Genomic DNA, 447,612 nt, shown 5'->3' with positions numbered 1-447,612 from the left:
CATGGTGGCCTTGGTCTTGGCCGGAATCCAGTTGTCGTACCTGCCCTTGTTGAACGCGCTCTGGCCGCCCTGCCAGTCGTGGTTGAGGCCCTGGAGGTACTCCATGCCCAGCTTGTCGCTGGTCGGGCGGAACGGCAGGGTCACCTTGGAGCCGTCGGACTGGTTCCAGACGGACTTGCCGCTGGGCAGTGTCACGGGGCGCGGGTCGCCGAAGCCCCGTACGCCCTTCATCGCACCGAAATAGTGGTCGAAGGAACGATTCTCCTGCATCAGCACGACGATGTGCTCGATGTCCTGGATCGTGCCGGTCGCGCCCTGCGCGGGTATGGAGGCGGCGCGGGCGATGCTGTCGGACAGCATGGTGAACGCGGCGGTGCCGCCTGCCAGTTGCAGGAACCGGCGGCGATTGAGGTCGGCCATGGGTGAGTGGTCCTCCGGAGTGGGGGAGCGGACGGGGGGTGCGGGTGCGGTGCCGGCGGGACCGGTCGCCGGCGCCCCAAGGAGAGCGCCCGCGAACCACCGCCCGGCGGCCGTCCCATGACTGCCCGTCGTACGCCAGGCGAATCCCCTGTGCCGAACACGATCGCGCAGAATCCGACGGGTTCCCTCGGAGTGGCCCCCTCAGGCCGACAGGACGTCACAACGGGACGCCGCAACGGGACGCCAGAACAGGCCCCCACGGCAGGGGTGCCACGGCGGGCTCCGCAGCGGGGGGCGTCAGGCCGGGTCCCCACAGCCGGGGTCCGCAACAGAACGCCGCAGCAGGGCGCCAGAACGGCACACCACGGCAGGGCTCCGCGGCCGGACATCACGCCCCCCGCGTCCCCCGACCGCTCCTCAGAAGCTCGCCGCCAGCCACCGCGCCACCCGCAGCGGGTCCGGCGCGGGGCCCGTGGCGCGGAGTTCGCGGTGGGCCGCGCGGAGGAGTTCGGGGCGGTGGAGCAGGGGGCCCGTGGCGGCGTCCGTGGTGGTGAGGGCGAGGACGAGCCCCGTCCAGGCCTCCGGGGCCTCGGGGTCGGCGGCCAGGAGGCGGGCGTACGCCTCCGGTGCGGCCGGGTCGCCGGTCACGAGCGCGCGGTCGGCGTCGGTGGGGCCGGGCCGGGCGGCCGCGGGGCCGGCGTCCTCGGCGAGCCCCGGCCGGAGGTCCGCGCCGAGCACCTGTCGGATCAGGCGCGTACGGGCGTGGGACCAGCGGGTGAGGTCCGGGGCCACGGCCGAGGCGGCGACGCGGACGTCGGCCGGCCTCCCTGCCGTGAAGGCCCGGGCCAGGGCGCGGGCGTCGGCCGGGGCCGGGGCCAGGTGCCGGACGCGCCACTCGGTGCGGTGGTCGGTGGCGGCGAACTCGGCCAGGGCGTCGATGCCGGGCCTGACCCGGCTGTCCGACGTCCAGGCGGAGAGCCTCGCGGCCATGCCCGCGAGGAAGCGGTGTCCGTGGGCGGTCAGGGCCGGGTCGGCGGCCAGGGTGTCGACGGCCTCCCGCGTCTGCCGCCTCCGCAGGGCCAGTTCGAACTCCGCCGAGGCACGTTCCGCCCGCGGCGCCCGGTCCAGGTAGCGCGACCAGAAGTCGGTGATCCCCAGGAACGCGTAGGCGCCCTGGAGCAGTCCGCTCAGCGGGCGGGGGTCGTCCCGCCAGGGGGCGTGGTGCCGTTCGGCCCCGCTGTCCTGTTCGAGCGTCAGCAGGTGCAGCAGCGCGCCCAGTTTGGTGTGCTGGAACTCGTGCACCAGCGTGACGGCCATGGTCACCGCGTCCGGCGGCAGCGAGGACAGCATGCCGCCGAAGGCGTCGCCCGAGGAGGCGCTGAGCACCGCCCCGCCCGGCGACGGCGGTACGGCCGTCATGCTGCGCAGTCCCTCCGCCAGGGCCGCGGCCATCTCCGGATCGGTGTCCTCCAGGAGAACGAGCGCCCGGTCGAACCGGTCCTGCCAGCGGGCGATCTCGCCCGGATCGAGGCGGTCCGGCGGCAGCGGCTCGCTGAGGTCCCGGTAGGGGTCGACGTCGTCCAGCCAGATGTCCAGGGGGCGCCCGGCCGCGTGGGCGTGCAGCCGGTGCAGTCCCTGCCAGCCCGGTGCTGGACCGCCGGGCGGCGTGTGCGGCCCGGCCGGGCTCACGCACGCGCCGTACGGGTCGACCCGCAGCCGGCCCGCCGCCACCGACACCTCCGTCGTGCCCCAGCGCGGCCGCCCCGGCAGCCGGGCGAGCCCGAGCGTGGGGAACATGGCGGCACCGTCGCGCAGCGGCACGGTGGTGCGCAGCGGCAGCCCGGCGCGCAGCGCGGCGACGGCGCACACCGCGAAGAGGTGGCCGAGGTCGGTCCAGAGCGGTCCGTCACCCCAGCCCGTGTGCCGTAATCGGCGCAGGCCGTGCCCCAGCCACACACCGGTCTGCGGATGCAGCAGCAGCTCCCGGAAGGCCTCCGGGGCGCGCTCCTGGGCCGCGGTCAGCGTGTCCCACGCGCTGTCCACGGACGGCAGCGGCCCCAGCGCGGCGGGCGTCTCCGCGATCTCGTCGAGCAGGGCCCGCAGCAGCAGCAGCCGCCTGCTGTACTCGGTCGTCCGCAGGAAGCGGATCGTGTCCCGGCCGCCCCGGCCCGCGGCCAGGGCGTCGAAGTGCGCCGAGGGAATGAGATGGTGCGCGGCGGTACGGGCGGGCTCGTGGCGTCCGTCGGTCTGCACGGATCTCCTCCCAGGGAACCGTCAGTCGGCCCGCCCGGGCGACCCGTCGTTGGCGAAGTTCACCCGGGGACGCTCCACCTGGCGGAGCGCCAGCTCCAGCGAGCGGGCGTGCAGGCGCGGGCTCTGCGACCGGATGACGGACAGCGGGACCTCGCTGAGATCGATCAGCTCGGATCCCATGAATGCGTCGGACGTGTGCATCGACATCCCCCTTGCCATGCGCTGAACAACCCCGTTGGCTTTCATGATGGCGCAGGCGCAAGGGTTCCGGAAGGGCGTGATCAGGCGGTTGCGCCCCCCGGATCCGTACCCAGCCAGCGCGCGGCCCACTTCTCCAGCTCCTGTTGCTCCAGGGCGCCCGGTTCGAGCAGGGCGACCGCCTCGACGAGAGCGGCCAGGCCGCCCGGGTGGCGACGGCAGGTGCGCACGATGCTGATGATGTCGGGGCGCGCCGCGCCCAGCCGGGGGATGGCGCCCGCCAGATCGGCGGGCAGCATGCCGAGGACGAGCTGCCGGTGGTCCCGGTCCGTCATGGTGGGCCAGCCGGCCAGCAGCACGATGAGTTCGGTCAGCCCCTTGTCCGGCACCGGTTCCTCCAGGCGCCGGGCGGCGGCCGGGAAGTCGAGGCGGCGCTCGTCGCCGGCCCAGGACCGGCTGTAGAGGGAGGTGGGGCGCTGTCCGCCGCGGGTGAATCCGCCGACCACGGTGTCCGCGATCCCGCTCATGTCCGGCGGCCAGGCGCCGCCGTCCGCCGCGGCCAGCGCCTCCAGGACGGCCAGGGAGAAGGCGCCGGTCTGGCGTACGGGGTCGTTCGCCGCCCGCTGTCCCGGGCCCGAGGCCAGCAGCACGAACTGCTCCCGGCCCGGCAGCCGGTCTCCGCCCGGCGGGACCTCGGCGGGCAGGGAGCGGGCGAAGCCGAGGTCCTCGACGAAGGTCTGGCAGGAGTCCACCAGCCAGATCTGGCGCTGGAAGCCGGGCACGAGATCGGTGGTGAAGGCCGTCAGCCAGGCGTTCAGGTCCAGGTTCCGCCGGTCGTCCGGGCCCGCGTCGGCGTAGAAGAGCCGGCGGTGCCCCTGCGGGTCGGTGACGCCGTGGCCGCCCCAGAACACCCAGAGGAGATCGCCCTCCAGGGCCGGCAGCCGGCGGGTGAGGACCTCCTGCACGGCCTCCCGGCCGGCCGGGCCGGCGGCGACGTCGACCTCGGGTCCGCCCGCGCCGGGCAGCGGGGCGAGGAGCAGGGAGATGTTGGCGGCGGGTACCCCGCGACCGCGCAGCCAGGCGGTGAAGCGGCGGGCGTCCGCGGCCGGGCCCGGCAGGTCCCAGGCGGCGCCCGCCGCATAGCGCTCCGTGCCGACGACGAGGGCGTGGGTCCGCTCCGGGCGGGCCGCGGTCACGGCAGCTCCGCCGCGAGGAGGCGGTAGAGCTCGGGATTGCTCCAGTAGGCGCTGTGGGAGAGCGGGAACGGCTGGCGGCTGTCCAGGGCCACGTCGTCGACCCGGCCGGGGAAGACCCCGGCGCCGACGTAGCCGAGCAGGTCGCGCCGGTCGTACACGTTGAGCCAGCGCGGTACGTGCGCGGGCAGCGGGCTGCCGTGCTCCAGGCTCGGCAGCGCGCCCAGTTCGTAGAGGAACGGTGCCTGCGAGCCGACCGTGACCAGCAGGGCGACCTCCGGGAGCTGCCGCAGCACCAGCAGGTCGAGGGCGGCGATGCCGCCGAGGCTGTGCGCGAGCAGGACGACGGGCGGTTCGGCGGCCCGTACGGCCTCCGCGACGATCTCGCGGATCGCGGCGCCCCGGGACAGGTACAGCAGGACGTCCCCGGCCGCCGGGTGCGCCGCGTCGGTGAGGGCCGAACGCCGTTTCACCACCTGGGCGGAGGCCAGTCCGAGTGCCAGCCGCCCGGTCAGGTGCCTGAGCCGCCGGGTCACCGGCCCGCGGTGGGTGCCGGCCTCGTCGGACGGGTCGCCGGGGAGCAGGGCGACGATGCGGGCCACCGCCTCGTCGCGGGCGGTGCCGTCGAAGGCCGCAGCCGAGCCGTTCCGCTCGGTCCGGCGGCCGATCGCCTCGGCGACGAACGCCCGCGCCAGGACGTCCGTGCCGGCGGCGGCCGCGGGGGTGCGCAGGAACCCGCGGCCGTCGGGGCTGGTGAGGACGGCGGCCACGGCGGAGGCGAAGTCCTCGCCGATCCCGGCCGCGTCGAGGAGCCCGCGCAGCGAGGCGTCCCCGGCGAGCGACAGGGCGGCCGAGGACAGCGCCTCGCCCGGCGGCGGCGCGCCCGGGGCCAGCTCCCGGCGGCCGGTGGACTCCGACGCGACGAGGCGGAGTTCGAGCAGGGGGTCGAGGTAGAGCAGGCCCCAGAGCTCGATGTCCTCGTCCTGCTCGCCGTCCTCGGTGCCCGTGGCGGAGAGCCCTCCGCCCGGTGCTCCGCGGCCGGTGCCGTATCCCGGCACGGAGGCGCCGTTCGCGTGCAGCGCCGATCCGGCGCTTCCACCCCAGTAACAGGGAGTGACGACGACTTCGGGGCGTAAGGGACGCAGCCCCTGTCTCACCCTTTCCACCGAAGCGGTGAACCCCGGCTCGCGCACCCCCGTGCCGTGGACGAACAGCACCGTTGTCACAGCTGACCCCCGTTCGTGGCGGCATACGCCAAACGGCTTCCACGATAGGTCAGTTATCGCCAGGACAGCTACACTTCCCAGGGGCTGTGCCGCCGTCGACGGCACGTGCCGGAAGGGGAATGCCGGTGGGCACGGACTCCGTCATCACGCATGTCGTCGCAGCGCTCGCCGTCGTGATCGCGGCCTCGCACGCCCTGGGGGCCGTCGCCCGCAGACTGGGGCAACCGAGCGTCATCGGGCAGCTGTTCGCGGGCATCGCGCTCGGGCCCAGCCTGCTCGGCCTGCTGCCCGGCCAGGTGTCGGAACTGCTCTTCCCGAAGCAGATCCAGCCCATCCTGACCTCGCTGTCGCAAGTGGCCCTGGTGTTCTTCCTCTTCGCCGTCGGATACGAGCTGGACCTCAGGCTCCTGCGGAACCAGAGCGCCGTGACCGCCGTCTCGGTGAGCGGCTTCGTCATTCCCATGGCCGCGGGCGCCGCCATCGTCCTCCTCTTTCCCGGCGGGTTCGCCTCCGTCAACGGCGGACGTCCGACCGGGACCACCTTCGTCCTCTACATGGCCGTCGCCCTGTCCATCACCGCCGTTCCGGTCCTGGCCAGCATCATCAAGGACCAGGGGCTGATGGGCAGCAGGCCGGGCACGATCGCGATGGCCTCCGCCGGGGTCATCGACGTGCTGAGCTGGCCGGTGCTCGCCGTGGTCCTGGTGGGCGGCGAGGAGGGCTCGGTGCGGGCCTGGGCGGTCAAGGTGGCCCTGCTCCTGCTGTACGTCCTGGTGATGCTCTTCGCCGTACGGCCCCTCCTGGCCTGGTGGATGCGCAGGCCGGGTCTCGCGGCGGCCCGTCAGGTGCCCCTCGTCGTCACCGTGGCGCTCGCGTCGGCCTGGGCCACCAACGCGCTCGGCCTGCACGTCATCTTCGGCGCGCTCCTCGCCGGCGTCGTCATGCCGCGGCTGGCCGACGGCTCCCCGGACGCGCGCCTGCTGCGCCCGCTCCAGGACCTCGGCGGGCTGCTCCTCCCCGTGTTCTTCGCGATCTCGGGAACGGCCGTCGTGCTCGGCGGGCTGCACTCGTCCGACCTGCTGATCCTGGCGGTGATATGTGTCGCGGCGGTGGTGAGCAAGGTGGCCGCCGGTTCGCTCTCCGCCCGTGGCGCCCGCCAGCCCTGGCGTGACTCGCTGCTGATCGGCGTCCTGCTCAACACCCGCGGGCTGACCGAGCTCATCGTGCTCAACGTCGGACTGCAGGCCGGCATCATCGGCCCCCGGCTCTACGCGCTGCTGGTCGTGATGGCGTTGCTGACCACGGCCGCCACCGGGCCGCTGATCCGTCTGCTGCGCCGGCCGGCCGACCTGCCGCCGGACCTGCACACCGACGCCCGGCCCGACGGCGGCGCGCTGGTGCCGGACGTCCGTCCCGGGGCGGACGCCGCGGCGCTGCCCTCCTCCGGTGCCGGGACCGCGTCCGGCCAGTGACCGGCGCCGTCCCGTGACGGCCACGACCGGACCGGAGCGCCGCGTCCCGTGCCGGTCGAGGCGGCCGGCCGGGCCGCGGCGGTGTGGGCGGCTCACCCGGTGGGCGGTGCGACGAAGCCGGCCGGGTCCCCGTGGACCCGGCCGGCTCCCGTGCCGCTCCCCGTCCTAGAAGGGCACGGGTGCGATGTCGACGTCGGCCCGCCGCCCGTTCGCGGAGGCCACCGTCGCCGGGTGGCTCTCGCCGAGGCGACGGCGGAAGTGCGCCAGGGTCGCGATGTGCAGGGCCGTGGCCTCGTCGTCGCGGCCCAGGGCGCGCAGGTCGAGCACCTTGTTGGTGGCGCAGGCCAGCGTGGTCGGGTGGTCCTCGCCGTGGTCCCGGCTCAGGATCTCCAGCGTCCGCTCGTCCAGCTCCAGGGCCTCCGCGTGCCGGCCTTCCGCGGCGTACTGGCTGGCGGTGCCGATGGCCGCCGTCAGGGTGAGGATGTGCTCCTCGCCCAGCTTCTCGCGCAGTCCGGGCAGCGCCGCCGCCATGTGCTGCCCGGAGGCCTCCAGGTCGTCCAGGTGGCGCAGCGTGATGCCCAGGTTGAGACGGGCCGACAGCGTGTACGGGTGGTCGTCGCCGAGCTTCGCCGCGTACCGGGTCACGGTCGCCTCGCCGAGCTCCCGCGAGCGCCGCAGCTGTCCGTCCTGCCGCAGGTCCACGACCAGGTTGGCGGCGCACGCGACGGCGTCCGGGTGGTCGGGGCCGTAGCGGTTCACGAACTTCGTCCACACCGACTCGCCGAGCTCCAGCGCCCCGGCGTGGTCGCCGGCGCGGCGGCGGCACACCGCGAGGACGCGGGCGCAGCCGAGGCTGGCGGGGGTGTCCTCGCCGAAGTGCAGGCAGTAGCGGGCGTAGACGTCTTCCTGGTGGGCGGCGCCCTCCAGGTAGTCGCCGCTCTCACGGATGTCGATGGACAGGCCGCTGAGGGTGTTCAGGGTGTCGAAGTGGTTCTCGCCCAGGTTGAGGGCGCGCAGCCGGGCCGTCTCCGTGTCGTACCGGCGGGCCTCCTGGTAGAGGCCCATCAGGCGCAGGCCGACGCCCAGGCTGTGGGCGGCGCGGAGGGCGGCCGGGTCGTCCTCGCCGAAGGCGCGCAGGGAGCGCTCGTACACCGACCGGTTGATCTCCAGGCCCCGGGCCATCTCGGCACGCAGCCGCAGACCGCTGCACAGCTGGATGAGGGCGTCGAGGGTGCCCTCGTCGTCCTCGCCCATGGTCCGGATGTACGTGTCCGCGGTGCGCTCCATCATGGCCGCGGCTTCCTGGTACTCGCCGAGCGTGCGCAGGATGAAGGCCAGCCACTTCGCCATCTCCAGGGTCTGCTGGTCCTCCTCGCCGAACTTCTCGGTCCAGATCTCCAGCGCCTCCCGGGCCATCGCCGCCGATCCGGCGTGGTCGCCCCAGACGTAGAGGAACTCGACCATGCCGCGGATCAGGCCGCGTACCCAGGGGGACTCGCACTCGACGGCCCGGGACACCACGACGTGCGGCAGCAGCGCCTGGTAGCGCGGCCAGAGCTCGCGCGAGCCGGGGCTGTTCGGGTTGGCGTCGGCGAGCAGCAGGTGCGCGCCGTGCCGCATGTCGGCCTGCTGCTGCGGGGACATGCGGTTGACCAGCACGGCCTGGACCAGTCGGTGCAGCTGGATGGTGTCGTGCCGGTGCTCGATCCGGGCCAGGGCGTAGACGTTGATCTCGCGGATGGCCCGGCCCAGTTTGATCGGGGTCCGCAGGGCGTCGTCCAGCTCCGGGGCGATGGTGGTGCTCCGCGAGTTGTTGAACAGGGAGCGGGAGATCGGCTCCGGGGCGAAGAAGGAGCAGACCTGGAGGAGTTGGAGCGCGGCCGGGTTGCGCTGTTCGAGCTGGCGCAGCGAGACGTCCCAGGCGGCGGCGACCGACATCGGGTAGTCCGGCGACGGCACCAGTTCGAGCATCAGCTCGGCGATCTTCTCGTTGATCAGCCGCAGGTAGTCGGGCACGGCCATGCCGGTGACCGCCTGCCAGGCCGCCGCCTGCTCGATGGCGAGCGGCAGGTCGCCCAGGGCCTCGGCCAGCTTGTCGGCGTCCTCGTCGCTCAGGTCGCGGGCGCGCCGGCGGAGCAGCGCCTTGCTCTCCTCGCGCGTGAAGACGTCCACGGAGAGCGTCCTGGCCACCCGGTCCCACTCCTGGTTCCGGGAGGTGATGAGGATCTTCCCCGTCCCGCCGGTGGGGAAGTAGGGGCGTACGGCTTCCACGTTCTCGGCGTTGTCGAACACCAGGAGCCACCTGCCGTAGGGCTCTCCCCGGCGCAGCGCCTCACGGACGGCGGGCACGGCCCGGTTGGCCTCGCTGCTCACGTTCAGGCCCATGCGCTGGGCGAGTTCGGTGAGCGCGGTCAGGATCATCGTCGGCTGTTCCGAGGGGATCCACCAGACGACGTCGTAGTCGGACGCGTACCGGTACACGTACTCGATCGCGATCTGGGACTTCCCGACGCCGCCCATGCCGTGGAGGGCGTGCGGCAGCACCGCCGAGGTGTCGCCGGTCAGCAGCTGCTCGCGCACCTGCCCCAGGAGGTCCTCCCGGCCGACGAAGTTGGGGTTGTTCGGGGGGACGTTGCCCCAGACCACGGGAACGGCGGAGCGCGGGAGCCCGGGCTGCGGTGAGACCGGGACCGGTGTGCCGGACGGCGGGGTCGGGTCGCTGGTGCCCGGCCGCCCGTCGCTGCTCGGGGACGGGATCGACTGGACCCGGGTCCCGTTCAAGACCCCTCCCTCTTCGCGCTGGTGCTGACTGGCAGTGCTGTCGGTCATGGCAAGGCCGCCCGTGTCGGAATTTTCTGGTGTATTGCGGATATCGTGGACCAAAGTCCGGGCATTCGGTGCGACCGACCCCGGTGAACTCCCCTCCAGAGCCGCGCTGATCCGGTGCGCCCGGAGCAGGTAGGGCCCGGACAGGGCGCGGAGGATGGCCAGCTCGACGCGCACGAACGGAAGGCTCTCCGCGGTCATCGGCGGGTCGGGTGCCCCGTCCGGGGAGAGCAGGGCGCTGTGCAGCCCCCGCGCGGCCTCGGAACGGGCACCGAAGAAGTCGGACACCGAGCGCGCCACCCGCGCCGTGTCCGCGCGCATCGCGCCGGCCAGCAGCGCCTCGCGCGCTCCGTCGACGAAGTCGAGCGGCGCCGCCTGGGCGACGGAGCCCGGCAATTCGTCGGGCGGCGCCTGCTCGACCAGGCCGCTCAGGAACAGCTCGGCCACATGGACCGGCCGCGCCTCCGGTACGAGGGCGTGCCGCACGTCCCGCACCAGGCGGGGCTCCAGGATCGCGGCGGCCAGATGGGTGGCGAGCCGGAAGGCGGTGGGGGTGGCGTGACTGCGGAAGCGGCGGATGCGCTCCTGGACCGACGGAGCCGGCGCGGCGGCCGGCGGCTCGGCGGGCTCCGGCTCGGCCCGCTCGGGCGCGCCCAGGAGCAGCACCGTGGCGTCGACCCAGCCGGAGTCCTCGCCGCCCACGAGCGACGCCCAGCGGCCCAGCCAGTCGGCGGCCAGCTCGACCACCGGGACGGCCACCCGCCACCGGTCCGGCGGCGGGTCGAACGGGTCGCGCTCCTCCGGCGGGAAGGACACCGACAGCTCGGTGTTGCGGGCTCCCGCGCCCGGGCTGCGCAGCCGTACCCGCCAGGGCGTCAGGGCGGTGCGGTGCCAGTCCCGCTGGGACAGCAGGTGCACCATGGCCGTCGGACCGGCCGTCGCCCACACCTCCAGGGCGGCCAGGCCCGCTCCGGTCGTCCACAGCGGCCCGAGGGCGTCGGTCAGGACCAGGACGATCCGCCGGCCGGTCCGGTCCGCCAGCTCGGCGGGGACGCCGACGGCGTCGTCCCCGTACGGGCTGCGCAGGACCGCCTCCTCGCCGTCGGCGGTCTCGCGCAGGCCGAGCCGCCGGACGCGGACGTCGCGGAACGCCCCCAACTGCTCCGCCACGGCGGTGAACTCGGCGATCGTCTGCTCCCAGATCGCCATCGTCGCGTGGTCGTCGACCACGAGCACCAGATCGAAGCGCCGCTCGTCCGCCGACCGGATCCAGGGCATCCAGAGGCCGGCCTCGGCGGCGTGCTCGGCGGTGGCCTCCTCGTCCAGCTCGACCTCGGTCCGGGAGGGGACGACCTGCTTCAGCGGCCGCAGCCGACGGCTGATGTCCGATGCGTCGCGCAGGTCCGGCAGCGGCTCGGCGCGCACGCGCACGTCCTGGAAGTCCCGCACGAGCCGCGCCACGGTCGGTTCCGGTCTTCGGGGCGGGGGGCCGCCGGCCGGGGGCGGGTCGGGCCGGAGGCCACCGGGCGAACCGGTCGGCGACTCCGGCCGCGGGTCCTCCGGCGCGCCGTGCTCTCCGTTCGGCGGGGACCCGTTCACCGGAGGCCGACCGTCGTCCCCGGGCACGCCGGAGAGACCGGGCGGCGTCACCGGTCGGGGCTGCGGCGGATCGTCGGACGGGGGGAGCCGGGCGGCGAGCGTCTGGTACGCGTGCAGCCACAGCGCCTCCGCCACTTCGAAGGCCTCCGGGAGCGAACGGGCGTCGTCGTCCATCAGGGTGCTCCCGACAGCTGACGCCAGAGGGCGTCCAGGAGCTCGTCCCACGCCTCGTCGTCCTCGCGGACGCCGGCCGTCCGCAGGAAGATCGCGTTGAGCAGCTGGTCGGTGGCCAGTCCGCCGTGCTCCCGGCTGCGCTCCATGAACTTCTGGATCATCGCCTCGTGCCGGCCGCCCTGGTCGCGGAAGTGGGCGGCGATCATGGCGGCGAGCTGGTCCTCGCGCGGCGGGGAGACGTTCAGCCGGACGCAGCGGCGCAGGAAGGCCGGCGGGAACTGCCGCTCCCCGTTGCTGGTGATCACGATGAACGGGAAGGCCCGGCACCGCACCCGCCCGTCGGTCACCGTGACGGTGCCGTCGGGGTCGTCCGTGAAGACCTGGGCCCGGCCCTCGTGGTGGCGGGCGCGGACCAGCTCGGGGATGTCGTAGGAGCCGTTCTCCAGGACGTGCAGCAGGTCGTTCGGCAGGTCGATGTCGCTCTTGTCCAACTCGTCGATGAGCAGGACGCGGGGGAGCGCGTAGGGCAGCAGGGCGGTGCCGAGCGGGCCGAGCCGTACGAAGTCCCCGATCCTCGCGCCGCTCTCGCCGTCCCCGCGCGGCCCTCCGGCGCCGTCCCCCGGGGCGGTGCCGTCCGGTCGTGGCGCGGCCGGGCCGTCGGGGGAGCCGGAGGCCTGGGCGGGCACGGGCACGCCGGGGGCCGGGGCGGCGGGCCGGACGTGCCCCAGGGAGGCCTGGGCGCGGCCGATGGCGTCGTACTCGTAGAGACCGGAGCGCAGCGTGCTGCGGGAGGTGATGCCCCAGTGGAGGACCCGGCCCAGGCCCAGTTCGCGTGCCACGAGATAGGCGAGGGTGGACTTGCCGATGCCCGGCCGCCCGGTCACGAGGAGCGGCCTGCGGAGCAGCAGGGCCGTGTTGATCAGGTCGATGTCGCGCGGGTCCTGCCGGGGGGTCGCGCGGCCCACGGCGCCGAGCCTGCGGTCCGTCTCGGCGCTCTCGGCCGGTACGGGAGGCAGCACGGGGCCGCCGTCGAAGTCCCGCCAGCCGGGCGGCGGCGGCAGGACGTCGCCGAGGCGGATGTCCCGCAGCGGCTGCCCGGTGCCTCGGTAGATCCACCAGCTGCGGCTGGTGACGGGCCCTCCGTTGCGGTCGCTGTGGACCGGGTGATGGACGCCGCTCATGATTCCCCCTCCTCGTCGTGTCCGCCCCGCGCGTTCCAGGTGTCCGCCCCTGGCGAGCCGGACCAGTCGACGAGGCGGTTCGGGTCGTCGAAGAGAACCGCCACGTGCCGTCCGGCGTGGACGTCCCGTTGCGCGGCTGCGGCGGTGGCCGCCTCGTGGCGCAACCGCTGTACTCGGTCGGGCAGTTCGACCGCCCTGCCCTTCAGGAGTTTCCTGGCGCGCTTGCGGAAGTCGCCGGCCGCCGGCCGCCGGTCCCATACGGCGACGGGTACCCCGGCGAACAGGGCCGACTCCAGCGAGGCCCGGCTGCCGCCGGATCCCGGGAGCGGGGGAGCGCTGAGGGCGACGGAGACCAGCCGTTCGTCGGTGGCGAGGGTGCTGGCCCACTGGCTGGGGTCGTGGTCCCGGCTGCCCGTCGTGTCCCAGTGGCAGACGGTGTCGGCGCTGTCGAGGAGTTGCTGCCAGCGGTTGTGCCACCGCCGGTGCAGCTGCGGCTTGCGCATGCGTTCCAGGCTGCGCAGCACCACCGGATAGCTCAGGCACAGGGCCGTGGCGACGGGTGCGTCGGACTGCAGCGGCAGCCACTCCATCGGCTGGTTCAGCAGATGGACGGGGAGCACGAACTCCATCACCGGCCGTCCGGGGCGTCCGGCCCACTCCTTCTCCGCCCGGCCGATCAGCTCCTCCAGGACGGAGGCGACCTCGTCGAGGGCGACGACCCGGTCCTCTCCGCGCTCCGGCCGCCAGGGGCCCGGTCGGATCTGGCGCCAGTGGGAGAGCAGATACCGGTCCGGGTCCATTCCGTGTCTGCACAACTGGACAACGAGACAGGCGGGCCCGGGTTGTGCCGTCGGCCCGCGGTCGAGGTCGTCGCGGAGGTCCTGCAACTGCGGCCGCAGCCTGAGGTGGTCGGCCTGGGCGTCGTTCCACGCACGCAGTCCGGTCACGGTCTGCTGGTGGGTGGTGTTCCCGTCGAGCGCCGTGATCACGTGTTCGACGAGCACCATGGCCGGCAGCAGGCCGTCGGGGCGGGCGTTGACCCGGCTCAGGAAGTCGAAGGCCTCGGCGAGGGTGGCGACCGGGCGGGGCGGCAGGGCGAGGTCGCCGGCCGCCGCGTAGAGGGTGCCGTGGGCGTCGAGGTGGCGGACGCGGGCCAGCAGGGCCCGCACGTCCTGTAACGCCGCGTCGGGCAGGACCCCGAGCACGGGGGGCGAGACCGTGACGAGATCCCGGATCCGCAGCACGGGGGCGGATCCGGGATCGTAGACGTTCAGGGTGTCGAGCAGTTCGAGCAGTCCGCGCGGTTCGCGCAGGCAGGCGCGGACGATCTCCAGCATCTCCAGGCGTGTCCGGCCGTGCCGCTGGACGTTGCCCAGTTCGGGTAAGCGTTCCGTGAGCATGCTGATCAGGAGGTCGCGCCCGCTCGGGGCGTCGAGCCCTGTCACCTCGCACATGTGATCCACCAGCTCACGCTCGAATCCCGGTGCGTAAGCGCCGTGGCCCTCATCGGACAAAAGCCCCCCCGTCACGGCTCCGATGAACCAACTCCTCCTCGGAGAAGGCCGGTCCGGGCGCCGATCGCCCACCGCCCAGGGTATGGCCCGGGCCTGACGCGTCGCCACCCCGGGAGCCGGGTTGCTTCCGGCTACTCGACGACCAGCTCCACCGAGATGTTGCCCCGGGTGGCCTTGGAGTACGGGCAGAAGGCGTGGGTCTTCTCCAGGAGGGCCGCGCCGGCCTCGCCCTGCAGGTGGTCGGGGAACTCGGCGCGCATCACGACGGCCAGGCCGAAGCCGCCGTCGGCGGCGTCCTTGCCGATGGAGACCTCGGCGGTCACGGAGGCCTCGGAGATGTCGATCTTCTCCTGGCGGGCGACCACGCCCATGGCGCTGGCGAAGCAGGCCGCGTAGCCGGCGGCGAAGAGCTGCTCGGGGTTGGTGCCCTGGCCGTTGCCGCCGAGGGCGACGGGGTGGGCGAGGGGGAGGTCGAGGTGGCCGTCGGAGCTGACGGCGCGGCCCTCGCGGCCGTTGGCGGTGGCGACTGCGGTGTAGATCGCGTCCATGGGGAGTCCTGTCCTCGGCCCCTCGGTGAGGGGTGTGTCGTGCTGCCTCCGCAATTATTAGTGCGCGATTAAGTTGTGCACAACTAAATCGCGTGTGATGCGCGTCTCCCGTACCCTGGAGCCATGGACCGACCCACCACCGACCGCCCCGCCGACGAGGACTTCCTCAAGCTCGACAACCAGATCTGCTTCTCCCTCCACGCCGCCACCCGCGCCTTCAACGGCGTCTACCGGGGCGCGCTCAGGGAGCTCGGGCTCACCTACCCCCAGTACCTGGTGATGCTCGTCCTCTGGGAGCACGGCGAACTCCCCGTGAAGGGGATCGGCGAGCGGCTGCACCTCGACTCCGGCACCCTGTCGCCGCTGCTCAAGCGCCTGGAGGCGGCCGGACACGTCGAACGCCGGCGCAGCGCCGAGGACGAGCGGTCCGTCGCCGTACGGGTCACCGCCGAGGGCGCCGCGCTGCGGGAGAAGGCCCTCGGGGTGCCGCGCGGGATCGCCGCCGCGACCGGGCTCGACCTGGCGGAGATCCAGGAGCTGCGGGACCGGCTGCACGCCCTCGCCGCCCGGCTCGACGCGGTGGACCCGGACGGCGTGGCGCAGTGCGCGGGCGCGGTGCCTGCATCTGACATCTAAATGTAAGGATCGGTGAGCGAGTCCGGTCCTATACTCGGGCCATGCTCGACATCACCCTCCGGCGCGCCACGGCCGCCGACGCCAAGCGGCTCACGCGCCTCGTCCGCACCTCCTCGGCCTACGCGGGCGAGTACGCGGTCATGGTCGACGGCTACCAGGTCGGCGGGGCGTACATCGAGCACCACCCCGTCCATGTCGCCGTCGACGCCGAAGGCCTGGTGCTCGGCTTCTACGCCCTGCTGCTCGACGAGGCCGAGCTCGACCTCGCCTTCGTCGCCGACCGCGCCCAGGGCCTCGGCATCGGCCGGATGCTCATCGAGCACATGATCGGCGAGGGACGCGCCGCCGGCCTCGACGCGATACGCGTCGTCGCCCACCCGCCCGCCGAGGAGTTCTACCTGCGCACCGGCGCCCGCCGCACCGGGACCGTCCGGCCCGGCGGACGGATCTTCTGGGACCGCCCCGAGCTGACCTACGACCTCGCCGCCCCGGCCGACGCCGCGTGACCGCCACCCAGGAGGCCGGGCCGGAGAGCCGCAGGGTCTTCGCCGACCTCACCCCGCTGCGCACCTCGGCCGACTACCGCCGCCTCTGGTTCGGCAACAGCGTCACCTGGGTCGGCCAGGGCATGACGACCCTCGCGATCTCGCTCCAGGTCTACGACATCACCCGCTCGCCGTTCGCCGTCGGCCTCGTCGGGCTCTGCTCCCTCGTCCCGCTCGTCGTCTTCGGCCTCTACGGCGGCGCCATCGCCGACACCGTAGACCGCCGCAAGCTCGGCCTCGCCAGCTCCACCGGCCTGGCCGTGCTCTCGGCCGGCCTCGCCGCCGCCGCGTTCGCCGACTTCCACGCGGTCTGGTTCCTCTACGGGATCGTCGCCCTCCAGGCGGTCTGCGCGGCCCTCAACGCGCCCGCCCGCAGCTCGATGATCCCCCGGCTGCTGCCGCCCGAGCAGCTGCGCGCCGCCAACGCGCTCAACTCGATGACCACCACCTTCGGCACCCTCGTGGGGCCCAGCCTCGGCGGCGTGATCGTCGGCCTGGCCGGCTACCAGACCGCGTACCTCATCGACGCGATCGCCTTCTCCGCCTCCCTCTACGCCATGTGGCGCCTGCCCTCGATGCTGCCCGAGCGCACCGGCGCCAGGCGGGCCTCCGTCCTCGACGGACTGCGCTTCCTCGCCACCCGCCCCAATCTGCGCATGACGTTCTTCTCCGACTTCTGCGCGATGATCCTCGCCCACCCCCGGGCGCTCTTCCCGGCCGTCGCCGTCCTCTGGTTCGGCGGGGACGCCCGCACCACCGGACTCCTCGTCGCCGCACCGGCGTTCGGCGCGCTGCTCGGCGGCGTGCTGTCCGGCTGGCAGGGCCGCATCCGCCACCACGGGCAGGCGATCCTGCTCTCCGTGGGGGCCTGGGGCACGGCGATCGCCGCCTTCGGACTCACCCGCAACCTGTGGCTCGGCCTGCTGCTGCTCGCCGTCGCCGGGTACTCCGACACCGTCTCGATGATCTTCCGGAACACGATGATGCAGGTCGCGGCACCCGACGAGATGCGAGGCCGGCTCCAGGGCGTCTTCATCGTCGTCGTGGCCGGCGGCCCCCGCCTCGGCGACTTCCTCGCCGGAACCGTCGCCGACCTCACCTCCCCGGCCGTGGCGATCACCGGCGGCGGTCTCGCCTGCGTCCTCGCCGTCGGCCTGCTCGCCCTCCACGGGAAGGACTTCCGGCGCTACGACGCGCACAACCCCACCGCCTGAGACGCCGGCCGGCCGCCACGGCACACAGCCGCCCGCCGCGGCGGGACCCACTCCCGCCCCGGGGGGACCGGACTCCTCGCGACACCCGGAACCACCCCCGTCACCCTCGTCGGACCGGGGCCGCGCTCGACCGCACGGCGTGCCCCGGCCCGCGCGGGCTCCGTCTCGCCGCGCGCGGGCGACGACCGCGGCGGCTCCGTCCCGCAGGAGATCATCCGGGCGGTGGGGCGTGAAGCGACTGCGCCCCGCCGAACGGGTCATCCCCGCGGCCGGTCAGGGCGCGGGCGCTTGCCGAAGGTCTATGCCATCGAGAGGCTCCGCATGAGCAACTCCGCTCCTCAGGAGGTTTTCATGCGCAAGTTCATCGCCACGGCCGCTCTGGCCGCCGCCGTCGTCCTCTCCGGCTCGGGCACCGCCCTCGCCTACGGATACGACGACGAGGGCGACGCCCCCAGCGTGACCGTGGTGGACCACACGGTCGTCGTCTGCGGGGACTTCAGCGACTGTGCGGGCGACATCGGCTGATCGTCACCCGGACCGCGGCGAGGCCCCCTCATCCCGAGGGGGCCTCGTGCTGTCCCTCCTTCGCCCCCACGATCCCCCGCACGACGCCCAGCTCCACCAGGTCCTGGGGGCGCAGCCGCAGGCGCCCGGCCGTCTCCGGGACCCGTTCCTGCGGACGCTTGAGGATCTGGGCGGCGAGCTCGGGCGCGATGACGGAGAAGTAGCTGTCCGGGGTGGCCCAGGTGGCGCCCGGTGCGGCGAGCGCGAGCGCCCCGCCCGAGCCGCCCTCGCCGACGAGCAGCGACGTCACCGGGACCCGTGCCGCGGCGATCGCCGCGAAGGCCTCCGCGATGGCCGGGCCCGCCCCGGCCCGCTCGGCGGCGGCGTCATTGGCCGCGCCGGGCGTGTCGATCAGTGTCAGGACCGGGATGCCGAGCCGGTCCGCGAGCCCCACCAGCCGCGCGACGGTCCGGAAGCCGGCCGGCCGGGTCGCCCCGCCGTCCTGCGCCGCGTACGCCACCACCCGTCCCTCGCGCAGCCCGAAGCCGCACTCGACACCGGCGTCGGCGCCCCCGGCCCGGTCCCCGTGGATGGCCGCGCGCGTCTCGAACCAGGCGTCCAGATAGGCCACGGCCCGCGGTCGTCCCGCCGCCCTCGCCGCCTGCACGGCCGCCCATCCGGTGGCGGGCAGCCCGAGGCCGCCGAGGGCGTGCGGCGGGGGAGCGGGGGCCGGCGCCGGGCCGGCCGACGGGCCCAGCAGCCGCAGCCACCGCGCCAGGGTCTCCCGCAGCCGCTCCGGCGGCACCAGGGCGTCGACATGCCCGTGGGCGTGCTGGTCCTCCGCCGTGTAGGCGGCGGGGTCGGCGTCCGCGGGGCGGACGCGGGAGCCCGCGAAGGCGACCTGGGCGGTGGGCAGGGCCAGGACGACGTCGGCACCCGCGCCGACGGTGGCCCAGCCGCCGCCGGTGGTGGGGTCGCGCAGCACGGCCACGTGCGGCACGCCCGCCGCGCGCAGGCGGACGGTCTCGGCGGCGACGCGCTGCAGCTGGGTGAGGGCGATCATGCCCTCCTGCATCCGGCTGCCGCCGGTCGCGACGAGCGACACCAGCGGGAGCCGCCGCTCGGCCGCCGTACGGAACGCGGCGACGAGCCGGTCGCCCGCCGCGCGGCCGAGCGAGCCGCCGAGGAAGCCGAACTCGAAGACCACGAGGACGCAGGCGCGTCCGCCGACGGTCGCCGTGCCGTAGCGCACCGACTCGTCCTCGCCGGTGCCCGCGGCGGCCCGGGCCCGGGAGGCGTCGTAGCCGGGCCAGCCGATCGGCCCGTCGACGCCCGACGGCGCTCCGGGCCCCGGCGCGCCGTCCTCCGGGACCCAGTCGTCCGCCACCAGGGCGACGGCGGCACGGGCGGTCAGGCGCTCAGTCACCGGAGGGCTCCCGGAGGGCCTTCTTCAGGACCTTGCCCATGTCGTTGCGGGGCAGCGCCGCCAGGAAACGGACCTCGCGGGGGCGCTTGTGCGGGGCGAGCTGGGCGGCGACGTGCGCGGCCAGCGCCTCCGCCGCGGGCGGCGCGTCGGGGTCCGCGGGGACGACCCAGGCCACGATGCGTTCGCCCAGGTCCGGATCGGGCGCGCCGGTGACGGCGGCCTCGCGTACGCCCGGGTGGTCGAGGAGCGCGTTCTCGATCTCCCCGGCGCCGATCTTGTAGCCGCCGCTCTTGATCAGGTCGGTCGCCTTGCGGCCGACGATCCGGACGTAGCCGTCGGCCTCGCGCACCGCCATGTCCCCGGTGCGGAACCAGCCGTCCTCGGTGAAGGCGGCCGCGGTGGCGTCCGGGCGGTTGAGGTACGCGGAGAACAGGTTCGGGCCGCGCACCTGGATCTCGCCGACCGTCTCGCCGTCGTGCGCGTCCGCGCCGAGCACCGAGCCGTCCTCCTCCGCGAGGCGCAGCTCCACCCCGCCCAGCGGCAGCCCCACCGAGCCGGGGCGGGCGGCCGAGCCGACGGGGACCGAGGTGTTCATGAGCGTCTCGGTCATCCCGTAGCGCTCGATCACCGTCCGGCCCGTCGCCGCCCGGATCCGCTCGTGGTCGTGGACCGGGAGCGCCGCCGAGCCGGAGACCAGCAGCCGGGCCTCCGCCAGGGAGCGGGCGAGTGCCGGGTCCCCCGGAAGCGCCTCGGCGAGCCGGTGGTACATCGTCGGCACGCCGAAGAGCATCGTGCCGCCGGCCTCGCCCAGCTCCTTCGCGACCCCCTCGACGGAGAAGCCGCCCAGATGGCGCACCTCGCCGCCGCGCCGCAGCGGGCCGAGGACGCCCAGGACGAGCCCGTGCACGTGGAACAGGGGCAGGCCGTGCACGAGGACGTCCGCGTCCGTCCACTCCCAGGCGTCGGCGAGCGCGTCGAGGGAGGCGGCCAGCGCGCGCCGGGACAGGACGACGCCCTTGGGCGGGCCGGTCGTGCCGGACGTGTAGACGACCAGCGCGGGGGCCTCCGCGTCGTCCGGCTCCGGCCGGAGGGGAGTGCCGGGCGCGGCCCGGGTCTCCACGTCGGTCCGGGGCAGCTCCGCGAGCCCGGGCGGGAGGGTGTCCCCGGCGCCCGCGAGCACGGTGCCGGGCGCGCTGTCGCCGAGGATGTGCGCCAGCTCGCGCTCCCCGATGCGGGGGTTGAGGGGGACGGCCGGCACGCCCGCGAGCAGCGCGGCCACCACGCCCACGGCCGTCTCCGCGGTGGGCGTGGCCCAGACGGCCACCCTCCCGGCGGTCCGTAGCCGGGGGGCCAGGGCTCCGGCGGCGCGCGCCAGTTCCTCGTACGTCAGGGTGTCGGCGCCGAACCGCAGGGCGGGCCGGCCGCTGGGGGCCGTCAGGGCCGGGAACAGGGCGGTCATGGGCGCATTCTGCCCAGCCGTCAGGGCCGGGGTACTGCGACCTTGCTCACGTCGGGGGCGGGCGTGTCGCCCTCGGGACGTACGGTCCGCATCCGCCCGTACGCGTAGACGCAGCCGGCGAGCGCCAGGTCGGACAGCAGCATGAAGCCGATCGAGTACGAGCCCTTGGCGCTGTAGACGGCGCCCATGACCAGCGGGGGCACGAAGCCGCCGAGGCCGCCCATCGCGCCGACGATGCCGGTCACGCTGCCGACCTTCGCCTGGGGGGTGACCTGCGAGACGAGGGCGAAGACCGAGCCGCTCGCGGTGCCCAGGCCGGCGGCCATGACGAGCAGGGCCGTCGTGCCGCCCGGGTTCAGCGGAGGGTCGAAGGCCTGCACGACGGCGAGCAGGGCGACGACCCCGAGGGCGGCGGACGTCACGAGGGCCGGGTGGACCCGGTCCGAGAGCCAGCCGCCGATCGGCCGGAAGACGACCGTCACCAGGGCGAACCCGGCGGCCTTGGTCCCGGCGTCGGTCGGGTCGAGCTCGTACCAGGTCTTCAGGTACGTCGGCAGGTAGACGCCGAAGGCGACGATGCCGCCGAAACCGATCGCGTACAGCGCCGACAGCTCCCAGGTGACCCGCAGCCTCCCGGCCTGGCCGAGGCGCCGGGCGAGTGAGGCGGAGGGGATCGGCCGGCCGGGGCGGTCGGTGATCAGGAACGCGGCGAGGACGGCGTACGCGGCGAGTGCGACGGCCACGACGACGAACGGCAGGTTCTCGCCGTGCCGGGCGATCCGCGGGGTGAAGTACCCGGAGAGCGCCACGCCGCCCATCCCCATGCCGAAGACGCCGAGGGCGAAGCCGCGCTTGGCCGGCGGGAACCAGGAGTTGACCAGCGGGATGCCGATGGCGAAGGTCGTGCCGCCGATCCCGAGCAGGAAGGCCACGACCAGCAGCAGGCCGAAGGAGTCCTTGACGACGATCAGCAGCAGGACGGGCACGATCGTCAGCGCCGACGCCAGCGGGAACATCAGCCGCGCGCCGTACCGGTCGGTGAGCGCGCCGGCCGCGATCCGGCCGACCGAGCCGACGAGGACGGGGACCGCGACGAGCAGCGACTGCTGGAAGGAACTGAGCGACAGCCGGTCTCCGTACCAGCTGCCGAGCGGCGCGATCAGGTCCCAGGCCCAGAAGGTCAGCGTGAAGCCGACGGTGGCCACGACCAGGTTGCGGTACGCGGCCGCGGGGATCTTCGCTTCGGTGTCCACGCCCTCAGTCAAGATCCGCCGGGCCGACGGGGCGCGCCGGGCTGCTCCGTTCGGGGCGCCCGGAACCGCTGCGTGCTCGGCGCCCGGGTCCCTCGGTTCGAGCGGGCCGGGTCGACTCCGTCCCGGGCTCGGGTCCCTCCGTGCGGGCGCGCCGTACCGCCCCGTCCCGTGGCCCGGCGTCAGGTGTCCTGCGGCCAGGTGACGACCGTGTGGGGGGTCCCGTCGTCCTCGACGCGCAGCCGGAGTCCGGAGCTGTCGGCGGTGATATCGACCGTGACGGCCCCGACGCCCGGCCGCCGGTGGGCGGCCGCCAGCGCGGTGCGCAGCGCGGCGAGCAGCCGGTCGGCGGAGCCCTCGTCGGAGAGGGTGTCGACGGCGCCGGAGAAGTGCACGGAGGGCTGGAAGCCCAGCAGGGCCGCCGCCCCGCCGGTCTCGCGCAGCACCCGGCCGCGGAAGGAGGCCGGGGCGTCGGCCGGGGGCTGCTGCAGCGCGAAGATCGTCGTGCGGACCTCCTGGATCGTCGAGTCCAGTTCGTCGACGGCCCGGGCGAGGAGGGTGTCGACCTCGTGGACGGTGGCCCGCCGCCGGGTCGACTCCAGCATCATCTCGGTGGCGAAGAGGCGTTGCACGACCAGGTCGTGCAGGTCGCGGGCGATCCGGTCGCGGTCCTCGTAGACGGCGAGCTGTTCGCGGTCGTGCTGGGCGTCGGCGAGGACGAGGGCGAGCGCCGCCTGCGAGGCGAACTGGGAGGCGAGCAGCCGGTCCACCGCGCTGTACGGGCGGTCGCCGCGCCGGCGGGGCAGGGCGAGGGTGCCGATGAGCCGGCCGCCGCTCTGCAGGGGCAGCAGCATCGACGGCCCGAAGCGGCTGCGGACATGGGTGGTCATCCGCGGATCGGTGGCCGAGTCCTCGACGAACACCGGCTCGCCGCCGAGCAGCTGGACCAGGACGGGGGAGCCGGGCGCGATCGTGGTGCCGACCAGGTCGCCGGGGTCGTCGGGGGTGGAGGCGGCCACGATCTCCATGCCGCCCTCCGCGGTCGGCTGCAGCACCACGCCCGCCGAGGCGTCCGCGAGCAGCCGGGCCCGTTCGGCGACCGTGGTCAGGGCGTCCTGCGCGGGCCTGCCGGTGAGCAGCGCGGTCGTCACGGCCGCGGCGCCCTCGATCCACCGTTCGCGCTGCCGGGCGGTCTCGTAGAGGCGGGCGTTGCCGATGGCGATGCCGGCCTGGGTGGCGAGGACGCGGAGCAGGGCCAGGTCGTCGTCGGTGAAGGGGCCGGTCGGCTTGTCGCCGAGGTAGAGGTTGCCGAACACCTCGGTGTGCACGCGGATGGGGACGCCGAGGAGCGAGCGGATCTCCGGGTGGCCCTCGGGCACGCCGGAGGAGCGCGGGTCGGCGGTCACGTCGTCGAGCCGCAGCGGCCGGGGGTCGCGGACGAGGGCGCCCAGCAGTCCGGTGTGCCCGTCGGGGATGCGGCCGATCCGTTCCCGCTCCTCCTCGGTCATGCCGGAGGTGAACAGCTCGGTGATGCGCAGGCGCTCGGGGTCGACGACCCCGAGCGCCCCGTGGCGGGCACCGGTCAGTGCGGTGGCGGTGTCCACGATGTGCTGGAGGGTGGCCCGCAGTTCGAGCTCGGTGCCGACACCGAGGACGGCTTCGAGCAACAGGGCCAGGCCGGGCGCGGAATCGTCTCCGCACGCGCCCTCGTCCATGATCGACATGGGGTCGTTCTCGTACACGGCGTACTGCCGTGGCCTATTCGGCGGTCTCGGCCAGCGGGTCGAGGACCAGGGGCTGGATCCGGCCCTCCAGCATCGCGCCGAGCCCGAGGACGGCACAGACGTCCGGGCGCTCCGCGATGTGCACGGGCATCCCGGTCGCCTCGCGCAGCATCTGGTCCAGGCCCGGCAGCAGCGCGCTGCCGCCGACCATCATGATGCCGCGGTCGGCGAGGTCGGCCACCAGGTCCGGCGGGCAGTCGCGGAGCACCTTGCCGATGCCGTCGAGGACGGCGGTCAGCGGCGTCTGGATGGCCGACCGCACGGCGGCGGTGTCGATGGTCACCGAGCGGGCGAGCCCGGTGGCCACGTCGCGGCCGTGGATCTCGGTGAAGGTGGGGCCCTGGAGCGTCAGGCCGTTGCCGTGCAGGGCGACCTGGAGCGGGCGCACCGACTGGCTCGGCAGCATCAGTTCGTGCTGGTGGCGCAGGTGCTGGATGACGGCGTGGTCGATGGCGTCACCGCCGACCGGCATCCGCTCGGCGGTCACGATCGCGCCGAGCGAGAGCACCGCGACCTGGGTGGTGGCCGCCCCGCACACCAGGATCATGGTGGCGGTCGGCTGCTCGACCGGGAGGCCGCAGCCCACGGCCGCCGCGATCAGGGTGTCGACGAGCTCCACCCGGCGGGCACCGAGGCCGACCAGGGTCTCCACGGCCGCGCGCTGGGCGAGCGGGTCGCTGTCGTGCGGGGTGCAGGCGGCGGCGCGCAGCCGGGGCTTGCGGCGCAGCTGGCGGCGGAGCTTGTCACCGAGCAGATGACGGAGCATCCGCTGGGCCATCTCGATGTCGACGACGGTTCCGCCGGAGACGGGACGGACCACCCGGATGTAGTCGGGGGTGCGGCCGGTCATCTTCTCGGCGAGCGCGCCGACGGCGATGAGCGCGCCGGTGCGGGTGTTCACGGCGGCGACGGACGGCTCGTCGACGACGAGTCCGGCGCCCTTGACGAAGACCCGGGTGCGGGCGGCGCCCAGGTCGACGGCGACATGGCAGCGGCGCAGCTGCTCAAGGCTGACGGTCACGGCGGTCCTCCGGAGTGCGGTGCTGGCACGGGCGAGGCGGGGCGCGCGGGATGCGCGGTCCTGTTCGATCGTCCTGCGGTACCGCCCGGGCCGCGCGCTGAGCTGAGCCGCCCGGGGGTGCCGGAAACCCCGGAAGACCCTGACGTGACGTCAGGCCCGCGGGGTCGTCGGCCGCCCGGCCGGGGGGACCTGACGCTGGAGCAGCCCCCAGGCGAACTCCGCGGCGCCCCGGCCGCCGTCGGCGAAGGTGAAGTCGAGACGGGCGAGTGCCGGGGCCACCCCCTCCCGGGGCTCGACCTCCCGGAAGGCGCGCCAGACCTCGTCGATCGTGCACCCCCACGGGCGCAGGTCCTCGGCCGTGCGCAGCTCGGGCGCCGCGGCGCCCGGGGCGCGTGTCAGGGAGCGGGACCACACGGCGCGGCGCGGGCCCACCAGGACGGTGAACCGCAGCTCGGGCCAGAGCGGCACCGGCCACGTCCACGCCTCGCTGTCGCCGCGCACCGGCTGCCGCGACTCCGGCTCGCCGAGGGCCTGCCGGTAGCGGTCGAACTCGCCCGGACCCCGCCGGGCGTGCGCCCGGGCCTGCCAGCGCTTGTTCGCCTCGCGCATCTCGGCGCGCGTGGCACCGAGTTCACGCAGCGCCTCCTCGACGAGGCCGGCCTGGTGGTCGGCCATCCGGCGGAGCAGGACGAGCTGGAACTCGTACGGCCCAAAGGGGGCGGCAGGGGTCATGCGCCCATCCTGCCCGAAGGGGGAGATTCGCGACGGCACGCCGACGACCTGCGCTTTCCTCACAGGATCCTCACGTTCACGCCTATCAGCCGTGTCCGGGCGCCGCATAACCTGCGGGCGCCATGGACTACTGCCCCCAGTGCCGACGGCATCTCAACGGCGCCCTGGCCTGTGCCGGTTGCGGGACCCCCGCCGAGGAGCTGCGGTACTTCACCCCCCACCCGCCCGCCCCCGCGCCGGCGCCCGCCTTCACGCTGTCGGCGGAGACCCCGCCGCCCGTGGAGGAGGAGTACGGCTACGCGTACGAGCTGGACCCGGTGGAGCCGCCGCGGCCCGCCGAGGGCCGCGCGGCCGCGCGCCGTGGCCGGAGCCGCTCGGGTGGTGGCCGGGCCGCCCCGAGGGGCGGGCGCCGGGCGCGTTCCCGGCGCGGCCGTACGGTGCTGCTCGGCACGCTCGGCTTCGCGCTCGCGGCCGGTTCGCTGAGCATGGCCAAGCTGGCCCTGGACCAGCCGGCCGGCGGCGCCGCGACCGCCGTCCAGGAGGAGGACGTCGTCGAGGCCACCCTCGACCCGGATCCGCCGGCGCCCTCGGAGAGCACCGGCCGGCCGGACGGCCCCGGGCCGGTCGAGTCGGTCACGGCGCGCCCGACGTCCACCGGTCACCCCGCCCGCGGCTCCGGCCGCGGGAGCGGCACACGGGACGGATCCGGCGGCGGTACGGGAACGGGCCCGGGGGACGGCGCGGGCTCCGGTGACGGCACGGGTGCGGGGGCCGGCTCCGGCGCCTCGCCGAGGGCGTCCCTCCCCGGCCCGGAGACCCCGTCCGGCACACCCTCGGCCGGCCCCTCCGGCAGCGCCTCGCCCGCGCCCGGCGGCGGCCCCACCACGGCCCCGGGCACCCCGACGCCGAGTCCGACCCCGAGTCCGGCGCCGACCTGCACCCGCTTCCTGTGGTGGTGCGTCTGAGGCGGGCCCCGGCGGACCGGGCCGCTCGCGAAGCGCCCGGGACGCGCGGCCGGCGCCGCCGAGGCGCCCGGCGGGCGGGCGCTCGCCGGGACCTCTAGGCGGTCGTGCCCAGCATGCGCTTCAGCAGGTCGCGCAGCAGGGTGCGCTCGGTCTCGGTGAGCTCGCCGAGCGGCTCGCGGGCGAAGTGCAGCGACTCGCGCAGGCGGCGGGCGGTGTCCCGGCCCTCGTCGGTGGGCGCGGCGACCTTGACCCGGCGGTCGGCGGGGTCGGGGCGGCGCTCGACGAGGCCGCGCGACTCCAGGCGGTCGATGATCCCCGTCACGTTGGACGGCTCGCACTTGAGCTTCTCGGCGATCTTCCGCATGGGCGTGGGCTCCAGGGCGAGCAGCCCGAGGACGCGGGCCTGCGCGCCGGTGAGGGCGTGCGCGGCGGCGGCCTCCTCGTACTCGTCGTGGTAGCGGGCCACGACGGTGCCGATGAGCTCCACGACTTCGAGCGTGAGGGGGTCCGTGTGTCGGGTGGGCATGACGTCATCGTACTCCGATGCTTGACAACATGAAATATCGAGGCGCATGGTTGTTTCAGTTCATGAAGCATTTCTAGGAGGCTCCGCCATGTCCGTACTTCCCGCGTCCAGCCGTGAGTGGCACCTCGTCGCCCGCCCGCACGGCTGGCCCGTGCCCGCGGACTTCGCCCTTCGCGAGAAGCCGCTGACCGAGCCCGCCGAGGGCCGCGTCCTCGTGCGCAATCTGCACTTCTCCGTGGACCCGTACATGCGCGGCCGGATGAACGACGTCAAGTCCTACATCCCGCCCTTCCAGCTGGACCACCCGATGGACGGCGGCGCGGTCGGCGAGGTCGTCGCGTCCAACGCCGAGGGCTTCGCCGTCGGCGACCACGTGCTGCACGGCCTCGGCTGGCGCGAGTACGCCGACGTGCCCGCCCAGCACGCCACCAAGGTCGACCCCGAGCTCGCCCCGCTCTCCGCCTACCTGGGCGTCCTCGGCATGACCGGCCTCACCGCCTACGCCGGTCTCTTCGAGGTCGCGTCCTTCAAGGAGGGCGACGCCGTGTTCGTGTCCGGCGCGGCCGGCGCCGTCGGCAGCCAGGTCGGCCAGATGGCACGCCTCAGGGGCGCCTCCCGGGTGATCGGCTCGGCCGGCTCCGACGAGAAGGTCAAGTGGCTCGTCGAGGAGCTCGGCTTCGACGCCGCCTTCAACTACAAGAACGGTCCGGTCAAGGACCAGCTGCGCGAGGCCGCCCCGGACGGCATCGACGTCTACTTCGACAACGTCGGCGGCGAGCACCTCGAGGCCGCGATCTCCTCGCTCAACGTGCACGGCCGCGCCACCATCTGCGGCATGATCGCCCAGTACAACGACACCGAGCCGGTCCCCGGCCCGCGCAACATGGCGATGATCATCGGCAAGCGGCTCCGCCTGCAGGGCGTCCTCGTCGGCGACCACTACGGGCTGCAGCAGCAGTTCGTCCAGGAGGTCGGCGGGTGGCTGCGCTCCGGCGAGCTCAAGCACGGCGAGACCTTCGTCGAGGGCATCGAGAACGGCGTGGACGCCTTCCTCGGCATGCTCCGCGGTGACAACACCGGAAAGATGATCGTTTCGGTGACCCGCTAGTCTTCCCTCAGCCGTCGCGATCGTGGGCGCGAGTCGCGGCGAACGAAAAAGGGAAACACCAGCATGTCGATTCAGCAGTCCGACGTCCTGTACACCGCCGTCGCCACCGCCGAGAACGGTCGTGACGGCCGGGTCGCCACCGACGACGGCCGGCTCGACGTCGTCGTCAACCCGCCCAAGGCCATGGGCGGCTCCGGTGCGGGCACCAACCCGGAGCAGCTCTTCGCCGCCGGCTACAGCGCCTGCTTCCAGGGTGCGCTGGGTGTGGTGGGCCGCAACGAGAACGCCGACGTCTCCGGCTCGACCGTCACCGCCGAGGTCGGCATCGGCAAGAACGACGACGGCTTCGGCATCATCGTGAAGATCTCGGCGACCATCCCGAACGTGGACGCCGAGACCGCCAAGAGCCTCATCGAGAAGGCCCACCAGGTCTGCCCGTACTCGAAGGCGACCCGCGGCAACATCACGGTCGAGCTCGCCGTCTGAGCCGACCCGCCGCAGACTGAGAACGAGGGCCGCACCCTGACCGACCGGGGTGCGGCCCTCCCCGCGTTCCGGACGCCCGCCGGGCCGGGTCCCGCGGGGACGGGGCCGGACCGCGAAGAGGGGCTTCGCCGGATCCGCCACTAGGGTGATCGGCATGCGTGATTTCGGGGCAGGATTCCGTTACCTGTTGCAGGGACAGAAGTGGGTCGGCACTCACGGACGCTGGTTCGGGTTCGGGCTGCTGCCGGGGCTCGTCACCTTCGTCCTCTACGTGGGTGCGCTGGCCGGGCTCTTCTACGGGGCCGACGACCTGACGGCCTGGGCGACGCCGTTCGCCGACGACTGGGGTTCGCCCTGGCAGGGCGCGTTCCGTGGCGCCCTGACCTTCCTGGTCTTCGCGCTCGGCGTCTTCCTCGCCGTGATCACCTTCACCGCCGTGACGCTGCTGATCGGCCAGCCCTTCTACGAGTCGCTGTCCGAGGCGGTCGACCGCAGCGAGGGCGGCGAGGTCCCCGAGTCCGGGCTGCCGCTCTGGCGCGAGCTGTGGATCTCGGCCCGCGACAGCCTGCGCGTCCTCGTGCGCGTCGCGTTCTTCGGCATCCTGCTCGTCGCGGCCGGGTTCATCCCGGTGGTCGGCCAGACCGTGGTCCCCGCGCTCGGCTTCTGCGTCTCCGGCTTCTTCCTCGCGGAGGAGCTCACCGCGGTCGCGCTCCAGCGCCGCGGCATCGAGTTCAAGGAGCGCCTGCGCCTGCTGCGCGGCCGCAGGGCGGCCGCGCTCGGCTTCGGCGTCCCCCTCGTCCTCACCTTCCTCGTCCCCTTCGTCGCCGTCCTGCTGATGCCGGGCGCGGTCGCCGGAGCCACCCTGATGGCCCGCGAGCTGACCGGCGAGGCGGCGGACGGGACCGCGGACGACGACGCGGACGAGGACGGGAAGGGCCGGACGAGGGGAGCGGCACACCACACCGTCTGATCCGGCCCGGGCCCGGTCAGGGCTGCAGCGGGTGCTCCGGTGCGAGCACCGCCGCGATCCGCTCCGCGACCACCTCGGCCATGTTGCCGTCGGCGGTGTCCGGCGTCTTGGTCGCGGACACCGCGATGGAGAGGCGCTTCGACGGCAGGTACGCCTGGATCGCCGCGTACCCGGAGAAGGACGGGTTCTGCAGCAGCCAGGAGTTGGCGACGATGACCCCGAGTCCGAAGTGCTTGGCCTCGGTCTGCTTCAGACAGATGTCGGCCGGGCACTTCGCCGTCGGCACGCCGAGGCCGACCGTGCCCGGGTTCAGCAGGGTGCGGTACGAGCGCCGGGAGATCAGCTCGCCGCTGCCGATGCCCTGCGCCGAGCGGGCCATGTCGCACACGGTCGAGGTGATCACCGCGCCGGGCCCGGTGGTCCACGAGGGGTTCCAGAAGGTGGACTCCTCGTAGAGGCCGCGGTCCGAGGTGAAGGCGTGCAGCGCCGGTGCGGGGATCTCCGGCGTGGCGTTGCTCCGGGTGTTCCGCAGTCCCAGCGGGCCGGTGACCTGCTCCTCCACCAGCCGGTCGATCGGCTGCCCGGTGATCCGCTCCAGGGCGCGCTCCAGGAGCAGGTAGTTGGCGTGCGAATAGCTCCAGTTGGTGCCCGGCGCGTACCAGAAGTCGTGGGAGAACGGGAACGCGAGCAGCTCGTCGGGGGTCCAGGCGCGGAACGGGGCGGCCGTCAGCTCGGCCCCGAACGCGGGGTCGGTGACGTAGTCGTGCAGACCGCTGGTGTTGTTGGCCAGCATCCGCAGCGTGATCTCGTGCGCCCGCGGCACCTCGGGCAGCCAGGGCTCCACCGTGGCGTCGAGGTCGACCCGGCCCTGCTCCACCAGCCGCAGCAGGGCCGTGCCGATGTGGGCGAAGGCCACCGAGCCGGCCCGGAAGTGCATGTCGGGCTCGGCCGGGACGCCCGTCATCGACTCGCCGAGCGCGTCGGTGACGACCTCCCGTCCGCCGTCGGTGACCCGCAGCAGCACGGACTTCAGCTTGAGGTCCTGCTGGGCCCGGCGGGCGACGGCGATGACCTGGCGGCCCCGGGCGTCCAGGGGGTGCCGGGTCCGTACGCAGTCGCGGTCGCCGTGACCGCCGGGCGGCCCGGAGGGTGCGGCGGCGGCGCCGGCCGGGAGGACGGTGGCGATCAGGGCGGCGGCGAGGAGGGCCGCCCGGTTCCGGGGAGTGCGTCTCATGCCCGCACTATGTCCGGAAGGTCCGTCCCGTCCCGTCGAACACTCCGGGCGGGACCCGGGAGCCGCCCGGACGCCTCACAGCCCCACGACGACGAGCGCCGTGTCGTCCTTCGCGCCGCCCACCGGCAGCATCTCCAGGAGCAGCGCGTCGGCCAGGGCCTGCGGCCCCGCGCCGCGGTGCCTTCCCAGGACGGCGGCGAGGCGTGCGAGCCCGGCGTCGATGTCCTCTTCGCGCCGCTCGACCAGACCGTCGGTGTACAGGACCAGGCTGCTGCCCGGGGTGAACGCCGCCTCCGCCTGCGGGCGGGTCGTGTGCTCCAGGTGCGCCCCGAGCGGCGGGTCCGTCGCCCGGTCCAGGAACTCCACCGTCCCGTCCGGGTGGAGCAGGGCGGGCGGCAGGTGTCCGGCGCTGCTGTACGCGACGACCCGGCGGTCCCAGTCGATCAGGGTCTCCACGGCCGTCGAGTTCTCGGCACCCGCGACGGACCGGGCGTACAGGTCGAGCACGTCCAGGGCCTGTGAGGGCCCCTGCACGACCCGGGACGCGGCGCTGAGGGCACTGCGCAGCTGGCCCATCACCCCGGCCGCGGTCAGTCCGTGCCCCACCACGTCGCCGACGGCCACCCCGCCCCGGTCGCCGCCGGGCAGGGTGACCAGGTCGTACCAGTCCCCGCACACGTTCAGCGCGCCGACCGCCGGGCGGTAGCGCACGGCCGTCGGGTGCGACCCGATCGGCGTCGGCGCGGGCAGCATCGCCTCCTGCAGGGAGAGCGCCACCTCGCGCTCCCGGGCGTGCGCCGCCCGCAGGCGTTCGTTGACCTCCTGGAGCTCATGGGCCCGCGCGTACACCTCCGCCTCCAGGATCCGGGCGCCGCCGTCGCCGGGCCCGCCACTGGCCCGGATCAGCTCGGTGATCTCCTCCACGCGGTGGATGAGCAGCATCACCCGCCCGTCGGCGTCGAGCACGGGGACGTTGACCGGGCTCCAGTACCGCACGTCCCACTCCCCGGGCCGGTCGGTGCGCTCGACGTCGTAGCGCTGCGGGGCCATGGAGTCCCGCTCGCCGGTCTCGGCCACCCGGCGGAGCGACGCCACCAGGTTCCGTACCCCGTTCGCCGCCGGGTCGTTCGGGTTGTCGGGGAAGACGTCGAAGGGGCGCCGGCCGATGAGCTGCTCCCGGCTGCGCCCCGACAGGGCGATGTACTCCGCGTTGACGTCGACGTACTCCAGGTCGGGGGTGAGCAGCGCGACCATGCCGGGCAGCGCCCGGAACACGGCCGTGTAGTCGGTCACCGTCCCTCACCTCCGACACCAGGGTGCGCCGGGACGGGGCCCTTCACATCCCGGAGCGCGGCCGGGCGGGGTACGCCGGGGCCGCCCCTCCCCGCCCCGACCGGGGTACGCCCGGGCCGCCCCTCCCCGCCCCGACCGGGGGGCCGGCGGGGTGCCCCGCCGCGAGGGGGCCCGGGTGACGCCCCCGCCCCGGGGAGGGGGCGCCGGCTGCCCGGCCGCCGGTTCAGTCCAGGGCGGGGTGGAGCTCCGGGCGGGACTCCCACCAGATCCGGTGGAAGGCGTTGGCGGGGACGTTGTCCAGGTACGCGAGTCCCGCCGCCCGGTACAGCAGTCCGGCGCGCCGCTCGGACACCGCCGCCCGGTTCCAGGCGAGCCGGATGCGGCCGGTGACCGGGTCGCCGGCCAGCGGACGGAGCACCGTGCCCTCGGCGGGCGGCGCCGTCGGCTGGCTCACGGAGATCGCCCGGCCCGCCGCGATCAGGTCGTAGTGCATCTTCCGGTCGGCGATCCGGTAGCGCAGCCGCGGGGTGAACCCGGCCTTCGCGCAGGCGTCGACCAGCGCCTCCGGGCCGCCGTCGTCGTCCTCGACCATCGTCATCCAGGTCTCGCCCGCCAGGTCCGCGAGCTCGATCCGGTCCCGCCCGGCCAGCGGGTGGGCCGCGGACATGCGGACGCAGAACGGTTCCTTCGGTACGAGGGTGCGGGCCGCCACGCCGTCGGGCAGCGGGACCTCGTGGTCGGCGACCTCCCCGTACACGACGGCGTCGTACCGCCCGGCGGCGAGCAGCCGGGTGAGCGTGGTCACCGAGTGCTCGATGTCGACCTCGATCTCCTGGCCCGCGAACTCCTGCTCCAGCCGCCCGATCAGCCGGTCCACGAGGACCAGCAGGATGCAGCCGAGGCGCAGCGTCGGATGGGGCGCCGCGGCCCGCGCGCCGGCCGCGAGGGCGTCCATCTCGCCGAGCACCCGGCGCGCCTTGGACAGCACGAACTCGCCCAGCGGGGTGGGGTCCACGCCGTGCCGGCCACGGGTGAACAGCTCGCCGCCCGCGACCCGTTCGATACGCCGCAACTGGGCCGAGAGAGCCGGCTGGGACACCCCGAGCCGAGCCGCCGCACGCCCCAGACTGCCCGCCTCCGCTATCCGGCAGACGGCCTCAAGATGCCTCAACTCCAGCTGCATCCCAGCAGCGTAGGCACCCCGCACCCAGGGGCGGAGCCGTTCGGCATAACGCGTGTCTTATGCCCGGTGAGATGTCCCCCGTTGGGCATGTCCACGCCCATACTCGGCGCGTCCCACCGTCTCCCCCCACCCGAAACGGAGCAGACGTGCACCCCACCAGACTCACGGCGGCCCTGGCGGCGCTCGCCCTGACGGCGAGCCTCGCGGGCACCCTAGCGGGCACCGCGAACGCCGCCGCAGGACCGTCGCAGCCCGTACCGCCCGGGCACGGCAGGTCCCTCGCCCTCGCCGCCGCCGACAAGGCCGCCGACAGCGGACTCGACGGCCTGCGGCACGGCACCGACGAGGAACTCGTCCGCACCGCGGTCACCCCGTGGGCGGGCGGCCTCTACTACGCCGCCTACCAGCGCACCTACAAGGGCCTCCCGGTGGCCGGCGGCGACGCCGTCGTCGTCTCCGACAGCGCCGGCAAGGTCCGCGAGGTCGCCGCCGCGCCCGCCCCGGCCATCCGGCTCTCCACCAAGGCCACGGTCGGCTCCGCCGCCGCCCTGGCCACCGCCCGGGCGCAGCTGGCGGGCGTCGAGAGCGCCAGCACCCCCGAACTCACCGTGCTGCTCAAGGGGAACAAGCCGGTCCTCGCCTGGCACACCCTGGTGGTCGGCCGCACCGCCAAGGGCCTGCCGAGCTCGCTCGACACCTATGTGGACGCCCGCACCGGCAAGGTCACGCAGGCCACCGACAAGATCCTGCACGCCGACGGCCGGGGCTACCACAACGGCAACGTCACCATCGACACCGCCGCGACCTCGATGACCGACCCCAACCGCTCCGGCTTCCGGTGCGGCGGCCAGAACGGCAGCGCCTACACCGGCTCCCCGCCCTGGGGCAACGGCTCCGCCAACGACCTCGTGACCGCCTGCGTCGACATCATGTACGCGGCCCAGCGCGAGTCCGACATGCTCAAGCAGTGGTTCGGCTACAACGGCCAGAACGGCCAGGGCGGCATGGTCCCGGCCCGCGCCGGCCTGAGCGAGGTCAACGCCTACTACGACGGCACCAAGACCACCTACGGCCGCAACCAGAACGGCACGATGCAGCTCACCGGCATCGACGTCGTGGCCCACGAGTACGGTCACGAGATCTTCGACAGGACCCCGGGCAGCTCCGGCTCGTCCAACGAGAACGGGGGGATGAACGAGTCCACCGGCGACATATTCGGGGCGCTCACCGAGCACTTCGCCAACAACCCCAACGACACCCCGGACTACACGGTCGGCGAGAAGCTCAACTTCCTCGGCGACAACAAGCCCATCCGCTACATGTACAACCCCTCCCTGGCCGGCGACCCCAACTGCTACCCGCAGCTGAACTCCGGCACCGAGGTGCACGCCGCGGCCGGCCCGCAGAACCACTGGTTCTACCTGCTCGCCGAGGGCTCCAGCCCGGGCGGCGGAAAGCCCGCCAGCCCCGTGTGTTCCGGCGGCCCGTCGTCGGTGACCGGCATCGGCATCCAGAAGGCCGGCAAGATCTTCATGGGCGCCCTGCTGATGAAGACCTCCTCCTGGAACCACCTGGCCGCCCGCAAGGCGACCCTGGCCAGCGCCAAGAACACCTACGGCAGCGCCGAGTGCAACGCCGTGAAGACCGCCTGGAACGCCGTCGGCGTCCCGGCCCAGTCCGGCGAGACCGACTGCGGCGGCACCACCACGCCGGACTTCTCGCTCGCCCTGAACCCGGCCTCCGGCTCGGTCCAGCCCGGCGCCTCGGCCACCTCCACGGTCAACACCAGCACCACGGGCGGCAGCGCGCAGACCGTGCAGCTCTCCGCGAGCGGTGCCCCGGGCGGGGTGACCGTCTCCTTCAGCCCCTCCTCGGTGACCTCCGGCAACTCCTCGACCATGACCGTCCAGGTCGCGGCCGGCACCGCCAACGGCACCTACCCGATCACCGTCACCGGTACCGGCTCCGCCACGCACACCGTCACGTACCAGCTGTCGGTCGGCACGACGACGCCGCCCACCGGCTGCGCCGACACCGAGTACACGTACGAGGGTTCGCTGACCTCCGGTCAGGCCGAGGCCCAGCCGGACGGCTCGTACTACTACTCGGCGACCTCCGGCACCCACGTGGGCTGCCTGCGCGGTCCGGCCGGCACCGACTTCGACCTGTACCTGCAGAAGTGGAACGGGTCGGGCTGGGTGGACGTGGCGGTCGGCGGCACCGCGAGCGCCGACGAGGACATCACCTACAAGGGCACCGCGGGCTACTACCGCTACCTGGTCCACGCCTACAGCGGCTCCGGCGCGTACACGCTGGGCCTGAGCGCCCCGTAACAGGGGCGGGACACCGTCACGGGCAGGGGGTTCCGTGACGGGCCTCCCGGGCCGGGCGGCCGGTTCCTACCGGCCGTCCGGCACGTCCACGAGCACGTACCCCGGCCTGTCCGGGCCCGCGTCCGCGAGCCGCGTGCCGTCCGGCCCCCAGGCGCCGGCCAGCCCGCCGCCCACGCCGTCCTCGTTGCGGCCGAGGACGTTGCCGAGCACCACGTACAGGCCGAAGTCCCGGGCCCGCACCGGATAGACCGTCGCGAACGAGTCGTTGTCGGCCGACAGCACCGAACTCGCCAGGTACGCCCCGCAGGAGTCGGCGGCCGCCCGCTCGGCGAGCTCGGGGAAACGGTTGTCGTAGCAGGTGGCCAGGGCGAACCGGAGCCCGTCCAGCGTGAAGCGCCCGTCGGCCGTGCCCGGGGCGAAGACCTCGGCCTCGATCCCGTACAGGTGCTGCTTGTCGTAGCGGGTCAGCAGGGTCCCGTCCGGACCGACGACCAGCGTGGTGATGCCGGGCCGTCCGCCGGGCGTGCGCACCGGGCCGTTGACCACGGCCGCGGCCCCGGCCGCCCGGCAGGCCTCCCGCACGGGTTCGAGGCGCGGGTCGTCCTCGGTGAGGACGAGGCCGGGGGAGCGGTGGACCAGGCTCGGCTCGTAGCCGGTCAGCGCCAGCTCGGCGAAGACCACCAGCCTCGCCCCCTCCGCCCCGGCGGCACGGACCGTCGCGGCGATCGAGCGGACGTTGGCGGCGATGTCCCCGGCGACCGGGGTGAACTGCGTGGCGGCGACGATCATGACCGCCATCATCCCGCGCCCGACTGTAAGGGTCAATGGCGCTCGGCGGGTATTAGTGCGTGGTCCGTCGCGCGCACCGGCCCGGGAAAGGCCTGACGAGCCCCCCGGCCGCACCCCGGCCCCGGACCCGCGGCCGCCGCCCGGCCGTCACCGCAGGGGAGGCGCGGCCCGGACGGCACGGCCCGGCGCGGCGGGCGGGGCGCCGAACGAGTGGACTCGCCGGGGTGCGGGCCACGGGCGCCGGTCCGGCGCGGGGAGCGGTGGTGATCTGTGGCCGTCCGCCCCCGTGACCCTGGAAGAGGCGCCCCATGAGACGTACCTCCCCCCGCCGGCTGCTCGCCGCGACGCTGCTCGTGGCGTCCGTGCTGGCCCCGATCACGACGGCCCCCGCCACGGCCGTGCCCGCCGTGCCCGCGGTGCCCGCCCCGGGCGCCGGCCCGCACCACGGCGACGACTGCCCGCACGGTCTCGGTCCCGCGCTGAGCGCCAAGCTGGACAGGACCGTCGAGGACGTCCGCAAGCAGGCCGGCATCCCCGGCCTCGTCGTCGGCCTGTGGATGCCCGGCAAGGGGTGCTACGTCCGCGCGACCGGCATCGCCGACAAGGCCACCGGGCGTCCGATGTTCACCGACACCTACACGCGCATCGGCAGCGTGACCAAGACCTTCACCGTCACCGCGCTGCTCGAACTCGTCGACCAGGGCAAGGTCGGGCTGGACGACCCGATCGACACGTACGTCCGCGGCGTCCCGAACGGCGACAAGATCACCCTGCGCCACCTCGCCGAGATGCGCAGCGGCCTCTTCCCGTACACGTCCGACCCCGACTTCATCCACGACCTGCTGAGCGAGCCGGAGCGCGCCTTCAACCCGTGGGAGGTCCTCTCCTACGGCTACCGCCACGCGAACACCTTCGAGCCGGGCGCGAAGTTCGAGTACTGCAACTCCAACCTGACCCTGCTCGGCCTGGTGGTCGAGAAGGTCACCGGCCAGACGCTCGCCGACGTCATCCGCACGCACGTGGTCCGTCCCGCGGGGCTGCGCCACAGCTTCCTGCCGGAGGGCGCCGAGTTCCCCGAGCCGCACGCGCACGGCTACAGCAACCAGACGCTCAGCGGCGCCGTCGAGGACACCACGGACTGGAACCCCAGCTGGGCCTGGGCCGCCGGCGGGATGATCTCGAACCTGCAGGACCTGCGCCGCTGGGCCCCGGTGCTCGCCACCGGCAAGCTGCTCAGCCCCGAGACCCAGGCCCAGCGCCTCAAGACGCTGCCGACCGGCTTCCCCGGGACCACCTACGGCCTCGGCATCCTGGAGACCAACGGCTGGATCGGGCACAACGGCTCCCTGCCCGGCTACGAGACGGTGACCGTCTATCTGCCGCAGGAGAAGGCGACCCTGGTCCTCATCCTGAACACGGACTCCCTCGTGGACGGGCAGGAGCCGTCGACCCTCGTGGCCCGGGCGATCACCTCCGTGGTCACCCCGGACCACGTCTACGCCGGCAAGGTCGTCTCCCCCTAGGTCCGCGCGGCCCCCGCGGCCCCCGCGGCGACCGACACGATCACCCGCACCTGCGCGATGATGTCGAGCCGGTTCCGGACGAACCCGGGATCGGTGACCGTGCCCGTCGCCGGGTCCGTGTTCCCGGCGCCGAACTCCAGCACCGGGGTGTGCACATGACCGCCCGGCAGCTTCGTCAGGCCGAGCCGGTCGCGCAGCAGGGTCGCCCGGTAGGCGATCTCGTTGGACAGGTAGTTCCCGCCGCCGCCCGCCCGGGCGGCGGAACCGGGCGTCGGGCCGTCGGGGCGCACCACGGGGGTGTCCGAGCCGGCCGGGAGCTCGGTCACGGTGGTGTTGTCGTACACGGGGAAGCGGCCGGTCGGCGTGGCGGTGATCGCCCCGTACGGGAGGGTGGTCGACGTCCACTGCGGCTGGCTGCCGGGGTCGGCGACGGGCACGGTCTCCGTACGGGAGCGGTTCTCGTTGTCCGGGAAGCCGCCGCGCCAGGCCCCGTTGGTCCGCTCGACGTCGAAGCGGCCCGGCCGGCCCTGGCTGACCGTGGTGAAGAGGTCGACCTCCGGCAGGTGCGGGGCCAGCGTCCGTTCGACCGTGCCGTCGGCGAAGTCCTGCCAGCGCACCGGGAACACGGCCGTCTCGACCCGGGCGAGTGAGCCGTCGGCGGTACGCAGCCAGGTGCCGTCCAGGGCGAGCGCGGTGGCCCCGGACGGATTGCTGATGCGGGTGTCCCGGTCGAGCGTGAACGGGTCGAAGCCGGTCAGCAGGATCCGCTTCACGCCCTTGCCGGCCGGGAAGCGGATCGCGTCCTGCCCGCGCGAGGAGCGTTCGAGCCGGTCCAGCAGCCGGGCGCGGCCCTCCTCGCCGAGCCCGAACCCCGGCCGCCAGGAACGCAGTTCACGCGTGAGCGCCAGCCGCGCCCAGTACAGCGGCCGGTCGTCGTCCCGGCTGAGGTCACCGCCAGCCGGGCCCCGCCCCTGCGCCCGGTCCACCGCCCGGCTCCAGAGCCGGGAGCCGTGTCGCGCGACGGTCCGCTCGGCCTGCGGGAAGGTCCGGGCGCCGGAGAGCGCGGCCGTGAACTCCGGCGCCAGGGAGTCGAATCCGCTGCGCCGCAGGATCTCCTGGGGGACCGCCCGGTCGAGCCGGGCCTCCTCGGCGGTGACGGCCGGAGCCGCCGTCGCCGGGGCCTGCGGGGCCCCCGACGCGAGGGAGAGGGAGGCGGCGCAGAGGGCGAGGGCGAGCGTGCTGCGTATCGGGGGCACAGGGGTCCTTCCGTACGGCGGTGACGGGCCGCCGGAAGTATCCCGTCGCACCGGCGCCCCCGCTACGGCGCCCTTTCCGCCACTCCCGCCCCACCGGCTCCGTCGCGCCGCCACGGTGAGGGCGCCCCGGCCATGGCGTCTCCGCCGTCCCGCGGCGGCCGTGTCCGCGCCCGCCGCACCGCCGTCGCCCCGTCGCCGCGGCCGGGTCGGCCCGCCGTGCGCCTTCGCCGTGCAGGGGGGGCGTACCGCCTTAGCCGTACCGCCTTCGCCGTACCGCCGGGGCCCTTCGCTACGGTGCCCTGACCCGCCCCTCCTTGAGCAGTGCGAGGAAGTCGCGGAAGGCGGCCGGCATGTCCACCGCGTCCGGGTCGAGCAGCCACTGGAACTGCAGCCCGTCCATCACCGCCGTGAGCAGCGGCGCCGCCCGCTCCGGGGTGAGGCCGCCGGGCAGTTCGTCGCCGCACTCGGCGCGCAGGACCTCGGCCATGTTCTCCCGCACCTGGGTGTAGCGCTCGGTGAAGAAGGCCCGGGCCGGATGGTCCTCCGTGACGCTCTCGCCGAGCAGGGCCGAGAAGGTCTGCACGATGCCCGGGCGCATCGCGTTGTAGTCGACGAGCGACTCCATGAGGTCCAGCCGCCACTTCCCCGGGTCCCGCGCCCCGCTGGTGTCCCAGCGGTCGCGTTCCTCCAGGACCGCGACGAGCAGCGCCTCCTTGGTCGGGAAGTAGTGCAGCAGGCCCTGCTGGGTCAGTCCGACCCGCTCCGCCACGGCGCCGAGGGACGCCCCGCGGTAGCCGCGCTCGGCGATCACCTCCAGGGCGGCCCGGACGATCTCCGTCCGCCGCTCCTCGCTCCTGGCCCGTGCCATGGCCCCGTCCCCCTTCCGAAGATCCCTGTCGAGAAGGACCGTACGCCATCGTTTGATAACGAAATTCTAACGTAACCTACCGATCTACAGGTAGGGGAGTCACCATGGGCCGCACAACGCCCACTACGAGGAGGTACGGCCGTGGCAGACACGAACCAGGTGCGCGAACAGGCCGTCGAGACGGCTCTGGCCAGGCTCGGCCTGGACGCCAGGACCCGGCTGCTGGCCGGACAGGACATGTGGTCCCTGCCGGCCCTGCCCGAGATCGGCCTGGCCTCGCTGGTCATGTCCGACGGCCCCATCGGCGTCCGCGGCGTCCGCTGGACCGCCGACGACCCGTCCGTCGCCCTGCCGTCCCCGACGGCGCTCGCCGCCGCCTGGGACCCGGCCCTCGCCCGCCGGGCCGGCCGGCTGCTCGCCCAGGAGGCCCGCCGCAAGGGCGTCCACGTCCTCCTCGCCCCCACCGTCAACCTGCACCGCACCCCGCTCGGCGGCCGCCACTTCGAGGCCTACAGCGAGGACCCGTTCCTGACCGGCGTCGTCGGCACCGGCTACGTGCAGGGCGTCCAGGACGGGGGCGTCGGCACCACGGTCAAGCACTTCGTCGGCAACGACGCGGAGACCGACCGCTTCACCGTCGACAACCGGATCGCCCCGCGCCCGCTGCGCGAGCTCTATCTCGCCCCCTTCGAGGCCATCGTCAGGAACGCCCACCCCTGGGGCGTCATGACCGCCTACAACCAGGTCAACGGCACCCCCATGAGCGAGCACCGCCACCTCGTGAACGAGGTCCTGCGCGGCGAGTGGGGCTTCGACGGCTTCACCGTCTCCGACTGGATGGCCGCCCGCTCCACCAAGGGCGGCATCGAGGGCGGCCTCGACGTCGCCATGCCCGGCCCGCGGACCGTCTACGGCGAGGCGCTCGCCGCCGCCGTCCGGGCCGGCGAGGTCGAGGAGACCGCCGTCGACGCCGCCGTGCGCAACGTCCTGCGGCTCGCCGCCCGCGTCGGCGCCCTCGAAGGCGCCCCGCCGGCCGTCACCGAGCCGCCCGCCGCCCTCGACGGCGACGCGCTCGCCCGCGAGATCGCCCGCCGCGGCTTCGTCCTCGTACGCAACGAGGGCGCGGCGCTCCCCCTCGGCCGGGGGACCGTCGCCCTCTCCGGCGCCGCCGCCCGCGACGCCCGGGTCCTCGGCGGCGGCTCCGCCCAGGTGTTCCCCCACCACACCGTCTCGCCGCTCGACGGCCTCGCCGCCGCACTCGCGGCGTCCTCGATCGGTGGCCTCACGTACTCGGTCGGCGCCGACCCCAGCGAGGAGCTCGCCCCCGCCGACCAGGGCTTCAGCCTCCGTGCCGTCTGCCGGGACGCCGCCGGCGACGTCCTCGGCGAGGGCAGCCTGCCCAACGGCCAGGTCCAGTGGATCGGCGACGACCTCCCGGCCGGCGTCACCCACGAGGCCCTCGCCTCCGTCGAGGTCATCGGCACCTTCACCCCGCGGGAGAGCGGCGAGCACGCCTTCGGCACCCGTGGCCTCGGCGCCTACGCGCTGCGCGTCGGCGGACGCCTCCTCTTCGACGGCGTGCAGGCCATGGGGGCCGAGAGCGACCCCTTCGAGGCCTTCTTCGGCTCCCCCGTCGAGCGCGGCAGGATCGCCCTCACGGCCGGTGAGACCGTCGAGGTCTCCCTGCTCCACACCCTGGACAAGGAGTTCGCGGCCCCGCTGCCGGCGGTCATGTTCTCCTTCGTCCACCTCGGGCCTCGCCGGGACCCCGACGAACTGATCGCCGAAGCCGTCGAGGCCGCCCGCGCCGCCGACACCGCCGTCGTGGTCGTCGCCACCACGGAACGCGTCGAGTCCGAGGGATTCGACCGCAAGGACCTGGCCCTGCCCGGCCGCCAGGACGACCTCGTCCGCGCCGTCGCCGCGGCCAACCCGAACACCGTGGTCGTGGTCAACGCGGGGTCCCCCGTGGAGCTGCCCTGGCGCGAGGACGTGGCCGCGATCCTGCTCAGCTGGTTCCCCGGCCAGGAGGGCGGTGCCGCCCTCGCCGACGTCCTCACCGGCGCCGAGGAGCCGGGCGGCCGCCTCCCCACCACCTGGCCGGTCGCCCTCGCCGACGTCCCCGTCGCCGAGGTCACCCCGACCGACGGCGAACTCCACTACGCCGAGGGCGTGTTCATCGGATACCGGGCCTGGGACAGGGCCGGTTCCGTCCCCGCCTACGCCTTCGGGCACGGGCTCGGCTACACCACCTGGGCGTACGAATCCCTCGTCGTCACCCCGGAGACCGCCACCGTCCGTCTCACCAACAGCGGGGGACGCACCGGCCGCGAGGTCGTCCAGATCTATCTCGCGCCCGTCGCCGACGGCGTGGAGCGGCCCGCCCGCTGGCTGGCCGGATTCGCGAACGTCGAGGCCGTGGCGGGGGAGACCGTCGAGGTCACCGTCGAACTGCCGCGCCGCGCCTTCGAGATCTGGGACGAGGACAGGAACGCCTGGAGCTTCGTGTCCGGCGGCTACGAGGTCCTCGCCGCCCACTCCCTCGCCGACGTCCGCCTGACGGCCCGCCTGGACGTCTGACCCGTCCCCGGCGCGGACCGGGCCCCCGGACGGCCCCGGAGCGGACCTGACGCCCGCTCCGGGGCTACTTCCGGGTGACCTGGCGGTACGCGATCTCCGCGAGCCGCGCCTGGCCGTCCCTGCTCGGGTGGAAGAAGTCCCAGGGGCTCAGCTGCCTGCCCTCGAAGGCGAAGCCGAACACCGCCCCGCCGTCGTACCGGCAGCGCACGTCCTTCGCGCACACCTCCCGCAGCACCCCGTTGTAGGCCACGACCCGCTCCCGCACCCGCGCCCTGCGCCGCTCGGCCGCCGGGCCCAGATCCTCGGGGTCCGCGAGCATCGCCCCGCAGATGCCGAGGCTCCACACCTGACGTCCCGTCGGGCTGACCCGGCCGGTCTCCCAGAGCCGGTGCAGGTCCGGCACGCTCGACACGTACACCTGCGCCTTCGGCGCCCCGGCCCGCAGCCTGCCGAGCGCCGCCGTGAAGGAGGCGCGGAACTCCTCGACCGGGGTCATCTGTTCCGGACGGGGCCGGCACGCGTCGTTCGCGCCCATCATCACCGTCACCAGCTCCGGGCGTTCGGCCGCCGCCGCGGCCATCTGCTCCGGCAGCTCCGCCATCCGCGCCCCGCTGCGCGCCAGGTTCCAGCTCTTCCCGGCGACCCCCGCGGGGCCCAGCAGCCGCAGCGCGAGGCTGTTGACCGTGCTGTCCGTCCCGGTCGCCCAGGACACCTCGGGACAGTCGGCCAGGACCGAGCAGGCGTCGAAGGCGCGGGTGATGGAGTCCCCGACGGCGGCGACGGAGGCGGGCGAGGAGTTCCACACGGGCGTCTGCCCGGGCCGGGGCGTGGGGGCCGCCGCCTCGGGACCGCCCGCCGAACAGCCGGCCAGCGCCGCCGCGCACAGCAGTGCCGTCGCGGCCGCGACCGCACGCAATCCTCGTCGCCCGCGCATCCCCGGGGCCCCTCCTCGGCGTCCTCGCGGGTGAAAGCTTGGTGTCCACCCGCCCCCGACCGACCGTACGTCACCCCGACGAGGGCGCGGCACGGTAGCTTTTCCCCCGTCGAACCTGAGGCGCCCCTTGCCGATCGGCTCCGGTAAATTACATCACGTCACATGCTGTCCCCTTTTTGGGGGTTTGCGAAGCCCCCTCTTCGTGATGTTGTTTACTGAGGCCGCTGGGAAGGCGAACCTCGTCCCCACACTGGAGGTCCCGGTGACGACACGTGGAGTCCTGTACGTACACTCCGCACCACGTGCGCTCTGCCCGCACGTCGAATGGGCGGTCGCGGGCGTCCTCGGTGCGAGGGTCCAGCTCGACTGGATCCGCCAGCCGGCGTCCCCCGGGACCTGGAGAGCCGAGTTCTCCTGGCAGGGGCAGACCGGCACCGCGTCCAAACTCGCCTCCGCCCTGCGTGGCTGGCAGATGCTCCGCTTCGAGGTCACCGCCGAGCCCTGCCCCACCGCCGAGGGCGAGCGCTACAGCGCCACCCCCGAGCTCGGCATCTTCCACGCGGTCACCGGCATCCACGGCGACATCCTGATCCCCGAGGACCGGCTGCGCGCCGCCCTGGCCCGGGCGGCGCAGGGCGAGACGGTCCTGGAGGCCGAGATCGCCAGGCTCCTCGGCAAGCCCTGGGACGACGAGCTCGAACCCTTCCGCTACGCGGGCGAGGGCGCCCCGGTCCGCTGGCTCCACCAGGTCGTCTGACCCCCGGCCCGGCCCCGCCGCTGCCCCTCTGCCCCTGCCGCCACAGGGGCCTTCAGGCCTGCCCGCCCCGGCCTCGTCCGGGGCCCGCGAGGACGTGGTCGCGTACGGCCTCCGGGGTCCGCGAGCCCCTGGCTCCGTACCCGCTCCGGCCCAGGCCGGCGCGCACACGGCGGCAGCCGCTCCCCGGTGGGCGTTTCGGCGCCTTCCCCCCGGTCGGCGCGGGTACGGCGAAGGCCCCCTGCCGTGACGTTCCGGCAGGGGGCCCTCGTCGGGGTGTGGCGGTGGATCAGACCGTGCGGAAGGCCAGGACCACGTTGTGCCCGCCGAAACCGAACGAGTTGTTGATCGCCGCGATCGTGCCCTGCGGCAGCTCGCGCGGCTCGCCGCGGACGATGTCGGCGTCGACCTCCGGGTCCAGGTCGTCGACGTTGATGGTCGGCGGCGCCAGCCGGTTGTGGAGCGCCAGGACCGTCGCGACGGTCTCGATGCCGCCCGCGCCGCCCAGGAGGTGGCCCGTCATCGACTTCGTCGCGGAGACCGCGACGTGGTCCAGGTCGTCGCCCAGGATCTTGCGCAGCGCCTTGATCTCGGCGACGTCGCCCTGTGGCGTCGACGTGGCGTGGGCGTTGAGGTGGACGACCTCGGACGGCTTCAGGTCGGTCGCGTCGAGGAGGTTCTGCAGCGCCGCGGCGATGCCCCGGCCGGTCGGCTCGGGCTGCGCGATGTGGTGGCTGTCGGCCGACAGGCCCTGCCCCAGCACCTCGCAGTAGATCTTCGCGCCGCGCGCCTTCGCGTGCTCCTCGGACTCGATCACGATCACGCCCGCGCCCTCGCCCAGGACGAAGCCGTCCCGGCCCTTGTCGTAGGGGCGCGAGGCCTTCTCGGGCTCGTCGTTGCTCTTGGACATCGCCATCATGTTGGCGAAGGCCGCGATCGGCAGCGGGTGGATCGCCGCCTCGGTGCCGCCGGCGACGACCACGTCGGCACGGCCGGTGCGGATCATCTCGACGGCGTAGCCGATGGCCTCGGCACCCGACGCGCACGCGGACACGGGGGTGTGCACGCCCGCCCGGGCGTTCACCTCCAGGCCGACGTTGGCGGAGGGGCTGTTGGGCATCAGCATCGGCACGGTGTGCGGGGAGACCCGGCGGACGCCGGAGTCCTTCAGCACGTCGTACTGGTCGAGCAGGGTGGTGACACCACCGATGCCGGAGGCGATGACGGAGCCGAGCCGCTCGGGCACGACCTTGTCGTCCTCGCCGGCCGGGCCGGTGAAGCCCGCGTCGGCCCACGCCTCACGGGCCGCGATCAGCGCGAACTGCGCCGAACGGTCCAGCTTGCGGGACAGCGGGCGGGGGAGCACCTCGGTCGGGTCCACCGCGGCACGGGCCGCGATGCGAACGGGCAGCTCAGCGAAGCGCTCCCCGTCGAGGGGCTTGACGCCGGAGCGTCCCGCGATCAGACCTTCCCAGGTCGATGCGGAGTCGCCACCCAGCGGAGTGGTTGCGCCGATACCGGTGACGACCACGGTGCGATTGGTCGAGCTCACAGGAAATCTTTCTCCATGTGTGTGATGGTCGGAAAACGGCGCCACCGCTGGGTGGCGGACCGGGTCAGCTAGGCCGAATCAGGCCTGGTGCTTCAGGATGTACTCGGTCGCGTCGCCGACGGTCTTGAGGTTCTTGACGTCCTCGTCCGGGATCTTGACGTCGAAGCGCTCTTCGGCGGCGACGACGACCTCGACCATGGACAGGGAGTCGACGTCCAGGTCGTCGGTGAAGGACTTGTCGATCTCGACGTCCTCGACCGGGATGCCGGCGATCTCGTTCACGATCTCAGCGAGACCGGCGACGATCTCTTCCTGGGTGGCGGCCATTCTGGCGCTCCTTCTTGTGTGTACTGGGGTGACAAGCTTCCGGGAGATCCGGAGTGCCTAGGGGAGGGTAACGACCGTCGCGGCGAAGACGAGACCCGCCCCGAAGCCGATGATGAGCGCGGTATCGCCGCTCTTCGCCTTCCCGGTCGCCAGAAGCCGCTCCATGGCGAGCGGGATCGAGGCGGCCGAGGTGTTGCCGGTGGTCTCCACGTCACGGGCGACCGTGACGTGCTCCGGCAGCTTGAGCGTCTTCACCATCGAGTCGATGATCCGCATGTTGGCCTGGTGCGGGATGAAGACGTCCAGGTCGTCCGCCGAGATGCCGGCGGCGTCCAGGGCCTGCTGGGCGACCTTCGCCATCTCGAAGACGGCCCAGCGGAACACCGCCTGGCCCTCCTGCGTGATGGCGGGGAACTTGATCTCGCCCTTCTCGTTGAGGGGGAGCTTCGACACGTCGCCGCCATGGAAGTCGTTCCACGGCACGGTCTGCTTGATCGTCTCGGACTTGTCGCCCTCCGAACCCCACACCGTGGGGCCGATGTGCGGCTCGTCCGAGGGGCCGACGACCACGGCGCCCGCGCCGTCGCCGAACAGGAAGGCCGTCGCGCGGTCCTCCAGGTCCGTCAGGTCGCTGAGCCGCTCCACGCCGATGACGAGGACGTACTCGGCCGAACCCTCGACGATCATGCCCTTGGCGAGGGTCAGGCCGTAGCCGAAGCCCGCGCAGCCGGCGGAGATGTCGAACGCCGCCGGCTTGCCGGCACCGATCTTGTCGGCGATCTCGGTCGCCACGGCAGGGGTCTGCTTGAAGTGCGACACCGTCGAGACGATGACCGCGCCGATCTGCTCGGGGTCGATGCCGGCGTCGGCGATCGCCTTGCCCGAGGCCTCCACCGACATCGCGGCGACGGTCTCCTCGGGGGACGCCCAGTGCCGGGTCGCGATGCCGGAGCGGGACCGGATCCACTCGTCGGACGAGTCGATCTTCTCCAGGATCACCTCGTTGGGCACCACACGGGTCGGGCGGTAGCCGCCGACACCGATGATGCGCGCGTACGGGGCGCCCTTGCTGGGCTTGATCTTGGCCATGCTTCTCGACACTCCTTGTCAGGCCGTGGCGGTCGTCTCGGCGACGAGCGTGCGGGCCGCGTCGAGGTCGTCAGGGGTCTTCAGGGCCACGGTGCGCACACCGGGCAGCGCGCGCTTGGCCAGGCCGGTCAGGGTGCCGCCGGGGCACACCTCGATCAGACCGGTCGCGCCGAGCCCCTGGAAGGTCTCCATGCACAGGTCCCAGCGGACCGGGTTGGCGACCTGGCCGACGAGGCGGGAGATGACCTCCGCGCCGGTCGTCACGACCTGGCCGTCCTTGTTGGAGACGTACGCGGTGGCCGGGTCGGCCGGGGACAGCTTCTCGGCCGCCTCCGCCAGCTTGTCGACCGCCGGAGCCATGTGGTGCGTGTGGAACGCGCCCGCGACCTTCAGGGCCACGACGCGCCGGACACCCTCGGGCTTGTCCGCCTCCAGGGCGGCCAGCTGCTCCGCGGTGCCGGCGGCCACGATCTGGCCCGCGCCGTTCACGTTCGCCGGGGTGAGCCCCAGCTTCTCCAGGTGCGGGACGACGACCTCGGGGTCGCCCCCGAGCAGCGCCGACATGCCGGTCTGCGTGATCGCGGCGGCCTCGGCCATCGCCAGACCGCGGGTACGCACGAGACGCAGCGCGTCGGTGGCGTCGAGGACGCCGGCGAACGCGGCGGCGGTGATCTCGCCGACGCTGTGACCGGCGACGGCGCCGGGCGCCACGTCACCGAGGGCGGCGGCCGACAGCAGACCGGCCGCGACGAGCAGCGGCTGGGCCACGGCGGTGTCGCGGATCTCGTCCGCGTCGGCCTTCGTGCCGTAGTGGGCAAGGTCGAGCCCGATGGCGTCGGACCAGGCCGCGACGCGGTCGGCGGCACCGGGGAGTTCGAGCCAGGGAGTCAGGAAGCCGGGCGTCTGGGCGCCTTGGCCGGGAGCGACGAGTACGAGCACCCTCACACTCTCTCTTGGGGACGGTCCCGGACGCCCGTGGGGACAGGGACGAAGAACCGCCGGGGGAATTGTTGGCGTTCGACAAAAGTCTAGGACTGCGTATCCGCCTCGGCCAAGCGCCCGAGGATCAGCGCGATCCGCAAGGTGAACGCGGAGCGGACATCGGAGGGTGACCAGCCGGTGACGTCGGTCACACGTCGAAGCCGGTAGCGCACGGTGTTGGGGTGCACGAAGAGCATGCGGGCCGCGCCCTCCAGGCTGCTCGCCTGCTCCAGATAGACGCTCAGCGTCTCCAGCAGGGCCGAGCCCGCCTCCTCCAGCGGTCTGTAGATCTCCTCCACCAGCTGCTCACGGGCCGAAGGGTCGGAGGCGATCGCGCGCTCCGGGAGGAGATCGTCCGCGAGAACCGGCCGCGGGGCGTCCTGCCACGCTGTGCAGGCCTTGAGTCCGGCCGCGGCGGCCTGAGCGGACCGGGTCGCCGCGAGCAGGTCGGGCACCACGGGCCCGGCGACGACCGGGCCGGCCGCGTACGGCCCGATCAGCGCCTTCGCGACGGCCAGCGGATTGTCGTTGCCGCCCGCGATCACGACGAGGCGGTCACCCAGCACACCGGTCAGCACCTGCAGCTTGGCGTGCCGGGCGGCCCGCCGGATCGCCTCGACGGTCAGTTCGCTGTCCCCGTCGGGCGCGGTGCCGAGCACGACGCACACGTTCTCGGGGGAGTTCCAGCCGAGGGCGGCGGCCCGGGAGACGGCACCCTCGTCCGCCTCGCCGGACAGCACGGCGTTGACGACGAGGGACTCCAGCCGGGCGTCCCAGGCGCCGCGGGCCTCGGCTGCCTGCGCGTACACCTGGGCGGTGGCGAAGGCGATCTCCCGTGCGTAGACGAGCAGCGCCTCGCGGAGCACCCTCTCGTCTCCAGGCGCCGCGACCTCGTCGATCGCCGCTTCCATGACCTCGATGGTGGTCCGCACCATCTCCACGGTCTGGCGCAGCGTGATCGCCCGGGTCAGCTCGCGGGGCGCCGTGCCGAAGACGTCCGTGGAGATCGCCTGCGGGGTCTCCGGGTGCCGGAACCACTCGGTGAACGCGGCGATACCGGCCTGGGCGACGAGACCGATCCACGAGCGGTTCTCGGGCGGCATCGCCCGGTACCACGGCAGCGTCTCGTCCATGCGCGCGATGGCGTTGGCGGCGAGCCGCCCCGAGGACTGTTCGAGGCGCTTCAGGGTCGCGGCATGGCGGTGGGCGGCGTTCACGGGTTCAGACACGGGGACAAGACTGCCTTATCGGGACGGCGGCGTGCGGGGTCGGGGCGGTTTCGCCGCCGCCGCGGTGGCGCCCGCGGCTACCGTGATCCCGTGATACGCATCCAGCGCGCCGGCGAGCGCCACCCGGGCGGCGACCCCGGGGCCGGCATCGACACCCGGCACGCCTTCTCCTTCGGACGCTTCTACGACCCCGACAACCTGCGCTTCGGTGCGCTGCTCGCCTGCAACGAGGAGCGCCTGGCTCCCGGCTCCGGCTTCGACGAGCATCCGCACAGCCACACCGAGATCGTCACGTGGGTCGTCGGGGGCGAGCTCACCCACCGCGACTCGACCGGTCACACCACCGTCGTGCGCCCGGGCGACCTGCAGCACCTGAGCGCGGCGGCCGGCGTCCGCCACGTGGAGCGCAACGACGGCCCGGACCCCCTGGTCTTCGTCCAGATGTGGCTCGCCCCCCTGACTCCGGGCGGCGAGCCCGCGTACGAGATCGTCCGCGGCATCGCCGACGCCACCCCGTACGCCCTCCCCGCGGCGGGCGCCCTGCTCCACGTCCGCCGCCTGGAAGCCGGCGAACTCAGCGCCGTCCCGGACGCGGACCTGCTGTACGTCCACGTGGTCCGCGGCACGGTCCGCCTGGCCGGCGAGGAACTCGCGGCGGGCGACGCGGCGCGGGTGACGGGGGAGAAGGACCTCGCGCTGCTGGCGACGGGGGACGCGGAGCTGCTGCTGTGGGAGATGCGGGACGCCACGACCGGCGCGTGACGTACGGCCGCGACCACGCGGCGTCTGGCGGAGCGTGCCGGGCCCGCGGTGTCCGGCGCCCTCCGAGAGGTGCGACCCGGCGCAGCCCGTCCACGAACGCCCGCCAGGCGTCGGCGGCGACGATCAGGACGGGCCCGGGGTCCTCTTGCTGTCGCGGACGGGGCCTAGGAGCCGGTCCGGCCGTCGAGGAGTTCGCGGACGATGTCCAGGTGGCCGTTGTGCCGGGACGTCTCCTCGATCAGGTGGAGGAGGATCCAGCGGAGGTCCACGTGCAGGCCGTCACGGATGGGGCGCCCGGCCTTCGTGTCCAGGTCGTGCGCCGACACCAGGCGGCGCAGGCGGGCGCTCTGCTCCTCGTACTCGGCGAGCAGCCGCGGCAGCGGGACGTCGACCGCCGTCCGCATCTCGGGGTCGGGGTCGTCGTCGGTCGCCTCCGCGAGCGGGCCCTGGAGTTCTCCGTCCAGGAACACCACGTCCAGCCACCAGTGTTCGACCCAGCGCAGATGGCTGATCAGCCCGCACATCGTCATCAGCGGCGAGTTCGGGAGGGGAGCCCTGCGGGCGTCCTCCGCGGACACGCCCTCGCACTTGGCGACCGCCGTGGCGCGGGCGTAGTCCAGGAAGGTGGTCAGCTGGGTGCGCTCGTCCCAGGAGGACGGCGTATCGGTACGTGAAGTCATCGCCGGGAGTCTGCCCGCCGACCCGAGGGGGTGTCGAACGGTTATCGCAGCGCGCTCTTCGTCTGCCAGTCTGCCCAGCTCACGTTCCACGCGCCGTAGCCGTTGCCCGGTGCCACGACGCCCTTGGTCTCCTCGCCCTTGATCTCGAAGGGGTCGCCGGGGCGGACCAGGGCGTAGAAGGCGGAGGCCTGTTCGGTGCTCATGCCGATGCAGCCGGAGCTGTGGTTGGCGCGGCCGAAGTAGGCGGCGTTCCAGGGGGCGGCGTGCGCGTACATGCCCGACCAGGTGAGGCGCATCGAGTAGTCGACGTCCTTGTTGTAGGCGTCGCCGAGGCCGACCGTCTCGGAGTTCATGTTGATCGTGCCCTCCTTCGCCATGAGGACGGCCGTGCCGCGCCAGGAGCGCTTGTCGCCGCCGGGGGTGCCGCCGGAGACCGGGATCGTGCGGACCGCCTGCCCGTCGCGCAGCAGGGTGAGCTTCTTGCGGTCCAGGTCGACCTTCACGATCCGGGCCGTGGAGTCGACGCTGAAGCCGGTGCGGTAGTCGCGGACGAACCAGCCGCCGCCCGAGTCCGTCCCGTTGAGCGTCGCCTCCAGGGTGACCTTGGTGCCCGGCTTCCAGTACTCCTTCGGGCGCCAGTCGACGCGGTCCTTGCCCGAGTAGTCGGTCAGCCAGCCCCACGAGCCCTCGGTGCCGTTGGAGGTCGTGACCTTCAACTGGCGTTCCACGTCCGCCTTGTTCCTCACCGGGCGGTCGAAGACGATCGACAGCGGCTGGGCGATGCCCACCGTGGTGTTCTTGCCCGGTGCCAGGGTCAGCTTGTTGACCCTGTCCGCCTCGGGGGTGGAGAAGGTCGACCTGGACGTCGTCCGCTTGCCGCCGGCCGTGCTGGACGTCACCTCCACCGTGTACGCGGTGCCGGGCGCGGCCTTGCGGTCCGAGACCCAGGAGGCCCCGTCCGCCGCCGTACGGCCGGCCAGCGGTGTGCCGTCCGCGTCGACCACCTTCACCTGGGCCAGGGTGCCGCCGGTCGCGGTCACGGTGACCTGCCGGCCGGCCGCCGGGGGCTGCACGGTCACCTTCGCCGGGGTGTCGGCCGCGGCGGCGGCCTTCGAGCCGTCCGGCTGGCTCGCCGTCGCCGCCGAACAGGCGGTGAGCGCCACCGCCGTGAGGAGGAACAGGGGTATGCGTATGCGCGCAACGGGCAGCACGGGACGGACCTCCGCGGAAGCGTGAGTGGAGTGGAAAGAAGGGGATGACCCGGACTCTAGGTCGCCGCCGGGCGCCCGTGCCGCCTCCCGGACCCATGTGACCTGCCCTGCAGAGAAACGGTCATCGTCCGGTCACATTCCTCGCGCGGAGCGGTCAAGACCGGCTGTGAGCCTGCTGTGCGCCCCACCACCGACGGGGCGGAACAAGGAGGCTCCCGTTGTGTCAGCGCTGCTCGTGACGGCCGCACCCATGCCCGCGACCGCTCCGGTGCCGTGGCTCGGGCCCGTCACCCCGGAGGTCTACCGCGCGTTCCTCGCCGCCCGCTCCACCGGTGCCGACGGACCCAGCTTCCTCCAGCTCCCGGCCTGGGCCGAGGTGAAGGAGGGCTGGACCCCCCGGCTCGTCGGCTGGGGGCGCCGGTCCGGTGAGCTCGACGGGGTCGCGCTCGTCCTGCTGCGCGCCTTCCCCGGCACCCGCAAGTACCTCGCCTACCTTCCCGAGGGGCCGGTCGCCGACTGGGCCGACCCGGACCTCGACGGCTGGCTCGATCCGCTCCTGCGCCATCTGCGCGGCCTCGGCGCCTTCGCCGTCCGCATCGGGCCCGGGCCGGCCTACCGGCGCTGGTCCGCCGCCACGCTCAAGGCGCACAGCGGACCCGGCCGGCGCCTCTCCGACGTCCTGGCCAGCGAGGTCGACCCGCTGGGCTCCGCCGTCGCCGAGCGCCTGAGGGCGCGCGGCTGGCGCAGGTGCGGCGGGGACAGCGAGGACGGCGCCGACGCCCAGCCGCGGCACGTCTACCAGGTGCCGCTCACCGGCCGCAGCTCCGACGACCTGTGGAACGGCCTCAACCAAGAATGGCGGCGCAACATACGCAAGGCCCGGAAGTCGGGCGTCGAGGTCGTCGTCGGCTCGGCCGCCGACCTGCCCGAGTTCCACCGGCTGCTGCGCATCACGGAGGAGCGCGACGGCTTCCGGCTCGGACGCTCGCTCGCGTACTACGAGCGCCAGTACGCCGTCCTCAACGCCGAGCACCCCGGCCGCATGAAGCTCTACCTCGCCCGCCACGAGGGCGAGGTGCTCGCCGCGCACACGATGATCACCGTCGGCCGGCGGGTCTGGTACCAGACCGGCGCCTCGGCGGACCACCGCCGCGAGGTCCGGCCCTCCAACGCCCTGCAGTGGCGCATGATGCTCGACGCCCACGCCGTCGGGGCCGACGTCTACGACCTGCGCGGGGTACCCTCCACCCTCGATCCGGACGACCGCGCGCACGGCCTGCTTCGATGGAAACTCGGCACCGGCGGACAGGTCGTCGAGACCCTGGGGGAGTGGGAGATTCCGTTGCCCGGCACGACCAACCACACGCTGTACCGCGCCTTCCAGGCGTATCTGGCCCGTCGATGACGGCCACCGCCACCGCCACCGAGAGCAGGGCGGCGGCGCCGTCCGTCCTGCGCAGCGGCGCCCTCATGGCCGCGGGGTCGCTCGTCTCGCGCGCCACCGGCTTCGTCCGGTCCGCGGTCGTCGCCGCGGCCATCGGCACCGGACTGGTCGCCGACGGCTACGCGGTGGGCAACTCGGTGCCCACCATCGTCTACATGCTGCTGCTCGGCGGCGCCCTCAACGCCGTCTTCGTGCCCGAACTCGTCAAGGCCGCCAAGGAGCACGAGGACGGCGGCGCCGCCTACACCGACCGGCTGCTCACCGTCTGCGTGCTCGCCCTCACGGCGCTCACCGCGGCCGCCGTGCTCGCGGCTCCCGCGATCGTCGACGGCTACACCGACTACACGGGCGCGCAGCGGGACATGACCATCGCCTTCGCCCGCTCCTGCCTGCCGCAGATCCTCTTCCTCGGTCTGTTCACGCTGCTCGGGCAGGTGCTCAACGCACGCGGCCGGTTCGGCGCGATGATGTGGACACCGGTCCTCAACAACGTCGTCGCGATCGGCGTGTTCGGGCTCTTCCTGGCCGTCTCCGACGGGGGCCGGCTCACCACCGGCGAGACCGCGCTCCTCGGCTGGGGCACGACCGCCGGCATCGCCGTCCAGGCCCTCGCCCTGCTGCCCTCCCTGCGGGCGGCCGGCTTCCGCTGGCGGCCCCGCTTCGACTGGCGCGGCAGCGGCCTCACCGCGCCCCTGCGGGCGGCCGGCTGGCTCGTGCTGCTCGTCCTCACCAACCAGGCCGCCTACTGGGTCACGACGAAGGTGGCGACGGCGGCCGGTCAACTCGCCGAGGGCGCCGGGCTCAGCGCGTACAACAACGCCTACCAGCTGTGGATGGTCCCGCACGGCATCATCACCGTCGCCCTCGTCACCGCACTCATGCCACGGATGAGCGGCGCCGCGGCCGAGGGCGACCTCGCGGGCGTGCGCCGGGACCTCGGCTACGCCCAGCGCACCAGCGCCGCGGCCGTCGTCCCCGCCGCCTGCGCCCTGTTCGCACTCGCCGTCCCGGTGATGGGCACCGTCTACCAGTACGGCCGCACCGACGCGGACGCCGTACGGTCGATGGCCTGGATCCTGATGGCCCTCGCGCCCGGACTCGTCGCCCTGTCCGGCCAGTACGTGTGCACGCGCGCCTTCTACGCGATGCGCGACACCCGCACCCCGTTCCTCCTGAACCTCGTCATCGCCGGCCTCAACGCCCTCCTCGCCGTCTGCTCGTTCGCCCTCCTGCCGTCCCGGTGGGCCGTGGCCGGCATGGCCGCGGGCTACTCGCTGGCGCTGTGGGCGGGCTGGGGGCTGACGGCGTACGTGCTCGGGCGGCGCCTCAGGAGGACCACCGGGGCCGACGCCGCGGCGCCCGACGGCGTCGTCGCCCCCCTGCTCCGGCTGCTCGTCGCCGCCGTGCCCGCCGCCGGGCTCGGGCTGCTCACGACCGGCGCGACCGCCGCGGCCGGCTCCGTGGCCTCCGGCCTGGCCGGCGCGGCCGTGATCCTCGCCGTCTTCGCCCTGCTCGCCCGCCCCCTGCGGCTCACCGAGGTCCGGGCGCTGCTCGCGGGCGCCTCCGGCCGGGCCCGCCGCCTCGTCCGCCGCGGCGGCTGACCCCACCCCGTCCCCGCCGGGCCCCCTCCCCGGCGGGGAGCTCCTACGACCTTGGGATACTCCTCAGATGCCACGCGTGCTGCTGATCGAAGACGACCCCTCCGTCCGCGAAGGCGTCGAGCTCGGGCTCCGGCGCCGCGGGCACGAGGTGCGGACCGCCGCGACCGGCGAGGCGGGTCTCGCCGCGCTCGGCGAGTTCCGCCCCGACCTGCTGCTGCTCGACCTCATGCTGCCCGGCATGAACGGCGTCCAGGTCTGCCGCCGGGTCCGCGAGACCAGCCAGCTGCCCATCATCATGCTCACCGCCCGCGGCGACGACTTCGACGTGGTCGTCGGCCTGGAGGCCGGCGCCGACGACTACATCGTCAAGCCCGCCCGTACGGAGGTCATCGAGGCCCGCATCCGCGCCGTGCTCCGCCGCATCGAGGAGCCGGGCGGCGGCCGGCCGGCCGTCGAGTTCCACGGGGAGCTGGCCGTCGACCGGGCCGGGCTCACCGTCGCGAAGAACGGCGAGCGGGTCGCCCTCGCCCCCTCCGAACTCAAGCTGCTGCTGCACCTCACGGCCGCGCCCGAGCAGGTCTTCAGCCGCCAGCAGCTCCTCGAACACGTCTGGGAGCACAGCTTCCACGGCGACGCCCGGCTCGTCGACGCCTGCGTCCGCCGGCTCCGCACCAAGATCGAGGACCCGGGCGAACCCCGCTACATACAGACCCTCCGCGGCTTCGGCTACCGCTTCGGTCCCCTCCAGTGAGGGCCCACGTGCCCGGCGGCGCCGACCGGCCCCCGAGACGCCGCCGCCCCCGCGCCTTCGGGCTGCGCACGCGCCTCGTCCTCGCCTTCCTCCTCGTCGCCGCCGTGGGCTGCGGCACCACCGCCGCACTCACCTACCGCGCCGCCCGCAACGCCATCCTGGAGCAGACCCAGGACACCGCCGTGAGCGCCTTCCGGCAACAGGTCGAGACCCTCAACACCACGATGCCGGTCAACCTCGACGTGCTGCGCGACGAACTCCAGCGCATCGCCCGGCAGGGCAAGCCCCGGCCCTGGCGGGTCTACGCGGAGTACGGCACCCTGCGGGCGTCCTCCACCGACCGGCCCGAGTCGACCGTCCTCACCCCCGAACTGCGCCGCCGCGCCACCGCGCCCGGCACCACCCACGGCAGCTTCCAGCGGGTGGTCAGGAACGGCACCCCCTACCTCACCATCGCCGTCCCCGCCGTCTTCAGCGGCCGCGGCGGCGGCTACCCGGCGGGGCGCCCCACCGGCCTCGTCGTCTACGCGGTGATGGACCTGGGCGAGGAGGAGGCCAACATCGAGGCCATGGTCGTCGCCGCCCGCGACGGCGCCCTGCCGGCGCTGCTCGTCGCCCTCGTCCCCGCCCTCATCGCCTCGCGGAGCGTGCTGCGGCCGGTCCGCGAGCTGCGGCACGCGGCCCACAGCATGGGCCAGGGCCGGCTCGACACCCGTATCCACGCCAAGGGCAGCGACGAACTCGCCGACCTCGCCCGCACGTTCAACGAGTCCGCCGGCGAGCTGGAACGTTCCGTCGCCGAGCTGCGGCGGGCCGAGGCACGCGCCCGGCGCTTCGCCTCCGACGTGTCGCACGAACTGCGCACCCCGCTCGCCGGCATGCTCGCCGTCACCGAGGTGCTCGACGAGGACGCCGGCACCCTCGACTCCGACACCGCCCGCGCGGTGCGCCTGATCAGCGCCGAGACCGGCAAACTGGCCGTCCTCGTCGAGGACCTGATGGAGATATCCCGCTTCGACGCGCGTGCCGCCGAACTCCACACCGACGAGGTCGACGCCGCCGAGACCGTCCGCAAGACCCTGATCCGGCGCCACTGGACCGACCCCGACCAGGTCGTCACCGAGCTCGCCGACGGCATCCGCGCCCGGCTCGACCCGCGCCGCTTCGACGTGGTCGTCGCCAACCTCGTCGGCAACGCCCTGCGGCACGGCCGCCCGCCGGTCACCGTCCGGGTGTACACCGCGGACGGGGCGGGCGCGGAGCTCGTCACGGAGGTCGCCGACCAGGGGCCCGGAATCCCCGACGACGTGCTGCCCCACGTCTTCGACCGCTTCTACAAGGGCGACCCGGCCCGTACCCGATCGGCCGGCAGCGGCCTCGGCCTCGCCATCACACTGGAGAACGTCCGGCTGCACGGTGGTAGCGTCGTCGCCGCCAACCGGCCCGACGGCGGCGCCGTCTTCACCGTCAGGATCCCGCTGTGACCCGGCCCCCGACCCGGACCCCGCCCCCGACCCGGAACCGGACCCGGCCCAGGACGCGCACGTCCTTGCGACGTCTCGCCGTCCTGCTGAGCCTGCTGCCGCTCGCCGCCTGCGGCATCCGGAAGAGCGACGTCGTGGAGGCCGGCGGCGCGGCCACGGTCGCCGTGTACCCGACCAACGGCGTGAAGATGGTGCTGTTCCTCGTCGGTCCCGACGGGCGGCTGATGCCGACCGTCCGCGACTTCGGTCTCTCCTACGGTCCGGACGGCACCACCGGTCTCGTCGACCGTGACGGCAATCCGATGCGGCTGCCGACCGAGCGGGCGGTCGTCGGCGGCTACCGCATCGCCACCGACAAGGTGCTCGCCACCCTCCTGGAAGGCCCTGACCAGCGGGAACGCGGCGCCGGACTCACCACGCGGCTCGCCCTGCACGGCTTCTCGCCGCACACCGAGACCCGGCCCGGCCCCGACGGGGGCGACACGGTGCTGAGCCTGCGGCTCGAGGTCCGGGTCCAGGACCTCGACCCCCTGGGGGTGCAGCAGCTGGTGTGCACGGCCGCCTACGCCGAGGAACTCGGCCAGGCCGCGCAGGTCGTCGTCACCGGGATCGACACGACCCTGCCGGCCACCCGCTGCGAGGCGGACTGACCGGCCCGGGGCCGCCCCTGACCGCACTCAGGCGCGGAGCTCCGCGAGCACCCCGTCCGTGAACGGCGGCCACGCCTCGATCGCCCACGGCCCGAAGGGCCGGTCGGTCAGCGCCACGCACGCGGCGCGCGCGTCGGGGTCGATCCACAGGAACGTCCCGGCCTGGCCGAAGTGCCCGAAGGTGCGCGGCGAGGACGTGGCACCGGTCCAGTGCGGCGCCTTGCCGTCGCGGATCTCGAAGCCGAGACCCCAGTCGTTGGGCCGCTGGTGCCCGTAGCCGGGCAGGATGCCGGTGACACCGGGGTACGTGACGGTCATCGCGTCCAGCACGGTCCGCGCGTCGAGCAGCCGCGGCGCCTGCACCTCCGCGGCGAAGCGGACCAGGTCGTCGACGGTCGACACGCCGTCCTTGGCGGGCGAGCCGTCGAGCGTCGTGCCCTTCATGCCGAGCGGCTCCAGGACGGCCTGGTGCAGATATTCGGCGAAGGGGATGTCGGTGGCCTTGGCGACGTGGTCGCCGAGCACCTCGAAGCCGGTGTTGGAGTAGATCCGGCGGGTGCCGGGCGCGGCCATGACCCGGTTCTCGTCGAAGGCGAGCCCGGAGGTGTGGGCCAGCAGGTGCCGCACGGTCGCGCCCTCGGGGCCGGCCGGCTCGTCGAGGTCGATCGCCCCCTCCTCGTACGCGACGAGGACGGCGTAGGCCGCGAGCGGCTTGGTGACGGAGGCCAGCGCGAAGCGCTGCCCGGTGGGGCCGTGGGCCCCGGCCAGGGTGCCGTCCGCACGGACGACGGCGGCGGCCGCGGTGGGAACGGGCCAGTTCTCGATCGACGCCAGGCTCTGCATGTAGCCGAGCCTACTTGCTTCGAGTGCACTCCAAGTCTCTAGCGTGGGGGTCATGAGCGTGATCGAGAGCACGACCGGGCCCGCCGTCAAGGACCGCTACACCATCAGCGAGGTGGCCGCCCTCACCGGACTCAGCGCCCACACCCTGCGCTGGTACGAGCGGATCGGCCTCATGCCGCACGTCGACCGTTCGCACACCGGCCAGCGCCGGTTCACCGAGCGCGACCTGGGCTGGCTGGCGTTCGTCGGCAAGCTGCGGCTCACCGGCATGGCCGTCGCCGACATGGTCCGCTACGCGGAGCTGGTGCGGGAGGGCGACCACACCCATGACGCGCGGCGGGCGATCCTCGAGTCCACCCGGACCGACGTCGTCGCCCGGATCGCGGAGCTGCAGGACGCGCTCTCCGTGCTCGACCTCAAGATCGATCACTACGCCACCGTCTGCGGAGGAACGACATCATGAGCACCCCCGACGCCAGGATCGACACCGTACGCCTGGGCGGCCCGGAGGGCCCCGAGACCGGCGTCCAGGGCTTCGGCGCCATGGGCATCAGCGAGTTCTACGGCGACACCGACGAGGCCGCCGCCCGCGACACCCTGGAAGCCGCCCTGGAGGCCGGCGTCACCCTGATCGACACCGCCGACTCCTACGCCTTCGGTGCCAACGAGGAGTTCCTCGCCCCGTTCGTCGCCGCGCACCGGGACGAGATCGTCCTCGCCACCAAGTTCGGCATCGAGCGGCGGGCCGACGACCCCCGCTTCCGGGGCGTCAACAACACCCCCGCCTACATCCGCGCCTCCGTCGAGGGCAGTCTGCGCCGCCTCGGCGTCGAGACGATCGACCTCTACTACATGCACCGCACCGACCCGGCCGTGCCGTTCGCGGAGTCCGTCGGCACCATGGCCGAGCTCGTGAAGGAGGGCAAGATCCGGCAGATCGGGCTGAGCGAGGTCACCGGCCCCGAACTGCGCGAAGCCCACGCGGTGCACCCGGTCGCCGCCCTGCAGTCGGAGTGGTCGCTGTTCTCGCGCGACGTCGAGCACAGCGCGGTCGGCGCGGCCGCCGAGCTCGGCGTGACCTTCGTGCCGTACTCGCCGCTCGGCCGCGGCTTCCTCACCGGCTCCTTCGCGGACGCCGCGAAGGAGTTCGGGACCGACGACTTCCGCCGCCGTCAGCCGCGCTTCACCGGCGAGAACGCCGAGCGCAACGCGGCCCTGCTCGCCCCGCTCCACGCCATCGCGGCCGAGCGCGGGGCGACCTCGGCGCAGATCGCCCTGGCCTGGGTCCAGCAGCGCGCCGCCGTGCACGGTCTGACCGTCGTCCCCATTCCCGGCACCCGCAAGCGCACCCGCCTCCTGGAGAACGCGGCGGCCACCCGGATCACCCTCACCGAGGCGGAGCTCGCCGCCCTGGAGCCGATCGCCGGCCAGGTGGCCGGAGAACGCTACCCGGACATGACCTTCACCTCAGCCGCCCGCGAGGCCTGACCCACCCCCCCCACACACACACCACGAGGCCCCCTCCACCCCCCAACGCCGTGGGGGAGAGACCCTCCCACGCCTTGGGGGGCGAGACCCCCCAACGCCGTCGGGGAGAGCTCGGGTGCCTGGGGCCCCGGGCCACTCCGCGCGGACCCGCCGGCCTCCGTGCGGGCAATCGTCCCGCCGCGGCGGGACGGGTGGGCACACGGGACGTCAGCACTTGCCCGGCCCGGGCTTCCCGCACGTACGCCCGCCCCCGGAGGCCGCTCGCGCCCGGACGGCCCCCCGCCCCCACCAGGCGCGGCGCGTCGGGACGCCCGCCTGGGGCGCCGCACGAAACCCGCAGGTCGCCGGACCCGCCGCCTTCGCACCCCTCCCCACGGGCACGGGCTCACGCCAGCCCCAGCGCGAAGACCGCGAACCCGGCCGCCAACACACCCGCGGCCGCCCGCCGGGCCGTGCCGGTCCGGGTCCACGGGGACTCGAAGCCCCGCGCGTACCGCCCGATCAACACGAGCAGTCCGGCGAAGAGCGGCATCCACGCCAGCCGCGCCACGATCCAGCCGACCGAGTCCGGCGCCCCCACCAGGCCCGGGACCCCGCCCAGGTACGAGGCGGGGACCGCGGCCGCCAGCATGGCCGTCTGGTGCCAGCACAGGATGGTCATCGCGGACAGGTTGACCACGACCACCGGCGCCCACAGCGCGGGCCGCGCCAGCAGCCGGCCGAGCCGCTCCCGCAGCAGGACCGCCGCACCGCTCTGCGCGGCGGCGAGGGCCAGGACCAGCAGCGACGGCGGGTGCGAGTTGGTGCGGGCCTCACCGGGGACGCCGACCATCGACAGCGGGTAGCCGCACCACAGCAGGAGGGCGGCGAAGAGCGCCGCGCCGCCGAGCAGCAGCGCCCAGGCGTGCCGGCGGTGCACCCGGCCCTCGCCCCAGGAGACGCCCAGCTGATACGCGAAGAGCCAGCCCGGCAGGATGTTGAGGACGCTCAGCCAGGACGGCATCGCGTCGGCGTACGGCCCGTAGCGCAGGAAGTCGACGACGGCGACCGAGCCGAGCAGCGGGGCCGCGGCCCACACGCCGAGCCGGCGGGCGGCCCGGACGCAGAACGGCGTGAGCGCGGTGACGACCGTGTAGACGCCGACGAACCACAGCGGCTGGATCACCAGCGTCGACGCCGTCCGCAGGGTGTCGCCCGGCACTCCCAGGCCGTGGTGGAGCAGCGGCAGCAGTGCCGCCCACACGGCGGTCACCCCGAGCACCGGCCGCCCGAGCCGGGCCAGCCGGCCCTTGAGCCACCCGCTCGTGGGCCCCTCGTGGCGGCGGAAGGACAGGACGGAGGCGTAGCCGCCGACCAGGAAGAAGATCCCCAGCATCTGGAGGAGCCAGCTGACCGGCGCGAAGCCGCCGAAGGCGGACAGCGGGCTGGCGTTGTGGAGCGCGCCGTCCGCGGAGCGCGTGAACCCGCCGAGCAGCCAGTGCCCGGTGGGCACGGCGAGCAGGGCGAGGGCGCGCAGTCCGTCGATCGCGCGGTCGCGGTGGGCGGGGGTACCGGCCTCGATCCTCCGGACGGCGGTCCGCAGCGGCGTGCTCATCGCACGTCCCCGTCGGCGATCGCGGCGAAGGCGCGCAGCGACTCGGTGCCCGGCGCGAAGTAGCCGTCGTGGCCCTGCGCGTCGGCGGCCGGCACACGGCGGGCGCCGAACTCCGGCGCGGCCGGGTCGGCGCCGTGGCCCAGGCCCGCGAACGCGACGTAGGGGACCCGGTCGATCCAGTCGGTCGGGTCCTTCGCCGCCCACACCCGCGCGGAGGTGTTCAGCGCGGCCACGTCGTCGGCGCGCATACCGGGGGAGGCGATGGCCACCAGGTCCTTGGCCTTGAGTGCGTGCGCGGCGAGTCCGCAGACCACCGATCCGTAGCTGTGGCAGAAGAGCGCGGGCTCGGCGGAGCCGACGGCCAGCAGCCCCTCCGTGAAGCGGGTGAGCCGGTCCGCGCCTGCCGTGGCGAGGTCGGCGGTGGCGGCGTCGAGACCGACCCCGACGGGGGTGGTGTACCCGGCCCAGGCGACGACGGCCGTCCGGTCGCCGGTCGCGGCCCGCAGGGCGGCGGCCTTGCGGGCGAGCGGCGCGAAGTTCCGCGCGTCCACGTCGGAGCCGGGCACGATCACCGCCACGTGGGCGGCCCGCGCGAGGTCCCCGTAGACGAGCACGGCCTGACCACGCCCCCGGGGGTCGTACGCGAGGACCTGCTGCCCGGCGAACCGAGCGCCCGCGGCGCGGGCGTTGGCGGCGTAGCGCAGGGCGAGCGGGGCACCGTCCAGATTGCCGACGACGCCCGGGTGCTCGCGCAGCAGCCGCGCCCGCGCGCCCTCGCCCAACCCGGCGAAGTACGCGGCGACCTGAGCGGGCGTCATGCCCTCCGGATCCGGCAGGCCGTCGGCCTGCCAGGCCGCGGTGCCGACCGGCGCGCCGGTCACGGGCTGCTGGGTGGTCCCGGACGCCCAGCCGGCGGTCCCCGCGACAACGGTGGCGGTGAGCGCGGTGGCCACCAGGGTCCTCGTGAACCGGCGCATGCGGTCCTCCGTTCCTGTCTCTCTCGGTGATCTCGTCGCTGGCGAGGGAGAAGGTAGGAACGGAGTGGGTGACGGCACGTCACACCGGGGGGTCAACCGTGAAGTGATACCTGGGTAGGGGCCGGACGAGCAGCTGACCCGACTCCAGGGGTGGGGTTTTCCCCCGGTGCCGCGGGGGCGGGGCCGTCGGCCGGGGGGCATTGGCCGGGGGCATCGGGGGACACCGGGGCGGGGGCCGTCGGCCCGGCGGGTGGGTCGCTCCGGTGGGTCGGGGGCCGGTCCGGTGGGTCGGGGTAGTGCCGGGGGCCGGTCCGGTGGGTCGGGCTGGTCCGGGGGTGGGTCCGGTGGGGCGGGCTGGTGCCGGGGGTGGGTCCGGTGCCGGGGAACGGCCGGTCGGGCGGACTGGGGCGGGTGCGCGTGCCTTGCGGCGGCGGGGCGGGCGGTCGGGCCGGTAACGGGGGGGCGAGACGCCGGGGTTCGCCGGGTCGGTCGGGCTGGGGCCGGCTGGTCGGTGGTGGTCGGTGGTGGCCGGTACCGGGCATCGGCGGGTCGCTGGGTCGGGCCCGTGCCGTGAGTCGGGGTGCCGGCGGCCTGCCCGGTCGGGCGGGGAGGGTCCGTGGAGTGGCCGGTGCCTGCCGTCGCCCGGGCGGGTGGGATCCGGGGGTGCTCGCTGCCGGGCGTGGGCGGGTCGGCCGGGGCCGTGGGTGGCGGGTGCCTGGTGTGGCCGGGCCGGTGGGGCCCGAGCCGGGGGTGGCCGGCTTCTGCCGTCCGCCCGACCGGCCCTGGTCGTGGTCGTCTAGCGTCCGCCGCCGCCCGGCGTGACCAGGCCCGACTCGTACGCGAAGATCACCGCCTGTGCCCGGTCCCGCAGGTCCAGCTTGGCGAGGACCCGGCCGATGTGCGTCTTCACGGTCTGCTCCGCGAGGATCAGATGGTCGGCGATCTCCTGGTTCGACAGCCCCTGCGCGATCAGCTCCAGCACCTCCGTCTCGCGCGGGGTGAGCCCGTTGAGCCGCAGGGCCGCCCGGTCGGCGCGGGGCGCCGGCCGCGACGCGGCGAAGTCGGCGATCAGACGCTTGGTCACCGAGGGCGCCAGCAGCGCCTCACCGGCCGCGACCACACGCACCGCGGCGATCAGATCGGCCGGCGGCGCGTCCTTCAGCAGGAAGCCCGAGGCGCCCGCCCGCAGCGCCTCGTACACGTAGTCGTCCACGTCGAAGGTGGTCAGCATCAGCACCCTGGGCCGGTGCACCACGCCCGGCGGCGGGTCGAGGATCTGCCGCGCCGCCGCGAGCCCGTCCAGCTCCGGCATCCGCACGTCCATGAGCACCACGTCCGGGTGGGTGCTCCGGGCCACCTCCACGCCCTGGCGTCCGTCCGGGGCCTCGCCCACCACGTCGATGTCGGGCTGCGCCGACAGCAGGGCGGCGAAGCCGGCCCGCACCATGGCCTGGTCGTCGACGATGATCACGCGGATGGTCACAGGACACCTTCGTCAGGGGTTGGTCAGCGGAAGCCGGGCGGCGACCCGGAAGCCCCCGTCCGGCAGTGGCCCGGTGTCGAGCGAGCCGCCGGTCAACCGTACGCGCTCGCGCATGCCGACCAGCCCGTGTCCCGTGCCCGGGCCGCCCTCCAGCGGCGAAGTCCGCTTCTCGGCGGGCCCGTTGACGACCAGGACGTTCAGCCAGCCCTCCCCGTCGCCCCGTACGGACACCCGGGTGGCGGCGCCGGGCGCGTGCCGTACGACATTGGCCAGCGCCTCCTGCACGATCCGGTACGCCGACAGGTCCACCGCCTGCGGCACGCCGGCCAGGTCGGCGGCCATCGACAGCTCGGCCGGGACGCCCGCCCGTACCGTCGCCTCGACCAACTGCTGCACCCGGTCCAGACCCGGCTGTGGCGCCCGTTCGCCCTCCGAACCGTCGCTGCGCAGCACCGCGAGCAGCCGCCGCATCTCGGCGAGCGATTCGCGCGCTCCGGACGCGATCGACGCGAACTCCTCCCGGGCGGCGTCCGGCAGTTCGGGGATGCGGTACGGGGCGGAGTCCGCCTGCACCGTGATCACCGACATGTGGTGGGCGACCACGTCGTGCAGCTCGCGGGCGATCCGGGTCCGCTCCTCCAGGAGCGTGCGGCGGGCCCGTTCGGCCTCGCTGATGGTCGCCTGCTCGACGAGCCGCCGCTCGGCCTCGCCGCGCCCGCGCAGGGTCGCGGTGAGCAGCAGCACGACGCCGCTGAGCACGAAGAGCAGGGCGACGACCCCGTCGCCCGGCCGGCCGGGCGCCAGGAGATGGAAGACGCCCCCGGTGGCACCCGTGACCAGCCATACCCCCAGCAGGGCGCGCCGGGACTCGCGGAGTCCGAGGGCGAGCATCAGGAAGAGGTAGCCGACCACGACCATGGGCGTCCACGGCCAGGGCAGTCCGTCGGCGTGGTCGGCGGCGAGCACCACGAGGCCGCCGGCGACGTCCGACGCGAAGATCACCCACCAGGCCTGGAGGGGCCGCGTGACGGCGAGCAGCAGGGGAGCGGTCTGCGCGGTGGCGAGAGCGCCGGCGAGGGCGCCGTTGACGTGGTAGTCGTGCACGAGCACGGCGACGGTCACCGGCAGCAGGGCCGCGACGAGGACGAGGGCGACCCCGTACGGAAGCAGCCGCACCCAGCGCGAGGAGGCCCGCCCGAGCATCGCCTCACCGGGGCCGGTGGGCGTGGCGAGCGCGATCCCGAAACTCCGCACGAGCGCCTGCGCCCGTGCCCCGACCCGTGGCATACGCGGCCGACGCCGCAGTTCATCCTTCATGGCCCGCCCAGGGTAGGCAGGAGGGCCGGGGTGAGACGTCATACCGGAGTCTCGGCCCGGGGGTCGTACCTGGGTAGGGGGTACGGGGTATGGGGTCGGCGCCGCGACCGTACGGGCCGTGGGGCGGGCTTGGGTACGCGGCCCGTACGGGCCGGCGGGCCGCGTACTCCGGCCCGGTAGCCGGTAGCCGGTAGCCGGTAGCCGGTACCCGGTCGCGGGACACGGGGAGCGGTGGGGTCGCGCGTGCTTCCCCCGGAGCAGTGGGGCCGTGACGGTCCCGTACGGAGCGGAGGAGCCGCGCCTGCCTCCTGTGCAGTGGCTCGGCCGGGCCCGCCCCGTACGGAGCGGCGGGCCCGGCCTGCCCCCGTACGGAGTGGAGGAGCCGCGTCTGGGCGGAGGCGAGTCCGGGCTCGCCGGACCGGGCGGGTACGGCCGTACCCCCGCTACAGCTCCGCGAGCAGCTCCGCCTTCTTCACGGAGAACTCCTCGTCCGTCACCAACCCGGTTCGGTGCAGCTCGCTGAGGTGGCGGATCCTTTCTGCGACTCCGGCGGGATCACGGGGCGCCGCCGTCGCGGCGGGCACGCGCACGGACGCGCCGCGGATCGCGGCCAGGACCGCCGCGGCGAAGGGCAGGGACTCGTGGACCGGGCCGTAGCCGAGACCGAAGACGACGGACGCGGGATCGTGGTCGGGCTGCTCGGGCCGGGCGTCGTGGCCGTCCCGGGGAAGCAGCCGCAGATAACCGTCCAGGACCTCGGGCGAGCGCCACTCGACGCCGCTCAGCTCGCTCACCCGGAAGGTCCGGTCGCCGGCCTTCCACTTCTCCGAGGAGGCCCCCGTCCAGAACCAGCGGAAGGCCACCTCGCCCTTGCCGTCGAAGCTCGCCTTCCCGTCGTACGCCTTGAAGGACTGCGGTCCCTCGGGCGCGGCCACCAGGAAGCGGTCCGCGGGCTCGGCGGCCTCGTGCGGCCTGAGTGCCGAGAGCAGTTCGTCGCGGTAGTACTCGGCGAGCGTCTCGCGGTCGGCGGGCAGCACGAGCCGGTACGGGTCGGACCCTTCCTTCAACTGCCCGCTCGCCGCCTCCATCAGGGGATCGGCACCCGCCCTCGGCACGGCGTGCAGCACGACGGTGCCCCGCTTGCCCGGGGCGAGCGTCACCGACGCCAGCGCCTCGTACGGGACACGTCGTTCGCGCAGCGCCTGGAACAGCCTCGGTGTGCGGATCCCCCGGTCGAAGCGGATGACGACGGCGTCGCTCTCGAACTCCCAGGTGGCATGAATTCCAGCCAGCACATCACCCATACGCCTCATCGTATGCGGCCTATGCCCCGACGTCGCCCCTCCGCAACCACGGTAAATTCGCCGCGATCTACGCGCGTGGGACAGCTCACCCGCCGGAGATTCCGCCGAGGCAAGCGCTGTCCGCACCCGCACAGGTCAGATCGGCGTACGCGCCGACGCCTATCGCGGCGAAGTTCTCGACGCTCGTGGTGCCCGGCTCGAAATAGCCGGCATGTCCGTTCGCGCCGGCCGCCGAGAGCAGCCGGGCCCCGAACTCCGGGGCCACCGGGTCGGTGCCGTGCCCGACGCCGCCGAGCTCCAGGTGGGGCACGTCCGCGATCCAGTCGTCGGCGTCCCGCATGGCCCAGATCCGGGCGGAGGTGCCCAGGTCCGCGGCGCGCTCGGCGCGCATGCCGGGACTACCGGCGACGACCACGTCGGTGACCCGGGCGGGCAGCCTGGGCGCCGCGACGCCGCACAGCACCGAGCCGTAACTGTGGCAGAAGAGGCTCACCCGCGCGTCGCCCGGCAGGGCCTCCGTCAGGTCGACGAGCCGGACGGCGCCGTTCTCCGCCAGCCGTCCGATGGCCGCCTCGATGCCGACCCCGACGGGCGCGGTGTAGTCGGCCCAGGCGATGACGGCGGTACGCGTCCGGGGGTCGGCCCGGTGCTCGGCGGCGTAGAGGGACGCGGCCATCCCGGCCGGCGCCGAGAAGCGGCGGGCGGACTTCTGGAAGGTCAGCAGGTTGGTGTCGACCCCGGGGACGATCACCGAGACCCGGCGGGCCCGGTCCAGATCGCCCAGGACCTCCGCCGTCCGGCCGGCGCCGCTGGGGTCGAAGGCCAGGATCTGGCGGTCGGGGCGCATCAGGCTGGTGAAGCGGTGCACCCGGCGCAGCGCCTCGTGACGCCCGGCGGAGTTGAGCCGCGGATCGTCCACCCGTCCCCGCTCGGCGGCGAGGGCGCGGGACAGCGATCTGCGGTTGGCCCGGTAGCGCAGGGTCACCGGGACGCCGTTGAGGTTGCCCACGACGAGAGGGTGCGTGTCGGCGAGCCGGGCGCCCTGGGCGGGCCCGAGGCCGGCGAAGAAGGCGGCGATCGCGCGGGCCGGGGCCTTCGGGTCGGGGAGTGCGCGCCCGCCGATCCTGTCGTGCGCCCAGGCGGCCAGCGCCTGCTGCCGGGTCTCCCCTGGCGTGCGGTGATGCCGGATCGTGGTCCATCCGGTGGTCGCGAGGAGTACGAACACCACGCCGAGCGCGAGCAGGATCCGCCAGACGGAGAGCGTGGGGGAGGAGTCGAAGGAAGGCATTGGGGGCCACCCTAGGGGGCGCCCTGGCGGGCCCGGAGGGGCGAGTGACGCGGATCACTTCGGGGGGAGGGGTGCGGTGACGGTGCGTGCGCGCCGTCGCACGCGGAGCTCGCGCCCGCGCGCGCGGAGCATCGGGCGGGGTCGGGTGCGGCTCGTACGGCTCACGCCTGCGCGGCTCGTACGGCTCACGCGGCTCGTACGGCTCGTACGGCTCACGCGGCTCGTACGGCTCGTACGACGCACGCGGCTCGTACGGCTCACGCGTTGCGCACACGCCCCGTAAAGCTCACACGCCCCGTATGACTCACGCCCCCCATACGACTCACGCCCCCCCGTACGGCTCACGGCCGCCAGTGCGGCTCCAGGGCCGGCGCCAGGTGGTCCAGGTAGTGCTCGGTCAGCGTGCGGATGGCCTCCAGGGTGGGATCGGCGCTCCGGCCCCACAGTCGTCCGGTCACCCGCATCACCCCGCTGAACGCGGCGACCGCGATCCGCGGGCGCGGGTCCTCGTCCACGTCCAGCCCCTCGCGTTCGGCGATCAGGCGGGCGATGGACTCCTCCATCTCCGTGGACCGGCGCAGGTGCACGGCGAGGAGGGCGGGCGTCGACTCGATGACCTGGAACGTCCGGACGTACAGCTCGACGGGGACGACCTCGGCGATCGCCTCGCCGATGGTGTCCCAGGCGCTGAGGACCGCGTTGCGCATCGTGTCGAGCGGGCCCTCCTCGGGCGGCCGCCCGGCCAGGGCCTGCATGAACCGTTCCTCCACCATCTGCTGGACGGCGAAGGCCACGTCCTCCTTGGTGGCGAAGTAGCGGAAGAACGTGCGCTGGGAGACGTCGACGGCGTCGACGATCTCGTCGACCGTGGTCCGCTCGTATCCCTGGGTGGTGAAGAGCTCCAGGGCGGCCCGGATCAGCGCGTCGCGGGTGCGCTGCTTCTTGCGCTCGCGCAGACCGGGAACGGTCACGTCTCGATCCCCATTTCCGCGTCTTCCCGCCACTTCTTCGGGGCCAGGCTACCTGTGAGCTACGTGACAGTTACCGCCGTGTGAAACGCTTTGTCAATTGTCAGTGACTGTCACTAGCCTTCGGGTATGACTAGTCAGACCACCGTGGAAAAGGCCCCGCAGGGTCAGGGGGGCGACCGGGTGCCCGTGACGGCCCCGGCGAAGGGACTGCGCGGGCACCCGTGGCTGACCCTCTTCAGCGTCGCCGTGGGCGTGATGATGGTCGCGCTCGACGGCACGATCGTCGCGATCGCCAACCCCGCCATCAAGGAGGACCTGCAGGCCTCGCTCGCGCAGGTCCAGTGGATCACCAACGGATACCTCCTCGCGCTGGCCGTCGCGCTGATCACCGCGGGCAAGCTCGGTGACCGCTTCGGGCACCGGCAGACCTTCCTCATCGGCATCGCCGGCTTCGCCGCCGCCTCCGGCGCGATCGGCCTGTCGGGCTCGATCGGCCTCGTCATCGCCTTCCGCGTCCTGCAGGGCCTCTTCGGCGCCCTGCTCATGCCGGCCGCGCTCGGCCTGCTGCGCGCCACCTTCCCGGCCGAGAAGCTCAACATGGCCATCGGCATCTGGGGCATGGTCATCGGCGCCTCGACCGCGGGCGGCCCGATCGTCGGCGGTCTCCTCGTCGAGAACGTCAGCTGGCAGTCCGTCTTCTTCATCAACGTGCCGGTCGGCGTCCTCGCGCTCGTCCTCGGCCTGGTGATCCTCAAGGACCACCGCGCCGAGAACGCCCCGCGCTCGTTCGACGTCCTCGGCATCCTGCTGCTCTCCGCCGCGATGGCCTCCCTCATCTGGGGCATCATCAAGGCCGGCGAGTCCTGGGGCTGGGGCAGCGGCAAGACCTGGGGCTGTCTGCTCGGGGCGGTGCTGCTCTTCGCCGTCTTCGCCGTCTGGGAGACCAAGGTCCGCGAACCGCTCATCCCGCTGCAGATGTTCCGCTCGGTGCCGCTCTCGGCCGGTGTGGTCCTCATGGTCCTCATGGCCTTCGCCTTCATGGGCGGCCTGTTCTTCGTGACCTTCTACCTCCAGGGCGTGAAGGGGCTCAGCCCCGTCGACAGCGGTCTCGCCCTGCTGCCGCTGACCGGGATGATGATCGTCTCCTCGCCGCTGGCCGGTGTGCTGATCACCAAGCTCGGCCCGCGGGTCCCGCTGGTCGGCGGCATGGTCTGCACGGCCACCGCGATGTTCGGCATGCTCTCGCTCACCCCGGACACCGGCGCCCTCGCGATGTCCCTCTGGTTCGGCCTCCTCGGCCTCGGCCTCGCCCCCGTCATGGTCGGCGCGACCGAGGTCATCGTCGGCAACGCACCGCTCGAGCTCTCCGGCGTGGCCGGCGGGCTGCAGCAGGCCGCGATGCAGGTCGGCGGCGCGCTCGGTACGGCGGTGCTCGGCGCGGTCATGTCGTCCAAGGTGTCCAGCGCCTTCGCCGACAACTGGAAGGACGCCGGCATCCCGGTGCCCGCCGACCCGCGCCTGGAGCAGGCGGCCGAGTTCGGCATGGTTCCGCCGGAGCTGGCCAAGGCGCCCGGCATGACGCCCGACCTGACCGCCGCGATCGGCAAGGTCATCCACGACACGTTCATGGAGGGCATGGGCCTGGCGTTCACCGTCGCCGGTGTCGTCGCCGTCGGCGCGGCCCTCGTCGCCATGCTCACCAAGCGCGGCGAGAACGCGGAGGCGGGCGCGGGGGCGGCCCACATCTAGACCGCGCCCTTCGGCTCGCGGGCCGGGACTCCGGAGCCCGGCCCGCCGGGACCCCGGCGCCGGCCCGCCGGGACCGGGGAGCCCGGCCCCCCTGAGACCCCCGGAGCCCGGCCCGCCGGGACCCCGGAGCCCGGCTAGTGCCGAGGGGCACGGCGTAGGGCTCGCGGAGACCCCGGAGCCGGCCCGTGCCGAGAGGCCCCGCGTAGGGCTCGCGGGGCCGGTCAGGGAGGCTCGTGACCGCCCGGGCGCGGTGGGCCTCTCAGAGTTCCCGTGAGGGGCCGTCACCCGTTCGCGTGAACGGGGGCGGCCCCTCTTCCGTTCGGGGGCGGAGTCGGCCATTCTCTTGATTACAGAGAGTGACGAAACGGGGGTTCATCAGCATGAACACGAAGACCGTCCTGACCCTTGCGGGCGTCCTGACCGCCCTGCTCGCGGCGCCGGCGAGCGCCGCGCCCTCCGGCACGGCCCTCGGCGCGTGCGCGCCGGGCCAGCTCTGCCTGTGGCCCAAGGCCGACTTCAAGGGCCGCGCGCAGAACCACGAGCTGGCCTCGGTGGACGTCGAGAGCTGCATCGCCCTGCCGGCCGGGACGAGCGCCCAGTCGCTCGCCAACCGCACCGGGCGGCCGGTCACGACGTACCAGTCGGCGGTGTGCGCCGAGACCGGCGAGTTCGAGACCTATCCGGGAAGAGGGGTCTGGGTGCCCCAGACGCCCTACCAGATCCGGGCCTTCAAGATCTGGGAGAGGTAGGGGCCGGGACCTCGGGGCCGTCCGGGGCGCCCGACGGCGGGGCCGAGAGACGCGCGACCTCGGCCCGCAGTTCGCGCACCTCCACGGTCAGTGCCTCCAGGAGTTCCAGCTGCCGGCGCTCGGCCTCGTCGTCCCGCTCGAAGCGGGAGATGAACCAGGCGGCGATGTTCGCCGTGACCACACCCAGCAGGGCGATCCCGGACAGCATCAGGCCCACCGCGAGCACCCGGCCCAGGCCTGTGGTCGGGGCGTGGTCGCCGTAGCCGACGGTGGTCATCGTGGTGAAGGACCACCAGACCGCGTCCCCGAGCGTCTTGATGTTCCCGTTCGGGGCGTCCCGCTCCACGTGCAGCACCGCGAGCGAGCCGAACATCATCAGCCCGACCACCGCGCCCGCCACGTACATGGTGAGCGTTATCTGCGGGGCCATCCGGGCCCGCCGGCCCACGAGGAGGAGTGTGGCGACCACCCTGAGCAGCCGCAGCGGCTGCACCATCGGCAGTATCACCGCGAGCAGATCCACCGGATGCCCGCGCACGAAGGCCCACCGGGACGGCGCGACCGCCAGGCGCACGAGATAGTCCAGGGCGAAGGCCGCCCACACCGCCCACTCCACATGCGTGCACAGCCGGTGCACCCAGGGGGCGGCGTCCGGCGCCACGATGGGCACGGCGTAGGCGACGCCGAACGCCACGGCCAGCACCAGCAGCGGCGTCTGGGTGCGCTTTTCCCAGCGATCCTTCATAGGCGGCATCGTAGGGAACGCCGAAGGGCGGCAGGACCACCGGTCCCACCGCCCTCACCAGCGGATATACCCCATGCGCCGCTCCGGCCGGGCTGTCACGGCCGCGGCGTCACGGCAGGCCAGTCACGGCCGCGCTGTCACGACCGGCCAGTCACGGCCGGCCTCTCACGGCCGCGCTGTCACGACCGGCCAGTCACGGCCGGCCTCTCACGACCGCGCGGTCACGGCCGCGCTGTCACGACCCGGGCGGGACGGCCGGGCACGGCCGGGTGGCCGTGCCCGCACGGACGGGCCGCACCGTCAGGCGTCGCCGCCCGCGGCGCCCGGGTCGGCGGCCGAGACGTCGAGGAGCTGGTAGCGGTCCACGGCCTGCTTCAGGGCCGAGCGGTCGACCTTGCCGTCGCGGGCCAGCTCCGTGAGCACCGCCAGCACGATCGACTGCGCGTCGATGTGGAAGTAGCGACGGGCCGCGCCCCTGGTGTCCGCGAAGCCGAAGCCGTCCGCGCCCAGCGAGGTGTAGGGGCCCGGCACCCAGCGGGAGATCTGGTCCGGCACCGAGCGCATCCAGTCGGAGACCGCCACGAAGGGACCTTGGGCGGACTGGAGCTTGCGGGTCACGTACGGGACGCGCTGCTCCTCGTCCGGGTGGAGCAGATTGTGCTCCTCGACGGAGACGGCCTCGCGGCGCAGCTCGTTCCAGGAGGTGGCGGACCAGACGTCGGCGCGGACGTTCCACTCCTCGGCGAGGATCCGCTGGGCCTCCAGCGCCCACGGCACGCCCACGCCGGAGGCCATGATCTGCGCGGGGACCGACCCGGCCTCGCCGCGCCGGTAGAGGTGGATGCCCTTGAGGATGCCGTCGACGTCCACGTCCGCCGGCTCGGCCGGGTGCTGGATCGGCTCGTTGTAGACGGTCAGGTAGTAGAAGACGTCCTCGGCCTGGGGGCCGTACATGCGGCGCAGACCGTCCTGGACGATGTGCGCGATCTCGAAGCCGAAAGCCGGGTCGTAGGCGACACAGGCCGGATTCGTCGAGGCGAGCAGGTGCGAGTGGCCGTCGGCGTGCTGGAGGCCCTCGCCGGTCAGCGTGGTGCGGCCGGCGGTCGCTCCGAGTACGAAGCCGCGGGCGAGCTGGTCGGCCATCTGCCAGAACTGGTCGCCGGTGCGCTGGAAACCGAACATCGAGTAGAAGACGTAGACCGGGATGAGGGGTTCGCCGTGGGTGGCGTACGCCGAGCCGGCGGCGATCAGCGAGGCGGTGCAGCCCGCCTCGGAGATGCCGTCGTGCAGCATCTGGCCGGTCGGGGACTCCTTGTAGGCGAGCAGCAGTTCGCGGTCCACCGCCTCGTACTGCTGGCCGAGCGGGTTGTAGATCTTGGCGCTCGGGAAGAACGAGTCCATGCCGAAGGTGCGGTACTCGTCGGGCGCGATCAGCACGAAGCGCTTGCCGATCTCCTTGTCCCGCATGAGGTCCTTCAGGAGCCGGACGAAGGCCATCGTGGTGGCGATCGACTGCTGCCCCGAGCCCTTCTTCACCGCGGCGTAGGTCTCGTCGCCGGGCAGGACCAGCGGCTTGGCGCGCACCACGCGGGTCGGCACGTACCCGCCGAGCGCCTTGCGGCGGTCGTGCATGTACTGGATCTCCTCGGAGTTCCGGCCCGGGTGGTAGTACGGCGGCAGGCCCTCCTCCAGCTGCCTGTCCGTGATCGGGATGTGCAGCCGGTCGCGGAAGCGCTTGAGGTCGTCGACCGTGAGCTTCTTCATCTGGTGGGTCGCGTTGCGGCCCTCGAAGTTGGGGCCGAGGGTCCACCCCTTCACGGTCTTGGCGAGGATCACCGTCGGCTGGCCCTTGTGGGCCTTGGCCGCCGAGAACGCCGCGAAGATCTTCTTGTGGTCGTGACCACCGCGGCCCAGGTGCAGGATCTGGTCGTCGGTCATGTTCTCGACCATGGCCCGCAGCCGCTGGTCGTCGCCGAAGAAGTGGTCGCGGATGTAGGCGCCGGTCTCCGTCGCGTACGTCTGGAACTGCCCGTCCGGCGTCGTGTTCATCCGGTTGACCAGGATGCCGTCGCGGTCCTGCGCCAGCAGCGGGTCCCAGGAGCGGTCCCAGATCAGCTTGATGACGTTCCAGCCGGCGCCGCGGAAGACCGACTCCAGCTCCTGGATGACCTTGCCGTTGCCGCGCACCGGGCCGTCGAGCCGCTGCAGGTTGCAGTTGACGACGAAGGTCAGGTTGTCGAGGTTCTCGCGGGCCGCGATGGTCAGCTGGCCGAGCGACTCGGGCTCGTCCATCTCGCCGTCGCCGAGGAAGGCCCACACGTGCGACGCGGAGGTGTCGGCGATGCCGCGCGCCTCCATGTAGCGGTTCATCCGGGCCTGGTAGATCGCGCCGAGCGGGCCAAGGCCCATCGACACGGTGGGGAACTCCCAGAAGTCCGGCATCAGCCGGGGGTGCGGATAGGAGGACAGGCCGTTCGGGTACTTCGACTTCTCCTGGCGGAAGGCGTCGAGCTGCGCCTCGTTCAGCCGGTCCAGGAGGAAGGCGCGGGCGTAGATGCCGGGGGAGGCGTGACCCTGGAAGAAGATCTGGTCGCCACCGTCGCCCTCGTCCTTGCCACGGAAGAAGTGGTTGAAGCCGACGTCGTACAGCGAGGCGGAGGAGGCGAAGGTCGCGATGTGGCCGCCGACGCCGATGCCCGGGCGCTGGGCGCGCGAGACCATCACGGCCGCGTTCCAGCGGGTGGCGTTGAGGACCTTGCGCTCGATCTCCTCGTTGCCGGGGAAGAAGGGCTCGTCCCGGGTGGCGATGGTGTTCACGTAGTCCGTGCTGCGCATCTCGGGCACGGCGACGCGCTTCTCACGGGCGCGTTCGATCAGCCGCAGCATGAGGTAGCGGGCCCGCTCCCGGCCCCGCTCGTCGACGGCGGCGTCGAGGGAGTCGAGCCATTCCAGGGTCTCTTCGGGATCGAAGTCCGGGACCTGGCTGGGAAGGCCGCCAATGATGATCGGGTTGCGATCGGATGCGGAAGCCACGCTGTTCCTTCGCTGGTCGGTGGAGCCCGCGGAAGACCGGAGCCCCGTTGAGGCCGGGATGTCTCATCGTGTACCCCGCCGACGCCAAACGTCATCTTTACCGAGGGGTAACCCCCGCGGGGTGCCTTGTTCGGTCAAATCGCAACCTTACGCCCATCCCGCGCATGCGTTCCGGCAGCATGTTCGGCAGACTGAAGCCGCAGAGGCCCCCAATGCGGGGCGAAGAGTGCACGAATCGTCACGGAGCGCCACGGTCCTTCGCCGGAAGTTGCGGCGAGACGGCCCCAAACGTCACCGTTTCGGCGGTCTCATCGGCCGGGCACTTGCGCGATCCGCCCCGGCACGTGTGGACTACGGCCAGCGCCGCGCGTACACGCGCGGACCTAAGCACTTTCCGATACATGATCAGGAGGCAAGCCGTGAGCGCGACCGCGGACCACGCGGAGGAGCGGACCAACCCGGCAGCTAGGCTGGGGTTCGAGCCCGGACAGGTGGTCCAGGAGATCGGCTACGACGAAGACGTCGACCAGGATCTCCGTGAGGGCATCGAGTCCATCATTGGCCAGGATCTCGTCGACGAGGACTACGACGACGTCGCAGACGTCGTGCTGCTGTGGTTCCGTGACGAGGACGGTGACCTCACCGACGCCCTGGTGGATGCCATCGGTCTTCTGGAGGACGGCGGCAACATCTGGCTGCTGACGCCGAAGACCGGGCGCGACGGCTACATCGAGCCGAGCGACATCCAGGATGCCGCGCAGACCGCTGGTCTCTCCCAGACCAAGAGCATCAGCGTCGCCAAGGACTGGATCGGCACCCGCCTGGCAGCCCCCAAGCGCTGATCCCCCAACGCTGTAAGGAGCCCCCGTCGGTCGCACCCGGCGGGGGCTCCGCGCATCCCGGGCCCTTCCGTCCCCGGCGGCCCCTTAGGGTGGGTTCCACCGATCGGTCCAAGGGCTGGGCCGCCGGCGAAGGGATGCGTACGCGATGGCGATCGAGATCGGCGCCGAGGCCCCGGACTTCGAGCTGAAGGACAACCACGGCCGCGCCGTCCGGCTGTCCGCCTTCCGCGGCGAGAAGAACGTGCTGCTGTTCTTCTACCCCTTCGCCTTCACCGGGGTGTGCACCGGCGAACTGCGCGTGCTGCGTGACCGCCTCGACACCTTCGTCAACGACGACACCCAGCTGCTCGCCGTCTCCAACGACTCCGTCCCCACCCTGCGCGTCTTCGCCGAGCAGGAGGACCTGGAGTTCCCGCTGCTCTCCGACTTCTGGCCGCACGGCGCGGCCTCGCGGGCGTACGGGGTGCTCGACGAGGACAAGGGCTGCGCCGTGCGCGGCACCTTCGTCATCGACAAGGCGGGCGTGGTCCGCTGGGCGGTCGTCAACGCCCTGCCGGACGCCCGCGACGCCGACGCGTACGCCGAGGCGCTGGCGGCCCTCTGAGAACCTCCCGGGCGCTTCCCGCGTCTTCCGGGGCGATCGCCTGCCAACACTCGGGCGAAACGTCTGTTTCGACTGGGAACCCGTCACTAGGATCCAGACGTTGATCCGATGCCAACGCACGACTGGGGGCGCTGCCCCTGGAAACCAATGGAGGGACTCGTGGGAGTCAGCCTCAGCAAGGGCGGCAACGTCTCGCTGACCAAGGAGGCCCCTGGCCTGACCGCCGTGACCGTCGGTCTGGGCTGGGACGTCCGCACCACCACCGGTACGGACTTCGACCTCGACGCCAGTGCCATCCTGGTGAACGAGGAGGGCAAGGTCCGCAACGACGGGGACTTCGTCTTCTTCAACAACCTGAAGAGCGCCGACGGCTCCGTCGAGCACACCGGTGACAACCTGACGGGCGAGGGCGAGGGCGACGACGAGCAGGTCAAGGTCAACCTGGCCACCGTCCCGGCCGACGTCGCCAAGATCGTCTTCCCGGTCTCGATCTACGACGCCGACAACCGCCAGCAGTCCTTCGGCCAGGTCCGCAACGCGTTCATCCGCGTCGTGAACCAGGCCGGCGGGGCCGAGATCGCGCGCTACGACCTGTCCGAGGACGCCTCGACCGAGACCGCCATGGTCTTCGGCGAGCTGTACCGCAACGGCGCGGAGTGGAAGTTCCGCGCGGTCGGTCAGGGCTACGCCTCGGGTCTGCGCGGCATCGCGCAGGACTTCGGCGTCAACGTCTGAGCCGACGCACCGCATCCCGTCCGGCGCCGCACCTCCGTGCGGCGCCGGACGTGCCTCACAGCGCGCCCGGCCGGTCACACCGCCGCCGTCCCGCGTATTCGCAGAACCCTCGGGGAGGAACCACCGTCATGGGCGTCACGCTCGCCAAGGGAGGCAATGTCTCCCTCTCCAAGGCCGCACCCAACCTCACCCAGGTACTCGTCGGGCTCGGCTGGGACGCGCGCTCCACCACCGGAGCCCCCTTCGACCTCGACGCCAGCGCCCTGCTGTGCCAGTCGGGGCGCGTGCTCGGCGACGAGTACTTCGTCTTCTACAACAACCTCAAGAGCCCCGAGGGGTCCGTCGAACACACCGGGGACAACCTCACCGGCGAGGGTGAAGGCGACGACGAGTCGCTCATCGTGGACCTCGCCCGGGTGCCGGCCCAGTGCGACAAGATCATCTTCCCGGTCTCGATCCACGACGCGGACAACCGCGGCCAGACCTTCGGCCAGGTCAGCAATGCCTTCATCCGTGTGGTGAACCAGGCGGACGGCCAGGAGCTCGCCCGTTACGACCTCTCCGAGGACGCCTCCACCGAGACCGCGATGATCTTCGGTGAGCTCTACCGCTACAACGGCGAATGGAAGTTCCGGGCGGTCGGACAGGGGTACGCGTCCGGCCTTCGGGGCATCGCTCTAGACTTCGGGGTCAACGTTTCGTAAAGCCGCGTAAATATCACGATGGGGTAGACAGTGGTTCTGAAAACCTTCGGCTGGTCGTTCGCGATCACCGCCCTCGGCTTGATCGCCGCGGTGCTCTACGGGGGGTGGGAGGCTTTCGGGGTCGTCGCGATCCTCTGCATCCTCGAGATCTCGCTCTCCTTCGACAACGCGGTGGTCAACGCCGGAATCCTGAAGAAGATGAATGCCTTCTGGCAGAAGATCTTCCTCACGGTCGGTGTGCTCATCGCCGTCTTCGGCATGCGGCTCGTCTTCCCCGTCGTGATCGTCGCGATCAGCGCCAAGATCGGCCCGATCGACGCCGTCGACCTGGCGTTCAACAATCCGGACCGGTACCAGGAACTGGTCACCGACGCGCACCCGTCGATCGCCGCCTTCGGTGGCATGTTCCTGCTGATGATCTTCCTCGACTTCATCTTCGAGGACCGTGACATCCAGTGGCTGCGCTGGATCGAGCGCCCGCTGGCCAAGCTCGGCAAGGTCGACATGCTGTCGGTCTGCATCGCGCTGGTCTTCCTGCTGATCACCTCGATGACCTTCGCGACCCAGGCCCACCAGCACGGCGGCCTCCACGTCGACAAGGCGCAGACGGTCCTGGTCTCCGGCATCGCCGGCCTCATCACGTACCTCGTCGTCGGCGGTCTCTCCGGCTACTTCGAGAACAAGCTGGAGGAGGAAGAGGAGCGCGAGCACGAGGCCGAGGAAGAGGCCAAGCGCTCCGGCAAGAAGGTTTCGGCAGTTCAGCTCGCCGGCAAGGCCGCCTTCTTCATGTTCCTCTACCTGGAGGTCCTCGACGCGTCCTTCTCCTTCGACGGCGTCATCGGCGCCTTCGCCATCACCAACGACATCGTCCTGATGGCCCTCGGCCTCGGCGTCGGCGCCATGTACGTGCGTTCGCTGACCGTCTACCTGGTCCGCCAGGGCACCCTCGACGACTACGTCTACCTGGAGCACGGCGCCCACTACGCCATCGGCGCCCTGGCCGTGGTCCTGATGATCACCATCCAGTACGAGATCCCCGAGATCGTCACCGGCGGCATCGGCGTCGCGCTCATCGCCTGGTCCTTCTGGTCCTCTGTCCGCCGCAACCGCAGGCTCGCGGCGGCCGAGGGAGAAGCCTCGGGTGACAAGACCGAGGTGACGTCCGGGGTGTGACACCACCGGTATCGAGGAACGCTTCTCTGCGGGGCGGCCGGAGCACCCGGCCGCCCCGCGGCGCGTGACCGGGGGGCACGGCGTCCGCGACAGTGACGGTGGGGACCAGTGGGGGGTGCGGAGCCATGGGCTTCCTGGACAATCTCTTTCCCGGCAGGGAAGAGCCGTTCGACTCGGGCAGTGCCGCGTCGAACTCGATCGACCTGACCAAACGCCGGCCCAGCGTCTCCCTGTCCAAACAGGGCGCCGCCACCGGAAACCTCCGCGTCAACCTCTCCTGGCGGATGCGGACCTCCGACATCGAAGGGCCGCGCCAGTCCGCGGGCCTGCTGCGGAACCCCCTCAAGCTCTTCAAGCCCGACGAGGTGCAGGCCCACACCCAGGGCGTGGTGAACGTCGACCTCGACCTCGGCTGCCTCTACGAGCTGGCCGACGGCAGCAAGGGCGTCGTGCAGCCGCTCGGCGGCTTCCTCGGCGAGCTGAACGAGCCGCCCTACGTGCGCCTCAGCGGTGACGACCGCTTCGGCGCCCCCTCCGGCGAGACGATCTTCGTCAACCTGGACCACCGCGACGAGATCAAGCGACTGCTGTTCTTCGTCTACATCTACGACCAGACCCCTGCCTTCGACCGCACGCACGCCAAGGTCACCCTCTACCCGAGCAACGGTCCGCGGATCGAGATCGAGCTGGACGAGCGCGCACCGCAGGCCCGCTCCTGCGCGGTGTTCACCGTCGAGAAGGTCAAGGACGAGCTCGTCGTCCGCCGCGAGGTGCGCTTCGTGTACGGCTTCCAGGCCGAGCTGGACCGGCTCTACGGCTGGGGGCTGCAGTGGGGCCGCGGCTACAAGTCCAAGACCTGACCCGGCCCCGCCTCAGCGCCCCAGGAACTGCGGTCCCATCGGCGGCATCCGGAAGTCGGGCGCCGCGTGCGGATAGCCGTACGCGGGAGCCGGCGCCGGGGCCCCGGTCGGCTGCGGATAGCCGTAGGCGGGCGCCGGTGCGGACGTGGGCTGCGGCGGCACGGAGGGCGCAGGTGCGGCCGGCACCCCGGAGGCCGGGGACGGCGCCGGCTCGGCCGGGAGAGGGGCGGGCGGCTGCGGATGGACCATCGTCGCGTCCGGGTCGTGGGCGGGCGCCGTGGGCCCCTCCTCGGGGCCTCCCTCGCCCGTCGCGTCGTCGACGGACACCCCGTAGTCCGTGGCGAGCCCGACCAGACCGGTCGGATAGCCCTGGCCCACGGCGCGGAACTTCCACGCGTCCCCGCGCCGGTACAGCTCGCCGCAGATGATCGCCGTCTCCTCGCCGGTCTCCGCCGACACGTCGAAGACCGCGAGCGGCTCCCGGTCCGCCGCGCCCGCGGCCGCGTCGTACAGCAGGATCCGCAGGTCGGAGACGGAACGGAAGGTGCCGCCGTCCGAAGAGGCGGCGATCACCACCTGGTCGACCGCGGCGTCGAGCCGGCCCAGGTCGGCCTCGACGGCGTCGGTCAGACCCTCCGGACCGCGCTGCTTCGCCAGGTGCCGTACGAGACCCGAGGGGTGCCGTGGCTGGTTGTAGAAGACGAAGTCCTCGTCGGACCGCACACGCCCGTCCGGGCCGACCAGCAGGGCCGAGGCGTCCACGTCGGGCACCCCGGATCCCGGAGTCCAGCGGAGCACGGCCCGTACGGCCGCGGTGTCGAGAGGGACGTTGGAGCCCTTCAGCATCGCGTGCGTCATGCCCGTCATCTTCCCTGCCCGGCCGCCCTCCGGACAACGCGGGGGGCCCGAAGCGGACGAGTTACCTGAACTTCACGTACGCGGGGAACTACGGACACCCTTACCTACGTACTATTACCGGCCACATGTCGTCAGTGCCGTCCAGGCCAGTCGGGGGAGTTCTATGCGTCATTTCGGGCACATCCCGGCCGCGGTGCGGACCGGGCTGTTCCATCAGGAGCCAGCCGCGTTCACGGCCGACTCCGACGCGCGCACGCTCGCCGTGGCCCTCGGGGCCACCCTCTACAGCCCGGCCACCCGGCCCCGGCTGGCCGACGCCGTGCGCAAGCAGGCCGCCCGCGGAGTCGTCTCCATGGTCCTCTGCCTGGAGGACTCGATCAGCGACGCCGAGGTGGAGGCGGGCGAGGCCAACCTCGTCCGCGAGTTCGCCGACCTCGCGGCCCGGGCCCCGGGCGACGAGGCCGCCGACCTGCCCCTGCTCTTCATCCGGGTCCGCGAACCGCACCAGATCCCCGACCTCGTCGCCCGGCTCGGCGACACGGTCCGGCTGCTGTCCGGATTCGTCCTGCCCAAGTTCACCGAGGTCCGCGGCCGCCCCTTCCTGGAGGCCCTCACCGTCGCCGAGCGGGCCTGCGGCCGCCGGCTCTTCGCCATGCCCGTCCTGGAGTCCCCCGAGCTGCTCCACCTGGAGTCCCGGGCCGAGACCCTGGCCGGCATCGCCTCGCTCACCGCCGAGCACCGCGAGCGGATCCTCGCCGTCCGTCTCGGCGTCACCGACTTCTGCTCCAACTACGGGCTGCGCCGCTCGCCCGACATGACCGCCTACGACGTCCAGATCGTCGCCTCCGTCATCGGCGACGTCGTCAACGTCCTCGGCCGCTCCGACGGCACCGGCTTCACGATCACCGGCCCCGTCTGGGAGTACTTCCGGCCCGGCGAGCGCATGTTCAAGCCCCAGCTGCGCCGCAGCCCCTTCCTGGAGGGCCGCGCCGAGGACCTGCGCACCGCCCTCATCGAGCACGACCTCGACGGACTGCTCCGCGAGATCGAACTCGACCGCGCCAACGGACTCCTCGGCAAGACCTGCATCCACCCCACCCACGTCCTGCCGGTGCACGCACTCTCCGTGGTCACCCACGAGGAGTTCAGTGACGCCCAGGACATCCTGCGGCCGGAACGCGGCGGGGGCGGCGTGCTCCGATCGGCTTATACGAACAAGATGAATGAAGTGAAGCCGCACCGCGCGTGGGCCGAACGAACCCTGCGGCGCGCCGAGGTCTTCGGCGTCGCCCGCGAGGACGTCGGCTTCGTGGAGCTGCTCACCACCGGGCTCGCCGCCCTCACGGCCGGCCGGCCCGACAGCTGACGAAGGGACGACAACGACGTGGTGTGGACCGGAACCTGGGTCGCGGAGCGACTGGGCGTCGAACTGATCGGCGACGAGGCGCTGCCCGACCTGCTCGGCCTCGCACTGCGCCGCAACCCCAGGCGCGCCCACCTGCTCGTCTCCAACGTGCTGGGCAAGCACGTCCCGCAGCGCCCCTCGGTGGTGCGCGACGCGGGCCACGGCCTCGGCATACGGGTACGGCGGCTGCTCGGCGACGAGGAGGCGGCCCGCGCCGTCGTCCTCGGCTACGCGGAGACCGCCACCGGCCTCGGCCACAGCGTCGCCGACGGCCTCGCCCTCGCCCCCTACCTCCACTCCACCCGGCGCCCCGTCGACGGCGTCGCCACGGCGGGCGGCTTCGAGGAGTCCCACTCCCACGCCACCTCCCACCTGCTCCTCCCCGAGGACCCGAAGCTCCTCGCCGGCGACGGCCCGCTCGTCCTCGTCGACGACGAGTTCTCCACCGGCAACACCGTCCTCAACACCATCCGCGACCTCCACGAGCGCCACCCCCGCGAGCGGTACGTGGTCGTCGCCCTGGTCGACATGCGCGGCCCCGAGGACCGTGCCCGCCTCACCGCCTTCGCCGCCGAGCTCGGCGCCCGCGTCGACCTGATCACCCTGGCGGCCGGCACGGTCGGCCTGCCCGACGGCGTCCTGGCCAGGGGCCAGGAGCTCGTGGCGCGCCACGAAACCGCGGCGCCCGCGCCCGCCCCTACCGCCACGGCCCCCGACGGCGCCCCGTCCACGGAGCCTGGCCCCGTCCCCGGCCCCCGGGCCCCGCGCCGCCCCCCGGTCCGCGTCGAGCTCGGCTGGCCCGCCGGCGTCCCCGACGGCGGCCGGCACGGCTTCGCCCCGGAACACCGGGTCCGTCTGGAGGCGGCCCTGCCCGCCATGGCCGCCCGCCTCACCGAGGCCCTCGGCCCCCGCCCGGCCACCGGCCCCGCCCCCCGCGTCCTCGTCCTCGGCTTCGAGGAGCTCATGTACGCGCCCCTGCGGCTCGCCGAACAGCTCGAACGGGCCGGGACCGACGTCCGCTTCTCCACGACCACCCGCTCGCCCGTCCTCGCCGTCGACGACCCCGGCTACGCCATAAGGACCCGGCTCGTCTTCCCCGCCCACGACGAACCCGCGGACGGCCCCGGCGACCGCTACGCCTACAACGTCGCCGGCGGCGGCTTCGACGCGGTCGTCACCGTCGTCGACTCCGTCGCCGACACCCCCGCGCTGCACGCGCCGGACGGACTCCTCGCCCAGCTCGCCGCGCACATACCGCACGTCGTGCTCGCCGTCGTGCCCTCCTACGTACCCCCGGCCCCCGAAGCTCCCGAAAGGAGCTCCATGCTGCCCGAGCCCCTCCGCGGCCCCGCCTTCTCCTCGTACGCGCCCGAGGAGGTCGGCTGGCTGCTCCAGGACCTCTCGGACGTCGAGCTCGAGGCGCCGACCGAGGAGCGCGAGGAGGCCATCCAGAGCGGCGGCGCGCACTACGCCGAGTCGCTGCCCGTCGAGTACCAGCCCGACGCGCGCTACCAGGAGCTGTTCCACGCCGCCCTCGACGGATCCGCGGCCCGCATCGCCCGCGCCGTCGGCACCGTCACCGAGACCGTGCTCGCCGAACGCTCGCCGCGGCCCGTCCTGGTCTCCCTGGCCCGCGCCGGCACCCCCGTCGGCGTGCTGATGCGCCGCTGGGCCCGGCACCGGCACGGCCTGGAGCTCCCGCACTACGCCGTCTCCATCGTCCGCGGCCGCGGCATCGACGCCAACGCGCTGCGCTGGCTCGCCGAGCACCACGACCCGGCCGACGTCGTCTTCGTCGACGGCTGGACCGGCAAGGGCGCCATCACCCGCGAACTCGCCGACGCCCTGCGGGCCCACGAGGAAGCCGGCGGCGCGGCCTTCTCGCCCGAGATCGCGGTTCTCGCCGACCCCGGCTCCTGCGTCCGCACCTACGGCACCCGCGAGGACTTCCTCATCCCCTCCGCCTGCCTCAACTCGACCGTCTCCGGCCTGATCTCGCGCACCGTCCTGCGCTCCGACCTGGTCGGCCCCCACGACTTCCACGGCGCCAAGTTCTACCGGGAGCTGGCCGGCGCCGACGTGTCCGGCGCGTTCCTCGACGCCGTCGCCGCCCGCTTCGACGAGGTCACCGCCGCCGTCGACGCCGACGTCAAGGAGCTCCTCGCCGCCGACCGCACCCCGACCTGGGAGGGCTGGGCGGCCGTCGAGCGGATCAGCACCACGTACGGGATACACGACGTCAACCTGGTCAAGCCCGGCGTCGGCGAGACCACCCGCGTCCTGCTCCGCCGCGTCCCCTGGAAGATCCTGGCCCAGCGCGGCGCGGGCGCCGACCTGGCCCACGTACGCCTGCTCGCCGAACAGCGCGGCGTACCCGTCGAGGAGGTCGACGACCTGCCGTACACCTGCGTCGGGCTGATCCACCCCCGGTACACGCGCGGCGCGACCGGCGCCGACGGCAAGGCGGTGGTGTCCCAGTGACCGCCGACCGCACCGTCCTCGTCGCCAGCGACCTCGACCGCACCCTCATCTACTCCACGGCCGCCCTCGCCCTCGGCATGCCCGACCCGGTGGCGCCCCGGCTGCTGTGCGTCGAGGTCCACGAGTCCAAGCCGCTCTCGTACCTGACCGAGCACGCCGCCGCCCAGCTGCGCGAACTCGCCGCCGAGACCGTCTTCGTGCCGACCACCACCCGCACCCGCAAGCAGTACCAGCGCATCCGGCTGCTCGGCGACACCACCCCCGCCTACGCGATCTGCGCCAACGGCGGGCACCTCCTCGTCGACGGCGTCTCCGACCCCGACTGGCACGCCGGCGTGCTCCGCCGGGTCGCCGACGCGTGCGCCCCGCTCGCCGAGATCCGCGCCTACTTCACCGCCACCACCGACCTGTCCTGGGTCCGCAAGCACCGGATCGCCGAGGACCTGTTCGCCTACCTCGTCGTCGAGCGCGAACGGATGCCGCTGGACTGGCTGGAGCGCTTCACCGGCTGGGCCGGGGAACGCGGCTGGACGGTCTCGCTGCAGGGCCGCAAGGTCTACGCCGTCCCGAAGCCGCTCACCAAGAGCGCGGCCTTCCGCGAGGTCGCCCGCCGCACCGGCGCCACCCTCACCCTGGCCGCCGGCGACTCGCTCCTCGACGCCGACCTGCTGCTCGCCGCCGACCGTGGCTGGCGCCCCGGCCACGGCGAACTCGCCGACACCGACTGGACCGCGCCGCACGTGGAGGCGCTGGCCGAGCGGGGCGTCGCGGCGGGCGAGGAGATCGTCCGCCGCCTCCGGGCCGCCACCGAGGGGCACCTGTCACCGCGGATCAACGGCGCGCCCGCCGCGCTCCCCGACCCGGCCTGACCGCCCGCACGACCCGCACGCCCGCGACACACGCGGCCGCCGCCGTCGCCGTGCCGAGCACCGCCTTCGAGTAGACCGACACGTAGTCGGTGACCTGCTCCCAGTTCTCGCCGAGGACGTATCCGGCGAGGACGAAGGCGGTGTTCCACAGCGCGCTGCCCAGGGCCGTCAGAGCCAGGAAGACCGGCAGCGGCATCCGATCGACCCCGGCCGGCACCGAGATCAGGCTCCGGAAGACCGGCACCATCCGGCCGAACAACACCTCCTTCGTGCCGTGCCGGGCGAACCACGCCTCCGTGCGCTCGATGTCCGCGACCTTCACCAGCGGCAGCCGGGCCGCGATCGCGAGCACCCGCTCCCGCCCGATCGACGCCCCCACCCCGTACAGGGCGAGCGCGCCGACCACCGAACCGGCCGTCGTCCACAGCAGCGCGGCCGGCAGGTTCATCCGTCCCGTGGAGGCGGCGAAGCCCGCCAGCGGCAGGATCACCTCGCTCGGAAGGGGCGGGAAGAGGTTCTCCAGGGCGACGGCGAGGCCCGCACCGGGCGCGCCGAGCGTGTCCATGATGCTGTTGATCCAGGTCTCCATGGCCACGACGTTAGAAACGCCCGGCCCGCGTCGGACTGTTGCCGGCCGGAGGAACACGTGCGGTTTTCCGCAGGGTGCGCCGAACCGGACCCGGCTAGCGTGGCCGATCATGAAGTCATTCGACGGAGCGGCCCGGACGGTGACCGCGCTCGCCCTCGGCGCCGTCCTCGCGCTCCTGGAGGCGGCGGCCGGGCTCCTGTTGCTGCCCCTCCTGGCGTGGCCGCCCGGCCGGCGGGCCGCCGCGGGCGCAGCCGAGCGGCTCGTGCGCCTCGAACAGTGGCGCCTCGACCGCCTGCTGGGCGTCCGCGTACCGCCGTACGGCCACCGGCGCACCCTCGCCTACCTGACGGCGCGCTGGCCGATCGGCCTGCTCGGCGGCGTGGTCCTCGGCTGCGCGCTGACCGGTACGGCCTATCTGCTCTTCGCCCTCGGCGGCTGGCTGTTCGTCGACCTGCGACAGCCCCTCATGGTCGTCCTCGGCGGTCTGGGCGGCCTGCTGCTCCTCTTCCTCGCCGCCCAGGGCATCGGCCAGGTGGCCCGCATGGAGGGCGAGTTGGCGCATCGCATGCTGGGCCCCAGCCAGGCCGACGCCCTCGAGGCCCGGATCGCCCAACTCGCCGCGAGCCGCAGCGAGATCATGGACGTCGTCCACGACGAACGCCGCCGCATCGAACGCGACCTGCACGACGGCGTCCAGCAACGGCTCGTCGCCCTCGGCATGCTCATCGGCCGCGCCCGCCGCGCCCAGGACCCCGAGCGCACCGCCGAACTCCTCCGCCAGGCCCACGAGGAGAGCCGCCACGCCCTCGCCGAACTCCGCGAGGTGGCCTGGCGGGTGCACCCCGCGGTCCTCGACCGGGCGGGCCTGCGCACCGCCCTGGAGGCCGTGGCCGAGCGCAGCCCGCTGCCGCTGAGACTGACCTGCTCCGTGACCCGCCCCCTGCCCGGGCCGGTCGAGACGGCCGCGTACTTCGTCGTCGCGGAGGCCGTGACGAACGTGGCCAAGCACGCGGACGCCGGCACCGTGGACGTACAAGTGACCTGGGAGGACGGCATGCTGGACGTACGGATACGGGACGACGGCACGGGCGGCGCGGACCCCGCCGCGGGCAGCGGCCTGGCCGGGCTCGCGAGCCGGGTGGCCGCGCTCGACGGACGCTTCACCGTCGACAGCCCGCCGGGCGGGCCCACGGTGATCGGGGCGGAGCTGCCGTGCGCGTGATGCTCGCCGAGGACTCCACCCTGCTGCGCGAGGGACTCGTCCGGCTCCTCGCCGAGGAGGGCCACGAGATACGGGCCGCCGTCGGCACCGCCGTCGAACTCCTCGCCGCCGTCGAGGCCGACCCGCCGGACGTCGTCGTCGCCGACGTCCGCATGCCGCCCACCCACACCGACGAGGGCCTGCGCGCCGCCCTGGAGATCCGCTCCCGGATGCCGGAGGTGGGCGTCCTGGTGCTCTCGCAGTACGTGGAGAAGCGCTACGCCACCGAGCTGCTGACCGACGGCACCGGAGGCGGCGTCGGCTACCTCCTGAAGGACCGCGTGGCCCAGGTCGACGACTTCCTGGACGCCCTGGACCGGGTCGGCCGGGGCCGCACCGCCTTCGACCCGGAGGTCGTCCGACGCCTCCTGGCCCGCTCCACCCACACCGACCCCCTCGCCCGCCTGACCCCGAGGGAGATGGAGGTCCTCGCGGCCATGGCCCAGGGCCACACGAACGCCTCGCTGGCCCGGCGCCTGCACGTGTCGCAGAGCGCGGTGGAGAAACACGTCAACGCGATCTTCGACAAGCTGGAACTGACGGGACGGAGCGAGGGGTACAGCAGGAGGGTGCTGGCGGTCCTGCGATACCTGGACAGTTAGGCCTGCCTTGCGGATCGGGCCCGACGTCCGGCAGTTCCCTCACCCAGCCCGGGCCGACGGCACCGAAGGGCCGGCCTCAGCCGCAGCAGCCCCCGCCGCAGCACCCACCGCCGCCACCCCCACCCGCGGCGGCGCCGCCCGCGGCGGACGCGGTGCCGCCGACGGCCACGGCGGAGAGCATCTTGACGGTGTCGTCGTGCCCGGCGGGGCAGGCGGCGGGCTCGCCGGACTCGGCCATGGGCCGGCTGAGCTCGAAGGTGTCGTCGCAGGTCCGGCAGCGGTACTCGTAACGAGGCATGCGCACAGGTTACGGCTTGCCGCGCTCCTCACGAATCCGCTCGACCACCTGGCCGGCGCTCGCGCGGATGGCCTCCAGCTCGGTGAGGAAGGCCCAGTAGTCCGGATGACGGCCGCTGTCGAGCGTGCCGACGGCCCGGTCGAGCCGGGCGACGGCCTCGTCGAGGGGCCGCGCGTGCCGGGGCTCGGGGGTGCTGCGCCCGGCCATCGCCAGCCGCTGGGCGTCGCGGACGACGAAACGGGTGCGGTCGATCTCGGCCTGGGGGTCCTTGGCGACGGCGTTGAGGCGCCGCAGCCGCTCGCCCGCCGCGGAGACCCCCTCGTCGGCGGTGTTGAGCAGGGCGCGGACGGTCGCGAGCAGCGAGGTGGCGTCCGGCCAGCGCTGCTCGGCACGGGCCTTCGTGGCCTCGGCCAGCCGCTCCTCCGCCTGGTGGGCGGCGGTCGCGGCCTGCTCGGGCACGTGCTGCAGGTCCTGCCAGCAGGCCGCCGAGAAACGGCGGCGGAGTTCCGACAGGACGGGCTCGACGCCCTCGGCCCGGGTGGCCAGGGCCTGGGCGCGGGTACGGAGGGAGACGAGCCGCCTGTCGATCTCGGCGGCCCGCTCCGGCAGGCGGGCGGCCTCGGCCCGCACCGCCTCGGCCTCCCGCAGCACGGTGTCGGCGCGCTGGAGCGTCTCGGCCACGCCGTGCCGCCCGGCGCCCTCGTTGAGCTTCGTCAGCTCGGGTCCGAGCGCGGCGAGCCGTCCGGCGAGATCGTCGGCGCGCAGCCCGGCCTCGCGCGTGGCGTCGAGGGCACCGCTCGCGGCCCGGAGCGCCTGCCGCGCCCGCTCGACGGCGGGGGCGAGCCGGGCGAGCTGGGTCTCGGCGCGGCCGAGCAGCGGGGCGAGCCCCTGCTCGAAGCGGTCGAGCTCGCCCTTGACGCGGACGAGCTCGTCCTTGGCCCGCTCCAGTTCGGCACGGGCACGGCCGGCGGTGGCGGCGTCCAGCTCGACGCGGTCGAGGTCGTGGGCGTCGACGGCGGTGATGTAGACATGGCTGACCTCGTCGATCCGCCGCCCGAGTGCCGCGAAGCCCTCGACGGCCCGGCGGGCGTCCGCGGAGTCGTCGGCGGCGGTGATCGTCTCGATGGAGATCACGAGCCCGCGCTGGGCGGTGTCGAGCTCGTAGAACGCGGCCGCGGCGGCGTCCTTGGCCGCCTGCGCCTCGGCCCGCCGGCTCTCGTCCCGCCCCCCGAACCACCGCCGGGTCCCGCCCCCGGCGAAGGCCTGCGGCAACAGGGCTCCCACCAGCAGCGGAAGCGCGAGGGCCACCCCCCACATGCCGGTGATCCCGGGCGCCGTCCCACCCCTGTCCTCGGTCGCCGCCACGATCCCTCTCCCGTGCTGTGTCCGCCGCCCTGCCCGGTCCGCTTCATTCTCCCACCAGCCAAGGACGAAGACACGAGCCCCTCGGTTCAGCGCCCTGGGCGGGCGCCCGGCGCCCTCGGGCCGGCGTCCGGCGGCCCGAGGGTCGGCGTCCGGCGGCCTCGGGTCGGCGTCCGGCGCCCTCGGGCCGGCGCGTGGCGGTCGCGGGCGGCGCCCTCGGGCGGGCGGCCGCGGCCGGTCCGCCACCCGCCGGTAGGCCCTTGCCGGCGGTGCTGCGGGGTGCTTTCCGGGGCGGGTGCCCTCCCGCGCCGGGGGTGGCTCCCTGGGGCGGGCGTGGTCCCCGGAGGCGTGGTGCTCCGCGGCCCTGTCGGTCACCCGGCCGTCCCGGCCGGCGTCCTGACCGGTTGATACGCGGGTCACGCGACCCGCTACCCCCCGGTATCCGTTTGCGGGACCCACCCGTCGGCCATGTACGCTGTTGCCTTATTCCGCGGGTGCGTAGCTCAGGGGTAGAGCGCTGCTCTTACAAAGCAGATGTCGGCGGTTCGAAACCGTCCGCGCCCACCAGGGAAAAGGCCCCCAGCCGATCATGGCTGGGGGCCTTTGACATCCACTTCTGACATCAACGCGGGTGGTCACTCACGACCGGGGACGGCTCCTGAGCAGCCGGTCGATGTGACTCACGGCCTCGCGCTGCGTGTCCTGGACGACGTGGGTGTAGACGTTCATCGTGACGGCGATCTGGCTGTGCCCAAGGATCTCCATCACCACGCGGGGCGGGACGCCGGCGGCGGTGAGGAGCGTCGCCGTACCGTGCCGTGCGTCGTGCAGCCGGACCACCCGGAGGTCGGCGTTCTTCGCGACGCGGGTGAACGAGCGGTACAGGTTGCGCGGCTCGATGGGCTGACCGGTGCGGGTGGTGAAGACGTACCCGGTCTCCGTCCACTTCTCCCCGGCACGCTCGCGGGCGGCGGCCTGCTTGAGTCGCTGCCATCGCAGGGGAGCGACGCAGATCGCGGGGAGCGGGAGAGTCTGCTTGCGCCGGCGCCCCTTGGGGTCGTCCTCGTACACCTCACCGCCGACCCTCTGACGCTGAGTCCTGACCCGGATCTCCCGCTTGTCGAGGTCGACGTTCTCCCAGCGGAGGCCGACGACCTCCCCGCGGCGGAAGCCGAGGGCGATGGCGAGCACGAAGGCGGCGTACAGCGGGTCCTTCCGTGCGGCGGTGAGGAAGTCGAGCGTCTCGTCGAGCGACCAGGGGGAGAGCTCCCGGGCGGCCACGGTCGGCGGTTCGACGAGCGTCGCGACGTTCCGGCTCACCAGCTCCTCACGGCAGGCCGCGGTGAGGGCGGTACGCAGCACGCGGTGCGACTCCTTGGCCGTCGCGGCGCTGGTCTTCTTCTCCATCTGGACGAGGAAGCGGCGGACGTCGGCGACGCTGAGCGATTCCAGCCGCTTGGTACCGATCATCGGGACGAGGTAGAGCCGGATGTGCACCTCGTACTTGGCCGCGGTGGTCTTCTTGCGGCGCGGCTTGACGATGTTGTCGAGCCAGTACGGCAGCCACTCGGAGAGCTTCATCGAACGGGTGGGTACGGGAACGCCGTTGTCGACCTTGTCGAGGAGCGCGCGGCGCTTGGCGTCGCACTCGGCCCAGGTCTTGCCGTACGCGAACTTTCGTGCCGTCGTGCCGTCGGGCTGGAGGACGTAGACGGCGGCCTGGAAGCGTCCGTCCTTCCGCTGGGTGATAGTGCCGGCCCCGTTAGGGTTGCGCTTGCGCTGGGTGGCCATCAGGCGGCCTCCTCGATCTGGTTGTCGATGAAGTCCCGGACGGCGTCGGCGGGAACGCGGCGCGACCGGCCGATGGTCAGGGAGACCAGGCGGCGGGAGCGGATGAGGTCGTAGACGGTGGAACGACCGAGCTTGAGCCGCGCCATGACCTCCGGCACGGTGAGCAGCTCAGCGGTGGCGGTCGTCATGCTGCGGCTCCTTCCAGGGCGAGTTGGTCGCGTAGGGCTTCACGGGCGGTTTCGCGGTTGAGCTGGATGTCCCGGGCGATGGAGGCGGCGAGGGCGGCCTCACCGGGGGAGTGGCCCTGGCCGGCGTAGGCCCAGGAGGTGAGGACGAGGACGGTGTCCGGCTCGATGTCGTCGAGGCCGCGGGCGGCGCGCTCCTGGGCGGCGCGGTAGTCGGCGCGGGTCTGCCGGAGTTCGCCGAGGGTGGTGGAGTACTGCCGGGACTTGGTGGAGAAGTGGCCCCGGAAGCCGAGCATGTGGGCCCAGGCGAGAAGTCGGCGCTCCGGGTACAGCGGGTCGAGGTCGAAGCAGGCTTCGACGAGGCGGCGGGTGTGGTCGGGGACGCCGAGGAGGACCAGGGCCTCCCGGTTGCCGATGCGGCGGTCGAGGCTGCCGGTCGTCTCCGCAGCTTTGGTGGAGTACTTGGCGATGTAGGAGGCGACCGCCTGCTCGGTGATGTCGGAGCCGTCGCCGAAGGCTTTGACGGGCCGGATGTCGAGCTGGGTGCCCCAGCGGAGGCGGCGTAACGGCTGATCGCCAGCGGCAGGGACGGTGACGGTCGTGTACGCGTGGGTGGCGGCGGCGCGGATGGCATCGGTGAGGCGCTTAGTGGTCGCCCACGACGGCGGAGACGAGTCGGGGCCGTCCGGGCCGTCGATGCGGACGACGGCGTGGAAGTGGACGGCGCCCCGCTTCTGGAACTCAGCGACCTTCCCGTACGAGATCCGGGCGACCGCCTTCAGCTCCCGCTGCGAGAGGCCGGCCACGGCGGCGACCTCCCGGCGGAGTCGCGTCGTGAATCGCTGCCAGAGCTGCCCAGCGTGGTTGTTGAAGAGGACGGCGGCGGCGTAGTCGTACGACTCGGGGTCGAGCGGGGTACCGAGGGCGGTGTCGTCCTCGGCGTGGTGGGCCCCGCAGCGGCACGGTCGGGCGCCGGGGCGGTTGTGGACCGGTCCGAAGGACGGGGCGGTGAGGGTGAGGAAAACGCGGGGGTGCTCGCGGACGGTGGCGGGGATGTCCCGGGCGTTGTCACCGGCGAGGCCGGCGCGGATGAGGTGGTACGTGTCGCCCGCGTAGGTCCAGGCGCAGGCGGGGCAGCGGGAGGCCCGGCGGTTGCCGCAGGCGATCCGGAGCCGCGCGCCCGGTTCAGTGTCGGTGGAGTACCGGTGGAGGGTCTCGCCAGTGGTCTTGTCCCGGGTGAGGGTCCAGCCCTGGAGGTGGATGGGGTGGGAGCAGCCGCCGGTGCGGTGGATCTGCTCCTTCCAGCGGTCGAAGTCGGGGGACCCGGCCACCCGGAGCATGTCGCCCAGGGTGGCGGTGTCGAATCCCGCCGACGAGGCGGCTGGGACGGTCATCATGGAGTGCTTCCTTCTGGTTCTGCGAGCTGGGTAGGAGCGGGGCTTCCGGGCGGCGGAGACTTGGCGGTTGAGCCGCCCGGAAGCCCGACTAGCGGCGCCGGTGCTGGCCGTTGAGGAGCGAGCGCAAGGCGACGGCGCACACGGCGACCGAAGCGGCGGTGACCGCGACGGCGAGCAGCATGGAGACCAGGACGGTGCCGACGATCAGGACGGCTCCGGCACCGCCGGCCACGACCACAGCCAGGCCGGCCGGGGTGAGGCGCACGGCGGAGAAGCGCGCCGGGACCGGAGCAGGGGCCGGGGTGTGGTGGTGGTTGCAGGTCACCGCGTCGGCGGTGTGATGGGGCGCGATGTCGGCGGTGGCGGTCGGCTGGACGAGCGGGGTGACGATGCCGGTCGGGAGCGGGTTGACCGGGATGCGGGGTCGGAGCATGACGGTTCTCCCTACTTGTTGATCGTGGTGTCGATGAGCGGGGCGAGGACGCTGTCGGCGAGGAGGTAGCCGCCGAGGAGGATCACGGCGACGAGCCACCAGGGCGGGCGGATGAGCTTGATGCCGAGGCCGCCGACGACGATCAGGGCGAGCCAGAGCGGGACGTCCATGACGCAGGTGTCCTTCGGGTCAGCGGGCGGTGCAGCGATGGGTGCGGGCGGCGAGCTGGGCGGCCGAGGAGCTGGAGTAGTCGGCGGACCAGCCGCAGCGGTCGGCCGTGCACACAGCGGCGTACTTCGTGCGGCCGTGGCGGTCGCGGCGGGTGCCGATCTGCACCGGGCCGATCCGCATCACGGAGTGGAAGTGGTCGCGAGCGGCCATGAGGGTCTCCCTTCAGGCGAGCTGGGCGGCGATGGCGTTGGCCATCAGGGGCGGGACGCCGAGGCGGGCGCGGAGGGTGTCGGCGTCGATCGGGTAGCCGGTGCGGGCGCGGTAGTCGTCGGCGACCTTCCGGGCGTGAGCGACGAGGGCCGGCGGTACGGCCACGGGGGCGGGTTCGGGCTCCGGGACTGGCTCCGGTTCCGGAGTGGGGAGGGCCGCGGCGGCGATCGCTGGCTCCGGCTCGACCACGTCATCCCGCTCGATGACCGCTTCCACGGCCGAGGGTTGCCCGGCATCCGTGTCGGGTTCGGCAGGCTGGGCGACCGCCGGATGCCCGGGGGAGTGGACGAGAAGGGTCCCGCCGAGGAAGGCGAGGGCAGGCCAGCCCGCGACGAGGATGCGCAGCCAGGCAGGGACGTGGCCGAGGTCGAGGAGCCCGGCGGTGGCGACGTTCGCACCGAGCGACGCGGCCAGGGCGACCATGAACCACGTCCAGGCGGAGCGGGCAGGTTCACCGGCGGCCCGCGAGGTCCGCAGCCGATGCCAGGCGGCGACGAGCAGGAGGTCCACGGAGACCGGGTAGGCCCAGGCCTTCCAACCGGACTGTCCGGCAGCCGCAGCCAGGTCGTGGAGGTGAGCGAAGGACAGGGCGCCGGCGATCACGGCTTGTACGAGGACGGCGTCCGGTCGGCGGATGGGACGCATCGGGGGTCCTCCTTCCGATATGAGGCATGGGAGGGGTAGGGACCTGGCGTGAAGCGGTCACGCCGCCGTGGAGCGAGGGGATTCAGGCGATCGCAGGAGCCGTGACGGTCGAGGGCGCCGCGGCTTTGCCCAGAGGCGGCAGGACGGGCCGGAAGGCGTCCAGCGCGGGAATCTCGGGCGTGCGGTGGACGTGGGAGTTCGCGATGTTCACGGCCCGCCGGAGCGTGAGGTGCGGGGTGCGGATGCGGACCCACCCACCGGAGGAGTCACCGGCGACGGCGGTGCCGGGCCGATCGGTGCGGATCTGGACCGTGGCGAGGACGGCGTCCGGGGCGATGTCCCCGAAGGCCATGTTCGCGGAGGTCTCGTCGTTGACGCGGTGAGCGGTCCGGCCGGTGAGCTGGGCACGGAGCATGGTGATGCCCTTACCGAGCTCGGAGCCGAAGCGCTGCCCGCAGATCTCCAGGTAGATGCCGGCGGCGCGACCGAGCTGGGAGAGCCGGACGAGGGAGGTGATGATCCGATCCCGCCGCTTCTCTTCTTCCTTCGTGGCGAAGAGGGCGAGTTCGGCGACCTCGTCGACCAGGAGCACGATCGGCGTCGGTCGCAGGTGATCGGGCAGGTCCCAGATGTCGGCGGTGATCTCCGCATCCGGCAGGTCTGCACTCAATCTCTGCTCGCGTCGGATCAGTTGATAGACGTCCTCCATGTGCTCGACCAACGCGTCGAGGAGGTCGGCGGCGGCATCAGGGTTGTCGGCCAGGGCGGTGAACCGTCGGGCGAGCGGGGCGAGTTCGACTCCCTGCTTGCAGTCGATCCCGACGAGGGCGACATCCAGCGCGGCGAGCGCAGCGACGAGGTTGCGCTGATAGACAGACTTCCCGGACTGGGTGGCACCGACGTTCAGGGCGTGCGGGGTCTGGCGGTAGTCGCGGTAGTAGACCTCCCCGTCCTCCCGCATGGCGACCGGAACCCGCATCACCCCACCACGGGCAGCCGCGGGCATTTGGACCCGCTTGAGGACGTCGTACCCGGTCATCCGCAGCTCGACGACACCCGAGCGGATCTCTCGGGCAGTGACGTTCTGCATGACGAATGAGTGCCGGAGCCGGTCCGAGGCGGCGGAGAAGTCGAACGCGTCCTGACCAGGGCGGAGCTTCACCCGCAGGACGAGCCCGGTACGTGTCGGCCGCAGCCGCAGGATCCGGGGCGCTCGCGAATCGGGGATGGGCCGGCCGGTCATCCGGGCCAGCGCCAGACGCCAGCGCGAGGGCGGGACGGTCAGCCCACACGCGTCCATGACCGACGCGTACCGGGCGAGAATCCGCACCACCGCGAAGACGACGCCGAAGGTCATCCAGTACCAGGCCGGACGTTGCCACCGCAGGAGTAGCGCGATCGTGGCGACCAGCGCGAGCGTGACCGTTAAGGCGGTCATGGGTCAGCCGACCTTCGCGGTGGCGAGCGAGGTGACGGCGACGGCGCGGAAGCTGATGCCGTGGCGCTTCTGGCCGTTGAACTCGTTCTCCCAGGGCCGGGCGACGACGCCGGTCAGGGCGACCGGGGTGCCCATGGACAGCTCCTCGGAGATGCCGGTCTTGGGCACGGTCAGGTTGAGGATCTCGGCGTTCCCGTCCATGACGAACATGACGTCGACGGTCATCAGCGGGGCGCCGGTGTCGCGGTCGGTGGCGATCTCGCCGGTCTGACGGTTCGCGATCTTCGGGGCCGGGGGCTGGGCCACCATCACCATCGCGGCGGACGTGTCGACGGGGATCTGACGCACAGTGGATTACTCCTCTATAGAGGTGGGGCTCATTCACTCCTGTATAGGAGTGACATGAAGAAGAGTGCCTCACTCCTGTATATGAGTCAATCCGCCGCGGAAGGAAACCGCAGCGGGCTGAGGGAAGTTGAGAGAGCGTCAGTCGGTCGCGGGGATCCGGTACTGGAAGACGAACTGGTCAGCGGCCATGAGCGTGTCGCAGACCTCCACGATCCGCCCTTCCTTCGTCACGGCATCCCGCAGCAGGTGCACCACGGAGGCACCAGGGCTCAGAGCCAACTCCGACGCTTCCGCCTTCGAGGCCGGCCGAGCCTGGAGCGTCTCGACGAACTCGGCGAAGGTGTGGCCGTGGTCTTCGAGCCGGGCGTAGATGCCGCCAGGGCCGGGGTTCTCCGCGAACAGTTCCGGGATGTCCTTCACGACGTCCCACGGCAGATAGGACGAGGCCGTCTCGACGGGCGTCCCGTTCCGGAAGTACAGCCGCCGCCGCGCGAGTACCTGCGTCCCCGCATCGACACCGAGCCGTTCGGCGATGTCCGTCGGCGCCTCCATGGGCCCGATGTAGAGGACGCTCACCTTGGCCGTGGCGCCGGACTGCTCGGACTCGGCGAGGTAGGCAGCCTTCCCGCCCCGCCGGTGAGAAGCGCGGAACCGATCCGAGGACCGAAGCCGCACAGGAGGCCGGTCCTTCACGATCGACCCTTTGCCGTGCCGAGTCTCGACGAGCCCACTGGCCCGAACCTCCACCATGGCCTTACGGATGGTCCCGCCAGCGACCCCGTACCGCTCGACGAGCTCGGACTCACTGGGCACCATGTCGCCGGCTTTCAGTACGCCAGACCGGATCTGCTGGACGATCTCGTCCGCGATCTGCACGTACCGAGGTACGGCCCTGCCAGCTCCTGCTGGAGTTCCCACAGTCCTACCCACTCTCATATGCTCCTGTACATGAGTAACGGGAGCGCGGGAACAAAGTCAACGCCACTCCACTCGGTGTCCGTGGCCGGAGCGGTAGTGCGCGAAGACGGTCGTCTCCTGGCCATCCGCCGAGCGGACAACGGCACATGGGAACTCCCAGGCGGAGTCCTCGAACTCACCGAGGCACCCGAAGCGGGCGTGGCCCGCGAGGTCCTGGAGGAGACGGGCATCCACGTCGAGGTGGACGAGCTGACCGGCGTCTACAAGAACACCACCCGCGGCATCGTCGCCCTGGTCTTCCGCTGCAAGCCCTCTGGCGGCACCGAACGAACCTCAGACGAGTCCACCGCGGTCGACTGGCTCACGCCGGCCGAGGTCAAGGAACGCATGGCCGAGGTCTACGCGATCCGCCTCCTGGACGCCCTGGACGGAAACGGCCCCCACGTCCGCAGCCACGACGGTCGCCATCTCCTGGACACGTCGGCATGACTACCGCGAAGCCCATCAGCGAGTGGCGCGACGTCTACGACTTCTTGGAGCAGGTCCGCTTGCGACCCGGGATGTTCGTACGCGACGGCTCCCTTCTGGAACTCAAGGCGATGCTGTACGGCTACCGGATCGCATCCGAGGTCCACGGCCCCCAGGCCATGACGGACTTCGAGCATCGGGGCCCGTTTGCCGAGTGGTTGTGGCCGCGACTTGGCCACGCGTACGCCAGCCCCTTCGGGTGGGCGGTCGAGATCACGAAGGCTGCGGAAGCAAGCGGCAGAGCAGGCATCGACCTGTTCTTCGAGCTGCTGAGCGAGTTCAAGGCCGAGCGAAGCCCAGAAGCGCGGTAAGACTTTCTCTACTTCATCAAGGCACCCGCCGCGCACGGCGCGGCGCGCGCGGCCCGGCGTCCGGGCCTGCGCTCCTGTCTGCGCCCCGCTCCAGCCCGGCCGCCGTCCGCACGCCTGGCAGCTCGGGTTGATGGGTGGCAAACCCCCGATGCGGCCGAGGCAGTGCGCCAGCTCAGCTCAAGACGATGCCTCCGGCGGGGGCGCTCAGGCTCCGGGATGGAGGGGGTCCGTAGGCGGGTGCCGGCCGGTGGGTTGTGGCGGTGGGGACTCCCATCCCGTCTGCCATCGACCCAGGCAGAGCCGAGCAGACACGGCACCGGGCGTCCAGGTCGTTCGTCCAGTTGGGCGCTCCACCTGGACGCCCGGCACCGCGTCTGCTCCACGGTGTGTGGGTCGACGGCAGACGGGATGGGAAATGTGACGGCGGGGGGGTGCAGTGAACCCGAGCGCGAACGGCTAAAGATTCTATCGTTCCGTATCCAGGACGAGTTCCGAAACACCGAAAGCCCCGATGAGTAGCAATTCATCCAGCACATCAAGAAGCTTTCCTCTAGACCCAACACTAGTCGACTGTGCGTAGGCTCGAATGATGATCTCGCCGAGATACCTCGCGTTGGCGGCCGCACCCGCGCGAATATCTGCCGCAGCAGGCCCGTTCTCCGCAAGGAACCGATCAGCGCACTCGAAAACCAGATCATCGACTCGGTCAGGCGCATCGCGAAGTGTGATAAGCAGCTGGGTTGTAGCCTCGGGAAAAGCTGGAGAGGAAATCAGGTCCTTAATCGGTTTCTGAAGAGGGCGAAGGCGCCTTCCTCGAATGGCTGAAGGGAAGCCAGCTGCTGCCTCCTGCACGGTGGGGTCCACGTCATTGATGAAACTAGTAAAAGCGGCACGCACTAGCGAGGGCTCTCGTACATCAGCCAACTGAGAAGCGCATACGGAAGCAGCTCCCTTTCTGGCGTGGATGTCATTCCCTGCGAGAACATCTCCCAGCAGTTCACCACATTCCCAATGGACCGCTGCATGGGTAGAAAATTGGCCTCCTACTTCTCGCACCTCAGGTTCAGTCGAGGAGAGCATTCGGGCGACGACGGGTCGAACCAAACTGAAATCATCTTGTCCGATGGCGATCAACAGGCCGGCGAATGGGCGTGTAGCAAGCAATCCGTCTTCGCATTTGAGCAGTTCGGTGAACGCTTGTAGGGACCTCTCGCGGGCATGACGCAGCGAGGCATGAAGCAGATGGGCGACGCAAGAACGGATAGTTATGGCGGGGTCGGATGCCAGAGGTTGCAGAATTGGCGATACAAGTGCAGTAAGTGAGCCGTCAACGTCAAACCGAAGGATGTCTCCGAGCACTTCGATAGAACTACCGCGAGCGGAATTGAATCCGGAGGTCCAGATACTTTCACCCAGATTGGGACCGCGATCTGATTTCTCGAAAACGAAGTGTTCGTCGGCCTGATTCGGAGGAGCTACTGCGACGCCAATCAGGATCTCAACTAGGTCAACTGGCACTTCGCGCAAGTATCGACGTAGACCGTATCCCAGCCAGCGATCGGTAGCTGGATGCCCAAGTTTGGAGATATGTCGTACCGCTGAAAAAATAGCACTCGGGTCGGCCATCGGGGCAGCTTCAGCAAAGCCCATCAGGACGGCTTCGCTGTACGCAGGATTAATAGAGGGAGTAAGTCTCTGCGCGAGGTCGGCAAAGCGAGCGGGATCTTGCTTAGTTTGTTCCTTTAGAACGCTCGCCAGCTCATGGGCACCCCCCGTGAAGTTGGTCCAGTTTCTGCGATCTCCGGAATGCTTGTTCATTGCGCTCAGCCACTGGTCATCGCTCATATGCAGCGCGGCGCTAGGTGCGATTGGAGAACCGATGAAGCCCCCCGTGATGCCTTGAGGCTGATCTGGCTCCTCGACTCCATGGCGGCGTCGCAATTCACCGAGTCGCCGACGTCCGTCTGAGGAGAGCCGACCATCGGGGAATGCCGACAGCAACGTAAACTGGTGCCATCGCGATGATCTGCCACTTTCCCAAGGGAAGTGGACGTCAAGAATTACTTGTTCCAACGCTGCCAGGACATCATCATTAAGGAACTTGCAAATGGCGTATATCAGCTCGCGCGTTCGCCACACTGCACTGTTTCGCGGGTAACCGCAAATGAGCCTTTCAGTCCTCTCCAGTAGCAAATCGGCGGCCCAATGAGCGTGAGTATTCCCCGCTTCAATAAGCCCACCGTAGAGCAGCCATTGAGCCGTCTCGTGAACATCGCTTGCCAGATATTGAAGGATGGGGGTAGCAGTCTCAGGATCATTCTGGACCTTGCGAACTGCGAGGGAAGTTGCTTCGAGTAGCGAATCCTCCAACTCCTCGTGACCGCCTCCTGGCAAGCGATTTGAGAAGTGCCGGTCCAGACGGGGCCACCCTTCGCGATCAGGTTCCTCTGTCGCGGACATAACCTCCAATAGGTATGGAAGTATGAGCTCGCAAAACTTCTCAGGTGCACTTTCGGCGCTAGATAGAACGATCTGGTTGAGTTGGTGGTCTCTTCGGGTAAGTTCCGCAACCTTCCCCGAGTCGTCTAGAGCAAGCGCGTTAGGGCGCTCGGCTAGGTGGGCAAACAGAAGCTCGATTCCCCAGTCAGGGCGGTGACTCGATATCTCATGCACCACTATCCACAGAAAATCTTGGTTATGGCTGGAGTAGCTGCCGCTCCGTACTGAATCAAGTAGGAGCTCAAAAAGACTTCGGCTCTCATGTACGGGCGCAGCATGCGCCACCTGGAGCAGCCATGAGGAGTATTCCGGAGCGTCCTTCAAACTCGACAAGAGATCGGCGATTCGATCAGTGTATTCGATCGCACCGCCTGTCATCACTTCGAGAGCGAGAGATCTCTCGATGGTAGTTCCATCGAGCCATTGCTCAACTACACCCTCGCTGTCGATGCGACTGAACCAAGGAGACGTTCTGAGTGATCGGCAGAGTCTTTCGCTGAACGCTGGATTCTCCTGCAGCGTGCTTTCAACAGCTTCCCACTCAGCCGCAGAGGGGTCGTTTAGGGATGGGATCAGTGAGAGCACCACATCTTTAATGTGAAAACGGATTTCGTTGTTAGCGAGAAGGGATCTGATTTCTGTTGCGAATCGCGAGTTATCGGTTTCTCGCAAGTGAGTCAAGACTTGCCTGACTTGGGCCCTCCGGAAAAGCTCTTGTTCGCTACTGAGTAGAAAATCAACAAGATTTTGGTCGCGCGCGACCCAGACGCGAGCAAATGCATAGTCGAAAAAACTTTCATGGAAGAATGCGACCTTGTGGCCATCTCGGACAAGTACGTTCTCTGAGACCAGAATTCCAGCATCAAGTGCCAAATCTTCTGCGTCCAGAACTGTCGCTGGTACGGATAGCTGCTGGCGCGAACTCATGGATTCGGCAATCGTAGAAACTACCTTGTGGAACCGGACCGCACTTCTTCGCTGAGAGCAGTCCATCAACTTCCGTTGCCAGTATCCGTCAAAAAGTTGCTTTGTAGATTCGAACCTCAAGGCCTCAGGGTCATTGGTGACGTGACTGAGCAAAACCAAGTTCAAGGGCGTCCGGAGCAGATTTCTCTGGCGAGCGTCCAATTTGGAGACGGATAGTCCCAATGACTCGACAGCAGATTCGACCTGAGCTTCAGAGAGGGGATTGACCTCGACGTGTGTACATCTTTGACTATCGACCAACTCGCGAATCCGATAGTCGTTTTCGACATCGAATTTTCGACAGGCGAGCACTACATGCATGCCGGGGAAAGCCTCAGCTTCCCTCGCTAGATTTGCAACAGCGTCGAAGCTTCTGGGCATCCTGCCCGAAACTAGACTGACTGCGTCAACTTGGTCGATCAGCAGAACGCATTTCTTGTTTCCAGCAGCTGAGGCCAGCGCGGCCACGGGTGACATCTCAAAGCCCAGCGCCTTGCCGAGATCAGTCGTGGTGGAGAAGTGGTCAAGCCTGTCAAGGCGAAAAGCCAACGCCGGCAGGTTGGAGGTCTGAATGTTGCGGTAGAACTGGTGCAGGATGGCACTTTTCCCACCGCCAGCTGATCCCATTAGTAGTGTTAGCTGGTGAGAACCGTCAGCTGCATCCATGAGGCTTCGCGCCTCATCGCGCGTAATGGCGGGGGCGAGGAGTTCCCGCTCCACGCTTGCTGCCCAACTGTCGCTGGTCTCACGAATCTTTTGGAATAGGCTCGTCGAGCGATTATTCGAAGCCCGGTAAAGACCGTATCGTTCGAGGCGATCTTCAATGGCCGCCTGGTCAAGCTTTACGCCCAGGTTATGGAGAACCATGTCTCCCAATCCGGCGGCGGCTAGGTGCCCGGAGGCTCCCTCAAGGTAGAAGGCAGCAAGCGCCGCATTGGTCCTGATTAGTTCTCTTTCATCATGCCAAGATATGTGAAATCCTTGCAGTACTTCCCATGCCTTTTGGGGAGACCCGAAAATTTCGGATTTGGCAAGTTGATTGAAAACATCTCGTAGTTCTTCTGAAGTGAGCCACTGATCTATAAAGGACTTGAGATCTTGAGATCGTTGTGCGCGATCGGATATCTCTTGCAGGGGCTTGGCTGGCAATATCGAAACGAAGTGAAACTTGCGACCTGCGTCAATATGGTGACGTGCGTCGTGCCATATTCCTCTTTCTTGGAGGCTGGACACGCTCCATGAGTTAATATTACGATTTTGTCTCTTGAGTTGATGAACTTCTTCGATCTCGCCATTGTGAAAAGTGAACTCAGAGCCTCTCTCGAGCTCTGGATCGGCGTCCTCAACTGTTATGGACTGACCCTGACCGCTGAGGATCCAAAGTAGATGCCTAACTACCCAAGCGCCCTCGTACCGGTTGCCGAACTTGTCGGTCTCGCCGCCTGTTCGAGGGCTCATGAGCGTCTCCTAGCCAGCTTCAGCCACCCTGGTCTGCAACGACCTTACTGCTGTGGGCCACCAGCGTCTTCCGTTCGTCGCAACAGAGCTCAGGGCGATCTCTGGCAGTACCTGCATGGTTGACGGTGGGTGAGTACTTCGCGTTGGCGCGGTGCATCAGGCAGGAGCTACAGGGCCTCAGCTTCGAAAGTCTCGCTGTTGGGGTTCAGGGCTGGCTGGCCCTACGGGAGGGGTGATCGGCGGGCGCCGAGGCCGGCAGCCTCACAGCGGTGCCGGGTCCGCAGGCGGCTGCCGACGTCGGTGACTCTCGGCAACGCGCAGGGTATTGCGCAAGGAGTGCGTGAGGTCTATTGCCAAAGCTCGGAGTTCCTCTGGGGGCAGCTCCCTGTTCCTGAGCATCCCGGATGCAGCGGCCAAGGTGTCCATCGCAGCGGAGAGCTGAGTGTCTTCGATGCTGTCCGCGATCCGGGACAGGAGGCTGTTGTTGTCGTCAGTACTAAGGAAGCACGGCTTGCCGTCGGGATCCGTCCATGGAAGGAGCCGTAGTTCGTAGTGGGGCATCATTCGCCTGCTTCCCTTGTCTCGGCTTGGGGACGTGTGATGAAAACTGCATCGGTACTGCTGGCAGGGAGCACCGAAAGGGTTACCGCGATTGTTCGCCCCGCGGCATCGGTGGCCACGCTTGTGATCGCGAGTACGGGCTGAGTGAGAATGATCCGGAGATCTTTTGCTTCTTTGGGAGTGGGGAGGCGGGCGGTGACCGTCTCTTGGGTTTCCGTCCAGCCTGTGTTCCGCCAACCTGGCCAGTAGAACGCTTCAGAAGGCGCGGCTGGCGCGAGGTCCCGGGGGGTATAAATGCGAGCCACGCTTCGAGGGGTCTCGCCCTCGTAGGTGGTGCAGTGGAACTCGGCCAGGGGGGTGTTGGTCGGGACTTTCAGGAGGGCTCTGATGCGGCCGCAAGCTCGGAGGTTGGTCGTGCGGATGGTGGTCTGGAGGTCGGGGGCAAACGGTACGCCGGCGCCGCCCGTGTAGGTGATGCGGCGGAGCGGAGTGCGGACGAAGTTGCCCTTGCCGTGGGTTTTCTCGATGACTCCTTCGGCCTGGAGGAGGGCGAGGGCCTGGCGGACCGTCGGGGTGCTGACCTTGTAGTGAGTGGCCAGCTTGGGTTCCGAGGGGAGACGGGCTCCGGGCTTGAGGCGGCCGGTGGTGATCTGGATGCGGAGGTCTTCGGCGATGGTGTCGCGGAGGGTCGGCACGGTCGGGGTCACCACCTTTTCTGGACTCGGAGGGCGACCAGGCGGGTGCGGGGGTGCATGGTCAGTTGCTCGCCCGTCTCGAAGAGGAGGCGTTTGGCGCCGAGGGGGAGCTGGCGGAGGTCGGCCACTCGGCAGGGCTGGCCGCCGATCTGGATGACGTCGCCTCGCTGGACGTTGATCGAGGTGATCTCGATGGGGGCGACCACGGCGCCGGTTGGGGTCCAGGGCTTCATGCCGTTGCCTCCGGGCGGGTCGGGGTGGTCGCCGGCGTGTGGCAGGAGCAGACGCATGCCTCGTAGATCACCGGGATGTCGACCGGGGCCGTTGCCGGGGAGGAATGGGCGCACTCGTGGTGGGTGCCGATCTGGCACCGGGACGAGCGGTACGGGGTGGGCTTCGCGTGGGACATCAGGCCGCCTCCGCCGGCGTGGGGTGGGGGTGCTCGGCAGTGAAGACGTGCCAGCTGGCGAGGGGTGTGCTCGGGTCGATGGTGGCCGGTCCCAGTGGGGCGGCGCGGCGTAAGGGCTTGTGGGGGTGGGTGGTTCGGGCGTGCCGCGGTCTGGTGGGGTGGAGCGCGCGGCGGATACGGTTGCGCATGCTGATCAGCTCCCATCGCTGATGGCCGGGTCCCCGGACGTCGCGTGTCGCGGGGACCGCTTGTTCACGGCGGCCCAGAGGGTTCGTCCGCCCAAGCTGGTGGCGAGGAGACCGAAGCGGTCTGCCTGGGCCAGGACTTCCAGGACCTCCCGCCATGTCTCTGCCGGAAGGGTTTCCGGGACCTCCGCTTCGATCGACGTGTCTCTGGCGTGGGCCAGTACGCGTGTGGTGAGTCCGAGGGCGGACAACCGGGCGGCGAGAGCCTCCGCGCTTACTTCGGGAGCAGGCACAGGGCAGCCTCCGTTACCGGTGATCACTTTAAGTGAAGCTAGTTAACTAGATTAGAGCTAGTGGACTAGATTTTCCATATGCCTGAGCAGCCGCCATACCTCCGTATCGCCGACGAACTGCGGCGGCGGATCGCGGAGCACGAGTGGAGTCCTGGAGACCGGCTGCCCTCGCGGGCCCAGATCGGCCAGGAGTGCAGGGTGGGCGAGAACGTCGTTCGCCGGGCCCAGGAGCTGTTGATCTCCCAGGGTGTGCTGGAGGGGCGGGCCGGGTCCGGGACCTATGTGGCCGAGCCACGGCAGCGGGTGCGGATGGTGCGGTCCGCGGCGCGCGAGCAGCCCGACGGGTCGCCGTTCCGGGCGGACATGAAGGCCGTCGGGCGGAACGGCGGCTGGGAGAGCCGGACCGATGCGAAGGTGCCCGCGCCGGCGGAGATCGCTGCCCGGCTTGGGATCGGTGAGGGCGAGCTGTGCGTTCGGACCGTGTACGAGTTCCTCGCCGATGGGCGGCCCGTGCAGCTGTCTACGAGCTGGGAGCCGTACGACCTCACCGGCGGGACTCTTGTCGTTCTGCCCGAGGGCGGGCCGCACGCGGGGGCCGGTGTTGTGAACCGGATGGCGGAGATCGGCGTCACCGTCAGCCATGCTGTCGAGCAGCCGGAGCCGCGGCAGGCGAGTGCCGAGGAAGCCTCACTTCTTGGGATCCAGAAGGCCGCGCTCGTCACCCACATCCGGCGGACCTACTACAGCGACCAGGGCCGGCCTGTCGAGACGGCGGACATCGTCGTGCCCGCTGCGCTGTGCGAGATCGTCTATGAGATCCCGATCAATCGCTGACGGAGTACCACGCAAGGGGGAGTCATGGAGTCGCTCGGTTTTGCCATCGGCGGTTTGATCTGGGGCGCACCTGCTGCCGCTCTCGCAGTGCTGGTTGTGGTGGCCGTCGCGGACGGCCGATGGCGGCGGAAGGCCATTGCGGCCCTGGAGGGGGGGGAGCGGGCGGCGGACGGGCAGTACGCATCCGGTCGGACGGCCAGCACGGCGGAAGAAGCCTGAGCCTGTTTCCCGGGGCGTGTGCTGTCGGTGTGCTGCTGTCCGCCGCGGTTGCGCCTCCCCGCTCTGCGTCGAGCGCTGGAAGCATTCCAGGGTCCGGCGACGAAGGGGGCAGGATGGTTCAGTCGAAGTGCGGTGCTCCTACCCAGAGCGGGGGCCGCTGCCAGAACAAGGCGATGACGGGTACCTCTCGGTGCTCCAAGCACCAGGGGCCGTGGTCGCCTTACGGGGTCGAGCAGCGGAAGAAGAAGGAAGCCGAAGCCAAGATGAAGAAGCTTCGGAAGAAGCGGTAGCGGGCCGTCGAGTGCGGCCGGCTGACATCTAAAACTGACATCAACGGTGGCGGATGACGGTGGTCGCACGCGAACCGCCGTGGCGGTGGTGACCAGCGATCCGCCCTTGGCGAGAGCGATCCGCACGAGCTTACAAAGCAGATGTCGGCGGTTCGAAACCGTCCGCGCCCACCAGCAGGTAGCACGACAAAGGCCCAGGTCACCGGTACTGAACCGGGAGCCTGGGCCTTGTCCGTTCTTTGGCCGGGAAGGCGGCTACGCGGCGCCGTGCCAGTTACGTGCCAGATGCGTCGCCGGACTCGTTCGGCCGGACTTTCTTGATCTGCTCGTCGAAGTGGGCGGCGATGGCGTGGTCACGCCCGTTCACCAGGTGCTGATAGATCGGCGCGGCCCGCACTGACGAATGCCCCATCCTCTGCACCAGCTCCCGCGTCGTGGCGCCGCCGGTCGCGGCGAGGGTGTTCCCGGTGTGGCGCAGATCGTGGAAGTGGACGTCGCGGAGGCCGGTGTCCTTCAGGGCCCGCAGCCACAGCCGGCGGAAGTTGTTCCGGCGCAGCTGCCCGCCGCGGGCTCCGGTGAAGAGCAGCCCGGTCCGACCCGACTCGGGCCCGCACCGGCCGAGATCGTTGCGCGGCTCGGGATCGGTGAGGGCGAGCTGTGCGTCCGGACCGTGTACGAATTCCTCGCCGACGGGCGGCCCGTGCAGTTGTCGACGAGCTGGGAGCCGTACGACCTCACCGGCTGGACCCTCGTGGTTTACGAGATCATCTACGAGATTCCCATCAATCGATGATGGACCTGATCCAGTCGGGAGGGGCGCGAATGGCGGACGATCTCCAGTTCAGCTGGGAACTCAGTGGCTCGGGGTGGGCAACATACCGAATCGCCGACAGTGCTTCGGAGCAGAAGGGTTTCGTCAGCTACTGCACGGACGCCCTGGCCGACTTGCTGCATGCTGTGGCGGGTCTCTATGGGCACTCACCCGCCCAACGAGTCTCGTTCGATCTCGAACCCGCCGAACTGAGGTGGCGACTCCTGCGCCAGGGAACAGACGTGGCCATCGCCATCTTTCGGTTCCCGGACATGTCGACGAGCTGGGACTCGCCCGACGAAGCGGGCGCCCTCTCCTGGAGCTCGACACAGCCCCGCAGCGTGCTGGGCCATGCCGTGCTGGAAGCCGCCGAGACGGTGTTGCGGACGCACGGTGAGACCGGATACCGGGAGATGTGGGTGCTGCATCCGTTCCCTGTCGCCGCTCTGCAAGACCTTCGACGGCTGCACCGAGGCAACGACGACTGCGGGCACGAGCAGTGCCGGAACAACCTTGAGCACTGACATCTCACACGAGGTTCAGCGGCACAGTCCCATGATGATGTCGTCGAAGTCGGGGAACTCCTGCGTGGCCTCCGCGATGATCACCGGTGCCGATGCACGCCGGTCGGGAGCGTGCTGCTCCGCGATGGCCGCCAGGTCCTCGTTGACCTGCGGAGCCCAGTCGGACTCGGGTTCGTAGAGGGCGGCCGCTTCCCACGGGCCGAAGCCGTCAGCCAGCAGCCATAGGAAGGCGCCCAAGTCGCGGGCGACTACCCCGGTCTCTCCTTCGGAGCCCATAAAGACAACGGGCTGCTCTGCGAGGTCCCGGCCTGGACGGATGAGCCAGAAGGCTGCGTACCCGCCGGTGCCGTCCTGGCCGAAGACGCGGAAGTCATCGCCGGTCAGGTCGCTGTTGCCCGTCCATGCACGGAGCCAATCCGTTGTCTCCTCGGCAGTCAGGAAGGACTCGTAAGGTTCGAAGTCGACGCCGTCCTCGCCTATGCAGTCGAGCCGGACCGCCATGGCAGCGGCGAGCACAGCGGGAAACTGGCGGTCCTCGTTCGAGATCATGCGAACAGATTAGTGACCGCTCGGGAGGTCCACGAAGCCTCTGGCGTCACCGACTGCGCGCGCTGGCGTTCGCAGGAGGCTCGTAAAAGCAGCCGTGAGCAGCCGCCCGCCGCGGACAATGACGTCATGACGTTGACGATCTGGGTCGATGACTGGCAGATGCAGTGCTGCGGAGAGAGTTTCAAGCCGGGGGACGTTGTCTCGTGGACGTTGCTGGAGGTCGAGCCGGAGGACTACGCCGACGTCGTCGGTAGCGAACGTGCGGATGAGATCGACTTCTGCGAAGAGCACCACGGCCAGGACGAAGGGCACGCGCCCACCTCGGTGGAAGTGGTGTCGATCGTCGAGGTGCACTGCCGTTACGGGATGCCCCCGGGCGCCACGGACAAGGTGAACTACCCCGTTCCGGGCACGACCGTCCTGGTGCCGGTCGAGAAGGCGGACGGGTGGGCGAAGGCCAGGCCGGGCGTCAGGTTCGCGGGCTACCTGGTGACGGCCCGGCGCGCCGCGGACGGGCCGGAAGGTGCGGCTGCGCGCGGTCGATGAGGGGCCGGCGCCAAGCGTGCCAGACGCCTGCCAGATGGAACGGTCAACCACGGTCACTGGAGGATCGCTGTGGCATCCGCAGCTTGTGGCAGCCGTCGTAGTGCACAGTGCGGTTGAGCTGCGATGACGGATCAGGTGCGGGCGCCAGGCTTGGAAAGCAGATGTCGGCGGTTCGAAACCGTCCGCGCCCGCCAGTAGGTAGATAGGCAAAGGCCCAGGTCAACGGTGCTGAAGCGGGAACCTGGGCCTTGTTCGTTCCTCGGCTGTGGGGGCGGGTGGAAGGCGTCGTGATTTGGGGCGATGACTGGCCGGTGCAGTGCTGCGGATTACCGTCGGGCTGGTGAAGGGCTGGGGCTCGGTGGGTGGCGGCTTTCGGCAGGTTCGTTTCTTGTCGGTCGGTGCCGGCAGGGGCATGGGCGTCGTCCTGGAGGGTCGCCGACCTGCTTGACATGGGGACTTGAACGCGTTCAATGTGGGGTGGTCGCCGCCTTGCTGGGGTGTCGCTGTCAGGCGGGTGCGAGGTGTGAGGGGCGGGGGCGTATGGGTGGCGGACGGCATCGGCGGATACGGCGGGCGTTCGTGGGCGCGGCGGCGGGGGGTGCGGTGGCACTCCTGTTGGTCTCCTGCTCCGACTATGCGGTCCGGATCGACACCGCCGATCAGCTGACGGGCGTCTGGTCGGACTTTGCCGGGAGGACGGTCGAGTTCAAGGACGACGGCACCTTCACGGCCAACGGCTTGGACAAGGCGGACGTCGGCACAGAGTGCTCCGGGATCGCGGCGCAGCAGCGCGGAACGGTGTCGCTCTCCGGCCCCGGAGGGTACGGGGAGGTCAGCTTCGACGGCGTGGACTGCGCGGGCATGAAGCTGGCCTTCTACGGCTCTCCGACCTCCTTCGTCGCCTGCTTCACCCAGGACGTCGCCCCCGGGACGGGGTGCACCGGCGAATTCCATCGACAGCACGCCGATTCCGGTGCTCCTCGATCCGGAGCGACTCCTTGATCGTCACGCCGCACCGGCTGCTGCGGTGGCTGTTGTCGGTGGGTCGCTGGGAGTGGCGGCTGCAGCGGGGTGCGGCGGCCGATCCCCTTGTGCTCGTGCCCGTGCCATGACGCCGGCCCCGGACGACCGGTCGGGGGCCCGAGCTTCGGCGTGCTCGTGGCCGGGTGGAAGCCGGCGCTCGCGGCGGGGTGTTGGCGGCCTGGGTGTCAGGCGTGTGGCTGGGACGGGTGGGTCCAGGCGCCGAACCACTGCTCCGCGCCGTACTCCTCGAAGCGCTCCACCTCGGTGAAGCCCAGCGTGGTCGCGAGGCGCATCGCCCGCACGTTGGCGGTCTGGGTGGTGAGGACGACCGGTTCGCCGGGACGGGTCTCCGTGAACCACCCGAGTGTCGCCGCGCACGCCTCCGCGGCGTATCCGTTGCCCCATGCGGCGGGCAGCAGCAGGTAGCCGAGCTCCGCCTCCCCGCCCTCCGGGCGGACGTGACCCCGGCGATCCGCGGCGCGCGGTTCGATCGTGACCACACCGATCATCGTCCCGTCGCGCTCGATCACGAAGAGGCCGGGGCGACGCCCGGGTATCTCCGGCATCGCGCCCTCGACCTCGGCGCGGGGCCGGGCGCCGCCGATGTACGTGCCCACCTCAGGCGACGAGAACAGCTCGATGAACGCCGCACGGTCCCGGGCCTCGGACGCGCGCAAAACGAGCCGTTCGGTCGTGATCGGGGCGGGGGGCCAGGAGTCGGGGCCGAGTTCTGTCATGGCAGGCAACGTATCCCAGGAGGGTCCCGTGGTTCGGTTCGGGCGCCAGGCCTCGGGGGCGGGGCGGGGCGGGGCGGTCTCCCGGTCGCGAGGAGTCTTTTCCGTAGGTTCCGATGTGGTGATCGCATCCGTCCGCGAGTGGAACGAAAGGGGAGGGTGGGTGTGCTCGACTCGCCCGGGACGCCTCGGTGCCGTGGGGGCAGCTATTTCCTCGTCCAGGCCGAGGGCTTTCGCGCCCTGGGGGTCGGCCGGTGGGTCGAAGTCAGTCGGGAAGCACCTGGGTTCAAGCAGGACGGTGACGCCTTCCGGGGGTTGAGGATCGTTCCCCTGGTGTTCCCCTTGTCCGTGGGCCGACTTCGAGCCCCTTCCCGTGGGCCCGCTTCTACCGAGGTGAGGAAGTCGACGCGTTCGGGCGGGCCTCGCTGTCCGGGGGCTCGTTCACCTGTGGGTCCCGGGGACCGGGGCCGTGTTCTGGCGTGGGGTCATCGCGTGTTGGGGATCGTCGCGTCGGGCGGCGGCACGTAAAGCGTCGGCACGTCGGTGCCGCCCCGGCCCCCACCCCGCCCTGGCTCCGCACCTCGTAGCGGCCAGGGAAGCGCTCTGCGGCTCGGTTTCTGATTCTGCGCGTAGCTCGTGGATGAAGCAGGGGAAAGACCTGATTCGGTTTCAGGGGGAATGCGTCGGAGGAACTGGTCCCCGTGGCGAATCCGCCCACCCTGCCTCCATCGATTCGTCGAGCGTTTCATCTCGTGCCGCTGCCGCCGTTGTTGCCGGAGCGGCATCACCGACCCGAGGTGCCGCGGTGCTGCGGTATACGCCGTTTCCGCCGGATTCCGTTCGATGTCGCGCCGGAAACCGAGCGCACTCGCCGCCGAATGCGAGGAACTCGTGAAGTCGGTCATCTGACCATCAGATCATGGCGAAATCGATGTCAGATAACGGCAGGACCATGGACCCCCGGTGAAGGCGGACCTACGGTTCAGCTGCTCGTCACAGCGCCTGACGGCGGCGGACGCTCTTCAGTGAATTCGGGTCATTCGCCGCCCCGTAGCGAAAGAGGCAACACATGGGCAGGTCCACGTTCACTCGCATCGCCATGGCCGGCGTATTCGCCGCCGCCGTGATCGTCACGTCGGCGGGGCCGGCTTCGGCCGTGTCCGACAAGACCATCTATCTGCCGTACGGTCGCGGCTACATGAAGTTCATCGACGACGGTGACGTCTTCGAGATCTGTGACACCAAGGCGGACGGTCACGGCGTCAAGGGGGTGCTGAAGAAGCAGTACCTCGCCGGAAACATCTCGACGATATTCACCGAGGAGGACGGCGGTGACTCGGGCTGCGACAAGCACCCCTACAACGTCGGGAACGACGGCTGGTACCAGATGGAGCTCACCTGGAACGGCGGGGGCGGTCTCGTCGAGTCCGGGTGGTTCAACGAGTAGACGGGCAGGGGAGGAGCGGGAGGGTTCGTCCCGCTCCTCCCGGCCCGCTCGTCCTTCGTGGGTCGTTCGCCGGATGTCGTCGAGGGACCCCGAAGTGTCCGCCGAGGAGCCGCGGTTCGGTTCGGCGAGGCGCTCCGGTTCGGTCCGGGGAGGCGCTCCGGGTCGGTCCGTCGAGGCGCTCCGGTTCGGTCCGGGGAGGGGCCGGCGCAGGCCGGCAGGGCCGACACCCGCGCGGTCCCGGCCGGGTCGGTCGGCGTCGGCGCGGTCGCCTTGACGTGCTCACGTGGTGGGGGATGTACTCCAGCGCATGGAAGACGTGGGGGACGCGCCCGAAGTCGGGTCGCAGAGTGGTGAAATGACGCCGCAGGCCTATATCGACGGACGGATCGGGCAGTACCAGGACTGGTACGACCGCAAGGCCACCAAGATGAAGGCGATGCATCTGCGGATGCGGACCGTTTCGGTGGTCGGCGGCGCGCTCGTGCCCGTGCTGGTGAACCTGGACATGGAGTTCGCGCGGATCACCGCCACCGTGCTCAGTCTCGTCGTGGTCGCCTCCGTCTCGCTGGAGAGCGTCTACCGCTACCGCGAGCAGTGGAAGAACTACCGGTCCACCGAGCAGTTGCTCGGGCACGAGCGCGTGTACTTCGCCGCCCGCGTCGGGCCGTACCACGGTCTCTCCGACCGGGACTCGTTCACGACGCTCGTCGCCCGCGTGGAGAAGGCCATCGCGAGCGAGAACTCCGCCACGCTCAACGTCATGACCCTCGGTGGACAGGTCAGCGCCGAGCTGCAGCAGTACGGGCTGCCCGCGCAGCGCGTACCGGCCGGTGGTGGGGACGACGCCGCGGAGAAGGCGGGGGACGGGGAGGGGAAGGCTTCGGCGGGCTCTTAGGGTTCGTCCCTGAGCGGTCGCTCCGTGTCACCGTGCTGGGGCCGCCGCCCCCTGCTCCCGGTGGCCCGCCGTCCCTGCTCCGGATGTCCCGTCGAGGGTGGCGGCGTGCGGGTGGAGGACGTCCGGCGGCCGGACGGCGGCCTCGACGGGCCCCTCGCGTACGTCTGGCCCGGGCGGGCGTGGACCGTCACACGTCGAAGTCGTACTCCAGGACGTACGACGACGAGTCCAGCGTCATCTCGTTGAGTTCCACCGGAACTCCCGCCTCGGACAGCGCCGTTCGCGCGATCAGGATCACCGGGGTGCCGAAGTCCAGGTCCAGGCGCGTGGTCTCCTCCGCCGTCGGCATCCGGCAGCGGATCTCCTCGCGGAAGTGGACCGGCCGGTGGCCCAGCTCCGCCAGTCGGGCGTAGGTGCCGCCGGGGCCGGTGTCCGGCTCCGTGATCGACGTGCCCCGGGCGAGACGGGCCGGCAGATACGAGACCGACAGCAGCACCGGCTTCTCGTCCAGCACGAAGCGCCGGCTGCGTACGCAGACCGGGTCGTCCGGCGCCGCCAGGTCCAGCACCCGGGCCACCCGGGGGCCCGCCGGCGCCGCCGCGGTCACCTCGATCTGGTCCACGACGAGGGCGCGGTCCTCGATGTCCGCCGACCAGACCGACCGCCCGCTGCCCCAGTGGTCCCGGGCGAGCCGCGGGATGCCGCGGCGCCGCAGCGGGCGGAACGCGCGCACGAACACCCCGGCCCCCTTGCGCGCCTCGGCGAGGCCCTCGTTGCGCAGGACGGACAGGGCCTGGCGGGCGGTCATCCGGGCCACGTCGTACGTGGACATGAGATCGTTCTCGCCGGGGAGCCGCTCGCCCGGCGCGAAGTCGCCCGACTGGATCGCGGTTCTCAACTCGTCGGCGATGCGCTGGTACTTGGGCCGACGACCGCTGTCCTGGTCAGTCATGGGTGGACCACTCCCTTCCGTCTGCGGGACACCCTACGGCGCGCATCTCGGGGCTCGTGCACACGTGTGCGCCGTCCCGCGCCGCCGATCCATCCTTCGGGGGACATCTCTAGAGATGCGTTGACAGGGGGAGGTCGCAGGGCTTCTCTGGGTGTACCTATCTGATCTCTGCGTAACCGGAACGGAGGGATACGTGCAGCCAGAGCCCGAGGTCGGTGACCTCGTCCGCGACACCACCACCGGACAGGTCGGCTTCTACGTCGACAGCGTCGCCGGCCGCTTCCTGATCCGGCCCGTCCACGGCGGCCGCGAGTGGGAGGCGGACCCCACCGACGTCCAGCTCGCCACCCCCCTGCACGAGCTGCGCGCCCGCGCGGCCGAGATCAACGCCCGGAGCCGGCGGAGTCTCGGCCCCTGAGGGTCCGAGACTCCGGAGTCCTCCGGTGCTCAGGGCCCGCCCGGTGTCGCGTGGGCGGTGGCATTGTCAGTGGGGCGCGTCACACTTGAAGCATGTGCCGCAGCATCAAGACCCTTCGACCGCCCGCCCTGCCCCACGAGGCCACCGAGGACGACGTCCACGCCGCAGCCCTGCAGTTCGTCCGCAAGGTCTCCGGATTCCGCGCGCCCGCCGCGCACAACCGGGAGGTGTTCGACCGGGCCGTGGACGAGATCGCGGAGGCGACCGCGCGTCTCCTCGGGAGCCTGGAGGTCCGCGGGGCCCATCCGGTCAGGACGCCGGAGCCGGAGCCGCAGCCGGACGCCGTATGACATAGGCGGCCAGCGTGCCCGCCAGGAAGAGCGCCAGGACGGGTACGCAGGCGCCGAGCCAGGTCGCGCCCAGCCAGCGGCCGCCGAGCCAGCCGAGGCCCACGCCGTACGTCGCCCAGACCGCGGCCGCGAGCACCGACCACGGCAGGAAGTCGCGCAGGCGGCGGCCGGTCGCGCCCGCCCCCAGCGAGACCACCGAGCGGCCGGCGGGAGCGAAGCGGGCCAGCACGACGAGCAGGCCGCCGCCCCTGGCCAGCGTCTCGCCGAGACGTTCCTGCGCCACGCTCAGACGGCGGGAGCGGGCCACGAAGCGGCCGATCCGGGTTCCGCCGCGCCGGGTCAGCTGATAGGCGGCGAGGTCGCCGAGCGCCGAGGCCGTGGCCGCGCAGAGGAGGAGCAGGATCAGGGAGGGGGCGTACGCGGCGGCCGCACCGGCCGGGGCGGTGGCCGAAAGGGACGTGCTCGCGGCGGAGGCCGCCGTGGCGGCCGTGACCACCAGGATGCCGCTCGGCAGCACCGGCAGGAAGACGTCGAGAAGGATCGACGTCGCCACCGCCGCGTAGATCCACGGGCCCGAGGTCAGCGACTGCAGTGACCACCCCGTGCCGTCGAGCACGTTCACAGCGCCAGAGCCTACGCGGGGGCAGCCGCCGGAACGCCGACCGGGGCCGGAATCCGCGGCTTCGCGGTCTCCGGCCCCGGTGGGTGGACCAGGCGGTGCCCCGACGGGGGGGATCAGGCGGTGACCGTCGAGGACTTCTCCTCCGACCGCTCGCCGGCGCCGGACGCGGTCGTGCCGCGCGCGCCGAACAGTCCGTCGAGCCCGAGTGCGCCCGATCCGGTGAAGACCAGCAGGAGGAAGGCCCAGCAGAACATGGCCGCAGCCTCGCCGTTGTTCTGCAGCGGGAACAGCGCCTGGGGCTGGTGGACGTCGAAGTACGCGTACGCCATCGAGCCGGATGCTATGAGCGCCGCACCGCGCGTGCCCAGGCCCACCAGGACCAGGGCGCCCGCGACGAGCTGGATGACGGCCGCGTACCAGCCGGGCCAGGTGCCGCTCGGAAGGGTGGCACCGCTGCCACCGGCGCCGCCGAGGACCCCGAAGAGGGAGGCGGCGCCGTGGCAGAGGAAGAGCAGGCCGATCACGATCCGGAAGAGGCCGAGCGCGTAGGGCTGGGCCTGATTCAGGCGACTCGCGAGCGCATTCATGAGGGGAGGGACTCCTTCGGTCTGGCCGGGCGGTACGCCCGGACCGTGGGGACGGGAACCGATGAGGCCCACAGGTTAGGCACCCCTCACTATTGCTTGCAAGTTCAACATTCGGCTCTTTGGTGCCGTCTGTTTCCGGCCGCCTGTTTCCGGCTGGCCGGCCATCGGGCGTCGCGCCCCGTTCAGCAGCCGTTGAGGATCGACTGCAGAGCGCTCTTCTCGGCGGAGTCGATGCTGAGGTTGTAGTAGTACTTGACCTGCACCCACATCCGGGCGTACGTGCAGCGGTACGAGGTGAGCGAGGGCAGCCACTCGGCCGGGTCCTGGTCGCCCTTGGCCTGGTTGACGTTGTCGGTGACCGCGATGAGCTGCGGGCGGGTCAGGTCGTTGGCGAAGCCCTGCCGCTGCGAGGTGGTCCAGGAGTTGGCGCCCGAGCGCCAGGCCTCGGCGAGCGGGACGACGTGGTCGATGTCGAGGTCGGAGGCGGCCGTCCAGGTGGCGCCGTCGTACGCGGAGTGCCAACTGCCGCTCACCGAGGCGCAGTTGGAGTCGGTGACGACGTTCACGCCGTCGCGCTTGAGGACCACCTCGCGGGTGTTGCAGGTGCCGGACTGGGTGATCCAGTGGGGGAAGAGGTCCCGGCTGTAGCCGGTGGTGGAACCTTCCGCCTTCACGGTCAGGGCGGCGAGGTAGGTGCGGGCGGTGGCGGCGCTCACCGGAGTGGGCGGGGCGGCCTGTGCGGCCGGGGCGGTGGCGAGGAGGCCGGTGACGGTCAGGGCGGCGGAGGCGGCGAGGACGGCTATTCGACGCGCGTAGACACCTGCGGCGGACATGCGAACTCCCTTGATGTGGGGGGACCTTGGCCGTTGCCGTCACCCTGGGGCGCGGCCCCGGGTGCCGGGCGGCCCGGTCATCGTGGTGGCGCCAGGTTTCCTTCGGGGGTGCGCCAGGTAACAGAGTGGCGACATGGGCACGTCACATCAAGGGTGTGAACGTGAAGGTGTGCAGGAGAGGGTGACGGGACGCCAGGGAATCGCGGGCGGGGGCTTGGTGCTGGGCGGTCCTGTGGCCGGGCGGGTGGGGTGGCCGGGCGGATGGGGTGGCCTGGCGGCCTGGCGGCCTGGCGGCCTGGCGGCCCGGCGGCGGATCGCCTGTGAGGGGCCGGGGGTAAGGGGGCCCTTCGGCGGGGTGCCCGTCGGTCCCGTCGGTCGCCTCGGTCGTGCCGGTCGTGCCGGTCGTGCCGGTCTTGCCAGGCATGCCGGGCGTGCCTGGCGGGGCCGGGGGGCGGGGCCGGGCGGTGAGGGGCGGGCCCGGCGGGGTGTCCCGTCGGGCGTGCCGGGCGGGGCCGGGCGGGCGCTCTAGGGTTGGCGCGTGCTTCTCGACGTGGACGCGAGCTTCGGCGCGGTGCTCGCCGTCCTGCTCGCCCTCGCCGCCGGAGTGGTCGCGTTCGCCCGTCTCGGCCGGGCCCGCGACACGCTGATCGCCGGAGCCCGCGCCGCCGTCCAGCTCGTCGCCGTCTCGCTCGTCATCGGCTGGGTCGTCCGCGCGGTGCCGCTGCTGGTCTGCTTCCTGCTGCTGATGTTCGCCGTGGCGGTACGGACCGCGGGCCGGCGGGTCGTTCCCGCGCCCGGCCGCGCCTGGCCGTGGGCCGCCGTACCCATCGCGGCCGGGGTGGTCCCGGTCGTCGCGGCGCTTCTGCTCGCCGGCATCGTCCCGCTGCGCGGCATCGCGCTCGTCCCCGTCACCGGCATCCTCATCGGCGGCGCGCTCACCGCCACCGTCCTCGGCGGGCGGCGCGCGCTCGACGAGATCGCGAACCGGAAGGGTGAGGTGGAGGCCGGGCTCGCGATCGGCCTCCTGGAGCGGGACGCGCGCCTGGAGGTGGCGCGCGAAGCCGCCTCCGACGCCCTGCTGCCGGGCATGGACCAGACCCGGACGGTCGGGCTCGTCACCCTTCCGGGTGCGTTCGTCGGCATGCTCCTCGGCGGCGCCTCACCCCTGCAGGCGGGGGCGGCACAGCTCTTCGTGCTGGTCGCGCTGCTGCTCGTGCAGGCGGTGGCGGTCGCCGTCACCCTGGAGCTGGTCGCCCGCGGACACCTCGTCCGTGCGGAGCGCGGAGCGGGGGCTACGCCTCGGCGGGGGCGGCGAAGGCCAGGGTGACCGTACCGTCCGGGCCCGGCTCGACCCGCAGCTCGGTCAGGTCGCGTACGTGGACGTCCGGACCGAACGCGGCCGCCCGCGGGCCCACGCCGACCACGCGCATGCCGGCCGCGCGTCCCGCCTGGATGCCGGCCTCGGAGTCCTCGAAGACCACGCAGTCGCCGGGTGCGAAGCCCAGCTCCGCCGCGCCCTTCAGGAAGCCCTCCGGGTCCGGCTTGCTCGCGCTCACGCCCTCCGCGGTGACCCGTACCCGCGGCATCGGCAGCCCCGCCGCGCCCATCCGCGCCCGCGCCAGGGCCTCGTCGGCCGAGGTCACCAGGGCGTGCGGCAGTCGCGTCAGCGAGGCCAGGAACGCGGGTGCTCCCGGCACCGGCACGACCCCGTCGAGGTCGGCGGTCTCCTCCGCGAGCATGACCCGGTTGTCGGCGTGGTTCTCCTCCATCGGGCGGTCCGGCAGGAGGACGGCCATCGTGGCGTACCCCTGGCGTCCGTGCACCACCTTCAGCGCCTCGACGGGATCGAGGCCGTGCCGCTCCGCCCAGCGCCGCCAGCAGCGCTCCACGACGGCGTCGGAGTTGACGAGCGTGCCGTCCATGTCGAGCAGGAGGGCGCGGGCGGTGAGCGACGCCGGGGTGGTGGCGGTCATTCGGGATCTCCAGAAGGGTGTCGGAGATGGGGGGTGACACGACGTGTACGAAGCGGTCCCGCTCGCCGGTCAGGGGGTGCGAGCGGGGCCACTTTGTTTCTCCACGATACAAAACGAGCGGCCCGCCGCCAAACCCGTCCGCATCGTGGGCGCCTTCCGCCGTCGACTGCGGCCGCCCTCGGCCTCCTCCGCCGCCGACCGTCCCCGCCGCCGTTCGCCCTCCGACGCCCCGCGTCACCGCCGCCGACCGCAGCCCGCGCCGTCGGTCGTCGCCTCCCGCTTCGGCCGCCGCCTCAGCCCCAGTTGCCGTCGCCGCCGCCCTCGGTGCCGTCCGTCTCCGCCTCCAGGGCCTGGCGCGTGGCCGGGCCGTAGACGCCCTGCGGGTCCTGGTCGATGTACTTGTACGACTGGTAGACCTCGACGGCGTGGGCGACCTTCCGCGAGTACGAGCCGTTGATCGGGCCGCTGTAGAGCCACAGCTCGCGCAGGCGCCGCTGCAGCTCCGCCACCTCCGGCCCCGACGAGCCGAGGCTCAGGGTCGGCCCCTCCGGGTCGCGCGGGGACTCGGTCGGGGCCACGGCGCTCGGGTTCGCCGGGCCGGTGGGTGCCGTCGTCGTGGGGGCCACCGGGGTGCTCGCGGTGGAGGGGGCGCGGGTGCCCGCCGGAGAAGGCGAGGTCGACCGCGGGGTGCGCGAGGGTGCCGCCGACGTCGAGGGGGAGGACGAGGGGGAGGGGGTGGTGGTCGGTGCCTCGGAGACGGAGACGTTCTCGGAGGCGCTCGTGGTGACCTCCGGGACGCCTGCCCGGTCGTCGGTGTCGTCACCGCCGATCAGGGCGGCGGCGAGGGCGGCGGTGCCGACCACGGCCGCGGTGACGACGCCGGCGATCACGGCCCCCCGGCCGCGACCCCGGCCGCGCCCCCGGCCCCCGGGGGCGTAGGCGATGGTGTGCGCGGGGCCGTCGTCGTACGGCTCATCGGCCCGGTCCGCGTACCCGGCCTCGGTCGCGTACGCGGTCGGGGCGCCGGCTCCGTGCGCCGTCCCGGTTTCGTACGCGTCGCCGGCCGCGTACCCCGCCCGGGGCCCGTAGCCACCGCCGTACGCGCCGGCGGTTCCATGCGGGGCGTCGGCTCCGTACGCGCCCTCGGCGGCGACCCCGGCCTGGTACGGCATCCCGTCGGCGTACACCGACGCCGGGTCGGTGCCCGGCAGCAGCAGGGACATCGTCGCCGGACCCTCGTCCTGGCCACCCGGCCGCGGGCCCTCCGGCTGCGGACGGCCCAGCCACGGACCGCCCGCCTCCGGACCATCCGACCGCGGACCGTCCGACCGCGGAGATCCGCCCCCGGGTCCCGCTGCCGGCGGCACCGCCATCGCCGCATGCGCCTGCACCACCGGCGCAGGGTTCGCCGACGCCGACGCCGACGCCGACGCCGACGCCCGCGTCTCCGACGCCCGCGCCTCCTGCGTCCCGGCCCGCGGGGGCACCTCGGGCGGGAGCGGTCCCGCCGGCGGCCCCACGACCACCGGAGGCAGCACCGTCGTCTCGGCCGCCCCCGAACCCGCGTCCTCCGCCGTGCCCGGCGTCCCGTACGGCCGGATGCCCGCCCCCGAACCCGCGTCCTCCGTTCCGTACGGCCGGACGCCCGGACCCGCGTCCTCCGTGGCGCCCAGCGTCACGTACGGCCGGATGCGCAGCGGATCGAAGTCCTCCGCCGCAGCCACGCGGGCGGCCTGCGCCTGTGCTCGCTCACAGGCGCAGCCGGGTCTGTGTACACCGCATTCAAGACAGACGTGTCCGGACATCGTCGGGTCCCCTCCCCAATTCAACTGCGAGCGATTATGCAGTCAGCCCGCCGCCAGAGGGTGAACACCTGTACCCCTCCGCAGGCCGGAACGGGACAAACGCCCCAGGATGGACTCCAGGACGGACCCCGGACGGAGGACAGGAGGCCGCATGGCCCAGGAGACACGCGCGCCACAGGCCGGCGGCGGCCCCGTGCCGGGGGAGGGACAGAGTCACCGCACCGTCGTCATCGCGATCGGCGCGCTGCTGCTCGGCCTGCTCCTCGCCGCGCTCGACCAGACCATCGTCTCCACCGCGCTGCCGACCATCGTCAGCGAACTCGGCGGCATGGAGCACCTGTCCTGGGTCGTCACCGCCTACCTGCTGGCCTCGACCGCCGCCACCCCCCTCTGGGGCAAACTCGGCGACCAGTACGGGCGCAAGAAGCTCTACCAGGGCGCCATCGTCCTCTTCCTCATCGGCTCCGCCCTCTGCGGGATCGCCCAGAACATGCCCCAGCTCATCGCCTTCCGCGCGGTCCAGGGACTCGGCGGCGGCGGGCTGATCGTGCTGTCGATGGCGATCGTCGGCGACCTCGTCCCGCCCCGCGAACGCGGCCGCTACCAGGGCCTCTTCGGCGCCGTGTTCGGCAGCACCAGCGTCCTCGGCCCGCTCCTGGGCGGCCTGTTCACCGAACACCTCTCCTGGCGCTGGGTCTTCTACGTCAACCTGCCCATCGGCGTCGTCGCGCTCTTCGTCATCGCCGCCGTGCTGCACATCCCGGTCGGCACCCGCCGCCACACCATCGACTACCTCGGCACCTTCCTCATCGCCTCGGTCGCCACCTGCGCGGTCCTGGTCGCCTCGCTCGGCGGCACCACCTGGGCCTGGGGCTCGCCGCAGATCATCGGCCTCGCCGTGCTCGCCGCAGGGCTCCTGGTCTGGTTCGTCCGGGTCGAGCGGCGGGCGGCCGAACCGGTCCTCCCGCTCAAGCTGTTCCGGATCAGGACCTTCACCCTCGTCTCCGTCATCAGCTTCGTCGTCGGCTTCGCCATGTTCGGCGCGATGACCTATCTGCCGACCTTCCTCCAGGTCGTGCGGGGCGTCACGCCCACCATGTCCGGCGTGCACATGCTGCCGATGGTCGCCGGCATGTTCCTCATGTCGACCGCCTCCGGGCAGATCGTCTCCAGGACGGGCCGCTGGAAGCTCTTCCCGGTGGCCGGCACCGCCCTCACCGCGGTCGGCCTGCTGCTCCTGAACCGGCTGACCGAGGCGAGCTCCACGGGGGAGATGAGCCTCTCCTTCTTCGTCTTCGGCGCCGGACTCGGCCTCCTCATCCAGGTCCTCGTCCTCGTCGTGCAGAACGCCGTCTCCTACCAGGACCTCGGCGTCGCCACCTCCGGAGTCACCTTCTTCCGCTCCATCGGGGCATCCTTCGGCGTCGCCGTCTTCGGCACGATCTTCACCAAGGGCCTCACCGGGACACTGACGGACACCCTCGCCGGGCAGGACCTCCCGGCCGGGGCCGGCGCCGCGGAACTCGCCGCCGACCCGCGCGCCCTCGCCGCGCTCCCGCCCGCACTCCGCCCGGCCGTCCTCCACGCCTACGCCACGTCCATCACCGACGTCTTCCTCTACGCGGCACCGGTGGTCCTGGTCGCCTTCGGCGTCGCCTGCCTCCTCAAGGAGGACCGGCTGCGCGGCTCCGTCACCGCGCCCGAACCGGGCCAGACCCCCGCCCCCCACCCCGTCCCGCGCTCCTCGCACGACGAGTGCGCCCGCGCCCTGTCCGTCCTCGGCTCCCGCGAGGGCCGCAAGGAGATCTACGAGAAGATCACCGCCCGTGCCGGGCTCGACCTGCTGCCCGCCGCGAGCTGGCTGCTGCTGCGGGTCCGCCGCCACGGGACCGTCGAGCCCGGGCAGCTCGCCGAGGCCACCCCCGTACCGCTGCGGGCGATCACCGAGGGCGCCCGGCAACTGGAGGAACGGCGGCTCGTGGAGCGCGAAGGGGCCCAACTGATGCTCACCGAGCAGGGGGCCGAGACGGCCGCACGCCTCGCCCAGGCACGTGAGGACTCCCTGTCCGACCTCCTGGGCGACTGGTGGGGGCCGGAGCGGCCCACCGACCTCGTCCACCTCGTGGAGGAACTGACCGCCGAGCTCGCCGGCTCGGACGCGGAACGCCCCGGCCCGCCGGAACCGCCCCGCGACCCCCGGGCGTAGGAGGCGGACGGGGCAGGAGAACCGCCGCCGGCTACAGCTCCTTGCCGTACCAGATATCCATGTACGGCCCCGAGCAGTACGCCGGGATCTCCCCGTAGCCGTTGCGCGCGTACACCGCCCGCGCCTCCACCAGGTCCAGGCGCGTGTTCAGCACCATCCGGCGGGCACCGAGATCGCGCGCCGCGTCCTCCAGGCGCGACAGCAGCGCGTTCGCGCCGCCCTTGCCGCGGAAACCGGGACGCAGGAACACCCGGGTCAGCTCGGCCCGCTCCCCGTCCAGCAGGAGCACGCCCCCGCACCCCGCCGCCACGCCCTCGTGGCGCGCCACCAGGAACTGCCCGGTCGGCGGCGTCAGCAGCCCGGCCCCGTCGTCGGCCAGCCCCTCGTCGATCTCCGCCTCCGTCGCGGGGCGCTTCCAGTAGCTGCCGGCGACGTCGCCGTAGTAGTCGCGGCGCAGCGAGGTGGCGTCCGGGGTGTCGACGTGCTCGGGGGTGAAGATCCAGGTCATGCCGCCATTGTGGGCACGCGCCCCCGGCGGCGCCCCCGAATTTCCCGGGGGGCCGCCTGTGTACGTCCGTCTCGTTGCTCACGCTCGTCTTCGCCGCGCGAGCACCCTCACGAGCGGCATGACCGGCCGGCCAGCTCAGCTGGTCGGCGCCCCGATCCGGTTCCGCTACCCCAGGCCGCTCGCACGCGTTTCGGGCGTCGGGCGGCGGAAGCCGCGGGTGAGGCAGAGCAGGTAGAGGAAGCCGGCGGCGAGCCAGCAGCCGCCGATCGTCAAGGCGACCGAGCTGAGCCGCGTCATCAGGTAGAGGGTGACGCACACACCGAGTGCCGGGACGACGACGTAGCCGAGCACGTTCACGCCATCCGTGCCGCGGTTGCGCACGAAGAACACGACGACGCACACGTTGACGACGGTGAAGCCGAGGAACGCGCCGAAGTTGATGAACGAAGTCGCGGTCTCCAGGGAGATGCCCAGGCCGAACAGGCCTACCGTGCCGGTCAGGACGAGACACAGCACCGGGGTCCCGGTTCGGGCGTTCAGCGCGCCGAAGACCCGCTTCGGCAGCACTCCGTCGCGGCCCATGATGTACAGCAGCCGGCTGGAGCTGAGCTGGACCGCGAGCCCCGAGGCGAAGTCGCCGGCGATCCCGGCCATGTTCGTCCAGTCCGCGAATCCCTGGCCGCCGACCTCGACGGACATCGTGTACGCGACGATCTCCGGGTCGTCGAAGATGCCGCCGGGGTGGACCAGTTGCATCACGTACGCGACGGCCGCGAACAGCAGGCAGCCGATCGCGATCACCAGGACGACGGCGCGTGGGATGGTTCGCCGGGCATCCCGCGCTTCCTCGGAGAGCGTGGTCACGGCGTCGAAGCCGAGGTAGGAGTAGGCGGCGATGGCGGCCGCGGCCGAGATGCCGGCGAGCCCGCTCTCCGCGTTGCAGAGCGGCGCGGTGTACGACTGCGGCGGCTGGTCGACGAGGTGGACGAGGCAGTACGCGACGAACAGCAGGACCAGGAAGACGGCGAGGCCGGTCAGGACCTTGTTGACGCGGTCGGTCAGGGTGAGGTCGACGATGCCGTGCGAGCTCGCGGACCGAGCCTTTCCCAGCCCGGTCGCAGCAGCCACGAGTTGGACGCTCCCGCGCAACGGCGTGTGAGTGGCTTGGCCCACTCGTTGATGACCGGTACGGGAGCGCCGCCGGGGACGGGCCGGGAGGCGGCCGTGGCTCGGCCGCCCCTTCCGGGTCCGTCCCGCTCGCGGGGGTGGGTCAGCTGCGTACGCGGGCGATCAGCAGGCCGTCGTAGCCCTTCGTGCCGACGACCTGGAAGGCCGTGGCGTCCAGGCGCGGTTCGCGGGCGACCAGTTCGACCATCTCGCGGGTGCCGGTGACCGCCGGGTCTTCCGGGTGCGGTGTGGCCACCTTGCCCGCGCGTCCGACGTTGTCGACCACGATGAGGGCGCCGGGCCGGGAGAGCTTCAGGGCCCAGGAGACGTAGTGCGGGTTGTTGACCTTGTCCGCGTCGATGAAGACGAAGTCGAACGGGCCCGCGCCCTCCTGCTCCAGGAGCGGCAGGGTGTCCAGGGCGGCGCCGACGCGTACCTCGACGATCTTGTCGAGCCCGGCGCGGGCGAGGTTGCCGCGGGCGACGTCCGCGTGCTTCGGGTCGTACTCCAGCGTGATCAGACGGCCGTCGGCGGGCAGTGCGCGGGCCAGCCAGATCGTGCTGTAGCCGCCGAGGGTGCCGATCTCCAGGACGTTCCGCGCGCCCTGCGTCGCGACGAGCAGATGGAGCAGCTTGCCCTGGTTGGGGGCGACGGCGATCTCGGGCAGTCCGGCCGCCGTGGAGTCGGCGAGCGCGGCGGTGAGCGCGTCGTCGGCCGGGGCGAGCAGGTCGGTGAAGTAGCGGTCGACGGTGGTCCATTGGGCGTGGTCGTTGCTCATGGAGCCGAACGTACACCGGCCCGCACGCGCCGCTCCCGCGCCGCGGCGCGCCGTGTCCGGATCGCGGCGAGGGTGCCCGCCGTCAGGAGCAGCAGGCCGCCGGCCACGGTGATCAGCCAGACCGGGATCTCGCCGACCGTCCACAGCCGGTCGTGCCAGACGATCTCGCGGTACGGGGTGTCGGCGGATGCCCGGACGAGTTCGTGGTCGCCGTCGATGCGGGCGGGCTCGGGGAAGGACTGGTCGACGGATGTAAGGAACACCCGGCCCGTTCCCGCGAGTTCGGCGAGGGCGCCGGACGGCCGGTCGACCGTGCCGGCGAAGAGCACCTCGGGCCGGTCGCCGCCGATGCTGCCGCGCGGTTCCATCCGGTGCCCGGCGAGCACGAAGAGGCCGAGGGACTGCGGGGTCCGGGCGAGCCGGGAGAGTCGCATCGGGTAGACGGGCCGGTCGTTGGCGAAGGCGATCCGCAGCGGGTCGAGGGCTCCGTACAGCTTCTCGCCGGCCTTCTCGGGGGCGAGGCGGACGGCGACGTACTCCCACTTCCGCTCGACGTACGGGCGCAGTTCGGTGGACAGCCGGTCGGAGAGCTCGAAGCCGTTGCGGTGCAGCCAGGTGCTGAGGGCCGTCGGGTCGGTGGCGGTGAGGCGGGCGACGTCGAAGGGGCCGAGCCGTTCGCGGCCGACGACGCCGACGCCGGAGCCGGCCCTGCCCGGGGCCGCGGCGGCGCCGTCCGTGTCGTCGTCGGCGAACGGCCAGTCGTCACCGCGCGGCCAGAAGTGGTCGCGGTCCCGGTGTTCGGGAGCGCTGAGCCGTTCGAGCTCCTCGAAGAGTGCGGGGTCGCCGAGGGTGACGTCCGCCCGGTGCGGCACCGGCATGATCCAGGCGGCCCGGTCGGCGTCGCCGTGGACGGTGAAACGCATGACGATCTGCTCGGTGCCCGTGCGCTCGTCCCAGTGCACGGCCGAGGTCTCCCGGTCGACGCCGATCCGCGCCATCCTGTCGGTGACCATGGCGCCGCAGCCGCAGGCGTAGGCCGGTGCGACGAGTGAGCCCAGCTGGAGCGCGAGCAGCGCGGCGATCGTCGTGAGAAGTCTGTGTGTCCCCCGCATGCCTGCTCGGACGCGCAAGAGGAGTGCCCGGTTCCCCCTGGGCGCCCCGTGCCGGAGCTCCGTGCGTGGGGCTGCCGGGCGCCGGGGCGCAGGGGCGCCGGGCGTCCCGGCGTCCCGGCGTCCCGGCGTCCGGGCGTCCCGGCGTCCGGGCCTCCCGGCGTCCCGGCGTCCCGGCGTCCGGGTGGGAGGCGGGGTGTGGGCGGGGGAGCAGTGCCCCCGGCCTCCTCGGGTTCAGCGCGCTCTGACCTGGAGTTCCTTGATGCCGTTGAGCCAGGCCGCGCGCAGTCGGCGTGGGTCGCCCGCCAGGGTGAGGTCGGGCAGTTCGTCGGCGAGTGCCTCGAAGATCAGCTCGATCTCCTTGACGGCGAGGGACTTGCCGAGGCAGAAGTGCGGTCCGCCGCCGCCGAAGCCGAGGTGCGGGTTGGGGTCGCGGGTGATGTCGAAGGTCTCGGGGTTCTCGAAGACCTCGGGGTCGTTGTTGGCGGAGGAGTAGAAGAGGCCGATGCGGTCGCCCTTGCGGATCTTCTGGCCGCCGAGTTCGGTGTCCTGGGTGGCGGTCCGCTGGAAGGAGACCACCGGGGTGGCCCAGCGCACGATCTCCTCGGCGGCGGTCGCGGGCCGCTCCCGCTTGTACAGCTCCCACTGGTCGGGATGGGTGAGGAAGGCGTGCATGCCGTGGCTGATGGCGTTGCGGGTGGTCTCGTTGCCGGCGACGGCGAGCAGCAGGACGAAGAAGCCGAACTCGTCGGAGGAGAGGTTGCCCTGGCCCTCGGCGGCGACCAACTGACTCACGATGTCCTGGGCGGGGCACTTCTTGCGGGCGGCGGCGAGGTTCATCGAGTAGCCGATGAGCTCCATGGCGGCCTCGGCGCCGATCTCCTCGGTGATGGCGTACTCGGGGTCGTCGTACGCGACCATCTTGTTCGACCAGTCGAAGATGCGGGCGCGGTCCTCCTGCGGTACGCCGATGAGTTCGGCGATGGCCTGGAGGGGGAGTTCGACGGCGACCTTGGTGACGAAGTCGAAGGCGCCGTCCTGTGCCGTGGCCTCCTTGGCCTCCGCGACGATGGCGCGGGCGCGGTCGCGCAGGACGGTCTCCAGGCCGCGGATGGCGCGCGGGGTGAAGCCGCGCTGCACGATCTGGCGGACCCGGGTGTGTTCGGGCGGGTCCATGTTGAGCATGATGAGCTTCTGGACCTCGATCTGGTCCCGGGTGATGTGTTCGTTGAAGCGGATGACGGCGGTGTTCTCGTTGGAGGAGAACAACTCGGGGTGGGTGGAGACGTACTTGACGTCGGCGTGGCGGGTCACCGCCCAGTAGCCCCCGTCGTCGAAGCCGGTGAGGCCGGGGGGCTGGGGACACCACCAGACGGGGGCGGTCTGCCGCAGCTGCGCGAACTCCGGATGGGGGACGCGACTCTGGAGCAGGTCGGGGTCGGTGGCGTCGAACCCTTCGGAGACATGGGGGCAGGGCATCGGCAACACACTCCATATCTGATGGCCCATCAGAAGATGCCGGGAAAGGTAGTAACGAGTTCTACAAGTAGCAAGGCGCACGGCGGGAACTGTTGCGTCCCCGACCCTTGCGTACCGGCGGTAGCAGTCATAAGACTGCACTCAGAACTAGAACGCGTACTAGTTCCACGTGACGTCGACCGGCAAGGGTGCCGGGACACCCCCGCCGGGCGAGGAGAGGACGAGCTCATGGCCGCGGAACCCGTCATCGTCGAAGCCGTACGCACTCCCATCGGCAGGCGCGGAGGCGCCCTCGCCAATCTCCACCCCGCCTACCTCCTCGGCGAGACCTACCGTGAACTCCTCGGCCGCACCGGCATCCACGCCGACTGCGTCGAGCAGATCGTCGGCGGTACGGTCACCCACGCCGGCGAGCAGTCCATGAACCCCGCCCGCACCGCCTGGCTCACCATGGGCCTCCCCTACGAGACCGCCGCCACCACCGTCGACTGCCAGTGCGGATCCTCGCAGCAGGCCAGTCACATGGTGGCCAACATGGTCGCCGCCGGCGTCATCGACGTCGGCATCTCCTGCGGCGTCGAGGCCATGTCCCGGGTGCCGCTCGGCTCCGGCTCCAAACACGGACCGGGCAAGCCCTTCCCCGACGAGTGGAACGTCGACCTGCCCAACCAGTTCGAGGCCGCCGAGCGGATCGCCCGCAACCGCGGTCTCACCCGCGAACGGGTCGACTCCCTCGGCCTGCTCTCCCAGGAGCGCGCCGCCGTCGCCTGGTCCGAGGAGCGCTTCAAGCGCGAGACCTTCGCCGTCCAGGTCCCGACGACCGAGGAGGAGCAGGCCGCCGGGCAGGGCATGTGGCGGCTCGTGGACCGCGACGAGGGGCTGCGCGACACCAGCATGGAGGCGCTGGCCCGGCTCAAGCCGGTCATGCCGACCGCGATCCACACCGCCGGCAACTCCTCGCAGATCTCCGACGGCGCCGCCGCCCTCATGTGGGCCTCCAAGCGCATGGCGCGCGCCCTGAAGCTGCGGCCCAGGGCCCGGATCGTCGCCCAGGCGCTGGTCGGCGCCGACCCGCACTACCACCTCGACGGGCCCATCGACGCGACCCGCGCCGTGCTCGGCAAGGCCGGCATGTCGCTCAGGGACATCGACCTCGTGGAGATCAACGAGGCCTTCGCGTCGGTCGTGCTCAGCTGGGCGCAGGTCTTCGACCAGGACCTGGAGAAGGTCAACGTCAACGGTGGCGCCATCGCCCTCGGCCACCCCGTCGGCGCGACCGGCGTCCGGCTGATCGCCACGGCCCTGCACGAGCTGGAGCGCACGGACAGGGAGTTCGCGCTGATCACGATGTGCGCGGGCGGTGCGCTGGCGACCGGGACGATCATCCAGCGACTCTGACGATCACCTAGCGGTTCCAGGGTCTCTCTCCCGGATCCGGGAGGGCTCGCGCGCGCGAAGGCGGTGCGGGAGGCCGCCGGGGAGCGGTGCGGGCCGCCCGGGCGTGGTGCGGGTCGTCCGGAGACGGCGCGGGCCGTCCGTGAGCACTGCGAGGATGCCCGGGCAGCGCCGCGAGAGCGTCCGGGAGTGCCGTGAGAGCGCCCGGAGCGCCGCGCGGTCGTCCGGAGACGCCGCAGGCCCCGCCCCTCCGAGAGGAGGGCGGGGCCTTGCGAGGTCTGCGGATGCGCGGGCCGGCCGTGCGGCAGGGTTCGGCTCAGTACCAGCCGTGGGTCTGCCAGAAGGCCCAGGCGTCGTTCGGGGAGCCGTAGCGCTCGTTCATGTAGTCGAGACCCCACTTGATCTGCGTGGCGGGGTTCGTCTTCCAGTCGGAACCGGCCGAGGCCATCTTCGAGCCCGGCAGGGCCTGGACGAGGCCGTAGGCGCCGCTGGAGGAGTTGGTGGCGGTGTGGTTCCAGCCGGACTCGTGCTCGACGATCTTGCTGAAGGAGGCGAACTGCGCCGGCGGGACGATCTGGCGGGCGATCTCCTGCTCCGTGGCGGCCGAGGCCGAACCCGTCGAGCCCAGCACCGCGCCGGAGGCGCCGAGGAGCACGGCGGCGGAGACGGCGAAGGTCTTCTTGCGGGAGTTGACACGAGTGGCGATCGAGCGGAACAAAGCGTCATACCTAACGTCGGGGGCAAAGGTCGCGCCAGGCGGTTTCGGCATGCCGGAACCAGAGCCCGGGAGTCCCGGGAACTGGGGGGAACCGGCCTGCCGTGGTGCTGCGCTGAGCACCGGCTGCCTGGCGACGTCCACCAGACAAACAGGCCCGGCGGGGCGATGCAACGACCCCCTGTACGAGGAGGGTTCGGACCGGGCCCGGAGGTCCCGCTCCCGGTCCCCCGCCCGTTTCCGCAGGTCAAGTCGGCGTATGGGGTGATTTGACCGGCTCGTCCGGTCTCCTATTTCGCTTCGTAAGTGACCTGGGTCCTATGAGGCGCCTCACCCCGGAGGCCCCTCTCCGGGGGGTCGAATGTGACCTGGGCCTCGAAGTTCGCCCGCCGGGTCGCCCGCCGGAGCGCCTTCAGGAGGGCGCCGCCGACGGTCAGGGTGAGGACGACCGTGAGGACGGCGCGGCCCAGGTCCCAGCCGAGCGAGGTGGCGGCCACGAAGGCGAGGAAGCGCACCAGGTTCTCGTGCGCCGGCTCCCCGGGCCGGAAGGAGATCCCCTCGCCGATCCCGCCGACGGTGACCCAGCCGTACAGATTGGTGACCGTGCCGTACGCGAACGCCGCCACGAAGCCGTACGCCGACAGCATCAGCAGCTCGGCCCGGCCCCGCACGCCCTGCGGCAGCAGCCCGGCGCCCATCGCGAACCAGCCCATCGCCAGCATCTGCGTCGGCATCCACGGCCCGACGCCGCCCGTGAGCAGCGCGGACGCGAACATCGTCACCGCGCCCAGCACGAAGCCGAAGCCCGGCCCGAGGACCCGCCCGCTGAGCACCATCAGGAAGAACATCGGCTCCAGGCCGGCCGTCCCCGCCCCCAGCGGCCGCAGCGCCGCCCCCACGGCGGCCAGCACCCCCAGCATCGCCACCGCCTTCGCGTCCATGCCGCAGTCGGCGATCGTCGCCACGACGACGGCGATGAGAAGGGGCAGCAGGAGGGCGAAGAACCACGGCGCGTCGGCGGCGTGGTCGGTCAGCGCGGAACCGGCGTCCGCGAACAGGGGCCAGCCGATGGCGACGAGCCCGACGGCGGAGACCAGGACGAGAGCGGCGACGGAGCGGGGACCGAGCCGGATCGGCCTGCCGGCCGCCCTCACCGCGCACCCGCCAGGACGCTCTCCACCTGTTCGACGGTGAGCCAGGGCTCCGGCGCCAGGATCTTGGCGACCTGGGGGGAGAAGGCCGGCGAGGACACGACGACCTCGGCCGTCGGGCCGTCCGCGACGACCTCACCGCCCGCGACGATCACCACACGGTGCGCGAGCTCGGCGGCCAGCTCCACGTCGTGCGTGGCGAGCACGATGGCGTGCCCGTCGGCGGCGAGACGGCGCAGGTGCGTGACCAGACGGGCCTTCGCCGCGTAGTCGAGACCCCGGGTCGGCTCGTCCAGCAGGAGCAGCGGCGGGCGGGCGGTGAGGACGACGGCGAGCGCGAGCGCGAGCCGCTGCCCCTCCGACAGGTCGCGCGGATGGGTCCCGTCCGCGACCCCCGGGAGCAGCTCCGACACCAGCGCCCGGCAGCTGCCCGGCGCGGCCCCGGCGTCGGCGTCCGCCGCGGCGCACTCGGCCGCGACGGTGTCCGCGTACAGCAGGTCCCGCGGCTCCTGCGGGACCAGCCCCACCTGCCGGATCAGCGTGCGCGGGTCCGTGGTGTGGGGCACGAGACCGGCGACGCGGACGGTGCCGGACGTGGGCGCGATCATGCCGACGAGCGTGCCGAGCAGCGTCGACTTCCCCGCGCCGTTGCGTCCCATGAGCGCGACGGTCTCCCCGGCCCCGACCCGCAGGTCGACGCGCCGCAGCGCCTCGACCCGCCCGCGGCGGACGGCGAGGCGCTCGGTGTGGACGAGGGGGGCGGCGGGGGCTTCCGCGGGCGCGGGTCCGCCGGGGCGGCGGCGCCGGCGGAGCCGGAAGGGCCCCCGGCTCCGCCGCGTCCCGTCCCCCGGGCCCGGTCCCGGACCCCGGAGGGGCGCGTCATCGGCCGCCGGGCCCGTGGCCGCCTCGGCGCACGGGGCGTCGGAAGCGGCGCCCACGGCCCTCCGGGCGGACGCGGCAGCGACGGCGAGGCCGGCGGCCCCCGAGGCGGAGGTGGCTTCGGCGTCCGGCGCGGAGGTGGCTCCGCGCCCCGAGGCGGGGGCTTCGGCGTCCGGCGCGGGGGCGACTGCGGCCCCCGAGGCGGAGGTGGCTCCGGGCCCCGAGGCGGAGGCGTCGGCGTCCGGCGCGTCGGTGGCCCCCGGGGCCCGGGCGGCGAGGCGTTGCCTCAGGGGGGCCGCCGCGCGGCGGGCGTCGCGGACCGTCAGGGGGAGGGGGCGCCAGCCGGCCAGCCGGCCCAGGGCGACCACCGGGGGGTGGACGGGGGAGACGGCCATCATGTCGCCGGGCGGGCCCATCGTGCCCTCCGGCAGCAGGAGGACCTGGTCCGCGTACTGGACCACGCGCTCCAGACGGTGCTCGGCCATGAGGACCGTCGTGCCCAGGTCGTGGACCAGGCGCTGCAGCACGGCGAGGACGTCCTCGGCCGCCGAGGGGTCGAGCGCCGACGTCGGCTCGTCGAGGACGAGGACCTTGGGGTGCGGCGTGAGGACCGAGCCGATCGCGACGCGCTGCTGCTGGCCGCCGGACAGCGTCGCGATCGGGCGGTCGCGAAGCTCGGCGAGGCCGAGCAGGTCCAGCGTCTCCTCGACCCGGCGGCGCATCACGGAGGGCGCGAGGCCCAGGGACTCCATGCCGTACGCGAGTTCGTCCTCGACCGTGTCGGTGACGAAGTGGGCCAGGGGGTCCTGCCCCACCGTGCCCACCAGGTCGGCGAGCTCGCGCGGCGGGTGGCTGCGCGTGTCCCGCCCGTCGACGGTGACCCGGCCGCGCAGGGTGCCGCCCGTGAAGTGCGGGACGAGTCCGGACACGGCACCGAGCAGGGTCGACTTGCCGACACCGGACGGCCCCACGAGCAGCACCAGCTCGCCCTCGGGCACGGTCAGGTCGAGGTCCTTCAGCGTGGGCCCGGCCTCGCCGTCGTAGGTCACCGACACGTTCTCGAAGCGGATCACGGGCGCGGACTCTCCTTGGGTACGGGGGCCACGAAGGCCGGAAGCAGGCCCAGCAGCACGGACACGGCCGGCCACACCGGCAGCTCGGGCGCCTCCAGGGGGACGACCCCGGGGTGCATCGCCCCGGGCACGGCCGCGCCCGTCACGATCACCAGGACGGCGACCGCGACTCCCGAGCCGGCGACCAGCCACGCCCGCACGCCCCACCGGTCCGGCCGGTAGCGGGTGCGCACCGTCCGCCGGCCGCCCAGCCGCAGCCCGGCGACGGCCGTCAGGAGGCCGGCCGCCAGCAGCGGCAGCCCGTACCCCGAGCCCTCGGCGGCGAGCAGCCCGTACGACCCGGCGCACACCCCGAGCAGCCCGCCGAGCGTCAGGACACCGGTCGTGCGCCGTACCGCCGGCGGCACCTGTGCCGTACGGCCGTATCCGCGCGCGTCCATCGACGCGGCCACCGCCACCGAACGTTCCAGGGCCCCTTCCAGGACCGGCAGGCCGATCTGGAGCAGTGCCCGCACCCCTCCCGTGGGGCGGCCGCGGAGCCGGCGGGCGGTGCGCAGGCGCACCACGTCGGCGACCAGGTTCGGCGCGAAGGTCATCGCGACGACGACCGCGACCCCGGCCTCGTACAGCGCGCCCGGCAGTGACTTGAGCAGCCGCGCCGGGTTGGCGAGGGCGTTCGCCGCGCCGACGCAGATGAGGAGCGTGGCCAGCTTCAGCCCGTCGTACAGCGCGAAGACCAGCTGCTCGGCGGTGACGCGACCGCCGATCCGGATGCCCTGCGTCCAGTCGGGCAGCGGTGCCTCGGGCAGCGTGAAGAGCACGTGGAAGCCGGGGATCGGCGAGCCGAGCAGCAGCGAGAAGACCATGCGCAGCGCGACCACGAAGAGGCCGAGTTTCACGAACGCGCCGTACGAGCGGGCCCAGGGAGCGTCGGTACGGCGGGCCGCGACGACGTAGCCCGCGACGCCGATGACGAGACCCAGGAGCAGGGGGTTGGTGGTGCGGGAGGCGGCCACGGCCAGTCCCAGTGCCCACAGCCACCAGGCCCCGGGGTGCAGGGCGTTGGAACGGCTCGCCTCGGGCGCGCGAAGAGGCGTGCGAAGAGGCGTGGAAAGAGGTGCGCGAGGGGGCGTACGAAGAGGTGCGGGACGGCGGGCGGCGGCGGGGCGTCCGGGCAGCTCGCCGCGTCCGGCCGTCCGGCACGGCGGGTGAGTCGCGCCGGCCCGTACCGTCCTCACGTCACGCCCGTACGGCCCGGTCCCCGGCGTCGGTCCGTGCTCGGTCGTCATCCGCGACGACGACGGGCCCGCACGACGCCGGCCGTCCCGAGGAGCACCACCGCGGCGCCGCCCACGACGAGACCCGCGGACGGGCCGCCGGAGCCGGATCCGGCGCCCGAGGCGGTGCCCGCATCCGTGCCCGTGCCGGAGGCGGCCGACGCGGACGGCTTCGCCGTGCCGCCCGGCTGCTCCTCCGGCAGGGCGACCTGCTCGCCGCAGCCCTTCGCCGGGTAGCCCGCGATCCCGCACAGCAGCGCGTTGCCGTCGTAGCGCAGCGGCTTGGCGACCGCCGCGAGCGCCTCGGCGGCGGTGGCGTCCTCGCGCAGCTCGGGGCAGCCGGTCCTGAGCACCGGCTGCGGCGGGTTCTCGCCGGGCGGGGCGTCCGTCGGGCCGCCGAAGTCGACGACGACCGCGACCCGCTTCGTCCCGTCCTTCTTCTCCACGTCCTTGCAGACCGCGGCGAAGTCCGGTGCGGTGGTGGGCCGGCTCGCGTCGCTGGAGTCCTTGCTGACCGCGAAGCGGAAGCCGATGACGTCGCCGTCGGCGGGCCGGGCGGTCGCCGGGCCCTGGGTGGCGTAACCCCACTCCCTGCCCTGGTTCTCCCAGAAGGACCAGTAGCGGTAGCCCGCGGCCTCGGCCGGCGCCGCCACGGCGAGCGCCAGGAACACGGCGCCCAGGCCCGCGGCGAGCCTGCCCGACGCGCGCCCGCCCGTCGGCCTGCGCAGCGGGCTCACTTCTTGCGGCCGCTCAGGAGGAAGCCGATGCCGACGCCGACGACCATGCCGATGCCGATGATCCACCACACGTCGAAGCCGGACTCGTCGTCGTCGGCACCGGCGGAGGCCTGCGAGTTGTCGGGCGCCTTGGGGGCGGGGCCGGTGGCGTTCAGCTGCTCCAGGAGATCGGTCTTGCCGAAGCTGCGCGGGTCGGTGTCCATGGCGTGCGCCGCGAACACCAGCTGGGCGTAGGCCGCGGGGCCGCTGGACCTGGCCCAGTCGGCGGAGTGGTTCTCCAGCCAGGTGAGCGCGCCGGTGGCCTCCTTCTTCGCCCCGGCGGCGGCGAGCGCCACGACCGCGTCGGCGGTGTTGCCGTAGTCGGGCAGCTCGGCGGTCTCGGCGGCGCCGGGCATCGGCGGGGTGGTGAGGTGGCCGGTCTTGGCGAGCTGCGCGGCGAGGTAGGAGGCGCCGTTGAGGGCGGCCCGCTCGGCGCTCGGCTTGGGCAGGTCGGTGCAGGTCGGCGGCTGCTCGGGCTGCGCGCCGCGGGCGGTGATGCCCTTGCCGAGCCCGGCGAGGGTCGCGGCGGCGGTGGCGTCGGCGTTGGCGAGGAGCTTGCCGGTCTTGTCGGGCTGGTAGGCGAAGGCGCCCGCGCCGCCGTCCTTCTCGGTGCAGGGCAGCGCGAAGGTGAGCAGCGCGTCGTACGGGTTCTTGCCGGCCGAGGACCGCACGTCGGCGGGCCGCTGGCCGGCGACGACGAGTGCGCTGACGACGATGGAGGTCGAGTTGGCGTCGCTGGGGCCGCCCGGGACGTAGCTCCAGCCGCCGTCCTTGTTCTGCACGCTCTTGAGCCAGGCCGCGCCGGCCCTCGCGACCTTGGCGACCTGCGCCGGGTCGGCGGACTGGCGCTCGACGGCGGCGAGCGCCTGCACGGCGACGGCGGTGGCGTTGCTGTCGAGCATGGTCCTGGCGTCGCAGGCCTTGGCGGGGTCGGCGCGGTACGAGGCGAAGGCGCCGTTCGCGCACTGCTGGCCGAGCAGCCAGTCGACGGACCGGTCCGCGGGCTGGATGCCGGAGCTCCGCTGGGCGAGGAAGGCCAGCGACTGGCGCCAGACGCCGTCGTAGGTCGGGTCCGTGGTGCCGTAGAGCCCGGCCGGGATCTTGGCGGGCGAGGGGGTCGGCGAGGGCGCGGCGGCGGCCACTCCGACGGCGGTGGTGCTGAGCACGGCACCGGCCGCGAGTGCGGCGGCGGCGCGGCGAACGCTGATCATGGGTCCCTCTCTGCGGGCACCGGACACCGGCACCCCGGGGGGCCAGCCTCCGGCGCCGTATTCCTCGACGGTGCCGGCGCTCACGTCCCGTACCGGGCATTCCGACTCGCCACCCTGGAGGGCGGCTCACGGCTGCGGGTCAGTGCCGGATTCCCACCGGCTTCCCCCTGTACGGGCATGACGACGACCGCCGAGTCTACCGGCCGGCCTCTCGCGCCTCCCGGAGCCGTACGTCACACCGGGCGCCGGCGCAGGGGCACGGCGCCCCCGACCGGCGCCCCCGCGCCCCGCCACGAAGCCCCCCGCACGCCGCCCGTGCGCCACGGGCCGCCGCCCGCCCTGGGTGCCGGGGACGACCGATGCCCGGTCCGTCCGCGTCACACCGCCACGTACGTCACCGGGTCCGTCCCCGCCACCGGCTCCACGCGGCCCAGCTTCACCAGGCGGCGGACGTGCGCCTCGGCCTCGCTGACGGCGATGCTGCGGGAGCCGTGCGGGATGCGGTCCCAGGGGCGGTTCCACTCCATCCGTTCGGCGAGCTGCCACGGGGTGAGCGGGGTCGCGAGCAGGCCGAGCAGTCCGGCGAGGCGCTCCTCGTGGTGGGCGAGGAGCGCGCGGACGCGGCCGGCCGCGTCCGCGAAGGCGTGCTGGTGGGCGGGGAGCACCTCGGCGACGCCGAGCCGGCCGATGCGTTCGAGGGAGTCCAGGTAGTCGCCGAGGGGGTCGGTGACGGTGGAGTCGTCGGGGTCCTCGTACAGGCCGATGTGCGGGCTGATCCCGGGCAGCAGGTGGTCGCCGGAGAAGAGCCGGCCGTGTCCGGGCAGCCCGGCCGGGTGTTCCTCCTCCAGGTGGAGGCAGACGTGGCCGGGGGTGTGGCCGGGGGTCCACACGGCGCGCAGGCGACGGCCGGCCAGGTCGAGGCGTTCGCCGGGCACGATCTCGCGGTCGGGCAGGGCGGAGCGGAGGCCGGGCAGGGTCCGCATCCGCCCGCCGGCGGCGCGCGCGGCGAGCAGCGGGGCGGTGTGCTCGTCGGGGGCGCCGACGGCGGCGAGCTTGCGGGCCAGGTAATCGAGCCAGGTGCCGGGTTCGGCCTCGCGGGTGCGGCGGACGACGGCGATGTCGGCGGCGTGCATGGCGATCCAGGCGCCGGACTCCTCCCGCACCCGGCCGGAGAGGCCGTGGTGGTCGGGGTGGTGGTGGGTGACGACCACCCCGTGCACGTCCCGCGCGCCGATGCCCAGCACGCCCAGACCGGCGGTGAGTTCCGCCCAGGAGGCGGGGTCGTCCCAGCCGGTGTCGACGAGGACGGGGCCGCGGTCGGTGTCGAGGACGTGGACCAGGGTGTGCCCGAGGGGGTTGTCGGGGATGGGGACGCGCAGGGACCAGACGCCTCCGCCGTGCTCGGTCACCGTCTCGGTCAGCTGCGTCATGAGCGCCCTCGTCTCTGCGTACCGGTACGGCCGCAGCCCACTATAACGAGAACTGACGTACCGTCAGGCTGCTCTGTGACGCTTGTACTTCGCCGCCGCCGTCCGGGGCGCCGGCCTCACCCCGAGCGTGGCGGGCGTGGGCCGGGTGAGGCGGGGAGCGGCGGGGCCGGGCTCAGTCGATGCGCTGGCAGACCGGTACGGGCAGCCGGGGCGACCACGTCTGCGTCGTGCGGTCGTACGCGCGGGCGTAACCGTTGTTCCCGGGGGCGCACGGCGAGCTGACGTTGGTCTCCACGTAGATCGCGCCGCCGGGGGTGATCGCGTGCGTGTGCGCGATGACCGTCTGGCGGAACATGATCGTGCCGTTGTTGAGCTTGATGTAGAGGGTGACCGGGCCGCCGACGGTGAAGTTGCCGCCGCCGATCTTCAGATGCCCGTTGAAGGTGTACGAGAAGAGGAAGGACGCGGGGGCCTTCGTCGTGACGGAGACGCTCTCCGGGGCCGCTGCCGCGGGTGCCGCGGAGGCGGGTGCGGCGGTCGGGGCGGCGAGGGCGACGGCGGCCACGGACGACACCGCGAGGGCCGTGATGCGCCGTGCCCGGTGCGGATGCGAACGCGCGAGGGTACGCATGGCTGCTCCTCAGGGGGTGGGGGGAGCGGCGACGGCAGGGCCGGAGTGTGCACGGTCCGCGGGTCGTTCCGCTCCTTCTCCCAGTCTAGGACAGGGGTGTCCACCTCGCCCGCCGTCGTCGGGCGGTGTGGAAGTCTGGCCAAGCAGAACTAGAACTGGTATCAGTTCTGAAACACAGTCAGATATCGGAGTCGACGCGTGGTTCCGGGAGGCAGTCGGTCATGACCGAGCTTGTGGAGCACGGAAAACTGTTCATCGGCGGCGAGTTGACCGACCCGCTCGGCGACGGCGTCATCGAGGTGATCTCCCCGCACACCGAGGAGGTCATCGGGCGCGTCCCGCACGCCGCCGAGGCCGACGTCGACCGGGCCGTCGCCGCCGCCCGGCGGGCCTTCGACGAGGGGCCGTGGCCGCGGATGCCGCTGGAGCGGCGGATCGAGGTCGTCGGGCGGATCAAGGACGCGATCGCCGTGCGCCACGAGGAGATCGCCCGCTCCATCAGCGCGCAGAACGGCTCCCCCTTCTCCTGGTCGGTCCTCGCCCAGGCGCTCGGCGCCATGATGGTCTGGGACTCGGCGATCACCGTCGCGCGGGAGTACGCGTACGAGGAGCGGCGCTCCGGCGTGCTCGGTCCGCTGCTCGTGCGGCGCGAGCCGGTCGGGGTCGTGGCGGCCGTCGTGCCGTGGAACGTCCCGCAGTTCACCGCCGCGGCCAAGCTCGGTCCCGCGCTGCTGGCCGGCTGCACGGTGATCCTCAAGCCCTCGCCGGAGTCGCCCCTCGACTCGTACATCCTCGGCGAGATCGCGGCCGAGGCCGGTCTGCCGGAGGGCGTGCTCTCGATCCTGCCCGCCGACCGCGAGGTCAGCGAGTACCTGGTGGGGCACCCCGGGGTCGACAAGGTCTCCTTCACCGGCTCGGTCGGCGCCGGCAAGCGCGTCATGGAGGTCGCGGCCCGCAACCTCACCCGCGTCACCCTCGAACTCGGCGGCAAGTCCGCGGCCGTGATCCTGCCCGACGCCGACCTGGAGGCGGCCGTCGCCGGGATCGTCCCGGCCGCCTGGATGAACAACGGGCAGGCCTGCGTCGCCCAGACCCGGATCCTCGCGCCGCGCTCCCGGTACGAGGAGATCGCGGAGGCCTTCGCGGCGGCGGCCGGCGCGCTCGTGGTCGGCGACCCGCTCGACCCGACCACCCAGGTCGGCCCGCTGGTCGCCCGGCGCCAGCAGCAACGCTCCCTCGACTACATCGGCATCGGCCAGGCCGAGGGGGCCAAGGTCCTCACCGGCGGCGGCCGTCCGGCGGGCCTGGAGCGCGGCTGGTACGTCGAGCCGACGCTCTTCGGCGGGGTCGACAACTCGATGCGGATCGCCCGGGAGGAGATCTTCGGCCCGGTGATCTGCCTCCTGCCGTACGGCGACGAGGGCGAGGCGCTGCGGATCGCCAACGACTCCGACTACGGCCTGTCCGGCAGCGTCTGGACGGGCGACGTCGAGCACGGCGTCGACTTCGCCCGCGGCGTCCGCACCGGCACCTTCAACGTCAACACCTTCAGCCTCGACATGCTCGGCCCCTTCGGCGGCTACAAGAACTCCGGCGTGGGACGGGAGTTCGGCCCCGAGGGCCTCTCCGAGTACCTGGAGCACAAGATGATCCACCTCCCGGCGGGCTACGAGGGACCGGGGGCGGGCTGATGGGGGACCGCTGGCACGTGGAGGTCGACCGGGGCGTCTGCATCGGCTCCGGCATGTGCGTCAACCACGCCCCGGACGGCTTCCGCCTGGACTCGGCACGGCAGTCCCATCCGCGCGAGGCCGAGGCGGACGCGAACGAACGCGTCCTGGCGGCCGCGGAGGGCTGCCCGGTGGAGGCCATCTCGATCGCCCTGGCGGGCGGCGGCGAGCCGGTGTTCCCGCCCGAGGAGTAGCCCCCGGGTGGCGCACGGCCCGCCGACCGCGGAGTCGCCCGCCGGCGTGGACGACGCCCGGTGCACCGGTTCCCTTATGCAAAACTACTCCCTTGATCACGGGGGCAAGAGGCCTTCGTGCGCACGGGATTCGGGAGTGTTGTGCGCAAGGCGAAGTGGTTGGCCGCGGCTGCGGGTGTGGTGTTCCTCGTCGCGGGCTGCGGGAGCAACGGCGGTTCGGACAAGGGCGGTTCGTCCGCCACGACGGGCGGCTCGGCGTCGGCCGGTTCGGGCGGCGGCTCGGAGGCGGGCGGCGAGGACCTCACCGCCGAGGCCGTGAAGACGCAGATCGAGACCGCGGCGACCGGCGCCGGCTTCGTCCAGGACGCCACCGGCGACCCGGTGCCGGCGGGCCTGGAGAAGTGCATGGTCTCCTGGACGGCCGACGCCGAGAAGGCGGCCGACCCGAAGAAGTCCTACACGGACACGGTGGGCGCCCTCGCCAAGGACGGCTGGAAGACCGGTCAGAACTTCTCCCAGGGTGGCTCGACGATCAAGACCCTCACCCAGGGCACCTGGCAGCTGAAGGCCAGCGACCACAGCATGGGCGCCCTGAAGATGGTGATGTTCATCGCCAGCGACGCCACGCCCGAGTGCGAGGCGCTGTTCAAGGCCGACCTGGAGAAGAACAAGAAGTCCTGACGTCAGCGGCGCCCGGACCCGTTCCGGGGTCCTGACGTCAGCCGCGCCCGGACGCCTTCCGGGGTCCGGGCGCGGCGCCGGCGCCCGGCCCGGCGGTCGGCGCCGTCAGCTCGATCAGCCGGCAGACCGTCTCGATGTCGATCTTCACCTGTGCGATCGAGGCACGCCCCGACAGCCAGGTGATCAGCGCCGAGTGCCAGGTGTGCTCGATCACCCGTACCGCCGACAGCTGCTCCGGCGTCGGATGCTCCGCCCCCATCGCGTCCAGGATGATCGCGGTCGTCAGCCGCGACACCGTGTCCACCTCCGGGCTCACGCTGCGGTCCGCGAAGGTCAGCGCCCGCACCATCGCGTCCGCGAGCTGCGGCTCGCGCTGCAGCGCCCGGAAGGCCCGCATCAGCGTCTCGGCCACCCGCCGCGCCGGATCCGCGCCCCCCGGCGGGCGCTTGCGCAGGGTCGTGTGCATGTGCTGGAGCTGGTCCTGCATGGTGGCGACCAGCAGATGGATCTTGGACGGGAAGTAGCGGTAGAGGGTGCCGAGCGCGACCCCGGCCGCCTCGGCGACCTCCCGCATCTGCACGGCGTCGAATCCGCCCCGCCCGGCGAGCTGCGCACTGGCGTGCAGGATGCGCCGTCGGCGTGCCTCCTGGCGCTCTGTCAGGGGCGGTGACGCAGGTCTGTCTTCCGCGGTCATGAGGTCCCGTTCCGTGCGGTGGCGGAGCGACAGTATGGCCGGGCTCCCGCCGTGGCGCGAATCACCTGATCCGGATCTCGCGGCGGAGCTACCTGCCGGTAGATTCTGTGCTCCTCAAGGATCAAGAGCATGGTCAGAAGATCATGGGCGATCAAGTCTGTAACTTGTTCTAGATTAGCGCGGGCGGTTACGCTCGCGCGAAAAGCACGCTCGAAGGGGGTCGCAATTGACCGCGGAGGCCATAGAGGCAAGCCCCCGACAGGGTGCCGGCCCAGGCGGTGACCGTCCGTTGCGGATCGCTCTCCTCACGTACAAGGGGAACCCGTTCTGCGGCGGCCAGGGCGTCTACGTCCGCCACCTCTCGCGCGAGCTCGCGCGCCTCGGCCACAGCGTCGAGGTCATCGGCTCGCAGCCGTACCCCGTCCTCGACGAGGGCGAGGAGCTGACCGGCCTCACGCTCACCGAGCTCGCGAGCCTCGACCTCTACCGCCAGCCCGACCCCTTCCGCACGCCGAGGCGCGAGGAGTACCGGGACTGGATCGACGCCCTCGAGGTCGCCACCATGTGGACCGGCGGCTTCCCCGAGCCGCTCACCTTCTCGCTCCGGGCCCGGCGCATGCTCGCCGCCCGCCGCGGCGACTTCGACGTCGTCCACGACAACCAGACCCTCGGCTACGGGCTCCTCGGCGGGCCCGGCGCGATCGGCGCCCCGCTGGTCACCACGATCCACCACCCGATCACCGTCGACCGGCAGCTCGAACTCGACGCCGCCGCCGACTGGAAGCGCCGCGCCTCCGTCCGCCGCTGGTACGCCTTCACCCGCATGCAGAAGCGGGTCGCGCGCCGGCTGCCGTCCGTCCTCACCGTCTCCGGCACCTCCCGCCAGGAGATCGTCGAGCACCTCGGCGTCCGCGAGGACCGCATCCGCGTCGTCCACATCGGCGCGGACACGGACCTGTGGTCGCCGGACCCGTCCGTCGCCGAGGTACCCGGCCGGATCGTCACCACCTCCAGCGCCGACGTCCCCCTCAAGGGCCTGGTCTTCCTGGTCGAGGCGCTCGCCAAGCTCCGCACCGAGCACCCCGACGCGCACCTGGTGGTCGTCGGCAGGCGCGCCGAGGACGGGCCGGTCGCGCAGGCCATCGAGCGCCACGGCCTCGAAGGCGCCGTCCGGTTCGTCAAGGGCGTCACGGACGCCGAGCTGGTCGACCTCTACCGGTCCGCGCAGGTCGCCTGCGTTCCCTCCCTCTACGAGGGCTTCTCGCTGCCCGCCGCGGAGGGGATGGCCACCGGAACGCCCCTGGTCGCCACCACGGGCGGCGCGATCCCCGAGGTCGCGGGGCCCGACGGCGAGACGTGCCTGGCCGTGCCCACGGGCGACGCGGGGGCCCTCGCCGTGGCCCTCGGCCGGATGCTCGGCGACCCCGCCCTGCGCGCCCGGCTCGGCGCGGCCGGCCGGGCGCGGGTCCTGGCCAACTTCACCTGGGCGCGCGCCGCCCAGGGGACCGCCGAGCTCTACCGCGAGGCGCTCGCCGCGCAGGGTGCCCTCGGCACCGGGGTGCGCGGAGCGGCCCGGTGACACCTCGCCCCCTTCGCCGGGTGCCGCCCGGCGGGTGGGGCGGGCCCACCCGCCCCCGCGCTCCCGGCTGCGCGCGAGCAGGGGGGACCCCCCACGCCCCCCAGCGGACCGACCGCCCCCGACCGCTCGTCTACAGCGAAAGCAGGACCCCGTGCTGACCGTCGACTTCACCCGCTTCCCGCTCGCCCCCGGCGACCGTGTGCTCGATCTGGGCTGCGGCGGGGGCCGGCACGCCTTCGAGTGCTACCGGCGCGGCGCCCAGGTCGTCGCCCTCGACCAGAACGCCGAGGAGATCCGCGAGGTCGCCAAGTGGTTCGCCGCCATGAAGGAGGCCGGTGAGGCCCCGGCCGGCGCCAGCGCCACCGCCATGGAGGGCGACGCGCTCAACCTGCCCTTCCCCGACGAGTCCTTCGACGTCGTCATCATCTCCGAGGTCATGGAGCACATCCCGGACGACAAGGGCGTGCTCGCCGAGATGGTCCGGGTCCTCAAGCCGGGCGGCCGCATCGCCGTCACCGTCCCGCGCTACGGCCCCGAGAAGGTCTGCTGGGCGCTCTCCGACGAGTACCACGAGGTCGAGGGTGGCCACATCCGCATCTACAAGGCCGACGAACTGCTGGCCAAGATGCGCGGCGCCGGTCTCAAGCCGTACGGCACCCACCACGCCCACGCGCTGCACGCCCCCTACTGGTGGCTCAAGTGCGCCTTCGGCGTGGACAACGACAAGGCGCTGCCGGTCCGCGCTTACCACAAGCTCCTGGTCTGGGACATCATGAAGAAGCCCGCCGTGACCCGGGTCGCCGAGCAGCTGCTCAACCCGGTCGTCGGCAAGAGCTTCGTCGCCTACGCCACCAAGCCCCACCTGCCGAAGGCCGACGCCCAGTGACCTCTCCCGAGCGGATGGCGGAACACCTGGTCCTGCCGGGGGTCCTGACCGCCGAGCAGGCCGCGGAGACCGTCGCCGGCATCCTCGCCGTCCAGCGCGAGGACGGCGCCATACCGTGGTTCCGCGGCCACCACCTCGACCCGTGGGACCACACCGAGGCCGCCATGGCGCTCGACACCGCGGGCGAGCACGAGGCCGCGGCACGCGCGTACGCGTGGCTGGCCCGACACCAGAACGGCGACGGCTCCTGGTACGCGGCCTACCACGACGGCGAGCCCGGGAACGTGACCGACCGCGGCCTGGAGTCCAACTTCGTCGCGTACGTCGCCGTCGGCGTCTGGCACCACTACCTGTCGACCGGCGACGACGCCTTCCTCGACCGGATGTGGCCCGTCGTCTACGCGGCCGTGGAGTTCGTCCTCGGACTGCAGGAGCCCGGCGGCCAGATCGGCTGGAAGCGCGAGGCCGACGGCACCCCCGTCCACGACGCGCTGCTGACCGGCAGCTCCTCCGTCCACCAGGCGCTGCGCTGCGCCCTCGCCATCGCCGAGGAACGCGAGGAGCCGCAGCCGGACTGGGAGCTGGCGGCCGGAGCGCTCGGCCACGCGATACGCAGCCATCCGGAGCGCTTCCTGGACAAGTCCCGCTACTCGATGGACTGGTACTACCCGGTCCTCGGCGGGGCCGTCACCGGCTTCGCCGCCAAGGCCAGGATCGACGAGAAGTGGGACGACTTCGTCGTCCCCGGGCTCGGTGTGCGCTGCGTGCTGCCCAATCCCTGGGTCACGGGCGGCGAGAGCTGTGAACTCGCCCTGACCCTGTGGGCGATGGGGGAGTCGGACCGGGCGCTGGAGATCCTGAAGTCCATCGGCCACCTGCGGGCGGCGAACGGCAACTACTGGACCGGGTACGTCTTCGAGGGCGACCAGGCCGTCTGGCCCGAGGAGCAGACCACCTGGACCGCCGGTTCGCTGCTGCTCGCGGTGGCCGCGCTCGGGGGCGACGAGGCGACCGTGGCGGTGTTCGGCGGCGAGCGCCTGCCGCGCGGCCTGGAGCCCGACTGCTGCGCCTGAGGGGCGTCCGGACGGTGTCGGGGGCGCCTTCCACGCGTGCCCCATGCACGTAAAAACACCTGTTCGACCGCTCTAGGATGTGCACGTTCATGGCTGGCATGAGCATGCATGACAGGGAGTATCGGTCACGATGGACCGTGCGGGGTCGGTCAGAGACCTGGCGAGCGAACTGCTCGCCCTGAAGAAGTCGTCGGGTGCGAGCTTCGCCCGGCTCAGTGAGCAGACCCACTACGCCAAGTCGTCGTGGGAGCGGTGGGTCAACGGCAAGCAGTTCCCGCCGCGCGACGCGGTCGAGAGCCTCGCGAGGCTCTGCGAGACCGACCCGGCACCCCTCCTCGCCCTGTGGGACGAGGAGGACGCCCGGCGCACGGCGCCCGAGCCGGACGAGGCGAACGAGGCCGGCGCGCCGGAGGCCGGTGACGCGCCGGAGGGGGCATCCGGGGAAGCACCGGCCGGGCCCACCGGCCGGCGCCGGCGCGCCCTGTGGGGCGCACTCGTGCTCGCAGTCCTCCTCGTGGCCGGTGCGGCCGCCTACGGCGCCGTCGCCCTCACCGGCTCCGACGAGCCGTCGGCCGCCCCCCGGCCGAAGCCCGCCGTGAAGGTCGCGGCCGTGCGGACCGGCTGCACGCTCACCGGCTGCGAGGGCCGGGACCCGAAGAAGATGAACTGCGGCGCCGACGCGGTCACGGTGCGCACCGGGTCCATCCCCAAGGACCTCGTCATCGAGCTGCGCTACAGCCGTGCCTGCAAGGCCGCCTGGGGCCGGATCTCCTTCGCCCAGGTCGGCGCCACCGTCGTCGTCAACAATTCGGACGGCGCCGCCCAGGCCGACGTCGTGCACTTCGACCGGGACGTCTACACGCCCCTGATCGCGGCCCCGGACGACGGCTCGGTCTGGGCCTGCGCGTCCCTCCCGAAGAGCGGAGAGCCCAGCTGCACGGGCGACTTCGTCCCGAGCCGGGAGAAGGCCCAGCAGCCGTAGCGGGCCCAGCAGCCGTAGCCGGCCCGACCGGCGGCGGGCGTCAGCCCCTGGCGGCGAGCACCTGGCGGGCCGCCTTGTCCTGACGGGCCAGCAGGGCGGCCCAGTCCTTCGCGAGGGCCGGGTTGGCGTCCAGCCAGGACTGCTGGACGGCGGCGAGCCGGGTGTAGGCGGTACTCAGGTAGCCGGTCTCGCTCTTGCAGCGCAGATCGGCCTTCAGGACGTCCCGTCCTTCCAGCCGGGCCCGCTGGCTCGGCAGCGACTTCAGCAGCGTCACCGGGTCGTGCTGCCCGGGGAAGCCGGCCCGTTCCAGGCACCGCTCCCAGCGGCCGGTCGCGTCCTGGAAGGCCGGGTCCCTCTCCACGGCCGCCCGCGCGAACTCCTGCCCCTCGAACAGCTCGATCCGCACCTGGAGCCAGCGCAGCCGGCCGTCGCCGAGCACGCGTTCCTCGGCCTCGGCGAGGCAGCCCGCGCCGGGGCGGGACACCTTCATCCCCCGCCGGCCCTTCACGGTCACGCGCTTGCCCTCGTCGCCGAAGAGCGCCTGGGCGTACGCGGGGGAGGCTTCGGGGCTTCCGGGTTTCGGCGGGGTCTCGCCGGCCGGCTCGGGGGCGGCCGGGGCCGTCCCGGAAGGGGCGGTCTCCAGTCCGAAGGGCCGCGGCCGCTCGTCCCTCCCCGGATCGGGCCGGTCGGCGGCCTTCGGGGCGTAGCGGTAGCCCTCGCGGGCCATGCAGGTGATGGCGTATCGCCGTTGGGCCTCGGCGCTGCGGGCCTGGACGTCGGTCCCGGAGAACATCAGGTCGGTGACCGGCGGCAGTCGGTGCAGCCGCTCCAGGGCGGCCGTCGACACCGCCGGCATGTCGGACGGCCCGCTGCCGCTCCCGGCGGAGGCGAGGAAGGTTCCGCCGGCGAGGGCCGCACCTCCCACGAGCGTGACGGCGAGAGCGAGGAGCGCGGGTCGCGGACGACGGGTCCCGGGCATGGTGACGGTCACCTTTCGTGGTGGTGGGGGAGAGACGGAGCGGGGCGGGTCCCGGCGCACCCCTGTCGCGCCGGGACCCGCCCCTGTTACGAGGTCGCTCAGAAGCAGCGGACCGTCGTCGACGGCAGCAGCTTCAGCGAGCTCGCCTGGTTCCGCTGCCAGTCCGCGAGCTCGGCCCCGAACGCCTCGCTGCCCGGGTTCACGCAGAAGAGCAGGCCGCCCTGGTAGCCGATGTCACGGTAGTAGTGGCTCTCGTAGCCGCCCGTGCTGGAGTTGCTGGCCGACCAGACCTTGTCGTTCACGACCGAGCCGTAACCGGCCGTGCCCGCGTTCTCGTTGAAGTAGTCGTCGGTGAAGTTGTTGTCGCTGTTGTAGTAGCTGTGCGACGCGCTGTCGCCCAGGTCGCCCCAGTACACGCAGTGGTAACCGGGGTCGCACATGTAGCCGGCGGCAGCCGACGACGCGGCGGCGATGCCGCCGCCCACGAGCAGTGCGGTGGAGACGGCCACGGCCGCCGCCTTCTTACGGAGCCCCATGCCCATGCTCATTCGTTCCCTGTCTCTCGACGTCGCGTACGCGATCGCGCACGGGCGTCAGACTCACATCCGCCGCGCCCCCGCGTATTGGAAGAATTCGCCGTGCGCCGTGCGGGCCCTCAGCCCGCGATCCACGCGCTCGCGCCGCCCCGTTCCGCGAGGAAGCGGCCCGGGGGTAGGCCCGTCATCGTCGTGAACTCGCGGTTGAGGTGGGCCTGGTCGTAGAGGCCGCACCGGGTGGCCGTATCGGCCGGCCGGTGGCCCGCCGTGAGCAGCCGGATCGCCCGGTTCAGGCGCAGGATCCGGGCCAGGCGCTTCGGGGTGAGGCCGACCTGTTCGCGGAAGCGGGCCTCCAGGTGCCGCAGGCTCCAGCCGGTGCTCGCGGCCACCTCGGCGATCGGCAGGGCGCCGGCGGACCGCTCCAGGACCTGCCAGGCCGCCAGGACGGGAGCGGACGGCCCCGTGCTGCCCTCGGCCGTCCAGCGCAGCAGCGTCTCGTCGAGGAGCGCGAAGCGCTCGGGCCAGTCGGCGGCGTCCGCCAGGCGCTCGGCGAGGAGCCGGGCGCGGGGGCCGAGGACCTCGGCCGGGTCGGTCAGGGTGTCGGCGAGCTCGGCGAGCGACGCGCTGCCGAAGAGCCGGTGGGCCGCCCAGGGGGCGAGGGTGAGCTCGACGCCGTGCACGTCGCCGTCGTGGCCGAGGACCCGGGCGCGGGTGTGCAGGCCCGACACGAGCGAGGCGTGCCGTCCGGTGGCCCCGCGCACCCGCATCTCGCCGCCGAAGCCGATGAGCAGCGACACCCGTCCGCTCGGCACCACCAGCCGTTCCTGCTGCACGCCCGCCGTCGAACGGAACCCCCGGTACGTGCCGACGCCCGGCCGCAGCCGGGCGTCGGGCCTCCCGTAGAACCACTGGCACCGGCCACCATCGGTACACACACGGCCTCTGACCATCGAACTCTCGAACCTCCCGCGCCCGGATCCGTCCCGGGCCGGTGATCCACTGTCCGACGCGCCCCGGGCGGGGGCCAGAGGCGCCGCCGTCCCAGGGACGCGGTGGGACGTCCCAGAGCTGTGACCTGCGAAGACGTGGCGGGAGGTGACGGGAAGGAGGGACGGGGGAACCCGTACGGACTCACTTCGCTGGCGCCCGCCGGTGCCCCGGGCGAGGCTGGCGCCAGTCCCCGGAGCAGCCCCGGGGCCGAGGGAGGTCCCACCGTGCCCAGCCTCGTCCGCGCGCGCCGCGCCGTCGTCGCCCTGTTCCTGTCCGGTGCGCTCCTCGCGACGACGGCGGCGTGCGGCGGTGACAGCTCGCAGAGTCTGAGCACGAGCTCCGACGCGACCCCGACGGCCTCGGCGAGCTTCGAGAGGCAGAAGCTGGCCAAGACCCGGTTCGTCGCGAACGCGGGTCTGGCGGCGGGCGCCACCTACCAGTGGATCGTCAAGCCGTACCGCGAGGGCAGGTTCGCGAAGGGTGCGGACGGGCGGACCCTCGCCCTGGTCAAGGCGGGCCTCGCGGGAGCCTTCACGTACAACCGGCTCAAGGCCGCCGTGAACAACGCCAAGGGCGATCCGCTGCTGTCCAAGGCGGTGGCGCCGCTGACCGCGGGCATCGAGTCCCTGAAGGACCTCGGGACGAAGCTCCGCAAGGGCGAGGCGACCGCCGGTGACGTCGGCGCCTTCGAGGGCGTCATCAACAGCGTCAAGGACGCGGGGCGGAGTGCCGGCGCCGAGGTCGTCGACCAGGTGCCGAGCACGGCGCAGCTCGGCGGCGGCTGACCGGCGCGGCGGTGCTCCGCCGGGTCAGGACGTGAGGTCCGCGAGCGTGCGGAGCGTGGCGGGGTCCGGTGCCGTGACCAGGAGGTCGGTCACCGGGCCCGTCCGCCATTCCGTGAGGCGTTCGGCGATCCGCTCCTTCGGGCCGACGAGCGAGATCTCGTCGGCGAAGGCGTCCGGCACCGCGAGCACGGCCTCCTCGCGCCGCCCGGCGGCGAAGAGCTCCTGGACGTGCCGGGCCTCGGCCTCGTAGCCCATGCGGGCCATGAGGTCGGCGTGGAAGTTGCGGGCGGCGTGCCCCATGCCGCCGATGTAGAAGCCGAGCATCGCCTTGACGGGCAGCAGGCCCGCGGCGACGTCGTCGCAAACCTGGGCGCGGACCATCGGCGCGACGAGGAAGCCGTCCGGCAGGGTGCGGGGGAGGGCGTAGACCTCGGCCCACCGGCTCGGCGACCAGTAGAGCGGCAGCCAGCCGTCGGCGATGCGGAGGGTCTGCGCGATGTTCTTGGGGCCCTCGGCGCCGAGGAGCACGGGCAGGCCGGCGCGCAGCGGGTGGGTGATCGGCTTCAGCGGCTTGCCGAGACCGGTGCCGTCGGCGCCGGTGTACGGGTGGGGGTGGTAGCTCCCGTCGAGCCGGACCGGCCCCTCGCGCCGCAGCACCTGCCGGATCACGTCCACGTACTCGCGGGTCGCGGTGAGCGGGGAGCGGGGGAACGGGCGTCCGTACCAGCCCTCGACGACCTGCGGCCCGGAGAGGCCGAGCCCGAGCGTCATGCGCCCGCCGGAGAGGTGGTCGAGGGTGAGCGCGTGCATGGCGGTGGCGGTGGGCGTGCGGGCGGCCATCTGTGCCACGGCGGTGCCGAGCCCGATCCGGGAGGTGTGGGCGGCGATCCAGGTGAGCGCGGTGAAGGCGTCGGATCCCCAGGCCTCGGCGGTCCACACGGAGTGGTATCCGAGCCGTTCGGCCTCGCGGGCGAGGTCGAGGTGGGCGGGGGAGGGGCCGCGGCCCCAGTAGCCGAGGGCGAGTCCGAGTCGCATGCCGCACAGCCTTTCTGACGATGTGTCAGTTATGACGGGCTCGGACTGTACGGCAACGGCCCCCCGCCCGGAAGGGATCCGGGCGGGGGGCCGTCGGGGAGAGCGGGCGGATCAGCCGCGCTGGATGCCGGTGGTGTCCTGCAGGACACCGCGGCGGCCGTCCTGGGTCTGGGCGACCAGGGCCTGACCGCGCTGCTCGACCGCCAGGTACCAGGTGCCGGGCGCGAGCTCGGCGATGGGCGCCGCGGAGCCGTCCTCGCCGTAGAGCGGACGGGCCACCGGGACGGCGAACCAGAACGGGGTGAAGTCCCCGGCCGGCGCCGGCGCCTGGGCCTGCGCGGCCTGGGGCTGGGCGTCGTGCGGGGCCTGCGGCTGCATGTGCTGCTGGGCCTGCTGCGGCTGGCCGCCGAAGGACTGGCCGCCGAGCGACGGGTCGGGCTGGGCGCCGTACGGCTGCTGCTGCGCGCCCGGGTAGCCGTAGCCGCCGGGGGCTCCCGGCTGACCCGGCTGCATGCCGTAGGGCTGCGGCGTCTGCGGCTTCGGGGCGCCGAGGAGCGGAGCCTGCAGGGCCGGGACCAGCGGACCGGCCACCGCGCCGGCGGCCAGGACCAGCGAGGCGATGAGGCCGAGGATCAGGCCCGCGCCGGCGTTCGCCGACTCGAAGACCCACATCAGCAGGGTCCAGGCGGAGGCGACGGTGAACGCGGCGCCCACCTGGCCGAGGTCGAGGCCGACGACCTTGCGCGGCTGCGGCAGGGCGCGCGAGACGATCACCAGCGCGGCGCCGGCGATGCCCAGGAAGAAGGACCCCCAGCCCAGCGGGGACATCTCCCACGAGTACGCCGAGTCGACCTGGTCGCAGATGTTGGCCGGCGCGTCACAGCCGGAGATGCCGAGGAACGAGGCGATGAACAGCACCACCGCTGCGCCGATCAGCACGCCATCGCCTCGGGTGAGGGAGCGGATATTCACGTAAGAGTCCTTCGTCGGGTCGTCTCGTCGGGGTGGCGCGAAGCACGGGGGCGGCCCCATCGTACGGAGCGAATCTATCGTTCGCCCGATAGCCGCTCTGTCCGACCCCTTGCCTACCCGTGGAGGTAGGCGCCGATGCCGTTCGCGATCCCCTGCGCCGCCTTCTGGCGCCACGCGGCGTCGGTCAGGAGCGCGGCATCCTTCGGATCACGCATATTGCCGCATTCGAGGAAGACCTTGGGGGCGGTTGAGAGATTGAGTCCGCCGAGATCGTCCCGCACGTCCAACCCGGTGCCGGATCCGATGTAGTTGGCGGGTTTTGAACCGGTCGCGCGGCCGAACTGTGTGACGAGGTTCTCGCCCAGGATGCGAGACGGTCCCACGATCTTCGCGGTGTCGGCGGAGCCGCCGCGCACCCGCGCCGGAAGAATCACGTGGAAGCCCCGGTTCCCGGTCGCCGAGCCGTCCGCGTGCACGGACACGACGGCGTCGGGCTTCGCGGTGTTGCCGATCCGGGCCCGCTCGTCGATGCACGGCCCGTACGGGCGCTCCGCGTCGTGGACGAGCACCACCTCGGCGCCCTGCTTCTTGAGGAGATCGCGCAGACGGTGTGAAACATCGAGGGTGAACGCCGCCTCGGTGTAGCCCGCGTTCGTGGAGGTGCCGGTGGTGTCGCACTCCTTGCGGTTCGTGCCGATGTCAACCTTCTTGTTGATTTCCGTGGAATGCCGGAAATTGCCGGGATTGTGACCCGGGTCGACGACGATCGTCCGCCCGGCCAGGGGGAGCGCGCCGCTGCGAACCGCGCTCGGGCTCGCGCCGGAGCTCGCGCTCGCGCTCGGGAGCGCGTTCGAGGCCGTGGGCTTGGCATCTGCGGTGCGGGAGGACGAGGGGGCCGCCTCGCCGGCGCAGCCTGTCAGGGCGAGCGGCAGGGCGAGGGCGGCGAGGAGCTTCCGATGGGCGTACGGCACCCCGCGACTGTAGGCGTTCCGCGCCGCGAATGCCCGCAGCGGAACCGGGAGCGCGCCACGTGTGTGAGGGGATGGTGAAGGGTAAGTCCGAGGCACCGTCGTGACGACCAGAGGGGGACCGGTGGCGGGGGAACACGAGAACGGCACCAACGAACCGAGAAAGCCATCGCCGTGGGAATGGACCGGCCCGGGCGCCCAGGGGAGCGAGAGCGGCCCGCAGGCCGCCGGCCCGCCGGGGAACGACGGGCGGACACGGGAGTCCGGGGGACCGACCGCCGCGAGCACTCCTCCGGGCCCCTCGGGCCCGGCTCCGAGCCCTCCGAGCCAGCCCCCGCCGTCCGCGAGCCCGGCCGCACCGTCCGCGGACGGCGCGGCCACCGGAGGCCCGGATGCCGCGAGCCCGGCTCCCGGGGGTCCGGACGGCGCGAGCCAGCCCCCGCCGCCCGCGCACCCACCGGTGTACGACGCGGTGCCCGGCTCCACGCCCCCGCCCGCGTCCCCGCCCGGGCCGGCGCCGGGCTTCGGGCCCGCACCGGGCTTCGGGCCACCGCCCGGCCCCTTGGGCGCCCCTGCGGCCCCGCCTGCGCCGCGCGGCCCCGCGAACCCGGCGCAGGCCGCCGCCGTGGGCCTCCTGAACCTCTCCTGCCTGGGCCTCGGCTACGCCCTGCTCAAGCACTGGAAGTCCGCGGCCCTGTGCTGGGCCGCCACCGTGGCCCTGCTGGTCGTCGCCCTGCCCGCCGACCCCGACGGCATACCGCTCGGGGCCCTCGTCGCGTACGGCGTCTTCCTGCTCGCCGTCGCCGCCGACGGCGCGCGTCGCGGACTGCGCGCCGCCCCGGAGACCCTGGCGCTGCCCGGCCGGCGGGGTCTGGTGCTGCCCGCGGCGCTCGCCCTGCTGCTCGTCGTCCCCGGCGGCGGCGGCTTCGCGTACGGCGCGGCGCGGGACGAGGCCGTCGAGCAGGCGCTCCTCGACCGGCTGGCCGCCGCCGACGCCCAGGTGAAGCAGAGCGAGGGCCAGTCCTTCAGCGGCGTCGAGTCGACCTACAAGCGGGCCCTCGCCACCTACCAGGACCTCGGCGCGAAGCACGCCGGCTCGCGCGCCGGCAAGCTGGTGCCGGACCGGCTGGCCACGTACTACAAGACGGTCGCGGCGCCGTACGAGAAGAAGGACTACTGCGCCGCCGTCCCCGCTCTCCAGCACCTGCGCGCGCTGCCCGACACCGTCGACCGCGCACTCCTGGGCAGCCTCGTCGGCAAGGCCGACGAGCCGCTGGCCGAGTCGTGGTTCGAATGCGGCGTCCGGTCGGCCGGTCTGGCCGGCGCCGAGGCCACGGCGGGCCGGCACCTCAACGCCCTGCTGGACACCTTCCCGCAGTCGCCGTTCACGCAGAAGATCGAGCCGACGCTCCGCGCGAACCTGCGCGAGAGCGACAAGAAGCTGGCGGTGGCCCCCTGCGACACGGCCACCGAGCTGCGCCGCTTCGACACCACCGTCGGCCTGCTGCCCGACGCGACCTTCGGGGCGCTGGAACAGGACACGAAGGGGTCGATCCAGCGGGGCGACTTCGCCTGCGGGATCGACCACTTCAAGAAGAAGGAGTACGGCGAGGCCGTCACGGCGATGGACGACTACGCCAAGGCGTACCCGTCGAGCCCGCAGACCGCCCAGGCCCGGAACGTCGCCATCGCCGCCGAGATCGCCCAGGAGAGCCCGGCCGCCGGCAACAAGGTCCCCTCGGGTGCCACGGCGGACGGCTCCGGCATGGTCATGGTCGTCAGCAACGACGGGCCGGGCGAGGTCGAACTCCTCTACACGGGACCGGTGACCGGCCGCATCACGCTCCCGGCCTGCGCCACCTGCCGGTCGTACTCGACGTTCCTCGTCCCCAAGGGCGGCGGCCCCAAGCCCTGCTCCGGACCGTCGTCGAAGTACCCGAAGCGGACCCTGACGCTGCCGCCGGGCAACTACCAGATGCTGCAGAAGCGGGACGGGACGGGTACCTCGGCGGGCATGAAGAAGCCCAGCACCACCAAGATCGAGTCCGGCTACAGCTACACCAACTGTCTGTACGTGACCTCAGGGCTCGGGGGCGGCTTCTGACGGGTGATCCGACGTCCTGAGCGGACAGGTTGACTGGGCAACAGACTCCGGCACCCCGCGTTTGCGCGGGGTGCCGGACCCGTCGATAGTGGAGACAGCGGCCGTCGGCCCCTCCTCCCCGTACTCGTTCGTACTCAAGAGAGGAGTGCTCCCATGCGTCCACGCAAGGAAACGCGGTCCCGTCGCCTTCTGACGACCTCGACGATCCTCCTGGCCGGAAGCGCTCTGCTCCTGCCGGTCCCCGCGGTCGCCCACCCCGCGGCGGACGGCAGCACCCGCACCACCACCTCGCACGCCCGGATCTCCGGCGCCTCCTTCCAGTTCCGGAACCTGGAGACCGGCAAGTGCATGACCTTCAACGGCGGCACCCTCGCCCAGAACAACCTCGAGCTCCTGCAGTTCGACTGCGACACCGACCGGTCGCGCCGCTGGCGGATCACCAACTGGGACGGCGACTCGTACCAGCTGGTGAACGTCCAGAGCGGCAAGTGCGCGACCGTCGCGGGCGGCCGGTCCACCGAGAACAACGTGGAGCTCGTCCAGTTCACCTGCGACTCCGACCCCTCGCGCCGCTGGCGCCTCGCCAACTGGGGCGGCACGTCCTATCAGGTGGTGAACGTCCAGACCGGCAAGTGCGCCACGATCGCCGGCGGCCGGTCCACCGACAACAACGTGCACATGGTCCAGTTCACCTGCGACGACGACCGCTCCCGCCGCTGGGTCGTCCGCCTGGCCGGAACGCCCAACGGCTGACCCGCACATGCGCGCCGCCCCGGCGGGGCCTTCCTCAGGGGCTGTCCTCCGGACCCGGCCGGGCGCGCGACGTCCGGCCCGCGCGCCTGCTCCGGCCCGAACCTCTGATCAGGCCTGATCCGGAGGCGGGTCCATACACCTAGCCGAGGCGGCGCAGGACCCGCATCGAGTCGGTGACCGAGATCTCCTCGAAGTCGCCCGACTCCAGCGCCCGCAGGTAGATGCGGTACGGAGCCTGCCCGCCGTCCTCCGGGTCCGGGAAGACGTCGTGGATGACGAGGACGCCCCCGGCGGCGACCTTGGGGGCCCAGCCCTCGTAGTCGTTGGTGGCGTGCTCGTCGGTGTGCCCGCCGTCGATGAACACGAAGCCGAGCTGCCCGGCCCACACCTTCGCGACCTGCGGGGACCGCCCGACGACCGCGATCACGTGGTCCTCGAGCCCGGCCTTGCGCAGCGTCCGGCGGAAGGTCGGCAGCGTGTCCATGACGCCGACCTCCGGGTCGACCACGGTCGGGTCGTGGTACTCCCAGCCCGGCTGCTGCTCCTCGCTGCCCCGGTGGTGGTCCACGGTCACCGCGACGGTCCCCGCCTGCCGCGCGACGTCGGCCAGCAGGATCGTCGAGCGCCCGCAGTACGTGCCGACCTCCAGCAGCGGCAGCCCGAGCTTCGCGGCCCCGGCGGCGGCCTCGTACAGAGCGAGCCCCTCCTTCACCGGCATGAAGCCCTTCGCGGCCTCGAAGGCGGCAAGGATCTCGGGGGTGGGCTCGGCGGCGGCCATGGGCGGATCTCCTACTGGCGGGTACGGGTGTACGGGCGCCCATCGTGCCCTACGCGTCGCACTCGAACCACACCGTCTTTCCGGCGGGCGTCTCCGTGGCCCCCCACCGGTCGGTCACGGCCTCCACCAGTGCCAGTCCGCGCCCGCCCTCGGCGAGCGGCTCGGGGGCCTTCGCGACGAGCGTCCCCGGCACCCCGTCCGCGACCTCCACCCGCAGCCCGTGCGGCTCGCGCAGGATCAGCACGGTGCACCGGCGGCCGGGCACGTGCCGGACCACGTTGGCGACGAGCTCGGTGAGCGCGAGCGCGGCGGAGTCGGTCACGTGGTCGAGCCCCCAGCGCGTGAGGAACATGCGCAGGATGCGCCGCATGTGACCGGCGGAGTGCTCACCGACGGTGAAGGCCATGCGGTAGGTCCCGGCAAGTTCCGCCGGATAGAGGTCGGTTGCCTGATTCATGGCACCAGCGTGGGCCCGCTTCGTTACGCTCGGCTACGGAACGGAACCAACGCGTGAAAGCGTGAGCTTGGGGGTGCCCTCGCCGTGGTCAACATCCGGAACCTCGATCCCAGCGCGTCGCCGCTGGACTACTACGGCTCTGAGTTACGCCGGCTGAGGGAGGAGGCGAAGCTCAACCAGCAGCAGTTGGGGGACGTGCTCTTTCGTACGGCTTCGCTCGTCGGCCAGATCGAGACGGCGAAGAAGGCCCCGACGCGACAGTTCTCGGAGCGGCTGGACGCGGCCCTGCTGACGGGCGGCCACTTCTCACGGCTGGCGGGGCTGGTCCTGCGGAGCCAGTTGCCGACATGGTTCCAGCCGTACGCGGAGATGGAGGCGCGGGCGACGTACATCTACTCCTTCCAGGCGGGCGTGGTCGACGGACTGCTCCAGGCCCCGGAGTACGCTCGCGAGATCCTGAGCGCGCGGACCGCAGACGACCTCGACACGAAGGTGGCGGCCCGCATCGAGCGCCAGCGCATTCTGCAACGCGGCACTCCTCCGCTGTGTTGGGTCGTGATGGGCGAGGCCGTGTTGCACCAGGAGGTCGGTGGAAGCGCGGTGATGCGAGCTCAACTCGCCTATTTGTTGAGTTTGCAGGAGCATGAGTGGGTCAAGATTCAGATCCTCCCGTTCTCGGCGGGCGCGCATGTGGGCGTGCTCGGCTCCTTCAACCTGCTGCGGTTCGAAGACGACCCCGACGTCGTGTACACCGAGGACTTCGTGCAGGGCCACATGACCGCCGATACGGCCGCCGTCCGCGAGGGTGTCCTCCGTTACGATCACCTTCGGGCTGCCGCCCTCTCCGTGGAGGAATCGGCTCGTCTGATCGCCCGGGTGATGGAGGGACGCTATGGGGACCGAGCTGAAGCTGACGGGCGCGTGCTGGCGTAAATCCTCTTACAGCGGCGACACCGGCGGTCAGTGCATCGAGTGCGCCCCCCTGGGATCCGCCGCCTGGCGCAAGTCGCCCTACAGCGGCTCCGACGGCGGCGACTGCGTCGAGGTCGCCGACCTCACCGCTCACGTCGCCGTCCGCGACTCCAAGAACCCCGCCGGCCCCGTCCTCCTCGCCCGCCCCGCCGCCTTCGCGGCGTTCGTGACGGCGGCGGCCGAGGGGCGGCTCGGGCGCTGATCAGCGGGGCGGCGCTCGTCGGACGGGCGGCCGTCACCCGCGCGCCCGCGCGGCCCGCGCCCCCGTCTCCGTCTCCTGCTGCTCACTCGGCCCGGGCAGCCTCCGCGGTCCCGCCCGTCCCCGGGGCCCCCGCCAGGACCGCCCGCAGCTTCACGATCCCCGCCTTCCACTCCGTGCCGTCCGAGTCCTCCCACAGCTCCAGCAGTTCCGACTCCGGGCCGAGCACCCGGTCGAGGGCGGCGACGGCCACCGGGCGGAGCTCCGTGGGGAGTGGCGGGAGGGGCTCGTCCGGGCCGTAGGAGGTGGTGACCGGCTCGCCGCCGGGGCACTGGGCCGCGACCAGGGCCGCCGCGGCGACGGCCTCGACCGCGAGGTCGGAGTCCAGATACTCCTCGCCGGTTCCGACGACCTCGCGGAAGGCCGCCAGCAGCACGTCCGCCTTCTTCTCCGCGGGGGCCTCGTCCACCGTGTACGAGAAGTCGGCGGCCGTGTCGTTGTCGAAGGGGCCGATGTCCCAGGTGCCCATGGCGTGCTCGCTCTCTGCTTCTGGTGCTGTCGCTCACTCGTTCCGGCATCGTGACAGGGAGCACTGACAACGCCCCCTGGAGCGGGTGCGGGTCACGGCCCGGCGACCGGAGCGCCTTCCGGAGGCAGGGGTGAGGTCGGGGCGGCGGTCCACGGCCAGGCGGCCCCGCTGCCCGCCTCGATGAGGCCGACCATCCGGAACGCGGAGTCCGTCAGGCCGCCGAAGGTGTGCCGGTGCGGGCCGGTGGGGCCGTGGGCCGGCCGGTACCCCGCCAGGTTCCAGGTGTAGACGGGGACGTCGGCGGGGACGGGGTCGCCCGGGCCGCCGGGGTCGTAGGCGGCGTGCTGCTCGTCGGTGACGACCAGCACCCGGTCGTGCTCCCGGAAGTGGGTGCGCAGGGCCTTCGTGGTGTAGGTGCCCCCGAGTTCGTGGAAGCGGCCGAGCACGTCCAGCACCGGCTCGCCCGGCGCGAACGGCACCTTGGCGCTGTTCCAGCCGAACTCCACCAGGTCCGCCTCCTCGGCGCGCAGGGCCAGTGCGGCCCCGAACACGCCCGCCGCGTCCGCCCGGGTCAGCGTGGACCGCTCGGAGACGGTGTCCCAGAACATGGAGTCGGACCGGTCCACCAGGATCAGCGTCCGGCCGGGCAGGCGCGGGACGTTGGCCAGCGAGTGGTGCAGGGCCCGTTCCAGCGCGGCCGACCAGCGCGGGGACGGCGCGTGCCGGTGAGCGGCCAGGTAGCGGAAGGGGAACTGCCGGGAGCGGGCGACCTCGGCGGGGTCCGAGAGGCGCTCGGCGACTCGGGCCGCGACCTCGTCCGAGACCCCCGCCTCGTCGAAGTTCCGCAGGTTCCGCAGCAGGGCCATCGGCCCCATCGTGGGGATCACGGCCTCCCAGACCGCGGCGTCGAGCGGCCCCTGGAGCCAGCCCGCCAGCGCCTCCCACGTCATGCCCGCCGCGGCCAGCCGCTCGGTGCCGCCCGGCCCGGTCACCACGGCTCGCCGCTCCTCCACGGCCGATTCCGACAGAGCGCGGTGGGCGGTCAGGGTACGGTCGGAGGCCGGCGGAACCGCCTGCTCCGGGTGGTGCCGGCGGTCCAGGGCGTACCGGAAGAGTGCGCCCTGCCAGGGCTTCTCCGGGTCCGGCGAGGCGTGCACCAGGTTGAGCACGTCACCGAAGCGGAAGTCCCTGGACGCGGTGTCGTACTTGAGCAGGGACCGGGACGTGTAGAGACGGCGCACGGCGTCGGCGATGCCGCGCTTCACCGGCGTCGGCACGTTCCGGCCGTACGCGGCGACCCAGTGGGCGAGCAGCTCGCCCGGCTCGTCGGCGCGCTGGAGCACCGAGTCGATCACGGACCGGTTGGAGGGTCCCTCGGACACCCCGGCCCGGAGCCGGGCCCGTACGTACGCGGCGGCGCCCACCAGCGACGCCGTGCGCATGTTGCCCTCGCCGCGGAGCCCGCGCAGCAGTCCGGCCGTCCAGGTGGGGTCCTCGACGGCGAGGCGGCCGACGAGTCGGATGTACCGCTCGTCCCGTTCCGCACCGCTCTCGTAGAAGGTGTCCTGGGTGACGAAGTTGCCGACCGCGAGGAGGAAGAGCTCCTCGCGGGGCTCCCGGACGAAGGCCGGTCCGCCCGCGTAGCCGCGGAAGTCCGTTCCGACGACGGGGACATGGAAGCGCGTGGGCGGCAGGGAACGGGCGGCCGCCGCGACGGGCGGGGCGACGAGCATCTCGGACCACGTCTTGTCGACGCGTGGCCGATGGCGATATCGAGGCAGTGATTCCCCCGGATGCGAAGGAGACGAAGGAGGGCCGGCCCCCGGAGCCGCGCGGGCGGCGGGGCGGCAGACGGCCGCGCACGCCGAGATCAAGGGGGCCGCGGCGTCACTTTGTTGTCAGAAGGAAGTAGCCGCAGCCGAGCGCATCGGCGGCGCGGTCGCGCGGCCAACGTACAGCGCGCCGCGGGACGCCCACCAGCGATTAAAACCGGCCGGAGCCCATCGCCCCTGGTCCGGGCCGGCCGGAGCCCGCCCCTGGTCCGGGCCGGCCGGAGCCCGCCGCGGGCGCGCGGCGCTGTCCGTGACTAGCTGAGCCAGATGAGCATGGCGTCTCCGGCGCGTGCTGCCGCTTGGAAGAACGCCGCCAGCTCCTGGTAGTGGCCGGTCACGTACTCCAGCGACTCGCCGCGTTCCCAGATGGCGTGGGGATAGATGTCAGCCTTGGCGAGGTCGGCCGGGCCCACACCCTCGGTCAGGGCGTGGTGCGGTGTGACGGCGAGCGCCTCAGCGGCGACACGGACGCGCTCGGCGGTGAGGTAGCGGGGCGGTCCGTAGCCCCAGTCCTCGGCTCGGGGGAGCTCCTCCTCGCCGTGGACGATGTCGGCAGGGAAGGCGATGCGGCGCAGCAGGAAGTCCAGGGCGTGCCACGTCTTGTCGATGTCGTGGCAGCGCGCCCGGGACACGTCGAAGTCCTCGTCCAGCTCCGCCTCGATCAGCTCGTTGACGAACTCCTCGGCCCAGTCCGGGTCGCGGACAGCTCGATCGAGCTCGGAAGGGGTCAGGCGGGCGTACTCGCCGATCATGCTCATGGCTGGATGCTAAGGACCGGCACTGACAGCGGCGGTCGGCTCGGGTGAGCCGCCGCGCTCCCGGTGGCCGGGGCGCGAGGGTACCGCGGAGCCGGTCGGTGGCCGTCTCCCCGGGGGCCGCCGCCCGGTGCGGCCGGTCGTCCCCGGTGCCCGTTCCGGTCGGCGGGACGAGCCGAGCCCTGCGGGGTCCAGAGCTTCCGGACGCCCTGTCCGCCTCCGCAGCGGATCCCGCCTCGCATCTGACCTTCCGTCAGATTGGAACGTGTTCTAGTCTGCCGTGCCATGGGCATCGCCATCACGCACGAACAGCGGGAGCTCGCCCGATCCGTCCGCGGCTGGCTCACCCGCGCCGTACCGCCCGAGGTCGTACGCAAGCTGCTCGACGCGCCCGACGCCGGTCGCCCCGCCTACTGGGACGGGGCCGCCCGGCAGGGCCTGCTCGGGATCCATCTCCCGGAGGAGCGCGGCGGCGGGGGCGGCGACCTGGTCGACCTGGCCGTCGTCCTGGAGGAGGCCGGGCGGGCCCTGCTCCCCGGGCCGTATCTGCCGAGCGTCCTCGCCGCCGAACTCCTGCACCGGGCCGGCCGCGCCGAGGAGGCCGCCGCCGTCGCGGCGGGGGAGCGGATCGCCGCCGTGGCGCTCGGCGCCGGCACGCTCACCGCGGTCCGAACCGACGGCGGGTACGCGCTCGACGGCGCCGCCCCTCCCGTCCTCGGCGGCGCCGCCGCCGACCTGCTGGTCCTCGCCGCCGCGACCGATGACAGCACCGTCTGGCTGGCCGTGGACGCCGACACCCTCGCCGTACGCCTCCACGACAGCGCCGACCCCACCCGGCCCACCGCCGAGGTCGCCGCCGACGGCGTCCTCGTGCCCGCCGGGCGGCACCTGCGGGGCGTCGACTCCGCACTCGTCCACGACCTCGCCGCCGTCCTCCTCGCCGCGGACGCCTGCGGCACGGCGGCCCGCGCGGTCGACACGGCAGCCGAGCACGCCCGCACCCGCGTGCAGTTCGGGAAGCCCATCGGGCAGTTCCAGGGCGTCAAGCACCTGTGCGCCGACATGCTCGTCCGCCTCGAACAGGCCCGCGCCCTCACCTGGGACGCGGCCCGTGCCGCCCGCGAAGAGGAGCCCGGCGTCCGGGCGTTGACCGCCTCGCTCGCCGCCGCGACCGCCCTCGACACGGCCTACGGCTGCGCCAAGGACTGCATCCAGATCCTCGGCGGCATCGGCTTCACCTGGGAGCACGACGCCCATCTGCACCTGCGCCGCGCGCTCGTCGCCCGCCAGCTCCTCGGCGGCGGCGACACCCACCGCGTCACCGCCGTACGGCACGCCGCCGCGGGCACCCGACGCGAGCTGCGCCTCGAACTTCCGGCAGAGGCCGAGCGGTTCCGTACGGACGCCCGCGAGGCGCTCGCCCCCGCCGTCGGGCTCGACCCGCGCGCCGCCCGCCGCGCCCTCGCCGGCACCGGCTACGCCGCCCCGCACCTCCCCGAGCCGTACGGACTCGGCGCCGGGCCCGTGCAACAACTCGCCGTACAAAGGGAGATGGAGGCTCTGGGCATCACCCTCAGCCCGCTCTCCATCGCCACCTGGGTCATCCCCTCACTTCTGGCGTACGGGACGCCAGAACAGCAGGAACGCCATCTCGGACCCACGCTGCGCGGCGAGCAGCAGTGGTGCCAGCTCTTCTCCGAGCCCGAGGCCGGCTCGGACCTCGCCTCCCTCCGCACCCGGGCCGAGCGCACGGACGACGGCGGCACGGGCGGCGGCTGGCGGATCAACGGCCAGAAGGTGTGGACGAGCGCCGCGCAGGGGGCCGACTACGGCATCCTGCTGGCCCGCACGGACCCCGGGGCGCCCAAGCACCGCGGTCTCACCTACTTCGTCGTCGACATGAGGAACACCCCCGGCATCGACATCCGCCCGCTCAAGGAGATCACCGGGGAGTCGCTCTTCAACGAGGTGTGGTTCGACGACGCCGTCCTGCCCGCCGATGCCGTCGTCGGCGAGGTGAACGATGGCTGGCGGGTCGCCCGCAACACGCTCGGCAACGAACGCGTCCACATGGCCGACCAGGTCGCCTTCGACACCGGCCTCGAAGCACTCGTCGCCGCCTCCGCGACCGTCGACACCGCCCTGCGCGCCCGCGTCGGCGCCCTCGTCGCCGAGGCCCACGCCCTCGCCTGCATCGGCCTGCGCACCACCCTCCTTCAGGTGTCCGGAATCGAACCCGGCCCCGGCGCCAGCGTCCGCAAGCTCGTCCAGACCCTCCACCAGCAGAAGGTCGCCGAGCTCGGCCTCGAACTCCTGGGCGCGGCGGGCGCGGTGGCGGAGGGGCCGGGCCGGCGGGCCGTCCACGGGCTGCTCATGTCGCGCTGCCTGACGATCGCGGGCGGGACGACGCAAGTGCAGCTGAACGTCGTGGCCGAGCGCCTGCTCGGCCTCCCGAGAGACTGAGAGAAGCCTCCATGAAGTCGTACATCGTGGGCGTCGGCATGACGAAGTTCGAGAAGCCGGAGACCCGGGACTGGCAGTACTGGGACATGGCGAGGGAGGCAGGCACGGCAGCCCTGGCCGACGCCGGCGTCCCGTACGGCCTCGTCGAGCAGGTCCCCGTCGGCTACTGCTTCCAGGCCTCGACGGCCGGCCAGCGCGCCGCGTACGAGCTGGGGCTGACCGGCGTCCCCGTCTACAACGTCAACAACAACTGCGCGACGGCCTCGACGGCGCTGATGATGGCGCGGCAGTTCGTGGAGGGCGGGATCGCGGACTGCGTCCTGGCGCTGGGCTTCGAGAAGATGGCGCGGGGCGCGCTGGGCGGCGGCTCGGACGGCGGCGACTTCGCGACGTCGCCCGTGGCCCGGCACTACGGGATCATGGCCGCCGGCCACGGCTTCGAGATGACCCCGCCGACCGCGCAGATCTTCGGCAACGCGGCCCGGGAGCACATGGACCGCCACGGCACGACGGAGATCCAGCTGGCCGCGGTCGCCGCCAAGAACCACCGCCACTCCTCCCGCAATCCGAACGCGCAGTTCCAGGACGTCTACTCGGTCGAGGAGATCCTGACGGCCAGGACCATCCACCGTCCGCTGACCAAGCTCCAGTGCTCGCCGACCTCGGACGGCGCGGCGGCCGCGGTCGTGGTGTCGGAGCGCTTCGTCGCCGAACACGGCCTGGCGGACCGGGCGGTGGAGATCGCCGCCCAGGCCATGACGACGGACACGGAGGAGTCCTTCGCCTCGGGCTCGTGCATCGACGTCGTCGGGCGCCCGATGTCGCGGGCGGCGGCGCGGCAGGTCTACGAGCAGTCCGGACTCGGCATCGAGGACGTCGACGTCATCGAACTCCACGACTGCTTCTCGATCAACGAGCTGCTGACCTACGAGGCCCTGGGCATGTGCGAGGAGGGCGCGTCCGGCAAGCTCGTGGAGTCGGGCGCGACGACGTACGGCGGCCGCTGGGTCGTGAACCCCTCCGGCGGCCTGATCTCGAAGGGGCACCCGCTCGGCGCGACGGGCCTGGCACAGGCGGCCGAACTCGTCTGGCACCTGCGCGGCGAGGCGGGCCCGCGGCAGGTCCCGGGCGCGAGGGTCGGCCTGGCGCACAACATCGGCCTCGGCGGGGCGGCGGTCGTGACGATGCTGCGGAAGCCGTAGCGGCGACGTACGGAGAGGGGACGCGGGGGCGGATGCCCGGTGACGATCCCGCGCGGGGGCGGGGGCCCGGTGCCCGTGCCGCGCGGGGGCGGGTGCGGCGGTGTCGGCCCGCTCAGGGGCCGGTGCGGCGCCACCGGTGCCGGCCCGCCGGCAGGGAGCCGTCCCTGCCCGGAAGCCGTTGCGGCGGTGCCGATCCCCGGTGGGGGGCCGGATCGGCGAGGTACAGATCCGGGTGATGTACGGGTCGGGGCGGGTCTGCGACCATGACACCCATGCCGCGACCCGAGATCACACAGAAGACCGGCGAACCCGCCGACCCCTCCATACCCGCACCCGTGCCCACGCCCGGCCGCGTGTGGCCGGTGGTCCTCGTCGCCTGCGCGGGCCAGTTCCTCGTCATCCTCGACGTGTCCGTCGTGAACGTGGCGCTGCCGTCGATGCGGGCGGAACTGGGGCTCACGGCGACGGGCCTGCAGTGGGTGGTGAGCGTCTACTCGATCGCGTTCGCGGGCTTCATGCTGCTGGGCGGCCGCGCGGCCGACCTCTTCGGGCGCAAGCGCATGTTCGTGGCGGGCCTGAGCCTCTTCACCCTGGCCTCGGTCGCCGGCGGCCTCGCCCAGGAGGGCTGGCAACTCCTCGCGGCCCGGGCGGTCCAGGGCCTGGGCGCGGCCGTTCTCTCCCCCTCGACGCTCACCCTGGTCACCGCCACCGTCCCGGACGGGCCGGCCCGCTCCCGGGCCGTCGGCACCTGGACGGCGGTCGGCGCGGCCGGCGGCGCGGCGGGCGGCTTCATCGGCGGAGCGCTGGTGGACCTGCTGTCCTGGCGCTGGGTCCTCCTCATCAACGTCCCCATCGGCGCCGTGGTCCTGGCGGCCGCCATGCTCTGGCTGAGCGAGAGCCGCGTCGAGGGCGGCCGGCGCCTGGACCTGCCGGGCGCGATCCTGGTGACGGCGGGCCTGGCGACCCTCGCGTACGGCATCGTGCAGACGGAGGAGTCGGGCTGGACGTCCGCCTCGACGGTGATCTCCCTGGCCGCCGGCGCCCTCCTCCTCCTGACCTTCGTCCTGGTCGAACGCCGAGCCCCGGCCCCCCTGATGCCCCTGCGCATCTTCCGCACCCGGGCGGTGTCCGCGGCGAACGTGACGATGCTGCTGTGCGGTTCGTCGTCCTTCGGCATGTGGTTCTTCATGACGCTGTACGCCCAGAACGTCCTGGGCTACCCGCCGCTGGAGGCCGGCCTGGCCCTCGTCCCCAGCTCGGCGAGCGTCATCGCCGGCTCGAAACTGGCCCCCCGCCTCCTGCCCGCCTTCGGCGCCCGCACGGTCGCGGTGACGGGCGCCCTGGTCGCGGCGTCGGGCTTCGCCTGGCAGTCCACGATGACGGTGGACGGCACCTACCTGACGGCGATCCTCCTGCCGGGCGTCCTGATGATGTTCGGCATCGGCATGGCCTCCACCCCCCTCGCGGTCCTGGCCACCACCCAGGCACCCCCCTCCGAAGCGGGCCTCGCCTCGGGCCTGATCAACACCTCCCGCACCATGGGCGGCGCCCTCGGCCTCGCCACCCTCTCCACGGTCGCCGCCACGGTCACCGCAGGAGCCACCACCCCGGACGCCCTGACCTCGGGCTACGCGGCGGCCTTCCGCACGGCGGCGTGCGTGCTGGTGGGGACGGCGGCGGTGATGGCGGTGTGGCTCCCGAAGCCGGAGAGGCGCCCGGTCGACGAGAATCCGGCTGAGGTCTGAGACGCGGTAAGCCGCCGGAGATACCGGAGCGAAGCGCTGCGTCGTCGTGTGATCGGATCGAGTGGTGCGGGGGAGTGGGGCGGGGTATGAGGCAGCGACGCCGGTGGTTTCCCGCAAGCCTGTTGGCATCCGTGCTTGCGCTGGCGGGGTGTGGCCAGGGTTCTCATGTTCAGGTTGAGGTCGCGCAGAAAGACCTGGTCGGGAGGTGGGCAGATGATGCCGGGGGGAGCATGGTGTTCGCCTCCGACCACACGTTCCGGTTCACTTCCGTGGCTCTGAAGTCGGACGTCCACGCCTCGTGTCCTCGTGGTGACTCCAGCGGCAGATGGGATTTCCTCGTCGAGGACGAGGAGTCGGAGATGTCGGATCCACGTGCGACCTCGGGAAAGTCGGCGGCTCTTCACTTCGACGGGCAGAGCCTTGGTGCGTGCGTCATTGCGATGAACTTCATCGATGACGGCAAGTCCCTGTGCCTCAGTGACGATCCGGACGACCTGTGCAGCGTCGGCGCCGTCTTCTCTCGGGAGAAGAAGCGTTGAACGGTGTGTGCAAGGTGGTGCCCGCAGGCTCGGCGAGTGTCGAACCTGCGGGCACCACCGTGCGTTCGGGCCGCTACAGCCACCCCTGCTGCCGCGCCGCCCGCACCGCCTCCATGCGGTTCCGGGTGCCCGTCTTGCCGATGGCCGACGAGAGGTAGTTGCGGACCGTCGACTCCGAGAGGTGGAGGGTCGCCGCGATGTCCGCGATCGTGGCGCCGTCCACCGAGGCGCCCAGGGCGTCGCGTTCGCGGGCCGTCAGGGGGTTCGGGCCGGCGCTGAGGGCCGCGGCCGCGAGGGCCGGGTCGATGACCGTCTCGCCGCGGAGGACCTTGCGGATCGCCTCCGCCAGGTCCTCCACCGGGCCGTCCTTCACCAGGAAGCCCGCCGCGCCCGCCTCCATCGCGCGCCGCAGGTAGCCGGGGCGGCCGAAGGTCGTCAGGATCAAGACCCGGCAGTCGGGGACCTCGTCCCGCAGGTCCGCCGCCGCGTCGAGACCCGAGCGCCCCGGCAGCTCGATGTCGAGGAGCGCCACTTCGGGCCGCGTGACCAGCGCCTTGTCGACGATCTCGTCCCCGCGCCCGACCTGGGCGACGACCTCGATGTCGGGCTCCATGCCCAGCAGCAGGGCGAGCGCGCCCCGCATCATTCCCTGGTCCTCGGCGAGGAGCACCCGGATGCTCCTGGTGGGGCGATGGTCCTGCGGCATCTCGTTCACGAGGAACAGCGTAGGCCGGACGGCCTGTTGAGGCGCGTTGACGGGCGCGCATCCGGGGCGCGCGGCACTCGTTGGGCAGCGCATGAACCAGTTCACCCAGCGCTCCCTCGCCGTCCTCGCCCTCGCCGGCGCCGCCCTCTCCCTGCCCGCCGCCGCCCATGCGGACGGACCGGGCCGCAGTGGTCTGGTCAGCGGCGGCGAATCGTCCGACGTCACCTCGGACGGCGTCGGTCACGACGTCAACAAGGGCGTCGGCAAGCTGCTCTTCGACCGGCCGCTCGCCGCGGTGGAGGGCGTGAACACGGGGCACGTCATCTGAGTCCGTAGCGCCGGCTCCGGGAGCCTCGGCCCTGGACGCCCGGGCGCCGCCCCCCGGCCTCGCCCACGACCCCGCATCGCGACCCCCGCGCCGCGCAACCCCGCCCCGCCCCGATCGTTGGCAGCGCATGAGCAATCTGAACAGCACGAACCGTCCCCCGCGCGCCCTCGCCGCCGCCCTCCTCCTCGCCGCCGGTACCGTCCTCGGTGCGGGCGCCACCAGCGCCCAAGCCGTGCCGGTCGACCTGCCCGGCGGCGGTCTCGTCGGGATGCTCGGGGTCGGGGCCGCGGACGCAGGCCCGCAGGGGGCCGGCGGGGGCGCGCAGAGCGCTGTCATCGGGGGGAACGCGTCGGAGCAGAGCATCGGGAGCTGAGGCGGCGGGGGAGGGAGGGCAGGGGGGACGGGCTGGGGTGGGCGGCGGCCGGCCGCCCCGGCCACCCCATAGGCTCTCCCGTCATGCCTCGGAAACCACGTCCGTCCATCGCCGTCCTCGTCGGGGCGGTCCTCGCCGCCCTCGCCTCCTGTCTCACGGCCGCCGGGCCCGCCCAGGCCGCCATGCCGTTCGGGGAGGTCGACGCGGCCACCGTCGCCGGCTTCCAGCTGCGGCCCGGGAACACGTTCGCCGACAACGACGCCGCCATCAAGGCCGTCGAGGCCCAGGGGGCCGTCACCGTCCGCAACGCCACCCAGGTGCTCACCTCTGGCGGGCGCACCGGCCGGCCCGGCCTGTGTCACGCGACCGGCCTCTCGGCCTCCCTCAGCCCCGCCGGCTTCTGCTGGGACAAGGCCGACGACACCTCCAACTCCTACACCGACGCCGGAGGGTGGACCCCGCAGGGCCTCACCGGCTCGTACGACGCCCAGCCGGGCGGGCTGTGGGACGGGCGCCCCGCTTTCCTCGCCTCCTGGCACTTCAGCCGCGGCATGCAGACCGGCGGCGCCCACGTGGCCAACGAGTTCAGCCGGGTCAGCCTGGTGAACACCGAGGCCGGGCAGGTCCGTTACCACCACCTGCTCCTCGTCCGCCCCACGCTCGGCGCGGACGGCAAGGGCGGCTTCACCGGTGTCTCCAGCCACAGCGACGGCGTCGTCTGGTACGGCAACAAGGTGTTCGTCGCCAACGGGCGCTGGCTCCAGGTCTACGACCTGCGGCACATCTGGCAGGTCAACTCCAGCACCGAGGCCGTCGGCGTCTCCGGCTCCACCTCCTCCGCCCGGTGGAGCTCGTACGCCCTGCCGATGATCGGCGAGTACGTCACCACCGCCGACGGCGGAGCCTGCTCGACCGGCACCGGCGACCGGCCCTGCCTCAACTCCCTGAGCCTGGACCGCACCGGCCAGGACGGCCTGGTCTCCGCCGAGTACAGGCCGGGCGCCGCCGGCGGCCGCGTCATCCGCTGGGCCCTCGACGCGAACACCGCCCTCCCGTACGGGCACGCCACCGTCGCCTACTCCTCCCCGGTCTGGGCCATGCAGGGCGCCGCCACCGACGGCACCGACTGGTACCTCGCCGGCGACTGCCCCACCGGCGTCGGCGGCGGCTCCGGCGACCCCTCGGGCGCCCCGTACTCCTGCATCCACAAGGCCCGCGCCAACGCGGCGCCGCACGTCCTGACCACCGCGCCCGTCTACACCCAGAACCTGGGCTACGACCCGGCGAGCGGGCGGATCTGGGGGCTCAACGAGCGGATCAACTCCACCGAGGGCGTGCGGGTCGTCTTCTCCGTCGACCGGGCGTAGCCCGCAGGTACCTCTAGCAGGACGTGTCGGCGGCGGTGGCCGGTGCGTCCGCCGCCTCCACCGGCAGTTCCGCCGTCACCCGGTAGCCGCCCCTCTGGCCCGGGCCCGAGGTCAGGGTGCCGCCCGCCGTCGCCATGCGCTCGGCCAGGCCCTTCAGGCCGCTGCCCGACAGGCTGTCGGTGCCGGTGTCCGGGGCACCCCGGCCGTTGTCCGTGATCGTCAGGCGGACGCGCTCCGGGGTGCCGCCGAGGTCGATCTCGCAGCGGGTCGCGCCGCTGTGGCGTACCGCGTTGGTCGCCGACTCGCGGATGACCCAGCTCAGCAGGGCCTCGGTCTGCGGCTGCAGGGGCGGGCCGGACTGGCGGACGACCGGTTCGATGCCGGCGGAGGTCAGGGCGTCGCGGGCGCGGTCGAGTTCGGTGGTGAGGCTGCCCTCGCGGTAGCCGGTCACCGCCTCGCGGATCTCGGTGAGGGCCTGGCGGCCCACCGACTCGATGTCCGTGATCTGGCCGAGGGCCGCGTCCAGGTCGCGGGGGGCCAGGCGGCGGGCCGCCTCCGCCTTCACGACGATGACCGACAGGGTGTGGCCCAGCAGGTCGTGCAGGTCCCGGGAGAAGCGCAGGCGTTCCTTCTCCACCGCCGTGCGGGCCAGCTCCTCGCGGGTCGCCTCCAGCTGCCGCACCGTGCTGTGCAGGGCGAGGATCGCCGCCGTGACCATGGTCGAGATGAACGTGCCGTACACGATCCCGAACGAGTCCCAGTCGTCCTTCCAGAACGTCACCACCGCGACCGCCGCCACCAGCGTGAAGGCGATCACCGGCAGCCGCCGCCCGCCCCGGGCGACCGCGCCGACCGCGAGGCCCAGCAGCGGGAAGAAGAGCAGCCACTCGTCGCCGTACGCGATGGCGAGCGTGAAGGTGAGGGCCGTGAGGGTGCCGAGGAGCGCCCAGGTGAGGCGGGTGTCGCGGCGGCTCTCGACGAAGGCCCGGATGACGACCGTGATGTAGAGGGTGTTGAAGGCGAGGATCCCGATCGCGCCGACCCACGGGTTGGCGATCTTTCCCTGGAGGAGGTTGGAGACCGCGCCCAGGCCCATGAGCAGCCAGGGCATCAGGCTCAGGCCGCTCGGGCCGCGGTCCTGCAGCCTCGCCGTCCTGCGTCGCCAGAAGTCCGTCATCGCTCTCTGCCCCCTCCGTCACGCGGTCCGTGCGGAACGACGGTACGAGAACGCCGCGTACGCGCCGAACACCGCCGCCCACGCCACGAGCAGGGCGAGCGTCGCCGCCCCGGGCAGGGAGCCCTCCGTCATCGCCTGGCCGAGCTCGGAGAAGCGGTAGGTGGGGGTGTACGAGGAGACGGTGGCCAGCCACTTCGGGAAGAGGTCGACCGGGAACCACAGGCCGCCGACCACCGAGAGTCCCAGGTTGCAGGCCACGTTGACGACGCCGGTCGTCTGCGCGGAGAGGCGGTAGCCGTTGCCGAGGCCGAGGAGGGTGAAGGGGAGCGAGCCGGCCCACAGGACGACGGCGAGCACCGCCCACTGCCAGGCGTCGAGCCGTACGCCGTTGGCGAGGCCGCCCGCGAGGAGCACCGCGGTGATCGCGGGGAGCACCACGACCGTGCCGGTCAGCGCGCGGCCCGTGACCACCTGCCGCGGGGTCATCGGGGTGATCCGCAACTGGCGCAGCCAGCCGGAGGACTTGTCCTCGGCGACGCCGGTGCCGAGCGACAGGGCGGCGCCAAGCGCGCCGTACGCCGCCATGCCGACCATCATCGCGGTCTTCACGCCGGGGTCGTTCTGGCCGCCGAGGTTGGTGAAGAGGAGGTACATCATGACCGGCACGCCGATCGAGGAGATCGCGAAACCGACGTCGCGCAGCGTGCGGCGGACTTCGAGGCAGACGTACGCGGTGATCATCGGGACAGCTCCAGGGCCGGGCCGGCGGGGGCGGACGGGGCGGGTGCGGAGGCGCGGGTGAGGGCGAGGAAGGCGTCGTTGAGGGAGACCGGGGTGACCTCCAGGCTCCGTACGTCGCCCCGCGCGGCCAGCGCGAGGACGGTCGCGTCGGAGTCGTCGCTGCGCAGGTGGGCGCGGTTGCCGCGGATCTCCACCGCGGTGACCCCCGGCAGCAGGGTGAGCCCCTCGCTAGGGCGGCCGGCCAGGTCGAAGGAGACGGCGGTGCCGCCCACGGTCCGCTTCAGCTGCTCGGCGGTGCCGTCGGCGACGACGCGCCCGGAGTCGACGACGACGATCCGGTCGGCGTGGGCGTCGGCCTCCTCCAGGTAGTGGGTGGAGAAGAGGACGGTGTTGCCGCGCCGGGCGTAGCCGCGCATGGAGTCCCAGAAGGCCTCGCGGGCCTCGACGTCGAGGGCGGCGGTCGGCTCGTCCAGGACGATCAGCTCGGGGTTGCCGGCCAGGGCGACGGCGAACCGTACGCGCTGGGCCTGGCCCCCGGAGAGGCGGTCGACGCGGCGGTCCGCGAGGGCGGTGAGGCCGGCGAGCTCCAGGGCCTCGGCGACCGGCAGCGGGGCGGGGTAGGTGCGGGCGACGAAGCCGACCAGCTCGCGGACGGTGACCCGGGGGACCGGGCGGACGTCCTGCAGCATGGCGCCGACCCGGCCGTCTTCGACCGCCCGGGCGGGCGGCCCGTCGAAGAGGCGCACCTGCCCGCGGTCGGGCTCGTCGAGGCCGAGGAGGAGGTTGATGGTGGTCGACTTGCCGGCGCCGTTGCGGCCGAGCAGGGCGACGGTCTCGCCGCGGCGGATGGTGAGGTCGACGCCGTCCACGGCGCGGACCTGGCCGAAGGTCCGGGCGACCCCGGTGAAGGCGACGGCGGTTCCGTCGGCGGCCGCGCTCCCGGCGGTCCGTGCTGCTGCTGTCTTCATGACCACGAAACTACGGAGCGGGGGAGGGGGCCCGGCAGGCTGCCGTGTACGGACATGGCCGTGACAAATGTCCTGGGTCCGGCGGCGTCCGGCGGCCGTGGGAGGTGCCCCGGCGTAGCGCGGGGCCGGCGGTGCACGGGCCCCGGAGACGGCGCCACGGCGTACCGCCACGAGCATTTCTGACGTACCGTCAGGAGGGTTCCCAAGCACCGGGCCCTCCGCTATACATGGATCACCGAACTGGAACGCGTTTCACTTTCGCGGTCCTCCCTCGGTCCCGCACGGCCTCGGCGCGGTCGACGGTGCGGACGGCCGCGCCGAGGTCTCCACCTGCCAGGGCCCCCTCGGGCCACCAAGGAGCAGCAACGCGATGCCCATTGACGCCGCCAAGGCCGTCGCCGCCGAGCCCCGCAGCGCGGAGATCGGCTGGGACCACAAGGACGTCCAGCTCTACCACCTCGGCCTCGGCGCGGGCGTCCCCGCCACCGACCCCGACGAGCTGCGCTACACCCTCGAATCCCGGCTGCACGTCCTGCCCAGCTTCGCGACCGTCGCGGGCGCCGGCATGGGCGTCGTCGGCGGTCTGTCCGCCCCCGGCATCGACATCGACCTCGCCGCCGTCCTGCACGGCGGACAGGCGATCACCCTGCACCGCCCCCTGCCCGTCTCCGGCAGGGCCGTCTCCACCTCCCGCGTCGCCGCCGTGTACGACAAGGGCAAGGCCGCCGTCCTGGTGCTGCGCTCCGAGGCCGCCGACGCCGACGGGCCGCTGTGGACCAGCGACGCCCAGATCTTCGTCCGCGGCGAGGGCGGCTGGGGCGGCGACCGCGGTCCCTCCGAGCGCCTCGACGTGCCCGACCGCGCGCCCGACGCCACCGCCGAGCGGCCCGTCCGTGAGGAGCAGGCGCTGCTCTACCGCCTCTCCGGCGACTGGAACCCGCTCCACGCCGACCCCGAGTTCGCCAAGCTGGCGGGCTTCGAGCGGCCGATCCTGCACGGCCTGTGCTCGTACGGCATGACCCTCAAGGCGGTCGTCGACACCCTCCTCGACGGCGACGTCACCCGCGTGCGCTCCTACCGCACCCGCTTCGCCGGGATCGTCTTCCCCGGCGAGACCCTGCGGATCCGGATGTGGCGGCAGGGCGAGGACCGGATCCAGGTCACCGTCGGCGCCGTCGAGCGCGACGACGCCCCCGTACTCGCCGACACCGTCGTGGAGCACTCCTGACCGCTGCTCGCCGACCACCTCACCGCTGCTCTCCGACCGCCTGACCATGGCTTGTCCCACCGTCTGGCCGCTGCTCGCCGACCGCCTGACCACGGCTTGTCCCACCGTCTGATCGCAGCTCGACCGACCGACCGTCCGCCCGTCCGTCCGACCGCCGGTCGTCCCACCGTCTGATCGTCTGATCGTCCGATTGGAGCCGCACCCATGCGCGCAGCCGTACTGCACGAGATCGGCCAGGACAAGCTCGAGGTCCTCGACGACGTCGAAGCGGTGGGCTTCGGCCCCGGCAAGGTGAGGATCCGGGTCCGGGCCACCGGACTCTGCCACTCCGACGTCTCCGCCATGAGCGGCGTGCTGCCGCAGCCCGCGCCGTTCGTCCCCGGACACGAGGGCGCCGGCGAGATCGTCGACATCGGCGACGGCGTCACCGGGCTGAGCGAGGGGCAGCGGGTGCTGCTGTGCTGGCTGCCCGCCTGCGGTAACTGCCCCTCCTGCAGGCGCGGCCAGACCCAGCTCTGCCTGGCCGGCTTCATGAACGCCGGAATCCCCAACTTCAAGCGGCCCGGCGGCGACGTCTTCGGCTTCGCCGGGACCGGCACCTTCGCCGAGGAGGTCGTGGTCGACGCCGGCTGCGCCGTGCCGATCCCCGACGACGTGCCCTTCGACATCGCCGCGCTCATCGGCTGCGGGGTGACCACCGGACTCGGCGCAGCCATCAACACGGCCAAGGTGGAGGCCGGTTCGTCGGTCGCGGTGATCGGCTGCGGCGGCGTCGGCATCTCCGCCGTCCAGGGCGCCAGGCTCCAGGGTGCCGCCCAGATCGTCGCCGTCGACCCGGTCGGGTCCCGGCGCGAGGCCGCCCTTCGCTTCGGCGCCACGGAGGCCGTCGCCCCGGACGGGCTCGCCGACGCCAAACAGCGGATCACCGGCGGCGAGGGCTTCGACTACGTCTTCGAGGTCGTCGGAAGGTCCGCCACCGCGCGGACGGCCTACGAGACGACCCGGCGCGGCGGCACCCTCTGCGTCGTCGGCGCGGGCGCCCTCGACGACCACCTCCAGCTCAACATGTTCGAGCTGTTCTTCGACGAGAAGCGGATCCTGCCGTCCATGTACGGCGGCGGGGACGTGCTCCGCTCGTACGAACGCGCCATCGCGCTGTGGCGGGCCGGCCGCATCGACCTGGCGTCCCTGATCACCCACCGGGTGCCGCTCGCGGGGATCAACGAGGCGCTGGAGCAGATGCGGACGGGCGTGGCGCTGCGCACCTGCATCGAGATCTGACTTCGCCAGAGAAAACGTGCGACGACTGTGAGAGGACCTGATCTTCCATGTCACTCCCTCTTGAGGGCCTGAGCGCGATCGTCACGGGCGCCGGCCGGGGCCTCGGCCGGGCCGAGGCCCTGGAACTGGCCCGGCTCGGCGCGGCCGTGGTCGTCAACGACTACGGCCAGGCCGGGCGCGACGGCTCCGGCGAGGCGTCCGCGGCCCCGGCCGAGGAGGTCGCCGCGGAGATCCGCGCGGCCGGCGGCCGGGCCGTCGCCCACCTCGGCGACGTCGCCGACTTCGAGACCGCCCGCGGCCTGGTCGACCTGGCGGTGGGCGAGTTCGGGAAGCTGGACGTCCTGGTCAACAACGCGGGCATCCTGCGGGACCGGATGGTCTTCTCGATGAGCGAGGAGGAGTGGGACTCGGTGATCCGGGTCCACCTCAAGGGCCACTTCAACACCACCCACTTCGCGGCCGTGCACTGGCGGACCCGGGCCAAGGCGGGCGAGAGCGGCGTCTACGGCAGGATCGTGAACACCTCCTCCGAGGCTTTCCTCGCCGGTTCGGCCGGACAGCCCAACTACGCGGCGGCCAAGGGCGGGATCGTCGGACTCACGACCTCCACCGCACTGGCCCTCGCCAGGTACGGGGTCACGACCAACGCCATCTGCCCGCGGGCCCGTACCCGGATGACCGAGGACGTCTTCGCCGGCTTCGCCGAGCCGACCGCCGACGACGAACTCGACCCGCTGTCGCCGGAGCACGTGGCGCCGCTCGTGGGCTATCTCGCCTCCCCGGCGGCGGCCGGGGTCAACGGACAGCTGCTCGTCGTCCACGGCGGCATGGTGGCGGTCGTGGACCGGCCGAAGGTGTCCGCCAAGTTCGACACGGCGAAGGACGCCTTCACGTACGAGGAGCTGGACGGGCTGCTCACCCCGCACTACGCGGCCCGGCCGGCGGGGGAGACCTTCGCGGCGGCCGAGGTCCTCGGCCTCAAGAAGGGCTGAGAGCAGGGCGGCGGCCGTTCGCGCGGTCCTCGGCCCTCCTCGGCCCCCGGGAAGGGCTGGACCCCGGCAGCGGCCGGCCTGCGCAGGCGGGCGGGCGGGCGCACCGGTCGACCGCACGGGGTGCGGTGGGGAAGGCGAACGGGGTGTGGTGGGGAAGGCGAACGGGGTGTGGTGGGGAAGGCGAACGGGGTGCGGTGGGAAAGGCGAACGGCCCCCGGACTTCTCGTCCGGGGGCCGTTCGCCTGCTCGCGGGAACCTCACTGCGCCTCGGGCTCGCGCCGGTGGCGGCCGTGCGGGGAGGACGAGGAGTCCTCCGCCGGCGCGGCCTGCCCGCGGTGCTTGCCGGAGCCGCGCGGCTCCTCGACGTGCGTCCTGCTGTCCGACATGGCCGTCGTGGTCATGGTGGAACTCACCCCGTAGTCGTCACTCTCTTGCTTGTGCGGCTACGAGAGTTTAACCAGCGGGTTTACGGTCCGTCAGCGGAGCCTGTTGCAACGGCACCGGGCGGCACACCCGGGGTTCCGGAGGGGCCGGTTCCGTCTCCGGCGGAGGCTCCTCGTCCGGCTCCGCCAGGGCGGCGAGCCCGCACGGCACACCGGCCGTCGCGTACGGCAGCCGTAGGACACCGGAGGCCGTCCACAGGCCCGCACCGGCCAGCCAGCCCGTGGGTACGGCCGATTGGCGCATCCGGCGCCCGGACGGCCGCCACGTGCCGACCCAGCTGCCGGACGCCGCGTCGATCCGCAGGGCGACGGCGCAGCTCTCCGGCGTCAGCACCTGACCCGGCTGCACCGCGAACGGCGTGACCGCCGCGTCGTCGAGGCGCAGGCAGTCCGGGAAGCGCACCGGCAGCAGGCTCCCGAGGACGCCCCAGCCGAGCCGGTCGTGTCCCGGCGACGGCGCGTCCGAGCGGATGAGGAGCAGCCCGCTGTCCGGGTCCGCGAGCAGCAGCCGGTCGTTGCTCTCCTCCGTGATCTGGAGCAGGGGCGTGACCTCCCCGCCGCGCTCCAGGTCGATGGTGACCGCCTTCACCGGGCCGCCGTCGGCCGGCTGCCGGTCGAGGGCCAGTATCCGGCCCGTCCTGTCCAGCCAGACGCCGCCGGTGCAGCGGCCCGGGATCCGGGCCACCTGCTCCGGGCCGAAGGCCCCGCCCGCGACCAGCCACAGCGTGGTCGTGTCCGTGCCGACGCACAGGGCGTACGCGCAGATGCCGTCCGGCGAGGGCGGGAGCAGCACCAGCCGCCCCGGACCGGGGGCCTCGACGGCGCCCAGCGCGAGCTCGCCGGTCTCCGGACCGGTCGGGTAGAGCAGCGAGAACGTGTACCGGTGTCCGTCCACCGCGCGGCCGATCAGCACCCGGCCGTCCGCCAGCGGGCACAGCAGGGCGCCCGGCTCCTCGGGCTGGGCGAGGGGGAGCGGCACCGCGTACGGCTCGGGGCCGTCCAGCGTCCACCGCTCCACGTACAGGGCGTCCCCCGAACCGGCGAGCCGCGCCGCGTAGGCGCCGTTCGCGGTGATCGTGAATCCTCCCGGGCCGGCCGGTGTGGGCCAGAGGACGTCGCCGTCCCCGGCGGCCGTCTCGATGGCACAGGCTGTCATCGACTCGTCACCTCCGGCAACGAAGCTAGTTTTCGCACTTCCAGCCGAACAGCACAAGCCCTTTCACTTCACCCCAAAGGGTGGCCGCCCGGCGTTTCTCCTGAGCGGACGGGGCGGGTTGTGCTGGCGTGGCGGGTGGTAGGTAAGGTAAGGCGACCCTAAGTGGAGGCTGTGGCTCCGCGTACGGGTCGTGAGCTGCCGTTTCCCCGGACCGGCCGCACGCACGTCCGCCCGAACGCCCACCCGAACGCGTACAGGAGACCCGCCATGTCCCTCCGCCGCCGCGGCACCGCCGCAACCGTCCTCGGCCTCGCCGCCGCGCTCACCCTCGCGGCCTGCGGAGGCGGTGACGGTTCCGCGGGCGACGCCGCCGGGAAGGACGAGGGCGGCAAGAAGAAGGACGTCGCCGTCGGCGGCAAGGACTTCGGCGACGCCGCCGCCAGGACGGCCGCCCTGGGCACCGACGCCGAGCCCGGCCGGTTCCCCCGCACCCTCACCCACGCCCTCGGGAAGACCGAGATCCCGGCCGCCCCCAAGCGCGTGGTCGTCCTCGACGTCGGCGAGCTCGACAACGTCGTCTCCCTCGGCATCAAGCCCGTCGGCTTCGCCCCCTCCGAGGGCGACGACGGCATCCCCGCCTACCTGAAGAAGGACGCCGGCAGCCCGAAGTCCGTCGGCACCATCAACAACCTCAACCTGGAGGCGATCGCCAACCTCCAGCCCGACCTCATCCTCGGCAGCCAGCTGCGCGCCGCCGACAAGTACGACGAGCTGTCGAAGATCGCCCCCACCGTGTTCTCCATCCGCCCGGGCTTCACCTGGAAGGAGAACTACCTCCTCAACGCGGCCGCCCTGGACCGGACCGCCGAGGCGAAGACGAAGCTCGCCGCGTACGAGACGAAGGCCCGGCGGCTGGGCGCGGACATCGGCCCGGACAAGCCGACCGTCTCGATGGTCCGCTACCTCCCGGGCAAGATCCGCCTCTACGCGAAGGCCTCCTTCATCGGCACCATCCTCCAGGACGCGGGCCTGCCCCGGCCCGCGAACCAGCAGGTGAACGACCTCGCCGTCGAGGTCAGCCCGGAGAAGATCGACCAGGCCGACGGCGACTGGATCTTCACCGGCGTCTACGGCGACCCCAAGGCCACCAAGCGCGACACGGCCCAGGCCAACCCGCTCTGGAAGAACCTCAAGGCCGTCAAGGCGGGTCGGGCGAAGGACGTTCCGGACGAGACCTGGTACCTCGGTCTCGGCGTCACGGCGGCGAACAGCGTGCTGGACGACCTGCGCGCCGACCTCGTGAAGAAGTAAGAGGCAGGACCTGATCCGGCAGGACCTGATCCGGCGGGACCCGATCCGGCGGGACCCGATCCGGCGGGCCGCGCCCGCTGGGCGCGTCCGCCGCGTCGGGGGGGTCGGGGGTTGGTTCCGTGTCCGGGGGCCGGGGCCGCAAGGCGGGCTGCGGGTTGTCCGGGGCGCGGGTCCGCGGGGGTGGGCTGGGGTCGCGGGGGGCATGCGGGCCGGGTGCGCGTGGGGCGGGGGTGCCGAGTGTGTGCGGAGCCGCGGCCGTCGCTCACGGGCGGGTCCGGCTGCTCACGGGCGGGTCCGGCCGCCCATGGGCGGGTCCGGCTGCTCACGGGCGGGTCCGGCCGCCCACGGGCCGGTCCGATCGCCCACGGGCGGGTCCGATCGCTCACGGGCGGGTCCGATCGCCCACCGGCCGGTCCGACCGCCCACCGGCCGGCTCCCGGGCCCGGCCTCGGCGGACGGGCGCCCGCGGTGCGTTGTCCACAGGCCAGGACGGCGGGGCACGGAGGGCAGGTAGCCTTTCCCCCGTGCCCCGTCTGTCTGAAGTCATCGCCGAGCTCGACGCCCTCTGGCCGCCCGAGCGGGCCGAGCAGTGGGACGCCGTCGGCACCGTCTGCGGCGACCCCGACGCGGAGATCCGCCGCGTCCTCTTCGCCGTCGACCCCGTCCAGGAGATCGCCGACGAGGCGATCTCCCTCGGCGCCGACCTCGTCGTCACCCACCACCCGCTCTACCTGCGCGGGACGACGACCGTCGCCGCCTCCCATTTCAAGGGCCGCGTCGTGCACACGCTGATCAAGCACGACATCGCCCTCCACGTGGCGCACACCAACGCCGACACCGCCGACCCGGGCGTCTCCGACGCCCTCGCCGGCGCCCTCGACCTCAGGGTCACCGGACCGCTCGTCCCCGAGAACAACCTCGGCCGGATCTGCGAGCTCGACCACCCGGAGACCCTCGCCGCATTCGCCGCCCGCGCCGCCAAGCGGCTGCCCGCCACCGCGCAGGGCATCCGGGTGGCCGGCGACCCCGACATGGTGCTGCGCCGCGTCGCCGTCAGCGGCGGCTCCGGCGACAGCCTCTTCGACGCCGTGCGAGCGGCCGGCGTGGACGCCTTCCTCACCGCAGACCTGCGCCACCACCCGGTCTCCGAGGCCACCCAGGCCGCGCACTCCTCCTCCGGCCCGCTCGGGCTCGTCGACGCCGCCCACTGGGCCACCGAGTGGCCCTGGTGCGAGCAGGCCGCCGCGCAGCTCGACTCGATCTCCGACCGTCACGGCTGGGACCTCCGCGTCCACGTCTCGAAGACGGTCACCGACCCCTGGTCCTCCCACCACACCTCCCCTGGAGCCCCCAACTGAACGCCGCGCCCGCCGACCAGATCCGACTCCTCGACGTCCAGGCCCTGGACGTACGCCTCCAGCAGCTCGCGCACAAGCGCCGGTCGCTGCCCGAGCACGCCGAGATCGAATCGCTGAACAGGGACCTCACCCAGCTGCGCGACCTGCTCGTCGCCGCGCAGACCGAGGAGAGCGACTGCGCCCGCGAGCAGACCAAGGCCGAGCAGGACGTCGACCAGGTGCGCCAGCGCGCCGCGCGCGACCAGCAGCGCCTCGACTCCGGAGCCGTCTCCTCCCCGAAGGACCTGGAGAACCTGCAGCGCGAGATCACCTCGCTCGCCAAGCGCCAGGGCGACCTCGAGGAGATCGTCCTCGAGGTCATGGAGCGCCGCGAGTCCGCGCAGGAGCGGGTCGCCGAGCTGACCGAGCGGGTCTCCGCCGTCCAGGCCAAGGTCGACGACGCGACCGGCCGCCGGGACTCGGCCCAGACCGAGCTGGACGCCGAGAGCACCTCCGTCGCCAAGGAGCGCGAGCTGGTGGCGGGCTCCGTCCCGGCCGACCTGATGAAGCTGTACGAGAAGCTCCGCGAGCAGCAGGGCGGGGTCGGCGCGGCTCGGCTCTACCAGCGCAAGTGCGAGGGCTGCCACATCGAGCTGAACATCACCGAGGTCAACGAGGTCCGCGCGGCGGCGTCCGACACGGTCCTGCGCTGCGAGAACTGCCGCCGGATCCTCGTCCGCACCTCGGAGTCCGGCCTGTAATGACGACGTCGAGGGAGCTGATCGTCGAGGCCGACGGCGGCTCCCGGGGCAACCCGGGACCCGCCGGCTACGGCGCCGTGGTCCTGGACCCCGCGACGGGGGAGACCCTGGCGGAGCGGGCCGAGTTCATCGGCGTGGCCACCAACAACGTGGCCGAGTACAAGGGCCTGGTGGCCGGCCTGCGGGCCGCCCACGAGCTCTTCCCGGACGCCACGGTCCACGTCCGCATGGACTCCAAGCTGGTCGTCGAGCAGATGTCCGGCCGCTGGAAGATCAAGCACCCCGACATGAAGCCGCTGGCCGCGGAGGCCGCCCGGATCTTCCCGGCGGGCCGGGTCCGCTACGAGTGGATGCCGCGCGAGCGCAACAAGCACGCGGACCGGCTGGCCAACGAGGCGATGGACGCGGGACAGCGGGGCGAGCAGTGGTCCCCGTCCGCCTCCACGGCGGCCGTCGACCACACCGCGGCCCTGGCGGCCGCCCGCAGCGCGGCCGGCGACGCGACGGCGGGCGCCGCCAAGGCCCGCGCGGCCCTGGCGGGCGCCGGCGCGGATGCCGACACCTCCTCCCGGGCCCTCCCGGCCCACGGCCCCTCGACCGGGGGCCTCTCGACCACCGGTTCCCCGGCTCCGGGCGCCCCGACCGGTGCCGCCGCCGACGCACTGTTCCCGCCCGACGAGGCGCTCGGCGCCCGGGCGCGCGCGTCGCTCGCGGCCGCGGCGACGGCCGACCGCGAGGTCGCGACCACGCCCGCCACCGGCGACTTCGAGGCGGAGGCGGGCCGGAACGCCCTCACGGGCCACGCGGCCCGCGCCGCGGCCGGCACGAGCACCGCGCCCCGGACCGGTACGGACCCCACGGCCACCGCCGAGGGCGCCACGGCCCCGTCCGGTGCCCCCGCCCAGGGCTGGGCCGGGCCCGACATGGGCGCGCCGGCCACGTTCGTGCTGCTGCGGCACGGCGAGACGGCCCTGACGCCCGAGAAGCGCTTCTCGGGAAGCGGCGGCGCCGACCCCGAGCTGTCGGCCGCCGGCCGGCGGCAGGCCGAGGCCGTGGCCGCGGCGCTCGCCGCGCGCGGGACCATCCAGGAGATCGTCAGCTCGCCGCTCACCCGCTGCCGCCAGACCGCCGAGGCAGTGGCCGCCCGCCTCGGCCTGGACGTGCGGATCGAGAACGGGCTCCGTGAGACCGACTTCGGCGCCTGGGAAGGCCTCACCTTCGGGGAGGTCCGCGAGCGGTACCAGGCCGACCTCGACGCCTGGCTGGCCTCTCCCAAGGCCGAGCCGACCGGCGGCGGCGAGTCCTTCGCGACGGTCGCCCGCCGCGTCGCGGCCACCCGCGACCGCCTCGCCACCGCCCACGCGGGCCGCACCGTCCTCCTCGTCACCCACGTGACCCCCATCAAGACCCTGGTCCGCCTCGCCCTCGGCGCACCGCCGGAGTCCCTCTTCCGCATGGAGCTCTCGGCGGCGTCGATCTCGGCGGTGGCGTACTACGCGGACGGCAACGCGTCCGTCCGCCTCCTCAACGACACGTCCCACCTGCGCTGACCGAGGCAACGCGTTCTGTCGGCGCCTCGGTTGCCGTCCGCTCGGCGGTCACTCCGGCGTCGGGTCCGACGGCTGATCCGTAGGGCGCTGCCGCCGCGCCCGGCTCCTACGACCGCGAGCCGGCGTCCCGCGCCCCGCTCAGCTGGCCGCGGCGAGCGCCGCCGCCTCCCGCGCCAGGGCCTCCACCCGGCCCCAGTCGCGGGACGTGAGGGCGTCCGGCGGGAGCATCCAGGTGCCGCCGACGCAGGCGACGTTCGGGAGGGAGAGGTAGGCCGGGGCCGAGGCGAGGGTGATGCCGCCGGTGGGGCAGAAGCGGGCCTGGGGGAGGGGGCCGGAGAGGGACTTCAGGTACGGGAGGCCGCCCGCGGCCTCCGCCGGGAAGAACTTCATGTCCGTCACCCCGCGTTCGAGCAGCGCCACGACCTCCGTGGTCGTCGACACGCCCGGCAGGAAGGGCACGCCCGAGTCGCGCATGGCGCCGAGCAGTCCGTCGGTCCAGCCGGGGCTCACGAGGAAGCGGGCCCCGGCGCCGACCGCGTGCCCGACGCCGTCCGGCGACACGACCGTACCCGCGCCGACGACGGCCTCCGGGACCTCGTCCGCGATCGCCCGGATCGCCGCCGGGGCGGCCGGGGTGCGCAGGGTCACCTCGATCACCGGCAGCCCGCCCGCCACCAGGGCGCGGGCCAGCGGCACGGCGTCGGCGGCGTCCTCGATCACGACGACCGGGACGACGGGGGCGGCCGGGGCAAGGTCAAGCACGCTCGTCATGTGCCCATCCTGCCGACGGCAAGCGGAGCCTGCAATGAGCGTTGCGTATGCTGCAATGGGTCTCGGAGTCGCGGTGGGGCCTCACCCTGTGCGGGCGGCCCTCGGCCGGGCTCACCCGCCCGGGGCCGGAGCCGCGGCACACCCTTCCCGGAGCCGGAGCCGGAGCCGGAGCCGGAGCCGGAGCCGGAGCCGGAGCCGGAGCGCACCCTTCCCAAGGCCGGAACCCGGGGCCGGAACCCGGGGCCGGAGCCAGGGGCCGCAGCCCGGGCGCACCCCTCCCATGGCCGGAGCCCCAGGGGCGCAGTCCCGTGTGAAGGACGCCCCGGCGTCAGTGGATCTCGTCCACCAGCACGTCCAGCATTCCGGCCTTCTCGCCGTCCTCCACCACGTACCCCAGGTCCCGCAGCGCCTCCGCCAGCTCCGCCCGGCCGGCCGGCTGCGCGCCCGACTCCAGGAGGCTGCGGACGATGCGGCCCTTCGTCGCCTTGTTGAAGTGGCTCACGACCTTGCGGGTCGGCGCGTGCAGCACCCGTACCGCCGCCGTGCGCTCCGCGAGCTCGCCCTTCGGCTTCCACGCCGCCGCGTACGCAGACGAGCGCAGGTCCAGGACCAGCCCGCTGCCCGCCGCCTCCGGCAGCACCGAGGCCATCGCGCCGCGCCAGTGCGCGCCGAGCGCCCCGATGCCGGGCAGCTTCACCCCCATCGAGCAGCGGTAGGAGGGGATCCTGTCCGTCACCCGGACAGCGCCCCACAGGCCCGAGAAGACGAGCAGCGACCGGGCGGCCCGCTTCCTGGCGGGAGCGTCCAGGGTGTCCAGCCCGAGCGCGTCGTACAGGACGCCCGTGTAGATCTCCCCGGCGGGCCGCGCCCCCGCGGTCCGCAGCTCCACGTTCTTGGCGATCTCGCCGCGCAGGCCCTCGCTCAGGCCCAGCACCTCGCGCGCCTTCTCCTCGTCGGCGGCGCACAGCTCGACCAGCTCGTCGAGGACCGCCGCCCGCGCCTCCGCGAGCCCGGGCAGCGACAGCGACTCCGGCTTGAGCGGCGCCCCGCGCCCCGAGGACGCCTTTCCTTCGGAGGGCGGCAACAGGACGAGCACGGCGGTTCTCCTTCGTACGTACGGGGGTGGGGGTGCGGCCCCAGAGAGCCAGCGTACGAGGTGCCGGGCACCGGACCCCGCCATACGCTCGGTCCATGCCCCGCCGCCACCTCCACGTGACCGCCGCAGCGGACACCCCGCTGCGGGCCGCCCTGCGCGCACTCCGCACCGAGCTGGGGATCCCCGAGGCCTTCCCGCCCGCCGTCATCGTCGAGGCCGAACGGGCCGCCCGGGAGCCGAACCTCCCCGAGTACGACGCGACCGACATCCCCCTCTTCACCATCGACCCGCCGGCCTCCCGTGACCTCGACCAGGCCATGCACCTGGCCCGCCGGGCCGACGGCGGCTATCGCGTCCACTACGCCATCGCCGACGTCGCCGCCTTCGTCGTTCCCGGCGGGGCCATCGACGCCGAGGCGCACCGGCGGGCGACGACCCTCTACCTCCCGGACGGCAAGGTGCCGTTGCACCCCGCCGTCCTCTCCGAGGGCGCCGCGAGCCTGCTGCCCGGCAACACCGCCCCCGCCCTGCTCTGGCGACTCGACCTCGACGCCGAGGGCCGCCTCGTCACCGCCGACGTCCGCCGTGCCCTCGTCCGCAGCCAGGCCAAGCTCGACTACGCGGGGGCACAGGCCCAGATCGACGGCGGCACCGCCGAGGAGCCGCTGGCCCTGCTCCCGTACGTCGGACGGCTCCGCGAGGCGCTGGAGATCGAACGCGGCGGGGTGTCCCTCAACGTCCCCGAGCAGGAGGTCGTCGAGACCGACGGCACCTACACCCTCGCCTACCGGGCCCCGCACCCCGTGGACGGCTGGAACGCCCAGATCTCCCTGCTCACCGGCATGGCCGCGGCCGACCTGATGATCGCCGCGGGCACCGGCATCCTGCGCACCCTGCCGCCCGCCCCGGACGGGGCCGTCGCCCGGCTGCGGCTCTCCGCGAAGGCCCTCGGCATCGACTGGCCGCACCACGTCTCCTACGCGGCGCTCATCCGCGGGCTCGATCCGCACAACGGCCGGCACGCCGCCTTCCTCCAGGACGCGACGTCCCTCCTGAGGGGCTCCGACTACACCCCCTTCACCGGCGGGCACGTCCCCCCGCTCGCCGTGCACGCCGCCGTCGCCGACGAGTACACCCACTGCACGGCACCGCTGCGCCGGCTCGTCGACCGGTACGCGGGCGAGCTGTGCCTCGCGGCCGTCGCCGGCACGGCGCCCCCGGAGTGGGTCCTCGGCGCCCTCGACGGACTGCCCCGGGACATGGCGAAGGGGACGAAGCTCGCCAACACGGCCGAACGGGAGTCCGTCGACATCGTCGAGGAGGCCCTGCTCAGCAGCCGTGTCGGCGAGACCTTCGACGCGGTCGTCATCGACGTCAAGGAACACGAACCGGACGTCGGCACCGTCCACCTGGAGGACCCCGCGGTGATCGGCCGGGTGCTCGCCGACGGGGCGGCACTGCCGCTCGGGGACCGGCTGCGGGTCAGACTGACGCAGGCGGATCCAGGGCGGGCGAAGGTGCAGTTCGCGCCCGTGTGAGGGCCTGGGCGAGGGCCCGGCGCAGCGCCCCGGGGTCGTCGGCGTGCAGCCGTACCGTCCGGACGGGGCGGGGCGCGCCGAGCAGCCGGGGAGCGTCGAGCGGCCGGGTGAGCTCCAGGGTGAGGGAGGTCTGCGAGCCGACGGCCAGGTTCAGCTCGTCGTCCTTCCTCTCGTGCGTGAACAACGACTCGTGCCGGACGGCGGCGATCCGGTCCAGCGGGATCCGCACGTCCACGTGCGCCGCCTGCCGCACCCGCAGCGCGTCCGCGGTCAGCACGTGCGGGCGGGTGGCGGAGGCCGCGTGCAGGCCCAGCACGAAGAGGACGGTGTACACGTCGAGGACGAGCACGACGGCGTGGACGACCGGCCAGTCGGCGAGCAGGTACGACATGCCGACGGTCTCGACGCAGCAGACGAAGGCGAAGCCGTACATGAGGGCGGCCTGGTCCCGGGCGTGGGGGAACGCCTCCGCCCCCGGCCCGTCCACCCCGTGCGGCCGCCGGGCCACCCACCGCCCGAGCCCGGCCATCAGCCGCAGCTCATGGCGTACGAGCCGCAGCACGGGTTCCGGCACGAGCGTGCGCACGGCCTCCCGGTTCGTCCGCCCCCGCCGCCGCAGCCGCAGGAAGGCGACGCCGTTGGCGAGCAGCAGCAGGCCCACGGCCGTCTCGGCGCCGGCGAGCAGGGCCGGCGGGATCCGCACTCCCGCCACCAGGCACACCACGAGCACGAACTCGACGGGCAGCAGCGCGTACGCGAACCAGGCCGACGCCCGCCTCACCGCGCACGCTCCGCCACGAGACGCAGGGCCCGCCGTACCGCGGCCGCCTGCGCGGGCGCCAGGTCGCCGAAGAACACGTCGGCGAGACCGCCCTCCGGCACCTCGGTCCCGGCCTCGTCGGGCAGCACGGCGGCGAGCGCCGCGGCCGCCTCGGCGACCAGCGGATCGTCGGGCGCGAGCCCGGCCAGGGCGTCGAGGCGGGCGTAGATCGCGGACGCCTGACCGGCCGCCCCGCGCATCAGCCCGATCAGCTTCTCCCGCTCGCCGGCCGGCACGACGGTGTCGAGCAGCGTCAGCACCGCCCGGTCCTTCGCGGCCATCGGCGAGTCCGCCACCGCCGCGTGGCCGCCCAGCTCGGCGAAGAGCCCGGCCAGCTCGGGCGACACCGGCCCCTCGGCCGTCAGCCGCCCGGCGCGCGCCTCTCCGAGCAGCTCGGCGAGGCGCTCCCGCCGCTCTTGGATCACCCGTTCCTGCCGCCCCAGGTCCGCGTCCAGTTCCTCCAGCACCTCCACGAGCTCCCGCCCCTCGTCGTCGGCGAGCACGTCCCCGACCTCGTCGAGCCCGAGCCCCAGCTCGGTCAGCCGCCGGATCCGCGCGAGCAGTACGGCGTCCCGGACCCCGTACTCCCGGTACCCGTTCGCCCGGCGCACGGGCTCCGGCAACAGCCCCATCCGGTGGTAGTGCCGCACGGCCCGCGGGGTCACCCCGACGAGCGCGGCGATCTCGCCGATCCGCATGCCCTTGGTCATGCCCTCAGTAGAAACCTTGACGCTGCGACAAGGTCAAGTGCGCTCCGGCCGGAGCCGCCTCCTCTGACCGGGGGCGGCCGGAAGGGCGGGTAGCATGGTCGGCACGGCAGACGAGCCGGGCGGGCGGCCGCGTGGGGATCCTCGGATCCTCCCGAGGAACGTCCGGGCTCCACAGGGCAAGGTGGTGGCTAACGGCCACCCGGGGTGACCCGCGGGACAGTGCCACAGAAAACAGACCGCCGGGGACCTCGGTCCCCGGTAAGGGTGAAACGGTGGTGTAAGAGACCACCAGCGCCTGAGGTGACTCAGGCGGCTCGGTAAACCCCACCAGGAGCAAGGTCAAAAGGGGACACCCCGGTGTCCCTGCGCGGACGATCGAGGGCTGCCCGCCCGAGTCCGCGGGTAGACCGCACGAGGCCGGCGGCAACGCCGGTCCTAGATGGATGGCCGTCACCCCGACGACCGCGAGGTCCCGGGGTACAGAACCCGGCGTACAGCCCGACTCGTCTGCCCCTCGACACCGAAGCCCCCGCCACGGCGGGGGCTTCGTCGTGCCGGGGCAGCCAGCAGCCCGTTAGCCCGCAGGGTGGGCGCGCGGCCGTCGCTGCCCCTGAAGCGATCCGCGCGGCGGCCGTGGGAGATGACGGCGCGTGCCGACGCGGAAGCTGAAGCGGCCGCACGCGACGCCAGCCCCGCCCCGTCCCGGCGCCTGGTGCTGCCCGCCGGAAGACCCGGTCTCATGTCCCGGGCGGTCCCGCCCCCGTCCCGGCGGCGGGTGGCTCCGGCGGTTCCCGCAGCGAGCGTTCCGCGACCCGTCGCAGGTGCCCGGTGAAGACCTCCGCGGCGTCCGGTGTCAGCGTCCGCAGTGCGACCATCGCCGTGATGATGACGTCGCACAGCTCGGCCTCGACGTCCTGCCAGCTGTGGCTGTGCCCCTTGCGGGGGTTATGGCCGGTCGCGCCGATGACCGCCTGGGCCGTCTCGCCGACCTCCTCGGACAGCTTGAGGACGCGGAGCAGGATCTCCTGGCCGGGCGGGAGGCTCTGACGGTCGGTGAGCCATTCCTGGAGGCGGTCGACGGTGGGCCAGATGGGGTCGGTCACGGGTGCAGCCTGCCAGGTTCCCGGGGCGGCGGGGGCGGGCGGTGTACGGGTAGGGCATGACCATTTCCGTGGACCGGCTCAGCGACCCCGCCGTGCGGGCCTTCGTCGCCGCCCTCAACGCCAACGACCAGCAGGCCTTCTTCGACGCCCTGGCCCCGGACGCGACCATGTCCGACGACGGTTCGGAGCGTGACCTCCGCGAATGGACCGAGCGGGAGATCTTCTCCTCGGGCGGACGCATGGAGGTCGAGAGCGAGTCCGACGACGGGCGCGCCCTCGTGGCCACGTACCGCAACGACACCTGGGGCGCGATGCGCACCGCCTGGCGTTTCACGGTCGAGGGAGGCCGGATCTCGCGCTTCGAGACCGGCCAGGCCACGCCGTGACCCGGCGGCCGGGCATCCGCCCCGACTCCGTGATCCGGATCCCGGCCGCGTAGTCCGCCCTCGGCTGCGGCAACCCGCCCCCCGCCCGCAGGCCGCCGGCCACCTGGCTATCCGCCCGCATGTCCCAGGCCGCCGGCCACCTGGCTATCCGGCCGCGGGCCCCAGGCCCCAGGCCACCCCGTCACCCGTCCGCAGGCCCCGGCCCCCCGGCCCCCGGCCGCAGGCCCCCGGCCACCACCTCGCCACCCGTCCGCAGGCCCCCGGCCCCCCGGCCACCCCCGTCCGCAGGCCCTCGGCCCCCGGCCACCCCCCGTCCGCAGGCCCTCGGCCTCCGGCCCCCCGGCCACCCCGCCACCCGCCCGCAGGCTCCGGCCCCCGGCCCCCCGCCCGTCCCCTCCCCTACCTCGGGCGGGGCTCTCAGCCCCGCCCGATGTACGGCATGGCCGTCGCCATCACCGTCGCGAACTGCACGTTGGCCTCCAGCGGCAGGCCCGCCATGTGGACGATCGTGGCCGCCACGTCCGCCGCGTCCATCACCGGCTCCACCGCCAGTTCGCCGTTGGCCTGGAGGATGCCGGTCTGCATGCGGGCCGTCATGTCGGTGGCCGCGTTGCCGATGTCGATCTGACCGCAGGCGATCCGGTACGGGCGTCCGTCCAGGGACAGGGATTTCGTCAGGCCCGTCATCGCGTGCTTCGTCGCCGTGTACGCGATGGAGTGGGGGCGCGGCACGTGCGCCGAGACGGAGCCGTTGTTGATGATGCGGCCGCCCTGCGGGGACTGGTCCTTCATCGCGCGGAAGGCGGCCTGCGCGCACAGGAACGAGCCCGTCAGGTTGACGTCCACGACCGTCCGCCACGTCTCGGGGTCGAGGTCCTCGACGGGGACGCCGCCGCCGGCGAAGGTGCCCGCGTTGTTGAACAGCAGGTCGACCCGGCCCCACCGGTCCCGTACCGCCGTGAACAGGGCCGCGACCCGCTCGGCGGAGGTCACGTCCGTCGGGACGCACAGGGCGGCGTCCCGGTCGGGGAAGGCCGCGGCCGTCTCCTCCAGGGCCTGCGCGCGACGGCCCGCGAGCGCCACGCGCCAGCCCGCCTCCGCCAGGGCCCGCGCCACGCTCCGGCCGATGCCCGATCCCGCTCCCGTCACCACTGCGATGCTCATGGGCGCGCAGCGTACGGCAGACGCGTGCCCCATGAACTCATCCGTCCGACACGTGGATGTTCTGTACCCGACAACGTGAGGTCGTCCCGCCCCTCTCGAATGTCCGACGGACAACCACCGTCAGGGGAGGGGTACATGACCCGCACGCAGGCCCACACCGACCCGTACGCAAACGAACTGCGCGCCGTGGCGAAGCACTTGGGGCGCCGTCGGTTCCTGACCGTCACGGGCGCCGCCGCCGCGCTCGCCTTCGCCGTGAACCTGCCGTCCGCCGGCACCGCCGCCGCGGCGGAGCTCGACCCCCGCAGGATCACCGAGAACCCGTTCACCCTGGGGGTGGCGTCCGGCGACCCGCTGCCCGGCTCCGCGCTGCTGTGGACCCGGCTCGCCCCGCACCCGTACGAGAGCGGCGGCGGCCTGCCCGGCGGCACCCGGGTGACCGTCCGCTGGGAGCTCGCCCACGACGAGCGGTTCACCCGGGGGCTCCGGCGCGGCACCGCCGTCGCGCACCCCGAGTTCGACCACGCCGTCCACGTCGAGGTCGACGGCCTGGCGCCCGGCCGGGACTACTTCTACCGCTTCCTCGCCGGCGGCTGGAGCAGCCCCGTCGGCCGCACCCGCACCGCGCCCGCTCCCGGTGCCCGCCCCACGGGCCTCAAGCTCGCCGCCGTGTCCTGCCAGGCGTACCACGACGGCTACTTCACGGCCTACCGCCACCTCGCCGAGGAGGACCTCGACGTCGTCTTCCACCTCGGCGACTACCTCTACGAGTACGCCGTCAACGCCACCGGCGGCGCCCGCGCCTACACCGACCGCCGGCTGCCCGACGTCTTCGACCGGGAGACCCTCACCCTGGAGGACTACCGGCTGCGCTACGCCCTCTACAAGTCCGACCCGGACCTGATGGCCGCGCACGCCGCCCACCCCTTCGCCGTCACCTGGGACGACCACGAGACGGAGAACAACTACGCCGGCGACGTCCCCGAGAACGACGTCCCGCCCGAGGAGTTCCTCATCCGCCGGGCCGCCGCCTACCGCGCCTACTGGGAGAACCAGCCGCTGCGCCGCCCCCAGCGGCCCACCGGCCCCGACATGCGGCTCTACCGGCGGCTGCGCTTCGGGCGGCTCGCCCAGTTCGACATCCTCGACACCCGCCAGTACCGCTCCGACCAGGCGTACGGCGACGGCTGGCAGACGCCGGGGCCCGAGTCGGAGGACCCGGCGCGCACCCTGACCGGCGCCACCCAGGAGCGCTGGCTGCTCGACGGCTGGCGCGACTCGCGCGCCACCTGGAACGTCGTGCCCCAGCAGGTCGTCCTCTCGGAGCGCCGCAGCGTTCCGACCGCGGCGTACAAGCTCTCGATGGACTCCTGGGACGGCTACCCGGCCTCCCGGCAGCGGATCCTCGCCGGCGCGCGGGCGGCCGGGATCGAGAACCTGATGGTCCTCACCGGAGACGTGCACGTCGCCTACGCCCTCGACATCAAGGCCGACTTCCGGGACCCGGCCTCGCGGACCGTCGGCACCGAGATCGTCACCACCTCCGTCACCAGCGGCAGGAACGGCTCCGAGCGCCCGTCCAACTACGACGACCTCACCCGGGCCAACCCGCACCTGCGCTTCTACAACGGCCGGCGCGGCTATGTGACGGTCGCCCTCGGCGAGGACAGCGCCCGGGCGGACTTCCGTACGGTCGCCTCGGTGACCACGCAGGGCGCGCCGGTGGTCACGGCCGCGTCCTTCGTCACGCAGGCCGGAAGTCCCGGTCTCGCACCCGCCTGACACGCGTAATCTGGGGAAGGTTTCAACGAAACGGAGAACTGATGCCGATACCGGAGAGCGGCCGGGCCACCAGCACCGTCGATCACACAGCCAGCGCACCGGTCGCCTCCGCGCGGAGGGCCGGGCTGCTCGTCACCCTCGTCCTCGGCGGGCTCACCGCCCTCCCGCCGCTCTCCATGGACATGTACCTCCCGGCCCTGCCGGAGGTCACCGAGGCGCTGCGCTCGCCCGCCGCCACCGTCCAGCTCACCCTGACCGCCTGCCTCGCCGGCATGGCCCTCGGCCAGCTCGTCGTCGGCCCCATGAGCGACAAGTGGGGCCGGCGCCGGCCGCTGCTCGTCGGCATGGTCGTGTACGTCCTCGCCACGGCCGTCTGCGCGCTCGCCCCCTCCGCCGCCCTGCTCATCGGCTTCCGGCTGCTCCAGGGCCTCGCGGGCGCCGCCGGCATCGTCATCGCCCGCGCCGTCGTCCGCGACCTGTACGACGGCGTCGAGATGGCCCGGTTCTTCTCCACCCTGATGCTGATCTCCGGCGTCGCGCCGATCGTCGCGCCCCTCATCGGCGGCCAGATCCTGCGGATCACCGACTGGCGGGGCGTCTTCTACGTCCTCACCGGCGTCGGCCTCGTCCTCACCTTCGTGGTCCAGCGCTTCCTGCACGAGACCCTGCCGCCCGAGCGGCGCCACGCGGGCGGCGTCGGCCAGGCCCTGCGCACCATGCGCGGCCTGCTCGCCGACCGCGTCTTCACGGGCTACATGCTGGCCGGCGGCCTCGCCTTCGCCGCCCTCTTCGCGTACATCTCCGCGTCGCCCTTCGTCGTCCAGGAGATCTACGGCGCCTCCCCGCAGACCTTCAGCCTGCTCTTCGGCGTCAACTCGATCGGGCTCGTGGCCGTCGGCCAGATCAACGGCAAGCTGCTCGTCGGCCGCGTCAGCCTCGACAAGGCGCTCGGCTGGGGCCTCGGCATCATCCTGCTGGCCGCCACCGCGCTGCTCCTCATGACCAGCGGCGTCTTCGGCGAGCCGGGACTCGCGCCGATCGCCGCCGGACTCTTCGTCCTGATGTCGGCGATGGGCCTCGCGATGCCCAACACCAACGCCCAGGCCCTCATGCGCACCCCGCACGCCGCCGGCTCCGCCTCCGCCCTGCTGGGCACCTCCTCGTTCCTCGTCGGCGCCGTCGTCTCGCCGCTGGTCGGCATCGCGGGCGAGGCCACGGCCGTCCCGATGGCCGTCGTCCAGGTCAGCTGCGCGGCCGCCGCCCTCGCCTGCTTCCTGCTGCTGTGCCGGCCCTGGCGCAGGCCCGCCGAAGCGCGTCCGGAAGGCGCCTAAAATGGGCCGGTGAACGCCTCCCTCCCCGCCGCTGACACCCTGCGCGCCGCCCTCGCCGCCGCCCTCGACGGGCTGCCGCCGCGGCAGGCCGCGCAGGCCGTCGAGCGGCTGATCGCCAACTACCGGGGGGCCACCCCGACCGACGCGCCGGTGCTGCGCGACCGGTCCGACGTCGCCGCCTACGCCGCGTACCGGATGCCCGCCACCTTCGAGGCGGTGAGCAGCGCCCTGTACGCCCTCGCGGACGCCGCGCCCGACTGGGCGCCCGCCACGCACACGGACGTCGGCGGCGGGACCGGGGCGGCGAGCTGGGCCGTCGCGGAGACCTGGGAGGGCGCGGCCCGCACCACCGTCCTGGACTGGGCCGAGCCGGCCCTGGCGATCGGCCGGGAGCTGGCCCGCGGCGTCTTCGACGCCGATTGGCGCCGGGAGCGGATCGGCGGCGCGCTCAAGCTCGCCGACACCGACCTGGTGACCGTCTCCTACGTCCTCAACGAGCTGACCGAGGCCGACCGCACCGCGCTCGTCACCGAGGCCGCGCGCGCCGCGCAGGCCGTCGTCATCGTCGAGCCGGGCACCCCCGACGGCTACGAGCGGATCATCGAGGCCCGCACCCGGCTGGTGGAGGCCGGCTTCACCGTCGCCGCGCCCTGCCCGCACAGCGGCGCCTGCCCCATCGTGCCGGGCACCGACTGGTGCCACTTCGCCGCCCGGGTCAGCCGTTCCTCGCTGCACCGCAAGGTGAAGGGCGGCTCGCTGCCGTACGAGGACGAGAAGTTCGCCTACGTGGCCGCCAGCCGGTTCCCCGTGACCCCGGTCGCCGCCCGCATCACCCGTCGGCCCCAGATCCGCAAGGGCCAGGTGCTGCTCGACCTGTGCGGTCCGGACGGGCTCGGCCGGGACACCGTCACCAAGCGCCACGGGCCCCTGTACAAGCAGGCCCGTGACGCCGAGTGGGGTGACCCCTGGCCGCCGGCGGGCGGCCGGGACGAGGACTAGGCGCTCACCGGCGCCCGTCTCCCACCGGTACCTGTCCCGAGACACCGGCCCCGTCTCTCACCGGCGCCGTCTCTCACCGGCCCCGGCACTTCACCGGCCCGGCACCTCCCCGGTCCCGGGCCCCTCACAGGCTCCGGGGCCGGAGCTCCTGGGTGCAGCACTTCACGCTGCCGCCGCCCTTGAGCAGCTCTCCCAGGTCCATCCCGATCGGTTCGAAGCCGCGCTCCCGCAGCGGGCCGAAGAGGCCCACCGCCGCCTGGGGGAGGAGGACGTGCCGGCCGTCGCTCACCGCGTTGAGGCCGAGCGCGGCGGCGTCCGTCCCGGTGGCGAGCAGCGCGTCCGGGAAGAGCCGCTTCAGCACGGCGCGGCTGCCGGGGGAGAAGGCGTCGGGGAAGTACATGATCTCGTCGCCCGCGTCGTCCAGGACGCACAGCGCCGTGTCCAGGTGGTAGTAGCGCGGGTCCACCAGCTCCAGGCCGATCACCGGCCGCCCGAAGAACTCCTGGGCCTCGTCGTGCGAGAGCGGGCTGGAGCGGAAGCCCCGGCCGGCGAGGATCCAGGAGGCGGTCACGGCGAAGTCGCCCTCGCCCTCGTTCACGTGCTCCGGCTCCCGCAGGTCCGTGTCCGGGAAACCGTTCCTGCGGAACCAGTCCAGGTGCGCCACGGCCTCCGCCGAGCGCTCCGGGTGGGCGAACCTGGCCCCGAGGACACGGCCGTCCACCACGGTGGCGCCGTTCGCGGCGAAGACCATGTCCGGCAGGCCCGGGGCCGGGTCGAGCAGTTCGACGGTGTGGCCGAGTGCGCGGTAGCGATCGCGCAGGTCCTCCCACTGCGCGAGGGCGAGCGGCAGGTCGACCGGCTTCGTGGGGTCCATCCAGGGGTTGATGGAGTAGGTCACCTCGAAGTGCGTGGGTGCGCACATCAGATAACGGCGGGGCGAGGCCTCGCGCGGAGTGTGGCGCAAAGAGGGCTCCTCTACGGTCGCAGATCGGCGATGCTGATCGGTGAGCCCATGGTCCGCCTTCCGGGGGCCGCGCGCAGTGGACCGTTCGGGTGGTTCGGATGAAGAACGGGTAGCGAGACGGAACGTCTCGTCGCCTGGTAGCGTGGGCCCATGTCCGACACCAAGGCGCCCGACTCCTCCCGCCGCAGCGAACGCTCCCGCCGCGCCATCTACGCCGCCGCGCTCGACCTCGTCGCCGAGGCCGGCTACGCGAGGACCACCGTCGAGGGCATCGCCGCCCGGGCCGGTGTCGGCAAGCAGACCATCTACCGCTGGTGGCCCGCCAACTCCAAGGCCGCCGTCCTCATGGAGGCCTTCCTCGACCTCGCCGAGCAGGCCGCCGGGGCCGCGGGCGGCGACGCCGTACGTGAGATCCCCGACACCGGCGACCTCGCCGCCGACCTCCGGCTCGTGCTGCGCGCCACCGTCGACGAGCTGAACGACCCCGCCTTCGACCGGCCCACCCGCGCCCTCGCGGCCGAGGGCGTCGTGGACCCCGCGCTCGGCGCCGAGTTCACCGCCAAACTGCTCGAACCCCAGCTCCAGGCCTACGTACGCCGTATCGAGGCGGCGCAGCGGGCCGGTGACATCGACCCGGCCGTCGACCCGCGGACCGCCCTCGAACTCCTCGTCGGCCCCCTCCACCACCGCTGGCTGCACCGCACCCTGCCGCTCACCCACGCCTACGCCGACACCCTCGTCGACTACGCGCTGCGCGGCCTCTCCGGCCGACCGTGACCGAGGCAACGGGCCCCGGTTCCCGACTCCGGTCACCCGGGGAGCAGGATGGTGGGACGATGGAGAGCCCGTAGGACCGAACGGGCGGGCATGAGGTGAGGGGATAGATGGGCGACGGCATCGGCCGCTACCGCGGCACGGAGAGCAGACTCGCACAGTGGCTTCGCAGGCGCCCCAAGCGCAGCGCGGCCGACATCGAGAACGACCGCGAGAAGACGCTCCTGGCCGTCGCCGCCGCGGGCATGCCCCTCGCTCCCGCCGCGCACCCCGTCGGCTACCGCTGCTCCTGCGAGCGGATCGGCTGTCCCACCCCCGCCCGGCACCCGGTCTCCTTCGCCTGGCAGACCCAGTCGACCACCGACCGCGCCCAGATCGAGCGCTGGGCCCGCAACCAGCCCGAGGCGAACTTCATCACCGCCACCGGCATGGTCCACGACGTCCTCGACGTCCCCCTCGCCGCCGGCCGGGCCGCCCTGGACCGGCTGCTCGCCGAGGGCGTCGAGGTCGGTCCGGTCGCCGTCTCCGGCGCGGCCGAGGACCGTGCCGACGGGGGCCGCATGCTGTTCTTCACGGCCACCCGCGGCACTCCCGAGGACGAGGACGAGTGGTGGCCCTGCGAGCTGGACTGCCATCCCGAGACCATGGACGAGCACCCGGGCCTGCGCTGGCACTGCCGCGGCAGCTACGTGCTCGTACCGCCCTCCCGGCTCCCCGGTGACGAGGGCGCGCAGCCGGAGCTCGGCTGGCTCCGCGGCCCCGAGCACCCGCTGCCCGAGCCGCTGAGCCTCATCGAGGCCCTCACCGACGCCTGCGGCCGCCACGCCGCCGAGCACGGCGGCTCCGTGGACCACGAGGCCGCCTGGCCGCTCAGCCGCTGAGCGCGCCCCCGACGCGGGCGGAGGCGTTCCCTCCGCCGGGCCGGGGCCCGCGGCGCTACGAGCCCTCCGCCGCCGTCACTCCCTGGACCCGGCCCAGGACCACGACCCCGTCGGCCGCCGTGCCCGCCGGCTTCACCAGGACCGCCTGGCTGGACACCCAGCGCTTGGTGATCGTGTCCTTGACCTCGCCGGTCATCAGCGCCTTCACGTCCCGGCCCACCTTCGGCCGGTAGCCCGGCGCGGCCGTCTGCCGCTCGAAGTAGCGGGTGGCGAAGAAGACCAGGGCGCCGCCGTCCTCCGTGGCCAGCCCCAGCGGCGCGAAGTCCCCGCGGCTCTCCGGCTGGTCGACGTACTGCGTGACGAGCCCGGGCCGGTTCGCGGCCTTCTTCCGCTCGGCCCGCCACTCGGTGGTCTCCGGCCCGGCGGCGAACGGCCCCTGCTGCCCGTCCCTGAGGAACGACACGTACCGCTCGCCCAGCTCCGCCGGTGCGACCGCGAGGTCCTTGGTGGCGGCGGCGACCGGAACGGCGTACCCGGCCTCGGTCTTGAAGGCGGGGACCTTGCCGGGGGCCAGGATCGACAGATAGGCGACCTGCCACGGCTCCGCGGCGGCCGCGCGCACGAAGACCAGGACCCAGCGGTTGTCGCCGGGGCCCTGGTCGGTGTCCCGGTTGGAGTCGGTGTCCGCGACGAACCAGCGCGGCCAGCCGGCCTTCCGGGGTATGGCGTACCGGGCGTCGGTGAGCTTCAGGGGCCGGTGGTCCTTGTTGCCGCCGGGGCTGCTGACCTGACGCGACCTCAGGCCGGCCTGGTTGATCTCCCCGAGCGGGCCGGTGACCCGGCCCGCGTCGAGCGTCGGGTCGTAGGCCTTGTCGGCCTTGTTGAAGGCTTCGGTGAAGTCCTCGAGGGCCTGGTCGGCCTCGGCCCGGCTCGTCGCGGGAATCAGCTCCCGCTCGCCGTGCACCGTCACACAGCCGCTCGCGGTCAGCGCCAGACCGGCGGCCGTCACCGCCGCGAGGAGCGTGTCAGCCGGCCGCTTCCGCCCGGTTCGCGTCAGCCTTCTCATCGGTCGCCTTCTGCTTCTCCACCCGCTGGGACGGACCCGACCCTACCGGGGCCAGGAAGATCGCGAGCGTGGGGATCAGATAGAGCGCCCACACCGTGACCTGAAGGACCGTCGGGTCGGGCTGGAAGTTGAAGACGCCCTTCAGGAGGGTGCCGAGCCAGCCGTCCGGGGCGATCGTCTCGGAGATGTCGAAGGCCTTGTTCTCCAGGCCGCCCAGGAAGCGCGCCTCCTGGAGGTCGTGCACGCCGTACGCGAGGACGCCCGCGGCCACCACGACCAGCATGCCGCCGGTCCAGGTGAAGAACTTCGCCAGGTTGATCCTCAGGGCGCCCCGGTAGAACAGCCAGCCCAGGAAGACCGCCGTGAGCAGGCCCAGGACCACGCCGGCCAGCGGCGCGTGGGAGCCGTCCGAGGAGGCCCGCACCGACGCCCACACGAACAGCGCCGTCTCCAGACCCTCGCGGCCCACCGCCAGGAACGCGGTCGCGACCAGCGCGCCGGTGCCCATCTGCAGGGCCGCGTCCAGCCTGCCGTGCAGCTCCGCCTTCAGGTGGCGGGCGGTCCGGCGCATCCAGAAGACCATCCAGGTCACCAGACCCACGGCCAGGATCGACAGCGAGCCGCCGAGCGCCTCCTGCGCCTCGAAGGTCAGCTCCTGCGAGCCGAACTCGAGTCCGGCGCCGAAGGCGAGCGCGAGCCCGACCGCGACGCCGATGCCGATCCAGATCGGCCGCAGGGCGTCGCGGCGCCCCGTCTTCACCAGGTACGCGATGAGGATGCAGACGACCAGGCTGGCCTCGAGTCCCTCACGCAGGCCGATCAGATAGTTCCCGAACACGTCGGTTCCCTTCCGGAGTTACGAGGCTTCCGAGCTAGGCGAACAGCGCCCGGCCCCACCAGTCGTCCTTGTCGCGGACGCCCGGCGGGATGGCGAAGACCGCCGAACCGACGTGCTGGGTGTACTCGTTGAGCGCGTCGTGACGGGCCAGCGAGGTCTGCACCGGGATGAAGCCCGTGCGGACGTCCTTCTGGTACGCCAGGAAGAACAGGCCCGCCTCCAGCCGGCCGAGGCCGTCCGTGCCGTCGGTGAACGAGTACCCGCGGCGCAGGATCGTGGCCCCGCCGTTGGAGTCGGGGTGCGCCAGGCGCACGTGCGAGTCCGGCTTCATCGCCTTCAGGAACGGCTCGTCGTGCTCCTTGGCCTTGCCGACGGGCGCGCCTTCCCTCTTGTCGCGGCCGAAGATGTCCTCCTGCTCGGCCAGCGGGGTGCGGTCCCAGGTCTCGATGTTCATCCGGATGCGCCGGGCGACCAGGTAGGAACCGCCGGCCAGCCACGCGGCCGGACCCTCGGCGTCCTTGCCCGACACCCACACGTGCTCGGCCAGGCGGTCGGTCTCGGTGCCCGCGATGTTGCGGGTGCCGTCCTTGAAGCCGAACAGGTTGCGCGGGGTCTGCGCGTCCGGGGTCGTCGAGGACGTCTTGCCGAAGCCCAGCTGCGACCAGCGCACCGCGACCTTGCCGAAGCCGATCCGGGCCAGGTTGCGGATGGCGTGCACGGCGACCTGGGGGTCGTCGGCGCAGGCCTGGACGCACAGGTCGCCGCCGCTGCGGGCCGGGTCCAGGTTGTCGCCCGGGAACCTGGGCAGGTCCACCAGGGCCCCGGGCCGCCTGCCCTGCAGACCGAAGCGGCCGTCGAAGAGCGAGGGGCCGAAGCCGATGGTGAGGGTGAGCCGGGAGGGCTTGAGGCCGAGGGCCTCGCCCGTGTCGTCCGGCGGGGCCTCCGGCAGACCGCCGTAGGCGCCCTCGCCGACCTCGTGTCCGGCCGTCATGCGCTCGGCGGCCCGGGTCCAGTCCTTCAGGAGCTGGATCAGTTCCGCGCGGTCCTTCGTCTTCACGTCGAAGGCCGCGAAGTGCAGCCGGTCCTGGACGGCGGTGGCGATGCCGGCCTGGTGCTCGCCGTGGAAGGGGACGGCCGCGCCGGTCTCGGCGACGGGCACGGCGGTGTCGCCGCCCCGGGTCAGGGCGACGGCGCCGCCGGCCGCGGCGGCACCGAGCGCGAGCCCGGCACCGCCCCAGCCGATGACGGAACGGCGGGAGGGAGCGGCCGCGGCCTGCTCGTCCGTGTTCGCGGAGTCCGTGGTCATCGTGGTGTCCCCCTTACTTCACGACGGCGGCGGCGAGCTTGGAGAGCGGCTCGGCCAGCGCATTCACGCCGTCCGAGAGCTCCTTGCGCTGCTCCTTGCCGACCTTCTCGTACGAGGTGAAGACGTAGCTCGTCTTGTCCGCGCGGTACTTGTCCAGCAGGGTGTTCAGCGCCGCGAACTGCTTGTCGAGCTCGGCGACCAGCTTGGGGTCGTTCTTCTGCGCGACCGGCTTGAGGAGCTCGAAGGACTTCTGGGCGCCCTCGACGTTGGCCTTGAAGTCGACCAGGTCGGTGCGGGAGTAGCGCTCCTCCTCGCCGGTGACCTTGCCGGAGGCGACCTCGTCCAGGAGCTCCTTGGCGCCGTTGGCCATGGAGGTCGGGGTGATCTCGGCCTTGCCGACCCGCTTCTGCCAGTCGGCGAGGTCCTTGTCGAGCAGGTCGGCGAGCTGCTTCTCGCGGGCGCCGATCTTCTTGTCCTGCCACAGCGCCTTCTCCAGGCGGTGCCAGCCGGTCCAGTCCGTCACCGGGTTCTGGCCGGCCTCCAGGCCGTCCTCGCGGACGTCGACCTTCGGGTCGATGTCGCCGAAGGACTCGGCGACCGGCTCGGTGCGCTCCCAGCCGATGCGGGAGTCGGCGTAGGCCTTCTTGGCGGCCTCGACGTTCCCGGCGCGGACGGCGTCGGTGAAGAGCTTCACCTTCGGCAGGGTCTCGTCGGCCTGCGCCTGGACGTACTGGCGGTAGGCGGCGACGGCGGCGTCCATCTCCGGGGAGCGCTTGGCGGCCGCGGCGCCCGCGCCGGTGGCCGTGACCTGCCGGCGGATGCCGTCGCCCTTCATGCCGGGCTTGCAGGCGATCGCGTAGTCACCGGCCTTGATCTCGGCGGTGATGGTCGCCTTGGTGCCGGGGCCGATGTTCTCGCGCTCGGTGACGATCCGGTCGTCCGGGAAGAGGACGTAGACCTCGGTGACCTTGCTGCCGCGGTTCTCCACGTTCAGCTTCACGTGGCCGGCCGGGAAGTCCTTCTTGGAGACCTCGCAGGAGTCGTCCTTGGCGATCACCTGGATCGCGCCGTCGTCCGCCTTCGAGTCGCTTTTCTGGGAGCAGCCCGTGACGGCGGCCAGAGTCGCCGCGGTGGCGGCGGCGGTGACGACGGAGAGACGGACGGCTCGCATGGGGGCTCCACTCGGGGGCTGAACGGCGGGGACGGGGTGAGGCGGACCTAACTTAACCGAGGCTTACCTCAGCAATACCCGCCCGTCCAGTGATTCAGCTCTCAGGCCCGGCGAAGCGGACACGGTGCGGTAACGGGGGGCTCGTGGAGTCTTCATGGTGAGGTCAAGGGATCGTAAAGCCGGGTGGATTGTCCGTATTCGGGGGGGGGCGGATCGGCCGGACGGGCGGGACACCGGTGCGCGCGCCCCCGCGCCCCCCGGGCGACCGCCGCCCCCCGGGCGAACCACCGGCCCCCGGGCGACCACCGGCCCCCGGGCGACCGCCGGCCCACGGGCGGGGCCGCGGCGCCCGCCGGTGCGGCCCCGCCGCGTGCCCGGATACCGTGCGGGGCATGCGCCGAGAGATCCTCCCGGGAGCCCTGGTCCTGACCGGACACGCCGACCGACTCCCCGCCCTCCGCGCGGAGATGACCGACGGCCGCCGGATGCTGGTCCGGCAGGGGGAGCGGCCCGTCCTCCTCGCGCGAGCCGACGAGGACCGCGGGGGCGTCACCGTGCACCGCCGCGCCGGCTACCGCTCACCCCTCCCGCCCCTGCGGGCCGCCGAGGCACGGCGCCGTCCCGACTGGCTCCACCGGTTCGCGAGCGCACTGGAGGCCTCCGGCCGGGGCCCGCTGTACGCCGACCGTCTGCTGCTCACCCGACGGTCCGGGTTTCCCCCGTACGTCTGGCGGGGCGACTTCGTCCATGACTGGCCCACGGCCCGCCTCGAAGAGAGTGAGGGCTGGAACGGCGTGCTGCCCCTGCGCCGGCTCTCCGCCCCCGACGCCCCGCGGGTCAAGGCGTACCGGCGACTGGCGCGCGAGGGCGTCCTGCCGCCCGTCCTGCTGTGGTGGATCTCGGCCTTCGACGGCTGGCTCCTGCTCGACGGGCACGACCGGGCGGTGGCGGCGCTCGCGGAGGGGCGGGACCCTGAGGCGCTGGTACTGGCGCGGGGCGAGGACGAGGAGACCGTGGCCGCCGTCCAGGGCGCGACCGCCGCGGCGTTCGAGCGGCGGCCGGACACCCTCCCGCCCGGCCGAGGACCGGCGCGGGAGACGCCGGCCCGGTACTGCTCCGATGCGCTCGCCGCCGCCCCCTACGACGAGGCCCGCACGCTGGCCCTGCCGATTCCCGGCGGTCCCGCCGAGTGGGACGCGTGGATGGTTGAATTCCGGCATGAACACGACTGACATCGACGTCCTTCGGGTCTTCTGCGCGGGCGACGGCCGCCACGGCAACGCCCTCGGGGTCGTGCGGGACACGCGCGGCTACCCCGAAGAGGGCGCGCGGCAGGCGCTGGCCAAGGAACTCGGCTTCAGCGAGACCGTGTTCGTGGACGACCCGGAGCGCGGGATCGTCGACATCTACACCCCGGGGCTGCGGCTGCCCTTCGCCGGGCACCCGCTCGTCGGCGCGGCCTGGCTGCTCGACCTGGAGGTCGTCTGTCCGCCGGCCGGCGAGGTGTGGGTGCGGGGCGACGGGGAGTTCACCTGGATCGAGGCGCGCGCCGAGTGGGCGCCGCCGCGCACGCTGCGGCAGTACGGGTCCGCCGCCGAGGTCGAGGACCTGGCCGTGCCCGAGCCGGGGGAGTGGATCTACGCCTGGGCCTGGGAGGAGGAGGCCGCCGGGCGGATCAGGGCGCGCGCGTTCCCCGGGCGCGGCGACGGCATCGACGAGGACGAGGCGACCGGGGCGGCGGCGCTGCTGCTCACCGCCGAACTGGGCCGCGCGCTCAACATCACCCAGGGCCGGGGCTCGCAGCTGCTCACCGCTCCCGGCCCCGACGGCATCGTGGAACTCGGCGGCCGGGTCCGGCTGGAGCGGACCCTGACCGTCTGAGGACCCGCCCGGCCGCCCCGGTGTCAGGCGGCGCTGAGCGGGAACTCGCCCGCCAGCTCCCGGAACACCGCCCCGTTGAAGTCGAAGGCGCGCTTGCACTCGTCGACGATCCGCTGCTTCTCCAGGTCGTCCGCCTTCACGCCGTCGAGGAGTTCCCGGTACCCCCGCTTGAAGGCGGCCGGGTTGGCGATCCCCTCGAAGACGTAGAACCGCACGCCGTCGCCCTTGCGCGTGAAGCCCCAGGTGCGCTCGGCCTTGTCGCGGATGATCTGACCGCCCGACAGGTCGCCCAGGTAGCGCGTGTAGTGGTGGGCGACATAGCCCGCGGGCCAGTCCCGCGCGCACTCGGCGACCCGCGCCGCGTAGGCCTCGGTGGCCGGCAGGGCCGTGAGCCCGGCGCGCCAGCCGGGGCCGCGCAGGTGCGCGAGGTCCTGCTCCAGGGCGGCCGTGCGGAACAGTTCCGGCTGTATGAAGGGCCCGGCGACCGGGTCGGTCCGCAGCGCCTCCGCGCCGTCCTCCAGGGCGCGGTACACGAACCAGAGCTGCTCCGTGTAGCGCGCGTAGGCGTCCACGGCCAGCCGGCCGCCGAGGAGGTCGCTCATGAACGTCGACGACTCCGCCTCCGTGTGCTGCTCGTGCGAGGCGGTGCGGATGAGCGTCGAGAAGGGGGTGTCCAAGGCATGCCTCCGGGGCAGTCGGGGCCGTAGGGGTCGGGAACCACTGCGGATCGTGCCGACTTAGGCTTGCCTAAGTCAATGGTTCCCGACGTCCTGTCGGTAAAACGCTACCCTTCGGAGGGGTCAGGGCAACGTGAGAATCTCCGCGCCGGTCTCGGTCACCACGAGCGTGTGCTCGAACTGCGCCGTCCGCTTCCGGTCCTTGGTCACCACGGTCCAGCCGTCGTCCCACATGTCGTACTCGTGCGTGCCCAGCGTCAGCATCGGCTCGATCGTGAACGTCATGCCCGGCTGGATGACGGTGGTGTGGTGCGGGGAGTCGTAGTGCGGAATGATCAGCCCGGAGTGGAAGGACGAGTTGATGCCGTGCCCGGTGAAGTCCCGCACGACGCCGTAGCCGAAGCGCTTGGCGTACGACTCGATGACCCGGCCGATGATGTTGACCTGGCGCCCCGGCTTGACCGCCTTGATCGCCCGGTTCAGCGACTCCCGGGTCCGCTCGACGAGCAGCCGCGACTCCTCGTCGACGTCGCCGCACAGGTAGGTGGCGTTGTTGTCGCCGTGGACGCCGTTGATGTACGCGGTCACGTCCAGGTTCACGATGTCGCCGTCCCTGAGGACGGTCGAGTCGGGGATGCCGTGGCAGATGACCTCGTTGACGGAGGAGCACAGCGACTTGGGGAAGCCGCGGTAGCCGAGCGTGGACGGGTAGGCCCCGTGGTCGCACATGAACTCGTGGGCGACCCGGTCCAGCTCGTCCGTGGTGACACCCGGAGCGATGTGCTTGGCGGCCTCCTCCATCGCCTGCGCGGCGATGCGGCCGGCGATGCGCATCCGCTCGATGGTGTCGGAGTCCTGCACCTCCGGGCCGGAGTACGGGGCGGGGGCGGGCTTTCCGACGTACTCCGGGCGGCGGATGGACCCCGGAACGGAACGGTGGGGGGACAGCTCCCCCGGTACGAGAAGCGACTGGCCAGACATGTCAGCGAGTCTAACGACCGCGTCTGGGGCAGCATGGTGACGGAGGAAGGAGCCGAGGATGGCCCTGTTCAAGAAGCGCACGGCCGGCAAGCCGGGCGAGTGGTACTACTGCCTGCAGCACAAGAAGGTCGAGGAGGGCCCCGAGTGCCCGGCGAAGGACCGCTTCGGCCCGTACACCAGCCGTGAGGAGGCGACCCACGCCATGCAGACCGCCGAGGAGCGGAACCTGGAGTGGGACACCGACCCGCGCTGGCACGACAAGGCCGGAAAGGACGACCCCGAGGCATAGGGCCCGCCCTGCGGAGAGGCATGGGGCCCGCCGCCCTGCGGACCGGGCCGGGCCCGCTGCCCGCGCCACGCGCCTCCGCCTGCGGGTGACGCCGCCTGCCGGAGGGGCCGGGCCCGGCCCGGTCCGCAGGACAGGCCAGGCCCTACGCCGCGAAGGGCGGGCCCCACGGCGCCGGGGCGGCGGCCGGCCCCGCGAGGCCGCCGCCCGCCGGCGCCGGGAAGCGCGCCGTGGCCAGCACCGTGCCGTCCGGCCCCAGCAGCCGGGCGCCGGTCACCGTCGCCGGGTCGACCTCGGCCGGCGCTCCCCAGTACCCGTAGCCGTCCCGGAGCGGGAACGACCCCACCGGCACCGCGGACCCGTCGGCCCGCACGAGGAGACAGCGGACCGGCCCGGGTCCCGCCCCCGCCAGGTCCACGGACATGTAGACCCAGCCGCCCGCGCCCCGGCCCGAGCCCGGGTGGGCGTAGATCCGTCCCACCGGGTGCCCCTGCGCGACCAGCGCCGTCTCCAGGAGGCCCGCCGGCCGCTCGACGGCCGGCGGCGCGCTCTCCACGGTCGTGCCGACCGCCCACCCGCCGAAGCCGCAGGCGAGCGCCGCCGCCAGCGCCGCCAGGGCGAGCCGCACCCTCCCGCGCCGCCGCCGCGCCGGGACCGGCGGCGGATTCAGCACCCGCGCCACCCGTGACTCGAAGCCGACCGGCGGCTCCGCCTCCGGCAACAGCCCCAGCAGACCGTCCCCCACCGCGGTCAGCTGCCCGACGTACTCCCGGCAGTCCGCGCAGCGGTCCAGATGGGCCACCGCCTCGGCCCGCTCCCGGGCCGGCAGCACCCCGAGTGCCAGCTCGGCGCCGAGGTCCCGCAGCCGTGCGCACTCCACGACGCTCACCGCCCCTCCTTCGGCTCGCGCCGCTCCGCCTCGTTCGCCAGGAGCGCCCGCACCTTGATCGTCGCGGTCCGGATCCGGGTCTTGGCCGTGCCCAGGGGGATGTCCTCGCACCCGGCGATCTCGCGCGCCGTCATCCCGTAGATCCCCGCCATCACCAGCGCCCGCGCCTGCTCCCGCGGCAGCGTCGCCACCGCGCGCCGCACCCGCTCCGAGCCCTCCTCCGCGAGCGCCCGCCGCTCCGGCGTCTCCGTCACGGCCCCGAGCAGCGCGTCCAGGTCCTCGGGCGCGACCGGGCTCGCCCGCCTGGCCCGTACCGCGTCGATCGCCAGGTGGTGCGCGATGGTGGTCAGCCAGGTCCGTACGGAGCCGCGCCGCGAGTCGTAGATCTGGGCGTGCCGCCAGGCCCGCTCGAAGGTCTGCTGGGCGATGTCCTCGGCGAGCTGGGGGTCGCCGACGACGGCGACGGCCACGCCGAAGACGGTGCGCTGGAAGCGGCGCACGAAGGCCACCGCGATCTCCGGGTCGCCCGTGGCCAGACCGGAGAGCAGTGCCTCGTCGGGTACCCGCCCCAGAGACGGGCCCATGTTCCGCATACCCGTGGATACGTTCCGTGGCCCCGGAGGGATTGCCTCCCCGCCGGGACGCCGTCCCCGCCGGACCGTCTGCCCCGCGGGAGGACCTGCGCCCATTGTCCGCCGCAATCCGCGGCCGCGGCACCGGCGTATCCCCTGCGGAGGACCGAACCATGACGCAGCCACGAACCCGGAACCGCGTGGCGCTCGGCCTGGCGGCCGGCGCCCTCACCGCCCTGCTCGCCGCCTGCGGCGACGACGGCGGAAACGGCGGAGGCACCACCACCCCGCCCCCGAGTCCGACGACGACCACGGCGGCGACCCGCGTCGACGCGGACCTCGCCGACTACCGCATCACCCTGTCCCGGCAGAGCTTCGAACCCGGCGCCTACCACTTCGTGGTGAAGAACACCGGGCAGCAGACCCACGCCCTGGAGATCGAGGGCTCCGGCGGGGAGAACAGGACCACGACGCTCGGACCCGGAGAGTCCGACACCCTGAACGTGACGCTGAAGTCCGGCACCTACACGCTCTCCTGCCCCGTCGACGGGCACAAGGACCTGGGCATGAAGACGCAGATCACGGTCGGCGGCCCGTCACCGAACACCGGCTACTGACGCGTCCTCGCCGCCCCCGGCCGCCGCCGGCGCGTCCTGCCGCGCCTTGCGGGCCAGCGCGTCCTCGTCCGTCGTGGCGTCGTACGCCAGCAGCTTCGGCAGCGCGAGGCACAGCAGGCCCACCGAGGCGACGCACGCGACACCGCCCGACCAGACGGCGGCCCGGGTGCCCGTCCAGCCCGCCATCGTGCCCGCGCGGACCTGACCGAGCTGCGGGCCGACGCTGTATGAGAGGACCTCGATGCCCGCGAGCCGCCCCCGCAGCCGCTCCGGGATGGTCTGGTTCCAGATGGTCGCGCGGCCGAGGCCGCTCAGCATGTCCCCGGCGCCCGCGAACGCCAGGCAGAGCAGCACCAGCCAGATGTTCCCGAACCAGCCCGCGGCGGCGACGGCCAGGCCCCAGCCCGTCGCCCCCGCCACCACGAGCAGACCGTGGCGGCGCACCCTCGACGTCCAGCCGCTGGTGAGCCCCAGCACGAGCGAGCCGACCGAACCGGCCGCGTACATCAGGCCGAGCGACCAGTCCGCGTCGAGCTCGTCGGCGAGGAACGGGAAGACCGTGTTCGGGAAGGCGAAGAACATCGCCGCGAGGTCGACCGCGTACGTACCGAGCAGCACCGGCCGCGACCACGCGTACCGCGCGCCCTCCACGATCCCGCGCAGCGACGGCCGGTCCGCGCCGTGCGCCGGCGGCGCGGGCGAGAGCCGGCGGCACAGCAGGACCGAGACGGCGAAACCGGCGACGGCCACCGCGTACGCGGGCGCGGGCCCCGCGTAGGCGACGACCAGGCCCGCGAGCGCGGGCCCGGCGATGGAGCCGACCTGCCAGCGCAGCGAGTTCAGCGCGGCGGCCGCCGTCTGCTGCTCGTGCGGCACGATGCGGGCCATCAGCGAGTCGAGCGCCGGCCGTTGCAGCCCGGCGAGGGCCGAGACGCCCGCGGCGACGACGTACAGCGGCCACAGCAGCGGCCGCGGCAGCAGCGCGTCGAGCAGCAGGACCAGGGCGAGGACGCCGAGCCCGGCCTCCGTCGCCACGATCACCTTCCGCCGGTCGACGGCGTCGGCGAGCGCCCCGCCGTACAGCCCGCACACCACCAGCGGCACCAGCTCCACGGCGCCCATCGCCCCGACCGCGAACGGCGAGCCGGTCAGGTCCTTGATCTGCAGCGGCAGCGCGATCAGCGCCATGAAGCTCGCGAAGAACGCGACGATCCCCTGCACCCAGAGCAGCCGGAAGTCACGGGAGGAGCGCCAGGGGGCGAGATCGGGGAACAGACGGGCGAGGCGTTTCACGAGGGGCCATGCTCGGCGCGGCGCCCGCCCCGGGCAACCGATTTAGGCGGCGGCCCGGGAGGCGGCCCGGGCGGTGCGGCGGCCTCGCCGCTCCGCCCCGGACCCCTCCCCGCCGTCGTCGGGCGGAGCCCGCGCCACCGGTCGGGGCGGCGCGCCGGCGCGGGTCTCACCATTGCTCCGGCGGCGGGGCCGTCAGCTGGTCCGCGAGACGCGAGAGGCGGTCGCGGAAGCGCAGGCGGCCGCGCGGGACGGGCGGCGGACAGTTCTCGCCGGTGGCCGCGCTCACCAGGTGCTGCACGGTGTCCAGGTCCACCCCCGCGTCCGCCGCCACCGTCAGCGTCTCGTGCGCCAGGCCGAGCAGTTCCGTGTCGCCGCCGTCCAGGGACAGCACCGTCGCCCCGGCCCGGCGCGCGTCGTGGACGCGTTCGAGCAGGCCCTCGTCCGGCCGCGACGGCGCGACCATCAGCAGCGTCGAGCCGCGCCCCGCCGACCGGATCCGCCCGAGCCCGACCGCCAGGTGCGCCGGGTCGCCGGGCCGCACCCGGTGACGGACGAGCGTCGGGGCCAGCTCGGGACGGCCCGACCAGGCGGACTCGTCGACGAGGTGCGCGGCCAGGTGCCACGGCTCGTACTCCGCGGTGCCGACGAGGAGCAGCCCGCCCCCGTGGGAGACGACGGAGGACCGCAGCGCGCCGGCGAACCGGCGGGCGGCGGCCGGCCACTCGGTCCCGGCCAGTACCTCGCGCAGCAGTGCGACACGTACGGCGTCCATGGGCCGCATGGTGCCGGAGACCGGGCCGCACGGGTGGGTGTTCGGGGCGGACTCACCCGGACGGGTCCGGCCGGGGCGACCGGCCAGTAATGTCGAGGCCATGACTTCCTCCACCACTGCACCCGCCCCCAAGGACCCCTGGGACCTCCCGGACGTCTCCGGCCTCGTCGTCGGTGTCCTCGGCGGCACCGGCGACCAGGGCCGTGGCCTCGCCTACCGGCTCGCCAAGGCCGGCCAGAAGGTGATCATCGGCTCGCGCGCCGCCGACCGCGCCCGGACCGCCGCCGACGAGCTCGGCCTCGGCGTCGAGGGCGCCGACAACGCCGAGTGCGCGCGGCGCAGCGACATCGTCATCGTGGCCGTGCCGTGGGACGGGCACGCCAAGACGCTGGAGTCGCTGCGCGAGGAGCTCGCCGGCAAGCTCGTGGTGGACTGCGTGAACCCGCTCGGCTTCGACAAGAAGGGCGCCTACGCGCTCAAGCCGGAGGAGGGCTCCGCCGCCGAGCAGGCCGCGTCGCTGCTGCCGGACTCGCGGGTCACGGCCGCCTTCCACCACCTGTCGGCGGTGCTGCTCCAGGACGCGTCGATCGACGAGATCGACACCGACGTGATGGTCCTGGGCGAGGTCCGGGCCGACGTCGAGCTCGTCCAGGCCCTGGCCGGACGCATCCCCGGCATGCGCGGAGTCTTCGCCGGCCGGCTGCGCAACGCCCACCAGGTCGAGTCGCTGGTCGCGAACCTGATCTCGGTGAACCGCCGCTACAAGGCCCACGCGGGCCTGCGCGTCACGGACGTCTGAGTCGGTCCGACCCGAGCCGGTACCGGCGCGGACCGGGGCATGGGGGACACTGGACGGGCACCACCCGCCGTACCCGGACAGGAGCCGACCCCATGCCCCGCCTCGCCCTCTACGCCCTGGTCGTCTGCGCGCTCGCCGTCGCCGCGGCCGTCCTCTCCTTCGCCCGGGGCAGCCTGATCGGCATCGTGTGGGTGCTGCTCGCCGGCCTGTCCTCGAACATGGCGTGGTTCTCCATCAAGCGGGCCAGGACGACGGCCGGGAGCCAGGGCTGAACTCCGCGGCCGCCCCTCAGGCGACCTGGCAGAACTCCGGCGTGTCCTCCCAGAACCGGAAGAGGTTCGAGCCGCAGTAGCGGGACAGCTCCGGCACGTCGAGCGCCCGCAGCAGGGCGTCGATCCCGTCGAAGAAGGCGCCGTTGACCGCCGGGACGAAGAGCAGCGCGATCACCACGAAGAAGCCGTAGGGCGCGAACGGCTCGATCTGCCGCTTGATGCCGTACGACAGCCAGGGCTCGACCACGCCGTAGCCGTCCAGGCCCGGAACCGGCAGCAGGTTCAGCAGCGCCGCCGTCACCTGGAGGAACGCCAGGAACGCCAGCGCGTACTGGAACGCGAGGGGCACCCCGTCGAGCGCGCCGAGCCAGAACGGCGCGGTGCACACGACGGCGAACAGGACGTTCGCGAGCGGTCCGGCGGCGGAGATGAGGCTGTGCTTCCAGCGGCCGTGGACCCTGTTCCGGTCGATGAACACCGCACCGCCCGGCAGACCGATGCCGCCCATGATCACGAAGAGCACGGGCAGGACGATGCTCAGCACGGCGTGGGTGTACGCGAGCGGGTTGAGGGTCAGATAGCCGCGGGCCCCGACGGTGATGTCCCCGCCGTGCAGGGCGGTGCGGGCGTGCGCGTACTCGTGCAGACAGAGCGACACGACCCACGCCGAGGTCACGAACAGGAACACCGCCAGCCCCGGCAGCGCCGCGAAGTCGCTCCACACGGCCCAGCCGGTGACGGCCATGACCGCGAGGATCGCCAGGAAGACGGGGCTGATCCGCCGCTCGTCGTGACGATGCGTGGTCGTGGCCATGGATGGACTCCCGGAAGGCGCGCGTGAGGGTGCGGTACGGCGGTGTGCCGTGCCCGGGAAACGTACCGGCCCCCGGTCCGGGTTCCGCCCCCGGGCCCCCACCACGCCCCCGAGCGCGGCCCGCCCCGTCCTCCTCCCCGGCGCGGCCGTCCCGTCCGGCACCAGGACCTCGCCCCGCGGCGCGCGGCGGGGCCGAACCCCGTGGGTCCGGGGCATGCGTCTCGCGGAGAATGGCCCCGTGCGCTATTCCGTCCTCGGCCCCACCCGGGCCCACACGTCAGAAGGCAGCGTCGCCGTCGGCGGCCCCCGCGTCCGCGCGCTGCTCACCGTGCTCGCGCTGCGGGCCGGACGCGGCGTGCCCGTCGGGGTGCTGGTCGACGAGGTGTGGGCGGCCGACCCGCCCGCCGACGCGGTCGCCGCGCTGCAGGCGCTCGTGGGCCGGCTGCGCCGGGCGCTCGGCCACGAGCGCGTGGTCTCCGTCGACGGCGGCTACCGCCTCGACGCCACCCCCGAGGACGTCGACGCCCACCGCTTCGTCCGCCTCACCGCCGACGGCGTGCGCGAGCTGGACGCCGGCCGCCCCCGCCCGGCCGCCGAGCTGCTCGACGAGGCCCTCGCCCTGTGGAAGGGACCGGCGCTCGCCGACCTTCCCGACCGCGCCGCCGAGGCCGCCCGCTGGGAGGCCCGCCGGGTCGACGCCCGCCGGGCCAGGCTGACCGCCGCGCTCGCCCTCGGCGAGGCCACCGCCGCGCTGCCCGAGCTCGCCGCCCTGTGCGCGGAGCACCCGCTGGACGAGCCGCTGCAGGCCCTGCGCATCCGCGCCCTGCGCGACACGGGCCGGCCCTCCGAGGCGCTCGCCGCCTACGAGACCGTCCGCCGCGGGCTCGCCGAGCGGCTCGGCGCCGATCCGTCCCCGGAACTGCGCGCCCTGCACGCCGAGTTGCTGGACACCCCGGACCGGGCCGCCGCCCCGCCGCCCGCCGGCCGCCCGCCCGTGGGCAACCTGCGCGCCCGCCTCACCAGCTTCGTCGGCCGCGAGGACGACATCGCGGCCCTCCAGGGCGATCTGCGCACCGCACGACTCGTCACCCTGCTCGGCCCCGGCGGCGCCGGGAAGACCCGGCTCTCACAGGAGGCCGCCGAGCGGGTCGCCGCCGAGTGGCGCGACGGCGTCTGGCTGGTCGAACTCGCCCCCGTCACCGACCCCGAGGCCGTCACCGAAGCCGTGCTCGCCGGGGTCGGCGCCCGCGAGACCGTGCTCTTCGGCGCGGGCGCCGAGGAGCTGCGCCTCGGCGAGGAGCCGACCGGCCGGCTCCTGGAGTACTGCGCGGACCGCCGCATGCTCGTCCTGCTGGACAACTGTGAGCATGTGGTGGGTGCGGCGGCGGAGTTGGTGGAGGTGTTGCTGGCGCGGTGTCCGGGGGTGACGGTGCTGGCGACGAGTCGTGAGCCGTTGGGGGTGCCGGGGGAGGTGGTGCGGCCGCTGGGTCCGTTGCCGTGGGCGACGGCGGTGCGGCTGTTCGGTGAGCGGGGGGCGGCGGCGCGGCCGGGTTTCGACGTGGCGGAGGACGCGGAGGCGGCGGCGGAGATCGTGCGGCGGCTGGACGGTCTGCCGCTGGCGATCGAGCTGGCGGCGGCCCGGTTGCGGATGCTGGGGGTGCGGCAGATCGCGGAGCGGTTGGACGACCGTTTCCGGTTGCTGACGTCGGGGGCGCGGACGGTGTTGCCGCGGCAGCAGACGCTGCGTGCGGTGGTGGACTGGTCGTGGGACCTGTTGGACGGGGCGGAGCGGGCGGTGCTGCGCAGGCTGGCGGTGTTCACGGGTGGGTGTGATCTGGAGGCGGCGGAGGCGGTGTGCGGGGGCGGGGCGCCGGGTCCCGCCGCCGGCGCGGGGGCCGGCTTCGACGCCGGTGCGGATGCGGGGGATGTGCTGTCGCTGCTCGGTTCGCTGGTGGACAAGTCGTTGGTGGTGGCGGCGGAGTCGGAGGCGGGGATGCGGTACCGCCTTCTGGAGACGGTGGCGGAGTACGCGGCGGAGCGTCTGGACGAGGCGGGGGACCGGGAGGCGGCCGAGCGGCGCCATCTGACGTACTACCGGGAGCTCGCGCGGCACACCGACCCCGAACTCCGCACCGGCCGCCAGGTCGCCGCCGTCGCGCGCTTCGGGGCCGAGTACGGGAACCTGCGGACCGCGCTGCGCCGGGCCGTGGCCGCGCGGGACGAGCACGAGGCACTGGTCCTGGTGCACTCGCTGCTCTGGTACTGGAACATGCGCGACCTGCGCGTCGACGCCCTGCACTGGTCCGAGGCCGTCGCCGCGCTCGGACCCGACCCCTTCGGCTCGCCGCCCGCCCCGGTCGTACCGCTGGAGGAGCCGTGCACGGCCGCGCCCCCGCCGCTCTCGGAGGAGCAGCTGTGGGAGGCCCGGCGCGGGGTGCGGCTGGTCGAGCTGATGAACATGGACCACGAGACCGGCCGGTGGACCACCCCGGAGGGGATCGAGCGGCTGAAGCTGATCACCGGCGTCTACTCGCCGGGGCTGCCGCAGACCTGCCGCGTGCCGGGCTCCTTCGCCGTCTTCGCGGTGCTCCTCATCGGTGAGGCCGGCCGCATGCAGGCGGCCCTCGACGCCCACGTCGACGCCTGCCGCCGCCACGGCTACGACTGGGAGCTCGCCAACGCCCTCCAGTTGCGCGCCAACCTCCTGGCCAACCGCGCCGACCTGGCCCTGAAAGCGGGCGCCGACGCCGAGGAGAGCCTGGAGATCTTCGTGCGCCTCGACGACGCGTGGGGCGCGGCCGAGGCGCTGTCCTCGCGCGCCGAGGCCCGGGAGCGCCGGCTGGAGTTCGAGGGCGCCGCCGAGGACTTCGCCGCCGCCATCGCCTACGCGCAGCGCATCGGCGCCCAGGCGCAGATGGCGCTGCTGCGCGCCCGGTACGCGGACATGCTGATCGAGACCGGGCGGCGGGAGGAGGGCGAGCGGATCCTGCGGGAGGTGGTGGAGGGCGAACACGGCCGTGGCCACGAGCCGATGCTGGCGGCCCGGATCTTCCTCGCGATCCTGCTCGCGCGCACCGGCCGCACGGCCGAGGCGCGCGAGCACCTGCTGCGGCTGCTCGACGACTTCAAGGCCGAGACCTTCTCCATCTTCGAGGGCTTCACCCTCGGCAGCCTGGGCTGGGTGGACAACCTCGACGGGCGCTACGCCTCGGGGTTCGCGCTGTCCCGCCGCGCGTACGAGCGCTCGCTGGGCGCGCTGTCGCTGATGGTGGCCCCGCAGATGCCGGCGATCCACCTGATCACCGCCGCGTGGTCCCTCGCCGGTCTCGGCGGGGCGTCGGCGCGGTGCGCCGCGACCCTGCTCGGCGCGTACGAGGCACTGATCCCGCCGGCCCATCTGCCCTCGCCCATGGAGCAGGAGAACCGGCGCCGGGCGACCGAACTCGCCCGGTCCGCGCTCGGCGACGAGGCCGTCTTCGAGGCGGCGTACGCCGAGGGCGACGGCCTCTCCCTGGAGGAGGCCGCCGCCCTGCTCGAACGCGCCGACGCGATCTGAGGCGCGCCGAGTCCTGTGCCCCGGTGCGTCAGGTCTTCTTGCGGAACTTGGCGACCGCGAGGGGCGCGGTGAGGACGGTGATGCCGGCCGCCCAGGCGAGGGTCATCCACACCGAGTGGGCGACGGGGCCGCCGTTGATCAGGTTGCGGGCGGCGTCCGCGAGGTTGGACAGCGGGTTGTAGTCGGTGAAGGACTGCAGCCAGCCGGGCATCGTGGTCGGCGGGGCGAAGATGGACGAGCCGAACTGCAGCGGCATCAGGACGAGCATGGCCATCCCCTGGACGGCCTGGGCCGTCTTCATGGTGAGACCGAGCAGGATGAAGATCCACATCAGGGCGGCGCCGAAGACCATCGACAGCCCGATCGCGGCGAACAGGTGGAGGACCGTGGTGTGGATCTCCAGGCCGAGCAGGAAGCCCATGCCGAGCAGGATCGCGGTGGCGATCAGCATGCGGCCGATCTCGACGACGATCTTCGCGATGAGGACCGAGGAGCGGGCGATCGGCATGGTCCGGAACCGGTCCATGACGCCCTTCTTGAAGTCGTCGTTGATGCCGGTGCCGACGCCCATCGCGATGTTCATGCCCATCATCGCCATCAGGCCGGGCACGACGTAGTTGACGTACTGGTCGTTGTTGCCCTTGCCGGAGATCGCGCCGCCGAAGACGTACACGAAGAGCAGCACGAAGATGACCGGCATCAGGACGGCGTCGAACATCGACTCCGGGTCCTGCTTGATCTGGAGCGCGTTGCGCCGGGCGAGGGCGCCGATGTGGCGCAGGTTGGCCCGCAGGCCGATCCGGCCGTCGGCCGCGCCGGAGGCGGCCCGCTTCGCCGGGGTGCCGCCGGGGGCGTCGACGGGGGTCTGGGGGAGGGTGGTGGTGCTCATGCGGCGACCTCCTCGGTGATCGCGTCGGAAACGGGCGTCTTCTCGCCGGTGATGGCGAGGAACACCTCGTCGAGGCTCGGCAGATGGGTGCCGATGTGGGCGATGCCGAAGCCACGGGCGCCGAAGAGCCCCACGACGGCGGTCAGCTGCTCGTCGCTGAGGATCGGCACGTACAGCAGGCTCTCGTCGGGCACGGCGGTGACGCCGGAGATCCCGTCGAGGCCGGCCTCGCGCAGCGCGGTGGCCATGGCGGGCAGGTCGGCCGGGTCGGCCGGGCGGACCTGCAGGGTGCGGCCGCCGACGCGGGCCTTGAGCTCGTCGACGCCGCCCTTGGCGATGACGCGGCCGCGGTCGATGACGGTGAGCTCGTTCGCGAGCTGCTCCGCCTCCTCCATGTACTGGGTGGTGAGGAGCACGGTCGCGCCCTCGGCGACCATCCGCTGCACCTCGTCCCACACCTCGTTGCGGGTGCGCGGGTCGAGGCCGGTGGTGGGCTCGTCCAGGTAGAGCACGGCGGGCTGCCCGATCATCGAGGCGGCCAGGTCGAGGCGGCGCCGCATGCCGCCGGAGTAGTTCATCGCGGGGCGCTTGGCGGCCTCGGTGAGGGAGAAGCGCTCCAGCATCTCGTCGGCGCGGCGGCGGGCGTCCTTGCGGGAGAGGTCGAGCAGCCGCCCGATCATGTACAGGTTCTCCCGGCCGGACAGCTTCTCGTCGACGGAGGCGTACTGGCCGGTGAGACCGATGGTGCGGCGCAGCTGCCGGGGCTGGCGCACCACGTCGTAGCCGGCGACGGTGGCGGTCCCGGCGTCCGGGACGATGAGGGTGGACAGGCAGCGGACGAGGGTGGTCTTGCCGGCTCCGTTGGGGCCGAGCACGCCGAGGACGGTGCCCTCGCGGACGTCCAGGTCGACGCCGTCGACCGCTTTCGTCTCGCCGAAGTGCTTCACGAGGCCCCGTACCTCGACGGCGTTGGTGTGTGATCGCGTCATGTCCCTCATGAAAGCGGTCGTCACCGACAGCGCACCGACAGCCGACCGACAGGGCCGCCGACACGCGGCGGCAGGGGTCCGCCGCGTCTGTCGGTGCGACGTCGGCGCCCGGCGGGCTCGTGCGGCCGGAGCACGGCGACAGCCCGCCGACGGGGGACGGTCGGCGGGCTGTCGGTGTTTCCGCAGGGGTCCTGGGGGACCGGGCCGGGTCTGCCGGGAAGCGCTTCCCGACCCGGGCCGGTCCCACGGCGCGCGTCAGTGGAAGGTGTGCTCCTCGGCGGGGAACGCCCCGCCGGAGACGTCCTCCGCGAAGGCGCGGGCGGCGTCGCCGAGCGTCTCGCGCAGGTTGGCGTACTGCTTGGTGAAGCGCGGCACCTTGCCGCCGGTCAGACCGGCCATGTCGGTCCAGACGAGGACCTGGGCGTCCGTGTCGGGGCCGGCGCCGATGCCGATGGTGGGGATGTGCAGCGAGCGGGTGACCTCGGCGGCCAGCTCGGCCGGGACGAGCTCCAGGACCAGGGCGAAGGCGCCCGCGTCCTGGGCCGCCTTGGCGTCGCGCAGCAGCTTGTGGGCGGCCTCGTCGCTGCGGCCCTGCACCCGGTAGCCCATGGTGTTGACGGACTGCGGGGTCAGGCCGAGGTGGGACATGACCGGGATGCCGGCCTGGACGAGCAGCTCGGTCTGCGGCAGCGAGCGCTCGCCGCCTTCGAGCTTGATCGCGCCGACGCCGGCGTCCTTGACCAGCCGGGTGGCGTTGCGCAGGGCCTGGACGGGCCCTTCCTGGTACGAGCCGAAGGGGAGGTCGCCCACGACGAGGGCGCGCTTGGTGCCGCGGACGACGGCGGCGGAGAGCAGCGTCATCTCGTCCATGGTGACGGGCACGGTGGTGTCGTAGCCGAGGTGACAGTTGCCCATGGAGTCGCCGACGAGGATCACCGGGATGCCGGCCTCGTCGAAGACGGAGGCGGTCATGGCGTCGTAGGCGGTCAGCATGGGCCACTTCTCGCCGCGGGTCTTGGCGGCGGCGATGTCGTGGACGGTGATGCGGCGAGTGCCCTTGCCTCCGTACAGCGCCTTGCCGCTGTCCGCGGGCGGTTTCTGGGCAGCCTGAAGCGTCATGGTGAACGGCTCCTCTGTTGTCATCTCGAGGCGCCCTGTGGCGTCCCCGGACCACATCCATGGTGGCACTTCCGGGGGGAAAGGGGGAAGTCGCCCGGCGGAGTGGGGTCGCGTGGCGCTGTTCACATCCCGGGAACGTAAAGAGTCCCTCTGTTTTTTCAATACGAGACGGTCTCGTATCGAAATGGGTCTAGGGTGAGTGCCATGTCTCAGCCGTCCCCTGTCTCCGCCGCCCCCGGCGCCCGTCGCGTGCCCGAGGCCGTGCACCGCCGCCGCTGGGTCATCCTCGGCGTGCTCATGCTCAGCCTGCTGATCGTCGTCCTCGACAACTCGATCCTCAACGTGGCGGTCAAGACGATCGCCAGCCCCGCACCCACCGGTATCGGCGCCACCCAGAGCGAGCTGGAGTGGGCCATCAACTCCTACACGCTCGTCTTCGCCGGCCTCCTCTTCACCTCCGGCCTGCTCGGCGACCGGCTCGGCCGCAAGAAGGTGCTGCTCTTCGGCATCACCGTCTTCGGCATAGGCTCCGCACTCGCCGCCTTCTCCGCCACCCCGGGCGAGCTCATCGCCTACCGGGCCGTGATGGGTCTCGGCGCCGCCTTCGTGATGCCCGCCACCCTCGCCGTTCTCATGAACGTCTTCGAGCGCGACGAGCAGCCCAAGGCCATCGGCATCTGGGCCGGCAGCGTCGGCCTCGCCATCGCCGTCGGCCCGATCACCGGCGGCATCCTCCTGGAGCACTTCTGGTGGGGCTCGATCTTCCTGGTCAACGTGCCCGTCGTCCTGCTCGCCTTCGCGCTCATGGCCTGGCTGGTCCCCGACTCCAGGGACCCCCGGCCCGGCCGGATCGACCTGCCCGGCGTGCTGCTGTCCGTGCTCGGCCTGGTGCTGCTCGTGTACGGCATCATCCGCGGCGGCGAGCTGGCGAGCTTCACCGACGCGGAGGTGCTGGTCCCGTCCCTCGGCGGCATCGTCGTCCTCGTCGCCTTCGTGCTGTACGAGAAGCGCAGCGACCACCCGGCGCTCGACGTCTCGTACTTCCGCAAGCCCGCGTTCTCCGCGGCCGTCGGCGCCATCGCGCTGGTCTTCTTCGCCCTCATGGGCGTGACCTTCTTCTCCGCCTTCTACCTGCAGAGCGTCCGCGGCTACAGCGCGCTGGAGTCCGGCCTGCTGATCCTGCCGCTCGCCGTCGCCCAGATGATCTTCGCGCCCCGGGCCCGGCTGGTCGTCGACCGCTTCGGCGCGAAGGCCGTGTGCACCGCGGGCATGCTGGCCGTCGCCGTGGGCCTCGCCGCCTTCGCCTTCTTCGAGGCGGACACCCCGCTGTGGATCCTGGAGGTCGTCTTCTTCCTCCAGGGCGCCGGCATGGCGCACATCATGCCGCCGGTCACCGTCTCCATCATGCAGTCGCTGCCCCGTGAGAAGGCCGGCTCCGGTTCGGCGATCAACAACACGTTCCGGCAGGTCGGCGGCGCCCTGGGCGTGGCCGTGCTCGGCTCCGTCCTCTCCACCACCTACCGCGGCGAGATCGAGGGGCACCTGGGCGCCGTCCCGGCGGGCCTCCGCGACACCGCCGGCGAGTCCATCGAGGCGACCCTCGCCGTCGCCGAGAAGCTCGGCCCGGCCGGCCACGGCCTGCTCGCCCCCGCCTACGACGCGTTCATCGACGCCATGCACGTCACCGCCATCGGCTCGGCCGTCGTCGCCGTCCTCGGCGCGGTCGTCGTCGCCGTCTTCCTGCCCGGCCGCGCCCCGGCCGCACCGGCCGCCGGTGCGCCCGCCCCGGGCACGCGCGCCGAAGCGGGAGAATCGGTTCCGAACTAGCCAAGAAGGAGAGGCGCAACGAGCGTGTCGCAGCACACGGGTGGATCCGCCCCGGTCGCCGACTGCCCGGGCGGCGGCCGGCGCGGGCGGCCGCGGAGCGAGGCGGTGGAACAGGCGATCTTCGACGCGGCCGTCGGCCTGCTGGAGAGCGGGCTGGCGCTCGCCGACGTGTCCATCGAGAAGATCGCCCGTACCGCAGGCGTCGGCAAGGCCACGATCTACCGGCGCTGGCCCGGCAAGGAGGAGCTGTTCGTCGACCTCCTGCGGTCGGTCGAGCCGCCGGACCCGGTGCTGCCCGGCACCTCGCTGCGGGACGACTTCGTGGTGCTCCTGGAGACGATGCGGCAGCGGGGGCTCGCCAAGCGGACCTCCGCGCTGCTGCACAGCGTGTTCTCGCAGATGCAGCTCTATCCCAAGCTGTGGGACGCCTACCACCACACGGTCATCGAGCCGCGCCGCCGCATGGGCCTGGACGCCATCCGGCGGGGGGTCGAACGCGGCGAGGTCCGCACCGACCTGGACGTCGAGCTGGTCAACGACCTGTTCGTCGGCCCGCTGCTGCTGCGCTCGATCATCCGCCCCGGCGCCACGCTGGAGCCGGGCCTGCCCGAGCAGATCGTCGACACGATCATGGACGGTCTGCGACCGCGTGTCTGACTCGTACGAATGTGCGCGTTCTGTCACAGCAGCCCGCCCCACGCCACCTGCAGGAACCCGCCACGCGTGGGTGTCGTCCCTCGAGGAGTACGACCGACCCGCGATCGCCTAGTGTCGAGACCGGGTCGCACAGCAAGGCAGTGAGGACGGCAGCGATGGCGCGGGTGGACATGACGGAGACCGAGCACGGCGGAACGCCGGACGACAAGGGCTCCAGCCGCCGGCCCGCATCCCGCCTGGGGGCCCGGTTCGCCGGGCTCCGCGGCGACCGGGGCATCTGGCGGCGGGGCATCGTCCTCGCCCTGTGCGCCGTCCTGCTGGCCCTTCTGATGGGACTTCACGCCGACGTCCCGAACCGGATCGGCAACCTGGGCAGCCTCACCGAGACCTTCCTGCCCTGGCTCGGCCTCTTCGTGCCGGTGCTGCTCGTCCTCGGCCTGCTGCGCCGCTCCGCGACCGCGCTGATCGCGCTGATCCTGCCGGTCGTGGTCTGGCTCAACCTCTTCGGCGGCCTCGTCGTCGACAAGTCCGAGCCCGGCGGCGACCTCACCGTCGTCAGCCACAACGTGAACGCCGACAACCTCGACCCCGAGGGCACGGCCCGTCAGATCGCCGCCTCCGGCGCCGACGTGGTCGCCCTGGAGGAGCTCAAGGGCGACATGGTCCCGGTCTACGAGCGCATCCTGGCCGGCACCTACAAGCACCACTCGGTGCAGGGCACGGTCGGCCTGTGGAGCAGGTACCCGCTGCGCGACCCGCAGCCCGTCGACATCCGGATGGGCTGGACCCGCGCCATGCGGGCCACCGTCGCCGCCCCCAAGGGCGAGGTGGCCGTGTACGTCGCCCACCTCCCGTCCGTACGGGTACGGCTGAACGCCGGCTTCACCGCCAACCAGCGCGACGACAGCGCAGGCGCCCTCGGCGAGGCCATCGCCCACGACCCGCACGCGCGGATCGTCCTCCTCGGCGACCTCAACGGCACCATGAACGACCGCTCCCTCAACGGCGTCACCTCCCAGCTGCGGTCCACCCAGGGCGCCGCGGGCGACGGATTCGGCTTCAGCTGGCCCGCGTCCTTCCCGATGGCCCGCATCGACCAGATCCTGGTCCGGGGGGTGGAACCGGTCTCCTCCTGGACCCTGCCGGAGACCCGCAGCGACCACCTGCCGGTGGCCGCCCGGGTCAGGCTGTGACGCCGGGGACAGCCGCGACGCCCGGGGGCAGCTGTGACGCCGGGGGCAGGCGGTGAAGCCCCCGGGTCTGGCTGTGACCCCCGGGTCTGGCCGTGACGCCGGGGGGGCAGGCGGTGACGCCGGGGCGTCCCGGCGTCAGTCCCGCGTGGCCTCGCGCCAGCGGTTGGTGATCGGCAGCCGGCGGTCCTTGCCGAAGCCCTTCGCGGAGATCTTCGTGCCCGGCGGGTACTGACGGCGCTTGTACTCCGCCAGGTCGACCATCCGCAGGGTGCGGGTCACCAGCGCGTCGTCGAGCCCGGCGGCCACCAGCTCGTCCCTGCCCTGGTCGCGGTCGACGTAGAGCTCCAGGATCCGGTCCAGGACCTCGTAGTCGGGCAGGGAGTCCGTGTCGACCTGACCCGGGCGCAGCTCGGCGCTCGGGGGCTTGGAGATCGAGTTCTCCGGGATCGGCGGGGTCTGCCCGCGCTCCTCCGCGGCCCGGTTGCGCCAGCGGGCCAGACGGAACACCCAGGTCTTGTAGACGTCCTTGATCGGGCCGAAGGCGCCGACCGCGTCCCCGTACAGGGTCGAGTAACCCACCGCCAGCTCGGACTTGTTGCCGGGGGCGAGGACGAGGTGGCCCTCCTGGTTGGAGAGCGCCATGAGCAGCGTGCCGCGCAGCCGCGCCTGGAGGTTCTCCTCGGCGAGCCCGGTGAGGCCCACGGAGCCCATGTAGGCGTCGAACATCGGCTCGATCGAGACCGTGCGGAAGTTCAGGCCGGTGCGCCGGGCCAGTTCGGCGGCGTCGGCGCGCGAGTGGTCCGAGGAGTACGGGGACGGCATCGACACGCCGTGCACGTTCGCGGGGCCGAGCGCGTCGCAGGCGAGGGCGGCGACGAGGGCGGAGTCGATGCCGCCGGACAGGCCGATCAGGACGGAGCGGAACCCGTTCTTGTTCACGTACGCCCGCAGGCCCACCACGAGCGCCGAGTACACCTCCTCGTCGTCGTCGAGCCGGTCCGCGTAACCGCCCGTCACCTCCGGCTCGTAGGCCGGCAGCGGCTCCTCGGAGAGCACCACCCGGTCGATCCGCAGCCCGTCGTCGACGACGCCGGTGGGGGCGTCCGGGAGCGCCGCCGGCAGCTCCAGATCGAGGACCACACAGCCCTCGGTGAACTGCGGGGCGCGGGCGAGGACCTCGCCGGACGCGTCGACGACGATCGAGTCCCCGTCGAAGACCAGCTCGTCCTGCCCGCCCATCATGGCGACGTACGCGGTCGTGCAGCCGGCCTCGCAGGCCCGCCGGCGGACCAGTTCGAGCCGGGTGTCGTCCTTGTTCCGCTCGTACGGGGAGGCGTTGACCGACAGGATCAGCCCGGCCCGGGCGCTGCGGGCCGCCGGCACGCGCCCGCCGTCCTGCCAGAGGTCCTCGCAGATCGCGAGGGCCACGTCGACGCCGTGGACCCGGACGACCGGCAGCGTGTCGCCCTGGACGAAGTAGCGGTACTCGTCGAAGACGCCGTAGTTGGGCAGGTGGTGCTTGGCGAACCGCAGCACCACCTCGCCCCGGTGGAGGACCGCGGCCGCGTTCTCCGGGGAACCGGCGGGCCGGCCGAGCCGGGGCTGCGCCCGCTCGGAGCGGTCGAGGTAGCCCACGACCACCGGCGTCTCGCCGAGCCCCTCGTCGGCGAGCCGCCGCCCGAGCGCCCGCAGGGCGTCCCGGGAGGCCTCGACGAACGAGGAGCGCAGCGCCAGGTCCTCGACGGGGTAGCCGGTCAGCGCCATCTCGGGGAACGCCACGAGGTGCGCGCCCTGCTCGGCGGCGTGCCGGGTCCAGTGGACGACGGCCTCGGCGTTCCCGGCGAGATCGCCGACGGTGGAGTCGATCTGATTCAGAGCGAGGCGAAGTTGAGGCACGCCCCCAGTCTAATCGTCAATTCGACGCTATGTCCCGCGCTCCTCGTACCGAGCCCCCGCCCGGGCACCGGGAACCCGCGGCTTCCCTCCGGCGTTCGAACCACTGTGTCCAGGAATGCCGGGCGGGCGCCCGCCGACATGTGCGGCCGCACGCGTGCCGCCGCCGCGCTGCTCGGCCTCGGTGCGCGCGCGCCGCGGCGGCACGAGGGGGAGGGCCCGGTGAGGGGTGCGGAGAGCGGGCGGGGGAACGGCCCGAGGAGCGGGGCGGCCGGGGGAGTGCCGCCGGCGTTCGTCCGGCACGCCGGCGTCGCCCATCACGTCGTCGTCGAGGGCTCGGGCCCCGTCTGCGTCCTCGCCGCCGGGCTCGGCATGAGCTGGTTCGACTGGGACCCGGTGGTCCCGCTGCTCGCCCCGCACCGCACCGTCGTCCGCTTCGACCGCCCGGGCCACGGCCTCTCGCAGCCCGCCGCCGCGCCGCCGACCCTCACCGGCGAGGCCGACCGGATCGCCGCCCTCCTCGACGCCGTCCTCGACACCCTCGGTCCCGACGGCCGCGCCCCCGCCACGGTCGTCGGGCACTCGATCGCCGGCTTCCACGCCGAGGCCTTCGCCCGGCTGCACCCCACCCGCACCGCGGCGCTCGTCCTCGTCGACTCCTCCGTGGAGGAGCGCCCGCGCGCCCTCCGCACCGCCCCGGCGCTCGCCCGCGCCCTCGGGGCGGCCCTGGGCGCCGCGGGGGTCCCGGCCGCGCTCGGCCCGGCGGCCCGTGCCCTGACCGTCCGCGGTTCGGTGCGGCGGCCCGACCCGTCGCCGCCCGCCCTGGTCCGCCGCGTCTACCGCAGCTCCCGCGTCTGGCGCGGCCTCCTCGACGAGAACGCCCGCTACGGTGCCGTCGCCGCCGAGCTGCTCGACCTGCGCGAGCGGGCGCCGCTGCCGCCGGGCCTGCCGGTCACCGTGCTCGCCGCCCCCGACGGCTCCCCCCGCTGGGAGCGGCGCCAGCGCACACTGGCCCGCCGGCTCGGCGCCCGCTACGAGGCGGCCGAGCCGTCGGGCCATCTGGTCATGCTGGACCGCCCGGACGCGATCGCCCGGGCGGTGTTGCGCGGGGCGTCCTGACGGGGCGTGATCGGGGCGCCCTCGGGCAACGGTGCGGGCAGCCCCCGGGGAGCGGTCAGGAAGTCGCGTACACGCTCTCGCAGAACGACTTGAGCTGCTCGTCCGTGAGGTTCCTGGCCAGGTCGGCCTCGCTGATCATGCCGACCAGACGCTTCTCGCCGTCGATCACCGGCAGGCGGCGGATCTGGTGGCTCTGCATCTCCTCCAGGACGGCGCCCACCTCGGCGCCGGACTCGATCCAGCGCGGGGTGCCCTTGGCCATCTCACCGCACGTGATCTTGGAGGGGTCGCGGCCCATGGCCACACAGCCGATGACGATGTCGCGGTCCGTGAGGATGCCGCACAGGCGTTCGTTCTCGTCGGCGATGGGCAGCGCGCCCACGTTGAGATTGCGCATCAGCTGGGCGGCGCGGTCGAGCGTCTCGTGTGCCGGGATCCACTGGGCCCCCGGGTGCATGATGTCCTTCGCCGTCTTCATGGGGTGGGTGCCTTTCGTCGAACGTGGTCGTGCCTACGTCCCCGAGCACCCTCAATTGTCGGCGCGCGACGAGGCCCCCGCGACCGCAGGGTCACGGGGGCCGCCGGGTGGGCGCCGGTACGGGCCGCCTACGCGCCGCGCGCCTTCAGCATGTCCGCCATCAGCTTGATCTCGGACTCCTGCGAGTCGACCATGCCCTGCGCGAGGTTGCGCTCCACCCCGGGCACGCACTTCTCGACGCAGCCCTGGGCCATGTGGATGCCGCCCTTGTGGTGCGCGGTCATCAACTGCAGGTAGAGCACCTCGGCCGCGCGGCCGGAGGCCGTGCGCAGCTGGTCGAGCTGGGCCCGGGTCGCCATGCCCGGCATGAGCGCGCCGTCCTCCCCGCCCACGTCCACGCCCATGCCCATCCAGGTCATGGGCGCCACGCCGGACTGCACCTTCGGCAGCTCCCACAGGTCCAGCCAGCCCAGCATCATGCCGCGCTGGTTGGCCTGGGTGTTGGCGATGTCGTACGCGAGGCGGCGCACGTCCTCGTCCTTCGTCCGGTCGCGGACGATGAACGACATCTCGACGGCCTGCTGGTGGTGGACCGCCATGTCACGGGCGAAACCGGCGTCCGCGGACTCCGCGGTGGGGGTGCGCGGGGCCTCGTCGTGGTCGGCGGAGGCGAAGGTCAGGGCGCCCGCGGCGAACAGCACCGCCAGGACGGTGATCGCGACGGACTGCCACTGGGTGCGGTTCAGCCTCACTGGCCCATCCCGGCGCCGCCCTGGCCCTCGGCGCCGACACCGCCGGTGCAGGCGGCGCCCGGCTCCGGCGTCTGCGGCCCGGTGACGTACTTGGTGAAGAAGGCGTCGACCCGCGGGTCGTCCGCCTTGTCCACGGCGACCTGCTTGCCCCAGGCGCTCAGCACGATCGGGGCGGCCTGGTCCTCGTACGGGCTCATGAGCGAGTACGGGGTCTTCTTGACCTTCGTCCTGAGCTTGTCGACGTCACCGGAGGCCGCCTTCTTGGTGTACGTCACCCACACGGCTCCGTGCTCCAGCGAGTGCACGGCGTTGACCTCGTTGACCGGCTTGTCGTAGACGTCGCCGTTGCAGTTCTGCCAGACCGGGTTGTGGTCGCCGCCGACCGGCGGCTTCATGTCGTACTTGACCGGCGTGTTGACGTGGTTGCGGGTCAGCTTCTTGGCGTCCCAGGACTTCTCGTCCTTGATGGGGGCCTTGGCGGCGGCCTCCTGCTGGTCCTTCTTGTCGTTCTCCTTGGTGATGACCCAGCCGCCGAAGCCGACGAGGGCCAGCACGACGGCGCCGGACACGCCGATCGTGATGAAGCGGTTGCGGCGCTCGCGGGCCTGCTCGGCGCGGCGCATCTCCTCTATTCGGGCGCGGCGGTCGGCGGTGGAGGAGCGGTTCGCGGCCATGGTGATGTGGTCCTTCGTGAAGTCTGGAGACGAGTGGGGAACGCGGAAACGAAACGAACGTGACGAAGTGCCCGGCCGCTTACGTCCGCAGGACTTGAAGGACGTGGAGGTCCGGCGCGCGCGGCCGTGCGCCGGGGCGGGGCGCCCGGCCGGAGAGGTCCGGCGCGGTGAGGCGGGGGACACCGCCCTCCGCGTGCAGCGGGGGGTCGAGCGGCGGTGCGCTGAGCACCGCGGGGGAGAGCGAGGGGAAGAGCGAGCAGCCGCCGCGCTCGTACGGGCAGACGTACCGGTCGGCGGAGGCGGCGGCGACCGGACCGGGGCGACCGCTGACCCGGCCGCTCCGTTCGGTGCCGGTCCGGCCGGCTCGTGCGGCGTCGGCCCGCCCGGGGTCCGCGGCGTCGGTCCGGCCGGTCGGTGCGGCGCCGGTCAGGCCGTCCGCCGTCGTGTGCCGGGCCCGCTCGCCGGAGTGGGCGGTTCCCGGGTGGCCGACCCCCAGACAGAGGAACAGCGCGCCGAGGAGCGTCGCCACGGCACTCGCCAGTGCCAGGGGACGCGCGTGTCGCGGCGGGCCGTCGAGCCGGGAGGCTCCCATGGGCGCCGATCGTAGTGGCAGAAGGGGCGCCGTGGGCGGGACGGGTACCCATCGGCAGGGAGCCGGCTCCGGCGGGCCGTCGCGCGGGCGCCGCTTTTCGGCCGCTCCCCCCGTTACCTGAGTCACAACGGAGCAGGCAGTATGGGTGTGCAACGTGCGCGAAACCATGTGGTGGGATGCTCAGGTGCCCCCCGAAGTGCCGGAGGCGGTGGGATCAGGCGGCCTGACCAGCGAGGATGGGTGTGGAAATGGACAAGCAGCAGGAATTTGTGCTCCGTACGCTCGAGGAGCGCGACATCCGCTTCGTGCGTCTGTGGTTCACCGACGTGCTCGGCTTCCTGAAGTCGGTGGCCGTCGCACCCGCCGAGCTCGAGCAGGCCTTCGACGAGGGCATCGGCTTCGACGGCTCCGCGATCGAGGGCTTCGCCCGGGTCTACGAGTCCGACATGATCGCCAAGCCCGACCCGGGCACCTTCCAGATCCTGCCCTGGCGCGCGGAGGCCCCCGGCACGGCCCGGATGTTCTGCGACATCCTCATGCCGGACGGTTCGCCGTCCTTCGCGGACCCGCGCTACGTCCTGAAGCGCGCGCTCGCCAAGACCTCTGACCTGGGCTTCACCTTCTACACCCACCCCGAGATCGAGTTCTTCCTGCTGAAGGACAAGCCGCTGGACGGCTCCCGGCCCACCCCGGCCGACAACTCGGGCTACTTCGACCACACCCCGCAGAACGTGGGCATGGACTTCCGCCGCCAGGCCATCACCATGCTGGAGTCGATGGGCATCTCGGTGGAGTTCTCCCACCACGAGGGCGCCCCCGGCCAGCAGGAGATCGACCTCCGTTACGCGGACGCGCTGTCGACCGCCGACAACATCATGACCTTCCGGCTGGTCATGAAGCAGGTCGCGCTGGAGCAGGGCGTGCAGGCCACCTTCATGCCCAAGCCCTTCTCGGACTACCCGGGGTCGGGCATGCACACCCACCTGTCCCTCTTCGAGGGCGACCGCAACGCCTTCTACGAGTCGGGCGCCGAGTACCAGCTCTCCAAGGTGGGGCGTTCCTTCATCGCCGGCCTGCTGAAGCACGCGGGCGAGATCTCCGCCGTCACCAACCAGTGGGTCAACTCCTACAAGCGCATCTGGGGCGGCTCCGGCCGCACCGCCGGCTCCGGCGGCGAGGCCCCCGCGTACATCTGCTGGGGCCACAACAACCGCTCCGCGCTGATCCGGGTCCCCATGTACAAGCCGGGCAAGATGGGCTCCTCGCGCGTCGAGGTCCGCTCCATCGACTCGGGCGCCAACCCCTACCTGACGTACGCGGTGCTGCTCGCCGCGGGCCTCAAGGGCATCGAGGAGGGCTACGAACTCCCCGCCGGCGCCGACGACGACGTCTGGGCCCTCAGCGACGCCGAGCGCCGCGCGATGGGCATCGAGCCCCTCCCGCAGAACCTCGGCGAGGCCATCACCCTGATGGAGCGCAGCGAACTGGTCGCGGAGACCCTGGGCGAGCACGTCTTCGACTTCTTCCTGCGCAACAAGAAGCAGGAGTGGGAGGAGTACCGCTCCGAGGTCACCGCCTTCGAGCTGCGCAAGAACCTGCCGGTGCTGTAGCGCGGAGCATGGAGCTGCGGCCCACCACCCCCAACCGGATCGCCCACACCGCCCTGGGCGGCGCCCCGGCCGTCGGCCTCGCCGTCTGGGCGGCGGAGGGCTCCGCCGTGGCGGCGGCGGCCGCCCTCGCCGCCCTGGCCGTCGCGGTGCGGGGCTGGCGGGTGGGCGTGCGCTGCGAGCACGACCGGCTGGTCGTCCGGGGGTTCCTGTGGACCCGCCGGCTCGACCGGGCGCGGATCGGCGCCGTCACGGCCTTTCCCGCCGTGCGGTGGACGTCCCGGCGCGGCGGGCGCCGGTGGACGCCGGTGCTCGCCTTCCTGGAAGCCCCGGAGGAGACCGCCGGTGCGCGTGACCGCAAGCGGGAGAACCTGGCGCGGCTGCGGCGCTGGGCCACCGCACGCGCCTGAGTCGGCGTGCCGCCGGAGGGCCATGTCCGAAGGCTGTCCTGCCGCCCGGGCACGCCGAGGCCCGGGCCGCCGGGCTCTGCGCGCTCGACTCCGCGAGTTCGCCGGGCCCGTCACGTCCGTCGAGTGCGCCGGACCGGCCCCCGGGCCCACCCGGCTCGTCGACCGCCTGGAGAGGGCCGGCGACGTCGATCGAGCCGCCGCCCCGGGACCGGCGCAAGGTTCTCGTTCCAACCCGCCGGCCGGCCCGCCGATCGCCACCGGGCCCCGCCCCGGCCCGCCGCCGCAGCGCCGAGATCCTCGGCCACCGCCCGCCCGACCAGGCCGCCGTCCTCTTCCCCTGTTCCGGCCGCGCCGCCGACGCCTGCCGCGAGGCGGCGGAGAAGCCCTGACCTCGGCACAAATGCGTTGCGGGCGAGCGGAACGCGCCCGAGACTGCGGTCCGTGAACGACCTGCGCACCATCCAGACCGCGCGGCTGCGCCTGCGCCCGCTCTCCGTCGACGAGGCCCGGCGCATCGTCGACGGCCGGCCCGCCCCCGGCGACCGCTGGGCCGAGGACTACCCCGGCGCCGGCGACGCCGCCAGCGCGCGCGGCTTCCTCGCCGGGGTCGCCGAGCGCGGCGACCCCGGGGTCTACCGGCCGTACGCGATACACCTGGAGGACGGCACCACCGTCGGCGGGATCGGCTTCCACGGCCCGCCGGACGCCGACGGTGTCGTCACCGTCGGCTACGGGCTCGTCCCCGGTGCCCGCGGGCACGGCTACGCCCGTGAGTCCCTGCGCGCCCTGATCGCCCGCGCCCGCGAGGCCGGCGCCACCGCCGTCCGCGGCGACGCCGACCTCGGCAACATCCCCTCCCAGCGCGTCATGGAGGCGGCCGGGATGGCCTACGAGGGCGAGGACGAGCGGGTACGGAACTACCGCGTCGTGTTCACGGACGTGCCGTAGGCCCCGTCCCCGGGCCCCGGATCGGGCCGTGGGGCCCCCCGGGGCCGCGGGTGCGGGCCGTGGGCGCGGACGCGCGGTCGGGAGGGGGCCCTGAGCGCGGTCGGGCGCCGTAGGTACGGACATGCCGCGGATCGGGCCGGGGGGCACGGACGCGCGGTCGGGCGCGGGCCCTGAGCGCGGTCACGCCGTCCGGCGCCGGGGGCACGGACACGCCGTCCGGGGCCGGGGCACGGTCACGCCGCCCGGCGCCGGACGGCGGCGCCTCTGCCCGGCGCCGGGCCTCAGCGCTCCGAGAGCTCCGACGGGGCCTCCTGGACGATCCAGCCGTTGCCGTCCGGGTCCTGGAACGACATGAAGGAGTTCCAGGTCCCGCCCCGGCCCGCCTCCCAGCCCGTCGCGCCCACGTGCATCACCGGCGTCACGTGCACGCCCGCCGCGACCAGCCGCTCGCGCGCCGCGTCGATGTCGGTGACGCACAACTGGAGCCCGTGCAGGGCGCCGGGGGCGGTGGCGCCGGTGCCCGGGAACGGCGGCATGCCCTGGACCAGCGAGATCGAACAGCGCGAGCCCGGCGGGGTGATCTGGACGACCCGGACGCCGGGGGCGACCTCCTGGTCCAGGTCCACCGTGAAGCCGCACTTCCCGGCGTAGAACTCCTTCGCCCGGTCCAGGTCGACGACGGGTACGACGATGACTTCCAGCGTCCAGTTCACGGTCGCCTCTCCTCGGTCTCGGATGCCCGGTCCCGGATGCTCGCGGGCACCGCCGGCAGTTCATCGTGGTCCGGACCACCGCCGTCCGCCAGCCCGCCGCCGCGCATCCGGAGGGATTCGCCGGATAGGCTCGGCCGGGGACTGGACCGAGCGGTATCGACCGGTGGAGGAGCGGCGGCATGACGGTGCCGGGACGCAGGAGCAGCACGTTCACCCGGCTGCTGCGGCACGGGTTCACCGATCCGTCCGCCGCCGAGCGGCTGCTCGACCTGGACGAGCTCGCCGCCCTGCGCGGCGACTCCGTGCTCCTGGACGCCCTCGGCGCCACCGCCGACCCCGATCTCGCCCTGCGCGGCCTGGTCCGGCTCGTCGAGGCCCAGCCGGTTGCCGACCGGCCGGCCCTCACCACCACCCTGCTGTCCGCCAAGCCGTTCCGCGACCGGCTGCTCGGCGTCCTCGGCTCCTCTGAGGCGCTCGCCGACCACCTGGCCCGGCACCCCCACGACTGGCAGACCCTCGTCACGTACGAGGCGACCGATCTGCACCCGGGCGTCGCCGAGTTCGCCCGCGGACTGGACGAGGCCGACGACCCGGTCTCGCTGCGCGTCGCCTACCGCCGCTGCCTGCTCGCCATCGCGGCCCGTGACGTGTGCGGCACCATCGACGTCGCCCAGACCGCCGCCGAGCTCGCCGACCTCGCCACCGCCACGCTGCGGGCCGCGCTGGCGCTCGCCCGGGCCGCCGCGCCCGAGGACGCCGTCCAGTGCCGGCTCTCCGTCATCGCCATGGGCAAGTGCGGCGGCCACGAACTCAACTACGTGTCCGACGTGGACGTCATCTTCGTCGGCGAGGCGGCCGACGGCGTGGACGAGGCCAAGGCCCTGCAGGCCGCGACCCGGCTCGCCTCCCACCTCATGCGGATCTGCTCCGAGACCACCGTCGAGGGCACCATCTGGCCCGTCGACGCCAACCTGCGCCCGGAGGGCCGTAACGGTCCGCTCGTCCGCACCCTCTCCTCCCACCTCGCCTACTACCAGCGCTGGGCCAAGACCTGGGAGTTCCAGGCCCTGTTGAAGGCCCGGGCCGTGGCCGGCGACGAGGAGCTCGGCGCCGCGTACATCGAGGCCGTCTCCCCGCTGGTCTGGCAGGCCGCCGAGCGCGAGAACTTCGTGGCCGACGTGCAGAAGATGCGCCGCCGGGTCGTCGACAACATCCCGGCCGGCCAGGTCGACCGCGAGCTGAAGCTCGGCCCCGGCGGCCTGCGGGACGTCGAGTTCGCCGTCCAGCTCCTGCAGTTGGTGCACGGCCGCAGCGACGGCAGCCTGCACAGCGGCACCACCCTCGACGCGCTCGCCGCCCTCGCCGCCGGCGGCTACGTCGGCCGTGCCGACGCCGCCCAGCTCGACGAGGCCTACCGCTTCCTGCGCGCCATGGAGCACCGCATCCAGCTGCACCGGCTGCGCCGCACCCACCTCGTGCCCGAGGGCGACGAGGACCTGCGCCGCCTCGGCCGCTCCCTCGGCCTGCGCACCGACCCGGTCGCCGAGCTCAACCGCGAGTGGCGGCGGCACGCGGCCGTGGTGCGCCGGCTGCACGAGAAGCTGTTCTACCGCCCGCTCCTCGACGCCGTCGCCCAGCTCGCCCCCGGCGAGATCCGGCTCAGCCCGAAGGCCGCCGGGCAGCGTCTGGAGGCCCTCGGGTACGCCGACCCCGCGGCCGCCCTGCGCCACCTGGAGGCACTCTCCTCCGGCGTCACCCGCAAGGCCGCCATCCAGCGGACGCTGCTGCCGGTGCTGCTCGGCTGGTTCGCCGACTCCGCCGACCCGGACGCGGGCCTCCTCGGCTTCCGCAAGGTCTCCGACGCGCTCGGCAAGACCCCCTGGTACCTGCGGCTGCTGCGCGACGAGGGCGCTGCGGCCGAGAACCTCGCCCGGGTCCTGTCCGCCGGCCGGCTCGCCCCCGACCTGCTGCTCCGGGCGCCCGAGGCGGTCGCGATCCTCGGCGACCCCGAGGGCCTGCGCCCGCGCGGGCGCGAGCACCTGGAACAGGAGGTCCTCGCCGCCGTCGGCCGCGCCGACGGTGCCGAGCAGGCGGTGGCCGCGGCCCGAGGGGTACGGCGCCGCGAACTGTTCCGTACCGCGGCGGCCGATCTCATCGGCTCCTACGGCACCGAGGACAACCCCCGCGAGTCCGACCCCGGCGCGCTCGTGGACCACGTCGGGAAGGCCGTCACCGACCTCAACGCGGCCACCCTCGCGGGCGCGCTGCGGGCGGCCGTGCGGGCCGAGTGGGGCGAGGAACTGCCCACCCGCTTCGCGGTGATCGGCATGGGCCGCTTCGGCGGACACGAGCTGGGCTACGGCTCCGACGCCGACGTGCTGTTCGTGCACGAGGCGCGCGAGGGCGTCGACGAACAGGAGGCCGCCCGGGCCGCCAACCGGGTCGTCACCGAGATGCGCCGGCTGCTCCAGCTCCCCACCGCCGACCCGCCGCTGCTCATCGACGCCGATCTGCGCCCGGAGGGCAAGAACGGCCCGCTGGCGCGCACCCTCAAGTCGTACGAGGCCTACTACCGCCGCTGGTCCCTCGTCTGGGAGAGCCAGGCCCTGCTGCGTGCCGAACCCATGGCCGGCGACAGGGACCTGGGGGAGCGTTTCCTCGCCCTGATCGACCCGCTGCGCTATCCGGCGGAGGGGCTCGGCGAGGACGCCGTGCGCGAGATCCGCCGTCTCAAGGCCCGCATGGAGACCGAACGGCTGCCGCGCGGCGCCGACCCCACGCTGCACGCCAAGCTGGGCCGCGGCGGCCTGAGCGACGTCGAGTGGACCGTCCAGCTGCTGCAGATGCGGCACGGCTGGGCCGAGCCGGGCCTGCGCACCACCCGGACCCGGGAGGCCCTGGCCGCGGCCCGCGCGGCCGGGCTCATGGGCACGGACGAGGCCCAGATCCTCGACGAGGCCTGGGTCCTCGCCTCCCGGGTCCGCAACGCGGTCATGCTGGTCCGCGGCCGCCCCGGCGACACGTTCCCCTCGGAGCCGCGCGAACTGGCGGCGGTGGGGCGCTACCTGGGCTACGGCCCGGGCAGGGTCGGCGAGATGGTCGACGACTACCGCCGCGTCACCCGCCGCGCCCGCGCGGTGGTCGACGAGCTGTTCTACGGCGCGTAGGGACCGCCCCTCGGGGGCATGCTCCGGCGCCGCGAACGATCGTCCCCGTGGCCCTCGCCGTCCCCGTTAGACCCGCCGTCCCCTTGCCCCCCGCCGTCCCCGTCGTTCTCGCGGGGCCTTCGGCCCGGCGGCCCGCGGACCCGTCGACCCCGCCCCAACTCCACTCCTGGGACGCACCGCCGGCCGCGCCCACCCGGCGACCCACGGCGGCCGTCACACCGGCCGTCACACCGACGGCTGCGCACACGGCCACCGCCTCCCGCGCTCCGGCGCGCCCGTCCGCGCCGCCCGCGACCCACCGCCCGAAGCCGCCTCCGTCCCATGGCCCCCGACCGTCCGGGCCCCCGGGCGTCGACGCGCTCGGACCGGGAAGCACCGGCCCCGAGGTCGAGGACCTCCAGCGCCGGCTCGGCCGGCTCCACCTGTACCTCGGATCGGTCGACGGCACGTTCGGCCCGTCCGTGACGCAGGCCCTGAGCCGCTTCCAGGCGTCCCGGGCCATCCCGGAGCGGGCCGGCGTCTACGGCCCGCTGACCCGCGCCGCCCTTCGGGCGGAGACCGACCGGGAGGACCGGAGGGACCGGGACGGCTGGAACGCCGGCGACCGAAGTGGCTGGAGCGGCTGGGGCGACTGACCCCGGCACGACGCTTCCGGCCCCTGCCGCCCCACCCGGCCCCGCCTCACCCCCCTCCCCGCCGCACCCCTGCTACCGCACGCCCCGCCTCCCTTCACCCCTCACCACACCCTCATCAGAGATCGGCACAGTCATGTCCAAGACCGTCATGTCCAAGACAGTCACCGTGGGCCCGCGCACGCGAGTGGGCGTCGCCGCGGCCCTCGCCCTCGCCCTCTCGGTCCCGTGCACCGCCCTCGCCGCACCTCTCGCGCCCGCGGGGGAGCGGTCCGCCGGGTGCCCGACTCCCGGGAAGGAACCCGGGATCGGCCACGTCCCCCTGTTCACCGACGCCGGCGTGGCCCTGTACGCGGGCGGCGACTACACCGCCGACGGCGGGACCGCCGAGGCGGAGGGCCTGCTCGTCGTGGGCGGCCACGCCACCTTCGCGAAGACGGCCGGGGGAGTCTTCAACGTCGGCCGGGTCGGCGCCGGTTCGGGCATCCTGCCGGCGTCGGGCGAGCTGATGCTCGCGGTCGGCGGCGACCTGGGGATCGCCAAGGGGACGACGGTCGACGTGGGGCACGGACTCACCGCGGGCCCGCGCTACGGAGGCTCCGTCCGGGTGGGCGGGAAGATCGACGAGAAGGGCTCGCTGACGACGAACGGAGGGTCCCTCTCCTCCGGCACGGGTGCGCGCGAGGCCCTGGGGCCCTACGCCGCGTTCGGCGGCACGGTCCGCCGCGAGTCGGCGTCCCTCGCCGCCCTCCGTCCGACCGGGACCAGCGTCCGCTCCGGCGGCACCGTGACCTTCGAGGGCAGGGGAGCGGCCGCTCCGCAGGTCTTCGAGATCTCGGCCGGGGACATCGACGGCGCCTCGACCTTCCTCTTCCGGTCCCTCCCCGAAGGGGCCGCCGTCGTGATCAACGTGAAGGGCGGCCAGGCCGTCGGCATCTCGCCCCTGTCCGTCGGTATCAACGGCGACCGCGTGGACACGTACGACTCCCCGCGCTTCGGTGAGGCGGCCTCGCGGATTCTCTACAACTTCGAGGAGTCCGCCTCGATCAGGCTCGGCGGCGGTGGAAACTTCATGGGCTTGATCCTCGCGCCCGAGGCGGACGCCGATCTGACCGCCAGCACCAACGGCCGGCTCTACGCGGGAGGGGACATCCGCACCCACGGCGCGGGCAACGAGAGCCACAACTACCCGTGGGTGGGCTCCTCGGTCTTCGGGTGCGAGCCCACGCCGGAGGGACCGGGCGGCGGCGCCCCGCAGCCGGAGCCCTCCCGGCCGGCCCCGTCGCCGTCCCGCCCGGGCGGCGGGGGCGCGACTCCGGCGCAGCCGGCCGAGCCCGCGCCGACGCCCGTCGCGTCCACCGCCACGCCCTCGCCGTCCGAGCCGACGCCCGTGCCGTCGACGACGCCTCCGGCCGGCGGCAAGCGCGACGGCTCGCTCGCGACGACGGGCGGACAGACCGCGCCGTACCTGCTCGCGGCGGCCGCGCTGGGCGTGCCCGGCGGAGTGTTCCTGCTGGTCCCGCGTCGGCGGCGGGTCCGGCGCTGACACCCTGGTCCGGCCCGGCCGACGAGACCTGGGCCCCCGTCCTCTCGGGCCCCCGGCGGCACGGCCGCCGGGGGCCCGAGGAGGTGCCGGATTCCCCGGCGGAGCACCGGATCCCCTGCGGCGGACCGTCCAGGTCGTGTCCGCGAAGCAGCCCCGGCCCCGGGTAGCCCCGTCCCCGGGCAGATCCGGTCAGGGCGCATCTGCCCAGGGCCTTCCGGGGCCGGGCCGGTCCCGAGGGCCCCGTCCCGAGGGCCCTGGCTAGGAGTCGCCGCCCATCGCGGCGGTGTCGTCGCCGCTCCTGCGCCTTCCGCCCGTGCCGGACCTGCGGGCCAGCTCGCCCGCCGCCAGCGTCGCCCTGGCGACACCACGGGTCCAGCGCGGGCCGCCGCGGGCCGCCCAGACCACGCAGACACAGCCGGCGACGGCGAGCACGAGGATGCCGGAGAGAACGAGGATGGTCATGTGGGGGTCCCCCTTCGCGGATGCACGCCGAGTGCGTCCCGGCGGCGGTCGGGTTCATCGTCTCAGGGGTTCTCCAGGGCGATGACGGCCGGCAGCACGTCGGCGAACGCCCGGGAAGCCCCGTCGAAGAGGCGGGGCGGCCTTCACGTACGGCAGGGGCACCTTCGCGTCCGACGGGCCGGTACGACGCCAGGGGCGGGCCGGGCGCCCGTGGCGGACCGGCGGGCCCGCCCTCGCCCAGGACGGCCGCCCAGGACGGCACCGCCGAGAACGCGCACCTCCAAGACCCGCGGCCCCGGCCCCCGAACCCGGTTACCGGATCGACCCCGTCCGGTCCACCGTGTGCCGCGGTCGGGTCACCTTCCGGAGCCGACCTTCTCCTGCTCGGCGGACTCCGGGTCCGTCCCCGCCTCCGGGGACGGACCGCCCCGCGTCGTGCCCTGCGGGAGCGACGCGGCGGGCTCCACGAGGCGGGGGAGCCGGTGCGGGCGGGAGCCGTACCAGAAGTACGAGGCCAGGAAGCCGAAGGCCAGGCAGATCACGCCGCCGACCGCGTCCATCCAGAAGTGGTTGGCGGTGGCCACGATGACGACGAGCGTGGCCGTCGGGTAGAGCAGTCCGAGGATCCGGGCCCAGGGCGCCCTGGCCAGCAGGAAGATCGTCACACCGCACCACAGCGACCAGCCGATGTGCATCGACGGCATCGCCGCGTACTGGTTCGACATGTGCTTGAGGTTGCCGGAGGCCATCGAGCCCCAGGTGTGGTGCACGAGCACGGTGTCGATGAACTGCTGCCCGTTCATGAGGCGGGGCGGAGCCAGCGGATACAGGTAGTAGCCGACCAGTGCCACCGCGGTCGTGGCGAAGAGGACCGTGCGGAACGCCGCGTAACGACCCGGCTGCGTACGGTAGAGCCACACGAGCACACTGATCGTCACGACGAAGTGCAGGGTGGCGTAGTAGTAGTTCATCGACACGATCAGCCACGTCACCGAGTTCACGGCGTGGTTGACGGAATGCTCGAAGGCCAGGCCGAGGGAGTGCTCGAACTCCCAGATCCAGTCGGCGTTCTCCAGCGCCTTGGCCTTCTGCTCGGGCACCGCGTTGCGGATGAGCGAGTACAGCCAGTAGCTCACCGCGATGAGCAGGATCTCGAACCAGATCCGGGGCCGGCGCGGGGTGCGGACGCGCAGCGCGCGCGTGAACCTGCCGCCGCCAACGGTGGGTGACGACGGGGTCGTCCGACTTTCCGAGGTCTTCACGGTCGTTTCACCCATAGGAGGAGAGTCTGCCAGATCCCGTTCCCTCGACCGATCATCCCTCGGTCGGGTATGAGGCGCACCCTCTCAGTCTCAGGAAGGAGAGGGAACCGCGACCGAGGGCGCGGGAGCGGAGGCCGTCGAACCGCGAACCACCAGCTCGGGCATGAAGACGAACTCGCTGTGCGGGGCCGGCGTGCCGCCGACCTCCTCCAGGAGCGCCCGCACCGCCGCCTGCCCCATGGCCTGCACCGGCTGCCGGATGGTGGTCAGCGGCGGATCGGTGAACGCTATGAGCGGGGAGTCGTCGAAGCCGACCACCGACACGTCCTTGGGCACGTCGAGCCCCTGCTGCCGGGCCGCCCGGATCGCGCCGAGCGCCATCATGTCGCTCGCGCACACGATCGCCGTGCACCCCTTGGTGATGAGCGCGGACGCGGCGGCCTGGCCGCCCTCCAGGGTGTAGAGGGAGTGCTGGATCAGCTCCTCGGCCTCCTCGGGGGTGAGCCCGAGCCGCTGCTGCATGCCCTTGCGGAAACCCTCGATCTTGCGCAGCACCGGCACGAAGCGCTTCGGCCCGACGGCCAGCCCGATCCGGGTGTGCCCGAGCGCCGCCAGGTGCGTCACGGCCAGCACCATCGCGGCCCGGTCGTCGGGGGAGACGAAGGGGGCCTGCACCTTGGGGGAGAAGCCGTTGATGAGGACGTACGGGACGCCCTTGCCGCGCAGCTGGTCGTAGCGGGTGGTGTCGGCCGTGGTGTCGGCGTGCAGCCCGGAGACGAAGATGATGCCGGAGACCCCGCGCTCCACCAGCATGTCGGTGAGCTCGTCCTCCGTGGACCCGCCGGGGGTCTGGGTGGCGAGCACCGGGGTGTATCCCTGACGGGTGAGGGCCTGCCCGATGACCTGCGCGAGCGCGGGGAAGATCGGGTTGTCCAGTTCGGGGGTTATGAGTCCGACGAGTCCGGCGCTCCGCTGGCGCAGCCGTACCGGGCGCTCGTAGCCGAGCACGTCGAGTGCGGCGAGCACGGATTCACGGGTGGCCGCGGCCACACCGGGCTTGCCGTTGAGCACGCGGCTGACTGTGGCTTCACTGACCCCCGCCTGGGCTGCGATGTCGGCGAGCCGCGCGGTCATGGGAGTGGACTGTACCGGTCGTGCGTCGGATTGCCCACCGAACGCGGGTTCCGGCCGTTGTCGGCCACCTTGCGCAAGTTCTTGCAAGAGGAGATGTGTCCCCGGAGGTGTCAAGCGGCTCGTCGGCAACCTTAGGGACACGTGGATGTAACGATCCCCGGGTCTTGCAGAAATTTCACGCAAGCTCTTTCGGCTCGTTTTCATCCCTGTTACGTTCCTGGCAACCCGGCGCGCCGCGAGGGAGCGGTCGCAGAGGAAGGTTCCAGCCCCTCGTCATCCGGGACCACCTGAAGGAGTTCACATGCGGCGTGGCATAGCGGCCACCGCGCTGGTCGCGGCCCTGGGCGTGACCCTGGCGGCGTGCGGAAGCGACAACGGATCCACCGACGGCGGAGCGAAGGGCTCGGGCGAGCTCTCCGGCACCGTCACCTGGTGGGACACCTCCACGGTCGGTTCCGAGGACAAGGTCTTCAAGAAGATCGCCGAGGACTTCACCAAGAAGCACCCCAAGGTCACGATCAAGTACGTCAACGTGCCTTTCGGTGACGCCCAGAACAAGTTCAAGAACGCCGCCCAGTCCGGCGCCGGCGCCCCCGACGTGATCCGCTCCGAGGTCGCCTGGACCCCGGACTTCGCGAACCTCGGCTACCTCGCCCCGCTGGACGGCACCGCCGCCCTGAAGGACAAGGAAGACTTCCTCAAGCAGGCCGCCGCCTCGACGAAGTACAACGGCAAGACCTACGCCGTGCCCCAGGTCATCGACTCCATGGGCATCTTCTACAACAAGAAGATCTTCAAGGACGCCGGCGTCGAGGTCCCCAAGAACATCGACGAGCTGAAGTCCGTCGCCACCAAGATCAAGCAGAAGACCGGCAAGACCGGCCTGTACCTGCGCGGTGACGACGCCTACTGGTTCCTGTCCTTCCTGTACGGCGAGGGCGGCGACATGGTCAACGCCGACACCAAGACCGTCACGATCGACAACCCGGCCGGCGTCAAGGCCTTCAAGACCGTCAAGGACCTGGTCGACTCCAAGGCCGCGATCACCGACGCGACCAACGGCTGGGACAACATGCAGGCCGCCTTCAAGGACGGCAAGGTCGCGATGATGATCAACGGCCCGTGGGCCGTCGCCGACACCTACACGGGCAAGGAGTTCGCCGACAAGGCGAACCTGGGCATCGCCCCGGTCCCGGCCGGCTCGGCCGGCCAGGGCGCCCCGCAGGGCGGCCACAACCTCGCCGTCTACGCCGGCTCCAAGAACCTGGACGCCTCCTACGCCTTCGTCGAGTACATGAGCTCGACCGAGGTCCAGGCCCAGGTCGCCAAGGAGCTCAGCCTGCTCCCGACGCGCAGCTCGGCCTACGGCAAGACGGAGGTGGCGACCAACGAGATGATCACCTTCTTCAAGCCGGTCGTCGACAAGGCCGTCGAGCGCCCCTGGATCCCGGAGGGCGGCAGCCTCTTCGCCCCGCTCGTCACCGAGTACACCAAGGTCCTCACCAACCAGGCCACCCCGGAGCAGGGAGCGAAGACGGCGGGCGACTCCTACCGCAAGCTCCTGAAGGACTGGAAGTAACAAGGAAGCGGGAAGGAAGGCAGACCGGCTGATGGCTGTGGACACCAGCAGCCAGTCGGTGGCGAAGGCCGCGGGCGACGACGTCGCCCGCGGCCGGAGCCGCGGAACTGGCAAGCACAAGGGCGGGGGCCAGGGCGCCGTGCGGCGTTCGCTCTCCACCCACTGGTACGCCTGGGCGATGGTCGCCCCGGTCGTGCTCGTGATCGGCGTGATCATCGGATACCCGCTGGTCCGCGGCATCTGGCTGTCGCTCACCGACGCCAACGAACGCAACGTCGAGCGTTCCATCGGCGTCAACCACATTCCCGCGACCTACGAGTTCACGGGCCTGCGGAACTACACCGACGCGCTCACCGGCGGCCAGTTCCTCGGCACGCTCGGCTGGACCCTGGTGTGGACGGTCTCCTGTGTCTCGGTGACCTTCGTCCTCGGCCTCGCGCTCGCCAACATCCTCAACCGGAAGATGGCCGCACGTTCCGTCTACCGGATGCTGCTGGTCCTGCCCTGGGCCGTCCCCGGCTTCGTCTCCGTCTTCGCCTGGCGCTTCCTCTACGACGAGCGCCGCGGCATCCTCAACCAGCTGCTCGCGGGCGGCGGCATCGACGCCGTGCCGTGGCTCAACGACCCCACCTGGGCCAAGTTCTCGGTCATCGCCGTGAACGTGTGGCTCGGTGTGCCGTTCATGATGGTCGCCCTGCTCGGCGGTCTGCAGTCCATCCCCGGCGAGCTCTACGAGGCCGCCGAGATGGACGGCGCCGGCGCCTGGCAGCGCTTCCGGCACATCACCCTGCCCGGACTGCGGTCCGTCAGCACCACGGTGATCCTGCTGAGCACCATCTGGACCTTCAACATGTTCCCGGTGATCTTCCTGCTGACCCGGGGCGGTCCCGGCGAGGCCACCCAGATCCTGGTGACCCAGGCCTACAAGTTCTCCTTCGAGATCAGCCCCCGCGACTACGCGCAGTCCTCCACCTGGGGCGTGCTGATCCTGATCCTCCTGATGGTCTTCGCCGCGGTCTACCGGCGGGTCCTCCGCAAGCAGGGAGAAGTCTGGTGACCACCGCCGTCCACACCCCCCGCCGCGGCCGCCGTTCGCCGCTCGCCTCCGTCGGGCTGCACGCGACCCTGGTCGTCGCCTCCGTGATCGCCGTCTTCCCGGTGCTCTGGGTGCTGCTGACCTCGCTCAAGCCGGCGAAGTTCGCGACCACCACGGACTTCGTCAAGGAGCCGACGCTCGAGAACTACACGAACCTGCTGAACGACACCCCGTTCCTCACCTGGTTCGGCAACTCGCTGCTCATCGCCGCCCTCACCACCGTGCTCGGCGTCTTCGTCTCCTCCACCACCGGCTACGCGGTCAGCCGCTTCCGCTTCCCCGGCAAGCGCGGTCTCATGTGGACCCTGCTGATCACCCAGATGTTCCCGGTCGCCGTCCTCATCGTGCCGATCTACAACATCATGGCGTCGATGGGCCTGCTCAACAGCCCGACCGGCCTGGTCGTCACCTACCTGACGATCGCCGTCCCGTTCTGCGCCTGGATGATGAAGGGCTTCTTCGACACCATCCCGCGCGAGATCGACGAGTCGGGCCAGGTCGACGGCCTCACCCCGTTCGGCACCTTCTGGCGGCTGATCCTGCCGCTCGCCAAGCCGGGCATCGCGGTGACCGCCTTCTACTCGTTCATCACCGCCTGGAGCGAGGTCGCCTACGCCTCCGCCTTCATGGTCGGCGACGAGAACCTGACCCTCGCCGGCGGACTGCAGAAGTTCGTCAACCAGTACGGCGCCCAGTGGGGCCCGATGACCGCGGCCTCCGTGCTCATCGCCATCCCCGCCGCGCTGGTGTTCCTCTTCGCCCAGCGCCACCTGGTGACCGGTATGTCCGCCGGCGCCGTCAAGGGCTGAGCTCGGAAGAGCCGCCGTGTCCGCGCACTCCGTGTCCGCACACTCCTTACAAGCAAGGAAGACATGACCCAGCACCTCGCCGCCCCCGCCGACGCCGTACCCGCCACCGGCACGCAGTCGGACTGGTGGAGAGACGCGGTGATCTACCAGGTCTACCCCCGCAGCTTCGCCGACGGCAACGGCGACGGCATGGGCGACCTGGTGGGCATCCGCAGCCGGCTGCCGTACCTCAAGGAACTCGGCGTCGACGCCGTCTGGCTCTCCCCCTTCTACGCCTCCCCGCAGGCCGACGCGGGCTACGACGTCGCCGACTACCGGGCCATCGACCCGATGTTCGGCACGCTCCACGACGCCGACGCCGTCATCCGCGAGGCCCACGACCTGGGCCTGCGGATCATCGTCGACCTGGTGCCCAACCACTCCTCGGACCAGCACGAGTGGTTCCAGCGCGCGCTGCGCGAGGGCCCCGGCTCCCCGCTGCGCGAGCGCTACCACTTCCGCCCCGGCCAGGGCACCGACGGCGAACTCCCGCCCAACGACTGGGAGTCCATCTTCGGCGGCCCCGCCTGGACCCGTACGGAGAACCCGGACGGCACGCCCGGCGACTGGTACCTGCACCTCTTCGCGCCCGAGCAGCCCGACTTCAACTGGGAACACCCCGCCGTCCGCGACGAGTTCCGCTCGATCCTGCGCTTCTGGCTCGACATGGGCGTCGACGGCTTCCGCGTCGACGTCGCCCACGGCCTGGTCAAGGCCGCCGGCCTGCCCGACATCGGCAGCCACGACCAGCTGAAGCTGCTCGGCAACGACGTCATGCCCTTCTTCGACCAGGACGGCGTCCACGAGATCTACCGCTCCTGGCGCACGGTGCTGTCCGAGTACGACGGCGAGCGCGTGCTCGTCGCCGAGGCCTGGACCCCCACCGTCGAGCGCACCGCCAACTACGTGCGCCCCGACGAGATGCACCAGGCCTTCAACTTCCAGTACCTGGGCACCCACTGGGACGCGACCGAGCTGCGCGGCGTCATCGACGCCTCGCTCGCCGCGATGCGCCCGGTCGGCGCCCCCACCACCTGGGTGCTCTCCAACCACGACGTCACCCGGCACGCCACCCGGTTCGCCAATCCGGCGGGCCTCGGCACCCAGCTGCGCACCCCCGGCGACCGCGCCCTCGGGCTGCGCCGGGCCCGCGCCGCGAGCCTGCTGATGCTGGCGCTGCCCGGCTCCGCCTACGTCTACCAGGGCGAGGAGCTCGGCCTGCCCGACGTCACCGACCTGCCCGACGAGGTCCGCCAGGACCCGTCCTTCTGGCGGGCCACCGGCCAGGACGGCTTCCGCGACGGCTGCCGCGTGCCGCTGCCCTGGACCACCGGGGGTTCCTCGTACGGCTTCGGCACCGGCGGCTCCTGGCTGCCGCAGCCCGCCTCCTGGGGCGGACTGAGCGTCGAGGCGCAGACCGGTGACCCCACCTCCACCCTGGAGCTGTACCGCAGCGCGCTCGCCGTGCGCCGCGCGCAGCCGGGGCTCGGTGCGGGCGAGTCCGTGGAGTGGCAGGACGCCCCCGAGGGCGTGCTGGTCTTCCGCCGCGACGGCTTCGTCTGCACCGCCAACACCACCGGCCGGGCCATCACCGTCCCGCTGCCTGGCCGGTTCCTTCTCTCCAACGAGGAGATCCGGATCGTCACCGACGGCGAGGGCACCGCCGAGCTGCCCGCCGACACCACCGCCTGGTGGGCGGTGTGACGATCCCCCTGCCGCGGGGCGCCGGAGGGGGCGCCCCGCGGCTCGCGGACATCGCCGCCCAGTCGGGGGTGAGCGAGGCCACCGTCAGCCGGGTCCTCAACGGCAAGGCGGGGGTGGCCGGCGCGACCCGGCACAAGGTGCTGGCCGCGCTCGACGTGCTCGGCTACGAGCGTCCGGTACGCCTCAAACGGCGCAGCGCGGGCCTCATCGGTCTGGTCGTGCCCGAGCTGACGAACCCCATCTTCCCGGCGTTCGCCCAGATCATCGAGCAGGTCCTGGCCGGGCACGGCTACACCCCGGTGCTGTGCACACAGATGCCGGGGGGCGCGACCGAGGACGAGCTCGTCGAGCAGCTCGTGGAGCGCGGGGTGGCCGGCATCGTCTTCCTGTCCGGCCTGCACGCGGACGCCGGCGCCGACCCGGCCCGCTACACCCGCCTCGCCGCGCGCGGGGTGCCGTTCGTCCTCATCAACGGCTTCAACGAACACATCGACGCCAACTTCGTCTCGCCCGACGACCGCGCGGCGGCCCGGATGGCCGTACGGCACCTGGTCGACCTCGGGCACGAACGGATCGGTCTCGCCATCGGGCCGACCCGCTACGTGCCCTCGCGCCGCAAGGCGGAGGGCTTCTGCGCCGAACTGCGCGAACAGCTGGGGGTGGAGCGGGCCGAGGCCGAACGCCTCGTGCGGCCCACCCTGTTCGGCGTGGAGGGCGGCCACGCCGCCGCCGACCTGCTGCTCGCCGAGGGCTGCACCGGCATCGTGTGCGGTTCCGACCTGATGGCCCTCGGGGTGGTCAGGGCGGCCCGCGCCAGGGGGCTCGACGTGCCCCGCGACGTGTCCGTGGTCGGCTTCGACGACTCCCCGCTGATCGCGTTCACCGACCCGCCGCTGACCACCGTGCGCCAGCCGGTGCAGGCCATGGCGACGGCGGCGGTCGGCGCGCTCCTGGAGGAGATCGAGGGAAACCCGGTCCAGCGCACGGAGTTCGTCTTCCAGCCCGAGCTGGTCGTACGCGGTTCCACTGCGCAGCCGCCGCAACTCCTTGCGTAATCCCTTCCATTGGGCTGTGCGAAGGGTTGACCGCACGCCTGTGCGCCCCTACGGTCGCGGCTGAAAACAGTTGCTGTCATTTTCGGCAACTTCTTGCGACAGGGACGTCGTACAGGAGGAGAGATGGCAAGAAAGACCGTGGCCGCTGCGCTCGCCCTTGTGGCAGGAGCCGCCGTGGCCGTCACGGGCACCCCCACCGCGCAGGCCTCGCCCCCGGGGGAGAAGGACGTCACCGCGGTGATGTTCGAATGGAACTTCGCCTCGGTGGCCAAGGCCTGCACCGATCAGCTCGGCCCCGCCGGCTACGGCTACGTCCAGGTCTCGCCGCCCCAGGAGCGCATCCAGGGATCCCCGTGGTGGACCGCGTACCAGCCCGTCAGCTACCGGATCGCCGGACCGCTCGGCGACCGCACCGCCTTCAAGAGCATGATCGACACCTGCCACGCGGCAGGGGTCAAGGTCGTCGCCGACTCGGTCGTCAACCACATGGCCGGTCCGTCGGACCCCAACGCCACCTACACCGGCACCGGGGGATCCACCTACAGCAAGTACAACTACCCCGGCGTCTACTCCGGCTCCGACATGGACGACTGCCGGGCCGCCATCTCCAACTACCAGGACAAGGCGAACGTCCAGAACTGCGAGCTCGTCAACCTCGCCGACCTCGACACCGGCGAGGAGTACGTGCGCGGCCGGATCGCCGCCTACCTCAACGACCTGCTGTCACTGGGCGTGGACGGCTTCCGCATCGACGCCGCCAAGCACATGCCGGCCGCCGACCTGGCCAACATCAAGTCCCGGCTGACGAATCCTTCCGCCTACTGGAAGCAGGAGGCCATCCACGGCGCCGGCGAGGCCGTCTCCCCGAGCGAGTACCTCGGCACCGGCGACGTCCAGGAGTTCCGCTACGCCCGTGACCTCAAGCGGGTCCTGCAGAACGAGAAGCTCTCGTACCTGAAGAACTTCGGCGAGGCCTGGGGCTACATGCCGAGCGGCCAGTCCGCCGTCTTCGTCGACAACCACGACACCGAGCGCGGCGGCGACACCCTCAACTACAAGGCCGGCGCCTCGTACACGCTGGCCTCCGTCTTCATGCTGGCCTGGCCCTACGGCTCCCCGGACGTCCACTCCGGCTACGAGTGGACCGACAAGGACGCCGGCGCCCCCAACGGGCACCAGGTGAACGCCTGCTACAGCAACGGCTGGAAGTGCCAGCACGCCTGGCGCGAGATCTCCTCCATGGTCGCCTTCCGCAACACCGCCCGCGGACAGGCCGTCACCGACTGGTGGGACAACGGCAACAACGCGATCGCGTTCGGCCGCGGCACCAAGGCCTACGTGGTGATCAACCACGAGACCTCGGCCCTCACCCGCACCTTCCAGACCTCCCTGCCCGGCGGCACCTACTGCGACGTGCAGAGCGGCAACGCCGTGACGGTGAACTCCGCCGGCCAGTTCACGGCCACCCTCGGCGCCGACACCGCCCTGGCGCTGCACGCCGGCGCCCGCACCTGCGCCGCCCAGCCGGTCACCGCCGGCGTCTCCTTCAACGTCAACGCCACCACGGTGACGGGCCAGAACATCTACGTCACCGGCAACCGCCCCGAACTCGGCAACTGGTCCCCGGCCGCCGCCCTCAAGCTCGACTCCGCCGCGTACCCGGTGTGGAAGCTCGCCGTGACGCTGCCCGCCGGAACGGCCTTCGAGTACAAGTACGTCCGCAAGGACCAGGCCGGAAACGTGACCTGGGAATCGGGTGCCAACCGCACCGCGACCGTCCCCGCCTCGGGCCAGGTCACCGTGAACGACACCTTCCGCAACTGACGTCCGCCGCGTCCCAGGGCCGCCCCGGCCGGGGCGGCCCCCCTTCCCGTCCTCCTGGGAGCACCCCCGTGACACGCAAGAGAACGGCGGTCGTCCTGGCCGCCGCGCTGTGCGCCGCCCTCGTGCCCGCCATCCCCGCCACGGCCACGCCGCGGCCCCCGGCCCCGCCCTCCGACCGGGCCCTCGCCGCCACCCCGGCCCGCCACGACCTGACCCGCGAGCAGTTCTACTTCGTGCTGCCCGACCGCTTCGCCAACGGCGACGCCTCCAACGACCGCGGCGGCCTCACCGGCAGCCGTACGGCGACCGGCTTCGACCCGGGCGACAAGGGCTTCTACCAGGGCGGCGACCTCAAGGGCCTCACCGAGCGCCTCGACTACATCAAGGGCCTCGGCACCACCGCCATCTGGATGGCGCCCATCTTCAAGAACCGGCCCGTCCAGGGCGAGGGCAAGAACGCCAGCGCCGGCTACCACGGCTACTGGATCACCGACTTCACCCAGGTCGACCCGCACTTCGGCACCAACGACGACCTCAAGCGGCTCATCGCCGCCGCCCACGCCAAGGGCATGAAGGTCTTCTTCGACGTCATCACCAACCACACCGCCGACGTCGTGGACTACGAGGAGAAGTCCTACGGCTACCTCGCCAAGGGCGCCTTCCCCTACCTGACCAAGGACGGCGTGCCCTTCGACGACGCCGACTACGCCGACGGCACCCGGCGCTTCCCCGCCGTCGACCGGGACTCCTTCCCGCGCACCCCCGTCGTCGCCGCGGACGAGAAGGACGCCAAGGTCCCCGCCTGGCTCAACGACCCGACGATGTACCACAACCGGGGCGACTCCACCTTCGCCGGCGAGTCCTCCACCCACGGCGACTTCGCCGGTCTGGACGACCTGTGGACCGAGCGTCCCGAGGTCGTCCAGGGCATGGAGCGGATCTACCAGCGCTGGGTGCGCGACTTCGACATCGACGGCTTCCGCATCGACACCGTCAAGCACGTCAACACCGAGTTCTGGACCCAGTGGGCCACCGCCCTCGACGAGTACGCCGCCAAGCGGGGCCGCAAGGACTTCTTCATGTTCGGCGAGGTCTACTCCGCCGACCCCGCGGTCACCGCCCCGTACGTCACCGACGGACGCCTCGACGCGACGCTCGACTTCCCCTTCCAGGACGCCGCCCGCAGCTTCGCCTCCCAGAGCGGCCCCGCGGACAAGCTGGCGAACCTCTTCGCGCAGGACTACCGCTACACCACCGACAAGGCCAACGCCTACGAGTCGGTCCCCTTCCTCGGCAACCACGACATGGGCCGCTTCGGCACCTTCCTCAAGCAGGACAATCCCCGGGCCGGCGAGGCCGAGCTCCTCCAGCGCTACCGCCTCGCCAACGAGCTGATGTTCCTCAGCCGCGGCAACCCCGTCGTCTACTACGGCGACGAGCAGGGCTTCACCGGCGCCGGCGGCGACAAGGACGCCCGGCAGAGCCTGTTCGCCTCCCGGACCGCCGACTACCTCGACGACGACCAGCTCGGCACCGACCGCACCCACGCGAGCGACGCCTACGACACCACCCACCCGCTCTACCGGCAGATCACCGAGCTCTCGGCGCTCACCCGGAAGCACCCGGCGCTGCGCGACGGCATCCAGCAGGAGCGTTACTCCCAGGGCTCCGTCTACGCCTTCTCCCGCACGGACGCCCGGCAGCGCACCGAGTACCTCGTCGCCGCCAACAGCGCCGCCGTCCCGCAGACCGTCTCCGTGCCCGCCGACTCGGCCGCCTTCCGGGTCCTGTACGGCGGCACGGGCACCGTCGCCGCGAAGGACGGCAAGGTCACCGTGACCGTCCCGGCCCTGTCCGCCCTCGTCCTCAGGGCCGACCGGCCGCTCCCGGCCCCCGCCACCGCGCCGCGGCTCACCCTCACGCCCCCGGCCGCCGGCGCCACCGGCACCGTCGAACTCGGCGCCGACGTCACCGGCGGCGGCCTGAACCGCGTCGTCTTCGCCGCCCAGACCGGCAACGGGCCCTGGCAGGTCCTCGGCTCCGCCGACCACGCCCCCTACAAGGTCACCCAGAAGGTCACCGCGCCCGCCGGCACCGCCCTGCGCTACAAGGCCGTCGTCGTCGACAGCGCGGGCCGCACCGCGAGCGCGACCGCCGCGACCACCAGCGGAGCCCCGGCCGTCGAGCAGCCGCCGACCGCCACCCAGCGCGACTACGCGGTCGTCCACTACCGGCGGACCGACGGCGACTACGCCGACTGGGGCCTGTACACCTGGGGCGACATCGCCGACGGCGAGGGCACCGGCTGGCCCGCCGGCAAGCCCTTCACCGGGCGCGACGCCTACGGGGCCTTCGCCTACGTGCGGCTCAAGCCCGGCGCCTCCTCGGTCGGCTTCATCGCCGTGAACAAGGACGGCGTGAAGGACACCGACGCCGACCGCAGCATCGACCTCTCGAAGACCGGCGAGGTCTGGATCGAGCAGGGCCGCCCCGAGGTCCACACCTCCGCCCCCGACGGCGCCTACCCGCCCCAGGACACCACCAAGGCCGTCCTGCACTACAAGCGCGCCGACGGCGACCTCACGGGCTGGGGCCTGCACACCTGGACCGGCGCCGCGAACCCCACCGACTGGAGCAGGCCGCTGCAGCCCGTCCGCACCGACGCGTACGGGGCCGTCTTCGAGGTCCCCCTCGCGGCCGGCGCGACCTCGCTCAGCTACATCCTGCACAAGGGCGACGAGAAGGACCTGCCCACCGACCAGTCCCTCGACCTCAAGGCCGCCGGCCACGAGGTCTGGCTGCTCGGCGGACAGGAGAAGTACCTGCTGCCGCAGCCCAAGGGCAGCGGCGCGGCCCTCGACCTCACCAAGGCGCAGGCCGTCTGGATCGACGCGGACACCCTCGCCTGGAACGGCAGCGACGCCGCCGCCTCCAGCGTGCTCCTCGCCTCGCGGGACGGCGCCATCGCGGTGAAGGACGGCGCCCTCACCGGCGACCGCACCGTGCTCCGCCTCAACCCGACCCGGCTCACCGACGCCCAGAAGGCCGCCTTCCCGCACCTGAAGGCGTACGGCGCCTTCACCGTCGACCCGCGGGACCGCGACCGGGTCCGGGCGGCCCTCCGGGGCCAGCTCGTCGCCGCCCAGTACGCGGCGAACGGCGCCGTCCTGACCGCCACCGGCGTCCAGACCGCCGGCGTCCTCGACGACCTCTACGCGGCGAAGGCCACCGGCGCCGCCCTCGGCCCGGTCTTCCGGGCCGGGCGTCCCACCCTGTCGCTCTGGGCCCCGACCGCGCGGTCCGTCGCCCTCGAACTCGACGGCAGGACCGTGCCCATGCGCCGCGACGACGCCTCCGGCGTCTGGTCCGTCACCGGCACCCGGGGCTGGGCGGGCAAGCCGTACCGGTACGTCGTGAAGGTGTGGGCGCCCAGCGTCGGCAGGACCGTCGAGAACCGGGTCACCGACCCCTACTCCACCGCCCTCACCACCGACTCCGCGCGCAGCCTCGTCGTCGACCTCGCCGACCCGGCGCTCGCGCCGGCCGGCTGGAAGACCCTGAGGAAGCCCGCCGCGGTGCCCCTGCGCGACGCGCAGATCCAGGAACTCCACATCCGCGACTTCTCCGTCGCCGACCCCACCGCGAAGGCCGGCCACCGGGGCACCTACCTCGCCTTCACCGACGGCGACAGCCAGGGCTCCCGGCACCTCAAGGCCCTCGCCGCCGCCGGCACCTCCTACGTCCACCTGCTGCCGGCCTTCGACATCGGCACCATCCCCGAGAAGAGGTCCGAGCAGACCGCGCCCGCCTGCGACCTGAAGGTCTACGCCCCCGACTCCGAGGAGCAGCAGGCCTGCGTCACCGCCGCCGCGGCCAAGGACGCCTACAACTGGGGCTACGACCCGCTGCACTACACGGTGCCCGAGGGCTCGTACGCCACCGACCCCGAAGGCACCCGCCGCACCGTCGAGTTCCGGCGGATGGTCCAGGCCCTCAACGGCGACGGCCTGCGCACCGTCATGGACGTCGTCTACAACCACACCGTCGCCGCCGGACAGTCCGACAAGTCCGTCCTCGACCGCATCGTGCCCGGCTACTACCAGCGTCTCCAGGCCGACGGCTCCGTCGCCACCTCCACCTGCTGCGCCAACACCGCGCCCGAGAACGCCATGATGGGCAAGCTCGTCGTCGACTCCGTCGTCACCTGGGCCAGGGAGTACAAGGTCGACGGCTTCCGCTTCGACCTCATGGGCCACCACCCGAAGGCGAACATCCTCGCCGTCCGCAAGGCGCTGGACGCACTGACCGTCGAGAAGGACGGCGTCGACGGCAAGGCGATCGTCCTCTACGGCGAGGGCTGGAACTTCGGCGAGGTCGCCGACGACGCCCGCTTCGTCCAGGCCACCCAGAAGAACATGGCCGGCACCGGCATCGCGACCTTCTCCGACCGGGCCCGCGACGCCGTCCGCGGCGGCGGCCCCTTCGACGAGGACCCCGGGGTCCAGGGCTTCGCCTCCGGCCTCTACACCGACCCCAACGCCTCGGCCGCCAACGGCACCCCCGAACAGCAGAAGGCCCGGCTGCTCCACTACCAGGACCTGATCAAGGTCGGGCTCTCCGGCAACCTGGCCTCCTACACCTTCACCGACACCTCCGGGCGCACGGTCAAGGGCTCCGAGGTCGACTACAACGGCGCCCCGGCCGGCTACGCCGCCGCCCCCGGCGACGCCCTCGCCTACGCCGACGCCCACGACAACGAGAGCCTCTACGACGCCCTCGCCTTCAAGCTGCCGGCCGGCACCCCGGCGGCCGACCGGGCCCGTATGCAGGTCCTCGCGATGGCCACGGCCACCCTCTCGCAGGGACCGGCGCTCTCCCAGGCCGGCTCGGACCTGCTCCGCTCCAAGTCCCTCGACCGCAACTCGTTCGACAGCGGCGACTGGTTCAACGCGATCCACTGGGACTGCCGCGACGGCAACGGCTTCGGGCGGGGCCTGCCGCCGGCCGCCGACAACAGGTCCAAGTGGGTCCACGCGAAGCCGCTGCTCGCCGACCCGGCCGTGGCCCCCGGCTGCGCCGAGATCGACGGCGCCTCCGCCGCCTACCGCGACCTGCTGAGGATCCGCAGCGGTGAGCGCGTCTTCTCCCTCGACACGGCCGCCCGGGTCCAGGACGCGCTGTCCTTCCCGCTCTCGGGCCGCGACGAGACCCCCGGCGTGATCACCATGCGCCTGGGCGACCTGGTCGTCGTCCTCAACGCCACCCCGCGGGCCCAGCGGCAGACCGTCGGCGCCCTGGCCGGCACGGGCTACCGCCTGCACCCGGTCCAGGCGAACGGCGCCGACGCGGTGGTCAGGGCCGCCGCGTACGAGCAGAGCACGGGCACCTTCACGGTCCCGGCCCGCACGGTGGCCGTCTTCACGGCGCGCTGACCGCACGGGACACGGCGAGGGACCGTCCTTCCCCCGGACGACGTCCGGGGGAAGGACGGTCCCTTGTGCGGGGGGCGGGCGTCCGGTCAAGCTGTGCCCTGACATCCGCATCACCAGGAGCGACTCCCATGCCGCACATCACCGTCGACTACTCCGCGCCCCTCGACCGGCGCGGCTTCGCCCGCGCGCTGCACCCGGTCGTCGTCGAGACGGTCGACGCCCGCCTCGCCGGCTGCGTCACCAGCTTCCGCGAGATCGAGGAGACCGTGGTCGGCGACGGGGCGGAGGAGACCGCGCTCGTCCACGTCGACATCGCCCTGCTGCCGGGCCGCAGCGCCGAGGCCAAGGCCCGGCTCGCCGCGGCGGTCCTCGCGCTGCTGCCGGACCACCTCAAGGACACCGAGGGCGTCACCCTCACCGCCGAGGTGCGCGACCTCGACCCCTCCTACGCCAAGCGCTGACCGGGGATCTCCGGCACCAGCGCCACGAGCCGGCCCACCAGTTCACCGAACGGCCCGTCGGCCGGCTCGTCGGCGAGGACCGGGATCAGGATCTGTGCCATCTCGGTGTCGTAGGCCGCGCTCACCGCCGCGAGCGCCGCGAAGTCGTGCACGAGCTGCAGCTCCAGCTCCGCGCGCGGCACCCGGCGCCCGTCCAGCCACAGCAGCGCGGTCGTCTCGGCGAGCGACACCCAGGAGCGGACGACCAGTTCGAGCCGCGCCGAGGGGCTCTCGACCTCCAGATGGGCCAGGATCTGCTCGTACGCGGCCTGCCGCACCTCGTCGATCATCGCGTTGGTGGTCGACGAGCCCACCGCCGGGCCGCCCCGCATCAGCGCGGCGAAGCCCGGTCCGTGGTCGTCCACGAAGTCGAAGAACCGGCGCATCACCCGCAGCAGACGCGCCCCGAGCGGCCCCTGCGGCGGCTCGAGGAAGCGGGCCGCCAGGTCGTCGGCGGCGCGGCGCAGCGCGGCCTCGTACAGGGACTGCTTGCCGGGGAAGTAGTGGTAGACGAGCGGCCGCGAGATGCCCGCGGCGGCCGCGATCTCGTCGATGGAGACCTCGTCGGGGGAGCGGTGGCTGAACAGCTCAAGGGCCACCCCGATCAGTTGCTGCTTGCGCTCCTCGACGCCCATCCTGCGGCGTACCCCGGTCGTCATGCGAACAGCCTAACGGGAGTCCTATACGCTCCCGGCACATGAGTGCTTCTGAGCAGGCCCCCGAGCAGGACACCGCGGACCTGGCGGACGGGCCCGACGCGACGGACCGGCCCGACGCGGCGGAGGAGCCGGCCGGCCTGACCCCGCGCCAGGCGCGGCTGCTGCGGGTGGTGGCCGGATCGGTCCTGCTCGTCGTGACCGGCGCCGTGCTGGTGGCCAGGCTGGCCAGTCACACCTCGGTCCTGGTCGTCGGCGTCTACGGGCTCGCCATGATCCTCTGCGGGGTCGTGATCGAGCTCTCCCGCAACGGGCGCACGCGGCTCGCCACCTGGCTCCTGGTGGGGGGCCTGGCCACCGCGTTCGCCCTGGACTGGCTGGTCCTCCCGTAGCGGCTAGAGGTCGAGGACGAGCCGTTCCCCGGCGCACCGCGAGACGCAGATCAGCATGGACCCGGCCCGCTCGGCGTCGGTGAGCAGCTCGTCGCGGTGGTCGACCTCGCCCTCCAGGACCGTCTGCCGGCAGGTCCCGCAGAACCCCTGCTCGCAGGAGTACAGCAGGTCCGGCACGGCCTCGCGGACCACGGACAGCACCGACCGCCCGGGAGCGACCCGCAACGTCCGCCCGGTACGCCGGAGTTCGAGGTCGAAGGCCTCGCCGCCCCCGGGCGGTGCGGCGGAGAAGCGCTCCAGGCGCGGCGTCCGGCCCTCGGGCAGGGCGGCGCCCACCGCCGTCATGAGCCCTTCGGGGCCGCAGCAGTAGACCTCCGTGGCGGCGCCGACCGAGGCGAGGAACGCGAGGTCGGGACGGCCGTCCTCGTCCTCGGCGACGACCGTGGTCCGCTCCCCGCCGAGGGCGGTGACCTCGTCGAGATAGGGCATCGAGGCCCGGCTGCGTCCGCAGTAGAGCAGCCGCCAGTCCGCCCCGGCCGCCTCCGCGGCGCGCACCATCGACAGGACCGGGGTGATCCCGATGCCGCCCGCGACGAAGACGTACGAGGACGCGGGCGCCAGCGGGAAGCGGTTGCGCGGTCCGCGGATCTCGATCTCGGTGCCGGCGTGCAGCCGCTCGTGGACCTCGGCCGACCCGCCCCGGCCGCCCTGTCCGGCCTCGATGAGGCGGGTGGCCACCGTGTAGGCGGCGCGGTCGGCCGGGTCGCCGCACAGCGAGTACTGACGGACGGCGCCGGAGGGCAGCACGAGGTCGATGTGCGCGCCGGGCTGCCAGGCCGGCAGTCCGGTGCCTTCGAGGCGGAGCTGGACGACGCCGTCGGCGGGTGCGGTGCGTTCGGTGACGCGCACCCGCCGGGTGACGGTGGCCTGCTGGCCGCGCCCGGAGACCGGCTCCTCCAGGGCGGGCAGCGGCCACAGCGGGGAGGTGGTGATCCGGCGCCGGAGTGCCCGCTTGACGAGCAGGGCGCCGCCGGCGACGAGGGCGACGGTACGGATGCGTGGCACGGTCAGCGACCTCCGTTGGCGCCGGGCGAGCCGGCCAGGTAGGCCACCGCCTGGGCGGTGTCGCCCTCCTGGGAGGGGTGGTAACTCCGGCTCAGATAGCGGGGGATGGAGCGCAGCATGTCCGGTGTCGACGGCAGGACGCCGGCGCGGCCCTTGCGGACGAACTGGCCGACGGACGGCTTGGCGCCGAGGAGCGTGGGGTCGTTCTCCATGAAGAACCGCACCCCGCGCTGCCACAGGAACACCAGCGCGGAGAAGGCCGTCGCCCAGGTCCGGGCGCGCCGCCGGTAGCTGCCGTCGAGGTGCAGGAACAGCTCGAAGGCGACCGAGCGGTGCTCGACCTCCTCGGCGCCGTGCCAGCGGAGCAGGTCCAGCATGACGGGATCGGCGCCGACCCGGTCCAGCTCCTCGGCGTTGAGCACCCAGTTGCCGAGGAAGGCGGTGTAGTGCTCGATGGCGGCGATCAGCGCGACCCGTTCCATCAGCCACCACCGCCGGGCCCGTCCCGGCGGCAGCGTCCGGTCCCCGAGCAGCTTCTCGAAGAACCAGTCGACCTGGGCGGTGTACGGCGTCGGGTCGAGTCCCAGGCGCCTGAGGTGCGGCAGCACGTCGTCGTGCGCCTGGGAGTGGACGGCCTCCTGGCCGATGAAGCCGATGACGTCCGCGCGCAGCCGGTCGTCGGTGATGTAGGGCAGCACCTGCCTGTACACGTGCACGAACCAGCGTTCGCCGGCCGGGAGCAGCAGGTGCAGCACGTTGATGGTGTGGGTGGTGAACGGGTCGTCGGGCACCCAGTGGAGCGGGGTGTCCTCCCAGTCGAAGGACACCTTGCGAGCCTTGAGCTCGATGTGTTCCGACGCCACCGGTGCAGGCTGCGTATTAGACATGGCGTCAATGTACTGAGCGGTAAGCGAACCGGCCAGATCCCGCGCAGCCCCTTTTTCGCACCGGTTTCCCGCGCCGGCGGGGCCCGTCAGCGCAGCGCGTGCAGGCGGGTGCCGTCGGCCAGGGTGCCCGTGAGGTCCGCGCGGCTCCCCCGGGCGGCCTTCACCGCCAGCACCCGCCCGTCGGCGCGGCCCTTCACCCCGCCCGACAGCGCCAGCGACGTGAAGTCCCCCGACCCCGCGGCCAGCACGTACCACTGGCCGCTCCTCGCCTGCCACACGACCCCCGCCAGCACCCGCGGATCCCGCGCCCCGCAGGCAGCCGACCCCTCCGAGCGGGCGGCCGGCGCCGAACCCGTCGCGCCCGGCGCCCGGAAGAGCGCGAGGCTCCGGCTCCCGGTGCCCCGCCACGTCTCCGCCCGGGCGCACAGCCACTCCGCGCTCCCCGCCCCCTCGGGCAGCCGCTGCGTCGCGTACGCCCAGGAGTTCACCGACCGCACCCCGTGCGAGCGCACCGCCAGGAGCTGGCAGGCCGCCCCCGCCCACTCCTCCCGCGCCGCCGCGCCCGTCGCGTCCACGGGCCGGCCGGGCGGGCCCGAGGTGAGCCGCGCCGGGGCCAGTTCGCCCAGGTCGGTCAGCAGCCGCGCGCCCGTCGCGTCGCGCAGCTGCAGCGCGCTCCAGCGCGTACAGCTCCGCGCCGTCACCGGACTCGGGAGCGGCTCGGTCACCCCGTACCGGTCCCGCACGAGGACCCGTGCCGCCTTCGCCGGCGCCAGCAGGTCCCGCACCGCCGCCTCCTCCACCCACGGGGCCGTCAGATAGCGCACGTTGCCCGCCGCGCGCGACACCACGAGGGCCGCCGAACCCACCGCGTCCGCCCCGTCCGTCCGCGCGAAGTCCAGCGCCGCCCCGCTCGTGCTCCCCACCGGCTCCGCGTACCGCACCACCCGCAGGCCGTCGAAGAACAGCACCACGCGCACCGCGTCCACCTCCCCCGCGAACAGCAGTTGCGGCGGCCCCATCGGCGGCCCCACCGGCGTGGCGGGCGTCGCCGAGGCGCGCACCGTCGGCCCCGGGCGGGCCCACACCGCGAGCGCCCGGCGCAGCAGGGCGGTGTCCCCGGTCAGCCCGCCGCGGGCCGGCCACACCGAGAAGTCCGTCCGCGCCGCGTACCGCCAGTCGGCGGTGCCGATCCGCTTCAGGCCGGCCGGGTCCAGCGCCGCCTCCGCCGCCGGATTGCGCGCGTACGAGGGGGCCGCAGCACCGTTTCTGCCCCACCCGTCACCGGGCAGCCCGAGCAGCGCCCCGCAGACGAGGAGGGCCGCCGCCGCGGCGGCCGCGGCCCGGCCGTGCTGGCGCCGCCGCATCAGATCCGTCGGCCGCGCCTGGAGCGAGCACGGGTCGAACTCCGGGGACTCCAGGAGCACGTACCGCGCCTCGACCCCGTCCGCCTCGGCGAGCGCCGCCGCCGGCTCCCCGACCCCGGCGGCCGCCAGCACCCGCAGCACCTCCGGGTCCCCCTGCCGCTCCAGACCGCGCAGCACGTACGCCGCCCGCGCCGGCCCCGAGAGCGCGGACAGGCGCTGGTCCAGGGCCAGTTCGTCGGCGCCGCCCGCGCGCGGGAACAGGCGCAGCCCCCACACGTGCGGCAGCAGCGGCGGGAACTGCGCCCGGTGCGGCAGCGCCCGGCGCCGCAGCGGGAGCCCGGCGATCAGCGCCTGCCGCAGCACCTCGCCCCGTACGTACGCGTACCCCGGGTCGACCGCGTCCTCCGTGGCCCGCCGCGCCCCGGGCACCGCCCCGGCGATACGCCTCCGGGGCAGCGCGCGCTGCACCAGCGCGTGCGCGGTGAGCACCCGCCGATTGCGCCCGAGGGAGGGCGGCAGGACGAGATAGGCGATCCGGACGAGCCGCGGATAGTGCTCGACGAGCGCGGCCTCGGCCTGCTCGACGTCGACCGGGCCGGGGGAGTCGGGAACGGGGGAGGAGGGGGCGAGTTCCTGGGTGCTCACGTTCAGCAGAACGAGCGAATCATGCGATGGTCACCCCGGCCGCCCCGCCCGCCCGGCTGCGCGCCAGGCCGCCCGCGCAGCCGCCCGGCCGGCCCGACTGTGCGCCCGCCCGCGCGGCCGCCCGGCCGCGCGCCCCGCGCCGCGCCCGGCCTCAGGCCGCGTACACCGTCAGCCGCTCGCGGATGACCGCGACCGTCTCGTCCGGGACGCCGAGCCCTTCCCGCACGTACTTCTCCATCGACCCGTGCCGCACCGCGACCTCGTCCCACGCGGCCTCCAGGTAGGCCGGTACGACCCCGAGCAGCGCCAGCGCCAGCTCCGGGTCGCCGCCCTGCAGCGTGAAGCCCTCGATGAGCGGCGCGAAGGCCTCCCGTACCGCCGGATTGACCGCCAGGTACTCGTCCGTCACCGTCCGCTCGTCCGCGCCGAGCAGCGAGAGGACCACGGTCGCCGCCCACCCCGTGCGGTCCTTGCCCGCCGTGCAGTGGAAGAGCAGCGGACCGGCGTGCGGGTCGCCCAGCTCCATGAGGAAGGCCCGGTAGGACGCGCGGGCCGAGTCGCTGGTCACGAAGGCCCGGTAGGTCCGGGCGAAGGCGGCCTGCGCCCGGCCGCCGCCCAGGTGCTCCTCGGCCAGCGCCGGGTCGGACAGCAGCGTCTTGAGCCGGGCCGCGGGCGGCAGGCCGCTGGTCGCCAGGAAGTCGGCGAGGACGTCCGCGACGAGCAGCCGCCCGCCCGGCGGCACACGGTCTGGCCGCTCGGCCCGCTCGGCGGCCGTGCGGAAGTCGACGACCGTACGGATGCCGAGTCCGGCCAGCACCGGCTCCGCGGGATCGAGCCGGTCGAGCTGCCCGGAGCGGAAGACCAGGCCCTCGCGGACGCTGCGGCCCTCGCCGAGGGGGAGGGTGCCGAGGTCGCGGAGGTTGGCCACGGTGGCGGCGGGGATGGCGGGCATGCGGCGAATCCTCCGATACCGGTGCGAAAGGCACGTTGCCTACGAACGTTAACCGATGGGCGGGGGAGGCGATCACCGGTGCCGGGTGCCGGGGTGACAGCATGGGCGCACCATGACGCACACCCGGTCGCCCCTGCGCGCCCTCCGGGCCGCACTGTTCGCGGCGGTGTGCGTGGTGTTGGCGGCTGTGGGGCATTCGTCCATGTCCGCCCACGCGATCCCGCCCGGCTCCCTCCTCGCCGCCTTCGGCGTGGTGGCCGCCCTCGCCTGGTCCGCCGCCGCCCGCCGTCGCGGCCCCGCCGCCCTCGCGACCGGCCTGACGGCCGTCCAGGGCGTCCTGCACCTGCTCTTCGGCCTGGGGGAGAACCCCGGACCGGCCGGCACCACGGCGGGCGCGGCAGGGACGGCGGGGATGCAGGGCATGCCCGGGATGACCGGGGCGGCGCACACCGGGGCCGCGGAACTCGCGGCCGACGGCGCCGGTGCCCTCGCCGGAACCGCCGCCGAACTGCCCGCGGCGGTACTCGCCGACCCCTTCCTCACCCACGCGGCGCACCTGACCCACGCCGGGCCCCTGACGCAAGGCCACGCCATGGGCGCGGGCTCCGGCGCCGGGATGCTCGCCGCGCACCTCCTGGCCGCCCTGGTCTGCGGACTCTGGCTGGCCCGGGGCGAGGCCGCGCTGTTCGCCCTGGCCCGCACGGTCGGCGCGTCCACGTTCAGTCCGCTGCGCCTCGCGCTCGCCGTCGTGCGCGTCCCGGTCCCCGTGGCACCGTCCCTCCGCCCCGTACGTGTCAGCCCGTACACCCGCCGCCTGCACGGCGTCGTCCTCGCGCACACGGTCTCCCGGCGCGGCCCGCCCGACCGGCCCGCACCCCGCGCCACGGCCCTCGGAGCACGCGTCTGACGTGATCGACCGGGGGTCGCCTCCCCATGTCGACACACGACACGACTCCGACACGAGTCACGACTCCAAGGACCGTCATGACCATCGACGACCTCGCACGCCCCGACACCCCCGAAGCGGCGGACGGACCCCCGGGCGGCCGCCGGGCGAGCGGCTGGGCCGCGCTGCGCCCGCTCGTCCTGCGCCTGCACTTCTACGCGGGCGTCCTCGTCGCCCCGTTCCTGCTCGTCGCCGCCGCCAGCGGACTGCTGTACGCGCTCTCCTATCCGGCCGAGAAGGTGCTCTACGCGCACGAGCTCGAAGTCCCGGTGCCGGACGGCGCCACCGCCCTGCCGCTCTCCCGCCAGGTCGAGGCCGCCCGCGCCGCCGACCCCGACGGCACCGTCACCGCCGTCTGGCCCGGTGCCGAGCCCGGGGCCACCACCCGGGTCCTCATGGCGGACCCGGACGTCCCGGAGGGCACCTCCCTCGCCGTCTTCGTCGACCCCTACACCGGCGACATACGCGGACAGCTGCCCAGCTACGGCAGCTCCGGCGCGCTCCCGCTGCGCACCTGGCTCTCGCAGTTCCACGTCGACCTGCACCTCGGCGAGCTCGGCCGCAACTACAGCGAACTGGCCGCCAGCTGGCTGTGGGTGGTCGCCCTCGGCGGCCTGCTGCTGTGGCTGGGGCGCCGCCGCAGGAACCGCCGCGCCCTCTTCCTGCCGGAGCGCGGACCGAAGTCCCGCCGCCGCACGCTCTCGTGGCACGGCACGGTCGGCCTGTGGGCCGTGGCCGGTCTCGTCGCCCTGTCCGCCACCGGTCTGACCTGGTCGCGGTACGCGGGCGAGAACATCGGCTCCGTCCAGGACCGGCTCGGCGGCGCGACCCCGACGCTCTCCGCGGGACTCGCCGGCGGCGCCGGCGCGGGCGGCGAGCACGCGGGCCACGGCGCCGGACACCACCCGGCGCCCGCCGCCCAGGGCGCGGACGTCGGCATCGACAAGGCGGTCGCGGCGGCCCGCGCCGCCGGCATCGACAGCCCCTCGATCTCCGTCGTCCTGCCCGCCGAGGGCAGCGGTTACGTGGTGAAGGAGACCGACAAGCAGTTCCCGGCGCAGCTGGACTCCGTGGCCGTGGACCCGGCCGACGGCACCGTCCTCGACAGCCTCCGCTTCGCCGACTACCCGCTGCTCGCCCAGCTCACCCGGATCGGCATCGACGCCCACATGGGCGTCTACCTGGGCCTGTTCAACCAGCTCGCGCTCGCCGCCCTCGCGCTCGCCCTGATCCTGCTGATCGTCTGGGGCTACCGGATGTGGTGGCTGCGCCGACCGGGCCGCCCGGTCGCCCGCGGCACCTGGCGCAGGGTCCCGCCCACGATGCTGCTCCCGCTCCTCGCGGTGACCGCGCTGGTCGGCTGGTTCGTGCCGCTGCTCGGCATCAGCCTGGTGGCCTTCCTGGCCGTCGACCTCGCCCTGGCGCTCGTCGCCCGGGCGAGGTCACGACGAACCGCCTGATCAGGGCGTGTACTTGTAGCCGACCCGCCGCACGGTCTGGATCGTGTGGCGGTGCTCGGCGCCCAGCTTGCGGCGCAGCCGGGCCACGTGGACGTCCACGGTCCGGCCGTCGCCCACGTGCCCGTACCCCCACACCGTCGTGACCAGCTGGTCGCGGGTGTGCACCCGGTGCGGGCGGGCCACGAGGTGGGCGAGCAGCTCGAACTCGAGGTAGGTCAGGTCGAGCGGCCGCCCGTCGACACTGGCGATGCGCTGCACGCTGTCGATGGTCACCGGCCCCTGCTCGATCTGCGCCTCCGGAGCCACCAGGTGCGCCGGCGGCTGCTGGTCGGCGGGCAGCAGGACCAGATACCCGACCATCGGCGGCCGGCCCGGCAGCGTGGGCAGCGCGTGCGGCGGCGCGGGCAGGAGCGTGGCGCCGGGCGGCAGGAAGTCGGCGACCTGGGCGAGCCCGGCGACCTCGTCGGGCGCGACGGCCCGCAGACGGGGACGGGCGGCGGTCAGGGGGGCGGCGGCAGCCTGGGTGTGGGCCATGGAAGTCTCAGCTCTTTCGCGCGAGTTGCGGACGGACGGGGCGTCGTACGTCGTGCGCGTCGGCCGAAGGCCGCGGGACCGGCATCCGTGCCGGTCGGGGCTTTAGAGGGCCGACGCGTTCCTCACGCGCCGACAGCACCGGTCGAAGTCGTGGTGCTGCCGGGAAGGCCAGAACGGCTCGAGGTCGTGGCGACCCGTCGCGGTGTCGTTCTGCATGCTGGCCATATCCCTATTAAACCAGGAGGGAAACGAGCTGAGCACCCCTCGGTCGGCCACAAACAGCGCTCGACCGACCGGAGTCCCGCGCCGGCCGGGCCCCTGACGGGGACCGACCGCCCCGGACCACCTCCCCCGGCGGCCCGGGAGACCCGGCCCGTGCGGCCCCGGCCACCGCGCTCTCCGCCCGGCGACGCGAGGAGGGCGCCCCCTCCGTCGCGTACGACGGCGGGGACGCCCTCCTCGGAGTGCGCGGACCGGACCGGTCTCAGACCTGGCCGGCCTTCTCCAGGGCCTCGCAGCAGGTGTCCACCAGGAGGCGGGTCACCGTGTACGGGTCCACGTTGGCGTTCGGACGGCGGTCCTCGATGTAGCCCTTGCGGTCCTGCTCCACCTGCCACGGGATGCGGACCGAGGCGCCGCGGTCGGAGACGCCGTAGGAGTACTCGTCCCACGGGGCGGTCTCGTGCAGACCGGTCAGGCGCGCGTCGATGCCGGCGCCGTAGTTCTTGACGTGGTCGAGCGGCTTCGAGCCCTCGCCGAGCGACTCGCACGCGGTGATGATCGCGTCGTAGCCCTCGCGCATCGCCTTGGTGGAGAAGTTGGTGTGCGCGCCGGCGCCGTTCCAGTCGCCCTTCACCGGCTTCGGGTCCAGGGTCGCGGAGACGTTGAAGTCCTCGGCCGTGCGGTAGAGCAGCCAGCGGGCCACCCACAGCTGGTCGGCGACCTCCAGCGGCGCGAGCGGGCCGACCTGGAACTCCCACTGGCCCGGCATGACCTCGGCGTTGATGCCGGAGATGCCCAGACCGGCCTTGAGACAGTTCTCCAGGTGCGCCTCGACGATCGGACGGCCGAAGATCTCGTCGGCGCCGACGCCGCAGTAGTAGCCGCCCTGCGGGGCCGGGAAGCCGCCGACGGGGAAGCCGAGCGGACGCTCGCCGTCGAAGAAGGTGTACTCCTGCTCGATGCCGAAGATCGGCTCCTGGGCGGCGTACTTCGCGTACACCTCGGCCAGCGCGGCCCGCGTGTTGGTCTCGTGCGGCGTCATGTCCGTGTTGAGGACCTCGCACATCACGAGGATGTCGGCGCCGCCGCGGATCGGGTCGGGGCAGGAGAAGACCGGCTTGAGGACGCGGTCCGAGGCGTGACCCTTGGCCTGGTTGGTGCTGGAGCCGTCGAAGCCCCAGATCGGCAGCTCCTCCAGCGGCAGGCCCTCACCCGCGATGATCTTCGTCTTGGAGCGAAGCTTCGCGGTCGGCTCGGTGCCGTCGATCCAGATGTACTCAGCCTTGAAGGTCACGGGGCCTCATCCTTTGGCATGCGGGTGCCGGGCGGCGGCTCGCGACGTTGCGAGGGCTGCGGTGGCGGTGTCTGCGTCGTGCGCAGCTTCGCAACACGGGATTTCCCGTCGGTTGCCCGATTGTGAACCCCGTGTTACTCAGCCTTCCCGCTTCTCGCGCAGCCGCCGTGCGACGACGTGCGCGTCCAGCAGGGAGCCGAAGCCGGCCCGCCGGATCCGCGCCACCAGCTCGGCGTACGACGTGCCGAGTGCCTCCGCCGTACGGTCCAGGTGCCAGTCGCAGTCCGCGAGCCGGCGCAGCAGGTACCCCCGCCGGATCTGGTTCTCCGACAGCCGGAAGGTCTTCAGGTAGAGCGTCCGCCCCTTGTGGTCGCAGATCAGCTCGCCGATGTGCTGCTCCTGCCCCGAGCGCAGGAACGGCGGCAGGAAGCGGTGGAGCCGGAAGCCGCCCATCCGGTGAACCCGCTCGAAGGCGTACGGGGTCTCCAGCAGGTCCCGCGCCATCAGCCCGTCGTGCGCCTCGGCCCAGGCCCGCTCCTGGGCGTGGGCGGCCCGGCGCAGATCGGCGAGCGAGCGCACGGCGCCGGCGTCCAGGGACGTCGTGAAGTCCGCCACGGGGGAGCCGTACAGCGCGTACTGGTGCACCAGCTCCCCGAAGAGGTCCTCCACCAGCGTCGGGTGCAGCACCCGGTAGTCGCCGGGGTGCGGGACCACGAAGGCGGCCGCCAGCGCGTCGGCCACGTACAGCAGCATCCCGCACTGCCCCGGGTGGATCTCGAAGACCCGCAGGGCCTCGGCGAGTCCCGGCACCTGCCACCCCGCGTAGGCCGCCTCCGCGCGCGGCGACAGCCCGCGCCGCACCGCCTCCCGGGACCACTCGTCCCACACGACGGACGGCCCGCCGAAATGCAGCGCCAGATACCCCTCCAGGGCGAGATGGAGCGGCAGGAACCGCAGCCGGGACGCGCCCCGGCGGCGCCGGGCGAGCCGCCGCACCGGCACCGCCACCGGCGGCTCGGTCCCGAGCCGGGTCCCGTAGGCGGCGGCCTCCGTACCCGAACCGGACCAGTCCGCGACGAACCCGTGCGGGATGTACGAGGTGTACGCCGTGCCGTCGCCGACGTCCACCGTGTCGCCGAACGGGCCGCCGGCGTAGACCTCACGGTGCAGCCGCAGGCCGGTCACCGGCTCGTCCCGCACCAGCGGGACGAGCCGCACCCCGCCCCACACCTGGGCGGGCCGGACGGTGAGCCCGGTCAGATCGATCCGGCTCATGCCCGTCCCTCCGCCGCGGCCGCCCCCAGGAACAGCTCCACCCGGCGGTCCAGATACGCCCGCAGCGCCGGCAGCCCCTCGCGGCCCTCGGCGAAGCGGGCGATCTCCACCAGCGCCGACAGGTCCTCCGCGTCCCGGATGCCCGCCGTCGGCACCCCGGGTGCCAGCCGGCGCACGTCGAAGACGTCCGCGTCGTATACGGGGTTCACATGGACCACGCTCGTCCGCCGCTCCGGATCGAGCCGCGCCCGCCACACCCGCAGCACCTCGCCGGCGAGCCCGGGCGGCGCGTTGTCCCAGCCGTCCGAGACGATCACCAGGCGCTCCGGCGCGTCCTCCAGGGCATCGAGGATCCGCGTCCCGAGCGGCGTCGGGCCCCACGGGCGGACCAGCAGCGGATCGCGCCCGCCCGAGGTCCAGTGCGCCGTGTACGCCCCCGGCGCCGCCAGCGCCTCCAGGAGGAAGTGGCAGCCGAGCGCGACGGCCAGCGGCCGGCGCCGCTTCACCCCCGAACCCGAGGCGGACCAGCTGTCGTCGAGCACCGAGGCCACCCGGCCCCAGCGTCCGGCGTGCGGACCCGCCACCCGTCGCGCGGCGCTCCGCAGGGCCCCGGTCAGCTCGCCGCGCCGCCGCGCCCTCTCCTCGAAGGGCAGCGACAGCACGTACAGCGCGAGCCGGGTCAGGGGCATCACCGACAGGTCGGTGCCCGGACCGGCGGCGCGGGTGCGCAGCCGCTCCAGGCGGGTCATCCGCGGTGCCATCCGCTCCAGGAACACCTCGCGGCGCACCCCGTGCCGGGCGGCGAACCCCTCGGCCACCGTGAACGGGAGCTCGTACAGCGCCCCCTGCTCGTGGCGCGCCCGGCGGAACGCCTCCAGGGTGGGGTGCGCGTAGCGGGCGCGCCGGCCGGGGGCGAAGAGGAAGTCGCCCAGCTCGGCCCCCGGCTCCCCGCCCCGCGGGAACGGCAGATGCGCGTGGCGAACGGCGGCCTTCAGCCCGGACCGGTACTTCACGGCGTCGTGCGCCAGGTCGCGGGCCGCCAGCCAGTCGCGCACGATCGCCCGGGTGCGCCGGTTGTTGACCCCGGCGGCCCGCAGGGCGCCGAACAGGCGGTAGACCCGCTGCGGCGGCAGCTTCGCGAGCCGCGCGGCGATCAGCCGCCCCTCGCCCGCGCCCGCCTCGCCCGGGGAGCGGAGCAACTGCTCCACGATCAGGGCGGCGTTGTGGTCGTTGACGTCCAGCGCGAGCGTGGCGGCGTACAGCGGGCGGTAGTTGACCCGGACGTACTCGTGGACGAAACGGAGGGAGAGCCGCTGCTCCCCGGCGGAGGAGCGGAACTCGCCCTGACCGGTCGCGGTGACGGCCGCGTTGACGAAGAGCAGGACGTCCTCGGCGGCGATCAGGTCGGACATCGTCCCCCTCCTTCGCAGGGTGCCGGCCGGGGAATGAGGGCGCGAACAGCGAATACGTTGCTTCAGAGGCAGGTCCCGGAAGTCGCACCGGAGTCCCGCGGCCGGCGCGGAAACGCTAGCACCGGGGGCGGGGAGGGCCTCCACCGGTTTTCCGCGCCCACCGGCGGCCCGCGGACGCGCCCCGCGGAGGCGGCCCGCGGCGTCGGTTCGCGTCCCGGGGGTCCCGGGCCCACGGGACCGGGCGAGGGGCCGGACCGGCAGACTGGGGGCATGACGAAGCTTCCTGGCGCCCGCACCCGCATCGGTCTCCTCGGCACCGGCCCCTGGGCCGAGCGCACCCACGGGCCGGCCCTCGCGGGGCACCCGGGCGTGGAGTTCAGCGGGGTGTGGGGGAGGCGCCCCGAGGCCGCCGCCGCGCTGGCGGCCGCGTGCGGGACCCGCGCCTACGCGGAGGTGGACGCGCTGTTCGAGGCCAGCGACGCCGTCGCCCTGGCCCTGCCTCCCGACGTCCAGGCGCCGCTCGCGATGCGGGCCGCGGCGGCCGGCTGCCACGTGATCCTCGACAAGCCGGTGGCGACGACCGTGGCGACGGCCCGCGAGCTGTCCGGCGCGGTGACGGCGGCCGGGGTCGCCTCGGTCGTCTTCTGCACCCTGCGCTTCGCGGACTCCACCGCCCGCTGGATCGACGAACAGGCGGCGGCGGGAGGCTGGTTCCTCGGCGAGGCGCACTGGCTGGGCTCGCTGTTCGCGCCGGGCTCGGACAGCGCGTACGCCGCCTCGCCCTGGCGGCGGGAGAAGGGCGGCCTGTGGGACGTGGGCCCGCACGTCCTCTCGGTCTACCTGCCGGTGCTCGGCGACGTCACCTCGGTGACCTGCGCCGCCGGCCCGGCGGACACCCGCCATCTGGTGCTCCGTCACGCCTCGGGCGCGAGCAGCACGGCCACGCTCACCCTCAGCGCCCCGCCCGGGGCCTCGGAGGCCGCGCTCTCCCTGTACGGCGAGCACGGGCGGACGACGATGCCGGGCTGGGACGGCGCCCTCGGCGCCTTCGCCGGTGCGGTGGACGCCCTCCTGGACGCGGTCCGGACCGGCGAGCCGCACCCCTGCGACGTCCGCTTCGGCGCCCGGCTCACCGAGATCCTGGCGGAGGCCGAGGCGCAGGCCGCGGGGTCGCTCCCGGACCGTGGGCACGGCACCGGCGGCCCCGGGACGCCGCAGCCCTAGGAGGCCGTGCGCGCGGGATCCGCTCGGGCCCCCGGCCTGCCCGCGTCGCCGGCCCTCACCCTGCCCGCGCGCCGGCCCCCGGCCGGCACCCGCGCCGGCCGGATCAGCGGGACAAGGCGTCCCGCACCGCCTCCTCGGACCGCGCGACCACGGCCGTGCCGTCCTCGGCGGTGATGATCGGGCGCTGGATCAGCTTCGGGTGCGCGGCGAGGGCCTCGACCCAGCGGTCCCGGCTCGCGTCGTCCCGCGCCCAGTCCTTGAGCCCGAGCTCCTTCGCGGCCGCCTCCTGGGTCCGCGTGATGTCCCACGGCTCCAGGCCCAGCCGCTCCAGGACCGCCCGGATCTCGTCCGGTGAGGGCACGTCCTCCAGGTAGCGGCGCACGGTGTAGTCAGCGCCCTCGGCGTCCAGCAGGGTGAGCGCGCTGCGGCACTTGGAACAGGCGGGGTTGATCCAGATCTCCATGCTCACAAAGTACCGCCAAAGCAGGTCTGGCCAGGGACGATTGTCAGTGGGGGGCACTAAAATGAGGGGTGAAGGTGAGGGTCCCGGGGAGGGCCCCCGCCCACCGTTCGCCAGGAGGTCGCCCGTGGCCGTCGCCATGATCCGGACACCGTCCCTCGAACCCTGGAAGCCCCTCCAGAGGCAGCCGCTCCCGGCGGGCCGCCCCCGGGAGTGGTACGTCACGCACAACCGCCGGCTGAAGGCCATGCGCCTCGCGATCGCCCTGCTCGACGCGGGCGTCTATCTGCCGTCCCGGGCGTCGAACGCCAAGATACGCACCACCGCCGTGCAGCTCGGCATCCACCCGCCCTCCGACACCACCTGCCACATGGTCCGCGCGCTCATCCGCTACGGCCGCTGAGCGGCCGTCCACGACGCGCTGCCCGGCTCCGGCATTCGCACCCGGGCCGGGCAGCGCCCCTCCTCGGCGCCGGCTACCAGGCCGCGGGCAGCCGCTCCGGCAGCCGCTTCATGAAGTTGGTGCGCCACACCAGCTGCTCGACGGGCACCGCGAGCCGCAGCTCCGGCAGCCGGTCGAGGAGCGTCTCCAGGGCGATCTCGGCGTGCCGCTTGCCGAGCGCGGTCGCCGGGCAGAAGTGCCGGCCGCCACCGAAGGACAGGTGCTCCGCGGCGTTCGCCCGGTCCGGCCGGAAGGCGAGCGGCTCGGGGAACTGCTCGGGATCGTGGTTGGCCGCCTCCACGAGCACCAGCACCAGCTCGCCCGCCCGCACCAGGGTGTCACCGAGCCGGACGTCCTCCAGCGCGAGTCGCGGCAGCCCGTCGCCGATGGACAGGTTGACCCGCAGCAGCTCGTCCATGGCGCCGACCACCCCGCCGCCCGCCAGGGCGTCCCGCACGTCCTGCCGGGTCAGCACCGACACCAGCGCCATGGTCAGGAAGCCCGCGGTGGAGATCACCCCGGCCCCGAAGAGCGTCACCCCGACCGTCGCCAGCATCTCGTCGGTCAGGTGCGCGTACTCGGGATCGTCGCGCAGCGCCGCGAGCTCCGCCATCAGCCCACCGGTCGCCGGATCGTCCAGCCGCTCGGTCATGTAGGCGATGTCCCGGTCCCAGTGGAGCCGGGCGGCCTCGATCTCGCGCGGCGCGTTCATGAAGGCCACGTCCAGGCTGCGCAGCAGCCGCGGCCCGTCCTCCTCCGGGATCCCCAGGAGCCGGCAGTGCAGCCCGGCCGAGTACGGGTCGGCGAAGCCGCTCCGCAGCTCCCCGGGCGCCCCCTCGGCGCGCATGGCGTCCACCAGCGCCCCGGCCTTGGCGCGCAGCCACTCCTCCAGGCCCGGGGCCTTCGGGTTGATCGCCTTCATCACGGCCTTGCGCAGCCCCGCGCCCGTGATGTTGCCCATGTTGTTCACGACGTGCGGCGGGATGGTCAGCGCGTACTGCCGGGGCACCCCGGGCGCGGAGGTGTCCTTCAGGCTGAACCTCGGGTCCTCCAGGACCTGCTTGCACAGCCCGTACGAGGAGACCAGCCAGGCCTCGGCACCGGCGATGGTCCGCACCTTCCGCACCGGCTCGGCGCGCAGTGCGCCGACCTCGGCGGGCAGCCGGGTGCCGTTCCAGTCGAAGGGGAAGTCGGGCAGCGTCTCGACGGCGAGGGTCATCGCGCATCTCCTTCGGGGGACGGGGCGGATTCACGGGACTCGGCGGGCGTGAGGATGCCGTGTCCCTGGTTGCGCGAGGCGCGCAGCCCGGATCCCCGGGCGTAGAGCAGGTCCGCGAGCGGCAGGGCCTGGTGGTAGACGTTCAGCGAGGACGGCACCCCGAGGATCGCCGGGGTGTCGAGGAACAGCGGCACCTCGGCGCAGATGTACTCCCGGCACACCTCCTTCTGCCGCTCGGTGGTCTCCTGTCCCGGGGTGAGCTTCCCGGCGAGGAAGATCCCGGCCAGCGCGTCGCAGGTCGCCCGCACCAGTGGATCCCCGGCCACGGCCGCCACCACCTCGCGGTGCAGGGCGTCGTAGGCCGGCACGCCGCGGAACTCGGACATCCCCCGGCCCCGCAGCCGCCCGCCGGCCCCGGCCTCCGCCACGGCGCCCTGGACCTTCGCCCGCACCCCGCGCAGGTTCTTCACGGCCTTGCGCCGTGCCTCGTCGGGCGCGTAGCCGAGGGCCTCGTACATGTCGGCGACGTGCAGATCGGTGTAGACGAAGTCGACCCGTTCGTAGTGGTCGAGCCCCCAGCGCGCCAGATCGCGCATGCGCTGGGCAGTGAAATAACTGTTCCCCGGTGAGACGCCGATGACCACGTGTGCACCCTCGTCGGCGATGACGCGGCAGTGGTCGGTGTACGGCTGGAGTCGTAGCGTCTCGGCAGGGGCGAAAGCCGCCTGAGTCACGTTCGGCAAGTCCTCATCGCGCCAGCTAGTCCCAGCGGAGCCCTGTGCTCCGGGTGTGGCGGCAGCGACGACCACACGCTATCGATCAGTCGCGGAGAGTGAACCCCCTACTCGTAGGTATGGACGAAAGTTTGTCTGCTGTTCGCATCCTTGTAGGAAACGCGGCGAGGGCCGCCATCCCGGGAAGGGATGCCGGCCCTCGTGGGGCAGCCTGCGGCTTAGAGGTCGAAGTAGAGCTCGAACTCGTGCGGGTGCGGGCGAAGCTGGATCGGGGCGATCTCGTGGGTGCGCTTGTAGTCGATCCAGGTCTCGATCAGGTCGGGGGTGAAGACACCGCCGGCCTGCAGGTACTCGTTGTCGTTCTCCAGGGCGGTGAGAACGGCCTCGAGGTTGGTCGGGACCTGGGCGACGCCCGCGTGCTCCTCGGGGGCGAGCTCGTAGAGGTCCTTGTCGATCGGCTCGGCCGGCTCGATCTTGTTCTTGACGCCGTCGAGGCCCGCGAGGAGCAGGGCGGAGAAGGCGAGGTACGGGTTCGAGGACGGGTCCGGCGCGCGGAACTCGACGCGCTTGGCCTTCGGGTTCGAGCCCGTGATCGGGATGCGCATGGCGGCGGAGCGGTTGCGCTGCGAGTAGACCAGGTTGATCGGGGCCTCGAAGCCCGGCACCAGGCGGTGGTACGAGTTCACCGTCGGGTTGGTGAAGGCGAGCAGCGACGGGGCGTGCTTCAGGATGCCGCCGATGTAGTAGCGCGCGGTGTCCGACAGGCCCGCGTAGCCGGCCTCGTCGTAGAACAGCGGGTCGCCGTTCGACCACAGCGACTGGTGGACGTGCATGCCCGAGCCGTTGTCACCGAAGATCGGCTTCGGCATGAAGGTCGCGGTCTTGCCGTTCCGCCAGGCGACGTTCTTGATGATGTACTTGAACAGCATCAGGTCGTCGGCCGCGGCGAGCAGCGTGTTGAACTTGTAGTTGATCTCCGCCTGGCCGGCGGTGCCGACCTCGTGGTGCTGGCGCTCGACCTGCAGGCCGACCTTCTCCAGCTCCAGGGACATCTCCGCGCGCAGGTCGGCGAAGTGGTCGACCGGCGGGGCCGGGAAGTAGCCGCCCTTGTAGCGGACCTTGTAGCCCCGGTTGTCCTCCTCCTTGCCGGTGTTCCAGGCGCCGGCCTCGGAGTCGATGTGGTAGAAGCCCTGGTTCGCGGAGGTCTCGAAGCGGACCGAGTCGAACACGTAGAACTCGGCCTCGGGGCCGAAGTACGCGGTGTCGGCGATGCCGGTGGAGGCCAGGTACGCCTCCGCCTTCTTCGCGATGTTGCGCGGGTCACGGCTGTACTGCTCGCCCGTGATCGGGTCGTGGATGAAGAAGTTGATGTTCAGCGTCTTGTCGCGGCGGAACGGGTCCAGGCGGGCCGTCGACAGGTCGGCGCGCAGGGCCATGTCCGACTCGTGGATCGCCTGGAAGCCGCGGATCGACGAACCGTCGAAGGCCAGCTCCTCGGACGGGTCGAACGCCGTCGCCGGGATCGTGAAGTGCTGCATCACGCCCGGAAGGTCGCAGAAACGGACATCGACCATCTTGACGTCATTGTCCTGAATGAACTTCTTGGCCTCGTCGGCGTTCTGGAACATCCAACTCCTCCTACTCCCGGCCCGGGGAGGGGCGGGGTTGCAGCTCGGTCGTGCGGCCAGTGCGGTGGCACACGCAGGACCCGACCATAGGCAGACGGGATTTCTCAAGCATGACCCATTTGTTTCGTCGAAGTTAACCGGGGCGGGTGTGCCCCGCAGCCCCGCGAGGACCCGGCCACCCAGGCCGAAGTGATCAAAAACGGGCGCAGTACCGTGGTCGGGTGGACAACAGGCAAGCACTCGGATCATGGCTCTCCGGCCCGCGCGCCGCGGCCGAAGAAGCAGGCGTGGACTTCGGTTACCGGGGGCAGCAGCTCGGTCTGCCGGAGGAGGGGCCGGGCTCGATCGCCCGCCCCGGCCGCCGCCTCGGCGCCCTCGCCGTCGACTGGGCCCTCTGCATGCTGATCGCATACGGCCTTCTCACCCACGGCTACAACCAGGCCACCGGCAACTGGGCCCTGCTCATCCTGCTGGTCGTGAGCGTCCTCACGGTCGGCACCGTCGGCTCCACCCCCGGCAAGCGCCTCTTCGGACTCCGGGTCGTCTCGGTGCACGGCGGGCGCCTCGGCATCGTCCGGGTCGCCCTGCGCAGCCTCCTGGTCTGCCTCGCCCTCCCGGCGCTCATCTGGGACCGCGACGGCCGCGGCCTGCACGACCGCTTCTCCGGCGCCGTCCAGGTCCGGATCTGAGACCCGCCGCGGGGCCCGCGCCGCGACGGGAACGAGAAGACGGGAACGAGAAGGGGCGCCCCGGACCGAGCAGGTCCGGGGCGCCCCTTCGTCGTCTCCTGCGCTCAGCGCATCTTTCCGCCGCGCGGCATCCGCATGCCCTTCGGCATCGGACCCTTCGGCAGCGGCATGTTGCTCATCAGGTCGCCCATGGCCCGCAGCCGGTCGTTGGCGGCCGTCACCTGCGGACCGGACAGCAGCCGGGGCAGCTTCAGCATCCTGGTGCGGACCTTCTTCAGCGGCACCTGGCCGGCGTCCTCGTCGTTGCCGACGACGATGTCGGTCACCGGCACGTCCACCGCGACCCGGGCCATCTTCTTCTTCTCGGCCGCGAGCAGCGGCTTCAGCCGGTTCGGGTTGCCCTCGCCGACCAGCACGATGCCCTGGCGGCCGACCGCCCGGTGCACGACGTCCTGGTTGCGGTTCATCGCGACCGCCGGGGTCACCGTCCAGCCCCGCCCGATGTTCTGCAGCACCGCCGCCGCAGCGCCGGGCTGGCCCTCCATCTGCCCGAAGGCGGCCTTCTCCGCGCGCCGTCCGAAGACGATCGCCATCGCGAGGAACGCGAGGACGAAGCCGAGAATGCCCAGGTAGACCGGGTGACCGATCAGGAAGCCGATCGCGAGGAGGACACCGAGTACGACGATGCCCACGCCCGCGACGACGAGACCGACCTTCGGGTCGGCCTTCCGGGTCATCTTGTACGTGAGGGCGATCTGCTTCAGTCGCCCGGGGTTCGCGGCGTCAGCGCCGCCCGTGTTTGCCTTCCTCGCCATGTCCTGAAGTTTACGTGGCCCGGGAGGCCCGACCGGCCACGGCCTCCATCACGTTTTGGGCCTCCACGCGGTCCTTCGCGCGGCGACGGTCCTCCAGGACGGACGTCCAGGCGTTACGCCGGGCGGTGCGCTGCCCCCGGGCCAGCAGCAGGGCCTCCATGGCGCGCAGGGCGTCGGTGACGGACGGGAACGCGGTGGCTCGGATATGCGCGGCCTGCATGGGCGAGGGCCTCCGTGAACGTTCGTGGCAGTGAGTGAGAACAGGCTCACAGAACGGTGTTACCAGGGTGTGACCCCACGGTCAAACACTGATGAAGACACCGGACACGACAGATGCGGCCATCCGGACGGACGGCCGCATCTGTGAAAGGCGCGAAAAAGCTGTTGACCCGACGGCCCGGAACACGCCCCGCGCGCTCCGGCTCGGCTGCGCTGCACGGGTCCTCCGGTCGCGCTCCGCCTCGCCGCCGCTGCGGCCGGGTGCCCGCCCTCGTCCCTCGGACGGACCCCCCGCCTACGCTCCGGCTCGGCTGCGCTGCTCCATGGCCTGCTGGTACAGGCGTCCCGCGCGGTACGAGGAGCGGACCAGCGGGCCCGACATCACGCCGGAGAAGCCGATCTCGTCGGCCTCCTCCTTCAGCTCCACGAACTCCTGCGGCTTCACCCAGCGCTCCACGGGGTGGTGCCGGACGGAAGGACGCAGGTACTGCGTGATGGTGATCAGCTCGCAGCCGGCGTCGTGCAGGTGCTGCAGGGCCTCGCTGATCTCCTCACGGGTCTCGCCCATGCCGAGGATCAGGTTGGACTTCGTGACCAGACCGTAGTCCCGGGCCTTGGTGATGACCTCCAGCGACCGCTCGTAGCGGAAGCCGGGCCGGATCCGCTTGAAGATCCGCGGCACCGTCTCGACGTTGTGCGCGAAGACCTCCGGACGCGAGGCGAAGACCTCGTCCAGGAGCTCCGGCACCGCGTTGAAGTCCGGGGCCAGCAGCTCGACCTTGGTACGGCCCGCGGCCCGCTCGGCGGTCTGCTGGTGGATCTGGCGCACGGTCTCCGCGTACAGCCAGGCGCCGCCGTCCTCCAGGTCGTCGCGGGCGACGCCGGTGATCGTGGCGTAGTTCAGGTCCATCGTGACGACGGACTCGCCCACGCGGCGCGGCTCGTCACGGTCGAGGGCCTGCGGCTTGCCGGTGTCGATCTGGCAGAAGTCGCAGCGGCGCGTGCACTGGTCGCCGCCGATGAGGAAGGTCGCCTCGCGGTCCTCCCAGCACTCGAAGATGTTGGGACAGCCCGCCTCCTGGCAGACCGTGTGCAGGCCCTCGCTCTTCACGAGACCCTGCAGCTTGTTGTACTCGGGCCCCATCTTCGCCCGGGTCTTGATCCACTCGGGCTTGCGCTCGATGGGGGTCTGGCTGTTCCGGACCTCCAGGCGCAGCATCTTGCGTCCGTCGGGTGCGACTGCGGACACATCGGCTCCTGTAGCTTCGATTCTTCGGCGCACACCAGGGTACGCCCGTTGCTTCCTCTGCCCTTCACCCTTGGCCAACCCGTGGCCAGGGGTGGGCATTCCTAGGCCGGGGCCTGCGCCGCCTCGCCCGCGCCGTCGCGTGCCGCCTCGCCCGCGCCGTCGCGCTCGACGGGGCGCGGCTTCAGCTCCGCGTTCTCCAGCACGTCCCGCAGGTGCTTCTCCACCACCGGGAGCACCTCCTCGATCGTGACGTCCCGGCCGAGCTCGCCGGCCAGCGAGGCCACGCCCGCGTCGCGGATGCCGCACGGGATGATCCGGTCGAACCAGGTGTTGTCCGGGTTCACGTTGAGGGCGAAGCCGTGCATGGTGACGCCCTTGGCGACCCGGATGCCGATGGCCGCCAGCTTGCGGTCCTCACGGCGCTGGCCGGCGTTGGACGGGGCGTACTCCGGGCCGTTCAGCCGGGGGTCGAACTCCTCGTCGGTGAGCCGCGGGTCGAAGTCCAGCGAGAGACCGCCGAGCGCCGGGCGCTGCTCCACCGGGTCGCCGAGCACCCACACGCCACTGCGGCCCTCGACCCGGCTGGTCGCCACGCCGAACTCGGCGGCGGTGCGGATCAGCGCCTCCTCCAGGCGGCGGACGTGGGCGACCACGTCGACCGGGCGGGGCAGCTTCATGATCGGGTAGCCGACCAGCTGGCCCGGCCCGTGCCAGGTGATCTTGCCGCCGCGGTCCACGTCCACGACCGGCGTCCCGTCCAGCGGGCGCTCGCTGTCCGCGGTGCGCCTGCCCGCGGTGTACACCGGCGGGTGCTCCAGCAGCAGACAGGTGTCCTCGACCTCGTCGGCGAACCGGGCTGCGTGCACCTCGCGCTGCTTGTCCCACGCCACCCGGTACTCGACGGCGTCCTCGCCGAAGCCCAGACGGACGAATCGCAGCTCACTCACGGCCTTGCCTCCTCCTGGGTGCCGTGGACCGGGTTCCGGGGATCGTCCCGGGCGGGAGCCGGCGCGGCACCATGCGTCATTCACGCCCATGCCACTGTACGGCGACGGACCGAACGGGCCTTCGGCAGGTGCGCGGCTGGCCCGCCACCGCCGTCGCCCGGCGAACGTCCTCCGTCCCTCGTGAGCCCCGGTGCCGGTTCCTGGTCATCGAGCTGCGGCAACCCTCGCTCCCGTTCCTCACACGATCGGATGAATGTGGGGCGAAGGTGGCGGTCCGGGTGATCGGTGCCGCTAAATTCACGCCGTTCCATGAGGGCCAGGAGGGTCCATACGGGCTCCCACCCCGGCCCGGAAGGCAGGAGACCGCACAGCTGATGACGGAACGACCCCCGCAGCGCATCCCGAACCGCCAGCTCGCCGCGCTCATCGCCGAGGCAGGGTTCTCCAACGCGGGTCTCGCCAGACGGGTGGACCAGCTCGGTCTGGAGCACGGCCTCGACCTGCGCTACGACAAGACCTCGGTGACCCGCTGGCTGCGCGGGCAGCAGCCGCGTGGCACCACGCCCGCGCTGATCGCCGAGGTCTTCACCCGGAGGCTCGGCCGCCGGCTGTCCGCGCAGGACCTCGGCCTCGACGCCTGCGCCCCTGTCTACGCGGGGCTGGAGTTCGCGGCGACCCCGGAGGAGGCCGTGGACATCGTGAGCGGGCTGTGGCGCAAGGACTCCGGCAGCCACGCCGAGCTGCGGAAGATCGCCTTCACCCCGGCCGGGCTCGTCGTCCCCAGCCGCGACTGGCTGATCGGCCGCGCCGACGAGCGGGTGGCGCGCGGTGAGCCCTCCGGCGGCGCGTCCGTGGCCGCCGCCCCGAGGGCCCCGGGCCCGGAGCCGCGGGTCCCGCTCCAGGGCCGCTTCACCGTCCCCCGGCAGCGCGGCACCGACCGGGGCCCCGGGCAGCGGGTCTCCAGCGGCGACATCGCCGCGCTGCGCTCGGTCGGCGAGCTGTTCCGCACCCTCGACCACGCCTACGGCGGCGGTCACGCCCGCCAGGCCCTCGTCCGCTACCTGGAGCACGAGGCGGAGCCGATGCTGCGGGGCACCTACGGCGAGAGCGTCGGGCGGCGGCTCTTCGCGGCGGCCGCCGACCTCACCCGGCTCGCCGGCTGGACCTCGTACGACATCGCCGCGCACGGCCTCGCCCAGCGGTACTTCGTTCAGGCGCTGCGGCTCGCCCAGGCGGCCGGGGACCGGGCCTACGGCTCGTACGTCCTGGTCACCATGAGCCACCAGGCCGTCTACCTGGGCCACGGCCGCGAGGCCGTGCAGCTCGCCCGGGTCGCCCAGCAGGGCGTCGGCGCCGCCGCTCCGCCCGTCGTCCAGGCCCTGCTGCACGCCGTCGAGGCGCGCGGGCACGGAGTGCTCGGCGAGTCCCGGGCCTGCGGCGCCGCGTTGGCCCGCGCCGAGCGCGCCCTGGAGGCGGCCAGGCCCGGGGACGAGGTGCCGTACTGGGCCCGGTCCTTCGACGAGGCCCAGCTCGCCGACGAGTTCGGGCACTGCCACCGCGACCTCCAGCAGTACCGGGCCGCCGCCCAGCACGCCGAGCGCGCCCTCCAGCTCCGGGCCCCCGGCTACGCCCGCAGCAGGCTCTTCTGCCGGGTCGTCCTCGCCTCCGCCCGGCTCGCGCTCGGCGAACTGGACCAGGCCTGCGCGCTCGGCGCCGAGGCCGCCCAGCAGGCCTCCGAGATGCGCTCGGCCCGTGCCGTCGAGTACGTCCGCGACTTCGAGCGCCGCCTGGAGCCCCACCGCGACGCCCCCGCCGTCCGCGGCTACCGCGACCGCGTCGCCGCGCTCGGCCAGGGGGTCTTCTGAGGGCCCGCCCCAGGGCCTACGCGGCCTTCGCCGCCCCGTTCTCCGCCCGGGGCAGCGGCAGCCCCAGGTCGGTCAGCAGGGCGGCCGTGACGCGGCGGGCCGAGGACAGGGCGCCGACGGGGGTGCCGGTCGCGCGGTGGTCGCCGCAGACGTAGAGGCCGGCCAGGACGCGTATCGGGCGCTCGGGGTCGAACGGCGGCCGCATCGCCGGGAAGGCGCCCGGCGTGTGGTGCAGCGCCAGCAGCTCCCACTCGTCCGTCGACACCCCGTACAGCGTCGCCAGGTGCTTGCGCACCCGGCGCTCCGTGTCGTCGGGCGGGGTGCCGAGGACCGTCGAGGTGATCAGGGTCCGCCCGGCCGGCGCCCGGGTCGGGTCCACCGCGCTCATGACCGCCGTGTGCGCCACCGGTCCGCCCGGATCGGACTCCAGGAGCAGCACCGGGTCGGCGGAGGGGGCGACCGGGGCGGTGTGGTGGAGCACGGTCGCCGCCTGGTAGTCCGGCACGTGCAGCCCGGGCAGCAGCTCCGCCGCCGTCCGCCCGCCCGTGGCCACGACCACGGCCCGGCAGGGGAACACCCCGTGCTCGGCGGTCGTCACCCGCGAGATCGACGCCTCCGTGACCCGTACGCCGGTGTGGACCGTGCCCGGGGGCAGCGCCGCCGCGAGGCGCTCCGGGAGCGTGCCCGAACCGCCCTCCGGCACACCGATCCGGCCCCGCGCGAAGGACCGCAGCGCGAGGTCGGCGCGCCGGCTGGACGTCGCCAGGTCCGGGTCCCCGAGCAGCGCGGCGAGCAGCGGGCGCAGCACCCCCTGCACGGTACGGACCGGCAGACGGGCCGTCAGCGCCTCCCGGGCGGACCGCTCGGTGCGGGTCAGCAGCCGCTGCGGCGGCGTCGTGGCCAGCCGCACCAGGGAGGCGCCGAGCCGCGCCTGGTCGAGCGAGACCGCCGGATTCCGCGGGGCGCCCGCAAGGGCGCGGGCCACCCCACGGGCCCCCGCGACGCCCCGTGAGCCCCCTGCGCCCCGTGTGCTCCACGGCGCGTGCGGCGCGCCCCATCGCCCGTACCGCCCGTCGCTGTGCACGAGCACGCCAGGGGCGAACGGGCGCAGGGGGACGCCCTCGACCTCCGGCACGGTGAACAGCGGTCCGAGGCGGTCGACCCGGAAGCCGTCGACGGTGTCGGTCGCCATCCGGCCGCCGACCCGTGGCGCGGCCTCCAGGACCGTGACCGACAGCCCGGCCCCGGTCAGCTGATGAGCCGTCGCGAGCCCCGCGATCCCGGCTCCCACGACGACGACGTCCGATTCCTTGCGCACGTGCCCCTCCCCAGGTCGGCGCGGCTGGTCTGAGGCCTATGCCCCCGACGCGCCCCCGGAATGCCCGAGTTCGCAAGAGAGTAGGCAGCGCTCCCACCGCCGGGCGCCGCGCGTGACGGGGGTGCACGCAGCACGGGGGAGCGCACGCACGGCGAAGCGGGAGGTGACGCGGCGGGGAGGACGGGAGGAGCGCGGGAGGTGGCGGGCCGTCAGTGGGCCGCGGCACGCACCGAGTCGTCGATCGTCGGGAACGCGAAGTCGAAGCCGGTCTCCAACAGGCGTCCCGGCAGCACCCGCTGACTGCCGAGCACGTCCTGCGCGAACTCCCCGAGCACCATCCGCAGGGCGGGCGCGGGCACGTGGAAGACGGTCGGACGGCGCAGCACGCGCCCCATCGCCGCCGTCACCTCCCGGTTGGTGACGGGCTCGGGCGCGGTCAGGTTCACCGGGCCCGCGAGACCCGGAGTGTCCATCAGGTGCCGCAGCGCGGCGACCTCGTCGTGCAGCGCGATGAAGCTCCAGTACTGGCCGCCGTCGCCCATCCGCCCCCCGAGCCCGGCCCGGAAGAGCGGGAACAGCCGCCCCCAGGCGCCGCCCTCGCGGGCCACCACCAGGCCGGTACGGGCGTAGGCCACCCGGATGCCGGCCGCCTCCGCCGGCGCCGCCGCGGCCTCCCACTCCACGCACACCGAGGGCAGGAAGCCCTCGCCGGCCGGCGCGCTCTCGTCCACCGCGCGGCTGCCCGTGTCGCCGTAATAGCCCAGGGCCGTACCGCAGACCAGCACCTCCGGCGGCGTCGCGAGGGAGGCCAGCGCCTCGGCGATCGCCCGGGTGCCGAGCACCCGGCTGTCGCGGATCTCCTTCTTGAACTCCTCGCTCCAGCGCCGCTCGCCGACGCCCGCGCCCGCCAGGTGCACGACCGCGTCGACCCCGACGAGACCGGCGGTGTCCACGTACAGCCGGGCCGGGTCCCACTCCACCTCGTCGGCCGCGGCGGCCGGCCGGCGGACCAGCCGCAGCACGTCGTGGCCGTCGGCGCGCAGGGAGCGCACGAGGGCGGAGCCGATGAGTCCGGACGCGCCGGTGACGGCCACCCGCCTGTGAGGGGCCGGGGCGGGGTGCGACGAGTGCTGCGAGGAGGGCTGCATGCCGCCATCCTGCCCTCCGCGCGGCCCTCCGTGGCACAGTGGCCCGCATGACCGTGCCGGAGATACGGATCCGCGAGGCGGCGTGGGGGGACGAGCGCGCCCTCGCCGCGCTCGACCGCGCCACCTGGTCGCGCCTCCACGCCGTGCTGCCCGCCCCCGCGCCCGGGCAGCCGTTCTACGACGAGCGGCATCTGCCCGAGCACTACCTGGTCGCGGAGACGGCGGGCGCGGAACTGGTCGGCTACCTCCGGCTCGTCCCGCCCACCCCGATGGCCTGCCACGCCCACGTCCGGCAGATCCAGGGCCTCGCCGTCGCCGGGCCCGCCCGCGGCCGGGGCGTGGCCCGCGCCCTGCTGCGCGCCGCGACGGACCGCGCCCGCGCCGAGGGGGCCACCCGCATCACCCTGCGGGTCCTCGGCCACAATGCGCCGGCCCGCGCCCTCTACGCCGCCGAGGGCTTCGCGGTCGAGGGCGTGCTGCCGGGGGAGTTCCTGCTCGACGGGCAGTTCGTGGACGACGTCCTCATGGGCCGGTCACTGCTCGGCTGACGACCCCCGCGAAGCGGCGGGGTCCGTCCGGGAGAAGTCCTGGGTCCCCGCGGCGGGCGTCTCCGCGGCGGGCGTCTCCGCGGCGGGCGGGCTCCCCGCGGCGCCGGGGCACGGCTCGGCGGCGGCCGGGCCCGCCGCCGGTCCGGTCGGCGCGGGGGCGAGGAGCCGCATGCCGCCCGTCAGTTCGCGCAGGCACCGCACCGCCAGTTCCGCCGGGGCGCCCTCGCCCCGTACCGGTGCGTCGGTCTCCGCCCAGGTCTCCAGGGCGATCCGGATCGCGTCGGTCGCCGCGGCGGCGGCCAGCCGGAGTTCCAGGGGGTCGGTGCCGGGTCCCGCGAGCCCGGCGAGGACCTCACGCAGGCGCTCCTCGGACTCCTGGTTGACCCGGTACCAGACGGCCCGCAGCGCCGGGTCCCGGTCCGCCGCGCGCAGCAGGCCGCGGGTCCGGCGCAGGCCCTCCGCCGCCTCCTCGCCGTCGGCCGCGAGGGAGTCGGCGATGGACCGTTCCAGGGCGGCCGGCAGGGCCGTGCCCGGCTCGGCGGCGGCGAGTTCGGCGCGCCAGCGGTCGGCGCCGCCCGCGAGGAGCGGCGCGACGGCGTCCTGCTTGGAGCGGAAGTAGCGGTAGAAGGTGCGCAGCGCGACGCCGGCCCGCTGGGCGATGTCCTCGGCGGTGGTGTCGTCGGGGCCGCGCTCGGTGAACAGCTCCGCGGCGGCGTGGGCGATGTCGAGCTGAGTGGCGGCCTTGCGGCGCTCGGTCAGGGTCGGGGGCCGGGACGGGCGGGGAGATCCGGGCTGCGTGCTCACGCCCCCAGCGTACGCTCCAGGTTGCCATCTGTGCATTTCATGCAGGTGTGGCAAAACGTGCCACTTGGGCGTACGGTGGCGGCACCCCCGGAAAACTCGACATCGAGAGGTTGTCGTCATGAACCAGCTGACCCGCTACGAAGGACGCCGCGCACTCGTCACCGGCGGCGGCTCCGGCATCGGCCAGGCCACCGTGCTGCGCATGCTGGCGGAGGGCGGCACCGTGGTCGCCGCCGACATCAGCGAGGACGGCCTCAAGGACACCGTCGCCAAGGCCGGCGACGCCGCCGGCCGGCTGACCACCGTCCTGGTGAACATCGGCGACGAGGCCTCGGTGCGCGAGGGCGTGGCCGCCGCCGTGGCCGCCCTCGGCGGCCTGGACGTGCTGGTCAACGCGGCCGGCATCCTGCGCTCCTCGCACACCCACGAGACCACCCTCGAGGCCTTCGAGCAGGTCGTCCGGGTCAACCTCACCGGCACCTTCCTGGTGATCCGCGAGGCGATACCGGCGCTCCTGGAGGGCAACGGCTCCGCCGTCGTGAACTTCTCCTCCACGTCCGCGATGTTCGCCCACCCCTACATGGCGGCCTACGCGGCCAGCAAGGGCGGCATCCAGTCGATGACCCACGCGCTCGCCGCCGAGTACGCCAAGCAGGGCATCCGCTTCACCGCGGTGCAGCCCGGCTCCATCTCCTCCGGCATGACCGACGGCTCCGGCGCCAGCAAGCAGTCCCTGGGCCCGGGCCTGCCCGAGGACACCGACTGGTCCCTCTTCACCAAGCTCGCCCCCGCCCTCGGCCAGGGCTTCGCGGGCCCCGAGACCGTCGCCGGCGTCGTCGCGATGCTCGCCTCCGAGGACGGCCGGTTCATCACCGGCACCGAGGTCCGCATCGACGGCGGCACCCACTTCTGACCCAGGGGTCCTGTCGTCACGCTCCCGTCGTTGCCCGGCGGGGCAGGCGGGAGTCCGAGGACAGGGCCTACGCCCCGGCTACGGCCGCCCGAGGTCCGAACGGGCGGCCCACCCGCGCGGTGGACCCGACCGGGCCCCAGGGCCGCCGGGGCCCGGACCGCCGGCGGCACCCACCCGCTGACGCCCGTCCCCGCCACGGCCGCCGACCCCCGGCGCGCCGGGGCCGTGGACTCCCGGTCCCCGCACCCGTCGCATCCCGGTCACCCGGGGCCGAACCGGGCCCACAGCCGCGGGAAGCGCGCCGCGAGCACCCCTTCGTCGCCCAGGTCGAACGGGGTGCCCTCGGGCTCCGCGCCCGGCGGCGGAATCCCCAGGTCCGGCGTCTCCGCGCCGGTCAGGCGCTCGTACGCCTCGTCCGCGGCGAAACCCAGCTCCTCGCCGTCCCCGTCGATCTCCTCGTCGAAGTCGACGAGCAGCTCGGCCAGGGCGTCCGGATCGTGCACCGCGCCCTCGAAGACCTCCCGGCCCTGGCCGATCAGCCAGCAGCGGAAGTAGTCGAAGGCCTCCACCCCCGCCCCGTCGAGCAGCACCGCCGCCGCGCCCCACAGGTCCCAGGTGTACGCGCGGTTGTAACGGGCCTCGAAATGGCGGGCGAAGTCCACGACGGAATCCGGGTCGAGCAGGGTCAGCCGCTCCACGAGCAGGTCGGCGTGCTCGTCCGGATCGCCCTCCGCCCGCTCCCGGGTGGAGTCGATCATCTCCCAGAACTCCGTCTCGTCCATCACGGGACAAGCATCGTGGGTCGCGGGGGGCGACGCACCCGGAAACGGCCGAAAAGAATCCGGACAGGAGATGTCGGATTTCCCTGTCAGGCTGCTCGCATGACCACGGAAACGAAGCCCCTCGCAGGACGTGTCACCCTCGTCGCCGGCGCCACCCGCGGTGCCGGACGCGCCATCGCCGTCCAGCTCGGCGCCGCCGGGGCCACCGTCTACGTCACCGGGCGCACCACTCGCGACAAGGTCAGCGAGGTCGGCCGGGCCACCGAGACCATCGAGGAGACCGCGGAGCTCGTCACGGCCGCCGGCGGTGACGGCGTCGCCGTCCCCACCGACCACCTGGAGGCCGACCGGGTCCGCGCCCTGGCCGGGCGGATCGACCGCGACCACGGCCGGCTCGACGTCCTCGTCAACGACGTCTGGGGCGGCGAGCACCTCCTCGGGCCGTCCTTCGGCAGGAAGACCTGGGAGGTCGACCTGGACGACGGCCTGCGGATGCTCGAACTCGGCGTGAAGACACACGTCGTCACCTCGCACGCCCTGCTGCCGTTGCTGATCCGCCACCCCGGGGGACTCGTCGTCGAGGTCACCGACGGCACCGCCCGGTACAACGGCACCCGCTACCGCGAGAACCTCTTCTACGACCTCGCCAAGAACGCCCCCATCCGGATGGCCTTCGGCCTCGCGAAGGAGCTGGCGGAGTACGGCGGCAGCGCCGTCGCCGTCACCCCCGGCTGGCTCAGGTCCGAGCAGATGCTCGCGCACTTCGGCGTCACCGAGGAGAACTGGCGCGACGCCACCGGGGACCTGCCGGACTTCGCGGTCGCCGAGTCCCCGGTCTACGTGGGCCGGGCCGTCGCGGCGCTCGCCGCCGACCCCGGCCGGGCCCGCTGGAACGGACAGTCGCTGTCCAGCGGACAGCTGGCGCGGGAGTACGGCTTCACCGACGCGGACGGCTCGCGGCCGGACGCATGGGGCTTCATGATCGCCCAGGAGACCGACCCGGACGTGTCCGTCGAGGACTACCGGTAGGGCGGGCGGGTCAGCGCGGGCCGGCCGGCTGCCCGTAGCGCGCGGCCATGCCCAGGGCGGCCGCCGCGAACCGCTCCCGGAGCGCCGCCGGGGCCAGCACCTCCGCCTCCGGGCCCAGGCCGAGCAACTGGCCGAACGCCACCTCCTCGCTCTCCACCCGGAGCACCGCCGAGACCCGCCCGTCCGGCTCGGCGACGCCCGCCGCCAGCGCCTCCTCGGCCGCCGCCCGGTCCGTCACGTACGGCAGCCGCCGCGCGCCCGCCTCCGTGAGCCGCAGCACCACCTCGGCCCGCAGCAGCGAGCGCGCGAACTCCGCCGACCGCTCGGTCCAGAACGCCGCCAGATCGAAGTCCGGGTCCCGTTCGAAGGGCTCCTCGCCCACCGTCACCTCGGCGAACCGGTCCACCCGGTAGGTGCGGTACGAGGAGCCGGCCCGGGCGCACACGTACCAGACCCCCGCCTTCAGGACGAGCCCGTACGGCTCCAGGTCCCGCGCCACCTCGGCGTCGCCCCGCCGGTAGCGGGCCCGCACCGGCCGGTCGTCCCACACCGCCTCCGCGAGCGGCGCGAGCAGTTCCGGAGTCTCCGGCTCCTGGTACCAGGCCGGCGCGTCCAGGTGGAAGCGCCGCCCCACCGCCTCCGGCGCGTCCCGCAGGGAGGGCAGGAGCGCCGCCGACACCTTCAGGCGGGCCGCCGAGGCCGCGTCCGCGAGCCCCATGTCCCGCAGCGCCCCCGGCAGCCCCGACAGGAAGAGCGCCTCCGCCTCGCCGCGCGCGAGCCCGGTCAGCCGCGTGCGGTAGCCGCCGACGAGCCGGTACCCGCCCGCCCGGCCGCGGTCCGCGTACACCGGCACCCCCGCCTCGGAGAGCGCCGACGCGTCCCGGGTGACGGTCCGTTCGGACACCTCCAGCTCCTCCGCCAGCTCGGCCGCGGTCATCGACGCCCGGGACTGCAGCAGGAGCACCATCTTGATGAGGCGGGCGGCACGCATCCCCCCAGCCTGCCATCCGTGCCGCCCGCCGGGGTGCGGTGCCCGGACACGGCCGGGGGGCCGTGACCGTACGCGCGTACGGTCACGGCCCCCCGGACCGGTCGGATCAGGCCTTACAGGCCGTAGCGCTCGCGCGCCTCCTTCACGGCCGTCACCTGGACCTCGCCGCGGCGGGCGAGCTGGGCGAGGGCGGCCACGACGATCGACCGGGCGTCGACGCCGAAGTGGCGGCGGGCGGCGTCGCGGGTGTCCGACAGGCCGAAGCCGTCGGCGCCCAGCGAGGTGTAGTCCTGCTCGACCCACTGCGCGATCTGGTCCGGGACCTGGCGCATGTAGTCCGAGACGGCGAGGACGGGGGAGTCCACGCCCTCCAGGGCCTGGCGGATGTACGGGACGCGCTCCTCGCCGCGCAGGAGGGCCGCGTCGGCCTCCAGCGCGTCACGGCGCAGCTCGGTCCAGGAGGTCGCGGACCACACGTCGGCGGCCACGCCCCACTCGGCGGCGAGCAGCTTCTGCGCCTCCAGGGCCCAGTGGATGGCCGTGCCGGAGGAGAGCAGCTGGATGCGGGTGGCGTTCGCGGGCAGCTCCAGGCCGGCCGACTCGGCCGTGTTGAAGCGGTAGAGGCCCTTGACGATGCCCTCGTCGACCCCGGCCGGCTTGGCCGGCTGCGGCATGGGCTCGTTGTAGACGGTGAGGTAGTAGAAGACGTTCTGGTCCTCGCCCTCGGCCGCCTCGCCGTACATGCGGCGCAGGCCCTCCTTGACGATGGCCGCGACCTCGTAGGCGAACGCCGGGTCGTAGGTCAGCGCCGCCGGGTTGGTGGCCGCGATGACGGGGGAGTGGCCGTCGGCGTGCTGCAGGCCCTCACCGGTGAGGGTGGTGCGGCCGGCGGTGGCGCCGACGAGGAAGCCGCGGCCGAGCTGGTCGCCGAGCTGCCACATCTGGTCGGCGGTCCGCTGCCAGCCGAACATCGAGTAGAAGATGTAGAACGGGATCATCGCCTCGCCGTGCGTCGCGTACGCGGTGGACGCGGCGATGAAGTCGGCCATGGAGCCGGCCTCGGTGATGCCCTCGTTCAGGATCTGGCCGTTGACGGCCTCCTTGTAGTACATCAGCTGGTCGCGGTCGACCGGCTCGTACGTCTGGCCCTTCGGCGAGTAGATGCCGAGCGAGGGGAAGAGGGACTCCATGCCGAAGGTGCGGGCCTCGTCCGGGACGATCGGGACCCAGCGCTTGCCGGTCTCCTTGTCGCGGACCAGGTCCTTGATCAGGCGGACGAAGGCCATCGTGGTGGCGACGGACTGCGAGCCGGAGCCCTTGTCGAAGGCGGTGAAGGCCTTCTCGGCCGGGGCCGGCAGCGGCGCGAGCGGGTGCACGCGGCGGGCCGGGGCGGGGCCGCCCAGGGCCGCGCGGCGCTCCTGGAGGTAGCGCACCTCGGGGGAGTCGGCGCCCGGGTGGCCGTAGGGGACCACGCCGTCGACGAACTGTGCGTCCGAGATCGGCAGGTCCAGCAGGTCCCGCATGGCCTTGAACTCGTCCGCGGACAGCTTCTTCATCTGGTGGTTCGCGTTCTTCGACGCGAAGCCCTCGCCCAGGGTGAAGCCCTTGACGGTCTGCGCCAGGATCACCGTCGGCGCGCCCTTGAACTCCAGGGCGGCCTTGTACGCGGCGTACACCTTGCGCGGCTCGTGGCCACCGCGGGAGAGGTGGAAGCACTCGAGGATCTTGTCGTCGGACAGCAGCTTCGCCATCTCGACGAGCGCCGGGTCCTTGCCGAAGAAGTCGGCGCGGATGTAGGCGGCGTCACGGGTCTGGTACGTCTGGACCTGCGCGTCCGGCACCTCGCGGAGGCGGCGGACCAGGGCGCCGGTGGTGTCGAGCGCGAACAGCTCGTCCCAGGCGTTGCCCCACAGCGACTTCACGACGTTCCAGCCGGCGCCGCGGAACTGGGCCTCCAGCTCCTGAACGATCTTGAAGTTGGCGCGGACCGGGCCGTCGAGGCGCTGCAGGTTGCAGTTGATGACGAAGGTCAGGTTGTCCAGACCCTCGCGGGCGGCCAGTGCGAGGGCCGCGGTGGACTCGGGCTCGTCCATCTCGCCGTCGCCGAGGAAGGCCCAGACGTGCGAGGAGGAGACGTCCTTGATGCCGCGGTTGGTCAGGTAGCGGTTGAAGCGCGCCTGGTAGATCGCGGAGAGCGGGCCGAGCCCCATGGAGACGGTGGGGAACTCCCACAGCCAGGGGAGGCGCCGCGGGTGCGGGTAGGAGGGCAGGCCGTTGCCGCCGGACTCCTGCCGGAAGTTGTCGAGGTGCGTCTCGTCCAGGCGCCCGTCGAGGAAGGCGCGGGCGTAGATGCCGGGGGAGGCGTGGCCCTGGATGTAGAGCTGGTCGCCGGAGCCGGCGGCCTCGCCGGACTCCTTGCCCTTGAAGAAGTGGTTGAAGCCGGTCTCGTAGAGCCAGGCCGCGGAGGCGAAGGTGGCGATGTGGCCGCCGACGCCGTGCTTGGCGCCGCGGGTGACCATCGCGGCCGCGTTCCAGCGGTTCCACGCGGTGATCCGGCGCTCCATCTCCTCGTCGCCGTCGATGACGGGCTCGGCGGAGGTGGGGATGGTGTTGACGTAGTCCGTCTCCAGCAGCTTGGGCAGGGCCAGGCCCGCGCCCTCGGCGTGCTGGAGCGTGCGGCGCATCAGGTAGGCGGCCCGGTGCGGGCCGGCGGCCTTGGTGACGGCGTCGAGGGAGGCCGCCCACTCGGCGGTCTCCTCGGTGTCACGGTCCGGGAGCTGGTCGAGCTCACTCGGAATCTTGCCTACGGGATCGGTCATGATCGCCGCCTTCCGGACAGGTGGGGGTGGAGATAAAGGGGGCCTTGTCTGGCAGGACAGGGCGAAGGGCCGGGGTACGGCCCGCCGAAGACTGTAAGCCGCCGATCGATGATCGATCAAAGCGTTGAAGCGAAAAACTTCCCCGGAGCGAGAAAGTCGGCACAGGGTGCCGCGAAAACGGGCACCCGGTGCCTTGTTTTCGAAGGATCCGTGCAGGTAGGAGAGCGATTGAGAGCCCCGGCGCACGAATGAGCGGGCCTGTTCGACACAGACCCGCTCATGACGTCCGGTGGCCGGATCACGCCCTCGGCGCACACCCCAGCACATGCGCCTTCACCAGCGCCCCGATGTTCGGGTCGCCCCGGCGGAAGGCCTCCACGAGCTCATCGTGCTCCTCCGCGTACGACTTCTGCACCGTGCCCAGCCAGCGGATCGACAGCGCCGTGAACACCTCGATGCCCAGGCCCTCCCAGGTGTGCAGGAGCACGCCGTTCCCGGCCGCCTTCACCAGCTCCCGGTGGAAGGCCACCGTGTGCCGCACCTGCGCCGTGCCGTCCGAGACCGCGTCCGCCTCGTACAGGGCCGCGACGTGCGGCTCCAGGGCCGAGCAGTCCGCGGCGAGCCGGCCCGCCGCCAGCTCCGCCGCGATCTGCTCCAGACCCGCCCGGACGGGGTAGCTCTCCTCCAGGTCCGCGGCCGTCAGATTGCGCACCCGGACGCCCTTGTTGGGAGCCGACTCGATCAGCCGCAGCGACTCCAGCTCGCGCAGCGCCTCCCGGACGGGGGTCTGCGAGACCTCCAGCTCCGTCGCGATCCGTCGCTCCACGATGCGCTCGCCCGGCTTCCAGCGGCCGCTGACGATGCCCTCCACGATGTGCTCGCGGATCTGCTCGCGCAGCGAATGGACGACGGGCATGGTCATGGGGGCCGCTCCTTAGGAGTCACTGGACACTAAGACAATACGGCGGCGCCCCCGCCCGGAAACACATCCGGACGGGGGCGCCGCAGGTGAGGCTTGTTACGTTGCCTTTCGGCCGTCTGCCTTACAGACCGAGGTCGACCTCGAACTCGCCGGCCTCGAGGATCGCCTTGACGGCCGTCAGGTAGCGGGCCGCGTCGGCGCCGTCGACCAGGCGGTGGTCGTACGACAGCGTCAGGTAGGTCATGTCGCGGACGCCGATGACGGTGCCCTCGGCGGTCTCGATGACGGCCGGACGCTTGACCGTGGCGCCGATGCCCAGGATGGCGACCTGGTTCGGCGGGACGATGATCGTGTCGAACAGCGCACCGCGCGAGCCGGTGTTGCTGATGGTGAAGGTCGCACCGGACAGCTCGTCCGGCGTGATCTTGCTGGCGCGGACCTTGCCCGCCAGCTCGGCCGTGGCCTTCGAGATACCGGCGATGTTCAGGTCGCCCGCACCCTTGATGACCGGCGTCATCAGACCCTTCTCGGAGTCCACGGCGATGCCGATGTTCTCCGAGTCGAAGTACGTGATGGTGCCCTCGTCCTCGTTGATCCGGGCGTTGATGACCGGGTGGGCCTTCAGCGCCTGGGCCGCCGCCTTCACGAAGAACGGCATCGGGGAGAGCTTGACGCCCTCACGGGCGGCGAACGCGTCCTTGGCACGGGCGCGCAGCTTCATCAGCTTGGTGATGTCGACCTCGACGACCGAGGACAGCTGGGCCTGGCCGTGCAGCGCCTTCATCATGTTGTCGCCGATGACCTTGCGCATGCGGGTCATCTTCACCGTCTGGCCACGCAGCGGGGAGACCTCCAGGGCGGGGGCCTTCGGCGCGGCGGCGGCCGGGGCGGCGGGAGCGGCGGCGGCGGCCTTCTTGGCCTCGGCGGCCGCGAGGACGTCCTGCTTGCGGATACGGCCGCCGACGCCCGAGCCCTTGACGGCCCCCAGGTCGACACCGTTCTCGGTGGCGAGCTTGCGGACCAGCGGGGTCACGTAGGCACCGTCCTCCGCCGGCTGTGCGGCGGCGGGGGCGGGGGCGGCCGGGGCGACGGGAGCCGGGGCCGGAGCGGCCGGAGCCGGGGCGGCCTGGGCCGGAGCCGGAGCCTGGGCGGCCGGAGCGGGAGCCGGAGCCGGAGCCGGGGCCGGAGCGGCGGCGGGGGCCGGGGCGGCCGGAGCCGGAGCGGCGGCGGGAGCGGCACCCGCGGCACCGATGACGGCGAGCTTGGCGCCGACCTCGGCGGTCTCGTCCTCGCCGACGACGATCTCGAGCAGCACACCGGAGGCCGGGGCCGGGATCTCGGTGTCGACCTTGTCCGTGGAGACCTCGAGCAGCGGCTCGTCGGCCTCGACGGTCTCGCCGACCGACTTCAGCCAGCGGGTGACGGTGCCCTCGGTGACGGACTCGCCCAGCGCGGGCAGCACGACGTCCGTCCCGGTGGCGCCACCGGCCGGGGCGGCGGCCGGAGCCTCGGCCGCCGGGGCCGGCTCGGCGGCCGGGGCCTCGGCGGCGGGGGCCGGCTCGGCGGGGGCCTCGGCCGCGGGGGCCGGGGCGGCGGCGGGCTCGGCGGCCGGGGCCGGAGCCGCGGCGCCGCTGCCGTCGTCGATGATGGCCAGCTCGGCGCCGACCTCGACCGTCTCGTCCTCGGCGACCTTGATGGAGGCCAGGATGCCCGAGGCGGGGGCGGGAATCTCGGTGTCGACCTTGTCGGTCGAGACCTCGAGCAGCGGCTCGTCGGCCTCGACACGCTCACCCTCGGCCTTGAGCCAGCGGGTGACGGTGCCCTCGGTGACGCTCTCGCCGAGCGCCGGCAGGGTTACGGAAACCGACATGGTTTCAGTTGCTCCTAACGAATTGCGGAAAGTGGTCGTCGCGCCCGTGTGACGTGAGCGTCAGTCGTGGGAGTGCAGAGGCTTGCCGGCCAGGGCCAGGTGGGCCTCGCCGAGCGCCTCGTTCTGCGTCGGGTGGGCGTGGATGAGCTGCGCGACCTCGGCCGGCAGCGCCTCCCAGTTGTAGATCAGCTGCGCCTCGCCGACCTGCTCGCCCATACGGTCACCGACCATGTGGACGCCGACCACGGCACCGTCCCTGACCTGGACGAGCTTGATCTCGCCCGCGGTCTTGAGGATCTTGCTCTTGCCGTTGCCCGCGAGGTTGTACTTCAGGGCGACGACCTTGTCCGCGCCGTAGATCTCCTTGGCCTTGGCCTCGGTGATGCCGACGGAGGCGACCTCCGGGTGGCAGTACGTCACCCGCGGCACGCCGTCGTAGTCGACGGGAACGGGCTTCAGGCCGGCCAGCCGCTCCGCCACGAGGATGCCCTCGGCGAAGCCGACGTGCGCGAGCTGCAGCGTCGGGACCAGGTCGCCGACCGCGGAGATCGTGGGCACGTTGGTGCGCATGTACTCGTCGACGAGGACGTAGCCGCGGTCCATCGCGACGCCCTGCTCCTCGTAGCCGAGACCGGCCGAGACCGGGCCGCGGCCGATGGCGACGAGCAGCACCTCGGCCTCGAAGGTCTTGCCGTCCGCCAGGGTGACCTTGACACCGCTGTCGGTGTACTCGGCCGACTGGAAGAAGGTGCCCAGGTTGAACTTGATGCCGCGCTTGCGGAAGGCGCGCTCCAGCAGCTTGGAGCTGTTCTCGTCCTCGACCGGGACGAGGTGCTTCAGGCCCTCGATGACCGTGACGTCGGTGCCGAAGGACTTCCACGCCGAGGCGAACTCGACGCCGATGACGCCGCCGCCGAGGATGATCGCGGACTCCGGGACCCGGTCCAGGGTCAGCGCGTGGTCCGAGGAGATGATGCGGTTGCCGTCGATCTCCAGACCCGGCAGCGACTTCGGCACGGAACCGGTGGCGAGGAGGACGTGACGGCCCTCGACGCGACGGCCGTCCACATCGACGGAGGTGGGGGAGGACAGGTGACCGGTGCCCTCGATGTACGTCACCTTGCGGGAGGCGACCAGACCCTGCAGACCCTTGTAGAGGCCCGAGATCACGTCGTCCTTGTACTTGTGCACGGCCTTGATGTCGATGCCCTCGAAGGAGGCCTTGACACCGAACTGCTCCGCCTCGCGCGCCTGGTCGGCGACCTCGCCGGCGTGGAGCAGGGCCTTCGTCGGGATGCAGCCGTTGTGCAGGCAGGTGCCGCCGAGCTTGTTCTTCTCGATCAGTGCGACGTCCAGGCCCAGCTGCGCTCCGCGCAGCGCCGCGGCGTAACCGCCGCTACCGCCGCCGAGGATCACTAGGTCGAAAACGGTGCTGGCGTCGTTCGCCACGTCACGTCCTCCATGCATGTGCGCTCGTCGCCGGTCTTCCCTGACCGGGCGGCGGCTGGTTCCGGCCGCATTTTCTTCGGCCCTGTGGTGGGGGCCCTGTCCTGCCGAGAACCCATCTTCGCACTTGTTGCCGGACGGCGGGACGCGGGGCCGGGGGATGAGACCGGCCGATCGTCCGTACGGAGGGGTGACGGGGGCGCGGGAAGCCACGGATCCCGTCGCGGGCGAAGGGGCGGGACCCCGGGCGTGACGCCCGGGGTCCCGCGTGATCGTGCGACCGAGGGGTGCCCTCGCGGGACCCGCTCAGACCTCGCCGTCGGCGGTCAGCTCCGCCAGGCGCACCAGGGTGCGCACCGAGGAGCCGGTGCCGCCCTTCGGGGTGTAGCCGTACGGGGCGCCCTCGTGGAAGGCCGGGCCCGCGATGTCCAGGTGGGCCCAGGTGATGCCCTCGCCCACGAACTCCTTCAGGAACAGGCCGGCGACCAGGCCGCCGCCCATCCGCTCGCCCATGTTGGCGATGTCGGCGGTCGGGGAGTCCATGCCCTTGCGCAGGTCCGCCGGGAGCGGCATCGGCCAGGACTGCTCGCCGACCTCCTCCGCGATCTCGTGGATCGCGGTGCGGTAGGCGTCGTCGTTCGCCATGACGCCGAAGGTGCGGTTGCCGAGCGCCAGGACCATGGCACCGGTCAGGGTGGCCACGTCGACGATCGCGTCCGGGTGCTCCTCGGAGGCCTTGGTCAGCGCGTCCGCGAGGACCAGCCGGCCCTCGGCGTCCGTGTTGAGGACCTCGACGGTCTTGCCGCTGTACATGCGCAGCACGTCGCCGGGGCGCAGCGCGTTGCCGGACGGCATGTTCTCGGCCAGGGCGAGCCAGCCGGTGACGTTGACGGCGAGGCCCAGGCGGGCGGCGGCCACGACGGTGGCGAACACGGCGGCGGCACCGCTCATGTCGCACTTCATCGTCTCGTTGTGGCCGGCCGGCTTCAGGGAGATGCCGCCCGAGTCGTAGGTGATGCCCTTGCCGACCAGGGCCAGGGTCTTCTCCGCCTTCGGGTGCGTGTAGGCCACGCGGACCAGGCGCGGCTGGTGGGTCGCGCCCATGCCGACGCCCAGGATGCCGCCGTAGCCGCCCTTGGCGAGGGCCTTCTCGTCGAGCACCTGCACCTTGAGGCCGTGCTCCTTGCCGGCCGTCTGGACGGCGGTGGCGAAGGTGGCCGGGTACAGGTCGTTCGGCGGCATGTTGATCAGGTCGCGGGCGCGGTTGATCTCCTCCGCGACGGCGAGCGCGCGCTCCGCGGCGGCCTTGTGGGCCTTGTCGCGCGGCTTCGCGCCGAGGAGGGCGACCTCGGCCAGCGGCTTCTTCGCGCCCTGGCCGTTCTCCTGGTACGCGGTGTAGGCGTACGCGCCGAGCAGCGCGCCCTCGGAGACGGCGCCGACGGCCTCGGGGGAGGCGACGGGGAGGGCGAAGGCGGCCTTCTTCGAGCCGGTCAGGACCCGGGCGGCGGTGCCCGCGGCGCGACGCAGGGTCTCGGTGCCGTACTCCGCGCCGTCCTCGGGGGCGGAGCCCAGGCCGACGGCGACGACGACGGGTGCCTTGAGGCCGGCGGGGGAGGGCAGCTTGGTCGCCTCACCCTCGGCGCCGGAGGCGCCCAGCGTCTCCAGGACGGCGGCCAGTCCACCGTCGAAGGCCTGGTCGACGAGCTCCGCGCCGGGGGCGACGACGAGCGTCTTGCCGGCCTTCGCGACGCCGACGACCAGGGCGTCGGCGCGCAGCGTCGCCGCTCCGGCGGTGCTGAGAGTGAGAGCAGTCACGGTGGTGATTTCTCGCTTCCGTTGAGTTCTGTGGCGGTCGAGGGATGGGCCGACCGTGCCCGCCGCATCGTATTTCGGCCCGATGAGCGCCGGGAACGAGCCTACGCTCGCTCGACGGTCTCGCTCACGGCGGCGGTGATTCACTCATCCGTGGAGTCTCTGCCGGGTTTACCTCGCGAGCCCCGCGGGCTCGTTTCACACTCGCCTCAATCGTGCGAGGGCGGTCCCGTCCGTCCCTCGCCCCAGCTGCGACATCTCGCGGGTCCCGCCGTCCGGCGGGACCGCCGAGGGGGGACACCACCGATGGATTCCGGCCGCTTCCGCACGCCCAGAAACGCCGCCCGCACCTCCACCGCCGGCCCCGCGTCCGCCGTCCCCGGCCCCGCGTCCGGGGTCCCTTCCGGCGACGCGTCCGCCTCCGGCCCCGTGTCCCCGTCCGCGGCGGGGGCTCCTGCCGGCGCCGCCCGTGCCACCGGCACCCCCCGGGGCCACCGGGCCGGCCGGGTGGCCCGCTCGCCCCGCGGCCCCCGGGCCGCCCGGATCGCCGCGCTGGCCGCCGCCGGGCTGCTGGCCACCGTCGTGCCCTCCGCGCAGGCCGGCGCCGCGGACCCCGCCCCGCGGATCGACCTGACCGTGCTCGTCGTCGACGACGGCGGCAGCGCCGTCCGGGCGATCACCGCCGAACTGGCCGGCTCCGGCATCCCGTACCGCACCCTCGACCTCAACGACGCCGACCGCCCGGTCCTCACCGCGGCCTTCCTCAGCGACCCCTCCGACAGCGCGACCGGCCGGCCCCGCGCCCGGTACCAGGGCGTCGTCCTCCCGCACGAGTCCGCCTTCGGCCCCGACTCCGCCGAGCAGACCGCGCTCGTCGCCTACGAGAAGGCCTTCGGCATCCCGCAGGTCGACGCGTACACCTGGGCACACCCCGGCGTCGGACTCGACTACACCTCCGACGGCGGCTGGTCCGGCGTCCTCGACGGCGCCCGCGCCTCCGTCACGCCCGCCGGCCGGGCGGGCCCCTTCCGCGACCTCAGGGGCCCGGTGACCTTCGAGGACAACGCCCCGGACGTCTCCGAGAGCTACGGCTACGCGGGCCGCCCCCGGGCCGGCTACACCAGCTACCTGGACATGCCCGTGCCGGGCGGCGGCCGGGCCAGCCTCATCGGCGAGTACGCCCACGACGGACGCCGCGAGCTCGTCGTCACCTTCGCCTACAACCCCCACCAGCGGCAGTTCCGGGCGCTCGCCCGCGGCATCGTCGAGTGGCTCACCCAGGGCGTCCACCTCGGCCAGAGCCGCAACTACCTCTCCGTGCACGTGGACGACGTCTTCGCCCCCGACGCGCGCTGGGACACCGTCCGCAACTGCACCCCCGGCGACCTCGACTGCCCCGGAGGGGCCGGACAGCCCGAGAACCCGGTCCGGATGACCGCCGACGACGCCGCGTACGCCGCCGCCTGGCAGAAGTCCTCCGGCTTCCTGCTCGACATGGTCTACAACGGCGGCCAGGGCGAGCAGTGGAAGTCCGAGCACGGCGGCACCGACCCGCTCGCCGCCCGGCTGATCGCCGACCGCGCGCAGTACCGGTGGATCAACCACACCTACACCCACCCCTTCCTCGGCTGTGTCCAGGACGCCACCACCGTCCCCTGGAGCTGCGCCAAGACGTCCACCGGGGCCACCCAGTGGGTCAGCAGGTCCGCGATCTCCACCGAGATCCGCGCCAACCTCGACTGGGCCCTCGGCAAGGGACTCCCCGTCGACCGCAGCGAACTCGTCACCGGCGAGCACTCCGGCCTGAGGACCCTGCCGCAGCAGCCCGTCGACAACCCCAACCTCGCGGGCGCCCTCGCCGACAACGGCGTCCGGTGGACCGGGAGCGACAACTCCAGGGAACCGGCCCAGCGCTCCGTCGGCAGCGGCTCCAACGCGGCGCAGACCGTGCCCCGGCACCCCATGAACGTCTACTACAACGTGGGCACCGCCGCCGAGATGACCGACGAGTACAACTGGATCTACACCTCGCGCGCCGACGGCGGCAGCGGCATCTGCGAGGACAACCCGGCCTCCACCTGCCTGCCCGCCCCGCTCGACACCGCCACCGGCTACGCCGCCCACATCGTCCCGCGCGAGGCCCGCACCGCCCTCACCCACGTGCTGGGCAACGACCCGCGGCCGCACTACGTGCACCAGTCCAACCTCGCCGAGGAGCGCCTCCTCTACCCCGTCCTCGACGCGGTCCTGGCCGACTACCGGGCGCTGTTCGCCGACAACACCCCCCTGGTGAACCCGCGTCAGAAGGACGTCGGCACCGAGCTGAACCGGCGTGCCGCCTGGGACCGGGCACTCGCCGCCGGCCAGGTCACCGCCTACCGGATCGGCGCCACCGTCACCGTCAGGGCCCCCTCCGGCGTCGCCGTCCCGCTCACCGCGCCCGAGGGCACCCGCAGGCAACTCCTCCTCGGCACCGCCGCGTTCGGCACCGCCTACGCGGGCACCCGGTCGGCCTGGACCACGCCCGAACTGCTCCAGAGCGGCGTCACGCTCCAGCTTCCGACCATCTGACCAGCACGTTCCGTCCGGGGGGACCGCACATGCCGAGCAGTGGCCGCCATGTCACCATGCTCACCGAAGGCACCTATCCGCACGTCCACGGAGGCGTGAGCACCTGGTGCGACCAGCTCATCCGGGGCATGCCCGAGGTCGACTTCCACGTCCTCGCCCTCACCGGCAGCGGCCGGGAACCCGTCACCTGGGAACTGCCGCCCAACCTCACCGCGCACACCTCCTACCCGCTCTGGGGCCCCGCCCCCGAGCGGGCCAGGACGGCCCCGCGCGGCCGGACCCGCCGCCGCTTCCTCGACACCTACGAGCGCTTCCTGCTCGCGATCCTCGACCCGTCCGCGGGCTGCGACTTCGGCGAGAGCCTCTGGGAACTCGCCGAACTCGCCCGCGCCGGACGGCTCACCGCCGCCCTGCGCACCGAGCGGGTGCTCCGCTCCCTGATGTGGATCTGGACCATGCCGCACCTGCCGACGGCCGCGGCCCGGCCCACCGTCCACGACGCGCTGACCGCCACCGACCTGCTCGAACACGCGCTGCGCCCGCTCGCCGCCCGCATATCCGGCGCCCGGGTCGCGCACGCCGTCTCCAGCGGACTCGCCACCCTGCCGGCGCTCGCCGCCCAGCACTTCGAAGGGGTGCCCTTCCTGCTCACCGAACACGGCATCTACCTGCGCGAGCGCTACCTCGGCTACCGCACCGAGGCCCAGCGCTTCCCCGTCAAGTCCCTGCTGCTCGGCTTCTACCGGGAGCTCAACTCCCTCGGCTACCGCAAGGCGGACCTCATCACCCCCTGCAACCGGTACAACCGCCGCTGGGAGGAGCGCGGCGGCGCACCCGTCTCGCGCATCCGCACCGTCTACAACGGCGTCGACCCCGCCGCCTTCCCCTGGGCCGGGCCCGAGCCGGAGACCCCCACCCTCAGCTGGGTGGGCCGGGTCGACCCCATCAAGGACCTGGAGACCCTCGTCCGCGCCTACGCCATCTGCCGGGCCGAGCTCCCCGAGCTGCGGCTGCGGCTCTTCGGCCCGGTGCCGGCGGGCAACGAGGACTACCGCACCCGCCTGGAGAAGCTCGCCGCCGAACTCGGCGTGCACGACGGCGTCACCTTCGAGGGCCGCACCTCCGACGTCGCCGGTGCCTACGCCGCCGGCAACATCGTCATGCTGTCCTCCATCAGCGAGGGCTTCCCCTTCTCCCTGATCGAGGCCATGTCCTGCGGCCGGGCCACCGTCTCCACCGACGTCGGCGGCGTCCGCGAGGCCGTCGGCGACACCGGCCTCGTCGTCCCGCCCCGCGAACCGGCCGTCATGGCCGCCGCCACCACCGCACTCCTCCGCGACCGGGAACGCCGCGCCGACCTCGCCCGCCGCGCGCGCCAGCGGGTCGTCGACCGCTTCACCCTGCACCGCTCGGTCGACGGCTTCCGCCGCATCTACCGGGAACTGGCCGGCCGCCCGGTCACCGCGCCCGAGGAACCGCAGGACTGGACCGTCCGCCTCACCGACCCCTGGCGCACCGAAGCGGCCGGAGGCGTGTGGACATGAGCGGCTCCCTCTGGCTGAAGCCCCCTACGACGGGCGACTCCCTCCCGGCGATCCCGCGGCAACGCGCGACGGGCCGGCGCGGGACGGGGGAGGGCCCCGCCCCTGCCCCGCCCTCCGGCCCGCCCACCCGGGGCGGCGCGGAGGCCCGCCCCGCCCGCGGCCCGCACCGCCCCGGCGCCCGCCCGACCGGTGCGGCGCCGGCCACCGCGCCGCCGGACCCGCCCGCCGCCCCGCGGCCGACGGGCGGGCCCTCCGCCCCCGCGCCCGCGCCCGCGGGCGACCCCGGCCGGCCGGCCCCCGGGGCCCCGGGGGCCGGGCCCCTCGCCGCCGACCCGCTGGACGCGCTCGCCGACCGGCTCGACGCGCTCGCCGCCGTCGCCGTGCACCCCGACGAGATAGCCGCGATCCTCGAGTCCGACGGCATGACGGACGATCACATCCGGCTCACCTACGGCCGCGCCGACTCCTTCGCCCTCGCCGAGGACCTCTACGCGCGCACCGAGCGCCGCCACCCGGAGCCCGAGGCGCCGCCCGCCGGACCCTGGCACACCGGGCTCCCCGGATGCCTGCTGCGCGGGCTGCTGTTCGCGCTGCCCGGGCTCGCGTACGTGCTCGGGGCGCCCCTGCCGGCCGGCGGTCCGGGGCGGTACGGACTGCCGCCCGGGGCCGTGCCGCTGCTCGCGGGCGCGGTCACCGGCTGGATGTGGAACCAGTCCCTCGCCCACCGCGCGTACAGCTGGCTCGGACTCGGCGACCGCCCGGCCGCCGCCCGCGCCCTGCTCACCGGCGCTCCGGCCGGGGCGCTCGCCGGGGCGCTCGTCGCCTTCGCCGCCGCGGGGCCGGGAGAGGGGCCGGCCGCGCTGTTCGCCGCCGGGCAGGCGCTGTACCTGGCCGCGGCCACCGTCCTGCTCGTCCTCGGGCGCGAACGGGCCCTGCTCGTCAGCCTGTCGCCGCTGGCCGCCCTGCTGCCCGCACCGCTCCACGACCTGCCGGACGCACTGCGCGTCGCCCCGCTGCTCCTCTCGCTCGCCGCGGGTACCGTCTTCGCGGCGCTCGCGCTGCGGCCGGGGATCGGCCGGCGGGCCGGGGGCCGCGGCGGCCCGCCGTTCGCGCGCTCCCTCCCGTACGGCCTCTTCGGCCTCGGCAGCGGGCTGCTGATGCTGTACGCGGGCGCGGACGCGGTCATCGCGCTGAGCCTCTCCATGGGCCCGGCCGAATGGCTGCTGCACCGCTTCCGCGGCGCCAGCCTGACCCGGCTGCGGCTGCTGACGACGGCGGGGGAGTTCCGGCGTGCCGTCACCGGCATGCTGGCCCGCTGTCTCGGCGGCTACCTCGCCCTGCTGTCCGTCCTCACCGTGGCCGCCGCCCTCCTGTGGCCCGGCGCCGCCGTCTCCGCCGGCCGGGTCGGCTCGCTGCTGCTCGTCGGCGCGGTGCTGTGGCTGGGGCTGCTGCTCCAGGCCTTCGGCGCGGTGTCGAGCGCCGCCGCGGTCTGCCTGCCGGCGGCCGCCGCGCAGGCAGCCGCGCCCGCCGCGGGGCCGGTCGCCGCGGGCGTCGCGGCGGCCGTGCTGTGCGTGCTCACCTGTGTTCTGCTGGTACGACCGACCGCCCACCGCTTCTAGGGGCCGGACTGTGAACTCCTCCCTCCTCGTGCCGTTCTACGAGCACCCCGCCGAGCGTCCCGAGCACTGGGCCTCCGTCGTCGCGGCGGCCTCGTCCCTCTACGGCGTCGTCCTCAACCCGGCGAGCGGCGCGGGCCCGGCTCCCGACCCCGCGTTCGCCGAGGTCGCCGCCCGGCTGCGGGGCGCCGGGGTGCGGGTCCTCGGCTACGCGGACACCGACTACGGGCGCCGCCCGCACGCCGACGTCGTCGCCGACCTGGTCCGGCACCGCGACTGGTACGGGGCCGACGGCGCGTTCCTCGACCAGGTGCCGACGGACCCGGACGCGCTGCCGCACTACCGGCGGCTCGCGGTGTCCGCGCGGGCCGCCGGTTCGCGCACCCTCGTCCTCAACCACGGCGCCCACCCCGCCCCGGGCTACGAGGCCCTGGCCGACCTCCTCGTCACCTTCGAGGGCCCGTGGGACTCCTACCAGGGCCTGGACCTGCCGGTCGCCGACCACTACTGCCACCTCGTCTACGCGGCCCCGGCCGGTGCCCGTCCGGCCACCCCGGTGCACTGCGTCGTCCCCGGCACCGGGGCCCATCCCTGGGGCACCCTTCCGCACACCCTGGAGCCCGCCCGGTGAGACGCCTCCTGCCCCTGCTCGCCCTGTTGCTGCTCGCGGCCTGCACGACGGCCCCACCGCCCGACGACCCCGCGCCCCGGGCGCCCCGCTGGCAGCCCCGCCCGGGCCTCGCCTGGCAGTGGCAGCTCAGCGGCCGGCTGGACCCGTCGGTGGACGCCCCCGTCTACGACATCGACGGCTTCGACCACTCCGCCGCGACCGTCGCCGACCTGCACCGGCGCGGCCGCAAGGTCATCTGCTACGTCTCCACCGGCGCGTGGGAGGACTTCCGCCCGGACGCCGGGAAGTTCCCCGCGTCCCTCCTGGGCAGGGGCAACGGCTGGTCCGGCGAGCGCTGGCTCGACATCCGCCGCACCGACCTGCTCGCCCCGCTGATGGGCGCCCGCCTCGACATGTGCCGCGCCAAGGGCTTCGACGCGGTCGAGCCCGACAACATGGACGGTTACGCGAACGCGACCGGCTTCCCCCTCACCGCCGCCGACCAACTCCGCTACAACCGCCTGATCGCCCGTCTGGCCCACGACCGCGGCCTGGCCGTCGGCCTGAAGAACGACCTCGACCAGATCCCGCTGCTCCTCCCCGACTTCGACTTCGCGGTCAACGAGCAGTGCGCCGAGTACGAGGAGTGCGACCTCCTGACCCCCTTCGTCCGCGCCGGCAAGGCGGTCTTCCACGCCGAGTACGAACTGGCCCCCGCCGCGTTCTGCCCGCGGACCCGCGAACTGGGCTTCGGCTCGATGCGGAAGAGGTACGACCTGGGGGCCTGGCGGCAGGCCTGCTAACCCAGCGTCAGCGCGATCAGCATCGCCGTCGCCGCCGTCTCCTCGACCGCGCCGAAGACGTCACCGGTCACTCCGCCGAAGCGCCGCACGCAGCGGCGCAGGAGGAGTTCGGCCACGCCGAGGGCCGCCACCGCCGCGAGGAGCAGGCGCAGGGCGTCGTACCCGGAGGAGAGGGCGCCCGACGCGGCGCACAGGGCGAGGACCGCGGCGGTCGCCAGGGCGGCGGCGCGGACGGGGACGGTGGCGGCGACGATCGCTCCCAGGCCCTCGGGGCGGGCGGCCGGGACGCCCTGCCGGGAGGCGTGGGTGAGGGCGAGGCGGGCGACCGTCGCGGCGAGGGCGGCCGCGACGGTGCCCTGCGCCCAGCCCTCGCCGTAGAGGCGGGCGAGGGCGGCGATCTGCGCCAGGAGCACGAGGAGCAGGGCGATCACGCCGAACGGGCCGATGTCGGACTGCTTCATGATGCGCAGCGCGTCCTCCGCGGGCTTGGCGCTGCCGAGGCCGTCGGCGGTGTCCGCGAGGCCGTCGAGGTGCAGGCCGCGGGTCAGGACGGCGGGGACGGCGACCGTCAGGACGGCGGCGAGCAGCGGGCCCGAGCCGAGCACCAGGAACACCCCGCCGACCGCCGCCGCGAACAGGCCGACGACGAGGCCCGCGAGCGGGGCACAGAGCATCCCGGCGCGCGCCGCGTCGCGGTCCCAGCGGGTGATGCGGGCGGGAATCACGGTGAGGGTGCCGAAGGCGAAACGCAGGCCGTCCATCCGCGGAAGGGTAGTGCCCCGCCCGGACCGCTAGATTGGCGATAACGTACGCAAGCCGATCAAATCAGACCGATCGTCAGAGGGTGGCATGGGTCACTGGTTCTCCCGCAACATCGTCGAACCCGGGAAGCTTCCGCTGCTTCTCGCCCTGGCCTCGTTCCTGCTCACCTTCGCCGTCACCCGGACCATCACCCGGCTCATCCGGGCCGGCAAGGGCCCCTTCCGGAACGTCTCCACGGGCGGGCTGCACATCCACCACGTGGTCCCGGGAGTCGTGCTCACCGTGCTCGGCGGCTTCGGGGCGGTCGGCAGCGGGCGGCACGGCGTGGGCGCGGCCGTGTTCGCGGTCGTCTTCGGCGTCGGTGCCGGGCTCGTGCTCGACGAGTTCGCGCTGATCCTCCATCTCGACGACGTCTACTGGTCGGAGGACGGCCGCAAGAGCGTCGAGGTCGTCGTCCTGACCGCCGCCCTGGTGCTGCTGACGCTCGGCGGCTTCTCGCCGCTCGGCGTGAACGACATGACGGCCGAGGAGCAGCAGGACCGGGCGACCTTCGTCCTCACCCTCGTGCTCAACTTCGCCCTGGTGCTGGTCACCCTGATGAAGGGGAAGTTCCGGATGGCCGTGATCGGCACCCTGATCCCCTTCGTCGCGATCGTCGGCGCCGTCCGCCTGGCCCGCCCCGGCTCCTGGTGGTCACGGCGCCTGTACGCGCGCCGCCACCGGGCCCGGGCCCGCTCGCGGATCCGCACCTACCGGCACGACAGGCGCTGGGTCCGGGTGCGCCGCAGGGCTCAGGACATCATCGGCGGCTTCCAGGAGCGCGTCCCCGGCCGCGGCTCCGCCCCGCGCTGACGCCGCCGCCGTCGCCACTCCTGCCCGGCGACGATCACGAGGACCGCGGCGATGGCGGCCAGGTGCTCCTTGCCGGCCAGGTTGTTCTTGACCAGCACCTCCACGCCCATCGCGACGACCACCAGGACGCCGGTCCAGCGGGCCCGGTAGCGCCAGCACACGTAGACGGCGAGACCGACCACCGCCGCCGACGGCCCGGTGTCGACGACCTGCGCGTCGGTGGCGGGCAGCCCCAGCGGGTGGTCCGGGCCGAGCGCGATGCCCACCCGGGCGTACAGGGTGCCCGCGAGCGTCGCCACGTACGCGATGCCCAGCGTCCGCCACCGGCCCAGGCAGATCTCCGCGATCCCGAACACCAGCAGGACCTGCGCGAGCGCCCCCCACACCGGCAGGTCGAGCGCCGGTACGAACAGGGACAGCGGGGTACGGAGCAGGGCCGGCAGGAGCGGGTCCTCGGCCCGCACGGAGCCGATGTCCTGGACCGCCTGATAGCCCCATGGCTGGTTCTGCACGATCTGGAACACCGAGGTGAGGCACACCGCGGCCAGCGTCATCGGGATCGCCCGCCACCCGCGGGTGACGAGCGCGGTCCGTACGGTCGCGTGGAGCCGGCCCCACTCACGCCGTGCGAAGCCCTTCGGGGAAGGGCTCAACGCCGGCCCTCCAGATGTCTGCGATGCATCCACTTCGGCAGCCCCGGGGCCTCCAGGAAGCCCTCGGCGCGGCCGGCGGCCAGGCCGATCCGCAGCAGGTCGGCGCTCTTCTCGAAGAGCATGAATCGGGGCTCCCAGATCGGTCGGTACTTGGCGTTGGCGCGGTACAGCGACTCGATCTGCCACCAGCGGGAGAAGAAGCTGAGCAGTGAACGCCACATGCGCAGCACGGGTCCCGCCCCGAGCTTCGAGCCGCGTTCGAAGACGGAGCGGAACATCGCGAAGTTCAGCGAGACCTGAGTGATCCCGATCTCCTTCGCGCGCTGCAGCAGCTCGATGACCATGAACTCCATCAGGCCGTTCTCGGAGTCCCGGTCCCGGCGCATCAGGTCGAGCGAGAGTCCCTTCGGGCCCCAGGGCACGAAGGACAGCAGGGCCCGCGGCTCGCCCTGGGCGTCGGTGCACTCCAGCATCACGCAGCGCCCGTCCCGCGGGTCGCCGAGCCGGCCGAGCGCCATCGAGAAGCCGCGCTCGGTGGCCCCGTCGCGCCAGTCGTCGGCCATGCGGAGCAGCTCGTCCATCTCGTCGGCCGGGATGTCCTCGTGGCGCCGGATGCGGACCTGGTAGCCGGCCCGCTTGACCCGGTTGTAGGCCTGCCGGACGGTGCGCATGGCCCGCCCGTCGAGGGTGAACTCGTCGGTCTCCACGATCGCCTCGTCGCCCAGTTCCAGGGCGTCGAGCCCGTGCCGGGCGTAGATCTGCCCGGCCTCCTCGCTCGCGCCCATCACCGCCGGGATCCAGCCGTGTTCGCGCGCCTCGGCCAGCCACGGGTCGATCGCGCCGGGCCATGCCTCGGGGTCGCCGATCGGGTCGCCGGAGGCCAGGGAGACCCCGCCGACCACCCGGTAGGTGACGGCCGCCTTCTCGCTGGGCGACCAGATGACGCTCTTCTCGCGGCGCAGCGCGAAGTAGCCGAGGGAGTCCCGGTCGCCCTGCTTGTCGAGCAGGGTCCGCAGCTTGTCCTCGTCCTCCTCGGTGAGCGGGTCGACCGCCCGCCGCGCGCGGAAGGCGGCGAACAGCACCGCGAAGAGCAGCAGCGTGGACATGACGTTGATGACGACGTCGACCCAGCCGGGAGTGGTGATGGCGGGGAAGCGCGTGTCGTCGGTGGCGAGCGTGATCAGCCGCATCACGCCGTACCGCCAGCGCTCCAGGAAGGTCGAGTGCGCGGTCGCCGTGTTGGTGACGGTGACCAGGCCGGCGGCGAGCAGCGAGGTGACGAGCAGTCCGCCGACCGCCACGACGGTCGCGGCGAGCGGGTTGGAGCGGTCACCCTTGGCGTAGAACTCCTTGCGGCCGAACAGCAGCGCCAGGAAGAAGGCGGTCGTCAGGACCAGCGAGATCCAGTTCTGGGCGTGCTGCCGGATCTCCGGGAAGATCATCACGACCAGGAACAGCAGCAGGAAGAGCCCGCAGAGCACGATGTTCAGGATCCAGGCGGCCCGCTTGCGCCGGCGCATGGTGATCGCCAGGAAGAGCGTGAACACCCCGGAGGCGAAGCCGGCGGTGAGCAGGTACGGGGTGAAGTAGTTGTCCTCGTTGTGCCGGCGCAGGTCGTTGCCGAACGAGACCCAGACGGCGCTCAGGAAGTTGATGAACGTGACGACCCGCAGATACCAGACGGTGAACGCGGCGCTGCGCCGCGATCGGACCGTGCTCCGGGGCGCTCCTTCGGTGGACAAGCGGACCTCTCCCATGAAAAGCGATCATATGGGGCACCGTTCCGCATGGCCTCGTGTGGAGTGCGTCCACCCGCGTGGCGGGCCGGACGCACCCCGACGGACCGTCCGCTCAGTGCTCCGCGTCGTCCGTCACGGCGTCCGGAGCGGGTGACTCCGGCAGCTCCGCGGCCAGCGCGGCGGCGGCGCGGACGAGCGGCAGCGCGAGCAGCGCCCCGGTTCCCTCGCCCACAGTGACGCCGTGGTCCAGCAGAGGGTTGAGCGCCATCCGGTCCAGCGCCTTCGCCTGCGCCGGCTCCCCGCTCACCTGGCCCGCGAGCCACCAGTCCGGGGCCCGGAAGGCCGCCCGCTGCGCCACCAGCGCACAGGCCGCGCCCACCACGCCGTCCAGGATCACCGGCATCCGCCGCACCGAGGCCTGCAGCAGGAAGCCGGTCATCGCCGCCAGGTCCGCCCCGCCGACCGCCGCCAGCAGCTCCAGCTGGTCGCCCAGCACCGGCCGGGCCCGGCGCAGCGCGTCCCGGATCGCCGCGCACTTGCGCATCCAGGCCAGATCGTCGATGCCCGCGCCGCCCCGGCCGGTCACCACCGAGGCGTCCGTCCCGCACAGCGCGGCGATCAGCGTGGACGCGGGGGTGGTGCCTCCCACGCTCACGTCGCCGAGCACCACGAGATCGGTGCCGGAGTCGGCCTCCTCGTCGGCGACCGAGATGCCCAGCTCCAGAGCGGCCCGGGCCTCCTCCGCGGTCAGCGCGTCCTCGACGTCGATCCGGCCGGTGCCACGCCGCACCCGACGCCGCGTCACCTCCGCCGGCAGCAGCTCCGGATCGCAGTCCAGACCCGCGTCCACGACCCGCACCGGCACCTGCTGGGTGCGCGCGAGCACCGCGACCGGGCTCGCGCCGTCGAGGACGCCGCGCACCAGCTCGTACCCGCCGCCCGCGGCCCGTCCGGACACGCCGAGCGAGGCCACCCCGTGGTCGCCGGCGAACAGCACCACCTTCGGCTGCTCGACCGGCCGCACCGGGACCCTGCCCTGGGCCGCCGACAGCCACTCGCCCAGCTCGTCGAGCCGGCCGAGCGCGCCGGGCCGTACGGCGAGGCGCTCCCTGCGCTCTTCGGCCTCGTGCCGTATCCCCCCGTCGGGGCGCTCGATCAGATCGGAGAAGTCGTCGAGGTTCAAGGTTCGTTCCGCCTAGGACGTCATCGGTCGTGGGGCATGTGTTCGCACCCTACCCGCGCAGCACCAGCGCCTGGCCCGCCACCACGAGCAGCACCTGCTCGCACTCGTCGCCGAACGCCGCGTTCAGCCGGCCCAGCTCGTCCCGGAAGCGCCGCCCCGACGGCGTCGCGGGCACCACGCCCGAACCCACCTCGTTCGTCACCGCCACGACCGTACGGCTCGTCTCCCGGACCGCGGCGACCAGTTCGGCGACCCGCTCGGCCAACGCCTCCTGCCCGCCGTTCGCCCAGGTCTCGTCGTCCCAGGCGCCGACCCGGTCCATGGCGTCCGTCAGCCACAGCGACAGACAGTCCACGAGCAGCGCGGGCCCGTCCGCCCGCAGCAGCGGGACGAGGTCGCAGGTCTCCTCGGTCCGCCAGGAGCCCGGCCGCCGGTCCCGGTGCAGGGTCACCCGCCGCGCCCACTCGGGATCGCCCTCGCGGGCGCCGCCCGTGGCCACGTACACCACCTCGGGGAAGGTCTCCAGACGCCGCTCCGCCTCCACCGACTTGCCGGACCGGGCGCCGCCCGTCACCAGCGTCCGCCGCGGCACCTCCGGCACCGCGTGGTACTCGCCGACGTACAGCGTCGTGCCGTCCGGCACCGCCCGGGCGCCCGCCGCCGCGAGCCGCCGGTCCAGCTCCGCCCCCGCCGGGGCGTCGTGGTCCAGGTGCACGGCGACCACGTCCGTACTCCCCCCGACCGCCCCCGCGGCCCGCAGCCGGGCCAGCCCGTCCGGACGTCCCGTCACATCGGCCACGACCATGTCGTACGGCTCCACCGCCCGGTGGTTCTCCGTCAGGCCCGCGGGCGCGCCGCCCGGCGGCAGGTACAGCAGCCGCTCGCCGTCCGCCGAGATCACCTCGTACCCGGTCCCCGGCGCGTCCATCGCGATCGCCCGCACCCGGTGCCCGCTGATCAGCGTGAGCTCCCGTCCGTCCGGCACCCGCACCGCCGTGGGCAGACCGGCCGGCATCTCCACGGCCGGCCCGTCGTGCGGATGCGTCAGCAGCACCTGCCGTACGCCGACCAGCGAGTGCCCCGAGCGGGCGGCGGCCAGCGCGGCCCCGGGCGTCAGATCGAGCAGCAGGGCCCCGTCCAGGAGCAGCGAGGTCGCGGCCCGCGCCCGCTCCCCGCGGGACAGCGCGCACACGGCGCAGGGGCAGCCGGGGCGGGGGAGTCCGAGGGGTGCGCCGGTGCCGAGCAGAGTCAGTTCCACCCCTAGATCCTCCCGCGACACCGCAAGCGGTGCGCGCCCGGCTACGCTGCGGGCAGGAAACCGATCATCCGGAGGCTGACATGGCATGGACGTGGCGGTTCGAGAAGTCCGACGGCACCGAGGTCACGCCGTCGGTGACCCCGGAGGAGTTCAGCACCCAGGGCGACGCGGAGTCCTGGATCGGCGAGCACTGGCGCGACCTCCTCGACGGCGGCGCGGAGCAGGTGACGCTGTCCGAGGACGGCACGAAGATCTACGGCCCGATGGCGCTGGACGCGGAGGGCTAGAGCCGGGGAGACGAGGGGGGCGGGCCGCCCGGGCGGGGGCCCGCGCCCACCGGGTGAGCCCCGCGCCCACCTCACCGGTGCGAGGTCCTGAGGCCCGGAGGGCCGTGACAGGCCGGACGGGCCGGAGGGGCGGGGAGTCCGGGGATGCCCGGAGGCCCGGGAGAAGGGGCGGACGGGCGCGAGGCCGGACCCGCCCCGTGGGATCAGCCCCGTACCCCGCAGAGGTGCAGCAGCCCCGCGATCCGCCGGTACGGATCCGTGCGCCCCGCCCGGTCCTCCGCGGCCAGCAGGCGGTCCAGTTCGTCCGCGGCCGGCAGGCCCAGGTCGCCCGGGATGTTGTCGGTGAAGACCCGCACCCCGTACCAGGCGTGCAGCGGAGCCGCGATCCCGGCGAGGGTCGTGGTCAGCGCGTCGAGCCGGTCGGCCCGCACCTGGGTGCCGTTGCGGTCGGCGTAGACGTCCGACTCGAATCCGGCCAGCGCCCCCGCCCAGTCCCCGGCGAGGCCCGGCCGCATGGCGAGGGCCTCCGCGTTCCGTACCACCAGGGACAGCAGGCCGCCGGGCGCCAGCATCCGGGCGAGGCCCGCGAGGAGCGCGTCGGGCTCGTCGGCGTACATGAGCACGCCGTGGCACAGGACGACGTCGAAGGAGCCCGGCAGGAAGTGCACGCCGGTCTCGCGTCCGTCGCCCTGCAGCAGCCGGACCCGCTCACGGATGCCGGCCGGTTCGGTCGCCAGCGACTCGCGGGCGGCCTTCAGGAGCTCGGGGTCGGCCTCCAGGCCGGTCACGGTGTGACCGGCGCGGGCGAGACGCAGGGCCTGCGTGCCCTGCCCCATGCCCGCGTCGAGGATCCGCAGCCGCTGCCCCACGGGGTAGCGCCCGGCTATCTGCTCGTCGAGCTGCCGGGCGATCAGCTCCTGGCGGACGGTCTGGCGCAGGCCGCCCGGCATGATCGGCCAGTGGCCGACCACCGGCAGTCCGCCGGAGTCGGCCAGCACCCCACCCGAAGCCGCGGTGTCCGCGCTCAGGGCCGCTCTCCGCGCTTGACCTGCGGCTTCGGCAGCCGCAGCCGGCGCATCTGGAGCGTGCGCATCAGGCCGTACGCGACGGCGCCGCGCTTGGACTCGTTCGGGAAGCGCGTGTTCAGCTGCTTGCGCAGGCGGATCGTGAGGCCGATCGAGTCGATGACGATCATCACGATGACACCGGCCCACAGCAGCAGGGAGATGTTCTGCAGACCGCGGTTGGTGTTGCCGAACAGCGACAGCACGAGGATGACCACGGCCATCGGCAGGAAGAACTCGGCGACGGCGAAGCGCGAGTCGACGAAGTCGCGGACGAAACGCCGCACCGGGCCCTTGTCACGGGCCGGCAGATAGCGCTCGTCACCGCTCGCCAGCGCCTCGCGCTGACGGGCGAGGTCCGTGCGGCGCGCCTCGCGCTGGCGCTTCATCGCCTCCTTGCGGTCCGTCGGCGCGGACTGCGCGCGGCGGCGCTGGGACTGGGCGTCACTCCGCTTCGGTGTAGGTCGGCCCTTGGGGGCCTCGGGGTCGCGGGGCTGCTTGGAGAGGTCCGCCGTCACCTTGTCGGTGGGGGCCTTCTCATCGTTCGAACGGCTACGGAACACAAGGCCAAGGGTACGTGCTGCCGGGCATGGACCCCAGCGTCGGTGGGAACGATCCGATAGCGATCCCTTCAAAAGATCTTGAAAAATCTCCGGGATCGGCGAAGCGACGGACGGGCGGCCTGCGTCTACGCCGGTACGGGCCGGGGGGTTCCCTACTCCTTGGGCTGGAGGGGCCGTGATCTCCACTCGTCCTTGGGGAGGAGCACATCAGGCCCCGAACAGTGCGGTAATGGAGTCAGGAACCGTACTGTGGTTCATGTTGGAGTGCAGGAGCCGAGTCCGTCAGAAGGGGGCGCGCGAAGCCCATGAGCGGTGTGATGAAGCGTATGGGGATGATCTTCCGCGCGAAGGCAAACAAGGCCCTGGACCGGGCCGAGGATCCGCGCGAGACCCTCGATTACTCCTACCAGAAGCAGCTGGAGCTGCTGCAGAAGGTGCGCAGGGGCGTCGCCGACGTGGCGACCTCCCGCAAGCGCCTGGAGCTGCAGCTGAACCAGCTCCAGAGCCAGTCCGCGAAGCTGGAGGACCAGGGCCGCAAGGCGCTGGCGCTCGGCCGCGAGGACCTGGCGCGCGAGGCACTCTCGCGCCGGGCCGCGCTGCAGCAGCAGGTCAGCGATCTGGAGGTGCAGCACCAGACGCTGCAGGGCGAGGAGGAGAAGCTCACCCTCGCGTCGCAGCGGCTGCAGGCCAAGGTCGACGCCTTCCGCACGAAGAAGGAGACGATCAAGGCGACGTACACGGCTGCCCAGGCGCAGACCCGGATCGCCGAGTCGTTCTCCGGCATCTCGGAGGAGATGAGCGACGTCGGTCTGGCGATCCAGCGGGCCGAGGACAAGACCGCCCAGCTCCAGGCGCGGGCCGGTGCGATCGACGAGCTGCTCGCCTCGGGCGCGCTCGACGACCAGTCGGGCCTCGCCAAGGACGACATCCAGGCCGAGCTCGACCGCCTGTCCGGCGGTACGGACGTGGAACTGGAGCTCCAGCGGATGAAGGCCGAGCTGGCCGGCGGCCCGTCGGCGCAGCAGCAGGCGATCGAGGGCGGCGACGGCAGGGCCCAGAACCAGGGCCAGCAGCAGTCCCAGCCCCGCTTCGACAAGCAGTAGGCGACCGGAAGAGGACGCGTCATGATCGTACGGATCATGGGGGAGGGCCAGTGGGAGCTGGCCGACAGCCACTTCGCCGAGCTGAACGGGCTCGACGACGAGCTGCTCGCGGAGATGGAGTCGGGGGACGAGGCCGGTTTCCGGCGCACGCTGGGCGCGCTGCTGGACGCCGTACGGCGACTCGGCGAGCCGCTCCCCGACGACGCCCTCGAACCGTCCGAACTGATCCTCCCGGCATCCGGGGCGACCCTCGACGAGGTCCGCCAGATGCTCTCCGACGACGGCCTCATCCCGGGCTGACCCCTCCCGGGCCCGCCCGGGCCGCCGACAGCCGGTCCGGGCCGGGCGACGGGCCCGCACCGGCGGGCCCGCCCCTCCGGCTGGCGCGCCCCGGCCGTCCGGCTCCACCCCGGGCGGACGGCCCGGTCCGCCCCGCGCTCCCCCTTCCATGACCGTGGCGCCGCCCCGGCCCACCGGCTCCACCCCGGGCGGACGGCCCGGTCCGCCCCGCACTCCCCCTTCCCGGACCGTGGCACCGCCCCGGCCGTCCGGCTCCACCCCGGGCGGGCGATCCCGTTCGCCCCGTGCTCCCCCTTCCCCGACCGACGCGCCGCCCCGGGGCCCGGGACCCCGTACCGTTCTCCGGGTGACGACCGACGGCACCCTCCTCTCCCGGAGCCGGGACCGGCTGCGGGACCATCCCCTCGCCTTCGACACGGGGCTCGCGTTCCTCGTGCTCGGGGCGATGGTCATCGCGTCCTTCACCGACCCGCACGGCAGCCCCGACGGGCCGACCTTCGGGGACCGGTCGCCCAGCGCCACCGCCGCGGTGGTGATGCTGGTCGGGGCCGCCGCGCTGGTGTTCCGCCGGCGTCGGCCGATCCCCGTGCTCGTGTTCACGACGACCGTGTCCCTGGTCGCGCTCGTCGGCGCCGAGCGGCCCGCGCCCGTGGCCATGGCCGCCGTCGTGGCGCTCTACACCGTCGCCTCGCGCACCGACCGGCCCACCACCTGGCGGCTCGGCCTGGCGACCATGGCCGGGCTGACCGGCGCGGCCATGCTCTACGGCCCCACGCCCTGGTACGCGCAGGAGAACCTCGGCGTCTTCGCCTGGACCGGGATGGCCGCGGCCGCCGGCGACGCGGTGCGCAGCCGCCGGGCGTTCGTGGACGCCATCCGGGAGCGGGCCGAGCGGGCCGAGCGGACCCGCGAGGAGGAGGCCCGGCGCCGCGTGGCGGAGGAACGGCTGCGGATCGCGCGGGACCTGCACGACGTCGTGGCGCACCACATCGCCCTGGTCAACGTGCAGGCCGGCGTCGCGGCGCACGTCATGGACAAGCGGCCCGACCAGGCCAAGGAGGCCCTCGCGCACGTCCGCACCGCCTCCCGTTCGGCGCTCGACGAACTGCGCGCCACGGTGGGGCTGCTGCGCCAGTCCGGCGACCCGGAGGCGCCGACCGAGCCGGTGTCGGGGCTCGCCGTGCTGGACGACCTGCTGGGCACCTTCCGGAACGCCGGGCTTCCGGTCGAGCTGGCCCGAACCGACGGCCGCACCCCGCTGCCCGCGGCCGTCGACCTCGCCGCGTACCGGATCATCCAGGAGGCGCTGACCAACGTGCGCAAGCACGCGGGCCCCGAGGCCCGGGCCGAGGTGAGCGTGCTGCGGGTGGGCCGCACCGTGGAGATCACCGTGCTCGACGACGGCCCGCCGGCGCCCGCGCCCGCGGACGGCGGCGGCCACGGCCTGATCGGAATGCGCGAGCGGGTGACGGCCCTCGGCGGCACGCTCACCGCCGCACCCCGCTACGGCGGCGGCTTCCGCGTGCAGGCGATACTGCCGGTGACCGGCTGCACGGGGGAGGACGAGGCATGACGGACACCTGCGGCGCCCCGGAGGAGCGGCTGCCCATCCGGGTGCTGCTCGCCGACGACCAGGCCCTGCTGCGCAGTGCCTTCAAGGTCCTGGTGAACTCCGAGCCCGACATGGAGGTCGTCGCCGAGGCCGCCGACGGGGCGGAGGCGGTGGCGCAGGCCCGCGCCACCCGGGCCGACGTGGTCCTGATGGACATCCGGATGCCCGGCACGGACGGGCTGGCCGCCACCCGCATGATCACGGCGGACCCCGATCTGGCCGGTGTGCGGATCGTGATGCTGACGACCTTCGAGGTCGACGAGTACGTGGTGCAGTCGCTGCGGGCCGGGGCCTCCGGCTTCCTCGGCAAGGGCGCCGAGCCGGAGGAGCTGCTGGGCGCCATCCGGGTCGCCCACGCCGGCGAGGCCCTGCTGTCCCCGGCCGCGACGAAGGGCCTGATCGCCAGCTTCCTCGCGCAGGGCGGCGGCGCCGACCCGGACGACAGGGCGGGACCGGGCTACTCCGAGCGGCTCGCCGCGCTGACCGCCCGCGAGCGCGAGGTCCTGGTGCTGGTGGCGGGCGGACACTCCAACGACGAGATCGCCGAGCGGCTCGACGTCAGCCCGCTGACGGTCAAGACCCACGTCAACCGGACGATGGCCAAACTGGGCGCCCGGGACCGGGCCCAACTGGTGGTGACGGCCTACGAATCCGGGCTGGTACGTCCACGGGTGGAGTGACCGGGGGGTCCGGCGTACTCCAGACGCGGTATGCGCGGGATAAGGATTTGGACCCGGGGGCCGAGGATCCGGCCCTTCTCGTGGCTGATCGTATAAGCGGACACCCCTGGGGACCCCTGAGGGTGTCCGGTCGCCGCGTACGCCACAGAAGAGAGTCCCCATGTCCTGGCTGTCCAGATTCAGCCTCGCGCAACGGGCCCTGATCGGGCTGATGTCCCTTGTCGCGCTCCTCTTCGGAGTGATCGCGATCCCGCAGTTGAAGCAGCAGCTGTTCCCCTCGATCGAGCTCCCGATGGTCTCGATCATCGCCCCGTACCAGGGCGCCTCGCCCGACGTGGTCGAGAAGCAGGTCGTGCAGCCGCTGGAGAACAACCTCAAGGCCGTCGACGGCATCAAGGGCATCACGTCCACCGCCTCCGAGGGCAGCGCCGTCATCATGGCCAGCTTCGACTACGGGGACGAGGGGACCAAGCAGCTCGTCGCCGACGTCCAGCAGGCCGTCAACCGGGCCCGGGCCACGCTGCCCGACTCGGTCGACCCGCAGGTCGTGGCCGGCTCCACCGACGACATCCCGACCGTCGTCCTCGCCGTCTCCTCGGACAAGGACCAGCAGGCGCTCGCCGACCAGCTGGAGCGCACCGTCGTCCCGGTCCTGGAGGACATCGACGGCGTCGCCCAGGTCACCGTCGACGGCGTGCAGGACCTCCAGGTCTCCGTCACGCCCGACGACCGCAAGCTCGCCGCGGCCGGTCTGACCCCGGTGAAGCTCGCCGAGGCGCTCAGGAACGGCGGCGGCACGCTGCCCGCCGGTGCGTTCACCGAGGCGGGCAAGAGCCGCACCGTCCAGGTCGGCGGCGGCTACACCTCGCTGCGCCAGATCGAGGACCTGCGGATCAAGCCCGGGCAGGGCAGGGCGGTCCGCCTCGGTGACGTCGCCACGGTCCGGCAGGAGGAGTCCCGCCGCGTCTCCATCACCCGCACCGACGGCAGGCCCAGCCTCGCGGTCATGGCCACCATGGACAAGGACGGCAGCGCCGTCGCCATCTCCGACGCGGTCGCGGACAAGCTGCCGCAGCTGCGCAAGGACCTGGGCGCGGGCGCCGAGCTGACCGTGGTCTCCGACCAGGGCCCGGCCGTCGCCAAGTCGATCTCCGGCCTCACCACGGAGGGCGCGCTCGGCCTCGTCATGGCCGTCCTCGTCATCCTGGTCTTCCTCGCCTCGCTGCGCTCCACCCTGGTGACCGCGGTCTCCATCCCGCTCTCGGTGGTCCTGGCCCTGATCGTGCTGTGGACCCGTGACCTGTCGCTGAACGTGCTGACCCTCGGCGCGCTCACCATCGCCATCGGGCGGGTGGTCGACGACTCGATCGTGGTCCTGGAGAACATCAAGCGGCACCTCGGCTACGGGGAGGAGCGCGAGGCCGCGATCATCACGGCGGTCAAGGAGGTCGCCGGCGCGGTCACCTCCTCGACGCTCACCACCGTCGCCGTCTTCCTGCCGATCGGTCTGGTCGGCGGCATGATCGGCGAACTGTTCGGCTCCTTCAGCCTGACCGTCACGGCGGCGCTCCTCGCCTCGCTGCTGGTCTCGCTGACCGTCGTCCCGGTCCTCTCGTACTGGTTCCTGCGTGCCCCCAAGGGCACCTCGGAGGACCCCGAGGAGGCCCGCAGGGCGGCCGAGGAGAAGGAGAACAGGAGCCGGCTGCAGCGCGCGTACGTGCCCGTGCTGCGCTTCGCGACCCGCCGCCGCCTCACCAGCCTGGCCCTCGCCCTCGTGGTCCTGGTCGTCACCTTCGGCATGGCGCCGCTGCTGAAGACCAACTTCTTCGACCAGGGCGACCAGCCCGTCCTCACGGTCAAGCAGAAGCTCGCGCCGGGTACCGGCCTCGCCGCCTCCGACGAGGCCGCGAGGAAGGTCGAGAAGGTCCTCGCCGGCACCGAGGGCGTCAAGGACTACCAGGTCACCGTCGGTTCCTCGGGGTGGATGGCGGCCTTCGGCGGCGGTACCGGCTCCAACCAGGCCTCCTTCCAGGTGACCCTGGAGGACTCCGCCTCGTACGAGAAGACCCGCGACGCGATCGACGCGGAGCTCGGCAAGCTCGACGGCATCGGCGACACCTCGATCGCGGCCGGCGCCGGCTTCGGCAACCAGGACCTGAGCGTCGTCGTGAAGGCGGGCGACCCGGCGGTCCTGAAGAAGGCCTCGGAGCAGGTCAGGACCGCCGTGGCGGAGCTGAAGGACGTCACGGACGTCCAGAGCGACCTGTCCCAGTCGGTGCCCCGGATCTCGGTGAAGGCGAACGCGAAGGCCGCCGACGCGGGCTTCGACGACGCCACCCTCGGTCTCGTCGTCTCCCAGGCCGTCCGCGGCACCCCGGCCGCGAAGGCGATCCTCGACGACACCGAGCGGGACGTCCTGATCACCTCGGCGAAGCCGGCCACCACCCTGGCCCAGCTGAAGGCGCTGCCCCTCGGCCCGGTCCGGCTGGGCGACATCGCCACCGTCGAGCTGGTGCCCGGCCCGGTCTCCATGACCCGGATCGACGGTGCCCGCGCGGCGACGATCACGGCCAAGCCGACCACGGACAACACCGGTGAGGTCAGCGCGGCGCTCCAGACGAAGCTCAACGGCCTCGACCTCCCGGACGGCGCCACCGCCACCGTCGGCGGTGTCTCCGAGGACCAGGCCGAGGCGGCGAGCAGCATGGCCCTGGCGATGCTCGCGGCCGTGGCGATCGTCTTCATGCTCCTGGTCGCGACCTTCCGTTCGCTGGTCCAGCCGCTGATCCTGCTGGTCTCCATCCCGTTCGCGGCGACCGGCGCGATCGGCCTGCTGGTCGCGACGGGCACGCCGATGGGCGTCCCGGCCATGATCGGCATGCTGATGCTGATCGGCATCGTGGTCACCAACGCGATCGTCCTGATCGACCTGGTCAACCAGTACCGGGCCCAGGGCCTGGGCGTGGTCGAAGCGGTGGTCGAGGGCGGCCGGCACCGGCTTCGCCCGATCCTCATGACCGCGCTGGCGACGATCTTCGCGCTCCTGCCGATGGCGCTCGGCGTCACCGGCGAGGGCGGGTTCATCGCCAAGCCGCTGGCCGTGGTGGTGATCGGCGGCCTGATCACCTCGACGCTGCTGACCCTGCTCCTCGTCCCGACGCTCTACGCGATGGTGGAGCTCCGCAAGGAGCGCCGCGCGAAGAAGAAGGCGGCGAAGAAGGCGGCGAAGGGCGACGGCACGGTCAACCCGGAGCAGCCGGACGTCACCCCGGCGGACGCGACGCTGCTGGACGCCCTGGACCTCTGATCCGCAGGGCAGGCACGAAAGGGGCGCCCCGCTCAGGCGGGGCGCCCCTCGGCGTAGCTGCGGGGAATCGTTACGGCAGCGCCAGCATCCGCTCCAGCGCCAGCTTGGCGAAGGACTCGGTCTCCCGGTCCACCTGGATCTGGTTCACCAGGGTGCCCTCGGCCAGCGACTCCAGGGTCCACACCAGGTGCGGCAGGTCGATCCGGTTCATGGTCGAGCAGAAGCAGACCGTCTTGTCGAGGAAGACGATCTCCTTGCCCTCGTCGGCGAACCGGTTCGCCAGGCGCCGGACCAGGTTCAGCTCGGTGCCGATCGCCCACTTCGAGCCGGCCGGGGCCGCCTCCAGGGTCTTGATGATGTACTCCGTGGAGCCCACGTAGTCGGCCGCGGCCACGACCTCGTGCTTGCACTCGGGGTGGACGAGCACGTTCACGCCCGGGATGCGCGCGCGCACGTCGTTCACCGAGTCCAGGCTGAAGCGGCCGTGCACCGAGCAGTGGCCCCGCCACAGGATCATCTTCGCGCCGCGCAGCTCCTCGGCGGTCAGGCCGCCGCCGGGCTTGTGCGGGTTGTAGACGACGCAGTCGTCCAGGGACATGCCCATGTCGCGGACGGCGGTGTTGCGGCCCAGGTGCTGGTCCGGCAGGAAGAGCACCTTCTCGCCCTGCTCGAAGGCCCAGTCCAGGGCCTTCTTCGCGTTCGACGAGGTACAGATCGTGCCGCCGTGCTTGCCGGTGAAGGCCTTGATGTCGGCGGAGGAGTTCATGTACGAGACGGGCACGACCTGCTCGGCGATGCCGGCCTCGGTCAGCACGTCCCAGCACTCGGCGACCTGTTCGGCGGTGGCCATGTCGGCCATCGAGCAGCCCGCGGCGAGGTCCGGCAGGACCACCTTCTGGTCGTCGGTGGTCAGGATGTCCGCCGACTCGGCCATGAAGTGCACGCCGCAGAAGACGATGTACTCGGCCTCCGGCTTGGCGGCCGCGTCGCGCGCGAGCTTGAAGGAGTCGCCCGTGACGTCGGCGAACTGGATGACCTCGTCACGCTGGTAGTGGTGCCCGAGGACGAAGACCTTGTCCCCGAGCTTCTCCTTGGCGGCGCGGGCACGCTCCACCAGGTCCGGGTCGGAGGGCGACGGGAGGTCGCCGGGGCACTCCACGCCGCGCTCGCTCTTGGGGTCGGCCTCGCGGCCGAGCAGGAGAAGGGCGAGCGGCGTCGGCTGGACGTCCAGGGGCTGGGCGGTGGTCACGTCACGCACCCTTTCTACAGTGAGCTCGACAAGCCTTTTCGTCGAAATGACGCTATCTATCATAACCGGTTCACGTCACTTTGACGATGTCCATAGTGTCGATGTGACGAATTCGCCTTGCGCCTCTTCGGACTTCGCCCTTCCACGGTTCTGGACACGGTGTGCGAGCATGAAAGGGAAAGACACGCCTCGGCCCGGAATGAATCCGCGGCCCCGCCGGTTGCAACCGTCGGCAAGCAGTCTCCGTACCAACCCGGGAGAGAAGCAGATGTCCGTATCGGACGAGAAGACCACTGTCAGCGACGGCATCCTCCTGTCCGACGCCGCCGCGGCCAAGGTCAAGGCCCTGCTCGACCAGGAGGGCCGTGACGACCTGGCGCTGCGCGTCGCCGTTCAGCCCGGTGGCTGCTCCGGCCTGCGGTACCAGCTGTTCTTCGACGAGCGCTCGCTCGACGGCGACGTCGTCAAGGACTTCGGCGGCGTCAAGGTCGTCACCGACCGCATGAGCGCCCCGTACCTGGGCGGTGCCTCGATCGACTTCGTCGACACCATCGAGAAGCAGGGCTTCACGATCGACAACCCGAACGCCACGGGCTCCTGCGCCTGCGGCGACAGCTTCAGCTAGGCCTCGGGCCCCCAGGGCCTGAGCGCGCGTGAGGGCGGCATCCGGATATCCCCGGATGCCGCCCTCACGCGCGTCTCACCGTCCCGGCGGGCTCACGGACGCGGCACGGGCTGCCCGCTCGCCCCGTCCACGACCGGCCGGTCACCCAGCGGCGCCCGCAGCGTCACCGCCTTGGTGATCTCCACGGCCATCGCGACGCACACCCGGTCCGGATCGGTCGGCTTCTCCGTGATCCGCACCACGACCTGCTGCGGGCTCTCCTCGGCCGTCACCGTGTAGGTGCTGCACACCCCGCCCCAGAAGGTCACCGACAGCTTCCGGCCGCCCGGGTCCGTCGTGAACGAGGAGAGCTGCCGCTCGGGCGCCGTCCCCTGGTCCGGCGGGGGAGTGGGCGTGGGCGCCGGCCGGGCCGGCGGCGCCAGGTACCGGGCGTCCACCGCCGTCCGCGCCACCGTGTACGGCCTGCTGCCGGGCGCGGCGTCCCGCGCCGTGAAGAGCCACGCCGGTACGAGCGCCTGCTCGCCCTCCAGGTACTGCGCGGCCAGGCCGAAGACCGCGCCGGTCACCGCCACCTCGTGCGGCGGCGCCTTGTCCACCGCGACCTGACAGGGTGCGTCCGGCCTGTCACCCGGCTTCGCGCCCTGCCCCGCAGCCGTGCCGGCCGGCGGGTCCGTGGCGCAGCCGCCGATGCCGACCGGCCCGCTCCCCTTCGCGTCCTCGTTCAGGTCGGCCAGTGCCTTCTTCGCGCTGACGACCGGATACGTGTAGCCCTTGGCGGGCTCCTTCAGTCGTCCGCTGCCGGCCACCAGCGAGCCGTCGGGGCCGACGTGGATCCCGGTGGACCAGCCGTACGTGGGCAGGCCGTCCACCACCGGATCGGCGTTGACGACCCGCTCCGAGCCGTTCATGACCTGGTGCGCGTCCAGCTTCGCGTCGTCCTGGCCGATCGCCTTGAGGACCGGTGCCACCGCCGCCTTCGCCGCGGCCTCGCTCACCGGGGAGCCGCCGCGCGAGGGCTTCGCCTCACCGGGCGGCGGACAGGCCTTGCCCTTCAGACAGGTGTCGCCCACCGGCCCGCCCTCGTAGCGGCTGAAGGTCCAGCTCCCCGGCGCCTTCACCGAGACGTCCAGGCGCAGTCCCGAGCCGTCCTTCTCCGGAGCCAGCTGCCACACCTCGCCCACCAGCCGCGGGGTGCCCGCCAGGCCCAGTGCCGTCGCCAGCCGGGTCACCTCCGCCGCGCTGACCCGGCCCTCGGGCCGGTGGACCGCGGCCGAGGAGGGCCCCGCGGGGAGCGGGCCCTCGGCCTGGTAGACGGTCCCCGCGGGGTCGCCGCCCGGATCGGGTTCGCCCGGCGCGATCCCCGCGCCGCCGCTCTGCCCGCCCAGGCGCAGTGGCGGGGGAGCGGCGGGCGCGTTCTTCGACGCACTGTCGCCGCCACCGCCGTCACCCGAGGCCGTGGCGGCGTAGTACACGCCGCCACCGCCCACGAGGAGGACTCCCGCCGCCACCGAGGCGACCAGGAGCGGACCGTGCTTACTGGGCCGGTTCTCCGTACTGCTGCTCACCGCGCGCTCCTCCAGACCGTGCATCTCTGCGGAAGACACCTCTGGGACGGGAGCGGCGCGCGAACGGTTCCCTGGGAGGCGCCCTCAGCCTCCGTACTCGGATGTGGCGGCGATCAGCCGGGCCGAATCGGCGGGCACGTCCACGCCGTGGATCAGCGCGGGGGACACGGGCGCGGCGGCCGGCTCGGACGGGATCACCCAGTGCGGGGCCATCCGCGCGCTGTCTCCGCACAGCTCGGCGAGGCTGAACTCGGACTCCTGGGGCTCACGAGGAGCGGGGTACTGGGTCATGGCGGCACCGTAAGCACGCTCGGCCTTCGGGGAAAAGGCCTACTCTGGGGTAGTTTCCCCTGTTCGGATTCCGGGCCCGCAGCCGGTAGCGTGAACTGTCATTCCCGCCCGTCGCCCACCACGAGCGCTTCGCGCGCCTCTACGACTTCCGCAGGAGCACCCAGCCGTGCGTATCGCAGTCACCGGCTCCATCGCCACCGACCACCTCATGACCTTCCCGGGCCGGTTCGCCGACCAGCTCGTGGCGGACCAGCTCCACACGGTCTCCCTGTCGTTCCTCGTCGACAACCTCGACGTCCGCCGGGGTGGCGTCGCGGCGAACATCTCCTTCGGCATGGGACAGCTCGGCGGCCGTCCGGTCCTGGTGGGCGCGGCCGGCTTCGACTTCGACGAGTACCGCGCCTGGCTCGACCGGCACGGTGTGGACACCGGCTCCGTCCGCATCTCCGAGGTCCTGCACACCGCCCGCTTCGTGTGCACCACGGACAAGGACCACAACCAGATCGGCTCCTTCTACACCGGCGCCATGAGCGAGGCCCGGCTGATCGAGCTGAAGGCCGTCGCCGACCGCGTGGGCGGCCTCGACCTGGTCCTCATCGGCGCCGACGACCCGGAGGCCATGCTGCGCCACACGGAGGAGTGCCGGACCCGCGAGATCCCCTTCGCGGCCGACTTCTCGCAGCAGATCGCCCGCATGGGCGGCGAGGAGATCCGCACGCTGCTCGACGGCGCCACCTACCTCTTCTCGAACGAGTACGAGAAGGGCCTCATCGAGTCGAAGACCGGCTGGACCGAGGAGGAGATCCTCGGCCGGGTCGGCCACCGGGTCACCACCCTCGGCTCGCGCGGCGTGCGCATCGAGCGGGTCGGCGAGGACCCGATCGAGGTCGGCTGCCCGGAGGAGGAGGCCAAGGTCGACCCCACCGGTGTCGGTGACGCCTTCCGCGCCGGCTTCCTCACCGGCCTCTCCTGGGGCGTCGGCCACGAGCGCGCCGCCCAGGTCGGCTGCATGCTCGCCACCCTGGTGATCGAGACCCTGGGCACCCAGGAGTACACCCTGCGCCGCGCCAACTTCATGGACCGCTTCACCAAGGCGTACGGCGACGAGGCCGCGGCCGAGGTCCGGGCGCACCTCGCCTGACCGCCGGAGTCCGGCCTTCGGGACCCGTCCCCGAGGTCCGGCCCTCCAGGGAGACGTCCGCGCCGGAGCCCCGGGCCGTGTGCCCGGGGCTCCGGCGCGTCCCGGGTGGCGTACGGGCTACGCCACCCGGCGCACCCCATACGCCGTCCCGCCCTTCGGCGACGGCTCCTCGCCGAGGTACTCCTGGCCCCGCATCTCGCACCAGGCCGGGATGTCGAGGCGCGCGGCCTCGTCGTCCGAGAGGACGGTGACCGTGCCGCCCACCGGTACGCCGCCGATCACCCTGGCGAGCTCGATGACCGGGATCGGGCAGCGCTTGCCGAGGGCGTCGACCACGAGGGTGTCCGGAGCGCCGGCGGAGACGGTGGCCGGCCGTGGAGCGCCCAGGCTCTCGCGTACGGAGCCGACGACACCGGGCAGGACCGCGAGGAACCGGTCCACGTCCTCCTCCGAGGTGCCGGACGGGAGCGACACGCGGACGTTGCCCTCGCTCAGCACCCCCATCGCGCGCAGCACATGGCTGGGCGTCAGCGTCGAACTCGTGCACGACGAACCGGACGAAACGGAGAAACCCTCCCGGTCCAGCTCGGCCAGCAGCGTCTCCCCGTCGACATAGAGACAGGAGAAGGTGACGAGATGGGGGAGCCGGCGCACCGGATCACCCACCACCTCCACGTCCGGCACCAGCTCCGGCACCCGGGTCCGGATCCGCTCCACCAGACCCCGCAGGCGCGCCGCCTCGGCCGCCGCCTCCGCCCGTACGGCGCGCAGCGAGGCGGCCGCCGCCACGATCGCCGGCAGGTTCTCGAAACCGGGCGCCCGTCCCGACTCCCGCTCGTCCGCCGGACCCTGCGGCGCGAACCGGACCCCCTTGCGCACGGCGAGCAGCCCCACCCCCGCCGGGCCGCCCCACTTGTGCGCGCTCGCCGCCAGCAGCGACCAGCCCTCCGGCACCGGGCCCCAGCCGAGCGACTGCGCGGCGTCCACCAGGAGCGGCACCCCGGCGGCCCGGCAGGCCGCCGCGACCTCGGCCACCGGCTGCTCGGTGCCCACCTCGTGGTTGGCGGACTGCAGGCAGGCGAGCGCGGTCCGGGGATCGAGGGCCGCGGCGAAGGCCGCCGGGTCCACGGCCCCGGTCCGCCCCACCGGCACCTCGGTCACCGTGCCGCCCGCCGCCGTGAACGCCTCGCCGGCATGCAGTACGGAAGAGTGTTCGACCGCCGACACCACGAGCCGGTCCCCGACACGCCGACGCCCCGCGAGCGCCCCCGCGACCCCGGTGTGAACCGCGCGCGTCCCCGAAGGAGTGAACACGAGCTCGTCCGGGCGACAGCCCACGGCCTCCGCCGCGGCCTCCCGCGCCGCGTCCAGCAGCAGCCGGGCCCGCCGCCCCTCGCGGTACAGCCGGGCGGGGTCGGCCCAGCCCTCGTCCAGGGAGGCGAGCAGGGCCTGACGGGCGACGGGGTGCAGCGGAGCCGCGCTGGCGGCGTCGAAGTACGGCATCCGGCCACGCTATCCCCGACCGGGTAAAGGCCCGTCAGAAGGCCCGCCCGCACCGCCGATCGGCCCCCCGGAACCCGCCCGGGGAACGAAGGAGTCCACCCCTTCGGGGGCCCGGACGGCGCGTTGGGCACCCTCCCCGCGCGACCCCAAATAGCGTCCAGTAGGGTTTGGTCCGCATAAACATCCAAACCCCTGCCCGCGGCCGGGGCGGCGACCGACCAGCGAGACGGACGGCCGTGGCCGACCAACGCGGGCCGAGACTCTCGGGAAGGCGCTACGTGAGTCCCAACGGCTCCGACCGCTCGTCGCGGCGCCCGATGCGGCGGAAGCTGCCGCAGGTGCTGACTGCGGGCCTGATCCTGGCGACAGCCACCGGCTGCTCGTACAACTGGGAAGACTTCCCCCGCCTTGGAATGCCCACCCCGGTGACGGAACAGGCTCCGCGGATCCTCTCCCTCTGGCAGGGCTCGTGGGCGGCTGCGCTCGCCACCGGCGTCCTGGTGTGGGGCCTGATCCTCTGGGCCACCATCTTCCACCGGCGCAGCCGCACCAAGGTCGAGGTACCTCCGCAGACCCGTTACAACATGCCCATCGAGGCGCTGTACACGGTCACCCCGCTCATCATCGTCTCGGTGCTCTTCTACTTCACCGCGCGCGATGAGTCGAAGCTCCTCGAGCTCACCCCGAAGCCGCCGCACACGGTCAACGTGGTCGGCTACCAGTGGAGCTGGGGCTTCAACTACATCGAGCCCGTGCCCGGTGTGACCGGCGACGCCAAGACGGACAAGAACCTCGCGGCGATTCCGGACAAGTTCAAGGAAGACTTCGTGGCGAACGCCGGCGGTGTCTACGACGCCGGCATCCCCGGCACCCGGAACCCGCAGACCGGCAACCCCGGCCCGACCCTGTGGCTGCCCAAGGGCGAGAAGGTCCGGTTCGTCCTGACCTCGCGTGACGTCATCCACTCCTTCTGGGTGGTCCCCTTCCTGATGAAGCAGGACGTCATCCCGGGTCACACCAACTCCTTCGAGGTCACTCCGACGCAGGAAGGCACCTTCCTCGGCAAGTGCGCCGAGCTGTGCGGTGTCGACCACTCCCGGATGCTCTTCAACGTCAAGGTGGTCTCCCCGGAGCGCTACCAGGCGCACCTGAAGGAGCTGGCGGAGAAGGGGCAGACCGGCTACATCCCGTCGGGCATTGAGCAGACGGACCCGGCCAGGAATGCGGAGAAGAACACGCTGTGAGCATTCTCAACGAACCCCACGGGGCGGCCGCGGCTGAGGACTCGTACGAGAACGAGCTCCCGGTACGCCGCAAGCAGCCCGGCAACGTCGTGGTGAAGTGGCTGACGACCACCGACCACAAGACCATCGGTACGATGTACCTGGTCACGTCGTTCGCCTTCTTCTGCATCGGTGGCCTCATGGCGCTCTTCATGCGCGCCGAGCTGGCCCGTCCGGGTACGCAGATCATGTCGAACGAGCAGTTCAACCAGGCGTTCACGATGCACGGCACGATCATGCTGCTGATGTTCGCGACGCCGCTGTTCGCCGGTTTCGCCAACTGGATCATGCCGCTGCAGATCGGCGCGCCCGACGTGGCGTTCCCGCGGCTGAACATGTTCGCCTACTGGCTCTACCTGTTCGGCTCGATCATCGCCGTGGCCGGCTTCCTCACCCCGCAGGGTGCCGCCGACTTCGGCTGGTTCGCCTACTCCCCGCTGTCGGACGCGGTCCGCTCGCCGGGCGTCGGCGCGGACATGTGGATCATGGGTCTGGCCTTCTCCGGCTTCGGCACGATCCTCGGTTCGGTCAACTTCATCACCACGATCATCTGCATGCGCGCTCCGGGCATGACGATGTTCCGCATGCCGATCTTCACCTGGAACGTGCTGCTGACCGGTGTCCTGGTCCTGCTGGCCTTCCCGGTCCTGGCGGCCGCGCTGTTCGCCCTGGAGGCGGACCGCAAGTTCGGCGCCCACGTCTTCGACGCGGCCAACGGCGGCGCGCTGCTGTGGCAACACCTCTTCTGGTTCTTCGGACACCCAGAGGTGTACATCATCGCCCTGCCGTTCTTCGGCATCATCTCCGAGGTCATCCCGGTCTTCAGCCGCAAGCCGATGTTCGGCTACATCGGTCTGGTGGCCGCGACCATCGCGATCGCCGGTCTCTCCGTGACCGTGTGGGCGCACCACATGTACGTCACCGGTGGCGTGCTCCTCCCGTTCTTCTCCTTCATGACGTTCCTCATCGCCGTCCCGACCGGCGTGAAGTTCTTCAACTGGATCGGAACGATGTGGAAGGGCTCGCTGTCCTTCGAGACCCCGATGCTCTGGGCCGTCGGCTTCCTGATCACCTTCACCTTCGGTGGTCTGACCGGCGTCATCCTGGCCTCGCCCCCGATGGACTTCCACATCTCGGACTCGTACTTCGTGGTGGCGCACTTCCACTACGTCGTCTTCGGCACCGTCGTGTTCGCGATGTTCTCCGGCTTCCACTTCTGGTGGCCGAAGTTCACGGGCAAGATGCTGGACGAGCGCCTCGGCAAGATGACCTTCTGGACGCTGTTCATCGGCTTCCACGGCACGTTCCTGGTGCAGCACTGGCTGGGTGCCGAGGGCATGCCGCGTCGTTACGCGGACTACCTCGAGGCCGACGGCTTCACCACGCTGAACACGATCTCCACGATCTCGTCGTTCCTCCTCGGCCTGTCGATCCTGCCGTTCTTCTACAACATCTGGAAGACGGCCAAGTACGGCAAGAAGATCGAGGTCGACGACCCGTGGGGCTACGGCCGTTCGCTCGAGTGGGCGACGTCCTGCCCGCCGCCGCGGCACAACTTCCTCACCCTGCCGCGGATCCGCTCGGAATCCCCGGCGTTCGACCTGCACCACCCGGAGATCGCCGCTCTCGACCAGCTCGAGAACAAGGGGCACGAGGCTGAGGCCCTCACCGGCGGCAAGGAGGCCGGCAAGTGAAGATCCAGGGCAAGATGTTCATCTGGCTGAGCGTCTTCGTCCTCGCCATGGCAGTGCTCTATGGCGTGTGGTCGAAGGAGCCGGTCGGTACGACGGCGCTGTTCCTGGCCTTCGGCCTGTGCATCATGATCGGCTACTACCTGGCCTTCACGGCCAAGCGGGTCGACGCGATGGCGCAGGACGACAAGGAGGCCGACGTCGCGGACGAGGCCGGCGAGGTGGGCTTCTTCGCCCCCCACAGCTGGCAGCCGCTCTCGCTGGCCATCGGCGGTGCGCTCGCCTTCCTCGCCATCGCGATGGGCTGGTGGCTGCTGTACTTCTCGGCCCCGCTGATCCTGGTCGGCATCTTCGGCTGGGTGTTCGAGTTCTACCGCGGTGAGAACCAGAACCAGTAGCAGGACCCCGTAACGCCCCGAGGGGCCCGGTCACTTCGCACGCGAAGTGACCGGGCCCCTCGTTTGCATGCGCTCGGCGCGCCGCACGCGAGGAATGTTCTTAGCGTGAGGTCATGAACGACACGCCGCGCATTCGGATAGTTCCGATCTGCACTCTTCTGGTCCTCACCGTCACCGCGGGCGCCACGGCGTGCGCGGGCGCCGGGGACCACCCGCTGACGGCGAGGCCCTACGACGCGGCGGACGAGGTCTCCTTCAACGCCCCGGCCGAGGGGAAGAAGGCGGATCCCGAGAAGCCGCTGGAGATCAGTGCCAAGGGCGACGACGGGCGCATCACCGACGTCACCGCCACCGACGAGTCGGGCCACCACCTGGCCGGCGAGCTGACCGCGGACGGGCGCAAGTGGCGCTCCACGGCCGCCCTGGCGGCCGGCGTCCGCTACACCGTCCGGGTGGCCACCGAGGACGCCGACGGCGCCCCAGGGGCCCGTACGTTCACGTTCGAGACGGCCCCGGCCGCACGGGCGCTCACCGCCGCCTTCGGCCCGGAGGCGGGCACGTACGGGGTCGGGCAGCCGATCACCGCCGAACTCAGCCTCCCGGTGAAGGACCGGGCGGCCCGGGCGGTCGTCGAACGCGCCCTCAAGGTCCGCTCCTCGCCCGCCGTCGAGGGCTCCTGGTACTGGGTGGACGACAAGAAGCTGCACTTCCGTCCGAAGGAGTACTGGCCCGCGGGCGCCTCCGTCACCGTCACCGGCAACCTGGACGGCCTCAAGGTCGGCGACAAGCTCTACGGCGGTGCGTCCAAGCCGCTGCGGCTCACCATCGGCGACCGCATAGAAGCGGTCGCGGACGCCGGCTCGCACTACATGACGGTGCGCAAGAACGGAGAAGTGATCAACACCATTCCGGTGACCACCGGGAAACCGGGCTTCTCCACCCGTAACGGGATCAAAGTGGTCCTCGGCAAGGAGTACTACGTCCGGATGCGGGGCACCAGCATCGGGATAGCCGAGGGCAGCTCCGAGTCGTACGACCTCCCGGTCTACTACGCCACACGGGTGACCTGGAGCGGCGAGTACGTGCACGCCGCGCCCTGGTCCGTGGGCTCCCAGGGGGCCGCCAACGTCAGCCACGGCTGTGTCGGCATGTCGACCGACAACGCGGCCTGGTTCTACCAGACCGTCCGTCCGGGTGACATCGTCCGCGTCGTCAACAGCCTGGGCGACACCATGGACACCTTCGGGAACGGCTTCGGCGACTGGAACCTGGACTGGGACAAATGGCGCAAGGGCAGCGCCCTGGTGACGGACGGCGGGAACCCGACCGTCACCGAGGACGCCAAGGCCCGGCTGCGCCCCTCCCTCTAGGCCGAGGGGCGCCTAGGAGGCGATCGACAGGCGCGAACGCAGCAGGGACGCCAGGGACGCCGCGAACTCCACCGGTTCCACCGGAAGGGTGATCGCGGCGTCCGCGCGGCTCCAGGTGGCCAGCCAGGCGTCCTGCGGGCGCCCGATCAGCAGCAGGACCGGCGGGCACCGGAAGACCTCGTCCTTGATCTGCCGGCCCACTCCCATGCCGCCGGCGGGCACCGCCTCGCCGTCGAGCACGCACACGTCGATGCCGCCCTCGTCCAGCGCCGCCAGGACCGCGGGCAGCGTCGCGCACTCGACGAACTCGACCGGGGGAACATCGGCGGCGGGCCTGCGCCCGGCCGCGAGGCGGACCTGCGCGCGGGTGTTCGCGTCGTCGCTGTAGACCAGGACCGTGGCGCTCGACTGCATCGTTCCTCCGTGAAGGTGGTCGGCCGTTGCGCGGATGCTACTCCGGTCCACACCCCGTCAACACCCGTTCAACACCTGTTCGAAGGGTGCCGGAACGGCTTCCGGATGGGCCGTTCGGGCTGGACACGCGCCCCGGACACTCCGAACGGCACCCCCCGGAGTGAGGGCGGGATAAGCGACCGACATAATGTCGGTCGTGGCGACAGTAACGACAGTAGATACCGGGCACGCGCACCCGTCGGTCAATCGACCGAACCTCACCAGCGTCGGAACCATCATCTGGTTGAGTTCCGAGCTGATGTTCTTCGCGGCCCTCTTCGCGATGTACTTCACCCTGCGATCCGTGATGGGCGCGGAGTTCTGGACGGAACAGGCCGAGGCCCTGAATCTTCCGTTCTCCGCGACGAACACCACGATCCTGGTGCTCTCCTCCCTCACCTGCCAGCTCGGCGTCTTCGCCGCCGAGCGGGGCGATGTGAAGAAGCTCCGGACCTGGTTCATCATCACGTTCGTGATGGGCGCGATCTTCATCGGCGGCCAGGTCTTCGAGTACACCGAGCTGGTCAAGAACGACGGCCTCTCGCTGTCCTCGAACCCGTACGGCACGGTCTTCTACCTGACCACCGGCTTCCACGGACTGCACGTGACGGGCGGTCTCATCGCCTTCCTGCTGGTCCTCGGCCGGACGTACGCCGCCAAGAGGTTCACCCACGAGCAGGCAACCGCCGCCATCGTCGTGTCCTACTACTGGCACTTCGTCGATGTCGTCTGGATCGGCCTCTTCGCCACGATCTACTTGATCAAGTAATCGGGCTCCGCCTCCGGGCGGAGACACATCCAGCAAGCATCGACGCAGAAGATCCTGACACCGGGGTAATCCGTGAAAAAGCTCTCCGCACGACGACGCCATCCGCTGGCGGCGGTCGTCGTCCTACTCCTCGCGCTGGCGGCAACTGGGGGGCTGTACGCCGCGTTCGCGCCCGCGGGCACGGCGAAGGCCGATGAAACCGCCCAGTCCCTCGCCATCGAGGAGGGACAGAAGCTCTACGCCGTCGGCTGCGCAAGCTGCCACGGAACCGGCGGTCAGGGAACCTCTGACGGCCCGTCCCTGGTCGGCGTGGGTTCGGCGGCCGTGGACTTCCAGGTCGGCACCGGCCGTATGCCGGCCCAGCAGCCTGGCGCCCAGGTCCCGAAGAAGAAGGTCATCTACTCGCAGGCCGAGATCGATCAGCTCGCGGCGTACGTGGCGTCTCTCGGCGCCGGCCCGATCACGCCGAAGGCCGGGCAGTACAGCCCTGAGGGCGCCGACATCGCCAAGGGTGGCGAGCTGTTCCGCTCCAACTGCGCCCAGTGCCACAACTTCACCGGTGAGGGCGGCGCGCTGACCTACGGCAAGTACGCCCCGTCCCTCGAGGGCGTGGACCCGAAGCACCTCTACGAGGCCATGCAGACGGGCCCGCAGAACATGCCGTCCTTCCCCGACACCACGATGCCGGAGAAGCAGAAGAAGGACATCATCGCCTACGTCCAGGCCGTGAACAGCGACAAGGCCGACAACCCGGGTGGTCTCAAGCTCGGTGGCCTCGGCCCCGTCAGCGAGGGACTGTTCGCGTGGATCTTCGGTCTGGGCGCGCTGATCGCAGTTGCCATCTGGGTCGCGGCCCACACCGCTAAGGCCAAGAAGTCATGAGTACCCAAGAGAATCCAGAAGAGAACCTGCCGACCGAGCAGGCCACCGCGCACGGCGCGGTGAAGGTCGCCGACGACCCGTTCGCCGACCCGGGCCTCCCGCCCCACAAGCCGCGCATCCAGGACATCGACGAGCGGGCCGCCCGCCGGTCCGAGCGCGCGGTCGCGTTCATGTTCACGCTGTCGATGCTGGCCACGATCGGCTTCATCGCCTCGTACGTGATCTTCCCGGTCGACAAGATCGTGTACATCTGGCCGATCGGCCGGGTGTCCGCGCTCAACTTCGCCCTGGGTCTGACCCTCGGTGCGGCCCTGTTCTTCATCGGCGCGGGCGCGGTCCACTGGGCCCGCACCCTGATGTCCGATGTCGAGGTCGCCGACGAGCGTCACCCGATGGAGGCGTCGCCCGAGGTCAAGGCGAAGGTCATGGCGGACTTCGCGGCCGGTGCCGCCGAGTCCGGCATGGGCCGCCGCAAGCTGATCCGCAACACGATGTTCGGCGCGCTGGCCCTGGTGCCGCTCTCCGGCGTGATGCTCCTGCGTGACATGGGTCCGCTGCCCGAGAAGAAGCTGCGCTCCACCCTGTGGGCCAAGGGCAAGCTGCTCATCAACATGAACACCAACGAGCCGCTGCGTCCCGAGGACGTCGCGGTCGGTTCGCTGACCTTCGCGAAGCCCGAGGGCCTCGAGGAGCACGATCACGACTTCCAGGTCGAGATCGCCAAGGCCGCCCTGATGATCGTCCGGATCCAGCCGGAGGACATCAAGGACAAGCGCGAGCTCGAGTGGTCGCACGAGGGCATCGTCGCCTTCTCGAAGATCTGCACCCACGTCGGCTGCCCGATCTCCCTGTACGAGCAGCAGACGCATCACGTGCTCTGCCCGTGCCACCAGTCCACCTTCGACCTGTCCGACGGCGCCCGCGTCATCTTCGGCCCGGCCGGCCACGCCCTTCCGCAGCTGCGGATCGGCGTGAACGACAAGGGCTTCCTCGAGGCGCACGGCGACTTCGCAGAGCCCGTCGGTCCTGCCTTCTGGGAGCGCGGATGAGCACTGTGACCAATACGCAGAAGAAGGCGCCCGCCGGTGAGCGGGTGGCCGACTGGGCCGACGGTCGCCTGGGGATCTACACGCTGGCCAAGGCCAACATGCGGAAGATCTTCCCGGACCACTGGTCCTTCATGCTGGGCGAGGTCTGCCTCTACAGCTTCCTCATCATCATCCTGACGGGCGTCTATCTGACGATGTTCTTCCACCCGTCGATGAACGAGGTGGAGTACGTCGGACCGTACGTCCCGCTCCAGGGACAGCTGATGTCCGAGGCGTTCAACTCGACCATGCACATCTCGTTCGAGGTGCGCGGTGGTCTGCTCATCCGGCAGATCCACCACTGGGCGGCGCTGATCTTCCTCGCCGGCATGTTCGTGCACATGATGCGCGTGTTCTTCACCGGCGCGTTCCGCAAGCCGCGTGAGATCAACTGGCTGTTCGGCTTCCTGCTGTTCTTCCTGGGCATGTTCACCGGCTTCACCGGTTACTCGCTCCCGGACGACCTGCTCTCCGGCACCGGTGTGCGCTTCATGCAGGGCGCGATCCTGTCCGTCCCGGTCGTCGGCACCTACCTGTCGATGTTCCTGTTCGGCGGCGAGTTCCCCGGCGGCGACTTCGTCGCCCGGTTCTACTCGGCGCACGTGCTGCTGCTCCCGGGCATCATGCTCGGCCTGGTGGTCGCGCACCTCATCCTGGTGTTCGTCCACAAGCACACGCAGTTCGAGGGCCCGGGCCGGACGAACAAGAACGTCGTCGGCATGCCGCTGCTGCCCGTGTACATGGCCAAGGCCGGAGGCTTCTTCTTCCTGGTCTTCGGTGTCATCGCGGTCGTCGCGGCCATCGCCTCGATCAACCCGATCTGGGCCATCGGCCCGTACCGCCCGGACCAGGTGTCCACCGGCGCCCAGCCCGACTGGTACATGGGCTTCGCCGAGGGCCTGATCCGTGTCATGCCGGGCTGGGAGATCAACCTGTGGGGCCACACGCTGGTCCTCGGTGTGATGATCCCGCTGGCGATCTTCCCGGCGGTGCTCGCCGCGATCGCGGTCTACCCGTTCATCGAGTCCTGGATCACCGGCGACAAGCGCGAGCACCACATCGCGCAGCGCCCGCGCAACGCTCCGACGCGCACCGCTTTCGGTGTCGCCTGGATCACCGCGTACATGATCATGCTCGTGGGTGGTGGAAACGACCTCTGGGCGACGCACTTCCACCTGTCGCTCAACTCGATCACCTGGTTCGTCCGGATCTTCTTCTTCGTCGGACCGGTCATCGCGTTCATCGTCACCAAGCGGATCTGCCTCGGCCTGCAGCGCCGCGACAGGGACAAGGTGCTGCACGGGCGCGAGTCCGGCATCATCAAGCGCCTGCCGCACGGTGAGTTCGTCGAGGTCCACCAGCCGCTCAGCCAGGGCGAGCTGTACAAGCTCACGGCGCACGAGCAGTACGTGCCGGCCGAGCTGCCGCCGAGCGTCGACGAGAACGGCGTGGAGCGCAAGATCGGCCGCATGGAGAAGCTCCGGGTCAAGCTCAACAAGGGCTACTACGGCGGCGACAGCCAGGTCGCCAAGCCCACTTCCGAGGAGTACAAGGAGATCCAGAGCGGCCACGGCCACCACTGATCACCTCTGACCTCATGAAGTAGGTCGCCACAGCGGGAGCCCCGTCCATTCGATGGACGGGGCTCTTTGCCGTTCCCGGAGATCGATAGGGTGGGAGGCAACCCCTTGCCAGGCTGTACGTACACATCAGGAGCGACCATGAGCGCTGTGAACCCCGCTGGAGGCGACACCGCGGCGGGCCGCTCCTGGCCCGCCCTCCTGAACGGGCTCCTCGAAGGCCGGGACCTGTCCGCCGACGACACCGCCTGGGCGATGGACCTGATCATGCGCGGTGAGGCGACCGACGCCCAGATCGCCGGGTTCATGGTGGCCCTCCGGGCCAAGGGCGAGACGGTCGCCGAGATCTCCGGTCTCGTCCGGACGATGTACGAGCACGCCAACGTCATCGAGGTGCCCGGGCCGGCCGTCGACATCGTCGGCACCGGCGGGGACGGCGCCAAGACGGTGAACATCTCCACGATGGCGTCCATCGTGGTGGCCGGCACCGGTGCGAAGGTCGTCAAGCACGGCAACCGTGCCGCGTCCTCCGCCTCCGGCTCCTCCGACGTCCTGGAGAAGCTCGGCATCAACCTGCACCTCACCCCGCAGCGGGTCGCGCAGGTCGCCGAGGAGGCCGGCATCACCATCTGCTTCGCGGTGAAGTTCCACCCGTCGCTGCGGCACGTGGCCGCGGCCCGCGGCCAGCTCGGCATCCGCACCACCTTCAACGTGCTCGGCCCGCTGACCAACCCCGCCAAGGTGCGGGCCCAGGCCGTCGGCGTCGCCGACCCGCGCATGGCGCCGATCGTGGCCGGGGTGCTCGCCGAGCGCGGCAACTCCGCCCTGGTGTTCCGCGGCGACGACGGCCTGGACGAGCTGACCACCACGGGCACCTCCCGGGTGTGGGTGGTCCGTGAGGGCACGGTCCGCGAGGAGCGCTTCGATCCGCGGGACGTCGGCATCGAGCTGGTGACCCTGGACGCCCTGCGCGGCGGCGACCCCTCGTACAACGCCGACGTCGCCCGGCGGCTGCTCGCCGGCGAGACCGGACCGGTCCGGGACGCGGTGCTGCTCAACTCGGCGGCGGCGCTGACCGCCCTGGAGCCGGGGGAGGGCACCCTGGCGGAGCGGCTGCGCGCCGGCATGGCGAAGGCCGCCGAGTCCGTCGACTCGGGTGCCGCACGCCGGGCCCTGGACCGGTGGGTGGCCGCCAGCAACGCCTGAGGGCCCGTGTGAACGCGGTACGACGACCCCGTCCCGGATGCCGGGACGGGGTTGCGTCGTCGTGATCGACTGGCATAGGTTCTGTACCAGGTCATGAGTGACAGCGACAAAGCCCCGGCTGGCTGTCCGGCAACCCTCCGTCCGTGGCGGGGTGCCCCGGGTGAAGACCAGGCCGCACGTGCAGAAGCCTGCGGCAAGCGCGGACCCCTGCGCACAACCCTGGGGTCCTTGGTCCTCTAGGGAGCAGTGTCTCGTGAGCAAGCGAATGCGCTAGGGCCTCCGGCCCCCTTCTCCATCACCACCCGTACGCGGCACCCTCTTCGCGCTGCCGTCGCGCGGGCCTCTTCACGCCATTTCGCGCCCCTTTTATGCCGGGAGATACCGTCATGTCCGCACGCCCGAACGCCGCCGCCACCGCCGCCTCCGTCGCCACCGCCTCCGCCTCCATCGCCACCGCCCCGTCCGCCGAGCCCGACGCCTGCTGCGACGCCCCGCTGCCGGTCCTCGGCAGGGACGTCACGGTCCCGCTGGTCACCGGCGGCGAGGTCACCTACGCGGCGCTCGACTACGCCGCCAGCGCGCCGGCCCTGCAGCGCGTGTGGGACGACGTCGCCGCGTACGCCCCGTACTACGGCAGCGTCCACCGCGGCGCCGGGTACCTCTCCCAGCTCTCCACCGACCTCTTCGAGAACAGCCGGACCGCCGTCGCCGAGTTCCTCGACTGCCGCCCCGGCGACCAGGTCGTCTTCACCCGCTCCACCACCGACTCGCTCAATCTGCTCGCCCAGGCGATCCCCGCCGACTGCCAGGTCTTCGTCTTCGAGACCGAGCACCACGCCTCGCTGCTGCCCTGGCGGGACGCCCGGATCACCTACCTGGACGCACCGCGGACCCCGCGGCAGGCCGTCGAGACCCTGGAGCGCGCGCTCGCCGAGCGCGATCCCCACGGCCCCGCCCTGGTCTGCGTGACCGGCGCCTCGAACGTCACCGGCGAGCTGTGGCCGGTGCGCGAACTCGCCGCCGCCGCGCACGCGCACGGCGCACGGATCGTCCTGGACGCCGCCCAGCTGGCGCCCCACCACCCGGTCTCCGTACAGGAGCTGGACGTCGACTGGGTCGCCTTCTCGGGTCACAAGCTGTACGCGCCGTTCGGCTCCGGGGTGCTCGCGGGCCGGGCCGACTGGCTCCAGGACGCCGACCCCTACCTCGCGGGCGGGGGAGCCTCCCGCACCGTGGCCCGCCGGGACGACGGCGGCGTGGACGTGGAGTGGCACACCACCGCGGCCCGGCACGAGGCAGGCTCGCCCAACGTCATCGGCGTCTACGCCATCGCGTCGGCCTGCAGGGCGCTCACCGAGGCCGGCTTCGACCGGCTCGTCGCGCGCGAGCGCCACCTGATCGCCCGGGTCCGCGAGGGCCTGGCCGAGGTGCCCGAGGTGCGGGTGCTCTCCCTCTTCGGCGACGAGGCCGAGCGCGTCGGCGTCATCTCCTTCGTCGTGAACGGATGGAACAGCTCCCACTTCGCCGCCGCGCTCTCCGCCGAGTACGGCATCGGGGTGCGCGACGGCCTGTTCTGCGCCCACCCGCTGGTGCGCACCCTGCTCGGCAGCGACCCGCAGGACCCGGGCGAGTGCGGCGCCCCCGAGGCGGCCCCCGGCGAGCGTTCGCTCAACGCCATCCGGGTGAGCTTCGGCGCCGGCACGCCCGACGAGCACGTGGAACGCTTCGTCGGCGCGGTGAAGGAGCTCGTCCGCGACGGCGCCCGGTGGAACTACCGCACCGAGGACGGCCGCTGCGTCCCGGACCGCGGCTGATCCATCCCTCGTACGGGTGAAGCCGGCCTCCCGCGGGGGAGAGGCCGGCTTCACCGTTCGCGTGCGTCCGTCCTACGACTCCAGGCCGATGGCGAAGGCCGCGTCCAGCTCGTGCTGGGAGTAGGCGCGGAAGGCGACGTGCGTGTCGGTGCCCTCGACGCCCGGGATCTTGGAGATCCGGCCGGGGATGATGTCGGCCAGGTCGTCGTGGCGCCCCACCCGGACCATGGCGATCAGGTCGTAGGTGCCGGTGACCGAGAAGACCTCGCTGACCGAGTCGATCGCGGCGATCGCCTCGGCGATCTCGGGGATCCGGTCCACGCTGGTCTTGATGAGCACGATCGCGGTGATCACGGCTGGCTTTCTCCCTCGGTGGCCGCGGCTGGTGGTTTCACTCTATCCGGCCGCCTGTAGCGCGCCCACGCGTAGAGGAACCCGATGCCGAAGCCCACCACGTGCGCCAGATAGGCGACCCCGGGCCCCGATCCCGCCGAGCGCGCCGCCAGCCACTGGAGCGCGAACCAGAAGATCAGCACGATCCAGGCCGGGAAGCGCAGCGGCAGGAAGAGGAGGAACGGGAACAGGCTGGTCACCCGGGAGCGCGGGAAGAGGTAGAGGAAGGCCCCGAGCACCGCGGAGATCGCCCCCGACGCCCCGACCAGGGTCTGCTCGGCGTCCACCTCGTCGAAGTGCGCCGCCGCGTACCCGAGCAGCGCGAGGGAGCCGCTGCCCAGATAGAACAGGCAGAAGCCGGCCGCTCCCATCCGTTCCTCGGCCATCGCCCCGAAGACGTACAGGAACAGCATGTTCCCGAGCAGATGCAGCCAGCTGCCGTGCACGAAGAGGGCGGTCAGCGGGGTGAGCAGGGCCCGCGGCTCGCCGTGCACGAGGTCCGCCGGGATCACGCCCCACCGCTGGAAGTACGCGCTCTGCGCCGCGAGCAGGGTGTCGCCGGTGCCGTACTGGGGGTTGAGCCCCGAGACCGGTCCGACGGCGAACAGCAGCACGCAGGCGGCGATGAGTCCGTAGGTCACCGTCGGCCCGTTCCGCGCGCCCCGCCAGGCTCGGAGGGCCACGCCCCGCCAATCGATCATGGACAGATCATGGCGTACCGGGCCCCACCTGGACAGAGTGCCTCGCCGTGACACGGGAGACCCGGGAGGCCGTAGGGTTACGGGCAGTACTCCCGCAGTTCGACGGCGCACCGCGGGCCCGTAAATCCTCGTACGGAAAGAGGACGGCACGATGACGACGGTTCCCCTGCCGACCGCCGAGACCCGCTGGCGCTGCACTCTCTGCGGCAACCTGACCCGCTTCGACGTGACCCGCTCGTCCAAGGTCGTGGAGTACGTCCATCTGGACCTCGCCGGAGAGCCCAAGGTGGAGGAGCGCGAGGTGGTCAGTGAGACCATCGAGTCGGTCCGCTGCCGCTGGTGCAACGCGGTGGATCAGATCGAGTTGGTGGACAGGCCCGGCGCCGCTTCCTGAGAAGCGGCCCCACGAGGGCGACGACAGGGAGAGGGGTGACGGATCGTGGAGCAGCCCGCGCACGGTGATCGGCCGGCGGGTCCGGCCGACGACCCCGCCGAGGCGCTCGACCGGCCCCTGCCCGAAGCCGTCCGGCGGAAGGTCGTCGCGCTGGTCGCGGACGCCTTCGGCGGTCTGGCCGTCTCCGAGCTGCCCGCCCCGCTGCGGCAGTACGCCCGCTTCACCGCCTCCCGCCGGGCCAAGTTCGCCGGGAGCGCGATGGCGGCCGCCCTGGAGAGCGATCCGCTGTTCCGGCAGCGGATCGGCGAACGGTTCAAGGAGTCCCAGCCCGAGCTCGCCGGCGCCGTCGAGAGCGGCACCCCGCCCGCCGCCGCCGACCCCGTCGACATCGCCGCGGCCGCCTATGTGCTGCGCCCGGCCGGCTGGGGCAAGCTCGTGGCCGCGGCCGGCGAGGAGGCGGAGCGCGCCGACGCCGAGCGCGCCGACGAGGCCGGCCGGCGAGAGCTGGAGCGCCTGCGCGAGGAGGTCGCGAGCGCGAAGGAGCGCGCCAGGGCCGAGACCGAGCAGCTGCGGCACGACCTGGAGGCCGCCCGCAAGGAAGCGGAATCGCTTCACCGCAAGCTGCGCAGCGCCCAGAGCGACGTCAAGCGCGGCGAGGCGGCGCTGCGGCGCGTCCAGGCCGACATCGACGCCGCGAGGGCCGAGGCCGCCGCGCGGGTGTCGGCCGCCGAGAGCGAGACCCGGCGGCTCAAGTCCCGGCTCGGCGAGGTGGAGGCCGCCCTGGAGTCCAGCCGGCGGGCCGCCCGTGAGGGCCGCTCGGTGGAGGACATGCGGCTGCGGCTGCTCCTGGACACGGTGCTGGACGCCGCGCAGGGGCTGCGGCGCGAACTCGCCCTGCCCCCGGCCTCGATGCACCCGGCGGACACCGTGGACGCGGTGGAGCCCGGCCGGATGTCGCCGAAGGACATCGCCGCCCGCGCCCTGTCCGAGACCGACCCGGCGCTGCTGGACCAGCTGCTCGAACTGCCCCAGGCGCATCTGGTGGTCGACGGCTACAACGTCACCAAGACCGGCTATCCGACGATGCCGTTGGAGAAGCAGCGGCTTCGGCTGCTCGGTGGCCTCTCCGCGCTCGCGGCCCGCTCCGGCGCGGAGATCACCTGTGTCTTCGACGGGGCCGAGCTGGCGGCGCCGGTGCTGCTGGCCCCGCCGCGCGGCGTGCGGGTGCTCTTCTCCAAGCCCGGTGTCACCGCCGACGAGTTGATCCGTCAGCTGGTGCGGGCGGAGCCGCCGGGGCGTCCGGTGGTGGTGGTCTCCACCGACCGCGAGGTGGCGGACGGCGTCGCCAAGTCCGGTGCGCGACCCGTCGCGTCCGCCTTGTTGCTGAAGCGCCTTTCGCGCCTCTCGTGAAATATCGTCACGCGCGCCCTGATTGCCCGTTTTCTGATCCGCAGAGGGTCAAGTGCCCACTACTGCCCGTGGGGTGCGCGTAAATAATGTGTTGAGCGAGCGAGATTTTGACCCTTGGGATTTGAACTGATCACAAGATGGTCACTAGGGTCGGGGCTCGAACCTTCGCGCGGTCGATCATCCATCGGGGATATCAGCGTGGGTCCCGCCTGCCGTCGCCCGGTCGGCGGCTCGAGGAAGAAGGAGCTCGCCCGAGTGGCGTCCCACCGTCGTCCCAAGCAACCGAGCCGCACCCGTGTGACCGTGCTCACCGCGACCGCCGCAGCGGCCGTCGCGCTCACCGCCCAGACCGGAGCCCAGGCGGCCCCGAAGCCCAAGATCGACGAGGTCAAGTCCAAGGTCGACAAGCTGCACCACGAGGCCGAGGAGGCCACGGAGCAGTACAACCTCGCCGAAGAGCGCCGTGAGAAGCTCCAGACGGAGATCGGCGCCCTCCAGGACAAGGTGGCCCGCGGCCAGCAGGAGCTCAACACCCTGCGCGGCCAGATCGGTTCGGTCGCCACCGCGCAGTACCGCTCCGGCGGCATCGACCCCGCGCTCCAGCTCTTCCTCTCCTCCGACCCGGACACCTACCTCGACAAGGCGTCCGCGATCGACCAGCTCGGCGCCAAGCAGGCCGACGTCCTGCAGTCCATCCAGGCCAAGCAGCGCACCCTGGCCCAGGAGCGGGCCGAGGCGACGACGAAGCTCGCCGACCTGGAAGACGTCCGCAAGACGCTCGCCGAGAAGAAGAAGAAGTTCCAGGGCAAGCTCGCCGAGGCCCAGAAGCTGCTCAACACGCTGACGGCCGCCGAGCGCGCCAAGATGCAGCAGGACGAGCAGCGCGCCAGCCGCGCCGCCGGCGACCGCGTCGACCTCGGCAACGAGGTGCCCGCCTCGCAGCGCGGTGCCGCCGCCCTCAACGCCGCCGCCACGCAGCTCGGCAAGCCGTACGTCTCCGGCGCCGAGGGCCCCAACTCCTACGACTGCTCGGGCCTGACCCAGTGGTCGTACCGCCAGGCCGGCGTCGGCATCAGCCGCACCACGTACACCCAGCAGAACGACGGCGTGAAGATCGGCCGCAGCCAGCTCAAGCCGGGCGACCTGGTCTTCTTCAACGGCCTGTCCCACGTGGGCCTGTACGCGGGCAACAACACCATCCTGCACGCCCCGAAGCCGGGCGCGGTGGTCCGCTACGAGTCCATGGACTACATGGGAACCTTCCAGTTCGGCGTCCGCATCTGACGCGACGCGAACCGTCCGGCACGCCCCGGACACCCCGCGAACCGCCCTCCGAACGGGTGGTTCGCAGGGCCGCGAACTGACCTGACGCCCCGCCGGTGACCTTGTGGTCTCCGGCGGGGCGTCACTTTGTGTGCCCGGCGCCTTCGTTGGACGCGGAGTGATCAGCGGCTACTGTCTGCCGCGCCCAGTCCGTCGAACCGAACGGAGCGCGATCCGTGGCGTCCCACCGACGACCCACCGGGGTCACCGTCCTCACCGCAGCCGCGGCCACCGCGGCCACGGCCCTCGGTGCCGTCCCCGCGCACGCCGACCCCGGTGCCGCGAGCCAGCGCACGCTGACGACGCAGTCGGCCGTCGACCGCCTCTTCGAGGAGGCCGAGCGGGCCACCGAGAGTTACCACCGGGCGGACGAGAAGGCCGCCCGGCTGCGCCGGACGGTCTCCCTGGCGCAGGACAGCCTCGCCCGGGGCCAGGAGCGGATCAACCGCATGCGCGGCGCGCTCGGTTCGGTGGCCGGCGCCCAGTACCGCTCCGGCGGCATCGACCCGGCCCTCGCCCTGTTGCTCTCCTCCGACCCGGACAGCTACCTCGACCGGGCCTCCGCCCTCGACCGGGTCACCGCCCGCCAGGGCGTCGCGCTCGGCGAGCTCCGGCGCGAACTGCGCGAACGGTCCCAGGAGCGCGCCGAAGCGAGCCGCACGCTCGTCGAACTGGAGCGCAGCCGGGCCGAGGTGGCCCGCCACAAGCGCACCGTCGAGGGCAAGTTGGCCGAGGCCCGCCGGCTGCTCGCCTCGCTCACCGCCGACGAGCGGGCCGGATTCGACCGGGCCTCCCGCTCCGGCCGCGAAGCGCTCGGCGAGGAACCGCCGCCGCTCGGCGACCTCGGCCCCTCGCGCGCCGCCGCCGCGGTGATCGCCGCGCGCAGCGCCATCGGCCGGCCCTACGTGTGGGGCGCCACCGGACCGTCCGCCTTCGACTGCTCGGGCCTCATGGTCTGGTCGTACCGCCAGGCCGGCATCGCGCTGCCCCGCACCTCGCAGGCCCAGCGCAACGCGGGGCGCCGGATCCCGCTCTCCCAGGCGCAGCCGGGCGACCTCGTCACCTACCGCAGCGACGCCAGCCACGTGGCCATCTACGCGGGCAACGGCCAGGTCATCCACGCCCCCTATCCGGGCGCGCGGGTCCGCTACGACCCGGTCGGCATGATGTCGCACGTCACCGTGACCCGGGTCTGAGACCCCCGCCGGGGATCCCCCGTACGATCGAGGGCGTGGCAGGTCGGGACGGCAGGGCGGCGCGCGGCGCCCTCGTGTGCCTGCTGACGGGGCTGCTCGCCCTCGCCGGATGCACCGCCCCGGCCCCGGAGCGCCCGGCCGCCGCCGAGGTCCAGCGGCTGCTCGACCGGCACGCCGAGGCGCTCCTCCACCGTGACGAGGCGGGCTACCTGGCCGGCCTCGCCCCCGCGCTCGCCCCCGCCGCCCGCACCGAGTTCCGGCGGCTCGCGAGGATCCCGCTCGGCGGCTGGAGCTACCGCGTCACCGACGTCGACCCGGCCGGCCCGGGGCGGGCCACCGCCGAGGCCGAACTCGGCTACCGCATCGAGGGCTACGACTCCGGACCCGCCACCAGCCGGCGCGTCCTGGAGCTCACCGAGCGGGACGGGCGCTGGTACGTCACCGGCGACCGGGCCGCCGCCGGGGCTCCGCAGCAGCTGTGGCAGCAGGGCGAGGTGACCCCGGTGACCGGCCGCCGCAGCCTGGTCCTCGGCGTGGGCCAGCGCCCGGAGCGGCTGAAGGAGATCGCGGACGCGGCGGACCGGGCGGTGCCCGCGGTCGGCGAGGCCTGGCCCTCGCCCTGGGCGGGCCGGATCGTGGTCCTGGTCCCGGCCTCGGTGGACGCGATGGGCCGGCTGCTCGGCGCGCCGGCGGCCTCGTACCGGGGGATAGCGGCGGTCACCACCGGCGAGGTCGGCGGCGGGCCGAAGGCGCCCGCGGACCGGGTGATCGTCAACCCGGACGCGTACGGCGTGCTCGGCGCGTTCGGCCGGGGCTTCGTGCTCACCCACGAGACCACCCACGTCGCCACCCGGTCCCGGACCACCGGGGCCACCCCGGTCTGGCTGTCCGAGGGTTTCGCCGACTGGGTCGCCTACCGCGGCACCGGCCGCACCGCAGCCCAGGCCGCCCCCGAACTCGCCCGCGCCGTCCGGGCCGGCGAGGGGCCGGCGGAGCTGCCGGACGACAAGGCGTTCGCCTTCGGCGGCGACGCGGAGGCGCTGGCCCGCGCCTACGAGAGCGGCTGGCTGGCCTGCGCGCTGATCGCCGACCGCTGGGGCGAGGCGAGGCTCACCGCCTTCTACCGCGCCGTCGGCGCCCACCCGGCCCGGGACGGCGCCGTGGAGAAGGCCCTCGCGGACGTCCTGGGCATCACCCCCGAGGAGTTCACGGCGCGCTGGCGGGCGTACCTGGCCGAGCGGCTCGGCTAGCCGGATCCCGCCGGGCCCGCCCCATCGCGCCGTTCAGGGCCGCCGCGGCGCCGGCCCGCCGGGTGCCCCCGGGCCCGCCGCCGCCCGGCGGTCCAGGTCGGCCAGGGTCTCGGCGAGCCAGGCCTTCTCCTCCGTGCCGGTGGCGCGGGCGATCCGGAGCATCCCGCGGCGGAACGGGTCGGGCTCGTCCTCGGCACGGACCGGTGTGCCCTCCGCGTAGAAGAAGCTGGCGGGGGCGTCCAGGAACGCCTTGCGGCGGCGCAGCACCGCGGCCTGCTCCGCCGGGTCGGGGAGCAGGCCCAGGAAGGCGAGCAGGGTGAAGAAGCGCTGGCCGTCGGTGATCTCGGCGTCCTTGGGGGAGCGCAGCCGGGCGAGCAGCTCCGCCCGCCCCGCGCCGGTCAGCGAGAGGGTGCGCCGCGGGGCCGCGCCGGCGCCCGGCTCCGTGTGGCTGTCGACCAGGCCGTTCTTCACCAGCCGGGTGATCGCGGGGTAGAGCGCGCCGTCGCTGACCGGGCGGACGTGGCCGCTCAGGCCCTGGATGCGTTCCTTGAGCTCGTAGCCGTGCAGCGGCCGCTCGTAGAGGAAGCCGAGGATCGACAACTCCAGCACCGTTCTGCTCCTTCGCACTTGTCGGGCGCCCCCACGGCATGCTACCTCTTTTCGAGCTACCTCGAATCGAGGTACAGCGAAACGAGGGGGAACCGTCCATGAGTGCCGTCACCGCGACCGCCGCCGCGCACCGCCGCACGCTCGTCCGGCTCGCCGGGCCCGTCTACCTCGAACTGCTCGCCGGAGTCGCCGCCGGGATCATCAACATGGTCTGGGTCGCCCGGCTCGGCGGAGCCGCCGTCGCCGCCGTCGCCGTGGCCACCAACGTCGAGAACCTGCTGCTCGGCGTGGTCCTCATGGCCGCCTCCGGCACCACCGTGCTCGTTGCGCGGGCCAGAGGCGCCGACGACCCCGGCGCGCTGCGCTCCGCCGTGCGCGGCGGCGCCGCCCTCGGCGCCCTGCTCGTCCCGCCCGTCGCCCTCGGCGGCTATCTGCTGCGCGACCCGCTCGCCGCGCTGCTGCTCGGCGGCACCGGCCACCCCGCGCACGGCCTCGCCACCGCCTACTTCGCGATCTCGCTCCCGGGCACGGCCCTGTTCTTCGCCACGACGGTCCTGGACGGCGTCCTCAAGGGCACCGGCGACACCCGCACCCCCATGCGGCTCGCCTTCCTCGCCAACGGGCTGATCCTCGTCCTCGACCCGTTCCTCGTCCACGCTCACGGAGTGCAGGGCGCCGCCCTCTCCACCGTCCTCGGACGCACCGCGGCCCTCGCCGCCGGACTCCTCGCGCTGCGCCGCAACGCGCACCTGAAGGCCGCCCGCGCGACCCGCCCGGCCGGCGGCACCGCCGCCGCCCTGCGCCGCACCGCCGCCCTCGGCCTGCCCATGTCCGTCGACTTCGTCGTCCGCATGGCAGGCGCGCTCGCCCTCGTCTCCGTCGTCGCCCGGCTCGGCGTCACCGAGATCGCCGCGTACGGCATCGCCACCAAGGCCATGTACGTCGCCACCATGGCCTTCTACGCCGTCCGCCAGGCCGCCGCCATCCACACCGCGCACCTGATCGGCGCCGGAGAGGACCGGCGCGGGGCCGTCGGCCGGCAGGCCCTCCTCCTCGGCGGGCTGCTCGGCGCGGGCGCGGCCGTCCTGCTGCTGATCGCCGCGGGTCCGGTGATGCGCGGCTTCGGCGCCGAGCCCGCCGTCGCCGGGGCGGGCGCGCTGTTCCTGCGCTGCCTCGGCCCCTACCTGCTGCTCATGGCCGGGTTCATCGCCCTCGCCGGGGTCTTCGAGGGCAGCGGCGACTCACCGAAGCTCGCCCGCATCACCGTCGCCGGCGTGCTGCTCCAGCTGCCGCTCGCCCACGCGCTCTCGGCCGGCCTCGGGCTCGCCGGGATCTGTCTGGCCATGGCCCTCGCGATGGGCGCCCAGTGCGCCGCCCTCGGGGTGCTGCGCCGCCGGACCGCGCGGGCCGCCGCTCAGGACGGGACCGACACCCGGTCCTTCTCCCTGTCCGCCTGAGCCGGGATCCGCACCGGGCCCAGCGCCTCCAGCCGCGGCTCCGTGACCGTCTGCCGCCACAGGATCCGGCAGGCGGAGACGGAGGCCGCGACGAGCAGTCCGTTGCGTACGAGGAGCAGCGCGATGCCCAGCGGGTCGCTGTGCGAGACGTGCGAGAACCACACCGGGAACTCGAACTGCGTCACCGCCGTCGCCCACAGCACCAGGTACGCGGGCCGGCGCATCCGGCTCGCCCGGTACACCAGGCACACCGCGGCGACCCCCACCAGCCAGAGCATGTACTGCGGACTGATCACCCGGCTCGTCGTCGTGAACAGCAGCACCGCCACGAAGGCCGCGTCCGCCGTGGTCGTGGTCGTGTGGCGGCGGGCCCGCAGCCGCCACACGAGCAGCCAGCCGAAGGCGGCGAACGTCAGCAGCATCGCCGCCGTCGACACCACCGGGACGCCCGGGCCGAGGAACTCGATCGAGCCGTAGTTCATCCGCGCCTCGCCCGGCCACCCGAAGTGCTTGGCCACGTGGAAGACCAGCGCGCCCAGCGACTCCACCTCGGTGCCCCGGTCCCGCTGGAAGCCCAGGAACGCCAGCGCCCCCGGCGCCGCCAGGACGCACAGCGCGAGCACGCCCGCCGTCGCGCCCACGGCCGTGGCCCAGGAGCGGACGGTGGCCCGGCCGCGCGCCGTCCCCGCGAGCACCAGGACCGGCCAGACCTTCAGCGTCGCCCCGAAGCCCGCGAGCGCGCCGAGCACGGCCGGGCTGCGCAGCGCCGCGAGCAGGCCCGCCACCGCCACGGCCGTCACCATCAGGTCGTACCGGGAGTACGCGGTCGGTCCGAGCAGCGGCACCCCCGCCAGCCACAGCCACGCCCCGCGCATCGAGCGGCTGGGCCGCCGCCCCGTGTACAGGAGGAGCCCGAAGACGACCGCGTCGCAGAGCAGCGCGCACACGAAGAAGGCCGACGAGTAGCCGAGGAACGGCATCAGGGCGGGCGCGAGGATCGCCAGCGCGGCGGCCGGCGGGTACTGCCAGGTGACGTCGTCCAGCGGATAGGTACCGGTCCTGAGGATCTCGTACCAGCCCTGGTAGATCTCCTCGACGTCGCTGGTGACGTCCGGGCCGGGGATGACCACGACCTTGAAGACGCACAGCAGGATCAGGACGCGGGTCAGGGCCCACAGACCTATCGGCTTGCGCAGACCGTCGTGCGACACCGTCCCCTCCGTGCCCGTCATACCTGACCTGTTCCTGTCCTGTCGGTCCGCCGGGGGCGGAGGTGGTGGTGCCGGGCTGGAGGCGCGACCAGGGTACTGTCGCCCACGATGCACAAGACCCTGATCGTAACGAACGACTTTCCGCCGCGCCCCGGCGGAATCCAGGCCTTCCTGCACAACATGGCGCTGCGCCTGGATCCCGAGCGGATCGTGGTCTACGCCTCCACCTGGAAGCGCAGCCGGGAAGGGATCGAGGCGACTGCCGCGTTCGACGCGGAACAGCCTTTCACGGTCGTCCGCGACCGCACCACCATGCTGCTGCCGACTCCTCGGGTCACCGCCCGGGCGACGGCGCTGCTGCGCGAGCACGGCTGCGAGTCGGTGTGGTTCGGCGCGGCGGCCCCGCTCGGCCTGATGGCGCCGGCCCTGCGCCGGGTCGGCGCACGGCGGCTGGTCGCCACCACGCACGGCCACGAGGCGGGCTGGGCCCAGCTGCCGGCCGCCCGGCAGCTGCTGCGGCGGATCGGCGAGGGCACCGACACCCTCACCTACCTCGGCGAGTACACCCGTTCCCGGATCGCGGGCGCCCTCGGTCCGGCCGCGGCCGGGCGGATGACGCAGCTCACGCCGGGTGTCGACGAGAAGACCTTCCACCCCGACTCGGGCGGCGCCGAGGTGCGCGAGCGGCTCGGGCTCAGCGACCGCCCGGTGGTCGTCTGCGTCTCCCGGCTCGTGCCGCGCAAGGGCCAGGACACGCTGATCCTCGCCATGCCGGAGATCCTGCGCCGGGTGCCCGACGCGGTCCTGCTGATCGTCGGCGGGGGCCCGTACGAGCAGGAGCTGCGCAAGCTCGCCGGCTCGACCGGCGTGGCCGGATCCGTACGCTTCACCGGCGCGGTGCCGTGGTCGGAGCTGCCCGCGCACTACGGGGCGGGCGACGTCTTCGCCATGCCCTGCCGCACCCGGCGCGGCGGCCTCGACGTCGAGGGCCTGGGCATCGTCTACCTGGAGGCGTCCGCGACCGGCCTGCCGGTCGTGGCGGGCGACTCGGGCGGGGCGCCCGACGCGGTGCTCGACGGCGAGACCGGCTGGGTGGTCCGGGGCGGCGTCCCCGAGGAGACCGCCGACCGCGTCGCCACCCTGCTGCTCGACCCGGAGCTGCGCGCCCGCATGGGCGAGCGCGGCCGGCGGTGGGTCGAGGAGCGCTGGCGCTGGGACCTGCTGGCCGACCGCCTCAGGGAACTGCTCTGAGCCGGCCCCGGCGGCCTGCCGGCCGGCCGTGGGGCCGGCTCGGGCGGTAACCGAGCGGCCCGGGGGCCGGTTCGGGCGGTATCCGAGCGGCCCGGGGGCCGGTTCGGGGCGGTCGCCGTCGCCGTCGCCGGGTCGTGGGGCCGGGTCGTGGTGCCGGGTCGGTTCATCCGGCCGCCGTCCGGCCCTGGGCACGGCCGTGGGGGCGCCGCGGCCGGGAGCCGGCCGCCCGCGACCCCGACCGCCGCGACCCCGACCGCCGCGGCCCCGGCCCCCGCGGCCGGGCCTAGGCCTGGCTCGGCACGTAGTCGGTCAGCGCGCAGCCGTCGACGAGGAGCTTCTCGCTGCGGTAGCCGTCGGGCACCTTGAAGCCCTTCTCGCAGGTGAAGAGCAGCACGTCCGACTTCAGCAGGGCCTTGGCGGTGGGCTCGTCGCCCGCGACCAGCGCGAAGTCCTGGCCCAGCAGGAAGCGGGTGGCGTGGCCGGCCTCCGCGGCCTTCTTGGCGGTCTCCTGGAACTTCTCCATGTCGGAGACCGACAGCAGCGTGACGGTGTCACGGGCGTCGTCGCCGCACACCCCGCGCTCCTTGATCGCCCAGGCCGGGTCCTTGGTCTCGGTGCCCATGGCGCCGCTGTCGCCCGTGCCCGTGCGCAGGTCGCTGCACATCGTGTGCGAGCCGACGAGCTTCTCGATCGCCCCCATGTCGCCGGCCGCGGGCAGGCCGGCGTCCTCTCCCCAGGAACTGCTGCACCCGGTCAGGACGACCAGGGAGGTGAGGGCCGCGCCCAGGGCGGCGGTGGTGCGCTGGAGCCGCATGACTGCCTTTCGTCTCGTGTGTGCCGTGTGTGCCGTGTGTGGCCGTGTGTGCGGAATTGACCATTCCGGCCCTGACGCGCGCGAACGCCCCCGGCCGGCCCGTGACACGGGCCCGCCGGGGGCGTTCCGAAGAGCCGTCAGGCCCGGTAGATCGCCTCGATCTCGTCGGCGAAGTCCTTCGCCACGACGTTGCGCTTCAGCTTCAGGGACGGGGTGATGTGGCCCGCCTCCTCCGTGAACTGCGCCGACAGGATACGGAACTTCCGCACCGACTCCGCCTTCGAGACCGCCGCGTTGCCGTCGTCCACCGCGCGCTGGACCTCGGCGATCAGGTCCGCGTCCTCGCGCAGCGAGGCCGCGGTGGAGCCGGCCGGCTTGCCGTGCTCCGCCGCCCAGCGGCCCAGGAACTCCTCGTCGACGGTGACGAGCGCGCCCACGAAGGGGCGTCCGTCGCCGACCACCATGCACTCGGCGACCAGCGCGTGGGCCCGGATCCGGTCCTCGATGACCGCCGGGGCGACGTTCTTGCCGCCCGCCGTCACCAGGATCTCCTTCTTGCGGCCCGTGATCGCGAGGTAGCCGTCCTCGTCGAGGGTGCCGATGTCGCCGGTGTGGAACCAGCCGTCCGCCAGCGCCTCGGCCGTCGCGGCCTCGTTGTTCCAGTAGCCCGAGAAGATGTGCTCGCCGTGCAGCAGCACCTCGCCGTCGTCGGCGATCCGCACCACCGAGCCCGGCAGCGGCTGGCCGACCGTGCCGATCTTCTGCCGGTCCCACGGGTTGAACGCGGTGGCCGCGCACGACTCGGTCAGGCCGTAGCCCTCCAGGACGGTGAAGCCGATGCCGCGGAAGAAGTGCCCGAGCCGCTCGCCGAGCGGCGCGCCGCCGGAGATCGCGTACTCGCCGCGTCCGCCGAGCACCGCGCGCAGCTTGCTGAAGACCAGCTTGTCGAAGACCTTGTGCTTCAGCTTCAGGCCGAGGGACGGGCCCTGCGGGGTGCCGAGGGCGCGGCTGTACGCGATGGCCGTGTGCGCGGCCTTGTCGAAGATCTTGCCCTTGCCGTCGGCCTGCGCCTTCGCCCGGGCCGAGTTGTAGACCTTCTCGAAGACCCGCGGCACACCGAGGATCAGCGTCGGCCGGAAGGCCGCCAGCTCGTCGGTGAGGTTCTTGATGTCGGGCACGCAGCCCAGCTTGATCGGCGCCATCACCGAGGCGACCTCGACCAGCCGGCCGAAGACGTGCGCCGCCGGCAGGAACAGCAGCACCGAGCACTCGCCGGTACGGAAGAGCGGCTTCAGCCGCTCGACGACGTTGCCGCACTCCGCGAAGAAGGCGCGGTGGGTCAGCACGCAGCCCTTGGGGCGGCCGGTGGTGCCCGAGGTGTAGACGATCGTCGCCGGGTCGTCCGCGTGCGCGATCGACATCCGGCGGTCGAGCTCCTCGTCGGAGACGTCCGCGCCCTCGGCGGTGAGCCGGGCGACGGCGTCCGCCTCGATCTGCCGGACGCTCTTCAGACCGGGCAGGCCCGCCCGCACCGACTCGACCGAGGCCTCGTGCGCCGGGGTCTCGACGAGCGCCAGGGACGCGCCCGAGTCGCCGAGGATCCACTGGATCTGCTCCGGCGAGCTGGTCTCGTACACGGGCACGGTCACCGCGCCGGCGCTCCAGATCGCGAAGTCCAGGAGCACCCACTCGTAGCGGGTGCGGGACAGCAGGGCGACGCGCTCGCCCGGCTCGACGCCGGCCGCGATCAGGCCCTTCGCCGCACCCCGGACCTCGGCGAGGAACTGCTTCGCGGTGACGTCCGTCCAGGCCCCGGCGACCTTGCGTCCCATCACGGCGACATCTGGGTGCTGGGAGGCGTTGCGGCGGATGAGATCCGTCAGATTGCCGTCCGTGGGGACCTCGTACAGGGCCGGAAGGCTGAACTCGCGCAAGACTGCTGCTCCTCATCGGGCGCCGACGCCACGACTCTGTGTGACGCGCCGGTGCGGTCCATGATCGGGCAGGTGCTCTGTGTGGGGGTGAGCACGACTGTGGACTGCCCGGACGTTACCCATCAGTACGGGGTTCCCGATAGGGGGGTCAGGCCAGATGTTCCGTGCGTCACACATGTAAGGCGTTCCTTGGCGCACAGTAGTCCACCGCTTTCCCGACTCCCAAGTAACCGCAGGTCGCACCGCCTAGGCTGACGCCATGAGGATCAACGTGGTCAGCGACGTGCACGGCAACACGGAAGCCCTCGCCAAGGCGGGGGAGGGCGCCGACGCCCTGATATGCCTCGGCGACCTGGTGCTCTTCCTGGACTACGCCGACCACAGCCGGGGCATCTTCCCCGACCTCTTCGGCGTCGAGAACGCCGACCTGATCGTCGAGCTGCGCACCGCCCGCCGCTTCGACGAGGCCCGCGACCTGGGCCGCCGGCTGTGGGCGGAACTGGACATGGACCGCGCCACGGCCATCGAGGCGGCCGTCCGCCGGCAGTACGCGGAGCTGTTCGCCGCCTTCCCCACGCCCACGTACGCCACCTACGGCAACGTCGACGTCCCCCACCTCTGGCCCGAGTACGCCAGCCCCGGCACCACCGTCCTCGACGGCGACCGGATCGAGCTCGGCGGTCTCGTCCTCGGCTTCGTGGGCGGCGGCCTGCGCACCCCGATGAGGACCCCGTACGAGATCTCCGACGAGGAGTACGCCGCCAAGGTCGAGGCCCTCGGCGAGGTCGACGTGCTCTGCTCCCACATCCCGCCGGACGTCCCCGAGCTCACGTACGACACCGTCGCCCGCCGCTTCGAGCGCGGCAGCCGCGCCCTCCTCGACGCCATCCACCGCGTCCGCCCGCGCTACGCCCTCTTCGGCCACGTCCACCAGCCGCTGGTGCGCCGCATGCGGATCGGCGCGACGGAGTGCGTCAACGTCGGCCACTTCGCCGCCACCGGGCGCCCGTGGAGCCTGGAGTGGTGACGGGCCCGTGACGGCGGCGCGATAGCCTGCACGCAGACACGGATCGCGTCCATACGAGGAGCCCCCGCGATGGCGGAACACACCAGCTCGAGCATCACCATCGAGGCGGCCCCGGCCGAGGTCATGAGCGTCATCGCCGACTTCGCCCGCTACCCCGAGTGGACGGGCGAGGTGAAGGAGGCCGAGGTCCTCGACACCGACGCCGCCGGCCGCGCCGAGAAAGTCCGCCTGCTCCTCGACGCCGGTGCGATCAAGGACGACCACACCCTCGCCTACACCTGGACCGGCGACAACGAGGTGTCCTGGACCCTCGTCAAGTCCCAGATGCTCCGTGCGCTCGACGGCTCCTACCGCCTCACCCCGGCCGGCTCCGGCACCCGGACCGAGGTCACCTACCAGCTCACGGTCGACGTCAAGATCCCGATGCTGGGCATGATCAAGCGCAAGGCGGAGAAGGTCATCATCGACCGCGCCCTCGCGGGTCTGAAGAAGCGCGTCGAGTCCCCGAAGTAGCCCCCCGCCCGCCGGGAGCCGCAGCGGGGCCGGGGGCTCCCGCGCCTCCGCGATCCCGGGGGCGCCCGGACCGGGGGCGTGAGATGTCCTGGCGCGCCGGTACCGTCGGCGCATGCGGATCATTCTTGTGACCGGGACCGGCGGCGCCGGGCGGACCGCGGTGGCCGCCGGCACCGCCCTCGCCGAGGCCCGGGCCGGGCGGCGTGTGCTGTTGGTGTCGGAGGACGCCGGCGAACCGGACGGACCGCGGGTGGTCCGGCCCGACGCCGCCGCGGACTTCCGGCGCGAGTTCCTCGCCCTGCAGGCCCGGACCGGCGTCGCCTTCGACCTGCTCGGCGCCGCGCCCTTCGAGGACGCCGAGCTGACCGAGCTCCCCGGCAGCGGGCACTTCGCGCTGCTGCGCGCCCTGCGCGACGCCGCAGCGGGCGACTGGGACCTCGCCGTGGTCGAGCTGCCGCCCGTCCGCGAGGCGCTCGCCCTGCTCGCCCTGCCCGAGCAGCTCCGCCGCTATCTGCGCCGCCTCCTGCCGCCCGAACGCCAGGCCGCCCGCGCCCTGCGCCCGATGCTCGCCCAGCTCGCCGGCGTACCGCTGCCCGCGCAGTGGCTCTACGAGACCACCGCCCGCTGGGAGGCCGAACTGGCCGCCGTGCAGAAGGTCGTCGACTCCCCGCACACCACCGTCCGGCTCGTCGTCGAGCCCGGTCCCGGCGCCGCGGAGGCGCTGCGCACCGCCCGGCTCGGCCTCGCCCTCCAGGGACTCGCCCTCGACACCGTCGTCGCCAACCGCGTGCTGCCCGCCGACTCGCCCGACCCCTGGTTCGCCGGCCTCGCCGCCGAGCAGCACCGCCACCTCGCCGCCCTCCGCGAGGCCCACCCCGGGCTGTACGAGCTGCCCCACCTGGGCCGGGCCCCGCGCGGATCCGACGACCTGGTCCTGCTCGCCGTACCGGAGCCCGCCGCGCCCCCGGCCGCGCCCGCCTGGACCGTCGAGGACCGCCGGGCCGGGGACGGCATCCTCGTCTGGCACGTCCCGCTGCCCGGCGCCGTCAAGGACGGGCTCTCCCTCGTCCGCCGCGGCGACGAACTCCTCCTCTCCGTCGGCCCGTTCCGCCGCGCCGTGCCGCTGCCCGCCGTCCTGCGCCGCTGCACCGTCTCCGGCGCCGGTCTCGTCGACGGCGACCTGCGCATCCGTTTCACCCCCGACCCCGGGCTCTGGCCGAGGAGCGATTCCTGACCGGCGCACGAGGCGTGTACCGTCGACCGTAGAAGCCCTAAGGAGTACGCCATGAGCGATTCGGACGCCTGGGCCGACGCCTGCGCCGAGGACCTGGAGGCCGAGAAGGCCCGCCGCCGCGCCCGCCGCGGGGAGGAGCCCGGCACTCCGGCCGAGGAGTTCCGCAAGCTCTTCGAGGCCGTGGCCGACAAGCTGGGCGGCACCTTCGGCGGCTCGCTCGCCGAGGGTCAGGCCGCCGCCACCGTCCACCAGGTGGTCAACCAGGCGAAGGCCCTCGTCGAGCCCGTCATCGAGCGCAACCCGCAGGTCTTCGACCACCTCGCCGCCGCCGGGAACGAGCTCCTCGCCGCCTACCGCTCCGCCGTCCAGGGCCAGGAGGCCCGCTGGACCCGCGGCGACAGCCGGCAGGCGACCGGCGCGGAGGCCGAGGGCAAGGGCCGCAAGGACGCCGGAGCCGAGGACGAGGGACCGGACGAGGGCCCCGCGACCGGGCAGCACATCGACCTGGACTGATCAGGAGGGGCGCCCTCCTCGGGTACGGTGGGCCCTAGCGGGGCTCGACCGAAAACTGAGGGACACATGGGACTCACCATCGGCGTCGACATCGGCGGCACCAAGATCGCGGCCGGCGTGGTCGACGAGGAGGGCAACATCCTCGACACGCACACCGTGCCCACCCCGCCGACCCCCGAAGGCATCGTCGACGCGATCTGCGCCGCGGTCTCCGAGGCCGGCAAGGGGTACCAGATCGAGGCCGTCGGCATCGGAGCCGCGGGCTACGTCGACGACAAGCGCGCCACCGTCCTCTTCGCGCCGAACATCGACTGGCGGCACGAGCCGCTGAAGGACAAGGTCGAGCAGCGGGTCGGGCTCCCCGTCGTCGTCGAGAACGACGCCAACGCGGCGGCCTGGGGCGAGTACCGCTTCGGCGCCGGCCAGGGCCACGAGGACGTCATCTGCATCACGCTCGGCACCGGCCTCGGCGGCGGCATCATCATCGGCAACAAGCTGCGCCGCGGCCGCTTCGGCGTGGCCGCCGAGTTCGGCCACATCCGGGTCGTCCCCGACGGTCTGCTGTGCGGCTGCGGCAGCCAGGGCTGCTGGGAGCAGTACGCCTCCGGCCGGGCCCTCGTGCGCTACGCGAAGCAGCGCGCCGCCGCCACCCCCGAGAACGCGAAGGCGCTGCTCGCGCTCGGCGACGGCACTCCCGAGGGCATCCAGGGCAAGCACGTCAGCGAGGCCGCCCGGGCGGGCGACCCCGTGGCCCGCGACTCCTTCCGCGAGCTCGCCCGCTGGGCCGGAGCCGGCCTCGCGGACCTCGCGTCGCTGTTCGACCCGTCGGCCTTCATCGTCGGCGGCGGCGTCTCGGACGAGGGCGAGCTCGTGCTCGACCCGATCCGCAAGTCCTTCCGGCGCTGGCTGATCGGCGGCCAGTGGCGTCCGCACGCCCAGGTGCTCGCCGCGCAGCTGGGCAACAAGGCCGGTCTGGTGGGCGCGGCCGACCTGGCCCGCCAGGGCTGAGCAGGCGCCGGGCGGACGCCCGGCAGGTTCGTCGCGACGGTGCCCGTCGCGCCCTCTGGGGCGCGGCGGGCACCGCGCCTATCGTGGGCCCCATGGCGATCAGTGCGAACGGCGCGGTCGGAGAGTTGCCCAACTCCCGTACCGATCCCGACGGTTCGGCCGTCCTCCGGATCCTCTCCTACAACGTGCGCTCGATGCGCGACGACGAGGACGCCCTGGCCCGGGTGATCCGGGCCTGCGCCCCGGACCTCGTCCTCGTCCAGGAGGCGCCCCGCTTCTTCCGCTGGCGCAAGCACGCGGCGCGGCTCGCCGCCAAGAGCGAACTCGTCGTCCTGAGCGGCGGCGCCACCGCCGCAGGGCCGCTGCTGCTGTGCTCGCTGCGGGCCACCGTGGAACGCACCGAGGACGTCCTCCTGCCGCTCACCCCGGGCCTGCACCGGCGTGGCCTGGCCACCGCCGTGGTGCGCTTCGGCGGCGCGCGGATCGGTCTGGTCAGCTGCCATCTGAGCCTCCAGGAGGAGGAGCGGCACGCCCAGGCGGGTCTCCTCCTGGACCGCGTGGCCGCCCTCGGGACCCCGTATGTGATCGTGGCCGGCGACCTCAACGAACGCCCCGGCGGGCGCGCCTGGACCCGTCTGACGAAGGAGCTCCAGGACGGCTGGGCGACCGCGCCCTGGGGCGGGGAGCAGACCTGGCCGGTCACCGCCCCGGACCGTCGCATCGACGCGGTGCTGGCCACCCCGGGCGTCGAGTTCCTCGCCTGCGGGGTCCCGCGGGACCTCGACGCGCGGGACCTGAGAACGGCGACGGACCACCTGCCGGTGCTGGCGGTGGTCCGTGTGCCCGGGGCCCGGGTGTAGTCGCCACGGGCGCCGTCAACAGGGCCGGGGGCTACACCACGGCGCCCCGACCGGGGTCGTCGAAGCCGTCGTCGTCCTCGTCGTCGTGCTTCATCCGGGCCACCAGGGTGACGAAGCCGCCCAGGAAGCCGCCCACGCACACCGTGGTCAGCCACCAGGTCATGTCCCACTGGAGGAGGACGGCGAGCAGCATCAGGACCGGGCCGCCGACCACCGCGAGCCAGGCGAACCGCGTCGTGGTGTCGGCCTCCGGCAGCGGCGGCGGCTCCGGGGGCACGAAGTGGCCCTCGTCGCCCGTGCCGGCGGACTCGTCCGGCTCGGGCGGCGCGTAGTCACGGGGGCCGCCGCCCAGGCCCACCCCCGGGGCGAAGACGACGGACGAGCCCAGGGCGGGCCGGTCCGGCTCGCCGGGGGCCTCGGGCTTCCGGAACTTGTCCGGCTTGTCCGCGGCCGCCGGGGTGTCGGCGGCGCCCGCGGTGCCCTGGGTGCCCGGGGTGCCCTGGGCGTCCGGGGTGTCAGGCGTACCCGGGGCCTCCGGGGCCGTGCGGGTCGCGGAGGCCACGGCCCCGTCCTCCTCCGGCATCTCGGGGAGCGCCAGGTCCTCCACCGGACGGAAGGGGCGCGCACCGGGAGGGTCCGCGGGCTCCTCGCCGTACCCGGCGACGATCGCGGCCCAGGCCGCCGCCTCGTCGATGGGCTGCGGCTCGCGCTCCCCGTCCTGCTGTTCAGCCACCGCTCGCGCTTCCCTTCTCGGTCTTCCCGGCGTTCTCGCCGACGAGTTCCGGAGCGAGCCGGGTCACGAAGGCCCAGCTCTCCTCGAAAATCCGCTCCGCGTCGTGGTCCAACGTCGCCACGTGCCAGCTCTGTTCCAGCAGGACCTCCTTGACGTCCGTCGAGGAGACCCGGCTGAGCACCCGCGCCGAGTCGGCCGGCGGCACGACGTGGTCCTGCGGGCTGTGCAGCAGCAGCACCGGCTGGGTGACCTGCGGCAGCTCCGCGTCGACGACCTGGAAGAAGCGCCGCAGCGAGTGCGCGGCGTGCAGCGGGACCCGGTCGTAGCCGACCTCGGTCACGCCGTCCCGGGCGATGTCGCTGGCGATGCCCTTGGTGGAGGGCACGAGGTGGCGGACGACGGGCAGCGCGTACGCCGCGAGGCCGTGCACCTTGTTGCCCGGGTTGACGAGCACGATGCCGCTGACCGCGTCGCCGTGCCTCGCCGCGAGCCGCAGGGTCAGCGCGCCGCCCATGGACAGGCCCATGACGAAGACCCGCTCGCAGCGCGCGGTCAGCTCCCGCAGCTCGCGGTCCACCTCGGCGTACCAGTCGTGCCACGTGGTGAGCTGCATGTCCTGCCAGCGCGTGCCGTGCCCGGGCAGCAGCGGCAGCGACACCGTCAGTCCGCGCGCGGCCAGGTACTCGGCCCAGGGGCGCAGCGACTGCGGGGAACCGGTGAATCCGTGACAGAGGAGGACGCCGACCTCTCCGCCCTCGTGGCGGTACGGTTCGGCTCCAGGAAGGACCGGCACGGGGTCTCCTGTTCGGGTTCGACTCCGGACCGCGCCCTCGCGGACGCCCCGAAGCGGCTTCGGTAAGGGGAAGGCTTTCACCGTACGCGACCGGACCGACACCGACCAGGTCCGTATGCACGAAGGAAACAGGAAGCCGCGCTCCCCACGGCGGTCCGGCCGGTCCCGTACGGGATAAGGTCGTCGTGACGCCGCACGCAGAGGGTGGGGCGGCCCACGGAAGGCATGGCGAGTTGATCTACGGCGCAATGAAGTTCTCCCTCGGAGGGTCACTGAAGCTCGCCTTCAGGCCCTGGGTGGAGGGCCTCGAGAACGTCCCCGCCGAGGGGCCGGCGATCCTCGCGAGCAACCACCTCTCCTTCTCGGACTCCTTCTTCCTGCCGGCCGTCCTCGACCGCAAGGTCACCTTCATCGCGAAGGCCGAGTACTTCACCACCCCCGGCGTCAAGGGCAAGCTGACGGCCGCCTTCTTCAAGGGCGTCGGCCAGCTCCCGGTGGACCGCTCCGGTGCCCGCGGCGCGGGCGAGGCGGCGATCAGGGCCGGCATCGAGGTCATCGAGGGCGGCGGTCTGTTCGGCATCTACCCCGAGGGGACCCGCTCTCCCGACGGGCGCCTCTACCGCGGCAAGCCCGGCGGCCTGGCGCGCGTGGCGCTGGCCACCGGAGCGCCGGTGATCCCGGTCGCGATGATCGACACCGAGAAGATCCAGCCGCCCGGCAAGCTGGTGCCCAAGCTGATGCGCCCGGGCATCCGGATCGGCAAGCCGCTCGACTTCAGCCGCTACCAGGGCATGGAGGGCGACCGCTTCATCCTGCGCTCGGTGACCGACGAGGTCATGTACGAGATCATGAAGCTGTCCGGCCAGGAGTACGTCGACATCTACGCGACGGCCGCCAAGCGCCAGATCGCGGATGCCGAGAAGGCCGCCAAGGAGGCCGTGAAGGCCGAGATCGCGGCGCGGGAAGAGTCCGGCGCCTGACCCTCCGAGGAGGGCGCACGGGGGTGGGGGATATGGCCAGACGCGAACGTGTCGTGCGCATGTCGGTCGAGCAGCCGCTGTGGCGCGCGCTCACCGCCTACCGCGTGCTCACGATGGTCTACGCGGTGCTGCTCGGCGTCTTCGGGCGCCACAACTACGAGCGCCCCTGGGTCGCCGTCGCCTTCCTCTCCGTGATGTGCGTGTGGACCCTCGCCACCCTCCCCAGCGTGGCGAACGCCCGGAACTGCACCAAGCGCTTCCTCGTCGCCGACCTCACCGTCGCCCTCACCGGCATCCTGCTCACCCCGGTCGCCGACCTGCAGGCCCGGTCGGTGGACGGCCCCACCCTGCCGACCATATGGACCGCGGGCGCCGTCCTCGCGTACGCGATCAAGGGCGGCTGGCGCTGGGCCGGCTTCGCGTCCTCCCTGGTCGCCGTCGCCAACATCATCGAACGCGCCGAACCCAGCCGGGACACCCTGCACAACGTGCTGCTCGTCTGGGTCGCCTCCATCGCCATCGGCTACGTCGTCGAGGTCGCCCGTGCCTCCGAGCGCACCCTCGCCCGGGCCCTGGAGATCGAGGCCGCCACCCGCGAGCGGGAGCGGCTCGCCCGCGACATCCACGACAGCGTGCTCCAGGTCCTCGCCATGGTGCAGCGGCGCGGCACCGCCCTCGGCGGCGAGGCCGCCGAGCTGGGCCGGATGGCCGGCGAACAGGAGGTCGCGCTGCGCACCCTGGTCGCCGGCGGCCTGACCCGTCCCTCGCACGTCTCCGAGGACGAGTCCCAGGGCGCCGTCGTCCGGGTCGTGGAGGAGCCCGACGACCACGCCGGCGACGTCGACGTGCGCACCCTCCTCGCCCCGCGCGCCGGGGCGCGGGTCACCGTCTCCGACCCCGGCACCCCCGTCGTCCTGCCGGCCCCCGCCGCCCGGGAACTGGCCGCGGCCGTGGGCGCCGCCCTGGACAACGTCCGGGTGCACGCGGGGGACGGGGCGCAGGCCTGGATCCTGCTGGAGGACTGGGGCGACGAGGTGATCGTGACGGTCCGGGACGACGGCCCCGGCATCCCCGAGGGCCGCCTCGACCAGGCCGAGGGCGAGGGCCGGATGGGCGTCGCCCTGTCCATCCGCGGCAGACTGCGGGACCTCGGCGGCAGCGCCGAACTGATCTCGGTCCCCGGACAGGGCACCGAAGTGGAACTGAAGGTCCCGCGCACCTCGCGGGACCGGCGGGGGAAGGCAGGAGCGAAGTGAGCGAGCAGCAGACGGACCGGCAGACGATCAAGGTCATGGTCGTCGACGACCACCCGATGTGGCGGGACGCGGTGGCCCGCGACCTGGCCGAGGCGGGCCTCGACGTGGTCGCCACGGCGGGGGACGGGGAGCAGGCCGTGCGCCGCGCGGCCGCCGCCGGCCCCGACGTGCTCGTCCTCGATCTCAACCTGCCCCTCAAGCCGGGCGTCCAGGTCTGCAAGGAGCTCGTCGGCGCCAACCCGGCGCTGCGCGTCCTGGTGCTGTCGGCCAGCGGCGAGCACGCCGACGTCCTGGAGGCCGTCAAGTCCGGCGCCACCGGCTACCTGCTGAAGTCGGCCAGCACCGAGGAGCTCATCGACGCGGTGCGCCGCACCGCCGTCGGCGACCCCGTCTTCACGCCCGGCCTGGCCGGCCTGGTCCTCGGCGAGTACCGGCGCCTCGCCTCCGAGCCCGCCCCGGCGGCCGGCGCCGACGAGCCGAAGGCCCCGCAGCTCACCGACCGGGAGACCGAGGTGCTGCGGCTCGTCGCCAAGGGCCTGAGCTACAAGCAGATCGCCGAACGGCTCGTCATCTCGCACCGCACGGTGCAGAACCACGTCCAGAACACCCTCGGCAAGCTCCAGCTGCACAATCGCGTCGAGCTCGTCCGTTACGCCATCGAGCGCGGTCTCGACGACGCCTGATCCCCCTTACGGGGGTGGACGATTCACTCTCTTCGCCGTGTCAGGGTGACCCACGTCACCACTAGCGTGGGCCGTATCCCCCCACGTACGGCGAAGGAGTGCCCATGCGCGTCGGTGTGCTGACCGGCGGAGGAGACTGCCCCGGACTCAACGCGGTGATCCGCGCCGCGGTCCGCAAGGGCGTCCAGGAGCACGGCTGGAGTTTCACCGGCTTCCGCGACGGCTGGCGCGGGGTCGTCGACGGCGACAGCCTCCCGCTCGACGTCCGCGCCGTCCGCGGGATCCTGCCGCGCGGCGGCACCGTGCTCGGCTCCTCCCGCACCGACCCGTTCGGGGTCCCCGACGGCGTCCGCCGGGTCCGCGAGCACCTGGCGAAGGAGGGAGTCGACGCCCTGATCGTCATCGGCGGCCGCGGCACCCTCGGGATCGCCGCCCGGCTGCACGCCGAGCACGGGCTGCCCCTGGTGGGCGTCCCCAAGACCATCGACAACGACCTCTCGGCCACCGACTGGACCTTCGGCTTCGACACCGCCGTCGGCATCGCCACCGAGGCCATCGACCGCCTGCACACCACCGCCGACTCGCACCGGCGGGTCCTCGTCGTCGAGGTCATGGGCCGGCGCACCGGCTGGATCGCGCTGCACGCGGGACTGGCCGGCGGCGCCAACATCATCCTCGTCCCCGAGCAGCGCTTCGACCTCGACCAGGTCTGTGCCTGGGTCGACTCCCGCTTCGAGGCCACCTACGCGCCGATCCTGGTCGTCGCCGAGGGCGCGCGGCCCCGGGACGGCTCGCAGGTGGGCGGATCGGTGGGGGCGTGGCTGGCCGCGGCGATCGAACGCCGCACCGGCAAGGAGGCCCGCACCACCGTCCTCGGCCACGTCCAGCGCGGCGGCAGCCCCAGCGCCTTCGACCGCTGGCTGGCCACCCGCTTCGGGCTGCACGCCGTGGACGCCGTACGGGACGGGGCGCACGGCGCGACGGTCGCGCTGCGCGGCACGGAGGTGGTCCGGGTCCCCCTGGCCGCCGCGACCGCCCGCCTCAAGACGGTGGACCCGGCGCTCTACGCGGAGGCGGGCGTCTTCTTCGGCTGAGGCCTGAGGCCGTCCCGCGCGGGGGCCCGGCCTGCCCCGGGTCCGTCCCGCGCGGGGGCCCGGCCCGCCCTGGGGTCCGGCCCGCCCGGGGATCCGTCCCGCGCGGGGGCCCGCCCAGCCCTGGGGTCCGTCCCGCGCCGGGGTCCGTCCCGCGCCGGGGTCGTCCCGCGCGGGGGCCCGCCGGCTCCGGGATCCGTCCCGCGCCGAGGGCTCCGCCCGTCCGACGCCCCGGGGGCCGAGCGGCGCGGCAGCTCGTGCCGACCCGGGGCCCGCGCCACCCCGGGGCGGCTGCTACCGGATCCCGCCCCTCCCGGTCCCGCCCGCCCGGCCGCGCGCGGCGTCAGCCCGTATATTCGGCCCGTAACCCGGCGAAACCGGAACATCGCGATCGGCGCGTCTACGGAGGGGCCCGTGGAGATCCTGGCATTCGGCGTACAGACCGACGAGAAGCCGCTCATGGAGAAGGCCTTCGCGGGGCACCACGAGGTCCGCTGCGTGGGCGTCTTCCTCAACGAGGACACGGCCCCCATCGCCGCCGGCTACGAGATCGTCTCCACGAGCGTCAACGCCGACCTCAACCACCGGGTGCTGCAGACCCTCGCCGCCGGCGGCACCCAGATGATCGCCCAGCGCTCCACCGGCTTCAACAACATCGACCTGGACGTCGCCGAGCGCCTGGGCCTCACCGTCGCCCGCGTCTCGTCCTACTCGCCGTACTCCGTCGCCGAGTTCGCCTGGACCCTCGCGATGGCGGTCAACCGGCGGATCGTCCGCGCCTCCAACCGGACCCGCGACTTCGACTTCCGGCTCGACGGGCTCATGGGCCGCGACCTGCGCGGCCGCACCGTCGGCGTCGTCGGCACCGGCAAGATCGGCGAGGCCTTCACCCGGATCGCCCACGGCTTCGGCATGACCCTGCTCGGCTGGGACATCGCCGAGAACCCCGCCTGCCTCGAACTCGGCATGAGATACGTCGAGAAGGAACGCCTCTTCGCCGAGGCCGACCTCGTCAGCCTCCACGTGCCGCTGCTCCCGGCCACCCACCACCTCGTCGACGCCGCCGCCCTGCGGGCCATGAAGGACGACGCGATCCTGGTGAACTCCAGCCGCGGCGGTCTCGTCGACACCGACGCCCTCGTCGGCGAACTGCGCGCGGGCCGCTTCACCGGCGTCGGACTCGACGTGTACGAGGCGGAGGCCGGGCTCTTCTTCCTCGACAAGTCCCTCGCGGGCATCGAGGACGACGTCCTGGCCCGCCTGGTGACCTTCCCGAACGTCGTGGTCACCTCCCACCAGGCCTACTACACGGCCGACGCGGTCGGCCAGATCATCGACACCACGGTCCAGAACGTCCTCGACCACATCGCCGGACGGCGCAGCGAGAACGTCCTGGTACCGCGGCTCCAGGACCGCACCATCACACGAGGACCCCGGCCAGCAGCGAGGCGGTGACCGCGGCCCCGTCCCTCGTCAGCACCGACTCCGGGTGGAACTGCACGCCGGCGAATCCCGGTCCGCGCAGCGCGTGCACCTCGTCCGTCGCCGCGTCCCGGCTCACCTCGATCCGGTGCAGGGCCAGTTCGGTCGCCGTCCGGTCGTCGCAGCGCGCGGTGAAGCTGTTGTAGAAGCCGACCGTCTGCTCCTGGCCGAACAGGTCGATCCGCATCTGCGCCCCCTGGAACGGGGTCCGCTTGCGCACGATCTCCAGGCCCAGCTCGGCCGCGATCAGCTCGTGCCCGAGGCACACCCCGAGCAGACCGTGCCGGTGGTCGCGCAGCAGCCCGGCGGTCAGCCCGCGCAGGGACCGCATCTTCGGGTCGGTCGGATCCTGCGGATCGCCGGGGCCGGGGCCGAGCACCACCGGCCCCTCGTGCGCGGGCACCAGCTCGCGCAGGCCCGGCTCGTCGTAGCGCAGGACCGAGACCTCCAGGCCCGAGGAGCGCAGCAGGTGCGCCAGCATCGCGGTGAAGGTGTCCTCGGCGTCGATCACCAGCGCGTGCCCGGACAGCTCGGCCGACCGCGCCTGCATCTTCAGCCAGAACGGCGCCAGGTCCGCCCGCCGCGCGTCCAGTGCCGCCCGTACCCGGGGATCGTCCGCGAGCCGCGGCGGCACCGTGCCGGGCCCGGCCGCCCCGGCAGCCGGGCCGGAAGGCCGTCCCTCCCGTACGCCCAGCGCGGTCAGCACGCCCGCCGCCTTGGCGTGGGTCTCGGCGACCTCGCCCGCCGGGTCGGAGTGCCGGACCAGGGTGGCGCCGACCGGCACCCGCAGCCCGCCGTCCGCCGCGATGTCGGCGGTCCGGATCAGGATGGGGGAGTCCAGGGTCTGCGCCCCGTTCTCGTCGGTGCCGAGCAGGGCCAGCGCGCCCGCGTAGTAGCCACGGCCGCCGGCCTCGTGCCGCTCGATCACCCGGCAGGCGTTCTGCACCGGGGACCCGGTGACGGTCGCCGCGAACATCGTCTCGCGCAGCACCTCGCGCACGTCGAGCGAGGACCGCCCGCGCAGCTCGTACTCCGTGTGGGCGAGGTGGGCCATCTCCTTCAGACGGGGTCCGATCACCACCCCGCCCCGGTCGCCGACCGTGCACATCATCTTGAGCTCCTCGTCGACCACCATCGACAGTTCCTCGGTCTCCTTGCGGTCGGCCAGGAAGGTGAGCAGGTCCTCGGGGGCCGGCGCGGCGCCCGCGGGGTAGCGGTAGGTGCCGCTGATCGGGTTCATCACCACCGTGCCGCCGGTCATCCGGACATGGGCCTCGGGACTGGCGCCGACGAGCGTGCGGTCCCCGGTGTGCACCACGAAGGTCCAGTACGCGCCCCGTTCGCCCGCGAGCAGCCGCCGGAACAGGGCCAGCGCGTCGGCCCGGCCGAAGCCCGGGATCCCGCCGGTGTAGGTGCGCCGCACGACGAAGTTGGCGCCCTCGCCGCGGCCGATCTCCTCGTCGATCACCCGCCGCACGATCCGCGCGTACTCCTCGTCGGAGACGTCGAAGCCGCCGCCCTCGACCCGCACGTCGTGCGCCGGCAGCCGGTCCAGGGCTTCGGCGAGCGGCAGCTCGTACGTCTCCTCGGCGACCAGCACGGAGAGCGGGGTGCCGTCGTCGCGGACGTCGAAGCCGCGCTCGCGGATCTGCCGGAACGGCACCAGGGCCAGGGTGGGGGTCGTCCCGACCGGCAGGTCGGCCAGCCGCTCGGCCTCGTGCACCGGGCCGACGAGCACCTCGACGGTGTCGTGGTCCCGGCCCGGGGTGCGCCGGCGCAGCAGGGCGAACGGCGGGGCGGAGTCGTCGAGGAGACGGGAGAGGTCCATGGGGCGTCGTTCCTTCCGGGGAGATCGGGGAGATCGGGGGAGGAACGGCCTCGGGGTACGAGAAAGGCCGCCCCTCGGGCGGCCTTCGCGTGGTTTCGGTGTACGCGCAGTCAGTGGGCCGCCGGATGAGCGGTCCACCACCAGTTCCGGTTCGTGAGCCGGGTGTGCGCGAGCATGGGGGCACTGTAGCGCGCTGACGGTCCGTCGCGTGCTCCCGTCCACGGCGTGGACCGGCCCGGCCCGCCCGTGGGGAGTGAGAGGGGGTGGACCGTCGCAGCCACGGTCGGCGCCCGACCCGCGGAGGGGTCCGGTCGGAGGGTCGGTGTCTCAGTCACTGGGCAGCGGGACGAGACGGGGCGAAGACCCCGTACTGTGGTGCACGTGACCGTGAACGCTGATACCCACGCCGTCGCCAAGGCGACCTGGCGAGACCTGCCCGCGGCGCAGCAGCCCGAGTACCCCGATGCCGAGGCTCTGCGCGATGTGATCGCGGACCTCGAGTCGTATCCCCCGCTCGTCTTCGCCGGCGAGTGCGACCAGCTGCGCGCCCGGATGGGAGCCGTCGCCCGTGGCGAGGCGTTCCTGCTCCAGGGCGGCGACTGCGCCGAGGCCTTCGACGCCGTGTCCGCCGACCACATCCGGGCCAAGCTCAAGACCCTGCTCCAGATGAGCGCCGTCCTCACCTACGCGGCCTCCGTGCCCGTGGTGAAGGTCGGCCGCATCGCCGGGCAGTACTCCAAGCCCCGCTCGAAGGGGACCGAGACCCGCGACGGCGTGACGCTGCCGACCTACCGCGGCGACTCCGTCAACGGCTTCGACTTCAACGAGAAGGCCCGCATCCCGGACCCCGAGCGCCTGAAGCGGATGTACCACGCCTCCGCCTCCACGCTGAACCTGGTCCGCGCCTTCACCACCGGTGGTTACGCGGACCTGCGCCAGGTGCACGCCTGGAACCAGGACTTCGTGAAGTCCTCCCCGTCGGGCCAGCGCTACGAGCAGCTCGCGCGGGAGATCGACAACGCCCTGAACTTCATGAAGGCCTGTGGCACCGACCCGGCCGAGTTCAAGGCGGTCGAGTTCTACGCCTCGCACGAGGCGCTGCTGCTCGACTACGAGGGCGCCCTGACGCGCACCGACTCGCGCACCGGCAAGCTGTACGACACCTCCGGCCACATGGTCTGGGTCGGTGAGCGCACCCGCCAGCTGGACCACGCGCACATCGAGTTCTGCTCGCAGATCGCCAACCCGATCGGCGTCAAGCTCGGCCCGACCACCTCGGTGGACGACGCGCTGACGTACATCGACCGCCTCGACCCCGAGCGCGAGCCGGGCCGGCTGACCTTCATCGTCCGCATGGGCGCCGACAAGGTCCGCGACAAGCTCCCCGAGCTCGTCGAGAAGGTCACCGCGTCGGGCGCGACGGTCGCCTGGGTGACCGACCCGATGCACGGCAACACCTTCGAGGCCGCCTCCGGCCACAAGACCCGCCGCTTCGACGACGTCCTCGACGAGGTCAAGGGCTTCTTCGAGGTCCACAAGGCGCTGGGCACCCACCCGGGCGGCATCCACGTCGAGCTCACCGGTGACGACGTCACCGAGTGCGTGGGCGGCGGCGACGAGATCTTCGTCGACGACCTGCACCAGCGCTACGAGACGGCCTGCGACCCGCGGCTCAACCGCAGCCAGTCGCTGGACCTGGCCTTCCTCGTCGCGGAGATGTACCGCGATCAGTAAGTAGGTTGCTACGACGATGGGGCGCGGATCCGTGTGATCCGCGCCCCATCGTCGTAGGAAGGGCTTTTGCGCCACTCACCCGCCAGGTAAGGTTAGGTTAGCCTTATCGATCTAGGCGGGAGGTGAACCGCGTGTACGTCTGCTCATGCTTCGCAGTCACGGAGAAGCACGTCAAGGAGCACGCGGAGGCCGGCGCCTGCACGCCCCGCCAGATCGCCTCGGCCTGCAAGGCGGGCACCGACTGCGGTTCGTGCGTCAAGCGCATCCAGGCCATCCTCGGGCGCGGCAACTGCCCGCGGCGGGAGCTCGTGGACCAGGGCATGCCCGCTCTGGCGGCCGAGGCCGCCGACACCGTCGCCGCGGTGGCCGAGGTCACCGAGATCGCCGAGGTGGTCGAGCTGCGGGAGGCCGCCTGACCCGTCCGGGTCACGCGGGACCCGCCCCGGGTCAGCTCGGCTGCTCGATCAGCGTCGAGCAGTACAGCGCCTCGCCCAGCTGCTCGATCAGCTCCAGCTGTGTGTCCAGGTAGTCGATGTGGTGCTCCTCGTCCGCCAGGATCTCCTCGAAGAGGTTGGCCGACGTGATGTCGCCCTTGGCCCGCATCACCTCGATCCCGCGCTTCAGCCGGTCGATCGCCTCCACCTCGACCTGGCGGTCCGCCTCGAACATCTCCTTGACCGTCTGGCCCACGCGGACGTGGAAGAGGCGCTGGTAGTTGGGCAGGCCGTCCAGCATGAGGATGCGCTCGGTCAGCTTGTCCGCGTGCTTCATCTCGTCGATGGACTCTTCGCGGGTGTACTTCGCGAGCTTCGTCCAGCCCTTGTTGTCCTGGATGCGGTAGTGCAGCCAGTACTGGTTGATCGCGGTCAGCTCGCCGGTCAGCTGCTCGTTGAGGAACTCGAGGACCTCGGGGTCGCCCTGCATCGCTTCAGGATCCTTCCACGCATGTCGGTGCCGCCACTGGGCAGGATGGCCGCATCCTTGCAGCGCTCATGGGTGGCGTCCAGTAAGTGCAGACTTACTGGGGGTTGCGTTCGTTTGTCGGAATATCACGGGGTTGGCGAGGCATGGCTGGTCATGACCACCCCTCGCGGTCTGTCACCATGGATGACATGGGTCAGCCGGAGGGCGGAGCACGCCGGGAAGAAGCAGCGGCGTCGTCGGATCTTCCTCCGGGGCAGCGGCTCCAGCGTGGCTGGCCGGTGACCCACTACGGCCCCGTCCCGCGCTTCAAGCCGGACCGCTGGGAATTCCGGGTCTTCGGTGCGACCGCCGACGGCGACAAGCGCTGCTGGAACCACGAGGAGTTCTCGGCCCTGCCGTTCTCCACCGTCGTGGCCGACCTGCACTGCGTCACGAAGTTCAGCATGCTCGGGGCCGAATGGGGCGGGGTGCCCGCCCGGACGATCCTGGAGCTCGCCCCGCCGGCGCCCGGTGTCACGCACGTCATGGTCTGGGCGGAGTACGGCTACAGCGCCAACATGCGGCTCGCCGACTTCGCGTCGGAGCGCACGATCTTCGCCACCCACAAGGACGGTGAGCTGCTCACCGCCGAGCACGGCTTCCCGCTGCGGCTCGTGGTGCCGCACCTCTACGCGTGGAAGGGTCCCAAGTGGGTCCGGGGTGTGGAGTACATGGCCGCCGACCGGCGTGGCTTCTGGGAGGAGCGCGGGTACCACAACATCGGTGACCCGTGGACGGAGCAGCGCTACTCGTACCAGGAGGAGCCGGGCGACGGCCCTGAGCTCTGACGGACCGCGTGCTCTGACGGAGCGCGCGTCCGCCGGTGGTGCCTCAGTGGTGGTACTGGTGGACGACGGCGTGGCCCTTGCCCCGGCCGATCATCCACTTGTTGACCGGCGTGGTCAGGACGAACGCGGTGGCGAGCGAGATCGCCAGGACGATCCAGAACAGCGCCTCCGACAGGTGGGCGTCCATGGCGCCCGGCCAGAGGGCGATGACGCCGTTGTCGATGAGCTCCATGACCGCGATGGACAGGGTGTCGGCGGCGAGCGCGACCTTGAAGGCGGTCCGGAAGTCGACGCCGGCCCTCAGGATGCCGCGCAGCGTGAGCGCGTAGCCGAAGAAGAAGGCCAGGACGATGGCGAGCACCATCGTCGGCAGGTTCCCCCAGCCGAACGCGGTGCCGATGATCATGCCGAGCACCTCGCCGATGGCGCAGCCGGTGAGGCAGTGCAGCGTGGCCTGGGCGGCCATGGCCCAGGTCACCTCGGCGTGACCCTGGTGGTGCTGGTGGCCTTCGTGGTGCTGGTGCTGGTGCTGGTGCTGGTGCTGGTGCTGGTGCTCGTGGTGACCTTCGTGGGCGACGGCTTCGTGGTGCTCGTGATGAGCGTGTGCGTCCTGCTGCATGACTGCCCCCATGGTCGGGTCGCGGTTCCGTCTCTGTCAGCAACCGTATACCCCCCTGGGGTATTCCTCAACGGAGTTTCTTCAGCAGCTCCACGTCGGCGCGGTGCCCCTGCGGACCGCCCGGGGTCTCGATGACCAGGGGGACGCCCTCGGTCGCCGGATGGCTCAGGAGCCCACGGAAGCCGTCCTCGCCGATGTGTCCCGCCCCGATGTTCGCGTGCCGGTCCTTGTGCGCGCCGACGACGTCCTGGGAGTCGTTGGCGTGGATCAGTTTCAGCCGTCCTTCGCCGATCACGCCGACCAGCTCGTCCAGCGTGCGGGTCGCCCCGTCCGGGCCGGTCAGATCGTGGCCGGCCGCGAAGATGTGGCAGGTGTCGAGACAGATGCCCAGCTTCGGGTGCCGGTCGAGCGCGTCGAAGTAGGGGCCGAAGTCCTCCGCCCGCGAGCACAGAGAGAAGCCCTGGCCCGCCGTCGACTCGATCAGCAGGTCCGGGTCGTCGTCGTGGGTCAGCTCGTCGAGCAGCGGCAGCAGGCGCTCCCGCACCTGCGCGAGCGCCTCGGCGCGCGGCCGGCCGCCGGTCGCGGAGCCCGTGTGCACCACCACGCCCCTGGCCCCGATCTCCCGGCCGCGGCGCAGCGAGTGCCGCATCGACTCCACCGACTTCTCGACGGTGGCCTCGGTGTGCGAGCCGAAGTTGATCAGGTACGGGGCGTGCACCCACGCCGACAGGCCCTCCTCCGCGCAGCCGGCCCGGAAGAGCTCGTCCTGGGCCGGGTTGCCGGTCGGGGTGGCCCAGCCGCGCGGGTTGGCGACGAAGACCTGCACGGCCTCGGCGCCGAGTTCCCGGGCGTAGCCGAGGCCGGTCGTGGCGAGACCGCCGGCCACGGGGACATGGCCGCCGACGGGGTTGCGCACGGGTTCGCGCATGAGTGCCTACAGTCCCTTGATCGTGAGGGTGACGGTGGAGCCCTCGGCGGCGGTCGAGCCGCCGTCGACGGACTGGTCCGAGACGGTGTCGCCCAGGAACGGGAAGGTCTTCTCGACCTTCACCGCGAACCCGGCGTCCTCCAGCTCGGCCTTGGCCTCGTTCGTCGGCATGCCGACGACGTCGGGCACCTCGACCATCCGCGGGCCCTTGGAGACGGTCAGGGTGATCGCGTCCCCCCGGGCGGCGCGGCTGCCCTCGGCGAGGGACTGCGCGGCGACCGAGCCGGCGTCCTCGGGGGAGTTGATCCGCTCGGGCGCGACGGTGACCTTGAGGCCGGCGTCCTGCAGGGCGGCGGTGGCGTCGGCCACGGTCTCGCCCGTCACGTCCGGGACGTCGACGGGCGCGCCCTTGCTCACGACGAGCGCGACGGCCGAGTCGGGGTTGCGCTCGGTGCCGGGCTCCGGGTCGGAGCCGATCACCGCGCCCTGGGCGACGGACCCGCTGAAGGCGTAGGTGACGACCCCGGCCGCCAGCCCCTCGTCCGCCAGCCGCTTCTTCGCCTCGGCGAGCGGGGTGCCCTTCAGGTTCGGGACCTTCACGATCCGCGGGCCGCGGGACAGGGTGAGCGTCACGGTGCCGTTGCCGCGGATCCGTTCGCCGGGCGCCGGGTCGACGGCCATGACCGTGCCCCGCTCGTAGACGTCGCTGAAGGCGCGCCGGGTCGTGCCCACCGCGAGCCCCTCGTCCGCCAGCCGCTTCGTGGCCTGGGACTCGCTCTGCCCGAGGACCGCGGGGACCCGGGTGAACTGGCCCGAGTTGATGTACCAGACCCCGCCCCCGATCCCGAGCGCGAGCAGCACGGCGGCCACGATCAGCAGCGGCCCGCGGGGGCGCCGCCGGGCACCGGGGGGCGCGGACGGCGGAGCGGACGAGGGCGCCGGCGGGGGCAGCAGGCTGGTGTGCTCGACGGGCAGCGGCCGGAGGCGCGGAATGACGGAGGTCGGGTCCTCCTCGTCGCCGGCCTCCTGGGGCCGGGCCCCCGGGGGCTCGAGGTCGAGCTGCTCGTCGGCGAGCCCGGCGCGGGCCTCCCGGGCCTGGGCGAGCAGGGCGACGGCGTCGTCGGGGCGCAGCCCGGGATCGCGGGCCGTGGCGCTCGCCACCAGACCGTCCAGCTGCGGGGCGAGCCCGGGCGCGGCGGCGGAGGGCGCGGGCACGTCGGTGTGGAGGTGCCGGTAGAGCACCTGGGCCGGGGTGTCGCCGGAGTGCGGCTTGGCGCCGGTCAGCATCTCGTACAGCACCACACCGCAGGCGTAGACGTCGGCGCGGGTGTCGGCGGTGCCGTGCTCGATCTGTTCGGGGGCGAGGTACGACACGGTGCCGAGGACGGCGCCGGTGGTGTCGGTGGCCGAGCCGACGGCCCGGACGAGCCCGAAGTCGGCGACCTTGACCCGGCCGTCGTCCCCTATCAGCACGTTCTCCGGCTTCATGTCCCGGTGCACGAAGCCGGCCCGGTGCGCGGCGCCCAGCGCGGCCAGGACCGGTTCCAGGATGTCGAGGGCCGCCCGCGGCCGCAGCGCGCCGCGTTCGCGCAGCACGTCACGGAGGGTGCAGCCGGCGACGTACTCCATGGCGAGGTACACGTACGCCCCGTCCGCGCCCTGGTCGAACACCCCGACGACGTTGGGGTGCGCCAGGCGGGCCACGGACTTGGCCTCGCGCATGAAGCGCTCCACGAACGCGGCGTCCGTGGCGAGGTCCGGGTGCATCACCTTGAGCGCGAGCTCCCGGTCGAGCCGGGTGTCCACGGCCCGGTAGACCGTGGCCATCCCGCCGACGGCGATGCGCGCCTCGACGCGGTAGCGGCCGTCGAGCAGCCGCCCGACGAGGGGGTCCTGAAGGGTCGTGTCCACGGCGTCGAGTCTACGAGTGCCCGTACCCGCCACCTGCCCGCCGGCCCGCGACTGCAGCCCAGCTGTGACGCGAGCCGCAGCCCCGGGGCCGCCCGGGCGCGGTCAGAAGGCCGGGCGCTCCGGGTCGAGCCGGGCGCGGCCCTCCCGCGGCGAGGAGGCCTCGGCGAAGTGGCGCCGGGGGATGCGGCCCGCGCGGTGGGCCAGACGGCCCGCCTCGACCGCGTGACGCATGGCCTCCGCCATCAGGACCGGCTCCTGGGCGCGCGTCACCGCGGAGGCCAGCATCACCGCCGCGCACCCCAGCTCCATCGCGAGCGCCGCGTCCGAGGCCGTCCCGGCCCCGGCGTCCAGGATCACCGGCACCCCGGCCCGCTCCACGATCAGCTCGAAGTTGTGCGGGTTGCGGATGCCGAGGCCGGATCCGATCGGCGAGCCCAGCGGCATGATCGCCGCGCAGCCCACGTCCTCCAGCTTCCGGGCGGTGACCGGGTCGTCGTTCGTGTAGGGGAGGACGACGAAGCCGTCGTCGACCAGGGTCTCGGCCGCGTCGAGCAGCTCCACCGTGTCCGGCAGCAGCGTCCGCTCGTCGGCGATGACCTCCAGCTTGATCCAGTTCGTGCCGAGGGCCTCTCGGGCCAGCCGGGCCGTGAGCACCGCCTCGCCGGCCGTGAAGCAGCCCGCGGTGTTCGGCAGCACGCGGATGCCGAGCCGCTCCAGGACCGACAGGACCGAGCCGCGCACCCGGGGATCGAGGCGGCGCATGGCGACCGTGGTCAGCTCCGTACCGCTCGCGACGAGGGAGCGTTCGAGCACGTCGAGGCTGGGCGCCCCGCCCGTGCCCATGATCAGGCGGGACGACAGGTCCGTGCCGCCGAGGTGGAAGACGTCGTCGGACATCGCGCTCAGCCTCCCTGCACCGCGGTCAGGACCTCGACCCGGTCGCCTTCGCCGAGCACGGTCGTCTCCCACTCGCCGCGCGGGACGACGGTCTCGTTGACGGCGGCGGCCACGCCGGACGCGGCCCTGGTGAGGGTCGCCACGAGGGCGGCGAGCGAGACGGGGCCGCTGAGGAGGCGGGCCTCGCCGTTCACGGAGAGGTGCACGGAGCTGTCGGAGGAGGTGTCCGGGGACTCGTTCGGGGACGCGTTCATGCGTGCTCCAGGTGCGCGGGGGAGAAGCGGCGGGCGGTGAAGGCGCGTGCCTCGTCCGGCAACGCGCCGGTGGTCAGCGCGTCCGCCATGACGTCACCGGTGACGGGGGTCAGCAGGACCCCGTTGCGGTAGTGGCCGGTGGCCAGGTGCAGCCCCGGCAGGGCGGTGGGGCCGAGCAGCGGCGCGTTGTCGGGGGAGCCCGGCCGCAGCCCGGCGCGGGTCTCGGTGAGCGGCAGTTCGGTGATGCCGGGCACCAGCTCGTGCGCGTCGCGCAGCAGCTCGTACATCCCGCCGGCGGTGACGGTGGTGTCCCAGCCGAGCTCCTCGCTGGTCGCGCCGACGACCAGCTCGCCGTTCTCGCGCGGCACGAGGTAGACGTGGCTGCCGCGGACGACCGCGCGGACGGTACGGGAGAGGAACGGCGCGTACGCGGGCGGCACCCGCAGCCGCAGCACCTGGCCCTTCACCGGCCGCACGGGCGGCACGACCTCCGCCGGCACGCCGTCGAGCCGGCCGCTCAGGCTGCCCGCGGCCAGCACCACCTGCTCCGCGGCCGGCTCGGTCCCGTCGGCCAGGAGCGCGCCGCGGGCCCGGTCCCGCACCACCGTCAGCCGCCGGGCCGGGGACCGGTGGAAGACCACGCCGGCCCGCTCGCAGGCCGCCACCAGGGCGTCGGCGAGGCGGCGCGGGTCGACCTGGTGGTCGCCGTCCACGCGCAGCCCGCCCCGTACGCCCGGAGCCAGCATGGGCTCCAGGCGGCGGCACTCGCGGCCGTTGAGCCACTCCGAGGCGAGCCCGCAGCGGGTCTGCAGGGCGTGCAGTTCCCGCAGATGGGCCCGGTCGTCGGCGTCGAGCGCGACGGCGAGGGTGCCGCAGGCGCGGTAGCCGACGTCGTGTCCGGTGGCCTCGGCGAGCTCGGCGGCGAAACCGGGGTAGCGGCGGGCCGACTCCAGATTGAGCCCGAGCAGGGTCTCCTCGCCGTAGTGGAGTTCGGTGACCGCGGCGAGCATGCCGGCCGCCACCCGGGCCGCCCCGCCGCCCGGTTCGGGGTCGGCCACGGCGGTGCGCAGTCCGCGCTGCGCGGCGCGCCAGGCCGTGACCAGGCCGATGACGCCGCCCCCGATGACGAGGACGTCGGATGTGGTGCGTGTACGCGACATGGGCGTCCAGCCCCTCCCTTCGCCGGCATGACCCGGATCAGGTTCGTACGGTCGGAGGCCGGACAGCCTCCCTCTCAGCCCGGTCGTCCGGGCTCCCGCGAGTGCTTTACGGCGGCCAGACTAGCCGCAGCGGACGGAGCGCCGCAGGATCCCCTCCTTCCTGACGGCCCGTCAGGTGCGTAAGGTGGGTGGGTGAGCGAGCGGAGGCGGACACAGGTGAGCGAGCAGCAGACCCCGGCGGACGAGCGGCGCACGCCGCGCCCGGCCGGGCGGCACGTCGTGATCGCGGGCGCCGGGATGGCGGGCGTCCAGACCGCCGTGGCCCTGCGCGAACAGGGCTTCGACGGCCCCGTCACCCTCATCGGCGCCGAGCCCCACCAGCCCTACGACCGCCCGCCGCTCTCCAAGGCCGTCCTCCTCGGCACGGCCGAGGGCTCCGCCTTCGACGTCGACTTCGAGGCCCTCGACCTCGACCTCCGCCTCGGCGTCGAGGTGACCCGCCTGCGCCCCGCCGACCGCGAGGTCGACACCGAGAGCGGCCCCGTCCCGTACGACACGCTCGTCGTCGCGACCGGCGCCCACCCGCTCACCCTGCCCGGCAGCGAGGGGGTCCCCGGAGTCCACCTGCTGCGCACCCTCGACGACGCCGCCCGGCTCAGGCCCGTCCTGGAGCGCCGCCACGACATCGTGGTCGTCGGCGCCGGGTGGATCGGCGCCGAGTTCGCCACCGCCGCCCGCCAGGCCGGCTGCGCCGTCACCGTCGTCGAGGCCGCCGGCCGTCCGCTCGCCGGCGCGCTGCCCGCCGAGGTCACCGCCCCCATGGGCGCCTGGTACGCGGAGAGCGGCGCCGAACTCCGCCTCCACGCGCGCGTGGAGCACGTCGAGGAGGGCCGCGTGGTCCTCACCGCCGACTCCACCGACTTCGGTGCCACCGGCGCGCCGCGCGAGCTGCCCGCCGACGCCGTCGTCGTCGGCATCGGCGCCCGCCCCGCCACCGGCTGGCTGGAGGACTCCGGCATCGCCCTGGACCCCAGCGGCGCGCTCACCGCCGACGACCGGCTGCGCACCTCGCTGCCCGACGTGTACGCCGTCGGCGACTGCGCCTCCTTCCCCTCCGCCCGCTACGGCGAGCGGCTCCTCGTCCACCACTGGGACAACGCCCTCCAGGGTCCCCGCACCGTCGCCGCCGACATCCTCGGCGCGGCCGTCGCGCCCTACGACCCGGTTCCCTACTTCTGGTCGGAGCAGTTCGGCCGCTTCGTCCAGTACGCGGGCCACCACGCCGCCGCCGACACCCTGCTGTGGCGCGGCGACCCCGCCGACGAGGCCTGGAGCGTGCTGTGGCTCCGCGAGGACGCGCTCGTGGCCCTGCTCGCCGTCGGGCGGCCCCGCGACCTCGCCCAGGGGCGCAGGCTGATCGAGCGGGCCACGCCCCTCGACCCGGCGAGGGCCGCCGACCCCTCCGTACCCCTGAAGGCGGCAGTCCGGTAGGGCCCGACTACCGACTGTCAGTCCGGGATGGCAGGCTTGTCCCGTGACCGAGATTGACGTAAAGATCGATGCGCTCGTCCCCGCCTGGCTCTACGTGCCCGACATCGCGGAGATGCTCGATGTCGAGGTGACGCGCGTGCGGCAGCTGATCAAGGAAGGCCAGCTCATCGCCGTGCGCCGCGGCGAGAACAACGCCCTGCAGATCCCCGCCGCCTTCATCCAGGGCGACAAGATCGTCAAGGGGCTCGTCGGACTCCTGACCGTCCTGCGGGACGACGGCTTCACCGACGAGGAGATGCTGGAGTGGCTCTTCACTCCGGACGAGAGCCTGCCGGGCACGCCCGCGCAGGCGCTCAACGAGAATCGCGGCACGGAGGTGAAGCGCCGCGCCCAGGCGCTCGCCATCTGACGCCCGCACGCACCGAAGACACCACCAGCGGGTGTCGCGGCGCCCGCCCCGCACGGGCCGGGCGCCGCGACACCGGCGCTCGAACGGGGGGACCCACCCATGCCCACGCCTCGTGAGCGGCTCGCCGACGCCCGGCTCTACCTGTGCACCGACGCCCGGAAGCGCCAGGGCGACCTGCCGGCCTTCCTCGACGCCGTGCTCTCCTCCGGCGTGGACATCGTGCAGCTCCGCGACAAGGGCATGGAGGCCGGCGAGGAGCTGGAGCACCTCGCCGTCTTCGCCGAGGCCGCCCGCCGGCACGGCAGGCTCCTCGCGGTGAACGACCGGGCCGACGTCGCCCACGCGATCGGCTCGGACGTCCTCCACCTCGGCCAGGGCGACCTGCCCGTGCCCGCCGCCCGCGCGATCCTCGGCGACGAGGTGCTGATCGGCCGTTCGTGCCACGCCGAGGAGGAGGCCGCCGCGGCCGCGGCCGAGCCGGGCGTGGACTACTTCTGCACCGGCCCCTGTTGGCCCACCCCCACCAAGCCGGGGCGGTACGCACCGGGCCTCGGCCTCGTCCGGTACGCGGCGGGCCTGGCCCAGGACCGGCCCTGGTTCGCCATCGGCGGCATCGACGAGACCAATCTGGACGAGGTCCTGGACGCCGGCGCCCGCCGGATCGTCGTGGTCCGCGCGATCACCGAGGCCGACGACCCGGCCGCCGCCACGGCCTCCCTCGCCAAGCGGATCCGCGAGCGCCTCGCCTGAGCGGCGGCGCGACCCGCGGCGCGCCGATCGTCCCGGCCGGACCGGGTGACGGTCCCGGCCGGCACGGAAGACCGTCCTGGCCAGGGCGGAAGATCGTCCGGGACCGGGCGTCCCGGTGTCCAGAAAGGTGTCCATTTCGCGGACACGGCTTCACCCCGCCCTTGGACCCCGTCTAACCTGCCCGTATGGCCCTTGGTACCGCTTCCGTCCGCTCGGACCGTGCTCGCACGGTCCGCGACATCCTCGCTGCCGGGCGGACCTCGTACTCCTTCGAGTTCTTCGCCCCCCGGACCGAGAAGAGCGAGCAGAGCCTCTGGAACGCCATGCGCCGCATCGAGGCGGTCGCGCCGAGCTTCGTCTCGGTGACCTACGGCGCCGGCGGCTCCACCCGCGGCGGCACCGTCAAGGCCACCCAGAAGATCGCCTCGGACACCACCCTCACCCCGGTCGCGCACCTCACCGCCGTCGACCACTCGATCGCCGAGCTCCGCAACATCCTGGGCCAGTACGCGGACGCCGGCATCAGGAACATGCTCGCGGTGCGCGGCGACCCGCCGGGCGACCCGCTCGGCGAGTGGGTCGCCCACCCCGAGGGAGTGCGCTACGCCGCCGACCTCGTCCGGCTGATCAAGGAGTCGGGCGACTTCTGCGTGGGCGTGGCGGCCTTCCCGGAGATGCACCCGCGGTCCACGGACTGGGACGCGGACGTCCGCCACTTCGTGGACAAGTGCCGGGCCGGCGCCGACTACGCGATCACCCAGATGTTCTTCGACCCGGAGGCCTATCTGCGGCTGCGCGACAGCGTCCAGGCCGCCGGCTGCGAGACCCCGATCATCCCCGAGGTCATGCCGGTGGTGAGCGCTCGGACCCTCGAGCGACTGCCCCAGCTGAGCAACGCCGCCTTCCCCGAGAACGTGAAAGAGCGGATCCTCGCCGTCAAGGACGATCCGGCCGCTGTACGCTCCATCGGTATCGAGTTCGCGACGGAGTTCTGCGCGCGGTTGCTCTCCGAGGGTGTCCCCGGACTGCACTTCATCACGCTGAACAACTCCAGGGCGACGCTCGAGATCTACGAGAATCTCGGACTGCACCAGCAGTCGTAGCCGGTCACACCTGCCCCGACCCGTGGCGGTGGCCGGAGGAGAGGGGCGGGCATGGGGTGGACGGTCCTCTACGTCGCGTTCGGCGTCGTGGCGCTGTGGCTGCTCGGTGAGGTGCTGCTGCAGTACAAGGCGCGACTCCGCTGGCGGCTGCTCGCCTTCAGCGGCTTCCTCGGCGTGGTCGTCGGCGTGCTGCTGCCGTCGGTCCTCGTCATCGTGGTCGGCGCCGTGGCCTTCGCGGTCGGCCAGACCTATGTGACCCTCTCCTTCCGGCGGGGCTTCTCCACCGGCTGGGCCCTGGGCGGCAGCCCCGGCGCCAGCCGCCGCCGCAGGTCCGGCAACGCCGGGGCGAAGGCCGCCGGCCCCACCCTGGAGGTCAGCGACCTCGCGTACGAGCCGGTGGAGCACGCCGGGGCGGACGACGACCCGACGGCCGCCGCCGGGAGCGCGGCCGTGTACGAGCCCCAGCCGATGCCCGAGGACACCGGCCAGTACGCCGTCTACGGCACCGCGTACGAGCAGCAGCAGTACGCCGACCCCTACGCGGGCGGCTACGAGCAGCAGCCCGCGTACGGCTACGGCGCCGACGCGCAGCAGCCGTACGCGGCCTACTCGGACCCGTACATCGGGCAGCAGTACGCCGACCCCGGCCGGCAGTACACCGACGCCGGCCAGCAGTACGGCGCCTACGAGCAGCAGCAGCCGTACGCCGACCCCTACGCGTCCTCGTACGCCTACGACACCCCGCCCGGCGGCGTCTGGGTGCCGCAGCAGCGCGACACCGACCAGCAGCCCCAGCACCAGCAGTACGGGTACGGCGAGGACCAGCAGTACCGCTACTGAGCCCGGCGGGGCGGCGGGGGTGCGGACGCGTCCCCGGCCCCGCCTACTGCGAGCCGCGGAAGTCCGCACCCTCCACGATCAGCCCGGCGACCAGAGCCCCCGACATCCCGGCGTGTGCGAGCCCGCCGCCGGGATGGGCCCAGCCGCCGGCGAAGTACAGGCCGGGCAGCGACGCGACGTTGCCCTCCGGGAGATTCCGCCCCGCGCCCGCGAGGGCGGGCCCGGGCACCTCGGCGACACCGGTCTCGTGGAGCGTGTGCTCCGGGGTGCGGACCTCCTGCCAGAGCAGCCGCTCCCGGAGCTCCGGCACGGCCGCCTCCGCCTGCCGCAGCATCGGCCCGACGAGCGCGTTCCAGTCCTGACCGCCCCCGGTGGGGACGGTCGCGGTGACGGTCGCGGACTCGTGGACGCCGTCGGGCCGCAGGGCCGGGTCGTCCGGACGCAGCACCGTCACCGTCGGCAGGTCGCCGGAGGCGTGCACGACCGTCCGGTGCACGGCCCCGGACTCCCGGGCCCCGCGCAGCGCCAGACAGACCGTCACCCGGCCGGTCCCGCGCGCGCCGGCCGCCGGGACCGCCGTGCCCTCCGGCGCGATCAGCCGGTGCCCGGCATGGTGCGTGGGCACCGGCGCGCCCGACACGACGTGGTCGGCCTCGACGAGCTCGCCGCCGGCCAGTCCGACCCCGCACGCCCGGCCGTCCTTCTCCAGCACCCGCTCGACCGACGCGTCGAAGACGAACTCCACCCGCCGCTCCCGGCAGCGCTCGTACACCGCGTCCGCCAGCGCGCGGATGCCGCCGGCCACGTACCAGCTGCCGAAGGTCTGCTCCAGATAGGGCAGCACGGCCGCGGCGGCGGGCGCGACGGCCGGGTCGAAGCCGTAGCCCCAGGCGTAGGAGTCCAGCAGCGCGACGAGCCGAGGGTCGCGCAGCTCGCGGGCACCGACCTGGGCGAGCCGGGTCGTCGGGCGGCGCAGCAGGCCCGTCTTCAGGGCCGGGTAGGGCTCGCGGCCGAGCGGGGCGGGGTCGGCGGGCTGCGGCTCCTCCAGGAGCGGGCGGCGGGTACGGTCCCAGGCCTCGCGGGCCCGCACCATGAAGTCGCCCCAGCGCTCTCCGGCGCCCGCGCCGAGCGCCGCGTCCAGCGCGGCTCCGGTGCCCGCGCGCGAGGCGTTCGGCAGGTCGACGCGGGTGCCGTCGGCGAACACGTGACGGCTCGCCGGGTCGACCTGGGTGAGCGTCACGCACTCCTCCAGCGGCTGCCGGCCGGTCTTCACGAACAGGTCGCGGTAGACGGCGGGCAGATGCAGCAGGCCGGGGCCGGTGTCGAAGCCGAAGCCGTCCCGCTCGAAGCGGCGGACGGCACCTCCGTACGTCCCGCTCCGCTCGTACACCGTCACCCGATGTCCCGCCACGGCCAGCCGCGCGGCTGCCGCCATGGCGCCGAGTCCCGCGCCGATCACCACAATCCGTGCCATGTGAGCGACTTTATCCGGCCGCTCAGAAATGCTCCGAACCGTCCGTGGGCACCGGAGACCGCTGCCCGGGAGGGGTGAGCCGCCGCTCCTCGCGGCGCTGGGCCCGGCGGCGCCAGAAGCGCCGGATGCGCTGGGCGAGGAAGGCCACGACCGCCAGACCGACGGCGAGGAGCGTCCCCGCGACCACGGCGGCGGCGAGGGGGTGGAACAGGGCGAAGACGATGATCGCGGCGACGCCGAGGTCCTCCGCCGTGGACACGGCGATGTTGGAGAACGGCTCCGGCGAGGTGTTCACCGCCATCCGCGTCCCGGCCTTGACGAGGTGACTCATGAGGGCCGTGGTGCCGCCCACCGCGCCCGCCGCCAGCTCGGGCAGCGAACCGGACTGCCCCGCGAGCAGCGCGGCCACCACCGCCCCGGACACCGGCCGGATCACCGTGTGGACCGAGTCCCACACGGAGTCGACGTACGGGATCTTGTCCGCGACCGCCTCGCACAGGAACAGCACCGCGGCGGCGATCAGGACGTCGGGCCGTTGCAGCGCCTCGGGCACGTCGTCGGACAGACCCGTCGCGCCGAAGACGCCGAGGAGCAGGACCACCGCGTACGCGTTGATCCCGCTCGCCCAGCCGCTCGTGAAGACCAAGGGGAGTACGGACACGTCCGCGATCGTAGCCAGCCCTGAGTACCCGTACCTAGGGGACGAGATGAGTAGGTACGCGGATGGGCTGTGACCTGCGCGGACGAGAGAGTGGAGGCACGGAAGGGGCGCGGCTCCGGGACCGCCGGCACGGGGCGGCGGAACGGGGCCGCGCGCCTGCCGGTACGGGGGAACGGGGGTGCCCCGGGGGCGCACCGAAAGGTGCGGGGCACGGAAACAGGCGCCGGTCCGGCGAGGCTCGGGGGGATCGAGCCTCACCGGACCGGCGCCTTTCGTGCCGTGTACCGCCGGCTTCCGCGACGGCCCGCCTCAGCAGCCGCTCACGCGTCCGTGCAGCAGCCGGGAGAGCGCCGCGTGCACGTCGTCGAGGGAACGCTCGCTCTGGAAGGCCTGCCAGTCCAGCGCGGCCACCAGCACCATGCCCACCAGGGCGGACGCCGTCAGCGGCACGTCGATCCCGTCGGTGAACTCACCGGCCGCCACGCCCTCGCGCAGCACGTTCTCGACGACCGCCACCGCCTCCTGGCGCACCACCAGGAGCGTGGAGTTCCAGGCCCGGCCGGTGCGCCAGAGCTCGGCCACGTACAGCTGGGTGAAGGCCGGGTAGCGCTGGATGAAGACCAGACCCGCCTTGATCATCGCGTCCAGTGCCTCGATCCGGGTGCCGCCGCGCTCGGCGGTCTCCTCGGCCGCCGCCCTCAGGGAGGCGGCGAGGAGCGAGACGCCGTGCCGCAGCAGCTCCTCGAAGAGCTCGGTCTTGCTCTTGAAGTTGTAGTAGACCGTGCCCTTGGCCACCCCCGCCCGCTCCGCGATCTCGTCGACCGTCGTCGCCGAGAAGCCCTGCTCCGCGATGAGGGTGACGGCCGCTTCGTAGAGCTTGGCGCGGGTGGCCTGCCGTCTGGTGCTGCTGCTGTCCATGGGCTCGATTCTCACAGAGACAGTTCGGGGTGGAGCCGGTCCAGCGTCCAGACCTGCTTCTTGCGGGCGGAGAGGGCGGTCAGGACCAGCGCGCCCACCGTGAAGGCGGTCAGGACGCCGACGGCCTGCCAGACCGGTCCGATGCCGCCTCCGGTGATGAGCCGGCGCAGCGACTCGACGACGTACGTCATCGGCAGGTACGGGTGGATGGCGTTGAAGAAGCCCGGGCTGGTCTGCACCGGGTACGTGCCGCCCGCCGAGGTCAGCTGGAGCATCAGCACCGCGAGGACCAGGATGCGGCCGGCCGCGCCGAAGTGGGCGTTGAGCCACTGGATGATGGCGGCGAAGCAGCAGGTCACCAGGGCGAGGAAGCCGATCGTGCCGACGGTGCGGGCCATCTCGAGACCGAGGCCCCAGTGGAGCACGGACATCAGCGCGCCGACCTGGAGCACGCCGATCGCGGCGACCGGCAGCCAGCCCGCGAGCGCGATCCGCCAGGCGGAGGCGCCGGCGGCGAGGGCACGCCGGTTGAGCGGCTGGATGATCATGTACGCGACCATCGCGCCGACCCAGAGGGAGAGCGGGATGAAGTAGGGGGCGAAGCCGGTGCCGTAGTTGGGCGCCTTGTGCATCGACTGGGAGGCGAGCTTGACCGGGTCGGACATCACCTCGGTGCGGCGGTCGCGGTCCTGCTTGTCGTAGTCCGGGATCTTCTTGACGCCGTCGCTGAGACCGGTGGCCAGCTCGCCCGAGCCGTCGGCGAGCTTGAACATGCCGCCGTCGAGCTCGCCCGCGCCCTTCTTCAGCTTGCCGACGCCCGTGTCGAGGCTGCCGGCGCCCGTGCGGGCACCGGTGAGGCCGGTGTGCAGCCGGTCCGCGCCGTCGGCGACCTGGTGGGCGCCCTTGTTGAGCTCGTTGATCTTCTTGATCGCGCCCTCGATGTCCTCGTCGAGGTGCGGGGCGCGCCGGGCCAGCTCGTCGGCGTCCTTCTTCAGCTTGACGAGCCGGGTGTCCAGGGTCTTCAGGTCGCCCTTGCTGTCCTTGGTCAGCTCGTTCAGGTCGTCGGCGATCTTCGCCACGTCGTGGGCCGAGACCGAGGCCTTCTTGAGGATCTCGCAGCCCTTGGTGTCGGGGAGCAGGTTGTTCACGCACTGCTTGCGGTAGTACGCGGACAGCTCCTCGTCGGCGACGTGCGCGGCGCTGCGGGCGGCCGGGGCGCGGCGCACCAGGGCGTCCAGGTTGTGCCGGACGGCGGTGACCGAGTCGGAGACGAGCCGGGCGGAGTCGCGGATCGACTTGCCGTTGTTCGCGAGGTACGGGCGGACCTTGTCCGCGGTGCCGTTCACCTTGTCGGCCAGCTGCTGGGTGCCGTCGGCGACCTTGCGGGAACCGGCCTCCAGGTCCTTGGACCCCGTGTCGAGCTTCTTGATGCCGGAGGACAGCTTGCCGGTGCCCTTCTTGGCGTCCTTCAGGCCGTCGGCCAGGCTCTTGGAGCCCGCCTTCGCCTTGTCGACGCCGTCCTTGAGGTCGCCGGCGCCCTTCGCCGCCTCGGCGGTGGCGTCGTGCAGGTCGGAGAAGGAAATGAAGATCTTGTCGAGGAAGGTCCGCGAGGACTTCGTGGAGGCGGCGGTGCGCACCTCGGAGAAGACCGAGCGGGAGATCTGCCCGACGATGTAGTTGTTGGCGTCGTTCGTGCGCACCTTCAGGGCGCCGGTCTCGGGAGAGGCACCGGAGCTGGAGGCGATCCGCTCGCTGAAGTCGGACGGCATGGTCAGGGACAGGTAGTACGTCCCCTCCTCGACGCCCCTGCGCGCCTCCTCGTCGCTCACCTCGTGCCACTGGAAGACGGCACTCTCGCGCAGCTTCTCGGTGATGTCGGCGCCCGCGGTGATCTTCTGGCCGCCGGCGGTGGCGCCCCGGTCCTCGTTGACGAGGGCGACGGGGATCTTGTCGAGCCTGCCGTACGGGTCCCAGAAGGAACACAGGTACAGCGCGCCGTACAGCAGCGGCAGCAGCAGGATCGCGACCATGGCGGCCGCCGGGAGCTTCCCCCTGCCGAACCGCTTCAGCTCAAGCGCGGCCAGCTTCGGCGAGCGCATCGGCCTCCCCCTTCTCGATGTGAGCGGTCTTCTCGGTGTTCGCGGTCTTCGTCGTGCCCGCGGTCTTCGTCGTGCCCGCGGTCTTCTCGGTCTTGCCGGTGCCCGCCGTCTTCGCGGTGTCCCCGGCGGCCGCCGGCGTGCCGGTGTCGTCTCCGGTGCCGGCGGCGGTCCCGGGCTCGGCGGACCCGGCGGCGGTCGTGGTCGCACCGGAAGCTTCCGAGGCTGCTCCGGCGGCCTCGGCGGGGCTCTCCCGGCCGGGGCCCTCGTCCGCCGGGGCGCCGTCCGCGGTGCGGGCGGCGGAGGTCGTGTCCCCCCCGGCCGCGGGCGTCCTGGTGGCGGTGGAGACGCGCAGGGCGTCCTCCGGGGCCTCGCTGCAGACGGCGAGGACGGTGGTGCCGGAGGCGGCGACGGAGCGCAGCAGGGCCCAGGCCTCGGCGCGGTCGGCGTTCGACAGCTTGAGGTCGGTGTCGTCCAGGGCGAGCAGCCGGGGCCGGCTGATGAGGGCCAGCGCGATCGACAGGCGCAGCGCCTCCAGACGCTCCAGGTCCCGTACGGAGGTCCGGTCGCCCTTCGGCAGGGTGGCCAGGTCGAGCCCGGCGGCCGTCAGGGCCTCGTCGATCCGGGTCCGCGCGGCGGCCGAACGCTCGGCCGGGCGGCGCAGCAGGGCCTTGAGCGAACCGTCGAAACGGCGCTGCAGCAGGGCCCGCTCGCGCAGGTGCTCGGCGACGGTGAGCGCCGGGTCGAGGTCGCTGACGCCCGGCACCGGGCCGAGCGCGCTGATCCGGCGGACGGCCGCCATCTTGCGGGGCAGCGGGAGCCCGGCCACCTCGGCGTGCCCCTCCTGGGCCTTCATGCGGCCGGTGAGCGCGAGCAGCAGGCAGGTCCGGCCCGTGCCGGAGGGGCCCTCGATGGCGACGAGGCTGCCGGGCCCGGCCTCGAAGCCGATGCCGCGGAACGCCCAGCCGCGCGGGCCCTTCAGACCGAATCCGTCCGCGACGACGGCGGCGCCGTGCGGCTCGTCCGGGTTCGTTTCCACGATCCCCCCTGGGAACTCTCGGAACTCTTTTGAACTGACCAGTCAGTTCAAAAAGTTACCCCTTGGTTGTCCTTCGCGCAAAACCCCAGGTCAGCGCGGATTGTCAGTGGGGGCGTGCACGATGAACACATACGGCTACAGCACCGTCACCCGACGACAGGAGGCTCGTCATGGCCGGCCACTCCGCCGCAGCCACGCCCCCGCGCCGCAACGGCGCGCGCCCCGCCCCTGCCCAGCTCGGACCCGCGTCCGACGTCCACCCGGTCCTGCGCCGCACCTCGGCGCCGCCCGCCGCCCTCGACCTGCTCGCCAAGGCCAGGGCCGGACTCGACGAGGCCGCCGCGCTCGACGTGCCCAACGAGGCCTACGCCACCGCCCACCTCGCCGCCCTGCGCACCGCCGCCGCCGTGCTCGCCGCCCGCGGCCGGCCCGAGCGGGACCCGCGCAAGCGGGCCCGGATCCGCAGCACCTGGGAGGTGCTGCCGGAGATAGCGCCCGAGCTCACGGAATGGAGCGCCCTGTTCGCCGCCGGCGCCGACCGCCGGGCCCGCGCCGAGGCCGGGATCACCGGCGCCGCCAGCCGTCGCGACGCCGACGACCTGCAGCGGGCCGCCGCGGTCTTCCTGCGCCTGGTCGAGCGGCTGCTCGTCCTCCAGCCGGTGCTGCCGCGCCGGCCGGGCGTGGGGGAGGCCACGGGATGACCAGGGGATTCCACGCGAGGCCATAGGGTGGGGGCCGGACGTTCGTACCCGTCACCGAGGAGTCAGCAGCCGTGTCGGACCCTTCTCCCGTCTCCGGTCGAGAGGCGACCTCGCGCCCGTCGCGCGCCTCCCTGCGCACCGCCGTCGTCTGGGACGTCCTCCAAGACGCCCTCGACCGCCGGGCCGAGGCCACCGGGAAGAAGAGCCTCGACGTCCTCGACACGGGCGGCGGCGCCGGGAACTTCGCGGTGCCGGTGGCCCGGCTCGGCCACCGCGTCACCGTCGTCGACCCCAGCCCGAACGCGCTCTTCGCCCTGGAGCGGCGCGCCGCCGAGGCCGGCGTCGCCGAGCTGGTCCAGGGCGTCCAGGGCGACATCCACGGCCTGTTCGACGTCGTCGGCCGCGAGGGCTTCGACGCCGTGCTGTGCCATGGCGTCCTGGAGTACGTGGACGACCCGGCCGAGGGCGTGCGCAACGCGGCCGCCGCGCTGCGCACCGGTGGCAGCCTCAGCGTGCTCGCCGCCGGCCTCGGCGGCGCCGTGCTGGCCCGCGCCCTGGCCGGACACTTCACCGAGGCGCGGCACGCGCTGAGCGACCCGGCCGGACGCTGGGGCGAGGGCGACCCCGTGCCGCGGCGCTTCACCGCCGAGCAGCTCACCGAGCTCGCCGCGGGCGCCGGGCTCGACGTCGGCGCCGTCCACGGCGTCCGGGTCTTCGCCGACCTGGTGCCCGGCGTCCTCGTCGACACCGAGCCCGGCGCCGCCGAGGCCCTCCTGCGCCTGGAGGCGGCCGCTGCCGAGCTGGCGTCCTTCCACGCGATCGCGACCCAGCTGCACGTCCTGGGCGAGAAGCGGGCCTGAGCCCCCCGGTGCGGCCACGCGCGGTCCGGTGTCCGGGGCCGCCGGTCCCGGACACCGGACCGCGCGCTGAGCAGCGGCGCAGCCGCACATGGAGTACGCCACAGACCGCCCGGACGGGGACTTGTCCCCGTATGATCGGGAGACACGATCCGGCATGACGGGCAGGGGGCTGGGGAATCAACGCCTCAGCATCCGAACCGCATGGCGGCCCGGATTGGCATTTGGCATTGAGGGCGGGTTTCACGGGGGCGATTCCCTGCCTATCCTGAAAGGGCCGCAGACCGGTCGCCCCCGCGACCGACGACTAGGAGGACTCCGTGCCGCTCTCGGAGCACGAGCAGCGAATGCTCGAGCAGATGGAGCGAGCGCTGTACGCCGAAGATCCCAAGTTCGCGACAGCGCTCGAGGGAAGCGGACTGCGTACGTACACCCGGCGACGGGTCTACCAAGCAGTCGCCGGCTTCCTGGTGGGTATCGCGCTCCTCATGGCCGGAATGGTCGCTCAGCAGATCTGGATCAGCGTGGTGGGGTTCCTCGTCATGCTGGGCTGCGCGGTCCTGGCGGTCACCGGCTGGCGCAAGGCGCCCAAGCCGGGCGAGCACGTGCAGGGGACGGCCGCAGGCGGCCGTCAGACCCGGCAGCGACGCTCGATGATGAACCGCATCGAGGAGCGGTGGCAGCGCCGCCGCGACGAACAGCAGGGCGGCCCCCACTGACGGCCCCGCCCGGACGATGACCTGACACTCGTGGGCCCGCGCCTTGTGGCGCGGGCCCACGAGTGTCTCTGCACGGAATCCCCCCGGAGAAGCCCTCTCGGGGGACGGCTCCTGCCGGGCCCTGCCCCGGTCTTGCCCCGTCCGGGTCCTGACCTGCCCGGGTCCTGCCCCGTCCGGGTCCAGACCTGCCCGGGTCCTGCCCCGTCCGGGCCCTGGCCTGCCCGGGTCCCGGCCCTCCGGGGGCGGGACCCGGGCGGTGCGTCAGCTCGCTTCGCGGGACGGGCGGCGGCGGGGGATCGCCTCCCGAAGCGCGCCGGTCCTCGCGGACCAGGCTTCCCCGAGGGCGCTCGTGCGTTCCCGCGTCGCCCGGATCACCCGCGCGGCCGAGCGCGGTGCGAGCAGTGCGCGCAGCCGGGTGCGGCGGGAGGACACGGTGTGGAAGCCGCGGCGGACGACGGCCGCGTACTCGGTCAGGCCCGTGGCCGGACGCGGGCGCGGGGCGTAGAGGGCTTCCTCGACGGCCCGGGCCACCCGGTGCACCGCGTCGGCTGCGTCCTGCGGCAGACCCGCCTCGCGGACCAGTCGCGCGGCCGTCCTGCGGGGCGTCCGTGACTCGTCCGGGGCCACACCGTGGTCCCAGGCCAGGTCGTTGATCTCCTGCCACACCGCCAGGACCCGCGTGACCGGGTCGCCGGCCGGGCCGAGGCGCCGGGCCCGGACCCGGGTGCGCCACAGCAGCGGCAGCAGTGGGAGGCACAGGAGCAGCAGGATCCCGGCGCAGATCAGGGCGATCTGGTACGGCGGCAGGCCGCCGTCGTCCGGGCCAGTGCCGCCCGCGGCCAGATCCGGCCCGCACTCGCCCAGCCGCTTCAGCTGCGGCGGGCAGCTCTCCGAGCTGCTGGGGACCGCCGACGGCTGGGCCGAGGCGTTCGTGGAGGGCTGCGCCGACGGGACCGCGGCGCCGCCCGTGGACTGCTCACGCGCGTAGTCGGGGACCGTGCCGCGCGAGGGCGTGGGCTCGAAGCGGGTCCAGCCGGCGCCCTCGAAGTACAGCTCGGGCCAGGCGTGCGCGTCCCGGATGCCGACCGAGACGGCGCCGTCCGACTGCTGGGTGCCCGGCATGAAGCCGACCGCGACCCGGGCCGGGATGCCCAGGGAACGGGCCATCGCCGCCATCGAGAAGGAGAAGTGGACGCAGAAGCCCTCCTTGTCCTTCAGGAAGCGGGAGATCGCCTGGACCCCGGTGCCGGACTTGACCTCCACGTCGTAGCGGAAGCCGCCGTCCTCGGCGAACCAGTCCTGGAGCTTCACCGCCCGCTCGTAGTCGTTGCGCGCCCCCCGGGTGACCTCCAGGGCCGTCTCCCGCACGTCGGCGGGGAGGGAGGCAGGGACCCTGGTGTACTCCCGGCGCAGCGCGTCCGGCGCGTCCGGGGCCGCCGACAGCTGCTCCGGGCTCGGCTGCACGTCCAGGCTGGTCACCGTGTAGCGGGCGCCCGCCGTGTTCTGTCCGCTGTCGCCGACGAGCATCCGGCCGGCGGGCTCGTAGCGCCAGCTGCCGCCGATGGAGACCTTCGCCGCCGGGTACGGCATGGGCAGCCACTTCTGCTCGTACGCCGTGGAGGCGACGAGGTTGGTGGTGATCTGCGTGGTGCGGACGTCCTGCGAGAGGCCGACCGGCCAGGGCAGTTCCTCGGGCACCTCCTCGATCGGGCGGACCGAGGACTTCCAGGAGGTGCCGTCGAACTGGTCGAGCGCGACCAGCCGCAGATACAGGTTCCGCGTGTCGGTGGCGTTGGTGCGGTAGCGCAGGACCTCGCGGTCCTCGGGCTGGCGCAGGTCGTTCTGGAGCGAGACCAGCGGATTCACCGCCGAGATCGTGCCGCCCTTGCCGCCGCTGCCCTCGCCCTTGTCCCCGCCGCCGAGGATGCCTCCGCTGAGCCCGGGCAGCGCGAAGGGCACCACGAGCGCGATGCCCATGGCGACCGCGCCGATCCGGCGCCCGGTGCGGGCCGGCGCGAACGCCGGGCCGCCCTCGGCCGGCGCGGAGCCGGGCCGGCCGGAGCGCTGGGCGCCGCCGAAGACACGGCCCCACTGGGAGAGCCGGTCCCGGCCCTCCGCCAGGAGCAGCAGCAGATAGCCCGCGGCGGCGAGGAGGAAGTACAGCCAGCCCGCGCCCCCGCCGGACAGCCCCGCGGCCACCGAGTACAGCGCGAGCAGCGGCAGGCCCGCCGGGGCCGCGCTGCGGAAGGTCACCGCGAGCGTGTCCACGAGGAGCCCGATCGCCGCCACGCCCGTGACCAGGAGCAGCCGGATGCCGGGGGTGTTCGGGGCCGGGATCGCGTACGTGCCGACGTCGTTCACGCCGGCCTCGAAGAGGGTCCCGAAGGCGGCGAAGACGTCCGGCCCCGGCAGGACGAGCAGGACCGCCTGCTCGCGGGCGAAGACCAGGGTCAGCACGAGCAGCGTGACGAGGGCCTGGGCGGCGATCGTCAGCGGCCGGGCGAGGGGCACCCGCCGGGTCACCGTGCCGACCGCGCTCTGCAGACCCAGCAGGAGGGCCGCGGTGAAGATCCAGGTCGCCGGCTTCACCAGCGGCACCAGTGCCGTCGACGCCGCCAGCGTCGCGCCGAAGGCCGCGAGCGTCAGCCGCGCGCGCCCGCTCATGACCAACCTCCGTACGTGTCGGCCGCGGGGGCCTGGACGGCCGCCCCGCCGGCCTGCTGCCACAGATCGGCGAGCCGGACGCCGGGAGTCACGGGGAAGGCCTGCCAGCCCGCCTCGCGCAGCTGCCGCAGCCGGTCCTCCACCGGTCCGGCGACGGCGCCGCCGGTGAGCCAGGTCCCGGAGTCGAGCACGAAGGCGACGGCCGCCCCGGCGCGCCGCGGCATCCGGGCGGTGAGCGCCGCCTGGTCCTCGTCGAGGTCGCCGAGGAAGGCGACGAGCAGTCCCTCGTGTCCGCCGCGCACCGCTTCGTACGCGCGGGAGAGCCCGGCCCCCTCGGAGTGGTCGACGACCGCGAGCGTGTCCATCATCAGACCCGCGGCGTCCGCCGAGTCGTGGCCGGAGCCGACGAAACCCTCGGCGCCTTCACCGGGCACGCTGCTGCCGGTGTCGGTGAGGAGCCGCACCGCGTAGCCGCGCGCCAGCATGTGCGTGAGCACGGAGGCGGCACCGGAGACGGCCCACTCGAAGGCCGAGTCGGGTCCGGCGCCCTCGTAGGCGATGTCCCGGGTGTCCAGGAGCACGGTGCAGCGGGCGCGCTGCGGCTGCTCCTCGCGGCGCACCATCAGCTCGCCGTAGCGCGCGGTGGAGCGCCAGTGGACCCGGCGCAGGTCGTCGCCGTGCCGGTAGGCGCGCGGAATGATGTCGTCGTCCCCGGCCAGCGCCAGGGACCGCTGCTGCCCGTCCCCGTATCCGGCGGACTCGCCCGCCAGTTTCACGGGGGGCAGCGGTTCGGTGCGCGGGATCACGGTCAGCGTGTCGTACGCGCCGAAGGACCGGGTCAGCTCGCACATCCCGAAGGGGTCGTTGAGCCGCAGCTGCAGCGGGCCGAGCGGAAAGCGCCCGCGCAGGTCGGAGCGGACCCGGTAGGAGACCTCGCGGCGGCCGCCCGCCTCGACGCGGTCGAGCACGAACCGCGGGCGCGCCCCCAGCATGTACGGCACGTGGTCCTGGAGCATCAGCAGACCGGTGGGCATCCGCGACACGTTGTCCACGCGCAGGTGCACCCGGGCCTCCGCGCCGGTCTCGACCCGCTGCGGGGCGAGCCGGCGGCTGCCCGCGACCCGGTAGCGGGTGCGGTGCAGCACGACGACGCAGATCAGCGGCAGCACGGCGAGCAGCAGCCCGACGCGCAGCAGATCGGCCTGGCCGAGCACGTAGGCGCAGACGGCGGCCGCGAGCCCGGCGGCGAGGAAGGACCGGCCGCGGGTGGTGAGCCCGCCCAGGGCGGCCCGGAGGCTGCCCCGGTCACCCTCGTCCGGACTCCCCAGGGGGCCGGCCCCGGGCGGAGCGGCGGCGGTGCCCATCACAGCCGCCGGCCGCCGGGCTGCTGCTGGCCGTAGAGCGGGCCGGGCTGCTGCACCGGGGGAGCGGCGGCCGGGACCGGGGTCCGCTGGACGATGTCGTGCACGACCTGCTCGGCCGTGCGGCGGCTCAGCTGGGCCGTCGCGGTCGGCAGCAGGCGGTGGGCGAGCACCGGGGCGGCGAGCGCCTGGACGTCGTCCGGCAGCACGTACTCCCGGCCGCTCAGCGCGGCGGAGGCCTTCGCGGCCCGCAGCAGGTGCAGCGTGGCGCGCGGCGAGGCGCCGAGCCGCAGTTCGGGATGGGTGCGGGTGGCGGCGACCAGGTCGACCGCGTAGCGCTTGACGGCGTCGGCGACGTGGACCGAGCGGACCGCCTCGATCAGCTTGAGCACGTCGTGGGCGTGGGCCACCGGCTGGAGGTCGTCCAGCGGGGAGGCGGCGCCGTGCACGTCGAGCATCTTGAGCTCGGCCTCGGCGTTCGGGTAGCCGATGGAGACGCGGGCCATGAAGCGGTCGCGCTGCGCCTCCGGCAGCGGATAGGTGCCCTCCATCTCCACCGGGTTCTGCGTGGCGACCACCATGAAGGGGCCGGGCAGTTCGTAGGTCTGGCCGTCGACCGTGACCTGCCGCTCCTCCATGGACTCCAGGAGCGCGGACTGGGTCTTCGGCGAGGCCCGGTTGATCTCGTCGCCGATGACGATCTGCGCGAAGATCGCACCCGGCTTGAACTCGAACTCGCGTCGCTGCTGGTCGAAGATCGACACACCCGTGACGTCCGACGGCAGCAGGTCCGGCGTGAACTGGATACGGCGGACCGAACAGTCGATGGACCGCGCCAGCGTCTTGGCCAGCATCGTCTTGCCCACGCCCGGGACGTCCTCGATGAGGAGATGTCCCTCCGCGAGCAGCACGGTCAGCGCAAGCCGTACGACCTCGGGCTTGCCCTCGATCACACCCTCCACCGACCTGCGGACCCGCTCCGCTGTGGTGGTCAGATCTGTGAGGCTCGCTCGATCGTCATAGGTCGTCACCCGGCCCTCCTCGGCCCTTTCCGCAGCTCCGACACCTGCACCCGGCGGCTGGGCCGGGGGGTGTCACCCGTGCATTGTTGTTGGCGTGACCGGGTCGTGTCACTTGCCTGCGGTCGGCCTGTGGATAACTCCGGGCGAATCGCCGGGGTTTGTGGCCTTGTGTCGGGCCGGTCCGGGCCGAACGGGACGGCCCGGACCAGGAGCGACGGCGGGTTATCCGGCCGCGGCGGCCGGGTCGATCTCGCGCAGCAGACCCGTCGTCACGTCGAAGACGAAGCCCCGCACGTCGTCGGTGTGCAGCAGGAACGGGGAGGTGCGCACCCGCTGCATCGACTGGCGGACGTCCTGGTCGACGTCACGGAAGGCCTCCACGGCCCAGGCCGGACGCTGGCCGACCTCGTCCTCCAGCTCGTGCCGGAAGTCCTCGGTGAGCGACTCCAGACCGCAGCCGGTGTGGTGCACCAGCATCACGCTGCGGGTGCCGAGCGCCCGCTGGCTGATCGTGAGCGAACGGATCACGTCGTCCGTGACCACACCGCCGGCGTTGCGGATCGTGTGGCAGTCGCCGAGCTCGAGGCCGAGCGCGGCGTGCAGGTCGAGACGGGCGTCCATGCAGGCGACCACGGCGACGTGCAGCACCGGCCGCGCGTCCATTCCCGGGTCGGTGAAGTCGTCGGCGTAACGTCGATTGGCCTGGACGAGACGGTCGGTGACCGCGCTCTCGGTACGTATGGCGGCAGCGGAGGTGTGCGCAGAGGTCGACATGTCTCCGACCGTAGTGGTCACGGGCTGAACAGGCCTGCTGTGAGGGCGGACAAAGAGCGTCATTGAACCGTGTTGTGAGCGAAGCCACAGGCTGCCGGGAACGGGGCCGACCGGGTGAACGGCGCGAATCGTCCGCCCCCTTCCGGCGGGGCGCGCGGCGCGCCAGCCGGTTGGTTGACCGGTCGGTCCGGTGGACTAAAGTGGCGCGAAGTTCACGGAGACATCGCGCGATTTCCGCCGTTTCTCCCCGTTAAGTGCGGCGGTACCCACGGCTCGGCCCTCCCGCTCGCCGGTGGTGCCGTTCCCGCCGGATCTGAGAGGGCGCATTGAGCAACGACCGACACGTCCCGGTGATGCTCCATCGGTGCCTGGACATGCTGGCGCCCGCCCTGGAGCGGCCCGGCGCGGTCGTCGTCGACTGCACCCTGGGCCTCGGCGGACACAGCGAGGCGCTCCTGAGCCGCTTCCCCGAGGTGCGACTGGTCGCCCTCGACCGGGACAAGGAGGCGCTGCGCCTGTCCGGCGAGCGGCTCGCCCCGTACGGGGAGCGCGCCACCCTCGTGCACGCGGTCTACGACGAGCTGCCCGAGGTCCTCGACCGGCTCGGCATCCCGCGCGTCGACGGCGTCCTCTTCGACCTGGGCGTCTCCTCCATGCAGCTCGACGAGGCCGACCGCGGCTTCGCCTACGCGCAGGACGCCCCCCTCGACATGCGCATGGACCAGACGACCGGCATCAGCGCCGCCGAGGTGCTCAACACCTACCCACCCGGCGAGCTCGTCCGCATCCTGCGCGCGTACGGCGAGGAGAAGCAGGCCAAGCGCATCGTCTCCGCGATCGTGCGCGAGCGCGAGAAGGAGCCCTTCACCAACAGCGCCCGCCTGGTCGAGCTGATCCGCGACTCCCTTCCGCAGGCCGCCAAGCGCACCGGCGGCAACCCGGCCAAGCGCACCTTCCAGGCGCTGCGCATCGAGGTCAACGGCGAGCTCTCGGTGCTGGAGGAGGCGATCCCGGCGGCGGTGAAGGCCCTCGCCGTCGGCGGCCGCATCGCGGTCCTGTCGTACCACTCCCTGGAGGACCGGCTGGTCAAGCAGGTGTTCGCGGCCGGCGCCGCCAACACCGCCCCGCCCGGCCTCCCGGTCGTGCCCGACCAGTACCAGCCCCGCCTGAAGCTCCTCACCCGTGGCGCCGAGCTCCCCACCGAGGAGGAGATCGCGGAGAACCGCCGGGCGGCTCCGGCGCGTCTGAGGGGTGCGGAGCGGATCAGGGAGGACGTGCTCCCGTGAGCCGCGCACGCGAGGCCGCCGGGCCGCACACGACCGACATGCCCGCACCGGAGCGCCTCGCGGGCGGAGAAGCGGACGGGGACGGGCGATGACGCAACAGGGGCCCCTCAAAGGGCGGGCCGCACGGCTCGGGCGGCTCATGCCGTCCGGCCCCAGCACCGCGGCCCGCACCCCCTTCGTCCTGCTCGTCGTGGTCCTGCTCGGCGGCGGCCTGATCAGCCTCCTGCTGCTCAACTCCGCGCTCAACCAGGGCTCCTTCAAGCTCAGCGAGCTGAAGAAGAAGACCACCGAGCTCACCGACGAGGAGCAGGCCCTGCAACGGGACGTGGACGACAGCTCCGCGCCGGACGCCCTGGAGCGCCGCGCCCGCGAGCTCGGCATGGTGCCCGGTGGCAGCCCCGCCTTCCTCGACCCCGACGGCAAGGTGCGCGGGGTCCCCTCCGAGGCGGCCTCCCCGAAGCCCTCGCCCCGGCCGGCCGCCGACCGTACGCCCCCGGTGTCCGGCGGCCCCGTGACGGCCCCGGAGACGCAGAAGCCCCCGGTGCCGACGCCGCCGGCGACCGCCGGCACGCCGAAGACCACCGCGACCGCCCCGACGACCTCCGGCAGGTGACCCGTGCCCCCCAAGGAGCCCCCGCCCCGCCGTGTCCCCGGCCCCGCGCGGCCCGCACGCCCCCGCCCCGCGGCCGCCCGCCGGCCCGCCCAGGCGCGGCGCCCCGCCGCCCGGCCGCCCGCCAGGGCCCGCACGATCCGCCTCGGCAGGCCCAAGCCGCGGCTGCGCCTGGTCTCCCTCGGGCTCACCCTCGTCATGCTCGTCTTCGTCGTCCGGCTGCTGCAGGTCCAGGCCGTGGACGCGGCCGCGTACGCCGCCAAGGCCGAGAAGCACCGCTATCAGGAGTACACGCTCTCCGCCGACCGGGGTGAGATCACCGACCGCTCCGGGGTCGCCCTGGCCGCCAGCGTCGACGCGTACGACGTCACCGCCGACCCCAAGCTCTTCACGCCGGAGGAGTCCAAGCTCCGGGACGCCCCCGAGCAGGCGGCCGCGCTGCTCGCCCCGATCCTCGGCAAGCAGCCCGCCGAGCTCGCCAGGAAGCTGCGCACCCCCAAGTCCCGCTACACGATGCTCGCCCGCAAGCAGACCCCCCAGGTCTGGAACCAGATCAAGGACCTGAAGAAGGTCTACGAGCAGAAGGCCAAGCCCGCCAACGGCGGCAACGGCGTCAATCTGCTCGGCGGCGTCCTCAGCGAGCCCAGCAAGAAGCGCGTGTACCCCAACGGGGAGCTGGCCGCCGGGATACTGGGCTACGTCAACGCCGAGGGCCGCGGTGCCGGCGGCGTGGAGTCGATGCTCGACACGGAACTCGCGGGCAAGGACGGAAAGATCCGCTTCGCCCAGTCCGGCGGCCGGCGGGTGCCCACCGCCGGCTCCCAGGGCACCCCGGCGGTGCCCGGCTCCGACATCGAGCTGACCATCGACCGGGACATCCAGTGGGCCGCCCAGCAGGCCATCACCGAGCAGGTCCGCAAGTCCAGGGCCGACCGCGGCTACGTCGTCGTCCAGGACACCAGGACCGGCGAGGTGCTCGCCATGGCCAACGCCCCCGGCTTCGACCCCAACGACCTCTCCCAGGCCAACTCCACGGCCATGGGCAACGCGGCCCTCCAGGACGCCTACGAGCCCGGCTCGACCGCCAAGGTGATGTCCATGGCCGCCGTCCTGGAGGAGGGCGTGGCCGCTCCCGACACCCGGGTGGTCGTCCCCAACCGGCTGCACCGTGGCGACCGGCTCTTCAAGGACGACGTCGACCACAAGACCTGGTACCTGACGCTCAACGGCGTCCTCGCCAAGTCCAGCAACATCGGCACCATCCTCGCCACCGGCCAGCTCGGCAGGAACCAGGCCGAGTCCAACCGGGTGCTCCACGGCTACCTGCGCAAGTTCGGCCTCGGCAGCCCCACCGGCCTCGGCTACCCCGGCGAGACCGCCGGCATCCTCGCCAAGCCGCAGGACTGGTCGACCTCGCAGCAGTACACGATCCCCTTCGGCCAGGGGCTCTCCCTCAACGCCATGCAGGCCGCCTCGGTCTACTCCACGATCGCCAACGGCGGCGTCCGGATCGAGCCGACCCTGGTGCGCGGCACCAAGGGCCCGGACGGGCGCTTCACCGCGGCCCCCGCGCCCAAGGAGACCCGGGTGGTCAGCGAGAAGACCGCCAAGACCCTCGCGCAGATGTTGGAGTCCGTCGTCGACGACGAGGAGGGCACCGGAAACAAGGCCGCCATCCCCGGCTACCGCGTCGCCGGCAAGACCGGCACCGCCAACCGGGTCGACCCCGAACTGGGCCGCTACAAGGGCTACACCGCCTCCTTCGCCGGCTTCGCCCCCGCCGACCGGCCCCGCGTGACGGTCTACTGCGCCATCCAGAACCCCACCAAGGGCCTGTACTTCGGCGGCCAGATCTGCGGACCCATCTACAAGAAGGTGATGGAGTTCGCCCTCAAGACCCTGCACGTCCCGCCGACCGGCAGCGGCCCCGCCCGACTCCCGGTGGCCTTCACCCCCTGACCCCCCGAAAGCCGTACGCCCGTGACACCCCGTGACACTCCGGGAGCTCCAGTGACATCGATCACCCCTCGTTCCGGGAACCGGAAAACGAACTCCGACGCCGCCGCGGCCCGATTTAGCCCCGCGGCGGGTGAGCCCGGTACGCTCACCGCCGTGCCACACGCTGATCAGTACCGAACCACCCCGCCCCGACCGGAGCGGCTCCGCCCGACACCCCTGGGCGAGCTCGCCGCACGGCTGGGTGTCGGAACCGCCGGTGCCGGACCCGACACCGAGGTCTCCGGCATCACGCACGACTCGCGGGCGGTCCGCCCCGGCGACGTGTACGCGGCGCTGCCCGGCGCCCGCGCGCACGGCGCCGACTTCGTCGCCCAGGCCGCCGGCCTCGGCGCCGCGGCCGTCCTGACCGACCCGGCGGGCGCCGAGCGCGCCGCCGCGACCGGCCTGCCGGTGCTCGTCGTCGAGGACCCGCGCGGTCGGATGGGCGAGCTCGCCGCCGAGATCTACGGGCGGCCCGGCGCGGACCTCCTCCAGATCGGCATCACCGGCACCTCGGGCAAGACCACCACCGCCTACCTCGTCGAAGGCGGACTGCGCGGCGCGGGCAAGGCCACCGGCCTGGTCGGCACCGTCGAGATGCGCATCGGCGACGAGCGCATCAAGTCCGAGCGGACCACCCCCGAAGCCACCGACCTCCAGGCCCTGTTCGCGGTCATGCGCGAGCGCGGCGTCGAGGCCGTCGCCATGGAGGTCTCCAGCCACGCCCTCGTGCTCGGCCGGGTCGACGGCTGCGTCTTCGACGTCGCCGTCTTCAACAACCTGAGCCCGGAGCACATGGAGTTCCACTCCGACATGGAGGACTACTTCCAGGCCAAGGCGCGGCTGTTCACCCCCCGGCGCAGCAGGCGCGGCGTGGTGAACCTCGACGACGAGTACGGCCGGCGCCTCGCGAAGGAGGCGTCCGTCCCGGTCGTCACCTTCTCCGCGGCGGGCGACCCGAACGCGGACTGGCGCGCCGAGGACGTCCTCAGCGGAGCCGCCGACTCCACCTTCACGGTCATCGGTCCGGACGGCGTGCGGGTCTCCGCCACCGCCCCGCTGCCCGGACCGTTCAACGTCGCCAACACCCTCGCCGCGATCGTCACGCTCGCCACGGCGGGCATCGACCCGCAGACCGCCGCCGACGGCATCGCCGCCGTCCCCGGCGTCCCCGGCCGCCTGGAGCGCGTCGACGCGGGCCAGCCGTACCTCGCGGTCGTCGACTACGCGCACAAGACCGACGCCGTCGAATCGGTCCTGCGCTCGCTGCGCGAGGTGACCCGCGGAAGGCTGCACGTCGTCATCGGCTGCGGCGGCGACCGCGACATCACCAAGCGCGGCCCGATGGGGGCCGCGGCGGCCCGGCTCGCCGACACCGCCGTCCTCACGTCGGACAACCCGCGCTCCGAGGACCCGCTCGCGATCCTCACCGCGATGCTGGCCGGCGCCTCCGAGGTGCCGGCGTACCAGCGCGGCGAGGTCCTGGTCGACGCCGACCGGGCGGCGGCCATCGCCGCCGCGGTGGCCCGCGCCGAGCCGGGCGACACCGTCCTGGTCGCGGGCAAGGGCCACGAGCAGGGCCAGGAGACCGCCGGCGTGGTCCGCCCCTTCGACGACCGTCAGGTCCTGCGCGAGGCGATCCGGAGCCGGCAGAGCCAGCAGGACGCACACCGTCACCAGAACAGTCAGGGATGAAGCAGTGATCGCCCTCTCCCTCGCCGAGATCGCCGCCATCGTCGGCGGGCAGCCGCACGACATACCGGATCCGGCCGTCCAGGTCACCGGCCCCGTCGTGATCGACTCCCGCGAGGTGCGGCCCGGCAGTCTCTTCGCCGCCTTCACGGGTGAGCGCGTCGACGGCCACGACTACGCCGAGCGGGCCGTCGCCGCGGGCGCCGTCGCCGTGCTCGCCGTCCGCCCCGTCGGCGTGCCCGCGCTCGTCGTGCCGGACGTCCAGGCGGCGCTCGGGGCCCTCGCCCGGGCGGTCGTCGAACGCCTCGGCACCGACGTGGTCGCGCTGACCGGCTCGGCCGGCAAGACCTCCACCAAGGACCTGATCGCCCAGGTCCTGGAGCGTCACGCGCCCACCGTGTGGACGCCCGGCTCCCTCAACAACGAGATCGGGCTGCCGCTGACCGCGCTCACGGCCGACGCCGGCACCCGGCACCTCGTCCTGGAGATGGGAGCGCGCGGAATCGGCCACATCCGCTACCTCACCGGCCTCACCCCGCCGCGCATCGGGCTCGTCCTCAACGTCGGCAGCGCGCACATCGGCGAGTTCGGCGGACGCGAGCAGATCGCCCAGGCCAAGGGCGAACTCGTCGAGTCCCTTCCGTCGGCGGAGGACGGCGGCATCGCCGTGCTGAACGCCGACGACCCCCTCGTACGCGCCATGGCCAAGCGGACCGCGGCGCGCGTCGTCCTGTTCGGAGAGGCGGACGAAGCGGCCGTACGTGCCGAGAACGTCCGGCTCACAGAAACCGGACAGCCCTCTTTCAGGCTTCACACACCCACCGGGTGCAGCGACGTGACCTTGCGCCTGTACGGTGAGCACCACGTGTCGAACGCGCTCGCCGCGGCCGCCGTCGCGCATGAGCTGGGCATGCCCGTGGAGGAGATCGCCACCGCGCTCTCCGAGGCGGGCACCCTGTCGCGCTGGCGCATGGAGGTCACCGAGCGTCCGGACGGCGTGACGATCGTCAACGACGCCTACAACGCGAACCCCGAGTCCATGCGAGCCGCCCTGCGCGCGCTCGCGGCCATGGGCAGGCCCGCACAGGCCAGGGGGTGCCGTACGTGGGCGGTGCTCGGCAAGATGGCCGAGCTCGGGGACGAGTCGCTCGCCGAGCACGACGCGGTCGGGCGGCTCGCCGTCCGGCTCAACGTCAGCAAGCTCGTCGCGGTCGGGGACAGGGAAGCGTCCTGGCTGCAACTGGGCGCCTATAACGAGGGTTCGTGGGGTGAGGAGTCGGTGCACGTTTCCGACGCGCAGGCGGCGGTCGACCTGTTGCGCAGTGAGCTGCGACCGGGGGACGTCGTCCTGGTGAAGGCTTCCAGGTCGGTCGGTCTGGAGCGGGTCGCCATGGCACTGCTCGAGGGCTCCGAGGGTGAGGTCGCCGGCCGATGAGGCAGATCCTCTTCGCGGGGGCCATCGGGCTCTTCCTGACCCTGATCGGCACCCCGCTGCTCATCAAGCTGCTCGCCCGCAAGGGATACGGACAGTTCATCCGCGACGACGGCCCGCGCGGCCACGCCGGGAAGAAGGGCACGCCCACCATGGGCGGCATCTCCTTCATCCTGGCCACCCTCATCGCGTACGCCCTGGCCAAGGTCATCACCGGCGAGGACCCGACCTACTCGGGCGTCCTGGTGCTGTTCCTGATGGCCGGCATGGGCCTGGTGGGCTTCCTCGACGACTACATCAAGATCGTCAAGCAGCGTTCGCTCGGCCTGCGGGCCAAGGCGAAGATGGCCGGGCAGCTGATCGTCGGCATCGCCTTCGCCGTGCTCTCGCTGCAGTTCGCCGACCTGCGCGGCAACACCCCGGCCTCCACGAAGCTCTCCTTCATCGCCGACTTCGGCTGGGCCATCGGCCCGGTGCTCTTCGTGGTCTGGGCGCTCTTCATGATCCTGGCCATGTCCAACGGCGTGAACCTGACGGACGGTCTGGACGGTCTGGCCACCGGCGCGTCGGTGATGGTCTTCGGCGCCTACACCTTCATCGGGCTCTGGCAGTTCCAGGAGTCGTGCGCCAACGCCATGAGCCTGACGAACCCGAACGCCTGCTTCGAGGTACGAGATCCACTCGACCTCGCGGTCGTCGCCTCCGCGCTGATGGGCGCCTGCTTCGGCTTCCTGTGGTGGAACACCTCACCCGCCAAGATCTTCATGGGTGACACCGGCTCGCTGGCCCTCGGCGGCGCGCTGGCCGGTCTCGCCATCTGCTCCCGTACGGAGCTGCTGCTCGCCCTCCTCGGCGGCCTCTTCGTGATGATCACGATGTCCGTGGTCATCCAGGTCGGCTCGTTCAAGATGACGGGCAAGCGCGTCTTCCGGATGGCGCCCCTCCAGCACCACTTCGAACTCAAGGGGTGGTCCGAGGTCCTGGTCGTCGTCCGCTTCTGGATCATCCAGGGCATCTACGTGATCGTGGGCCTGGGCATCTTCTACGCGGGATGGGCGTCCGAAAAGTGAGCGAGCTGGACTGGCAGGGCAAGCACGTCACCGTCGCCGGGCTCGGCGTGAGCGGCATCCCCGCCGCGCGCGTCCTGCACGGCCTCGGAGCGGTCGTCACGGTCGTCAACGACGGCGACGACGAGCGCTCCCGGGCCCAGGCGGCCGAGCTGGAGGCGGAGGGCGTCACCGTCCGCCTCGGCGACGGGGCCACCCTGCCGCCCGGCACCGAACTCATCGTCACCGCGCCGGGCTGGCAGCCCGACAAGCCGCTCTTCCAGGCCGCCCGGGCGGCCGGCGTGGAGATCTGGGGAGACGTCGAACTGGCCTGGCGGCTGCGCGGGCCGGAGGCGGCCCCGTGGCTCGCGGTCACCGGCACCAACGGCAAGACCACGACGGTGCGGATGCTCGCCTCCATCCTGGAGGCGGCCGGCCTGCGCACCGCCGCCGTCGGCAACATCGGCGTCTCGCTGCTCGACGCCGTCCTCGGCGAGGAGCGCTACGACGTGCTCGCCGTGGAACTCTCCAGCTACCAGCTGCACTGGGCGCCCTCGCTGCGCGCCCACTCGGCGGCCGTGCTCAACCTGGCGCCCGACCACCTCGACTGGCACGGCTCCATGGAGGCGTACGCCGCCGACAAGGGCCGCGTCTACGAGGGCAACCGGGTCGCCTGCGTCTACAACGTGGCCGACAAGGTCACCGAGGACCTGGTCCGCGAGGCCGACGTCGAGGAGGGCTGCCGGGCCATCGGCTTCACCCTCGGCACCCCCGGTCCGTCGCAGCTCGGTGTCGTCGAGGGCATCCTCGTCGACCGGGCCTTCGTCGAGAACCGGCAGAAGAACGCCCAGGAGCTGGCCGAGGTCTCCGACGTCCAGCCGCCGGCCCCGCACAACATCGCCAACGCGCTCGCCGCGGCCGCCCTCGCCCGCGCCTTCGGCGTCGAGCCGAAGGCCGTACGGGACGGACTGCGGGCCTTCCGGCCCGACCCGCACCGCATCGAACTGGTCGAGGAGATCGAGGGCGTCGTCTACGTCGACGACTCCAAGGCCACCAACACCCACGCCGCGGAAGCCTCGTTGGCGGCCTACGACCCGATCGTCTGGATCGCCGGCGGCCTTGCCAAGGGCGCGACCTTCGACGAGCTCGTGACGAACTCGGCGAAGCGGCTGCGCGGGGTCGTCCTGATCGGCCAGGACCGGGAGCTGATCCGCGAAGCCCTGGCGCGACACGCCCCGGAGGTCCCGGTGGTGGACCTCGACCGGACCGACACTGGGGCGATGTCGGCGGCGGTCCAGGAGGCTGCCGCGCTCGCCCGGCCCGGGGACACGGTCCTCCTGGCCCCGGCCTGTGCGTCGATGGACATGTTCGCCAACTACAACAAGCGGGGCGAGGCCTTCGCGGACGCCGTCCGCGCCCTCGCCGCCACCGGGCGCGCCTGACCTGACCAGCCAACAGGTCCGGCGTGGCCGGGCACGACCGGAGGGGACAGCGACCATGCCGAGCAGAACCGCCGGGCCGGGGAAGGCCGCCGTACGCGGCGGACGTGCCCCCGCGGCGCCGGGGCCCCGGCGTGCGGGGGGAGTGCGGGGGGCCTACGAGCGGGCCCGCCGGGCCTGGGACCGGCCGCTCACGGCGTACTACGTGATCGTCGGCGCGGGACTGCTCATCACCGCGCTCGGCCTGGTGATGGTCTACTCCGCCTCGATGATCACGGCGCTCCGCTACGACCTGGTGCCGTCGTACTTCTTCCGCAAGCAGTTCTTCGCGGCGCTGCTGGGCGCCGGGCTGCTCTTCGCGGCCTCCCGGATGCCGGTGCGGCTGCACCGGGCGCTGGCCTACCCGATCCTGGTCGGGGCGATCTTCCTGATGGTCCTCGTGCAGGTGCCCGGGATAGGGGTCTCGGTCGGCGGCAACCAGAACTGGATCTCACTGGGCGGACCGTTCATGCTCCAGCCCAGCGAGTTCGGCAAGCTGGCGCTGATCCTGTGGGGGGCCGACCTGCTGGCCCGCAAACAGGACATGAAGCTGCTGACCCAGTGGAAGCACATGCTCGTGCCGCTGGTTCCGGGAACGTTTCTGCTGCTCGGTCTGATCATGCTGGGCGGTGACATGGGCACGGCGATCATCCTCACGGCGATCCTGTTCGGCCTGCTGTGGACCGCCGGCGCCCCCACCCGGCTCTTCGTCGGCGTGCTCGGCGTCGCCGGCGCGCTCGGCATGCTGCTGATCAAGACCAGCCCGCACCGGATGGAGCGGCTGGGCTGCATCGGCGCGAGCGACCCGGGCGGTGCGGGCGACCCCTGCTGGCAGGCCGCGCACGGAATCTACGCGCTGGCCTCCGGGGGATGGTTCGGTTCCGGACTCGGGGCAAGTGTGGAAAAATGGGGTCAACTCCCCGAAGCCCACACCGACTTCATCTTCGCCGTCACCGGGGAGGAACTGGGTCTGGCGGGGACGCTGTCGGTGCTGGCCCTGTTCGCGGCTCTAGGCTATGCGGGTATCCGCGTGGCCGGAGGCACGGAGGACCCCTTCGTCAGGTTTGCCGCGGGAGGCGTGACCACCTGGATCACGGCGCAGGCCGTGATCAACATCGGTGCGGTGCTCGGTCTGCTGCCGATCGCCGGAGTCCCGCTCCCGTTGTTCTCCTACGGGGGGTCGGCCCTGCTGCCGACCATGTTCGCCGTCGGGCTGCTGATCGCCTTCGCGCGACAGGAACCCGCCGCGAAAGCGGCCCTGGCCATGCGCCGCCCCGGCTGGGGCAAGCGGGCCGGGGGGAGATGGAAGTCGATGCGACGGCGCGTCAAGAAGCGTCCGTCCGGAGAGCGGTGAATTTCGGTGCATGTCGTACTCGCCGGCGGAGGTACTGCCGGTCACATCGAGCCCGCGCTCGCCCTCGCGGACGCCCTGCGCAGGCAGGACCCCTCCGTGGGGATCACGGCGCTGGGCACGGAGAAGGGCCTGGAGACCCGGCTGGTCCCCGAGCGGGGCTACGAGCTGGCGCTCATCCCCGCCGTGCCGCTGCCCCGTAAGCCCACCCCTGAGCTGATCACCGTCCCCGGGCGGCTGCGCGGCACCATCAAGGCCGCCGAGCAGGTCCTGGAGCGCACCAAGGCGGACTGCGTGGTCGGCTTCGGCGGCTACGTGGCGCTTCCCGGCTACCTCGCCGCCAAGCGGCTCGGTGTGCCCATCGTGGTCCACGAGGCCAACGCCCGGCCCGGCCTGGCCAACAAGATCGGCTCGCGGTACGCGGCCGGGGTCGCCGTCGCCACCCCGGACTCCAAGCTCCGCAACGCCCGTTACATCGGCATCCCGCTGCGGCACACCATCGCCACCCTGGACCGCGCCCGCATGCGCCCCGAGGCGCGCGCCGCGTTCGGCCTCGACCCGAACCTGCCGACCCTGCTGGTCTCCGGCGGCTCCCAGGGCGCGCGCCGGCTCAACGAGGTCGTGCAGCAGATCGCGCCGGTGCTCCAGCGCTCCGGCATCCAGATCCTGCACGCGGTCGGCCCGAAGAACGAACTGCCGCGTGTCGACAACATGCCCGGAATGCCGCCGTACGTGCCGGTACCGTACGTGGACCGGATGGATCTCGCGTACGCCGCCGCCGACATGATGCTCTGCCGGGCGGGCGCGATGACCGTCGCCGAGCTCTCCGCCGTCGGACTCCCGGCCGCCTACGTCCCGCTGCCCATCGGCAACGGCGAACAGCGGCTCAACGCCCAGCCGGTGGTGAAGGCCGGCGGTGGACTCCTCGTCGACGACGCGGAACTGTCGCCGCAGTGGGTGCAGGCCAACGTCCTGCCCGTACTGGCCGATCCGCACCGCCTGTACGAGATGTCCCGCGCCGCCTCCGAGTTCGGCCGCCGGGACGCCGACGACCTGCTCGTCGGCATGGTGTACGAGGCGATCGCCGCCCGCCGTCAGGCGTAGCGGCGCCGACGGGCAGGAGACGCCACTGTGGCAGCCGGACCGGCGACCCAGCAGAAGAGCGGCACGAGCAGGTCCGAGGGCTCGCCGCAGCGGCCCTCCCGACCGGGCACCCGGAAGCTCCGGGTGCCCGGCCCGCGTGCGCTCCTGATCGCCTTCGCCGGCCTCGTCCTCGTCGCCGCCGGCGTCTGGGCTCTCTACGGCTCCGGCTGGTTCCGGGTGGAGCAGGTCACCACCTCCGGGACCCGGGTGCTCACGCCGGGCGAGGTCGAGCGGGTCGCCGCCGTTCCCGTCGGCGCGCCGCTCGTGTCCGTCGACACCGACGCCATCGAGGCGCGGCTGCGGGAGCGGCTGCCGCGGATCGCGGACGTGGACGTCGTCCGCTCCTGGCCGCACGGAATCGGACTGAAAGTGACGGAACGTCTGCCCGTCCTGCTCATCGAAAAGGGCGGAAAGTTCGACGAAGTGGACTCCGGCGCCGTTCGGTTCGCCACCGTGGTCCGTCCGCCCCGCGGAGTGCCCCGGCTCGTCCTCGACGCCGCCGCCTCGCCGAGCCTGCGCCGCTTCGACGCGGAGCGGCTGTTGCGGGCGGCGGTAGGCGTGACGGGCGAACTCCCGGAGAAAATCGCCCAGGACGTCCGTGTCGTCCGGATCACGTCCTTCGACTCCATCACTCTGGAACTCGACAAGGGCCGCACCGTCTTCTGGGGCAGCGGCGAGGACGGGCCCGTGAAGGCCCGGGTTCTCACCGCGCTCATGAAAGCGACTCCCAAAGCGGGGCACTTCGATGTAAGTGCCCCCACCGCGCCCGCCTCGTCGGGAAGTTGACGCTCATCAGCCCTGGCCAGCACCCTGGTTGGCCAGCGCTACGGGTGATCACATAGGGTGAAAAGAAAAACGGGAGGTTCGGCGTGTTCGTTGAACGTGCGCCACTTGTCGACTTAGTGTCCTGTTCGGAAGAGTCCAGCGAACAGCGACACTGGTAACCCTAAACTTCAACGTTAGGGTTTGGGTCGGCGTTCGGACCGTCCCAATCGGCATCCGTCGTCGCGGCGCGCTTACCACCGCGAAGCGGCGACACGTAACTCGAGGCGAGAGGCCTTCGACGTGGCAGCACCGCAGAACTACCTCGCAGTCATCAAGGTCATCGGTGTCGGCGGCGGTGGTGTCAATGCCATCAACCGAATGATCGAGGTCGGTCTCAAGGGCGTCGAGTTCATCGCCATCAACACCGATGCTCAGGCGTTGTTGATGAGCGACGCCGACGTCAAGCTCGACGTCGGCCGTGAACTCACCCGTGGCCTCGGGGCCGGGGCGAACCCGGCCGTCGGTCGCAAGGCGGCAGAGGACCACCGTGAGGAGATCGAGGAGGTCCTCAAGGGGGCCGACATGGTCTTCGTCACCGCCGGCGAAGGCGGCGGCACCGGCACCGGCGGCGCACCCGTCGTCGCCAACATCGCGCGCTCGCTCGGCGCCCTCACGATCGGTGTGGTCACCCGGCCGTTCACCTTCGAGGGCCGGCGTCGCGCCAACCAGGCGGAGGACGGCATCGCCGAGCTCCGCGAAGAGGTCGACACCCTCATCGTCATCCCCAACGACCGGCTGCTGTCGATCTCGGACCGCCAGGTCTCCGTGCTCGACGCCTTCAAGTCGGCCGACCAGGTGCTCCTCAGCGGTGTCCAGGGCATCACCGACCTCATCACCACCCCGGGTCTGATCAACCTCGACTTCGCCGACGTCAAGTCGGTCATGTCCGAGGCCGGTTCGGCCCTCATGGGCATCGGCTCCGCCCGCGGCGACGACCGCGCGGTGGCCGCCGCCGAGATGGCGATCTCCTCGCCGCTCCTCGAGGCGTCCATCGACGGCGCCCGTGGCGTGCTGCTGTCCATCTCCGGCGGCAGTGACCTCGGTCTCTTCGAGATCAACGAGGCCGCCCAGCTGGTGAGCGAGGCGGCGCACCCCGAGGCGAACATCATCTTCGGTGCGGTCATCGACGACGCCCTCGGCGACGAGGTCCGGGTCACCGTCATCGCGGCAGGCTTCGACGGCGGCCAGCCGCCCGCCCGCCGTGACAACATCATCGGCTCGTCCTCCGCCAAGCGCGAGGAGCCCGCCCCGGCGCCCCGTGCCGCCGAGAACTCCCGCCCGCTGGGCGGACTCGGCACGGTGACCCCCCGCGAGGAGCCGGCGCCCGCCGAGCCCGCGCCGGCGGCCGCCGGCGAGAGCACGCTGCCGCCCGTCGCCCCGCCGGTGGTCCCGCCGGCCCGCCCGTACCCGGACACCCAGGCCGAAGAGCTGGATGTCCCGGACTTCTTGAAGTGATAGGGCAGCGTCACGACACGAGCGGCGCCCACTTCGCCTTCACCGACCGGTGGGGCGGAGTGAGCGCCGTTCCGTACGAGCAGCTCAACCTCGGCGGTGCCGTCGGCGACGACCCCGAGGCCGTACGGGCCAACCGGGGACGCGCGGCCGAGGCGCTCGGGCTCGACCCGGCGCGGGTGGTCTGGATGAACCAGGTGCACGGCGCCGACGTCGCCGAGGTCGAAGGGCCTTGGGGGACCGGGGCGGTCCCGTCGGTCGACGCCGTCGTCACCGCCCGCCGGGGGCTCGCCCTCGCGGTGCTCACCGCGGACTGCGTCCCGGTCCTGCTCGCCGACCCCGTCGCCGGGGTCGTCGGGGCCGCCCACGCCGGGCGGCCCGGGATGGTCGCCGGGGTGGTCCCGGCGGCCGTGGAGCGGATGACCGAACTCGGCGCCCGCCCCGACCGGATCGTCGCCCGCACCGGCCCCGCCGTCTGCGGGCGCTGCTACGAGGTGCCGGAAGCCATGCGCGCCGAGGTGGCGGCGGTCGAGCCGGCCGCCCACGCCGAGACCTCGTGGGGCACCCCCGCCGTGGACGTCACCGCGGGCGTGCTGGCCCAGCTCTCGCGGCTGGGCGTCACCGACGTCGAGGCGAGCGGGATCTGCACCCTGGAGTCCGCCGACCACTACTCGTACCGCCGCGATCGCACCACCGGGCGACTCGCGGGATATGTCTGGTTGATCTGAGAAGAGATATGACGGACCGCAAGTCGGAACTCGCCGCGAACCTCGCCCGGGTGGAGGAGCGCATCGCCGCCGCGTGCGCCGCCGCCGGGCGGAAGCGGGAGGACGTGACCCTCGTCGTGGTCACCAAGACCTACCCCGCGAGCGACGTGCGGCTCCTGCACGAACTCGGCGTGCGTCACGTCGCGGAGAACCGGGACCAGGACGCGGCGCCCAAGGCCGCCGCCTGCGCGGATCTCGACCTGAGCTGGCATTTCGTGGGCCAGTTGCAGACGAACAAGGTCCGGTCCGTGGTGGGTTATGCCGATGTGGTGCAGTCCGTCGACCGTTTGAAGCTCGTTTCCTCTCTCTCCACGGCCGCGGAGAACCGGGGGCGCGAGCTCGGCTGTCTGATCCAGGTGGCCCTGGACGCCGAGTCCGGCCACCGGGGCGAGCGGGGCGGGGTGGCGCCCGACGGGATCGAGGAGTTGGCGGCGGCGGTCGACGCCGCCCCGGGACTCCGGCTCGGCGGACTGATGACCGTCGCACCCCTGGCCGGTCCGTACGCGGGCCGGCAACAGGCCGCCTTCGAGCGCCTGATGGATTTGTCGACTGCCCTGCGCGCGACCCGTCCGGCTGCGAACATGGTGTCAGCAGGGATGAGCGCGGACCTCGAGGAGGCCGTCGCGGCCGGAGCGACACACGTGCGCATCGGTACGGCGGTGCTCGGTGTCCGCCCGAAGCTCGGGTAACGTCGCGAAGCAAGTCGGACCACAGCAGAAAATATGGTCATTCCGCCGAGGGGCGGACAGACCCGTGGATCGCGGGCACTTGGTGACACTGCGACATTCGGTAAGGGCGATCCACCACAGAGCGGAGGATGCAGAGAATGGCCGGCGCGATGCGCAAGATGGCGGTCTACCTCGGCCTCGTGGAGGACGATGGTTACGACGGCCGGGGATTCGATCCCGACGACGACTTCGAACCCGAGCTGGAGCCGGAGCCGGAGCGTGACCGGCGCCACCACCAGCCTCCCCGACAGCTGGAGCGGGAGGAACCGGTGCGTGTGGTGGCCCCGCCCGCACCCCGTGAACCGGTGTCCCATTCTGTCCCGGTACCCGCCGAGAGTGGACGTCCGGCCCGAATTGCCCCCGTGGCATCCATCACACCCGAACGTCCCAGCCTGGAGAAGAACGCACCCGTGATCATGCCCAAGGTCGTGTCCGAGCGGGAGCCGTACCGCATCACCACGCTGCACCCGCGGACCTACAACGAGGCCCGTACCATCGGGGAACACTTCCGCGAGGGCACCCCGGTGATCATGAACCTCACGGAGATGGACGACACCGATGCAAAGCGACTTGTCGACTTTGCCGCCGGACTCGTCTTCGGGCTCCATGGCAGCATTGAGCGCGTGACGCAGAAGGTGTTCCTGTTGTCGCCTGCTAACGTCGATGTCACGGCGGAGGACAAGGCCCGTATCGCAGAGGGCGGATTCTTCAACCAGAGCTGAGAACACGAGACCGAGTACGGCCCGGCCGCAGAGGGCGGCCGGACAAGTGAGAGCACGAGAGCCAGGGGAGAGGGAAGCGCGGGATGGGCGTCGCTTTGCAGGTGATCTACATCGCGCTGATGTGCTTCCTCGTCCTCCTGATCTTGCGGCTGGTCATGGACTACGTCTTCCAGTTCGCCCGGTCATGGCAACCCGGTAAGGCGATGGTGGTCGTACTGGAGGCCACCTACACTGTCACCGATCCACCGCTCAAGCTTCTTCGGCGGCTCATCCCGCCGTTGCGTCTCGGGGGCGTGGCACTCGACCTGTCCTTCTTCGTTCTGATGATCGTCGTTTACATCCTGATCTCCATCGTGAGCAACTTCGCGAGGTGATGGTGGAGGTGAATGTGGACGATACGGTCTTGCCGACTGCCGACGACTACGTAGAGGTGAAGAAGAGATGCCGCTGACCCCCGAGGACGTGCGGAACAAGCAGTTCACGACCGTCCGCCTTCGAGAAGGCTATGACGAGGACGAGGTCGATGCCTTCCTCGACGAGGTCGAAGCCGAACTGACCCGACTGCTCCGCGAGAACGAGGACCTGCGCGCCAAGCTGGCCGCGGCGACCCGTGCCGCCGCGCAGAACCAGCAGCAGGGCATGCGCAAGCCGCCGGAGCAGCAGGACCGTCCTGTCGGTCCCGGCGCTCCCGTGCCCGCCGCCATATCCGGACCGCCGTCCCAGCAGCAGCCCCCGCAGATGGGCCCGCCGCAGCTGCCGTCCGGTGCCCCCGCGCTTCCCGCCGGCCCGATGCAGGGCGGCCCCATGCAGGGCGGGCCCATGGGCCCCGGTCCGATGCAGGGCGGCCCGATGGGTCCCGGTCCGATGCAGGGCGGCCCCATGGGTCACCCGCAGCAGCAGATGCAGCAGATGCAGCCGGCCCAGGGCCCGGGTGGCGACAGCGCCGCGCGTGTCCTCTCGCTGGCCCAGCAGACCGCCGACCAGGCGATCGCGGAGGCCCGTTCCGAGGCCAACAAGATCGTCGGCGAGGCGCGCTCGCGCGCCGAGGGCCTGGAGCGGGACGCCCGCGCCAAGGCCGACGCCCTGGAGCGGGACGCGCAGGAGAAGCACCGCGTCGCGATGGGCTCCCTGGAGTCCGCCCGCGCGACCCTCGAGCGCAAGGTCGAGGACCTGCGGGGCTTCGAGCGCGAGTACCGGACCCGCCTGAAGTCGTACCTGGAGTCGCAGCTGCGTCAGCTGGAGACCCAGGCCGACGACTCGCTGGCTCCGCCGCGCACCCCCGCGGCCGCCTCCCTGCCGCCGTCCCCGTCGATGGCCCCGGCCGGCGCCGGTGCCCCGTCCTTCGGCGGCAACGGCCCGATGGGCGGTGCCCCGTCGTACGGCGGCCAGCAGCAGATGTCCCCGGCGATGACCCAGCCGATGGCTCCGGTCCGCCCGCAGGCTCCCCAGCCGATGCAGCAGGCGCCCGCGCCGATGCGCGGCTTCCTGATCGACGAGGACGACAACTGACGGCCCCGCGGCTCTAGCCGTCGGCGGCAGTCTCGGAGGGCCGGGCCCTGGGAATCTCCCAGGGCCCGGCCCTTTGTGCTGCCTTGGTGCCGACTGCGGCCCGTCGCCTGGCGTGCGGACGAGTGCCGGCTCCTACCGCTGGGGCGCCCGCCCGGCGCGCACGGCGCCGTAGGGGTGCGGGCGGCGTGCAGGGGGCGGAGCGCGCCGCCCGGCGCGGTCCCGTGTGCCCACCCGTCCCGCCCCGGCGGGATTGCCCACACGGGGGTGGGGTCAGGGCCGCACGGGGGTGGGGGCGTGAGGTGCGTGGGGGTGGGGCGTGAGGGTGGCCCCGGAGGCACCCTCGGGGGCGCGTGGAGGGCCCCCCGGGGTGGGGTGAGGCCCGTGTGGGGGCGCGGGAGCGCTGGGGCCGGGCCGTGTGGGGCGCGGGAGCGGTGGGGTGAGGCCCGTGTGGGGCGCGGGAGGGGTGGGACGGGCCCGTGTGGGGCGCGGGAGGGGTGGGGTGGGGTCTGTGTGGGGCGCGGGGGTGTGGAGAGGTGCGCGGGGGGTGGGGTCGGGGCTGTGATCCGGGTGGGTCGGGACGTCGGGGGCAGGACGGTGTGAGGTGGTTCACGGGGGGCGAGGGGGTGGGCGGGGTATGGCGAAGGGCCCGGCGCCTCTCGGGGTGCCGGGCCCTTCGCGGGGGTGCTACGCCTTGCGGAGGCGGAAGGTGAGGGACAGGCCCTCGTCCTCGAAGGGGGTGCCGTACGTGGAGTCGGCCTCGCCCTCCGCGTAGTCCGTGCACAGGACCTCGTCCGCGATGAGCGCCGCGTGGGCCGTCAGGGCCTCCGTGGTCTCCGGCGACGTGGAGGTCCAGCGCAGGGCGATGCGGTCCGCGACGTCGAGGCCGCTGTTCTTGCGGGCCTCCTGGATCAGCCGGATCGCGTCACGGGCTAGGCCCGCCTTGCGGAGCTCCGGGGTGATCTCCAGGTCGAGGGCGACCGTCGCGCCCGAGTCCGAGGCGACCGACCAGCCCTCGCGCGGGGTCTCGGTGATGATGACCTCCTCGGGCGTGAGGGTCACCTGCTCGCCGTTGACCTCGACGCTCGCCTCGCCGCCGCGCAGCGCGAGCGACAGGGCCGCCGCGTCCGCCGCCGCCACGGCCTTCGCCACGTCCTGCACGCCTTTGCCGAAGCGCTTGCCGAGCGCGCGGAAGTTCGCCTTGGCCGTGGTGTCGACCAGGCTGCCGCCGACCTCCGAGAGGGAGGCCACCGTCGAGACGTTGAGCTCCTCGGTGATCTGGGCCTGCAGCTCCGCGGACAGGTCCGCGAAGCCGGTCGCGGCCACGAGCGCCCGCGAGAGCGGCTGACGGGTCTTCACGCCCGACTCGGCCCGCGTGGCGCGGCCCAGCTCGACCAGGCGGCGCACCAGCAGCATCTGCTCGGAGAGGGAGGCGTCGATCAGGGCGCCGTCCGGCTCCGGCCAGGTCGCCAGGTGGACGGACTCCGGGGCGTCCACGCTCACCGGGACCACCAGGTCCTGCCACACGCGCTCGGTGATGAACGGCGTCAGCGGGGCCATCAGGCGGGTGACCGTCTCCACGACCTCGTGCAGCGTGCGCAGGGCCGCCTTGTCGCCCTGCCAGAAGCGGCGGCGCGAGCGGCGCACGTACCAGTTCGACAGGTCGTCGACGAAGGCCGAGAGGAGCTTGCCCGTGCGCTGGGTGTCGTACGACTCCATCGCCTCGGTGGCCTCGGCCACCAGCGTGTTCAGCTCGGACAGCAGCCAGCGGTCCAGGACCGGACGCTCCGCCGGGGCCGGGTCCGCCGCCGACGGGGACCAGCCCGAGGTGCGGGCGTACAGGGCCTGGAAGGCGACCGTGTTCCAGTAGGTCAGGAGGGTCTTGCGGACGACCTCCTGGATGGTGCCGTGGCCCACCCGGCGGGCCGCCCACGGTGAGCCACCGGCCGCCATGAACCAGCGGACCGCGTCGGCGCCGTGCTGGTCCATCAGCGGGATCGGCTGCAGGATGTTGCCCAGGTGCTTGGACATCTTGCGGCCGTCCTCGGCGAGGATGTGGCCCAGGCAGACCACGTTCTCGTACGACGACTTGTCGAAGACCAGCGTGCCGACCGCCATCAGCGTGTAGAACCAGCCGCGGGTCTGGTCGATGGCCTCGCTGATGAACTGCGCCGGGTAGCGGGACTCGAAGAGCTCCTTGTTCTGGTACGGGTAGCCGTACTGCGCGAACGGCATCGAGCCCGAGTCGTACCAGGCGTCGATGACCTCCGGCACGCGCGTCGCGGTCCTGCCGCAGCCCTCCGCCGGGCAGGGGAAGGTCACGTCGTCGATGTACGGGCGGTGCGGGTCCAGGTCCGACTGGTCCGTGCCCGTCAGCTCCGACAGCTCCGCGCGCGAGCCCACGCAGGTGAGGTGGTCGTCCTCGCAGCGCCAGATCGGCAGCGGGGTGCCCCAGTAGCGGTTGCGGGAGAGCGCCCAGTCGATGTTGTTGTTCAGCCAGTCGCCGAAGCGCCCGTGCTTGACCGACTCCGGGAACCAGTTGGTGTTCTCGTTCTCCTCGAGCAGACGGTCCTTGACCGCCGTCGTGCGGATGTACCAGGACGGCTGCGCGTAGTACAGCAGGGCCGTGTGGCAGCGCCAGCAGTGCGGGTAGCTGTGCTCGTAGGCGATGTGCTTGAAGAGCCGGCCGCGCGCGTCCAGGTCGGCGGTCAGCGCCTCGTCGGCCTTCTTGAAGAAGACGCCGCCGACCAGCGGCACGTCCTCCTCGAAGGTGCCGTCGGGGCGGACCGGGTTCACGACCGGCAGGCCGTAGGAGCGGCAGACCTTGAGGTCGTCCTCACCGAAGGCGGGGGACTGGTGGACCAGACCCGTACCGTCCTCGGTGGTCACGTACTCGGCGTTGACGACGTAGTGGGCCGGGGCGGGGAACTCGATCAGCTCGAACGGGCGCTCGTACGTCCAGCGCTCCATGTCCTTGCCGGTGAAGGACTCGCCGGTGGTCACCCAGCCCTCGCCGAGCGCCTTCTCCAGCAGGGGCTCGGCGACGACCAGCCGCTCGTCGCCGTCGGTGGCGACGACGTACGTGACCTCGGGGTGGGCGGCGACGGCCGTGTTGGACACCAGGGTCCACGGCGTGGTCGTCCAGACGAGGAGCGCGGCGCGGCCGGCGAGCGGGCCGGAGGTCAGCGGGAAGCGCACGTAGACCGAGGGGTCGACGACCGTCTCGTAGCCCTGCGCGAGCTCGTGGTCCGAGAGGCCGGTGCCGCAGCGGGGGCACCAGGGGGCGACGCGGTGGTCCTGGACGAGCAGGTCCTTGTCGAAGATCTGCTTCAGCGACCACCAGACCGACTCGATGTAGGAGGGGTCCATGGTGCGGTAGGCGTCGTCGAGGTCGACCCAGTAGCCCATCCGGGTGGTGAGCTCGGCGAAGGCGTCGGTGTGGCGGGTCACGGACTCGCGGCACCTGGCGTTGAACTCGGCGATGCCGTACGCCTCGATGTCCTTCTTGCCGGAGAAGCCGAGCTCCTTCTCGACGGCGAGCTCGACCGGCAGGCCGTGGCAGTCCCAGCCGGCCTTGCGGGCGACGTGGTAGCCGCGCATGGTGCGGAAGCGGGGGAACACGTCCTTGAAGACGCGGGCCTCGATGTGGTGGGCGCCCGGCATGCCGTTGGCGGTGGGCGGGCCCTCGTAGAAGACCCACTCCGGGCGTCCCTCGGACTGCTCCAGCGTCTTGGCGAAGACCTTGTTCTCGCGCCAGAAATCGAGCACGGCGTGCTCGAGCGCGGGCAGGTCTACCTGGGCGGGCACCTGGCGGTACTGCGAAGACATCGATCTTCCTCCGGCGGATGTTCCTCGTTCCGTCCGGAGGGACGAGAGCTGGGCTCCCGCGGTACCACCCTCCTTGGCCCCGGGCGCGGACGCCCTGAGCCCCCTCATTGGGGTCGCGACACCGGGTCTAGTCGCCGCGGTCGCCCGCGGTTTTCTTCCGGCAGCTCCGGGGTGATGCTTCACATCGGGCTCGCCCCCGGGCTCTCACCGTCCCCGGGTCGCTCATGGCTGCGTACGACGCTACTCGTCCCCATCCAAGCCTTTCGCTCCTCCCTCCGGCCCCGGCTTCGCCCGGGCTGGAGGGCACGTCCACAGTGTACGGGCCCGCCGTGCGGTCGGCCGACCGTTTTCCGTGTGACCCGAATGGCCACACGGCCGGGGGCGGACTTCCGCTGCGGCCAAGTGGGGGAGGGACGGTACGGATAACCGGCCGGTGAGCTGGGCACAACCGAGGCAGGTCCGTCCCGCGGGGCGCCGGGGCGGACGATGCGGGCGGCGTGCCCCGTTGCCGCGGGCCCTGGGCCGATTTATCGTCCCAGCACGATTCGCGCGCAAGATCACAAAATGTGAAGGGGCCGCGACATGGTGGCGAAGAAGACCGCCGCGAGGAAGACGACGGCCACGAAGACGACGGCCGCGAAGCCGCCGGCCGCGAAGAAGTCCGCGCCCGCGAAGAGGCCGGCGGCCGGGAAGGCGGCGGCCGGGAGGACCACGGCCACGGAGGACCCCGCCGAGCAGGCGGCCACGAAGAAGGCGGCGGCGGCGAAGAAGGTGCCGACGAGGAGCACGCCCGCGGGGAGTACCGCGGCCGCCGGCGCCACGGCCCCCGCGGCGGCGGACGGGACCCCCGTGGAGAGGACGGCGGCCGGTTCGCCCGGGAGCACCCCGGCGGGGAGTCCCGCCGGGACCACGAAGACCACGAAGACCACGAAGGCCACGAGGGCCGCGAGGGCCGCGAAGACGGCCAGGACCGCGACCGAGAAGAAGACAGGAGCCAGGACGGTGGCAGCGAAGAAGACCGCGGGTGGCGTCACGACGGCCGAGAACGACGCCGCGGTGCCCCCGGCCCGTGCCGGTGAGCTCGCCGTACGCCCCGGCGAGGACCCGTGGACCCCCGAGGAGGTCGCCGAGGCCCGCAGCGAACTGCAGGCGGAGGTGCTGCGGCTGCGCAGCGAGCTGGTCCACTCGCAGGAGGAGCTGACGGGGCTGATGCGCGACTCCGGCGACGGCGCCGGGGACGACCAGGCCGACACCGGCACCAAGAACATCACGCGCGAGCACGAGCTGGCCCTGGCCGCGAACGCCCGCGAGATGCTGGAGCAGACCGAGCACGCCCTGGAACGCCTCGACGCGGGCACGTACGGCTTGTGCGAGATCTGCGGGAAGCCCATCGGCAAGGCCAGGATGCAGGCCTTCCCGAGGGCCACCCTCTGCGTGGAGGACAAGCAGAAGCAGGAGCGTCGGGGCTGACGGCGCCGGACGCCCGTGTCGTACCCTCGGGGCACAGGCAGGCACCTAGGTTGAGGGACTCACGTGGCAGAGGCGGAGCGCGTCATCGGTACGCCGGATTCAGCAGGGGCCGACGAGGCAGGGGCCGACGAGACGGCGGTCCCCGAGGAGCGGCCCAGGGGCAGGCGGAAGATCCTCGCGCTGTTCCTGGTCGCCGTGTTCGCCTACCTGCTCGACCTCGGCAGCAAGATGGTCGTGGTCGAGAAGCTGGAGGGCCACGAGCCGATCGAGGTGATCGGCGACCTGCTGCGTTTCGAGGCCGTCCGCAACCCGGGTGCCGCGTTCGGCATGGGCGAGGCCTTCACGATCATCTTCACCGTGATCGCGGCCGCGGTCATCGTGGTGATCATCCGCCTCGCCCGCAAGCTCTACAGCCTCCCCTGGGCCATCGCGCTCGGTCTGCTGCTCGGCGGCGCGCTGGGCAACCTGACCGACCGGATCTTCCGCTCGCCGGGCGTCTTCGAGGGCGCGGTGGTCGACTTCATCGCGCCCGCGCACTTCGCCGTCTTCAACCTGGCGGACTCGGCGATCGTCTGCGGCGGCATCCTCATCGTCTTCCTCTCGTTCCGCGGCCTGGACCCGGACGGAACCGTCCACAAGGACTGAAACCCCGCGGGTGAGGTCCGCGCGCTCCCGGTGAGGACCGGGAGCGCCGCGCGGCAAGGCATACTCGTACGGGTGAGCACGAGTCCCGAGATCCGCACGCTGCCCGTTCCCGACGGCCTGGAGGGCGAGCGCGTCGACGCCGCCATCTCCCGGATGTTCGGGTTCTCCCGTACGAAGGCGGCCGAGCTGGCCGCCGCAGGCAAGGTCCTGGTCGACGGTTCCGTTGTCGGCAAGTCCGAGCGGGTCAGCGGCGGCGCGTGGCTCGAGGTCGAGATGCCCGGCGCGCCCGCCCCGGTGCAGGTCGTCGCCGAGCCCGTCGAGGGCATGGAGATCGTCCACGACGACGACGACATCGTCGTGATCATGAAGCCGGTCGGCGTCGCCGCCCACCCCAGCCCCGGCTGGACCGGCACCACCGTGATCGGCGGCCTCGCCGCCGCCGGCTACCGGATCTCCACCTCCGGCGCGGCCGAGCGCCAGGGCATCGTGCACCGCCTCGACGTCGGCACCTCCGGACTGATGGTGGTGGCGAAGTCGGAGTACGCGTACACGTCGCTGAAGCGCCAGTTCAAGGAGCGCGTGGTCGACAAGCGCTACCACGCCCTGGTGCAGGGCCACCCGGACCCGCTGAGCGGCACCATCGACGCCCCCATCGGCCGGCACCCGAACCACGACTACAAGTGGGCCGTGACCGCCGACGGCAAGGCGTCCGTGACCCACTACGACCTCATCGAGGCCTACCGGGCCGCCTCGCTGCTCGACATCAAGCTGGAGACGGGCCGCACCCACCAGATCCGGGTGCACATGTCCGCCCACCGCCACCCCTGCGTCGGCGACCTCACCTACGGTGCCGACCCGACGATGGCCAAGCGCCTCGGCCTGACCCGGCAGTGGCTGCACGCCGTCCGGCTCGGCTTCGAGCACCCCGGCGACGGGCAGTGGGTGGAGTTCGCGAGCACCTATCCGGCGGACCTGCAGACCGCCCTGGACCGGATCGCCTCGGAGAGCCGGTGACCGCCGCGTACTCCGTCCGGGAGGCCGTCGGCGACGACGACCGCGACGCCTGCTTCGAGGTGCGCCGTGAGGTCTTCGTCGGCGAGCAGGGCGTGCCGCGCGAGCTGGAGTACGACGCCCACGACGAGACCGCCGTGCACGTGCTCGCCGTCCGGGCCGACGGCGTGCCGCTGGGCACCGGGCGGCTCCTGCATGGCGCGGACGCGACGGCCAAGACCGGCGCCGACGCCTCGGTGGGCTCCCTCGGACGGCTCGCGGTGACCGCCGCGGCACGCGGCCTCGGGGTCGGCGCCGCGGTCGTGCGGGCCATCGAGGACGCGGCGCGCGAGCGCGGGCTCACCGCGGTCGACCTGCACGCGCAGACCCACGCGCTGGGCTTCTACGAGCGGCTGGGATACGTCGCCTACGGCCCCGAGTTCCCGGACGCGGGGATGCCGCACCGGGCCATGCGCCGCACGTTGTAGCGACGTCCGGCAGGGGCGTTCAATGTCAAAAGGGGCGTACGTGACAGGGTAGGGCCGTGGATCAACTGGCCCTCCTGTTCCTGCTGCTCCTCGGCGCCGTCCTGACCGTGCCCCTCGGGGAGCGGCTCGGGCTGCCCGCACCCGTCCTGATGACCCTCGTCGGGATCGTGCTGGCCTACCTGCCGTTCGTACCGAGCGTCGACATCCCGCCCGAGCTCATCCTTCCGCTGGTGCTGCCCCCACTGCTCTACGCGTCGGTCCAGCGCACCTCCTGGCGGCAGTTCGCGGCCAACCGGCGCCCGATCTTCCTGCTCGCCGTGGCCCTGGTCTTCGTCACCACGGCCGCGGTCGGGGCGATCGCCGACGCCCTCGTGCCGGGCATCCCGCTGGCCGCCGCGCTCGCGCTCGGCGCCCTGGTCGCGCCGCCCGACCCGGTCGCGGCCACCGCGGTCGCCGGTTCGCTGGGCCTGCCCCGCCGCCTGGTGTCGATCCTGGAGGGCGAGGGACTCTTCAACGACGTCACCGCGATCGTGCTGTACCACGTCGCGATCACCGCGGTGGTGACCGGGAGGTTCTCCTGGCCCGAGGCGCTGGCCGAGCTGGTCCTGTCCGCCGTCGTCGCCGTCGTCGTCGGCCTCGTCCTCGGCTGGGCCACCAACAAGCTGATGGGCTTCCTCGGCGACGCCACCCTGCAGACCGGGCTCACCCTCCTCGTGCCGTTCGTCTCCTACGTCATCGCCGAGGAGCTGCACGGATCCGGCGTGCTCGCCGTCCTGATCACCGCGCTCTTCCTGGCCGAGCACGCCGTCGACGCCGACGACGTGATGGGGCGGCTCGCCGGGCAGACCTTCTGGGAGGTCGTCGACACCCTCGTCACCGGCATCGCCTTCGGCCTCATCGGCCTGGAGCTGGTCCACGTCTTCGGGGTGGCCGAGGGGCGCGGCGGCCAGATGCTCGGCTGGGGCGCGGCGGTCGTCGGGGTCGTGGTCGTGGTCCGGCTGCTGTGGCTGCTGCCGGCGACCTGGCTGGCGAAGCGGCTGCACGACCGCCGGGACGTCGCCGAGGAGATCCCGATGAGCTGGCGGGAGACCGTCGTCATGTGGTGGGCCGGGATGCGCGGGGTGGCCTCGGTGGCGCTGGCGCTCGCCATCCCGCTCCGTACGGACGACGGCGCGCCCTTCCCCGGCCGGGACGAGCTGATCTTCATCGCCTTCTGCGTGATCCTCGGGACGCTCGTGGTGCAGGGGCTCACCCTGCCCCGGCTGGTGAAGCGGCTGGGGGTGAAGGCGGACACGGATGCCGAGCGGGCCTTCGAGCGCGAGCTGGCGACCCGGGCGGCGAGGGCGGCCAAGCACCGCCTGAAGGAGATCGAGGAGATGGAGGAGCTGCCCGAGGAGGTCGCCGAGCGGCTGCAGCGCGGGGCCTTCGACATCGGGGCGCGGATCAGCCCGGACCTGGTGGACGAGGAGCGGCGGGCCGCGTTCCGGGAGCGGGTCGACCGGGTGAAGAAGGTCCAGCAGGTCCAGCGGGAGATGATGTCGGCGGCGCGGCACGCGGTCCTCTCGGCGCGCAGCGAGCCCGGCGCCGACCCCGAGGTGGTCGACCGGGTGCTGCGCGAGCTGGACGTGCGCAGCATGCGCTGAGCAGGGCGCCCCGGGGCCGGGTGGGAGGATGGGCCGCATGGACATCATGCTTCTCCACTCGGTCTACGGGCTGACCCCTTCCGTCGAGGCCGCCGCCGAGCGGCTGCGGGCCGCCGGGCACCGGGTCTGGACCCCGGACCTCTTCGACGGGCGGACGGTGGGGACCGTCGAAGAGGGTGTGGCGCTCCGGGACGAGATCGGCAAGGACGAGCTGCTGAAGCGCGCGGTCATGGCCGCCGCGCCCTACTCGGAGCGCGGCCTGGTCTACATGGGCCTCTCGCTCGGGGCCTCGGTCGCGCAGACCCTGGCGCTGGGGGACGAGAAGGCGCGCGGGCTGCTGCTGTTCCACGGCACCTCGGACATCGCGGAGTCGGCCTCGGTGGACGACCTGCCGGTCCAGCTGCACGTGGCCGAGCCCGACCCGTTCGAGACGGACGACTGGCTGTCGTCCTGGTACCTGCAGATGCGCAGGGCCGGCGCGGACGTGGAGATCTACCGCTACCGCGGCGCCGGTCACCTCTACACCGACCCCGAGCTCCCGGACTGGGACGCGGAGGCGGCGGAGCGCACGTGGACGGCGGCGCTGGGCTTCCTCGACAGCCTGTAGGGCCGGAGGCGGAAAGGGGTGTGGCCCCCGGGGAGTCCCCGGAGGCCACACCGCTGTGTCCGGACGGTGCGTCAGGCGCGGTACGCGGTCCAGGAGTCGTTCATGCGGGTCACCTGGCCCGACGTGAACTGGTACATGCAGGAGTCGTACGTGTAGTCCATGAAGTTGTGGATGGGGTCCACACCGGTCTTGTTGGTGCAGGAGTCACGGCCGGTCGGGCACTCGAACGCGGCGCTCTTCTCGGCCGGGGTGTCGGAGACGTAGTCGCCGTTGCCGGAGCAGCCGCCCTGGAAGGTGTGGTAGAGGCCCATCCAGTGGCCGACCTCGTGGGTGGCGGTGTCGCCCTGGTTGTAGTTGGCGGCGGAGCCGCCCGGCAGCGAGGCGTCGAGGATGACGACGCCGTCCATCTTCGGGCTGGACTTGTACGAGGACGGGAAGGTCGCCCAGCCGAGCAGGCCGCCGCCGAGGTTGGCGGTGTAGATGTTGAGCGCGTTCGCGCCGCCCTTGCGGAGCGCCGTCTTCATCTGCGTCTCGGCGGTGCTGCCGTCGGACAGGTTGTACCAGGTGGCGTTGTCCGTGTAGTCGGTCGAGACCAGCGAGAACTGGAAGCCCGAGTTCACGTTGCCGGTGCCCTGGCCCGCGTACGCGGCGTTGAGGACGGCGATCTGGTTGCTGACGGCCGTGGCGCTGAGCTTGCCCGTGGTGCCGCTGTGGATGACGTGGAAGTACACGGGGATGGTGACCGTGGCGGCCGCGGTGCCGGCGGCGGCGCTCGCGCGGCCGGAGACCCGGGCCTCCGACACTCTCTTCTTGAGGTCCGCGTCCATGGCCTTGGCCTGGGCGGCGGTGACCTCGTTCGGCTCCGCCTCGGTGGCGCTGCCCTTGGCCTTGCGGGCGCCGGAGAGGGCGGCGGCGTCGTCCGCGCACTTCTCGGCGGAGGCCAGGGTGGTCGTGGCCGGGGCGGCCGCCGGGGCGGACAGCGGGGCCAGGGCCAGGGTTCCGGCCATGACGGCGGTGCCGAGCATACGACGTGTCATACGCGGCGATATACGGACAAGAGCGCGCACGGGGTGACTCCTCGCGGGGGGTGGGGGGAGGTACTTCCTCGCCACTGGCCGGGAGATTACGCGTCCATGTCACATGTGGTTGAGGATTGATCAAGCCCAATCATTCAGGGGGCAAATCGGTGCATCGGGAAGAAAAACTTGCGCCGATTCCGGAGTTTGAGACGTGGGCGTAACAGAAGAGAAGCCGAAGGCGGGTGGTGTGTCCGGTTTCGATCTCCCGAACTCGCCACCCGCCGTAGCCATGTGATCTCCCGTTAACAAAACGGATCATGGCCGAAAATAGCTGCCGGGGCCCCCGGCAGGATGCGTCAGCGCACCGGCTGGTACACCCGCTCGACGCGCTGCGTTCCGTTGAGCGTGCGGTACGAACGCGCCCAGGACGCGGAGGCGTCGCGGTCCGCACGGTCGGAGAGCGTGTAGTAGTCCATCTGCGAGCGCTCGGCCGTCACGTCGAGCACGCCGTAGCCGTGGTGGTCCATGTCCACCCACTTCACGTGGCGGTTGGCGGCCTTGATCGCACCCGCCGCCACCACGGAGAGGGTGCCCGGCGCCACGTGCAGCATGTCGTCCAGGTTGTCCGAGGTCACCGAGGTCACCACGAACTCCGTCGCGGCCGAGGCGGACAGCGGGTAGGTCGCCGCCTTCACCGGCACGTCGTTGGCCCAGGCCATGTGGATGTCGCCGGTCAGGAACACCGTGTTGCGGATGCCCCGGTCCGTCAGGTGCTTCAGCAGCTCCTTGCGGTCGTCCGTGTACCCGTCCCACTGGTCGACGTTCACGGCGAGGCCGCCCTGCGGCAGGCCCAGCAACTCGGCCAGCGGGCCGAGGAGATCGGCCGGCAGCGCACCGAAGGCCACCGGCGAGATCATCACCGAGGTGCCCACCAGCTGCCAGGTCGCGTCCGAGGAGGCGAGCCCGGCCTTCAGCCAGTCCAGCTGGGCCCGCCCGGTGATGGTGCGCTCCGGGTCGTCCACCTTGCCGCTGCCCACGCCCGCCTGCTGCGAGCGGAAGGAGCGCAGGTCCAGCAGATGCAGGTCGGCCAGGCGGCCGAACCGCAGCCGCCGGTAGACCGTCCCCTCGGTGGAGGTGCGCACCGGCATCCACTCGAAGTACGCCTGCTTGGCCGCCGCCACCCGCTCCGCCCAGACGCCCTCGGCGTCCGGGGTGTGGTTCTCCGCCCCGCCCGACCAGGCGTCGTTGGCGAACTCGTGGTCGTCCCAGATGGCGACGATCGGGTGCGCCGCGTGCAGCGCCTGCAGGTCGGCGTCGGTCTTGTACGTGGCGTGCCGCAGGCGGTAGTCGGCCAGCGCGACGATCTCGTGCGCCGGCTGGTGCTGCCGGACGGTGTACTTCGCCTCCGGGTAGGCGCCGGCGGCGTACTCGTAGATGTAGTCGCCGAGGTGGAGGATCGCGTCCAGGTCCGTACGGGCGGCCAGGTGCCGGTACGCGGAGAAGTAGCCGGCCTCCCAGTTGGCGCAGGAGACCACGCCGAAGCGGATCCCGGGCGCGGCCGAGTCGACGGCGGGTGCGGTGCGGGTGCGGCCGGCGGGGGAGACGGTGCCGCCCGAGGTGAAGCGGAACCAGTAGGGCGTGGCCGGGTGGAGGCCGCGTACGTCCACCTTCACGGTGTGGTCGGAGGAGGCGGAGGCGACGACGGTGCCGCTCGCCACGGTCCGGGCGAAGGAGCGGTCCTCGGCCAGCTCCCAGCCGACCGGGACGTCGGCGCCCCGGCCGGAGCCGGGGGTGGCGTCGGGGGTGGGGGTGACGCGCGTCCAGAGCAGGACGCCGTCGGGCAGCGGGTCGCCGGAGGCGACTCCGTGGAGGAAGGAGGGTGCCCCGGCGTCCGCGAGCGCGGGCGAGGCGATGGCCGCCAGGGCCGGCGCGGCGACGGCGGTCACGGCGGCGGCCTTCACGACGGTGCGGCGGCTGGGAGCTGATATCAGGTCACGACTGGTCACGGACCGTCAGATTACTGACCGGTACTCGGAAAGGGCAGTCCCCTGCGCAAAGTTCGCCGAAGCTTCCTCGGACGTTCGTGCGATCCGGCCCCGGCTCCCCTGCGCCCCGGCTCCCCTGCGCCCCGGCTCCTGTGCCCCGGCCCCGCCGGGGCCGGGGCACAGGCGGAGGTCAGCCCTTGAGCGCCTTCGTCAGCGCGGTGTTGAAGTCGTCCACCGTCAGCGGCGGGTTCTTGCTGCCCTCGGCGGTCAGCGTCTCGCCGTCCATCTTCAGCGTCGGCGTGCCCGTGACACCGCTCTTGTCGAAGGTCTTCGACATCCTCATCGCCCAGGCGTCGAAGGTGCCGCTCTCGACGTTCTTCCTGAACTCCGCGTTGCCCTTCAGGGCGGGCACGGAGTCCGCCACCTCCAGGAGGTAGGAGTCCTTGGCGAACTTGTCCTGGCTCTCCTCCGGGTGGAACCGGGTCGAGTAGAGCGCCGCCTTGTACTTCAGGAAGGCCTCCGGGCTCACGTCGAGCGCCGCGCCCAGCGCCGACAGGGCGTTCTTCGAGCCCTCGCCCTGGTCGGCGTTGTCGATGAACGTGGCGCCCACGTACTTCAGCTTGTACTTGCCGTCGGCGACGTCCTTCTCGACCGTGGCGCCCACGCCCTGCTCGAAGGTCGCGCACACCGGGCAGCGCGAGTCCTCGAAGATCTCCAGGGTCTTCTTCGCCTCGGGCTTGCCGACGACGACGGTGGTGCCGTCCTGGCCCTCGGTGTTCTTCGGGGCGGCGACGCTCTTCGCGTCCGCCGCCGCCTCCCAGTGGGAGGGCTTGCCGGCCTGCACGACGGCGTAGCCGATGCCGCCGGCGAGCGCGAGGACGGCGACCGCCGTGCCGGCCACGACGAGCCGGCGGCGGGCCTTCTCCTTCCGGGCCTGCTTCTCACGTTCGACCCGCAGCCGCTCGCGGGCGGCTGCCTTGTTGGCCTGGCTGTTGCGCTTGCTCATGGGTGTGCACTCCGTGAAGACGAGAAAAATGGCGGGATACGCGTGCTGCTCAGACGAGGGCGAGCGCGGGCGCGACGGCCGGGGCCGAGCGCCTGAGGCTCGCGCAGCACGGCGGTCCACGCCGTCCCACGGAGTGCACGAGCAGCCGGGCTCGCGACCGGCGCGGCCGGCCGGCGACGTGCCCGGCGCGCCGCGGGAGGGGCCCCGCGGCGCGGAAGAACGCCGCCACGAGCAGCAGCGGACGGAAGGCGAAGGCGACGGCCGCCCGCAGCAGCCGGGCCAGCGCCCGCTCCCCGCCCCACAGCCAGGAGGCCGCCGCGAGCCCGACCGCCACATGGGCGGCGAGCAGCAGCCAGGGCACGGCCGGGTCGGGAGAGGACAGCAGGGCCGCCGCGGTCCCGGTCCCGGGAGTCGCCACGCCCGGCAGCGGAGTGCCGACCGCGCCGCCGCACAGGGCGTCCATGTCGAGCCCCACCGCGCGCAGCGAACCGGCGACCGGGCCGCCGGCGGGGCCGTAGCAGGCCGCCTGACCGCTGGTGAAGAGCGTGTCGGCGGCCAGCTCCAGCGGAACGAGCAGCCCGGCGATCGGGCCGAAGCCCCGCTCGCGGCCGGCCAGGGCGTACGCCACGGCGAAGACGGCCACCGCGACCGGGCCGACCGTCCCCAGCGGCAGCGGAACGCCGGACAGCAGGACGTGCGAGGCCACGGACAGCGTGACGGCCAGTGCCGTGAAGAACGCCGCCCGGAGGGCTCTCAGCTGGGTGTCTGCCATGTCCATCGCCGTGGAAGTGTCCCACGCCCGGCCGTAAGGCGTCCCTAAGGCCGAGCTGTGAGACCGTTTCCGCCCCCGCCTACAGGCCCGGGATGCGTCCGTTGCGGAACAGGTCCACGAAGATCTGGTGGTCGGCACGCGCGCGTGCGCCGTAGGCGTGCGCGAAGTCCACCAGGAGCTCGGTGAAGCCCTCCTCGTCGGCCGCGATCGCCGCGTCGATGGCCCGCTCGGTGGAGAACGGCACCAGGGACTGGCCGCTGGAGTCGTCCGCCGCCGCGTGCATGGCCGCGGTCGCCCGGCCGAGGTCGGCGACGGTCGCGGCGATCTCCTCCGGGTCGTCGATGTCCGACCAGTCCAGGTCCACCGCGTACGGCGAGACCTCGGCGACCAGCTGCCCGGCCCCGTCGAGCTCGGTCCAGCCCAGCCACGGGTCGGCGTGCGCCTGCAGCGCCCGCTGCGAGATCACGGTCCGGTGGCCCTCGTGCCGGAAGTAGCCCCGCACCGCCGCGTCCGTCACATGGCGCGACACCGCCGGCGTCTGCCCCTGCTTCATGTAGATGACGACGTCGTTCTCCAGGGCGTCGCTGTTGCCCTCCAGCAGGATGTTGTACGAGGGGAGGCCGGCCGAGCCGATGCCGATCCCGCGCCGGCCGACGACGTCCTTCACCCGGTACGAGTCCGGGCGGGCCAGGCTCGACTCCGGCAGCGTCTCCAGGTAGGCGTCGAAGGCGGCGAGGACCTTGTAGCGGGTGGCCGCGTCCAGATCCACGGAGCCGCCGCCCCCGCTGAAGCGGCGCTCGAAGTCACGGATCTCGGTCATCGAGTCGAGCAGGCCGAAGCGGGTAAGCGAGCGCGCCTCGCGCAGCGCGCCGAGCAGCGGGCCCTCGGCGGTGTCCAGCGTGAAGGGCGGGATCTCGTCGTTCTTCGTGCCGGTGGCGAGGTCGTGGATCCGCTCCCGGTAGGCGGCCGCGCAGACCTTCACCAGCCCGGTGATCTGCTCGTCGCTGAGCGCCTTCGCGTAGCCGATCAGGGCGAGCGAGGCGGCGAGCCGCTTGAGGTCCCAGGTGAAGGGGCCGACGTACGCCTCGTCGAAGTCGTTGACGTTGAAGATCAGCCGCCCGTTGGCGTCCATGTAGGTGCCGAAGTTCTCGGCGTGCAGATCGCCGTGGATCCACACCCGGCCGGTGCGCTCGTCCAGGAACGGGCCGCCGTGCGCCTCGCGCTCCAGGTCCTGGTAGAAGAGGCAGGCGGTGCCGCGGTAGAAGGCGAAGGCGGAGCCGGCCATCTTCCGGAACTTGACCTTGAAGGCGGCCGGGTCGGCCGCGAGCAGCTCGCCGAAGGCGGTGTCGAAGACGGTGAGGATCTGCTCACCGCGCTCGGTGGCGGTGGGCTGGGGTACCGACATCGCAGGTGCCTCCTGGTGCGCGATCCGGCACGGGGAGTGGCCGGAACTGGTGCATGACAAATGGGACAGGTGTTCCCTGACTCCCAACGCGCGACCGTACCGCCGAGTGCCCGGCGACTGTCAGTCGCGCGACGTAGACTTCCACGCTGTCCCCCCAGGAATTCATCGGAGGCTCCCCACCGTGACCAGGCCGCCCTTCACGCACCTCCACGTCCACACCCAGTACTCCCTGCTGGACGGTGCCGCGCGGCTGAAGGACATGTTCAACGCGTGCAACGAGATGGGCATGACCCATATCGCCATGTCCGACCACGGCAACCTGCACGGCGCCTACGACTTCTTCCACTCGGCCAAGAAGGCCGGTGTGACGCCGATCATCGGCATCGAGGCCTACGTCGCCCCCGAGTCCCGGCGGAACAAGCGGAAGATCCAGTGGGGCCAGCCCCACCAGAAGCGGGACGACGTCTCCGGCTCCGGCGGTTACACCCACAAGACCATCTGGGCGGCGAACGCCACCGGCCTGCACAACCTCTTCCGGCTCTCCTCCGACGCCTACGCCGAGGGCTGGCTGCAGAAGTGGCCGCGGATGGACAAGGAGACCATCTCGCAGTGGTCGGAGGGCCTGATCGCCTCCACCGGCTGCCCCTCCGGCGAGCTCCAGACGCGACTGCGTCTCGGCCAGTTCGACGAGGCACTGAAGTCCGCCTCGGAGTACCAGGACATCTTCGGCAAGGACCGCTACTTCCTGGAGCTGATGGACCACGGCATCGAGATCGAGCGCCGGGTCCGCGACGGCCTCCTGGAGATCGGCAAGAAGCTCGGCATCCCGCCGCTGGTCACCAACGACTCGCACTACACCTACGCGCACGAGGCCACCGCCCACGACGCCCTGCTGTGCATCCAGACCGGCAAGAACCTCTCGGACCCGGACCGCTTCAAGTTCGACGGCACCGGCTACTACCTGAAGTCCACCGACGAGATGTACGCCATCGACTCCTCGGACGCCTGGCAGGAGGGCTGCGCGAACACGCAGCTCGTCGCCGACCAGATCGACGTCACCGGGATGTTCGAGCCGCGGAACCTGATGCCGAAGTTCGACATCCCCGAGGGCTACACCGAGGTCACCTGGTTCCGCGAGGAGACCATGCGGGGCATGCACCGCCGCTTCCCCGACGGCATCCCCGAGGACCGCATGAAGCAGGTCGAGTACGAGATGGACACGATCATCTCGATGGGCTTCCCGGGCTACTTCCTCGTCGTTGCCGACTTCATCATGTGGGCGAAGAGCCAGGGCATCGCCGTGGGCCCGGGCCGAGGCTCCGCGGCCGGCTCGATCGTCGCCTACGCCATGGGCATCACCGACCTCGACCCCATCCCGCACGGCCTGATCTTCGAGCGCTTCCTCAACCCCGAGCGCATCTCGATGCCCGATGTCGACATCGACTTCGACGAGCGCCGGCGCGTCGAGGTGATCCGGTACGTGACCGAGAAGTACGGCGCCGACAAGGTCGCCATGATCGGCACGTACGGCAAGATCAAGGCCAAGAACGCGATCAAGGACTCCGCGCGCGTCCTCGGCTACCCGTACGCGATGGGCGACCGGCTCACCAAGGCCATGCCCGCCGACGTCCTCGGCAAGGGCATCGACCTCGACGGCATCACCAATCCCGCCCACCCGCGCTACAGCGAGGCGGGCGAGATCCGGGCCATGTACGAGAACGAGCCCGACGTGAAGAAGGTGATCGACACCGCCAAGGGCGTCGAGGGCCTCGTCCGGCAGATGGGCGTGCACGCCGCCGGCGTGATCATGTCCAGCGAGCCGATCGTCGACCACGCCCCGATCTGGGTGCGGCACACGGACGGCGTGACCATCACGCAGTGGGACTATCCGCAGTGCGAGTCGCTCGGCCTGCTGAAGATGGACTTCCTGGGCCTGCGGAACCTGACCATCATGGACGACGCCGTCAAGATGGTGAAGGCCAACAAGGGCATCGACCTCGACCTCCTGGCCCTGCCGCTGGACGACCCGAAGACCTTCGAACTGCTCCAGCGCGGTGACACCCTCGGCGTCTTCCAGTTCGACGGCGGCCCCATGCGGTCCCTGCTGCGGCTGATGAAGCCCGACAACTTCGAAGACATCTCCGCCGTGTCCGCGCTCTACCGCCCGGGCCCGATGGGCATGAACTCGCACACGAACTACGCCCTGCGCAAGAACAAGCAGCAGGAGATCACCCCGATCCACCCGGAGCTGGAGGAGCCCCTCAGGGAGGTCCTCGACGTCACCTACGGCCTGATCGTGTACCAGGAGCAGGTGCAGAAGGCCGCCCAGATCATCGCCGGCTACTCGCTCGGCGAGGCCGACATCCTCCGCCGCGTCATGGGCAAGAAGAAGCCCGACGAACTGGCGAAGAACTTCACCATCTTCCAGGCCGGTGCCAAGAAGAACGGCTACAGCGACGAGGCCATCCAGGCCCTGTGGGACGTCCTGGTCCCCTTCGCCGGCTACGCCTTCAACAAGGCGCACTCCGCCGCGTACGGCCTGGTCTCCTACTGGACCGCCTATCTGAAGGCGAACTACCCCGCCGAGTACATGGCGGGCCTGCTGACGTCGGTCAAGGACGACAAGGACAAGTCCGCCGTCTATCTGAACGAGTGCCGCCGCATGGGCATCAAGGTGCTCCCGCCGAACGTCAACGAGTCCGAGTCGAACTTCGCCGCCCAGGGCGACGACGTGATCCTCTTCGGCCTCACCGCCGTCCGCAACGTCGGCTCCAACGTCGTCGAGTCGATCATCAAGACGCGCAAGAGCAAGGGGAAGTACAGCTCCTTCCCCGACTTCCTCGACAAGGTCGAGGCCGTGGTCTGCAACAAGCGCACCGTCGAGTCGCTGATCAAGGCCGGCGCCTTCGACACCATGGGCCACACCCGCAAGGGCCTGGTCGCCCAGCACGAGCCCATGATCGACACCGTCGTGGCGGTCAAGCGCAAGGAGGCCGAGGGGCAGTTCGACCTCTTCGGCGGCATGGGCGACGAGGACAGCAGCGAGCCCGGCTTCGGCCTGGACGTCGAGTTCTCCGACGTCGAGTGGGAGAAGACCTATCTCCTCGCCCAGGAGCGCGAGATGCTCGGCCTCTACGTCTCCGACCACCCGCTCTTCGGTCTGGAGCACGTCCTCTCCGACAAGACGGACGCCGGCATCTCCCAGCTCACCGGCGGCGAGCACGCGGACGGCGCGGTCGTCACCATCGGCGGCATCATCTCCGGCCTCCAGCGGAAGATGACCAAGCAGGGCAACGCCTGGGCCATCGCCACGGTGGAGGACCTGGCCGGTTCCATCGAGTGCATGTTCTTCCCCGCCACCTACCAGCTGGTCTCCACCCAGCTGGTCGAGGACGCGGTCGTCTTCGTCAAGGGCCGGCTCGACAAGCGCGAGGACATCCCGCGGCTCGTCGCCATGGAGCTGATGGTCCCCGACCTATCCCACGCCGGCACCAACGCGCCGGTCGTCCTCACCATCCCGACGGTCAAGGTGACCCCGCCGATGATCAGCCGGCTCGGTGAGATCCTGCAGCACCACAAGGGCAACACCGAGGTGCGGATCAAGCTCCAGGGCCCGCGCTCGACCACCGTCCTGCGGCTCGACCGGCACCGGGTGCAGGCCGACCCGGCGCTCTTCGGCGACCTGAAGGTGCTGCTCGGCCCGTCCTGTCTGGCCGGCTGAGCACCGGAGCCCCACGCGCAAGGGGCGCGCCCGTCGTCACGGGCGCGCCCCTTTGCCGTCGGCTCGTCAGTTGTGGCCGAAACGCTTCTGCCGGCCCTTGCGGGCCATGTCGCCAGGCGTGACCTGGCTCATGCGCTGCTCGGACTGGGCCTCCATCGACGAGCGCTCGGCCTGCTGCTGGCCGCGCTCGGCCGGCGAGGTGCGCTGCTGCTGACTGCGATCCTGCTTGCGGTTCTTCGCCATGGTGGTGATGCCTCCTCAAGGGGGGTGGGGCCAGGGCCGCTGCCAGACTCACATACGCCAAGAAACGCCGCATTTTGGATCATTACGGAGGGTGAGCGGTATCGTGGCGTGAGATCCGCCACGCCGATGATCCAGTTCCGGACGTCAACCCCATCCGGGTCGGGCAGACTCGGAGGAACCCGGAGCACTTCCGATCCCGAGGTTCCCGAAGAGCGACCCGAAAGAGGGTGGAACACGTGGACCGATGCGTCGTCCTGGTGGACGCCGGCTATCTGCTGGGCGCCGCCGCCAGCCTCCTCGCCGGGGAACCGGCCCGCTCACGGATCACCGTCGACCACGCCGCGCTGATCCAGCAGCTGCGCGAACGCGCCGAGGCCGACACCCGGCTGCCGCTGCTGCGGATCTACTGGTTCGACGGCGCGCCCGACCGGGTGCCGCAGCCCGAACACCGCAGGCTGCGGGTCATGCCCCGGGTCACCGTCCGGCTCGGCGCCCTGACCCGCAGCGACGGCCGCTGGGCCCAGAAGGGCGTCGACGCGGCCATGCACACCGAGCTCACCGAGCTCGCCCGGAACCGCGCCTGCTCCGACATCGTGCTCGTCACCGGCGACGGCGACCTGCTGCCCGGCCTCATGTCCGCCAAGGAGCACGGCGTCGCCGTGCACCTCTGGGCCGTCCAGGCCGCCGACGGCGACTACAACCAGTCCGAGGACCTCGTCGCCGAGGCCGACGAACGCAGCGTCCTCGACCGGGCCTGGATCACCCGCGCGGTGCGCGCCAAGGACCTCACGGGACTGTGCGCCCCGCCGCCCGCGCCGCGCCCCGAGATCGCCGCCATCCTGTCCGCGCCGCTGCCCGAGTCCGCGCTCGCCGCCTCCGCCGAACGGGCCGCCGCCTCGGCCGCGGCCGCCGCGCACAACAGCGCCTCCGGCTCCGCCGGCGTGGCCTCCGCCGACGCGGCCCGGTCGGGCGGGCGCACCGGGGAGCCCGCCGGCGGCGCAGGTGCTCCCGCGTCCGCCGGGAGCCGCGGCGTGCCCACCCCCAAGGACCTCGCCGGGCTGCGCGCCCCGGCCTCCGCCCCGCCCCCCACCGGCGCCACCCTGCGCTGGTCCTCCGACAAGGGCTGGATCGACCGCCCGCCGGCCGCGCTCGGCGAGCCCGCCGAGACCGCCTCGCTGCCCACCCTCGCCCAGCTCACCAGCGCCGAGCAGCGCTGGGCCGACCGCGAGGAGGACATCACCACCGTCGGCGGCGATCCCTACGAGGTCGGCCAGGTCTTCGCCCGGCGCTGGCTCGACCGGCTCCCGGAGGCCGGCCACGTTCCCCAGCTCGCCACCATGTACCCGCGCATCCCGCACCGCATCGACGGCGAACTGCTCCGCTACGCGGCCCGCTTCGGCCTGCTCGCCCACAAGGACGACCAGATCGACGAGCACGACCGCTATGCGATCCGGGCCGGATTCTGGCGCGAGATCGACGTCCACGCCGCCGTCCAACACGCCCCCGCGCCCGAGGATGCCCGCGGGACCCCGTAGGCTCATACCTCGTGAGTACGGTGTGCGCGGTGCGGGATCTGGTCAAGACGTACCCCGCCACACGCGGCAGACGCGGAGCACCCGCGACCCCCGAGGTACGGGCCACCGACGGGATCAGCCTCGATGTGCGCGGCGGCGAGATCTTCGGCCTGCTCGGCCCCAACGGCGCCGGCAAGTCCACCCTGGTCCGCCAGCTGACCGGACTCATGCGCCCCGACTCCGGCAGCGTCCTGATGCTCGGCCACGACCTGGTGCGCCACCCCGAGCGCGCCTCCCGGCTGCTCGCCTACCTCGGCCAGGAGTCCACCGCCCTCGACGAGCTGACCGTCGCCCTCGCCGCCGAGACCACCGGGCGGCTGCGCGGTCTCGGCACCCGTGAGGCCCGCGCCGCACGGGACGCCGTCCTCGGCGAACTCGGCCTCGGCGAGATCGCCGGCCGGCCGCTGAAGAAGCTCTCCGGCGGGCAGCGCCGGCTCGCCTGCGTCGCCGCCGCCCTGGTCGGCGAGCGGCCCGTACTCGTCCTCGACGAGCCCACCACCGGCATGGACCCCGTGGCCCGCCGCGCCGTGTGGGCCGCCGTCGACCGGCGGCGCGCCGAGCACGGCGTCACCGTGCTGCTCGTCACCCACAACGTCATCGAGGCCGAGACCGTCCTCGACCGGGTCGCCGTCATCGACCGCGGCCGCGTGATCGCCTGCGACACGCCCGCCGGGCTCAAGCAGCGCGTCGCGGGGGAGGTGCGGGTCGAACTCGTCTGGCGCGAGCGGGCCCCGCTGGAGGTCCCCGAGGTGGCCGCGCTGCGCCCCTCCGCCCAGGAGAGCGGACGCCGCTGGGTGCTCCGGCTGGCACCCGACGAGGCCCGGGCGGCGGTCGCCGCGGTGACCGGCGGAGCGGCCTTCGCGGCCCTGGACGACTTCACCCTGGCGACGCCGAGCCTGGAGGACGTCTACCTGGCGCTCGGCGGCGAGTCGCGGGGGCTGGTGAAAGCATGACGTACGACGTGACGTGCGAGGTGACGTACGACGTGAGCGACGAGTCGACCGTCAGGAGCTGGACGAGTTGAGCACCCTGCCCGCCGAGGCCCTGACGGCCGACGTCCCCGTCGGCCTGGACCGGGACACCGAGCACGCGGCCGGTGCCGCGCCGCTCGCCCCGCGCGCCCGGCTGCTGCCCGCGCTCGGCGCGGTCTACACGGCGCAGCTCAGCCGTGCCCGGGTCGCCCGCATCCCGCTGCTCTTCGTCGCGACCTTCCAGTCGATCGGGATCATGGTCCTGATGCGGGGCGTCGTGGACGGCGGTGCCGAGGCACGGGCCGTGGTGGCCGGCTCCGCCGTGCTCGTCGTCGCCTTCGTCGCGCTCAACCTGCTCGCCCAGTACTTCGGGCAGCTGCGGGCGGGCGGCGGGCTCGACCACTACGCGACCCTGCCGGTTCCGCCGGCGGCGGTGGTGCTCGGTGCGGCCGGCGCGTACGCCTCCTTCACCGTGCCCGGTACCGTGGTCACCGCCGTCGCCGGTTCCGTGCTCTTCGGGCTGCCGCTCACCCATCTGTGGATCCTCGTGGCGGTCGTCCCGCTGTCCGGGGCCGCGCTGGCCGGGCTCGGCGCCGCCCTCGGGCTGCTCGCGCCGCGCCAGGAGCTGGCCACCCTGCTCGGACAGCTGGGCATGTCGGCGGCCCTGCTGCTCGGCGTGCTGCCGGCCGAACGGCTGCCCGGCCCGATCGGCTGGGCGCGGGACCTGCTGCCCTCCACCTACGGAGTCGAGGCCCTGGCCCGTACCTTCGACGCACACCCCGACTGGACGGCGGTCGCGCTCGACCTCGCGGTGTGCGGCGCGGTGGGCGTCGTGTCGCTCGCGGTGGCCACCTGGGCGTACCGGAGGGCGGCGGTCCGCTGAGGCGCCCGTCCGGCCCCGGTCCGCTGAGGCGGCACACAGCCACACCTGGCACGATGGCGTCGTGACCGCACCTCTGACTCCGCCGCATCAGCCCCCGCACGACGCCTGGCCCGCGCCCTACCCGGCGCAGCCCGAGCCGGACGGCGTTCCCAGCACGGCCACCGAGCTGCGGCAGGCCGCCGTGGTGGCGTCCGTCTCCGCGGTCGCCGGCGCCCTGCTCGGACTGCTGTGGCTGTGGCTCGCGCCCCGGGTCCAGCTGGTCTCGGACGGCAAGGCGGTCTTCCTCAAGGACGGCGAGGGGGAGTCGGCGATCGGCATGGACGGCACCTTCGTGCTGCTCGCCCTCGGCTTCGGCGCGCTGGCCGCCGCCCTGGTCTTCCTGATCCACCGGCACGGCGGCATCGCCCTGGTCCTGGGCCTCGCCCTCGGCGGCGTGCTCGGCTCCCTGCTCGCCTGGGGAACGGGCGTCTGGCTCGGGCCCGAGCGCGACGTGGTCGCCCACGCCAAGCGGGTCGGCCCCGAGGTCTTCTTCGAGGCGCCGCTCGAACTCAACATGGCGGCGGCGGCGATGCTGGCCTGGCCGATCGCCGCGATGATCGTCCACCTCGCCCTGACGGCGCTCTTCGGTCCGCGGGACCCGGAGCCCGACGACGGCCCCTGGCCGCCGATGCCGGGCGGCACGCAGGGCTGAGGCGCGCGGCCCCGGGGCGCTCCGGGGCGCGGGCCCCGCTCCCAGGCCCGGGGCGCGGGGCCGGGCCCTCCCGCCCCGGTCGCGCAAGCCCGCCGAGCGGCGGGCGCACGCATGGCGTGGGCCCCGGCCGGGAACCCGGCCGTCGCTCAGGCGCGCCCGATCGGTGCCACGACCGCCGCGGTGAGGGCCGCCAGGTCCGCGGGGGAGAGCTCCACCTCCAGGCCGCGGCGGCCCGCCGAGATGCAGATGGTGGCGTGCCCCGAGGCCGAGGAGTCCAGGACGGTCCGCAGCCGCCTGCGCTGGCCCAGCGGCGAGATGCCGCCGCGGACGTAGCCGGTGGTCCGCTCGGCCGCCGCCGGATCCGCCATCGCCGCCTTCTTGCCGCCGACCGCCGAGGCGAGCGCCTTCAGGTCGAGCTGACCGGCCACCGGGACCACGGCCACCGTCAGCTCGCCGTCCACGTCCGCGACCAGCGTCTTGAACACCCGGTCGGGGGAGACGCCCAGGGCCTCCGCCGCCTCCTCGCCGTACGACGGGCTCGCCGGGTCGTGCTCGTACGCGTGCAGCGTGTACGGCGCGCCCGCGGCCGTCAGCGCCACCGTCGCCGGCGTGCCGCCGCCGCCCCCGCCGTTCTTCTTCTGCTTCTTCGCCACGGAGGGCTCTCCTCGGTCGGGACTTCGCTCAGTTCGGGCTGGTCGGGGCGCGGGTCAGGTCCACCATCGGGAGCGACGGCAGGTGGCGCAGGACCGCCGTCTCCGAGCGGAGCAGCGTCAGCTCCTCGCGCAGCCGGGTCGCCGTGTCCGGTGCCTGCAGCAGCCGCTGCTTGGCCGGGGTGTCGAGCACCGCGGCGGCGGCGACCAGGTAGGAGACGACCGAGGGGTCGTCGGGCAGTTCACTGGTGGTCAGCGAACGCTCGCGGGCTCCCGCGAGACGCTTCTGGTACGAGCGGAAGGCCCGCAGCACGCCCTCGGCGAGCGTTCCGGCCTCGTCGCCCTGCTCCTCCGGGATCTCCTCGATCTCGGCGGTCAGATACGGGCCGCTCGCGTCGACCGAGAGCAGCTTCACCCGGGTCGTGCCGGTGGCCATCACCTCGAAGCCGCCGTCCTCGCGCTCCCGGATCGACGCCGCGTCGGCCACACAGCCGACCCGGTGGAAGGCCTGGATCGGGTCGGGGCCGAAACCGGCCGCCGGACCCTTCTCGGGCAGCGCCGTCTGGTCCGGCAGGCCCTGCGCGGTCGGCGCGACCTCGCGGCCGTCACGGATCGCCACGACGGCGAAGCGCCGCGGCTCGGAGTCGTCCGTCGTGAGCAGCTCGCGCATCATGGCGCGATAACGCTCCTCGAAGACGTTCAGGGGCAGCACGAGGCCCGGGAACAGCACCGTGTTGAGCGGAAAGAGAGGCAGACGGGCGGTGGTCACAGCGGTCAAGCGTAATGGCCGCCGGGACCGCCCCGGCCGGGCCGTCCCCCGTCGTCCGTCCGGTCCGTTCCGGAGGCGATCGCGGCACCCGGCGCGGCCCCGCGCAGCGGAGTGCGCCGCGCCACCTCGCGCACGGTCGCCGCCCGCGCCTCCAGGAAGCCCCGCAGCGGGTCCTCGGAGACCAGCGCCCAGGGGAACGTGGTGGCCTGCGGGCCGATCCGCCCGAACTCCGCGAGGGCGTCCCGCGGGCGGTCCCGCTCCACCAGGACGTGCACCAGAAGGTTCCGTACCTCGGCGGGCCACAGGTCGCCCGCCGGGTACTCCGCCGACAGCGCGAGCGCCCGGTCGAGCGCGGCGTCGATCCGGTGCCCGCTCACCCCGTGCCCCGGTCCGGGCCCGGCGAGCAGCTGCGCGAAGGCCGCTCGCACCGGGAGCGCCTGGACCAGCGAGCCGGGCAGCGCGTCCTCGGCGGCCTGCTCGGCGAAGTCGAAGCACTCGCGGTGCGAGCCGTACCACTGGGCCGACAGGTACTTGAGCGCGGCGACATGGCTGCCGTAGTGGTGCGGGGCCCGGCGCACGGCCTGCTCCCACAGCGACTCGAAGGCCGTGTGCCCGGCGTGGGTGCCGCGCGCGTGGTCCAGGGCGAGCCGCCAGGGCACCGGGTCGCGCGGCGCCGCCTCGGCCGCCGCCTGGATCAACGGTCCCAGCTCGCGCAGCCGCTCGGCCCTGGCCGGAGACCCCCAGGCCCGGCGGACCGCGAGCTGCGCCTTGACGAGCAGGGCGTCCGGGTCGCGCGGCGCCACCGCCAGCCAGTGCTCCAGCCAGCCGTCCCGGCTGTAGGCGAAGGCGCTCAGCCGGGACACGTAGCGGTCCCGGTCCTCCCACTCGGCGGCGTCCCGGGTGGTGGCGAGGAGTTTGGCGGCCGGCTCGGGGTCGGCGAGCGCGGCGGCGACGAGGGCCGGCGCCATCCGCGCGTCGGGCGCGTCGAGCAGCACGTCGTCGTCCGGCGCGAGCCCGGCGGTGAGCCGGGGGGCGTGCCGGACCATGCGGGTGGTGCCGATCAGGGCGCGGAGCAGTGACATGGTGCGAAACATTGAAAACCGCAGGTGAGGGCCGCGCCAGTGGCGGACTGTGAAGCTTTGGTAGCGGCGGGAAGGTTGTGCTGACAGGGGTCAAGACAGCGTAAAGAAAGGGGCGGAGCGGTGCGCACACGCCCCCGTCCCTTCACCCCGTCCGCCCCCGGACGCGCCCTCGACACGCCCGGGCCGGCGCGCTCGACCGGCCCCCGGTGCGCCGCCGACACACCGAACGGAAGACCCGACCGACCGCGCAGGAACGCCCGCCGAGCCGAGCCGAGCCCGCCGGATCGGCCGCCGCCGCGACACGCCCACCGCCCTGGACCCCGCCCCCTCCGTGCCGCCCGCCGCCGCGACACGCCCACCGCCCTGGACCCCGCCCCCTCCGTGCCGCCCGCCGCCGCGACACGCCCACCGCCCTGGACCCCGCCCCCTCCCTGCCGCCCCGCCCGCCGCCGCGACACGCCGAACCGCCTCGCCCGGGCCCGGCCGGCCGGCGGGGCCGGGGTCAGCCCCGGCGCAGCATGCGTGAGGCCCCCGCCGCCACCGTCGTCGCGAGCACCCAGCCGAGGAGGATCAGGGCCGTCGACGCCCACTGCCAGAAGCCCTCCAGGCGCCAGAAGCCCACCTGGCCCAGGTCGATCACCGGCAGCAGCAGGTCGAGCGCGTACAGCGTGGCGTTCCAGTGCGGCGCCTCGTCCGGTTTGAGCGGCACCGCGTCGTAGTGCGAGAAGGCCAGCGTGCCCGCCGCCCACAGGACCGCCATCCACAGCGCCGCCCGGCCGGGCCGGTAGCCGTAGGCCACGGTCCAGTCCTGGAGGTAGCCCCACAGCTTGCCCGCCACCGGCAGGGTCTCCCGGCGGCGCCGCTGCTTGGCCAGCAGGACCTCCCGGGCGTCCGCGTCCTCGCCGCTGCTGCGCAGCACCGTCGCCAGCCGCTCGTACGGCTCCGGCGCGTACTCCGGGGTGGCCGCCGCGACCCACTCCAGGCGCCGGGCCAGCGGGAAGTGCCCGTACGGCACGAGGTTCTCGTAGACGAAGCCGCCCATCGCGAGGCCGCCCGGGCCGGGCCAGCTGCTCGACAGGTCGATCAGGGTCACGACCTTCGCCCCGTTGAGCACCACCCGGCCCTCCTCGGGGCGCTCCCCGTTGAACCGCAGCTCCGGGGTCACGATCCGGCGCAGCGACAGCTCGTCCCGGCGCGAGCCGTCGAGCAGGAAGCGGGCGTAGTGCAGGTCCACCGAGTCGCCGAACCGCCCGTCGTCGAGCCGCACCCCGCCGTGGCACTCGACCGGCTTGCGGCGCGCGCCCTGGGCCGGCGTCACCCCGTACGGCGGGGTGGCCGTGGACCGGCCCGAGGTCTCGTACACCCAGGCGGCGTTCAGATAGAGCGTGCGCTCCACCGTCAGCTGAGGGGCGTTCAGCGCGCGCCGCTGCTGGGCGCCGCGCAGCACGCTGCCCCGCAGACTGAGCGACACGCCGACCTTCGCGCCGCGCAGGCTCAGCTCCCCGTACGTCTCGATCAGCTCGGCCTGCAGGTCCTGGGCCACCACCAGGCCGTCCGCCGTGATCGCCCGGCCGCGCCGGTCCGGCCACACCCGGATCTGGTTGATCAGCAGGTCCGTGCCGATCTGCGCGTCCGTCAGCCGGATGCCGCGCTCCACCCGGCAGCGCGGCAGGTGCAGGTCGCCCGCCGTGTGCAGCCGCGCCGCCTCCAGCCGGGGTATCGCGCACTCGACCATCCGCAGCGTGCCGAAGTGGGCCTCGGGCAGCACCACCTCCCCGTCGAAGCGGCAGCCGTTCAGCTCCATGTACGGCCCTATCGAGCCGCCCGCGAGATTGAGCACGCCGGTGATCCGCACCCCGCGCAGCTTCAGCGCCGCGACCCGCCCGGACCGGGCCGGCGGCCCGTCGAGCAGCAGCAGCGCGACGACCTCCGCCCGCACGCTGCGCTCCTCGCCCCACTCCACGTGCACGGCGAACGGATCGTCCCGCTCGGCGACCCCCTCCCTCAGATCACAGCTCCCGCCGACCCGGAACGCCCGCCACATCACCCGCTCGGGCCCGGTCAGGCCCTCCGGCATCCCGTCGTCCTCGCGCGGCTCGGTCACTGCCGCCCCCTCGCTTCCCACGATTCCGTTCCCGGATTCGTACAGCCGTTCTTCCCGCTGAGTGACGGACTGAACGCTAACGGTCAGGAGTGGCGACAAGACGCCAGAGTGGCCCGTATCAGCCAGTGATACGGACGACAGGCGTTCGTGGGCGTCTGCGAGAATTGACCCGTGATCTCTCGAATCGATCTGCGCGGCGACGCCCTCCCCGAGGGTTCCGCCCTGCGCGACCTGCTGCCCCGTGCCGAGTTCGACGTGGAAGCCGCCCTGGAGACGGTGCGGCCGATCTGCGAGGACGTCCGGCATCATGGCGCCGCAGCGGTGATCGACTACGGGGAGAAGTTCGACGGCGTGCGCGTCCCGGGCCTGCGGGTCCCGGCCGAGGCGATCGCCCGCGCCCTCGACGAGCTCGACCCGGCCGTCCGCGCCGCCCTCGAGGAGTCCATCCGCCGGACCCGCCTGGTCCACCGCGACCAGCGCCGCACCACCCACACCACCCAGGTCGTGCCCGGCGGCACGGTCACCGAGAAGTGGATCCCCGTCGAGCGCGTCGGCCTCTACGTGCCGGGCGGCCGCTCCGTCTACCCGTCCTCCGTCGTGATGAACGTCGTCCCGGCCCAGGAGGCCGGCGTCGAAGGGGTGGCCGTGGCCTCCCCGCCGCAGAAGGAGTTCGGCGGCCTGCCGCACCCCACCATCCTCGCCGCCTGCGCCCTGCTGGGCGTCGACGAGGTGTACGCGGCCGGCGGCGCCCAGGCCATCGCCATGTTCGCGTACGGCACCGAGGGCGCCGACGGCGCGCCCGGCTGCGCCCCCGTCAACCTGGTCACCGGCCCCGGCAACATCTACGTCGCCGCCGCCAAGCGCCTCCTCAAGGGCCGCATCGGCATCGACGCCGAGGCCGGCCCGACCGAGATCGCGATCCTCGCGGACTCCACCGCCGACCCCGTGCACGTCGCCGCCGACCTGATCAGCCAGGCCGAGCACGACCCCATGGCCGCCTCCGTCCTCGTCACGGACTCCGAGGAGCTCGCCGAGGCCACCGAGGCCGAGCTGAAGACCCAGGTCGCCGCCTCCAAGCACGTCGACGACCGGATCGTCCCCGCGCTGGCCGGCAGGCAGTCCGCGATCGTCCTCGTGCGCGACCTGGCCGACGGCCTCAAGGTCGTCGACGCCTACGGCGCCGAGCACCTGGAGATCCAGACCGCGGACGCCGCCGCCCTCGCCGACCGGGTCCGCAACGCGGGCGCGGTCTTCGTCGGCGCCTGGGCGCCGGTCTCCCTCGGCGACTACTGCGCCGGCTCCAACCACGTGCTGCCCACCGGCGGCTGCGCCTGCCACTCCTCCGGCCTGTCCGTGCAGTCCTTCCTGCGCGGCGTGCACATCGTGGACTACACGCGCGACGCGCTCGCCGAGGTGGCCCACCACGTGGTCACCCTCGCCGAGGCGGAGGACCTGCCCGCGCACGGCGCCGCGATCAAGGCCCGGTTCGGCTGGAAGGTGCCCGAGAGCAAGTGAGCGACACGAACGACACCATCGGGATCGACGACCTTCCGATCCGCGACGAGCTGAAGGGCAAGTCCCCGTACGGCGCGCCGCAGCTCGACGTGCCCGTCCAGCTGAACACCAACGAGAACCCGTACCCGCTGCCGGAGCCCCTGGTGGCCCGGATCGCGGAGCGGGTCGCCGAGGCCGCCAGGGGGCTCAACCGCTACCCCGACCGGGACGCGGTCGAGCTGCGCACCGAGCTGGCCCGCTATCTCACCCGTACGGCCGGGCATCCGGTCGCCCGCGAGAACGTCTGGGCCGCCAACGGCTCCAACGAGGTCCTCCAGCAGCTGCTGCAGACCTTCGGCGGGCCCGGCCGCACCGCGATCGGCTTCGAGCCCTCGTACTCGATGCACGCCCTGATCGCCCGCGGCACCGGCACCGGCTGGATCTCCGGCCCGCGCGGCGAGGACTTCACCATCGACCTCGCGGCGGCCGAGCAGGCCGTCGCCGAGCACGCGCCGGACGTCGTCTTCGTCACCTCGCCCAACAACCCCACGGGAACGGCGGTCGAGGCGGAGACGGTCCTCGCGCTGTACGAGGCCGCCCAGGCCGCCAAGCCCTCGCTGGTGGTCGTGGACGAGGCGTACGTGGAGTTCAGCCACCGGGACTCGCTGCTGCCCCTCATCGAGGGACGCCCGAACCTGGTGGTCTCCCGGACCATGTCCAAGGCCTTCGGCGCCGCCGGACTGCGCCTGGGATATCTGGCCGCCCACCCCGCCGTGGTCGACGCCGTCCAGCTGGTGAGACTGCCGTATCACCTTTCGGCCGTCACCCAGGCCACCGCGCTGGCCGCCCTGGAGCACACCGACACCCTCCTCGGGTACGTCGAGCAGCTCAAGGCCGAGCGCGACCGCCTGGTCGACGAGCTGCGGGCCCTCGGCTACGAGGTCACCGAGTCCGACGCCAACTTCGTCCAGTTCGGGCACTTCGGCGGAGCCGAGGGCTCCCACGAGGCCTGGCAGAAGATCCTCGACCGGGGCGTCCTGGTCCGGGACAACGGCGTACCGGGCTGGCTGCGGGTCACCGCCGGCACCCCCGAAGAGAACGACGCGTTCCTCGACGCGGTTCGTGAGCTGAAGAAGGAGCAGAACGCATGAGCCGCGTAGGCCGCGTTGAGCGCACCACCAAGGAGACCTCCGTCGTCGTCGAGATCGACCTCGACGGCACCGGAAAGGTCGACGTGTCGACCGGGGTCGGCTTCTACGACCACATGCTCGACCAGCTCGGCCGGCACGGTCTGTTCGACCTGACCGTGAAGACCGACGGCGACCTCCACATCGACTCGCACCACACCATCGAGGACACCGCCCTCGCCCTCGGCGCCGCCTTCAAGCAGGCGCTCGGCGACAAGGTCGGCATCTACCGCTTCGGCAACTGCACCGTCCCGCTGGACGAGTCGCTCGCCCAGGTCACCGTCGACCTCTCCGGCCGCCCCTACCTGGTGCACACCGAGCCGGAGAACATGGCGCCGATGATCGGCTCCTACGACACCACGATGACCCGGCACATCCTGGAGTCCTTCGTCGCCCAGGCGCAGATCGCGCTGCACGTGCACGTCCCGTACGGGCGCAACGCGCACCACATCGTCGAGTGCCAGTTCAAGGCGCTCGCCCGGGCCCTGCGCTACGCCTCCGAGCGCGACCCGCGCGCCGAAGGCATCCTCCCCTCGACGAAGGGCGCCCTCTAACCGTGAACGGCCTCAACACCGTCCTCATCGTCGTCGGGCTCTTCCTCCTCGGCGGCATCTACTCCTTCGTCAAGCAGCAGATGCCCAAGGGCCTCATCGTGCTGCTGTCCATCGGTGCCGTGATGTGCCTCTCGGCCGGCATCCTGCGACTGGACGTGTGGTCATGACGGCGGCCGCTCCCAAGAAGGTCGTCGTCTTCGACTACGGCTTCGGCAACGTGCGCTCCGCCGAGCGTGCCCTCGCCCGGGTCGGCGCCGACGTGGAGATCACCCGCGACTACGACCGCGCCATGAACGCCGACGGGCTCCTCGTCCCCGGCGTCGGCGCCTTCTCCGCCTGCATGCAGGGCCTCAAGGAGGCCCGCGGCGAGTGGATCGTCGGCCGCCGGCTCGCCGGCGGGCGGCCCGTCATGGGCATCTGCGTCGGCATGCAGATCCTCTTCGCCCGCGGCATCGAGCACGGCGTCGAGACCGACGGCCTCGACGAGTGGCCCGGCACGGTCGAGCCGCTCGACGCCCCGGTCGTGCCCCACATGGGCTGGAACACCGTCGACGCGCCCGCCGACAGCGAGCTGTTCGCGGGCCTGGACGCCGACGCCCGGTTCTACTTCGTGCACTCCTACGCGGTGCGCGCATGGGACCTGGAGGTCGGCAACCCCAACATCCGCGCCCCGAAGGTCACCTGGGCCACCCACGGCGAACCCTTCGTCGCGGCCGTCGAGAACGGCGCGCTCTGGGCGACCCAGTTCCACCCCGAGAAGTCCGGCGACGCCGGCGCCCAGCTCCTCACCAACTGGATCGGAACCCTGTGACCACGTCGACCCTCGAACTCCTCCCCGCCGTCGACGTCCGCGACGGCCAGGCGGTCCGCCTCGTCCACGGCGAGTCGGGCACCGAGACCTCCTACGGCTCCCCGCTGGAAGCCGCCCTCGCCTGGCAGCGCTCCGGCGCCGAGTGGCTCCACCTCGTCGACCTGGACGCCGCCTTCGGCACCGGCGACAACCGTGCCCTGGTCGCGGAGGTGACCGCGGCCATGGACATCAAGGTCGAGCTGTCCGGCGGCATCCGCGACGACGCCACGCTGGCCGCGGCCCTCGCCACCGGCTGCACCCGGGTCAATCTGGGCACCGCCGCCCTGGAGACCCCCGAGTGGGTCGCCAAGGTCATCGCCGAGCACGGCGACCGGATCGCCGTCGGCCTGGACGTCCGCGGCACCACCCTGCGCGGCCGCGGCTGGACCCGCGACGGCGGCGACCTGTACGAGACGCTCGCCCGCCTCGACGCCGAGGGCTGTGCGCGCTACGTCGTCACCGACATCGCCAAGGACGGCACCCTGCAGGGCCCCAACCTGGAGCTGCTGCGGAACGTCTGCGCCGCGACCGACCGGCCGGTCGTCGCCTCCGGCGGCGTGTCCTCCGTCGACGACCTGCGGGCCCTGGCCGGCCTCGTCCCGCTCGGCGTCGAGGGTGCGATCGTCGGCAAGGCGCTCTACGCGAAGGCCTTCACCCTGGAAGAGGCCCTGGAGGCGGTGGCGTCCGTATGACCGGATCCCCCGACCGCTCCGTCCGCAAGGTGGTGACGGGCGCTCCCTGGGAGGAGCTGTTCGGCTACTCGCGCGCGGTGGAGCTGCCCAACGGCACCGTCCTCGTGGCCGGCTGCACCTCGGTCGTCGACGGCGCCATCGCCGACGGCGGCCCGTACGAGCAGACCGTCAACTCCTTCGACGTGGCCTTCGGCGCCCTCAGGAAACTGGGTCTCGGCCCCGAGGACGTCGTCCGGACCCGCATGTACATCACCCACGCGCGGGACGTGGAGGAGGTCGGCCGGGCCCACAAGGAGCTGTTCGACGCCGTCCGTCCGGCCGCTTCGATGATCATCGTGTCCGGCTTCGTCGACCCGCGCCTCGTGGTCGAGGTCGAGGTCGAGGCGTACCGCCCGGGCGGCGAGAGGGAGGGATCCTGATGGGTCTTGCCGTACGCGTGATCCCCTGCCTGGACGTGGACAACGGCCGGGTCGTCAAGGGGGTCAACTTCCAGAACCTGCGCGACGCGGGCGACCCCGTCGAGATGGCGAAGCTCTACGACGCCGAGGGCGCCGACGAGCTGACCTTCCTCGACATCACCGCCTCCTCCGGCAACCGGGAGACCACCTACGACGTGGTGCGCCGCACCGCCGAGCAGGTCTTCATCCCGCTGACCGTGGGCGGCGGCGTGCGCTCGGCGGAGGACGTCGACAAGCTGCTGCGGGCCGGCGCCGACAAGGTGGGCGTGAACACGGCCGCCATCGCCCGGCCCGAGCTGATCCAGGAGATCGCGGAGCGCTTCGGACGCCAGGTGCTCGTCCTGTCGGTGGACGCCCGGCGCACCCCGTCGGGCTCCTTCGAGGTGACGACCCACGGCGGCCGCCAGGGCACCGGCATCGACGCCGTCGAGTGGGCGCACCGGGCCGCCGAACTGGGCGCCGGGGAGATCCTGCTCAACTCGATGGACGCCGACGGCACCAAGGACGGCTACGACACCGAGATGATCGCGGCCGTGCGCAAGCACGTGACCGTGCCGGTGATCGCCTCCGGCGGCGCCGGCAAGCTGTCCGACTTCCCGCCGGCGGTCGAGGCCGGCGCGGACGCGGTGCTCGCGGCCTCCGTCTTCCACTTCGGCGATCTGCGGATCGGCGAGGTCAAGCAGACGCTGCGGGACGCCGGCCACGAGGTCCGCTGACCCGGCAGACCCGAGGCGGACTCCGAGCCGAAGGCCCCCGCTCCGGCGGGGGCCTTCGCGTTTCCCGTATGCGCAGGATTATTTGTGCAAATCTTATTGCGCAAGTTTTCTTTCGCATCTACGGTCCTGGCATGACCTCGCAGGAGAACCGCCGGATCACCGACCTCGGCACGCTCAAGGCCATCGCGCACCCGCTGCGGATGCGCCTCTACCGCGCCCTCTTCGTGGCCCGCACCGCCACCGCCTCCCAGCTCGCCGAACAGGTCGACGAGGCCGTCTCCCTCGTCAGCTACCACCTGCGCAAGCTCGCCGAGCACGGCCTGATCGAGGAGGCCGAGGCCGGGTCCGCGGACGGCCGCGAGCGCTGGTGGCAGCCCAGCTCGTACGGCTTCACCATCCGCGAGGAGGACATCCGCGACGCCCCCGAGCTCGTCGCCGCGAGCGACGCCCTCGGCCGCACCCTCAACGAACAGCGCGCCGCCCTGCACCAGCGCTTCCTCGACGAGCGGCTCACCTGGTCCGACGCCTGGCGCGCCGCCGTCGTCAGCTCCGAGTGGCTGCCCCGCTTCACCGCCGCCGAACTCGCCGCCCTCGGCGAGGAACTGGACGCCGTCCTGCGGAAGCACGACCAGCAGGCCCGCGCCGCCGAGGCCGCCGGCGACACCGAAGGCCGCGAGAACGTCGCCGTCCACCTCCACGCCTTCCCCTACCGCGGCTGACGCGGTGACCACGACCGCGGCCCCCGCCGCCGCTCCCACCCGGCCCGCCCACCGCGACCCCGACGTGCTGCGCTGGGTCGGCGCCTACACCGCCTCCACCCTCGGCGACAGCGTCTACTACCTCGCCCTGTCCTGGGCCGCCGTCAGCAGCGGCACCCCCGCCCAGGCCGGACTCGTCATGGCCGTCAGCGCCGTGCCCCGCGCGCTGCTCCTGCTCGCCGGGGGAGTGGTCGCCGACCGCCTCGGCCCCCGCCGTGTCGTCATCGGCTCCGACACCGTCCGGGCCCTGGTCGTGCTCGGCCTCGCGGCCACCCTGTTCCTCGCCTCGCCCGGACTGTGGCTGCTCGCCGTCGTCGGCGTGGTCTTCGGCATCGTCGACGCCCTGTTCCTGCCCGCCGTGGGCGCCCTGCCGCCCCGGATCGCCCCGCACGACCAGCTCGCCCGGGTCCAAGGCCTGCGCGGCCTCGCGCACCGCTGCGGTGCCGTCCTCGGCGCCCCGCTCGGCGGCCTCGCGGTCGCTCTCGGCGGGCCCACCGCCGCCTTCGGGGCCGCCGGACTGCTCTTCGCCCTCTCCGTCCCGCTCCTCGCCGCGCTCCGGCTCGGCCCGCCGCCCGCCACCGACGGGGCGGGCGGCGGCACGGCCCTGAGCGACCTCGCCGACGGGCTGCGCTATCTGCGCGGCCACCGCGTGCTCGGCCCGCTCATGGTCATCGTGCTCCTCAGCGACCTCGGCTTCGTCGGCCCGCTCAACGTCGGCCTCGCCGTCCTGGCCGAGCAGCGCGGCTGGGGCGCCTCCGGCATGGGCTGGATCCTCGCCGGCTTCGGCACCGGCGCGGGCGCCGCCTCGCTGCTGCTCGCCGTGCGGGGGCGGGTCCCGCACGCCGGAGCCGTCAGCGGCTGGACCATGCTTCTCGGCGCCGGCTCGATCGGCGCCCTCGCCTTCACCACCGGCCTGCCCGTCGCGGTCGGCGTCGGCCTGTCCATCGGTCTGCTCGCCGGACTCTCGGGCGCGCTGTGCAACGCCCTCGTCCAGACCCACTGCGACCCCGCGTACCTCGGCCGGGTCTCCGCCGTGTCCGGCCTGTGCTCGCTCGGCCTCGCCCCGCTCAGCTTCCCCCTCACCGGCGCCGCGATCGCGATGTGGGGCACCGGCCCGGTGTACGCGGTGAGCGCGGCCGTCTGCGCCCTCTCGGGTGTCTACGGGCTGCTCGTGCCGGCCGTACGGAAGGCCGAGCTGCCCGGCACGGCCTGACGGTGCGGGGCGCAGGCCGGCACCAGCGGCCGGGCGAGGGCCCGGCCGCCCTCAGATGCCCAGCTGCCTCGTCGTGTGCAGCCGCTCCACGGCCTCCGGCTCGCCGTCCAGGTCCACCTTGGCCGCGTCCTGCCGCCCGAACAGGAACATGGTCAGTTCGCCCGGTTCCCCGGACGCCGTCACCACCGGGGTGCCGCGGCGCGCCACCGCCGTCTGGCCGTTCGGCCGGCGGAGCACCAGCCCCACCGGCACCTTCCGGCCCAGCAGCCGGGCCGACTTCTCCAGCCGCGTCCACAGGGCGTCCGCGAACACCGGGTCCAGCTCGCGCGGTGACCAGTCGGGCTGGGCCCGCCGCACGTCCTCGGCGTGGACGTAGAACTCGACGGTGTTCGCGCCCTCGTCCACCTGCTTGATCGTGAACGGGGACAGCTTCGGCGGCCCCGTACGGATGAGCTGGACCAGCTCCTCGTACGGCTTCTCCGTGAACTCCGCCTGCACCCGGTCGAGGCGCGCCTTCAGCGCCGGCACCGGCACCACGGCGCCGGCCGCCGCGTCCGGCCGGCGCTCCCGCACCACCACGTGCGCCGCCAGGTCCCGGGTCAGCCACCCCTCGCAGAGGGTCGGGGCGTCCGGACCGGCCGCCTCCAACAGGTCCGCGAGCAGGAGGCGTTCACGCTTCGCATGGGTCGACATGAGCGCCAGCGTACGGCGGCGGGCGCCGCTCCGCCCAGGGGACGCACCGCCCGCAGGTCCACCGGCCGGGCGCACCGGTCCGCCCAGTGGACGCGCGACCGGGCGACACCGCCGGTCACGGCACAATGGCGCCATGAGCAGCACGCCCCGGACCCCCAGCGCCCTCGACCCGGCCATCGCCGCCCGCCTCAAGCGCAGCGAGGACGGTCTGGTCCCCGCCATCGCCCAGCAGTACGACACCGGCGAGGTGCTCATGCTCGGCTGGATGGACGACGAGGCGCTCCACCGCACCCTCACCACCGGCCGCTGCACCTACTGGTCCCGCAGCCGCCGGGAGTACTGGGTCAAGGGCGACACCTCCGGCCACGTCCAGCACGTCCGGTCCGTCGCCCTCGACTGCGACGCCGACACGCTGCTCGTGAAGGTCGACCAGGTCGGCGCCGCCTGCCACACCGGGGCCCGCACCTGCTTCGACGCCGACGTCCTCCTCGCGGCCGAGTAGGGTCTGGCGCCATGGATCTCGAGACCTTCCGCAAGCTGGCGGCCGACCGCCGCGTCATCCCCGTCAGCCGCAGGCTCCTCGCGGACGGCGACACCCCGGTCGGGCTCTACCGCAAGCTCGCCGCCGAACGCCCCGGCACCTTCCTCCTCGAATCCGCGGAGAACGGGCGCAGCTGGTCCCGCTACTCCTTCATCGGCGTGCGCAGCGACGCCACCCTGACGGTGCGCGACGGCCAGGCCCACTGGCTCGGCACCCCGCCGGTCGGCGTCCCCGTCGACGGCGACCCGCTCGCGGCCCTGCGCGCCACCGTCGAGACCCTGCACACCCCGCGCGACCTCGCCTCCGGCATGCCCCCCTTCACCGGCGGCATGGTCGGCTACCTGGGCTACGACATCGTCCGCCGCCTGGAGCGCATCGGCGAGCACGGCGGCGACGACCTGCGGCTGCCCGAGCTCACCATGCT

Annotated in this window: 413 protein-coding genes, 1 tRNA gene, 1 other RNA gene, 4 pseudogenes and 3 riboswitches (2 of these 422 running past the window's edge); of the genes and pseudogenes, 211 read left to right on the top strand and 208 right to left on the bottom strand. The window is 72.9% G+C overall.

The features are described from left to right. The 5 genes from ACGF1Z_RS09195 to ACGF1Z_RS09175 form a co-directional block, all read right to left on the bottom strand. Positions 1-420 carry the start of a phosphocholine-specific phospholipase C gene (locus ACGF1Z_RS09195; RefSeq protein WP_393001608.1) on the bottom strand. It extends 1,635 nt beyond the left edge of the window, so 420 of the gene's 2,055 nt are visible here — the first part of the coding sequence; its start codon is at positions 418-420; its stop codon lies beyond the left edge, outside the window. Between the two features lie 417 nt (positions 421-837). Beyond that, positions 838-2,673, bottom strand: a complete 1,836-nt coding sequence (locus ACGF1Z_RS09190) for an aKG-HExxH-type peptide beta-hydroxylase (RefSeq protein ID WP_393001606.1) — start codon at positions 2,671-2,673, stop codon at positions 838-840. 21 nt (positions 2,674-2,694) lie between these two features. Then, entirely contained in the window at positions 2,695-2,874 is a 180-nt protein-coding gene (locus ACGF1Z_RS09185; protein ID WP_393001604.1) for a hypothetical protein, read from the bottom strand. Between the two features lie 80 nt (positions 2,875-2,954). Further along, a complete protein-coding gene (locus tag ACGF1Z_RS09180) occupies positions 2,955-4,067 on the bottom strand; it encodes a caspase family protein (protein ID WP_393001602.1) in 1,113 nt (370 codons plus the stop codon). Then, on the bottom strand, positions 4,064-5,290 hold the full coding sequence (locus ACGF1Z_RS09175; RefSeq protein ID WP_393001600.1) for a hypothetical protein: 1,227 nt from the start codon (positions 5,288-5,290) through the stop codon (positions 4,064-4,066). Before ACGF1Z_RS09175 ends, ACGF1Z_RS09180 begins: the two co-directional genes overlap by 4 nt. Before the next feature lie 125 nt (positions 5,291-5,415). Here ACGF1Z_RS09175 and ACGF1Z_RS09170 point away from each other — a divergent pair, with 125 nt between their 5' ends. Beyond that, the gene (locus tag ACGF1Z_RS09170; RefSeq protein ID WP_393001598.1) at positions 5,416-6,762 is read left to right on the top strand and encodes a cation:proton antiporter; all 1,347 of its coding nucleotides are present in this window, start codon (positions 5,416-5,418) and stop codon (positions 6,760-6,762) included. Positions 6,763-6,927: 165 nt separating this feature from the next. Here ACGF1Z_RS09170 and fxsT read toward each other — a convergent pair whose 3' ends face one another. The 4 genes from fxsT to ACGF1Z_RS09150 form a co-directional block, all read right to left on the bottom strand. Then, a complete protein-coding gene (gene fxsT, locus ACGF1Z_RS09165; protein ID WP_393001596.1) occupies positions 6,928-11,361 on the bottom strand; it encodes an FxSxx-COOH system tetratricopeptide repeat protein in 4,434 nt (1,477 codons plus the stop codon). After that, a complete protein-coding gene (locus tag ACGF1Z_RS09160) occupies positions 11,361-12,542 on the bottom strand; it encodes an AAA family ATPase (RefSeq protein WP_393001594.1) in 1,182 nt (393 codons plus the stop codon). Before ACGF1Z_RS09160 ends, fxsT begins: the two co-directional genes overlap by 1 nt. Continuing rightward, entirely contained in the window at positions 12,539-13,996 is a 1,458-nt protein-coding gene (locus ACGF1Z_RS09155) for a hypothetical protein (RefSeq protein ID WP_393001592.1), read from the bottom strand. Before ACGF1Z_RS09155 ends, ACGF1Z_RS09160 begins: the two co-directional genes overlap by 4 nt. A 191-nt stretch (positions 13,997-14,187) precedes the next feature. Beyond that, entirely contained in the window at positions 14,188-14,604 is a 417-nt protein-coding gene (locus ACGF1Z_RS09150; protein WP_393001590.1) for an organic hydroperoxide resistance protein, read from the bottom strand. Positions 14,605-14,727: 123 nt separating this feature from the next. On the opposite strand from ACGF1Z_RS09150, the gene ACGF1Z_RS09145 reads away from it, so the two are divergent. From ACGF1Z_RS09145 to ACGF1Z_RS09130, 4 genes are all read left to right on the top strand, one after another. Then, positions 14,728-15,240, top strand: a complete 513-nt coding sequence (locus ACGF1Z_RS09145) for a MarR family winged helix-turn-helix transcriptional regulator (protein WP_393001588.1) — start codon at positions 14,728-14,730, stop codon at positions 15,238-15,240. A gap of 41 nt (positions 15,241-15,281) precedes the next feature. Continuing rightward, complete coding sequence (locus tag ACGF1Z_RS09140; protein ID WP_393001586.1) at positions 15,282-15,746, top strand: GNAT family N-acetyltransferase; 465 nt, start codon at positions 15,282-15,284, stop codon at positions 15,744-15,746. Then, positions 15,743-16,999, top strand: a complete 1,257-nt coding sequence (locus tag ACGF1Z_RS09135) for an MFS transporter (protein ID WP_393001584.1) — start codon at positions 15,743-15,745, stop codon at positions 16,997-16,999. Before ACGF1Z_RS09140 ends, ACGF1Z_RS09135 begins: the two co-directional genes overlap by 4 nt. 351 nt (positions 17,000-17,350) lie before the next feature. Further along, positions 17,351-17,524 carry a hypothetical protein gene (locus tag ACGF1Z_RS09130; protein WP_393001582.1) on the top strand — a complete coding sequence of 58 codons (174 nt, stop codon included), beginning with the start codon at positions 17,351-17,353 and terminating at the stop codon, positions 17,522-17,524. A gap of 28 nt (positions 17,525-17,552) precedes the next feature. On the opposite strand, the gene ACGF1Z_RS09125 is transcribed toward ACGF1Z_RS09130, so the two are convergent. The 6 genes from ACGF1Z_RS09125 to ACGF1Z_RS09100 all read right to left on the bottom strand — a co-directional run bounded on the left by ACGF1Z_RS09125 (position 17,553) and on the right by ACGF1Z_RS09100 (position 25,175). Further along, positions 17,553-18,929, bottom strand: a complete 1,377-nt coding sequence (locus ACGF1Z_RS09125) for a carboxyl transferase domain-containing protein (RefSeq protein ID WP_393001580.1) — start codon at positions 18,927-18,929, stop codon at positions 17,553-17,555. Next, positions 18,922-20,388 (bottom strand): acyl-CoA synthetase, encoded by a 1,467-nt coding sequence (locus ACGF1Z_RS09120; protein ID WP_393001578.1) that lies wholly within the window; start codon positions 20,386-20,388, stop codon positions 18,922-18,924. The genes ACGF1Z_RS09125 and ACGF1Z_RS09120 overlap by 8 nt, the downstream gene beginning before the upstream one ends. A gap of 20 nt (positions 20,389-20,408) precedes the next feature. Beyond that, entirely contained in the window at positions 20,409-21,641 is a 1,233-nt protein-coding gene (locus tag ACGF1Z_RS09115; protein WP_393001576.1) for a nitrate/nitrite transporter, read from the bottom strand. Between the two features lie 179 nt (positions 21,642-21,820). Next, the gene (locus ACGF1Z_RS09110) at positions 21,821-23,353 is read right to left on the bottom strand and encodes a GAF domain-containing protein (protein ID WP_393002441.1); all 1,533 of its coding nucleotides are present in this window, start codon (positions 23,351-23,353) and stop codon (positions 21,821-21,823) included. A gap of 43 nt (positions 23,354-23,396) precedes the next feature. Beyond that, positions 23,397-24,443 carry a rod shape-determining protein gene (locus tag ACGF1Z_RS09105; protein ID WP_393001574.1) on the bottom strand — a complete coding sequence of 349 codons (1,047 nt, stop codon included), beginning with the start codon at positions 24,441-24,443 and terminating at the stop codon, positions 23,397-23,399. Positions 24,444-24,593: 150 nt separating this feature from the next. Continuing rightward, a complete protein-coding gene (locus ACGF1Z_RS09100) occupies positions 24,594-25,175 on the bottom strand; it encodes a hypothetical protein (RefSeq protein ID WP_393001572.1) in 582 nt (193 codons plus the stop codon). A gap of 122 nt (positions 25,176-25,297) precedes the next feature. Here ACGF1Z_RS09100 and ACGF1Z_RS09095 point away from each other — a divergent pair, with 122 nt between their 5' ends. After that, positions 25,298-26,140: a hypothetical protein gene (locus ACGF1Z_RS09095; RefSeq protein ID WP_393001570.1), complete on the top strand. Its 843-nt coding sequence runs from the start codon at positions 25,298-25,300 to the stop codon at positions 26,138-26,140. 94 nt (positions 26,141-26,234) lie between these two features. On the opposite strand, the gene ACGF1Z_RS09090 is transcribed toward ACGF1Z_RS09095, so the two are convergent. Next, positions 26,235-26,666, bottom strand: coding sequence for a MarR family winged helix-turn-helix transcriptional regulator (locus tag ACGF1Z_RS09090; protein ID WP_393001568.1), 432 nt, complete (start codon positions 26,664-26,666; stop codon positions 26,235-26,237). Between the two features lie 88 nt (positions 26,667-26,754). On the opposite strand from ACGF1Z_RS09090, the gene ACGF1Z_RS09085 reads away from it, so the two are divergent. From ACGF1Z_RS09085 to ACGF1Z_RS09075, 3 genes are all read left to right on the top strand, one after another. After that, complete coding sequence (locus ACGF1Z_RS09085; protein WP_393001566.1) at positions 26,755-27,774, top strand: NADP-dependent oxidoreductase; 1,020 nt, start codon at positions 26,755-26,757, stop codon at positions 27,772-27,774. A 63-nt stretch (positions 27,775-27,837) separates the two neighbouring features. Then, positions 27,838-28,260, top strand: coding sequence for an organic hydroperoxide resistance protein (locus ACGF1Z_RS09080; RefSeq protein WP_393001564.1), 423 nt, complete (start codon positions 27,838-27,840; stop codon positions 28,258-28,260). A 154-nt stretch (positions 28,261-28,414) separates the two neighbouring features. Beyond that, a complete protein-coding gene (locus tag ACGF1Z_RS09075; protein WP_393001562.1) occupies positions 28,415-29,230 on the top strand; it encodes an EI24 domain-containing protein in 816 nt (271 codons plus the stop codon). A gap of 16 nt (positions 29,231-29,246) precedes the next feature. Here ACGF1Z_RS09075 and ACGF1Z_RS09070 read toward each other — a convergent pair whose 3' ends face one another. From ACGF1Z_RS09070 to ACGF1Z_RS09060, 3 genes are all read right to left on the bottom strand, one after another. Beyond that, a complete protein-coding gene (locus tag ACGF1Z_RS09070; RefSeq protein ID WP_393001560.1) occupies positions 29,247-30,464 on the bottom strand; it encodes a serine hydrolase domain-containing protein in 1,218 nt (405 codons plus the stop codon). A 75-nt stretch (positions 30,465-30,539) separates the two neighbouring features. Then, positions 30,540-31,757 (bottom strand): SpoIIE family protein phosphatase, encoded by a 1,218-nt coding sequence (locus ACGF1Z_RS09065; RefSeq protein ID WP_393001558.1) that lies wholly within the window; start codon positions 31,755-31,757, stop codon positions 30,540-30,542. A 223-nt stretch (positions 31,758-31,980) separates the two neighbouring features. Continuing rightward, positions 31,981-32,940: a LysR family transcriptional regulator gene (locus ACGF1Z_RS09060; RefSeq protein ID WP_393001556.1), complete on the bottom strand. Its 960-nt coding sequence runs from the start codon at positions 32,938-32,940 to the stop codon at positions 31,981-31,983. Between the two features lie 146 nt (positions 32,941-33,086). Between ACGF1Z_RS09060 and ACGF1Z_RS09055 the strand changes: the two genes are divergently transcribed. Continuing rightward, the gene (locus ACGF1Z_RS09055) at positions 33,087-35,273 is read left to right on the top strand and encodes a M4 family metallopeptidase (RefSeq protein ID WP_393001554.1); all 2,187 of its coding nucleotides are present in this window, start codon (positions 33,087-33,089) and stop codon (positions 35,271-35,273) included. 66 nt (positions 35,274-35,339) lie between these two features. On the opposite strand, the gene ACGF1Z_RS09050 is transcribed toward ACGF1Z_RS09055, so the two are convergent. After that, the gene (locus tag ACGF1Z_RS09050) at positions 35,340-36,062 is read right to left on the bottom strand and encodes a carbon-nitrogen hydrolase family protein (RefSeq protein WP_393001552.1); all 723 of its coding nucleotides are present in this window, start codon (positions 36,060-36,062) and stop codon (positions 35,340-35,342) included. Between the two features lie 308 nt (positions 36,063-36,370). Here ACGF1Z_RS09050 and ACGF1Z_RS09045 point away from each other — a divergent pair, with 308 nt between their 5' ends. Further along, entirely contained in the window at positions 36,371-37,585 is a 1,215-nt protein-coding gene (locus ACGF1Z_RS09045) for a serine hydrolase domain-containing protein (RefSeq protein WP_393001550.1), read from the top strand. Here the strand turns inward: ACGF1Z_RS09045 and ACGF1Z_RS09040 are convergent. Next, on the bottom strand, positions 37,582-38,841 hold the full coding sequence (locus ACGF1Z_RS09040; protein ID WP_393001548.1) for a pyroglutamyl peptidase: 1,260 nt from the start codon (positions 38,839-38,841) through the stop codon (positions 37,582-37,584). The genes ACGF1Z_RS09045 and ACGF1Z_RS09040 overlap by 4 nt on opposite strands. Before the next feature lie 289 nt (positions 38,842-39,130). Next, positions 39,131-39,709, bottom strand: a complete 579-nt coding sequence (locus ACGF1Z_RS09035) for a TetR/AcrR family transcriptional regulator (protein ID WP_393001546.1) — start codon at positions 39,707-39,709, stop codon at positions 39,131-39,133. Between the two features lie 141 nt (positions 39,710-39,850). Here ACGF1Z_RS09035 and ACGF1Z_RS09030 point away from each other — a divergent pair, with 141 nt between their 5' ends. Then, positions 39,851-42,289 carry a glycoside hydrolase family 3 protein gene (locus tag ACGF1Z_RS09030; protein ID WP_393001544.1) on the top strand — a complete coding sequence of 813 codons (2,439 nt, stop codon included), beginning with the start codon at positions 39,851-39,853 and terminating at the stop codon, positions 42,287-42,289. Between the two features lie 64 nt (positions 42,290-42,353). Here the strand turns inward: ACGF1Z_RS09030 and ACGF1Z_RS09025 are convergent, their stop codons facing one another. After that, positions 42,354-43,223 carry an SGNH/GDSL hydrolase family protein gene (locus tag ACGF1Z_RS09025; protein ID WP_393001542.1) on the bottom strand — a complete coding sequence of 290 codons (870 nt, stop codon included), beginning with the start codon at positions 43,221-43,223 and terminating at the stop codon, positions 42,354-42,356. Positions 43,224-43,485: 262 nt separating this feature from the next. On the opposite strand from ACGF1Z_RS09025, the gene ACGF1Z_RS09020 reads away from it, so the two are divergent. Then, positions 43,486-43,980 carry a DUF3145 domain-containing protein gene (locus tag ACGF1Z_RS09020; protein ID WP_393001540.1) on the top strand — a complete coding sequence of 165 codons (495 nt, stop codon included), beginning with the start codon at positions 43,486-43,488 and terminating at the stop codon, positions 43,978-43,980. 286 nt (positions 43,981-44,266) lie between these two features. On the opposite strand, the gene fabF is transcribed toward ACGF1Z_RS09020, so the two are convergent. From fabF to fasR, 5 genes are all read right to left on the bottom strand, one after another. After that, positions 44,267-45,529, bottom strand: coding sequence for a beta-ketoacyl-ACP synthase II (gene fabF / locus ACGF1Z_RS09015; protein ID WP_393001538.1), 1,263 nt, complete (start codon positions 45,527-45,529; stop codon positions 44,267-44,269). 78 nt (positions 45,530-45,607) lie between these two features. Next, positions 45,608-45,856, bottom strand: coding sequence for an acyl carrier protein (locus ACGF1Z_RS09010; protein ID WP_382480027.1), 249 nt, complete (start codon positions 45,854-45,856; stop codon positions 45,608-45,610). 57 nt (positions 45,857-45,913) lie between these two features. Further along, positions 45,914-46,945, bottom strand: a complete 1,032-nt coding sequence (locus tag ACGF1Z_RS09005) for a ketoacyl-ACP synthase III (RefSeq protein ID WP_393001535.1) — start codon at positions 46,943-46,945, stop codon at positions 45,914-45,916. Positions 46,946-46,963: 18 nt separating this feature from the next. Further along, complete coding sequence (locus ACGF1Z_RS09000; RefSeq protein ID WP_393001533.1) at positions 46,964-47,884, bottom strand: ACP S-malonyltransferase; 921 nt, start codon at positions 47,882-47,884, stop codon at positions 46,964-46,966. Between the two features lie 89 nt (positions 47,885-47,973). Next, the gene (fasR, locus tag ACGF1Z_RS08995) at positions 47,974-49,155 is read right to left on the bottom strand and encodes a fatty acid biosynthesis transcriptional regulator FasR (RefSeq protein ID WP_393001531.1); all 1,182 of its coding nucleotides are present in this window, start codon (positions 49,153-49,155) and stop codon (positions 47,974-47,976) included. A 90-nt stretch (positions 49,156-49,245) separates the two neighbouring features. On the opposite strand from fasR, the gene ACGF1Z_RS08990 reads away from it, so the two are divergent. Beyond that, complete coding sequence (locus ACGF1Z_RS08990) at positions 49,246-49,917, top strand: pirin family protein (protein WP_393001529.1); 672 nt, start codon at positions 49,246-49,248, stop codon at positions 49,915-49,917. A gap of 164 nt (positions 49,918-50,081) precedes the next feature. Here ACGF1Z_RS08990 and ACGF1Z_RS08985 read toward each other — a convergent pair whose 3' ends face one another. Further along, entirely contained in the window at positions 50,082-50,597 is a 516-nt protein-coding gene (locus ACGF1Z_RS08985) for a DinB family protein (protein WP_393001527.1), read from the bottom strand. A 41-nt stretch (positions 50,598-50,638) separates the two neighbouring features. Next, the gene (locus ACGF1Z_RS08980; RefSeq protein ID WP_393001525.1) at positions 50,639-51,808 is read right to left on the bottom strand and encodes an Ig-like domain-containing protein; all 1,170 of its coding nucleotides are present in this window, start codon (positions 51,806-51,808) and stop codon (positions 50,639-50,641) included. Between the two features lie 220 nt (positions 51,809-52,028). Between ACGF1Z_RS08980 and ACGF1Z_RS08975 the strand changes: the two genes are divergently transcribed. The 5 genes from ACGF1Z_RS08975 to ACGF1Z_RS08955 all read left to right on the top strand — a co-directional run bounded on the left by ACGF1Z_RS08975 (position 52,029) and on the right by ACGF1Z_RS08955 (position 57,738). Continuing rightward, positions 52,029-53,213: a lipid II:glycine glycyltransferase FemX gene (locus ACGF1Z_RS08975; RefSeq protein ID WP_393001523.1), complete on the top strand. Its 1,185-nt coding sequence runs from the start codon at positions 52,029-52,031 to the stop codon at positions 53,211-53,213. Continuing rightward, a complete protein-coding gene (gene murJ, locus ACGF1Z_RS08970) occupies positions 53,210-54,853 on the top strand; it encodes a murein biosynthesis integral membrane protein MurJ (protein WP_393001521.1) in 1,644 nt (547 codons plus the stop codon). The genes ACGF1Z_RS08975 and murJ overlap by 4 nt, the downstream gene beginning before the upstream one ends. A gap of 67 nt (positions 54,854-54,920) precedes the next feature. Beyond that, positions 54,921-55,604 carry a response regulator gene (locus ACGF1Z_RS08965; RefSeq protein ID WP_393001519.1) on the top strand — a complete coding sequence of 228 codons (684 nt, stop codon included), beginning with the start codon at positions 54,921-54,923 and terminating at the stop codon, positions 55,602-55,604. Continuing rightward, entirely contained in the window at positions 55,601-57,088 is a 1,488-nt protein-coding gene (locus tag ACGF1Z_RS08960) for an ATP-binding protein (protein WP_393001517.1), read from the top strand. The genes ACGF1Z_RS08965 and ACGF1Z_RS08960 overlap by 4 nt, the downstream gene beginning before the upstream one ends. A gap of 65 nt (positions 57,089-57,153) precedes the next feature. Beyond that, on the top strand, positions 57,154-57,738 hold the full coding sequence (locus tag ACGF1Z_RS08955) for a hypothetical protein (RefSeq protein WP_393001515.1): 585 nt from the start codon (positions 57,154-57,156) through the stop codon (positions 57,736-57,738). 27 nt (positions 57,739-57,765) lie between these two features. Here ACGF1Z_RS08955 and ACGF1Z_RS08950 read toward each other — a convergent pair whose 3' ends face one another. Beyond that, complete coding sequence (locus tag ACGF1Z_RS08950; RefSeq protein WP_393001513.1) at positions 57,766-58,581, bottom strand: serine hydrolase domain-containing protein; 816 nt, start codon at positions 58,579-58,581, stop codon at positions 57,766-57,768. 52 nt (positions 58,582-58,633) lie between these two features. Between ACGF1Z_RS08950 and ACGF1Z_RS08945 the strand changes: the two genes are divergently transcribed. Both ACGF1Z_RS08945 and ACGF1Z_RS08940 read left to right on the top strand, forming a co-directional pair. Continuing rightward, on the top strand, positions 58,634-59,044 hold the full coding sequence (locus ACGF1Z_RS08945; RefSeq protein ID WP_393001511.1) for a MerR family transcriptional regulator: 411 nt from the start codon (positions 58,634-58,636) through the stop codon (positions 59,042-59,044). Further along, on the top strand, positions 59,041-60,069 hold the full coding sequence (locus ACGF1Z_RS08940) for an aldo/keto reductase (RefSeq protein ID WP_393001509.1): 1,029 nt from the start codon (positions 59,041-59,043) through the stop codon (positions 60,067-60,069). Before ACGF1Z_RS08945 ends, ACGF1Z_RS08940 begins: the two co-directional genes overlap by 4 nt. A 385-nt stretch (positions 60,070-60,454) precedes the next feature. Here ACGF1Z_RS08940 and ACGF1Z_RS08935 read toward each other — a convergent pair whose 3' ends face one another. The 7 genes from ACGF1Z_RS08935 to ACGF1Z_RS08905 form a co-directional block, all read right to left on the bottom strand. Then, positions 60,455-61,663, bottom strand: a complete 1,209-nt coding sequence (locus tag ACGF1Z_RS08935; RefSeq protein WP_393001507.1) for an acyltransferase — start codon at positions 61,661-61,663, stop codon at positions 60,455-60,457. After that, the gene (locus ACGF1Z_RS08930; protein WP_393001505.1) at positions 61,660-62,640 is read right to left on the bottom strand and encodes an alpha/beta hydrolase; all 981 of its coding nucleotides are present in this window, start codon (positions 62,638-62,640) and stop codon (positions 61,660-61,662) included. Before ACGF1Z_RS08930 ends, ACGF1Z_RS08935 begins: the two co-directional genes overlap by 4 nt. Positions 62,641-63,436: 796 nt before the next feature. Further along, positions 63,437-64,123: a response regulator gene (locus tag ACGF1Z_RS08925; RefSeq protein WP_393001503.1), complete on the bottom strand. Its 687-nt coding sequence runs from the start codon at positions 64,121-64,123 to the stop codon at positions 63,437-63,439. A 12-nt stretch (positions 64,124-64,135) separates the two neighbouring features. Further along, the gene (locus ACGF1Z_RS08920) at positions 64,136-65,482 is read right to left on the bottom strand and encodes a sensor histidine kinase (protein WP_393001501.1); all 1,347 of its coding nucleotides are present in this window, start codon (positions 65,480-65,482) and stop codon (positions 64,136-64,138) included. 401 nt (positions 65,483-65,883) lie between these two features. Next, positions 65,884-66,753 (bottom strand): DUF4429 domain-containing protein, encoded by an 870-nt coding sequence (locus ACGF1Z_RS08915; RefSeq protein ID WP_393001499.1) that lies wholly within the window; start codon positions 66,751-66,753, stop codon positions 65,884-65,886. 76 nt (positions 66,754-66,829) lie between these two features. After that, on the bottom strand, positions 66,830-68,032 hold the full coding sequence (locus ACGF1Z_RS08910) for an alpha/beta hydrolase (RefSeq protein WP_393001497.1): 1,203 nt from the start codon (positions 68,030-68,032) through the stop codon (positions 66,830-66,832). Positions 68,033-68,373: 341 nt separating this feature from the next. Further along, positions 68,374-69,003 (bottom strand): TetR/AcrR family transcriptional regulator, encoded by a 630-nt coding sequence (locus ACGF1Z_RS08905; protein ID WP_393001495.1) that lies wholly within the window; start codon positions 69,001-69,003, stop codon positions 68,374-68,376. A 126-nt stretch (positions 69,004-69,129) separates the two neighbouring features. Here ACGF1Z_RS08905 and ACGF1Z_RS08900 point away from each other — a divergent pair, with 126 nt between their 5' ends. Together ACGF1Z_RS08900 and ACGF1Z_RS08895 are read left to right on the top strand one after the other, a co-directional pair. Further along, positions 69,130-70,752, top strand: coding sequence for an MFS transporter (locus ACGF1Z_RS08900; RefSeq protein ID WP_393001493.1), 1,623 nt, complete (start codon positions 69,130-69,132; stop codon positions 70,750-70,752). Positions 70,753-71,132: 380 nt separating this feature from the next. Then, positions 71,133-71,501, top strand: a complete 369-nt coding sequence (locus ACGF1Z_RS08895) for a peptidase inhibitor family I36 protein (protein WP_393001491.1) — start codon at positions 71,133-71,135, stop codon at positions 71,499-71,501. Here the strand turns inward: ACGF1Z_RS08895 and ACGF1Z_RS08890 are convergent. After that, complete coding sequence (locus tag ACGF1Z_RS08890; protein WP_393001489.1) at positions 71,482-72,246, bottom strand: potassium channel family protein; 765 nt, start codon at positions 72,244-72,246, stop codon at positions 71,482-71,484. The two genes, ACGF1Z_RS08895 and ACGF1Z_RS08890, sit on opposite strands and share 20 nt — an antisense overlap. 300 nt (positions 72,247-72,546) lie before the next feature. After that, on the bottom strand, positions 72,547-75,279 hold the full coding sequence (aceE, locus tag ACGF1Z_RS08885) for a pyruvate dehydrogenase (acetyl-transferring), homodimeric type (protein ID WP_393001487.1): 2,733 nt from the start codon (positions 75,277-75,279) through the stop codon (positions 72,547-72,549). Positions 75,280-75,698: 419 nt separating this feature from the next. On the opposite strand from aceE (ACGF1Z_RS08885), the gene ACGF1Z_RS08880 reads away from it, so the two are divergent. From ACGF1Z_RS08880 to ACGF1Z_RS08855, 6 genes are all read left to right on the top strand, one after another. Next, positions 75,699-76,121 (top strand): DUF3052 domain-containing protein, encoded by a 423-nt coding sequence (locus tag ACGF1Z_RS08880; RefSeq protein WP_393001485.1) that lies wholly within the window; start codon positions 75,699-75,701, stop codon positions 76,119-76,121. A 145-nt stretch (positions 76,122-76,266) separates the two neighbouring features. Continuing rightward, positions 76,267-76,725 (top strand): peroxiredoxin, encoded by a 459-nt coding sequence (locus ACGF1Z_RS08875; RefSeq protein ID WP_393001483.1) that lies wholly within the window; start codon positions 76,267-76,269, stop codon positions 76,723-76,725. A gap of 159 nt (positions 76,726-76,884) precedes the next feature. Further along, on the top strand, positions 76,885-77,460 hold the full coding sequence (locus tag ACGF1Z_RS08870) for a TerD family protein (RefSeq protein ID WP_382483310.1): 576 nt from the start codon (positions 76,885-76,887) through the stop codon (positions 77,458-77,460). A 128-nt stretch (positions 77,461-77,588) separates the two neighbouring features. Then, positions 77,589-78,164 (top strand): TerD family protein, encoded by a 576-nt coding sequence (locus tag ACGF1Z_RS08865; RefSeq protein WP_393001480.1) that lies wholly within the window; start codon positions 77,589-77,591, stop codon positions 78,162-78,164. A 30-nt stretch (positions 78,165-78,194) separates the two neighbouring features. Further along, the gene (locus ACGF1Z_RS08860; protein ID WP_393001478.1) at positions 78,195-79,337 is read left to right on the top strand and encodes a DUF475 domain-containing protein; all 1,143 of its coding nucleotides are present in this window, start codon (positions 78,195-78,197) and stop codon (positions 79,335-79,337) included. 125 nt (positions 79,338-79,462) lie between these two features. Beyond that, a complete protein-coding gene (locus tag ACGF1Z_RS08855) occupies positions 79,463-80,197 on the top strand; it encodes a Tellurium resistance (protein WP_393001476.1) in 735 nt (244 codons plus the stop codon). Positions 80,198-80,209: 12 nt separating this feature from the next. Here the strand turns inward: ACGF1Z_RS08855 and ACGF1Z_RS08850 are convergent, their stop codons facing one another. Continuing rightward, positions 80,210-81,064 (bottom strand): TerD family protein, encoded by an 855-nt coding sequence (locus ACGF1Z_RS08850; RefSeq protein WP_393001474.1) that lies wholly within the window; start codon positions 81,062-81,064, stop codon positions 80,210-80,212. A 154-nt stretch (positions 81,065-81,218) separates the two neighbouring features. Between ACGF1Z_RS08850 and ACGF1Z_RS08845 the strand changes: the two genes are divergently transcribed. The 3 genes from ACGF1Z_RS08845 to ACGF1Z_RS08835 are packed head-to-tail and all read left to right on the top strand — an operon-like array spanning position 81,219 to position 85,810. Beyond that, positions 81,219-82,421: an HpcH/HpaI aldolase/citrate lyase family protein gene (locus ACGF1Z_RS08845; RefSeq protein ID WP_393001472.1), complete on the top strand. Its 1,203-nt coding sequence runs from the start codon at positions 81,219-81,221 to the stop codon at positions 82,419-82,421. Between the two features lie 18 nt (positions 82,422-82,439). Further along, positions 82,440-84,941, top strand: coding sequence for a phosphoribosyltransferase (locus ACGF1Z_RS08840; RefSeq protein ID WP_393001470.1), 2,502 nt, complete (start codon positions 82,440-82,442; stop codon positions 84,939-84,941). Further along, positions 84,938-85,810 carry an HAD family hydrolase gene (locus ACGF1Z_RS08835; RefSeq protein ID WP_393001468.1) on the top strand — a complete coding sequence of 291 codons (873 nt, stop codon included), beginning with the start codon at positions 84,938-84,940 and terminating at the stop codon, positions 85,808-85,810. Before ACGF1Z_RS08840 ends, ACGF1Z_RS08835 begins: the two co-directional genes overlap by 4 nt. Here the strand turns inward: ACGF1Z_RS08835 and ACGF1Z_RS08830 are convergent. After that, positions 85,773-86,399: a DedA family protein gene (locus tag ACGF1Z_RS08830; protein WP_393001466.1), complete on the bottom strand. Its 627-nt coding sequence runs from the start codon at positions 86,397-86,399 to the stop codon at positions 85,773-85,775. The genes ACGF1Z_RS08835 and ACGF1Z_RS08830 overlap by 38 nt on opposite strands. Positions 86,400-86,508: 109 nt before the next feature. Between ACGF1Z_RS08830 and ACGF1Z_RS08825 the strand changes: the two genes are divergently transcribed. Continuing rightward, positions 86,509-87,621 (top strand): sensor histidine kinase, encoded by a 1,113-nt coding sequence (locus ACGF1Z_RS08825; RefSeq protein WP_393001464.1) that lies wholly within the window; start codon positions 86,509-86,511, stop codon positions 87,619-87,621. Further along, positions 87,612-88,262 carry a response regulator gene (locus ACGF1Z_RS08820; protein WP_393001462.1) on the top strand — a complete coding sequence of 217 codons (651 nt, stop codon included), beginning with the start codon at positions 87,612-87,614 and terminating at the stop codon, positions 88,260-88,262. The genes ACGF1Z_RS08825 and ACGF1Z_RS08820 overlap by 10 nt, the downstream gene beginning before the upstream one ends. Before the next feature lie 76 nt (positions 88,263-88,338). Here ACGF1Z_RS08820 and ACGF1Z_RS08815 read toward each other — a convergent pair whose 3' ends face one another. Both ACGF1Z_RS08815 and ACGF1Z_RS08810 read right to left on the bottom strand, forming a co-directional pair. Further along, positions 88,339-88,560 carry a zinc ribbon domain-containing protein gene (locus ACGF1Z_RS08815; protein ID WP_393001460.1) on the bottom strand — a complete coding sequence of 74 codons (222 nt, stop codon included), beginning with the start codon at positions 88,558-88,560 and terminating at the stop codon, positions 88,339-88,341. A 9-nt stretch (positions 88,561-88,569) separates the two neighbouring features. Continuing rightward, a complete protein-coding gene (locus ACGF1Z_RS08810; protein ID WP_393002439.1) occupies positions 88,570-89,877 on the bottom strand; it encodes a hypothetical protein in 1,308 nt (435 codons plus the stop codon). Positions 89,878-90,414: 537 nt separating this feature from the next. On the opposite strand from ACGF1Z_RS08810, the gene ACGF1Z_RS08805 reads away from it, so the two are divergent. Next, positions 90,415-90,489, top strand: a tRNA-Val gene (locus ACGF1Z_RS08805). A 72-nt stretch (positions 90,490-90,561) separates the two neighbouring features. On the opposite strand, the gene ACGF1Z_RS08800 is transcribed toward ACGF1Z_RS08805, so the two are convergent. The 10 genes from ACGF1Z_RS08800 to ACGF1Z_RS08755 form a co-directional block, all read right to left on the bottom strand. Next, a complete protein-coding gene (locus ACGF1Z_RS08800) occupies positions 90,562-91,713 on the bottom strand; it encodes a tyrosine-type recombinase/integrase (RefSeq protein ID WP_393001458.1) in 1,152 nt (383 codons plus the stop codon). Further along, positions 91,713-91,901 (bottom strand): helix-turn-helix domain-containing protein, encoded by a 189-nt coding sequence (locus ACGF1Z_RS08795; protein ID WP_184929959.1) that lies wholly within the window; start codon positions 91,899-91,901, stop codon positions 91,713-91,715. Before ACGF1Z_RS08795 ends, ACGF1Z_RS08800 begins: the two co-directional genes overlap by 1 nt. Continuing rightward, positions 91,898-93,295, bottom strand: a complete 1,398-nt coding sequence (gene repSA, locus ACGF1Z_RS08790) for a replication initiator protein RepSA (protein ID WP_393001456.1) — start codon at positions 93,293-93,295, stop codon at positions 91,898-91,900. Before repSA ends, ACGF1Z_RS08795 begins: the two co-directional genes overlap by 4 nt. An 88-nt stretch (positions 93,296-93,383) precedes the next feature. Then, positions 93,384-93,728: a SpdD-like protein gene (locus ACGF1Z_RS08785; protein ID WP_393001454.1), complete on the bottom strand. Its 345-nt coding sequence runs from the start codon at positions 93,726-93,728 to the stop codon at positions 93,384-93,386. A gap of 11 nt (positions 93,729-93,739) precedes the next feature. Beyond that, entirely contained in the window at positions 93,740-93,898 is a 159-nt protein-coding gene (locus tag ACGF1Z_RS08780; RefSeq protein WP_093876298.1) for a hypothetical protein, read from the bottom strand. A 19-nt stretch (positions 93,899-93,917) separates the two neighbouring features. Continuing rightward, positions 93,918-94,109, bottom strand: a complete 192-nt coding sequence (locus ACGF1Z_RS08775) for a mobile element transfer protein (RefSeq protein ID WP_393001452.1) — start codon at positions 94,107-94,109, stop codon at positions 93,918-93,920. A 12-nt stretch (positions 94,110-94,121) separates the two neighbouring features. Then, positions 94,122-94,814: a DUF2637 domain-containing protein gene (locus ACGF1Z_RS08770; protein ID WP_393001450.1), complete on the bottom strand. Its 693-nt coding sequence runs from the start codon at positions 94,812-94,814 to the stop codon at positions 94,122-94,124. A gap of 82 nt (positions 94,815-94,896) precedes the next feature. After that, positions 94,897-96,252: an FtsK/SpoIIIE domain-containing protein gene (locus ACGF1Z_RS08765; RefSeq protein WP_393001448.1), complete on the bottom strand. Its 1,356-nt coding sequence runs from the start codon at positions 96,250-96,252 to the stop codon at positions 94,897-94,899. A 3-nt stretch (positions 96,253-96,255) separates the two neighbouring features. Then, on the bottom strand, positions 96,256-96,600 hold the full coding sequence (locus tag ACGF1Z_RS08760) for a hypothetical protein (protein WP_123451908.1): 345 nt from the start codon (positions 96,598-96,600) through the stop codon (positions 96,256-96,258). Positions 96,601-96,738: 138 nt separating this feature from the next. Next, positions 96,739-97,536: a GntR family transcriptional regulator gene (locus tag ACGF1Z_RS08755; RefSeq protein WP_393001446.1), complete on the bottom strand. Its 798-nt coding sequence runs from the start codon at positions 97,534-97,536 to the stop codon at positions 96,739-96,741. Between ACGF1Z_RS08755 and ACGF1Z_RS08750 the strand changes: the two genes are divergently transcribed. Both ACGF1Z_RS08750 and ACGF1Z_RS08745 read left to right on the top strand, forming a co-directional pair. Next, complete coding sequence (locus ACGF1Z_RS08750) at positions 97,537-98,007, top strand: NUDIX hydrolase (RefSeq protein ID WP_393001444.1); 471 nt, start codon at positions 97,537-97,539, stop codon at positions 98,005-98,007. After that, complete coding sequence (locus tag ACGF1Z_RS08745) at positions 98,004-98,357, top strand: hypothetical protein (protein ID WP_393001442.1); 354 nt, start codon at positions 98,004-98,006, stop codon at positions 98,355-98,357. Before ACGF1Z_RS08750 ends, ACGF1Z_RS08745 begins: the two co-directional genes overlap by 4 nt. 465 nt (positions 98,358-98,822) lie before the next feature. Here the strand turns inward: ACGF1Z_RS08745 and ACGF1Z_RS08740 are convergent, their stop codons facing one another. The 5 genes and pseudogenes from ACGF1Z_RS08740 to ACGF1Z_RS08720 form a co-directional block, all read right to left on the bottom strand. Then, positions 98,823-103,280 (bottom strand): NACHT domain-containing protein, encoded by a 4,458-nt coding sequence (locus tag ACGF1Z_RS08740; RefSeq protein WP_393001440.1) that lies wholly within the window; start codon positions 103,278-103,280, stop codon positions 98,823-98,825. A gap of 560 nt (positions 103,281-103,840) precedes the next feature. Beyond that, positions 103,841-104,536: a GntR family transcriptional regulator gene (locus ACGF1Z_RS08735; protein ID WP_393001438.1), complete on the bottom strand. Its 696-nt coding sequence runs from the start codon at positions 104,534-104,536 to the stop codon at positions 103,841-103,843. 8 nt (positions 104,537-104,544) lie between these two features. Then, on the bottom strand, positions 104,545-104,826 hold the full coding sequence (locus ACGF1Z_RS08730) for a hypothetical protein (RefSeq protein WP_393001436.1): 282 nt from the start codon (positions 104,824-104,826) through the stop codon (positions 104,545-104,547). A gap of 118 nt (positions 104,827-104,944) precedes the next feature. After that, positions 104,945-105,133 (bottom strand): hypothetical protein, encoded by a 189-nt coding sequence (locus ACGF1Z_RS08725; RefSeq protein ID WP_393002481.1) that lies wholly within the window; start codon positions 105,131-105,133, stop codon positions 104,945-104,947. Positions 105,134-105,148: 15 nt separating this feature from the next. Beyond that, positions 105,149-105,423, bottom strand: a pseudogene (locus ACGF1Z_RS08720) (hypothetical protein); the annotation flags it as partial. Positions 105,424-105,501: 78 nt separating this feature from the next. On the opposite strand from ACGF1Z_RS08720, the gene ACGF1Z_RS08715 reads away from it, so the two are divergent. Further along, positions 105,502-106,257, top strand: a complete 756-nt coding sequence (locus ACGF1Z_RS08715) for a GntR family transcriptional regulator (protein ID WP_393001434.1) — start codon at positions 105,502-105,504, stop codon at positions 106,255-106,257. Between the two features lie 24 nt (positions 106,258-106,281). Next, positions 106,282-106,476: a hypothetical protein gene (locus ACGF1Z_RS08710; RefSeq protein WP_393001432.1), complete on the top strand. Its 195-nt coding sequence runs from the start codon at positions 106,282-106,284 to the stop codon at positions 106,474-106,476. A 564-nt stretch (positions 106,477-107,040) separates the two neighbouring features. On the opposite strand, the gene ACGF1Z_RS08705 is transcribed toward ACGF1Z_RS08710, so the two are convergent. Both ACGF1Z_RS08705 and ACGF1Z_RS08700 read right to left on the bottom strand, forming a co-directional pair. Then, a complete protein-coding gene (locus ACGF1Z_RS08705; RefSeq protein WP_393001430.1) occupies positions 107,041-107,178 on the bottom strand; it encodes an integrase in 138 nt (45 codons plus the stop codon). Between the two features lie 15 nt (positions 107,179-107,193). After that, positions 107,194-107,322, bottom strand: a pseudogene (locus tag ACGF1Z_RS08700) (site-specific integrase); the annotation flags it as partial. A 48-nt stretch (positions 107,323-107,370) separates the two neighbouring features. Between ACGF1Z_RS08700 and ACGF1Z_RS08695 the strand changes: the two are divergent. Both ACGF1Z_RS08695 and ACGF1Z_RS08690 read left to right on the top strand, forming a co-directional pair. Then, positions 107,371-107,523: pseudogene (locus ACGF1Z_RS08695) on the top strand (GntR family transcriptional regulator); the annotation flags it as partial. A gap of 32 nt (positions 107,524-107,555) precedes the next feature. After that, the gene (locus ACGF1Z_RS08690; RefSeq protein WP_393001429.1) at positions 107,556-108,101 is read left to right on the top strand and encodes a hypothetical protein; all 546 of its coding nucleotides are present in this window, start codon (positions 107,556-107,558) and stop codon (positions 108,099-108,101) included. Between the two features lie 15 nt (positions 108,102-108,116). Here ACGF1Z_RS08690 and ACGF1Z_RS08685 read toward each other — a convergent pair whose 3' ends face one another. After that, positions 108,117-108,650, bottom strand: a complete 534-nt coding sequence (locus ACGF1Z_RS08685) for an SMI1/KNR4 family protein (protein WP_393001428.1) — start codon at positions 108,648-108,650, stop codon at positions 108,117-108,119. Positions 108,651-108,776: 126 nt separating this feature from the next. Between ACGF1Z_RS08685 and ACGF1Z_RS08680 the strand changes: the two genes are divergently transcribed. Then, entirely contained in the window at positions 108,777-109,196 is a 420-nt protein-coding gene (locus tag ACGF1Z_RS08680) for a DUF6578 domain-containing protein (RefSeq protein WP_393001427.1), read from the top strand. Positions 109,197-109,799: 603 nt separating this feature from the next. Then, complete coding sequence (locus ACGF1Z_RS08675) at positions 109,800-110,198, top strand: hypothetical protein (RefSeq protein ID WP_393001426.1); 399 nt, start codon at positions 109,800-109,802, stop codon at positions 110,196-110,198. 206 nt (positions 110,199-110,404) lie between these two features. On the opposite strand, the gene ACGF1Z_RS08670 is transcribed toward ACGF1Z_RS08675, so the two are convergent. Beyond that, a complete protein-coding gene (locus tag ACGF1Z_RS08670; RefSeq protein WP_393001424.1) occupies positions 110,405-110,956 on the bottom strand; it encodes a GNAT family N-acetyltransferase in 552 nt (183 codons plus the stop codon). Positions 110,957-112,022: 1,066 nt separating this feature from the next. Between ACGF1Z_RS08670 and ACGF1Z_RS08665 the strand changes: the two genes are divergently transcribed. Both ACGF1Z_RS08665 and ACGF1Z_RS08660 read left to right on the top strand, forming a co-directional pair. Further along, positions 112,023-112,400 (top strand): hypothetical protein, encoded by a 378-nt coding sequence (locus tag ACGF1Z_RS08665; RefSeq protein ID WP_393001422.1) that lies wholly within the window; start codon positions 112,023-112,025, stop codon positions 112,398-112,400. A gap of 355 nt (positions 112,401-112,755) precedes the next feature. Further along, positions 112,756-113,295 carry a DUF4231 domain-containing protein gene (locus tag ACGF1Z_RS08660; protein WP_393001420.1) on the top strand — a complete coding sequence of 180 codons (540 nt, stop codon included), beginning with the start codon at positions 112,756-112,758 and terminating at the stop codon, positions 113,293-113,295. A 187-nt stretch (positions 113,296-113,482) separates the two neighbouring features. Here ACGF1Z_RS08660 and ACGF1Z_RS08655 read toward each other — a convergent pair whose 3' ends face one another. Beyond that, positions 113,483-114,247, bottom strand: a complete 765-nt coding sequence (locus tag ACGF1Z_RS08655; RefSeq protein ID WP_393001418.1) for a GntR family transcriptional regulator — start codon at positions 114,245-114,247, stop codon at positions 113,483-113,485. A gap of 193 nt (positions 114,248-114,440) precedes the next feature. Between ACGF1Z_RS08655 and ACGF1Z_RS08650 the strand changes: the two genes are divergently transcribed. Both ACGF1Z_RS08650 and ACGF1Z_RS08645 read left to right on the top strand, forming a co-directional pair. Beyond that, positions 114,441-114,665 carry a hypothetical protein gene (locus ACGF1Z_RS08650; protein ID WP_393001416.1) on the top strand — a complete coding sequence of 75 codons (225 nt, stop codon included), beginning with the start codon at positions 114,441-114,443 and terminating at the stop codon, positions 114,663-114,665. Positions 114,666-114,757: 92 nt separating this feature from the next. Beyond that, entirely contained in the window at positions 114,758-115,015 is a 258-nt protein-coding gene (locus ACGF1Z_RS08645; RefSeq protein WP_393001414.1) for a DUF2277 domain-containing protein, read from the top strand. On the opposite strand, the gene ACGF1Z_RS08640 is transcribed toward ACGF1Z_RS08645, so the two are convergent. The 3 genes from ACGF1Z_RS08640 to ACGF1Z_RS08630 all read right to left on the bottom strand — a co-directional run bounded on the left by ACGF1Z_RS08640 (position 114,975) and on the right by ACGF1Z_RS08630 (position 117,057). Further along, a complete protein-coding gene (locus ACGF1Z_RS08640; protein WP_393001412.1) occupies positions 114,975-115,637 on the bottom strand; it encodes a DedA family protein in 663 nt (220 codons plus the stop codon). The genes ACGF1Z_RS08645 and ACGF1Z_RS08640 overlap by 41 nt on opposite strands. 113 nt (positions 115,638-115,750) lie before the next feature. After that, positions 115,751-116,224, bottom strand: a complete 474-nt coding sequence (locus ACGF1Z_RS08635; protein WP_393001410.1) for a DoxX family protein — start codon at positions 116,222-116,224, stop codon at positions 115,751-115,753. 182 nt (positions 116,225-116,406) lie between these two features. After that, positions 116,407-117,057: an HNH endonuclease family protein gene (locus tag ACGF1Z_RS08630; RefSeq protein WP_393001408.1), complete on the bottom strand. Its 651-nt coding sequence runs from the start codon at positions 117,055-117,057 to the stop codon at positions 116,407-116,409. A 538-nt stretch (positions 117,058-117,595) separates the two neighbouring features. Here ACGF1Z_RS08630 and ACGF1Z_RS08625 point away from each other — a divergent pair. Then, positions 117,596-118,384: an ABC transporter permease gene (locus tag ACGF1Z_RS08625; protein WP_393001406.1), complete on the top strand. Its 789-nt coding sequence runs from the start codon at positions 117,596-117,598 to the stop codon at positions 118,382-118,384. Here the strand turns inward: ACGF1Z_RS08625 and ACGF1Z_RS08620 are convergent. After that, positions 118,350-119,030 carry an HAD family hydrolase gene (locus ACGF1Z_RS08620; protein WP_393001404.1) on the bottom strand — a complete coding sequence of 227 codons (681 nt, stop codon included), beginning with the start codon at positions 119,028-119,030 and terminating at the stop codon, positions 118,350-118,352. The two genes, ACGF1Z_RS08625 and ACGF1Z_RS08620, sit on opposite strands and share 35 nt — an antisense overlap. Before the next feature lie 293 nt (positions 119,031-119,323). Further along, positions 119,324-120,253, bottom strand: coding sequence for a peptidoglycan-binding protein (locus ACGF1Z_RS08615; RefSeq protein WP_393001402.1), 930 nt, complete (start codon positions 120,251-120,253; stop codon positions 119,324-119,326). Between the two features lie 733 nt (positions 120,254-120,986). Between ACGF1Z_RS08615 and ACGF1Z_RS08610 the strand changes: the two genes are divergently transcribed. Continuing rightward, the gene (locus ACGF1Z_RS08610; RefSeq protein WP_393001400.1) at positions 120,987-123,041 is read left to right on the top strand and encodes an MFS transporter; all 2,055 of its coding nucleotides are present in this window, start codon (positions 120,987-120,989) and stop codon (positions 123,039-123,041) included. Between the two features lie 31 nt (positions 123,042-123,072). Here ACGF1Z_RS08610 and ACGF1Z_RS08605 read toward each other — a convergent pair whose 3' ends face one another. The 5 genes from ACGF1Z_RS08605 to ACGF1Z_RS08585 form a co-directional block, all read right to left on the bottom strand. Continuing rightward, positions 123,073-123,549, bottom strand: a complete 477-nt coding sequence (locus tag ACGF1Z_RS08605; RefSeq protein ID WP_393001398.1) for a GNAT family N-acetyltransferase — start codon at positions 123,547-123,549, stop codon at positions 123,073-123,075. A 165-nt stretch (positions 123,550-123,714) separates the two neighbouring features. Beyond that, a complete protein-coding gene (locus ACGF1Z_RS08600) occupies positions 123,715-124,677 on the bottom strand; it encodes an APC family permease (protein WP_393001396.1) in 963 nt (320 codons plus the stop codon). Between the two features lie 142 nt (positions 124,678-124,819). Then, the gene (locus ACGF1Z_RS08595; protein WP_393001394.1) at positions 124,820-125,494 is read right to left on the bottom strand and encodes an O-methyltransferase; all 675 of its coding nucleotides are present in this window, start codon (positions 125,492-125,494) and stop codon (positions 124,820-124,822) included. Further along, positions 125,491-126,606, bottom strand: a complete 1,116-nt coding sequence (locus ACGF1Z_RS08590) for a DUF2330 domain-containing protein (RefSeq protein WP_393001392.1) — start codon at positions 126,604-126,606, stop codon at positions 125,491-125,493. Before ACGF1Z_RS08590 ends, ACGF1Z_RS08595 begins: the two co-directional genes overlap by 4 nt. A gap of 231 nt (positions 126,607-126,837) precedes the next feature. Further along, entirely contained in the window at positions 126,838-128,082 is a 1,245-nt protein-coding gene (locus ACGF1Z_RS08585; RefSeq protein ID WP_393001390.1) for a cytochrome P450, read from the bottom strand. Positions 128,083-128,310: 228 nt separating this feature from the next. Between ACGF1Z_RS08585 and ACGF1Z_RS08580 the strand changes: the two genes are divergently transcribed. Further along, a complete protein-coding gene (locus ACGF1Z_RS08580; RefSeq protein ID WP_393001388.1) occupies positions 128,311-129,480 on the top strand; it encodes a steroid 3-ketoacyl-CoA thiolase in 1,170 nt (389 codons plus the stop codon). Positions 129,481-129,793: 313 nt separating this feature from the next. On the opposite strand, the gene ACGF1Z_RS08575 is transcribed toward ACGF1Z_RS08580, so the two are convergent. The 8 genes from ACGF1Z_RS08575 to ACGF1Z_RS08540 all read right to left on the bottom strand — a co-directional run bounded on the left by ACGF1Z_RS08575 (position 129,794) and on the right by ACGF1Z_RS08540 (position 138,620). Next, the gene (locus ACGF1Z_RS08575; protein WP_393001386.1) at positions 129,794-130,195 is read right to left on the bottom strand and encodes a transglycosylase SLT domain-containing protein; all 402 of its coding nucleotides are present in this window, start codon (positions 130,193-130,195) and stop codon (positions 129,794-129,796) included. 287 nt (positions 130,196-130,482) lie between these two features. Beyond that, positions 130,483-131,346: an ECF transporter S component gene (locus ACGF1Z_RS08570; protein WP_393001384.1), complete on the bottom strand. Its 864-nt coding sequence runs from the start codon at positions 131,344-131,346 to the stop codon at positions 130,483-130,485. Next, positions 131,343-133,295, bottom strand: a complete 1,953-nt coding sequence (locus tag ACGF1Z_RS08565; RefSeq protein WP_393001382.1) for an ABC transporter ATP-binding protein — start codon at positions 133,293-133,295, stop codon at positions 131,343-131,345. Before ACGF1Z_RS08565 ends, ACGF1Z_RS08570 begins: the two co-directional genes overlap by 4 nt. After that, positions 133,292-134,584 carry an energy-coupling factor transporter transmembrane component T gene (locus ACGF1Z_RS08560; protein WP_393001380.1) on the bottom strand — a complete coding sequence of 431 codons (1,293 nt, stop codon included), beginning with the start codon at positions 134,582-134,584 and terminating at the stop codon, positions 133,292-133,294. The genes ACGF1Z_RS08565 and ACGF1Z_RS08560 overlap by 4 nt, the downstream gene beginning before the upstream one ends. Beyond that, entirely contained in the window at positions 134,581-135,309 is a 729-nt protein-coding gene (locus tag ACGF1Z_RS08555; protein ID WP_393001378.1) for an SCO2322 family protein, read from the bottom strand. The genes ACGF1Z_RS08560 and ACGF1Z_RS08555 overlap by 4 nt, the downstream gene beginning before the upstream one ends. Next, the gene (locus tag ACGF1Z_RS08550) at positions 135,306-136,559 is read right to left on the bottom strand and encodes a prenyltransferase/squalene oxidase repeat-containing protein (RefSeq protein WP_393001376.1); all 1,254 of its coding nucleotides are present in this window, start codon (positions 136,557-136,559) and stop codon (positions 135,306-135,308) included. The genes ACGF1Z_RS08555 and ACGF1Z_RS08550 overlap by 4 nt, the downstream gene beginning before the upstream one ends. A 94-nt stretch (positions 136,560-136,653) precedes the next feature. Next, positions 136,654-136,728: riboswitch (cobalamin riboswitch) on the bottom strand. A gap of 208 nt (positions 136,729-136,936) precedes the next feature. Next, positions 136,937-137,989 carry an MBL fold metallo-hydrolase gene (locus tag ACGF1Z_RS08545; protein ID WP_393001374.1) on the bottom strand — a complete coding sequence of 351 codons (1,053 nt, stop codon included), beginning with the start codon at positions 137,987-137,989 and terminating at the stop codon, positions 136,937-136,939. Between the two features lie 172 nt (positions 137,990-138,161). Further along, a complete protein-coding gene (locus ACGF1Z_RS08540) occupies positions 138,162-138,620 on the bottom strand; it encodes a hypothetical protein (protein ID WP_393001372.1) in 459 nt (152 codons plus the stop codon). Between the two features lie 221 nt (positions 138,621-138,841). Between ACGF1Z_RS08540 and ACGF1Z_RS08535 the strand changes: the two genes are divergently transcribed. The 3 genes from ACGF1Z_RS08535 (at position 138,842) to ACGF1Z_RS08525 (ending at position 141,225) form a co-directional block, all read left to right on the top strand. Next, entirely contained in the window at positions 138,842-140,311 is a 1,470-nt protein-coding gene (locus ACGF1Z_RS08535; RefSeq protein WP_393001370.1) for an aldehyde dehydrogenase, read from the top strand. Next, positions 140,311-140,544: a ferredoxin gene (locus tag ACGF1Z_RS08530; RefSeq protein ID WP_393001368.1), complete on the top strand. Its 234-nt coding sequence runs from the start codon at positions 140,311-140,313 to the stop codon at positions 140,542-140,544. Before ACGF1Z_RS08535 ends, ACGF1Z_RS08530 begins: the two co-directional genes overlap by 1 nt. 159 nt (positions 140,545-140,703) lie before the next feature. After that, entirely contained in the window at positions 140,704-141,225 is a 522-nt protein-coding gene (locus ACGF1Z_RS08525; RefSeq protein ID WP_393001366.1) for a hypothetical protein, read from the top strand. A 37-nt stretch (positions 141,226-141,262) separates the two neighbouring features. Here the strand turns inward: ACGF1Z_RS08525 and ACGF1Z_RS08520 are convergent, their stop codons facing one another. Then, a complete protein-coding gene (locus ACGF1Z_RS08520; protein ID WP_393001364.1) occupies positions 141,263-141,919 on the bottom strand; it encodes a TetR family transcriptional regulator in 657 nt (218 codons plus the stop codon). A 226-nt stretch (positions 141,920-142,145) separates the two neighbouring features. On the opposite strand from ACGF1Z_RS08520, the gene ACGF1Z_RS08515 reads away from it, so the two are divergent. The 4 genes from ACGF1Z_RS08515 to ACGF1Z_RS08500 all read left to right on the top strand — a co-directional run bounded on the left by ACGF1Z_RS08515 (position 142,146) and on the right by ACGF1Z_RS08500 (position 146,439). Continuing rightward, positions 142,146-143,498: a glycosyltransferase family 4 protein gene (locus tag ACGF1Z_RS08515; RefSeq protein ID WP_393001362.1), complete on the top strand. Its 1,353-nt coding sequence runs from the start codon at positions 142,146-142,148 to the stop codon at positions 143,496-143,498. A gap of 151 nt (positions 143,499-143,649) precedes the next feature. Further along, the gene (locus tag ACGF1Z_RS08510) at positions 143,650-144,384 is read left to right on the top strand and encodes a class I SAM-dependent methyltransferase (RefSeq protein WP_376637298.1); all 735 of its coding nucleotides are present in this window, start codon (positions 143,650-143,652) and stop codon (positions 144,382-144,384) included. A gap of 14 nt (positions 144,385-144,398) precedes the next feature. Further along, complete coding sequence (locus tag ACGF1Z_RS08505) at positions 144,399-145,457, top strand: prenyltransferase (RefSeq protein ID WP_393002437.1); 1,059 nt, start codon at positions 144,399-144,401, stop codon at positions 145,455-145,457. 130 nt (positions 145,458-145,587) lie between these two features. Further along, complete coding sequence (locus tag ACGF1Z_RS08500) at positions 145,588-146,439, top strand: DUF2690 domain-containing protein (protein ID WP_393001360.1); 852 nt, start codon at positions 145,588-145,590, stop codon at positions 146,437-146,439. Between the two features lie 40 nt (positions 146,440-146,479). Here ACGF1Z_RS08500 and ACGF1Z_RS08495 read toward each other — a convergent pair whose 3' ends face one another. The 3 genes from ACGF1Z_RS08495 to ACGF1Z_RS08485 all read right to left on the bottom strand — a co-directional run bounded on the left by ACGF1Z_RS08495 (position 146,480) and on the right by ACGF1Z_RS08485 (position 148,889). Continuing rightward, the gene (locus ACGF1Z_RS08495; RefSeq protein WP_393001358.1) at positions 146,480-147,418 is read right to left on the bottom strand and encodes a hypothetical protein; all 939 of its coding nucleotides are present in this window, start codon (positions 147,416-147,418) and stop codon (positions 146,480-146,482) included. 98 nt (positions 147,419-147,516) lie between these two features. Beyond that, complete coding sequence (locus tag ACGF1Z_RS08490) at positions 147,517-147,954, bottom strand: hypothetical protein (RefSeq protein WP_393001356.1); 438 nt, start codon at positions 147,952-147,954, stop codon at positions 147,517-147,519. Positions 147,955-148,073: 119 nt separating this feature from the next. After that, positions 148,074-148,889, bottom strand: a complete 816-nt coding sequence (locus ACGF1Z_RS08485; RefSeq protein ID WP_393001354.1) for a helix-turn-helix domain-containing protein — start codon at positions 148,887-148,889, stop codon at positions 148,074-148,076. A 279-nt stretch (positions 148,890-149,168) separates the two neighbouring features. Here ACGF1Z_RS08485 and ACGF1Z_RS08480 point away from each other — a divergent pair, with 279 nt between their 5' ends. Continuing rightward, complete coding sequence (locus ACGF1Z_RS08480; protein WP_393001352.1) at positions 149,169-149,729, top strand: hypothetical protein; 561 nt, start codon at positions 149,169-149,171, stop codon at positions 149,727-149,729. Positions 149,730-149,753: 24 nt separating this feature from the next. On the opposite strand, the gene ACGF1Z_RS08475 is transcribed toward ACGF1Z_RS08480, so the two are convergent. The 3 genes from ACGF1Z_RS08475 to ACGF1Z_RS08465 form a co-directional block, all read right to left on the bottom strand. Next, the gene (locus ACGF1Z_RS08475; protein WP_393001350.1) at positions 149,754-150,764 is read right to left on the bottom strand and encodes an LLM class F420-dependent oxidoreductase; all 1,011 of its coding nucleotides are present in this window, start codon (positions 150,762-150,764) and stop codon (positions 149,754-149,756) included. A gap of 111 nt (positions 150,765-150,875) precedes the next feature. Beyond that, a complete protein-coding gene (locus tag ACGF1Z_RS08470) occupies positions 150,876-151,736 on the bottom strand; it encodes a DUF5336 domain-containing protein (protein ID WP_393001348.1) in 861 nt (286 codons plus the stop codon). A gap of 113 nt (positions 151,737-151,849) precedes the next feature. Then, positions 151,850-152,707 carry an N-acetylmuramoyl-L-alanine amidase gene (locus ACGF1Z_RS08465; protein ID WP_393001346.1) on the bottom strand — a complete coding sequence of 286 codons (858 nt, stop codon included), beginning with the start codon at positions 152,705-152,707 and terminating at the stop codon, positions 151,850-151,852. Positions 152,708-153,329: 622 nt separating this feature from the next. Between ACGF1Z_RS08465 and ACGF1Z_RS08460 the strand changes: the two genes are divergently transcribed. Further along, complete coding sequence (locus tag ACGF1Z_RS08460) at positions 153,330-154,808, top strand: hypothetical protein (RefSeq protein WP_393001344.1); 1,479 nt, start codon at positions 153,330-153,332, stop codon at positions 154,806-154,808. A gap of 153 nt (positions 154,809-154,961) precedes the next feature. Beyond that, a complete protein-coding gene (locus ACGF1Z_RS08455) occupies positions 154,962-155,561 on the top strand; it encodes an RICIN domain-containing protein (RefSeq protein WP_393001342.1) in 600 nt (199 codons plus the stop codon). A gap of 139 nt (positions 155,562-155,700) precedes the next feature. Here ACGF1Z_RS08455 and ACGF1Z_RS08450 read toward each other — a convergent pair whose 3' ends face one another. Further along, the gene (locus tag ACGF1Z_RS08450) at positions 155,701-156,339 is read right to left on the bottom strand and encodes a class I SAM-dependent methyltransferase (protein WP_393001340.1); all 639 of its coding nucleotides are present in this window, start codon (positions 156,337-156,339) and stop codon (positions 155,701-155,703) included. 49 nt (positions 156,340-156,388) lie between these two features. Beyond that, complete coding sequence (locus ACGF1Z_RS08445) at positions 156,389-156,796, bottom strand: ATP-binding protein (protein WP_393001338.1); 408 nt, start codon at positions 156,794-156,796, stop codon at positions 156,389-156,391. An 84-nt stretch (positions 156,797-156,880) separates the two neighbouring features. Between ACGF1Z_RS08445 and ACGF1Z_RS08440 the strand changes: the two genes are divergently transcribed. Together ACGF1Z_RS08440 and ACGF1Z_RS08435 are read left to right on the top strand one after the other, a co-directional pair. Further along, positions 156,881-157,729 carry a Scr1 family TA system antitoxin-like transcriptional regulator gene (locus ACGF1Z_RS08440; protein ID WP_393001336.1) on the top strand — a complete coding sequence of 283 codons (849 nt, stop codon included), beginning with the start codon at positions 156,881-156,883 and terminating at the stop codon, positions 157,727-157,729. Next, a complete protein-coding gene (locus ACGF1Z_RS08435; protein WP_393001334.1) occupies positions 157,689-157,970 on the top strand; it encodes a DUF397 domain-containing protein in 282 nt (93 codons plus the stop codon). The genes ACGF1Z_RS08440 and ACGF1Z_RS08435 overlap by 41 nt, the downstream gene beginning before the upstream one ends. An 82-nt stretch (positions 157,971-158,052) precedes the next feature. On the opposite strand, the gene ACGF1Z_RS08430 is transcribed toward ACGF1Z_RS08435, so the two are convergent. From ACGF1Z_RS08430 to ACGF1Z_RS08420, 3 genes are all read right to left on the bottom strand, one after another. Then, positions 158,053-158,496 carry a DUF4259 domain-containing protein gene (locus ACGF1Z_RS08430; RefSeq protein WP_393001332.1) on the bottom strand — a complete coding sequence of 148 codons (444 nt, stop codon included), beginning with the start codon at positions 158,494-158,496 and terminating at the stop codon, positions 158,053-158,055. A 92-nt stretch (positions 158,497-158,588) separates the two neighbouring features. Then, complete coding sequence (locus tag ACGF1Z_RS08425; RefSeq protein ID WP_393001330.1) at positions 158,589-160,229, bottom strand: TROVE domain-containing protein; 1,641 nt, start codon at positions 160,227-160,229, stop codon at positions 158,589-158,591. A 353-nt stretch (positions 160,230-160,582) separates the two neighbouring features. Then, positions 160,583-161,086: a YfbM family protein gene (locus ACGF1Z_RS08420; RefSeq protein WP_393001328.1), complete on the bottom strand. Its 504-nt coding sequence runs from the start codon at positions 161,084-161,086 to the stop codon at positions 160,583-160,585. Positions 161,087-161,368: 282 nt separating this feature from the next. Here ACGF1Z_RS08420 and ACGF1Z_RS08415 point away from each other — a divergent pair, with 282 nt between their 5' ends. The 4 genes from ACGF1Z_RS08415 (at position 161,369) to ACGF1Z_RS08400 (ending at position 167,032) form a co-directional block, all read left to right on the top strand. Then, positions 161,369-163,546, top strand: coding sequence for an acyl-CoA dehydrogenase (locus tag ACGF1Z_RS08415; RefSeq protein ID WP_393001326.1), 2,178 nt, complete (start codon positions 161,369-161,371; stop codon positions 163,544-163,546). Between the two features lie 11 nt (positions 163,547-163,557). Beyond that, positions 163,558-164,748 carry a lipid-transfer protein gene (locus ACGF1Z_RS08410; RefSeq protein WP_393001324.1) on the top strand — a complete coding sequence of 397 codons (1,191 nt, stop codon included), beginning with the start codon at positions 163,558-163,560 and terminating at the stop codon, positions 164,746-164,748. 263 nt (positions 164,749-165,011) lie between these two features. Beyond that, on the top strand, positions 165,012-166,493 hold the full coding sequence (locus tag ACGF1Z_RS08405) for an MFS transporter (RefSeq protein ID WP_393001322.1): 1,482 nt from the start codon (positions 165,012-165,014) through the stop codon (positions 166,491-166,493). Positions 166,494-166,579: 86 nt separating this feature from the next. Beyond that, the gene (locus ACGF1Z_RS08400) at positions 166,580-167,032 is read left to right on the top strand and encodes a hypothetical protein (protein ID WP_393001320.1); all 453 of its coding nucleotides are present in this window, start codon (positions 166,580-166,582) and stop codon (positions 167,030-167,032) included. A gap of 73 nt (positions 167,033-167,105) precedes the next feature. Here ACGF1Z_RS08400 and ACGF1Z_RS08395 read toward each other — a convergent pair whose 3' ends face one another. Further along, positions 167,106-167,738: a response regulator gene (locus tag ACGF1Z_RS08395; protein WP_393002435.1), complete on the bottom strand. Its 633-nt coding sequence runs from the start codon at positions 167,736-167,738 to the stop codon at positions 167,106-167,108. 91 nt (positions 167,739-167,829) lie between these two features. Between ACGF1Z_RS08395 and ACGF1Z_RS08390 the strand changes: the two genes are divergently transcribed. The 3 genes from ACGF1Z_RS08390 to ACGF1Z_RS08380 all read left to right on the top strand — a co-directional run bounded on the left by ACGF1Z_RS08390 (position 167,830) and on the right by ACGF1Z_RS08380 (position 169,806). After that, complete coding sequence (locus ACGF1Z_RS08390; RefSeq protein ID WP_393001318.1) at positions 167,830-168,066, top strand: hypothetical protein; 237 nt, start codon at positions 167,830-167,832, stop codon at positions 168,064-168,066. Between the two features lie 127 nt (positions 168,067-168,193). Continuing rightward, entirely contained in the window at positions 168,194-168,439 is a 246-nt protein-coding gene (locus tag ACGF1Z_RS08385; RefSeq protein WP_393001316.1) for a hypothetical protein, read from the top strand. 83 nt (positions 168,440-168,522) lie between these two features. After that, on the top strand, positions 168,523-169,806 hold the full coding sequence (locus ACGF1Z_RS08380; protein WP_393001314.1) for a hypothetical protein: 1,284 nt from the start codon (positions 168,523-168,525) through the stop codon (positions 169,804-169,806). Between the two features lie 13 nt (positions 169,807-169,819). Here the strand turns inward: ACGF1Z_RS08380 and ACGF1Z_RS08375 are convergent, their stop codons facing one another. From ACGF1Z_RS08375 to ACGF1Z_RS08365, 3 genes are read right to left on the bottom strand one after another with little or no spacing between them, the layout of a single operon-like run. Then, positions 169,820-170,983, bottom strand: coding sequence for a sensor histidine kinase (locus ACGF1Z_RS08375; RefSeq protein WP_393001312.1), 1,164 nt, complete (start codon positions 170,981-170,983; stop codon positions 169,820-169,822). 18 nt (positions 170,984-171,001) lie between these two features. Continuing rightward, on the bottom strand, positions 171,002-171,724 hold the full coding sequence (locus ACGF1Z_RS08370; RefSeq protein WP_393001310.1) for an ABC transporter permease: 723 nt from the start codon (positions 171,722-171,724) through the stop codon (positions 171,002-171,004). Continuing rightward, complete coding sequence (locus ACGF1Z_RS08365) at positions 171,721-172,692, bottom strand: ATP-binding cassette domain-containing protein (protein ID WP_393001308.1); 972 nt, start codon at positions 172,690-172,692, stop codon at positions 171,721-171,723. Before ACGF1Z_RS08365 ends, ACGF1Z_RS08370 begins: the two co-directional genes overlap by 4 nt. Positions 172,693-173,062: 370 nt before the next feature. On the opposite strand from ACGF1Z_RS08365, the gene ACGF1Z_RS08360 reads away from it, so the two are divergent. The 3 genes from ACGF1Z_RS08360 (at position 173,063) to ACGF1Z_RS08350 (ending at position 176,193) form a co-directional block, all read left to right on the top strand. Continuing rightward, entirely contained in the window at positions 173,063-173,920 is an 858-nt protein-coding gene (locus ACGF1Z_RS08360; RefSeq protein ID WP_393001305.1) for a MaoC/PaaZ C-terminal domain-containing protein, read from the top strand. A gap of 204 nt (positions 173,921-174,124) precedes the next feature. Next, positions 174,125-175,201, top strand: a complete 1,077-nt coding sequence (locus ACGF1Z_RS08355; RefSeq protein ID WP_393001303.1) for a Zn-dependent alcohol dehydrogenase — start codon at positions 174,125-174,127, stop codon at positions 175,199-175,201. 47 nt (positions 175,202-175,248) lie between these two features. Continuing rightward, positions 175,249-176,193 carry a 3-oxoacyl-ACP reductase gene (locus ACGF1Z_RS08350; RefSeq protein ID WP_393001301.1) on the top strand — a complete coding sequence of 315 codons (945 nt, stop codon included), beginning with the start codon at positions 175,249-175,251 and terminating at the stop codon, positions 176,191-176,193. A 257-nt stretch (positions 176,194-176,450) separates the two neighbouring features. Here the strand turns inward: ACGF1Z_RS08350 and ACGF1Z_RS08345 are convergent, their stop codons facing one another. Beyond that, positions 176,451-176,594 carry a hypothetical protein gene (locus ACGF1Z_RS08345; RefSeq protein ID WP_393001299.1) on the bottom strand — a complete coding sequence of 48 codons (144 nt, stop codon included), beginning with the start codon at positions 176,592-176,594 and terminating at the stop codon, positions 176,451-176,453. Positions 176,595-176,646: 52 nt separating this feature from the next. Further along, entirely contained in the window at positions 176,647-177,792 is a 1,146-nt protein-coding gene (locus ACGF1Z_RS08340) for a hypothetical protein (protein ID WP_393001297.1), read from the bottom strand. Between the two features lie 267 nt (positions 177,793-178,059). Between ACGF1Z_RS08340 and ACGF1Z_RS08335 the strand changes: the two genes are divergently transcribed. The 4 genes from ACGF1Z_RS08335 (at position 178,060) to ACGF1Z_RS08320 (ending at position 182,751) form a co-directional block, all read left to right on the top strand. Further along, positions 178,060-179,103, top strand: a complete 1,044-nt coding sequence (locus ACGF1Z_RS08335) for an ABC transporter substrate-binding protein (protein ID WP_393001295.1) — start codon at positions 178,060-178,062, stop codon at positions 179,101-179,103. Between the two features lie 524 nt (positions 179,104-179,627). Further along, positions 179,628-180,461, top strand: a complete 834-nt coding sequence (locus ACGF1Z_RS08330; protein ID WP_393001292.1) for a Nif3-like dinuclear metal center hexameric protein — start codon at positions 179,628-179,630, stop codon at positions 180,459-180,461. After that, positions 180,458-181,201: a zinc ribbon domain-containing protein gene (locus tag ACGF1Z_RS08325; protein WP_393002433.1), complete on the top strand. Its 744-nt coding sequence runs from the start codon at positions 180,458-180,460 to the stop codon at positions 181,199-181,201. The genes ACGF1Z_RS08330 and ACGF1Z_RS08325 overlap by 4 nt, the downstream gene beginning before the upstream one ends. Further along, complete coding sequence (locus ACGF1Z_RS08320) at positions 181,201-182,751, top strand: bifunctional RNase H/acid phosphatase (RefSeq protein WP_393001290.1); 1,551 nt, start codon at positions 181,201-181,203, stop codon at positions 182,749-182,751. Before ACGF1Z_RS08325 ends, ACGF1Z_RS08320 begins: the two co-directional genes overlap by 1 nt. A 138-nt stretch (positions 182,752-182,889) precedes the next feature. Here the strand turns inward: ACGF1Z_RS08320 and eda are convergent, their stop codons facing one another. Continuing rightward, on the bottom strand, positions 182,890-183,522 hold the full coding sequence (eda, locus tag ACGF1Z_RS08315) for a bifunctional 4-hydroxy-2-oxoglutarate aldolase/2-dehydro-3-deoxy-phosphogluconate aldolase (protein ID WP_393001288.1): 633 nt from the start codon (positions 183,520-183,522) through the stop codon (positions 182,890-182,892). 328 nt (positions 183,523-183,850) lie between these two features. Further along, positions 183,851-184,618: a peroxide stress protein YaaA gene (gene yaaA / locus ACGF1Z_RS08310; protein ID WP_393001286.1), complete on the bottom strand. Its 768-nt coding sequence runs from the start codon at positions 184,616-184,618 to the stop codon at positions 183,851-183,853. 95 nt (positions 184,619-184,713) lie between these two features. Between yaaA and ACGF1Z_RS08305 the strand changes: the two genes are divergently transcribed. Then, entirely contained in the window at positions 184,714-186,156 is a 1,443-nt protein-coding gene (locus tag ACGF1Z_RS08305; RefSeq protein WP_393001284.1) for an RNB domain-containing ribonuclease, read from the top strand. Here the strand turns inward: ACGF1Z_RS08305 and ACGF1Z_RS08300 are convergent. Both ACGF1Z_RS08300 and ACGF1Z_RS08295 read right to left on the bottom strand, forming a co-directional pair. Continuing rightward, positions 186,101-186,937: a hypothetical protein gene (locus ACGF1Z_RS08300; RefSeq protein ID WP_393001282.1), complete on the bottom strand. Its 837-nt coding sequence runs from the start codon at positions 186,935-186,937 to the stop codon at positions 186,101-186,103. The two genes, ACGF1Z_RS08305 and ACGF1Z_RS08300, sit on opposite strands and share 56 nt — an antisense overlap. Next, complete coding sequence (locus ACGF1Z_RS08295; RefSeq protein ID WP_393002431.1) at positions 186,934-187,674, bottom strand: MerR family transcriptional regulator; 741 nt, start codon at positions 187,672-187,674, stop codon at positions 186,934-186,936. The genes ACGF1Z_RS08300 and ACGF1Z_RS08295 overlap by 4 nt, the downstream gene beginning before the upstream one ends. A gap of 123 nt (positions 187,675-187,797) precedes the next feature. Here ACGF1Z_RS08295 and rnpB point away from each other — a divergent pair. After that, an RNA gene (gene rnpB, locus ACGF1Z_RS08290) (RNase P RNA component class A) lies at positions 187,798-188,196 on the top strand. Between the two features lie 227 nt (positions 188,197-188,423). Here the strand turns inward: rnpB and ACGF1Z_RS08285 are convergent. Then, a complete protein-coding gene (locus ACGF1Z_RS08285; protein WP_393001280.1) occupies positions 188,424-188,789 on the bottom strand; it encodes a MazG-like family protein in 366 nt (121 codons plus the stop codon). Between the two features lie 56 nt (positions 188,790-188,845). On the opposite strand from ACGF1Z_RS08285, the gene ACGF1Z_RS08280 reads away from it, so the two are divergent. Then, complete coding sequence (locus ACGF1Z_RS08280) at positions 188,846-189,175, top strand: nuclear transport factor 2 family protein (protein ID WP_393001278.1); 330 nt, start codon at positions 188,846-188,848, stop codon at positions 189,173-189,175. Positions 189,176-189,592: 417 nt separating this feature from the next. On the opposite strand, the gene ACGF1Z_RS08275 is transcribed toward ACGF1Z_RS08280, so the two are convergent. Beyond that, positions 189,593-190,372 (bottom strand): SDR family oxidoreductase, encoded by a 780-nt coding sequence (locus tag ACGF1Z_RS08275; RefSeq protein ID WP_393001276.1) that lies wholly within the window; start codon positions 190,370-190,372, stop codon positions 189,593-189,595. Between the two features lie 102 nt (positions 190,373-190,474). Here ACGF1Z_RS08275 and ACGF1Z_RS08270 point away from each other — a divergent pair, with 102 nt between their 5' ends. Genes ACGF1Z_RS08270 through ACGF1Z_RS08260 form a run of 3 tightly spaced genes read left to right on the top strand, consistent with a single transcriptional unit; the run spans position 190,475 to position 194,451 of the window. Beyond that, positions 190,475-192,121 carry an alkaline phosphatase D family protein gene (locus tag ACGF1Z_RS08270; protein ID WP_393001274.1) on the top strand — a complete coding sequence of 549 codons (1,647 nt, stop codon included), beginning with the start codon at positions 190,475-190,477 and terminating at the stop codon, positions 192,119-192,121. A 41-nt stretch (positions 192,122-192,162) separates the two neighbouring features. Then, positions 192,163-193,452 (top strand): Bcr/CflA family multidrug efflux MFS transporter, encoded by a 1,290-nt coding sequence (locus tag ACGF1Z_RS08265; RefSeq protein ID WP_393001272.1) that lies wholly within the window; start codon positions 192,163-192,165, stop codon positions 193,450-193,452. A gap of 9 nt (positions 193,453-193,461) precedes the next feature. Then, positions 193,462-194,451 carry a small ribosomal subunit Rsm22 family protein gene (locus ACGF1Z_RS08260; RefSeq protein WP_393001270.1) on the top strand — a complete coding sequence of 330 codons (990 nt, stop codon included), beginning with the start codon at positions 193,462-193,464 and terminating at the stop codon, positions 194,449-194,451. Positions 194,452-194,575: 124 nt separating this feature from the next. On the opposite strand, the gene ddaH is transcribed toward ACGF1Z_RS08260, so the two are convergent. Next, on the bottom strand, positions 194,576-195,415 hold the full coding sequence (gene ddaH, locus ACGF1Z_RS08255; RefSeq protein WP_393001268.1) for a dimethylargininase: 840 nt from the start codon (positions 195,413-195,415) through the stop codon (positions 194,576-194,578). Positions 195,416-195,565: 150 nt separating this feature from the next. Here ddaH and ACGF1Z_RS08250 point away from each other — a divergent pair, with 150 nt between their 5' ends. Continuing rightward, entirely contained in the window at positions 195,566-196,192 is a 627-nt protein-coding gene (locus tag ACGF1Z_RS08250) for a TetR/AcrR family transcriptional regulator (RefSeq protein WP_393001266.1), read from the top strand. 107 nt (positions 196,193-196,299) lie between these two features. After that, entirely contained in the window at positions 196,300-197,070 is a 771-nt protein-coding gene (locus tag ACGF1Z_RS08245) for a bifunctional DNA primase/polymerase (RefSeq protein ID WP_393001264.1), read from the top strand. A 55-nt stretch (positions 197,071-197,125) separates the two neighbouring features. Here the strand turns inward: ACGF1Z_RS08245 and ACGF1Z_RS08240 are convergent, their stop codons facing one another. Genes ACGF1Z_RS08240 through efeO form a run of 4 tightly spaced genes read right to left on the bottom strand, consistent with a single transcriptional unit; the run spans position 197,126 to position 201,451 of the window. Beyond that, positions 197,126-198,136 (bottom strand): hypothetical protein, encoded by a 1,011-nt coding sequence (locus ACGF1Z_RS08240; RefSeq protein WP_393001262.1) that lies wholly within the window; start codon positions 198,134-198,136, stop codon positions 197,126-197,128. After that, entirely contained in the window at positions 198,096-198,974 is an 879-nt protein-coding gene (efeU, locus tag ACGF1Z_RS08235) for an iron uptake transporter permease EfeU (RefSeq protein WP_393001260.1), read from the bottom strand. Before efeU ends, ACGF1Z_RS08240 begins: the two co-directional genes overlap by 41 nt. Positions 198,975-199,008: 34 nt before the next feature. Then, positions 199,009-200,280: an iron uptake transporter deferrochelatase/peroxidase subunit gene (gene efeB, locus ACGF1Z_RS08230; RefSeq protein ID WP_393001258.1), complete on the bottom strand. Its 1,272-nt coding sequence runs from the start codon at positions 200,278-200,280 to the stop codon at positions 199,009-199,011. 13 nt (positions 200,281-200,293) lie between these two features. Next, a complete protein-coding gene (efeO, locus tag ACGF1Z_RS08225; RefSeq protein ID WP_393001256.1) occupies positions 200,294-201,451 on the bottom strand; it encodes an iron uptake system protein EfeO in 1,158 nt (385 codons plus the stop codon). 392 nt (positions 201,452-201,843) lie between these two features. Here efeO and ACGF1Z_RS08220 point away from each other — a divergent pair, with 392 nt between their 5' ends. Next, positions 201,844-202,683 (top strand): hypothetical protein, encoded by an 840-nt coding sequence (locus ACGF1Z_RS08220; protein WP_393001254.1) that lies wholly within the window; start codon positions 201,844-201,846, stop codon positions 202,681-202,683. Beyond that, entirely contained in the window at positions 202,670-203,332 is a 663-nt protein-coding gene (locus ACGF1Z_RS08215) for a PhzF family phenazine biosynthesis protein (protein ID WP_393001252.1), read from the top strand. The genes ACGF1Z_RS08220 and ACGF1Z_RS08215 overlap by 14 nt, the downstream gene beginning before the upstream one ends. A 23-nt stretch (positions 203,333-203,355) precedes the next feature. On the opposite strand, the gene ACGF1Z_RS08210 is transcribed toward ACGF1Z_RS08215, so the two are convergent. Together ACGF1Z_RS08210 and map are read right to left on the bottom strand one after the other, a co-directional pair. Beyond that, positions 203,356-204,009, bottom strand: coding sequence for a heme oxygenase (biliverdin-producing) (locus ACGF1Z_RS08210; protein ID WP_393001250.1), 654 nt, complete (start codon positions 204,007-204,009; stop codon positions 203,356-203,358). A gap of 123 nt (positions 204,010-204,132) precedes the next feature. After that, positions 204,133-204,990: a type I methionyl aminopeptidase gene (gene map, locus ACGF1Z_RS08205; RefSeq protein ID WP_393001248.1), complete on the bottom strand. Its 858-nt coding sequence runs from the start codon at positions 204,988-204,990 to the stop codon at positions 204,133-204,135. A gap of 58 nt (positions 204,991-205,048) precedes the next feature. Between map and ACGF1Z_RS08200 the strand changes: the two genes are divergently transcribed. Continuing rightward, complete coding sequence (locus tag ACGF1Z_RS08200; RefSeq protein WP_393001246.1) at positions 205,049-205,279, top strand: hypothetical protein; 231 nt, start codon at positions 205,049-205,051, stop codon at positions 205,277-205,279. A gap of 142 nt (positions 205,280-205,421) precedes the next feature. Here ACGF1Z_RS08200 and ACGF1Z_RS08195 read toward each other — a convergent pair whose 3' ends face one another. Both ACGF1Z_RS08195 and ACGF1Z_RS08190 read right to left on the bottom strand, forming a co-directional pair. After that, entirely contained in the window at positions 205,422-206,165 is a 744-nt protein-coding gene (locus ACGF1Z_RS08195; protein ID WP_393001244.1) for a hypothetical protein, read from the bottom strand. Then, positions 206,162-206,758, bottom strand: coding sequence for an RNA polymerase sigma factor (locus ACGF1Z_RS08190; protein WP_393001242.1), 597 nt, complete (start codon positions 206,756-206,758; stop codon positions 206,162-206,164). Before ACGF1Z_RS08190 ends, ACGF1Z_RS08195 begins: the two co-directional genes overlap by 4 nt. 152 nt (positions 206,759-206,910) lie before the next feature. Here ACGF1Z_RS08190 and ACGF1Z_RS08185 point away from each other — a divergent pair, with 152 nt between their 5' ends. Further along, positions 206,911-207,354, top strand: coding sequence for a plastocyanin/azurin family copper-binding protein (locus ACGF1Z_RS08185; protein WP_393001240.1), 444 nt, complete (start codon positions 206,911-206,913; stop codon positions 207,352-207,354). Here the strand turns inward: ACGF1Z_RS08185 and ACGF1Z_RS08180 are convergent. Both ACGF1Z_RS08180 and ACGF1Z_RS08175 read right to left on the bottom strand, forming a co-directional pair. After that, the gene (locus ACGF1Z_RS08180; RefSeq protein ID WP_393001238.1) at positions 207,334-208,647 is read right to left on the bottom strand and encodes an MFS transporter; all 1,314 of its coding nucleotides are present in this window, start codon (positions 208,645-208,647) and stop codon (positions 207,334-207,336) included. The two genes, ACGF1Z_RS08185 and ACGF1Z_RS08180, sit on opposite strands and share 21 nt — an antisense overlap. 166 nt (positions 208,648-208,813) lie before the next feature. Then, positions 208,814-209,419, bottom strand: coding sequence for a hypothetical protein (locus ACGF1Z_RS08175; RefSeq protein ID WP_393001236.1), 606 nt, complete (start codon positions 209,417-209,419; stop codon positions 208,814-208,816). Positions 209,420-209,519: 100 nt separating this feature from the next. On the opposite strand from ACGF1Z_RS08175, the gene npdG reads away from it, so the two are divergent. Then, on the top strand, positions 209,520-210,218 hold the full coding sequence (npdG, locus tag ACGF1Z_RS08170; protein ID WP_393001234.1) for an NADPH-dependent F420 reductase: 699 nt from the start codon (positions 209,520-209,522) through the stop codon (positions 210,216-210,218). 92 nt (positions 210,219-210,310) lie between these two features. Further along, positions 210,311-210,490, top strand: coding sequence for a hypothetical protein (locus ACGF1Z_RS08165; RefSeq protein ID WP_393001232.1), 180 nt, complete (start codon positions 210,311-210,313; stop codon positions 210,488-210,490). A gap of 16 nt (positions 210,491-210,506) precedes the next feature. Here ACGF1Z_RS08165 and ACGF1Z_RS08160 read toward each other — a convergent pair whose 3' ends face one another. Continuing rightward, a complete protein-coding gene (locus ACGF1Z_RS08160) occupies positions 210,507-211,304 on the bottom strand; it encodes a site-2 protease family protein (RefSeq protein ID WP_393001230.1) in 798 nt (265 codons plus the stop codon). Between the two features lie 238 nt (positions 211,305-211,542). Between ACGF1Z_RS08160 and ACGF1Z_RS08155 the strand changes: the two genes are divergently transcribed. After that, the gene (locus ACGF1Z_RS08155; protein WP_393001228.1) at positions 211,543-214,860 is read left to right on the top strand and encodes a BTAD domain-containing putative transcriptional regulator; all 3,318 of its coding nucleotides are present in this window, start codon (positions 211,543-211,545) and stop codon (positions 214,858-214,860) included. 28 nt (positions 214,861-214,888) lie between these two features. Here ACGF1Z_RS08155 and ACGF1Z_RS08150 read toward each other — a convergent pair whose 3' ends face one another. The 3 genes from ACGF1Z_RS08150 to panB all read right to left on the bottom strand — a co-directional run bounded on the left by ACGF1Z_RS08150 (position 214,889) and on the right by panB (position 217,857). Beyond that, positions 214,889-215,749 (bottom strand): ABC transporter permease, encoded by an 861-nt coding sequence (locus ACGF1Z_RS08150; RefSeq protein ID WP_393001226.1) that lies wholly within the window; start codon positions 215,747-215,749, stop codon positions 214,889-214,891. Further along, a complete protein-coding gene (locus ACGF1Z_RS08145; RefSeq protein ID WP_393001224.1) occupies positions 215,746-216,747 on the bottom strand; it encodes an ATP-binding cassette domain-containing protein in 1,002 nt (333 codons plus the stop codon). Before ACGF1Z_RS08145 ends, ACGF1Z_RS08150 begins: the two co-directional genes overlap by 4 nt. Positions 216,748-216,993: 246 nt before the next feature. Next, positions 216,994-217,857: a 3-methyl-2-oxobutanoate hydroxymethyltransferase gene (gene panB, locus ACGF1Z_RS08140; protein WP_393001221.1), complete on the bottom strand. Its 864-nt coding sequence runs from the start codon at positions 217,855-217,857 to the stop codon at positions 216,994-216,996. Between the two features lie 204 nt (positions 217,858-218,061). Here panB and ACGF1Z_RS08135 point away from each other — a divergent pair, with 204 nt between their 5' ends. From ACGF1Z_RS08135 to ACGF1Z_RS08125, 3 genes are all read left to right on the top strand, one after another. Further along, on the top strand, positions 218,062-219,684 hold the full coding sequence (locus ACGF1Z_RS08135; protein WP_393001219.1) for an MFS transporter: 1,623 nt from the start codon (positions 218,062-218,064) through the stop codon (positions 219,682-219,684). 24 nt (positions 219,685-219,708) lie between these two features. Then, positions 219,709-220,341, top strand: coding sequence for a TetR/AcrR family transcriptional regulator (locus ACGF1Z_RS08130; protein WP_393001217.1), 633 nt, complete (start codon positions 219,709-219,711; stop codon positions 220,339-220,341). Positions 220,342-220,496: 155 nt separating this feature from the next. Beyond that, positions 220,497-221,534 (top strand): endonuclease/exonuclease/phosphatase family protein, encoded by a 1,038-nt coding sequence (locus ACGF1Z_RS08125; RefSeq protein ID WP_393001215.1) that lies wholly within the window; start codon positions 220,497-220,499, stop codon positions 221,532-221,534. Positions 221,535-221,669: 135 nt separating this feature from the next. Here the strand turns inward: ACGF1Z_RS08125 and ACGF1Z_RS08120 are convergent, their stop codons facing one another. After that, entirely contained in the window at positions 221,670-223,430 is a 1,761-nt protein-coding gene (locus tag ACGF1Z_RS08120; protein ID WP_393001213.1) for an NAD+ synthase, read from the bottom strand. 276 nt (positions 223,431-223,706) lie between these two features. Between ACGF1Z_RS08120 and ACGF1Z_RS08115 the strand changes: the two genes are divergently transcribed. Beyond that, complete coding sequence (locus ACGF1Z_RS08115) at positions 223,707-224,546, top strand: alpha/beta fold hydrolase (RefSeq protein WP_393002429.1); 840 nt, start codon at positions 223,707-223,709, stop codon at positions 224,544-224,546. 55 nt (positions 224,547-224,601) lie between these two features. On the opposite strand, the gene ACGF1Z_RS08110 is transcribed toward ACGF1Z_RS08115, so the two are convergent. The 4 genes from ACGF1Z_RS08110 to ACGF1Z_RS08095 all read right to left on the bottom strand — a co-directional run bounded on the left by ACGF1Z_RS08110 (position 224,602) and on the right by ACGF1Z_RS08095 (position 227,042). Then, complete coding sequence (locus ACGF1Z_RS08110; RefSeq protein WP_393001211.1) at positions 224,602-225,024, bottom strand: CBS domain-containing protein; 423 nt, start codon at positions 225,022-225,024, stop codon at positions 224,602-224,604. A gap of 128 nt (positions 225,025-225,152) precedes the next feature. Next, a complete protein-coding gene (locus ACGF1Z_RS08105) occupies positions 225,153-225,776 on the bottom strand; it encodes a DUF305 domain-containing protein (protein WP_393001209.1) in 624 nt (207 codons plus the stop codon). Continuing rightward, positions 225,773-226,450, bottom strand: coding sequence for a DUF3105 domain-containing protein (locus tag ACGF1Z_RS08100; RefSeq protein WP_393001207.1), 678 nt, complete (start codon positions 226,448-226,450; stop codon positions 225,773-225,775). Before ACGF1Z_RS08100 ends, ACGF1Z_RS08105 begins: the two co-directional genes overlap by 4 nt. A gap of 79 nt (positions 226,451-226,529) precedes the next feature. Continuing rightward, on the bottom strand, positions 226,530-227,042 hold the full coding sequence (locus ACGF1Z_RS08095) for a hypothetical protein (protein WP_393001205.1): 513 nt from the start codon (positions 227,040-227,042) through the stop codon (positions 226,530-226,532). A 248-nt stretch (positions 227,043-227,290) separates the two neighbouring features. Between ACGF1Z_RS08095 and ACGF1Z_RS08090 the strand changes: the two genes are divergently transcribed. The 3 genes from ACGF1Z_RS08090 to ACGF1Z_RS08080 all read left to right on the top strand — a co-directional run bounded on the left by ACGF1Z_RS08090 (position 227,291) and on the right by ACGF1Z_RS08080 (position 230,007). Then, on the top strand, positions 227,291-228,652 hold the full coding sequence (locus ACGF1Z_RS08090; protein WP_356070572.1) for a glutamine synthetase family protein: 1,362 nt from the start codon (positions 227,291-227,293) through the stop codon (positions 228,650-228,652). A gap of 8 nt (positions 228,653-228,660) precedes the next feature. Then, the gene (locus ACGF1Z_RS08085; RefSeq protein WP_393001203.1) at positions 228,661-229,059 is read left to right on the top strand and encodes a hypothetical protein; all 399 of its coding nucleotides are present in this window, start codon (positions 228,661-228,663) and stop codon (positions 229,057-229,059) included. A 441-nt stretch (positions 229,060-229,500) separates the two neighbouring features. Continuing rightward, positions 229,501-230,007: a GNAT family N-acetyltransferase gene (locus tag ACGF1Z_RS08080; protein ID WP_393001201.1), complete on the top strand. Its 507-nt coding sequence runs from the start codon at positions 229,501-229,503 to the stop codon at positions 230,005-230,007. A 281-nt stretch (positions 230,008-230,288) separates the two neighbouring features. Here ACGF1Z_RS08080 and ACGF1Z_RS08075 read toward each other — a convergent pair whose 3' ends face one another. Continuing rightward, on the bottom strand, positions 230,289-230,720 hold the full coding sequence (locus ACGF1Z_RS08075) for a VOC family protein (RefSeq protein WP_393001199.1): 432 nt from the start codon (positions 230,718-230,720) through the stop codon (positions 230,289-230,291). Between the two features lie 179 nt (positions 230,721-230,899). On the opposite strand from ACGF1Z_RS08075, the gene ACGF1Z_RS08070 reads away from it, so the two are divergent. From ACGF1Z_RS08070 to ACGF1Z_RS08060, 3 genes are all read left to right on the top strand, one after another. Continuing rightward, positions 230,900-233,887 carry a bifunctional [glutamine synthetase] adenylyltransferase/[glutamine synthetase]-adenylyl-L-tyrosine phosphorylase gene (locus tag ACGF1Z_RS08070; protein ID WP_393001197.1) on the top strand — a complete coding sequence of 996 codons (2,988 nt, stop codon included), beginning with the start codon at positions 230,900-230,902 and terminating at the stop codon, positions 233,885-233,887. A gap of 47 nt (positions 233,888-233,934) precedes the next feature. Continuing rightward, complete coding sequence (locus ACGF1Z_RS08065; protein WP_393001195.1) at positions 233,935-234,522, top strand: peptidoglycan-binding protein; 588 nt, start codon at positions 233,935-233,937, stop codon at positions 234,520-234,522. 148 nt (positions 234,523-234,670) lie between these two features. Further along, positions 234,671-236,065 carry a choice-of-anchor A family protein gene (locus ACGF1Z_RS08060; RefSeq protein WP_393001193.1) on the top strand — a complete coding sequence of 465 codons (1,395 nt, stop codon included), beginning with the start codon at positions 234,671-234,673 and terminating at the stop codon, positions 236,063-236,065. 258 nt (positions 236,066-236,323) lie between these two features. On the opposite strand, the gene ACGF1Z_RS08055 is transcribed toward ACGF1Z_RS08060, so the two are convergent. From ACGF1Z_RS08055 to ACGF1Z_RS08045, 3 genes are all read right to left on the bottom strand, one after another. Beyond that, a complete protein-coding gene (locus ACGF1Z_RS08055; protein WP_393001191.1) occupies positions 236,324-236,527 on the bottom strand; it encodes a hypothetical protein in 204 nt (67 codons plus the stop codon). A gap of 356 nt (positions 236,528-236,883) precedes the next feature. Further along, positions 236,884-237,804 carry a phosphatase PAP2 family protein gene (locus ACGF1Z_RS08050; protein WP_393001189.1) on the bottom strand — a complete coding sequence of 307 codons (921 nt, stop codon included), beginning with the start codon at positions 237,802-237,804 and terminating at the stop codon, positions 236,884-236,886. A gap of 75 nt (positions 237,805-237,879) precedes the next feature. After that, complete coding sequence (locus ACGF1Z_RS08045; RefSeq protein ID WP_393001187.1) at positions 237,880-238,923, bottom strand: LacI family DNA-binding transcriptional regulator; 1,044 nt, start codon at positions 238,921-238,923, stop codon at positions 237,880-237,882. Between the two features lie 301 nt (positions 238,924-239,224). Here ACGF1Z_RS08045 and ACGF1Z_RS08040 point away from each other — a divergent pair, with 301 nt between their 5' ends. From ACGF1Z_RS08040 to ACGF1Z_RS08005, 8 genes are all read left to right on the top strand, one after another. Continuing rightward, positions 239,225-240,502 carry an extracellular solute-binding protein gene (locus tag ACGF1Z_RS08040; protein ID WP_393001185.1) on the top strand — a complete coding sequence of 426 codons (1,278 nt, stop codon included), beginning with the start codon at positions 239,225-239,227 and terminating at the stop codon, positions 240,500-240,502. Positions 240,503-240,533: 31 nt separating this feature from the next. Further along, complete coding sequence (locus ACGF1Z_RS08035) at positions 240,534-241,559, top strand: carbohydrate ABC transporter permease (protein WP_393001183.1); 1,026 nt, start codon at positions 240,534-240,536, stop codon at positions 241,557-241,559. After that, positions 241,556-242,407, top strand: a complete 852-nt coding sequence (locus ACGF1Z_RS08030) for a sugar ABC transporter permease (RefSeq protein WP_393001181.1) — start codon at positions 241,556-241,558, stop codon at positions 242,405-242,407. Before ACGF1Z_RS08035 ends, ACGF1Z_RS08030 begins: the two co-directional genes overlap by 4 nt. 63 nt (positions 242,408-242,470) lie before the next feature. Next, the gene (locus ACGF1Z_RS08025; protein WP_393001179.1) at positions 242,471-244,150 is read left to right on the top strand and encodes an alpha-amylase family glycosyl hydrolase; all 1,680 of its coding nucleotides are present in this window, start codon (positions 242,471-242,473) and stop codon (positions 244,148-244,150) included. Beyond that, complete coding sequence (locus ACGF1Z_RS08020; protein ID WP_393001176.1) at positions 244,138-245,205, top strand: LacI family DNA-binding transcriptional regulator; 1,068 nt, start codon at positions 244,138-244,140, stop codon at positions 245,203-245,205. The genes ACGF1Z_RS08025 and ACGF1Z_RS08020 overlap by 13 nt, the downstream gene beginning before the upstream one ends. Before the next feature lie 123 nt (positions 245,206-245,328). Next, positions 245,329-247,029, top strand: coding sequence for a carbohydrate-binding module family 20 domain-containing protein (locus tag ACGF1Z_RS08015; protein WP_393001174.1), 1,701 nt, complete (start codon positions 245,329-245,331; stop codon positions 247,027-247,029). Between the two features lie 68 nt (positions 247,030-247,097). Further along, positions 247,098-252,461, top strand: a complete 5,364-nt coding sequence (gene pulA, locus ACGF1Z_RS08010; RefSeq protein WP_393001172.1) for a pullulanase-type alpha-1,6-glucosidase — start codon at positions 247,098-247,100, stop codon at positions 252,459-252,461. Positions 252,462-252,589: 128 nt separating this feature from the next. Further along, complete coding sequence (locus ACGF1Z_RS08005) at positions 252,590-252,922, top strand: 5-carboxymethyl-2-hydroxymuconate Delta-isomerase (protein ID WP_393001170.1); 333 nt, start codon at positions 252,590-252,592, stop codon at positions 252,920-252,922. Here ACGF1Z_RS08005 and ACGF1Z_RS08000 read toward each other — a convergent pair. Next, complete coding sequence (locus tag ACGF1Z_RS08000; protein WP_393001168.1) at positions 252,907-253,620, bottom strand: TetR/AcrR family transcriptional regulator; 714 nt, start codon at positions 253,618-253,620, stop codon at positions 252,907-252,909. The genes ACGF1Z_RS08005 and ACGF1Z_RS08000 overlap by 16 nt on opposite strands. A 38-nt stretch (positions 253,621-253,658) precedes the next feature. On the opposite strand from ACGF1Z_RS08000, the gene ACGF1Z_RS07995 reads away from it, so the two are divergent. After that, positions 253,659-254,009, top strand: a complete 351-nt coding sequence (locus ACGF1Z_RS07995) for a hypothetical protein (RefSeq protein WP_393001166.1) — start codon at positions 253,659-253,661, stop codon at positions 254,007-254,009. A gap of 3 nt (positions 254,010-254,012) precedes the next feature. Here ACGF1Z_RS07995 and ACGF1Z_RS07990 read toward each other — a convergent pair whose 3' ends face one another. From ACGF1Z_RS07990 to ACGF1Z_RS07975, 4 genes are all read right to left on the bottom strand, one after another. Next, the gene (locus tag ACGF1Z_RS07990) at positions 254,013-255,080 is read right to left on the bottom strand and encodes a PDR/VanB family oxidoreductase (RefSeq protein WP_393002427.1); all 1,068 of its coding nucleotides are present in this window, start codon (positions 255,078-255,080) and stop codon (positions 254,013-254,015) included. Then, positions 255,077-255,961 (bottom strand): metal-dependent hydrolase, encoded by an 885-nt coding sequence (locus tag ACGF1Z_RS07985; RefSeq protein ID WP_393001164.1) that lies wholly within the window; start codon positions 255,959-255,961, stop codon positions 255,077-255,079. The genes ACGF1Z_RS07990 and ACGF1Z_RS07985 overlap by 4 nt, the downstream gene beginning before the upstream one ends. 86 nt (positions 255,962-256,047) lie before the next feature. Further along, entirely contained in the window at positions 256,048-257,970 is a 1,923-nt protein-coding gene (locus tag ACGF1Z_RS07980; RefSeq protein ID WP_393001162.1) for a hypothetical protein, read from the bottom strand. Between the two features lie 151 nt (positions 257,971-258,121). Next, positions 258,122-258,922, bottom strand: a complete 801-nt coding sequence (locus ACGF1Z_RS07975; RefSeq protein WP_393001160.1) for a tyrosine-protein phosphatase — start codon at positions 258,920-258,922, stop codon at positions 258,122-258,124. Between the two features lie 112 nt (positions 258,923-259,034). On the opposite strand from ACGF1Z_RS07975, the gene ACGF1Z_RS07970 reads away from it, so the two are divergent. Then, positions 259,035-259,829, top strand: coding sequence for a hypothetical protein (locus tag ACGF1Z_RS07970; RefSeq protein WP_393001158.1), 795 nt, complete (start codon positions 259,035-259,037; stop codon positions 259,827-259,829). 77 nt (positions 259,830-259,906) lie between these two features. Beyond that, positions 259,907-261,328: a PepSY-associated TM helix domain-containing protein gene (locus tag ACGF1Z_RS07965; RefSeq protein WP_393001156.1), complete on the top strand. Its 1,422-nt coding sequence runs from the start codon at positions 259,907-259,909 to the stop codon at positions 261,326-261,328. Here the strand turns inward: ACGF1Z_RS07965 and ACGF1Z_RS07960 are convergent, their stop codons facing one another. The 4 genes from ACGF1Z_RS07960 to ACGF1Z_RS07945 form a co-directional block, all read right to left on the bottom strand. Further along, entirely contained in the window at positions 261,329-261,862 is a 534-nt protein-coding gene (locus ACGF1Z_RS07960) for a winged helix-turn-helix domain-containing protein (protein ID WP_393001154.1), read from the bottom strand. 484 nt (positions 261,863-262,346) lie between these two features. After that, entirely contained in the window at positions 262,347-263,378 is a 1,032-nt protein-coding gene (gene glnII / locus ACGF1Z_RS07955) for a glutamine synthetase (protein ID WP_376637609.1), read from the bottom strand. A 138-nt stretch (positions 263,379-263,516) separates the two neighbouring features. After that, entirely contained in the window at positions 263,517-264,653 is a 1,137-nt protein-coding gene (locus ACGF1Z_RS07950; RefSeq protein WP_393001151.1) for a hypothetical protein, read from the bottom strand. Continuing rightward, positions 264,650-266,065, bottom strand: a complete 1,416-nt coding sequence (locus tag ACGF1Z_RS07945; protein ID WP_393001149.1) for a hypothetical protein — start codon at positions 266,063-266,065, stop codon at positions 264,650-264,652. Before ACGF1Z_RS07945 ends, ACGF1Z_RS07950 begins: the two co-directional genes overlap by 4 nt. A gap of 270 nt (positions 266,066-266,335) precedes the next feature. Between ACGF1Z_RS07945 and ACGF1Z_RS07940 the strand changes: the two genes are divergently transcribed. Then, complete coding sequence (locus ACGF1Z_RS07940) at positions 266,336-267,289, top strand: Gfo/Idh/MocA family protein (RefSeq protein WP_393001147.1); 954 nt, start codon at positions 266,336-266,338, stop codon at positions 267,287-267,289. Between the two features lie 103 nt (positions 267,290-267,392). On the opposite strand, the gene ACGF1Z_RS07935 is transcribed toward ACGF1Z_RS07940, so the two are convergent. Next, on the bottom strand, positions 267,393-267,752 hold the full coding sequence (locus tag ACGF1Z_RS07935; protein WP_393001145.1) for an arsenate reductase family protein: 360 nt from the start codon (positions 267,750-267,752) through the stop codon (positions 267,393-267,395). Between the two features lie 136 nt (positions 267,753-267,888). Between ACGF1Z_RS07935 and ACGF1Z_RS07930 the strand changes: the two genes are divergently transcribed. After that, positions 267,889-268,152, top strand: a complete 264-nt coding sequence (locus tag ACGF1Z_RS07930) for a hypothetical protein (RefSeq protein WP_393002425.1) — start codon at positions 267,889-267,891, stop codon at positions 268,150-268,152. A gap of 73 nt (positions 268,153-268,225) precedes the next feature. Here the strand turns inward: ACGF1Z_RS07930 and ACGF1Z_RS07925 are convergent, their stop codons facing one another. The 3 genes from ACGF1Z_RS07925 to glnA all read right to left on the bottom strand — a co-directional run bounded on the left by ACGF1Z_RS07925 (position 268,226) and on the right by glnA (position 271,772). Next, positions 268,226-269,410 (bottom strand): cytochrome P450, encoded by a 1,185-nt coding sequence (locus ACGF1Z_RS07925; protein ID WP_393001143.1) that lies wholly within the window; start codon positions 269,408-269,410, stop codon positions 268,226-268,228. Next, the gene (locus ACGF1Z_RS07920) at positions 269,407-270,144 is read right to left on the bottom strand and encodes a tRNA-dependent cyclodipeptide synthase (RefSeq protein WP_393001141.1); all 738 of its coding nucleotides are present in this window, start codon (positions 270,142-270,144) and stop codon (positions 269,407-269,409) included. The genes ACGF1Z_RS07925 and ACGF1Z_RS07920 overlap by 4 nt, the downstream gene beginning before the upstream one ends. A 218-nt stretch (positions 270,145-270,362) precedes the next feature. Then, positions 270,363-271,772 (bottom strand): type I glutamate--ammonia ligase, encoded by a 1,410-nt coding sequence (glnA, locus tag ACGF1Z_RS07915; protein WP_393001139.1) that lies wholly within the window; start codon positions 271,770-271,772, stop codon positions 270,363-270,365. 221 nt (positions 271,773-271,993) lie between these two features. Between glnA and ACGF1Z_RS07910 the strand changes: the two genes are divergently transcribed. Beyond that, positions 271,994-272,461, top strand: a complete 468-nt coding sequence (locus ACGF1Z_RS07910) for an RDD family protein (RefSeq protein WP_376637618.1) — start codon at positions 271,994-271,996, stop codon at positions 272,459-272,461. Positions 272,462-272,565: 104 nt separating this feature from the next. Here the strand turns inward: ACGF1Z_RS07910 and ACGF1Z_RS07905 are convergent, their stop codons facing one another. The 4 genes from ACGF1Z_RS07905 to lipB all read right to left on the bottom strand — a co-directional run bounded on the left by ACGF1Z_RS07905 (position 272,566) and on the right by lipB (position 275,691). Then, complete coding sequence (locus ACGF1Z_RS07905) at positions 272,566-273,276, bottom strand: DUF4191 domain-containing protein (RefSeq protein WP_393001137.1); 711 nt, start codon at positions 273,274-273,276, stop codon at positions 272,566-272,568. 10 nt (positions 273,277-273,286) lie between these two features. Next, complete coding sequence (locus ACGF1Z_RS07900) at positions 273,287-273,496, bottom strand: hypothetical protein (RefSeq protein WP_376637620.1); 210 nt, start codon at positions 273,494-273,496, stop codon at positions 273,287-273,289. A gap of 294 nt (positions 273,497-273,790) precedes the next feature. Next, positions 273,791-274,744 carry a lipoyl synthase gene (lipA, locus tag ACGF1Z_RS07895; protein ID WP_393001134.1) on the bottom strand — a complete coding sequence of 318 codons (954 nt, stop codon included), beginning with the start codon at positions 274,742-274,744 and terminating at the stop codon, positions 273,791-273,793. A 101-nt stretch (positions 274,745-274,845) separates the two neighbouring features. Beyond that, positions 274,846-275,691, bottom strand: a complete 846-nt coding sequence (gene lipB, locus ACGF1Z_RS07890) for a lipoyl(octanoyl) transferase LipB (protein WP_393001132.1) — start codon at positions 275,689-275,691, stop codon at positions 274,846-274,848. A 374-nt stretch (positions 275,692-276,065) separates the two neighbouring features. On the opposite strand from lipB, the gene ACGF1Z_RS07885 reads away from it, so the two are divergent. Further along, positions 276,066-277,556 carry a regulator gene (locus tag ACGF1Z_RS07885; RefSeq protein WP_393001130.1) on the top strand — a complete coding sequence of 497 codons (1,491 nt, stop codon included), beginning with the start codon at positions 276,066-276,068 and terminating at the stop codon, positions 277,554-277,556. 16 nt (positions 277,557-277,572) lie between these two features. Here the strand turns inward: ACGF1Z_RS07885 and ACGF1Z_RS07880 are convergent, their stop codons facing one another. Together ACGF1Z_RS07880 and ACGF1Z_RS07875 are read right to left on the bottom strand one after the other, a co-directional pair. Then, positions 277,573-278,874: an NAD(P)/FAD-dependent oxidoreductase gene (locus ACGF1Z_RS07880; protein WP_393001128.1), complete on the bottom strand. Its 1,302-nt coding sequence runs from the start codon at positions 278,872-278,874 to the stop codon at positions 277,573-277,575. Positions 278,875-279,083: 209 nt separating this feature from the next. Then, complete coding sequence (locus ACGF1Z_RS07875) at positions 279,084-280,022, bottom strand: TIGR01777 family oxidoreductase (protein WP_393001126.1); 939 nt, start codon at positions 280,020-280,022, stop codon at positions 279,084-279,086. 47 nt (positions 280,023-280,069) lie between these two features. Between ACGF1Z_RS07875 and ACGF1Z_RS07870 the strand changes: the two genes are divergently transcribed. Beyond that, entirely contained in the window at positions 280,070-280,570 is a 501-nt protein-coding gene (locus tag ACGF1Z_RS07870) for a GNAT family N-acetyltransferase (RefSeq protein ID WP_393001124.1), read from the top strand. A 165-nt stretch (positions 280,571-280,735) separates the two neighbouring features. On the opposite strand, the pseudogene ACGF1Z_RS07865 reads toward ACGF1Z_RS07870, so the two are convergent. After that, positions 280,736-281,374, bottom strand: a pseudogene (locus tag ACGF1Z_RS07865) (TetR family transcriptional regulator); the annotation flags it as partial. A gap of 118 nt (positions 281,375-281,492) precedes the next feature. Between ACGF1Z_RS07865 and ACGF1Z_RS07860 the strand changes: the two are divergent. After that, positions 281,493-282,287 carry an SDR family NAD(P)-dependent oxidoreductase gene (locus tag ACGF1Z_RS07860; protein WP_393001122.1) on the top strand — a complete coding sequence of 265 codons (795 nt, stop codon included), beginning with the start codon at positions 281,493-281,495 and terminating at the stop codon, positions 282,285-282,287. Positions 282,288-282,547: 260 nt separating this feature from the next. Here ACGF1Z_RS07860 and ACGF1Z_RS07855 read toward each other — a convergent pair whose 3' ends face one another. Continuing rightward, entirely contained in the window at positions 282,548-283,069 is a 522-nt protein-coding gene (locus ACGF1Z_RS07855; RefSeq protein WP_393002423.1) for a DUF4240 domain-containing protein, read from the bottom strand. 99 nt (positions 283,070-283,168) lie between these two features. On the opposite strand from ACGF1Z_RS07855, the gene ACGF1Z_RS07850 reads away from it, so the two are divergent. Further along, a complete protein-coding gene (locus ACGF1Z_RS07850; protein ID WP_393001120.1) occupies positions 283,169-284,098 on the top strand; it encodes an SDR family oxidoreductase in 930 nt (309 codons plus the stop codon). Positions 284,099-284,108: 10 nt separating this feature from the next. Here ACGF1Z_RS07850 and ACGF1Z_RS07845 read toward each other — a convergent pair whose 3' ends face one another. The 6 genes from ACGF1Z_RS07845 to ACGF1Z_RS07820 form a co-directional block, all read right to left on the bottom strand. Beyond that, positions 284,109-285,089: a helix-turn-helix transcriptional regulator gene (locus tag ACGF1Z_RS07845; protein ID WP_393001118.1), complete on the bottom strand. Its 981-nt coding sequence runs from the start codon at positions 285,087-285,089 to the stop codon at positions 284,109-284,111. Positions 285,090-285,202: 113 nt separating this feature from the next. Then, complete coding sequence (gene aceE, locus ACGF1Z_RS07840; RefSeq protein ID WP_393001116.1) at positions 285,203-287,908, bottom strand: pyruvate dehydrogenase (acetyl-transferring), homodimeric type; 2,706 nt, start codon at positions 287,906-287,908, stop codon at positions 285,203-285,205. Between the two features lie 298 nt (positions 287,909-288,206). Beyond that, entirely contained in the window at positions 288,207-288,830 is a 624-nt protein-coding gene (locus ACGF1Z_RS07835; protein WP_393001114.1) for a GntR family transcriptional regulator, read from the bottom strand. A gap of 121 nt (positions 288,831-288,951) precedes the next feature. After that, positions 288,952-290,700 (bottom strand): 2-oxoglutarate dehydrogenase, E2 component, dihydrolipoamide succinyltransferase, encoded by a 1,749-nt coding sequence (gene sucB, locus ACGF1Z_RS07830; RefSeq protein ID WP_393001112.1) that lies wholly within the window; start codon positions 290,698-290,700, stop codon positions 288,952-288,954. Between the two features lie 60 nt (positions 290,701-290,760). Further along, positions 290,761-292,149 (bottom strand): dihydrolipoyl dehydrogenase, encoded by a 1,389-nt coding sequence (lpdA, locus tag ACGF1Z_RS07825; protein WP_393001110.1) that lies wholly within the window; start codon positions 292,147-292,149, stop codon positions 290,761-290,763. A 303-nt stretch (positions 292,150-292,452) separates the two neighbouring features. Then, the gene (locus tag ACGF1Z_RS07820) at positions 292,453-293,961 is read right to left on the bottom strand and encodes a leucyl aminopeptidase (RefSeq protein WP_393001108.1); all 1,509 of its coding nucleotides are present in this window, start codon (positions 293,959-293,961) and stop codon (positions 292,453-292,455) included. 303 nt (positions 293,962-294,264) lie between these two features. On the opposite strand from ACGF1Z_RS07820, the gene ACGF1Z_RS07815 reads away from it, so the two are divergent. From ACGF1Z_RS07815 to ACGF1Z_RS07795, 5 genes are read left to right on the top strand one after another with little or no spacing between them, the layout of a single operon-like run. Then, a complete protein-coding gene (locus tag ACGF1Z_RS07815; RefSeq protein ID WP_393001106.1) occupies positions 294,265-296,529 on the top strand; it encodes a hypothetical protein in 2,265 nt (754 codons plus the stop codon). A 29-nt stretch (positions 296,530-296,558) separates the two neighbouring features. Then, on the top strand, positions 296,559-298,073 hold the full coding sequence (pelF, locus tag ACGF1Z_RS07810) for a GT4 family glycosyltransferase PelF (RefSeq protein ID WP_393001104.1): 1,515 nt from the start codon (positions 296,559-296,561) through the stop codon (positions 298,071-298,073). Further along, complete coding sequence (locus tag ACGF1Z_RS07805; protein WP_393001102.1) at positions 298,070-299,692, top strand: hypothetical protein; 1,623 nt, start codon at positions 298,070-298,072, stop codon at positions 299,690-299,692. The genes pelF and ACGF1Z_RS07805 overlap by 4 nt, the downstream gene beginning before the upstream one ends. Before the next feature lie 10 nt (positions 299,693-299,702). Next, positions 299,703-300,320 (top strand): spherulation-specific family 4 protein, encoded by a 618-nt coding sequence (locus tag ACGF1Z_RS07800; protein WP_393001100.1) that lies wholly within the window; start codon positions 299,703-299,705, stop codon positions 300,318-300,320. Further along, positions 300,317-301,102: an endo alpha-1,4 polygalactosaminidase gene (locus ACGF1Z_RS07795; RefSeq protein WP_393001098.1), complete on the top strand. Its 786-nt coding sequence runs from the start codon at positions 300,317-300,319 to the stop codon at positions 301,100-301,102. The genes ACGF1Z_RS07800 and ACGF1Z_RS07795 overlap by 4 nt, the downstream gene beginning before the upstream one ends. On the opposite strand, the gene ACGF1Z_RS07790 is transcribed toward ACGF1Z_RS07795, so the two are convergent. Then, entirely contained in the window at positions 301,099-301,863 is a 765-nt protein-coding gene (locus ACGF1Z_RS07790) for an adenosylcobinamide-GDP ribazoletransferase (RefSeq protein WP_393001096.1), read from the bottom strand. The genes ACGF1Z_RS07795 and ACGF1Z_RS07790 overlap by 4 nt on opposite strands. An 88-nt stretch (positions 301,864-301,951) precedes the next feature. On the opposite strand from ACGF1Z_RS07790, the gene ACGF1Z_RS07785 reads away from it, so the two are divergent. Next, entirely contained in the window at positions 301,952-302,716 is a 765-nt protein-coding gene (locus ACGF1Z_RS07785) for a hypothetical protein (RefSeq protein ID WP_393001094.1), read from the top strand. Here ACGF1Z_RS07785 and ACGF1Z_RS07780 read toward each other — a convergent pair. The 4 genes from ACGF1Z_RS07780 to ACGF1Z_RS07765 form a co-directional block, all read right to left on the bottom strand. Continuing rightward, positions 302,656-303,369: a hypothetical protein gene (locus ACGF1Z_RS07780; RefSeq protein WP_393001092.1), complete on the bottom strand. Its 714-nt coding sequence runs from the start codon at positions 303,367-303,369 to the stop codon at positions 302,656-302,658. The genes ACGF1Z_RS07785 and ACGF1Z_RS07780 overlap by 61 nt on opposite strands. Beyond that, entirely contained in the window at positions 303,366-305,126 is a 1,761-nt protein-coding gene (locus tag ACGF1Z_RS07775) for a phosphatidylglycerol lysyltransferase domain-containing protein (RefSeq protein ID WP_393001090.1), read from the bottom strand. The genes ACGF1Z_RS07780 and ACGF1Z_RS07775 overlap by 4 nt, the downstream gene beginning before the upstream one ends. Before the next feature lie 94 nt (positions 305,127-305,220). Then, positions 305,221-306,291 (bottom strand): nicotinate-nucleotide--dimethylbenzimidazole phosphoribosyltransferase, encoded by a 1,071-nt coding sequence (gene cobT / locus ACGF1Z_RS07770; RefSeq protein WP_393001088.1) that lies wholly within the window; start codon positions 306,289-306,291, stop codon positions 305,221-305,223. A gap of 49 nt (positions 306,292-306,340) precedes the next feature. After that, positions 306,341-307,549 (bottom strand): bifunctional adenosylcobinamide kinase/adenosylcobinamide-phosphate guanylyltransferase, encoded by a 1,209-nt coding sequence (locus ACGF1Z_RS07765; protein ID WP_393001086.1) that lies wholly within the window; start codon positions 307,547-307,549, stop codon positions 306,341-306,343. Between the two features lie 80 nt (positions 307,550-307,629). Here ACGF1Z_RS07765 and ACGF1Z_RS07760 point away from each other — a divergent pair, with 80 nt between their 5' ends. Then, the gene (locus tag ACGF1Z_RS07760; RefSeq protein ID WP_393001084.1) at positions 307,630-307,836 is read left to right on the top strand and encodes a hypothetical protein; all 207 of its coding nucleotides are present in this window, start codon (positions 307,630-307,632) and stop codon (positions 307,834-307,836) included. A gap of 203 nt (positions 307,837-308,039) precedes the next feature. On the opposite strand, the gene ACGF1Z_RS07755 is transcribed toward ACGF1Z_RS07760, so the two are convergent. Continuing rightward, complete coding sequence (locus ACGF1Z_RS07755; RefSeq protein ID WP_393002421.1) at positions 308,040-308,786, bottom strand: class I SAM-dependent methyltransferase; 747 nt, start codon at positions 308,784-308,786, stop codon at positions 308,040-308,042. Between the two features lie 74 nt (positions 308,787-308,860). Further along, positions 308,861-309,463, bottom strand: a complete 603-nt coding sequence (locus ACGF1Z_RS07750; protein WP_393001082.1) for a DUF3043 domain-containing protein — start codon at positions 309,461-309,463, stop codon at positions 308,861-308,863. A 305-nt stretch (positions 309,464-309,768) separates the two neighbouring features. On the opposite strand from ACGF1Z_RS07750, the gene ACGF1Z_RS07745 reads away from it, so the two are divergent. The 5 genes from ACGF1Z_RS07745 (at position 309,769) to ACGF1Z_RS07725 (ending at position 316,465) form a co-directional block, all read left to right on the top strand. Next, entirely contained in the window at positions 309,769-310,566 is a 798-nt protein-coding gene (locus ACGF1Z_RS07745; RefSeq protein WP_393001080.1) for a PspA/IM30 family protein, read from the top strand. Between the two features lie 21 nt (positions 310,567-310,587). After that, positions 310,588-310,866, top strand: coding sequence for a hypothetical protein (locus tag ACGF1Z_RS07740; protein WP_393001078.1), 279 nt, complete (start codon positions 310,588-310,590; stop codon positions 310,864-310,866). A 346-nt stretch (positions 310,867-311,212) separates the two neighbouring features. Further along, on the top strand, positions 311,213-312,439 hold the full coding sequence (locus ACGF1Z_RS07735) for a sensor histidine kinase (RefSeq protein WP_393001076.1): 1,227 nt from the start codon (positions 311,213-311,215) through the stop codon (positions 312,437-312,439). After that, entirely contained in the window at positions 312,436-313,158 is a 723-nt protein-coding gene (locus tag ACGF1Z_RS07730; protein ID WP_393001074.1) for a response regulator, read from the top strand. Before ACGF1Z_RS07735 ends, ACGF1Z_RS07730 begins: the two co-directional genes overlap by 4 nt. A 160-nt stretch (positions 313,159-313,318) precedes the next feature. Further along, positions 313,319-316,465: an efflux RND transporter permease subunit gene (locus ACGF1Z_RS07725; RefSeq protein WP_393001072.1), complete on the top strand. Its 3,147-nt coding sequence runs from the start codon at positions 313,319-313,321 to the stop codon at positions 316,463-316,465. Positions 316,466-316,535: 70 nt separating this feature from the next. On the opposite strand, the gene nadA is transcribed toward ACGF1Z_RS07725, so the two are convergent. Beyond that, a complete protein-coding gene (gene nadA, locus ACGF1Z_RS07720; RefSeq protein ID WP_393001070.1) occupies positions 316,536-317,723 on the bottom strand; it encodes a quinolinate synthase NadA in 1,188 nt (395 codons plus the stop codon). 259 nt (positions 317,724-317,982) lie between these two features. Between nadA and ACGF1Z_RS07715 the strand changes: the two genes are divergently transcribed. Continuing rightward, on the top strand, positions 317,983-318,339 hold the full coding sequence (locus ACGF1Z_RS07715) for an iron-sulfur cluster assembly accessory protein (RefSeq protein ID WP_019885637.1): 357 nt from the start codon (positions 317,983-317,985) through the stop codon (positions 318,337-318,339). A 92-nt stretch (positions 318,340-318,431) separates the two neighbouring features. Here the strand turns inward: ACGF1Z_RS07715 and ACGF1Z_RS07710 are convergent, their stop codons facing one another. Together ACGF1Z_RS07710 and ACGF1Z_RS07705 are read right to left on the bottom strand one after the other, a co-directional pair. Then, positions 318,432-319,928, bottom strand: a complete 1,497-nt coding sequence (locus ACGF1Z_RS07710; RefSeq protein ID WP_393002419.1) for a hypothetical protein — start codon at positions 319,926-319,928, stop codon at positions 318,432-318,434. A 60-nt stretch (positions 319,929-319,988) separates the two neighbouring features. Continuing rightward, on the bottom strand, positions 319,989-320,195 hold the full coding sequence (locus tag ACGF1Z_RS07705; RefSeq protein WP_393001068.1) for a hypothetical protein: 207 nt from the start codon (positions 320,193-320,195) through the stop codon (positions 319,989-319,991). Between the two features lie 166 nt (positions 320,196-320,361). On the opposite strand from ACGF1Z_RS07705, the gene ACGF1Z_RS07700 reads away from it, so the two are divergent. Continuing rightward, on the top strand, positions 320,362-321,336 hold the full coding sequence (locus ACGF1Z_RS07700; RefSeq protein WP_393001066.1) for a carbohydrate kinase family protein: 975 nt from the start codon (positions 320,362-320,364) through the stop codon (positions 321,334-321,336). Positions 321,337-321,453: 117 nt separating this feature from the next. On the opposite strand, the gene ACGF1Z_RS07695 is transcribed toward ACGF1Z_RS07700, so the two are convergent. After that, positions 321,454-322,839: a cysteine desulfurase/sulfurtransferase TusA family protein gene (locus ACGF1Z_RS07695; RefSeq protein ID WP_393001064.1), complete on the bottom strand. Its 1,386-nt coding sequence runs from the start codon at positions 322,837-322,839 to the stop codon at positions 321,454-321,456. A 278-nt stretch (positions 322,840-323,117) separates the two neighbouring features. Between ACGF1Z_RS07695 and coxB the strand changes: the two genes are divergently transcribed. The 4 genes from coxB to ACGF1Z_RS07675 all read left to right on the top strand — a co-directional run bounded on the left by coxB (position 323,118) and on the right by ACGF1Z_RS07675 (position 327,581). Continuing rightward, positions 323,118-324,083 carry a cytochrome c oxidase subunit II gene (coxB, locus tag ACGF1Z_RS07690; RefSeq protein ID WP_393001062.1) on the top strand — a complete coding sequence of 322 codons (966 nt, stop codon included), beginning with the start codon at positions 323,118-323,120 and terminating at the stop codon, positions 324,081-324,083. Next, positions 324,080-325,816 (top strand): cytochrome c oxidase subunit I, encoded by a 1,737-nt coding sequence (gene ctaD / locus ACGF1Z_RS07685; RefSeq protein WP_393001060.1) that lies wholly within the window; start codon positions 324,080-324,082, stop codon positions 325,814-325,816. Before coxB ends, ctaD begins: the two co-directional genes overlap by 4 nt. Continuing rightward, positions 325,813-326,211 carry a cytochrome c oxidase subunit 4 gene (locus ACGF1Z_RS07680; protein ID WP_376629253.1) on the top strand — a complete coding sequence of 133 codons (399 nt, stop codon included), beginning with the start codon at positions 325,813-325,815 and terminating at the stop codon, positions 326,209-326,211. Before ctaD ends, ACGF1Z_RS07680 begins: the two co-directional genes overlap by 4 nt. Before the next feature lie 113 nt (positions 326,212-326,324). Then, positions 326,325-327,581, top strand: coding sequence for an Ig-like domain-containing protein (locus ACGF1Z_RS07675; RefSeq protein ID WP_393001057.1), 1,257 nt, complete (start codon positions 326,325-326,327; stop codon positions 327,579-327,581). A 12-nt stretch (positions 327,582-327,593) separates the two neighbouring features. Here ACGF1Z_RS07675 and ACGF1Z_RS07670 read toward each other — a convergent pair whose 3' ends face one another. Further along, positions 327,594-327,995 carry a hypothetical protein gene (locus ACGF1Z_RS07670; protein ID WP_393001055.1) on the bottom strand — a complete coding sequence of 134 codons (402 nt, stop codon included), beginning with the start codon at positions 327,993-327,995 and terminating at the stop codon, positions 327,594-327,596. Between the two features lie 187 nt (positions 327,996-328,182). Here ACGF1Z_RS07670 and ACGF1Z_RS07665 point away from each other — a divergent pair, with 187 nt between their 5' ends. The 6 genes from ACGF1Z_RS07665 to ACGF1Z_RS07640 all read left to right on the top strand — a co-directional run bounded on the left by ACGF1Z_RS07665 (position 328,183) and on the right by ACGF1Z_RS07640 (position 335,373). Next, positions 328,183-328,803: a heme-copper oxidase subunit III gene (locus ACGF1Z_RS07665; RefSeq protein ID WP_393001053.1), complete on the top strand. Its 621-nt coding sequence runs from the start codon at positions 328,183-328,185 to the stop codon at positions 328,801-328,803. Between the two features lie 72 nt (positions 328,804-328,875). Continuing rightward, entirely contained in the window at positions 328,876-329,685 is an 810-nt protein-coding gene (locus tag ACGF1Z_RS07660) for a c-type cytochrome (RefSeq protein WP_393001051.1), read from the top strand. Continuing rightward, a complete protein-coding gene (locus tag ACGF1Z_RS07655) occupies positions 329,682-330,734 on the top strand; it encodes a Rieske 2Fe-2S domain-containing protein (protein WP_393001049.1) in 1,053 nt (350 codons plus the stop codon). The genes ACGF1Z_RS07660 and ACGF1Z_RS07655 overlap by 4 nt, the downstream gene beginning before the upstream one ends. Then, positions 330,731-332,356 (top strand): cytochrome bc complex cytochrome b subunit, encoded by a 1,626-nt coding sequence (locus ACGF1Z_RS07650; protein WP_393001047.1) that lies wholly within the window; start codon positions 330,731-330,733, stop codon positions 332,354-332,356. Before ACGF1Z_RS07655 ends, ACGF1Z_RS07650 begins: the two co-directional genes overlap by 4 nt. A gap of 138 nt (positions 332,357-332,494) precedes the next feature. Further along, positions 332,495-333,559 carry an anthranilate phosphoribosyltransferase gene (gene trpD, locus ACGF1Z_RS07645; RefSeq protein ID WP_393001045.1) on the top strand — a complete coding sequence of 355 codons (1,065 nt, stop codon included), beginning with the start codon at positions 332,495-332,497 and terminating at the stop codon, positions 333,557-333,559. A gap of 89 nt (positions 333,560-333,648) precedes the next feature. Beyond that, positions 333,649-333,765: riboswitch (SAM riboswitch) on the top strand. Between the two features lie 180 nt (positions 333,766-333,945). Beyond that, positions 333,946-335,373, top strand: coding sequence for an aminotransferase class V-fold PLP-dependent enzyme (locus tag ACGF1Z_RS07640; protein ID WP_393001043.1), 1,428 nt, complete (start codon positions 333,946-333,948; stop codon positions 335,371-335,373). 72 nt (positions 335,374-335,445) lie between these two features. Here the strand turns inward: ACGF1Z_RS07640 and ACGF1Z_RS07635 are convergent, their stop codons facing one another. Both ACGF1Z_RS07635 and ACGF1Z_RS07630 read right to left on the bottom strand, forming a co-directional pair. Further along, complete coding sequence (locus ACGF1Z_RS07635; protein WP_376629270.1) at positions 335,446-335,727, bottom strand: Lrp/AsnC family transcriptional regulator; 282 nt, start codon at positions 335,725-335,727, stop codon at positions 335,446-335,448. Beyond that, the gene (locus tag ACGF1Z_RS07630; RefSeq protein WP_393001041.1) at positions 335,724-336,467 is read right to left on the bottom strand and encodes a rhomboid family intramembrane serine protease; all 744 of its coding nucleotides are present in this window, start codon (positions 336,465-336,467) and stop codon (positions 335,724-335,726) included. Before ACGF1Z_RS07630 ends, ACGF1Z_RS07635 begins: the two co-directional genes overlap by 4 nt. Positions 336,468-336,618: 151 nt before the next feature. Between ACGF1Z_RS07630 and ACGF1Z_RS07625 the strand changes: the two genes are divergently transcribed. The 5 genes from ACGF1Z_RS07625 (at position 336,619) to ACGF1Z_RS07605 (ending at position 342,040) form a co-directional block, all read left to right on the top strand. Beyond that, complete coding sequence (locus tag ACGF1Z_RS07625; RefSeq protein ID WP_128976779.1) at positions 336,619-336,861, top strand: hypothetical protein; 243 nt, start codon at positions 336,619-336,621, stop codon at positions 336,859-336,861. Positions 336,862-336,906: 45 nt separating this feature from the next. Continuing rightward, complete coding sequence (locus tag ACGF1Z_RS07620; protein WP_393001038.1) at positions 336,907-338,271, top strand: NYN domain-containing protein; 1,365 nt, start codon at positions 336,907-336,909, stop codon at positions 338,269-338,271. A gap of 255 nt (positions 338,272-338,526) precedes the next feature. Beyond that, positions 338,527-339,555 carry an NlpC/P60 family protein gene (locus tag ACGF1Z_RS07615; RefSeq protein WP_393001036.1) on the top strand — a complete coding sequence of 343 codons (1,029 nt, stop codon included), beginning with the start codon at positions 338,527-338,529 and terminating at the stop codon, positions 339,553-339,555. 215 nt (positions 339,556-339,770) lie between these two features. Then, positions 339,771-340,790: an NlpC/P60 family protein gene (locus ACGF1Z_RS07610; RefSeq protein ID WP_393001034.1), complete on the top strand. Its 1,020-nt coding sequence runs from the start codon at positions 339,771-339,773 to the stop codon at positions 340,788-340,790. 35 nt (positions 340,791-340,825) lie between these two features. Next, entirely contained in the window at positions 340,826-342,040 is a 1,215-nt protein-coding gene (locus tag ACGF1Z_RS07605) for a hypothetical protein (protein WP_393001032.1), read from the top strand. A gap of 33 nt (positions 342,041-342,073) precedes the next feature. On the opposite strand, the gene ACGF1Z_RS07600 is transcribed toward ACGF1Z_RS07605, so the two are convergent. Then, positions 342,074-342,649, bottom strand: coding sequence for a PadR family transcriptional regulator (locus ACGF1Z_RS07600; protein WP_393001030.1), 576 nt, complete (start codon positions 342,647-342,649; stop codon positions 342,074-342,076). 98 nt (positions 342,650-342,747) lie between these two features. On the opposite strand from ACGF1Z_RS07600, the gene ACGF1Z_RS07595 reads away from it, so the two are divergent. Continuing rightward, on the top strand, positions 342,748-344,106 hold the full coding sequence (locus tag ACGF1Z_RS07595) for an MATE family efflux transporter (RefSeq protein WP_393001028.1): 1,359 nt from the start codon (positions 342,748-342,750) through the stop codon (positions 344,104-344,106). Here ACGF1Z_RS07595 and ACGF1Z_RS07590 read toward each other — a convergent pair. Further along, on the bottom strand, positions 344,064-345,338 hold the full coding sequence (locus ACGF1Z_RS07590; protein ID WP_393001026.1) for a glycosyltransferase 87 family protein: 1,275 nt from the start codon (positions 345,336-345,338) through the stop codon (positions 344,064-344,066). The two genes, ACGF1Z_RS07595 and ACGF1Z_RS07590, sit on opposite strands and share 43 nt — an antisense overlap. Before the next feature lie 87 nt (positions 345,339-345,425). Between ACGF1Z_RS07590 and ACGF1Z_RS07585 the strand changes: the two genes are divergently transcribed. Beyond that, a complete protein-coding gene (locus ACGF1Z_RS07585) occupies positions 345,426-346,568 on the top strand; it encodes a glycosyltransferase family 4 protein (RefSeq protein ID WP_393001024.1) in 1,143 nt (380 codons plus the stop codon). A gap of 283 nt (positions 346,569-346,851) precedes the next feature. Here the strand turns inward: ACGF1Z_RS07585 and ACGF1Z_RS07580 are convergent, their stop codons facing one another. Beyond that, on the bottom strand, positions 346,852-347,382 hold the full coding sequence (locus ACGF1Z_RS07580; RefSeq protein WP_393001022.1) for a hypothetical protein: 531 nt from the start codon (positions 347,380-347,382) through the stop codon (positions 346,852-346,854). Between the two features lie 137 nt (positions 347,383-347,519). Then, positions 347,520-349,316 carry an AMP-dependent synthetase/ligase gene (locus tag ACGF1Z_RS07575; protein WP_393001020.1) on the bottom strand — a complete coding sequence of 599 codons (1,797 nt, stop codon included), beginning with the start codon at positions 349,314-349,316 and terminating at the stop codon, positions 347,520-347,522. Positions 349,317-349,587: 271 nt separating this feature from the next. Here ACGF1Z_RS07575 and ACGF1Z_RS07570 point away from each other — a divergent pair, with 271 nt between their 5' ends. From ACGF1Z_RS07570 to ACGF1Z_RS07545, 6 genes are all read left to right on the top strand, one after another. Next, positions 349,588-350,343, top strand: coding sequence for a metallophosphoesterase (locus ACGF1Z_RS07570; protein ID WP_393002417.1), 756 nt, complete (start codon positions 349,588-349,590; stop codon positions 350,341-350,343). Positions 350,344-350,412: 69 nt separating this feature from the next. Beyond that, positions 350,413-350,856 carry an SRPBCC family protein gene (locus ACGF1Z_RS07565; protein ID WP_393001018.1) on the top strand — a complete coding sequence of 148 codons (444 nt, stop codon included), beginning with the start codon at positions 350,413-350,415 and terminating at the stop codon, positions 350,854-350,856. A gap of 112 nt (positions 350,857-350,968) precedes the next feature. Further along, positions 350,969-352,090 carry an ArsA family ATPase gene (locus ACGF1Z_RS07560; RefSeq protein WP_393001016.1) on the top strand — a complete coding sequence of 374 codons (1,122 nt, stop codon included), beginning with the start codon at positions 350,969-350,971 and terminating at the stop codon, positions 352,088-352,090. Positions 352,091-352,141: 51 nt separating this feature from the next. Then, entirely contained in the window at positions 352,142-352,603 is a 462-nt protein-coding gene (locus tag ACGF1Z_RS07555) for a DUF5304 domain-containing protein (RefSeq protein WP_393001014.1), read from the top strand. 66 nt (positions 352,604-352,669) lie between these two features. After that, positions 352,670-353,611 carry an ROK family glucokinase gene (locus ACGF1Z_RS07550; RefSeq protein ID WP_393001012.1) on the top strand — a complete coding sequence of 314 codons (942 nt, stop codon included), beginning with the start codon at positions 352,670-352,672 and terminating at the stop codon, positions 353,609-353,611. Between the two features lie 92 nt (positions 353,612-353,703). Beyond that, a complete protein-coding gene (locus ACGF1Z_RS07545; protein ID WP_393001010.1) occupies positions 353,704-354,471 on the top strand; it encodes an endonuclease/exonuclease/phosphatase family protein in 768 nt (255 codons plus the stop codon). A 31-nt stretch (positions 354,472-354,502) separates the two neighbouring features. Here the strand turns inward: ACGF1Z_RS07545 and ACGF1Z_RS07540 are convergent, their stop codons facing one another. Both ACGF1Z_RS07540 and ACGF1Z_RS07535 read right to left on the bottom strand, forming a co-directional pair. Continuing rightward, complete coding sequence (locus ACGF1Z_RS07540; protein WP_393001008.1) at positions 354,503-355,204, bottom strand: hypothetical protein; 702 nt, start codon at positions 355,202-355,204, stop codon at positions 354,503-354,505. After that, the gene (locus ACGF1Z_RS07535) at positions 355,197-355,997 is read right to left on the bottom strand and encodes an alpha/beta hydrolase (RefSeq protein ID WP_393001006.1); all 801 of its coding nucleotides are present in this window, start codon (positions 355,995-355,997) and stop codon (positions 355,197-355,199) included. Before ACGF1Z_RS07535 ends, ACGF1Z_RS07540 begins: the two co-directional genes overlap by 8 nt. A gap of 248 nt (positions 355,998-356,245) precedes the next feature. Between ACGF1Z_RS07535 and ACGF1Z_RS07530 the strand changes: the two genes are divergently transcribed. The 5 genes from ACGF1Z_RS07530 (at position 356,246) to ACGF1Z_RS07510 (ending at position 361,462) form a co-directional block, all read left to right on the top strand. Further along, positions 356,246-356,977 carry a lysophospholipid acyltransferase family protein gene (locus tag ACGF1Z_RS07530; RefSeq protein WP_393001004.1) on the top strand — a complete coding sequence of 244 codons (732 nt, stop codon included), beginning with the start codon at positions 356,246-356,248 and terminating at the stop codon, positions 356,975-356,977. Between the two features lie 32 nt (positions 356,978-357,009). Then, positions 357,010-358,233 (top strand): MacS family sensor histidine kinase, encoded by a 1,224-nt coding sequence (macS, locus tag ACGF1Z_RS07525; RefSeq protein ID WP_393001002.1) that lies wholly within the window; start codon positions 357,010-357,012, stop codon positions 358,231-358,233. Positions 358,234-358,268: 35 nt separating this feature from the next. Then, positions 358,269-358,916, top strand: a complete 648-nt coding sequence (locus ACGF1Z_RS07520; RefSeq protein ID WP_393002415.1) for a response regulator — start codon at positions 358,269-358,271, stop codon at positions 358,914-358,916. 104 nt (positions 358,917-359,020) lie between these two features. Continuing rightward, positions 359,021-360,010, top strand: a complete 990-nt coding sequence (locus tag ACGF1Z_RS07515) for an ATP-dependent 6-phosphofructokinase (protein WP_393001000.1) — start codon at positions 359,021-359,023, stop codon at positions 360,008-360,010. Between the two features lie 411 nt (positions 360,011-360,421). Then, entirely contained in the window at positions 360,422-361,462 is a 1,041-nt protein-coding gene (locus tag ACGF1Z_RS07510; RefSeq protein ID WP_393000998.1) for a 2-hydroxyacid dehydrogenase, read from the top strand. On the opposite strand, the gene ACGF1Z_RS07505 is transcribed toward ACGF1Z_RS07510, so the two are convergent. Both ACGF1Z_RS07505 and ACGF1Z_RS07500 read right to left on the bottom strand, forming a co-directional pair. Beyond that, entirely contained in the window at positions 361,428-363,317 is a 1,890-nt protein-coding gene (locus ACGF1Z_RS07505) for an anthranilate synthase family protein (protein ID WP_393000996.1), read from the bottom strand. The two genes, ACGF1Z_RS07510 and ACGF1Z_RS07505, sit on opposite strands and share 35 nt — an antisense overlap. Positions 363,318-363,427: 110 nt before the next feature. Beyond that, positions 363,428-363,493, bottom strand: a complete 66-nt coding sequence (locus ACGF1Z_RS07500) for a trp operon leader peptide (RefSeq protein WP_376629954.1) — start codon at positions 363,491-363,493, stop codon at positions 363,428-363,430. Positions 363,494-363,698: 205 nt separating this feature from the next. Here ACGF1Z_RS07500 and ACGF1Z_RS07495 point away from each other — a divergent pair, with 205 nt between their 5' ends. Together ACGF1Z_RS07495 and ACGF1Z_RS07490 are read left to right on the top strand one after the other, a co-directional pair. Beyond that, a complete protein-coding gene (locus ACGF1Z_RS07495; protein ID WP_393000994.1) occupies positions 363,699-365,051 on the top strand; it encodes a class II 3-deoxy-7-phosphoheptulonate synthase in 1,353 nt (450 codons plus the stop codon). 122 nt (positions 365,052-365,173) lie between these two features. Continuing rightward, entirely contained in the window at positions 365,174-365,467 is a 294-nt protein-coding gene (locus ACGF1Z_RS07490; protein WP_393000992.1) for a bacterioferritin-associated ferredoxin, read from the top strand. Between the two features lie 31 nt (positions 365,468-365,498). Here the strand turns inward: ACGF1Z_RS07490 and bfr are convergent, their stop codons facing one another. Further along, positions 365,499-365,975: a bacterioferritin gene (gene bfr, locus ACGF1Z_RS07485; RefSeq protein WP_309549481.1), complete on the bottom strand. Its 477-nt coding sequence runs from the start codon at positions 365,973-365,975 to the stop codon at positions 365,499-365,501. Positions 365,976-366,163: 188 nt separating this feature from the next. Here bfr and ACGF1Z_RS07480 point away from each other — a divergent pair, with 188 nt between their 5' ends. Then, a complete protein-coding gene (locus ACGF1Z_RS07480; RefSeq protein ID WP_393000990.1) occupies positions 366,164-366,802 on the top strand; it encodes a sulfite oxidase-like oxidoreductase in 639 nt (212 codons plus the stop codon). Positions 366,803-366,845: 43 nt separating this feature from the next. Here ACGF1Z_RS07480 and ACGF1Z_RS07475 read toward each other — a convergent pair whose 3' ends face one another. The 6 genes from ACGF1Z_RS07475 to thiO all read right to left on the bottom strand — a co-directional run bounded on the left by ACGF1Z_RS07475 (position 366,846) and on the right by thiO (position 372,571). After that, a complete protein-coding gene (locus tag ACGF1Z_RS07475; RefSeq protein ID WP_393000988.1) occupies positions 366,846-367,421 on the bottom strand; it encodes a DUF4396 domain-containing protein in 576 nt (191 codons plus the stop codon). Positions 367,422-367,488: 67 nt separating this feature from the next. Next, positions 367,489-368,349, bottom strand: coding sequence for a deoxyribonuclease IV (locus ACGF1Z_RS07470; RefSeq protein ID WP_393000986.1), 861 nt, complete (start codon positions 368,347-368,349; stop codon positions 367,489-367,491). A gap of 6 nt (positions 368,350-368,355) precedes the next feature. After that, entirely contained in the window at positions 368,356-370,260 is a 1,905-nt protein-coding gene (pknB, locus tag ACGF1Z_RS07465; protein ID WP_393000984.1) for a Stk1 family PASTA domain-containing Ser/Thr kinase, read from the bottom strand. A 102-nt stretch (positions 370,261-370,362) separates the two neighbouring features. Continuing rightward, complete coding sequence (locus ACGF1Z_RS07460) at positions 370,363-371,157, bottom strand: thiazole synthase (protein WP_393000982.1); 795 nt, start codon at positions 371,155-371,157, stop codon at positions 370,363-370,365. A gap of 5 nt (positions 371,158-371,162) precedes the next feature. Further along, a complete protein-coding gene (thiS, locus tag ACGF1Z_RS07455) occupies positions 371,163-371,411 on the bottom strand; it encodes a sulfur carrier protein ThiS (protein WP_393000980.1) in 249 nt (82 codons plus the stop codon). Beyond that, positions 371,408-372,571 (bottom strand): glycine oxidase ThiO, encoded by a 1,164-nt coding sequence (gene thiO / locus ACGF1Z_RS07450; protein WP_393000978.1) that lies wholly within the window; start codon positions 372,569-372,571, stop codon positions 371,408-371,410. The genes thiS and thiO overlap by 4 nt, the downstream gene beginning before the upstream one ends. Continuing rightward, positions 372,569-372,680: riboswitch (TPP riboswitch) on the bottom strand. It overlaps the preceding gene by 3 nt. Positions 372,681-372,787: 107 nt before the next feature. Here thiO and ACGF1Z_RS07445 point away from each other — a divergent pair. From ACGF1Z_RS07445 to ACGF1Z_RS07425, 5 genes are all read left to right on the top strand, one after another. Continuing rightward, positions 372,788-374,062: an NAD(P)/FAD-dependent oxidoreductase gene (locus tag ACGF1Z_RS07445; RefSeq protein ID WP_393000976.1), complete on the top strand. Its 1,275-nt coding sequence runs from the start codon at positions 372,788-372,790 to the stop codon at positions 374,060-374,062. A 43-nt stretch (positions 374,063-374,105) separates the two neighbouring features. Continuing rightward, on the top strand, positions 374,106-374,471 hold the full coding sequence (locus ACGF1Z_RS07440; RefSeq protein WP_318211252.1) for an Rv2175c family DNA-binding protein: 366 nt from the start codon (positions 374,106-374,108) through the stop codon (positions 374,469-374,471). Between the two features lie 99 nt (positions 374,472-374,570). Beyond that, positions 374,571-375,221 (top strand): thiamine phosphate synthase, encoded by a 651-nt coding sequence (thiE, locus tag ACGF1Z_RS07435; protein WP_393000974.1) that lies wholly within the window; start codon positions 374,571-374,573, stop codon positions 375,219-375,221. 185 nt (positions 375,222-375,406) lie between these two features. Then, entirely contained in the window at positions 375,407-376,324 is a 918-nt protein-coding gene (gene metF / locus ACGF1Z_RS07430; RefSeq protein ID WP_393000972.1) for a methylenetetrahydrofolate reductase [NAD(P)H], read from the top strand. Between the two features lie 51 nt (positions 376,325-376,375). Next, the gene (locus tag ACGF1Z_RS07425; protein ID WP_393000970.1) at positions 376,376-377,164 is read left to right on the top strand and encodes a hypothetical protein; all 789 of its coding nucleotides are present in this window, start codon (positions 376,376-376,378) and stop codon (positions 377,162-377,164) included. 43 nt (positions 377,165-377,207) lie between these two features. Here the strand turns inward: ACGF1Z_RS07425 and ACGF1Z_RS07420 are convergent, their stop codons facing one another. The 5 genes from ACGF1Z_RS07420 to ACGF1Z_RS07400 all read right to left on the bottom strand — a co-directional run bounded on the left by ACGF1Z_RS07420 (position 377,208) and on the right by ACGF1Z_RS07400 (position 383,352). Then, positions 377,208-378,638 carry a phytoene desaturase family protein gene (locus ACGF1Z_RS07420; protein ID WP_393000968.1) on the bottom strand — a complete coding sequence of 477 codons (1,431 nt, stop codon included), beginning with the start codon at positions 378,636-378,638 and terminating at the stop codon, positions 377,208-377,210. A gap of 22 nt (positions 378,639-378,660) precedes the next feature. Then, positions 378,661-379,299, bottom strand: a complete 639-nt coding sequence (locus ACGF1Z_RS07415) for a DUF4126 domain-containing protein (RefSeq protein WP_393000966.1) — start codon at positions 379,297-379,299, stop codon at positions 378,661-378,663. A gap of 309 nt (positions 379,300-379,608) precedes the next feature. Next, positions 379,609-380,217 carry a TetR/AcrR family transcriptional regulator gene (locus ACGF1Z_RS07410; RefSeq protein WP_393000964.1) on the bottom strand — a complete coding sequence of 203 codons (609 nt, stop codon included), beginning with the start codon at positions 380,215-380,217 and terminating at the stop codon, positions 379,609-379,611. A gap of 11 nt (positions 380,218-380,228) precedes the next feature. Continuing rightward, positions 380,229-382,316 (bottom strand): YhgE/Pip family protein, encoded by a 2,088-nt coding sequence (locus ACGF1Z_RS07405; RefSeq protein WP_393000962.1) that lies wholly within the window; start codon positions 382,314-382,316, stop codon positions 380,229-380,231. After that, positions 382,288-383,352 (bottom strand): ATP-binding cassette domain-containing protein, encoded by a 1,065-nt coding sequence (locus ACGF1Z_RS07400; protein ID WP_393000960.1) that lies wholly within the window; start codon positions 383,350-383,352, stop codon positions 382,288-382,290. The genes ACGF1Z_RS07405 and ACGF1Z_RS07400 overlap by 29 nt, the downstream gene beginning before the upstream one ends. Before the next feature lie 170 nt (positions 383,353-383,522). Here ACGF1Z_RS07400 and ACGF1Z_RS07395 point away from each other — a divergent pair, with 170 nt between their 5' ends. From ACGF1Z_RS07395 to ACGF1Z_RS07385, 3 genes are all read left to right on the top strand, one after another. Beyond that, positions 383,523-384,053 carry an SAV_6107 family HEPN domain-containing protein gene (locus ACGF1Z_RS07395; RefSeq protein WP_393000958.1) on the top strand — a complete coding sequence of 177 codons (531 nt, stop codon included), beginning with the start codon at positions 383,523-383,525 and terminating at the stop codon, positions 384,051-384,053. A 71-nt stretch (positions 384,054-384,124) separates the two neighbouring features. Then, positions 384,125-384,913 carry a methyltransferase gene (locus tag ACGF1Z_RS07390; RefSeq protein ID WP_393000956.1) on the top strand — a complete coding sequence of 263 codons (789 nt, stop codon included), beginning with the start codon at positions 384,125-384,127 and terminating at the stop codon, positions 384,911-384,913. A 317-nt stretch (positions 384,914-385,230) separates the two neighbouring features. Then, a complete protein-coding gene (locus ACGF1Z_RS07385; RefSeq protein ID WP_393000954.1) occupies positions 385,231-385,629 on the top strand; it encodes a DUF3040 domain-containing protein in 399 nt (132 codons plus the stop codon). A gap of 261 nt (positions 385,630-385,890) precedes the next feature. On the opposite strand, the gene ACGF1Z_RS07380 is transcribed toward ACGF1Z_RS07385, so the two are convergent. The 4 genes from ACGF1Z_RS07380 to ACGF1Z_RS07365 form a co-directional block, all read right to left on the bottom strand. Continuing rightward, positions 385,891-388,293 (bottom strand): DUF3488 and DUF4129 domain-containing transglutaminase family protein, encoded by a 2,403-nt coding sequence (locus ACGF1Z_RS07380; RefSeq protein WP_393000952.1) that lies wholly within the window; start codon positions 388,291-388,293, stop codon positions 385,891-385,893. Then, entirely contained in the window at positions 388,290-389,657 is a 1,368-nt protein-coding gene (locus tag ACGF1Z_RS07375) for a DUF58 domain-containing protein (protein WP_393000950.1), read from the bottom strand. Before ACGF1Z_RS07375 ends, ACGF1Z_RS07380 begins: the two co-directional genes overlap by 4 nt. Further along, complete coding sequence (locus ACGF1Z_RS07370; protein WP_393000948.1) at positions 389,657-390,685, bottom strand: AAA family ATPase; 1,029 nt, start codon at positions 390,683-390,685, stop codon at positions 389,657-389,659. Before ACGF1Z_RS07370 ends, ACGF1Z_RS07375 begins: the two co-directional genes overlap by 1 nt. Positions 390,686-390,898: 213 nt before the next feature. Then, the gene (locus ACGF1Z_RS07365) at positions 390,899-391,513 is read right to left on the bottom strand and encodes a beta-class carbonic anhydrase (RefSeq protein WP_393000946.1); all 615 of its coding nucleotides are present in this window, start codon (positions 391,511-391,513) and stop codon (positions 390,899-390,901) included. Positions 391,514-391,776: 263 nt separating this feature from the next. On the opposite strand from ACGF1Z_RS07365, the gene rsmH reads away from it, so the two are divergent. The 16 genes from rsmH (at position 391,777) to ACGF1Z_RS07285 (ending at position 409,489) form a co-directional block, all read left to right on the top strand. Beyond that, the gene (gene rsmH / locus ACGF1Z_RS07360; RefSeq protein ID WP_393000944.1) at positions 391,777-392,736 is read left to right on the top strand and encodes a 16S rRNA (cytosine(1402)-N(4))-methyltransferase RsmH; all 960 of its coding nucleotides are present in this window, start codon (positions 391,777-391,779) and stop codon (positions 392,734-392,736) included. Positions 392,737-392,824: 88 nt separating this feature from the next. After that, positions 392,825-393,349: a septum formation initiator family protein gene (locus ACGF1Z_RS07355; protein ID WP_393000942.1), complete on the top strand. Its 525-nt coding sequence runs from the start codon at positions 392,825-392,827 to the stop codon at positions 393,347-393,349. A 3-nt stretch (positions 393,350-393,352) separates the two neighbouring features. Further along, positions 393,353-395,305: a peptidoglycan D,D-transpeptidase FtsI family protein gene (locus ACGF1Z_RS07350; protein ID WP_393000940.1), complete on the top strand. Its 1,953-nt coding sequence runs from the start codon at positions 393,353-393,355 to the stop codon at positions 395,303-395,305. A 51-nt stretch (positions 395,306-395,356) separates the two neighbouring features. Next, the gene (locus ACGF1Z_RS07345; RefSeq protein WP_393000938.1) at positions 395,357-397,039 is read left to right on the top strand and encodes a UDP-N-acetylmuramoyl-L-alanyl-D-glutamate--2,6-diaminopimelate ligase; all 1,683 of its coding nucleotides are present in this window, start codon (positions 395,357-395,359) and stop codon (positions 397,037-397,039) included. Positions 397,040-397,043: 4 nt separating this feature from the next. After that, complete coding sequence (murF, locus tag ACGF1Z_RS07340; RefSeq protein ID WP_393000936.1) at positions 397,044-398,471, top strand: UDP-N-acetylmuramoyl-tripeptide--D-alanyl-D-alanine ligase; 1,428 nt, start codon at positions 397,044-397,046, stop codon at positions 398,469-398,471. Then, the gene (mraY, locus tag ACGF1Z_RS07335; protein ID WP_393000934.1) at positions 398,468-399,538 is read left to right on the top strand and encodes a phospho-N-acetylmuramoyl-pentapeptide-transferase; all 1,071 of its coding nucleotides are present in this window, start codon (positions 398,468-398,470) and stop codon (positions 399,536-399,538) included. Before murF ends, mraY begins: the two co-directional genes overlap by 4 nt. After that, entirely contained in the window at positions 399,520-400,956 is a 1,437-nt protein-coding gene (murD, locus tag ACGF1Z_RS07330) for a UDP-N-acetylmuramoyl-L-alanine--D-glutamate ligase (protein ID WP_393000932.1), read from the top strand. Before mraY ends, murD begins: the two co-directional genes overlap by 19 nt. A gap of 55 nt (positions 400,957-401,011) precedes the next feature. Then, entirely contained in the window at positions 401,012-402,346 is a 1,335-nt protein-coding gene (gene ftsW / locus ACGF1Z_RS07325; RefSeq protein WP_393000930.1) for a putative lipid II flippase FtsW, read from the top strand. Between the two features lie 6 nt (positions 402,347-402,352). Next, entirely contained in the window at positions 402,353-403,447 is a 1,095-nt protein-coding gene (murG, locus tag ACGF1Z_RS07320; RefSeq protein WP_393000928.1) for an undecaprenyldiphospho-muramoylpentapeptide beta-N-acetylglucosaminyltransferase, read from the top strand. A gap of 27 nt (positions 403,448-403,474) precedes the next feature. Next, on the top strand, positions 403,475-404,272 hold the full coding sequence (locus ACGF1Z_RS07315; protein WP_393000926.1) for a cell division protein FtsQ/DivIB: 798 nt from the start codon (positions 403,475-403,477) through the stop codon (positions 404,270-404,272). 279 nt (positions 404,273-404,551) lie between these two features. Beyond that, positions 404,552-405,766, top strand: a complete 1,215-nt coding sequence (gene ftsZ, locus ACGF1Z_RS07310) for a cell division protein FtsZ (protein WP_393000924.1) — start codon at positions 404,552-404,554, stop codon at positions 405,764-405,766. Continuing rightward, the gene (pgeF, locus tag ACGF1Z_RS07305; protein ID WP_393000922.1) at positions 405,763-406,491 is read left to right on the top strand and encodes a peptidoglycan editing factor PgeF; all 729 of its coding nucleotides are present in this window, start codon (positions 405,763-405,765) and stop codon (positions 406,489-406,491) included. The genes ftsZ and pgeF overlap by 4 nt, the downstream gene beginning before the upstream one ends. A gap of 8 nt (positions 406,492-406,499) precedes the next feature. Next, positions 406,500-407,219 carry a YggS family pyridoxal phosphate-dependent enzyme gene (locus tag ACGF1Z_RS07300; protein WP_393000920.1) on the top strand — a complete coding sequence of 240 codons (720 nt, stop codon included), beginning with the start codon at positions 406,500-406,502 and terminating at the stop codon, positions 407,217-407,219. Positions 407,220-407,356: 137 nt separating this feature from the next. After that, positions 407,357-407,980, top strand: coding sequence for a cell division protein SepF (locus ACGF1Z_RS07295; RefSeq protein ID WP_376629389.1), 624 nt, complete (start codon positions 407,357-407,359; stop codon positions 407,978-407,980). Between the two features lie 83 nt (positions 407,981-408,063). After that, the gene (locus ACGF1Z_RS07290) at positions 408,064-408,354 is read left to right on the top strand and encodes a YggT family protein (protein ID WP_393000917.1); all 291 of its coding nucleotides are present in this window, start codon (positions 408,064-408,066) and stop codon (positions 408,352-408,354) included. 67 nt (positions 408,355-408,421) lie between these two features. After that, on the top strand, positions 408,422-409,489 hold the full coding sequence (locus ACGF1Z_RS07285; RefSeq protein WP_393000915.1) for a DivIVA domain-containing protein: 1,068 nt from the start codon (positions 408,422-408,424) through the stop codon (positions 409,487-409,489). A 684-nt stretch (positions 409,490-410,173) separates the two neighbouring features. Here ACGF1Z_RS07285 and ileS read toward each other — a convergent pair. Together ileS and ACGF1Z_RS07275 are read right to left on the bottom strand one after the other, a co-directional pair. Beyond that, positions 410,174-413,314 carry an isoleucine--tRNA ligase gene (ileS, locus tag ACGF1Z_RS07280; RefSeq protein ID WP_393000913.1) on the bottom strand — a complete coding sequence of 1,047 codons (3,141 nt, stop codon included), beginning with the start codon at positions 413,312-413,314 and terminating at the stop codon, positions 410,174-410,176. Between the two features lie 557 nt (positions 413,315-413,871). Next, positions 413,872-414,348, bottom strand: a complete 477-nt coding sequence (locus tag ACGF1Z_RS07275) for a hypothetical protein (RefSeq protein ID WP_393000911.1) — start codon at positions 414,346-414,348, stop codon at positions 413,872-413,874. On the opposite strand from ACGF1Z_RS07275, the gene ACGF1Z_RS07270 reads away from it, so the two are divergent. From ACGF1Z_RS07270 to ACGF1Z_RS07245, 6 genes are all read left to right on the top strand, one after another. Further along, the gene (locus ACGF1Z_RS07270; RefSeq protein WP_393000909.1) at positions 414,317-414,784 is read left to right on the top strand and encodes a TraR/DksA family transcriptional regulator; all 468 of its coding nucleotides are present in this window, start codon (positions 414,317-414,319) and stop codon (positions 414,782-414,784) included. The genes ACGF1Z_RS07275 and ACGF1Z_RS07270 overlap by 32 nt on opposite strands. A 63-nt stretch (positions 414,785-414,847) precedes the next feature. Next, positions 414,848-415,429: a signal peptidase II gene (lspA, locus tag ACGF1Z_RS07265; protein ID WP_393000907.1), complete on the top strand. Its 582-nt coding sequence runs from the start codon at positions 414,848-414,850 to the stop codon at positions 415,427-415,429. A gap of 72 nt (positions 415,430-415,501) precedes the next feature. Further along, the gene (locus tag ACGF1Z_RS07260) at positions 415,502-416,443 is read left to right on the top strand and encodes an RluA family pseudouridine synthase (protein ID WP_393000905.1); all 942 of its coding nucleotides are present in this window, start codon (positions 415,502-415,504) and stop codon (positions 416,441-416,443) included. Further along, positions 416,440-416,907 (top strand): GNAT family N-acetyltransferase, encoded by a 468-nt coding sequence (locus ACGF1Z_RS07255; RefSeq protein WP_393000903.1) that lies wholly within the window; start codon positions 416,440-416,442, stop codon positions 416,905-416,907. Before ACGF1Z_RS07260 ends, ACGF1Z_RS07255 begins: the two co-directional genes overlap by 4 nt. Before the next feature lie 56 nt (positions 416,908-416,963). Continuing rightward, a complete protein-coding gene (locus ACGF1Z_RS07250) occupies positions 416,964-418,550 on the top strand; it encodes a Na+/H+ antiporter (RefSeq protein WP_393000901.1) in 1,587 nt (528 codons plus the stop codon). Between the two features lie 28 nt (positions 418,551-418,578). Further along, positions 418,579-419,157 carry a dienelactone hydrolase family protein gene (locus ACGF1Z_RS07245; RefSeq protein WP_393000899.1) on the top strand — a complete coding sequence of 193 codons (579 nt, stop codon included), beginning with the start codon at positions 418,579-418,581 and terminating at the stop codon, positions 419,155-419,157. A gap of 71 nt (positions 419,158-419,228) precedes the next feature. Here the strand turns inward: ACGF1Z_RS07245 and ACGF1Z_RS07240 are convergent, their stop codons facing one another. The 5 genes from ACGF1Z_RS07240 to ACGF1Z_RS07220 all read right to left on the bottom strand — a co-directional run bounded on the left by ACGF1Z_RS07240 (position 419,229) and on the right by ACGF1Z_RS07220 (position 425,344). Further along, on the bottom strand, positions 419,229-420,194 hold the full coding sequence (locus ACGF1Z_RS07240; protein WP_393000897.1) for a zinc metalloprotease: 966 nt from the start codon (positions 420,192-420,194) through the stop codon (positions 419,229-419,231). A 338-nt stretch (positions 420,195-420,532) separates the two neighbouring features. After that, on the bottom strand, positions 420,533-422,182 hold the full coding sequence (locus ACGF1Z_RS07235) for an alkaline phosphatase D family protein (RefSeq protein ID WP_393000895.1): 1,650 nt from the start codon (positions 422,180-422,182) through the stop codon (positions 420,533-420,535). 169 nt (positions 422,183-422,351) lie between these two features. Beyond that, positions 422,352-423,167, bottom strand: a complete 816-nt coding sequence (locus tag ACGF1Z_RS07230; RefSeq protein ID WP_393000893.1) for a DsbA family protein — start codon at positions 423,165-423,167, stop codon at positions 422,352-422,354. Positions 423,168-423,216: 49 nt separating this feature from the next. Then, positions 423,217-423,945 (bottom strand): hypothetical protein, encoded by a 729-nt coding sequence (locus tag ACGF1Z_RS07225; RefSeq protein WP_393000891.1) that lies wholly within the window; start codon positions 423,943-423,945, stop codon positions 423,217-423,219. A 73-nt stretch (positions 423,946-424,018) separates the two neighbouring features. Beyond that, positions 424,019-425,344, bottom strand: coding sequence for a DUF2252 domain-containing protein (locus ACGF1Z_RS07220; protein WP_393000889.1), 1,326 nt, complete (start codon positions 425,342-425,344; stop codon positions 424,019-424,021). 181 nt (positions 425,345-425,525) lie between these two features. Here ACGF1Z_RS07220 and dnaE point away from each other — a divergent pair, with 181 nt between their 5' ends. Beyond that, entirely contained in the window at positions 425,526-429,065 is a 3,540-nt protein-coding gene (gene dnaE / locus ACGF1Z_RS07215; RefSeq protein ID WP_393000887.1) for a DNA polymerase III subunit alpha, read from the top strand. A 66-nt stretch (positions 429,066-429,131) separates the two neighbouring features. Here dnaE and ACGF1Z_RS07210 read toward each other — a convergent pair whose 3' ends face one another. Next, positions 429,132-429,308 carry a hypothetical protein gene (locus tag ACGF1Z_RS07210; protein ID WP_376629422.1) on the bottom strand — a complete coding sequence of 59 codons (177 nt, stop codon included), beginning with the start codon at positions 429,306-429,308 and terminating at the stop codon, positions 429,132-429,134. A gap of 227 nt (positions 429,309-429,535) precedes the next feature. Between ACGF1Z_RS07210 and ACGF1Z_RS07205 the strand changes: the two genes are divergently transcribed. The 4 genes from ACGF1Z_RS07205 to ACGF1Z_RS07190 all read left to right on the top strand — a co-directional run bounded on the left by ACGF1Z_RS07205 (position 429,536) and on the right by ACGF1Z_RS07190 (position 433,427). Further along, positions 429,536-430,843: an NYN domain-containing protein gene (locus ACGF1Z_RS07205; protein ID WP_393000884.1), complete on the top strand. Its 1,308-nt coding sequence runs from the start codon at positions 429,536-429,538 to the stop codon at positions 430,841-430,843. Positions 430,844-430,863: 20 nt separating this feature from the next. Then, positions 430,864-431,835: an ABC transporter ATP-binding protein gene (locus ACGF1Z_RS07200; RefSeq protein WP_393002413.1), complete on the top strand. Its 972-nt coding sequence runs from the start codon at positions 430,864-430,866 to the stop codon at positions 431,833-431,835. 67 nt (positions 431,836-431,902) lie between these two features. Continuing rightward, the gene (locus ACGF1Z_RS07195) at positions 431,903-432,736 is read left to right on the top strand and encodes an ABC transporter permease (protein WP_393000882.1); all 834 of its coding nucleotides are present in this window, start codon (positions 431,903-431,905) and stop codon (positions 432,734-432,736) included. A gap of 61 nt (positions 432,737-432,797) precedes the next feature. Next, entirely contained in the window at positions 432,798-433,427 is a 630-nt protein-coding gene (locus ACGF1Z_RS07190; RefSeq protein ID WP_393000880.1) for a DUF2567 domain-containing protein, read from the top strand. Between the two features lie 146 nt (positions 433,428-433,573). Here ACGF1Z_RS07190 and ybaK read toward each other — a convergent pair whose 3' ends face one another. The 4 genes from ybaK to ACGF1Z_RS07170 all read right to left on the bottom strand — a co-directional run bounded on the left by ybaK (position 433,574) and on the right by ACGF1Z_RS07170 (position 438,032). Further along, complete coding sequence (gene ybaK, locus ACGF1Z_RS07185; RefSeq protein ID WP_393000878.1) at positions 433,574-434,080, bottom strand: Cys-tRNA(Pro) deacylase; 507 nt, start codon at positions 434,078-434,080, stop codon at positions 433,574-433,576. Between the two features lie 28 nt (positions 434,081-434,108). Then, a complete protein-coding gene (locus tag ACGF1Z_RS07180) occupies positions 434,109-434,846 on the bottom strand; it encodes an LON peptidase substrate-binding domain-containing protein (RefSeq protein ID WP_393000876.1) in 738 nt (245 codons plus the stop codon). Between the two features lie 5 nt (positions 434,847-434,851). Next, on the bottom strand, positions 434,852-435,940 hold the full coding sequence (locus ACGF1Z_RS07175) for a hypothetical protein (protein WP_393000874.1): 1,089 nt from the start codon (positions 435,938-435,940) through the stop codon (positions 434,852-434,854). Between the two features lie 490 nt (positions 435,941-436,430). Continuing rightward, on the bottom strand, positions 436,431-438,032 hold the full coding sequence (locus tag ACGF1Z_RS07170) for an oxidoreductase (protein WP_393000872.1): 1,602 nt from the start codon (positions 438,030-438,032) through the stop codon (positions 436,431-436,433). Positions 438,033-438,203: 171 nt separating this feature from the next. On the opposite strand from ACGF1Z_RS07170, the gene hisD reads away from it, so the two are divergent. From hisD to ACGF1Z_RS07120, 10 genes are all read left to right on the top strand, one after another. Then, positions 438,204-439,547, top strand: a complete 1,344-nt coding sequence (gene hisD, locus ACGF1Z_RS07165) for a histidinol dehydrogenase (RefSeq protein WP_393000870.1) — start codon at positions 438,204-438,206, stop codon at positions 439,545-439,547. Then, entirely contained in the window at positions 439,544-440,677 is a 1,134-nt protein-coding gene (locus ACGF1Z_RS07160) for a histidinol-phosphate transaminase (RefSeq protein WP_393000868.1), read from the top strand. Before hisD ends, ACGF1Z_RS07160 begins: the two co-directional genes overlap by 4 nt. Then, positions 440,674-441,267, top strand: coding sequence for an imidazoleglycerol-phosphate dehydratase HisB (gene hisB, locus ACGF1Z_RS07155; protein WP_393000866.1), 594 nt, complete (start codon positions 440,674-440,676; stop codon positions 441,265-441,267). The genes ACGF1Z_RS07160 and hisB overlap by 4 nt, the downstream gene beginning before the upstream one ends. 2 nt (positions 441,268-441,269) lie before the next feature. Beyond that, entirely contained in the window at positions 441,270-441,434 is a 165-nt protein-coding gene (locus ACGF1Z_RS07150; RefSeq protein WP_393000864.1) for a hypothetical protein, read from the top strand. Further along, positions 441,431-442,078, top strand: a complete 648-nt coding sequence (gene hisH / locus ACGF1Z_RS07145; protein WP_393000862.1) for an imidazole glycerol phosphate synthase subunit HisH — start codon at positions 441,431-441,433, stop codon at positions 442,076-442,078. Before ACGF1Z_RS07150 ends, hisH begins: the two co-directional genes overlap by 4 nt. Further along, the gene (gene priA / locus ACGF1Z_RS07140; protein WP_393000860.1) at positions 442,075-442,809 is read left to right on the top strand and encodes a bifunctional 1-(5-phosphoribosyl)-5-((5-phosphoribosylamino)methylideneamino)imidazole-4-carboxamide isomerase/phosphoribosylanthranilate isomerase PriA; all 735 of its coding nucleotides are present in this window, start codon (positions 442,075-442,077) and stop codon (positions 442,807-442,809) included. The genes hisH and priA overlap by 4 nt, the downstream gene beginning before the upstream one ends. Then, complete coding sequence (locus tag ACGF1Z_RS07135) at positions 442,806-443,228, top strand: RidA family protein (protein WP_393000858.1); 423 nt, start codon at positions 442,806-442,808, stop codon at positions 443,226-443,228. Before priA ends, ACGF1Z_RS07135 begins: the two co-directional genes overlap by 4 nt. After that, positions 443,228-443,983 (top strand): imidazole glycerol phosphate synthase subunit HisF, encoded by a 756-nt coding sequence (gene hisF / locus ACGF1Z_RS07130; RefSeq protein WP_393000856.1) that lies wholly within the window; start codon positions 443,228-443,230, stop codon positions 443,981-443,983. The genes ACGF1Z_RS07135 and hisF overlap by 1 nt, the downstream gene beginning before the upstream one ends. A gap of 131 nt (positions 443,984-444,114) precedes the next feature. Next, positions 444,115-444,702 carry an ArsR/SmtB family transcription factor gene (locus tag ACGF1Z_RS07125; protein ID WP_393000853.1) on the top strand — a complete coding sequence of 196 codons (588 nt, stop codon included), beginning with the start codon at positions 444,115-444,117 and terminating at the stop codon, positions 444,700-444,702. Between the two features lie 4 nt (positions 444,703-444,706). Continuing rightward, entirely contained in the window at positions 444,707-445,954 is a 1,248-nt protein-coding gene (locus ACGF1Z_RS07120) for an MFS transporter (RefSeq protein WP_393000851.1), read from the top strand. Positions 445,955-446,005: 51 nt separating this feature from the next. On the opposite strand, the gene ACGF1Z_RS07115 is transcribed toward ACGF1Z_RS07120, so the two are convergent. Next, a complete protein-coding gene (locus ACGF1Z_RS07115; protein ID WP_393000849.1) occupies positions 446,006-446,647 on the bottom strand; it encodes a TIGR03085 family metal-binding protein in 642 nt (213 codons plus the stop codon). 133 nt (positions 446,648-446,780) lie between these two features. Here ACGF1Z_RS07115 and hisI point away from each other — a divergent pair, with 133 nt between their 5' ends. Together hisI and ACGF1Z_RS07105 are read left to right on the top strand one after the other, a co-directional pair. After that, positions 446,781-447,149 carry a phosphoribosyl-AMP cyclohydrolase gene (hisI, locus tag ACGF1Z_RS07110; protein ID WP_393000847.1) on the top strand — a complete coding sequence of 123 codons (369 nt, stop codon included), beginning with the start codon at positions 446,781-446,783 and terminating at the stop codon, positions 447,147-447,149. Between the two features lie 11 nt (positions 447,150-447,160). Further along, a protein-coding gene (locus ACGF1Z_RS07105) for an anthranilate synthase component I (RefSeq protein ID WP_393000845.1) crosses the window boundary here: on the top strand, positions 447,161-447,612 show its start. The gene runs 1,048 nt beyond the window's last position; the window shows 452 of its 1,500 coding nt (coding positions 1-452); its start codon is at positions 447,161-447,163; its stop codon lies beyond the right edge, outside the window.

The sequence above is a fragment of the Streptomyces sp. NPDC048018 genome, assembly GCF_043202995.1.
GTDB lineage: Bacteria > Actinomycetota > Actinomycetes > Streptomycetales > Streptomycetaceae > Streptomyces.
This window is presented reverse-complemented; position numbering and strand designations above follow the sequence as displayed.

What these genes read in the sequence shown, in the direction of transcription:
- ACGF1Z_RS09185 (WP_393001604.1), bottom strand. Translation starts at nt 2,874, where the DNA reads ATGCACACGTCCGACGCATTCATGGGATCCGAGCTGATCGATCTCAGC.
- fxsT (WP_393001596.1), bottom strand. Translation starts at nt 11,361, where the DNA reads ATGGACGACGACGCCCGTTCGCTCCCGGAGGCCTTCGAAGTGGCGGAG.
- ACGF1Z_RS09160 (WP_393001594.1), bottom strand. Translation starts at nt 12,542, where the DNA reads ATGAGCGGCGTCCATCACCCGGTCCACAGCGACCGCAACGGAGGGCCC.
- ACGF1Z_RS09155 (WP_393001592.1), bottom strand. Translation starts at nt 13,996, where the DNA reads ATGTGCGAGGTGACAGGGCTCGACGCCCCGAGCGGGCGCGACCTCCTG.
- ACGF1Z_RS09150 (WP_393001590.1), bottom strand. Translation starts at nt 14,604, where the DNA reads ATGGACGCGATCTACACCGCAGTCGCCACCGCCAACGGCCGCGAGGGC.
- ACGF1Z_RS09145 (WP_393001588.1), top strand. Translation starts at nt 14,728, where the DNA reads ATGGACCGACCCACCACCGACCGCCCCGCCGACGAGGACTTCCTCAAG.
- ACGF1Z_RS09140 (WP_393001586.1), top strand. Translation starts at nt 15,282, where the DNA reads ATGCTCGACATCACCCTCCGGCGCGCCACGGCCGCCGACGCCAAGCGG.
- ACGF1Z_RS09130 (WP_393001582.1), top strand. Translation starts at nt 17,351, where the DNA reads ATGCGCAAGTTCATCGCCACGGCCGCTCTGGCCGCCGCCGTCGTCCTC.
- ACGF1Z_RS09120 (WP_393001578.1), bottom strand. Translation starts at nt 20,388, where the DNA reads ATGACCGCCCTGTTCCCGGCCCTGACGGCCCCCAGCGGCCGGCCCGCC.
- ACGF1Z_RS09110 (WP_393002441.1), bottom strand. Translation starts at nt 23,353, where the DNA reads ATGGACGAGGGCGCGTGCGGAGACGATTCCGCGCCCGGCCTGGCCCTG.
- ACGF1Z_RS09100 (WP_393001572.1), bottom strand. Translation starts at nt 25,175, where the DNA reads ATGACCCCTGCCGCCCCCTTTGGGCCGTACGAGTTCCAGCTCGTCCTG.
- ACGF1Z_RS09095 (WP_393001570.1), top strand. Translation starts at nt 25,298, where the DNA reads ATGGACTACTGCCCCCAGTGCCGACGGCATCTCAACGGCGCCCTGGCC.
- ACGF1Z_RS09090 (WP_393001568.1), bottom strand. Translation starts at nt 26,666, where the DNA reads ATGCCCACCCGACACACGGACCCCCTCACGCTCGAAGTCGTGGAGCTC.
- ACGF1Z_RS09085 (WP_393001566.1), top strand. Translation starts at nt 26,755, where the DNA reads ATGTCCGTACTTCCCGCGTCCAGCCGTGAGTGGCACCTCGTCGCCCGC.
- ACGF1Z_RS09080 (WP_393001564.1), top strand. Translation starts at nt 27,838, where the DNA reads ATGTCGATTCAGCAGTCCGACGTCCTGTACACCGCCGTCGCCACCGCC.
- ACGF1Z_RS09075 (WP_393001562.1), top strand. Translation starts at nt 28,415, where the DNA reads ATGCGTGATTTCGGGGCAGGATTCCGTTACCTGTTGCAGGGACAGAAG.
- ACGF1Z_RS09070 (WP_393001560.1), bottom strand. Translation starts at nt 30,464, where the DNA reads ATGAGACGCACTCCCCGGAACCGGGCGGCCCTCCTCGCCGCCGCCCTG.
- ACGF1Z_RS09060 (WP_393001556.1), bottom strand. Translation starts at nt 32,940, where the DNA reads ATGCAGCTGGAGTTGAGGCATCTTGAGGCCGTCTGCCGGATAGCGGAG.
- ACGF1Z_RS09050 (WP_393001552.1), bottom strand. Translation starts at nt 36,062, where the DNA reads ATGATCGTCGCCGCCACGCAGTTCACCCCGGTCGCCGGGGACATCGCC.
- ACGF1Z_RS09045 (WP_393001550.1), top strand. Translation starts at nt 36,371, where the DNA reads ATGAGACGTACCTCCCCCCGCCGGCTGCTCGCCGCGACGCTGCTCGTG.
- ACGF1Z_RS09035 (WP_393001546.1), bottom strand. Translation starts at nt 39,709, where the DNA reads ATGGCACGGGCCAGGAGCGAGGAGCGGCGGACGGAGATCGTCCGGGCC.
- ACGF1Z_RS09025 (WP_393001542.1), bottom strand. Translation starts at nt 43,223, where the DNA reads ATGCGCGGGCGACGAGGATTGCGTGCGGTCGCGGCCGCGACGGCACTG.
- ACGF1Z_RS09010 (WP_382480027.1), bottom strand. Translation starts at nt 45,856, where the DNA reads ATGGCCGCCACCCAGGAAGAGATCGTCGCCGGTCTCGCTGAGATCGTG.
- ACGF1Z_RS09005 (WP_393001535.1), bottom strand. Translation starts at nt 46,945, where the DNA reads ATGGCCAAGATCAAGCCCAGCAAGGGCGCCCCGTACGCGCGCATCATC.
- ACGF1Z_RS08985 (WP_393001527.1), bottom strand. Translation starts at nt 50,597, where the DNA reads ATGACTTCACGTACCGATACGCCGTCCTCCTGGGACGAGCGCACCCAG.
- murJ (WP_393001521.1), top strand. Translation starts at nt 53,210, where the DNA reads ATGACGGCCACCGCCACCGCCACCGAGAGCAGGGCGGCGGCGCCGTCC.
- ACGF1Z_RS08965 (WP_393001519.1), top strand. Translation starts at nt 54,921, where the DNA reads ATGCCACGCGTGCTGCTGATCGAAGACGACCCCTCCGTCCGCGAAGGC.
- ACGF1Z_RS08950 (WP_393001513.1), bottom strand. Translation starts at nt 58,581, where the DNA reads ATGCAGAGCCTGGCGTCGATCGAGAACTGGCCCGTTCCCACCGCGGCC.
- ACGF1Z_RS08945 (WP_393001511.1), top strand. Translation starts at nt 58,634, where the DNA reads ATGAGCGTGATCGAGAGCACGACCGGGCCCGCCGTCAAGGACCGCTAC.
- ACGF1Z_RS08940 (WP_393001509.1), top strand. Translation starts at nt 59,041, where the DNA reads ATGAGCACCCCCGACGCCAGGATCGACACCGTACGCCTGGGCGGCCCG.
- ACGF1Z_RS08935 (WP_393001507.1), bottom strand. Translation starts at nt 61,663, where the DNA reads ATGAGCACGCCGCTGCGGACCGCCGTCCGGAGGATCGAGGCCGGTACC.
- ACGF1Z_RS08930 (WP_393001505.1), bottom strand. Translation starts at nt 62,640, where the DNA reads ATGCGCCGGTTCACGAGGACCCTGGTGGCCACCGCGCTCACCGCCACC.
- ACGF1Z_RS08920 (WP_393001501.1), bottom strand. Translation starts at nt 65,482, where the DNA reads ATGACGTCTCACCCCGGCCCTCCTGCCTACCCTGGGCGGGCCATGAAG.
- ACGF1Z_RS08915 (WP_393001499.1), bottom strand. Translation starts at nt 66,753, where the DNA reads ATGAGGCGTATGGGTGATGTGCTGGCTGGAATTCATGCCACCTGGGAG.
- ACGF1Z_RS08910 (WP_393001497.1), bottom strand. Translation starts at nt 68,032, where the DNA reads ATGCCTTCCTTCGACTCCTCCCCCACGCTCTCCGTCTGGCGGATCCTG.
- ACGF1Z_RS08900 (WP_393001493.1), top strand. Translation starts at nt 69,130, where the DNA reads ATGACTAGTCAGACCACCGTGGAAAAGGCCCCGCAGGGTCAGGGGGGC.
- ACGF1Z_RS08895 (WP_393001491.1), top strand. Translation starts at nt 71,133, where the DNA reads ATGAACACGAAGACCGTCCTGACCCTTGCGGGCGTCCTGACCGCCCTG.
- ACGF1Z_RS08890 (WP_393001489.1), bottom strand. Translation starts at nt 72,246, where the DNA reads ATGAAGGATCGCTGGGAAAAGCGCACCCAGACGCCGCTGCTGGTGCTG.
- ACGF1Z_RS08875 (WP_393001483.1), top strand. Translation starts at nt 76,267, where the DNA reads ATGGCGATCGAGATCGGCGCCGAGGCCCCGGACTTCGAGCTGAAGGAC.
- ACGF1Z_RS08865 (WP_393001480.1), top strand. Translation starts at nt 77,589, where the DNA reads ATGGGCGTCACGCTCGCCAAGGGAGGCAATGTCTCCCTCTCCAAGGCC.
- ACGF1Z_RS08855 (WP_393001476.1), top strand. Translation starts at nt 79,463, where the DNA reads ATGGGCTTCCTGGACAATCTCTTTCCCGGCAGGGAAGAGCCGTTCGAC.
- ACGF1Z_RS08850 (WP_393001474.1), bottom strand. Translation starts at nt 81,064, where the DNA reads ATGACGGGCATGACGCACGCGATGCTGAAGGGCTCCAACGTCCCTCTC.
- ACGF1Z_RS08845 (WP_393001472.1), top strand. Translation starts at nt 81,219, where the DNA reads ATGCGTCATTTCGGGCACATCCCGGCCGCGGTGCGGACCGGGCTGTTC.
- ACGF1Z_RS08830 (WP_393001466.1), bottom strand. Translation starts at nt 86,399, where the DNA reads ATGGAGACCTGGATCAACAGCATCATGGACACGCTCGGCGCGCCCGGT.
- ACGF1Z_RS08825 (WP_393001464.1), top strand. Translation starts at nt 86,509, where the DNA reads ATGAAGTCATTCGACGGAGCGGCCCGGACGGTGACCGCGCTCGCCCTC.
- ACGF1Z_RS08815 (WP_393001460.1), bottom strand. Translation starts at nt 88,560, where the DNA reads ATGCCTCGTTACGAGTACCGCTGCCGGACCTGCGACGACACCTTCGAG.
- ACGF1Z_RS08810 (WP_393002439.1), bottom strand. Translation starts at nt 89,877, where the DNA reads ATGTGGGGGGTGGCCCTCGCGCTTCCGCTGCTGGTGGGAGCCCTGTTG.
- ACGF1Z_RS08800 (WP_393001458.1), bottom strand. Translation starts at nt 91,713, where the DNA reads ATGGCCACCCAGCGCAAGCGCAACCCTAACGGGGCCGGCACTATCACC.
- ACGF1Z_RS08795 (WP_184929959.1), bottom strand. Translation starts at nt 91,901, where the DNA reads ATGACGACCGCCACCGCTGAGCTGCTCACCGTGCCGGAGGTCATGGCG.
- repSA (WP_393001456.1), bottom strand. Translation starts at nt 93,295, where the DNA reads ATGATGACCGTCCCAGCCGCCTCGTCGGCGGGATTCGACACCGCCACC.
- ACGF1Z_RS08785 (WP_393001454.1), bottom strand. Translation starts at nt 93,728, where the DNA reads ATGCTCCGACCCCGCATCCCGGTCAACCCGCTCCCGACCGGCATCGTC.
- ACGF1Z_RS08780 (WP_093876298.1), bottom strand. Translation starts at nt 93,898, where the DNA reads ATGGACGTCCCGCTCTGGCTCGCCCTGATCGTCGTCGGCGGCCTCGGC.
- ACGF1Z_RS08775 (WP_393001452.1), bottom strand. Translation starts at nt 94,109, where the DNA reads ATGGCCGCTCGCGACCACTTCCACTCCGTGATGCGGATCGGCCCGGTG.
- ACGF1Z_RS08770 (WP_393001450.1), bottom strand. Translation starts at nt 94,814, where the DNA reads ATGCGTCCCATCCGCCGACCGGACGCCGTCCTCGTACAAGCCGTGATC.
- ACGF1Z_RS08765 (WP_393001448.1), bottom strand. Translation starts at nt 96,252, where the DNA reads ATGACCGCCTTAACGGTCACGCTCGCGCTGGTCGCCACGATCGCGCTA.
- ACGF1Z_RS08755 (WP_393001446.1), bottom strand. Translation starts at nt 97,536, where the DNA reads ATGAGAGTGGGTAGGACTGTGGGAACTCCAGCAGGAGCTGGCAGGGCC.
- ACGF1Z_RS08750 (WP_393001444.1), top strand. Translation starts at nt 97,537, where the DNA reads ATGCTCCTGTACATGAGTAACGGGAGCGCGGGAACAAAGTCAACGCCA.
- ACGF1Z_RS08745 (WP_393001442.1), top strand. Translation starts at nt 98,004, where the DNA reads ATGACTACCGCGAAGCCCATCAGCGAGTGGCGCGACGTCTACGACTTC.
- ACGF1Z_RS08740 (WP_393001440.1), bottom strand. Translation starts at nt 103,280, where the DNA reads ATGAGCCCTCGAACAGGCGGCGAGACCGACAAGTTCGGCAACCGGTAC.
- ACGF1Z_RS08730 (WP_393001436.1), bottom strand. Translation starts at nt 104,826, where the DNA reads ATGCGTCTGCTCCTGCCACACGCCGGCGACCACCCCGACCCGCCCGGA.
- ACGF1Z_RS08725 (WP_393002481.1), bottom strand. Translation starts at nt 105,133, where the DNA reads ATGCGCAACCGTATCCGCCGCGCGCTCCACCCCACCAGACCGCGGCAC.
- ACGF1Z_RS08715 (WP_393001434.1), top strand. Translation starts at nt 105,502, where the DNA reads ATGCCTGAGCAGCCGCCATACCTCCGTATCGCCGACGAACTGCGGCGG.
- ACGF1Z_RS08710 (WP_393001432.1), top strand. Translation starts at nt 106,282, where the DNA reads ATGGAGTCGCTCGGTTTTGCCATCGGCGGTTTGATCTGGGGCGCACCT.
- ACGF1Z_RS08705 (WP_393001430.1), bottom strand. Translation starts at nt 107,178, where the DNA reads ATGGGGCATTCGTCAGTGCGGGCCGCGCCGATCTATCAGCACCTGGTG.
- ACGF1Z_RS08690 (WP_393001429.1), top strand. Translation starts at nt 107,556, where the DNA reads ATGATGGACCTGATCCAGTCGGGAGGGGCGCGAATGGCGGACGATCTC.
- ACGF1Z_RS08685 (WP_393001428.1), bottom strand. Translation starts at nt 108,650, where the DNA reads ATGATCTCGAACGAGGACCGCCAGTTTCCCGCTGTGCTCGCCGCTGCC.
- ACGF1Z_RS08680 (WP_393001427.1), top strand. Translation starts at nt 108,777, where the DNA reads ATGACGTTGACGATCTGGGTCGATGACTGGCAGATGCAGTGCTGCGGA.
- ACGF1Z_RS08670 (WP_393001424.1), bottom strand. Translation starts at nt 110,956, where the DNA reads ATGACAGAACTCGGCCCCGACTCCTGGCCCCCCGCCCCGATCACGACC.
- ACGF1Z_RS08665 (WP_393001422.1), top strand. Translation starts at nt 112,023, where the DNA reads ATGGGCAGGTCCACGTTCACTCGCATCGCCATGGCCGGCGTATTCGCC.
- ACGF1Z_RS08660 (WP_393001420.1), top strand. Translation starts at nt 112,756, where the DNA reads ATGACGCCGCAGGCCTATATCGACGGACGGATCGGGCAGTACCAGGAC.
- ACGF1Z_RS08655 (WP_393001418.1), bottom strand. Translation starts at nt 114,247, where the DNA reads ATGACTGACCAGGACAGCGGTCGTCGGCCCAAGTACCAGCGCATCGCC.
- ACGF1Z_RS08645 (WP_393001414.1), top strand. Translation starts at nt 114,758, where the DNA reads ATGTGCCGCAGCATCAAGACCCTTCGACCGCCCGCCCTGCCCCACGAG.
- ACGF1Z_RS08635 (WP_393001410.1), bottom strand. Translation starts at nt 116,224, where the DNA reads ATGAATGCGCTCGCGAGTCGCCTGAATCAGGCCCAGCCCTACGCGCTC.
- ACGF1Z_RS08630 (WP_393001408.1), bottom strand. Translation starts at nt 117,057, where the DNA reads ATGTCCGCCGCAGGTGTCTACGCGCGTCGAATAGCCGTCCTCGCCGCC.
- ACGF1Z_RS08620 (WP_393001404.1), bottom strand. Translation starts at nt 119,030, where the DNA reads ATGACCGCCACCACCCCGGCGTCGCTCACCGCCCGCGCCCTCCTGCTC.
- ACGF1Z_RS08615 (WP_393001402.1), bottom strand. Translation starts at nt 120,253, where the DNA reads ATGTCCCTGCTGCTGCCGGGCACCGACCCGGCGTCGGTGTACGCCGAC.
- ACGF1Z_RS08610 (WP_393001400.1), top strand. Translation starts at nt 120,987, where the DNA reads ATGGCCCAGGAGACACGCGCGCCACAGGCCGGCGGCGGCCCCGTGCCG.
- ACGF1Z_RS08605 (WP_393001398.1), bottom strand. Translation starts at nt 123,549, where the DNA reads ATGACCTGGATCTTCACCCCCGAGCACGTCGACACCCCGGACGCCACC.
- ACGF1Z_RS08595 (WP_393001394.1), bottom strand. Translation starts at nt 125,494, where the DNA reads ATGAGCAACGACCACGCCCAATGGACCACCGTCGACCGCTACTTCACC.
- ACGF1Z_RS08590 (WP_393001392.1), bottom strand. Translation starts at nt 126,606, where the DNA reads ATGCGGGGGACACACAGACTTCTCACGACGATCGCCGCGCTGCTCGCG.
- ACGF1Z_RS08585 (WP_393001390.1), bottom strand. Translation starts at nt 128,082, where the DNA reads ATGCCCTGCCCCCATGTCTCCGAAGGGTTCGACGCCACCGACCCCGAC.
- ACGF1Z_RS08580 (WP_393001388.1), top strand. Translation starts at nt 128,311, where the DNA reads ATGGCCGCGGAACCCGTCATCGTCGAAGCCGTACGCACTCCCATCGGC.
- ACGF1Z_RS08560 (WP_393001380.1), bottom strand. Translation starts at nt 134,584, where the DNA reads ATGACGACCGAGCACGGACCGACGCCGGGGACCGGGCCGTACGGGCGT.
- ACGF1Z_RS08550 (WP_393001376.1), bottom strand. Translation starts at nt 136,559, where the DNA reads ATGATCAGCGTTCGCCGCGCCGCCGCCGCACTCGCGGCCGGTGCCGTG.
- ACGF1Z_RS08545 (WP_393001374.1), bottom strand. Translation starts at nt 137,989, where the DNA reads ATGACGCAGCTGACCGAGACGGTGACCGAGCACGGCGGAGGCGTCTGG.
- ACGF1Z_RS08540 (WP_393001372.1), bottom strand. Translation starts at nt 138,620, where the DNA reads ATGCGTACCCTCGCGCGTTCGCATCCGCACCGGGCACGGCGCATCACG.
- ACGF1Z_RS08535 (WP_393001370.1), top strand. Translation starts at nt 138,842, where the DNA reads ATGACCGAGCTTGTGGAGCACGGAAAACTGTTCATCGGCGGCGAGTTG.
- ACGF1Z_RS08530 (WP_393001368.1), top strand. Translation starts at nt 140,311, where the DNA reads ATGGGGGACCGCTGGCACGTGGAGGTCGACCGGGGCGTCTGCATCGGC.
- ACGF1Z_RS08520 (WP_393001364.1), bottom strand. Translation starts at nt 141,919, where the DNA reads ATGACCGCGGAAGACAGACCTGCGTCACCGCCCCTGACAGAGCGCCAG.
- ACGF1Z_RS08505 (WP_393002437.1), top strand. Translation starts at nt 144,399, where the DNA reads ATGGCGGAACACCTGGTCCTGCCGGGGGTCCTGACCGCCGAGCAGGCC.
- ACGF1Z_RS08500 (WP_393001360.1), top strand. Translation starts at nt 145,588, where the DNA reads ATGGACCGTGCGGGGTCGGTCAGAGACCTGGCGAGCGAACTGCTCGCC.
- ACGF1Z_RS08495 (WP_393001358.1), bottom strand. Translation starts at nt 147,418, where the DNA reads ATGCCCGGGACCCGTCGTCCGCGACCCGCGCTCCTCGCTCTCGCCGTC.
- ACGF1Z_RS08490 (WP_393001356.1), bottom strand. Translation starts at nt 147,954, where the DNA reads ATGGGGCTCCGTAAGAAGGCGGCGGCCGTGGCCGTCTCCACCGCACTG.
- ACGF1Z_RS08475 (WP_393001350.1), bottom strand. Translation starts at nt 150,764, where the DNA reads ATGCGACTCGGACTCGCCCTCGGCTACTGGGGCCGCGGCCCCTCCCCC.
- ACGF1Z_RS08455 (WP_393001342.1), top strand. Translation starts at nt 154,962, where the DNA reads ATGCGTCCACGCAAGGAAACGCGGTCCCGTCGCCTTCTGACGACCTCG.
- ACGF1Z_RS08450 (WP_393001340.1), bottom strand. Translation starts at nt 156,339, where the DNA reads ATGGCCGCCGCCGAGCCCACCCCCGAGATCCTTGCCGCCTTCGAGGCC.
- ACGF1Z_RS08445 (WP_393001338.1), bottom strand. Translation starts at nt 156,796, where the DNA reads ATGAATCAGGCAACCGACCTCTATCCGGCGGAACTTGCCGGGACCTAC.
- ACGF1Z_RS08435 (WP_393001334.1), top strand. Translation starts at nt 157,689, where the DNA reads ATGGGGACCGAGCTGAAGCTGACGGGCGCGTGCTGGCGTAAATCCTCT.
- ACGF1Z_RS08430 (WP_393001332.1), bottom strand. Translation starts at nt 158,496, where the DNA reads ATGGGCACCTGGGACATCGGCCCCTTCGACAACGACACGGCCGCCGAC.
- ACGF1Z_RS08425 (WP_393001330.1), bottom strand. Translation starts at nt 160,229, where the DNA reads ATGCTCGTCGCCCCGCCCGTCGCGGCGGCCGCCCGTTCCCTGCCGCCC.
- ACGF1Z_RS08420 (WP_393001328.1), bottom strand. Translation starts at nt 161,086, where the DNA reads ATGAGCATGATCGGCGAGTACGCCCGCCTGACCCCTTCCGAGCTCGAT.
- ACGF1Z_RS08415 (WP_393001326.1), top strand. Translation starts at nt 161,369, where the DNA reads ATGGGCATCGCCATCACGCACGAACAGCGGGAGCTCGCCCGATCCGTC.
- ACGF1Z_RS08410 (WP_393001324.1), top strand. Translation starts at nt 163,558, where the DNA reads ATGAAGTCGTACATCGTGGGCGTCGGCATGACGAAGTTCGAGAAGCCG.
- ACGF1Z_RS08405 (WP_393001322.1), top strand. Translation starts at nt 165,012, where the DNA reads ATGACACCCATGCCGCGACCCGAGATCACACAGAAGACCGGCGAACCC.
- ACGF1Z_RS08400 (WP_393001320.1), top strand. Translation starts at nt 166,580, where the DNA reads ATGAGGCAGCGACGCCGGTGGTTTCCCGCAAGCCTGTTGGCATCCGTG.
- ACGF1Z_RS08395 (WP_393002435.1), bottom strand. Translation starts at nt 167,738, where the DNA reads ATGCCGCAGGACCATCGCCCCACCAGGAGCATCCGGGTGCTCCTCGCC.
- ACGF1Z_RS08390 (WP_393001318.1), top strand. Translation starts at nt 167,830, where the DNA reads ATGAACCAGTTCACCCAGCGCTCCCTCGCCGTCCTCGCCCTCGCCGGC.
- ACGF1Z_RS08385 (WP_393001316.1), top strand. Translation starts at nt 168,194, where the DNA reads ATGAGCAATCTGAACAGCACGAACCGTCCCCCGCGCGCCCTCGCCGCC.
- ACGF1Z_RS08380 (WP_393001314.1), top strand. Translation starts at nt 168,523, where the DNA reads ATGCCTCGGAAACCACGTCCGTCCATCGCCGTCCTCGTCGGGGCGGTC.
- ACGF1Z_RS08375 (WP_393001312.1), bottom strand. Translation starts at nt 170,983, where the DNA reads ATGACGGACTTCTGGCGACGCAGGACGGCGAGGCTGCAGGACCGCGGC.
- ACGF1Z_RS08370 (WP_393001310.1), bottom strand. Translation starts at nt 171,724, where the DNA reads ATGATCACCGCGTACGTCTGCCTCGAAGTCCGCCGCACGCTGCGCGAC.
- ACGF1Z_RS08365 (WP_393001308.1), bottom strand. Translation starts at nt 172,692, where the DNA reads ATGAAGACAGCAGCAGCACGGACCGCCGGGAGCGCGGCCGCCGACGGA.
- ACGF1Z_RS08360 (WP_393001305.1), top strand. Translation starts at nt 173,063, where the DNA reads ATGCCCATTGACGCCGCCAAGGCCGTCGCCGCCGAGCCCCGCAGCGCG.
- ACGF1Z_RS08355 (WP_393001303.1), top strand. Translation starts at nt 174,125, where the DNA reads ATGCGCGCAGCCGTACTGCACGAGATCGGCCAGGACAAGCTCGAGGTC.
- ACGF1Z_RS08350 (WP_393001301.1), top strand. Translation starts at nt 175,249, where the DNA reads ATGTCACTCCCTCTTGAGGGCCTGAGCGCGATCGTCACGGGCGCCGGC.
- ACGF1Z_RS08345 (WP_393001299.1), bottom strand. Translation starts at nt 176,594, where the DNA reads ATGACCACGACGGCCATGTCGGACAGCAGGACGCACGTCGAGGAGCCG.
- ACGF1Z_RS08340 (WP_393001297.1), bottom strand. Translation starts at nt 177,792, where the DNA reads ATGACAGCCTGTGCCATCGAGACGGCCGCCGGGGACGGCGACGTCCTC.
- ACGF1Z_RS08335 (WP_393001295.1), top strand. Translation starts at nt 178,060, where the DNA reads ATGTCCCTCCGCCGCCGCGGCACCGCCGCAACCGTCCTCGGCCTCGCC.
- ACGF1Z_RS08320 (WP_393001290.1), top strand. Translation starts at nt 181,201, where the DNA reads ATGACGACGTCGAGGGAGCTGATCGTCGAGGCCGACGGCGGCTCCCGG.
- eda (WP_393001288.1), bottom strand. Translation starts at nt 183,522, where the DNA reads ATGACGAGCGTGCTTGACCTTGCCCCGGCCGCCCCCGTCGTCCCGGTC.
- ACGF1Z_RS08305 (WP_393001284.1), top strand. Translation starts at nt 184,714, where the DNA reads ATGCCCCGCCGCCACCTCCACGTGACCGCCGCAGCGGACACCCCGCTG.
- ACGF1Z_RS08295 (WP_393002431.1), bottom strand. Translation starts at nt 187,674, where the DNA reads ATGCGGATCGGCGAGATCGCCGCGCTCGTCGGGGTGACCCCGCGGGCC.
- ACGF1Z_RS08280 (WP_393001278.1), top strand. Translation starts at nt 188,846, where the DNA reads ATGACCATTTCCGTGGACCGGCTCAGCGACCCCGCCGTGCGGGCCTTC.
- ACGF1Z_RS08275 (WP_393001276.1), bottom strand. Translation starts at nt 190,372, where the DNA reads ATGGGGCACGCGTCTGCCGTACGCTGCGCGCCCATGAGCATCGCAGTG.
- ACGF1Z_RS08270 (WP_393001274.1), top strand. Translation starts at nt 190,475, where the DNA reads ATGACCCGCACGCAGGCCCACACCGACCCGTACGCAAACGAACTGCGC.
- ACGF1Z_RS08265 (WP_393001272.1), top strand. Translation starts at nt 192,163, where the DNA reads ATGCCGATACCGGAGAGCGGCCGGGCCACCAGCACCGTCGATCACACA.
- ACGF1Z_RS08250 (WP_393001266.1), top strand. Translation starts at nt 195,566, where the DNA reads ATGTCCGACACCAAGGCGCCCGACTCCTCCCGCCGCAGCGAACGCTCC.
- ACGF1Z_RS08245 (WP_393001264.1), top strand. Translation starts at nt 196,300, where the DNA reads ATGGGCGACGGCATCGGCCGCTACCGCGGCACGGAGAGCAGACTCGCA.
- ACGF1Z_RS08240 (WP_393001262.1), bottom strand. Translation starts at nt 198,136, where the DNA reads ATGAGAAGGCTGACGCGAACCGGGCGGAAGCGGCCGGCTGACACGCTC.
- efeB (WP_393001258.1), bottom strand. Translation starts at nt 200,280, where the DNA reads ATGACCACGGACTCCGCGAACACGGACGAGCAGGCCGCGGCCGCTCCC.
- efeO (WP_393001256.1), bottom strand. Translation starts at nt 201,451, where the DNA reads ATGCGAGCCGTCCGTCTCTCCGTCGTCACCGCCGCCGCCACCGCGGCG.
- ACGF1Z_RS08220 (WP_393001254.1), top strand. Translation starts at nt 201,844, where the DNA reads ATGCGCCGAGAGATCCTCCCGGGAGCCCTGGTCCTGACCGGACACGCC.
- ACGF1Z_RS08215 (WP_393001252.1), top strand. Translation starts at nt 202,670, where the DNA reads ATGAACACGACTGACATCGACGTCCTTCGGGTCTTCTGCGCGGGCGAC.
- map (WP_393001248.1), bottom strand. Translation starts at nt 204,990, where the DNA reads ATGTCTGGCCAGTCGCTTCTCGTACCGGGGGAGCTGTCCCCCCACCGT.
- ACGF1Z_RS08200 (WP_393001246.1), top strand. Translation starts at nt 205,049, where the DNA reads ATGGCCCTGTTCAAGAAGCGCACGGCCGGCAAGCCGGGCGAGTGGTAC.
- ACGF1Z_RS08190 (WP_393001242.1), bottom strand. Translation starts at nt 206,758, where the DNA reads ATGCGGAACATGGGCCCGTCTCTGGGGCGGGTACCCGACGAGGCACTG.
- ACGF1Z_RS08185 (WP_393001240.1), top strand. Translation starts at nt 206,911, where the DNA reads ATGACGCAGCCACGAACCCGGAACCGCGTGGCGCTCGGCCTGGCGGCC.
- ACGF1Z_RS08175 (WP_393001236.1), bottom strand. Translation starts at nt 209,419, where the DNA reads ATGGACGCCGTACGTGTCGCACTGCTGCGCGAGGTACTGGCCGGGACC.
- npdG (WP_393001234.1), top strand. Translation starts at nt 209,520, where the DNA reads ATGACTTCCTCCACCACTGCACCCGCCCCCAAGGACCCCTGGGACCTC.
- ACGF1Z_RS08165 (WP_393001232.1), top strand. Translation starts at nt 210,311, where the DNA reads ATGCCCCGCCTCGCCCTCTACGCCCTGGTCGTCTGCGCGCTCGCCGTC.
- ACGF1Z_RS08160 (WP_393001230.1), bottom strand. Translation starts at nt 211,304, where the DNA reads ATGGCCACGACCACGCATCGTCACGACGAGCGGCGGATCAGCCCCGTC.
- ACGF1Z_RS08150 (WP_393001226.1), bottom strand. Translation starts at nt 215,749, where the DNA reads ATGAGCACCACCACCCTCCCCCAGACCCCCGTCGACGCCCCCGGCGGC.
- ACGF1Z_RS08145 (WP_393001224.1), bottom strand. Translation starts at nt 216,747, where the DNA reads ATGAGGGACATGACGCGATCACACACCAACGCCGTCGAGGTACGGGGC.
- panB (WP_393001221.1), bottom strand. Translation starts at nt 217,857, where the DNA reads ATGACGCTTCAGGCTGCCCAGAAACCGCCCGCGGACAGCGGCAAGGCG.
- ACGF1Z_RS08135 (WP_393001219.1), top strand. Translation starts at nt 218,062, where the DNA reads ATGTCTCAGCCGTCCCCTGTCTCCGCCGCCCCCGGCGCCCGTCGCGTG.
- ACGF1Z_RS08125 (WP_393001215.1), top strand. Translation starts at nt 220,497, where the DNA reads ATGGCGCGGGTGGACATGACGGAGACCGAGCACGGCGGAACGCCGGAC.
- ACGF1Z_RS08110 (WP_393001211.1), bottom strand. Translation starts at nt 225,024, where the DNA reads ATGAAGACGGCGAAGGACATCATGCACCCGGGGGCCCAGTGGATCCCG.
- ACGF1Z_RS08100 (WP_393001207.1), bottom strand. Translation starts at nt 226,450, where the DNA reads ATGGCCGCGAACCGCTCCTCCACCGCCGACCGCCGCGCCCGAATAGAG.
- ACGF1Z_RS08095 (WP_393001205.1), bottom strand. Translation starts at nt 227,042, where the DNA reads ATGGGAGCCTCCCGGCTCGACGGCCCGCCGCGACACGCGCGTCCCCTG.
- ACGF1Z_RS08090 (WP_356070572.1), top strand. Translation starts at nt 227,291, where the DNA reads ATGGACAAGCAGCAGGAATTTGTGCTCCGTACGCTCGAGGAGCGCGAC.
- ACGF1Z_RS08085 (WP_393001203.1), top strand. Translation starts at nt 228,661, where the DNA reads ATGGAGCTGCGGCCCACCACCCCCAACCGGATCGCCCACACCGCCCTG.
- ACGF1Z_RS08070 (WP_393001197.1), top strand. Translation starts at nt 230,900, where the DNA reads ATGACGGTGCCGGGACGCAGGAGCAGCACGTTCACCCGGCTGCTGCGG.
- ACGF1Z_RS08060 (WP_393001193.1), top strand. Translation starts at nt 234,671, where the DNA reads ATGTCCAAGACAGTCACCGTGGGCCCGCGCACGCGAGTGGGCGTCGCC.
- ACGF1Z_RS08055 (WP_393001191.1), bottom strand. Translation starts at nt 236,527, where the DNA reads ATGACCATCCTCGTTCTCTCCGGCATCCTCGTGCTCGCCGTCGCCGGC.
- ACGF1Z_RS08050 (WP_393001189.1), bottom strand. Translation starts at nt 237,804, where the DNA reads ATGGGTGAAACGACCGTGAAGACCTCGGAAAGTCGGACGACCCCGTCG.
- ACGF1Z_RS08045 (WP_393001187.1), bottom strand. Translation starts at nt 238,923, where the DNA reads ATGACCGCGCGGCTCGCCGACATCGCAGCCCAGGCGGGGGTCAGTGAA.
- ACGF1Z_RS08040 (WP_393001185.1), top strand. Translation starts at nt 239,225, where the DNA reads ATGCGGCGTGGCATAGCGGCCACCGCGCTGGTCGCGGCCCTGGGCGTG.
- ACGF1Z_RS08035 (WP_393001183.1), top strand. Translation starts at nt 240,534, where the DNA reads ATGGCTGTGGACACCAGCAGCCAGTCGGTGGCGAAGGCCGCGGGCGAC.
- ACGF1Z_RS08025 (WP_393001179.1), top strand. Translation starts at nt 242,471, where the DNA reads ATGACCCAGCACCTCGCCGCCCCCGCCGACGCCGTACCCGCCACCGGC.
- ACGF1Z_RS08015 (WP_393001174.1), top strand. Translation starts at nt 245,329, where the DNA reads ATGGCAAGAAAGACCGTGGCCGCTGCGCTCGCCCTTGTGGCAGGAGCC.
- ACGF1Z_RS08005 (WP_393001170.1), top strand. Translation starts at nt 252,590, where the DNA reads ATGCCGCACATCACCGTCGACTACTCCGCGCCCCTCGACCGGCGCGGC.
- ACGF1Z_RS08000 (WP_393001168.1), bottom strand. Translation starts at nt 253,620, where the DNA reads ATGACGACCGGGGTACGCCGCAGGATGGGCGTCGAGGAGCGCAAGCAG.
- ACGF1Z_RS07995 (WP_393001166.1), top strand. Translation starts at nt 253,659, where the DNA reads ATGAGTGCTTCTGAGCAGGCCCCCGAGCAGGACACCGCGGACCTGGCG.
- ACGF1Z_RS07985 (WP_393001164.1), bottom strand. Translation starts at nt 255,961, where the DNA reads ATGTCTAATACGCAGCCTGCACCGGTGGCGTCGGAACACATCGAGCTC.
- ACGF1Z_RS07975 (WP_393001160.1), bottom strand. Translation starts at nt 258,922, where the DNA reads ATGCCCGCCATCCCCGCCGCCACCGTGGCCAACCTCCGCGACCTCGGC.
- ACGF1Z_RS07970 (WP_393001158.1), top strand. Translation starts at nt 259,035, where the DNA reads ATGACGCACACCCGGTCGCCCCTGCGCGCCCTCCGGGCCGCACTGTTC.
- ACGF1Z_RS07965 (WP_393001156.1), top strand. Translation starts at nt 259,907, where the DNA reads ATGACCATCGACGACCTCGCACGCCCCGACACCCCCGAAGCGGCGGAC.
- ACGF1Z_RS07960 (WP_393001154.1), bottom strand. Translation starts at nt 261,862, where the DNA reads ATGGCCCACACCCAGGCTGCCGCCGCCCCCCTGACCGCCGCCCGTCCC.
- ACGF1Z_RS07950 (WP_393001151.1), bottom strand. Translation starts at nt 264,653, where the DNA reads ATGAGCCGGATCGATCTGACCGGGCTCACCGTCCGGCCCGCCCAGGTG.
- ACGF1Z_RS07945 (WP_393001149.1), bottom strand. Translation starts at nt 266,065, where the DNA reads ATGTCCGACCTGATCGCCGCCGAGGACGTCCTGCTCTTCGTCAACGCG.
- ACGF1Z_RS07940 (WP_393001147.1), top strand. Translation starts at nt 266,336, where the DNA reads ATGACGAAGCTTCCTGGCGCCCGCACCCGCATCGGTCTCCTCGGCACC.
- ACGF1Z_RS07935 (WP_393001145.1), bottom strand. Translation starts at nt 267,752, where the DNA reads ATGGAGATCTGGATCAACCCCGCCTGTTCCAAGTGCCGCAGCGCGCTC.
- ACGF1Z_RS07930 (WP_393002425.1), top strand. Translation starts at nt 267,889, where the DNA reads ATGATCCGGACACCGTCCCTCGAACCCTGGAAGCCCCTCCAGAGGCAG.
- ACGF1Z_RS07925 (WP_393001143.1), bottom strand. Translation starts at nt 269,410, where the DNA reads ATGACCCTCGCCGTCGAGACGCTGCCCGACTTCCCCTTCGACTGGAAC.
- glnA (WP_393001139.1), bottom strand. Translation starts at nt 271,772, where the DNA reads ATGTTCCAGAACGCCGACGAGGCCAAGAAGTTCATTCAGGACAATGAC.
- ACGF1Z_RS07905 (WP_393001137.1), bottom strand. Translation starts at nt 273,276, where the DNA reads ATGGCGAGGAAGGCAAACACGGGCGGCGCTGACGCCGCGAACCCCGGG.
- ACGF1Z_RS07900 (WP_376637620.1), bottom strand. Translation starts at nt 273,496, where the DNA reads ATGCAGGCCGCGCATATCCGAGCCACCGCGTTCCCGTCCGTCACCGAC.
- ACGF1Z_RS07885 (WP_393001130.1), top strand. Translation starts at nt 276,066, where the DNA reads ATGACGGAACGACCCCCGCAGCGCATCCCGAACCGCCAGCTCGCCGCG.
- ACGF1Z_RS07875 (WP_393001126.1), bottom strand. Translation starts at nt 280,022, where the DNA reads ATGCAGCCCTCCTCGCAGCACTCGTCGCACCCCGCCCCGGCCCCTCAC.
- ACGF1Z_RS07870 (WP_393001124.1), top strand. Translation starts at nt 280,070, where the DNA reads ATGACCGTGCCGGAGATACGGATCCGCGAGGCGGCGTGGGGGGACGAG.
- ACGF1Z_RS07860 (WP_393001122.1), top strand. Translation starts at nt 281,493, where the DNA reads ATGAACCAGCTGACCCGCTACGAAGGACGCCGCGCACTCGTCACCGGC.
- ACGF1Z_RS07855 (WP_393002423.1), bottom strand. Translation starts at nt 283,069, where the DNA reads ATGGACGAGACGGAGTTCTGGGAGATGATCGACTCCACCCGGGAGCGG.
- ACGF1Z_RS07850 (WP_393001120.1), top strand. Translation starts at nt 283,169, where the DNA reads ATGACCACGGAAACGAAGCCCCTCGCAGGACGTGTCACCCTCGTCGCC.
- ACGF1Z_RS07845 (WP_393001118.1), bottom strand. Translation starts at nt 285,089, where the DNA reads ATGCGTGCCGCCCGCCTCATCAAGATGGTGCTCCTGCTGCAGTCCCGG.
- aceE (WP_393001116.1), bottom strand. Translation starts at nt 287,908, where the DNA reads ATGACCGATCCCGTAGGCAAGATTCCGAGTGAGCTCGACCAGCTCCCG.
- ACGF1Z_RS07835 (WP_393001114.1), bottom strand. Translation starts at nt 288,830, where the DNA reads ATGACCATGCCCGTCGTCCATTCGCTGCGCGAGCAGATCCGCGAGCAC.
- sucB (WP_393001112.1), bottom strand. Translation starts at nt 290,700, where the DNA reads ATGTCGGTTTCCGTAACCCTGCCGGCGCTCGGCGAGAGCGTCACCGAG.
- ACGF1Z_RS07815 (WP_393001106.1), top strand. Translation starts at nt 294,265, where the DNA reads ATGGATTCCGGCCGCTTCCGCACGCCCAGAAACGCCGCCCGCACCTCC.
- pelF (WP_393001104.1), top strand. Translation starts at nt 296,559, where the DNA reads ATGCCGAGCAGTGGCCGCCATGTCACCATGCTCACCGAAGGCACCTAT.
- ACGF1Z_RS07805 (WP_393001102.1), top strand. Translation starts at nt 298,070, where the DNA reads ATGAGCGGCTCCCTCTGGCTGAAGCCCCCTACGACGGGCGACTCCCTC.
- ACGF1Z_RS07790 (WP_393001096.1), bottom strand. Translation starts at nt 301,863, where the DNA reads ATGGACGGCCTGCGTTTCGCCTTCGGCACCCTCACCGTGATTCCCGCC.
- ACGF1Z_RS07785 (WP_393001094.1), top strand. Translation starts at nt 301,952, where the DNA reads ATGGGTCACTGGTTCTCCCGCAACATCGTCGAACCCGGGAAGCTTCCG.
- ACGF1Z_RS07775 (WP_393001090.1), bottom strand. Translation starts at nt 305,126, where the DNA reads ATGGGAGAGGTCCGCTTGTCCACCGAAGGAGCGCCCCGGAGCACGGTC.
- ACGF1Z_RS07760 (WP_393001084.1), top strand. Translation starts at nt 307,630, where the DNA reads ATGGCATGGACGTGGCGGTTCGAGAAGTCCGACGGCACCGAGGTCACG.
- ACGF1Z_RS07755 (WP_393002421.1), bottom strand. Translation starts at nt 308,786, where the DNA reads ATGCCGGGCGGCCTGCGCCAGACCGTCCGCCAGGAGCTGATCGCCCGG.
- ACGF1Z_RS07745 (WP_393001080.1), top strand. Translation starts at nt 309,769, where the DNA reads ATGAGCGGTGTGATGAAGCGTATGGGGATGATCTTCCGCGCGAAGGCA.
- ACGF1Z_RS07740 (WP_393001078.1), top strand. Translation starts at nt 310,588, where the DNA reads ATGATCGTACGGATCATGGGGGAGGGCCAGTGGGAGCTGGCCGACAGC.
- ACGF1Z_RS07730 (WP_393001074.1), top strand. Translation starts at nt 312,436, where the DNA reads ATGACGGACACCTGCGGCGCCCCGGAGGAGCGGCTGCCCATCCGGGTG.
- ACGF1Z_RS07725 (WP_393001072.1), top strand. Translation starts at nt 313,319, where the DNA reads ATGTCCTGGCTGTCCAGATTCAGCCTCGCGCAACGGGCCCTGATCGGG.
- ACGF1Z_RS07715 (WP_019885637.1), top strand. Translation starts at nt 317,983, where the DNA reads ATGTCCGTATCGGACGAGAAGACCACTGTCAGCGACGGCATCCTCCTG.
- ACGF1Z_RS07710 (WP_393002419.1), bottom strand. Translation starts at nt 319,928, where the DNA reads ATGCACGGTCTGGAGGAGCGCGCGGTGAGCAGCAGTACGGAGAACCGG.
- ACGF1Z_RS07705 (WP_393001068.1), bottom strand. Translation starts at nt 320,195, where the DNA reads ATGACCCAGTACCCCGCTCCTCGTGAGCCCCAGGAGTCCGAGTTCAGC.
- ACGF1Z_RS07695 (WP_393001064.1), bottom strand. Translation starts at nt 322,839, where the DNA reads ATGCCGTACTTCGACGCCGCCAGCGCGGCTCCGCTGCACCCCGTCGCC.
- ACGF1Z_RS07675 (WP_393001057.1), top strand. Translation starts at nt 326,325, where the DNA reads ATGAACGACACGCCGCGCATTCGGATAGTTCCGATCTGCACTCTTCTG.
- ACGF1Z_RS07670 (WP_393001055.1), bottom strand. Translation starts at nt 327,995, where the DNA reads ATGCAGTCGAGCGCCACGGTCCTGGTCTACAGCGACGACGCGAACACC.
- ACGF1Z_RS07665 (WP_393001053.1), top strand. Translation starts at nt 328,183, where the DNA reads ATGTCGGTCGTGGCGACAGTAACGACAGTAGATACCGGGCACGCGCAC.
- ACGF1Z_RS07655 (WP_393001049.1), top strand. Translation starts at nt 329,682, where the DNA reads ATGAGTACCCAAGAGAATCCAGAAGAGAACCTGCCGACCGAGCAGGCC.
- ACGF1Z_RS07650 (WP_393001047.1), top strand. Translation starts at nt 330,731, where the DNA reads ATGAGCACTGTGACCAATACGCAGAAGAAGGCGCCCGCCGGTGAGCGG.
- trpD (WP_393001045.1), top strand. Translation starts at nt 332,495, where the DNA reads ATGAGCGCTGTGAACCCCGCTGGAGGCGACACCGCGGCGGGCCGCTCC.
- ACGF1Z_RS07640 (WP_393001043.1), top strand. Translation starts at nt 333,946, where the DNA reads ATGTCCGCACGCCCGAACGCCGCCGCCACCGCCGCCTCCGTCGCCACC.
- ACGF1Z_RS07630 (WP_393001041.1), bottom strand. Translation starts at nt 336,467, where the DNA reads ATGATCGATTGGCGGGGCGTGGCCCTCCGAGCCTGGCGGGGCGCGCGG.
- ACGF1Z_RS07625 (WP_128976779.1), top strand. Translation starts at nt 336,619, where the DNA reads ATGACGACGGTTCCCCTGCCGACCGCCGAGACCCGCTGGCGCTGCACT.
- ACGF1Z_RS07595 (WP_393001028.1), top strand. Translation starts at nt 342,748, where the DNA reads ATGAGTGCCGTCACCGCGACCGCCGCCGCGCACCGCCGCACGCTCGTC.
- ACGF1Z_RS07590 (WP_393001026.1), bottom strand. Translation starts at nt 345,338, where the DNA reads ATGACGGGCACGGAGGGGACGGTGTCGCACGACGGTCTGCGCAAGCCG.
- ACGF1Z_RS07585 (WP_393001024.1), top strand. Translation starts at nt 345,426, where the DNA reads ATGCACAAGACCCTGATCGTAACGAACGACTTTCCGCCGCGCCCCGGC.
- ACGF1Z_RS07580 (WP_393001022.1), bottom strand. Translation starts at nt 347,382, where the DNA reads ATGCGGCTCCAGCGCACCACCGCCGCCCTGGGCGCGGCCCTCACCTCC.
- ACGF1Z_RS07565 (WP_393001018.1), top strand. Translation starts at nt 350,413, where the DNA reads ATGGCGGAACACACCAGCTCGAGCATCACCATCGAGGCGGCCCCGGCC.
- ACGF1Z_RS07560 (WP_393001016.1), top strand. Translation starts at nt 350,969, where the DNA reads ATGCGGATCATTCTTGTGACCGGGACCGGCGGCGCCGGGCGGACCGCG.
- ACGF1Z_RS07555 (WP_393001014.1), top strand. Translation starts at nt 352,142, where the DNA reads ATGAGCGATTCGGACGCCTGGGCCGACGCCTGCGCCGAGGACCTGGAG.
- ACGF1Z_RS07550 (WP_393001012.1), top strand. Translation starts at nt 352,670, where the DNA reads ATGGGACTCACCATCGGCGTCGACATCGGCGGCACCAAGATCGCGGCC.
- ACGF1Z_RS07545 (WP_393001010.1), top strand. Translation starts at nt 353,704, where the DNA reads ATGGCGATCAGTGCGAACGGCGCGGTCGGAGAGTTGCCCAACTCCCGT.
- ACGF1Z_RS07530 (WP_393001004.1), top strand. Translation starts at nt 356,246, where the DNA reads ATGAAGTTCTCCCTCGGAGGGTCACTGAAGCTCGCCTTCAGGCCCTGG.
- macS (WP_393001002.1), top strand. Translation starts at nt 357,010, where the DNA reads ATGGCCAGACGCGAACGTGTCGTGCGCATGTCGGTCGAGCAGCCGCTG.
- ACGF1Z_RS07520 (WP_393002415.1), top strand. Translation starts at nt 358,269, where the DNA reads ATGGTCGTCGACGACCACCCGATGTGGCGGGACGCGGTGGCCCGCGAC.
- ACGF1Z_RS07515 (WP_393001000.1), top strand. Translation starts at nt 359,021, where the DNA reads ATGCGCGTCGGTGTGCTGACCGGCGGAGGAGACTGCCCCGGACTCAAC.
- ACGF1Z_RS07505 (WP_393000996.1), bottom strand. Translation starts at nt 363,317, where the DNA reads ATGGACCTCTCCCGTCTCCTCGACGACTCCGCCCCGCCGTTCGCCCTG.
- bfr (WP_309549481.1), bottom strand. Translation starts at nt 365,975, where the DNA reads ATGCAGGGCGACCCCGAGGTCCTCGAGTTCCTCAACGAGCAGCTGACC.
- ACGF1Z_RS07480 (WP_393000990.1), top strand. Translation starts at nt 366,164, where the DNA reads ATGGGTCAGCCGGAGGGCGGAGCACGCCGGGAAGAAGCAGCGGCGTCG.
- ACGF1Z_RS07475 (WP_393000988.1), bottom strand. Translation starts at nt 367,421, where the DNA reads ATGCAGCAGGACGCACACGCTCATCACGAGCACCACGAAGCCGTCGCC.
- ACGF1Z_RS07470 (WP_393000986.1), bottom strand. Translation starts at nt 368,349, where the DNA reads ATGCGCGAACCCGTGCGCAACCCCGTCGGCGGCCATGTCCCCGTGGCC.
- ACGF1Z_RS07460 (WP_393000982.1), bottom strand. Translation starts at nt 371,157, where the DNA reads ATGTCCGACGACGTCTTCCACCTCGGCGGCACGGACCTGTCGTCCCGC.
- thiS (WP_393000980.1), bottom strand. Translation starts at nt 371,411, where the DNA reads ATGAACGCGTCCCCGAACGAGTCCCCGGACACCTCCTCCGACAGCTCC.
- thiO (WP_393000978.1), bottom strand. Translation starts at nt 372,571, where the DNA reads ATGTCGCGTACACGCACCACATCCGACGTCCTCGTCATCGGGGGCGGC.
- thiE (WP_393000974.1), top strand. Translation starts at nt 374,571, where the DNA reads ATGCCCACGCCTCGTGAGCGGCTCGCCGACGCCCGGCTCTACCTGTGC.
- metF (WP_393000972.1), top strand. Translation starts at nt 375,407, where the DNA reads ATGGCCCTTGGTACCGCTTCCGTCCGCTCGGACCGTGCTCGCACGGTC.
- ACGF1Z_RS07425 (WP_393000970.1), top strand. Translation starts at nt 376,376, where the DNA reads ATGGGGTGGACGGTCCTCTACGTCGCGTTCGGCGTCGTGGCGCTGTGG.
- ACGF1Z_RS07420 (WP_393000968.1), bottom strand. Translation starts at nt 378,638, where the DNA reads ATGGCACGGATTGTGGTGATCGGCGCGGGACTCGGCGCCATGGCGGCA.
- ACGF1Z_RS07410 (WP_393000964.1), bottom strand. Translation starts at nt 380,217, where the DNA reads ATGGACAGCAGCAGCACCAGACGGCAGGCCACCCGCGCCAAGCTCTAC.
- ACGF1Z_RS07405 (WP_393000962.1), bottom strand. Translation starts at nt 382,316, where the DNA reads ATGCGCTCGCCGAAGCTGGCCGCGCTTGAGCTGAAGCGGTTCGGCAGG.
- ACGF1Z_RS07395 (WP_393000958.1), top strand. Translation starts at nt 383,523, where the DNA reads ATGGCCGGCCACTCCGCCGCAGCCACGCCCCCGCGCCGCAACGGCGCG.
- ACGF1Z_RS07380 (WP_393000952.1), bottom strand. Translation starts at nt 388,293, where the DNA reads ATGAGCGGGCGCGCGCGGCTGACGCTCGCGGCCTTCGGCGCGACGCTG.
- ACGF1Z_RS07375 (WP_393000950.1), bottom strand. Translation starts at nt 389,657, where the DNA reads ATGGGCACCGCCGCCGCTCCGCCCGGGGCCGGCCCCCTGGGGAGTCCG.
- ACGF1Z_RS07365 (WP_393000946.1), bottom strand. Translation starts at nt 391,513, where the DNA reads ATGACGCTCTTTGTCCGCCCTCACAGCAGGCCTGTTCAGCCCGTGACC.
- ACGF1Z_RS07355 (WP_393000942.1), top strand. Translation starts at nt 392,825, where the DNA reads ATGACGCAACAGGGGCCCCTCAAAGGGCGGGCCGCACGGCTCGGGCGG.
- mraY (WP_393000934.1), top strand. Translation starts at nt 398,468, where the DNA reads ATGAGGCAGATCCTCTTCGCGGGGGCCATCGGGCTCTTCCTGACCCTG.
- murD (WP_393000932.1), top strand. Translation starts at nt 399,520, where the DNA reads ATGGGCGTCCGAAAAGTGAGCGAGCTGGACTGGCAGGGCAAGCACGTC.
- ftsW (WP_393000930.1), top strand. Translation starts at nt 401,012, where the DNA reads ATGCCGAGCAGAACCGCCGGGCCGGGGAAGGCCGCCGTACGCGGCGGA.
- ACGF1Z_RS07300 (WP_393000920.1), top strand. Translation starts at nt 406,500, where the DNA reads ATGACGGACCGCAAGTCGGAACTCGCCGCGAACCTCGCCCGGGTGGAG.
- ACGF1Z_RS07295 (WP_376629389.1), top strand. Translation starts at nt 407,357, where the DNA reads ATGGCCGGCGCGATGCGCAAGATGGCGGTCTACCTCGGCCTCGTGGAG.
- ACGF1Z_RS07290 (WP_393000917.1), top strand. Translation starts at nt 408,064, where the DNA reads ATGGGCGTCGCTTTGCAGGTGATCTACATCGCGCTGATGTGCTTCCTC.
- ACGF1Z_RS07285 (WP_393000915.1), top strand. Translation starts at nt 408,422, where the DNA reads ATGCCGCTGACCCCCGAGGACGTGCGGAACAAGCAGTTCACGACCGTC.
- ileS (WP_393000913.1), bottom strand. Translation starts at nt 413,314, where the DNA reads ATGTCTTCGCAGTACCGCCAGGTGCCCGCCCAGGTAGACCTGCCCGCG.
- ACGF1Z_RS07245 (WP_393000899.1), top strand. Translation starts at nt 418,579, where the DNA reads ATGGGCCGCATGGACATCATGCTTCTCCACTCGGTCTACGGGCTGACC.
- ACGF1Z_RS07240 (WP_393000897.1), bottom strand. Translation starts at nt 420,194, where the DNA reads ATGACACGTCGTATGCTCGGCACCGCCGTCATGGCCGGAACCCTGGCC.
- ACGF1Z_RS07230 (WP_393000893.1), bottom strand. Translation starts at nt 423,167, where the DNA reads ATGAGCAAGCGCAACAGCCAGGCCAACAAGGCAGCCGCCCGCGAGCGG.
- ACGF1Z_RS07225 (WP_393000891.1), bottom strand. Translation starts at nt 423,945, where the DNA reads ATGGACATGGCAGACACCCAGCTGAGAGCCCTCCGGGCGGCGTTCTTC.
- ACGF1Z_RS07220 (WP_393000889.1), bottom strand. Translation starts at nt 425,344, where the DNA reads ATGTCGGTACCCCAGCCCACCGCCACCGAGCGCGGTGAGCAGATCCTC.
- ACGF1Z_RS07210 (WP_376629422.1), bottom strand. Translation starts at nt 429,308, where the DNA reads ATGGCGAAGAACCGCAAGCAGGATCGCAGTCAGCAGCAGCGCACCTCG.
- ACGF1Z_RS07175 (WP_393000874.1), bottom strand. Translation starts at nt 435,940, where the DNA reads ATGTTTCGCACCATGTCACTGCTCCGCGCCCTGATCGGCACCACCCGC.
- hisB (WP_393000866.1), top strand. Translation starts at nt 440,674, where the DNA reads ATGAGCCGCGTAGGCCGCGTTGAGCGCACCACCAAGGAGACCTCCGTC.
- hisH (WP_393000862.1), top strand. Translation starts at nt 441,431, where the DNA reads ATGACGGCGGCCGCTCCCAAGAAGGTCGTCGTCTTCGACTACGGCTTC.
- ACGF1Z_RS07135 (WP_393000858.1), top strand. Translation starts at nt 442,806, where the DNA reads ATGACCGGATCCCCCGACCGCTCCGTCCGCAAGGTGGTGACGGGCGCT.
- hisF (WP_393000856.1), top strand. Translation starts at nt 443,228, where the DNA reads ATGGGTCTTGCCGTACGCGTGATCCCCTGCCTGGACGTGGACAACGGC.
- ACGF1Z_RS07125 (WP_393000853.1), top strand. Translation starts at nt 444,115, where the DNA reads ATGACCTCGCAGGAGAACCGCCGGATCACCGACCTCGGCACGCTCAAG.
- ACGF1Z_RS07115 (WP_393000849.1), bottom strand. Translation starts at nt 446,647, where the DNA reads ATGTCGACCCATGCGAAGCGTGAACGCCTCCTGCTCGCGGACCTGTTG.
- hisI (WP_393000847.1), top strand. Translation starts at nt 446,781, where the DNA reads ATGAGCAGCACGCCCCGGACCCCCAGCGCCCTCGACCCGGCCATCGCC.